Consider the following 461,373-nt stretch of genomic DNA (forward strand, 5'->3'; position numbering starts at 1 on the left):
ACAAGTCTACCGATAGGCTACCCTTATAAGGCCTCTATTTCTTTAAGCCATATGGCTGAACTGGCATCGCTCGGCATTCTCCAATCTCCTCTCGGGCTGATAGAAATGCTTCCTACTTTAGGTCCGTCCGGTAAGCAAGAACGCTTGAACTGTTGATTAAAGAAACGACGGAAGAAAGTGGAAAGCCATTTTTTGATAGTTTCTTCATCATATGTATCCTTGAATGCAATATTGGCCAGATAGAATATCTTGGAAGGTCGGAAGCCGAAGCGTAAGAAATAATAAAGAAAAAAGTCATGTAGTTCATAAGGACCTACCAAGTCTTCTGTTTTCTGTTTAATTTCTCCGTTCTCATCTGCCGGAATCAATTCCGGGCTAATAGGAGTGTCTACAATATCAAGTAAAGTAGCTTTCGAGTTTTCGTCCATACCGTTTTCTGCCACCCATTGCACCAAATATTTCACAAGTGTTTTGGGAACACTCGCATTTACCCCGTACATGGACATGTGATCACCGTTGTAAGTAGCCCATCCCAATGCAAGTTCCGATAAGTCCCCTGTGCCGATAACCATTCCCCAAGTCTGATTGGCCACATCCATCAGTATTTGTGTACGTTCGCGCGCTTGCGAATTTTCGTATGTAACGTCATGCACATTCACGTCATGGTCGATGTCCTTAAAATGTTGGATGCAGGCATCTTTAATACTAATCTCACGAATTGATATACCTAATGATTTCATTAGGTCGATTGCATTATGGTAGGTACGGTCGGTTGTACCAAAACCAGGCATTGTGATTCCGAGAATACCTTTCCGAGACAATCCCAGTTTATCAAAGGTCTTCACGCAAACAAGTAATGCCAGTGTTGAGTCTAACCCACCGGAGATACCTATTACGGCAGTTTTAGCTCCTGTATGAACAAATCTTTGTGCCAGTCCCGCTACCTGAATGGAGAACACTTCTTCGCAATGTTCATTTAGTTCCATTCCCTGCGGTACAAAAGGATGAGAATTAAACTTCCGGGTTAAGGTTAGTTCTTTGCTGTTGACAAATTCAGTCACAATAGAAACCGCCTTTTTATCCTCTAAGTTTGCTTGATTAGCTGCAAAGGTTGTATTTATCCTGCGTTCTGCCCGGATACGTTCGACATCAATTTCACTGATAATAAGCTGTTCTTCCATACTGAAACGTTCACTGCGCGCTAGAAGGCTTCCATTTTCGTAAATCAATCCGTTTCCGGCAAAGACTACGTCAGTAGTAGACTCTCCGAAGCCGCACGAAGAGAATACATATCCGGCAATACAGCGTGCAGATTGTTGGCTGATAAGCGAACAAAGATAATTATTTTTGCCAATACCTTCATTGTCTGCGGACATGTTGAAAATAATTTCTGCACCTTGTAGTGCCAACGAAGAACTAGGAGGTATAGTAGACCAAAGGTCCTCGCATATTTCAATACCAAAGGTGGTATCTGAAGTTTCAAAAAGTAGATTGGCACCTATGGGAACGATCTGTCCGCATAGCCGCACATTATTGGTTGTTAACTGGAGGGCCGAGGTAAACCAGCGTTGTTCATAGAACTCCTTATAATTCGGGAGATATGTTTTGGCTGCAACGCCTAGCACTTTTCCCTTCTGAATCACTACGGCTGCATTGATAACTGTTGAGTTGACTACTACAGGCATACCGACAATGGAAATAATATCTAATTGGCGGGTGTTGTTCAGAATCTGCATCAGGGCCATTTCTGCTTCTTCCAGCAAAAGTTGTTGTCCGAATAGATCACCACAGGTATATCCGGTAATACTCATTTCCGGGAATATAATGATCTGCACTCCTTTTCCTTCGGCTACTGCAATCAAACTTTCTATCTTCTCTACATTGAATTTACAGTCTGCCACTTTTACGTGTGGCACAGCTGCGGCTACTTTAACAAATCCGTAGTTCATCTTATACCTTATTTATATATAATGGATGCAAAAATAGAAAATAGTTTTGAATAATTATCTTTTCTGTATTGAATCCTCTCAATAAGCTATTTTGTATGAGTTACGATATTGTTGTTTAAACAATTAAAGTAATTGTCAAAATGAACGTTTATATTCAACTATCCTTGAAATCTGTTGTGGATTTATTTCATTTAGGGGTTTTGTATACTTAAATATGTATCAAAAAGATATAAGTGGAAATTTGGTATAAAATATGCGACATATTGTTTCTTTTATTTAAATATAATATATATATTTGTAGCCAAAATATAACAATATTAGAAGTGTATAACACCTAAACGGAACAAGCGATATTAGTGTTTAATTTATAACTTAAGAGAGCAGATGGTCATACATTTAGTTTACACAGCAGCGGTAACACGAAAAATCTATTTGGATATTTGGCGCAATATTAAGAATTTGCCAAGTTAGTCTATTCCTATTTCTATATTTATAGATAATAATAGCCTATCCCCAGTCGGTGCAGAATATGCATAAACCGATTTTGGGAAAGGAGTGTATTATTCTATGCGAAGATCGCGTATTCCTTATTGTAGATAAATCTATAAAAATAAATCAATTTCATTAATTTAAACTCAAAGTATCAAAGATGAGAAAATCAATTCTCTTGTTTGTACTCTTTACTCTGACAAGTATCCCCCTGTTGCTTTTTGCACAGGGTGGATATCAGGTAACAGGACATATTATTTCGTTGGAAGACAATCAGCCGATGATTGGTGTGTCTGTTTTGGAGAAAGGTACGACGAATGGGGTAATTACCGACATGAATGGTAATTACAGTATCACAGTGACGAAATCCCCCGCCATTTTGCAGTTTTCTTATATCGGAATGAAAACGGTGGAAAAGCAGGTTACAGCATCTGTTCGTATTGATTTGACGATGGAAAGTAGCGCACAATTAGTGGATGAAGTGGTGGTGGTAGCGTATGGTGTACGTAAAAAAGGAACCATTGCAGGTTCTGTTTCTACGGTAAAAGCTGAAAAAATGGAAAATGTACCAGCGCCGAGTTTTGATCAGGCTCTTCAAGGACAGACACCGGGGTTGATGGTATTGTCTAATTCAGGTGAGCCAAGTAAAGCTGCTACCTTTCAGATCCGTGGTACTAATTCTATTAACTCAGGTACTGCACCTTTGTTTATACTAGATGGAGTTCCTATCTCAAATTCGGATTTTAATACGATTAGTCCGAGTGATATTGAACATATATCTGTATTGAAGGATGCTTCTTCCACTTCTATTTATGGTGCTCGTGCTGCAAATGGTGTGGTTGTAATAACAACGAAACGTGGACGTATGTCAGAAGCTGCCAAGATTACATTCCGTACACAACTTGGTTTTTCACAGCTCGCTAATGAAAATTGGGACCTGATGAATACGGCTGAGCGAATCCAATATGAAAAAGAAGTAGGGTTGGATGCTGGGAAGAATTATGATAAGCTGGGCCAGACGAATATTAACTGGCTTGATAAAGTTTATAATAGTAGTGCACCTTTGCAGAATTATGAGTTATCAGTAAGTGGAGCGACAGAGAAAGTAAACTATTTTGTTTCCGGTGGATATTACAATCAGGATGGTATTGCAGTTGGTTCCACTTTTGAACGTTTTAATTTCCGTGCTAATGTCGAGGCAAAAGCAAATGAATGGCTGAAAATAGGAACGAACTCTATGTTAGCTTATGAAGAAGTGGAACAGAGTGATGATGGAGAATATGCATTGTGGGCTCCTATCTCGGCAGCACATTTCATGATGCCATATTGGGATCCTTATCAAAAAGATGGGAGTTTAGCTTTGCAGGATGACGGAAGTTGGACGGGTACAGGTGAGAATCCTTTGGGTTGGATGACAAACAATCCGTTAGGCAATAAAAAATATAAAGCAATATCTACTTTTTACGCGGAAATTAATCCGATAGAGGGATTGACGGTTCGTACGCAATTAGGCGCTGATTATTCACATTCTACTTCCTTTCTTCAATCTTTTCCTAGCTATAAACCTAATAATAATTATGGTGCGGCAAGACGGACTTCAACAGATATGCTGAATCTTACTATTACGAATATCGCAAACTATCGTTTTATGTTGAAAGATTTACATTCGTTCAACTTTATGATTGGGCAAGAAGGAGTAGATTATCGTTATGAAGCTTTCCATGTGACATCACGGGGACAAACAAATGATTTTTTAACAAATATCAGTTCTGGAACCACTGCTTCTTCTTGGAGTGATACTAGTACTGCATATTCTTATCTGTCTTTTTTTACTCGTGGTGAATATAATTATGATGATCGTTATTATGCAGACTTTTCAGTTCGTGCAGATGGTTCTTCCCGTTTTGGTAGTAATGAGCGTTGGGGAACTTTTTGGTCGATAGGTTTAATGTGGAATCTGCGTAAAGAGAAGTTTATGGAAAAATATTCCTGGTTAACAAATGCGCAGATTACATTAAGTACAGGTACTTCCGGTAACTCATCTATTAAAGATTATGAACATTTGGCTCTTGTGTCTAGCGGATTGAACTACGGAGGAGATGCAGGTATTGCGCCTGCCCAAATTGGTAATGAGAAACTTGGTTGGGAGAAATTATGGACAACAAATGTCGGTTTACACTTAGGCTTCATTAATCGTTTTAATGTAGATCTTGAATTCTATAATAAGAAGACAACCGATATGTTGATGAGTGTGCCGTGTTCTTATTCGGATACAGGTTTTGGTTATCGTTGGGATAATGTCGGCGCAATGGTGAATCGTGGTGTCGAATTGGCTGTAAATGCAGATATACTCCAGATTAAAGATTTTATATGGAATATAAGTGCTAATATTTCTTATAATAAGAATAAGATAACAGAACTTTATAATGGGGTAACTGAATATGAAGATGGTATTACTGCACGCAAAATGGTTGTTGGACATCCTGTAGGAGAATTCTATATGAATCGCTATGCCGGAGTAAATCCTGCCAATGGCGATGCTTTATGGTATACTAAAGACGGAGAGATTACTACAGAATATAATGAAAATGATAAAGTGATGATGGGTAAAACCTATTTCGCTCCATGGCAAGGTGGTTTTGGTACAACCCTTTCATGGAGAGGCTTTTCATTGAATGCACAGTTTAGTTGGGTTGCTGATCGCTGGATGGTTAATAATGACCGTTATTTTGAAGAAGGAAACGGACTTTTTAATGGCTACAATCAGTCAAAACGTTTACTTTATGATCGTTGGAAGAAGCCGGGAGATTTAACAGATATTCCACGTCATGGTGTGTCTCCGCAGATGGACTCACGCTTTCTGGAGGATGCATCTTTCCTGCGTTTAAAGAATGTAATGATAAGCTATACCTTTCCACAAAAATGGTTGCATAGAACAAACTTCTTGAATAATGCCCGCATTTATGCTCAAGGGCAGAACCTATTGACATTTACGAAGTTTACAGGTATGGACCCTGAGTCTAGTAACAATATCTATAAGGCGCAATATCCTATGTCGCGCCAATTCTCATTTGGCTTAGAGATATCATTTTAAAAGATACAACAATGATAAGAAAAATAAAATTATACATAAGCTTGGCTGCCGTAGTACTTTCGTCGACGGCTTGCCTTGATAAGTATCCGGAAAATGCTATTTTGCAAGGGGATGCCATTAAAACAGTAGAGGATGTGGATCAAGCTGTGATTGGTATTTATGCCGGATTTAAAACGACTGCGCTATATAGCGGATATCTAACTTTGCTTCCGGATATTCAGACGGACTTAGTATATGCTGTTCAAGGATATACAAATGTATATGGCAATATATGGCGTAATGAAATATTGGCGACAAACCCAGAGATTGAAGATGTCTATGGTACTTTGTATACCATCATTGGTCGCTGTAATTTCATACTTGATAATGTTGATCAAGTGGAGGCGGGAACTACTGATGACACGAAGTTGGAAAGGTTGGAAAACTACAAGGGAGAAGTTTATTTTGCTCGTGCTTTGGCTTATTCTGAATTACTGAAGTGTTTTTGCAAAGCGTATGAGAGTGATGAACAAGCTGCCAATGAATTGGGATTGGTTTTGAAGTCCAGCTATGTTAATCCGCAACCATTAAAACGTGCGTCTCTGAAAGATTCCTATCAGTTTGTGATGAATGACTTGGAAAAGGCTACCGAATATTTGGCATTGGATGAAGATGATAATACTACACTTTATAATGCTGGATATTTTTCTATCGGTACTGTTAACTCTCTTTATGCTCGTTTGTATTTGTATATGCGGAAATGGGATAAAGCTGTTGAATACTCTAGTAAAGTGATTGATAGTAAGAAGTATTATCTGGCAGATGCGACAAAAAAGAACTATTCAACTACTTATAATGATTTCCAATATATGTGGCAATATGATGATGCAACAGAAATTATCTGGAAAGTCAAATTTGAAGTAACTTCTTATGGTGGTGCATTGGGTTCTATATTCCTTAATTATGACTATACCTCTTATAGACCGGATTATGTACCTGCTCAATGGGTGCTTAATGCCTATGCATCAGCAGATTTGCGTTATAATGCTTATTTTGCTAATGCTACTACTGGTTATAGTCATGGACTGACTTGCCCGCTTCTGATAAAATATGCAGGAAATCAGAATTTTATAGCAAAACAGATTCTGTTTGTTAATATGCCGAAACCTTTCCGTTTGGCTGAGCAATATTTAATCCGTGCTGAGGCTTATTGTCAGATGGGAGCTGCTTATTATGGAAAAGCCGGGAAAGATATTTCTACTTTGAGGATATCTCGTTATTCTTCTTATGGCGGTGCTACAAATATCACTAAAGATAATTGGTTGAAAACAATCAGTGAAGAACGTGTGAAAGAACTTTATATGGAAGGATTCAGGCTTAACGACTTGAAACGTTGGCATGAAGGATTTGAGCGTAAGGAGCAGAAACTCACCGTATCACCGGGTAATAAATTGAAAGTCGACAAGGATGCCCCATATTTTGTATGGCCTATCCCACAGCATGAATTAGAAGCTCCGGGAGCTGATATCGAACCAAATGATAGCAATAAATAATGTATAAAGAAAAAAATACGATAATGAAACGATTATTTATAGGAATGGGTGTAGTGATGGCGCTCACAGTTGGTTTATCCGGTTGTGGTGATGCTGCTAAAACTACGTATAATGGTCCCGACTATGTAATGTTCGCCGATACGATGTCGCTTTTTCCGGTACAGAATAGTCAAGACTATTTTACAGTACCTGTGGCATCTACTGTAGCTTGCGATTATGACCGTACGTTTGCTGTTGAAGTAGACGAAAAAGCAAGTAATGCAATTGAAAAGAAGCATTATGTCATTGAATCAAATACAGTGACTATTAAGGCTGGTGAACGTGCGGCAGATTTGAAGATCCGGGGTATTTATGAGAATATTGGAAAAACAGATTCACTTTCGATTACATTACGTCTTGTTTCTAATGATGAAACACGGTGGGATTTGTATGGAACGAAGACACGTATAGAAATGATGAAATCTTGTCCGTTCGATTTGAATGTCTTTACTGGATGGTGTAAAGTGACTTCATCTTTTTATCAGGATTATATGAATAATATCGACTTTCGTCTTATACAGACTGAAATAGATAAGAAAGAAGAAAATACGATTATCATGCATGACTTCTTTTATAAAGGGTATGATTTAAAATTAAAATTTGATCCGTCTGATCCAATGGAACCTTTTGTAGAAATGGATGAACAAGTATTGGGTAGTACTTCTGAGGCTTTTGGCACTATTTACGGGAATGGGAAGTTAATGGTAAAACAACCATCGATTTATACTTCCTATTACAATGTTTGTCAGACTTTTGTTTTGCAGTATATCACTGTTTATGTGAAGGATGTAGATACTGTTGGTACCTATATTAATATTCTTGAGTGGATTAGTGATGAAGAAGCAGAACGTTTGCTAGCGGGTCAGAACTGATATCTTTTGAGAATTTAAAATGTTGATTATATGAAAGATAAAATATATTATTTAAAATTTTTGGTGTTGGTATTCTGTCTTGCCTTTGCATCATGTTCGGATGACGATGACAAGGGACAAGGTAATCCTGTATTTCCTGAAGTGCAAAAAATATCTTGTGCGGTTGGAGAAACAGCGACGCTTACCTTCAATGCAAATATGAATTGGAAATTGAGTTCGTCCGCTCTTTGGTGTAAGTTTGTCGTTGATGGCGGACAAGGTAATTCTTGTTCCGGTGAGGCCGGTGAACAGACAATAACGGTCAGCATAGGAGATGATGCTACTGCTTTGAATAAATCTTATAAAGCGGAAATCTATTTATGGATGGGCGGGGATAAAAAGGTTGTTTATGAGATTACTCGTCCATCTACCGGATATGAAGTTTCTTTATTAGATGAAAATGGTAATCCTTATACCGAAAATAATCCGGCAACTATTGCTTATAAATCTTCTTCTTTTTATATACGTGCTAATTTTGACTGGCAATTAACTGAGTGGCCTGATTGGATTGATGCTGATAAAACTTCCGGTGAAGCAGGTGAGCAAAGCACTAATAAACTTTATATAAACATACAGTCTGGACATACGAAGAATGCTAATGACGGTTTTCTTACTTTTATGAATCAGGCTGGTGATAAGGTGGCTACGGTTCCGGTGAAGTATGAAGGAATACCAAGTAATGCGATTGAGATTATAATTTCATCTCAATGGAATTGGACTTTTTCATCAGATGGATCAACTTATTCGTCATCTTCGGGAGAAGAGCAAGAGGCGCCATTTACATTTAATGTAATAGCTAAAGATGATCAATATAAAGTAGTTTGTCTCATTAATGAAACAGAATATACTTATTCTCGTGTAGAGGATGAAAATATTGAATCAAATTGGTTTCATGTGAAAAAAGAAAATGAAACAATAGAATTATTAGTCGATAATAATGATGGTATAGAAAGAGGGGGAGCTGTGATCGTATTTCCAATGGATGTTTGGAATGAAGTGAAAAATAACTTTGATGACTTGGTACTTCCTGGTGGAGAGGTTGCTTCTAAATATGATGATTATATCATAACGTTTAAGCAGAGTGGAATTGGAGGTGCTGAAGATGGATTTACGGCTAGTAGCGAATATGGCGGAAAACTAGAAATAATAGATATGAAAACGGTTGTGGAGGATCCTGATATTTTGTGGGGAGAATACAATACGGATCAGGTTTATCAAATTAGTCTGGAAGGTATGCATCTGTATGGTACTGTAACCGTAAACATGAATGGTAAATTTGCGAATGCTATTGTTGTTCCCCAAAATCCATATGAAGGTGAAGGAGAAAGTGTAGTCGTTGAGACAGAAGGAAGTACGATTATGATATACCAAGCGTATTTGATGGAACCAGGTGGTGATGCAATAACAATTTATTTATATTCTCGTTCAGGAGAGACAATAGGTGTACTTTTGGTAGAACGGCCATTGGAATAAGAATAGATCAATATAATCAGGAAGATAAAAATATTTTCAACTTATGAAATATACAATATTATTCACAAAGATGCTTTTCATTTCATGCCTGCTTATGGCTATGGGAATATCTGTAACCGGATGTTCTGATGATGACGATGAATTGCAATCTGGCTACGGTTACGCTCAATTCAGACTATATAAGAGCGCATCGTACGGAAACGGTGAGTCAGGAAAAACTCGTGCTGGAACCAATGAATTGGAATATTTGCGTGAGGCGCAAAAAATGAAAATTGTTCTTATAAACAATGAAGATGGAACGGAGATTTCACAAACTGTAGGTTTGGATGCCATTAATGATCAAGACGCAGAATTTGGTATGCGTAGTGAGAAAATGCAAATGTTGGCAGGAGAATATACAGTTGTAGGTTTTTATCTTTATAAAATAGAAGGACAAGAATTAGTACCTGTTATTTCTGGCGAACCAGAAAAAGAAACAGTTATTCGGGTAGTTGATGGTGGATTGTCTTTACAGGATATCACAGTGAATGCAGTAGAACGCGGTAGTGTGAAATTTACTTTAGTGAAGGATATTGCTAATGCGACTCGTGCTGCTGGTGATGCTGCTTATTTGTTGGAGAATGTCAAATATGTGACGATAGAGGTCAAAGATCTGTATCTGACAGGGAAAATTATTCCTCCTTTAAAAGAGATTCCCGTTACTTATCAAGAGAAAGGGAAGGAGATTACCACGGCAGATGGTGAGAAAAAAACATATATTTACTCGGTTTCTGTAAGTGATTCTTTGCTTTATTTGAAGGCCGGGACCTACAAGATTTCAAAATACACCTTACTGGATAGAAATAAAAAAACGATAGAAGTGAATGTGACTAATATCAAGGAAAATCAGTTTGTTGTGAAAGATAATCAAACAACAGAAGTTGAAGTTCCTGTCTATATGCGGACTAATTCACCAAAGTTGAAGGATTATAAAGCTTTGAAAGCTATCTGGGATGCCTTGGATGGAGAGCACTGGAGCTATACCGGTATTTCTCACACTGTTGGGTGCAATTGGAATTTTGATAAGGATATGGATCTGTGGGGTGATCAACCGGGTGTGGAATTAGATACGGAAGGTCGTGTTGTATCTTTGAATTTAGGTTCATTCGGTCCTGAAGGAGATATCCCTGATGAAATCGGTGACTTGGAAAAATTACAGGTTCTGACATTTGGTACTCATTCGGATCAAGTAGGTGGGTATTTGGAAAAGAGTCTGAAGGCATATATGAGTGTTGAAGAGAAAAAGGCGGTTCGTGCTGATTATTATGAAACATTCTTAAGAAAGGACTTGAAGAGAGATTGGAAAAAAATGGGCTTCTCGGAACCTTTGTTACAGGTTATCGATAAAGTGAATACAGAGCAGAAACCCAACCTTAGATATCCGGTCCAGGTAACTAACAGTCAGATTCTGAATCGTTCCGGTATTTCTTTAAAAGATGTTTCTCCGGGAAGACTAACGAATGGTATTCGCAAAATATCGGCAGCAATTGGGAAATTAACTAATTTACGTCAGTTCTTTATTGCTAATGGTAAATTTGAAGGTTTTGAGGAAGGAACAGATTTATCTAAACTCGAATCTTTGACAGATGTTGAGATCTATAACTGTCCTTCAATGAAGGAGTTTCCGAAAGAGATCTGTCGATTACCGAATTTGGAACTTTTAAATCTGGCTAATAATCCTCAACTCGAATCAGATGTATTATTGAATGGATTGAAAGGATTGGCTGATGAAAAGTCTGCTACTGCAAAGACTGTTCAGATGCTCTATTTGGGTAATAACAATTTAACTGAAATTCCGAAAGAGTTTAAAAACCTGAAGAAACTCGGTAAATTGGATTGCAATAACAATAAAATTGCCAAGGTGCATCCATTGGGTAAGGATGTGAATCTGGTTCAGTTAACAATGGACTATAACCAGATAACGGAGGTTCCGAATGATTTTTGTGGATATGAGGATGTCGAATCTTTCTCGTTTGCTCACAATAAGATAACGAAATTCCCGAATATTTTCAATGCAAAATCTGTATATGTTATGTCTTCAGTAGACTTCTCATACAACGAAATTACAGAATTTGCAGGAGAAAATGAGACTGGGGATAATGCCTTTAAGGGAATCAATGCATCGACTTTATCTTTAGCTTATAATAAACTAAAGACTTTCCCCGGCATTCTATTCAAGACAAATTCGCAGATATCTACATTGGCCTTAGCAGGTAATGGTATTACAGATTTTCCCAAGGGAGCTTTAGATGGAAAGTATACTAATTATTTACAAAGTTTGGATTTAAGCTATAATAAATTAAAAAAGTTACCCGAAGATTTTGATGCGACAAAGATGCCTTATCTCTATGGTATTGATTTGAGTAATAATCATTTTGAGAAAGTTGCTACAGGTCCGTTGAATATCGATCATTTGAATGTATATGCATTTAGGAATCAACGTGATGAACAAGGTAATCGTACTGTCTCTGATTGGCCGTCAGGTATATCTCAATGCCCGAGTTTGCTTGCGGTGTATTTAGGTGGTAATGATTTCCGGAAGGTGGAAGAAAGCCTGACTGGGTTTAGAATCGTTGAAATCAAAGATAACCCGAACATAATGATCGACGTATCAGCTGCTTGTAATTATATCAAAGCTGGTTATTTATTATTGATCTATGATCGTACACAGGCTATTCGTGGTTGCGATGCTTTGGATTTAGAATGATACATTTATGATAATAAAAAGAAATTTGAATATGAAATCGTTATTAAAGATAGCTTTCAGCATTTTTGCCGGTATGTGTATATTTGCTGCTTGCGATGACTCTGATGATAATACTGTTTCCGGTTTATCAATTGACACCGAAGAAATAACTTTGGGTGCTGAAGGAGGAACTGAAAAAGTAAATGTCGCTGCAGGGACAAAATGGGTTGCTAAGGTAGATCAGCCTTGGGTACAAGTTATGCCGGCAAACGGAGTGGGGTCTGCTGAATGTACAATTGTGGTAGACACAACACTAAGCAACAAAGTGCGGCATGCTGCAATAACATTTATGCCGGAAGGTGCTGCTGCTCAGAAATTAGAGGTACACCAGACTGGTTACGGAAAAATGATTGGTGTTAGTAAAGAGGAAGTCGAAATTCCGAATATGGCGGCATTAGACAAACGTGTTTTCTATGTATCTGTTACAGCAAATGTTCCTTTCAAGATTGAGTATGAAGAAGATATAGAAGGAGGAGTGAATACATTTGCATTGAATGCTACCGCTAAGACATGGGTTCAGAATGATAACTATGAGCAAAATTTGACTGCTGGTGCCCGTCCTCGTACCACTAAGGTTCGTTTTACCTGGAATATGAATACGGATCCTCAAAAAAGAAATATGAAGGTTAAATTCCTACCATTGAACGAGGAGGACAAGGAGAAAACACAAACAGCAGAATTGTTGGTTAGACAGGAAGCTTCTCCTGAAATTAAGGATACTCGCGAGGGAGATTCAATAGCATTGATCATTATTCGTGAAAAGGTACGCAGTATGACAACTTGGGATACAAGTGAAAAGCTGGATTATTGGACAGGTGTCAAATTATGGGAGAAGAAAGATCCGGAAGTGAAAGCGAAACCGGAATTGCTTGGTCGTGTACGTTCTGCAGAATTCCGAATGCTGGCAACTAAAGAAAGTCTTCCGGCGGAAGTTGCCAAATTGACTTATGTAGAGTCATTGACTTTCTATGGCAATGAGAACACAATGTTATTATATGATTTGGAGTTAGGTTCTTCGGTATGTGGTCTGAAGTATCTGAAGAATTTGGCAATAAATGCTTACGGTATATCTAAACTGCCGGATGAATTTAAAAATCTGAGTTCGTTAGAGAAACTGGATTTGAGTAGTAATAATTTTGAGGAGATACCAACAATGTTGGATCCTGAAAATTTCCCGAACTTAAAATCATTAAGCTTTACTAATATGCAACGTTATTCTGTTGTTACCAATTTGCAAACAGATACGAGGGAGCATTTAGGATTAGTGATTAATCTAAATAGCAGCTATGATAAGAATACTATTGCATTTAAAAAATTATTAAAATGGGATAAGTTGGAGAGACTCAGTTTGACGGGTAACTTGATTTACGGACAATTGCCTGATATGAAAGATGTTCCTTGTTATACTTTGAGTGATGTTACAACATCTGCTTTGGGCGATACGTTGAAAGTTGCTTGGGGAGGAGAACTGGGCTTTGAGGACACAACAGGTGAGGAGGGTATTTTGGCAAAGACTCCAAGAGTGTTGCCTAATACTAAAGTATTTGCAATTAACCTGAATTTCTTGAGTGGAACTGTGCCTGATTGGATTAAAAACCATCCTTATTATTCAAAATGGGATCCTTTTACTTTCATTTATACTCAAGAAGATGGAAAAATAGATAAGACAGGAAAGGTTGTCGGATTTGATTCGGATGCTATTCCTGCGAATCTGGATAAATATTATGAGTGGTATCCTATGCGTAGACCGGAAAAAGTAGAATAAGTATGAAGAAGATATATTTGATTTTAATGGCTGCATTTGCAGTAACATTTGGTGCATGTACGGACAACGGTCTTGTAGGAGATGCTACTCTCGAAGGACCGGAGGCTCCGGTTATCAATTCTCCTGATGGTGCCAATGTAGGCGAGATTATGGTGAAATTTAAACAGGAAGTAACTACTACGTTAGATCAATCTGCTACGCGGGCTATGGCTGGGGTAGTAACTCGCTCCGGTATTTCCTCAATAGACAATGTACTTGATAATATCGGTACTTATAAATTTGAAAGAATCTTTCCGGTGGATAACCGGAAAGAGGATCTTACTCGTGAATCCGGCTTACATCTTTGGTATGTGATTCATTTTGACAAAGCTGTTGACATAGAAAAGGTCGCTCAGAGTCTGTCAAAGTTGAATGAAGTGTCAAAAATAGAATATAGCCATTGCATTAAGAGAGCTTATGATCCTGCGGATAAACCTACGTTTTTGACAGCTGATGTACTTAGAAAGAGAGCAATGACACGCGCTGTTGCTTCAAATGGAACTTTTTCTGATACTTATCTGGATTTACAATGGGGCTACATTAATGATGGAAAGATTCTTGAAGGAGTGGAAGCTGATAATGGTGATCTTGTAGCTCAAGCTAAACAGGGGGTAGACGTCGGTTGCAAAGATGCATGGGCAAAATGTACTGGTGATCCATCAATTATTGTTGCTGTATTGGATGAAGGTGTAATGTGGGATCATGCTGACTTACATGCTAATATGTGGGAGAATCCGAGAGAAACATTTGGGGCACGGACTGATGCTGATAATAATGGTTATAATGGTGATAAATATGGTTATAACTTTGTGAACGATATGGGATTCATTTCCTATGATGATGTAAATGATACCGGACATGGAACACATGTAGCTGGAACAATTGCCGCAGTGAATAATAACGGTATAGGTGTTTGTGGTATCGCAGGTGGTGACGGGACTCCTGATAGCGGGGTGAAAATCATGTCATGCCAAGTGTTTGCCGGAGACGCAGGTTCTACCTTGTATCAGGAAGCGAAAGCCATTAAATATGCTGCTGATAATGGTGCGGTAGTGTTGCAGTGTAGCTGGGGATATAATTCAGGATTGTCCAATCCGTTGAATTATTCTCCCGGATATACAACTGATAAACAATGGCTAACTGCTTGTCCGCTTGAAAAGGAAGCATTGGATTATTTTATTCACAATGCAGGTTCTCCCAATGGAGTAATTGATGGTGGTATTGCTGTTTTTGCCGGTGGTAATGAGTATGCTGCGATGCCGGGATATCCGGGGGCTTATTCTGATTATGTTTCTGTAGCTGCTATAGCCGCTGATGGTACCCCTTCTGCATATACAAACTATGGAGATGCAATTAACATTTCAGCTCCTGGTGGAGATAGTGAATATCATAGAAGTGATTTTGGTAAGATCTATTCGACTTTACCTCCATTAGCAGCTGACAGAGATAAGCATGATTCGGATGGAGAAAAAGAAGGATACGGATATATGGAAGGTACTTCTATGGCCTGTCCTCATGTTTCTGGTGTTATTGCATTAGGGCTTTCGTATGCTGCTCAACAACATCGTCATTTCCGTGCAGAGGATTTTCGTGACTTAGTGTATAAATCTGTAAGTGCAAAAATAGAGGACTATTTTACTGAAGAAACAAAAACATTCTGGATGAATTACTCTGCAGCTGGTTCTATGTCGCAGATGCAGATGGAACGGGGTGCATATATTGGTAAAATGGGCTCCGGGTTAATTAGTGCTGCCAAGTTGCTGAATGCCATTGCTGGTGGTGCCGGAATTGATATGAATCAGAAAGTTCCTAATACTTTTGTCCTGATAAATAGTACAGCTACAGTAAATTATATCCGTTTCTTTGAAAATGGGGAGAGTCTTTCATTTACTAGTGATGTGGCCGATAAAACAGTAGCAACTATGGAGAGTACGGATGGTAAAACATTCGTTATAACAGGTTTGAAAGCTGGTTCAACGAAGGCAACTGTAACAGGAGGAGGAAAAACAAAGGAATTCTATATCACGGTACGCAAAAATAGTAGTTGGATGTAGAATATAGTAAATGGATATTATGGAAGCAGTAATGTGGATATATAGCTTGATGCTACTAACAATCCCTGTGTCAGTGACGGCACAGGGGAGGTTAGCATCCCGTGCAGAAATAGATTCGATAATGAACCCGCCTTTATTAGATGGGAAAGGCGCTTTATGCTTTGAGACGACAACAATTAATATTGGACGTTTGTCTGAAGATGATAAGCCTGTCAGTTACCGTTTTTATTTCCGTAATACAAGTAAAGAAACGATTGTATTGACAAGAGTTTCCACTTCATGTGGATGCACAACGGCTTCATTTACTAAAAAGCCTGTAAAACCGGGAGAAAAAGGAATAATAGAATTGACCTTTAATCCGTTCGAACAGGTTGGAAAATTGAATAAAAGAGCATTTCTTTACACCAATCTTTCAGAAAGATATCCTACAGAGAAAATCACATTGTCTGGGGAGGTAACTCCTACCTCTAATGAGTGGAGGGAATATCCTTATTTAATGGGAAATGTATTGAGATTGAGGCAATCGACTGTTGCTTTTAATGAACTACCACGCAACGCTACCCGTGTTGAGCGTTTAGTTTGTGTTAATAGTAGTCGGACTTCTTTGCACCTTTCAGCTATGATTATTCCTCGATATGCAATGTTTCGTACGGAACCAGAAATAATTGAACCGGGTAAAGAGGCTGATATTGTCATTACAATAGATAGCAGGCTACTACCTCCTGTGGTGAAAAATGAATTTACATTTCCTGTTATTATAAAAGGTATTGATTCTAAACCTTCGGAACGTACTATTTATGTGAAGGTCTCCTTACAAAATGAATGATATAATGAACTAATAAAAAAGAAGAATATGAAAACTCTTTTCAGAATGATGGCGCTTTTTACACTTCTATTTTGCATGTCCTCTTGTGGGGATGATGATGAAATAACTATTGAATCAATGGAAGTGAATTATGCTAATATAGCAGGAACATGGCGTCTTACCGAATGGAATGGTGAGAAAATAGATGAACCACGTTATTCGTATATTACGTTTAGTCGTAAAGCGGAAGATGGAAAACGTGCGTTCATGATGTATACCAATTTAAACAGTGCTGTGTCAGAACGCGTCAGTGGTGCTTTCGATTTAGCTATTAATGATGATTCAAAAGATATTATCAGTGGAACATACGATTATACCTTGAGCACGGATGATGAGTGGGAACATGTATATGTGATTACTGGATTGGATGATAAATCGATGACTTGGATTGCTGAAGATGATGTTGAAGAAGTACGTATCTACACTCGTTGTAGTGAGGTGCCGGCTGATATTGTAGCTGGAACTCGGGCTTTATTTCAATAAGCATCGGATTGTATTATAGAAACTCGGGTGATAAGCTGAATAGAGTTTGTCATCCGATTTTTTTTATGTATATCATTCTAACGATGATTACTTATTTAGATAATTTTTTCTCATAATTTGTTTGTTTATTCTAAAGAACTTCTTATCTTTGCATTGGATTTATAATTGTAATGAATACAACTTTGAAAAAGGAAAGATGATGAAACCATACGATCGATTATTAGAGCATAATATCAAGCCTTCCATGCAACGTATCGCTATCATGGAATATTTGATGGGGCATCCGATTCATCCATCGGCTGATGATATTTACACAGCATTGTCTCCTTCAATGCCGACACTTTCAAAGACAACGGTTTATAATACTTTGAAATTGTTTTCGGAACAGGGAGCAGCGCAAATGCTTACGATTGATGAAAAGAATACAAACTTTGATGCGGATACTTCTGTACATTCCCATTTCCTTTGCAAACGTTGCGGACATATTTATGACTTAAAATGTCCGGAAGCGATTAAACAAGTGGAAAATCTGGAAATGGATGGTCATCAGGTATCGGAAGTTCATTATTATTATAAAGGTATTTGCAAGAATTGCTTAAGTAAAGATAAAGAGACACGTATTGACTAATTAATTTAAAATTGAGAAGAAAATGAAGAAATTTAGATGTACTGTATGCGGTTACGTCCATGAAGGTGACGCAGCTCCTGAGAAATGTCCATTGTGTAAAGCTCCTGCCAGCAAATTCGTAGAAGTTGTTGAAGTAGAAGGTGGCGCATTGTCTTTTGCTGACGAACACGTTATCGGTGTTGCAAAAGGTTGTGACGAAGAAATGATTAAGGACCTGAACAATCACTTCATGGGAGAATGTACTGAAGTTGGTATGTATTTGGCCATGAGCCGTCAGGCAGACCGCGAAGGTTATCCTGAAGTAGCTGAAGCGTTCAAACGTTACGCTTGGGAAGAAGCTGAACATGCAGCTAAGTTTGCAGAACTGTTGGGTGACTGCGTATGGGATACTAAAACTAACCTGCAGAAACGTAAAGACGCTGAACAAGGTGCATGCGAAGACAAAAAACGTATCGCAACCCGTGCTAAAGCTTTGAACTTGGATGCTATCCATGACACTGTACACGAAATGTGCAAAGACGAAGCTCGTCACGGTAAAGGTTTTGAAGGATTATACAACCGTTATTTCGGTGATAAGAAATAATTAAGCCTAATAAACTCTTAAAAGGTCTGTATTCCGCAACGAGTACAGACCTTTTTTATTTATATTTGTCTACCAATTTTTAAATACCACAGTTATGAGAAAAGTACAACTATTGTTAGTTTGTTTAATGCTTTCAGCGGCTGCCTTTGCTGCTGATAAGGTGATTAAATTGCCGAAGCCTAATTTAAACCGCACTGGTGCGGTGATGAAGGCGTTGTCTGAACGACATTCAACTCGTGAATATGCTTCGAAAGCATTGAGCCTGGCTGATCTGTCTGATTTGTTGTGGGCAGCTAATGGAATAAACCGTAAGGAATCCGGAATGAGAACCGCTCCGTCAGCGTTGAATAAACAGGATGTGGATGTATATGTGGTAATGCCTGAAGGTAGTTATCTGTATGATGCGAAAAATCATCAGTTGACACTGATAGCTGTGGGAGATCATCGTGGTGCAGTGGCTGGTGGTCAGGCATTTGTGAAAACAGCTCCGGTATCATTGGTTTTAATTAGTGATCTTTCACGGTTTGGCGATGCCAAAAGTGTACGCAGTCAGTTGATGGGGGCTATGGATGCCGGTATTGTTTCCCAAAATATTTCAATCTTTTGTTCTGCTGCTAACTTGGCAACAGTACCACGTGCTTCGATGGACAGTGAGCTGCTAAAGAAAGTTTTGAAATTAAAAGATAGTCAGATGCTAATGATGAATCATCCTGTAGGACACTTCAAATAAGGATTCGCAGGAAGACTTATAGCCTATAAAAAAGAGTGACGCTATCTCTATCGGATACCGTCACTCTTTGCTTGTTATAGTGTCACTATCCTGAGTGGATACCGTCACTATATTTTCTTCATTATTTCAAGAGAAATTCATCAATCGCTTTCTTGTAAGTTGCTTTATCAGCAGCTCCACGGAAAAGCTGTGGATCCCCTTTCATCGGAATGAACACAAACAATGGAATACTTGTAGCATTAAACAAAGCGGCCAGTTCTTTTTGTTTATCCACGTTAACTTTGTAGATGACAATTTTCCCTGCATATTCCTTTGCCAGTTCTTTCATGATAGGAGCTGTTTGGCGACAAGGTCCGCACCAATCTGCATATAAGTCGATGATGGCGGGCTTGTCGCCTTTGTATTTCCACTCCTTTGATTTCTCATAATCGAAGACGTCTTTCAGAAACATATCTTTATCCATTACGACGACTTCACCGTTACCTGTTACCTCTTTTTTACCTTGATTGGATTCCCCGCTGTCATTGAAAGCGTATATAATCACGCTTACCATGACAAGGGCTACCATTACTAATACTTTCTTCATTCGTTATCTTTTTAACTATAATGCTTTTCAATAACCCCTTGCAGTTCGCTGCTATGGATTACGCCGGAATGTCTCCAGACGGCTTCTCCGTTTTTAAATAATATAAAGGTCGGCACAGCCTGTATGCGATATTTAGTAGCCAGGTCTTCATGCTGGTCAACATCTATCTTTGCAATACGTGCTTTATCACCTACAATTAATTTTAGTTCTTCTAAAACCGGTTTCATTGCTTTACATGGTCCGCACCATTCTGCAAAGAAATCAACCAAAACTGGTACCGGTGACTGTATTAAATCTTCAAACTTTTCCATAATCTTTCCTTTCTTAGAGTTAAATGGCAGTCATTGGAGACTGCAAATATAAATCCTATTTTATTATAATAACGAAAAAAAGTCGTTTTTGTTCATAGAATAGTCATTGTAGAGTCATCATCTTGTAATGTAAAAGAGGGAACTTTGCGTATCGAAAAATAATAGAACTATGAAATTCTTATTTATTGTTCAAGGTGAGGGGAGAGGGCACTTTACACAGGCGATCACCCTCGAAGAAGCTGGCTTTGTCTTTCCGGGAGATGGAGCAGGATGACAGCAATCAGATAGTAACTGTCCCTCCTTTGATTCGTCAGGAAGTGACAGCTATCCGGCCGGAAGAGGGGAATTATATTCACGGATATATGGTCAATTCTGGGTTTGCTGATAGTGTGGAGCACTTTCATGAAATGCATCCAGAAGTCCCTCTAACGTTTTTCTGGGATAAATCGGATACCGAGGAGGTGATACGGGTGGACGAAACATTGAGTTTCCATCAAATAGATGATGTGAAGTTCCTTAATGCTATGGCAGGTTGCAGAGCTTATGCCAGTACGGCTGGTTTCGAGTCCATTTGTGAAGCAATGTATCTTGGAAAACCAGTGTTGATGGTCCCGGCACATATTGAACGAATCTCCGGAAGAAGCAATTCAGAATTTACAGAATATAATGAATGAAATGATTGATGAGATGTATATGGTGGAAGAATTTATATAAAGGAAAATTTTTTCTGAATTCATTTACAATGAGACGATTTACAATGTATAATTGGATTCAAACGTACATTGTAAATCGTCTAATCGTAAATCAAAAAAGGTTCTTTATTCAACGATGCTAAGTTCATCAATAATATGAGATGCTCCCGCATATTTGTCGATAATAAATAAAGTATAGCGGATGTCGACGCAGGCAGCTCGTTGTGAGGAAGGACGGAAAGCGATGTCTCCTGTCAAACCTTCAAAATTGCGGTCGAAAGCAGTTCCTACCAGCTGGCCTTTACCATTAAATACCGGGCTACCGGAGTTTCCTCCTGTATTGTCGGTGTTTACAATAAAGCAGACGGGCATTTCACCGTTTTTGCCATAACGACCATAATCTTGGGATTTATACAGTTCTTTCAATTTTTGAGGTACTACAAACTCCCAATTACCCTGATCTTCTTTTTCCATTACACCTTTGAGGGTGGTATGAGCATCATACACAACACCGTCAGCCGGTTCATAAGAAAGTACCTGACCGTAGGTCAACCGTAAAGTTGAATTGGCATCCGGGTAAATAGGTGTACCTTTTTCCTGTCTCATATCCATCATGCCTTTCACCCATACTTTATGAGCAGCGTCATAATTCTGATTGGCTTCTTTCATGGCAATGGCTGTTTTCAGGATCCCGTCGGTAATAGAATATTTGAATAATACCATCCAGTCATATCCTATTTTATACAAACTTGGTTTCTTGATAAACTTCTCAAAGTTTTTAGGATTGCCAAAAATAGAATGTTCGAAGCAAGCATCGACGAAGGCATCGATACTTCCCTTGAAACGGGAATTGATGATTTCGAAGATATTGATTCGTTGTTCCTCCGGAATATAGTTGGCATAAGTTTTCAGCATCTCTTTGGCAACCATCCGTTCTACTTCGGGGAAGGGGACAGAAGCAAAATACTTATCAGCTTCTTGCTTCAATTTTAGCTTCGCCTCTTTTATTTGCTCTTTATCTTTTGATTTCAGAGCGGCAACCAATTCCATCGTGGAAGGGATGCGCATAAAATCAAGGGCAGTGACCAATGCTTCATTGATAGCCTGCTGATGATAGATCGCGTCACGACGATGAGCCACAATAGAACGAATCTCATCAAAAGCTTTCTGATATGAATCATCTCCTTTTTCACGACCGCGGGCTAATAATTCCTCTTGTTGCGCACGTTTGGTATCCAGTACGTTGAGACGCACCAGTCCTTCATTCATACCGATGGCATTCTTCCAGTAGTTGGCTGATGAAGCATATTTGCTTGCATAATGAATGCGTACGGCAGGATCTTTTAGCATTTGCTCCATGAGCACTTTCTGACGGGCTCCACGTACATGCTGGCGCATAAAGTTGGTCGTTTGCATCCGCTCTTCCACTTCGTCGGAAATCATATATCGCCAGTTACGTCCCGGAAATCCCATGACAAAGGTAAAATCTCCTTCCTGAACTCCGGCAAGGCTGATTTTCAGATGTTTCTTTACCTGCAAAGGAACGTTGTCTTTTGAATATTCTGCTGGTTTTCCGTTTTTGTCCGCATAAATACGGAAAAGGGAAAAGTCACCTGTATGACGAGGCCACATCCAGTTGTCGGTATCTGCGCCGAACTTACCGATGGAAGAAGGAGGAGCACCCACCATACGAATATCACTGTACACCGTTTTGATGAACATATAATATTTGTTCCCTCCATAAAAAGCCTTGAGTTCCAGTTTTGTTGCAGGAGTTATTTCTATGTTCTCTGCTTTGGCGAAACGTTCTGCCACGGTGCTCAGATAACTTGGTGACAGGTAATTGACACCTTCCGGGTCCGGATCTTTTTTCAGTTGCTCGTTGACGTAATCGGTCACATCCAGAATCCGGTCGATAAATGTGACGGTCAATCCCGGAGTAGGAAGTTCCGCGTCACGGTTCATAGCCCAGAAACCATCTGTCAGGTAGTCATGTTCTACATTACTGTGTTGCTGGATAGCTCCATAACCACAGTGGTGATTCGTCAGTACCAGTCCTTCGGAAGAGATAATTTCTCCCGTACATCCTCCTCCAAAGTGTACCACAGCATCTTTCAAAGAAAGACCGTTCGCGTCATATACTTCTTCGATTGGAATTTCAAGACCGAGTTCGCGCATGGCAACTGCATTCTGTGTTTTCAGATCGGTTAGCATCCACATGCCTTCATCGGCGTGGATGCTAAAAGTTGCCAGTGAAAATAGGACAAATAGGATTTGTTTTCTCATTTATTCTACGATTGTCATTTCATTAATCAGGTGTCCGCAGTTTCCTAACTTCTCCAGAATGAACAGGACATAACGGATATCCAGGTTGATGCAGCGTTGCAGGTTGTTGTCGAAGTTGATGTCACCGCTCAATGATTCCCAGTTGCCATCAAAAGCACAGCCGATCAGTTCTCCGTTTTCATTCAGTACCGGGCTGCCGGAGTTACCACCGGTGATGTCGTTGGTAGACAGGAAGCAGACAGGCATATCACCATTCGGTAAAGCATAACGGCCATAATCTTTCTTCTCAATCAGTTCTTTCAGTTTGGCAGGAACAACGAATTCGCGATCTTCCGGATTTTCTTTTTCAAGAATTCCTTTAGTGGTGGTATAATAGTTGTAGTGTACGCCGTCTTTTGGATCATAAGGTTTCACGTTACCATAAGTCAGACGAATGGTAAAGTTTGCGTCCGGGTAAGAAGGTACAGGCAATTTCATTTCGCCCAGACCACGGATATAAGTTTTGTGCAGTAAAGCCAGTTCCTGATCCATCTCCTTGAGCTGGGAAGTCAGTTTATCCATCAAGTCATATTTAGACTGGCAGTATTGTAATGCAAGATCGTTGTCGATTGCTTTCACTGACGGTTTCTTCGTAAACTTCTCGAAGTTTGCGCGGTTGGCAAAAATAGAGTTGTCGTACATATCATCAATAAACTTGTTGTAGTCGCCCTTATACTTCTGCTCAATCACCTTGTAGATAGACGGACGCTGGTTAGCCGGAATCATTTCCGCATATAACGGGAACAATGCTTTAGCAACCTTTCGGTCTACTTCATGGTCATAATCTTTGTTGTGGATACTTTCGTAAGTACTTTCCAGTGCTTTCATACGTGCTTCGATCACAGAGTCGTTCTTTTCGAGCAATGCTTCACGTGTTTTAGATAACATGACATTACCAAATTCGATAGCTCCGAAGAAAGTCTCTCTCAAACAAGTATATTGATAATTGAGAGGAGTAGTTTTAGCTACCAGGTCATCGATGTTTTTCACAACTGCCCCATATTCGGCATTGTTTTGTGCCTTTGCAAATTCTGCGAATTTAGCTTCCTGCGCAGCTTTCGTTCCCAACACATCATTATCGATGATGGCTTTATTCATACCGATGGAGTTCTTCCAATAATTGCTGGAACCCGCATACTTGTTAGCATACTGAATACGGATTTTGTCACTGGCATTCATCACTTCCTTCAGGACAGCCAAACGTGCGCCACGAATACGGATACGCGGGTCGTTTTCCGATTCCATACGTTCTTTCACCTCTGATACAGTCAGGTAACGGCTCGTGCTTCCGGGGAATCCCATAATCATTGCGTAATCTCCTTCTTTCAACCCTTTGATAGAGATAGACAAATGTTTCTTTGTTTTCAAGGGAACATTGTTTTCACTGTATTCTGCCGGTTCACCGTTCGCGTCAGCATAGATACGGAACATGGAGAAGTCGCCGGTATGACGCGGCCACATCCAGTTGTCTGTCTCGCCGCCAAACTTACCGATAGAAGAGGGGGGAGCAGCTACCATACGTACATCCGGATATATTTTCTTATAGAAAAGATAGAATTTATTTCCGGCATAGAACGGAAGAGCCTGCGGAACAATTCCTTTTTTGTCTGCCAGGTCACTTTTAAAATAAAGATCATGAGCCAGTTTTTGAAGGAATATATTGCTGAATGATTCAGATTCAGTGATTTCCTTTGCCGCAATCTTGGCATTAACAATATCCGTAATATCCTCGATACGTTCGATAAATGTAAATTTCAGTCCCGGAGTAGGGAGCTCTTTATCTCTGGAAGTAGCCCAGAAACCATCTGTCAAATAGTCGTGCTCAACACTACTATGTTGCTGGATGGAAGCGTAGCCACAGTGGTGATTGGTCAGAATCAAACCTTCGGGCGAGATAATTTCTCCGGTACATCCACCTCCGAATATACCTACGGCATCTTTGAGAGAAACGCCGTTTGGATTATATAAGTCCTGTGCTTCCAGTTTTAATCCCTGTTTTTTCATCATGTCTATGGAGTGTTGCTGTTGCATCAGTTGCAATAGCCACATACCCTCATCCGCTCTAACGGAAAATACAAAAAGCGCAGCCAGCGCTAATAGATAAAATCTTAGTTTGTTCATTATTTAATGATAAAATTTAGAATGTATGATTTGTTAGTATTCAATTTTTAAATCTCCGTTTCTCAGTGCTTCCATGATATTAGCAGGCGGACGTTGATTCATTAGTTCGTTTTTCATAAAGTCCATGTAAGGAGCTACGTGTTTAAAGAACTGATAATAACCTTTGCATAAGTAGTTCAATCCCGGTTCACCTTCTGCCGTTTGGCTGAAACGATTTTTCGGGCATTCCCCGTTGCAGGCAAACAGGAACTCACACTCCTTACATTGAGTAGGGAGAGACTGGTATTTCATGTTCCCGAAGTTGTGCTGACGCTCGCTATGCATCATTTCCACCAGTGTCTTACTGTAAATGTTACCTAACTTATATTCGGGAAATACAAAGTGGTCGCAAGAATAAACGTCTCCGTTGAATTCCATTACACCGGCATGTCCGCAAGTCTTTGCCATCGTGCATATACCGGGTTGTTCACCCATCCAGTTGGCTAGGGTAGAATCGAATATCTGCACATAGTACTTGCCTACATCTTCTTTCACCCATTCATCGAAAAGAGTACAGAGGAAGTTCCCCCATTGTTCCGGAGTGATTGAAAAGTCAGCCAGTGTTCCGGCTTTATTTTCGGCAAGAGAAGCGAGATGACGTCCGTCTTCATGCGAAAGAATACGTTCAACGATGGGAGCGAACTGGATATACTGGCAACCGATTTCTTTGAAGAAACGATAAAATTCCAACGGATATTCTGCATTAAAGTCATTAATAACTGCCATTGCATTCCATTCCACTCCGTGTTTTTTCAGAAGGTTGATGCCTTGCATTACTTTCACAAAAGAAGGTTTTCCCAATTTGTTTTTGCGATACTCGTCATGAAACTCCTGGGGGCCATCGATAGAGACACCTACCAGCCAATTGTTTTCACGGAAGAACTCGCACCATTCGTCAGTGAGCATGGTTCCGTTGGTCTGGATGCAATTGTCAATCGTGCGTCCGCGGGCGTATTTCTTTTGTAGTTCCATTGCCTTTTTATAGAAGGAGAGCGGTCGCATCAGCGTTTCTCCTCCGTGCCAGGTGAAAAGTACCTGTGGCATGGTTTGTGAGTTAATGTACTCGTCGATAAACTTTTCCAGAAGTTCATCGCTCATTACGTGTTTCGGATTGTCTTTGTATAGGTTGGCCTTTTCCAAATAATAGCAATAATCGCATGCTAGATTACATACGGCACCTACAGGCTTTACCATTACATAAAGCGGTTTTGCAAAAGGGGCAAATGTTGATGTTTTCATGGCTGCAAAATTAGATAAACTAAATGAAAAAAATAGCCTTACACCTATGTTTATAAGGATTATTAAAGAAAAGAGTCTTACAAGATTTAAATATTGATAAAATGTTTCTTTGAATTCTGAATCAGTTGTACCTTTGTGCACAGAATTTAATGAATAAATGAACGTGAATAAAATTTTGCCTTTTTTGCTTTTGCTTCCGTTTCTGGCTTCCTGTACTAGTAAGTACAAGATTGAAGGAACATCTTCAGTGAATAGCCTGGATGGAAAGATGTTGTATCTTAAATCCCTGCGTGACGGTGAGTGGGTGAAGCTGGATTCTGCTGAAGTAGTGCATGGTCTGTTTTCAATGAAAGGAAAAATAGATTCCGTACAGATGGTGACACTTTATATGGATGAAGAAAGCATTATGCCGATTGTCCTGGAAAGTGGAAAAATAACAGTTACTATCAGCAATACGGACCTGAAGGCAGTGGGAACCTCTTTAAATAATGCGTTGTACGAGTTTATCAGCAAAAGAAACCAATTGGAGGAAAGTATAGGCGAACTGGAGCAGAAAGAAACCCGTATGGTACTGGATGGAGGGGATCTGGATGAGATTCACAGTCAGCTGGTGGTAGAAGGAGATTCACTGATGAAAGCGATGAATCAGTATGTGAAAACGTTCATTTCCGACAATTACGAAAATGTGTTGGGGCCCAGTGTATTTATGATGCTTTGCAGCTCTTTGCCCTATCCCATTATGACTCCGCAGATTGATGATATTATGAAGGATGCTCCTTACTCTTTCAAAGATAATAAGCTGGTCAGAGAGTTTCTGTCTAAGGCAAAAGAAAACATGAAGTTGATAGAAGAACATCAACGATTGGAACAAAATGCTTCAACAAATAAGTAATACTTGAGTTTTTTGTGTATTTTTGCATAAAACTCAAGTAAAATGAAAACGACTACTGTTTCGGTATACGCCGCTTTCTTTTTTATTTTAGTCTTATCGGTTTCTTGTCATAGAGATTCGGAGGCCTCCGATGCGGCATTCCAGAAGATCGAGATGTGCATGGAATCTCTTCCGGATACGGCTCTGTATCTGTTAAAGTCAATCCCTCATCCTGAAAAACTACGTGGAAAGTCGCAGGCAGATTACGCGCTTTTATTGACGCAGGCGATGGATCAGAACTATGTGAAGTTCACTTCTGATTCGTTGATTGCACTGTCACTGAATTATTACACTGTAAAGCGTGGTGACTCCGCCATGCGTGCTAAAGCGCAGTATTATTATGGAAGAGTGATGCGTGAACTGGGCAAAGATGAAGAGGCTTTGTCATTCCTGTATTCGGCAAAGGAAATGTTCGAGAAGATTCAATGTTGCAAGATGTTCGCCATGGCTACTGATGAGATAGGGATGGTGAATCGGAAAAAGAAATTATATCAGGAGTCGTTGAAGAATTTTCAGGAGTCATACGCTATCTATAAAGAGTTGAAAGATTCTTCAGGTATTGTTAGAGCCGGGCAAAATATAGGCCGGGCTTATTTGTTTCAGAATAACTGGGATAGTTGCTATTTTTATTATAATTATGCTTTAGACTTGGCCCGGAAAAAACAGTATCTGTCTGAAGTTTCCATTTTACATGAGTTGGGTATACTGTATCGTTCTATGGGCGAGCTGAAGAAGTCAGAGTGCTATTTTCTTGCTGCTTATGAAAAAGAAACGGATGAAGAAAGGAAATATGTAGAGTGTATGTCTCTGGGATATTTGTATATACAAATGGGGGATGTGGAGAATGCCAGGAAATACTTTAAGATGAGTATAAATTCCTCTAAAGAGTATACCCGTATTGACGCATACAACAATTTATACTTTCTGGAAAAAGATATTGATAATTTTGAAGAAGCAATTACCTATCATGAAAAAGCAGATTCTATTGTCAGCGTATTGGATGAAGTTGATTCTCTAGAGTTGATAACAGAACTGCAAAAACAGTATGAGAACGAGAAACTCCGGAGTGATAATTTGCAAATGAAAATGCACCGTACGGTTTTTCTGTTTTGCGGTACGATTGTTTTCCTGATTGTAGCTTTCTATATGTGTTATTACTACTACAAAAATAAAAATCATAGAAAGAAGATTGCAGAGATCGAATCCCAAATTAGAGATAACGAAGAGGAGATAAAGCGATACCAGCAGGAGATGGAAGAAATCCAGGAGTTAAAAGACCAAGTGCTGGAAGAGAACCGCATACTCGAAGAAAATCGAATGAAGGTAGGCGAATTGAATGGAAAGATTGTGCTTTTGAGTATGCAGAACAAAACCTTGTCGGGATTGTTGAAAGAATTAGGAGGAGAGTTAACAGTCGGACCGTCTTCCGAACAGTACATATCTGCTTTTCGATTACTGCTTGCTATCAAAGAGGGAACATTGAGAGGCAAATTGTCTAATGGAGAGCGCTATAAATTGTTTAGCCTGTTTGATTTACTCTATGCTAATTATGTTACCCGATTGCTTGACAAAGCTCCTTTATTGACTAAACATGACCTTGAAATCTGTTGTTTCCTTAAATTCGGACTGACCAATGAAGAGTTGGCTCGTATTTTCCAGACCTCTTCCGACTCGGTAACTAAGGCAAAAGGAAGGCTGAAAGGCCGGTTAGGCATTTCTTCACAAGAAGATTTAAATGCGTTTTTAAGGGATTTTTGATAAATAAAAAATGAATTGTCCGGGTCAGTACTAGAATTTAAATTTGTATTTTATTGATTTTTAAAGTCTTATGGGAAATCCGACGCGCTGATTTTGTCCGGGTGACTTTTTTTGTGTTTTCAGATTCATGCCGTACTTTTGACCTAACAAAAACCAAGTAGCTATATGAAAAATCCTAATGAATTATCTACTACCTCTTCATGGAGAGGTAACGAATTGCAGTTGATAGAACAAAAAGCCAATATTGTTGTCGGAATAGCAAATTCTAATACAAGGTTAAGAATAGGAGTTCTATTAAGTAAATTTTCAGAGTATCAGGTGGATTATCTATCCTCCGAGAGTGAAACAGGTAAACTGATTGAAGAAGCCGATTTAATTATTGGCGCGGGAATTACCGCCTATGAAGGGGTATTACGCCGAAAACCGGTGATTGTAGTGGGTGATTATGGCCTTGGAGGCTTGGTCACTCCGGATACATTCCGCAAACATTATAATAATCGGTTTAGGGGAAAGATTAATGGTATAAAAAATGAATCTTTCTCATTAGAGAATTTAGAAAAAGAAATTCATAAAGGTTTTAATTTGACTTTTCAAGAATTGCAAATGATGTCAAACCAAACCATCACCTTACAAAACATATAAATATCTGAATTTCTTAATTTAATAGTTTGATACATAAAACTGGTTAGGAATGTGGGGGTGCGTGAGTATCCCCACATTCATATTAGATATTATGTACTGACTATCGGTCCTGATCTTCGTTTCTCACCATCCCTTTATGTTGCTCCGGGAGGGCACTTTCAACAGCAGCGTATGCCTCTGCCATGGTTGCCTTGATATTTTCCATGCCTTTTCCTTTGGGAGGAATAGGGTCGTGAATAGTCAGAATCATGCGATGACGATGTATCCATTTGCCTGTACGTGGAAGGATTTCAAATGACCCGTCGATAGTGACAGGTACCACTGCCAACTGTAAATCATCCGCCAATTGAAAAGCTCCTTTTTTAAAATATCCCATATGTCCGGTAAAAGTGCGTGCGCCTTCGGGAAATACCACAAGAGAAACTCCGTCTTTCAACGAGTCTTTTGCCTGCCGGATGGTTTCCAAAACCTTTTTCGGGCCGGACCGGTCTACAAAGATATGTCCTGCGCTTTCACAGGCTTTTCCGACGAATGGCAGTTTACGCAGGCTTTTTTTCATCATCCACTTAAAATTTCTTCCAATGAAGCCGTAGATAAGGAAAATATCGAATGAACCCTGATGATTAGGTACGAAAATATAGGAAGTTTTGTCATGCAGCTTTTCACGTCCTTCAATCTTCACGGGAATCAACAGAAACAAACAAATTAATTGTGACCATATTTTCCCCGGATAATATCCCCAGAAGTGGGCTCCTCCCAAGAGAGAACCTACAATAGTGACGATTGCCGTGAGGATGGTCAGCACTAATAAAATAGGTAAAGCGATGCAAATCTGATAAATATAATACAGTATCTTCATAGGGTTGGATTTTTATCCTGCAAATATACATGATTATTGGTAAAAAAGAGAGGTAGATGTGAGATAATCTTTCTGATTGTGTTATTTTTGCCTCTTGTTAGTAGAGATAGTTATAAAATTATGATACGTATATTACATACTGCCGACTGGCATTTGGGACAAACCTTTTTTGGATATGATCGTACGGGAGAACATGAGGTATTCCTGAATTGGCTGGCAGAAGAAATTCGTCAGAAAGAGATTGATGCATTGATTATAGCCGGAGATGTTTTTGATGTTTCCAACCCTTCCGCTGCATCCCAAAGCATGTATTATCAGTTTATTTATCGGGTGACTGTGGAGAATCCGAATCTGCAAATTGTCATTGTAGCCGGCAATCATGATTCGGCTGCACGTCTGGAAGCTCCTTTGCCTCTGTTGCAGGCTATGCGAACGGAAGTCAGAGGGGTAGTGCGCAAGCTTGAAGGTGGAGAAATTGATTATGACCATTTGATGGTAGAATTGAAGAACCGGAAAGGGGAAGTGGAACTGCTTTGCATGGCTGTCCCTTTTTTGCGCCAGGGGGATTATCCGGTTGTGCAGACGGAAGGTAACCCGTACGCGGAGGGAGTTCGCGAACTCTATACGCAACTTTTGCAAAGGCTATGGAAGCAAAGAACGGTGAATCAGGCGATTCTTGCCATTGGTCATTTGCAGGCTACAGGATCGGAGATTGCAGAAAAAGATTATAGTGAACGTACAGTGATTGGTGGTCTGGAATGTGTATCGCCGGAAGTTTTTTCCGAACAGATAGCATATACGGCATTGGGACATATACATAAAGCGCAGCGAGTGTCGGGAAGGGAGAATGTGAGATATGCAGGAAGTCCCATTCCGATGTCTTTTGCAGAGAAACATTATCATCATGGAGTCGTGATGGTGACCTTTGACGGAGGTTGTGCAGTGGACATTGAACGGTTGGAATGCCCGAAATTAATTCCTTTGGTGAGTGTGCCGAATGGAGAGCCCGCCTTGCCGGAAGTGGTGTTGGGAGCCTTGAGAGAATTGCCGGACACGGAAGAAATAGCTCCTTATTTAGAAGTGAAGGTATTGCTGGAGGAACCGGAACCCATGCTTCGGCAGGAGATTGAGGAGGCATTGGCAGATAAAAATTATCGATTGGCACGCATTGTGTCTACCTATCGCACCGATGTAGAAAATACGGAGAAAGAAAATGAGAGCTGGAAGAGAGGATTGCAGGAGATGTCTCCCTTGCAGATTGCGCAGTCTGCCTTTGAAAAGATTTATCAGGTAGAAATGCCTGCCGAGCTGACAGGTTTGTTTCAGGAAGCCTATTGGGCTGCTACTCATAAAGAAGAGGAGGAAGAAAAATGAAAATACTGGCTATACGATTGAAGAATCTGACTTCGATAGAAGGGACGGTAGAAGTGGATTTTACGGCAGAACCATTACATTCTGCAGGTATATTTGCCATTGCAGGACCTACGGGTGCCGGTAAGTCTACTTTACTAGACGCTTTATGTCTGGCACTGTATGATAAAGCTCCCCGTTTCGCAACTTCGGTAGAAAGTGTGAACCTGGCAGATGTAGGAGACAATCAGATTAATCAGTCCGATGTAAGAAATCTATTGCGTCGGGGGACAAGCGACGGCTATGCAGAAGTCGATTTCTTAGGCATTGACGGACGGCGTTACCGTTCTCGCTGGTCGGTAAGGCGGACAAGAAATAAGATAAGCGGTTCTTTGCAGCCACAAACGCTGGAGGTGAAAGAACTAGATACGGAGAAAGAATTCCAGGGTACCAAAAAAGAGTTGTTGATTCAGTTGGTGGAGCTGGTGGGGTTGACGTATGAGCAGTTTACCCGTACCGTATTATTGGCGCAGAATGATTTTGCGACATTCCTGAAATCGAAAGGAGCGGCTAAAGCGGAGTTGCTTGAGAAGTTGACGGGGACCGGTGTTTATTCCCGGATTTCTCAAGAAGTCTATGCTCGGAATAAGGTGGCACAGGAAGAGGTCACTTTGATTCAGAATCGAATGAATGTGATCGAATTGATGCCGGAAGAAGAATTGCTTGCTTTACAAAAAGAGAAAGAACAGTTGGCTGAAAAACGTGTGACAGGAATCAAACTGTTGGCAGAGCAGAATGAACAACTGAATGTGGTTCGTTCATTAAAAATGCAGGAAGAACTCTGGAAGAAGAAGCAACAGGAAGAACAGGCGGAGCAGGCAAGATTGAAAGTGTTGCAGGGCGCATTGGCTTCACAAGAAGAAGGCTTGGTGCATTTTAAGGCACAATGGGAGGCCATACAGCCGGACTTGAAGAAAGCCCGTCAGCTGGATGTGCAGATACAGTCACAGCAGGACAGTTACACACAATCGAAACAAATGTTACAGACCGCTAATAAACAGGTGTCGGAGCAAGAGCAAAAAATGCGGATGGCTACGGAGCAGTTACAGGTTTCTCATTCTTCTCTGAACCGTTTGCTGAATCATGTAGGAATAGAAGCAGCGTTGCAGCTTGAACAGGTGGAAGAAATTCTACGGCAGGAAGAAAACAAACTGACAGCCGGGATAAACACGAATGAAGAACGGTTGTTGCGATTAAACTCTTTCGGATATCCGTTATTGGCCGAAGAACAGATGAAACTGCAAAAAGAGCTGACGCGCCAACAGAATATCCGGCAATTGACGGAAACGCAGACGAAAACAAAGGCAGAAGTAGAACGGTTGGAGAAAGAAACAACTGATTGCCTGAAACAATTGAGAGAGCAAGAAGCCGCATTGAAAGTAACTCAACGCCTTTACGAAAATGCACGTATGGCAGTAGGAAAAGACGTGAAAGCATTGCGTCAGCACTTACAGGAAGGGGAGGCCTGTCCGGTTTGCGGTAGCACAGCGCATCCTTATCATCAGGAACAGGAGGTGGTAGATACTCTTTTCCGGAGTATAGAACAGGAGTATAATGCAGCAGTAGCAAACTGCCAACAGATAAATAACCGGAGCATTGTTTTGCAACGTGATTGGACGCATCAGAAGACGGTGGACGGACAGATCGGAGAACAGTTGGCGGCATTGTATAAGGCTGGGATTGATGCTGGTAACGAAGAGCAGATACAACATCGTTTGGCAGAACTGGCTGAACGTATTTTAGAATATCGTAATCTATATACAGAATGGCAGTGCAGCGATGAAAAAATTAAAAAGATGCGTGCGCATTGTGAAGCTCTTCGTGAGAATGTATCTCTCTGTCGCCTGGCGATGCAGAAAGTATCGTCTGCTAAAGAACAGTTGTTATTATTGCAGAATGCTGCTTCTGCCGAACAAAAGAGATTTGCAGTTATAGAGAAAGCGTTGGATGTGCTCCGTCAGGAACGTTCGCAACTGTTGAAAGGAAAAAGTGCGGATGAAGCGGAAGCTGCCGTAGCAAAAAGAGAAAAAGAGTTGAATCTGGCTTTGGAGAAAGCACGCAAAGAAGTAGAGGCTGTGCACAACCGGCTTTCCGGTCTGCAAGGAGAGATGAAGCAAATTACGCTGGCTATCGGAGAGTTGCAGGAACAGTATAAAAAGATTGATTCTCCCGAACAACTTCCCGAAATAATAAAGAAACAACAGGAGGAAAACCTGAATACCGAACGTGCCCTTTCTACTATGGAAGCCTGTCTTTTACAACAGGCAAAGAATAAGCTAACCGTGGAACAGATAGCGAAGGAACTGGTAGAGAAACAGACGATTGCCGAACGTTGGGCGAAACTTAATAAACTGATAGGCAGTGCGGATGGAGCGAAATTTAAAGTGATAGCTCAAAGTTACACCTTAAATTTGTTGTTGCTTCATGCCAATAAGCATTTATCCTACCTTTCTAAACGCTATAAGCTACAACAGGTTCCCGACACGTTGGCGCTTCAAGTAATAGATTGTGATATGTGTGATGAAATACGGACTGTGTACTCTCTTTCCGGTGGTGAATCATTCCTGATATCTTTGGCGTTGGCTTTGGGCTTGTCTTCCTTATCAAGCAATAATCTGAAAGTAGAATCTCTTTTTATTGATGAAGGATTCGGTTCTTTGGATGCGGAAAGCCTACGTACGGCCATGGAAGCACTGGAACAATTACAGATGCAGGGACGGAAAATCGGAGTTATTTCTCACGTACAGGAGATGAGTGAACGAATTTCCGTTCAGGTGCAAGTGCATAAGAAAGTGAATGGAAAGAGTGTGCTTACCGTTATAGGGTAAGCACATCCATTATCTCCTTTTACATTAATTCGTTCAATTCGCTTAAATTCTTTTTTATTTCGTGGATGCGATTTAAGAACTTCTTGCGATAAATCCATAAAATCAATCCTAGTCCTCCGCCCCATAACAGGATAAAGAAGACTATCATGCCTATTCCATATTGCCACACTTGCCAGTAGATAAATGAGAGTACAGCCAGTATCAGAAGGAAAGCAATAGCAATCAGCCGTTCTCTGATGGTCCACCGGTGGATACGGTTCACGCGACCGATTACCTCAACCAGAGGCATCTCGTCTATTTGGGTCCGTTGGAGGAAGCGGGTGGTGACGATGTCCCAGCAAAGTGCGGGAATCCATGCGAAAATGATAATGATATAGATCGGGTTCAATCTGTTGTGTAATAACACCTCCGCTAAAAATAAGATCAATATCGGCAAAGAAATCAAAATAAGCTTGATGTTCAGGCTGGCAATGGCATGGATACTTTTGTCTGCATGCCTTATCAGCTTTTCAAGCTCTTCTTCTTTGATGAACTCTTTATCTTTCAAGTGTTCATCCAGGGCATTCCAAGATTTTTTCAGTTCTTCCAGTTCCATATATCTTATTCCTCCTTTTTCATTCTTTTAAGTTTGTCTTTGATGCGACTTAGTTTGGTCGCTACATTGGTAACCGTCAGTCCGGTAATCTCTGCTATTTCTTCATAACTTTTGTCTTCGAGATAGAGCAGGATAATTGATTTGTCGAGTTGTCCCAGCTGGTTAATCATCTGATAAAGCTGTTTCAGCATTTCGTTGATCGGGTCGTGTGCTTCTATGGTCCAGTCAGTATCTTTGGTGAGACTGACTATTTCCGGCACATTCTTTTCTTTACGATAAAAACTGATACAAGTGTTGAGGGCAATACGATAAATCCATGTAGATACTTTACATTCTTTTCTGAATTTGGGATAAGCTTTCCAAAGATTCAGTACCACATCCTGATAAAGGTCATTGAGCGGAGCATTGGGGTTGGCGTACAGATAGCACACTTTGTAGATCACCCGTTCATATTCGCGGATTACCGACAAGAACTCTTGCTCAATAGGAGGATTAGCTTCTGCTGTTTGTTCTCTCATGGAATCTATGCTTGCTTTTCTGGTTAGTTAGTCGTGAGAAAAGGAGAAAAATCACAGGAGAATAATGATTATTGAAGATTCGCTGCCAGAAATTTGCGCATTTCTTCGATGCTTTTTCCCCGGCGGCGGGTATAATCTTCGAGTTGGTCCTCTCCAATCTTTCCGACAGAGAAGTATTCGGAAGCCGGATGCGAAAACATAAGTCCGCAAACAGAAGCGTGCGGATACATGGCTCCGTTTTCAGTCAATGAAATACCTATTTGTTTCATGTCCAGCAGTTCATCCAACAGGAAGTTGACAGACTGATCCGGTAAAGACGGGTAGCCGACGGCAGGGCGAATACCTTGATACTTCTCGACCAGTAAATCCGCTATGCCCAGATTTTCTTCTTTGGCATATCCCCATGCTTCTTTTCGTACATACTCATGCATCTTTTCTGTCGCAGCTTCTGCCAGTCGGTCGGAAAGGGTTTGTACAAGCAAGTGTTTATATGGGTCCTGTTCGTACAGTCCTTCCATGTCCGCGTCAATAGAAGAAGCAAAAGCACCGATGGTGTCCGGGATGCCGGAAGAAAGCGGGCGGATAAAGTCGCTTAGACAAAGGAAAGGACTTCCATCTCTTTTGGGCGTCTGCTGACGCAGCAAAGGAAAGGTGATGAACTGGTCTTCTTCTTTCTCAATAACCAGATTATCTCCGTCAGCGTTCGCCTTGCAGAGCTTAAATATAGTCTTTACCTCATAATCCCGATCGAGCAGATCAAGCATCCGGTTGGCTTCTTTAAATAGCTGCATCGCTTCGGAAGCCTTGTTACGTTCTTCTTCCGGAAAAGTTGTCAGCCACGAAGCACGGCAGACGTCACATCCGTGAATGTTGGCAATGGCTGCGAAACGCGGTTGGAAACCCCATGCATGGAAAAAGTAAATCCAGTTGATATATGGGGTAACTGTATGTATTTTATAAGATAGAATCATAAATTATCATTTATCGTTCGAAGAACAATTCTTGTCCGCGATAAGTCTCGTCTATTTCTCCGTTGTTATATAACAGATGTCCGTTTGCAAATGTTTTCTCTACCTTCCAGTTGAATGTATGACCTTCCAGCGGGCTCCATTTGCATTTGCTTAAGATGCAGTCTGTGGTAACGGTCCATTCGGAGTCGGGACGTACCAATACAAGGTCAGCTTGATAGCCCTTGCGGATGAATCCTCTGTTTGGTATCTCATACATCTGCGCGGGAGCATGAGCCATTTTTTCTACCACTTTCTCGATGGTAAACGCTCCTTTGTCTGCCAACTCCAACATACTGACCAGCGAGAACTGAATCATCGGCATTCCGGACATCGCCTTTAATGCACCTCCTTCTTTCTCACTAAGTAAGTGTGGGGCATGATCGGTTGCGATGGCATCAATCAGACCGCTGTTGACAGCCTCTTGCAAGGCTTTCCGGTCTTGTGCAGTTTTAATGGCAGGGTTACATTTAATGCGGGCACCCAATGTCTGATAATATTCTTCCGTAAAGAGTAGATGAGAAACGCAGGCTTCTGCTGTAATTCTTTTTTGTGCCAAAGGAGCATTGGAAAACAGACTCAACTCTTTAGCGGTGGAAATATGCATGATGTGCAGACGGGCATTTGCTTCACGTGCCAGTTGCACTGCCAGTTCGGATGAACGATAGCAAGCTTCTTCCGAACGGAGGAGCGGATGAAGAGCCAAAGGTACATCGTCTCCGTATTCTTTCTTATATTTGTCCGTATTTTCTTTGATAATTCCCTGGTCTTCGCAATGGGCGGCGATGAGCAGATCAGTTCCACCGAATATATTACGTAAGCTGGCCATCCGGTCTACCAGCATATTGCCGGTGCTTGACCCCATAAATAACTTTACGCCACAAACCCGATGTTTATCCAGTTGTGCAAATTGGGTATAGTTATTATTCGTTGCTCCGAAATAGCAGGAATAATTGACAGCTGATTTCTCCTCTAATAGAGCGAATTTCTCTTCCAAAGCCTCCAGTGTCGTAGTCTGCGGGTTTGTATTGGGCATATCCATGATGGAAGTGACCCCCCCTGCTGCTGCGGCATGGCTTTCTGTGGTAATATCAGCTTTATGAGTCAGTCCGGGATCGCGGAAATGAACATGTTCGTCAATGGCACCCGGCAGGAGATAACACCCGCTCGCGTCAATAACTTCGTTACAAGGGGCAGCTGCTTTTTCTTCACCCACCAGTATTTCGGCTATCTTTTCATTTTCAATGACTACTGAACCCAGTACTTTTCTTCCTTCGTTAACAATAACGGCATTTTGAATTAGTGTACGTTTCATGACTTTTGCGGGAATTTATGGAACCAACTATTTATTTTTAATTTAATCACACCAAATATGGCCTCTCCAAAGATGCTGCTATTCATCTTGGAAGTCCCTAGCTCACGATTAATGAAGATTACGGGAACCTCGATGATTTTAAAACCACATTTGTAAGCGGTGAATTTCATTTCAATCTGAAAAGCATAACCCTTAAAACGGATATGATCCAAATCAATCATTTCCAGCACCTGACGACGGTAGCAGACAAATCCGGCAGTCGTGTCGTGTACGGGTATTCCTGTGATGAACCGCACATATTTGGAAGCGAAGTACGACATCAATACCCTTCCCATCGGCCAGTTCACTACATTTACTCCGCTGATGTAGCGGGAGCCGATAGATACATCTCCACCCTGTTCCGAACAAGCTTGATACAAACGGGGTAAATCGTTCGGATTATGACTGAAGTCGGCGTCCATTTCAAAGATATACTCGTATGCGTGTTCCAGTGCCCATTTAAATCCGGTAATATAGGCAGTGCCCAATCCCAGTTTCCCTTTACGTTCAATCATAAAAAGCCGTTCGGGAAATTCTTGTTGCAAGGTTTTTACGATGGTTGCCGTTCCATCCGGAGAGCCGTCTTCTATTACCAGAATATGGAATACTTTGGGAAGGCCGAAAACGGCACGGATGATATTTTCTATGTTTTCCCGTTCATTATAGGTAGGGATAATTACAATGCTATCCGATGTCTGCATATAAATACTATAAAATTTAAAACAAAAGTAGTTCTTTTCCTTTAGTTATAGCTGAACTAAGGAAAATTTAACGTGAAGAGCCGAATGTAATCTTTTGTTTCCCGGTGTGAAATGGTTTGTTCCTCGGTGTGAAACAAGTTGTTTCTCGGTGTGGAACACATTGTTTCTCGGTGAGAAACTTTTGGGGGATGAAAACTTTCCCACACTTGTGTCTGTCCTGCGATTCTTTTTTGTAATTTTGCGGGGAAATTTTATAAGTATGACAATAACTGAATTGCAACAACAATATGCTGCCCACCCCAATATGGCAGTAATAAAGCGTTTGTTGAAGGACACTTCTGTTCAGACTGTTTTTTGTGGAGGACTGTGCGCATCCGCCGCTTCTCTTTTTTCTTCTGTATTGGTACAAGAGGGTGGTTGTCCGTTTGTCTTTATTTTAGGTGATCTTGAAGAAGCCGGATATTTTTATCATGACTTGACGCAGATATTGGGTACGGAAAAGGTGTTATTCTTTCCATCTTCATTCCGTCGCTCTATTAAATATGGACAAAAAGACGCGGCCAATGAGATTCTGCGCACCGAAGTACTTAGCCGCTTGCAAAAAGGGGAGGAGGGACTATGTATCGTTACGTACCCGGATGCATTGGCAGAGAAAGTGGTGTCCCGAAAGGAATTGAGCGATAAAACCCTGAAACTGAATGTAGGGGAGAAAGTGGATACCACTTTTATCACTGATGTGTTGCATAGTTATGGCTTCGAATACGTAGATTATGTATATGAACCGGGGCAATACGCTGTTCGCGGTAGCATTATCGACGTTTTTTCTTTTGCTTCGGAATATCCTTATCGTATTGATTTCTTTGGTGATGAAGTAGAAAGTATCCGTACCTTTGAAGTAGAGTCCCAATTATCCCGCGAGAAGAAAAGTGGAGTGTCTATTGTTCCTGATTTAGCAGTGACGGGAGACGTGACAACTTCCTTTCTGGATTTTATCCCGAAAGATACTACTCTGGCAATGCGCGATTTTCTTTGGTTGCGTGAACGAATTCAGGTGGTGCATGATGAGGCGTTGACTCCTCAGGCAATAGCTGTCCAGGAAGCCGCAGAAAATGGAGGCATTACATTAGAAGGAAAACTGATAGACGGCAGTGAATTCACTGTACGGGCACTCGATTTCCGCCGATTGGAATTTGGTAACAAACCGACCGGAACACCGAATGCCAGTGTTACTTTCAATACATCTGCCCAACCCATCTTTCATAAGAATTTCGATTTGGTAGCTTCTTCTTTCAAAGATTATTTGGAAAAGGGTTATTCGCTATATATCTGTAGTGACAGTATGAAGCAGACGGATCGTATCAAGGCTATTTTTGAAGATCGGGGCGATCAAATTAATTTTACTCCCGTAGAGCGTACCATACATGACGGATTTGTAGATAACACACTACGGCTCTGTATTTTCACAGATCATCAGTTGTTTGACCGTTTTCATAAATATAATCTGAAAAGTGATAAAGCCCGTTCGGGAAAAGTAGCACTGTCTTTAAAAGAATTGAACCAGTTTACTCCGGGGGATTATGTGGTACATACCGATCATGGTATCGGGCGTTTTTCCGGTTTGGTGCGTATACCGAATGGCGATACTACGCAGGAGGTTTTGAAACTGGTGTTTCAGAATGAAGATGTAGTGTTCGTCTCCATTCATTCCCTGCATAAAGTTTCTAAATATAAAGGTAAGGAGGGAGAGGCTCCCCGGCTTAATAAATTAGGTACAGGGGCATGGGAGAAACTGAAAGAACGTACGAAGAGCAAAATCAAGGATATTGCCCGCGATTTGATTAAATTGTATTCGCAGCGTCGTCAGGAAAAAGGCTTCTCTTATAGTCCCGATAGTTTCTTGCAGCGTGAGTTGGAAGCATCTTTTATTTATGAAGATACACCGGATCAGAGTAAGGCGACGATCGATGTCAAAGCAGATATGGAAAGTGACCGCCCGATGGACCGTCTGGTCTGTGGAGATGTAGGATTTGGAAAAACAGAGGTTGCGGTCCGTGCCGCTTTCAAGGCTGTTACTGATAATAAACAAGTAGCTGTTCTGGTTCCGACAACGGTGCTTGCTTACCAGCATTTCCAAACATTCCGCGAACGACTGAAAGGACTGCCATGCCGGGTGGAATATTTAAGTCGCGCACGTACTGCCGCACAAACCAAAGCTGTATTGAAAGGACTGAAGGATGGAGATGTCGGTATTCTGATAGGTACCCACCGTATCTTAGGCAAGGATGTTCAGTTTAAAGACTTGGGACTGCTGATTGTTGACGAAGAGCAGAAATTCGGAGTTTCCGTAAAAGAAAAGCTGCGTCAATTGAAAGTGAATGTAGATACACTCACAATGACAGCTACTCCGATTCCCCGTACCCTTCAATTCTCGTTGATGGGCGCGCGTGACTTGAGCGTGATTTCCACTCCGCCGCCTAACCGCTATCCGATTCAGACCGAAGTGCATACTTTTAATGAAGAAGTGATAACGGATGCTATCAATTTTGAGATGAGCCGCAACGGGCAGGTCTTTTTTGTTAATAACCGGATTGCGAACTTGCCAGAACTGAAAGCAATGATCGAACGCCATATTCCGGATTGCCGTGTAGCGATCGGACACGGGCAGATGGAGCCGACAGAGCTGGAGAAAATTATTCTGGATTTTGTCAACTATGACTATGATGTGCTCTTGGCAACCACAATCATCGAAAGTGGTATCGATATTCCGAATGCAAATACCATCATTATCAATCAGGCGCAAAACTTTGGTTTGAGTGATCTCCATCAGATGCGTGGACGAGTAGGGCGGAGTAACAAGAAAGCATTCTGTTATCTGCTGGCTCCTCCGTTGAGTAGTCTGACAGCCGAAGGAAGACGACGTCTTCAAGCGATTGAGAACTTTAGTGATTTGGGAAGTGGTATTCATATTGCCATGCAAGATTTGGACATTCGTGGAGCTGGAAATTTGCTCGGAGCCGAGCAAAGTGGCTTTGTTGCTGATTTGGGGTATGAGACTTACCAGAAGATTCTGACTGAAGCTGTCCATGAGTTGAAAACAGATGAATTTGCGGAACTGTATGCCGATGAGATAAAGGGTGAAGGACAAATTAGTGGAGAAGAATTTGTAGACGAGTGCCAGGTAGAAAGTGATCTCGAACTTTTATTGCCGGCCAACTACGTAACCGGCAGTAGTGAGCGTATGTTGCTCTATCGTGAACTGGATGGACTGACATTGGATAAGGATGTGGAGGCTTTCCGCTCTCGCTTGGAAGACCGTTTCGGTCCGGTTCCCCGGGAAACGGAAGAACTACTCCGCATTGTTCCTCTACGTCGTTTGTCAGCTCGTTTGGGGGCAGAGAAGATTTTCCTGAAAGGCGGGCGAATGACCTTGTTCTTTGTTTCCAATCCGGATAGTCCGTTCTATCAAAGCAAGGCTTTTGGTAAAGTGATAGACTATATGATGAAGTATACCCGGCGCTGTGATCTGCGTGAGCAGAATGGTAGACGAAGTATGTTGATTAAAGATGTTACTAATGTGGAGACGGCAGTCAGTGTGTTGCAGGAGATTGTGGCGTTGCCGGTGAAAGATTGACACAGAACGAATTAGAAGAAATAATTGGCTTTACAACTTCTTTGTTCCTGTTTTATATAAACTAATAGATAAGCCAGGAATGAGAACAAGAGATGAATAATGTTATGGGAGTGCATGATATAATAGCTCATCATTATTTTAATATAGATGCAGAGGACATTTTTTGAGATAATACGCGATGAACTATCCCCTCTTTTAGTTACAATTCGTTACTTCATTCAAGAGTTGAGAGGATAGTTCTTTATAAGTGTAGTATATTTGCTTTCAAAGTAGAGTTAGCGTTTTCCGTATAATTTGTCTATCAAATCAGAACGTCCGATACGTCTCAATTCATTGATGATATTTCTCCTTTCATCCGGTTTATACCAGAAGAAGAACTGCCGCTGGGCGAGTTTCTCCCGTTGAGTTTTAGCACTGAATATCGGTTCTAACGTGTATGGGTGAAATCCGGTATACCAGGCTTCGGTAGCCACTGTCATCGGAGTAGGAGTGAAGTCCTGCACCTGTTCCAGATGGAAATCCAGACGTTTAGTGATAACGGCAAGTTCCGCCATATCTTCTTCTTTACATCCGGGATGCGAGGAGATGAAATACGGAATCAGTTGTTGACGTAGATTCTCTTCCCGGTTGATACGGTCGAATATCCTCTTGAATGTTTCAAATTGTTCAAAAGAAGGTTTGCGCATCACAGCTAATACCCGGTCACTGGTATGCTCCGGAGCTACTTTCAGCCGACCGCTCACATGATTGACAATCAATTCACGGGTATACTCGGCAGTGCTTCGGTTGATTGCTTCATCTTTACTTCGATGAAGTAACAGGTCATAGCGTACTCCGCTACCGATAAACGATTTTTTTATTCCGGGCAAGGCATCTACTGCACGGTAAATATCCAGTAGGGGGCGATGGTCGGTATTTAGATTCGGGCAAACTTTCGGATGGATACATGACGGTCGTTTGCACTTCTTGCAAATAGCTTCATCTTTCCCTTTCATCTGATACATATTAGCGGAAGGGCCACCTAAATCACTTAAATATCCTTTGAAATCGGGTAACTGGATGACCTCTTTTACCTCTTTCAGTATTGACTCTTTGCTACGGCTGACAATAAACTTTCCCTGGTGAGCGGAAATGGTGCAGAAGGCACAACCGCCGAAACATCCCCGGTGAATATTGATGGAAAACTTAATCATGTCATAAGCCGGAATCCGTTTCCCTTTATATTTAGGATGAGGCAACCGGGTATATGGCAAATCAAACGAATGATCAAGATCTTCCTGGCTCATCGGAGGATATGGAGGATTGACTACTACTATCTTGTTTCCGACAGCTTGCGTGATTCGGGAAGCCGAATATTTGTTGGATTCTTCTTCGATATGTCGGAAATTGCTTGCCTGTTTCTTTTTATCTGCCAGACATTCTTCGTGCGAATAAAGTTGAAGGTCATCTTCGGCAGAGGTCCATTCTGTTGCACGACAAAGATAGGCTGTTTGAGGAACTGATCCGATGATTGTTCTGAATTTGCTGCTTGTCAGTACTGGCTCTTCAGCAGTAAGCAGACTTTTCATGTTTTTTACCAGGTCTGGAAGTGGCTTTTCTCCCATTCCGTAAATGAGCAAGTCGGCACCGCTGTCGCACAAAATGCTCTTTTGCACTTTGTCCTGCCAATAATCGTAATGACTTAATCGTCTTAAACTAGCTTCGATCCCTCCGATGACTACGGGAACATCCGGGTAAAGTTTCTTTAATATCTGGCTATAAACCGTAGAAGGATATTCCGGACGCATATCCGGACGACCGTCTGGGGTGTATGCATCTTCGCTGCGCAATCGTTTGTTGGCAGTGTATTTATTTACCATCGAATCCATACATCCGCCGGAGATACCGAAGAATAGCCGTGGACGTCCCAACTTTTTGAAGTCACGCAGGTCATCGCGCCAGTTAGGTTGGGGCACGATGGCTATTTTCAAACCTTCCGCTTCAAGAATGCGTCCGATAACGGCAGCACCAAAAGAAGGATGATCCACATAGGCATCAGCACTGAATAGAATGACATCCAATTCATTCCATCCGCGAAGTTCTACTTCTTTCTTGGTAGTGGGTAACCAGTCGGTCAATCGATATTCTTTCATGCTGCAAAGATACGGATAATAAAAAACATCCCAATGATTTTTTTATTCATTGAGATGTTTAACTTCAATCATTAGGATGTTTTACTTCAATCATTGGGGTGTTTTTTAAACTTCCCATTGATTGTGAACTGTAATGTCATTTGTTCTCCGTCATAGATTTCACGAAAGCCGATACCTTGCTCGGACAGATATTCCTTTAAGTCCTGAAACGCGTCAGCGTGGTTCATGATAATCTCTATCGTTTCACCCGGAGAAGCACTGCACATTGCTTTTATTGCAGGAATCAGCGGACTGTATGCTGTTATTCCGCAGGTATCTACCGTAATCATTATTCTTCCTCTTCCACTTCCGTGTTGGAAAGCCAGGTAAGATAGAGTTTGATGAGCTGTTGCAGACCGAATGCCTTCATATTATTGTGATAAATCACGTCGATACAAAGGTCCAGCAAGTCTTTACTGTCTTCTTCCTGACTGGCGATGAGGGAGCGGATATTAAGTTTCAACTTATCCAGAACTGCTTCATCTACAATACCGGTACTGTCGATAAGGTGGCGGAACAGAGCATATTTTTCAATCGTTCTCAAGTTTTCATTAGATACTTCTATGCTGCGTGTACCGCTGGGATTTGCTTGTATAGTATACATCGTTTTTTAGTTTTAAAGGTTATTATAGTAGCAAAGATAGAATTTAAAATGAGAAACGGATTAAAAAAAAGGATATTTTTTATTTTTGAGTAAAGAATCCCAAAATGCCTGCCATAATGGTTGCCCGATCCGCTTCCGACTGGATGCTTTCGAAAGGAAAGCCCAATACGAAAGTACGGTAGTTCCCTTTGTAAGCGATGCCTGCGCTCTGATTGCCGGGTGCATATGTAAATACAGGGAAAGCAGTATCTACGGGAACGATGCAATCTGCAGTAGGAACCGCATAAGTATTTTCATTGGGCAGACGTGGAATTGTGATTGTGCGCCCCAATCCCTTAATCTGATTTGCACTTTTATCCGTCAGGCTACTTTGATAGCCATATTTCAGTATCTTCTCTGTAAACTCCCTGTTTCCTTGTGTGCCGCTCATATCGCTTCCTACATAAGCACCGCTGACAAACAGATTACCTCCCGACTGACAATAACTGGTCATAATTCGTTGCATAGCCGAGGAGAATGTCTTGTAGTACGCTTTATTCGCGGGGTCTTCTTTTTCCAGTCCCAGGATATAATCTACCACCGGATAATCTTCTAACGTGACCAATCCGTTTTCTACCGCTTCGTCACTACATGACACAAAACTATATTTGCCGGCGGCCTGAATAGCTTTTCCATGAATAAAAGGATAATCGAACGTGTTTCCTGCTATTTTCATTCCTTCTAATTCGTTTCCGCTATGTCCCAAGCTGCCTTTTCCTTCTTTTCCGGCTTGTGTACGGTCGAAGCCTGTTTGTGCTCCGCAAAACGAAATGTTTGATATATACGGAACTCCGGGATCTTGTGTTAAATCGAAACCAGCTCTATCAGAAGTGTTGACGACTGCCGGACCGCTGATTCTGTCAAAGCCATTGATGATGATTACTTTTTCCCGTTCACGTTTGGCTTTATACGCCGAAAGGATTTCGGAAGGAAAACTTTCCCCTCCCCGGTTTACGGCGGTCACTTTGAATGAATAAACGAGTCCCGGTTCTATTTTAACGGTGTGAGACGTTTTGCTGACTAAGGTTCCATTGTCAAAGCCTCCATAACCAATGCGTGTGTATACAATATATTCTCGTGGACGTGCAGTTGGTTCTTGCGGATCATCTTCGCCTTTCCAGGAAAGTTCCAGCGTATTCTTTTTCTTTCCGAATTGAATGGCGAAATTGCTGACTGGTAGAGGTTGAACTATATATTCTTTATTGTGTTGGCTGGTAATGAACTGCAAAATGCCTTTATAAATGGCACGTCCCACTGTAAACTTGAAGTTCGGATCATGTCCTAACTGCATATCTGCGAAGTTCTGATGGGAAAGCAGTTCAATAATTGTAGAAGGTGTAGCCGGGAGACGCGTTTCGCTGTAATTCCGGTTCCACATGCTGCGGCGTGTCCAAGGGATGCTGTAACTTGAGTAAATATCTTTCTGAATCTGTGTAAGCAGAATATCGGTTAAATCACGTGATGCATACCGGTCTGTTCCTGCATTCAGTTTTCCATTATTGAAATCGGTGGTATAGATACCGAGCGATCCGATAAGCTCATCAGTTTTGCTGCATCCGGCATCACTGTGCAATGCCATTGTCATTTCCAAAGGTACGCCTAAACCCGATTGTTGCGGGTTGTAGACAGAACTGCCCGACAAATAGTTGATAGCGTTGGAGCGTGTGTTGATGTCGTCTGTATAGTCGTTTTCACCTTTACGTCCTGCATATACTTCGTATGGCATTCCCGCCCATTGCGCAGAGTAGCGTGCTCCTTCCAGGTAACGGGGCAGCCCGCTGATTCTTCCTCCACGGGCAATGTTCCCCATTCCACCTCCAAAACGTACTGCATCGGCGCATACAACTCCATGTTCGCTACTCTCGTTGCTAAGTACCACCATGCCGTAGTCGTTGTTCCCTTTATCGAATTCAAACGTTCCGAGGTAAACCCAGGTGCCTCCACCTATTTTCTGATTAACTTTAAATTCGGTTACTCCTCCGTTATGGAATACCAGATATTTGGCATCGCTTACACTGTTGGGAAGTGTCTGATAGGAAACATAAACAGCATACTTGCCTGTTGCCGGTAGAGTAGGTACCCATTCGGCAAATACCTGGTCTTTATTCTTCTTTTTCTTTCTTTCGGTTGGAATGAAACGACAGGTTCCGTCAGTGAAAGGATTTTCTCCTTCTTTATAGATCGTTTTCTTTTGAGCAAATCCTCTTACCGGGGCATTTGTCCAATTAGTTTTTTTGCTACCCACTTCCAGATAAAGGGAAGCGTTGGGAGTGTCATTATCTACAATGATCTCATTCTTTTGCGTATCCCGTTCACGGGGAGTATAGACAATCGCTCCTGCATTTTCCAACATGGGAATCACATAAGGAAGGACGAAAGATTGAGTGAACATATCTTCCGTGGTGCAGAATAGTCGAGGGCGTTGCCATCCCCATTCGTTTTTATCATTTTTGAAATAGTTGCCGTGGCTTTGCCAGATTGCGATGTGACGGTCTTGCAGTCCGCGTGAAATTTCATTGGGGCGTGAAATGTTTTTCACCCAGGGAGCCCCTTTATAGTCTATATTCAAAGATAACCGCTCCTTATCCTTTTTCTTATTCCGGTAGAAATTAGGTACCAAATCTTCAATAGGTTTCCCATCCGCATAAATGGTGAGCTGGTAATAATGAACAGGGCCCGGAAGCAGTTCTTTAACTTGATTATAAATGTTTTCTACATTTTCCGGACGGAAAGGCTGATAGGCGAAACTCTCCGATACATAGATTGTAATCGTCTTGCGATCATAATTTATATCGAAACTGTTCAGTTTAGGAGTGCTGATTTGGGCTGTTGAGGTATATTTGTTAAAGTAATCCGTCAGCCGTTCTTTTACATTTCTTTCAATATCTTGAGCGAAAAGAAAATTAGCACTTACAGTAAGGCATAGAAGAAACACTATTATCTTTTTCATTATTCAATGCTTTTGTTTTCATTTTCACCACAGAGGAAAGGAGGACACAGAGGCTAAATCCATGAAGCGATATGAAAATGGTTGTTCATAATAACTCTGTATCCTCCTTTCCTCTGTGGTGAATTCTCCCGCAAAAATAATGAAAAAAGAGCGAGAAGTATCGAAACTTCCCACTCTTCTTTCATTGTTTTATATTCTCTTAATTAAGAATATTATTCTTATAAAGGAACGTATTCTACAAATGCTTCCATTGCTTCGTAAGAAGCCAGTCCTAACTTATCATACAAAGTAGCTGTACCACGGTTACGGTCTTCGCTACGTTGCCAGAACAAACGTTCGTCATTACCCAGGAACGGAGCGCTTTCCATCTGCGACTGATGTTTCAGGATAGAGTTACGTTTTGCACGAAGTTCTTCCGGACTAATAGGCACTGCCATTTCAATATTTTCGATTTCCCATTCAGCCCACGCACCACGATACATCCAGATACGACAGTCTTTCAGCCATTTGGCACCTTCTTCTTTTTCAAGATCGACAGCTGCGAATACGGCGTCTGTACATACACGATGTGTTCCGTGCGGGTCGGCCAAGTCACCTGCAACGAAAATTTGATGAGGTTTCACTTCACGAAGCAAGTTACGTACGATTTCCACGTCTGCTTCACTGATCGGGTTTTTCTGAATCTTACCTGTTTCATAGAACGGCAAGTCTAGGAAGTGGCATCGTTCCAATGGTATATTGTTATAAGTGCAGGCCGTACGGGCTTCACCACGACGAATCAGCCCTTTGATAGTCAGAATGTCACGACTGTCCATATCACCATCTTTCTTCTCTTTCAAGAAATTACGTATTTCTGCATATTTCTCATTGATAACCTGGTCTGCACTGTTATTGAAGAGCTGGTTGAATCCGTTGATGAAATGCATGAAGCGAACTACTTCTTCGTCGCCAACGGCGATATTGCCGGAAGTTTCGTAAGCTACGTGTACTTCATGTTTCTGTTCCACCAAACGACGAAGCGTACCACCCATAGAAATAACATCGTCATCCGGATGCGGAGAGAAGATGATTACACGTTTCGGATACGGTTTTGCACGTTCCGGACGGTAAGTGTCATCTGCATTAGGTTTGCCACCCGGCCATCCGGTAATGGTGTGCTGTAAATCATTGAAGATTTTGATGTTTACATTGTATGCAGAGCCGTAAAGTGCCAGAAGTTCACTCAACCCATTTTCGTTATAATCTTTATTTGTCAACTTCAGAATCGGTTTGCCGGTCAACTGACACAGCCAAACAATGGCGCTACGAATTAATTTATCATTCCATTCGCAAGAAGTTACCAGCCACGGACGTTGGATACGTGTTAAGTTCATAGCTGCTGAAAGATCAAGAGCTACATGCGCGTTGTTGTGAGTTTGCAGATAAGAAGCCGGAATAGTGTCAGTGATCGCACCTTCCACACATTCTTTAATCATAGCTGCTTTGTTTTCTCCCCATGCAAGCAGATAAACCTTCTTTGCACCAAGGATAGTGGATACACCCATTGTAATAGAACTGATCGGTGTATTATCCAGCGTTCCGAAAATCTTGGATGCTTCGTTGCGTGAGGCATTATCCAACAAAATCAGGCGAGTGGTAGAATTCAGTCGGGAACCCGGTTCGTTGAACGCGATGTTACCTACACGGCCAATACCCAACAAGGCAATATCAATACCTCCGAAGCTTTCGATGCGTTGTTCGTACAGACGACAATATTCGAAGATGGTATCTTTGGCAATGCTTCCGTCGGGAGTGAATATATTCTGTTTGTCAATATCGATATGGTCCAACAACATACTCTTCAAAGCGTTGAAGTTACTGTTGATTGCATCGGGAGCCAACGGATAATATTCATACATGTTAAATACGATCACATTGCGGAAGCTAAGCCCTTCTTCCTTATGCATGCGGATGAGTTCGGTATATACGTGGCTGGGCGAATCACCTCCGGGGAGTGCCAATACGCAGAAGCGTCCTGCTTTTTGTTTTTCGCGGATGGTTTGTGCTATTTCGCGAGCAATATAGTTAGCACCTTCTTCTACGGATTCGTAGATGTCCGTAGGGATTTTTTCGAGTCTTGTCAAGACTGATTTTTCAAATGCATTCTCCGGTCTGTAGTATCTGGGGGAGACCCGGTGGAGACTGATTTGAGAACTAAGATTTGTTTTCATAAAGTTGTTAATTAAGTTATGTAAGATTAGCGTCCTTACGACTGTATTTTCACGACAAAGATACAAAAGAAGTCTATATAATTAACTACCGAGTTCTAGGTATTGTTGCTACATGAATCTGTTTTTAACATTTGTTATTTGGCAAATGTTATAGATGGAATTCGTCTGCATCTTTCCATACCGGGAACTTCTCTCTGAATTGGGTGAGAGCTGTCAGATTTAGACTGACTGTCGTTATTCCTTCCTTTTCATCTGGGAATGAGCCGATTTCTTCTCCGAAGGCGGAATAGACTTTACTTCCTCCATTATATGCAAGCTGGTATCCGTCTATACCTACTCTGTTGACACCGCATACATAGCATTGATTTTCTAAAGCGCGTGCCCGGAGTAGAGTATCCCAAGCCAGCCGGCGAGGGATAGGCCAGTTGGCTACATATATTAAAAGGTCGTACTCGTTGTCTATGTTTCGGCTCCATACAGGGAAACGAAGGTCATAGCAAACCAACAGGCAGATATTCCATCCATGATAGGGAATGATGACTCGTTTATCACCGGCCGAAAAATGTTCGGTTTCCCGTCCCATACGAAACAGATGTCGTTTGTCATAATAGAACTCTTCTCCTTCCGGCGTCAGGAAGAACGCACGGTTATAAAACTGCTCGTTTTCTGTTGCTATATAGCTTCCGCAAATGGCTAGCTGGAATTTGGCAGCCCATTGTTTGAGCGTTGTAATTGTTTCTCCGGAATTTGGCTCTGCCAGTATTTTACTCTGCATACTGAATCCGGTAGAAAACATCTCCGGTAAAACAACAATCTCCGTTATTCCACGAAGACTTTGCAGCTTTTCGTGGAGCAAACGGAGATTTGCTTGTTTATTTTCCCAAACAATATCGGTTTGTATGATAGAAATACGGATAGACTCCATAATAATTAAGTATTAGGTTTTAAGTATTAAGTATTATACCATGCGGTCAAAATATGTTGGAAGCAACGATTAATACTTAATACTTGATACTTAATAATTGAACTTAAAGTTCTCCAAGAGCAAAATTCTCCGGATGTTTTCCTTTGAAATCCTTGAAATAAAGTTTGATTTCTCTCATGTCCTTATTAATATCTCCTGACGGCATGATAGCTTTCGTTGCCGAAATCGTTTTCTTGCTGTAATCAATACCAATCAAAACGATCGGAACCTGGGCCTTCAAGGCTATAAAATAAAAGCCTTTTTTCCAGTTTGGATTCGCTTTACGGGTTCCTTCGGGAGTGATAGCCAAATTAAACTTTTTATATTCGGCAAATTTATGAACCATCTGATCTACTAGCGAAGTTTTTCGACTGCGGTCAACGGGAATTCCGCCAACTGCTTTGAAAAAAACTCCAAGTGGAAAGAAAAACCATTCTTTTTTCATCATGAAACTTGTCTTACGGCCTATAGCGCCATAAAATAGTTTTCCAATAAATAAATCAAGGTTTGTTGTGTGTGGAGCGGCACATATCACGCATTTATCATAATTAGGCACCGTAACGTTTGTCTTCCACCCTAACAGGCGGTAATAGATAAAGCTATAAATTGCTTTTTTCATTCTGTTGTTAGTTCAATTTCCCTATAGCTTCAATAATCTCGTTAACCTTTGCATTAAAATCAGCACGGAATTTCTTATAAAAACCTTTCACGTTGCCCGGTTCTGTGTGGCTGATGCGAGTAACAAATTCATCCTGCATCTTCAGTACCTCTGCCATCAGTTCATCTGCTTTCACCTTGTCTGTGCCAGGGATGAACATACTGTTGATTAAACACTCGGTGAATAATTCTCCTGCGATATAGTTTACATTCTTTTTGAGTTCTCTTCTACTTGCCATAATCTTTACATTTAATGGTGAATAATAAAAAATACTTGCGGTAAAGATAGGTACTTTCTTTGATTCTAGCGAATAATACAGGGAAAAACATTATTCAGGCCTTCATCTTCTTAACTCTATTCCTTCATTTAAATAATTTTGCAGGCTATTATTGATGGAATAACAGGTTCGATTGTCATCATCCTGAATACTATTTATGTGATTTACTTGTTACATCTGATATTTTAAAATATATAGAATAATGTGGTGAAATAGTTCATTTCTGCACCGTTTTGAATAAATATTAGATGCATCGGAATTTTATTTACTCTAGTAACAAAGAAAAAACGCTTAGTAATAGAGTTCTATCTGACACCCGGGTCTCAATGGTACTGACACCCGGGTGTTGGCATACCTGAGACCCGGGTGTCATAGATGCTGAGACCCGGGTCTCAGATAGATTGTTTATACAGTGGAGAAAAATCTAAACTATATTATTTAATTTCTTTCCGTGCGGATCAGTTTATTTCGCACCGATTTGACTAGAAATAATAACCTAAATTCACAAAGCAACTTCCTTTGTCCGTCTGATTGGAATACCCCAACGATATTTCCAATGGTCCGAAGATACTGTCCATTCCATAGCCTGCACTGATACCGAATAATTGTTTGCCTTTCAATATATCGAAGAAATTACTATCCGTCAGCCCGTAATTACCCGTCAGCGTGAGATAATGAATGGCTCCCATGCGTTGTCTGAACTTAATAGACGCAATCATAATGGTGTTATCCATCAGTTCCAGATTGGTAACCCCGGCAAACGGTAATTGCTGTGGAATATAGAAACCGGGTACGTCACCGCCAATGGCATTTTGCAGCGGATAAGGAAAATCTCTTCCGATCAGGATACGTCCATAAATGGAAGGAATGACGGAGAAACGGCGGGTCACAGGGATGACACTTGCCCATGAAGCATTCAATGCTGAAAATGGAGCATGGTCATTGTATTGTGCCATGTTATCCGTATAGAGCGAATAGGTGGCTCTGAAGTCACTTCCTTTAGAAGGGAAGCGTCCTTTATCATAGGTATTATATTGCACTTGGGCAAAATAACTTAGAAAATGTTCCGATTCCACTTTCAGGTCGGAGATTTCAGGTTTCTTGAACAGGAAATCCTTGTACTTGTAATATTCGAAACGCAGACCGAGTCCGAAGCGGAAATTCTTGTACCATACATCGGAAAAACCGAATTCTGCCAGATGATATTTATACGTTGTATTATAAGCACGGTCACCTTCCTCGTAAATGTTGATATCGTTGTATTGGAACATATACGAAAAGTTGAAATTACGTTGCTGCATGGGTTCCAGCGTATAATCTATGCGGGCAGCATATCGTTTACCCAATCGACCGGTAAGAGCCAGGCGGGAAGGAATATGAGTTTTGAGATCCGCCGTTGCATTCACTAGCAAAGACGCGATTTCTTCCGAATCGAAACGGATGCCCAGATTGATTCTTCTTTCATATTTTTCCTGCAACAGGAAGTTGAGGTGATAACCTTCAGGAGTCTCTTTCAACGTATAGCTGGCACTGGAATAAGATTGGCTGCCGCGTAATTGATACAAGGCCTGTTCTATTTGTTGAGTGGTAATATCGCTGTTTTCTTGCAGATTACATTTCTTCATCAGCCATTTTTTATCATCCACCTCTACACCGGAAAATGAGATGTCCGTCACATAAACCGTACGTGCATTGGAAAGAGAAGAATAAGGGCCATGTTGCTTCGGCGTATAATCTTCGGCTATTCCTATCTTCTTTTTCAAGGCAAGCAACGAATTCCATTGTTCTTTAGCCGCTTCTTCGCCTCTTCGCATCAGAGTGTCGATGGCAGCCGGGGTAAAACTGGCGGATGAATATCCCTCCACATTGACGCGGATATAAGTGTCTGTGAGGTCTACATTTTTTTCATGGTTAGACTGACAGGTGATGTCTACAATCTGTCCCAGAATATCGGGGACGCTGTTGAGCTTGTCAGCCTTCTTCAGAGCATTCTGCACGTCTACTCCGATAATAATATCGGCTCCCATGGCTTTCACGACATCTGCCGGATAGTTGTTAACAATGCCACCGTCCACTAATACCATGCTGTCTTGCCGTACCGGAGTAAATACACCCGGAATAGCCATACTGGCACGCATAGCGGTAGAGAGTATTCCGTCATGGAATACAATTTGCTCTCCATTGACAATATTGGCCGCTACACAGGCAAAAGGAATGGGAAGTTTATTGAAATTGATAGAGTCATGATACCCTACAGTGAGGTCTGAAAATAGGTTAGCCAGATTTTGCCCTTTCATGAGTCCTCCGGTAGCAGCATCTTTGGGAGTTTTGGTGAAAGGGATAGAGACTGTGTATTTTTCAGACCGCTCACGATCAGTCAATGACATGGCACTTCGTTTGATACGGTCGCTCAACAGGAATGTCCAATCTTGTTTCCGTACCATGCTGTCCAATTGTTCCGTAGTATACCCGATGGCATAAAGACCACCTACGATAGCTCCCATACTGGTGCCGGCTATATAGTCGATAGGAATACCGGCTTCCTCAATTACTTTCAGTGCTTTGATGTGTGCCATTCCTTTGGCACCGCCGCCGCTTAGAACGATACCCACCTTTTTCCTTTGCTCTTGAGAATGCAGGGAAAAAGGCAATAATAAGCCAATTGATAAAACTAATGTTGAAAAGATTTGTTTTTTCATTAGGATATGGTCTAGTGTTGATGTTTAATATAATACAAATGTAGAGCATAATTTGTTTAGTTGTTGAAATGGAAACTAAAAAAAATGTTCCAAAAGTCGGAAATGTGGATAATTTCTACACAATACAGTGGATTTCCACACTTTCCACAAAAAGAGGAAAAATGTAATGCTTTGATTGTAAGAGAATAATGTGTGTGGCGCATTTTTGGTATATGAGTTGCATAATAGAGTATAGAACAAACATAAGTTAAATTAAATAATTAAGATTCGATATGAGATTATTCTTTTCGAAACATGAGTTGAGACTGAGGAGAAAGAGAAACATTGCTGCTATTATATGTGTGGTAGTTGTATTGGGTGCGTATTGGATGTTGACCCGCCCTCAGAAGGCTGCGCCGGAAATGCCGACAGTTATTGTTGAACCGGTAGTGAAAGACGACGTAGAGATATACGGGGAATATGTGGGACGTATTCGTGCTCAACAGTTTGTCGAAGTACGTGCCCGTGTGGAAGGCTATCTGGAAAATATGCTTTTTGCCGAAGGTACATATGTCAATAAGAATCAGGTTTTGTTTGTAATCAATCAGGATCAGTATCGTGCCAAAGCAGATAAAGCCAGAGCGCAATTGAAAAAAGACCAAGCGCAGGCTTTGAAAGCAGAACGTGATTTAAAGCGTATCCGTCCGTTGTTTGAGCAGAACGCTGCTAGCCAGTTGGACTTGGATAATGCGGAAGCAGCTTATGAAAGTGCCGAGGCAACAGTAGCCATGAGTGAGGCGGACTTGGCACAGGCTGAACTGGAATTGGGGTATACCATTGTCCGGTCGCCCTTATCGGGACACATTAGTGAAAGAAATGTGGACTTGGGTACGTTAGTAGGACCCGGAGGAAAATCATTGCTTGCTACTATTGTGAAGAGTGATACAGTGTTGGTGGATTTCAGTATGACAGCACTCGATTATCTGAAGAGTAAAGAAAGAAACATTAATTTGGGACAGCAGGATTCCACCCGTTCCTGGCAGCCGAATATTACCATTACATTGGCAGATAATACCGTCTATCCATTCAAAGGATATGTGGATTTTGCCGAACCGCAGGTTGATCCTCAAACCGGAACTTTCTCTGTACGTGCAGAAATGCCGAATCCGAAACAAGTATTGTTGCCGGGACAATTTACAAAGGTAAAATTATTACTGGATGTTCGTGAAGGTGCACTTGTTGTTCCGATGAAAGCCGTAACCATCGAAAAGGGGGGAGCTTATATTTATACCATGCGCAAAGATAATACGGTAGAGAAACGTTTTATCGAGTTAGGACCGGAAGTCGGGAATAATGTGGTGGTAGAAAGAGGACTGGCAGAAGGAGAAATGGTGGTTGTAGAAGGGTTCCATAAGTTGACTCCGGGCATGAAAGTACGTTTTGGTGATAACGCAAAAGGAGAATAAACAATGAAAGTTACTTTTTTTATAGATAGGCCGGTCTTTTCGGCTGTAATCTCCATCGTAATTGTGATTGTCGGCATTATTGGCTTGACAATGCTTCCGGTGGATCAATATCCGCAGATTACCCCTCCGGTAGTGAAGATCAGCGCATCCTACCCGGGTGCGAGCGCACTTACCGTGTCACAGGCGGTAGCCACTCCGATTGAACAGGAAATCAATGGTACGCCGGGTATGCTTTATATGGAATCAAACAGTTCTAACTCCGGAGGCTTTTCGGCAACGGTCACTTTTGACGTATCTGCCGATCCGGATTTGGCAGCCGTTGAGATTCAGAACCGTGTGAAACTGGCGGAATCCCGTCTGCCGGCGGAAGTCATTCAGAATGGTATTTCAGTAGAAAAACAGGCCCCCAGTCAGTTGATGACGCTTTGTTTGACTTCTACTGATCCGAAGTTCGACGAAATTTACTTGAGTAACTTTGCTACTATCAATGTACTTGATGTGATTCGCCGTATTCCTGGAGTTGGACGTGTATCTAATATCGGTAGCCGCTATTATGCGATGCAGATATGGGCGCAACCCGATAAGTTGGCAAACTTTGGACTGACCGTACAGGATTTACAGAATGCGTTGAAGGATCAGAACCGTGAATCGGCAGCCGGTGTATTGGGGCAACAACCGGTGCAGGGACTGGATATTACCATTCCTATTACGACTCAAGGACGTTTGTCTACCGTAGGGCAGTTTGAAGATATTGTGGTACGTGCCAATGCCAACGGGTCTATTATCCGGTTGAAAGACGTGGCACGTGTATCGTTGGAGGCCTCTTCCTATAATACGGAAAGTGGTATCAACGGTGAGAATGCCGCTGTTCTTGGCATTTATATGTTGCCGGGAGCAAATGCGATGGAAGTAGCCGAGAGGGTAAAAGAGGCTATGGATGAGATTAGCAAAAATTTTCCGGAAGGATTGAGCTATGAGATTCCATTCGATATGACGACCTATATTTCCGAATCTATTCATGAAGTATATAAGACGTTGTTTGAAGCGTTGGTATTGGTTGTATTGGTGGTTTATCTATCCTTGCAAAGCTGGCGCGCAACGTTGATACCAGTAGTAGCGGTGCCTATTTCATTGATCGGTACTTTCGGATTCATGTTGATTTTCGGTTTCTCGCTCAATATACTGACATTACTAGGATTGATTCTTGCCATCGGTATCGTTGTGGATGATGCGATTGTGGTAGTGGAAGGCGTAGAGCATATCATGGAAACGGAGCATCTAAGCCCATACGAAGCAACGAAGAAAGCGATGAACGGACTTGCTAGTGCTTTGATTGCCACATCATTGGTATTGGCGGCGGTGTTCGTTCCGGTTAGTTTTTTAAGTGGTATTACGGGGCAATTGTATCGCCAGTTTACGGTGACGATTGTGGTGTCCGTACTTATTTCTACGGTAGTGGCTCTGACATTGAGCCCGGTGATGTGTTCATTGATTCTGAAGCCGGATAACGGAAAGAAAAAGAATATTGTTTTCCGAAAGATTAATGAATGGCTGGGCATCGGTAGCAATAAATATGTAGCTGCCGTGACTCGCACGATTAAACATCCTCGCCGGGTTATGAGTGCTTTTGGTATGGTATTGATTGCTATTATGCTGATTCATCGTATTATTCCGACCAGTTTCTTGCCTGTGGAAGACCAGGGATATTTCAAGATTGAATTGGAACTGCCGGAAGGAGCTACTTTGGAACGTACCCGTATCGTAACAGAACGTGCCATTGCTTATTTGGAAAAGAATCCATATATTGAATATATACAGAACGTAACGGGAAGTAGTCCGCGTGTCGGAAGTAATCAGGGACGTGCTGAACTGACGGTGATCCTGAAACCTTGGGAAGAGCGGAAGAACACCACTATTGAGAAGATTATGGATACGGTGGAAAAACATTTGAGGGAATATCCCGAATGTAAAGTCTATCTGTCCACTCCTCCGGTTATTCCGGGACTGGGTAGCTCGGGAGGTTTTGAAATGCAATTGGAAGCTCGTGGAGAAGCCACTTTCGATAATTTGGTAGACGCGGCAGATACATTAATGTACTACGCATCCAAACGCAAAGAGTTGGCTGGACTGTCATCTTCCTTGCAGTCGGAAATACCGCAACTCTATTTCGATGTAGACCGTGACAAAGTAAAGATGCTGGGTGTACCACTGGCTGATGTGTTCTCTACCATGAAGGCTTATACCGGTTCGGTATATGTGAACGACTTTAATATGTTCAACCGTATATATAAGGTTTACATTCAGGCAGAAGCTCCTTACCGGGAACACAAAGACAATATCAATCTGTTTTTCGTGAAAGCCTCCAATGGAGCGATGGTACCGTTGACTTCTTTAGGAAATGCTTCATATACCACAGGACCGGGAAGTATTAAACGTTTCAATATGTTTACTACGGCCGTTATTCGTGGAGCAGCTGCACAGGGATATAGTTCCGGGCAGGCGATGGAAATCATGGAACAGATAGCCCGTGACCATCTTCCCGATAATATCGGTCTTGAATGGAGTGGTCTTTCTTATCAGGAGAAACAGGCGGGAGGTCAGACAGGTATGGTGATGGCATTGGTATTTCTGTTCGTTTTCCTTTTCCTTGCTGCGCAATACGAAAGTTGGACAGTACCTATTGCCGTGTTGCTCTCTTTACCTGTTGCCGCTTTGGGAGCCTATTTAGGAGTCTGGGTTTGCGGATTGGAGAACGACGTCTATTTCCAGATTGGTCTGGTAATGCTGGTGGGACTTGCCGCCAAGAACGCGATTTTGATTGTAGAGTTCGCAAAAGTACAGGTAGATAAAGGTGAAGACCTGGTGCAGTCGGCTATCTACGCAGCCAAATTGCGTTTCCGTCCGATTCTGATGACCTCTCTCGCATTCGTACTCGGTATGCTTCCGATGGTATTGGCAAGCGGTCCGGGGTCGGCAAGCCGGCAGGCAATCGGTACAGGTGTATTTTTCGGAATGATATTTGCCATTGTATTCGGTATCATTCTTGTGCCGTTCTTCTTTGTGATGGTGTATAAAACAAAGTCGAAAATTTTAAAACATAAGAAATAATGAAACGAAAGAAACTATATATTGCTATCCTGTTACTTGCCGGAATCTTAACTTCCTGCAAAGTAGGGAAAAGCTATGTCCGTCCTGATCTTCATTTGCCCGACAGCTTGGAAAGAGCGCAGGACTCGATCAGCTTCGGCGACCAGGACTGGAGGGATATTTATACGGATGCCACATTGAGAAGCTTGATAGAACGTGCACTGGATCACAACAAGGATATGCTGATTGCTGCTGCCCGTGTGAAAGAAATGGCTGCACAGAAACGTATTTCCACAGCTGCGTTACTTCCGGATATCAAAGGAAAAGTAACAGCAGAACGTGAACTCGAGAATCATGGAGGCGACGCTTTCAAGAGATCAGACACTTTTGAAGCACAATTCCTTGTTTCATGGGAACTCGATCTTTGGGGAAATCTGCGTTGGGCACGTTCGGCCAGTATTGCCGAATATCTGCAATCTATCGAGGCGCAACGTGCATTGCGGATGACGATTATTGCTGAAGTAGCACAGGCTTACTATGAACTGGTAGCTTTAGATACAGAACTGGACATTGTAAAGCAAACATTGAAAGCCCGTGAAGAAGGAGTACGTTTGGCACGTATCCGGTTTGCCGGCGGATTGACTTCCGAGACTTCTTATCGACAGGCGCAGGTGGAGTTGGCACGTACGGCAACTCTGGTTCCTGACCTGGAGCGTAAAATTTCCCTGAAAGAAAACGATATTGCCTATCTTGCCGGTGAATATCCTAATAAGATAGCCCGTTCCCGTTTGCTTCAGGAATTCAACTCTCCGGAAACGCTTCCTGTTGGATTGCCGTCTACATTGTTGGAACGCCGTCCCGACATCCGTCAGGCAGAGCAGAAATTGATTGCTGCCAATGCAAAAGTGGGAGTGGCTTATACAAATATGTTCCCGCGTCTTGCCCTGACAGGTGGTTTCGGTAGTGAAAGCACCTCTTTGTCGGAACTCCTGAAATCTCCTTATGCAGTGATGGAAGGAGCTTTGCTGACTCCGATCTTTGGCTGGGGAAAGAACCGTGCGGCATTGAAAGCAAAAAAGGCAGCTTATGAGGCTGAAGTACATAGTTATGAAAAAGCCGTACTGGAAGCTTTCAAGGAAACACGTAATGCGATTGTCAATTTCAACAAGATCAAGGAAGTGTATGAACTTCGTGCCAATCTGGAACGTTCGGCCAAGAGCTACATGGACCTGGCACAACTGCAATACATCAATGGAGTTATTAATTATCTGGACGTATTGGATGCCCAACGTGGATATTTTGATGCACAGATTGGGTTGAGTAATGCTATCCGTGACGAGTTGATTGCGGTAGTTCAACTCTATAAGGCTCTTGGTGGAGGCTGGGAACAAAATCCCTAGAATTATCATATCGATTCACTCATTGAAGAAAACGTAAAGGCTATCTCCCACACCGGGAGGTAGCCTTAATTTTTCTTTCTTCTTCCTTTTGTCTTAAAAACAACAACAGAAGAATTTTCATAATTCGGAAAAAAGTGCGAAATTTGCAACGCTTTTCAAGTTTGACAAGAAACTTACTAACACCTTTAAATAAAAAATTAAAGAAAATGACTAAAAGTGCATTGCAAATCGCAAGGGCTGCTTACCAGCCCAAACTTCCGAAAGCATTGGCATCAGGAGCTGTTAAGGCTGTAGCAGGTGCTGCTACTCAATCTGTTGCCGATCAGGAAGCTATCAAAGCATTATTCCCGAACACGTATGGAATGCCGTTGATTACATTCGAAGCTGGTGAAGCTGTTGCTCTTCCCGCTATGAACGTAGGTGTAATTCTTTCCGGTGGTCAGGCTCCGGGCGGACACAATGTAATCTCCGGTTTGTTCGACGGTATCAAGAAATTGAACCCGGAAAACAAATTATATGGTTTTATCCTGGGTCCTGGTGGTCTGGTAGATCACAACTATATGGAACTGACTGCTGATATTATCGACGAATACCGCAACACGGGTGGTTTCGATATCATCGGTTCCGGACGTACAAAGCTGGAAGCAGAAAGCCAGTTCGAAAAGGGATATGAAATCATCAAAGAACTTGGTATCAAAGCATTGGTTATCATTGGTGGTGACGACTCTAACACAAACGCTTGTGTATTGGCTGAATACTATGCTGCTAAGAAGTATGGTGTACAGGTGATCGGTTGCCCGAAAACAATCGACGGTGACTTGAAGAATGATATGATTGAAACTTCTTTCGGTTTCGATACAGCATGTAAGACTTATGCGGAAGTAATCGGTAACATCCAACGTGACTGTAATTCTGCACGTAAATACTGGCACTTCATCAAGTTGATGGGACGTTCGGCTTCTCACATCGCACTGGAATGTGCTTTGCAGGTACAGCCTAACGTATGTATCGTTTCTGAAGAAGTAGAAGCTAAAGATATGTCTTTGGACGATGTAGTAACATCGATTGCTAAAGTGGTAGCTGACCGTGCCGCACAGGGAAACAACTTCGGTACTGTATTGATTCCGGAAGGATTGGTAGAATTTATTCCTGCCATGAAACGTCTGATTGCAGAATTGAACGACTTCCTGGCAGCTAATGCTGAAGAATTCGGTCAGATTAAGAAATCTCACCAACGTGATTATATCATCCGCAAACTTTCTCCGGAAAACTCAGCTATTTACGCAAGTCTGCCGGAAGGTGTTGCCCGTCAGTTGACTTTGGATCGTGACCCGCACGGAAACGTTCAGGTATCATTGATCGAAACTGAAAAACTGTTGTCTGAAATGGTAGCTACTAAGTTGGCTGCATGGAAAGAAGCAGGCAAATACGTTGGCAAGTTTGCTGCTCAACACCACTTCTTCGGTTACGAAGGACGTTGTGCTGCTCCGTCAAATTTTGACGCTGACTATTGCTACTCTCTGGGTTACACAGCTTCTATGTTGATTGCTAACGGCAAGACTGGTTATATGTCTTCTGTACGCAACACAACTGCTCCTGCCGCCGAATGGATCGCAGGTGGTGTGCCTATCACTATGATGATGAACATGGAACGTCGTCACGGTGAAATGAAACCGGTTATCCAGAAAGCATTGGTGAAACTGGATGGGGCTCCTTTCAAGGCATTTGCTGCGCAACGTGATCGTTGGGCTATCGAAACGGATTATGTATATCCGGGTCCGATCCAGTACTTCGGTCCTACAGAAGTTTGCGACCAGGCAACTAAGACTTTGCAGCTGGAACAAGCTAAATAAATACACTTCAGAGCAGTTGTTGATGCAACAGTTGCCATGAAGCGTTCTTTCAGGCACGGATTATGCGGATGAACACGGTTTTTAGTATTCTATTTCTTTTAACCATGTATTCCGTGTAATTCGTGCCTATCTCTAAAACATTGATCGTTTGAAGTAAATGCCGCCACGCAATAACAACCCGATGTCTGCCGTACAGAAGAAAAGAATAGTTTCCACTACAAAGAAAAAGGGAACGACTTCTTCTTCCAAAACTTCCCGTACCTCAAAAAAGGATCAGATGAAGCATCGAACTGTGATGCCTGTCTGGATTCGTAACATTTTGGCAGTGGTGATTATCGGTTGTTTTTCCGTTGTATTCTACTATTTCTTTATCCGTCCTTATGCTTATCGATGGAAACCTTGTCATGGTTTAAAGGAATACGGAGTTTGTATCCCTGACGGATATGATATTCATGGTATTGATATTTCTCACTACCAGGGAAAGATTGATTGGAAAAGACTGTTGCAGAATAAAGAGACGGCTACTCCTTTGCATTTTGTCTTTATGAAGGCAACAGAAGGAGGAGACCATAACGATACTACCTTTGAGGCGAATTTCGCCAATGCCCGTAACCATGGATTTATCCGTGGCGCTTATCATTTTTATATCCCTGGTACGGATGCTTTGAAACAGGCGGATTTCTTTATTCGTACGGTGAAACTGGCTTCCGGTGATTTACCTCCCGTACTTGATGTGGAAGTGACCGGACGAAAGGAAAAAAAAGAATTGCAGCAAGGCATTAAACGCTGGCTGGACCGGGTGGAATCTCATTATGGAGTGAAACCTATTCTTTATACTTCTTATAAATTTAAAACCCGTTATCTGGACGATTCCATCTTCAATGCATATCCTTACTGGATTGCCCATTATTATGTTGACTCTGTAAGGTATCAGGGGAAATGGGACTTTTGGCAACACACTGATGTTGGGAGTGTTCCCGGCATTAAAGAAGACGTTGACCTGAACGTGTTCAATGGCTCGTTAGAGGAACTTAAAAAGCTGACAATTAAGTAGCAGGTATTTCTTTTCCCAACAACTTATCTCTTCTCTCATTTGTTATAATCGTATTATTACTAAAAAAGATACGATTATGAACTTTGATATAGCTATTATTGGTGGTGGTCCTGCTGGGTACACAGCTGCCGAAAGGGCAGGGGCCAACGGATTAAAAGCCGTTCTTTTTGAGAAAAAGGCAATGGGTGGAGTGTGTCTCAATGAGGGGTGTATTCCTACTAAAACTTTGTTATATTCTGCTAAAATACTGGATAGCATCAAAAGTGCTTCCAAATATGGCGTTTCTGCCGAATCTCCTTCGTTCGATTTATCCAAAATCATGAGCCGTAAAGACAAAACAGTGAAAATGTTGACGGGTGGCGTGAAGATGACTGTGAATTCTTACGGAGTGACGATCGTGGAGAAAGAAGCTTTTATAGAGGGAGAGAAAGAGGGGATGATCCGCATCACTTGTGACGGAGAAACCTATTCCGTAAAATATTTGTTGGTATGTACCGGTTCTGATACAGTGATTCCTCCCATACCGGGGTTGTCTGGAGTCAGTTATTGGACTTCCAAGGAGGCGTTGGAGATAAAGGAACTTCCCAAGACGCTGGTCATTATTGGCGGTGGAGTGATCGGGATGGAATTTGCTTCTTTCTTCAACAGCATGGGAGTAAAGGTGCATGTGGTAGAAATGATGCCGGAAATTTTGGGAGCGATGGATAAGGAAACGAGCGGTATGCTTCGTGCCGAATATGCCAAACGGGGAGTCATTTTCTATTTGAATACGAAAGTAGTGGAAGTGAACGCTTATGGAGTCGTGATAGAAAAAGAAGGCAAGACTTCCACTATTGAAGCGGAAAAGATCTTGCTTAGTGTGGGGCGTAAGGCAAATCTATCCAAAGTGGGGCTGGACAAGCTGAATATAGAATTGCATCGGAATGGGGTCAAAGTAGACGAACACTTGTTGACTTCGCACCCCCGCGTATATGCTTGTGGGGATATTACAGGTTATTCTTTATTGGCACATACCGCTATTCGTGAAGCGGAAGTCGCTGTCAATCATATCTTGGGACTGGAAGACCGGATGAATTATGATTGTGTTCCGGGAGTTGTTTATACCAATCCCGAGGTGGCAGGAGTGGGAAAGACAGAAGAAGAACTGATAAAATCAGGACTTTCTTACCGTGTATCCAAATTACCGATGGCTTATTCCGGTCGGTTCGTAGCCGAGAATGAGCAGGGAAACGGACTTTGTAAGCTGATTCAGGATGAAGAAGGGAAGATTATTGGTTGCCACATATTGGGAAATCCGGCGTCGGAACTTATAGTGATCGCAGGTATTGCTATTCAGAGAGGCTACACAGTGGAAGAATTCCAAAAGACTGTATTTCCGCATCCTACGGTTGGAGAGATTTATCATGAGATAATGTTTTAACTCTTATTCTGCCTGACCTATGATTCGATGCATCTATAGTCCGTTTACTGATATTTACTTTCACTTGGCTGCGGAAGAATATCTGTTGAAGCAGGGAAATGAAGATATTTTCATGCTTTGGCAGGACACTCCTTGTGTGGTAATAGGGAAGCATCAGCGGTTACAGTCGGAAGTCGATCAGGAATGGGCGGAACGGGAGCGGGTATATATTGCCCGTCGTTTTTCCGGCGGGGGAGCAGTGTACCATGATTTGGGCAATGTCAATCTGACTTTTATAGAAACGGCTCCCCGCTTGCCGGAGTTCGTCACGTATTTGCAGCGGACGTTGGGTTTCTTGAATTCTATGGGGCTGATGGCAAAAGAAGGCGAACGATTGGGGATTTATCTGAATGGATTGAAAATATCGGGAAGCGCGCAATGCGTACATAAAGACCGAGTATTGTATCATTGTACGTTATTGTACGATACGGACCTTACAGCGTTGCGTCAAGCATTGAATCCGGAACCGATGGTTGATGATGAAATGTTGTCGTCTGTATACGCTGTCCCTTCCGTTCGGAGTGAGGTAACTAATATCCGCAGGCATTTGTTGGCGGGGACTGTCACTGATTTCAAAGAAAAGGCTTTTCAGTATTTCAGTAAGTTGCAATCCGTCAGTGCTTTCACCAGGGAAGAGATAGAAGCCGTCAATCAGCTCCGGGAAGAGAAATATATTCAGAAAGAGTGGATATATAGTCGTTGATGCTTGGACTGTACCGATTGCCATCCGGTTAAAATTTACTTAACTTAAAACTTTCTATTTCAGCCCATTGTTGTTATATATCTAAGGTTGAATAATAAATTTACTGTCTATGTCAAAATTCGAAATAAAAATGCCCAAGTTGGGCGAGAGTATAACCGAAGGGACTATTGTCTCTTGGTCTGTAAAGGTGGGTGACATGATTCAGGAAGACGATGTGCTTTTTGAAGTGAATACTGCTAAAGTAAGTGCGGAAATCCCTTCTCCCGTAGCAGGAAAGGTGGTGGAGATTTTATATAAGGAAGGTGACACGGTAGCTGTAGGAACAGTAGTCGCCATTATTGATTTGGATGGCGAAGAAGCATCCGGTACAGAGCCGGCAAGTGGAGGTGTTGCAAGCGAAGGAGCCGATGCCGGTCAGGTTGCTGCTAAGAATCAATCAGTGAATACTGCATCAACCCCTGTTGATACATCGAACCCCGTTGCTGTTGAGGAAGAACGTTGGTATTCTCCTGTTGTGATTCAGTTGGCGCGGGAAGCTAAGATTCCGAAAGAAGAGTTGGATGCTATACAAGGTACGGGCTATGAAGGGCGATTGAGTAAGAAAGATATAAAAGACTATATTGAAAAGAAGAAAAGAGGTGATATTGCTGAACCGAAGCCGGTCTCTGCCATTGCTGCTCCGGCTGCAAGCAAACCATCGGTTGCTGTTGCTCCCGAACCGGTAACTCCGAAAACGTCTCCGGCTACCTCTGCCCCTGCTGCACAGTCGGCTGTCACTTCATCCAAACCATCTGCTCCTGTTGCCATGCCTGGAGTTGAAGTGAAAGAGATGGATCGTGTCCGCCGGATTATTGCCGATCACATGGTTATGTCTAAGAAGGTATCTCCTCATGTAACCAATGTGGTAGAAGTGGACGTCACCAAACTGGTGCGTTGGCGCGAAAAGAACAAAGACGCTTTCTTCCGTCGCGAAGGAGTGAAGTTGACTTATATGCCTGTGATAACCGAGGCCGTAGCGAAAGCATTGGCAGCTTATCCTCAAGTGAATGTGTCAGTAGATGGATATAATATCCTCTTTAAGAAACATATCAATGTCGGTATTGCTGTCTCTCTGAATGATGGAAATCTGATTGTGCCTGTGGTGCATGACGCCGACCATTTGAATCTGAATGGTCTGGCAGTTGCCATTGACTCTTTAGCCCTGAAAGCGAGGGATAATAAATTAATGCCGGAAGATATTGACGGCGGTACATTTACCATTACCAATTTCGGAACGTTCAAGAGCCTGTTTGGTACACCGATAATTAATCAGCCGCAGGTTGCTATTTTGGGAGTAGGGTATATCGAGAAGAAACCTGCTGTGATAGAAACACCGGAAGGCGATACGATTGCCATCCGCCATAAGATGTATCTGTCTTTGTCTTACGACCATCGGGTAGTAGACGGAATGTTAGGAGGTAACTTCCTCCACTTTATAGCCGATTACCTCGAAAACTGGCAAGGCTGATAACTGATTGTTTCACTCATTAAGAACTTCATTCATTATGAAAAAGAAATATGATATAAAAACGACGGATGTAGAAACCCTGAAAAAGTGGTATCATCTGATGACATTGGGGCGTGCTTTGGATGAAAAAGCACCGTCTTACCTGCTGCAATCCTTGGGTTGGTCTTATCATGCTCCTTACGCGGGGCATGATGGTATTCAGCTGGCCATCGGTCAGGTGTTCACTTTGGGCGAAGACTTCCTGTTCCCTTACTACCGCGATATGCTGACTGTACTTTCTGCCGGAATGACCCCGGAAGAAATCATCTTGAATGGTATCTCGAAAGCGACAGATCCGGGCAGCGGCGGACGTCACATGTCAAACCATTTCGCCAAACCTGAATGGCATATCGAGAACATTTCTTCTGCTACGGGAACGCATGACCTTCATGCGGCCGGTGTAGCCAGAGCGATGGTATATTATGGACACAAAGGAGTCGCCATCACTTCTCACGGAGAATCTGCCACTTCCGAAGGATTTGTATATGAAGCTATCAATGGCGCCAGCCTTGAACGTCTTCCTGTCATTTTTGTGATACAGGATAATGGATATGGTATCTCTGTTCCTAAATCGGAACAGACAGCCAACCGCAAAGTTGCTGAGAACTTCTCTGGTTTCAAGAACCTGAAGATCATTTATTGTAATGGAAAAGATGTATTCGATTCGATGAATGCCATGACTGAAGCTCACGAATATGCAAGGGAAACCCGTAATCCGGTGATTGTGCAGGCCAACTGTGTTCGTATCGGTTCTCATTCCAACTCGGATAAACATACCTTGTATCGGGATGAGAACGAACTGGAATACGTAAAAGATGCCGATCCGCTGATGAAATTCCGCCGGATGTTGTTGCGCTACAAACGCCTGACGGAAGAGGAATTGCAACAGATCGAAGCTGACGCAAAGAAAGAACTGTCGGCCGCCAACCGAAAAGCGTTGGCTGCTCCCGATCCTGATCCTAAGAGCATCTACGATTTTGTGATGCCCGAACCTTATCAACCACAGAAATACAAAGAAGGTACTCATGAAGCAGAGGGCGAAAAGACTTTCCTGGTAAATGCCATTAACGAGACATTGAAAGCCGAATTCCGCTACAATCCCGATACGTTCATCTGGGGACAGGACGTAGCAAATAGAGAGAAAGGCGGTGTGTTTAATGTCACCAAAGGGATGCAGCAGGAATTCGGAGAAGCCCGTGTGTTCAGTGCGCCGATTGCCGAAGATTATATTGTAGGCACTGCCAATGGAATGAGCCGCTTTGATCCTAAAATCCATGTCGTGATAGAGGGAGCGGAGTTTGCCGATTATTTCTGGCCTGCCGTAGAACAATATGTAGAATGTACGCATGAGTATTGGCGCAGCAATGGTAAGTTTGCCCCGAATATAACGCTGCGGTTGGCTTCCGGAGGTTATATCGGTGGAGGGTTGTATCACTCTCAAAATATAGAAGGAGCTTTGACCACATTGCCGGGAGCACGAATTGTCTGCCCTTCTTTTGCAGATGATGCAGCCGGATTGTTACGTACCAGTATGCGCTCTAAGGGATTTACTTTGTTTCTTGAACCGAAAGCATTGTATAATTCGGTAGAAGCCGCCACTGTGGTGCCGGAAGACTTTGAAGTACCTTTCGGAAAAGCACGTATCCGTCGTGAGGGTACGGATTTGAGTATTATCACCTATGGAAATACGACCCATTTCTGTCTGCATGCTGCCGAACGATTGGAGAAAGAGGGTGGTTGGAAAGTAGAAGTGATCGATATTCGTTCTCTGATTCCGCTGGATAAAGAGGCAATCTTTGAATCGGTCAAGAAGACTAGCAAAGCATTGGTTGTACATGAAGATAAAGTATTCTCCGGTTTCGGTGCGGAGCTTGCAGCAATGATTGGTGAGGAAATGTTCCGTTATCTCGACGGACCGGTACAGCGTGTCGGTTCTACGTTTACTCCCGTGGGTTTCAATCCGATACTGGAAAAAGAAATTTTGCCGGACGAAGCTAAGATATACGAAGCTGCACGGAAATTATTGGAATATTAAAAGAGAAGAATTATGAAAAAGATAGGTTTGTTTTATGCTACCAAAGCCGAAAGAACGAGTTGGGTGGCAGAGAAAATACAGAAAGAGTTTGGTGAAGACAAGATAGAAGTAGTGCCTATCGAGCAGGCTTGGCAAAATGATTTTGCAGCTTATGACTGCTTCATTGTGGGTGCTTCCACTTGGTTTGACGGAGAACTTCCTACTTATTGGGACGAACTGTTGCCGGAGCTCCGGACAATGAAATTGAAAGGTAAGAAGGTTGCTATCTTTGGTTTGGGAGATCAGATACGCTATCCGGAAAATTTTGCAGATGGAATCGGTTTGCTGGCAGAAGTCTTTGAAGGGGATGAGGCTACCTTGGTCGGTTTTACTTCTTCCGAGGGTTACACTTTCGAACGTTCCAAGGCTTTACGTGGCGAGCAGTGGTGCGGGTTGGTTGTCGATTTGGATAATCAGTCCGAACAGGCGGAAAAGAAAATCAAAGCATGGTGCCAACAGGTCAAAAAAGAGTTTGCGTAACAGCTTTGTTTCTCTTTATAAGATAGTGACGCTATCCGATACAAATAGTGACGGTATATGCTATGGATAGCGTCACTATCCCACGCGTATACCGTCACTATTTTCCGCATCAATCAGAAGGCTTCTGCCGACTCTTATCCTTTATAAATAAACTTCACCTCTGCCCAGCGATTCTTCTCTTTATAATGAACGAAAGTCAGTCCGTTCTTCTCCGCTTCTTCGCGGATGGCAGCAATATCGTCTACATAAAATCCACTCATATAGAGTTCGGAATCTGTATGCATGCAGGCAACATATTGCTTCATGTCATTTAGTAATATATTCCGGTTGATATTGGCAATAATAACGTCGAACGGTCCTTTCCCAATAAGGGACGAAGCATCTCCTTCTGAAACGGTAATATCGTCTACGTGGTTCAATTCGATGTTTTCGATGGAGTTTCGTACGCACCATTCATCAATGTCGATGGCTGTACAGGGACGTGCGCCCCGCATACGTGCGAGGATGGCAAGAATCGAAGTTCCGCAGCCCATATCGAGCAGGGATTTATCTTTCAGTTCGCTGTCTAACAATTCTTCAATGATGAGGCTGGTAGTCTCGTGGTGTCCTGTTCCGAAGGCCATTTGAGGATTGATGACGATATCATATTCCGCTTTGGGGACATCTTGGTGGAAAGTGCTGTGGATCACACATCGGTTTCCGATAATGATGGGTTGGAAGAAATTCTTTTCCCATTCTTCATTCCAGTCCTTATCTTCCGCTTCGGTGTATGTATAAGTAATATCCGTATCGGGTAGGGGGAACTCGGCGATGGCAATCTTGATGGCGTTTTCATCACACAATGTCTGTTGGATATATGCGGCCAGTCCGCCTTCACATTCAACAAAACTTTCAAATCCGACTTCACCCAGTATGGCAGCCAGTACATCATTGACGGTTTCGGTACAAGGCTGGGTGCGGAATGTGAACTCAAAATACTTCATAGTTGTTTTTAATTCTGGTGAATAATGTGCAAAGATAGTTAGAAATAGGGATTTCCCTATTATCCTTTGGGGAAAATCTCCCCCGGACGAAAAATCTCTTCCTTATCTTTGTAACGTGAATAAGTTTAAGTAATTACATAAACCGAGATGATATGAAAAAGATTGTTTATTTCTTGCTATTTGCCTTGTGCCTTCCGATAGGTATCTTTGCGCAAAGCGTTGATGACGACCTTTACTTCGTGCCTTCCAAAGACAAACAGGAGAAGAAAGAAACTCCGGTTAAGAAGGAAACGAAGAAACAGGTGACGACTAACATCTATACTTCACCGGGTACTACAGTAGTGGTTCAGGACCGTAAGGGAAGAACACGGGATGTGGATGAATATAACCGCCGTTACGATGCACGTGAAAATGAATTCGTAATGGATAATGATACCTTATATATAAAAGAAAAATCTAATCCGGATCTGGACGGAGAATGGGTGACGGGCGAATTCAATGGTACGGAAGACGACTATGAATACGCTGAACGTATCATCCGTTTCCGTAATCCGCGTTTTGCTATCAGTATCAGCAGTCCGTTGTATTGGGATGTAGTTTACGGTCCGAATTCATGGGATTGGAACGTATATACCGATGGTATGTATGCTTACGCATTCCCGACGTTCAGTAATCCACTCTGGTGGGATTGGCGTTATGGCTCTTACGGCTGGGGATGGAACTATGGCTGGGGATGGAATCGTCCTTACTATGCTTGGGGATATTCTCCGGGTTATTGGGGCGGCTGGTATGGTGGCTACTGGGGTGGCTGGTATGGCGGCGGATATTGGGGACATCACCACCACTGGCACGGTGGTCCTAGCTGGGGCTGGGGCGGAGGTGGAAGCGGTCGTTGGACAGGTCCTACCTATACAAACCGTCGTTCTTCCGGACAAAGCAGTTACAGAAATCCTTCCACTATTCGTCGTTATGGTTCGAGTGCTGTTCGTTCCAGTGGTTCTTCTGTTCGGGGAGGCTCTGCTGTTCGTTCAGAAGGTAGTTCTGTTCGTTCTTCTGGTTCTACTTATAGTAGGGGAACTACTTCTAGGCGTGTAGTGGGTACACGGACTTCAAGTGAACGCAGTAGCTCAAGTAGTCGTAGCAGTGCTACTTATTCTCGTCCAAGCAGTACTAGAAGTAGTGGAAGTTCTTCATCTTCCCGTTCGACTGGTTCTTCGCGTTCATCTGGAACCACCACTAGGAGCAGTAGTGCAAGATCAACTTATAGTCGTGGTAGTTCAGAAGCACCGCGTAGTTATTCTCCAGCAAGTAATAGTAATACCCGTTCTTCTTCCTATGATACTTCTCGTTCTTCTTCACGTAGTTATTCTCCAGCTTCGTCAGGTAGTAGTTCTCGGGGCAGTTATTCGAGCGGTGGTTCTTCTAGGTCATCATCAGGTGGGGGCTCCTCTCGTAGCGGCAGTGCCAGAAGATAAGTATTAATTAAACGGTTTTACAAGAATGAAAAAGATAAGTGTTTTAATTGCTCTAGGGATGCTGACGATAGCGCCTTGGGGAATGGCACAAACGATATATGACGGTGCCAAACTAACAGGAAAAGATTTAAATGGAACTGCTCGATTTGTGGGTATGGGTGGAGCTATGGGAGCTCTTGGAGGAGACATATCTACGATGGGGACTAATCCGGCAGGTATTGGCCTTTATCGCAGTAATGATGTAATGACTTCATTTGGGTTTTCTCTTTATGGGAATGAAAGCCTGTATTTGGGGAAAAAGTTTAATTCCGATTTAACTAAAGGAGATTTTAATAACATCGGGTTTGTATTTTCTTCGAAGATTGGTAATGAAACTCCGCTGCGTTTTGTGAATTTCGGTTTTAACTATCATAAAGCGAAATCATTTAATAACAACATGCGCATGGAAGGTAATTTGGGACTTTACTCCCAAACCTATCTAATGGCATCTCAAGCAGCTGGCATTGAAAAATGGGGAGATTCGCCTTATACGGATAATGGTATTGGTTGGCTATCTATTTTAGGAGCTGATGCTGGATTGATTAGGGATATAACAATACATGACAAAACAGGAGGGGTAAACAATATTCCTTATACCTATAAGGATGAAGAGGGGAAGGAGGTACAGTATAAGGATATAAATGGTAATCCTCTTTATATCTCTCCTGGACATTTTGAAGGAATGTTGGATAATGGATATGCAAATTTTCGTTCGGAAGAACGCGGTGGAATTGATCAATATGATTTTAATGTATCATTTAATTTTAATGATCGGGTATATTTAGGGTTGACGCTGGGTGCTTATTCTGTAGATTATAACAAGTATACTTTTTATGATGAGGATTATGGAAACGATGAAGGATATAGTTTGCAGAGTTGGAATAGAATAAAGGGGTCTGGCTTTGACGTGAAGTTGGGGGCTATTATTCGTCCTTTTGAATATTCGCCTTTTCGAGTTGGATTAGCTATACATACGCCAATATTCTATAGTTTGGATTATAAAACGAGTGCACAAGTTATATCGGATGTGATGGATGTTGTAACTGGAGAAATAAAGGGATATGACGTGAGATCATGGGATAATCTTCCAGGAAAAGGGGATATGATTCTTCCTTTCGATTTTCAAACTCCTTGGACTTATAATGTAAGTTTAGGATATACGGTGGGCAAAAGCTTGGCTTTGGGAGCAGAGTATGAGTATCAAGATTATTCTTCCATGAAATTTAAAGATACCGAAGGTAATTCTTCGGCTTATGAATTTGAGAATAGTACGACATCTATGTTGAAAGGGGTTAGTACGGTTCGTCTTGGTTTAGAGTATAAAGTGATTCCACAATTTGCTTTTAGGGCAGGTTATAATTATACTACGGCTGCTTTCCATAAGGATGCTTTCAAGGATTTGCCAATTAATTCTATCCAGACAGATACGGACTTTGCCAATTCTAAATCAATGAGTAATTATACATTGGGTATTGGTTATCGCGGATCAATGTTTTATGCTGATTTGGCTTATAAGTTCTCTACGTATAAAGAAAACTTCTATCCGTTTGTGAATGGATTTATAGATGAAGATGGTAGTACAGTCATTGGTTCACCGGAAGCAACGAAAGTTACGAATACACGCAGTCAAGTGTTGTTTACCGTAGGTATGCGCTTCTAATCTAATAAAGAGACAGTTTTCAATTTCAATAATAACTTTTGTGTGTAAAAAATCCCTGGAATGCTGAGTGTCTACAGCGGTTCCGGGGATTTTTATTAGTATCACTTTTTATTCTTTAGTCTTATCTGAATAGTGGAGTTCGTTCGTCAATGATTCCGCGTCTTGCGTACATTTTTACTGCTACAGGAGTTCCGGCTTCTATGGTAATGTCCTCCTCTGCAATGATAGGTTCTTCTTTACCGTCTTCAAGGATAACCGTTCCTATTTTCTCGCCGGCTTTGATGATCTGCGGAATCAAGTTAGTCAAGATACCTTCAGATACTTTCCGGATATCAATGTATTCCGGTTTTGCATTGGGGTCAGCTTCGATTTTGCCGCTGAACAGGTCTTGCACACCTTTGTTCTTCAAGAAAAGTTTAACGATTGCTTTACCTTCGTACGGCTGGTTGTTCTCGTCAAGCAGAACGACGGGCGTTGTCATTCTCTTAAATGCAAGAGCAACGTTCTTAGAACCTTTGTTGGCTTGGGCTGTACCGAACAAATATTCTAAGCCACCCTTGATTTCACGATAGCGGCTGCCCAATGATCTGGTAGTAGCAGCTTCGCCGGTCAATTCAGGGTAATGAGCATAGAAAGTAACCGTTTCCGAATCGGTGCCTGCTTCGTTCCAGGTCTGGCTATCCATGCCTATGGCAAACGGATGATAATCCTGCTCGGCAACGGACATGGAGATGACATCTCCGGCAGCGAAATTGCTCTTTAACGGAAGTGTCAGACTGCTGCTGTTACGAGTAAGAGCATTGTTGATACTTTGGTCAATAGAAGTGGAAAAGTCGATCACTCCTTTACTGGGATCTTGCAGTTCTTCTTGCTGTTGACAACTGAACAGGCATACTGATGCCATAACAAATAAAAGGCTTTTTCTTTTCATTTGAGAGTAATTAATAGGTTAATAATAGTGAGAGGTTTTCTAATATTCTACTCTGTCTTCTTTGGCCACCCAGGCTTTGAAGGCAGTAAGGGCTTCATTATGTAGTAGGATTTCGGAAGGCAGCTTTCTGTCTTCAGGCTTCAGTTCCAGTTCGTCATAGATAAAAGAGTCGTCGAAGCCGATGTTCTTGGCATCGGTCTTGTTGTTTCCATAGTACATCTTATCCAGGCGTGCCCAGTAAATAGCACCCAAGCACATGGGGCAAGGTTCGCAGGAAGTATAGATTTCGTATCCGCTAAGATCAAACGTTCCGAGTTTGGCAGCTGCGGCACGTATGGCGCTTACTTCGGCGTGAGCCGTAGGATCACAAGATGCAGTGACACGGTTAACTCCTGTTGCAACTATTTCTCCATCTTTCGTGGCAATCACAGCACCGAAAGGACCTCCACCATTTTCAACATTCTCTTTAGAAAGCTCAATCGCTTTTCTCATTAAAGCTTCTTTAGTCATGGCACAAAAAATATATTGTTAGTTTCATTTTCTCTTTGCTTCTTTCTACAAAGATAGAAAAAACTAACAATATACAATGGAATGTCCCTATTAATTTTTTAACAATACCGGTAGAATCCGGAAAAAGGAGGAACTTATTTTTGCTTTATTTAGGGTTATAGCTTACCCAAGATCTTGTCCATTACCCAGTTAGTCAACGTTGCGCTTTCACCGTCGCAAGAGCAAACCGATTTACCCAATAAGTGATCTACTACTGCTTGGATAAGAGGCTGTTGTACGTGTTCCGGGTTACCGATGCAGATTTCTTCCCGTCCTTTTTCGGTATGCAGTCCGATAGGTTCGTAAGTAAAGACAGAGAAGCAAATCATTCCTTTGTCACCGATAATCTCTATGCGGTCTTCGCGGGCAGAATCGTGGGCTACGAAGCACCAGGAACCACTACCCACCAATCCGTTGTCAAATTGGAAACAGGCGCTTAATGTATCTTCGGCAGGATAAAGCCCGCCGCGATTACTCTTGTAACCGCTTGCTTCGAGGATGCAACCGAACATATCCTGCAACAAATCAATCTGATGCGGAGCAAGGTCGTAGAAGTAGCCGCCTCCGGCAATGTCAGCCTGCACACGCCAGGGAAGATTATCGCGATTGTAATCCAGATCGCGTGGTGGCTGGGCAAAACGAATCTGTACATTGATAACGTTGCCGATCGTCCCGTTCTCTACTAATTCTTTTACTTTCTGGAAATAGGGAAGATAACGGCGATAGTATGCTACGAAACAGGGAACTCCCGTTTCATTGGATATGCGGTTGATTCGGGTACATTCTTCATACGTCACCGCCATTGGCTTCTCAATATAGGCCGGTTTGCCCGCTTTCATGGACATAATGGCATACGTAGCGTGTGAAGAAGGAGGAGTGGCGATATAGACAGCGTTTACTTCCGGATCATCTATCAACTCCTGTGCATCGTCATACCATTTTTTGATTCCTCTCTCTTTGGCATACGCTTTCGCTTTCGCGCCGTCACGACTCATCACGGCTACGACTTCCGAATGTTCTACTTTCTGGAAAGCGGGACCGCTTTTCGTTTTAGTTACTTCTCCGCAGCCAATGAAACCCCATTTGATAATCTTTTCATTCATAATATAATATACCTATTGTGTCTGTTCTAACAACCCCCAAAGATAAAGCTATTTTTTGTCAAGAGCAACTTTATTGATTATTAACTTAGCAGGGACAGTGGGAAAACAGACATTATGCTTTGTTTCAATAGAAGCTCCGTTTTACCGGAACAGAGGCTCTGTTTCAGGCAAACATAACGTCTGTTTGAGGCGGATATATGCTTCATTTCGGTAAGAAGCAAGGTGAACACTGCTGATCCTCCGGCTGAAGAGCCGTAACCACCAGGCAAAGCGAAAAGAAAGCCGGGGCGGGGAGAGGTTTTCTCCGGATGGATAAAAAGAAAGGAGGGAATTGCGACTCCCTCCTTTGTGTGCAGTTTAATTGAAACTACTTTATCATTAACTCTGTAAAGATACGACATTCGAAAGCGAAAGTCAAGTCTTTGGGAGTTTATTTCTCGTAATACACATCCATTGTGATAGTATTGAGCTCCTTCTTTTCTCCAAGAGTAATACTCTTTATCCTTATAATACCCATTTTATTTTTGTTCGTGTTTTTAAAGACAAGAACATCATTTTCGGTTACAGTAGGAGTGCTCGTTGAAGGATTGAGGCTGCCAATATCTTTCTTTATATCTGTAATTTCGCCATTCAATACTTTCTGAATCAACGTGTTTTCAGTTTCCTTTTTTGAATCCAGTAACTTGAATTGAGTTTTCAGCGAAGTGCGTACAGTGGAATAATCCTTGCCATCACTGGATAGGGGTGAATCACCACATATTTGTGCCTTCATGAAATTATCGTTGATGTTGGCCGGATTGAGCAGGCGTGCTGCTGCGCTGCTAGTAGCATCCATGGCAAAGTCTACATTTGCTTGATTATCAAACAAGTCGCAAGGTGTGATTGTGCGTCCTGCAGAAGCGTCGAAAAGAGCACATTCAGTGGCCGGAGCTCCTAATGTTATATTCTCCCAATAAAGATAAGTAAGTACTACCGTGGCTTTCTTCACTTTCACCGTACCAATAGAGGCTGTCTCCTTATCGCTTTTACCATAAATCAGAGTCACTGTAAATTCGGTGTCGGCATCCACTTCCGGTGCTTTGAAGGTAAAACCTGTCGCTCCGGGATTGGTTATGACTATGTCGGACGAGACACCTCCTGCTTTTGTCAGGCGAACCGTGCTGACTACATTCAGGTTAGTCCCTTCAATCGTGACATCTTTTCCCGTTTCCACTTCCCGGCTGTCACTTGCCACACTACCACCGGGAACAACTTCTTTCACCGTAAATTTGCCCGGCACTATCAATGTCTGATCGTTTCCAAGCGAATTATCATACACAAGCGTGATCGTAAATTCGGTATCGGCATCTACTTCCGGTGCTTTGAAAGTGATTTCGGTAGCCTTCTTATTGTCAATCGTAACAGACTCTCCATTGGCTTGAATAGCCTTGATGATATTCAGGTTCGTTCCTGTGATAGTGATTACATCTCCTGGTTTTACCTCACCTGATAAGGTCGTGGAAGTGGTAGGGATGACAGGAGCAATATAAACAGTCAGTTCCTCACATACAACGAGACGATGAACGGAGTTGTAAAGCACAGCGAGAGAAATAACATTTGTCTCTTCGAACACTTCCGTAGGTACGTAAACCGTGAGCGATTGATGGTCACGATCTGCCTGCGGCGTTTTGATATCTAACGTAGTAACATCACCAAAGTAAACTTTAGATATGAGATGCATATTGTCACCCGTCAGAGTGATGGTTTCTCCCGGTTGTACGGTTGTTGCCCCCATGGTGTTGACAGACGTTTGCGGAATATCAATATCATTATCGCGGGTGCATCCGTTCAGCAGGCATATCAGGCAGCACAAGGCTGCCGTCAATGCGGTGGTTAATGTATAATTTCTTTTTTTCATGTTCTTTCTTTTTTAGCGTTGATAGTAAACATCGAATGTAATGTAGGCGATACCTTGATTATTCTTGTCGCCGTTATTGATGTTGTTGGTCTGACTGTAATCTACGAATACATCCAGAATATCAAGAATACCATATTTATCCTTGTGGTTATTGTAGAATACGACTACACTGCCTTTATCAAATACCTGTTCGCTTACGAAACCTTCCGGTTCTTTGGGCATACCCGACGAGTCTTTGTCATTCGGCTTGCGCGTACGTGCAGAACTCTTGGTTATATTCAGACTGGTAAAGAGTGACGGAGTGATTTCCAGTTGATCTCTGCCTGCTCTGATTTGTTCGATAAGCGCGGCATGAGTGGTAGGATTCAGAACATAGAACCTTGTTTGCACTGCCGTGAAAGGAGCAAATATCGTGAAGTTCTCCGCATTAGGCACAGCCGCTGTTCCGCACCAGTAATTCTTCAAGTTGTTTTTGGTGTTGGCCGGATCAGGATTAAGTATCGCATCCGGTGAATTGAGTGCAAAGTCGAGTCCGCTGTTCACATATCCGGCGAAGTCTATCTTATCAAAATTCTCTTCCTCTTTCAGTACACAAGGAGTGCATATCGGATTGCCGTCCGCAGAATTACCGTTGAGCATACTGCCATAACCATACTTGCTGTTACGCGTTCCTATTGCCTGATTGGCACTGAACAAGTTCTTCATGCGAATCACCTCGCAAGCGTCGGATAAGATAATTTCCTTCGTTTCTCTATAATAGGTCACTTTAATCTTCACGGTGCGTGTCTCCGGCAAAGTGGGTACTCTGAAAACAATGGTACTTCCATCCTGGCTGACCGGTGCATACTTTTCTTCTCCGAAATAGATATACTCAATCAGGTTGAGGTTTTTGCCGCCCAATGTGAGCAGGCTTCTTTCCATTAGACTTTCCTGATCTATCTTCTCTATTTCCGGTTCATCCTTTTCTACAATAAAGTCACCGGACTCTCCTTTAATTTCAGATTCGCCTCCTGTCTGGTTGGTATACTTTAATGATACAGTTGCCTCGTCATCAATAATAAACGGCACTTTTACCGCGATCTCTTTTTCACTTTGATAAATGATCTCTCCCTCTTCGTCGCCCATAAAGACCTTTGAGATAATGTCAAGGTCAGCTCCCAAAATCTCGACGTTGTTTCCTACTCTTCCACCTTTCGGGAAGTCAGTCACATGTGGAGTAGGATAGGTGACGGAGAATGATTGCGCACTTTCTGTGCGGGTGCTTTCGCCGGCATCGTCCTTGCGGGAAGTGGCAAGCACGATTTTTCCGCTTTTTGTTCCTTCACGTGGCACAACAATCACGATTTCCTGTTGTGACAGTTTATAAAGTATCTGGCTTTCTACACCACCGATGGTTGCAGAAACGATATCGCGCAGATTACTACCTTTCACCGTAATCTCCGTACCGGCTTTTCCGCTGGTTGGGGTAAACTCACTGATTTCCGGTGCACCTTGTATTTCAGTTTCAATACTCAACTTTTCGTTGCAGCCCGTCAGTGCCGCAAGTACGAAAAGGAGGATGAAGTAATGAAGTTTATTTTTCATGCTGTTTTCGTTTTAAAGATTAGTAATTGGGATTCTGGGTAACTACGCTCGGATTATTGTCTATCACGCTTTGCGGGATAGGAAGCAGTAGTTGCCAGTCGGCAATCTTATTCACAGTGAAAGCATATTTGTCATAGAAACCTTCCGTTTCGGTGATTTGCTTGTTGACTACTTCCACTGCTTTGCCCCAACGCAGGAGGTCGAACCAACGTTGGTTCTCGAATGCCAGTTCCAGACGGCGTTCTTTTTCCAGTTTTTCGCGGAAAGCATATCTCACAGGCACTTCAGAAGCAGCTATGGCAGCCAGTCCGGCACGGCGGCGCACTTCGTTGAGATAAGGAAGTCCGGTGGCGGGGCCATCTGTTTCGTTCAACACTTCGGCATACATAAGCAGCACATCGGCATGACGAATGACAGGCCAGTCGTTTTCTCCATCATAACGTACGCTCACGGGAGAAACGAACTTCTTGATATAAGCCGATTGATCTGAAATGACCACCGGGTCTTTCTTGCTCGGATCGATATAATGGTCGGTCACGCTGGCCTCCTTACGCAAATCACCTTCCGGATAAATTCCGAGAACTTCTGTTGTCGGATAGTTACGTCCGTCACCGTCACCCGTCACTACATTGGCGCCGCTCTTGGTAGGAGCAAAAGTATTGGCAAAAGGCGAGCCGATACCCAGACTACCGGATTTATAGCGGATGGCAAAGATAATCTCATCGTTCATTTCTTTGGAAATATCGAATACATCGGAATAACTAACCGTCAACTGATCTCCTTTTACATCCACCACAGCTTTGAGCAAGCTCTTGGCTTCCGTATATTTCCCAAGAGTCAGGTAAACTTTGGCCAGCAGGGATTGAGCCGCTGCCTGCGTCACCCGTCCCAAGTCTGCTATGTTGTATGTAATTCCTTCCAAGTTGTCAACGGATCTTTGAAGGTCGTCGATAATCTGCTTGTAAGTCGCTTCCACGCTGCTACGATCTTTTTTCATGGCTTCGGCCACACTCAATTCCTCCGTAACAATGAAGGTAGGGCCGAAAAGACGTACGAGGTTGAAGTAATGGTATGCACGGATGAAACGTACTTCTCCTTCAAATTGTGCCCGTTTCTTCTCGTTGGTTACGACAGCCAGATTCTCGGGAGCCAATACGTTATTGCAACTGTTGATATTGCTGTAAGTGGCTTCCCAGTAAGTACGTATGTTGGCATTGCTGGCATCCATGGTACCGAGGTCCAGCGCCTGTTGTTGCAGGAACGCATCGTTGGTCGAACTGTTGCTGTTCATACGCGTATTGTCGGCACGCAGTTCGGTCAGTGTCCATTCGATATTCAATGGAGCCTGCATTCCTCCGTAGCAACCGATGACGGCAGTATTCATTTCGGCTTCATTCTTGTAGAATGAACCGTCGGGGATATAGGAGTCCGGTGTAATGTTGAGGTCGCAGGAAGAAAGACCCAATACACAAGCGGACAGACTGGCGGTAAATATATGTTTTAGTTTCATTACTGTACGTTTTAAGGTGATTAGAAGTTAAGTTCGAATCCGATATTGACGGTAGACTGTATCGGGAATCCTCCACGCTGGTATCCGTTGACCAATGGGGAAGAGTAGGAGCCTGTAGTTACACGGGCTTCGGGATTGATTCCCCGGTAGCTTTTTCCCCAGAAGTAGAGCAGGTTCTGACCGGAAGCATAAAGGCGGAGTGAATTGAGTCCTGCCTTTTTCAACTTCTTCTTGTCGAAGGTATAACCGAGAACTACATCACGCAGGGCCACGAATGAACCGTCTTCAATCATATAGTCGGTGAACTCCCATGAAATACCTGCCGAACCGACAGTAGGAGTACGTCCGTCACCCGGATATTCGGCGCTGATCCAACGGTCTTTCACATAATTGCGGTTGAACTTCTTGGATTCGGTGTAGTAGCCGTCACCATTGAATACATCCAGTCCGCTTACCCCTTGAATGAGGAAGTAAAGATCGAATCCTTTCCATCTGAAAGTATTTGAAATACCCCAGGTTGCTTTCGGGAACGGATTACCGATGACGGTACGGTCTTTGTCGTTGATAACGCCGTCATCATTGATGTCTACAATCTTGAGACTGCCCGGTGTGGCACTTGCCAAGTGTGGGGAAGCGTCGAGATCCGCCTGGTTGAGATAAACACCGTCGGTTTTGTAACCGAAGAATGAGATGGCGCGGTGTCCTACTTGTGCCAAGTATGTTTCATTACGTTCGCCGGTAGAGATCAGTCTCTCTTCGCCGGACAGTTCGAGCAGCTTGTTGAAGTTGGACGAGAGATTGAACGAAGTAGTCCATTCGAAGTTCTTGGTGCGAATGTTGTGCGTGTTCAACTCGATTTCAATACCACTGTTGCGGATACGTCCGATATTGTTCCAGTAATCACTGTAACCCATGAAAGAAACGACCGGTTGTTTGAACAGCAATTGTTTGGTGATGGAATAGTAACCTTCCAGAGTCAGGCTGATACGGTTGTCCAGTGCGCTGAAGTCGATACCGGCGTTGTATTCGTACGTCTGTTCCCAAGTGATGTCATGGTTACCTTTGGTAGAGGTAGTCTTACCCAGTCCGGGGATCAGTGCGCCTGTTCCGCTACCCAACGCATAGTTGCTGGCGTAAAGCAGATTGTAATAAGAGTTGGCAGGAATATTATTGTTACCCGTCACACCAAAGCTGGCACGCAGCTTCAGCATATTCAGCCAGCTTACGCCTTTCAGGAAGGCTTCTTCCGAAGCACGCCATCCGAGTGATACGGAAGGGAACCAACCCCACTGTTTACCGTCGGCAAAAAGAGAACTACCGTCCGTACGCAGACTGGCGGAAACAAGATATTTGTCAGCATAGCTGTAATTGACACGTGCAAGGGCAGACATCATAGCGGTACGGAACTTAATGGTGTTCGTTTGGCTGACGTCGAAAGAAGTGGCCGCATTGAGCGTATGCACATAATCGGTAGGGAAGCCCAGACCTACGATGCTGGCTGTCGTTTCCGAGGTAGTCTGTGCGGTGTAACCCAATAAGGCTGCATAATCATGCTTACCTTTCTTGCCGATGTAGTTCAGTGTGTTTTCACTCAACAAGTCGACATAGAGACGGTTTTTGTAAGTACCCATAGCCGACTCTTCGTCTTTGCGGGATTCGTAGTTACGGTATTCGTTGTTCTGACGATATTTAATGTAGAAACCGTTGGAAGTGGTGAAAGTCAACCCTTTCATGATTTGTACATTGATAGAGGAATTGGCTTGCAGGTTATAGTCTTCCTTGAAGCGTTCTTCGGTATCCATCAATGACTTCGGATTGTTGTTGCTGGTATTGAACGGACTGGCTTTCACTTGCGTACCGTCTTCACGTGTGTACATGATGTTACTGAAGTCGCTACCGCGTGCCCACGAACCGATGGCTTTTCCTGTGAGGGCTGCCGTTTCTTCCGTATGACGTACCGGCATGAAAGACGGTGTACGGTAGAAATCGATGAAGTTGGTTGACGGTGTTTCCGTTTTGGTGTAGGACGGAGCTATGTTCAGGCTAAGATCTACCCGTTTGGACAACTTCGCATTGATGCGCGAACGAAGGTTCAAACGTTTGTAGTTGCTGTTAATCATAATACCGTCTTCCTGTGCATAGTTGCCGGAGATGTAATACGTAATGTCTTTTTTGCCGCCCGATACGGAGAGTTGTACCTGATGAATCTGCGGAGTGTCCTGCAATCCTTCCCGTTGCCAGTCGGTATAATTATTGATAAGTCCGAAGGCTTCGTCGTTGGCTGCTATGGATTTGTTTTGCAAGGCGGCTTCATAGCCCATCATGTTATAATAGTCTTTCGAACTCATGATCGGATGCAGTTTATACGCCCACTTTAATCCGGTAGAGGCTTTCACACTGTATTTCGCTTTGCTGGCGTTTCCTTCTTTGGTCGTTACCAAAATGACGCCATTCGCTGCACGTGAACCGTAGATAGCGGCGGAAGCGGCATCTTTCAATACTTCGATAGAAGCAATATCCGCCATATCGAGTGTAGAGAGTCCTTCGGGAACAGGGTAACCGTCGATGACAATCAGAGGAGAACTGTCGGCACTGATAGAACCCATACCACGTACACGGATTTGCGGAGCAGCTCCGGCCTCGGAAGTGGAGTTCTGAATATTAACACCGGCAATCTTTCCTTGCAGCAGTTGGTCTACTTGTGTCACGGGAATATCTGTCAGGTTGTTGACGTCCATCTTGGATACAGACCCGGTCAGGTGGGATTTCTTCTGCACGCCATAACCTACCACCACTACTTCATCCAACACTTTCGTATCTTCTTTTAAGTTGATATTCAGCATCTTCTGATTATTGACGGGTATTTCCTGCGTCGTATATCCGATGTAGGAGATGACAAGGACAGATTTGGAAGAGGGGACATTCAATGTAAATTTGCCGTCCATATCGGTGATAGTACCGGTGGTACTTCCTTTCACCTTCACATTTACTCCGGGAACACCGCCTTGACTATCGGCGACTGTACCGGTGACAGTAAATGATTGCGCGTAGACAACCGTTACGAACGGGGTACATAACAATAACAACATTGCTATCATTAAAGGGTAATAAAACGATTTGTTCCTCATGATATTAGGATTTAAATAAAGGATTATTCTAAACTATACATTAAATTCAGACGGCTGGAAGCAGAAGTGGTGCGATATTTGGCACCGATCGCTTCATATCCAGCTTTCGGGTCGAAGAAAGAGGCTTTGCGGAGCACCCAGCAGGCTTCATCCTGTTTCTTGTCCCATTCTTTGATTTGCTGGTAAGGCCATTCGCTCTGCGGCTTGCCGATATAGGGAATGGTAAATTTCAGTGCGGCAGTGATGGAACGTCCGTCTTCGCTGGCGGCGTTATAGATATCTATACCTTCCGTTGCGCCAATGAAAGACATATCCAGCATGTGCGTCAGGTTGAAGAGGGTATAACCGAAAGCAGTTGTGCGTTCCAATTCCAGCGGTTGTTTGCCGTCCGGTTCAATTTGAGAAAACAGACGCTTTGCCGGGAATTCTTTTAGAATCTGGATTGCCAATTCTTTGTTGCCGATATACAGGGCGTACGCTGTCAGTTGCACGTCATAAGCCAGGCCATGATTGTTCTTGGCGGCATTTTCTTCGGCGGCGACAGGGCTTGTCTGTATCCACTCTACAAACTGCGTGAACCATTCTTTCATTCCTTTTTTGATGGCGGGTGTCATGGCTTTCGAGCTATCCAGCAGGGTAAGCGCATCCAGCATTTCTACGAAGCAGTAAGTATCAATCATACCTGTTCCGCGTCCCAGGCCATCTCTGCGGCCGGGAATGGTCTGACCGTAATTCAGGTTCGGATTCATTTTTGTTTTGGCGTCCAGGAACCATACTTTCAGAAAGTCGGTTGCTTTCTTCGCATATTGCTCGTTGCCCGAGAAATAGTAAGCAATCCCCAGTGTGGTAACGGCTTTTGCCATGTTTCCCAACCGGTCACGGTCTAACTTGGACAGTTCGGGATTGCGTTGCCCGTCTTTGCGGATATAAGGCAAGCCGTCCGGTTTGGAAGGATCGGGCCACCAGTAAGGTCCCATACTCATGTAATCGTGTTTGTCTCCGCTGGAGGCTGTCATACTTTTATCCATCACCGAAGGAGGAGTCAGGTTCATAGCTTTGTCGGCCTCTTTCATTAACGTTTTGATAGCCGGGGCGTATGTAGGAGTATCGGCTTTAGCCTTCACTTTAGCCAGCTTTTCAGCAGGATAGATGCGGGTGTTGACGGTTTGTGCGTTCATTGGAAGCAGGCAAACCAGTGCAAAAGCACTCAATAACAGGTTTCTCATAATGATTCTATTTTTAGCAAATTAGTTTAACCATAATAAAGGATGACGGATGGGAAGGTTGCGTATCACTTCCTCGTTGGTGGGGAAATGTTCCAACTGTTTCCATGTCTGAAAATACTCTTTCCGGTAATGATGAAGACTACCGAATAGTAAGAACGGGTGTGCCACCGGCCATTCTTCCCAAAACATAATGTCCGGTTGACGTTTCCATGAACCTTTGTCTTTGACGAAGGGAAATAGCCAGGAGATTCCTCTTTCAATGTTCCGTCCGTCTGTGGTGGTATAGTCCCATAAATTCTCTTCGGGAGTTGTCAGCAAATGGCAGAGGGTAGTCATTGCGTCGAGGTTGAAAAGAGAATAACCATACGGTTTGGTGCGTTCCAACTCCAAAGGGAAACTGCCGTCGGCAGCCATTTGGTTGGGTAGTAACACGCTCCGGTAACGTTCGCGGCAGAAACGGAGCATTTCTTCATTTTGCGTGAACAAGGCAAATGCTGCCACTTGCATAGTCCAGCAAGTGCCGTGGTTGTTCTTGGCTTCCATCTCGTTGATACCGTAACGATGCGTAGATAACCAGGTCAGGTAATCGGAGAACCACAAGCGGATGGTTTGCAGTTCTTTGTCTTCGATGATTCCCTGCGCTTCCATCAGGCGGAGTGACTGTGCCACTTCAATCAGATGGATGGTATCGATAATGCCTATCCCACGTCCGGTTGCAATGCCTTTGATGGCTTGTGCATACAGCAAGTTCGGATTCATCATCGTTTTCTGATCGATAAACCAGGCACGGATATGGCGCATGGCAGCATCGGTGTATTTCTTGTCTCCTGTCAGTATCCAGGCGGAAGTCAGATCTCCGACTAACTGGCTGAAGCGTATCATGGCATGCCGGTGGGCGGTGAAATTATCCGGATTGGTTTCTCCGTCACGGCGGATAAACGGACCGGTCGGGTTTTGCGGATTCTCCCACCAGTAGTCACCTTCGGAATAGAAGTCGTGAATACCTCCTGCGCTTCTTTCGGCGCGGGTGGCTGTGACGGTCACCGGTACGGACTCCAGTGCAGCGTCCGCCCGTTTCAGGGTTTCAGTCTGCAGGAGTTGGCGTACTTGACCTTTCACATTTTCCCCGGCCATCACTGTGGTGAAGCTGAAGAGCAGTATAAATAATCCTATTGAAACGTTCTGTTTTCTCATTGTGCTTTCAATTGAGTATAAGCGGTCTTGATTCCATCCGATTGAACGGATAGGTAACAGGTATCAGTCACTTTGACCCGTATCATGGCTTTTCCATTGTAAGCCTGTACCTTGCGTGAGCCGGTTGAAGTTCCCAGGTTTTGGATAAGTTCTCCGTCTCCGGCAGCTTCAAACGAAATCAGGTTGGCTGCATCCAGGCAGGAAATTCCTTTGTCGTCTGTCAGCTGGGCTTCTACGCAGATGATATTTTCTCCTTCAGGATAACTTGTCAATTTCAGTTGTTTCGGTTCTCCCCATTGGGCGGTTTGGTAGGCAACTGTGATTTCGTCGGAAATCGCTTCTTTGCTTTTTACCGCAACAGCTTTCAGTTGGTTCTCTCCTTCGCGCAACACACATTTCCAATGCAGTCCGGCTGCGGGAAAGTCTTGACTGTTGCGTTGCTTAATACCTTGACTGACTCCGTTCACAAACAGTTCTACTGCCGGACAGTTGGAGTAAACCAATATTTCTTTCGGTTCGTTTGCTGCTCCCCAACGTGTCGGCCAGGTATGACCGTAAATGTGTATCATTGGCTTCTGCGTCCAATAAGACTGGAACACATAGAACACTTCTTTCTTGGCAAAATCCCGTTCGATAACTCCTTTTTGATTGACGTAGGGAACAGGATTCTCCGGTCGTAGGGGAGTGGAGAAATCTTTGAAAGGCCAGTAGGCAGTTCCCGTAAGCCAAGTCATGGTTTCTTGTTCTTTCAAATGCCAGTCCACCAGTTTCACGATGTATGATTCCGACCAGTCTCCGTCTCTGGAAGCACGGGCATCTCCTCCCACGAGAGAGAAATCTCCCGCCCGTTCGTCGGCACCAACTCCGGCAGGGATTCCACCTAATGATTTGAAAGGATCTTCTGCGTGGCGTCTGGCGTGAGAGTCACCTCCCCATTCTACATGTAGGAAGTGTTTCACTTGTTTCATCTCTTTTTCCGATACGCTTTTGTAGTCGGTAAACTTGCCACGATACCAGCCTGCCCAGATGGAAGGAGAGTATACATCGACAATATCTTTGCAGAAGTCACAGCGACGGATGGAAGTGACGCGTGACGGGTCCAGGCGGTGTGCCAGGTCGTTCAGCTCTTTCATAAAGGCACGTATCTGCGATTGTTCGAAAGTAGGGAAATCATTCGGCCAGTCGTTTTCATTACCCAATCCCCACAGAATAACGGAAGGGTGGTTGTGATGTTGGGTAATCATGTTGGTTAGCATCCGGCGGGCTTGTATTTTATAAGTTTCTCCACCCAATCCGCCACGGCACCAGGGGATTTCTTCCCACACGAGGATACCTAATTCGTCACACAGGCGAAGGATGATGTTTGATTGCTGGTAATGTCCCAGGCGGATGAAGTTGACCCCCATTTCTTTCATGAGTTTCATTTCCGTCACCATTTGCTCTTCTGTCATGGCGGCTCCTACACCTGCATGGTCTTCGTGGCGGTGAGTACCTTTTAATAACAGGCGTTTTCCGTTTAGCTTGAAAGGACCGTAGTCTACAAATTCGAAGTGGCGGAAACCGATGGGTTCTGTTACTGTTTGTTCGCCTTCGGCTGTTTGGAGGGTAAACTCACAAGTATATAGCTGTGGCTGGTCAGGGCTCCAAAGCATCGGATTCTTGATAGCGATGTCAAACAGATGTACTTCTCCCAATGGTAGAATGTCCGTGGCGGTTTGTTCGGCCACTTTCTTTCCGTTCGGGTCTTTCAGAGTGAAGCGAACCGTAGCTTGGCGGGTGTCATTCGGATTGTAGAAGTTGGCTTGCACTTTCAGTGTTGCGCTCTTCAAGTCCTTCTGCACTGGGGTTTCCAGTTTAAAACCTACAAAAGAAAGGGCGGGCTGATAAATTAGGTTTACGTAGCGGTAAAGTCCTCCGTATACGTTGAAGTCTGATAAATCCGAAGGAATCATTTCTGTATCTCTTGAATTGTCGCAACGGATGGACAAAGGTACTTTGCCGTTGAACCGCTTGCGGCAATCGGGATTGGCTAATGCTTCACGGATTGCTTCTGTGATGTCTACGCTCCATTCATCGTAACCTCCTACGTGGCTGCCGACTTTGCGGGTGTAGATATATACTTCTGTTTTCTGTCCGGCTCCTTCAAATTCGAGGATCGTGCGGCCGTTGGTTGCCGGGTTCTGAATATCGAGCAGGGTGCGATACCATCCGGGACCCTGGTAATAGTTTACGTCCGGGTCTACGGCATCTTCCGCGTTGAAACAGTGGGGCAGGGTAACTGGCTGCCAAATGGGTACAGCTTCCGAAGAACCGGGGGCGGCTGCACGTACGGCTTCCCAAATGCTTCCGAGGTCACCTTTTAGATATTCCCATTGGCCGGTCAGCCGGATTCGTTGGCTGGCGGGAATCTTGGCACTTGCCGGAAGGGCTAGTACGGTAAAGGCTGTCAGTATATAGATAAGTAGCTTTTTCATGGTTCTTATAGATGATGATCGTTATAGTTTCTGTTCTTTTTCCAGTTTGTTTTTCCGTATCAATGCTTCGAGGAAATAATAGTCGGCATATACGATGGGCACATCAATTTCGCTGTTATGAGGTTTGGAGCCGGTGCTGTGGAGAAGTAGAAAACCGTTGTCGCCGTTTGGTTTCGCACGGTAGTGGGCAGTGAGGTTCTCTAAAATCCGGTCGGCTTCTTCTTTGTAAAGGTCTTTATGTTCCGGTACGTAGGTACTTAGTTCATAGAGTGCGGAAGCGATGCAGGTGGCTGCGGACGCATCCCGCGGTTCATTCGGAATTTCCGGAGCGTTGAAATCCCAGTAAGGTATCAGGTCTTCCGGCAGATTGGGGTGGGTGAAGATATATCTTTCGATATGCTTCGCTTGTTCCAGGAATTCAGGGAGTCCGGTTTCGCGGTAACACATCGTGTAGCCATACAGCGCCCATGCCTGTCCGCGTGCCCATGCCGATGAGTCGGCGTATCCCTGGTGGGTCACCTTGCAGATGGGGTTGCCGGTGATTGTATCATAGTTTACGACGTGGTACGTACTGTAATCGTCACGGAAGTGATTTTTCATGGTTGTACGTGCGTGGTTGACTGCTATATTATAAAAGGTGGAGTCATTCGTTTCGCGGGAAGCCCAGAATAGTAATTCCAAATTCAGCATGTTGTCGATGATAACGGGACATTCCCATTGGTCGGCATGGTGATCCCAGGAACGGATGCAACCTACGTTCGGCTTGTAGCGGGTAATGAGCGTACGTGCTGATTCGATCAGTATATCTTTATAGGTGGGATTACCGGTCAGACGATAGCCATTGCCGTAGCTACAATACATCTTGAATCCCATGTCGTGGGTAGTGCCGTTCTTCTTTTCTCGTTCCAGCATTTCTGTATGTTTCTCTGCTTTCTCTTTCCAGAAAGGATCGTGCGTATATTCATATACATACCAGAGTTCACCGGGAAAGAATCCGCTGGTCCAGTCTTTGGAAGGGACGAGACGCAGAGAACCGTCCGGTTCTGTATTACGGGGATTAGTCAGTTCACCCCATTGTTTGGCGATTCTTTTTTCTTTGCTTTCCTGTGATTCGTTGGCGCGTGCTTCATCTATTTTAGGAAAAGCATATTTGAGTTGTTGCTCGGCAAATGCAAAATTAGAATCAATCAGGTTTTGCTTTTGGGGAGACTGACAGCCAACTAAAAATGCTGTCCCGATGCTAAGTGCTAAAAGATAATGTTTCATATTTGTTTCCATATTATTATTTCTAAGTCGATGTTGCAAATGTATGGAAACGGAATAAAAAGGGCTTGTCCAGCTGTGCCGTAAATTTGCAAAATCATCCCAATTTCATTGGAACAATCGCTTCTATATCGCTCTTGGGACGTTTTTTATAATCTGGGATGATTTTGCAAACTATGTGATAAGTACTGCATCATAATTAAAAGGATCATTTTAATTTAGGCACGGATTACACGGATTACGCTGTTGCTTTGTGCAATCATATTTCAGAAAACCGTGTAATCCGTACCTGAAAATTTTCATTTATAAAACCAATTTAGAACTATTCTTCCGGTTGTCCTTTTACGTATTCGGTAGGCGAAACTCCATAGGCTGATTTGAAACATTTGGTAAAATAAGCAAGGGTACTGAAACCGGTAGCGATTGAAACTTCCGTCACATTCATGTCCGCCTTTTTAAGTAGTTGCGCAGCTACCTCCAGACGTTTATGGCGAATCAGGTCGTTCAGGGATAAATCTGTTACCGCCTTGAGCTTGCGGTAGAAATTACTCCGGCTGAATCCCATTTCATCACATATCATATCCACTTTTAAGTCCGGGTTATCCAAATGATCTTGGATGATCTCGAATAACTTCTGCATGAATTTATCATCGGCAGAGGTCGTTTCGATGCCCATTGATTGCAGTGAGAAGTTTTTCCCGTACATGGATTTTAATTTTTCCCGCTGTAACAACAGATTATAGATTCGTACCAGCAACACATCTATATTGAAAGGTTTCACTACATAATCGTCTGCTCCTGAAAGGAACCCTTCTTTGACGTGCATCACCATCGTGCGGGCTGTGAGCAGGATGACCGGAATATGGCCTGTCTGCAAATCATTTTTAATCATTGCGCAGAGTTCCAGTCCGTCTACTCCCGGCATCATTATATCCGTAACCACTAAATCGGGAAATTCTTTCAATATAATCTGGAAGGCTTCTTCGCCGTTTCCGGCCTCGAGTACCCGATAATGACGCTGCAGATGTTCTTTCACATAACTGCGTATATCCTCATTGTCTTCTACAAGCAGGATTGTTTTGCCTGCCAGGTAAGGAAGTTCTTCGGCAGATTCCTCTGACTGGCTGACAACCTCTTGCTCTTCCCGTTCGTTTTCGGATAGATTGTTTATCACGTTTTCTTCCATTGATTCTGGTTGCTCGTTATTTGGAAGTATAATGGTGAATATACTTCCTTTCGGCTGGTTGGAATCGACGCTGATTGCACCTTGATGCAAATGTACGACGGATTGGGTCAGACTTAGCCCGATACCTGTTCCGTTTACATTATCATTGGCTGTTTGAGGAGCGCTGACTTGATAGAACGGATCGAAAATATGTGTACGGGCAGTTTCCGGAATTCCTTTTCCCGTGTCGGCTACCTGAATAACGAAGTAGTTATTGCTATCGTCGGAGAGGACGAAAGTCGGATCGGTGGATATATTTTTCCCGAACCGTTGTTGAAGGCTCTCTTTATTGAGTGCTGCAATGAATCGCAGGGTAACTGTTTCTCCCGGAGGCGTGAATTTAAACGCATTCGAAAGTAGGTTGAATACTGCTTTTTCCAATAAACTCTGGTCAAAACATGCCGGGATTTCTCCTTCCGGAGCTTCATACAAGAACGTGATTTGCTTGCTTTCCGCTATTTGCTTGAAAGTATAATAGATTTCAAGCAGGAATGCATTCAAATCCGTATGGGTTAAACTTAGTGTGAGGCTGCCGCTTTGGTTCTTTTGTAAATCCATCAATTGATTGACCAGTAAGAGCAAACGACGGGCATTCTTCAAAACTAAGTCTAGTTTAGTTTTGATAAAATGCGGGACTTCTGCCTGGCGCACCAGTTCGTCAATAGGACTGATGATTAGAGTCAACGGAGTACGCAATTCATGTGAGAAGTTGGTAAAAAGCCGGATTTTGGTTTGGTGAAACTCTTCCATCCGTTGCTTTTCCATTTGGCGCATCCGCAGGTTGAGTTCCAGCTTATGTTTGCTGTACATGTAATAACCGATGGTGTAGGTGATTCCTATAAATAATAATGCATAGATCATATAAGCCCATGAGGTTTTCCACCAGGGAGAAAGAATGATGATTTCCAGCGTTTTTCCTTGGGTGTTCCATACATCGTCGTTGTTGGAGGCAATGACATGAAAGATGTATTTGCCGGGAGCGATATTGGTATAATAGGCTTCTTTACGGGTTCCCACATGATTCCAGTCTTCATCGTGTCCCACTAATTTATAAGCATACTGATTTTGTTCATGCAGAATGTAATTGAGCGCACAGTATGCAATGGAGAAATTATTTTGATTGTATGCCAGAGTGATGGTTTCTGTGTCGTCGGGATTGGCATCCAGCAAATGACTCTGATCGCCCGGTTGGATCACTTTGTTGTTAACGGTCAACTGGGTGAGTACTACCGGCGGCATCATATTGTTTTTTATCAGCGAGCGGGGAGCAAAAGACAGGAATCCATTACTTCCACTGAAATAAACTTCTCCATTAGGGAGGCAAATGCCTCCTTGCGGAGTAAATTCTAACGTTTCAAGGCCGGCGAAGCAGTCATAAACGTGCACTTGTCCCGTTTTAGTGTTGATTTCGGCAATGCCATTATCAATGCTAGCCCATATATTCTGGTTGTATTCTATTAAAGTATAGACTTCTTCGTTAGTCAGTCCTTCCTCCGTACCGATATGACGCACGATCCCTTTACCTTCCTGATATTGGTACATACCTGCTCCAAAAGTGCCGATCCATATTTCTCCGTTCTTCTTTCTTAGAATACTGGTTACGTAGTTATTTTCCAGTTGACGGGATGGATCTTTCTCCTCTGTCGAATATTGTATGAGAGTCTTTTTTTCTACGTCGTACTCATAGAGCCCGAATGAACGTGTTCCGATCAGATATACATTCTTGCGCAGAGGCAAAAATGCCCGGATGCTGGAGAAACTGATTGTTTCCCCTTTCTCTCCGATGGGGAACTTGCGCGTTATTTTTTTATCTTTGGTAATTCTGACTAGTCCCTGACGGGAAGTACTCCCTAGCCAAATGTCTTCATTCGAGTCTCGATAGATGGTATAAATACCCAGATTCTTTTCATTAAACTGATGAATAAGCGAGAAGCGTTTAGTCGGAATATGGAAACGGTATAACCCTCCATTGTTCGTGCCGCACCAGATGGATTCTCCTTCTATCATCAATGACTTGATGATATTCTTGTTGTGCATACCAACAGGACGTTCTTCCAGTAGGTAATTGGTGTATTCTTTGGTAGCCGGGTTGAATTGTAGCAATCCTCCTCCTTCTGTTGCGATCCAAAGAGAGCCTGTACTATATACCATCGGTCCGAAAATGTTATATAGCTTCTGTTCGCTGTTCCCCAGAGGGTGATAGAATACGAAACGGTTGTTGAGCGGATTGTAGTAATTGACTCCACCGGAGTAGGTGCCTACCCATAATGTTCCGGCACGGTCTACGCATAAACTGCGGACCGAGAAATGGCTTAAATTATTCCGGTTTGCTTCGAACTTGTTGTATTTGGTAATAGAGTCATCCGTCAGATTGAGAATACTCAAACCGTCGAATGTTCCGATAATCAGTTGTTGGTTTTGTTCCTGAAGACAACGGATATAATTATCTGTCAATCCGCTGTTGTGTTCGAAGAAGGTAGAGACTGTCTGTTTATCCGGGTTCCATTTATTCAGCCCCTTCATATCCGTGCCTATCCATATTTGCTGATGAGAGTCTTCGAATATGCAACTGATGGCGTTATCGGAAAGAGCCGGAGTGCTTTCTTTAGTTAGCTTTTGGGTGACATTCAGGTTCTTGTCACAAATCAATAGACCTTTATCGTGTGTACCTATATAGATTCGTTCCTGTTTATCAATATATAAAGAAGTAATAGATTCTTTGTCCAGTTGACCGTCCAATGTTACCGGCTTGAATGTCTTGCTTTCCGGTTGCCAAAAGCAGAGTCCGAGGCGTGTTCCTACCCACAGCTTACCGGATTTGTCCAGACAGAGAGAAAGTATGCTATTGCTGGGAAGCTCCGGATAATCTGCCAGTTGGTAGTTGGTGATGAGGTTTGTTTTCGGATCAAGATAGTTCAGTCCGTTATTGGTACCCACCCAAAGCCCTCCGCGTACGTTGTCCGGAAGTAATTTGGTGATATGATTGTCTGACAAGGAATTGTTATCCCGGTTGCTGTGTTTGTAGATGGTGAAATGTGCACCGTCATATTTGTTGAGGCCGTTACGGGTGGCAAACCATATATATCCTTTGTCATCCTGGCAAATGTCGAGCACGGACAACTGGGATAATCCGTTGTTCAGATTAAGAGTTGAAAAGTTGAATGCCCGGTTTTCTTCTGCATATAAACGGGAGTTACCGGAAGACAATAGAAAGATGAAAAAAAATAGGTAAAAAATAGGTAGTTGTTTTCTTTTAATGTGTAAAGTAATAAGGTTATTCTTTATCATAGTATTTTTTATAAATCTTTTGGTATCTCTCTTCCTTTTGAAATTTATTCAGCCATGTATTCAAACTATCGAGTAAAGCGGGTGATTGTTTGCTGACTGCCCATGAGTAGAATTGTGTAAAGCTGATCGCTGTATTTATATCTATTTGCGGGATGGAATCGGCAGCCGCGCGTGCGATGCTTTCGTCACAAACGGCATAGTCGATGTCTCCATGAGCTACCATTGAAATTAATTGTTCGGAACCGTATTTATCTATTTCTTTGATATAAATGGTATCTCCGATTTCATTTCCCAGGTTTTGGATGCGTAGGATGGAGGGAGAGCCTTTTACTACGTGAAGCGTCCGTCCGGCTAAGTCCAGTTGGTTACGGACGTAGAGGGAGTCGTTTTCTCCGTTTTCTTTCCGTTGCACGAGCACTTGTTTGTTGAGCGTGATGGGAGAGGTGAGGAGCAGAGAGTCTTTCAGCTCGCTGGTAGCTAATATGCCGCAGGCAATTACATCGTAACGTCCTTCACTTAATCCTTCCAGCCGTTTTTCGAAACTCATCAGGGGTGTTATTTCGGTTTTCAATCCCTTGTCGCGGGCAAAAGCCTGTATCAGTTCGTAGTGGAAACCGGAAACGGTATCACCGTCTACGTAGAAACTGATCGAGTTATATTCAGTCGCTACACGCAATATGCCTTCTTTGGCAATAGCTGTATAATCACGCGGGTGTCCTGACGGCTTTTTCTGATTACCGCATTGGCGGATAGAAAAGATGATTGCCAATACTATGATTACGGGCACTAAATATCGGGACAATCTCAATTTGGGGCGTGTTACCATAAGCCGTATAGATTTTGTTAATCATAGAAATTCCATGAAAGACCGAATTTCAGTACACGCGGATTGATGGGATAGTGAGGAGCCAGGAAGTAATTCGGGCTGCTCATACCTTGATTCACGTGATACATCATTACATAGAAACGTGTACGCTTTAGATGTAAGTTTGCGTATACATTCACTATCGGATAACCTCCTATCTCTACCTGGTCATTTTCCGGTTGCAAATAGAAGTTTTGGATAGCCGGCATATAAGCGGGTGCATTGTATTTACTGAAATAACGCACGTCGGCACCCAATTGTACACTAAGCACTTTCTTTGCCAGTTTGAACTGCATGTAGAAATTGTGATACAGCGAGAGATCAGGCAAAGGCAATACGGTCTGGTCGCTGGACTTTTGCCAGGTTACTTCATTATCTAAATGGAAGATTCCCAGCTTGAAGTCCTGATTAAGACTTGCTGATAAAACCTGTATGCTTCCACTTTTCTGTTCCGGCACTGCTTGTTGATTGAAATAAGTGTAATTCTTTATGTTTTCAACTCCTGCTTTCAAACGTGTTCTCCAGCGTGCAATGCTTAACTCTCCTTCAATGCGGGTACGGAATTCCTTGTCCATATCATCGTCCCACATGAAATGTTTGGAGTGATAATGACGCATATAGAAAGGCGCAAGTGTATTGCTGACTTCACCGCGAGCTATAAGGCTGACAGTATCTTTCCATAACGGGAAGTTCAGGTCAATGTCTCCTTTCACATTGAATTGTCCGATTGCTTTTCCGGCAAGTCCCACTTCACCAATGGCATGGTAATGAAGTACATTTCCTTCACGTTTGGATAATTCGCCTCCAACAAATATTTCATTTTCATTGTATTTGTCGGGCAGCGGATTTCCTAGCATATTCATTAGTGTATATTTGCTGATTTTATAGGAAGCGAATGCTGTCAGTCCGGCTTTGGCATATTTATTGAATCCTTCGAGTAACGCAATACCTATGGTATTCTTGATGCCGACGTAGGTAGTACTGTCTCTGACATTGGGATTATCCGTATCAAAATAAGTATTCTGATAATAATTCTTCTCACGCATGTCGTCATTAGAATTGAAGCTGTGACGCGCGCGCTCTACCTGAATGGTATGTATGAAACTAGTGACCGGCACAAATTCCTGCTTGCTAGGAGTCGTGTCATTTTCGGCTTGCGGTATGTCGCGACTGAATCCCAAATTATAACGTTGGGTCAGGAATACATAAAAGTCATGATTACGGTTGGTTGTGGCACTTAGTATGGTCGGGATATTGGTTGATTCATATTCCCTTTGGCCTTGTGCCATCTCTTCAGGCGCAGTGATGTACCGGTCGTCCTCAATACCTCCGTTTTCATTTGTCTTGAGGTAATTATTGCTGTATATGGCCTGCATCTGATAGCGGTCACCGATATAGCTGGCAAAAGCTGCTGCGTTGAAATAAGCCGTATTTTGGTTGTTATAATATCCTCGTCCGTACAAGTAATCTATGTTAAAACCGAAAGCCAATTTCTTGTTTACATTGACAGAGAAATAAGACTTAAAGCGTTCTTCTCCGTTTACTTTATTACCAGCTTTATGATACGTCAGATTGGTATAAGGTACGTTACTATTGGTGAAATTGAACTCCGTGGGACGAATAAAGAAACTGGAGAAAGGCTCCATAAAGATAGTAGGTTCCGGATCACGACGTTCAAAGAAGATGCGTGACATACGGGGAGAACCCATATTGGCCAGATAATTATAATGTCCGGTAAGTCCTTCGGTAAGATTGGTGTTTTGGAAGTGGTGATAAGCAGTATCCGCCGGGATGATAGTCCGGTCGCCCAACTGATTTTTAATACGCCACATATATAACTTCGGAGGTAATCCCTGTACTTCGACATTTGTACTATCCAGTCTGTCCGGAATCATGGCAGGGTCTACCTGGTTACCATATTGGTCGTATCCGTTTTCGTCCACTCTCTGGCGACCATTATCGAACTGTGCATGAACAGTTGTCAAACCTATAACGGAAAGTAATATATATAATAGTAAGATTCGTCTCATAATTGGAGGCAAAGATACTTACTTTAATTGATTTAATGATAATGGATAATTGAAAATTATGTTGCATACGTATTATACGTAGCTAATAATTATCAATTATCCATTGTCCATTATCTGTTAATTAAACCTCACGGATTAACTCCATACCTTTCTTGATAGCTTCCTCGTTCATAGGAATCAAGTGATGATGGCGTTCCGGTAGGGTTTTCTTAAGTCCTTTGATAACATTCTCCAACGTTACGATGGAACGAAGCTTCAATAATCCGCCAAGTACGATCATGTTGAATGCTTTGGCATTGTTCATCTCGTTGGCTGCATCCATTGCGTCAATACGATACACTTTGATATCCTTGCGGGTAGGAGGATTGATAATTCCATAACCGTCATAAATCAGGATACCGCCGGGTTTCACTTTGCTTTCAAACTTTTCGAGTGAAGGCTGATTCAGAATGATGGCAGCGTCGTATTTACTAAGAATCGGTGAGGATATTTTCTCATCGCTTACAATAACTGTAACGTTGGCTGTTCCACCTCGTTGTTCGGGACCATAAGCGGGCATCCAGGTCACTTCTTTGCCTTCCATCAAACCGGAATATGCCAGAATCTTACCCATAGACAATACGCCTTGTCCACCGAATCCTGCTATAATTATTTCTTCTTTCATTGTTCTGTTGACTTTTAGCGTTATTCTTTATCTTTTAAATCACCCAGCGGATAGAATGGGAACATGTGTTCTTCCATCCATTTGTTAGCCTTCTCCGGAGTCATCTTCCAGCCTGAACTACAAGTGGAAACGATTTCTACCAGGTTGGAACCTTTACCGTTCATGGAGTTCTCAAAAGCTTTGCGGATTGCCTTCTTAGCCTTACGGATAGCCGGTACGGATTGTACGGACTGACGGGTTACGTAAGCTGTCCCTTCCAGTTGAGCTGCGATTTCAGTAATCTTCAATGGATAGCCGTGAAGTTCAACATCACGTCCGTAAGGACAAGTCGAGCTCTTCATGCCTACCAGTGTAGTCGGAGCCATCTGGCCACCTGTCATACCGTAGATCGCATTATTGATAAAGATAATCGTGATATTCTCACCACGGTTCAAAGCGTGGATTGTTTCGGCTGTACCGATACAAGCCAAGTCACCGTCGCCCTGATAAGTGAAAACAAGACGGTCCGGCCACAGGCGTTTTACAGCAGTTGCCACAGCAGGCGCACGTCCGTGTGCTGCTTCCTGCCAGTCAATATCGAGATAGTTGTAGGCAAACACTGCACATCCCACCGGAGAGATTCCTACAGTTTTATCTTCCATACCCATTTCCTCAATGACTTCGGCAATGAGTTTGTGTACCACACCGTGACTGCAACCCGGGCAGTAGTGCATGGCGTTATCGTTCATCAGAGTCGGTTTTTTGTAAACCAGATTCTCGGGTTTGATTATTTCTTCTTTAGTCATAACTTCATCTCCTTATCTGTTGGTGAACCGTATAAAAAACTCCATCAGCTTGACAAAGATTGCCGCGCCGCATACGTAGATAAATACTTTGAAATCTTCTTTTGCCACAAAATAGGTGATGATGGCTGCAACAGCCAGAATCATAAAGAGGATATTCAGTATGTTTCTTATTTTATCGGGATTCATCGTTCTATTTACTATTATTAAAATTTACGATTTGTGATTGAGATTGCTTTGCGACTTACCATCGTTACTTGAATCGTAAATCGTAAATTGTCTAATTACATTATTTTTTCTTCCAGAGCAGTTACAATCTCATCCGGATCGGGAACAATGCCACCGAGACGTCCGAAATGTTCTACCTTTATTTTACCGTTCACAGCCAGGCGCACATCTTCAATCATCTGTCCGGCATTCAGTTCGGTAACAAGCATACCCTTTACTTTATCGGCATAAGCAGCAATCGCTTTTGTCGGGAACGGCCATAATGTAATCGGGCGAAGGATTCCTACCTTGATACCTTTTTCACGAGCCAGCTCCATTGCTTTCTGACCGATACGTGCCATTGAGCCGAATGCGATAATCAGATATTCTGCATCTTCGCAATTGATCTCCTCAAAACGTACTTCGTTTTCTTCAATTTCACGGTATTTCTTCTGGAAGCGGAGGTTGTTTATTTCCATTGCTTCCGGTTTCAATTCGAGAGAAGTGATAATATTCGGTTTACGGTCTTTTGCCTTTCCGGTAGCAGCCCATGGGCATTGTTCGATCACTTCTGCTTCCGTGCGGCGTGGCTTCTGTGCAGGAAGAACAACCTTTTCCATCATCTGTCCAATCACACCATCGGCAAGGATAATAGCCGGATTACGGTATTTGAAAGCCAGTTCGAATCCTAACGCTACGAAATCTGCCATTTCCTGTACGGATGCCGGAGCAAGGGCAATCAGTTTGTAGTCGCCATGACCGCCGCCTTTTACCGTCTGGAAGTAGTCGGCCTGGCTAGGTTGGATAGTTCCCAGTCCGGGACCTCCACGCATTACATTCACAATCAGACAAGGAAGTTCGGCACCGGCGATGTATGAGATACCTTCCTGTTTCAAGCTCACACCAGGACTTGAAGATGAGGTCATTACCTTCTTTCCGCTACCTGCACCTCCGTATACCATATTGATAGCTGCCACTTCACTTTCCGCCTGGAGTACTACCATGCCGGTTGTTTCCCACGGTTTCAGTTCAGCAAGCGTTTCCAACACTTCCGATTGGGGAGTAATAGGATAACCGAAGTATCCGTCGGCACCGCAACGGATAGCTGCGTGGGCGATGGCTTCGTTTCCTTTCATTAATACAACTTCTTCTGCCATATTCTTTTCTTTTATTCTACTTTTACTTTATACACTGAAATACATCCGTCCGGACAAACCGTTGCACACGAGCTACATCCGTTACAGGTATCTTCCTTCACTTGCCAGGCATAGTTATAGCCTTTCATGTTTACCTCTTTATTGAGGGCGATTACATCGAGCGGACACGCCACTACACACAGGTTGCATCCTTTGCAACGCTCCGTGTCGACTACGATTGCTCCTTTGATTTTTGCCATAATCTTTATTTTATTACGTTATCTTTGAGTACGGTTATTGATTATACATCTCTTTTATTGATTGAACATATCCTTGTGGTAGAAGTTGAGGATATCTATTGCCATCTTCCTGGCCTGAACGGCAGGGCTGTCCGGATTGAGCTCGATGGCATACTGGTAGTTGTCCAGTGCCCGCTTCCAATCTCCTTTTTTTCGGTAGGCATTTCCCCGTAAATAGTAAAGAGTATCTTTCTCTTTTTCGACAGAACTGTCCTGGAGAAGCTGGTCCAATTGCTTAATCGCTGTGTCCACATCCCCCTGATTGATAAGCTCTTTTAGGTTGTCTATTTGCTCCATTTCTTTCGTCTTTCGGGATTCTGAAACGCAAAGATAGTTTTTATTTATGTAAACAGGGCAAATGAAGACGGAAATTTACATCGTTTTGAGTTTATTGCATATTCTATGAATATATAGTCAGGGTGGAGGAAAAACGATTCCCATCTTTTTGTTTATAACGAGAATATATCTATTTTTGTCGCCAACAATAAGATGAATTCTGTTTTCTCTGATAATGGATTATTAATAGACTTTGGCCTTGTAGGATACTAAAATGAAAGATGAACATGTGAATGATATAAGCAATTATCAGAAACTATATATGCAATATGCACCTATGTTGTTGCGTTTTGCCGGGAAGTTTATTTCTCCTTTCTTTGCGGAAGATATTGTCCATGATGTATTTCTTAGAATATGGGATAAACAAGTATTCCTGTTATCAGATTCAGAGGTTAAAAATATATTGTTTGTTGCCGTTCGAAATGCTTGTATAGATCATTTGCGTCGTATTAGTTTGGAACAGGAGTTTGCCGACAAACGTGCTATCCAGCTCAAATTAGATGAGTTGAGTTTTTATGACGGTGCTGATGAATTGTTTATGAGGAAAGACTTAATGGCACATGTGATGGCAAAAATAAATGAACTGTCCGAAAAGAGACGTGAAATTTTCCTGTTATCTTATATGGAAGGACTTAAAGCAGCGGAAATTGCCGAGAGATTAAACTTATCCACCCGGACAGTGGAAAACCAATTATACAGAACATTACTTTTCTTACGGAAAGAGCTTCAGACTGCTTTCGTCTATTTATTCATGTTCGTTTAGTGCTGATTTATTTCTACTCTTCGCAGTCTCGGAAAATAAAATAAAAAAAATAAAGAAGCCGGTGAGTAATTCCAGCTGATTGCTCGTTACATATATAAAAACAGGAAAATAGTATCTATTTATATATGGAAAGCATGACTTCAGATTTAATAATAGGATTTTTGAAAGGCTCATTGAATGAGAAAGAAATCAATCAGTTTTATGATTGGGTGAATGAAACGCCTGAAAATAAAAATATCTTTTTTGAGGCAAAGATGGTCTATGACGCTTGCTTGTCTAAAGGAAGTGATATCGATATGGATAAGAGTTGGCAGCGTTTACTGGAAAAGAAACAGGCTTCCAGGAAAATATACACGCTCTTTCGGAAGGTTCAGGCCTATGCAGCGGTGGCGGTGATAGCTGTCGCTTTTACTTCCGTCCTCTTTTGGTTGTTGGGTGATACTTCTTCCGCATCTGTTGCCCGATATGTTGGTGGCGATGGAATTGTAGCCGATAAAGTAGTTTTGCCCGATGGCACCGAAATCAGTATGGGAAGTCAGACTAATTTCCGCTATGATCCGCAATATGGAAAGGAAAAGCGTGTTGTTTATCTGGAAGGAGAAGCCTTCTTTAATGTAGCTAAGCAGAAAGACAAGCCTTTTATCGTGGTTGTGAACGGGCAGGAAATAGAAGCTTTAGGGACGAAATTTAATGTCGATGCTTATCCGTCTGATTCCGTGGTAACTACCACATTATTGGAGGGCTCCATTCGCTTGGTTAGTGAGAAGGCAAACACTTCGACCGTTTTAACTCCGAATCAACAATATATATATCACAAAAACAAAGGTACTTATAAAGTGGCTCAGGTAGATGCTGCTCTTTACACCTCATGGATTTCTGGTTATTACTATTTCCATGAAGAGAATTTGGAAGGTATATTAGCCCGATTGGGAAATATTTACGGTGTCAGTTTCCGGATACAGTCTGATAAGTTGAAAGAACGCCGGTTTACCGGAACTTTCTATCGGGGGCAAAGCATCAAAGACATTTTGGACATAATTAATATTTCAATCCCTATTCGATACAGTATTAATAATCGGCAAGTGACAATTAATTGAGCCGTATAATCTAATAAAACATTATTATGAACAGTAGTTAGCCTTAAAAAAAGAGAAGAAGATTTTGGCGAATCCTCTTCTCTCCGAGAGATGCACACATCTCCTAAATTAAACTTCCTTCGAACGGAATAGTATTTAATCTTAAAACTTACAAATGTATGAATAAACAGCCTATTGTCTATGGGTTTGCCCTAAAAAGAAGCATAAAAAATACAAAAATAACCTTTGCTGTTTTGTTGTTATTTATTCTGCAGGGCATAGTTGGTAACGTGTATGCGCAGGAAAAGAAAATATCGATATCAGTAAAAAATGAAAAACTCGAGACTGTGTTACGAATGGTAGAAAAGCAGACCAACTATTTGTTTTTCTATGATTCGGACGAAATCAACAAGCAACAACGAATCACAATTAATCAAACTAACAGTTCCTTGAAAGATGTTCTGGATGCGGTTGCAAGTAAAACCAACTTGTCATATACCATTAAAGGACGTCATATTATTCTAGCTAAAAAGCCCAACGTCTCTTCTACAAACAAAGACGGACGCGCAAGCGGTTCGGAAAAGAAGATAACAGGTATCGTAAAAGATGAAGCAGACCTTCCTGTGGTGGGGGCTAATGTGATCGTTCCCCGAACAAAAAAGGGAGTGATAACGGACATGAACGGTAATTTCTCATTGGAAGTAGTAGCTGGGGATGAGGTTGAAATCTCATATCTTGGTTATACGACACAAAAAATAAAAATATCTGCTCAAAACTTTCTGAATGTTGTATTGCGTGAAGATGCGAAATCATTGAACGAAGTAGTGGTAGTCGGTTACGGCTCTGTGAAGAAGTCCGACCTGACTGGTTCTGTCGCTTCTGTCTCCAATACAACTCTGCTTAGAGGTGGAAAAACGAATTCCGCAGGTGCGTTACAAGGAGAGTTGTCCGGTGTGACTATCACACGTTCGAATAACAAACCGGGTGGAGGGTATGATATAAAGATTCGTGGTATCAACTCTATCACTGCCTCTTCGTCTCCTTTGATTGTCATTGACGGAGTTCCCGGCGGTAATCTGGATTTCGTCAATCCGGACGATATTGAAAAGATTGATGTTCTGAAGGATGCTTCGGCAACAGCTATCTATGGTTCCAGTGGTGCAAACGGTGTAATCATCGTAACAACCAAAAGAGGACAGACTGGTAAGCCGAAAATTTCCTATAACGGTTATGTTGGTGTGAGATCTTATACAAACTTGCCCGACATGATGTCCGGTGACGAATATGTGCAGTTGGCGAGAGAGGCTACCCGTGGCGGAGCTCCCAATTATATTTATAAGAGAGACGAACAAATTTTTACCGACCCGTCCGAATTGCAGGCGGTGAAAGAAGGTAAATATTTCGATTGGTTGGATGCTGTGTCCAGTCCCGCTTTTATGACAAACCATAGCTTATCGGCAATTGGTGGTACGGAAGCTGTGAAATACGGTTTCTCTGGCGGCTATTATTTCGAAGATGGTATGATTCAGCCGCAAGAATATACACGCTACAACTTGCGTTCGGTAATAGATATCACTATTAATAAGCATGTTTCTTTTGGAGGAAGTATGTATGCGGTTCACAGTATTCGTGAAAAAGGTAACTGGGACTTGTTGCGTGATGTGTTCCGTATGCGTCCTACTCAACATCCGAATAGCTTGGTGACAGGTGAAGAAATATGGAAATATTCCGGCAATAATCTTTTCAATCCGTTGGTTACTTCTCAAAATCAGCGTTCTCAAGTGAAGAGCCTCAATCTGCAAAGTAATATTTATCTTAAAATAACACCTATTGAAAATTTAGAGCTTACTTCTTCATTTTCTCCCTATTTTACACAGACTTCCATGGGGGATTATATAGGAGTGTGGACAAAGGCACAGCAGGGAACTGCCAAAGGTGCTAAGGCGAATGCGACGAAAGATAATTCATTGAGTTGGATTTGGGATAACATTGTGAACTATACTTGGAAGAAGTCCGTTCATTCTATTACTGCGACCGGAGTGTTCTCCGCTCAGAAGTATCAGTACGACAGATTGTATGGTGCAAGCAAGGACTTGTCTTTCAATTCACTTTGGTATAACCTGAATGGAGGGGCTATCGAGAGCTTGACCTCCAATTTCAGCCAGTGGACGATGATGTCTTATGTAGGTAGAATTAACTATGGGCTGATGGATAGATACTTGCTTACAGCCAGCTTGCGTTACGATGGTTCTTCACGTTTGTCCGAAGGAAATAAATGGGCGCTTTTCCCTTCCGCGGCTATTGCGTGGAGAATCACTGAAGAAGACTTTGCCAAGAATCTGGATTGGTTGTCCAACCTGAAACTGCGTTTCAGTTATGGTCAGGCGGGCAATACCAACTCCGTGTCTCCTTATGCATCCGAAGGTAACATTTCGGGGTCTGTATATTATCCGTTCGGAACATCTACTTCCGTAGGAAATCTTCCTGCCAACATTGCCAATCCGATGCTGACTTGGGAGCGTACCTCGGAATATAACGTAGGTCTTGATTTCGGTTTCTTAGACCAACGAATTTCGGGTAACATTGAGTACTACAATCGTACTACCAATGACCTGTTGATGAAACGCAATATTCCTGTTCATTTGGGTTATTCATCGGTTACTTCGAATGTAGGTTCCGTAAGAAACAGTGGATTTGAGTTGCAATTGAATACCGCGAATATCGTAACCAAGAACTTTGCCTGGAATACGACCATCAACCTGGCTTATAACAAAAATGAAATCGTAAGTCTGGCTGACGAAGAAGATCTTAGCAATTATTCCATTCATCTGAAAGGCATGAGAGGACGCTATTCTGACAAGCGTTTCATAGGTAAGCCAGTAGATACGAACTGGACTCAGAATACAATTGGCGTATGGCAGTTGGGAGAAGAAGAAGAGGCTGCAAAATACGGTTGTGTACCAGGTAACTTCAAGATTAAAGACTATAACAATGACGGCAAGCTGACGGACGATGACTATATCATCGACGGTAAGAGAACACCGGACTGGACAGGAGGTATGACAAATATGTTCAAAATCTATGATTTCGACTTTTCATTCCACATGTATTTCCAAGCGGGAGCTACACAGTACGACCGATTCTTTGAGAACTTCGCATTAGAATGGAACAGCCAGAACTTCAACAATCTGCGAACTAATTACTGGACGCCGGAGAATCCTTCGAATACTATGGGACGCCCCTCACAGATGGGGTCCAGAGGTAATATCGCTTATGAAAGAACAGACTTTCTGAAAGTTTCCTATATCACGCTGGGATATACTTTGAACAAGAGACTGATGTCAAAATGGGGATTGGATAACGCCCGCATTTATGTGACTGTACAGAATCCTTTCATTCTTACGAAGTTCAGAGGGCTCGACCCCGAACAGCCCGATCTTACCAACATCGGAGATACGGACGGTATGACTATGAATGCTTTACTTGGTGTTAATATTTCATTTTAAAAAAACAGATCTATGATAAACAAAAGATATTTGAAGTATACGCTTCTGTTATTCACTTTTGGAATGACTGCTTGTTCTGATTTTCTGGACGAAGTGAACCATTCCAGTCAGTCAGCGGACAAATACTATCAGACAAAGGGTGGATATGAGAGTCTGATTGTAGGTTGCTATTCAAACTTGAAAAATATCTATAATACTACTAATTATCAGATATTTACACAACAAGGTACGGATATCTTCACACAGAATTATCCGACGGAAGTAGCGGCAATGAATCAGTATACCACTACTTATCAGTCAAATAACGGTACGATTTATGCGATGTGGAGTTCTTATTTCAATGCGTTGAATAATGTAAATGCTGCTATCGATCGTTCGAAAAGTGTCATTTTGAAGACAGACGACCCTGATGGAATAGAACCCAGTGCTTTGGCGCAGCTTGTGGCTGAAGCCAAAGCGTTGAGAGCCTGGTATTTGTTTGAGATTGTGAGGAACTGGGGACAGGGACCGTTGAAAATTAACGAGTCTAAAGAGCCGAGCTATACTGTCGAGTATTCGAATGGCTCCGCTTTCTACCAGCAGATTTTTACAGATTTGGAAGAAGCTATTAGTGTTCTTCCTTGGCGTCAAATGGGTTCCAATTACGGACGCATGTCCAAAGCCGCTGCGAAGCATATCCGTGCGTTGGCTTATCTGACACGTGGTTATGAAGAGTATGCCGATCCGAAAGATTTTGAAAACGCATTCAAGGATGCTGAAGATGTGTATCTTAATTCCGGACATAAGTTGCTGGACGACTATGCGATGGTACATCGTCAGTCGAATGAGATAAACGATGAAATTATTTTCCCTATTGGTTTTGCTGACGGAGCTAACTACAACACCAATATCTGGAATCAATGGTATATGATGCCTTATGCTATTGGCGGATGGCTGGGATTGGGCAAAGACAGTTATTATGGTAATGCGAGTATGCACGTGGAGGCGATTCCTACTAAATTTGCTTATATGATGTATGACTGGCAGAAAGACAGACGTCCTTCTGTGACCTTTATGAGTCCTTTGAATGGTAATGCGAGCAGTTCCACAGATGGAAAGGATGCAGGCAAGAACTGGTTTCAGTGTACTACTCCTGTAGATGGAGTGTTCGCCAAAGGCGATAAGATTATCTATTTCCCCGTACCTACCGATCCTGAATATAAGTATTGGGCTGAAACGGACAAGAATGCAGTGAGATACAAAGTATTCAACTACCCGATGGGGGATGATACAAATTGGGCGAATGATGATTACTACAAACACGCTTATCAGACAACGAACGCAACTTCTCGTACCTGTCTTCCTATCTGGAAGTTCAAAGATGGAAATGCGGAGTATAGAGAAGACGAATTCGGTTCGGGAACGCGTGATATCTATCTCTTCCGTTTGGCGGAAACTTGTCTGATTGCGGCGGAAGCGGCAGTGATGAATAACGACCAGCCCAACGCCGAAAAATATATTAACTACGTTGTTTCCCGTGCTGAAAAACATTCTCCGCAGAGTGGGCTTTCTCGTTATTCCAATGTCACGATAGATAATATTTTGGATGAAAGGGCCAAAGAACTCCTTGGTGAAGGATCACGTTGGAATGACTTGCAACGCACCGGCAAATTGGCTGAACGTGTATTGAAGTATAACTGGGATGTATCCAATATTTATGGTGGGACAATTAAGACTACTTTGACACAAGAGTCATTTGAGAGTAAGTTTAAATTGCGTCCGATTCCTTTGCAGTGGCTGAACTCTTTGTCCAATGGTCACGAATTGGGTAACAATCCGGGTTGGTAATCGAATGTTGAACCTTTAAAATGATATTCATATGAAAATGAAATATATACTACCGATATTATGCTTGTTGTTTACGTTTGTTTCGTGTCAGGAAGATAATACGCCTCCGCCGCCCAATCCGAATCCCAACTATACGGAAGTGGGGCCTTCTATGGAGTTCGTTCATCCCGGTATTCTACACACGACAGCTTCCATTACCCGAATGCAGAACTTTGTGAATGGTAATGTTTCTCCTGCTATAGATTGTTACAGACTGTTGCAGCAGAGTCCTTTGTCTTTATCTTCTTATAAGATTCAAGGTCCTTTTACGGTTATTTCACGTTTCGGACAGAACACTTCGTCGACCAAGACTCCGAGCGAAGAAGATCACGAAGCTGCTTATCTGAACGCTATCATGTGGTGTATTACCCAGAATCCGGCGCACGCCCAAAAGTCGATTGAGATATTGAACGCTTATGCCGGCACATTGCGTGAGATAGATATGAGTGATAATGACGCTCCCCTGTGTGCTGCTTTGCAGGGATTTCTTCTTGCTAATGCCGCTGAACTGATGAGACATACTTATCCTTCGGTATCGGATACGGATGTCAAATCTTGGGAGAATATGTTCCGCAACGTATTTATTCCGGTATTGAGAAACTTCTTTGCCAAATCTCCTTATGCGAACGGCAACTGGGGAACCGCTGCTATCAAGGCTTTTATAGCGTTCGGTATCTTTTTGGATGACGAAAGTTTCTATAACGAAGCGGTGACGTTTTTCTATGAGGGGCACGACAACGGAAGTTTGACGAACTATATTATGGAGAGTGGACAGTGTCAGGAAAGCGGACGTGATCAGAACCACACGATGCTGGGGATAGGACATCTGGCAGAAGCCTGCGAAATCGCTTATAATCAGGGCAACGAGACGCTTTGGAGCGCATCGGAAAACAGACTTATGAAAGGGTATGAGTATACAGCTAAGTATAATCTCGGACATGATGTGCCTTTTGAACCTTTCACGGATGTGACGGGAGTGAGATGGAATAATATCTCTGATGACGATAGAGGAAAATTCCGACCGGTATTTGAGATTGCTTACAATCATTACGTAACTCGCAAAGGGCTGGAAATGCCATATACGCAGCAGGTTATCTCGAGAATCTCTCCGGAAGGGGATGCTATGTGGTGTGACCATCCGGGATATGGCACACTACTATTCCGTACGGAATCGGGTATGCCACCGAGCGAAGGAGCTATTGATGCGAAAGGAAACGAATGGAAGATCGCTACGGCTAACGCAACAACTGCAGTAGACGGAGATAATTTGGTTGTGACGCCTTCTTTACAAGGTAATGGGAAATACCGAGGTGATATAGAGAGAAAGTCAACCTTCCACGTAGGTAATTACCCTATTGTAGCGGTAGTTATAGAAGGTCTTCCGGCGAAGAAAGCGATAACGTTTGACTCTCCCGAATATGGATCTTTAATAAATGATAAAGGTAACCAGCACGGACATGGCACTTATTCTACCGTTGAGAAGGAGTATGGTACCGTTTATTACTGGGATTTGGTGACGGGAGCAAGTTACACGTTAGGTAAGCCGATACCTACGGATCAATCATTCAATATGTCTCTCAAGTTGAAGATTGCTGATCTAGAATATCCGGACGGCGTATCGCCTTATACCGTTAAATGGATGAAATCCTTTAGGAACGAAGCGGAACTGATTAAATATCTGGAAGAAAACTAATCACCTTCCAATTATAAGGTAAAAAGAGGATAAAGGGAGGGTGTGTCTTGAGTTACTGTAGGCTTTCGATACACCCTCTTGTTATATACACACCATTAAAATATAGGTAAATGATAAAGAAAAGAATACTCTCTTTATGGATAAGTTTATGCGTTATCTGTATAGCCGGTGCTCAAGAAAAAGAACTGGCTTATTGTAATCGGCAGATATATAAAACATTGAAAGCGGTAGGAACTTCTTCGAAACTTCCGAGAGCCATTGAAGCCGGTAAGTCATCGTGGGATATGGTGACTCCCCACGACTGGACAAGCGGATTCTTTCCGGGAGTTCTGTGGTATGATTACGAATACAGCCATGAGCCGGAAATAAAGGAAAAAGCTGTTCATTTTACGAAATTGCTGGAGTCTCTGTCGAGCAAAGTTACCAGTCACGATATGGGATTTCAAATGTTTTGTAGCTACGGTCATGCTTATCGTCTTACGAAAGATAACTACTACAAAGATATCCTGCTGAAAAGTGCGGACGAACTGGCGAAACTTTACAATCCCCGTGTAGGTACCCTCTTATCGTGGCCTTGGAAAGTGAAAGAAAGCAATTGGCCTCATAACACGATTATCGACAACATGATGAATCTGGAACTTCTTTTCTGGGCTGCCAAGAATGGAGGAGGGAAGAGACTCTATGATATCGCTTTGTCTCATGCTCGTGTGACGAAAGCTAACCATTTCCGTGCAGACGGTTCTTGTTACCATGTAGCTATCTATGATACCATTTCCGGAAAACTCATCAAAAGAATCACTCATCAAGGATATAGTGATGCTTCGATGTGGGCGCGCGGACAGGCATGGGCTGTCTACGGATATACGATGGTCTATCGTGAAACACGTGACAAAGAATATCTTCGCTTTGCCGAAAAAGTGGTAGACCTTTACATCCGTCGCCTGCCTGCCGACTTGATTCCTTATTGGGACTTCGATGCTCCCGATATCCCAGCTGCTCCCAGAGATGCTTCGGCAGCGGCTGTTGTCGCTTCAGCTTTGTTGGAACTGTCGACGTTGGAAGACGATAAGGAGCGGGCAGACAAGTATTATAAATTGGCGGAGAAGATACTCCGCAACCTTTCTACGAAGAAGTATCAGAGCCGTGATAAGAATCCTGCTCTCTTGCTGCACTCTACCGGACACTATCCAGCCGACGATGAGATAAATGCCTCTATTATCTATGCTGATTATTATTACATTGAAGCGCTCATGAGATGGAAGAAGATACGTGTCGGGCAATCTTTGTCCGAAGCGAACAAGTTCATGCATCCGGGTATTCTCCATACGAAAGAGAGTCTGGAGAGGATGAAATATTACGTAGATCATCGGATAGAGCCGGCTTACAGTTCTTACCGATTGCTCGAAGCTGATTCTTGTGCTTCGTCCACTTATCAGATGCAAGGCCCTTTTGAAGTAATAGCTCGCTTGGGAGTGAACAAACATACCAAACGCCCTAGCGAAGACGATCATAAGGCAGCTTATCTCAATGCCTTGATGTGGACTCTCACCGGAGATGAAGCCCACGCCCGCAAGTCGATAGAGATATTGAATGCTTATAGCGCCATGCTGAAACTGATAGGTCCGAATGACAATGACGACCCACTATGCGCTTCTCTACAAGGCAGTATGTTGGCGAACGCGGCAGAACTAATTAAACATACTTATTCCAAAGTCACTCCGGCGGAGATTGCCGGTTGGGAGAAGATGTTGCGAACGGTATTCATTCCTGTATTGGACACTTTCTTCAAGGCAAAACCATATACAAACGGCAACTGGGGGGCTGCTGCTACCAAAGCATACATGGCCTTCGGCATTTTTCTCGAAGATGAAGCTCTCTACAATCAGGCTGTTCACTTCTATTACAATGGGCACGACAACGGAACGATTAAGAATTATATTGGCGAGAACGGACAGTGTCAGGAGAGCGGTCGCGACCAAGACCACGTGATGTTCGGCTTGGGTAATTTGGCGGAAGTCTGCGAAACCGCTTATAACCAGGGGAATGAGAAGATGTACGCCGCTCTTGACAACCGTCTGTTAATCGGTTACGAATATACAGCGAAATATAACTTGGGAGAATCGGTTCCCTTTACTACGTGGACTGATATTTCGGGCCGATATTGTAACTGGCAAACTATCTCGGACAAATTACGGGGAGTGTTTCGGCCTATCTATGAGATCGTATATAATCATTACGTCACTCGCAAGGGATTGGATATGCCGTATACTCGCCGGGTTCTCTCCAAGATGTCAGTAGAGGGAGCTTCCAAATGGTGTGATGGTCCCGGCTATGGAACATTGTTCTTCCGGACGGACATGGATGATGATTATATTCGATATGCTGATCCATTCGTTGGTACCTCCGACAACGGACATACCTTTCCCGGAGCTTGCATACCTTTCGGTTTCATTCAAGTAAGCCCTGAAACGGGCAATGACGAATGGAAGTATTGTAGCGGATATAATTTTGCGGATGATTCACTTATCGGTTTCGCCCAGACGCATTTGAGTGGGACGGGGTGTCCCGATCTAGGAGACGTTCTTCTATTGCCTTTCAGTGGAGAAGTGAAGGACGGAGTCTATAGAAGCAAGTTTGATAAAAAATCTGAAAAGGCGTCTCCCGGATACTATGCCGTCCGATTGACGGATTCTTCTGTGGATGTGGAATTGACCTCCACACAGCGTACCTCTTTTCATCGTTACGTTTATCATTCCGCTGCTCCTGCCCGCTTACTGGTAGATCTCCAAAGCGGGATCGTTTGGGATAAAGAACGGCTGAAGACGCATGTCTTGTCCGCTGAAATGGATATGCCCGACAATCATACCATCACAGGTCATCAAGTGGTAGAAAATTGGGTAAAGCGACAATACTATTATGTGATCTCTTTTGACAAGCCGTATGTTGTACGTGAAGTGCTTTCATCGGCAGTAGAGGAGAAGGCGAAACGGCTTATTCTTGATTTCGACCTTGCTGAAGGTGATACGCTGCAAGTGAAAATAGCGCTCTCTTCCGTTTGCCCGGAAGGCGCAAAAGCGGCATTAGCGAAAGAGAATCCGGGATGGGACTTCGACAAGATTCGTATGGAGGCCCGTCAACAATGGAACAACTTGTTTGATCGGGTAAAGGTGACAGGTGGCGACGAACAGAAAAAGAATTTCTATACTTCGCTCTATCACCTGTTTATCCAGCCCAACGACATGGCGGACACAGACGGACGTTATCGGGGTGCTGACGGTAAAGTGTATACCTCGAAGACGGGCTCTTATTATTCCACGCTTTCCCTTTGGGACACCTATCGTGCAGCTCATCCCTTGTACACCATTCTCTCCCCGGAGCGGGTGGACGGAATGATACAGAGTATGCTCGAACACTATCGCATGATGGGCTATCTTCCTATCTGGGTATTGTGGGGAAAAGAGGCACATTGCATGATAGGCAATCATGCTATCCCTGTCATCGTGGACGCCTATCTGAAAGGCTTCCGGGGATTTGATGTGGAAGAGGCGTATGCCGCTATCCGTGGAAGTTCTACGGTCAGCCATCAACATTCGGACTGGGAGGTTTATGATCGTTATGGATATTATCCTTTCGACATCATCCCCAAAGAGTCGGTTTCTCGTACATTAGAGTCCGCCTATGATGATTATTGTGTAGCCCGCATGGCGAAATCTTTAGGAAAAGAGAAAGATTATGCTTATTTCTCCCGCCGAGCTTCCTACTACAAGAATCTGCTGGATCCCTCTACGACTATGATGCGGGGAAAGGATTCGAAAGGAAAGTGGCGTACACCTTTTAATACATTTCTATTATCTCATGCGGCGACCTCTGGCGGTGACTATACTGAAGGCAACGCCTGGCAATATACTTGGCACGTGCAACATGACGTGGAAGGATTGATCGATTTACTCGGAGGCAAAGAGAAGTTCGTTAACAAACTGGATTCTTTATTCTTTTTAGAATCATCCGCAGAAAATACAGGGTTCACACAAGACGTGACCGGACTTATCGGACAATATGCACATGGCAATGAACCCAGTCATCATGTAGCTTATTTGTATAACTATGCCGGACAACCTTATAAAACCCAGCAACTCATTCGTGAAATCTTTGACCGTTTTTACCTCCCCAAACCGGATGGATTGTGCGGAAATGATGATTGCGGACAAATGTCAGCATGGTATATCTTCTCTGCAATGGGGTTCTATCCGGTGAATCCGATTGGGGGAGAATATATATTGGGAGCACCACAGGTGGAAGAAGTTACTATTTCATTACCGAATGATAAAACGTTCACGATGCAAGCAAAAGGATTGTCGAATGAGAATAAGTATGTGAAGTCGGTAACGTGGAATGGCAAACCCGTTGAGAATTTCAGGATACATCATTCGGAAATCATAAAGGGAGGGGAGTTGGTTTTTGTGATGACCGATAAATATTGAGTGTTTTTGATTAACTCTCATGCACATATATCGGTCGGATGTATGATGGGGAGTATATGATATTCATGTGTACAATAGAACATACTCATCGTTTTACAAATATAGTTTATTTATTGAAATTAGCAGCTAAATATCTTTATGAGACATATCCTTCACCTCTTTAACATCTTCTGCATCGCTTTGTTCATCGGTGATAGCGGGTGAAGGCCTAAGCTTCACCTGCCTTTTCATCAGGGCTTCTTTTGTTTTCAACTAGTTCCATTTTTTGTTTCATACCTTGAAACGAATAGTTTCCCGTAGTGAAACTGTTTGTTTCAAGGCATGAAACGAATCGTTTCACCGTATGAAACTTTTAGTTTCTAGCGCTTGAAACAAAAAGTTTCAGTAGGCTGGAAACTAGTTAGAACGTAGCTTTACCAATTATACTCATCCGTGTAACTGTCAAAGACCGGTTCTTCGGTGATACCTTTCCGGCGAAAAAGTTGGCGGATATAGTTTTGATCTGCGGGGCTTAGGAAGCGTTCTTCGCGATAAAAGCGATAGTAAAGCGTTTTTCCGAAATGTCCGATCAGTTGTTGCTTGATGTTTGTTCCGTCCTTATAAGGTACGTTGTCCAGCAGGTGGCTGATACCCCATGCCACATGTATCTTTTCTGCGTTTTGGAAGTGGGGACAGTCAATGCCGGTGGCCGGAATACACATTGGGTTTACGATACTGATGTAGGACGTGTCAGTGGTAGTGAGAAGCGCAGCCACCCGACGCAGGCAATTGCTATTTTTCGGACATTGCTCGTTGTAGCAGCGGGCGTAGTTGAAAGGGACTGTTTTGTTTTTTAATTTATTGTCGTTCATTTTATATTGTATATTACATACATGATTGACAAAGGTAGTGCTTTTATTGTGGAAAGGTACAATTTGAAAAAGAAAAAACGTGAAAGGATGGGTGAAGGGAACCCCCTTCACCTATAAACTGCTTATAGATAGGATAATATAAGGAAAGTGAAGGGTGAAGAGAATGTCCATTATAACTCTTCGCATACCCGCATTTCCATACCTTTATATACCACTACAATCTTGTGTAGTTGCGTGGAGCCAATAGCTTGTTTCACTGTGTCCGTATCGGCATAGCGGTTGGCTTGGGCGATGGCTTCCTGACGCAATTCCTCCACACGGTTTTCAGAATCGCGATATTTGGCGTATTTCAACTCAACGATGTAGCTGTGCTTCATGTCAGAATATATGTCCAACATGGGACAAAGGAAAATATCGACGTAACCCGCTTGTGTATCTTGCTCGGAGATAGGACGGTAGAAGCGGTTTTGCGCGGTCATGGCCAAGGTGAAGCCGTGAACGAAGAATTCGCCCTTTTGCTTGTCACGCTGGGATGCATAACGTTTCAGGCAGTCGGCAATGTAGCCGAAATAGGCTTGCCAATTGCCATCATAGGCAAGCTGACTTGAAAGTTCGCTCTTTTCGTAGCTGCTGAAATTCAAGTCTGCGTCGTTGTAGGTATTCAGCAAATAAGTGTAGAGCTGCTCTTGAACCACCAGGTTCGGAATGGTCAGTTTGGTCTTTCCTTTATATATTCCGCTAATGGTCAACATTCCGAAATAGTAGAGCAGGCTTATAAAATTGTCCGGATTGGTGATGTTGACGGCAGGGAAACCTTTCTTCAGTTCACCGGTGATATAGCCTTGACTCACTAAAGTCTGAATGACGGAAGCATCGTGTGCAAACTCCTTATCCTTTCGAATGAGCATACGCAGCTTTTCATAGTCGATACGTATATTATCTTCTATCATTTCTTGTGGTGCTTTGCCGTTATCTATGTAATTCTTCACGAAGTAGAGCACCATGTTGGAGTTGTATATGGTAGTTTCACCGTAACAATCCTGCGCGAAGCAATAATTGTCGTACCACGGTTTCATTATTTCCATCAGTTCGTCAACAGTATGGCGGAAAGGGCTGTTTGTTGAATAATAAGTCAGCATTTCGCGCACTTCTTCTTCGGTGAACCCCATCATTTGGTTAAATTGGGGGGTAAGTGAGTAGTTCGTGCCGATGTTGAAGCCACTCGTCAGGTCATCCATCGTTACGGGGCTTACGCCGGTGATGAAACAACGCTCTATGCTGGAATAAGTTCCTGCCTTCACCTTATTGAAGAAAGCACGCAGATAACCTTCGCCATGCGTTTCATCAGTGTAGCGGTGCAAGCTTTCCGCATCGGAAAGGATGGCGTTGGTGAAGTGGTCGTATTCGTCGATGAAGAGATACATTTTCTGTCCGGCACGTTCGCACTCCGAAACCAAATAGTCCAGTTGGTTGACAGCCCCGTCCTTTTCGTCCAATCGTTCTCTGATACCTTGTGGCAGGAGGTCGGAATAGACTTCACAGAAGAAGTCGAAGCGGATTTGGCAATGTGCATCCAGTCCTTTTCGATAATCGTTCAGTTCGCTGGTGATGCCTGAAAAGTTGAGGTAAAGCACCAGGTAGCTGTTGCGGTTTGCTGTGGGATGCTTCCCGATGTAGAGGTCGCCGAATAAGTCGTCGAACTTATCGCGGGTACGCACATCGTAGTAGTGTTGCAGTACGTTCAGCGTGAGGCTTTTGCCGAAGCGGCGGGGACGGATGAAGAAGAAGAACCGGTCTGCCTGCTCTATCATAGGAATGAAGCGGGTTTTGTCTACATAATAATAATCTTCGCGGCGGATGACTGCGAAGTTCATCATACCGTAAGGCAAACGCTTTCTGTTGGGTACTATATATTCCATTGGATCCATTTCATGTCCTCCTGCTGATTTCTTATTTAACAACTTGCTTCTTTAGCGTTAACGACACAAAGATAGTAAAAGTTCTTTTGGGTACGAGGCATCCTCAAAAAAGTATTGGAAAAACTCATTCACACAAAGAACTGCAGCCCTGACAAAGCTATTCTGAAACAGCAGTGAAGGGGCGGAAATAATTCTCGGGGTTAGCTTGTATTTACTGGAAGATACTGTATTTTTGTGCAGAACTAAAAAAACAGATTATGTTGGACATTATTTTGATCGTAATTAGTGCCCTTTGTATGATAGCCGGGTTAGCAGGTTGTATTCTGCCGTTTCTTCCCGGTCCGCCTATTGCTTATGTGGGGTTGGTCATTCTGCACTTCACGGATAAGGTACAATATTCTACGACACAATTAATCGTATGGCTATTGATTGTTGCTGTTTTGCAGGTATTGGATTATTTCACTCCGATGCTGGGAAGTAAATATAGTGGCGGTAGTAAATGGGGGAATTGGGGATGTATTGTAGGAACTCTTGTCGGTCTTCTTTTCTTGCCTTGGGGTATTATTCTTGGTCCGTTTCTAGGGGCGGTGATTGGTGAACTATTAGGAAATAAAGAGTTCTCGCAGGCACTCAAATCAGGTGTGGGCTCTTTACTCGGATTTATATTCGGAACTTTACTGAAGTTCGTTGTCTGCGGTTATTTTTGCTATCAATTTATCATAGGTCTTATTCGGTAACCTATTTGATGTTGTAAAACATTCGTAAGAATAACCTATCTATTGCCTTTACATAGAGTACTAAATCGATGTGTGTTCGTCTTTATTAAAGTAGCACATTGAGGTAGTACCATGAAAAAGACTTTTACTTATCTTTCTTTTATCATCTTCTTGGGGTGGTTTCCCTTGCTTTTTGCGGGAGAAATTTATGTATCCCTGCAGGGGAATGATAAGAATCCCGGGACAAAGGAAGCCCCGTTTAATACATTAAACCGGGCAATCAAACAGGCTCGTGAATGGCGTAGACTGAATCGGCCGGAAGTAGCCGGAGGAATTTATATTCGTTTGGAAGAGGGTGTTTATGCCCAGCGTAATTCTCTGTTTCTTCGTCCGGAAGATAGTGGAACGCCCGATTCTCCAACGGTGATTTGTGCAGTAGATGGTGCTCATCCTGTGATTAGTGGTGGAGTTGCTGTTACGGGATGGAAGCGTGGATGTAATCATCCGGCAATTCCTGAAAAGCTAAGGCAGAAGATATGGTCGGCAGAGGCTCCCCTAATAGGAAATAGAAGAGTCGAAACCCGACAAATGTGGGTGAATGGTCATAAAGTTCAAAGAGCTGCTCAATTTCCTGACGGAGGATGGGAACGAATGATTGACTTCAATCCGGAAGAGCAAACAATTACAATTCCCGTTTCTCAAAGTGTAAATCCGAAAAGACTTCAAAGTGCCGGTCAACTAGAAATGATTGTTCATCAACGTTGGGCGATTGCTATTTTGCGTGTGAAAAGTATAGACGCGAAAGATGGACAAGCTGTAGTTCGCTTCCATGAACCCGAAAGTCACCTGGAGTTTGCGCATCCCTGGCCGCAACCCGTCATCGGAGGAGAGAAAGGCAATTCTTCCTTCTGCCTGACCAATGCACTGGAATTGCTGGACCAACCCGGTGAATGGTTTCAGGAATATCCTTCCGGCACGATTTACTACTATCCGCAGGCAGACGAAAATATGGAAACAGCTGAAGTGATTATCCCTGCCTTGGAAACTTTAGTGACCATAGACGGTACATTGTCCCGTCCGGTAGAGCATATACAATTTGACGGAATTACTTTTGAGCATACCTCCTGGATGCGTCCTTCTTATCAGGGACACGTCACCTTGCAAGGGGGATTTCCTTTATTGGATGCCTATAAACTACAAGAACCGGGGCTTCCGGAAAAAGCGGAACTGGAGAATCAAGCCTGGATCACCCGTCCCGAAACGGCGATACGTGTAAGAGGTGCCGAACATATTGATTTCAAACATTGCACGTTCCGTCATTTATCGTCCACCGGACTGGATTATGAATGGGCCGTTACTGCATCGAGCGTCGAAGATTGTCAATTTACGGATATTGGAGGAACGGCTTTACTGGTCGGCGCATTTCCGGACGGAGGATTTGAGACGCATATTCCTTTTATTCCTGCTGACGTACGGGAATTATGTTCTCATATTACTATCAGAAACAATTTCATAAGTAATGTGACTAACGAAGACTGGGGATGTGTAGGTATCGGCGCCGGATATGTCAGAAACATGGATATTTCTTATAATGAAGTTTGCCATCTGAACTATTCAGGGATTTGTGTAGGCTGGGGATGGACATCGCTGGAGAGCGGAATGTGCAACAACCGGATAGAAGCAAACTATGTACATCACTTTGCCCGTCGGCTATACGATGCAGGCGGTCTGTATACTCTTTCCAACCAACCGGGTTCCGTCATGCGAAATAACCGGATCGAACATTTAATCGAAGCCCCCTACGCTACGAATGACCGGGCTTTTTATATCTATCTGGATGAAGCTACGGACGGATATACAATGGAGAACAACTGGTGTCCCTCTGAACGTTTTGATTCGAACCGCCCCGGGAAAAAGAACGTGTGGAAGAATAACGGGCCTCAAGTGGCGGACAGTATTAAGTACAAAGCCGGAAGAATAAAGCAAGATTGAAACAAAACACAGTGAACTGGCATAGCAGTCAATAAACTAGTGTAATAATCATTAGAGCTAAACTAGTATGGTAATCATTCCGACTAATATGATAATTATAGTAATCAATAAACGATATTTAATCAATAAAATAGATGAAACCAACGAACTACCACTTATTTGATTTCCTTGATTTCGATACCGAGTTATCAAGGAATGAGTCGCTTTGGAAAGCATACAAGCCAACGGCTGTTTATGAAAAGGAAGGAGATATTTACGTAGCAGTTCCCTTTCAGAAGCAAAAGCTGGCTAACGATATGATGGCGGATACCGATGTTCCCCAGGAGGAATATACGTTAATCATCCGTCAGTATAACATCGGAATCACCCGCTTGTTTCTTGGCTTCGGCAATTATGTACTGACAGATGAGTCGGAAATGCTGCAATTCAGTGACCGGATTCAGAAAGTGCCCCTGTTTATAAAAGAACAAAAAGGGAAATGGATTCTTTCGACAGAAGACGGAACGAAGCGTGCCGTTATCAATGTGGAAGAGCCTCTATTAGACCGATGGAGCGAATTGCTTCCCGACCCTCAAGAAACGCTTGACATCACTTTATACCCTGACGGAAAACGTGAAATCCGCTTGTCAGCCTACGACCATTTTTCGCCTCCCCGTTACGATGCGCTACCTGTTGCCTTTTGCAAACGCGACGGTCGGAAAGAACGTGCAACACTTTCTTTTGAATGTAAGCCCGATGAATGTTTTGCCGGAACCGGAGAGCGTTTCTTTAAAATGGACTTAAGCGGACAGACTTTCTTCCTGAAAAACCAGGACGGACAAGGAGTCAATAACCGGCGTACCTACAAAAATATCCCCTTCTATCTATCCAGCCGAATGTATGGAACATTCTACCATACATGTGCTCATAGCAAGCTCTCGCTGGCCGGACATTCCACCCGTTCCGTCCAGTTTCTAAGCGACCAGGCATTGTTGGATGTATTTGTGATAGGCGGTGATACGATGGAAGATATTCTTCGCGGTTATCGTGACCTGACCGGCTATCCGTCTATGCCGCCTCTTTGGAGTTTTGGCGTTTGGATGAGCCGTATGACTTATTTCAGTGCCGATGAAGTAGACGAAATATGCGACCGCATGCGTGCCGAACATTATCCCTGTGATGTAATTCATCTGGATACGGGCTGGTTCCGTACCGATTGGCTCTGCGAATGGAAATTCAATGAAGAGCGGTTCCCCGATCCGAAAGGATTCATCGGGCGGTTGAAAAAGAACGGCTATCGTGTTTCTTTATGGCAACTTCCATACGTTGCAGAAAATGCAGAGCAGATTAATGAAGCCAGAGCCAATGATTATATAGCCCCATTGACCAAACAACAAGCGACCGATGGTTCCAACTTCTCCGCCCTGGATTATGCCGGAACAATCGACTTTACTTATCCGAAAGCAACCGAATGGTACAAAGGACTATTGAAACAACTCCTGGATATGGGAGTAACCTGTATCAAAACCGATTTCGGTGAAAACATCCACATGGATGCCCTCTATAAAGGCATGAAACCGGAATTGTTGAATAACCTGTATGCCTTGCTTTATCAAAAGGCCGCTTACGAAATTACGAAAGAAGTGACAGGTGACGGCATTGTCTGGGCACGTTCCGCATGGGCGGGATGCCAGCGTTATCCTTTGCATTGGGGAGGCGATTCATGCAGTTCCTGGGATGGAATGGCAGGTTCTCTGAAAGGCGGTCTGCATTTCGGCCTGTCGGGATTTGCTTTTTGGAGCCATGATGTTCCCGGCTTCCATACATTGCCCAATTTTATGAACTCGGTAGTAGCAGATGATGTGTACATGCGCTGGACCCAATTCGGCGTATTCACATCGCATATCCGTTATCATGGAACCAACAAGCGTGAACCCTGGCACTATCCGGCCATAGCTCCGTTGGTGAAAAAGTGGTGGAAATTGCGTTATTCGCTCATTCCATACATCATAGAACAAAGTAAACTAGCTATAGAAAGCGGCTATCCGCTCTTGCAGGCACTCATTCTGCATCATCCGGAAGATAAACTTTGTTGGCATGTGGATGATGAATACTATTTCGGCAATGATTTCCTGGTAGCTCCGGTGATGAACAGCGAGAACCGTCGAGATATCTATCTTCCCGAAGGAAAATGGGTGAACTTCTTTACGGGAGAACATCTGGAAGGAGCACGCTGGTTGAAAGACGTATATGTTCCATTGGAAGAAATGCCCGTATATGTGCGTGAAAATGCCGTGATACCCATCTATCCGGAAGACGTGGACTGTACGGATGAAATGGATTTAAGCAAGAGCATAGCTCTACGCATAGATAATGATTATAAAGGATTTTGGAATAGATAAATAGAAATAACTCAAGTTTTGTAAGTAGCCTGAAAGGCTTACATAATATAGCGTAGGGTAATACCTTACGCTATATACCAAGAGGCTTTCAACCTAATAAATTACTTCCGAAACTTGAGTAGAATAAATAAAAAATGGCAGAGTATGAAAACATGGAAGAGTAATTTAGAAGAAACAAAACAACGTTATATAAATTGGTGGAACCATAAAGGAATCATTCTCAATATGTGGGAACACTTCCAGGAAGGAGTGCAACCACATGCAGAGATAGTACCTCCCGCGCCGGCAAAAGATTTGTCGCAAAAATGGTTCGACCCTCAATGGAGAGCTGAATATCTGGACTGGTACGTAGCGCACAGCAGTCTGAAAGCGGATATTCTTCCGGTTGCGAATACCCAACTGGGTCCCGGTTCTCTAGCCGCCATCTTAGGCGGAGTGTTTGAAGGCGGGGAAGATACCATCTGGATTCATCCCAACCCGGATTTCACCGATGAAATAGTCTTTAACCCCGAACACCCGAACTGGATTCTTCATAAAGAACTCCTGAAAGCCTGTAAAGCGAAAGCCAACGGACACTACTTTGTCGGTATGCCCGACCTGATGGAAGGACTGGATGTTCTGGCCGCACTGAAAGGAACGGATAGGGTATTACTGGACACAGTGATGCAGCCCGAAATCCTGGAACAACAGATGCAGCAAATCAATGACATCTACTTCAAAGTATTTGATGAACTATACGACATCATCCGTGAAGGCGACGAGATGGCTTTCTGTTATTTCTCGTCCTGGGCTCCCGGAAAGATGAGTAAACTGCAAAGTGATATTTCGACTATGATTAGCCAGGATGATTATCGTCGGTTTGTGCAACCTTTTATTCGTGAACAATGTCAGAAGATTGATTATACCCTTTATCATCTGGATGGAGTGGGAGCCATGCATCACCTGCCTGCCTTGCTTGAAATTGAAGAATTGAATGCGATTCAATGGACTCCCGGAGTGGGTGAACCACAGGGTGGTTCTCCCAAATGGTACGATTTGTATAAGAAGATTCTTGCAGGCGGAAAGAGCGTGATGGCTTGCTGGGTGACATTAGACGAACTAAAACCTCTATTGGATCATATCGGCGCGGACGGTGTACATTTGGAAATGGATTTCCATAACGAAAAGGAAGTGGAACAGGCTATGCGGATTGTCGAAGAATATACCGGCTCTTCTACCTCTGTAAATACCAATGAACATCAACAGGATGCAGACTTGGCAGCTACCGGACAGGAACGTATTTGTATACGGGAAGAACAACACGAGGAAGAGGATAAACTGCAACCTCTGTATGAAGCCATTGTTGCCGGGAAACTGGAACCTGCGGTTGAAATCACCCGGCAAGCCATTGCAGAAGGAGTAGCTCCCCAAATGATTATCAATAATTATATGATTAAAGCAATGGGTGAAGTGGGACAACGTTTCCAGGATGGAAAAGCTTTTGTTCCTCAACTGTTGATGGCAGGACGTGCCATGAAAGGGGCTTTGGAACTACTGAAACCTTTATTGGCAGGAAGTGCTTCCACTACAATCGGTAAGATTGTCATCGGTACAGTGAAAGGAGATCTCCATGATATTGGTAAAAACCTGGTGGCTTCCATGCTGGAGGGTTGCGGCTTTGAAGTCATTAATATTGGTATTGATGTGACTTGTGACAAGTTTGTGGAAGCTGTGAAGGAAAATCATGCTGACATCTTGTGCATGAGCGCATTGCTGACTACTACCATGATGTATATGAAAGAGGTTATCCAGGCATTGGAAGAGGCCGGTATTCGTAATCAGGTGAAAGTGATGATTGGCGGAGCACCCGTCAGTCAGGGTTTTGCTGACGAAATCGGCGCGGACGGATATAGTGACAATGCGAATACAGCCGTGGCAGTTGCCAAAGAACTGATCCGTGTAATCCGTGCCTAAAAGAAAATTAGATTTAAACTTACGTTACTTATTTAATACTTGAATTATGCATGTGAAATTCTTAGAGACATTAGATTGGAGTATTCTGATTGCCTACTTCCTGATTTTGATAGCTATTGGTATATGGGCAAGTTCAAAACGAAAAAAGGGGAGTAGTCTTTTCCTTGCGGAGAATTCGTTGAGATGGTATCATATCGGCTTTTCCATGTGGGGGACGAATGTCGGACCTTCCATGTTGATTGCTTCCGCAAGTGCCGGATTTACTACCGGTATTGTTTCGGGGAATTATGCTTGGTATGCATTTGTCTTTATATGTCTGCTTGCTTTTGTCTTTGCTCCCCGATATTTGGGTAGTCGCATCACGACATTGCCCGAATTTATGGGAAAACGTTTCGGGCAATCTACCCGTAACATCCTTGCCTGGTATACCATTATTACCATTCTTATTTCATGGCTTGCATTGACCTTATTTGCCGGTGGAGTCCTGATCCGTCAGGTCTTCGATATTCCTATGTGGCAATCGGCATTGCTGTTACTTGTCATCTCCGCTTTCTTCACGATGCTCGGCGGACTGAAAGCTGTGGCCTACACGAATGTATATCAAATGATACTGTTGATTGTAGTATCAGCCACACTGGCTATCATGGGAATCTATCAAGTGGGTGGTGTAGGAGCACTGGTGGACGCCGTTCCGGCGGATTACTGGAATCTTTTCCATCCAAATGATGACCCGGCTTTTCCTTGGCTACCTATTATCCTGGGTTATCCTATTATGGGAGTTTGGTTTTGGTGTACGGATCAGTCGATGGTGCAACCGGTTCTTGCTGCCAGGAATCTGAAAGAAGGACAGATGGGAACTAACTTTACCGGATGGCTGAAAATCTTGGATGTACCTCTTTACATTCTTCCCGGCATTATCTGCCTCGCTTTATTCCCACAATTGGAGAATCCCGATGAGGCTTACATGACAATGGTGACTCATCTGTTCCCGACAGGAATGGTCGGCTTGGTATTGGCTGTATTGACAGCAGCATTGGTAAGTACTGTCGGCTCTGCATTGAATGCATTAAGTACGGTATTCACGATGGATATCTATGTGAAGAAAATCCGACCGCAGGCAAAACAAAGAGAGATTATCAGAGTGGGACAAGTGGTTACGGTAGTCGGTGCACTGATTTCTGTGATAATAACCATAGCGATCGACAGTATCAAGGGACTGAATCTATTTAATGTTTTCCAGTCTGTACTGGGATTTATAGCTCCTCCGATGGCAGCCGTATTCCTCTTTGGCGTGTTCTGGAAACGCACCACTACTCTGGCAGCTAATATGGCTCTGACATTGGGAACAGTGTTCAGTATCGGAGTAGGAATCTTGTATTTATGGGTGTTTCCGGCAGAACAATATGATGCCTGGCCTCATTTTATGCTGCTTTCCTTCTACTTATTCGTTATCATCGGAATAGGTATGATAGTAGTTAGCCTGTGGGATAAGTCTCCGCAATTGGGAACCTTGAATATGGAAAAGATAGAGGACAAACCTGCACGAATTGTTCTTATCCTATGGGGATTACTTATTGTGACCATGATCGGGCTTTACATCTTCTTCAATGGCCACTAGTTTTTTATTCACTACAGAGGATGCAGAGGACACAGAGATTATTATCTAATAATAAAAGACTCTGTGTCCTCTGTGGTGAAACTATTTTCTACGAAAACAATTTTCATACGTACACAGCCCGCAAGTATATTCCAACTTACGGACATGTGAACCCACTCCAATAATACCACTTACAGATTTGATGGGAATCATCAGGCTGGAATCTGTCAACTGAATACCACAGGGTGAAGCGACCGGAAATAAGGAGAATAGTTTTTGTTGTTCCGATACGTGCCATCCGCAATAACCAGGGCTGTATCTGTTAGTGTGCTTCCAACCTCTCTTTTCGATAAATGCAGCCAACTCCTCTTCCATGCAATCAGCAGCCTTCTCTGCAATGATGCTCCCCAATGAGTCTGCTATATATACTTTCACCATGTCGTTCTCTTGCTGAAGCAGATGTTGAAACTCCTCAAATTCGACTCCGGCAGTTGCGGTAAAAAAGGCAAAGGTTTCCGAACCCCGTAGTTGGCGGGCAATAGTTTTACCGATTGAGAGAATCGTATCTTTTACAGCCAGTGTTGCTTTTTCAGTGTCAAGCAGTCCGTCAGTGATGAAAAAGAAAAAACGGGGACGAAGAAGGGGAGTGATACGGTCAAGTAACATATTTATTTCTTCTATGACCATTCCATCCGGCATAGAATCTTTATATCCCATCGTCTCGTAAATTTCAGACGATGGGATTTGCAGTTTCTGATAAGTAAGTTCCTGTTCAACCATTATTGAACTCTTCCAATGCGGTATAAAATGCGTCTATATTAATAGAAGGTGTATGTGGCGGAATATCACAACCACTTGACAATACGAAATTCGGGTATGCACGGGTAGCTTCCAATAGTTGCAAAGCCGCTTCCTTCATAGTCTCCGGACCTGCCATCTTGAAAAGGTTCACCGGGTCCAGATTTCCCATTGCCAGTGCATCGGCCGGAACCTCTTTCAACGCTTCCTCCATCTTAATTTTATTCCCGAAATGATAAGCGGCTGCACCGGTATAAACCATCGCTTGTGTGCAATTCCCTGTGTTTCCGCAATTATGAAGCACTACGGCAAAGTGATCATCCTGTACCTTCTCTATTATTTCTTTCACAAATAAAGAAGAATATTGCAGGCAATCTTCGTTGGATAACAATCCCGCAGCAGGTTCAGCCATGATTACACCGTTCACACCGGTTGCTTTCAATGCCATGCAATAGCGGGTGATGAAGTCGCTGCATTTTCTTAATAACGTATTGGCTGCATCGGGATTAATATAAATCAGCATCATGATTTCCGACATATCATACAAACGTCCGGCCAGCGAGTAAGGACCGATGCAACCGGCAAAAACCGGACAGTCTGTTATATTTCTGGCTGTCAGCATATTCGCTTTAAGATATTCTGGGATTCTTCCTTTATTCAATGCCGGAACTTCCAGCTTTTCAATAGCAGCTTCATCCGTCAGCAAACGGCCGGAAACACTGGGCACCTCATTTTCCGGAAAGATAATCTCTGCCCCGAAAGCTTCCGCTTCTACCGTCAGATCCATGATAACGGTTGCTGCCGCAGCCGGATACTTGTCACAAAGAGCTTTGATAGCCTCATAATGAACCTGTCCGTTTGTTACCGCATCATGCACCGTTTTCCCGATAATTTCGATACCCGGATGTGTCATGATCGGAATTGCAATCGTTTCCTTACGTTGGATCGTTTGGCTGATCCATTCTTTCATATTCAGTTTACCCATAATTTCAGTTTTTAATATCGTCTTGTAATAAAGACGAAGTTGCCCTTCTTTTGTAATCTCGTATATGATAAAATCTTATACTAATATAAAAATAAAGCTGCCCTTCAAAAAGAAGAACAGCTTTACACCTATTTGATTTATCTTCAAGCTTTATTTTACCGGAATCTTATCAATACGGTTCTGATGGCGTCCGCCGTCAAATTTGGTAGAGAAAAACTCTGTCAAAATCATATCCGCTTCTTCAGTGCTGATGAAGCGTCCCGGCATAACCAGTACATTAGCGTCGTTGTGCTGACGAGCCAGATGCGCGATTTCTGCATTCCAGCAGAGAGCAGCACGTACCCCTTGGTGCTTGTTCAGCGTCATATTGATTCCGTTTCCACTGCCGCAGATAGCGATACCGGGATAACATTCTCCCGATTCCACTGCAAGAGCCAGCGGATGAGCATAATCCGGATAGTCTACGCTTGCGGTAGAGTTCGTTCCGAAATCCTTGTAAGCCCAGCCTTTTGCTTCCAGCCAGCCGCGAACATATTCTTTCAGTTCAAAACCGGCATGGTCGCATGCTAATCCGATTGTTTTCATTAGAGCATTGCTTTTACTTGGTTATATACGTTCTCGGCAGTAAATCCGAGTTTCTCGTCCAATACTTTATAAGGAGCGGAGAAACCGAAAGATTCCAATCCCCAAACTTTACCGTGGCAACCTACCAGACCTTGAAGAGTGACAGGCAGACCGGCAGTCATACCGAAAATCTTTGCATCTGCCGGAAGAATAGCTTCCTGATATTCTTTCGGTTGGTTGCGGAACAGACCTTCAGACGGAGCAGATACAATGCGTACCTTCACGCCATCTTTGCGAAGTAACTCTGTGCCGGCTACCAATGTAGCCACCTCAGAACCTGAAGCCACCAGGATAACATCCGGATTTTCGTCGGAACCTGCTACGATATAAGCACCCTTGGCTGCCTGTTCATAGTCTGTTCCTGCCGGTAAATTGGCAATATTCTGACGGGAGAAGATCAATCCTGTCGGAGTAGACATATTTTCCATAGCAAGTCTCCAAGCGATGGTTGTCTCTTCTGCATCAGCCGGACGAAGTACCAGCATAGAGTTATGTCCCTTGTGGTTTTTCAGTTTTTCCATCAGGCGGATTTGAGCTTCCTGTTCTACCGGTTCGTGAGTAGGACCGTCTTCACCTACGCGGAATGCGTCGTGTGTCCAGATGAATTTCACCGGTTGTTCCATCAAAGCAGCCATACGTACGGCAGGTTTCATGTAGTCGGAGAATACGAAGAATGTACCGCAAGCTGCGATCACACCACCGTGTAAAGACATACCGATACAGATACAAGCCATTGACAATTCAGATACACCTGCCTGGAAGAATGCTCCGCTGAAATCACCTTTCTTGAAAGAATGAGTCTTTTTCAGGAAACCGTCAGTCTTGTCAGAATTAGAAAGGTCGGCCGAAGCAACGATCATATTTTCTACCTGTGTAGCAAGTGCGCCCAATACGGTTGCAGATGCAGCACGAGTAGCGCTACCTGCTTTCTGTTCGATAGCAGCCCAGTCCACTTTCGGAGCTTTGCCCGAGAAGAAGAGTTCCAGTTTTGCAGCCAGTTCCGGGTTTGCTTTCGCCCATGCAGCTTTCTTTGCATACTTTTCAGCAACGATCTTTTTCAGTTCTTCTGCTCTTTTTGCATACAGTTCGGCTACTTCCGGGAATATAACGAACGGGTCAGTAGGGTCACCACCCAGATTCTTGATTGTATTTACATAAGCGTCGCCACCGAGAGGAGCACCGTGTGTAGCGCAGTTAGCTTCATAGCTGCTGCCGTCTGCCTTGCGTGCACCTTTACCCATTACGGTTTTACCGATAATCAGTGTCGGACGTTCTTTTTCAGCTTGTGCTTCTTTGATTGCCGTACGGATTTCGTCAGGATCATTACCGTTGATACTAAGTACGTTCCATCCCCATGCTTCATATTTCATGGCAGTATCTTCGACGGTTACATCTTTCGTTTCTGTAGAAAGCTGAATATCGTTAGAGTCATAGAACATAATCAGGTTGTCCAATCCCAGTGCACCGGCAATACGTCCGGAACCTTGAGAGATTTCTTCCTGAATACCACCGTCAGAGATGTATGCGTAAATGGTCTGGTTCATCACCTCGTCGAAACGGGCTTTCAAGAATTTGGCAGCGATAGCAGCACCTACTGCAAAAGTGTGTCCTTGTCCCAGCGGACCGGAAGTATTTTCGATGCTACGCATGATGTCCACTTCAGGATGTCCCGGAGTAGGGCTTCCCCATTGACGGAATTCTTTCAGTTCGTCCAAAGTGAATTTTCCTGTCAATGCCAGCGTAGAATAAAGCATCGGAGACATGTGGCCCGGGTCGAGGAAAAAGCGGTCACGTCCTTCCCAACGGGGATTTTCAGGATCGTATACTAGAAACTCAGAGAAGAGTACATTTACAAAATCAGCACCACCCATGGCGCCACCCGGGTGACCGGAATTGGCTTTCTCAACCATTGAAGCAGCAAGAATACGGATGTTATCCGCTGCACGATTCATAAGTTTGTTATCGTTCATATCATTAAAATTTAATTGATTTCTGTCAGATTGTTCGCAAAGATAACTCTTTATGTGGATTTAACAATCCAAAAGAGCTATCTTTTTTATCGACAATTTTACGGCCTTCTTGTTTGTGATACAATAAGTAATTGTCCTAAAACTACTGTAACTCTAAAGTAACAATGGATTTAGCAGGAAGTTTTACCTTCATTGTACCTTTATTGATTTTTACCTCTTTGAAAGGCGCCGGTTTTACAATATCAGGTTTTTCAAAAGAATTGTAATCGGTCAGTTTGGCAGAGGTCAGAATCTCTCCGACAGCTTTCTTAGCTTTCGTATCACCCAGATTGATGGTGATTTCCTGTGCTTCGTCAGTATCTACATTAGAAAGAGAAAGGTGAATCACTCCATCTTTGTTTTTGGAAGCTGTGGCGCTCACCATTGGTACCGTGCGGTTATCACGTACACTTATCTTTTCGCAGGTCAGGTCGATAGGAAGATACGTGGCATCCTGGTGTACTTTATACATTTTGAAGACATAATAAGTAGGAGTCAACACCATTTCTTTGTCTTTTGTCAGGATCATCGATTGAAGTACATTGACAATCTGTGCGATATTTGCCATCTTCAGACGGTCGGTATATTTGTGGAATACATCAAGACTTAAAGAAGCCACGAAAGCATCACGCAATGTGTTCTGCTGATACAGATGTCCTTTGATGGTTCCCGGTTCCTCATCCCACCAGGTTCCCCATTCGTCCAGTAAGAGAGCGATTTTCTTGTCCTTGTCATATTTGTCCATGATGGCACAATGTTTTTTTAGTACATCTTCCACTTCCAGACATTTGCCCATCGTCCAGTAATAATCATCCTTGTTGAATTGAGTGGCTGATCCTTTGCTGCCACTCCATCCGGTTACGGTATAATAGTGCAGAGAAAGACCGTCCATCCGATGTCCTACACGATTCATCAATACATCTGTCCATTTGTAATCATAGTCGCTTGCGCCACTGGCAATCTTGAACAAACGGTTGCCGTCATAATTACGGCAATAAGTAGAATAACGGCGATATAAGTCTGCGTAATATTCCGGACGCATGCTGCCGCCGCATCCCCAGCTTTCATTTCCTACACCGAGATATTTCAGTTTCCATGCTTTGTCTCGACCATTCTTACGGCGAAGGTTGGCCATAGGGGAGTCTCCGTCAGAAGTTATATATTCTACCCATTTGGCAAGCTCTTCCACTGTGCCGCTACCTACATTTCCGCTCACGTATGGTTCGCAACCCAGCATCTCGCAAAGATTCAAAAACTCGTGTGTTCCGAAACTGTTATCTTCAATGGTTCCGCCCCAGTTGTTATTCACCATCTTCGGACGGTTCTCTTTCGGACCAATGCCGTCCATCCAGTGGTATTCATCGGCAAAGCATCCGCCCGGCCAGCGAAGAACGGGAACGGACAAGTCTTTTAGTGCATTGAATACATCTGTGCGATATCCCTTGATGTTGGGAATATCCGAGTTTTCGCCTACCCAAAGACCACCGTAGATACATGAACCCAGATGTTCGGCAAACTGGCCGTAAATTTCCTTCGGTATGATTTCTTTGCCTTGATCGGCATGTACGGTTATGGTAGCACTCTTTTGTGCAGAAAGAGATACGGATGCTGCCAGAAAAGCCGTGCTGACTAATAGTTTTGCTTTCATAAATGGTATTTGTTTAATGATTATATAGATGTTTGATTTTGATGATGATTACTTTGAGGGGCATTTATTTTAGCAAACGCACTTCATAAATGGCAGAGGTCCATTCCGTCCCGTCAGGGATAAAACGTATCGGACAACTACCTGTATTCAGTTTTTGAGGCAGAACATAAGAAAGGGTTATGAAATCGTCTTTATCCGCTTCACTGATAGTAGGATGAACAGCCAACTTTTCGTCATTCAGAAGAATAGCCACTTTGTTACGGTCATCTTTCCGTACTGTAATCTGGAGGCGGCTTGCTTCCTCTTTCACTTTCAGCTGATAGCCGAACCAACCTTTGGCACGTCGGAAATGCCGGTCTTTATTCGTTCCTGTTTCTGCCCGCTCATACTGGATGTCATGGTCAGACTCCGGCTGCTGTTCGCCGGGGAAGATAAGGTCAATGGTTTGATTAGCCAATTCTGTTGCTTTTCGTTCAGCCGTTGCCATCTCTTCCTGAATCGCTTTAAATTGCTCTTCACTTGCCTGTCGGAAATAAACGGCATAACGGGAATTATGCAGGCGGAAGAACGGAACGAGTTCCAATGCTTTGCCTTGTGCAGGATAAACCTCTCCGTTATAGCTGAAAGTAATCCGGCTATTCTGTTCTTTCTGAAGAGACTTGCAGATTGAATCTGGATTTCCTATCAGCATCGGAACTTCTTGCAAAGGAATTTGTTTGCCATGAGCGATATGTCCGCCACGGCTGTCGTCGGCATATAGACCGTCAAGATGTTCTGTGCTCGTGGAAGCTGCAAGAACGATCGGGCCATATAAGAAAGCATAATAATCTTTCTTGTCGGGAATTTGTTCCACGCTGACTTTCATCGGCAAGTTGAAAGTAATGACATCTCCTTTTCTCCATTTGCGGGAGAGAGGAAGATACTGGTTACCTTTTGCCATAACGAATATTTTTCTTTTTCCATTGATGCTGACGCTATATCCTTTGGATTGGTTCGCCCATTCCGGAATACGTATCATTAAAGTACGTTTTTTCTTAGGCGCTTCATCTATTCGTAAAGTTACCTTGCCGTCATCGGGGAAACGGGTTTCCTGTGTCAAAGTAATGCCTTGCTCTTTCCAGGTCAGTTGTGAAGGGATGAAGAGATTGACATAAAGTGTGTCTTTCTGATACGCATAGATAAATTCACCGTATTTGGTATGATTCTCCAGGCCTGAACCTACACAGCACCACATTGATGTTTCCGGTTGTGAGTACACACGATAGTGTCCCGGACGCATAGGAGTGAAGTAGACAAATCCACCTTTATCCGGCTCTTGTGACGCTAGGATATGATTGTAAAGCGCACGTTCGTAATAGTTTACGTAGTTGGGGTCAGGTTCGTTCGTATGATGGGGATTGTGAGAATTCTGATAAAGCATTTTAGTAAGACGGAGCATGTTGTAAGTATTACAGGTCTCCGGTCCTTGAACGTCGTTTAGCATGGACGTGAAGTTATCCGACGGATGAAAATGTTCGCGGACGCTATTTCCTCCGATGCAGACAGAACGGTGATTGACTACCGTGTTCCAGAAAAAACGGGCGGCATGATCCCATTCTGCAGCATGATTCCAATTCTTGTCATCTTGTGAGAGTTCGGCAATTCGCTTGTAGCCGATCACTTTCGGAATCTGTGTGTTGGCGTGCATCCCCGTCAACTTATCTTCCTCTTTGATAAGCGGGTCTAAGATAAGCTTGTGAGAGAAACGGCGTGCCAGTTCCAGATATTTTTTGTTGCCTGTGATTTCGGCCACATCAGCGAAAGTCTCGTTTAATCCGCCATGTTCGCTGCGAAGCATATCCTGCATTTGTCCGTCGCTCAAACCGGAAGTGATGTCAATCATCCAGTCTGTAAAAGCAATAAGCATTTGGCGTGCAAGGTCGCTTCCTGCATAGAGATATGCATCCCGCAATCCGGCGTAAGTCTTATGTATATTGTATAGAGGCACCCATTTGCCGTTAAGGTCGAAACCTCCGGCACGGATCTTTCCTACTTTTATATCTTTCCAAAGTTGGAGGCTTCCCGGAGTTCCACCGATGAATCCTGTGCCGACAGTTTGTTGTGCCCGTTTCAACTCATTCAGCATGTAGTGGAGGCGATTATAGACTGCGGTATCTCCGGTGGCGGCATACATCATGGAAAGCGCGGATAAATAATGTCCGCCGATATGTCCGTCCAATCCGGTATTTTCCCAATTGGTGTAGCTGGGGGCTTTAGGCTGTAACCCGGCTTCGCGGAGAAAAGGAGCGAGCAGACGGTCGGGGTCTAATGCAAGTATGTAATGTAAATCAGTCTGTTGGGCTTGCAGAAACGGACTATCCAATAGTTTCACATTCTGTAAGGGGAAGTAAGATACCTGTGGAGTGTTTTGAGCTTTGACCAGTGAGCTGGACAGGACAAGTGCAAGTATGAACGAGGTGGTTTTCATAATAATAGTCTCCCCATCTCCCTCTCCAAAAGAGGAGAGGGGTGGAGATCATTAATGTTAATACTTAGTTAGGATTGATTATTGATAAACAGCGATTTATCGGCAATTTTTGATGAACAACAATGGATTGCCGATTGTCAATTATTTAAATTTGACTGCTGCTTCTTCGATAGGTAATCCTGCCTTATAGTTTTCGATGTATGTATTGAAACCGGCTACATCCTCGGGTGTAGGTGATACCTCGATACCCGCGTCACCGACAAATACGCTTTCATCCAGAAAATCGGCAAGAGATTGTTTCTTTTCATTGTTCACGAGGTAAGAACCTAACAGGGCAATACCCCAGGCACCACCTTCACCGGCTGTTTCCATCACAGAAATAGGTGAGTTGATAGCTGCAGCAAGTATTCTTTGACCTACTCCTTTTGTTCTGAATAATCCTCCATGACCTGTGATTCTGTCCACTTTGATTTTTTCTTCGTTGAACAGGATGTCATTGCCAATCTTGAGCACTCCTACTGAAGCATACAAGTGAGACCTCATAAAGTTTGCCAGGTTGAACTTGTCATTTGCCGAACGTACAAACAACGGTCTTCCGTCAGCAAATCCTGTTACAGGCTCGCCTGAAATATAATTGTATGAAAGCAAACCTCCGCAGTCGGTATCACCGGTGAGCGCAATATTGTAGAGTTTGCTATAGATTTCATCCATATCTACAGGTATGCCCAGAAGTTCCTGATATTCTTTGAACAGGTTAACCCATGCGTTGAGATCAGAAGTACAGTTGTTGCAATGCACCATCGCTACCAAACTTCCGTCAGGAGTGGTCACCATGTCAATCATTTCGTATGGCTTCGACAAATCTTTCTCCAATACAATCATAGAGAATGAAGAAGTACCTGCCGATACATTTCCGGTGCGTTGTTTGACTGCATTGGTTGCAACCATTCCGGTACCTGCGTCTCCTTCCGGTGGACAAACCGGTATTCCTGCCTTCAAATGACCCGATGCGTCGAGCTTTTTACTTCCTTCCGGAGTGAGGACACCGGCATTTTCACCTGCCGACAATACTTTAGGCAGAATATCCTCCAGTTTCCAGCTGTATTCTTTCGGAGCAATCAGTTTATCGAATTTAGCCACCATTTCAGCCGAGTAGTTGTTGGTTGTCGGATCGATAGGGAGCATACCCGATGCGTCGCCGATACCCAATACCTTTTTGCCGGTTATCTGCCAATGTACATAACCTGCCAGAGTAGTCAGGAAATCAATGTCATTCACATGCGCTTCATTGTCCAGGATAGCCTGGTACAAATGGGAAATGCTCCATCGCAGAGGAATGTTGTAGACAAACAGTTCTGATAAAGCAGCAGCTGCCCGACCTGTATTCGTATTTCTCCAAGTGCGGAAAGGCACGAGGATTTCTTCTTTTTTGTTGAACGGCATATAACCATGCATCATGGCGCTGACACCGATAGCGGCCAGCGTTTCAATCTCTATGCCGTATAAGTTCTTTACGTTCGTGCGAAGGTCAGCGTAGCAGTCTTGCAGTCCCGACCAGATAGCTTCAATGCTATAAGTCCAGAGTCCGTCAACTAACTGGTTTTCCCAAGTGTGGCTGCCTTGAGCAATGGGCTTGTTTTCCTGGTCAATCAACACAGCTTTTATCCGTGTTGACCCCAGTTCTATACCAAGAATGGCTTTGCCAGCTTCGATGGTTGATTTTGCGTCTAATTTCATGTTGAAATCAATCTTTAAGGTTTAGCAAAGCGCTTTATTCAACATGTAATAAACTTCGTTCATACGCAGTTCTTTCTTGAAGCAGCTGATCGTAGTATCCTTGTTGATATGTACCATTTCGATACCTGCGATTTCAGCATAATCTTCCCAATATTCTGCTGTCAGGTCGTAAGAGAAGCAAGAGTGGTGAGTTCCACCAGCCAGAATCCATGCACCTGCACCCACTTCGAGGTTAGGCATCGGAATCCAGAGAGCAGAGGCAACCGGCAACTTGGGCAGCGGTTTCGGTTCGATGCATTCCACATCGTTCACAATCAGACGGAAGCGGTTACCCATATCTACTATTGTAGCAGTGCATCCTGCGCCTGTTTTTGAAGTAAATACCAATCTTGCTGTTTGGCTCTTGCGGATCCCTATACCAAGGAAGTGTACTTCCAGGCGAGGTTTGTTGGCAGCGATAAGCGGACAGATTTCCAACATGTGTGATTGCAGGATAGAGCTGTTGGCGCCGTCGAAGTTCAGTGTATAGTCTTCCAGGAATGAACAACCTTTGGGGAGTCCCTGATTCATTACCCATACCGTACGGTAAAGAGCAGCCGATTTCCAGTCACCTTCAGCGCCGAATCCATAACCTTCTGCCATCAGACGTTGTGAAGCAAGCCCCGGGATCTGATCGAAACCATTGTATTCGATGTCGCCCAAATCGTCGAAGTTGGTCGTAAATCCTTTAGCGCCTTTAGCTTTCAGGATAGCACGCATGGCAAGTTCAGCTTTAGCGGCATTCCATACTTTTTGATAAGCTTCGGTCGATTTGTCTTCCAAAGAAGCATCGTGGTCGTATTCTTTGAAGTAAGTAGCTACCAGTGCATCTACATCTTCATTCTTGATTTCTTTGTGGTATTCCATCAATTCGCTTACCGGGCAATAATCTACGTGGTAGCCCATACGTTGTTCAGCTTCTACCTTATCACCGTCGGTTACAGCTACGTTGTTCATCTGGTCACCGAAACGGATAATCAGCATATCCTGTGAATCTGCCCAACCGGCACAAACACGCATCCAGACAGCGATCTTGTGCAAAGTGTCTTCCTCTTTCCAGTAACCTACCACTACTTTACGACGGATACGCATACGAGTACAGATGTGTCCGAATTCGCGGTCACCGTGAGCTGACTGGTTCAGGTTCATGAAGTCCATGTCCATTGTATCCCAAGGAATTTCCTTGTTGAACTGTGTGTGCAGGTGCAACAACGGCTTCTTCAACTGTTGCAGGCCATGAATCCACATCTTAGCAGGAGAGAAAGTATGCATCCAAGTGATTACGCCGACACATTTTTCATCGTTATTGGCTGCTTTGAAAACAGTTTCCACTTCTTTAGAAGAGTTGGCAGTACCCTTATATACCACCTTAACAGGGAGTTTACCGGATTCATTCAGTCCGTTTACCATTTCATTAGAGTGTGCGTCTACTGCGATTACTGCGTCACCTCCGTACAGAAGCTGAGCTCCTGTTACGAACCATACTTCATATTGATCAAATACGTTATTCATAATGTTATTGCTTTAATTTTTAATATCTATTTTTTAGTTGTTACTGTCCATAATAAGCATTCGGACCATGCTTGCGACTGAAATGTTTTTCTACCAGCAATGGGTTCATTGTTAAATTCGGGTTTACCGCATAAGCGATACTTGCCATTTTGGCTACCTGTTCCATTACCACAGCGTTGTGTACAGCATCGTGCGCGTCTTTCCCCCAAGAAAAAGGACCGTGATTCTTCACCAACACTCCCGGTGTGTGTACAGGATTCAATCCTTCAAAACGTTTTACTATCACATTACCGGTTTCCAGTTCGTAAGCGCCTTTCACTTCGGCTTCCGTCATATCTGCTGTGCAGGGAATGGCATCATGGAAATAATCCGCGTGAGTCGTTCCGATGTTCGGAATGTCGCATCCCGCCTGTGCCCAGGCAGTCGCATAAGTAGAGTGAGTGTGTACCACTCCGCCAATCTCCGGAAATGCTTTGTAAAGCACTACGTGAGTAGGAGTATCCGAGGATGGCTTCAGCCGTCCTTCAACGACCTTGCCATCCAGATCCACTACTACCATATCTTCTGCTTTCATGTCATCATAACTTACGCCACTGGGTTTGATTACTACCAGTCCGCTTTCACGGTCGATAGCAGAAACATTACCCCAGGTAAAGATGACTAATCCATGCTTTACCAATTCGAGATTGGCATGAAATACTTTTTCTTTTAGTTCTTCCAGCATAATGATTAGATTTTAAATTTCGGGTCTTTGCGGTAAGCCTTGCCGTTGAACTTATACAAGGCAGCCCCCCGTTTGGAACCCAGTTTATCAATTTTATCAGTCTTTTCTATATAATCCATTTCAGCCACTCTTTTACGGAAATTCCGTTTATCCATCGGTTCGTCGTAAATCGCTTCATATAGACTTTGCAGTTGAGACAACGTAAAGAGTTTCGGAAGCAGATTGAATCCGATAGGTTCTACGGATGCTTTCTGTTTCATCAGTTCCCGTGCTTTTTCTACCATTTCAGGATGGTCGAAGATAAGCGGGGGAAGTTCGTTCATATTCACCCAGTAAGCATTGTGCTTCTGAACCAGTTTCCGGTCATACTCATTGATGTTAATCAATGCATAGTAAGCCACAGAGATAACCCGTTCGCCCGGATCGCGGTCGATAGCTCCAAAAGCTCCTACCTGTTCCATATAAACGTTTTCCAGTCCGGTAAGCTCATGCAATACACGTTTGGCGGCATCATCCACACTTTCATTGTTTTGCACAAATCCTCCCATCAGTGACCATTCACCCATTGCCGGCTCGAAGTTTCTCTTCAACAATAATAGGCTGATTTCCCCTTCGTAGAAACCAAAGATGATGCAGTCGATACCGACATAGAAGGTGGGATTCGAGCTGTAATAAGCCTCTCCCCGGTCCTTTCCAGAGGAGAGGGAGTTCGAGCTTATCATTGACTCTTGTGAATTATCTTTATCCATTAGATTGTATTTTTTTGTAATAAACAGCCTTCGTAAGCAAGCCTTCAGGCTCCCTCTCCTTGGGAGAGAGGGCGAAGGTCCTTTTTACCAGAAATACCAGTAGAAAGCAGCTGTAATAGCCAGGATAATTACAGTATGAATAATATCCCAGTGATTCCAGCTTGTACGTGTAGCAGCTTTTTGCTCTTTGGTAGCTGTTCCGAATACTAGTCCCTGAATCTTTTCTGCAGTAGGTGCTTTTGTTGCCAGACTGACTACAATTACTACAATAATACAGAACAGGAACATCCATCCGCAGAAGAACAACCAGTTCATGTCATAGAACAGATATTTAAAGGTAGAATCCGCTACTTCACCTGCATTGCTATAATACACCTTAGCCCCCAGACGAGTTAAACCAATGACCATACCGGAGATTAATCCCCACATACCACCTTGTGCGGAAGTACGTTTCCAACAAATACCCAGTAAAAAGGCTGCCGCGATACCAGGCGCCAATACAGACTGAACATCCTGCAAGTAAGTGTAAAGTACATCACCTACACTTCGCATGATAGGAATCCATAGAATACCTAAAATAACGATTACAACTGTGGCAACCTGACCGATCCCCACCAGTTTCTTCTCCGGAGTTTCCGGTCTGAAACGTTTGTAAAAGTCAATAGTAAACAACATCGCTGACGAGTTAAACAGGGATGCGAGAGAACTCATTAAAGCAGCAAGAATGCCACATACTACCAGACCTTTCACACCGGCAGGAAGTAATTTGGCTACTAATGTCGGGAAAGCGGCATCGGCATTTGCTGTTCCGTTAGCCAGCAACGGCAAGAAACCTTCACCACCAGTACCGATATATTTCTGGTGTAATGCAAATGCGATCATACCAGGAATCAAGAAAAGGAATACGGGTAACAGTTTTAGATAAGCACCGAAAATAGTACCACGACGAGCTTCCATTTCATTTTTACCTGAAAGTACACGTTGAACGATGAATTGGTCGGTACACCAGTACCAGAAACCGATAATAGCCGAACCGATCAAAGCACCCAGCCAAGGGAAGTTTGCGTCATCATTGCTACGGATCAGGTTAGTCATTGTATCGCCGTAATCATTTACGGTAACAGCCCCACAGACTCTCATCATTTCGTCCCATCCGCCTAATTCTTTGAAGCCGAGTACCAGAATTATTAATGATCCTAGCAGTAGGATAGGGGTTTGAAGAACAGAAGTGTAAAGAACTGATTTCATACCACCGAAGATAGTATAAAGTGCCGTTAATACTACCAGACCGATGGCTGCAATCCAGAAGAAATCAATACCCCAAAGTTCTTTGATACCGAATACCTGTTGGAATACGAGGCCACCGGCATATACGGTTACGGCTACTTTGGTTAAGACATAACTAACCAAAGAGATGACCGACAGGATTGTACGTGATTGAGGATTATAGCGGCGTTCCAGAAATTCCGGCATTGTATATACCATGCTTCGTGTGTAGAAGGGTACAAATACCCATCCCAGAATCAAGATCATCCATCCCTGAATTTCCCAGTGTGCCATAGCCATACCACTGGATGCGCCGGCTCCTGCCAGTCCGATCAAGTGTTCCGAACCGATGTTTGATGCAAAAATAGAGGCACCGATCGCGAGCCATGTTGCGTCGCGTCCGCCTAAGAAATAGTCTGCCGAGTCATTTTGTTTTTGTCTGACTACCCAAACAATAATACCGATCAGAGCCAGGAAAAAGACTCCGATTACCAGCCAATCTAATGTTTCCACAATAAAAATGATTTATAAGTTAATATTATTTCTCTACAGAGAATTTGAAAATACATTCGCTATTATAAGTTTGTCCCGGTTCCAGTACAACAGAAGGCCAGTCTGCCTTGTTAGGGCTGTCAGGATAGTGTTGTGTTTCCAGGCAGACAGAAGCACGTTGGTTGTAAACGATGCCTTTCTTTCCGGTTACGGTTCCATCGAGGAAGTTTCCTGTGTAAACCTGTACCCCCGGTTCATTGGTATATACTTCCAGAGTGATACCACTTTCAGGTGAGGTAAGTTTTGCGGCAACTTGAGAAAGATCTCCCTTTGTGTTGAGTACCCAGTTGTGGTCATATCCTTTTCCGTTCTTCAGCTGAACGAAATCGTAGTTGTCGATCTCTTTGCCTACAGCTTTTGGAGTCGTAAAGTCCATCGGAGTGTCTTTTACCGGAGCGATTTCGCCTGTCGTCATAAAGGTACTGTCTACCGGAGTATAATAGTCTGCGTTCACATACAATATATTGTCGGTTGAAGCTTTTGACGGATCACCAGCCAGGTTGAAGTAAGAGTGGTTGGTCATATTGATGATCGTCTTTTTATCGGTAGTTGCGCTATATTTGATATCGATAGCGTTGTCTTCAGTCAGTTTGTAAGTCACTTTAGCTGTTACATTACCGGGGAAATTTTCGTCTCCGTCCGGTGAGACAAGTGTCAGTTCCAGCGTTGTCGGATCAATCAGATTAGCTTCATAAACTTTGTATTGCCAACCTTTCGGACCTCCGTGCAGGCAGTGGCCGAAATTGTTTTGCGGCAGTTGGATCGTGTCACCGTCCAATGCGAAACGTCCCTGGTTGATACGGTTCGCATAGCGTCCGATAGAAGCACCAAAGTCGCTGGGTACATTAATATAGTCAGCAATGCTGTCAAAACCTAAAACTACATCCTGCATCTTACCGTTCTTGTCGGGTACCATGACAGACACGATACGTCCTCCGAAGTTAGTGACGCATACTTCCATGCCTGCCTTGTTCTTTAAGGTGTAAAGAGCAGTTTTGGCATTGTTCACTTCTGTTTGAAATTTTACCGGATCAAGACCGGACAAAGTCAGCTCGGAAACCGGCTTGTTATTGCATGCAACCAGCATCAGCGCGGCAAATCCTGCAAGTAGAAAATGTTTTTTCATGGTTTTATTTTTAATGAAAATGAGATATTTATCTTATTTTGGGTGTAAAAGTAACACTTTTGTTTGGTGTATCAAATACACTCTTATATGTTGTGCAGCATAAATGGTGTGTTTTATTATTTTCCATATAATAGAGTGGGTTAATAAGTGCTTTTTGATCTGGTTTCGTATTCTAAATATCAGATGCGGATGGAAAATTGTGCAAATGAATTCGGGTACGGGGAAATAAGTAGAATTAATTAGATATTATCAGATCAATAGATTTTAGATTTTTGTTAATTGTAAAAAGTAAAGGCGGCTCCCATCACGGAAGCCGCCCTTCTTACTTATTTAATAACGAATAAATTCTTATTCCAGTCTACGAGAACCGTCACCGATTACTACGTCATACACTTTCGGGCTTCTGCCGAATTTAGCTTTGAAAGCAGCTTTTGTTTTTTCAACGAAGTTATCATACAGCTCATCCTTAACAAGGTTGATAGTACAACCACCGAAGCCACCACCCATTACGCGTGAACCGGTTACACCGTATTCCTTAGCGCAGTCATTCAGGAAGTCGAGTTCTTCGCAGCTTACTTCGTACAGCTTGCTCATGCCATGGTGAGTTTCGTACATCTTCTGGCCAACAGTTTCGTAATCATCCTTTTCCAATGCCTCGCAAACATCGAGTACACGCTGGATTTCTTCGATTACATATTCTGCACGCATATAGTCTTCAGCGCTGATATCAGCTTTCGCTTCTTCCAGCATAGCCATTGTACAGTCACGCAGGAATTCTACGTGCGGATGTTTTTTCTGGATAGCGGCAACAGCAGCTTCACAGCTTTGGCGACGCTTGTTGTAAGCCGAAGAAGCCAATTCATGTTTAACCACTGAATCCATCAGAACCAGACGATAGCCTTCCGGATGGAATGGGAAATACTGATATTCCAGTGAACGGCAATCCAAACGGATCAAGCTGCCGGCTTTACCGAATACGGAAGCAAACTGGTCCATGATGCCACAGTTAACACCGCAGTAGTTATGTTCTGTTGCCTGGCCCACTTTAGCCAATTCGAATTTATCTATTTTGTTTTCACCGAACAGTTCATTCAATGCGAAAGCATAAGTACTTTCCAAAGCTGCAGAAGAAGACATACCTGCACCCAGAGGCACATCACCTGCAAAAGCAGTATTGAATCCCTTCACGTTAACACCGCGTTTAATCATTTCACGGCATACACCGAAAATATATCTTGCCCAGCTGGCACGTGGAGCGTCCTCTTCGTTCAGACCAAATTCTACATAGTCTTTCAAGTCGATAGAGTAAGCTCTCACCTTGTCAGTACCGTTCGGTTTGATTTCAGCAATCATGCCTTTGTCTACGGCTCCCGGAAATACGAATCCACCATTGTAGTCAGTGTGTTCACCGATCAGATTGATACGGCCCGGAGAAGCATATAAAAATCCAGTAGTTCCGTCAAAGTGTTTAATGAAGCGACTTCTTACGTATTCTGTATCCATGATATTTATATTTTAAAGGTGAATAAATTGAATTCTATTCTATTAAATTATTCCACAGGAATATCCTTGTTCACATTTTTGCAACCTACCAGGCCGTAGAACAGCAGGTAAGCAAGTGCGGCAATGATAACCCAGTAGCTAGGCATGAAACCAGCGATGTCAGCCACCCAACCTTGAATAACAGGCAGGATACCTCCACCACAAACCAATACCATAAACAGACCGGAAGCAGCAGCCAAATATTTTCCTAATCCCTCTACTGCAAGGTTGAAGATACCACCCCACATGATAGAAGTACAAAGACCTACTAATACCAAATACATAGCGTTGATAGGTACTTCTGCAAAACCGAATGATAAACCTCCGGTAGCACTCTGTTGAAGTACAGGCAGGTTAACCAATGTTCCTGTAGAAGAGAAGATAGCGAGGAATACTAAAATCAAACCCAGCGCAGATGTAAACGTAAGCATCGCTTTACTGGAGATTTTAGCACCGAGTGATGCGCCGGCCAGACGACCGATCAACATTAAGAACCAATAAGTTCCTGCCACGAAACCTGAAATCGTAGAAGCGATACCTGCTCCTCCTTTTTCTATTGGGTCTGTCAGGAATAGATTCAACGTACCCGGTACACCTACTTCAATACCTACATATACAAAGATTGCAATAGCTCCCAAGATGAAATGACGGAACTTTAAAGCACCCTTCATCAATTTACCGATAGGTTCTGTTGCAGCATTGGCATTGGGTTCGGGGATTTGTACAAACAAAAGAACGAAGAATGCGAAAGCGAACACAGCCATAGCAGTGTACATCACAGGGAATATTTGAGAAATAGTCGCTTTTTCGATAGATCCGGCGATCAGGATACCTACAAACATCGGAGTAATGGTAGCCATTACAGAGTTGAAAGATCCACCTACCTGGATAAGCTGGTTACCTTTGTTACCTTCGCCACCCAGTTTGTTCAACATCGGGTTTACAACAGTGTTAAGCAAACACATAGAGAAACCAGCTACGAACGCACCAATCAAATAAACGGCAAATGCCATTTCCGGGCTTGAATGACCGGATAAGAATTGGATACCTACGCCAATGAAACCGATAGCTACTGCGATAAGTGCTGTTTTCTTATAGCCTACGCGTTGTAACAGGATACCGCTCGGAATACCCATTACTGCATAAGCAATAAAGTTTCCGAAGTTTCCCAGCATACCTAATGCGTTTGATACGTCGAACTGGTTTTTCAACACGATACCCATAGGAGCAGCGAGGTTGGTAACAAATGAAATCATACCGAAAAGGAAAATCATCGTAATGATTGCAATGATTTTACCGTTCTTTTTTTCTTGTGTCATGGTTCAAAAAAAATGTTAGTTTATAAAATTAGGTTAGTTATTTTTGAGATTATTATTCTTCCACAGTAAACTTGTAGACAGTGATCTGTTGGTATTCATCACCCGGCAGCAAAGTAGCCGATGGGAAATGCGGTTTGTTCGGAGTATCCGGGAAACACTGCGCTTCAAAGCAGATAGCGCTTCTTGCTGGGAATGTAGCTCCGTGTGCGCCTTCAAATCCGTTCAGCCAGTTGCCCGTATAGAGTTGCACGCCGGCTTCGGTAGTATACACTTCCATGATACGACCGCTTTTCGGGTCTTTGCAAGTAGCAGCCAGGTCGAGTGAGCCGTTTTCTATCTTGTTCAGTACATAGCAATGGTCGTAGCCGGCACCGAAAATCAGTTGTTGGAATTTGTCATTGATACGTTCGCCTACGGTATGCGGAGTGCGGAAATCCATCGGAGTCCCCTCTACTTTGGCAATTTCGCCCGTTGGGATAGAAACTTCATCGATAGGCGTATAGAAATCAGCGTTGATAGTAACGATGTGGTCGTTGACGGTAGGAGTAGGAGTGGAGATACCGGCGAGATTGAAGAAACCGTGGTTAGTCAGATTAACGACTGTGGCTTTGTCGGTTGTTGCGCGGTATTCGATAGTCAGTGCATTTACTTCGTTTTCCAGGCGGTAGGTCATTTCTACTTCCAGGTTGCCGGGGAATCCTTCTTCTCCATCAGCAGAAATATAGTTGAATTGCACTGTGCTCTCGTCAAGTTGTATAGCGTCCCATACACGAGCGTGGAAACCGGTAGGTCCTCCATGCAGGGAGTTAGGTCCGTTGTTGATTGTGAGTTCATGTTCTTCGCCGAACAGAGTGAATTTTCCTTTGGCGATGCGGTTGCCGTAGCGTCCGATAGTAGTGCTTAGGAAAGGTTCCGGGCTGTTGATGACGTGGTCGATGCTGTCGTGTCCGAGGATTACATTGGCATACTTACCGTTTTTGTCCGGTACCATAATAGAAAGAATGGCGCATCCGTAATTTGTTACAGCTACTTCCATTCCCTTTGCGTTTTTGAGGATAAATAAATCGGTTTTCTTATCATTTATATCCTTTTGGAAATCTTTCCGGCTGAGCCCTGATAGATTCCCTTCTGTTGGGAATGTGTTATTCATGTCTGGTATTATTAAAATTTCCTGCAAATAAAGGGAAATTCTTTCTTTCTCACAAATTATTCCGACTAAATATAGTAGATGCTTTAGGAAAGTTTAGCTTTATTACTTCATCTTCTTCGGATATAAAAGCAAAAGATTATTTCTTAAATGAATTTTCATCCTCCTTTTCTTAAAAACTGAACTATTTTTTGTATGTTTGTTCCCGGATTGTAACAATCCGAGCGAATTTAATCTAAGTTTATAACAAGAAAAACAAAAATGTATCCATTAAAATTCGAACCTATTCTGAAGCAGACGCTTTGGGGGGGCGACAAAATTATTCCGTTCAAGCATTTGAACTCAGACTTGAAAGGAGTAGGAGAAAGCTGGGAGATTTCCGGCGTTGAGGACAATGAATCCGTAGTGGCTAATGGTCCGGATAAAGGTTTAACTTTGGCCGATATGGTAAGAAAGTATCGTGAGGAACTGGTTGGTGAAGCGAATTATGCCCGTTTCGGCAACAAATTTCCGCTGCTCATTAAGTTCATCGACGCCAAACAGGATTTGTCAATCCAGGTACACCCAACAGATGAATTGGCGAAGAAACGCCATAATTCGATGGGAAAAACCGAGATGTGGTATGTGGTAGATGCCGACAAAGGAGCTAAGTTGCGTTCAGGATTCTCTGAACAGATTACCCCGAAAGAATATAAAGAACGCGTGTTGAACAATACGATTACCGACGTATTGCAGGAATATGAGATCCATCCGGGTGATGTGTTCTTCCTTCCTGCCGGACGTGTACACAGCATCGGGGCAGGCTCTTTCATCGCCGAGATTCAGCAAACCTCTGATATAACTTATCGTATCTACGATTTCAACCGTAAAGATGCGAATGGTAAAACCCGCGAACTTCACACCGATTTAGCCCGTGAAGCCATCAACTACGAAGTGTTGGATGACTATCGCACTAAATACGAACCGCTGAAGGACGAACCGGTAGAACTGGTTGCCTGCACCTACTTCACGACTTCTCTGTATGACATGACTGAAGAAATCAGTTGCGACTATTCAGAACTCGATTCATTCGTGATCTTTATCTGTATGGAAGGATCCTGCAAGATGAGAGACAATGAAGGTAATGAACTGACTGTTAGTGCAGGAGAATCTATCTTGTTGCCTGCTACCACGCAAGATGTCACTATCACTCCCGAAGGAGGAAATGTGAAATTGCTGGAAACATACGTATAGTGGTATCCCGCATATCGTTTAAGTCATCCGGCTTTGATCCATTGTAAGGATGGGCAAAGCCGGATGTTTTTTATAGAATGATTCGTTCTTTTGCCGTTTGCCAAATGGCATAATATATAAAATAACTAATGATGTAATGAGAAACAAAAAAGGATTTAGCCGGTGTGCGGAATTCTACATCGGCCGTTTACGAAAGGAGGGACGCCATTCTACGGCGCATGTCTACAAGAATGCTCTCTTTTCTTTCGGTAAGTTTTGTGGCACGTTCAATGTGTCGTTCAGACAAATCACCCGTGAGAGTTTACGGCGTTATAGTCAGTATCTTTACGAGTGTGGCTTGAAGCCCAACACGATTTCTACGTATATGCGTATGCTTCGTAGTATCTACAATCGGGGAGTGGAGGCGGGTGGCGCGCCTTATGTGCCACGATTATTTCATGATGTTTATACCGGGGTGGATGTTCGTCAGAAAAAGGCTTTGCCTGCTGTCGAATTGCATAAGCTTTTGTATGAAGATCCCAAGTCGGAGCGTTTACGCCGTACGCAGGCTATTGCTGCCCTGATGTTCCAGTTTTGTGGAATGTCATTTGCCGATTTAGCCCATCTGGAGAAGTCGGCCTTGAATCAGAATGTGTTGCGATACAATCGTATTAAAACCAAAACTCCGATGAGCGTGGAAGTACTTGATACTGCAAAGGAAATGATTAATCAGCTCCGTAACAGGGGAGATTCTCATCCCGATTGTCCGGATTATCTGTTTGACATTCTTAGCGGCGATCGGAAACGTCAGGATGAAAGAGGTTACCGGGAGTATCAGTCAGCTCTCCGCCGATTCAACAATCGTTTGAAAGATTTGGCAAGAGCCTTACGTCTGCAATCTCCTGTCACTTCCTACACGCTTCGCCATTCCTGGGCAACGACAGCGAAGTATCGGGGAGTACCAATTGAAATGATTAGTGAATCATTGGGCCATAAATCTATTAAAACCACACAAATCTATTTAAAAGGCTTTGGGCTTAAAGAACGTACGGAGGTAAATAAAGGGAATTTATCTTACGTTAGAAACTGCTGTGTAGGCAGGGATAAGAGTGTAAAGTTCTGATAATCAGAACTGGTGTATGTGTGTTACTTCTTAGGTAACGGAACTTAAATTTGACGCAAAGATAGACAAAAACATAGATAGTAAGCAAATATTCTTCCATTTTTTTTCATTTTATCTAAAATATAGGGAAAAAACTATCTGAACATGAAATAACTTTATTTTCATGCTCTATACTTTTTATTGCCTAATCTCCGGATTTTTCCTGTTGAGTATTAGGCAGTTTCCTTCTTACGCCCTATTTCTATATGTGATTTCCATTTTTTATTGAGATGTGTGCCTTGTGTATGTATTGTCCGTTACCTAAGAAGTAACGGAATAACATGGGGTAAAAAAAACATGATTTTAACAAAACCAAAATCACTTAGTGCTGGGCCTAGCGATGGGACAGGGGAAGGCGTAGCACACTCTAAACGCTGGTATGTTGCTCTGGTTCGAATGCACCACGAGAAGAAGGTAGCCGAACGTTTAGACAAAATGGGGATCGAGAATTTCGTTCCTGTCCAACAAGAAATTCATCAGTGGAGTGACCGTCGTAAGATGGTGGAGTCTGTCCTTCTTCCAATGATGGTGTTTGTTCACGTTAATCCGAAAGAACGCAAAGAAGTTCTGGGTTTTTCTACAGTCAGCCGTTATATGGTGATGCGAGGTGAGAGTTCTCCAGCGGTAATTCCAGATGAGCAGATGGCTCGTTTTCGTTTCATGCTCGACTATTCAGAGGAAGCTATTTGTATGAACAGCTCCCCTTTGGCACGTGGTGAGAAGGTTCGTGTTGTGAAAGGACCTCTGACCGGGCTGGTTGGTGAACTGGTCAATGTAGATGGTAAAAGCAAGATTGCCGTCCGGTTGAATATGCTGGGATGCGCTTGCGTTAATATGCCTATTGGTTATGTCGAGGCTATCTGCGAGAAAAACTAGTACTCGTTCATCATTTATCCACAATTTACATGAATATGAAGTTTTCTTGTGCTTTTGCACTGATATTCTCTTTCTTCTTCTTTTCGGCTTGTCAATCCTATAAGAAAGTACCTTATTTGCAGGATGCGGAGATTTTGAAACAGGCGAATACGCAAGTAGCCCCTGTTCAGGACGCCAGGTTGATACCGGGAGATGAGGTTTCCATTCTTGTTTCTACTTCCGATCCGGTTGTTTCGCAGCCATTCAATGCGCAAGGCAGTACCTTTCTGTTGGATGACCAGGGAAATATCAATTATCCGGTTTTGGGTAAACTTCCTTTAAACGGATTAACGAGCCGCGAAGCTGAAAACCTGATAACGGAGAGACTGAAATCTTACGTGAAAGAAAGACCTACGGTAGTAGTCCGTATGTCTGGCTTTAAAGTTTCGGTTTTGGGAGAAGTGGCGTCTCCGGGTGTTTATCCGGTGGTGAATGAGCAGATCAATGTACTCGAAGCCCTTGCCATGGCAGGAGATCTGACCATTTATGGTGTTCGTGATAATGTGAAACTAATCCGCGAAGACAAGAACGGGCATAAACAGTTTGTTACACTCAATCTGAACGACGCGGATTTGTTATTATCTCCTTACTATCAGTTGCAACAGAATGACATCCTGTATGTCACTCCCAATAAAACCAAAGCACAGAGCGCGGACATCGGCACAAGTACTACGATGTGGGTTTCGGGATTTTCTATCTTAGTGTCTATTGCCAGTCTGCTGGTCAATATACTTAGATGATCCTTACAACTCTCCATATTCTTTGATACAGTTAAAACACGGACATTCCTTCATCGGATTTAAATCATGATGGCCTACAATCAATGCTTTGGGGAATCTTTTTCTCAATTCGCGGAGCAAAGCGAGCAAAGAACCTCGTTGCGCCAATGTACGTGTGTCTTGGGGACGTCCGGCAATATCCAGCCCTCCTTCGTAACAAATACCTATCGAATGGGTGTTATGGTTACGGCAGTGTGCCCCGACCTTTTCCAGAGGACGGCCTTGGCAAATTTCTCCATTGCGGGTGATGTAGAAATGGTAACCGATGTCACGGAATCCACGGTGTTGGATATGATCTTGTCGGCAAGCCTCTGCCGAAAGGAATTTTCCTTCCGGCGTGGCACTGCAATGAATGATAATCAGCGTGATGGTGCGCATGGAGCTACATACAACTTTGTACTCCGATCAAGCCTCCGATAGCGGTGGCAACGGTGATAATCACTTTGATAATGAAGCTCCATACGGAGCGGGGAGAAGATGAATTACTCATGACATTGTTTTTTTAAAGATTAAAAATTGGATTTAGATAAGATAAGTCCTTCACTAAATGAAGGACTTACAGAAGATAAGAAACTAGGATTAGGCAGCCGGGTCAGGTGCTTCACCGCTTCCGCCTGGATTCGGATCAGGAGTATTGCCTGAATCGGAATCTCCACCAGGGGTAGTTGGTTTCTGATACTCCGCTTGCTGCTTCAGTTGACTGTCGAGTTTCAGGTTGGTAGTCGACAAATTACCGGTGGCACGAGCTTTCAGGCGCATACCTGTGATGTTTTTCTCTAACGAAAAATCTTCCAGTGTTTCAGCCGCCTTACTTCGGATGCCTACCCCAAAGATGGCAAGGTCGTCGATTTTCACGCATTTGCCGTCGAGCAGCAATTCTTTGATGCAGTCTACCATGTCAGAAAGTACACCTTTGATGACACCACCGGAATACGGTGAATTGTGTTTCGACATGTGTTCGGCAAGCTTGGCCAAATCAAACGTCTCGTCGCTTACCGCACGGGCGAACCACTTGCCTGCATTCAGGCCTTTCTGCTGTTGGTTTTGATAAATTTTGTAACGAATCATAAAATAATAAATTAAAGGGTTAAACATATTGTCCGGGGATTCTTTTCCCTTCCGACAATACAAAGATACTACCCTGAAACATCGATAAATCAATTGTTTGCGATTGCGCACGATTGTTGTCAATTATATGTCGTAATGGTCGTTTATTCAATGGAAAAGCGTTGGTTATGTGGTACTATTTTGTTATTTTTGTAACTGTAAATCAAAATTTTATCCATTATGACCGAATTCAAAATACGTGCCTATGGGCGCATGGAACTGGCGCAACTTTATTCTCCGACACTTACCGACATTGCTGCTTATCGAAAAATGAAGAAATGGATCTCTTTATGTCCCGGACTTCTGCAACGTCTGTACGACTTAGGGTACGAATCAAAGCGTCGCTCATTCACACCGTTGGAGGTGAGAGTGATTGTGGACGCCTTGGGAGAACCTTGAAGAAGTTGAGAGTTGAGAATTGAGAGTTGAAAAATGAAAGTGGGAAATGGCGAGAGGAATAGAAGCGTTTTGTGTGGGATAAAGCGGTGCTTTATGGTTGCTAAACCTATGCTTTACGAACGCTAAAGCGATGCTTTATTAAAATACAAGAAATACACTTTTACTCCCGTTTCCCTAACACACGCACACATGCGTGCGCGTATAAATGCCTTTATCGTCTGCGTTGGTAAACAACCCTTTCTTTATCAGACGGTTCAACCAGCCGAAAGCAGTGTTAGGTTTGATTTTCATGACTGTAGCCTGCTCCGACAACTGTGCACGGGTGAATTGGTTGCCCATCGCTTCGAAAAGTGCATCCCGGTCGGCATTGGCTCTATGTTTGACTTCTGTGGAAGGAAGAAAAGACAAGATATGCGTGGCATGACGATAAAGCGGAGTTACAAGCTCCAGGACCGCTTTAAAATCTTCAGTGGTGATCGTTACATCCCAACGGGTGATAATGCCGTCTTTGATATTATCAGTGGTAATCTCCTTATCAGGAGTAAGCAGATGGATAGAAGAATTCTTGAATTGGTAAGGTTGATCACATTCCAGTGCACGTATCATAGCTACTTCCGCCATGATGCGGCACGTGTTGACAGCCAGTCGGGCGATGGAACTGCTCATTTCGTTGTCGTTGGCAAGCCCCGAACGGAAGAACAAATCGGAAAAGAGAGTGTTGAACTCTTGCTTTTGCTCATCGGTGAGCCGGAGCGTATGGACTCCATGGGTTTTCATCAGGTCGAGTTGCTTTTTCCATTCCAGGCCTATGTCTGTGAAGATAGCTTCCAGATCGGCTTCGCCACTTTCAAACTGATTGATCCATGCCCATATACCATGCATGTAATAAAACAGTTGGCGCGAGAACAAGCCGTTCTCTGTCGAGGGAATAAGTGGTTTCACTTGTGCGGGCGTACCGGAAAGCAGGACGGACAGATAGCTTTTCTTTACTTCCCGGTATTCCTGGTCGGTACGCCGGTTGTACGACAAACGGTCATGGTCGAACGCTTTGCGGAGCGTGTCGCTCCAGTGTCCGTATTCCGAGCCGATGGCAGCAGAAATAGTATCTGCTTCCGTTTCGCAGATAAGTCCCGTGCCGTTGGCATCCATGATATTTTGCAAAATACCTGTTCCGGTGTTATTGCCCGAGATGAGAAACATTCTGTTTTTGGGCATTTGGGGAGCTTCCACTTTGCTACGCTCTTTTCCCATGACGTCGTAGGCGGCTTTCTCTTTTTTGTAAGCCTTGACCTCTTCCGCTACTTGCTGGCGGATCTCGTCATGGATAGGTTCGACGAGCAGACGGATAAGCGAAAGAATTCCCTTGCCCGAGGCAGAAGGAGCCACGATGAAACTTTGCAGGCAAGGAGACTGGAGTTTGCCGGCGTATGGACATCTTACATATCGTTCCATGCTGGCACCTATGGCAGTCAATGCTCCGAGCAGCATGACATCACGCTGGGTAGGGCTGGTGGCATAGCTCATGATGAGCAAGAGGATTTTCGGCCAGTCCGCTTCGGGGAAAGTGGGCAATGGCTGGTTCGGGTCACTGCCGTTCAGCAGTTCTTCGGATTCGTCCGGTTCGTCATTCTCCACCTTATTATATACGTGTGCGTGTGTGAGAACTTTGGACGGTGTATTTTCCGTATTTTTTGTATTTTTACGGTTGTTCATAACTTCTTCTTTGCAGAGGATTACACCTGCCATCTCAGCAAGATGGAAAGCCGTGCCCAGGTGCACTTCTCCATGTTGGGTAGTGAGAGTATTGGAGAATATCCGTTCGGCATGTTCACGTTGATACTTGGCGGACACCCGGCACAAACGATGAAAAAACTCACGTCCCGCTTCGCCGCAATCTGTTGCGATGGCGAATGCCAGTTGTACATATTCAGCATAGGTAGGAGCAATATCCGCTCCTGCAGTTTCAACCGCTTCAGTGAGGCGGCGTAAAGATTCAATATCAGTCATTATTTTGATTTATGATTTATAATTATGTTTTATGGTTATTCGTTGGTGGTTCTAAATAATGCACCCGGATCATGGCAAAGGAAACAGGATCTCACAATGTCTTTACCGGAAAAGTCCACGCCTTTTTTCTTTTCTCCGAAAGGAGGAGGTGTTCCTGTACCATAGATCATTACAGTGTATAGCATTGCTAACTTCATTTTTTCCGTGATACAGTTTGCGTTATCGGCCATGGGTAAATGATTGTAGGGTATAAAGGCTTTTACGCCCCGTCCGCTAGGACTGATAAACGTGAGCACAGGGTGGAGAAGAGGGTCATTGAACAACGTTTTACGCATCTCCACTGCTTCCTGATAGGAGGTGAGATAGTCTATATCTACTACTGTTAGGAGGGAAGGATCTATGAGGCATTTGCTGCTGCGACGCGAGAACGTACCACAGGGAGTCACGTATGGTAATAGTGATGCTTTTGCCGTCCGTATATCTGCGGAGTTGCGTACTTGTTCGGTCAGAACTTTGAGATTCTCGTTGCAGGTAATCATTTGAAAGACTTGCTCTACGGAGACTTCGCAGCTGGGAATAAGCGTAGGAGGAGTAACTAATTGTCCGTGTTCGTCTTTAATGGGCGCAATGGGAGGCATGAAATAAGACATTCTAAAATCGTTTGTCATAACGTATCTAATTATTGATTATCGCCTTGAATTTTCAAAACGCGGGGCGAAGGTAGGAATAGCTTTTAAATCAACTGTTCTGACATATCAGAACAGTTATAGATAGAATCATGTATTATTTAATAACTTTAACAATTAACAGAATTACAAAAATGAAAAAGTACTCTCATGTAGCACTCGGCCTTTTCATCGCCGAGCAGTTTAAGAAAGCAGGTGTGAAGATAGCTCCCATGTGCGCTGAAATAGGTTTGGGCAAAGCTGTCTACTATGCAAAGGTTATAAAAGGAGAGACGTTCGTTTAAGTCATTTCACCCGTCTTTTGGCTTACTTCTATGACTGTCATACCAAAGAGGAATTTCGAGCCAAAGTAATTGAATGGATCGACCGTTATATCGATTATCGTGAGAAACACGGGTGATGGGAAAGAATTTTAATCAGTTGATAATAAAATAATGCAGGAAGTCCAACGTTTCAATAAAGTCCTAAAATCTTTTGTCCTTCTAGGGGACATCATCTTATTGAACTTGCTGTTATGGATGTTTACTTCGATTTGGGAAAACCGGTCTCCATTTGAGTATTCAATGCCTCTTCTCCAGAACATGGCTCTGATGACTTTATGTTATCTGGTTTGCAACATCCGTTCGGGAGTGATCCTTCATCGTCCGGTGGTTCGCCCGGAACAAATAATGCTTCGGGTGGCCCGGAATATGATTCCTTTTGTATTGATAGTCTTTGGGCTTTCATACATATTCCATTTTGAATGTGTCAATCTGCGTCAGTTGGGGATATTTTATGTAGTTCTCATTATCGTGATCATTTCCTATCGTCTGACGTTCCGATCTATTCTGGAGCTTTATCGTAAAAGTGGGAAAAATGTTCGAAAGGTAGTGTTGGTGGGTAGCCATGAAAATATGCAGGAACTTTACCATTCCATGACGGATGATCCGACATCCGGGTATCGTGTATTGGGATATTTTGAAGATTTTCCGTCAGACCGCTATCCTATGAATATAGCTTATTTGGGGCAGCCGTGTGAAGCTGTTGATTATTTGGCTCGTAATGCGGGAAAGGTGGACCAGCTTTATTGCAGCCTTCCTTCCGCCCGTAGTGCTGAAATAGTGCCGATTATCAACTATTGTGAGAATCATCTGATTCGTTTTTTCAGCGTTCCCAATGTCCGGAACTATCTGAAACGGAGAATGTATTTTGAAATGTTAGGTAATGTTCCGGTACTTTCTATCCGTCGTGAGCCACTTGAGTTATTGGAAAATCGTATGATGAAACGTGGTTTTGATATTATTTGCTCGCTACTGTTCCTTTGTACTTTTTTCCCGATTATATACATCATTGTGGGACTGGCTATAAAGATAAGTTCGCCTGGACCTGTCTTTTTCAAACAGAAACGAAGCGGGGAGGATGGTCGTGAATTCTGGTGCTATAAGTTTCGTTCGATGCGGGTGAATGCTCAATGTGATACATTACAGGCTACAGAACATGATCCTCGTAAAACCCGAATTGGTGATCTGATTCGTAAGACGAATGTGGATGAACTTCCTCAATTTATTAATGTCCTGAAAGGGGATATGTCTTTAGTGGGTCCCCGTCCGCACATGTTGAAGCACACAGAAGAATATTCTCATTTAATAAATAAATATATGGTCCGTCATTTTGTAAAGCCTGGCATTACAGGTTGGGCACAAGTGACAGGTTTCCGTGGAGAAACGAAGGAGCTTTGGCAGATGGAAGGACGTGTGCAACGTGACATCTGGTATATCGAGCATTGGACGTTTCTTTTGGATTTATATATCATGTATAAAACTGTGTATAACGTAATCCGCGGGGATAAAGAGGCTTATTAGGTGAGGAATTGGAAATTGAATAAAGATTAAATCAATAGTTGTAATTTACATGAGTAGGTGGTTATGAGAAAATTGAAACGATTGACTTTGGGTGCGTTACTCGCTTTTTTGCTGGTATCCTGCCAGTCATATAAGAAAGTGCCTTATTTGCAGGATACGGCTTTTGTGAATGATACAGAACAGACTGTTCGTCAGACAGGTGTGGAGGTTATGCCCAAGGATTTGTTGACGATTGCCGTATCTTGTTCTACTCCGGAACTGGCTGCACCTTTCAATCTGGTAAATTCGGGTACTGCTAGTGGAACGGAGGGAAAGACGATAGGACAAGGAGCTGCATCATCTGCTCTACAGCAATATTTGGTAGATAATCAGGGGAATATCAACTTTCCGGTGTTGGGCGAGATTCATGTAGGTGGATTGACTAAACTGGAAATAGAAAACCTGATTATAGATAAGTTGAAGGTTTATTTGAAAGAAGCGCCGCTTGTAACTGTACGTATTGTTAATTATCGGATTTCGGTATTGGGGGAAGTCACTAAGCCAGGCAGCTTTGTAGTCTCTAACGAGAAGATTAATTTGCTGGAAGCGCTCGCTATGGCAGGTGATTTGACTATTTATGGTATGCGCGATAATGTGAAATTAATCCGAACCGGACAGGATAATAAGCAGGAAATTATTACTATGGACTTGAATAAGGCTGAAACGGTATTGTCTCCTTATTATCAGTTGCAGCAGAATGATATTATTTATGTGACACCTAATAAGACGAAGGCTAAGAATTCGGATATTGGGGCCAGTACCAGCCTGTGGTTCTCCGGCATTTCAATTTTGATGTCAATAGCCAATTTATTAATAACTATATTACGATAAAATTAATAAAATAATTGATCAACAATGAAAGAAAACCCGTACGAAAATAATATGAATGAACAGGATGAGGAGAAAATCAATTATCAGGAACTTCTTTTCAGATATATAATCCATTGGCCTTGGTTTGTCGCTTCTGTTCTGGTCTGTCTGATAGGTGCCTGGGTGTATTTGCATTTTCAGACTCCCGTGTATCAGGTTTCCGCTTCCATCATGATTAAGGATGATAAGAAGGGCGGTGGTTCTACAGATTTGGAGAACTTGGGAATAGGTGGAGTAATTACTTCCACGCAAAGTATTGATAATGAAATAGAAGTCTTACGTTCAAAAACGATATTGAAAGAAGTGGTCAATAATCTGGAACTTTATATCACTTATTATGATGAGGATGAATTTCCGGAAAAAGAGTTATATCAGACTTCTCCAGTCATAGTAAACCTGACTGCCCAAGAAGCGGATAAATTGCCGGGTTCTGCTTTGCTTGCCATGAAATTGTCTCCTGAAGGCGTTCTGGATGTAAACCTGAAAGTCGGTTTGAATGAATATAATCAGCGTTTTGAAAAACTGCCTGCCGTCTTACCTACTGACGCGGGTACGTTTGGATTTGCGTTGAAAGATTCATTGTCAGGTGGTCAGATGGAGGGGTATAAGGGTGAACGGCATATCCGCGCAGTGGTCAGCCGGCCATTTGGAGTGGCAAAGGGATATCAGGGCGCGTTAAGTATAGCCCCGACTTCTAGGACTACTTCTGTTGCCGTGGTCTCATTGATGAATACGAATATACAACGTGCCCGTGACTTTATCAATAAGTTGATGGAGATGTATAACCAGAATACGAATAATGACAAGAATGAGGTGGCTGAAAAGACGAGGGAATTTATCAATGAGCGTATTAAAATTATAGACGAGGAACTGGGTAGTACGGAGGATAAGCTGGAAGCTTTTAAAAGAAACGCAGGCTTGACGGACATTAGCAGTGACGCTCAACTGGCCGTATCCGGAAATGCGGAATATGAGAAGAGGCGTGTGGATAACGGAACACAGATAAATTTAGTTCGTGATCTCATTAAATACATCAATAATCCGTTGAATGAGTATGAGTTGTTGCCTGGTAATATTGGTTTGTCTGACGCTGGACTGACCACCCAGATAGGACGTTATAATGAATTGATAATCGAACGTAAGCGTTTGCTTCGTACTTCTACGGAGAGTAATCCGATGATTGTGAATCTGGATACAAGTATTCGTGCAATGAAGTCAAACGTGCAGGCTGCAATTAATGGAACTTTGCAGGGCTTACTGATTGTCAAGGCTGATTTGGAGCGTGAGGCGGGCCGCTTCTCCCGTCGTATCAGTGACGCTCCGGGACAGGAACGGCAATATGTGAGTATTGCACGTCAGCAGGAAATCAAGGCAGGGCTTTATTTGATGCTTTTGCAGAAACGTGAAGAGAATGCTATTACGTTAGCTGCTACTGCGAATAATGCCAAGATTATTGACGAACCAGTGGCGACAGGAGGACCGCTTTCTCCAAAACCTAACATGGTTTATATGATTGCTCTGGTACTAGGAGTGGGTATGCCTGTTGGCGTCATTTTTCTGATAGGTCTAACGAAATTTAAGATTGAAGGTCGTGGTGATGTGGAGAAATTAACAAGGTTACCTATTGTCGGTGATGTACCGTTAACCAACGAGAAAGCAGGTTCTATTGCTGTGTTTGAGAATCAAAATACTTTAATGAGTGAGACTTTCCGTCATATCCGTACTAACCTTCAGTTTATGCTTGAGAATGATCAGAAAGTAATTTTAGTGACTTCGACAGTTAGTGGTGAGGGCAAGTCTTTTATTTCTTCAAATCTTGCGATTAGTCTGTCTTTGTTAGGAAAGAGGGTAGTAATTGTAGGGCTTGATATTCGTAAACCCGGTTTGAATAAAATTTTTAATATCCCTCGAAAGGAGCAAGGAATTACTCAATACCTGTCAAATCCGGAGAAGAATCTAATGGATTTCGTTCAGCCTTCGGATGTTAGTAAGAATTTATATATTCTTCCTGGTGGAATAGTACCACCTAATCCTACGGAATTACTGGCTCGTGATGGTTTAGATAAAGCGATTGAAACATTGAAAAAGAACTTTGACTATGTAATTTTGGATACTGCCCCTGCTGGTATGGTTACTGATACTTTGCTTGTAGGTCGTGTTGCTGACTTGTCTGTTTATGTATGTCGTGCTGATTATAGCCGAAAAGCAGAGTTTACCTTGATTAATGAGTTGGCTGCTGATAATAAACTTCCCAATATCTGTACCATTATTAATGGTCTTGATCTCAAAAAGAAGAAATATGGTTATTATTATGGTTACGGTAAATATGGTAAATACTATGGTTATGGTAAACGTTATGGCTATGGATACGGCTATGGAGATACGGTAAAGGAAGAATAAATACCTAAAATAGTAAGTACTCAACAATAATAATATATGAATATAGCAATTGTAGGCACAGGCTATGTTGGCTTGGTGTCCGGTACTTGTTTTGCAGAAATGGGTGCCACTGTGACTTGTGTTGACGTAGATACCAATAAGATCAGCAAGTTGAAAGCAGGTGAAATGCCTATTTATGAACCGGGGTTGGAAGAATTGGTAAAACGCAACGTTGGCTATGGGCGTCTTCACTTCACAACGGATTTGATCGAAGTTTTGGATGATGTGGAAGTCGTCTTTTCCGCAGTAGGAACTCCTCCTGACGAAGATGGTAGCGCCGATCTGAAGTATGTGCTTGCCGTAGCCCGCCAGTTTGGACAAAACATCAATAAATATACCATTCTGGTCACTAAATCTACTGTACCTGTAGGTACTGCTCAAAAGGTGAAGGCTGTCATTCAAGAGGAGTTGAACAAGCGTGGGGCAGATATTCCCTTCGATGTAGCTAGTAACCCCGAATTCTTGAAAGAGGGTGCCGCTATCAAAGACTTTATGAGTCCTGATCGGGTGGTGGTTGGCGTTGAGAGCAAGAAAGCCGAAGAGGTGATGACCAAGCTTTACCAACCTTTCTTGCTCCAGAATTTCCGTGTAATCTTTATGGATATTCCTTCCGCTGAAATGACTAAGTATGCTGCCAATGCTATGCTGGCTACCCGTATCAGCTTTATGAACGATATTGCTAATTTGTGCGAGCGGGTAGGGGCTAACGTAGACCATGTACGCAAAGGCATTGGGGCTGATGTACGTATCGGGCAAAAATTCCTTTATGCCGGTTGCGGATATGGCGGTAGCTGTTTCCCAAAAGATGTGAAAGCTTTGCTGCATACAGGTATTGACAACGGTTATCACATGGAGGTGATTGAAGCTGTGGAGCGTGTTAACGATCGTCAGAAGAATATTGTTTATGATAAACTTATTCGTTTGATGGGTGATGTAAAAGGAAAGACCATTGCTATGTTAGGTTTAGCTTTTAAACCTGATACTGATGATATGCGTGAAGCTCCAGCTCTAGTAGTCATTGATAAGTTGCTGAAGGATGGTGCTACCGTGAAAGTGTTTGATCCCATCGCTATGCCTGAATGTAAACGTCGTATCGGCAATGTTGTGACTTATACTGAAAATCTCTATGACTGTGCCGATGGTGCTGATGCATTGCTATTAATGACTGAATGGAGACAATTCCGCTTACCTACTTGGAACGTAATTCAGAAAGTGATGACTGATAAGTATATTGTAGATGGACGTAATATCTGGAATCGTGTGGAGCTGGAAGAAATGGGATTTAGTTATACACGGATTGGCGAGAAATAAAATAGAATGGAAAATAAATTAATTACAGTAACTTCTCCTCTTCTACCTCCTTTGGGAGAGTTTCAGAAGATGATTGCTGACATATATGCCAGCAAATGGATTACAAACAATGGAACCTTTCATAGACAGCTAGAAAAAGAGTTGGCGGCTTATTTGAAAGTCCCTTATCTTAGTTTGTTTACCAATGGTACTCTCCCCCTTATCACTGCTTTGCAGGCATTGCGTATTAAGGGTGAAGTAATTACTACTCCTTATAGTTTTGTTGCTACTACCCATAGTTTGTGGTGGAATGGCATTAAGCCTGTATTTGTTGATATAGATCCTGCTACGGGCAATATTGACCCGAATAAGATTGAAGCAGCTATCACTCCCAACACTACCGCTATTATGCCGGTGCATGTATACGGAAAGCCATGTGATACTGAAGCGATTCAAGAAATTGCAGATAAATATGGATTGAAAATAATTTATGACGCTGCTCATGCTTTTGGTGTTGAGGTGAATGGAGAAAGCATCCTGAATGCGGGTGACTTGTCTACATTGAGTTTTCATGCTACCAAGGTATACAATACCATTGAGGGTGGGGCATTGGTGATGCACGATGAGAAGATGAAGAAACGTATTGATTATCTCAAAAACTTTGGTTTTGCGGATGAGGTTACTGTAGTAGCTCCGGGCATTAATAGTAAGATGGACGAAATGCGTGCTGCTTACGGCTTACTCAATTTGAAGCAAGTGGATGCTGCCATTGAAGCACGTCATCAAGTAGCGGTCAAGTATCGTGAGGTGCTGCGTAATGTAGAAGGCATTTCTTTTTTTGATGATATGCCAGGGGTTCGTCACAACTACAGTTACTTCCCGATTTTTATTGACGAGAGTGAATATGGTATGACGCGTGATGAACTCTATTTTAAGATGAAAGAACAGGGGGTATTGGGGCGTAGATATTTCTATCCACTGATAAGTACTTTTTCTACTTATAAAGGATTAGAGAGTGCAGCTTCTTCTAATTTACCAAATGCGCATAAAATGGCTGATAGTGTTATTTGTTTGCCAATGCATCATGCTTTGAGTGATGGAGATATTAAGAGAATCCTAGATACTGTAATAAGATGAAGAATCTGTTGATTGTTGGAGCGAGAGGTTGGGGGCGAGAAGTGTATGCTTCTATATCCAAGTCTAAGGAAATTATTGATGGAGAAATGGTTATCAAAGGATTTCTAGATAGTAAGTCTGATGCATTTGAAGGATTGAGAGGAACTTTTCCTCCAATAATATCTTCTCCTGAGAATTATGAATTAAAGGAAGACGACATATTTTTTGTAGCCTTAGGTGATTCGAAATGGAGAAAGCATTATGCCGAGTTGCTAAAAAATAAGGGAGCGAAATTTTACACATATATTGCTGACGAATCATTTATTAATGAAACCTCAATGATAGGAGAAGGATCTTATGTAGCAAGATGGTGTGCAATTTCTGATAATGTAACAATTGGAGAACATGTAATTGTTCACCCATATACAAATATTGGGCATGATGCTGTCGTAAAAGATTATGCATCTCTCTTAACAAATGTTTTTATTGGTGGAGCGGCTGAAGTTGGCGAAAGTGCGCAAATGAGCCCTAAGTCCATGATAATACCACATAAGAAGATAGGAAATAATGTCATGGTAGGTGCAGGAAGCGTGGTAATTCGCAATATTAAAGATGGGCTAAGTGTCCACGGAAATCCCGCAGTAAAACTAAAATTTTAATTTATTATTCGCATAAATAATCGATATGAAATCATTAGAAGAATTTGTAGAGCTCTTTGCAGAGCAGTTTGATGAGACAGGTGCTGCAGAATTTTCAGCAGATAAGAATTTCCGTGAATTAGATGAGTGGTCATCTCTCATCGCATTATCAATCATAGCTATGGTTGATGATGAGTTTGATATAACTTTGGTAGGAGACGATATCAAGAACTCTAATACAATTCGTGACATTTATGATATTGTTGCAAGTAAAGCTTAATATATGCAGAATCCTTTTTCTTTAGAAGGCAAAACTATTTTGGTGACCGGTGCTTCAAGCGGTATCGGTCGCCAAACTTGTATTGAATGTTCTCGAATGGGTGCAGCCGTGATATTAACAGCACGCAGCGAGGAGCGTCTTAATGAAACTCTGTCATTGATGGATGGTGAAGGGCACTGCGTGATAACAGCTGATTTGCTTGATGATACTCAATTAGAGCAATTGATAAAAAAGGTACCAGATATTGACGGAGTGGTTCTTTGTAGTGGTAAGGGATTGACTCTTCCTATGCAGTTTGCTAGTCGTTGTAAGATGGACGATATTTTTAATACGAATTTTTTTGCTCCTTTTGAATTACTCCGTTCGCTATATAAGAAGAAAAGGATCCGTAAACAGGGAAGTGTCGTGGCACTAGCATCGCTTGGAGGCACTCAGGTTTTCAGTGGCTCGAATGGCGTGTATGGCGCCTCAAAGGCTGCTTTAAACTCTGCCATGATGTTTTGTGCCAAGGAATTTTCACCTCGAAATATTCGAGTAAACTGTATTTGTCCGGGTATGGTTGATACTCCTCTTATTCATCGAGGTACAGTTACAGAAGAGCAACTTAAAGAGAATGAAAAACTCTATCCCCTAGGACGCTATGGAAAACCAGAAGACATTGCTTATGCTGCAGTGTATCTGTTGAGTGATGCGTCTTCATGGGTAACGGGTCAGCAAATGGTATTGGATGGAGGAATTTCTATTAAATAATATATAAGAAATATGAATCTACAAGAAGAAGTAAAGCAGATTGTAGCAGATAGCTTGGAACTCGATTCTAGTACATTGGATTGTGATATGGAAATCTTTGATATGGAAGGATATGATTCTATGCGAAGCGTGATGATATTATCTAAGATTGAGGAAACTTTTGATATAATGATACCCGAGGATGATATTTTTGATATCACAACGATAAATGAATGGGTGTCAGAAATTGAAAAGATACAGAAATAAAGAAATTGTAATGTACAAGCATAGCCCTTTGTTAAATGTCGTAATTGCTAATGCGCAAAAGCATCCGACCAAGACTGCAATCATAATGAATGACACTGAGGTTACTTATAGAGAACTAAATAAAAATGTCCGTAAGGCTGCAGCTGTTCTTAATGGTATGGGGATACAAAAAGGAGACAGAATAATCCTTTCTGCTCACAAAGATATAGAGTATATATATTTATATTTGGGAGCACATATCTTAGGTTTGACCAATGTTATAGTAGATGCAGAATCGAATGAAGATCGTTTGAGTTATATCGAAAAAAAGGTGAATCCAATCTGCTGTTTTGGATATAAAAGTAATTCATTTCCTTCAAAAGGTTTCGAAGAATTAAATTTTGATATTGCTGATGAATATGTAGGAGAAAGCTTGGATATTAATGAGAATGATATTGCCGAGATTCTCTTCACTACAGGAACCACAAGTGCACCCAAGGGAGTATGTCTTTCTTATTACAACATCTATTCTTCGGCAACAAACATCAACGAGTATATAGACAATAGTCAAGAAGATATTGAACTTTTAGCACTACCAATATGCCATTCGTTTGGAATGGGTAGAATCCGCTGTAATCTCATTAAGGGTGCAACTATTGTCATTCTGAGTAATTTTGCGAATGTAAGGGCTTTTTTGAAAGCTTTTGAAAAGTATCATATAACGGGTTTTGGAGTAGTTCCAGCAGCATGGGCCTATATTCGTAAGATGAGCGGAACTCGTATTGCAAAGTATGCAGAACAGGTACACTACATTGAAATCGGAAGTGCTGCAATGTCGGTAGATAGTAAAAAAGAAATGCTGCAGATGTTCCCTAATACTCGTATTTGCATGCACTATGGACTGACCGAAGCTTCGAGAAGCTGTTTCCAGGAGTTTCATGATATCCAGCATCTTGATAGTATAGGAAAGGCTGTATGCGACAAGGTAGAAGTAATCGTATGCGACAGTATTGGTAATGAGGCTGCTGTTGGAGAAAAAGGTGAAATCTGCGTAAAGGGAAATATGGTCATGGAGCATTATTTGGAGGACTCTGACAACTGCAATGCGTTCTATGGTGATTATTTTCGAACAGGCGACTGTGGATACAAAAATGAAGAAGGATATATTTATCTTCTTGGGCGGGAAAAGGAACTTATCAATGTAGGTGGTAAAAAAGTATCGCCGATGGAAGTAGAAGATGCAATCATATCATTAGGTGTAGGCGATTGTGTTTGCGTACCAAAGAAAGATGAGGAAGGAATAATGGGAGAACTAGTTTTCTGCTATATTCTTAAAGATTCCACTACAATGACATTCCAAGAGATATCAGAAAAATTGGAAGATAAGTTGGAAATCTACAAACGCCCAGTGGCTTATGAATGGATTGAACAGATACCAATGACTTCCTCTGGTAAGAAACAACGAATTCAAATCAAGAAATAAACTATATAGACATGGCATATTTAACAATCAATAAAGTAAAGATGGTTGGTTTGGCAGCATGTGTACCACCAACTATTGAAGAAAATCTATCTTTGCCCATTTTTGCCGATAAGTCGGAAGCCGAAAAAGTAATTGCTTCTACGGGCATAGAAAGAAAGCGAGTTGTAAAACCGGGCACCACTGCAAGCGATTTGTCTTTTCAGGCAATACAATCATTGCTTGATAAAATGGAATGGGAGGCAAATAGTATTGATGCACTTATCTACGTTTGTACGTCACGCGACTATATAGCACCAATTACATCTGCAATTCTGCAAGATAGACTTGGTTTCAGAAATGACTGTTATTGCCTTGATCTACCATTGGGATGTTCCGGATGGGTTTATGGTATGAGTAATCTTTCTTCGATTCTTTCTCATGGACAACTTAAAAGAGGATTGTTAGTTTGTGCAGAGACAAATTCATTAAATCGTTCTCCTAAAGATAAGACGGTAAAACCACTATTTGGCGATGCTGCCACCGTTACTGCTCTAGAATATGATGAATCATTTGAGAAACCAATACAGTTCAATTTTGGAGTTGATGGCAGTGGATACAAGGCTGTATGGACAGAATTTGGCGGTACACGAAATCCAATTACTCTTGAATCAATAGAAGAGAAAGAGGTCGAACCAGGCATTATTCGTAAAGGTACTGATATGGTTGTGAACGGAATGGATGTATTTTCATTTGCCATAAAGGTTCCACCACGCTCTCTTTTGGAGTTTGTTGAGCACTTTGAAATAGACACAGATAAGGTTGATTATTTGTTCCTTCATCAGGCCAACAAGTTTATCGATGACAGGATCCGCAAAAAGTTGAAAATGCCTGAGGAAAAGGTTCCTTTCTGTCTTCAGGACTATGGCAATACAAATAGTGCATCAATTCCATTAGCAATGGTTGTATGTAAGGCTAAAGAACTTCAAAATGGTTCTTTTGATTGTTTGGGCTGCGGTTTTGGTGTTGGACTGGCATGGGGAAATATCCACTATACAGTAGATAAACTGAAGGCAGTCATTATGACAGAATATAAATATTAGTAATATACCGAAATGAAACAAATTGAAGTTACATCAGATAAAGTAAAGATGACAGAAATAGGTCGTCAACTTTATAAAAGAAGAAGGCTCTTTACAAAAGTTCAGGCCGAATCAATAAGAAAAACGATTCTCAAATGATTATTCTGATAAGAAGCAGTTGTATATGGAACTTTTTGGATCCGGAAAAGTATTTGAAGAAGCCCAGGATTATAAATGGTTATCAAATTATAGTGTTGCTGTTCTTGAAGAAGTAATTGAGCAAGATGAAGTTCTAAATAAATTGAACCCTAGTTTAGTAAATAGTGTCATTCAGACACCAATGTTAAAATAAAGGGACCTGTTATTCCAAAGTGGGATTTTCTGATTAGCATGGCTAAAGAAGTGGCTTCCAAAATGGGTCCATCAATTAATTATGTCGGATAGGACTTCGTCCTTACTCCTACTGGCTGGGTGATTATGGAAGGAAACTTTTATGGTGAAACAATGTGGCAAATATGCTATGAAAGGGTATGAAAGAGGATTTCGAGAATCTTATCGGCTGGAAGCAGATATTGGTGGCAATATAATATGGCGGATCTAGAACAATAGTGCGTATGACAGACAATACGAATAATGATTTCAATCGCATCCTGAATACATGGGACGTGATCATGGTCACTTTTGGAGCGATGATTGGGTGGGGATGGGTAGTCGCGAAGTGCTGGATTTGCAGCAGTATAGTGATAAAGTGGTCCGAAATGCGTTTTTTTAAATTTGTAGAAATGGAAATATTATAATAGGGTTATTGACCTATTATAAGAATTAAAGATAATGCGCAATTATATGTTACGACGTTTTGTGTTGACAATTCTTATCATAAATGTGGCATTGGATAAAAGATGTTAGCATTTTTGAAGACAAAATTCGGAAATATTTATCCATCAATTGCATTGGAAGTAGATGTGGCTAACTTGAAAGGATATAATTTCTATATTAAACAAGGATTAAAAAACAAGAAGATAGAGGAAATAAATACCTAATGTTAATATGCAAGTGATTTTTGTCATATTCTCGTATGTACAAGCATACCGAGAATTTCAAATAACTAACGCATAATCTAGAATATAGATATGTATAAAAAATTATCTCCCCCCTATAAGTCTGATATAAAGTTCAAAGAACGAAATTCTAATTTGGAACTATATCGAATTATCGTAATGTTACTCATTGTGGCACATCACTATGTTGTGAATAGTGGATTAATACAAGTGATGGAAAGCGAACCTTTATCTTTGAAGAATTCTTTTTTTTATCTTTATGGGATGTGGGGGAAAACCGGGATAAATTGTTTTGTTCTTATCACGGGGTATTTTATGTGTAAGTCTCATATTACTGTTTATAAATTTTTGAAACTTCTTTTACAAGTAATATTTTATGATGTGGTAATTAATCTATTATTCATAATTGCAGGGTATCAAGAAATGTCATTTTATTCACTTTATCAGATGCTATGGCCGGTGAAGAGTGTAGCAGATGGATTTGTATCATGCTTTTTACTCTTTTATCTTTTCATTCCCTTCCTCAATGTGTTGATTATGAACTTAGATAAACGTATGCATTTATCGCTCATAGCTTTATTATTGTTTATCTATACTTTTCTGGGTACTACAGATTTACGTGTTGACATGAACTATCTTACATGGTTTGTTGTGCTCTATTTCATATCGTCGTATATTCGTCTTTATGGAATAGATATTAGTCGTTTTAAGATAGGTTGGGGCATAATGTCTATATTGTCGATAGTAGTGTCTGCAGGTAGCGTGTTAGTTATTTCTTATATCGGTCATAATACACCTTTACGTGAGTTTGTACTTGTTTCTGATTCCAATCACATATTGGCAGTCGCTACTAGTATTTGTCTTTTTATGTACTTTAAAGATTGGAAACTTAAACATAGCCATTTTATAAATGTGATTGCTACTACTACGTTCGGTGTACTACTAATACATGCCAATAGTGATATTATGCGACAATGGTTGTGGCGTGACACTCTTGACAATGTGGGAGCATACCATACACCTTATGCTATTTTACATGCTCTGGTGAGTGTGGCTGCAATTTTTATTCTGTGTGTTTTCATTGATTATATCCGTATCAAATGGATAGAAAAGCCACTATTTTATTGGATAAATAATAGATTTAAGGTTAAAACATGAAAAAGTTAATAAATGTAAACGGGGGATGCCACCTCCGATATAATCTCCGGTTTTTGTATTCTTTATATGATATATGGGCATATCAGTTTTATGACTGATCTTTTGGGCAATTTTCTATTAGAATGGCCAGGATATATTCTATTTTGTTATATGCCTTGGTTTTTCTTCAAATCAGGTATGTATTATAAGGGAGCTGTTCCGATTCAGACCATAAGAAAAGGCGTCAGACGATTATTGATACCTTATTTGGTTTTTACTTTGCTGGGCTGTGGAGTGATTGCTTTATTCTCTCTGCTAAAAGGAGACTTTAATTTTACCATAATGATAAAGAATGCTATACTTCATATTTTGCAACAGGAATCTGCTGATGGAAACAATGCTCTATGGTTCTTGATGGTTTTGTTTATAGTGAATGTGGTATTGTCTCTAAGTAATGCTCGAAAGATAAATTATGTGATATGGCTGTCGAGCATTGTTATGGCGTCGCTTACGCCTCTTTTTGATTGTAATCCTTGGCGGTGGATGAATGTGTTGCCTGCTATGGTATTTGTGTTTTCGGGCTTTATATTGAATAAGAATCATTGGATGCAATATCGGGTTACATTTTGGTTGGCTATCGTATGCTTTCTGATAATCATAATTTTTTCCCCTTCATACGTGGAGTTTTACCCCAATGTCCTTTATCGGGGAAATTATACACTATGGATTCTCTCTGCCCTCTCTATGATTGTAATACTTTATCGAGGTGTGGAATATTTTAAAGATAGTATCTGTTTGAAGCCGTTTGCAATCATTGGTCGAAATACGATGACGTTATATGTATGTCATTGGTCATTACTGCTGGTGGTAAAAATGGTTGCCGATACTTTTCATTTGACACCGATACATACGCTTATCCTTATGTCACTTACTTGCGTGGTGTTTTTGCCTTTTTGTCAATATTGCATAAAACGGTTCCATTGGGAGATAATTATCGGAGAAACTAAAAACAACTAATTAATTTATGCCGGAATCATTGAAACAAAAAACAATAAAGGGGCTGACTTGGAATGCGGTTAATAATTTTATTACTCGTGGGATAAGTTTTCTATTGGGTATTCTATTAGCTCGATTGCTCTCTCCAGGCGATTATGGCTTAATTGCCATGATTAGCGTATTTATCGCTATCCTGTCTGTTTTTATTGACAGTGGTATGACAAACGCACTTATCCGTAAGCAAGATCGTTCGGAAGCGGATCTCGCTACTGTTTTTTATTTTAATTTGGCTGTCAGTTGTCTCATCTATGTTGTGATGTTTGTCTCTGCCCCTTTCATTGCCGATTTCTACCGGATGCCGCAACTTGTACTGCTTACCCGTATACTTACTATTGGCATTGTGATTGGTGCATTTGGAGGCATTCAAGGGGCGGTGATGAGTATCAATCTAGACTTTAAGACACCTGCCAAGATTTCCATTGTAAGCACACTGCTGTCCGGAATTATTGGTATATTGTTTGCTTTTATGGGATATGGCGTTTGGGCTTTGGTCATACAGAGCCTTGTAGCTACAACTATTGGCACATTAGGGAAAATTTATTTTGTCCGTTGGAGGCCATCTGAACCGTTTTCCAAACAATCGTTTAAAGAATTGTTCGGATTCAGTTCTAAATTATTGGCCTCTTGGCTCATTGGAAGCATCTATGAAAATATGTATACAATGGTGATCGGAAAGTTTTTTTCAGCTGTTCAGCTTGGACTCTATGCTCGTGCGCAGAGTATGGCACAGTTCCCTTCAAGCAATGCTACAGGTGTATTGCAGAGTGTCACTTATCCGGTATTGGCTAAAATGCAGGATGATAATGATCGGCTTGCCCATAATTATCGTCGTATGCTTCGCCTTTCCGCTTATATTATTTTTCCTATGATGATCGGTCTTTCGTCGGTATCCGCATCTTTTATACATTTTGTGTTGACAGACAAATGGGTGGAGGCTGTTCCTTATCTGCAAATTATCTGTTTTGCTTTTATGTGGTATCCCATCCATGCCATCAATCTCAATCTGCTTCAAGTAAAGGGAAGGAGTGACCTTTTCCTGCGTTTGGAAATTATTAAGCGTATCATGGGTGTGATTATGTTGTGTGTCACTATCCCTTTAGGTTTGATGGCCATGTGTTATGGATGTGTGCTGATGTCTGTCATATCGCTTGTAATCAATACTTATTATACAGGAAAACTTATTCATGTGGGTTTCATCAAGCAGATGGGCGATTTAATGCCTGTTTTTATCGACTGCATATTGATGGGGGGAGTTTGTTATTTAGTCCAACTGCCTTTTATAAATAGTGGGATTCGGCTTTTCATCGCTGTAGTGACAGGTGTAGTTTACTACATAGGAAGCAGCTATGTACGCCATTCATCCGAAATGCAGGAGGTGTTGTCTTTAATAAAAAGGAAATAATAGATTTATGAATAAAACACATTTCAATTACATTATTGCAGCCCCTTCTTATGACCCCAATAGTGGAGGTAGCATTGTGCTGCACAAACTTTGCGACCTGCTTAATGCGCAAGGGGAAAAAGCGATGCTTTGTCCTATGGATTTTTGTGACTATTTCTTGAATGGCGCTACAAAATGGCAAACTTTCATGCATCGTGTTTGTCATCCTGTTTACACACGTCGTTATTATAAATTGCTTACATACAATTGCAGGAAATTTGAGACAAACCCGCTTTGGAATACCCCGATAGTAGAACCTGTGAAACTTTTTTTTAGTTTTGGTTTGCCTCGAACCATTGTAGTCTATCCCGAAATGTTGAGTGGAAATATGCTGGGTGCAAAGAATGTGGTACGCTACTTTATGCACAATCCCGGCCATTTTACAGGGAAAGCGGAATATGGGCAAGGTGAGTTATATATTCGTTATTCCAATAGTTTTGCCCGGAATTATGTGCCGCAAGCCGGATCGAAAGTATCCTCGCTTCTGATGACTATCTCTGTCACTCCTTCCTGTTATAATCGTGAAGGTGTAGCCCGAAAGCGTGAAGGAACCGCTTATATTGTCCGTAAGGGAAAGGGTAAGAAAATGGTGCACGATATGGAACATTCTATTTTGCTTGATGGCAAATCACACGAAGAAGTGGCCTCTATATTAAAGCGGGTAGAACGACTGGTCTCCTATGATCCTGTAACTGCTTATAGTTCATTTGCACTACTTTGCGGTTGTCCTAGTGTTATTGTATTAGGTGATAATGAAACTCCGAGTACTTATCATCCTGATACTGTGATGCAACGTATGTTTGCTTATGCTATGGATGACCATCATGTGGATATGGACGAGGCTGTAGCATGGGCTGAAAAACGAGTAGCTGTGCAAAACGAGAAAAATGAACAACTTGTCAAGACTTTCATCATTGAAAGTCAAGCTTTCTTTCAAAATGAACGATGAAAAGATAATGAAGAATCCTTTAGTCTCTGTTTTAATACCCAATTATTGTCATGCCTCCTATCTAAATGAACGTATTGATAGTGTATTGGCGCAAACTTATCAGAACTTTGAGGTGATAATCATGGATGATTGTTCTACTGATAATAGTCGTGAAGTTATAGAACAGTATCGCAATCATCCTCGTGTCAGAGAGATAGTATATAATGAAATTAATAGTGGGTCCACTTTCAATCAGTGGGACAAAGGTATCACTATGGCGGGTGGTGAACTGATATGGATCGCTGAAAGTGATGACTCATGTCGTCCAGAGTTACTCGAACGTCTGGTAGAACAGTTTGAACAGACGGAAGATTTAGCGGTGGCCTATGTTCAATCGGTATTAATTAATACTTATGGAGAAGTGATAAAAATGCCGGTTGAGAAAGGAAATCCTATTATATATGATGGACGATATTTTATACGTACTCACCTGCTGTATGGAACTTGCATTATTAATGCTAGTATGGCGATATTCAGTCGTGAAAAATCTTTGGGCATTGATCGTTGTTTTAAACAATTTAAAAGTGTGGGAGATTGGATGTTTTGGGTCTTGATGGCTGAAACGGGCAAAGTGGCTGAAGTACGTGAACCACTCAACTATTTTAGACGACATGAGGGAACGGTGACAAGTAAATGCTACCTTGATGGTACGAGTATGATTAACACTAAGAATATTGTTGATTATATTTTAGATAGGAGGATTATATCAAAATATCGTCATCGAATGGTATATGTTTATTTTATCAGATATATTAAATCTTTTCAATTTGAAAATGATGATGTTTATAATAAAGTGTTGACAGTTTGGACTTTATTACCTATTAACTCAATATATTATAAATGGTACCCTATAGAATGTTTTTATTCAAGACAAAAAGAAAAAATTTATCGATTCCTTAGAAAAACAGGTTTAATTTTCTAAATATTTATATTATGAAAGTCACTGTATTAATGCCCATATACAATGCTGAAAAGTATGTGTGTAATGCAATAGATTCTTTATTGTGCCAGACTTCTAAAAACTGGAAGCTGATATGTGTTGATGATGGTTCTAGTGACTCTTCGGCTCAAATTGTTGAGGAATATTGTCAAAAGGATAGTCGTATATTTTTGTTAAAGCAAACGAATGCAGGCCCAGCAGTAGCCCGTGCCCGTGCGATTGAGAAAGTAGATACAGAATATGTATCTATATTAGATTCAGATGATGCATATGCTCCCGATTATGTGGAGCTGATGTTAAAGAGAGCAGCGGAGACAAATGCAGATTCTATAGTACCGAATGTGGAATTTTATTGTGCTAATATGGTTAATCTTCCTCGTTTGTTTGAAAAGAGAAATCTTACAGAAATGATGGAAATAGAAGATGGTAGAACAGCTTTTTCAATGACTATCCCTTGGAGATTACATGGATGGCAAATGATTCGTACCTCGCTGGTGAAGCAATATTATACTGTTGAAACAGCTTCATATAGTAAGTTTAATTCCGATGAATATATTACTCGTCTTCTTTATTTGAAGAGTAATAAGACAGTTATGTGTGCAGCTATTTACAAATACAGAATAACACCAGATTCTATTACTCGTAAGCCATCTATTAAGAAATTCGATTATTTGCTAACCTTGGATAAAGTATTGACTTTGTGCATTGCAGAACATATTGATGATTGTGTGATTTTAAATGTATATAATGACTATTATTTAACTCTCATTAAGATGTGGAAATTGGCAAATGAACTTGGTGTAGAAGAGAAAAAAAAAGGTCGTGAAATGGTACAATATGCCTACAGTATGTCATATAAACAAAAGTTAAAGAATAAGATTCTTAGGAATGCTTCTCTAAAAACATGGCTAAAACTGAAATTCTCTTTATTACATTTTGGGATTATAAGGTTTCTCTCTATGTATTATTAATAGAAAATTATGTCTCCAATGATTAAGGTTGTGAAAAATGGAAAAGGGCGTAATAGCAGTGTTGAGTTATTGAGAGTAGTTTCAATGATATTTATCATTATTCATCATTTTCTTTCTAGAAATTATGGATTGTATGTGATTAGTAATGAGTTAGCAGAACAAGATGATGTGCTTCTAAAACTTTTAGTTCAACAGGTTGGTGGTTTAGGGGTACCTTGTTTTATGTTTATATCAGGCTATTATAGTATGACATTTCGGAAGGAGAGATTTGTAGATATGATAATTCAATGTTTTATGTATGCTCTAATAGGAGCCATAGGTCTCTATATATTTTATTCAATTATAGCATGGCAAACGGTTCTATTTCCAATAAATTGTTGGTGGTTTATAGCTGCTTATCTTGTTGTTTATATGTTATCTCCTGGATTAAACTATATGTTTGAAAATTTGTCGGGAAAAAGTAATGGATTAATAATTGTTTTTTTGTATTTTTTACTTATTGGTGATTTCTTTGAACATAGCGCCCGTATTGGAGGATTTATGGTCCTTGTTACTATCTATCTTAGTGCAAAATTTATAAAAAAAATATATTGTGACACGCTATAGTAGTATAGGAAAATTTACAGGTTGGATTTTTATCGTTGGTATGTTAATAAAATTTTTTTTAGTATGGGGCTCTGTGGAAACGTTGCATATGGGAGCTATTACTATAGTTCGTTCTATAAATAATCCCTTTAATATACTATTAGTGGGAACTTTGGTCATTGCGGTTGATAAGGTATATTTTAAGTCGAGAATTGTAAATCTATTTGCTGCTAGTTCTCTTGCTGTCTATCTATTACACGAAGGAGGGTTTGGACAGCGATTGTTTAGCTCTATGTTTAAATGTGAAGAATTTAGTTTGTTGCAGTATGTGATTTCGGCTGTACTTATCTATATTTTTATTGCCATTTGTGATTTTGTAATTTATAAATATGTGAGAAAACCTTTGGTTGATAAATTAATGTGAGTAACTTTTTTTATTGAAAGTGAAGTTAAATTGTAATTTGGATAATGTGTCAGATGAAAAAATTTACTATAATAATACCTCACCATAATATACCTAATCTATTAGAACGATGTTTGCGGTCTATTCCTAAAAGAGATGATCTTCAAGTAATAATTATAGATGATAATAGTGATCCGGAGAAAGTGGATTTTGAGAATTTTCCAGGTCTACATGAAGAACATGTAGAGGTGATATTTACTAAAGAGGGTAAAGGAGCTGGCTACGCTCGGAATGTGGGTATTGCTCAAGCTAATAGTAAATGGTTACTATTTGCAGACGCAGATGATTTGTATTCAGAAGGTTTTAATGAATTTCTAGACAAGTATGGAGATACTGATGCTGATGTGGTTTATTTCGCAAATATAAATGTTGATACTAAAACAATGAAACCTGTTGAAGGAGGCATTCAAATATCAGAGATGATACAAATATGTATGGAGACAGGAAACTTTGATTTACTTCGCTATAAGTCAGATACTCCTTGGTCGAAAATGGTGAGAATGAGTGTGATTAAGAAATATTCAATTTGTTATCATGAAATACCAGCAGGGAATGATGTTTGGTTTAGTTCGAATATAGGCTATTATGCACAGCATATAAAACTCTGTGATAAACCTATATATATATATACTATGCGTAATGGATCTATACAACATACGCCAAATAAGGAAAATCTTTTAGCTAGAATTCATGAAGCATATGTGATGAATAATTTTTTGAGAAACATTGATAAGTTGGAGTTTTATGCAGAGTCGTGGCCAGCATTCCTGAATTTGAGAAAGGTTAGTGTATGGTTATTTGCTAAAGAGATAATACCGTATTTTATTAAGACACCCAAATTTGTCTTGTGGAAACATATTAAGTATAGTTTTAAGAAGTATTTTAAGATGTAATTTCAATAAATAACCTACTGTTTATTATGGGATACTAATGAATTTTATTAATTTATGCTGTAAGTTAGAATGCTGTTTTTAAGAGAATATTAATAATAATTGATGCAACGTATTGAATATATCGACTTCATGAAAGGCATAGCAATCTTTTTGGTTGTATTGGGGCACGTTTATCAGTTCTGTTTTAAAGATACCGGACAGGTATTTCAGTTTATTTATATCTTTCATATGCCTTTCTTCTTTCTTTTGTCCGGTTATTTTGCCCAACGTACAAGAGTAAATGTGGATTTCTTTAAAAAGAAAACGATTAGTTTGCTTTTCCCTTTTGTTTTTGGAGGTTCTCTTTTTGCTTTGCTTAATGGGCAGATGCAAGCCTACATATATAATGATTTTCATGCGGGTTATTGGTTTCTTTGGAGTTTGTGGCACTGCTGGTTGCTGTTTGCTCTTATGCTGAAGATTATTGAATGGCTGAAGATAAAGTATGGGGTTCTACAGATTGGGGTGTTGCTACTTCCTTTTTTGATTTCAAAATTGTTCAATGATTCCACTCCTTACGGACTTTCATTTTCTTTTACTTTTGCTTTTTATCGTTTCTTTATCCTGGGATACATGATAGGCAAATATAAATGGATGGAAAGTTGGTTGTCTAAAGAGTTTGTACAAGCTATATGTTTGATTCTGTTTGTGCTTTTCTACTGTATGGCTGATAGTGCTTTTGTAAAAGCTTTGCCCATGACGGTAGTGCAAGTGTTGTTATGTCTCGCATTCTTTTCTCTATTGAAGTACATTTACCTGGTTTGTAACCATAAAGTAGGTAGATATGTTATAGGGGGGGGTAAAAAGTCGTTGCATTTGTATGTTTTTCACTACTATATTATCTACTCGTTTACTTGTGAAGCTTTTAATAATCTGTCTATTGGATGGCAAATGCTTGCTGCATGCTGTGTCTCTTTTCTGATCATACTTCTGACATTGTCGTTTGCTTGTTTATTTGAAAAAAACAGATTTCTATCGTACTTATTTTTAGGAAAAATAAAACAATGAAAATAGCATTTTATCTACCCAATAAGAACTTGAAGGAGGTGGATTGTCATAATCTTGAAGAGGGTAATCCGGGTATTGGAGGTACAGAGTATATTATTCAATCCACAGTACACTATATACGTAAATTGAGACCTGTGGGGATTGATATTGTTGTGGGCGTGGAGGATGATACAAATATATCTGTTTCAATACATCCCATCGTTAAAGTTTGTTCTATCACGGATTTAATAGAACAAACAAATCCGGATTATGTGATATTCAAGTATGTAAATGAAATATATCAAGAAGCTCATAAGGCTGTTGCGACTCGTAAAACTTATTTGTTGCCCTGGGCTCATAACTTTATTAGTCGCAGAAATCTTACTGTTTTGGCGAATGATGATAAAGTGGCACGCATCATCTGTGTGAGCCGTGAACAACTCAATATGTATCGCGATCATAAGGCTTTCTTGAAGTCGGTTTATATTAACAACGGTATGCCCGTTACTTTTTTGGAGAGTGAGAAAGTTACGATACCACCACTAAGTGAACGTCCTCATGAAGTCACTTATATCGGTAGCATAGTTGATTATAAAGGATTCCATCTGTTAGCACAGGCATGGCCGGAGGTTTTAAAGCAAATACCGGATGCGCGGCTGAATGTAATAGGAAGTGGAAAGCTCTATGATCGTACAGCTCAATTGGGAGACTATGGCATTGCCGAAAAGGATTATGAAAAGCAATTTATGTCTTATCTGACGGATGATGGAGGAAAGATTATCCCTTCAGTGAAATTTTGGGGTGTACTTGGCGTAGAAAAGAATGATGTGTTGAAACGGACAAGGGTAGGAGTCCCCAACCCTTCTGGAATTAGTGAAACATTCTGTATTACTGCTTTGGAGATGCAGGCAATGGGTGCATTGGTGGCAACTATAGATTTCGGAGGATTTATTAATACAGTATATCGTACAGGAATATTGTACAAACATACTGATGAGTTAGCTGCTAGCATAGTGACTCAAATGAAAAAGAACGAGAATGATTTGGAGGGATTTTTTCATTTTATGAAGGAGAATTTTGCTTTTGAAAAAGTTGCAGAAGATTGGGTTAATTTCTTTGATGACTTAGAGAATAATAAATTTGAGCCTCTTTCTTATATAGATCGTAATGACAATCTAGCGCGTTTGCGTGAAAAAAATCGTAGTGTTAAAGCTGCACTTCCTTGTGGTTATTTGCTTCCTACGATTGATTTATACCGCAGCATTTTAAGAAGGTTGAAACTGTGTTGATATGGATACTCCATTAGTAACGATAATTATTCCTGTATATAATGCGGAACGCTTTTTACGCCCATGTTTAGAGAGTATCTTGGCACAACAATATAACCATTGGGAATTGATAGTGATAAATGATGGAAGTCAAGACCATAGTGTTTCTATATTGGAAGAATATGCCTATCGTGATGATCGAATAAAGGTGATAAGTAAAATGAATGAGGGGGTTTCTATCGCACGGAACATGGCATTGAAGCAAGCTAAAGGTGAATGGGTGTATTTTGCAGATGCGGATGATATAGTATATCCTGAAGCTTTGAAAATGTTAGTTGCAAAAATCTTAGAAGAAGATGTCTCTTTGGTAAAGGCTGATTATAAAGCTATCGGTGAAATGGATGAAGAGTTGTTTGTGAACAAAAAGTACGTGATTCGTGGAAAGCAGGATATTCAAATCTGGGACAAGGAAGACTTTGTGGATAAAATCATAATGGGAGAATATTTCCTGTGGACCTGTCTTTTCAAAATGGATATTATCCGTAATCGAGAAATAGAATTCCTCCCTCATTGTAGATTGATGGAAGATGCAGACTTTTTGATAAGTTATATACTACATAGCAATCGAAATGTATATTTGAACTATCCGATTTATGGTTATCGAAAACATTGCGATGCAGCAACAGTAGGGACTAAAGATTATTCAGAGGATTTATTGATGATTAAAGAACATCTTAGCCCAAATACAGAAAATGCTTTTATAAAAAAGATGATTTCAGAGATTGACGATAACTTACAGTTGATAAAAAAGAAAAATTTTGTCATTGTACAATTTATCAAAATAAAGCGATTGATGAGACGAATAGGAATTTATCTCTCCTATAAACTTTGATTAGAATGAGAAAAGAAACTTTATCTTATGGAATTGAACAACGGAGGTCTTTGGTGAAATGGGGAGAAGTGACCGGCATACTTTCTATTTTCTTACTTCTTCCTCCCTTTATCAGTATTCCTATAATTATTTCATTTTTGGTTACAAAAACTAATACTACGAGAACGCAATATTATACGTATTTCGCTTGTATAGCAGTTTACTTTGCAGCCATTAATGCAACTAAATTACCCAATGGGGATCAGGTGCAATATTATGTAGCTTATATGAATGTGCCTAAAGCTGGTTTCTTGAAATCTTTAGTCTATATTTATGGGGTAGACTTTTACAATAATCCTGAAAGAACTCAAATATCCGGTGAGTTTTTGAATGGCATATATAATTATTTAGGTTATTATCTAACTTTTGGTTATTATCCTTTATTTGCAGCTTTGCTCACTTTCGCAGAGTATTTTCTTATTTTCTTAGGGTTGTATAAGTTCTGTTTAACAATGAAGAAACCACATATACCGATAGTGTGTGGTGTGATTACTTTATCATTCTTCTATCTTTTTTTTAATTATACTCTGCATATTCAAAAGCAGTTTCTGGCACAAAGCATTATGATATACGTTTTAGGAAATTATGCCTATTACGGTAAAATGCGAAAGAAGGATTGGATTATGGCTATTTGTGCTGTGTTTACTCATGCTGCAACGTTGCTCTTTGTTCCTTTCTTAGTTTTCAAACCTTTGCATAGTAGGTTAACGAGAAAAGGATTGCTCTTTATTGGATCAGCTTTCGTTATATTAATTATTATGGGACCTAGTTTAGCATCAGGTATAGCAACAGATAGTAATTCTGCTTTAACGTATGGTGTATCTCGCCTTGCGGCTAGTGAAATTCGTAATGATACTGAATCAGGCCTTGTCTGGTCTCAAATCTTTGTAATAGCTTTTCCCATGGCATTGATTGCTTTTCGAAAATTATGGTTGGAACGTAAAACACTTTCTGATAGTAATGCTTTTATTCTGAATATTATTCTTTTATTGTTACTTACTATAATAGCAATGTTCAGACAACCATTAGCACAGTATCGCTATTTTATGATGTTGTTTGCTTTTATGCCTTTTACTTATCCTTTTGCTCTTAATAATATTAGAAATAGGGATATGCTACTTAAAATGATTGCAGTAGTGATGGTTGTGTGGTTCTACTATCAGTTTGAACTAATTATATGGGATTATGCACCCTTAGTGGATATTATTGTTAAGAGTCCAATATTGCTGTTATTTGATAATTATTATACGGTATAGTAAATATGCATATTTGTTTTGTCTGTCGTGAATATCCACCTTCACTACGAGGTGGGGGGATAGCTTCGTATATTAAAGAAGTAGCACATGGTCTATATGCATTTGGGCATCAAATTACAGTGATTTGTGCATCTGATGATACTCGCCAAGAATCAACGTATGATGAAGGTGTATACGTAATACGTCTTAGGGGGGGGGATTTTCTCATTCCTGAAGTTGAGAAGCCTTCTTTATGGAAGAAGTTTCGTCCTTTCTATCGCTTTTCCAGTTACCGTAAGCACATTGTGATGGCTATAAGGCAGTTAGGTGATGTGGATATAATAGAAGTGCCTGAATATGGAGCAGAGGGGTATTTCTTAGATCAACTGAATATTCCAGTGGTGGTACGATTGCATACACCGATGCTACTCGATCATTATAAATTTTCTCTTCAGCCTTTCTCGAAGGACAATTGGCATTACTATTGGCAAGGAAAAAAGGAGCTCCAAGAGATGGTAAAGGCTGCCTATTTGTCATCATGCAGTACTTCGCTCAAAATATGGGCAGAGCAGTATGTAGGAGTAATGAAAGACAGAACGCAGGTCATTTATAATCCTATCGACGTGAATGCGTGGAGGAATTTTCAGTGGAAAGAAGAACAGCATGAGGTGAAAGAGATTCTTTTTGCTGGTACTATTTGTGATTGGAAAGGGTGTGGCGATTTAGTGGAAGCTTGCCGAATACTTCATCAAGAGGAGGCTTCTTGCCTGTTTCGTTTAAGTCTGGTGGGAAAAACTGGAATTTTTGCGGAACAATTACAAGCTAAGTATGGACATGAACCTTGGTTTAATTTAGTAGGTAAGGTACAACGTGAGGAGTTGATGGAAAGATATACTGCCGCTGATGTAATTTGTTTTCCTTCGTGGTGGGAGAATATGCCTATGGTTTGTATTGAAGCAATGCTTTGCGGAGGAATTGTATTGGGTAGTAGTTCGGGGGGGATGAATGAGATTATTGAGGATGGTAAAAATGGATTTCTGATAGAACCTCGTGATCCTCGACGTTTAGCTGATAAAATAAAGCAGATATTTACTTTATCGGAAGAAGAAAAGACTAATATTTCATTAAGTGCCCAACAGCGTATCAAAGATGTTTTCAGCCTGGATGCGATTATGAAGCAGCAGATAGCTTATTATAAAGAAGTGATAGAAGATTATAAGAAAAAGCAATGAAGATACTTTGGATTTCACCGTGGTTCGGTAATTACCGAATACCGGTATATGAAAATTTGAATAAACTTAGTGGTGGTAATTTCTACTTGATTTGTTCAGAAGAGAATACTTCAGCACTGGTAAGAGGGAAGTTGAAAGCGGTGTTGGGTAATCATGCTATTGTGATGAGTGGTGAACAACGCATGACAATGGGTAGTGATGAATCGGATTTTGCCAATAGTGCATTGGTGATAAAGAAGCAACCGGGGTTGTACAAGGCTATAAAGTCTGTGAAAGCAGATGTGGTTATTACCGAAGGTTTTGGTGGTTGGGCTCCCGCTGGTATTCGCTATGCGGTGACACATCGAAAAAAACTTTGTATGTTCTATGAACGTACAGCATACGTGGAACGTAACTCTCCTACATGGCGGTCGATGTATCGCCGATTGGTAGGTATACCTGTGGATTATTTTCTAATTAATGGTACGCTTACAGAGGAATATTTGAATGAGGTTTTGCACTTCAAGAAAACTCCGAAAGTAAAAGGTTGTATGTGTGCGGATAGTTTTGGCTTATCACAGGCAGTGGAAAAAGTAACTAGTGCAGACAAAGACGCTTTACGTAAAGAGTTAAACTTAAAGAATGGGTTAACTTTTCTTTTCGTTGGTCAGATGGTGGAACGCAAAGGCATAAAAGAATTGCTTGTGGTATGGGGGCAGCATATTACTGAATATCCAAACGATAACTTATTGGTAATAGGTAAGGGGGTTCTGGAAAAGCCACTGAAGGAGTTATATGCGGAGGATGATTCGGTTCACATTATGGGCGGCATCAATTACGATGAACTCTATAAATATTATGCACTTTGTGATGTTTTTATCATGCCTACGCTTGAAGATAACTGGTGTTTGGTGATACCGGAGGCAATGGCATGTGGCAAACCTGTGGCTTGCTCTATTTATAATGGTGGTCATTATGAACTGGTGCAAGATGGGGTGAATGGATATAAGTTCGATCCTTTGAAGCCTGAATTCATAATAGATATATTAGCGAAGTTTCATCAAGCCGATTTGTCGGCTATGGGACAAAAGGCGATTGAAATAGAAAGTAATTATACGCCTGACAAGGCGGCAGCCCGCATCTTTGAGGCTTGTGAAAAAGTATATAAACGATGAAGATTGATTATAGTAATATGCCTAATGAAGCAAGCAAGCTAAACTTTATATTGCGTTATATTTTCAATCAGTTACGTACATGGTATATGTTTCATATACGTTATCCATGGGTGAAATATGAGGGCTTTGTACGAGTAATGAAAGGCACGGGCTTTGCACAGAATATGGATGTACGGATAGGACATAATGTGCAGTTCGGTGATTACTGCAATGTAGCTTCCAATGTGTATTTTGGGAATAATATTCTGATGGCAGGGCGTGTGTGTTTTGTGGGGCGTCAAGACCATACATTTTCTATTCCGGGCAAAACAATCTGGAGTGGTGAGCGTGGAGATAATGGCATTACTATTATAGAGGATGATGTGTGGATTGGTACTGCCGCTATCATCATGAGTGGAGTTACGATAGGGAAGGGGAGCATTGTGGCTGCTGGATCGGTGGTAACGAAGGATATACCGCCTTGTGAGATATGGGGTGGAGTACCAGCGAAGAGGATTCGTGATCGATTTGAAAAGGAAGAAGAGAGAGAATATCATTTAAAACTCCTATGAAGCAACGAAATATAAGTATTGATATTTTGAAATGTTTTGCTGCAATCGTTATCACCAATTCGCATATGGACATACTTTATCCAAAGTTTGGTGCATTGGCTACCGGTGGTGCAATTGGTGATGCTCTTTTTTTCTTCTGTTCCGGGTTTACTTTATTCTTGGGCAGAATGGGACGGTTTGATAATTGGTATAAACGACGTATTAACCGTATTTATCCTACTGTCTTTGCATGGGCTATATTGGGTTCTTTATTATTTGGCTATCATAATGATATAAATAGAGTCCTTTTATCAGGGGGGGGCTGGTTTATTAGTTGCATAATGATATATTATATAGTGCTGTACTTCATACAGCGTTATTTGCTAGGACATTTGAAGTTGGTATTTATGCCGATAGGGGTAGCATGTGCTAGCTATTTTATATTAATTGACACTCCGATGGATTTTAATATGTATGGAGAGGGGTATTTTAAGTGGTTTCATTTTTTTATGTTTATGCTGATGGGAGCGATGATGGGTATTTCACAGCGGAAGCACAAATATCATTTTGTATGGGATGGATTGAAACTAATAGGATGCATTGTAGTATTTTATGCGCTGTATGCTTTTAAAGATATTGCGGTATATAATAAATTTCAGATGTTGACTTGGATTCCATTGTTGGGTACAGTATTCTATTTTTTCAAGTTATGTAACTCTGATTTTATGAAAAAGGCCTATCATCATTGTATAGTAGGCTGGATTATCAAACTGGTTGGTGGCTTGTGCTTAGAGATATATTTGGTGCAAACTTCTTTGTTTACAGATAAGATGAATGCAGTCTTTCCGCTTAACTTAATCGTAATGTTTGCAATTATAGTATTTGCAGCGTATATCTTACGTTGCAGTGCAAGGCTATTTGCACAGACATTCAAGGATATGGATTATGATTGGAGGGCAGTGTTTAAAGCCGTATAAGTATTAAGATGAATCTAACTAAGGAACATTCTATACAAATTAAAGGAGTAGCCATTCTTTGTATGGTATTATTTCATTTATTTGGTTTTCCTGAACGTATTCCAACTAGTGTGCAGTGGATGGGAATGCCTATTATCAAGGCACTTCAGATATGCGTACCTATATATCTTTTTATGGCAGGGTATGGTTTGCAATGTATAGTAGCAAAGGGAACAGTAACATGGATGAGCATTGGAAAACGGTTGAAGAAATTATACCTGTCTTTTTGGTGGGTAGCGATACCATTTATTTCTGTCGGTTGTATTGTAGGATATTATGCCCCTGATGTAAAAAATATCTTTTATAATTTATCGGGGCTTACAACTTCATGCAATGGGGAATGGTGGTTTTTTTCGCTCTATGCGGAGTTACTCGTTTTATTTTACTTTGTCAGTAAGATCAAATTAGGATGGAAAGGTTATCTGCTATTGATGTTGGGTTTATTGATTCTTACAAGGGGTTTAAACTGCGCATTACATCTAGATGAGGAGGTGATTGTGGAGAGGCATCTGAAAATGATATTAATAGATTTGAATATCTTTATGCTGGGCTGTTTCTTTGCTAAATTTAATATTTTCGGATGGCTGCATGAACGATGTTATTGGCTCTATGAAAAAATATACTTGGCTCCGTTACTTCTTGTGATACCGATTTTAGTGAGAGCTTATTTGCCTCTTATTGGTATTACAGAGTTGCTGATAGTTCCTATGTTTTGCATAGGAATTGTTAATGTATGTAAAACGGGGGGGGGTAAAATCTTACTTTTCTTTGGAAAACATTCAATGAATCTTTGGCTTGTTCATTCATTTTTCATTTTCTATTTTTTGAATGGCATTTCTTTTATTACAAATAATCCTCTTGTGATGTTTATTACTGTATTAGGATGTTCTTTGCTATGTTCTATAATCATAGAGTTCATAAAATCTAAGATTCATATTTAATTTTATATGCTTTCTATTTTAATAAACGCCTACGCATGTTCACCGAATATGGGTAGCGAACCGGGCATGGCTTGGAATTGGTGTGTAAACTTGGCTAAGTATTGCGAACTACACATCATTACTGAAGGTGAATTCTGTGACAAAATAGAGGCGGTAATACCTACATTGCCGCAAGGTGGTAATATGCACTTCTATTATAATCCGGTATCGGAAGAGGTGAGAAGGATGTGTTGGAATCAAGGCGACTGGCGTTTTTATAAACACTATCGTACTTGGCAATATCGCACGTATGAGATGACTCTTGATATTATGAAGATGCATCATATTGATATAGTGCATCAACTCAATATGATTGGTTTTCGTGAACCGGGATATCTTTGGAAGATAGAGGAAGTTCCGTTTGTGTGGGGACCTATCGGAGGATTGAAACAATTCCCATTGGCATACCTTGAAGGGGCTGGATTAAAAATGAAACTATTTAATAGATTGAAGAATATTATTAATGTGCTTCAGCTGAAATACGATAAACGAGTAAATGCTGCTTTTAAAAAAGCTGATGTTTTAGTCAGTTCTATACCTGATTCTTATCGAGCCATTAAGAGATATAAAAGATTGGAATCAGTGGTAATACCAGAAACGGGATGTTTCCCTTTGGCATGTGTTTCTACAGAACGATTTGATAATGCCATTTTCCATGTTTTGTGGGTAGGGAAATTTGATTTTCGGAAACTGTTGCCTTTGGCTTTGAAAGCGATTGCTGCAACGAAGAATGAACGAATCTTATTGGATGTTTATGGTACAGGTACAGATGACCAAGTTTCTACAGCAAAGGCTTTATCAGTGTCGTTGGGTATTGCTGATCGAGTGATATGGCATGGGAATAGACCAAATCATGAAGTGCATAAGAATATGCGTTCTTCCCAGATATTTTTATTTACTAGTGTGAGTGAAGATACTTCCACTGTAGTGTTAGAAGCTGTAAGTAATCAGTTGCCAGTAGTGTGTTTTGATGTTTGTGGTATGGCTACAGTCATAGATGAAACAGTTGGTCGTAAGATAACGTTGTCATCTCCAACACAATCTGTCAAGGATTTTGCTAAAGTATTGAATGAATTAGAAGCAGATAGAAGTTTGTTAAAACAACTGTCATTAAATTGTCGTCAACGACAAGAAGAATTGTCTTGGAATAATAAGGTAAAACAGATGCTGGAACTGTATAAATCATGCTTTTTCACCGTATAGTGATACGTTTTGATGAGAGCTAAGAAATAATTTCCGCAAAATAAATGAATGAAATTAATCCTCTAATTTTTTAATTTCATATGATTAAGTTAAAAGAACTCTCTATCATGGAGAGTATAAATCAACTAAAAGCATTACCGCAAGGTAAGTTGCTAATAAACACAATTAATGCACATTCTTACAATACTGCTCTAAAGGATCCACTTTTTGCCAATGCACTGATGAAGGGAGATGCACTTATCCCTGACGGAGCAAGTATTGTAAAAGTTTGTAAATGGTTAAAGATGCAAAGCCAACCGCGGGAACGAATAGCAGGTTGGGATCTTTTTGTTCTTGAGATGAATCGCCTTAATGAGAAAGGAGGGCGATGTATGTTTATGGGTAGCTCGGAGAATGTTTTGGCATTGATTAAACAACGGGCAGCAGTGGATTATCCGAACTTGGAAGTGGTGACTTATTCACCTCCTTATAAACCGGAATTTTCACAGGAAGATAATGCGGCTATTGTGGCGGCTATTAATGAGGCAAATCCAGATCTGTTGTGGATTGGTATGACGGCTCCCAAGCAGGAGAAATGGATTTACAGTAATTGGCAAAAATTGAATATTCATTGTCATGTGGGTACCGTAGGGGCGGTGTTTGACTTTTACGCTGGTACTACTGAACGGGCTCCATTATGGTGGCAACAACATTCGTTGGAATGGCTCTACCGATTGATAAAAGAACCTAAGCGAATGTGGCGTAGGTACTTGATTGGTAATGTGTTGTTCTTATGGAATATTTGTAAAGAGATATAGATTATACAATGATATGAAAGGTATTGTTTTAGCTGGTGGTAGCGGTACGCGTTTGTATCCTATTACCAAAGGCATTAGCAAACAGCTGATTCCTATTTTTGATAAACCGATGATTTATTATCCAATTTCGGTTTTGATGTTGGCGGGTATTCGTGAGATATTGATTATCTCTACTCCACATGACTTGCCGGGATTTAAGCGCTTGCTGGGTGATGGTAGTGACTATGGCGTGAGGTTTGAATATGCAGAACAACCGTCACCTGATGGATTGGCGCAAGCTTTTATTATTGGTGAGGATTTTATTGGCAGTGATTCGGTCTGTTTGGTATTAGGTGATAATATCTTTCATGGGAATGGCTTCAGTACCATGTTGAAAGAGGCGGTGTACATGGCAGAAAAGGAGCAAAAAGCTACTGTGTTTGGCTATTGGGTAAGTGATCCGGAACGCTATGGTGTGGCGGAGTTTGATGATGAGGGTAATTGCCTAAGCATTGAGGAAAAACCTGTACTGCCAAAATCGAACTATGCGGTAGTGGGGCTTTATTTCTATCCTAATAGGGTGGTAGATGTAGCGAAGCACATCAAACCGTCAGCTCGTGGGGAATTGGAGATTACCACTGTGAACCAGCGATTTCTGGAGGATAGTGAGTTGAAAGTACAGACACTGGGACGTGGCTTTGCTTGGTTGGATACGGGTACACACGACTCGTTGAGTGAAGCATCGACCTTTATTGAGGTGATTGAAAAACGACAAGGACTGAAAGTTGCTTGTCTGGAAGGTATAGCGTTTAGACAAGGTTGGATTGATGCCGACAAGATGTGTGAGTTGGCCCAACCGATGCTGAAGAATCAATATGGGCAGTATTTGTTGCAGGTGGTAGAGGAAGTGGAACGCACAGGAAAGAGTAATTTATGAATAAAAGAAATATTATCATTACCGGTGGAGCCGGATTTATAGGCAGCCATGTGGTACGTTTGTTTGTGAACAAGTATCCCGATTACCATATTATCAATCTGGACAAGTTGACTTATGCGGGAAATCTGGCTAACTTAAAAGATGTAGAGAATAAACCAAACTACACTTTTGTAAAAGCGGATATTTGTGACTTTGAGATGATGCTGAAGATTTTTAAACAGTATCATATAGATGGGGTTATTCATTTAGCTGCCGAAAGTCACGTGGATCGTAGTATCAGAGATCCGTTTACTTTTGCTCGTACTAATGTTCTTGGAACTCTCTCTTTATTACAAGCTGCCAGGTTAACTTGGGAGTATCTTCCGGAAGGCTATGAGGGTAAGCGTTTCTATCATATTTCAACTGATGAGGTGTATGGAGCATTGGAATTGACGCACCCGGAAGGCAAGTCTTCGGATATATCTGCACACGAAGTATATGGCGATGAGTTCTTCAAAGAGACAACAAAGTATAATCCACACTCACCCTATTCGGCTTCGAAAGCGGGTAGTGATCACTTTGTACGCGCTTTTCATGATACTTATGGTATGCCGACTATTGTGACAAACTGTTCGAACAACTATGGACCTTATCAGTTTCCCGAAAAGTTGATTCCGCTGTTTATTAACAACATTCGCCACCGCAAACCGTTACCTGTATATGGTAAGGGAGAGAATGTGCGCGACTGGCTCTATGTGGTAGATCATGCAAGGGCCATAGACGTGATTTTCCATAAAGGTAAGGTAGCGGATACGTATAACATCGGTGGCTTTAACGAGTGGAAGAACATAGACATTATCCATGTGATTATTAAGACTGTGGACCGATTACTGGGTAATCCGGAAGGACACAGCGAGGAACTGATTACTTATGTAATGGACCGCATGGGACATGACTTACGCTATGCTATTGACTCTACGAAACTGAAGAATGAATTGGGGTGGGAGCCTAGTCTACAGTTTGAAGAGGGTATTGAGAAGACGGTGCAGTGGTATCTGGATAATCAAGAGTGGATGGATAATATCACCAGTGGTGCTTACGAGAGCTATTACGAGGATATGTATAAGAATAGATAATCTGTATGGAAGTTGTTAAGACAAATATTGAAGGGGTGGTAATCATTGAACCGCGTCTTTTTAAGGATGACAGGGGATATTTCTTCGAATCGTTCTCGCAAAGGGAGTTTGACGAAAAGGTACGTCCCATTAAGTTTGTACAAGATAATGAAAGTATGTCCTCGTATGGAGTGATGAGGGGACTACATTTTCAAACTATGCCTTACAGCCAAAGTAAGTTAGTACGTTGCGTAAAGGGTGCAGTGCTGGATGTGGCTGTTGATATCCGCAAAGGTTCGCCTACCTATGGTCAGCATGTAGCGGTAGAATTGACGGAGGAGAATCATCGTCAATTCTTTATTCCTCGTGGTTTTGCTCATGGTTTTGCTGTATTGAGTGAAACGGCAGTGTTTCAATATAAATGTGATAACTTTTATGCTCCACAACATGATGGAGGTATCAGTATATTAGATGAATCACTTGGCATTTGTTGGAGAATTCCTACAGGTAAGGCTATCTTAAGCGAGAAAGATACTAAGCATCCACTATTGAAAGATTTTGAATCTCCATTTCTGTATGGAGAGGATTTATATAAATAGCATATAATAATAACGATATATGTAGGTCCCTAACTTCATGCTACACACATGAATCCCCTACATTTTGCAGGTTGGGAAAAATACAGCGGTATATTCCTGATCTGTCCCCTCATATTAGCAAAATGCTGATATGTATTCTAAATATATCAACTGTCTGTGAAGATCGTTGATATATTGTTTTTTAATAGTATGCTTATTGATTAAAAATAATTGTAGTTAGACTATATAGTCTCAGATTTACTTACTATTTTTGTAGTATCAAAAACTTATAAAATGAAAAAGAAAGAATCTAATGATATAGAGAAAGGACAATGTCCTACTCATGTCTCTGAGCCCGTATCTGAATATGGAGTTTCTGCACATCGTAGAGACACAGAAAAAGTATCGCAAATGATGACTCAGAAAATGTTAGATGAAGAATGTATTACTTTGTCGGAATCAAGGAGTCGAATTTTAAAAAAAGTTCATAATTATTTCCGCAAGCAATGAAAGTGTTTATAGATAAAAGTGTACATGCATCTATAGAAGAATTTTATGATATCGCTCTTTGGGGGTATCTTGCTTTGGATGAGCAGACTGTAATTAATAAAATGAATCGATTGTATGATGCCATGGAAGCTTTAGGTGATTATGCTAGGATATATTCTAAAGCACGTTTAAAGAAAGAATGGATTGAAAAAGAATACAGAGAATTTATTTGTGAGGATTTCCATTTTGCATACCAAATTTATACTCTACCTGATGGCGAAGAAATTGTGAGAATACACGATGCATGTCATAGCTTAATATATCACGAATAATGAACAGGGAATATTTACTCTGTTCTGTAATTATCTCAAATTCCTAAAATACGCCCGCACCTTCCGCATAATCTTGATTCCCATCACTACGCCATCAAATATGGCCATACCGGTATTGAACGAACGCATGATTGCATCCGCCTTGTTGGTTGCCGGAGCAAGTGGAGCAAATATTTCGCGTGTAGTAGCTGTCATGGCCTTTTTTTGAGCATGGATCTCATTTAAAAGCTTCTTTTTACGTTCGGCAATCTCTTCTAATGTAAATTTCTGCGGGGTCTGCGCATTCATAATTTATTTATTTGAATCAGTTAAAAATAAATTAGCGAGGAAGTTCACCATTGGAGAAATGATGAGCTGCTTGCGGAAAATAATAACCAAGGCGATGAGAACAACATTGATGCCTGCTATGATGGCGAAACTCGACATCAGACCGCCCACTAAAGGCTCCAATATATAAGCAAGAGCAAAAAGCAGATAAAACAGGGCAACCATGCCAAGGATAATAAGTACTAATATCATAATTAACGTGGAAAAAAGTATGGTTAACTTTTCCGTCAATTCTAATTTGGTATATTCTTTTTGAAGCTCCAGATATTTCTTAAACTCAAAAAATAACTGCTGAAAATTCTCAATACTTTTATCGTCTGCAAACATAGTCGCTCTGTTTTTAGTCTTTGGTTACTTACTTATTCTGCTATTTCTCCTTTCATCTCCGCAGCAATCTCATCAACGAGAGTTTCCATTTCGCTACGGTTTAGTTTGATTCCTTTTTTACGAAGAATTTCTGCGATTTTGTGACGGGTATCTTCGCCTTTTTCAGGAGCAAATAAAATACCAAGGGCTGCGCCTACGGCTGCACCACCCAGAAAAGCTGCTAAAACATTCAATCCTTTCATAATGTATAATGTTTAAAATGATTATGATACAACAAATATAACATTTTTATGGAAAGGTTGTTCATGAAAATAGAAAAAAAGTGCTTTGTTTTATAATTCTTTTTTCTTTAGTGGTTTAATCTTATTTAACTGACTTTCGTAGCTAACCTTTGAAGGTTAAGGCGTACTTTTGTTTTCGAATATTGTAAATCAAAACATAATGGAAGCTAAGATTGTTTTTATAACCGGTGCCAGTAGCGGAATTGGAGAAGGTTGTGCCCGTAAATTTGCGAAGGAGGGATGGAATCTGATTCTGAATGCCCGTACCGTTTCGAAACTGGAAGAACTGAAAGCCGAACTGGAAGCGACGCATGGTGTACGGGTTTATGTATTGCCCTTTGATGTACGTGATCGGAAGCTGGCTACCGCCTCTTTGGAATCATTGCCCGAAGAATGGAAGGCGATTGATGTGTTGGTGAACAACGCCGGACTGGTGATCGGCGTGGATAAAGAATTCGAGGGTAACCTGGATGAATGGGATGTCATGATCGATACGAATATAAGAGGACTGCTGGCAATGACGCGTTTGGTGGTGCCCGGTATGGTAGAACGCGGGCGCGGACATATTATTAATATCGGCTCTATTGCCGGTGATGCCGCTTATCCGGGAGGTAGTGTGTATTGCGCAACGAAAGCTGCCGTGAAAGCTCTTTCAGATGGACTCCGGATCGATTTGGTGGATACTCCGTTGAGAGTGACGAACATCAAACCGGGAATGGTGGAGACGAACTTTACAGTGGTGCGTTACCGGGGAGATAAGGAAGCGGCTGATAATTTTTATAAAGGGATTCGTCCGTTGACAGGAGATGATATTGCGGAAACGGTTTATTTTGCCGCGTCGGCTCCTGCGCATATTCAGATTGCGGAGGTGCTTTTGATGCCTACTTATCAGGCAACGGGTACTATTTCGTATAAGAAAAAGCCGGAATAGACGTTTTTTTGACGGATTTCTTTGCCGGATGATAAAATTTCTATTATTTTGTTGCCCGAAACTAAATGTAATAGACGAGAATATTGAATTATTAATTAAAACAGAGTATAGGAATATGAAAAAATTAGTCGTATTAGGAATGGGAGTATGCTTGGTGCTAGCATTTGCATCTTGTAAATCCAGCGAAAGTGCCTATAAGAAAGCTTACGAAAAAGCGAAACAACAAGAATTGGCAGAACCGCAGGTGGAAGCTCCGGTAGAAGTAACTCCGGTGGTTGCAGCTCCTGTGACAACTACTAAAGTGGCAGATACATCCGGCGTTCGTCAGGAAAAGGTTACAGTGGTCTCCGGCAACGAAGGGTTGAAAGATTATAGCGTCGTAGCAGGTAGCTTTGGTGTGAAAGCAAATGCAGAAGGCCTGAAAGATTGGTTGGATGGACAGGGATATCACTCTACGATTGCATTTAATGCTGACAAGGCAATGTATCGTGTTATCGTAAACTCATTTGCTGATAAGGCTGCTGCAGCTGAAGCTCGCGACGCATTCAAGGCTAAATATCCGAACCGTTCGGATTTCCAGGGTGCTTGGTTGCTGTATCGCGTATATTGATTTCTTTTTGGTAATATATATTGGAAAGAACGAACGTTTTTTCCGAATAAGAAGGCGGTAACTGGGAAGTTACTGCTTTTTTATTGAAAATGAGTGACTTTTTTCGTTTAGATATTTTTATCTTTCTACTAAAAGAAGTTATAAATGATAGGAGGGAAACTTTTATAGCAAAGAAAGTTTTTACTTTTGTCAACTCTTAATTTGGAGAATGTATTGCCTGAATGTGAATAAGGCATTAATTATAGAGATTGAATGGAACAAAAATATGTAATGGCTGCTATCGACGCGGCTTTAAAAGCAGGTGAAAAGATTCTTTCTATTTATAATGATCCGGCATCGGACTTTGAAATAGAGAGGAAGGCTGATAACTCTCCGCTAACTATAGCAGACAGAAAAGCGCATGAAGCGATTGCGGCTATTCTGAATGATACTCCTTTTCCTGTTCTTAGTGAAGAAGGGAAGCATCTAGGGTATGAGACTCGGCGTGAGTGGGATTCTTTATGGATTGTAGATCCTCTGGATGGAACGAAGGAGTTTATCAAACGTAATGGAGAATTTACGGTAAATATCGCTTTGGTGCAGAATTCTGTACCTGTGTTCGGTGTTATTTATGTACCTGTGAAAAAAGAACTTTATTTCGGGATTGAAGGTGCAGGGGCGTATAAATGTTCCGGTATTGTCAGTTTGGAAGGTGACGGCGCGGCATTGGAAGAACTGATCGGGAAATCGGAACGGATACCTTTGAAGGAAGTGCGCGATCACCTGATTGTGGTTGCTTCACGTTCGCACCTGTCGCCTGAAACAGAATCATATATTGCAGATTTAAAGAAGAAACACGGCAGTGTGGAGTTGATTTCGAGTGGAAGTTCTATTAAAATCTGTCTGGTTGCTGAAGGAAAGGCTGATGTATATCCGCGTTTCGCTCCGACAATGGAGTGGGATACGGCCGCAGGGCATGCGATAGCCCGTGCCGCAGGGATGGAAGTATATCAGGCTGGAAAGGAAGAGCCTTTACGATATAATAAGGAGGATTTATTGAATCCGTGGTTTGTCGTTGAATCAAAAAGAGAACACCAAATAATGTTTATATGACATTTGAAATTGTATTTGTACTATTATCCCTATTAGGAATGGTAGCGGCTTTGGTAGCGGATAAGATGCGTCCGGGCATGATACTTTTTTCGGTAGTGGTTTTGTTTCTGTGTGCCGGTATCCTGACTCCTAAGGAGATGCTGGAAGGGTTTAGTAATAAAGGGATGATTACCGTTGCTCTGCTGTTTTTAGTGAGTGAAGGTATCCGTCAGTCGGGTACACTGGGGCAAGTGATAAAGAAGTTGCTTCCGCAGGGAAAGACGACGGTGTTTAAAGCACAGTTACGTATCTTACCTTCGGTGGCATTTATTTCTGCTTTTCTGAACAATACGCCTGTCGTGGTTATTTTTGCCCCGATTATCAAGCATTGGGCTAAATCGGTGAATCTCCCGGCTACGAAGTTCTTGATTCCTCTTTCTTATGTGACTATTTTGGGAGGTATCTGTACGTTGATCGGTACTTCTACCAACCTGGTGGTGCATGGAATGATATTGGAAGCCGGATTTGAAGGCTTCTCCATGTTCGAACTTGGAAAGGTGGGAATATTTATTGCTATTACCGGGATTATTTATATATTTCTTTTTTCCAAGCGTCTTTTGCCGGATGCACGTCCGGACACGGCTGTGCCGGATGAGGAGGTAGAGGAAGGAGAAAAGTTGCATCGGGTAGAGGCTGTTTTGGGTGCTCGTTTTCCTGGTATCAATAAAAAACTGAAGGATTTTAATTTCCAACGTCATTACGGTGCGGAGGTAAAAGAGATTAAAACACGTAACGGACAACGTTTTGTGTCGAATCTGGAGGATGTGGTACTTCACGAAGGAGATACGCTGGTAGTGATGGCTGATGATACATTTATCCCGACATGGGGTGAATCTTCTGTATTCGTTTTGTTGACGAACGGAAATGAACCGGATACTACCGGAAAGAAAAAACGGTGGTTTGCTTTGTTATTGTTGGTTCTGATGATTGTCGGCGCAACGGTGGGTGAACTTCCGGTAACAAAGGAGATGTTTCCGGATATCAAGTTGGATATGTTTTTCTTTGTGTCTATCACTACTATTATTATGGCATGGACAAATCTGTTCCCAGCCCGTAAATATACTAAATATATTTCGTGGGATATATTGATTACGATTGCTTGTGCTTTTGCTATCAGCAAAGCAATGGTGAACTCCGGTGTGGCGGATAGCGTTGCGAAGTTTATTATCGGATTGAGTGATGATTATGGTCCGTACGTATTGCTCGCGATGTTGTTTATCATTACGAATTTGTTTACGGAACTGATAACGAATAATGCTGCGGCTGCCTTGGCTTTCCCGCTGGCATTGTCGATTGCTTCGCAATTGGGAGTAAGCCCGACACCATTCTTTGTGGTGATTTGTATGGCTGCGTCTGCAAGTTTCTCAACGCCTATCGGTTATCAGACGAATCTGATTGTGCAAGGTATCGGCAACTATAAGTTTACGGATTTTGTACGTATCGGACTGCCACTTAATATTATAACTTTCTTAATATCTATTATCCTGATCCCGTTGATCTGGAACTTTTAATAAATAAATTTGTAAATGGAAGAAAAGAACCATATATATCCGATATTTGACCGCATGATGACGCGGCAGGACAAGGAAGAGCTTTTGGGACAGCACAGTGTGATGATCTGGTTTACCGGATTGAGCGGTTCCGGAAAGAGCACGATTGCTATTGCATTGGAACGCGAACTCCACAAGCGCGGATTGCTTTGCCGTATCTTGGATGGGGATAATATCCGTAGTGGAATTAATAATAACCTGGGATTCTCCGAAACGGACCGGGTGGAAAATATTCGTCGTATAGCTGAAGTGTCTAAACTGTTTCTGGATAGTGGCATCATTACGATTGCTGCATTTATCAGCCCTAATAATGATATTCGCGAAATGGCTGCAAATATTATCGGTAAGGATGATTTTCTGGAAGTTTTCGTTAGCACTCCGCTGGAGGAATGTGAGAAACGTGATGTGAAAGGCTTATATGCGAAGGCGCGGAAAGGGGAGATTCAGAATTTTACAGGAATTTCCGCGCCATTCGAGGTTCCGGAACATCCGGCTTTGTCACTGGATACTTCCAAATTGACTTTGGAGGAATCGGTGAACCGTTTGTTGGAGCTTGTTTTGCCAAAAGTGAAGAGTATAAAATGAAGAATGACGAATGAGGAATGAAGAATTAGTGTGCGGTTATCTGCAAATTCATGATTCGTAATTCATAATTTTTAAAATAATGGAAGAATATAAATTAAGCCACTTGAAGGAACTCGAAGCCGAGTCTATTCATATCATCCGCGAGGTGGCGGCGGAATTTGAGAATCCGGTGATGCTTTACAGTATCGGAAAGGATTCTTCGGTGATGGTACGCTTGGCTGAAAAAGCGTTTTATCCGGGTAAAGTGCCATTCCCATTGATGCACATCGACTCGAAATGGAAATTTAAGGAGATGATTCAGTTCCGTGATGAATATGCGAAGAAGTACGGATGGAATCTGATCGTGGAAAGTAATATGGAGGCTTTTCATGCAGGGGTAGGACCTTTTACGCATGGAAGCAAAGTGCATACAGACTTGATGAAGACGCAGGCATTGCTTCATGCGCTGGATAAATATAAGTTTGATGCAGCATTTGGTGGTGCCCGCCGTGATGAGGAAAAGTCACGCGCGAAGGAACGTATTTTCTCTTTCCGGGATAAATTTCATCAATGGGACCCGAAAAATCAGCGTCCTGAATTGTGGGATATTTATAATGCCCGTGTGCACAAGGGAGAAAGTATCCGTGTATTTCCGATTAGCAACTGGACAGAGCTGGACATCTGGCAGTATATTCGTCTGGAGAATATTCCGATTGTTCCGCTTTATTATGCTAAAGAACGTCCGGTGATTAATTTGGATGGTAATATTATTATGGCAGATGATGAGCGTTTGCCTGAAAAGTACCGGGATCAGATTGAAATGAAGATGGTGCGTTTCCGTACGTTGGGCTGCTGGCCTCTGACTGGGGCGGTGGAAAGTGGAGCTGCTACAATCGAAGAGATTGTGGAAGAAATGATGACTACCACCAAGAGTGAGCGTACTACTCGCGTGATTGATTTTGATCAGGAGGGTAGTATGGAACAAAAGAAACGTGAAGGATACTTTTAATTGTAACTAGTAATGGCAGATAATAAATTAGATATAAAAGCTTTTCTGGACAAGGATGAACAGAAAGACTTATTGAGACTGTTGACTGCGGGTTCGGTGGATGACGGAAAATCAACATTGATCGGACGCTTGTTATTTGACAGTAAGAAATTGTATGAAGATCAACTGGATGCACTGGAACGTGATAGTAAGCGTGTAGGAAATGCAGGTGAGCATATCGACTATGCGTTATTGCTGGATGGTTTGAAGGCTGAACGTGAACAGGGAATTACTATTGATGTGGCTTATCGCTATTTTTCTACTAATGGCCGAAAATTTATCATCGCAGATACTCCGGGGCACGAACAGTACACCCGTAACATGATTACCGGCGGATCTACGGCGAACTTGGCTATCATTTTGGTGGATGCCCGTACGGGGGTGATTACCCAGACTCGTCGTCACACTTTCTTGGTGTCTTTGCTGGGTATCAAACATGTGGTGTTGGCTGTCAATAAGATGGACTTGGTGGATTTCTCGGAAGAGCGTTTTAATGAGATCGTGGCTGACTATAAGACGTTTGTTGCTCCGTTGGGTATTCCAGATGTAAACTGTATTCCGCTCTCTGCATTGGATGGGGATAATGTGGTGGATAAGTCTGAACGTACTCCGTGGTACAAGGGGATTTCTTTGCTTGATTTCCTTGAAACGGTTCATATTGACAATGACCACAACTTTACGGATTTCCGTTTCCCGGTTCAGTATGTGCTTCGTCCGAATTTGGATTTCAGAGGATTCTGCGGTAAAGTTGCGTCAGGGATTGTTCGCAAAGGCGATACAGTGATGGCACTTCCTTCCGGAAAAACATCTAAGGTGAAGAGCATCGTGACTTATGACGGAGAGTTGGATTATGCTTTCCCACCGCAGTCTGTGACATTGACATTGGAGGATGAAATTGACGTGTCGCGTGGTGAGATGTTGGTGCATCCTGACAATTTGCCGACTGTGGATCGTAACTTCGAAGCTATGATGGTTTGGATGGATGAAGAGCCGATGGATATTAATAAATCGTTCTTTATTAAGCAGACTACCAATTTGAGCCGTACGCGCATCGATACAATAAAGTATAAGGTGGATGTGAATACAATGGAACATCTGTCTCTGGAGAATGGTCAGTTGACCAAAGAAACTTTGCCTTTGCAATTGAATCAGATTGCCCGCGTGGTGTTGACTACGGCTAAAGAGCTGTTCTTTGATCCTTATAAGAAAAATAAATCGTGCGGTTCCTTTATCTTGATTGATCCGATCACCAATAATACTTCTGCGGTAGGTATGATTATCGACCGGGTGGAAATGAAAGATATGAGTGACACGGAAGATATTCCGGTATTGGATATGACGAAGCTGGAAATTGCTCCGGAACATTATGAAGCGGTAGAAAAAGCTGTGAAGGAGTTGGAACGCCAAGGCTTGGCCGTACGACTAATAAAATAGATTGTTAAACAATAAATTGAAAACAGAAAATGACAGCATCCTGTCATTTTTAATTTTTAATCTTTAATTTTAAATTAACAAAGTGGGATTACTCGAATTTAATAAACTTCCGATTAATACATTGGTAGGTGCCGACTGGAAGACATTCAAGGCTATCACTGCCGGTCGTGAAATTGATGCAGCCTACAAGGGGAAATATCGATTGACCAAGGCTGTGTGTCGCTTGCTTTCTCCATTGGCGGCATTACAAGACAAGCGTTACGAGAAACTGCTCGCTAATCAGTCGTTAGAGCATGATCCGGTATTCATTCTGGGACACTGGCGAAGCGGAACTACGTTTGTGCATAATGTGTTCTCTTGTGACAAGCATTTTGGGTATAACACTACTTATCAGACTGTATTTCCTCATCTGATGATGTGGGGACAACCTTTCTTCAAAAAGAATATGAGTTGGCTGATGCCGGATAAGCGTCCGACGGATAATATGGAACTGGCAGTGGATCTTCCTCAGGAAGAGGAGTTTGCTTTGTCGAACATGATGCCTTATACCTATTATAATTTCTGGTTTCTGCCGAAATATCAGCAGGAGTATGCCGATAAATATCTTTTGTTTGATGACATTACGGATGCCGAATTGAAGGTGTTTGAAGAGGTATTCACTAAATTGATTAAGATTTCTTTGTGGAATACTCACGGAACTCAATTCCTTAGTAAGAATCCTCCGCATACCGGAAGGGTGAAGGAATTGGTGAAAATGTTCCCGAATGCTAAGTTTATCTACCTGATGCGTAACCCGTATACCGTATTCGAATCTACACGCAGTTTCTTTACAAATACGATTCAACCGTTGAAGTTGCAGGATGTCAGCAATGAACAATTGGAGGAAAATATCCTTTCTATCTATGCAAAGCTTTATCATAAGTATGAATCGGATAAGAAATTTATTCCGGAAGGTAACCTGATAGAAGTGAAATTTGAAGATTTCGAAGCGGATGCGATGGGAATGACGGAAAATATTTATAAGTCTCTTTCTATCCCGGGATTTGCCGAAGCGCGTAATGATATAGAAAAATACGTGGGCGGAAAGAAGGGATATAAGAAGAATAAATATAAATATGACGACCGTACGATTCAATTGGTAGAAAAGAACTGGGATTTTGCTTTGAAACAATGGGATTATAATTTATAAGAAGAAAAAGAAAGGAAAAGTATTGATGATTCAGAAAAGCATTCATCGCCTGTTGATGACAGGTTTCGTTGCATTTATTTCTTCCTTGTCTTTGATGGCGCAACATAAAGTCGAAATGCTTCCTTTCGGGAACATGGATCAATGGGTGGACCGTCAGATAAAGGAGTCGAGCATTATTGGCGGAAATACTAAGAATGTATATGCGATAGGGCCGACGTCGGTGATTAAGGGGGATCAGGTTTATAAGAATATGGGCGGATCGCCTTGGGCTACTTCGAATGTGATGGCGAAAGTGGCCGGTATTACGAAAACCAATACTTCGGTTTTCCCGGAGAAGCGGGGAGATGGATACTGTGCACGTTTGGATACGCGCATGGAAAGTGTGAAAGTGCTGGGATTGGTTAATATTACGGTGCTGGCGGCAGGTTCTGTCTTTACCGGTTCGGTGCATGAACCCATTAAGGGTACTAAAAATCCGCAGAAAATGTTGCAGACGGGTATTCCGTTTACAAAAAAACCGGTTGCTCTTCAGTTTGATTACAAGGTGAAGATGTCTGACCGGGAGAATCGTATTCGTGCTACTGGTTTCAGTAAGATTACGGATGTGCCCGGAAAAGATTATCCGGCAGCTATCCTGTTTCTGCAAAAACGTTGGGAAGACGCTAATGGAAATGTGTACGCGAAACGGATAGGGACAATGGTGACTTATTATTATCACTCCACGGACTGGAAAAATAATGCGACCTATGAGATTATGTATGGCGACATAACGAATCGTCCGGAATATAAGTCGCACATGATGCGCCTGCAAGTGACAGAAAGTTATACGGTGAACAGCAAAGGTGAAAGTGTACCTATTCATGAAGTGGCTTGGGGAGATGAAAATGACGTTCCTACTCATATGTGTCTTCAGTTCACATCCAGTCATGGGGGAGCTTATATCGGTTCTCCGGGAAATACATTATGGATTGACAATGTAAAACTGGTATATTAAAAGTATATAGACCAAAAAGAGAAATAGTCAGTGATAGCATTTATCATTGACTATTTTTTTTGTTTTAATTCTTTTGTCACAAACCCTTTCAGATGCCTTCTGGAGTTATCTAAGACTTTTATCGCTCTATAAAAATCTATGAATGAATGAAAATTTACGTGTTTTTTTGTTTGTGTTATATTAAATATCTATATTTGCACCAAATTTAGAAAGAAGGATGACGTTTATTGTCTCTTAGTCAGGTGTAGAACATTTGGGTTGTGTATCTATCCTGTAAGACAATTGAAATATATTATTTACTAAAATAAATTGAGATGAAAAAGGGTTTATTGTTTATTTTATTGGCAGCAGCATCTGTATGTTTGCCTGCACAAGAAAAAGAAAATGCAGCAAAGAGTTATAGAGTGGAAACTAACCGCTTTGGTGCTAACTGGTTTATTAGTGGTGGCGTTGGCGCACAAATGTATTTTGGCGACAATGATGGTAAAGCCGATTTCGGAAAACGTCTTGCTCCGGCACTTGACATTGCTGTAGGTAAGTGGTTTACTCCAGGTATCGGATTGCGTGTAGCTTACAATGGTCTTCAGGCTAAAGGTGCTACTCCTTATGCTAACGGTCCGCTTGTAGACGGAGGACAGTACTCTAATGGTTACTACAAAGAAAAATGGAATGTTGTTAACCTTCACGGAGACGTATTGTTGAACCTTACCAATATGTTCTGTGGTTATAAAGAAGATCGTCTGTACTCATTCATTCCTTATGTAGGTGCTGGATTTGTACACACAGGTAAAGGTCCGGGTTATGATGAACTGGGTATCAATGCCGGTTTGATCAACCGTTTCCGTCTGTCTTCAGCTTTGGATCTTAACGTTGAATTGCGCGGACTTTTGATGAAAGGCGCATTTGGTAACTCAGGTCCTGAAGGATTGGCTGGTCTGACTGTAGGTGTTACTTACAAGTTCAAGAAACGTGGTTGGGATGCTGTTCCTACTGTACCTATGGTTCCGGAAAGCCAGTTGAACGACATGAGAGATAGAGTAAACGCTCTGAAGGGTGAAAACGAATCTTTGAAACGTGACTTGGTTGAAGCACGTAACAAAAAACCGGAAGTGATCGTTAAGAAAGAAGCTGGTTTCATTCCACGTTTCGTTGTTGTATTCAATATCGGAAAGAGCAACATCAGCAAGAGAGAGTACATGAATATCGAAGCTATGGCTAAGGGTATCAAAGCAACTGATAAAGTATTTACTGTAACAGGTTATGCTGATAAAGGTACTGGATCTGCTGAATATAACATGAAATTGAGTAAGAAGAGAGCTGAAGCTGTTCGTGACCTGATGGTTAATGAATTTGGTGTTCCTGCTTCTCAGTTGAAGGTTGATTACAAGGGTGGCGTAAGCAACATGTTCTATGATGATGCTAAGTTGAGCCGTGTAGCTATTGTTGAAGAATAATATACATTTGAAATAATAGAATAAAAGAGACGTTTCCTTTCACGGGAAGCGTCTTTTTTTGTATTTTTGTACCCCATGAGCAGAATAGTAGCAATAGATTATGGAAGAAAGCGTACTGGGATAGCTGTGAGCGATACAATGCAGTTGATCGCGAACGGATTGACAACGGTGCCTACGCATGAACTTCTGAACTTTATCGGTGAATATATGGCTAAAGAACCGGTGGAGCGGATTATTATTGGATTGCCAAAGCAAATGAATAATGAGGTTTCGGAGAATATGAAGAATATAGAACCTTTTGTTCGTTCGCTTAAGAAACGCTATCCGGACCTTCCGGTCGAATATGTGGACGAACGGTTTACTTCTGTTCTTGCGCACCGTACCATGCTGGAGGCCGGTCTGAAGAAAAAGGACCGCCAAAACAAAGCATTGGTGGATGAGATAAGTGCTACTATTATTTTGCAAACATATTTGGAGAGTAAACGTTTTTAATAGAAGATATTGAATAACTTAATTTTTAGTAGAGTATAAAAATATGATTTTACCTATTTATGTATATGGTCAGCCTGTATTGAGAAAGGTTGCAGAGGACATAACACCGGATTATCCGAACCTGAAAGAGTTGATTGAGAATATGTTTGAAACAATGGTACACGCCGATGGCGTAGGACTGGCTGCTCCGCAGATTGGTTTGCCTATTCGCGTGGTTACTATTACGCTGGATCCGCTTTCGGAAGAATATCCTGAATTCAAAGACTTCAATAAGGCTTATATCAATCCTCACATTTTGGAAGTCGGGGGCGAAGAAGTGAGTATGGAAGAGGGATGTCTCAGTCTTCCCGGTATTCATGAAACAGTGAAAAGAGGTGATAAAATTCGTGTGAAATATATGGACGAAAACTTCGTGGAGCATGAAGAGGAGGTAGAAGGTTATCTGGCTCGGGTGATGCAGCATGAATTCGATCATTTGGATGGTAAGATGTTTATCGATCATATCTCACCACTTCGTAAGCAGATGATTAAAGGAAAGCTGAATACGATGTTGAAGGGAAAAGCACGCAGTTCTTATAAGATGAAACAGGTGAAATAAAGATAAAAAACGTTTATATCCCTGTTAAGTAAGCGAAAAGCATTATTTTTGCTTCGTTTACAAGCATAAAATATCAATGGTAAAAAGAATCTTAACAGTTTTATTACTGTTCCCAACGCTGGTGTGTGCTCAGATAAATACGGATCGGGTGATGACTATTGCCCGAAACGCTCTTTATTTTGAGGATTATGTACTTTCTATTCAGTACTTTAACCAGGTTATTAACGCTAAACCTTATCTGTATGAGCCCTATTTCTTCAGAGCATTGGCAAAACTAAATCTGGAGGATTTCCAGGGTGCTGAAACTGACTGTGATGCGGCTATCCAACGCAATCCGTTTGTGGTGGGGGCTTATCAGATTCGTGGTTTGGCTAGGATTCGTCAGAGTAAATTTGATGGAGCGATTGAGGATTACAAGAAGGCATTGCATTATGATCCGGAGAATATTACCTTATGGCATAACTTGACATTATCCCATATCCAGAAGAAAGATTATGATGCTGCGAAAGAGGATTTGGAAAGTTTGCTGAAAGTGTCTCCGCGTTATACCCGCGCATATTTGATGAGGGGGGAAGTATCTTTGCAACAGAAGGATACGATTGCTGCCTTGAATGACTTCAATAAGGCTCTTGAATTGGATAAATATGATCCGGACGCATGGTCTGCAAGAGCGATCGTTAAATTACAGCAGGCTAAGTATGCGGAAGCTGAAGCGGATTTCAACCGCGCTATTCCTTTGAGTGCTAAGAATGCGGGAAATTATATAAACCGTGCGTTGGCACGTTTTCATCAGAATAATTTGAGAGGCGCTATGAGCGATTATGATCTGGCGTTGGATATTGATCCGAATAACTTTATCGGCCATTATAACCGTGGTTTGTTGCGTGCTCAGGTAGGAGATGACAACCGGGCTATTGAAGATTTTGACTTTGTCATCAAAATGGAGCCGGATAATATGATGGCTGTCTTTAACCGTGGATTGCTACGTGCGCAAACGGGTGATTATCGTGGGGCTATACAAGATTACACAACCGTTATCAACCAGTATCCGAACTTCCTTGCCGGATATTACCAGCGTTCGGAAGCTCGCAGAAAAATTGGCGACAAGAAAGGAGCGGAGCAGGACGAATTTAAAGTCATGAAAGCTCAGATAGATAAGCAGAACGGTGTGACGAATAAAGATGTAGCACAGAATAAGGATAAGGAAGACGAAGATGAAGGCGGAGAGAAGACCCGTAAGAAATCGGATAAGAATATGAATAATTATCGTAAGATAGTGATTGCCGATGATTCTGAAGCTGAACAACGCTATACAAGTGATTATCGTGGACGTGTGCAGGATAAGAACGTAAATATAACGATGGAGCCGATGTTTGCTTTGACTTATTATGAGAAGATGAGTGACGTGAAGCGTTCGGTGAACTTCCACAAATATATTGAGGATTTAAACCGTGCGGGTGTACTTCCGAAACGTCTTCGCATCACGAATATGGAAGCTCCGTTGACGGAAGAACAGGTGAAAGTGCATTTTGCCTTGATCGATACACATACATCGGCTATTGTGGAAGATGAAAAGAATGCTTCGAAACGTTTTGCCCGTGCTATTGATTTTTATCTGGTGCAGGATTTCTCGAGCGCGGTTTCTGATTTGACTCAGACAATCTTGCTGGATGGTGATTTCTTCCCGGCATATTTTATGCGTGCATTGATTCGTTGTAAACAGTTGGAATATCAAAAGGCTGAACAAGCTGTTGAAACAGATGTTGTTCCTGGTGATAATAAGCGTAAAGAGATTACTGCGGTAGATTATGAAGTAGTGAGAAAAGATTTGGATAAGGTGATTAATCTGGCTCCGGACTTTGTATATGCATATTATAATCGTGCCAATGTTTCTGCCATGCTGAAAGATTACCGGGCTGCAATTGCCGACTATGATAAGGCGATTGAGTTGAATCCTGATTTTGCGGACGCATATTTCAACCGTGGACTGACTCATATTTTCTTAGGAAATAATAAGCTGGGTATTTCTGATTTGAGTAAAGCCGGTGAGTTGGGGATTGTTTCTGCTTATAATGTCATCAAACGTTTTACAGATCAAACGGAATAACATTTTTTTGATAAAAAATAGAAAACTCAAAAGATTTAGTTACTTTTGCGTTCAAATTATGAAAATATAACATCATCATATTATGATAAAGATAACATTTCCCGATGGCTCCGTTCGTGAGTATAACGAAGGAGTGAACGGTTTACAGATTGCTGAAAGTATCAGCTCACGTCTGGCACAGGAAGTGCTGGCGTGTGGCGTGAACGGCGAGACTTATGATTTAGGACGTCCTATTAATGAAGATGCTAATTTTGTTCTTTATAAATGGGATGATGAAGAAGGTAAACATGCGTTTTGGCATACAAGTGCACACTTGCTGGCGGAAGCTTTGCAGGAACTTTATCCGGGTATCCAGTTTGGTATCGGGCCGGCTATCGAGAACGGATTCTACTATGATGTGGATCCGGGTGAAGCTGTGATTAAAGAAAGTGACCTTCCTGCCATTGAAGCTAAAATGTTGGAACTGGCTGCAAAGAAAGAAGATGTAGTCAGAAAAAGCATCGCAAAGACAGATGCTCTGAAAATGTTTGGCGATCGTGGCGAAACATACAAATGTGAATTGATCTCCGAACTGGAAGACGGACACATTACAACTTATACCCAGGGTGCATTTACTGACCTTTGTCGTGGTCCTCACTTGATGACGACTGCTCCGATCAAGGCTATCAAACTGACTGCTGTGGCTGGTGCTTACTGGCGTGGTCATGAAGATCGTAAGATGCTGACTCGTATTTATGGTATCACGTTCCCGAAAAAGAAAATGCTGGATGAATATCTGGTATTGCTGGAGGAAGCGAAGAAGCGTGACCACCGTAAGATCGGTAAAGAGATGCAGTTGTTTATGTTCTCTGAAACTGTTGGTAAGGGATTGCCTATGTGGTTGCCGAAAGGTACTGCATTGCGTCTGCGTCTGCAAGAGTTCTTGCGTCGTATCCAGACACGTTACGATTATCAGGAAGTAATCACTCCGCCAATCGGTAATAAATTGCTGTATGTGACTTCAGGGCACTATGCAAAATATGGTAAGGATGCATTCCAGCCTATTCATACTCCGGAAGAGGGTGAAGAGTATTTCTTGAAACCAATGAACTGTCCTCACCACTGTGAGATTTACAAGAACTTCCCACGTTCATATAAGGACCTTCCACTGCGTATTGCAGAATTTGGTACGGTTTGTCGTTATGAACAAAGTGGTGAGTTACACGGTTTAACTCGTGTTCGTAGCTTTACACAGGATGATGCGCATATCTTCTGCCGTCCGGAACAAGTGAAAGATGAATTCCTTCGTGTGATGGATATCATATCTATTGTGTTCCGTTCTATGGATTTCCAGAATTTTGAAGCACAGATATCTTTGCGTGATAAAGTGAACCGTGAAAAGTATATCGGTAGTGATGATAACTGGGAAAAGGCTGAACAGGCTATTATCGAGGCTTGTGCGGAAAAAGGCTTGCCTGCTAAGATTGAGTATGGAGAGGCAGCTTTCTATGGTCCTAAACTTGACTTTATGGTGAAAGACGCTATCGGTCGTCGTTGGCAGCTGGGTACGATCCAGGTTGACTACAACTTACCGGAACGTTTTGAACTTGAATATATGGGCTCTGACAATCAGAAGCATCGTCCGGTAATGATTCATCGTGCTCCGTTCGGATCAATGGAACGTTTTGTTGCCGTACTGATTGAACACACTGCCGGTAAGTTCCCATTGTGGCTGACACCGGAACAGGTAGTTATTCTGCCAATCAGTGAGAAGTTCAATGAATATGCAGAGCAGGTGAAGATGTATCTGAAGATGCACGAAATCCGTGCGATTGTGGATGACCGCAACGAGAAGATCGGCCGTAAGATCCGTGATAATGAAATGAAACGTATTCCTTATATGCTGATTGTCGGCGAAAAAGAAGCTGAAAATGGTGAAGTTTCTGTTCGTAGACAAGGCGAAGGGGACAAAGGAACCATGAAATTTGAAGAATTTGCTAAAATTTTGAACGAAGAAGTTCAGAATATGATAAATAAATGGTAACTTTGCAGCCGTTTCAGAATAAAATATTTAGTATAACAATAAAAAGATCAAACTAGGAAGTAAACGTTTTTAATGAAGAATGACACTCTAAAAGGGCAATACAGAATCAATGAACAGATTCGTGCCAAGGAAGTTCGCATAGTAAGCGATGATATTGAACCGAAAGTATATCCAATCTTTCAGGCTCTGAAAATGGCTGAAGAGAAAGAATTGGATTTAGTGGAAATTTCTCCTAATGCTCAACCCCCTGTTTGTCGTATTATTGATTATTCTAAATTTCTTTATCAATTAAAGAAACGCCAGAAGGAACAGAAAGCGAAGCAGGTTAAGGTTAATGTGAAGGAAATCCGTTTCGGACCCCAGACAGACGACCATGATTACAACTTTAAGTTGAAGCATGCTAAGGGATTTTTGGAAGATGGCGATAAAGTGAAGGCTTATGTATTCTTTAAAGGTCGTTCCATCCTTTTCAAGGAACAAGGTGAAGTGCTTTTGCTTCGTTTTGCAAATGACCTGGAAGACTACGCTAAAGTGGATCAAATGCCGATACTGGAAGGTAAGCGCATGACTATTCAGCTTTCTCCGAAAAAGAAAGAAGCTTCTAAAAAGCCGGCAACAGCTGGTGCGCCGAAACCTGCTCCTGTACAAAAAGCAGAGAAGCCGGAAACGGGCGAAGAATAAGAAAAGATGCGTAACGCGCAGGTATAGTGCGTTGCCATTATATATTTAATAATTTAAAAACAAGTAAGATGCCAAAGATGAAGACTAACTCCGGTTCTAAAAAAAGGTTTACCCTTACCGGAACAGGTAAAATCAAAAGAAAGCACGCTTTTCACAGTCACATTTTGACTAAGAAAACTAAGAAGAGAAAAAGAAATCTGTGCTACTCTACAACTGTTGATACAACAAATGTAAGCCAGGTTAAGGAACTCTTAGCAATGAAGTAATCAAAAGCGTAAAAGTATTATTAAAGTATTAACCGAATGCATTAGCCTGAAGTTCGCTGCGTGAAGTAGCGGCGCTAACATTCAAAAAAAGTAAAACTATGCCAAGATCAGTAAATCATGTTGCTTCAAAAGCAAGAAGAAAGAAAATTTTGAAATTAACCAGAGGTTACTTTGGTGCAAGAAAGAATGTATGGACCGTAGCTAAAAACACTTGGGAAAAGGGTTTGACTTACGCGTTCCGTGACCGTAGAAATAAGAAAAGAAACTTCCGCGCTCTTTGGATACAACGTATCAACGCTGCTGCACGTCTTGAAGGAATGTCTTATTCTAAATTGATGGGCGGTCTGCATAAAGCCGGTATTGAAATAAACCGTAAGGTTTTGGCTGATTTAGCTATGAATCACCCGGAAGCTTTCAAAGCTGTAGTTGCAAAAGCAAAAGCTGCTTAAGCATCAATAGTTTACGAGTTACAAAGTGTCAGTTACTAAGCTAGTAACTGACACTTTTCTTTTGTTAGGCAGATGAAAGGGAATAAAAAAAATGTTAGTTGGTAAACAAATTCCTTTTTTTTCTTGTTAGTTTCATGTATTCTTATTACATTTGTGATACAAAAATATTAGCCGTATCGACTGGATCGGGAAACTCTTCAAATTAATCTGATGCACCGAGAAAGCTTCGTTCTTCAATGGCGGGCCACATCCTTCGGGACAGCTTTAAGCCGGTGGATTACAAAGAGGGCGAGCGCTCAAATCTTGTTCTATCAGAGTTTCATCACATCGTCGATGCGGCTTTTTTATATACTTTTCTATGATATTCTATTTCTCCGGTACTGGTAATTCTAAATGGATTGCGAATCAGCTTTCCAAAGAGCAAAAAGAAGAATTGGTTTTTATTCCCGATGCGTTAAAGAACAGAACGCTGGAGTTTTGTTTGCGGGAAGATGAGAAGATCGGTTTTGTATTTCCTATCTATTCGTGGGCACCTCCTGAAATTGTACTTAATTTTATTCGACAACTCTCTTTAAAGGGGTATAAAGGACAATATTTGTTTTTTGTTTGTTCTTGTGGGGATGATACCGGGCTTACACAGCAAGTGCTGGAGAAGGCTTTGAGTAATAAAGGCTGGAAGTGTCATGCCGGCTTTTCTGTAACTATGCCCAATAATTATGTGCTACTTCCCGGTTTTGACGTAGATAAGAAAGAGCTGGAGGAGAAAAAACTGGCAGATGCTATTCCGGCTGTCAATCAGATTAATGCTTCAATAAGTAGGAGAGAAGAGTTGTTTCTTTGTCATGAAGGGAGTATTCCTTTTATTAAGACGAGGATTATCAATCCTTTATTTAATCGCTTTCAGATGTCCCCGAAGAATTTTTATACTACGGATGCTTGTATTGGATGTAAGCGTTGTGAGAAGAGCTGTCCGGTAGGGAATATCATGATGATGGATGGGAAGCCTCTTTGGGGAATGGATTGCACCTCATGCCTGGCATGTTATCATGTTTGTCCGCAGCATGCGGTGCAATATGGAAAAAGAACGAAAGATAAAGGGCAGTATTTCAACCCTAATTAATCTATTCGTCTTTGATTTTAATGCAGCAATTGGATAAGTCTTCAATGATAGCCAGGCTTTCTACTCTGACGCCTTGTTCCTCGAGTTTTTTACGCCCATTTTGGAAGGCTTTTTCAATAATGAATCCCATTCCTACCAAATTTGCTCCGGATTGCTTGATGAGGTCGATAATGCCTAATGCGGCATTGCCATACGCGAGGAAGTCATCCACGAAAAGGACATTGTCGTTTGGAGTGAGGAAATCGGCACTGATAACGACTTCATAATCACGATCTTTGGTGAATGAGTGCACAGTGGTGCTTAGTGCATTCTGGATGGTTTTAGGAGACTTTTTCTTTGCAAATACAACTGGTAAATCCATTAGGTAGCCTGTCATGATAGCCGGGGCGATGCCGCTGGCTTCGATTGTCATAATCTTATTTACGTTTGTGGCTGCAAAACGACGGACAAACTCAACTCCGATTGATTTCATCAGGACAGGGTCCATTTGATGATTAATAAAACCGTCTACTTTCAGGATACCTCCTTCGTAGCATTTTCCGTCTTGCAAAATTCTCTTTTTAAGTAATTGCATGCTGTATGATATTAATTAATAATGTGCTAATATTCCATCCCGCATGGTGAAAACGGCGGTTGGTATATTAGCACATGGATATTTAAATCGTTACTTGTTGTCTCTTAAGTCTTTCACCCGGACGGCTTTTCCTTCGCTTTGCGGGAGAGAGCCTTTCTTTACCAGTTTAACTTTAGGAGTCACCAATATTTCATCCTTCAATTGGCGGGTTATATCCTTGCGGATCTTTTCCAGCTCAATATAATTGTCAGTAGAAAGGTCGCTTAATTCTACTTCGACGATCATTTCGTCTTGGTTGTTGACAGTTTCCAGCGTAATCAGGTAGTTGCTGCCTAACTCGGGGAATTGTACGAGAATCTTTTCTACCTGCATCGGGAAGATGTTTACTCCCTTGATAATGAACATATCATCACTGCGTCCCTTGATGCGGTCGATACGGATATGGGTGCGGCCACATGGGCATTTTCCGGGAAGGATATGGGTTAAATCGCGGGTACGATAGCGAATTAACGGCATCATTTCACGATCAAGAGTCGTAAGTACTAATTCTCCGATTTCGCCTTCCGGAACAGGTTCGCCTGTTTCCGGGTCGATAATTTCTACCAGGTAACAGTCTTCCCAGAAGTGCATTCCATTCTGTTCCTGACATTCGAAAGCAACACCGGGACCGTTCATTTCTGTCATACCGAAGCTGTTGTATGCTTTTACGCCCAGCATCTTTTCTATTTTCCGGCGTTGTTCGTCGGTATGAGGTTCGGCACCGATAACCAGGGTTTTCAGTGTGGTTTCTTTAGGGTCGAGTCCTTCTTCCTGAAAGACTTCTGCAAGGCGGATGGCATAGCTGGGGATAGCATGTAAAGCGGTGGTCTTAAAGTCGTTGATGAATTTAATCTGTCGTTTACTGTTTCCTGCAGCGGCAGGGACCGTCAGGCAGCCCAAGCGTTCTGCACCGTATTGGAAGCCTAAACCTCCTGTAAACATACCATATCCGGAGCTGTTTTGGAAAACGTCAGTCTTGCGTATTCCTACTGCGTACAGACAGCGGGCTACCAGGTTGGCCCAGGAATCGAGGTCGTGTTGTGAGTGAACAATAACAGTAGGGTTTCCGGTGGTACCACTGGAAGAGTGAATACGTACGCCATCATTGCTCATATCACCTGCCACCAGTCCGAACGGGTAGTGGGCGCGCATGTCAGATTTGGTAGTGAAAGGTATTTTGCGGATATCATCCAATGACTGTATGCTATCTGCTGTGATGCCATGTTTGCTGAAAACTTCTTTGTAATATGGAGCGTTCGCAGCTATATTAATTGTTTTTTTAAGCCGTTGAAGCTGCAATTCCTGCAACTTCTCCCGGCTCATGGTCTCTAGTTCTTCTTCCCAGTATTGTGTACTCATGGTAATGCCTTTTATTGCATTAGCTTTTCCGCAATTTCTTTGCCGGCTGCCAATGCTTTAAGATTCATTTCTACAATTGCTTCTCCCTTACGCAGGAAGATTTCACGGATGCTGTCTTGCACTTTTTCGTAATCAATGCCCAGGAATGGGATTGTCGCTCCCAGTAAGACAATGTTGGCAACGCGGGCGGAGCCTACTTCTTTTGCCACTTTGTCTACGTTCAATACTATCTTATGAGGCAGTTTGTCGATTTCTGCCATTACTTTGTCTGTTTCCGGATAATTGGGGATGTTGACAAATGGAGTTTCATTAGTCACCAACCAGCCGGTAGGGCTAAGGTAGGGGAGGTAACGCAATCCTTCCATCGGTTCCAATGAGATGATGAGATCGCATTTTCCTGATGGGATCAGGTCTGAAGCAATCGGCTGGTCGCTGATACGGAGATTAGATTGAACATCTCCTCCGCGTTGGCTCATTCCGTGTACTTCCGCTTGTTTCATGTATAATCCTTCTTTCAAGGCAGCTTTGCCGATTACTGTGGCAATGGACAGAATTCCCTGTCCGCCGACTCCTGATAATATAATGTCTTTTTTCATGGCTTACTTACTTCTTTTTTTGCGTGCTAATGTCTGGATACACTCTCTGCGTGGGATAATGACAGATACACCACGATATTCGATTTCTTCGCGAATGATTTGCTTCATCTCTTCATAGTTCTTCTTCAATGGAGTAACTACACGGATATGAGCCGGATCTACTCCGATACCTGCACAGATCGCTTCAATACGTCCGGTTCCGGCAGAATCCTGTCCACCTGTCATGGCGGTAGTTTCATTGTCGGAGATGACGATGGTTACACTGGCATTCTCGTTCACGCAATCTAATAGTCCGGTCATTCCGGAATGGGTGAATGTTGAGTCACCGATGACAGCTACGGCCGGGAAAAGACCTCCGTCAGCGGCACCTTTTGCCATCGTGATGGAAGCACCCATGTCCACACATGAGTTGATTGCATTGAAAGGAGCATTTGCGCCTAATGTGTAACAGCCGATGTCGCTGAATACTTTATGGGATGGATATTCTTCTTTTAGAACTTCGGTCAGCGTGATATACATATCGCGGTGTCCGCAGCCTTCGCAAAGTGCGGGCGGGCGCATTTCTACAACAGAAGGAATACCGAATTCCGATTTATTCTCTTTGCCTACGGCACGGGCTACAGAGTCCGGATTTAATTCTCCGTCCTGTGACAGAGTACCGTCGAGGCGTCCTTTTACTTTAACGCCGATACCCAGATAACCTTTCAATTGTTTTTCAACAAAGGGTTGTCCGTCTTCCAGAACGAGGATTTCGTCACAAGACTCGATCAATTGATGCAATTGTTTTTTAGGCAATGGATATTGGCCGATTTTGAGTACCGGATATTCGCAACCTTCCGGATAGTTTTCCATCAGATAATTGTAACCGATGCCACAAGCTACGATTCCCAGCTTTTTGTTAGGACCGTCTGTGTATTTGTTATAAGGTGATTCTTCTGAGGCTTTGATAAATTCGTCTTGACGGGCAAGCAATACTTTGTAGCGTTTGCGGGCGTTTCCCGGCAACAAGATGAACTGACGCGGATCTTCGCTGAAAGAGATGCTGTTCTGTGGCTTTTGTTTTTTGCGTTCTACTCCTGAACGGGAGTGTGCCAGACGGGTTACCATACGCATCAGGATCGGTTCGCCTAGTTTTTCTGAGAATTCGAAGCCGCTGTATACCATATCATACGCTTCCTGCTGATTGCTGGGTTCGTACATCGGTATCAGTGAGAAATCTCCGTAGAAACGGCTGTCCTGTTCGTTCTGCGAGGAGTGCATACTGGGGTCGTCTGCGGCTATCACAATCAATCCGCCTTTCACGCCTGTGATGGCAGAGTTGACGAAACAGTCGGCAGCTACATTCATACCTACGTGTTTCATGCAAACTAATGCCCGTTTACCTACGAAAGACATACCCAAGGCAGCTTCCATCGCTGTTTTTTCATTGGCACACCAACGGTTGTGTATATTCTGTTCGGTCGTTATAGGGGCCATTTGAATATATTCCGTAATTTCAGTTGAAGGAGTACCCGGATAGGCATAAACGCCTGAAAGTCCGGCATCCAGTGCAGCTTGTGCAATGGCTTCATCGCCAAGTAAGAGTTGCTTGCTCATATCTATTTCTTTTATTTAGTGTTGATCACAGTTTGTTAATCTATCGGGCAAAGATAGGCTTTTCCGTTCGTTTTATCACAAATTTACTTGAAAATCTTTCTTTCATTCAGGGCTTTCCAGTATTTTCTTGCATTTGCCATGTGGTCGGCGTAATTGGAGGCAAAGTTGTGAGTTCCGGAAAAATCTTCTTTGGCACACATATAGATATAGTTATGTTTGGTATAGTTCAACACGCTGTCTATTCCCTTTTTAGAGGGGATACGGATGGGTCCCGGCGGTAGTCCGGTATTGATATAGGTGTTGTAGGGAGAATTGACTTTTAAATGCTCGTTGGTGATTCGGCGCAGACTGAAGTCCTGCAAGGCAAATTTGATGGTGGGATCTGCCTGTAAGGGCATATCTTGGTGTAATCGGTTGATATACAATCCGGCTACCATTGGTTTTTCTTCGTTGTTGTTGGTTTCTTCTTCAACGATGGAAGCAAGAGTGCTGACTTCTTCCGGTGTCATGCCGATGGCAGTAGCTTGCGCCAGGCGATCTTTATTCCAGAAACGTTTGTGTTCGCTCTTTATTCGTTTGAAGAATTCGTCTACGCTCATGTCCCAATATACCTGATAGGTTTCCGGTATGAAAAGGCTGGGGAGTGTTGTGCTGGTATATCCCATTTGAGCTTGGAAAGTAGAGTCGAACAGTTGGCTGGCGATTTCGGCAGAGTCTATCATGAGCTGCTTGCCGATGCTTCGTGCTAATCGGTCTAATGTCCGGACACTTCCGATAGTAAGGTTCATAGGTTCCTGATAACCTCTGGAAAAACGGCTATATACATGATAGACATTGTCATTAGGACGAATGGCATAACGACCGGTATGTATGTTCTGATTGAAATCCTTGTATTTTGCCATCCACTGGAATCCGGTGAACTTATTGACATGCCCGAATTCTTTTATTTTATGGTAGATAGAATCAGCCGTATCATCCCGGTCTATATAGATATATACGGTTTTAGATGGATGAAATTGGGGAGCAAACAGATAATAATAGAGAGTTCCTCCTGCAACTGCGCAAAGGAAAAATGCTCCGATTAGAATTGACAATAGAATGTTTCTCTTTTTTCTCTTCATCTTTTGAGGTCTATTTAAAAAGTTCGCCAAAGATAAAAAGAATTTGGATAGGAGTGCTCTCTTTTTAAGATGAATCCATTCTTTCATGTTGCATTTGCCTTACTTGATTAACTCTGTTGCTTATTGTGTCTCTTGGCGTTTATTGTAATTGTCTTCTTGCTTCCGGAGTAGTTTCACTATTCCCATATATTGTGGGACTATTTTCCCGCAATATGAGAGAATACTTTCCCACAAAATAAGAGAATATTTTCCCACAATATGTGGGACTAAGACAATCTCTTGACGTTACAATGTGAAACCATTGAGAGTAATACAACAACTCCCTTTTATTGAAGTGAGAGTCTGTTTGTAACTAGAATGCCATTGGCACAGGAAAATGAATTCATTTCAGCGAAACGAGTTTTGCAAGTTAGTTCGGCCACAGAGAATAATTAATGTCTGCTTCTATTTTGTTTTCTATCTCATCGGGCAGAGGCGCAAAGAAATCCATGTTAGTCAGACTCTCAATGCTATCTATTGTTACTGCATAGGATGATAGAGGTTCTACCGCCTGCTCATTGTTGAATAAGAAACCGATAGCCCGCATCGGCTTGACAAAAGGAGAAAGGACTACTTTAAAAAACTTTTGAGGTACTACGACTTTATTCTTTCCGATTGTTTTGGGATGTTTTTCTATGATAGGTCCACATATAATAATAATGGCGCTGTCCGCTATGGCCCAATTCCGGATCTTTTCTTCCAGGTTTTTCCATCCTCTTCTATTTAGTTGTGGGTGTTGTGGACACATATTGCTGAAATAGAATGATTCTTTCATGGCTTCAGGGCTCCATTTCATATCTGCGGCGGGAGCCATATGACCTTTGTCATATCCTGAACGGGTGTAATCGGCATTCGTCGCAATCGGACCTGTCACTAATGGGTCGGCAATAAAACGATTACCTCTTTTTTCTTTTCCTTTGGTTTCTTTCCTGGTTAATTCGTAAGAAACCCAGTTGGGGATTTTTAAATCTTTGTTGTATGATACCGTATATCCGCTATGCCGGATGATTTGTTCTTGCCGGGGAATTAGTGATATGGGTGTCTCCAGATCCTTACCGGGCGGAATTTGAAAGGAAGCGTCAGTTAGCGGTTCGTTATTTTTTTGGATATTAATCTGCTGGCAATACAAATAAACACCCAAAAGAATAGGAATGAGCACAATAATGGCAATGATACATCCTAATCTATTATTAGAGCGTGATTTCTTTTTGAATAGTTTTCTGTTTTTACCTTTTTTATTTCGATTCATTGATTGGCTGGTGATGACAGGTTTGTTTTATTCTTCTTTTCTCATGCTGAATTCACAACCGCAGTATTGTTGGTTGTAAAAGTTGTATTCTTTAATGATGGCAATGCGTCGTTCGCTAAGTCCCCCTTTCCGCCAATTCTGTTCCCAGTATGTGACATCCGGGTAAGAAGCGGTAGCATATTGTCCGGCTTCATTGATCTGCTCCAGGCTTTTCCAACGGCTGGAGGCAAGTGTTGTGGTAATTACAGAGAAACCATGTTCATGTGCGTAACGGGCTGTCTCCAATAAACGCAGTTTAAAACAACGCAGGCAACGTCCTCCTCTTTCGGGTTCCTGCTCCATTCCTGCTATGTGGCATCGCCAGGTTTCATGATCGTAATCAGCATCTATGATCTCCAATCCCAATGATTGGGCATAGCGCGTGCATTCTTCTTTTCTTATAATATACTCTTCCTGCGGATAAATATTAGGATTGCAATAATAAATAACGGGGGTGATATGATGTTGCATCATACATTCAATAATGGCTGATGAACAAGGAGCACAACAAGTATGAAGTAAGACTTTATCGGCTCCTCCCGGAACTTCAAGTTGGAATTTCTTTTTCATGCTGTAAAGTTAGTACATATTTATGATACGAGTCAATGGTTTATGCTTTATTCAGAATAGTTTTTTTAGTATCTTTGTCCACTCAAGTTTATAACAGATCAATAATGGATGAATTAAATTGCGGGCAAGAAGAGCAATATGCAGGCCCGGAGAAGAAAAAAAGTACTTCGAAAATTGTAAAGAGAACTTTAGTGGTGGCTGCATTAGCTTTGGCGGTATATGTTGTATATTCCGTCGTTTATTTATTTGTTTCGCCTGATCGTAATATTCAGCAAATTTATCTCGTTCCTGAAGATGCTGCGTTTATCATTCAATCATCAGCTCCGATTGAAGATTGGGAAAAGTTTAGTGGAAGTGAAACATGGCAATGTTTGAAGAAAGCGAAATCTTTTGAGGAAGTAACGAAGAGTGTAGAGAAACTCGATTCGGTTGTCAAAAGCAATAAAGTGTTGTTGTCACTTGTTGGTGAACGGGATATGCTTATTTCGCTTCACAAGACCCGTGCCACAGCGTGGGATTTTCTGCTTATCCTGGATATGCAGAAAACATCGAAGATGGATTTATTGAAAGACCAGGTGGAAACCGTATTGGTTATGAGTGGTTTCACTGTCACTAACCGGATGCATAACGGTATTAATATCCTTGAAATGCGTGATCCTGAAACAAGGGACATTTTCTATATTGCATTTGTAGATAATCATTTGGTGGGTTCTTATACATCCGGGCTTGTCGAGTCGGCTATTGATTCGCGTAATAAACCTAAAATCGGACTTGACCAGTCTTTTATTGAAACAGAGAAGCTGGTTTCCGGTAAGGGGCTTGTCAGAGTCTTTATTAATTATGCGCGCGTACCTCAATTTATGTCTATTTATCTAGGCGCAAGAAACGAATACATTGATCTGTTTAGCAATTCGATGAATTTTGCCGGACTCTATTTAAATACGAATAAGGAGAGGATGGAAGTGAAAGGGTATACGTTGAGAAAAGATTCTGCCGATCCTTATGTCACTGCTTTATTGAATTCGGGAAAGCATAAAATGAAAGCGCATGAGATTCTGTCCGGGCGTACGGCTCTTTATACGAATATAGGTTTCAATAATCCGGTAACTTTTGTGAAAGAGTTGGAGAATGCGTTGCTGGTTCATGATAAACAATTGTATGATTCTTTTCAAAGTTCCCGGAAAAAGATAGAAGGGTTATTCGGGATATCATTGGAAGAAAACTTCTTGAGTTGGATGTCGGGAGAGTTTGCTATTACGCAATCCGAACCAGGCTTGTTAGGACATGATCCCGAACTAATTCTGGCTATCAGGGCTAAAAGTATAAAAGATGCCCGTAAGAACATGGAATTTATTGAAAAGAAGATTAAGCGGCGCAGTCCGGTTAAGATTAAGACAGTCAATTATAAAGATTTCGAGATTAACTATGTTGAAATGAAAGGCTTTTTCCGCCTGTTCTTTGGAAAACTATTTGATAAATTTGAAAAGCCATATTATACTTATGTCGATGATTATGTAGTTTTTAGTAATAAGGCTGCGTCTTTACTTTCTTTTGTGGAAGATTACGAGCAGAAGAATTTATTGAAAAATAATCCGGGATTTGAAAATGCGCTTTCATATTTGAAGTCAAGTTCTACCATATTCTTATATACGGATGTGCACAAGTTTTATTCCCAGCTGAAGCCTATGATGAATCCTGCCACATGGAATGAGATACAATCCAATAAAGATGTTCTGTATTCGTTTCCTTACTGGACTATGCAGGTTATAGGAGATGGACAGTCGGCTTCTTTGCAATATGTGATGGATTACAGTCCATATCAGCCGGAGGAGGTCGTTGCCATTGCTACCGATGAAGACGACAAGGAAATGAGTGAAGATGCTGAAACTGAAAAAGAACAGATGAGCGAATTGAAGCGTTTCTATGTCGAAAAGTTTGAAGGAAACGTTTTGAGGGAGTTTTATCCGGAGGGAGCGTTGAAGAGTGAAGCGGAAGTAAAAGAAGGGAAACGCCATGGTCGTTACCGTGAATATTATGAAGATGGAACATTGAAACTTCGTGGAAAGTATGCAAATAATAAACCGAAGGGTACATGGAAGTACTATACTGAAGACGGAAAATTTGAGCGCAAAGAAAAGTTCTAGATTGCGTCAACAAAAGTTGATTTAAAAATTAAGCTCAAAAAAATAATCGGATTCTTTTTGTTTTCTCAAATAAAGCTGTAATTTTGCACGCCGTAAACGAGAGACAAACGCCGCTATAGCTCAGTTGGTAGAGCAACGCATTCGTAACGCGTAGGTCGCCAGTTCAAGTCTGGCTAGCGGCTCTCAAATTAGAACGCTGATTATTAATTAATAATCAGCGTTCTAATTTTTACAGGATTCCCTATTCTTATTTCAAAAGGGAAATCCTGCGTATGTAATAGATGTGAAATATAAAAATGTAATCTATGTTGAGTCGTATTATTGTTTTGGTCATCGCCGGAGTAGCCGTAGTCTATATCGTTCGCTTTATAGATAACTTTTTCTCTCGGCATAGAAGATAAAACTAGCTTTCAAACATTCTGCTGCGTGCCAGCATACAAGCGCCAACGATACCGGCTTTATCTTTCAACTTAGACGTGATGATGGCTGAATCTTTATTGACCAGATTTAGGGAGTACTTGCGTACGGCTGTTTTTATGGGTTGGGTGATATAATCACCGGTTAAAGATAAAGTTCCACCTATAATGACCAGTTCCGGGTTGAAAATATTGATTAGTCCGGCAATCTGTTTACCCAGTTTCTGCCCGATTTCTTCTACGATTTCAATACAAAGCAGGTCTTCTTTATTCACAGCGGCAATTATCTCATCAAGAGTGATCGGGTTTTCCTCTGTAGCGATTCGTGTAGATAAAATGGAACTTTCCCCACTTTGAATACGCTCCAATAAAATACGATGAAGTGCCGAGCCGGAAGCTTCTGTTTCCAGGCAACCTTTTTTTCCGCAATGGCAGATTATTTCATTATCATAAGCACTCATGTGTCCAAATTCACCGGAGAATCCGGATTTTCCGGTATAAATCTTACCATCAATGATAATTCCGATACCTACTCCCCAGCTTACATTCACGAAAATGATATCTTTTTCTCCTTTCACGCAGCCTTGCATGTATTCACCATAAGTCATGGCACGCGTGTCATTGTCGACAGTTACTTTATATCCCAATTTCTCGGATAATACATCTGCCAACGGCCTTTCTTCGAAATTGAACTGGCTGAAGCTATATCCTGATTCAGGATTTACACGCCCCGACACATTTACATTAATATTTAAGATCTTCTCTTTATTAATAGTGAGCTTCTTTATAAAATTGAGAATATGTTTGCATAACTCATTCATCCCTTCGATTGAATTCTCAAACTTATAAGGTATATTCATTTTTAATTCTACCATATCGCCTTTGAAATTTATCAGTCCGATATTGACGGCGAATCTTTTGATGTCTACACCCAAAAAGTAACCGGATTCCGGATTAAGCCCATAGAGGTTGGGATGGCGTCCGCCACTAGTCTCCAATTTGCCATAATCATTAATATATCCGTCATCACACATTTCACCGATAAATTTGGTGACGGTTGGTACACTTAAATCCAGTTCTTTTGAAAGATCGGGAATTGTAGAACTTCCATTATATATATAATGTGTAATAATCCTCTTTTTGACGAGAGCGCTTTTAGAGCCCTTTTCTATTTCTTTCAAGAATTGTTGGTTCATAACTATGCATATTTGGTAAATCACACAAAGATAATTAATTTTTTTATTAATGCGTGGTTTTGAGGCCTTGAAAATTAGAATGTCTTGAATGTTATATTCCCTATATACTATGTAATGGATTTATATATAGGATAATATAGCTATGGACAATCGTGGATATAATAAATGAGATAAGATGATTTGTGAGGTAATTCCCCCTTCTATTAATTAACAATGTGAGAAATAATGATTTTATTAATAAAATATTTTATTATCTATTGTTTATTTAATAAATATAGCTATATTTGTGCCGTGATATTATTAATAAAAGTCTATATCCTTAAATGAATTTAATATGAGAAACTATTTTTTAGGCCTGTGTTTATTTTTTGCATTGTGTTTCACGGCATGCTCTCATTCAGATGATTCTGTTGATGTGCTAATTATTGGTGGAGGTGCTAGTGGGGTAACTGCTGGTATTCAGTCTGCTCGAATGGGGGCTGCGACATTGATAGTAGAAGAAACAGAATGGCTGGGTGGGATGCTCACTTCTGCAGGTGTAAGTGCTGTTGACGGAAACTATGATTTACCGGCAGGCTTGTTTGGTGAGTTTCGCGGACGTTTGGCAGATTATTATGGAGGGCTTGATTCTCTAAAAACCGGTTGGGTGAGTGCAGTGTTGTTTGAACCTTCAGTCGGAAATAAAATTTTCCATGAAATGGTTGACGCGGAGAAAAATCTAAAAGTATGGCATAATGCTACTTTGGTAAAGTTGGAAAGAGAGAATGATGCTTGGATTGCTCAAATTCAGATGAATGATAATACAATCAAAAAAATACATGCTAAAATATTGATTGATGGTACTGAATTGGGGGATATAGCAAAAATGTGCGGGGTGAAATATGATATCGGTATGGAAAGCCGTCATGATACAAAAGAAGATATTGCTCCGGAAGAAAAAAATAATATAGTTCAGGATATTACATACGTAGCAATCTTGAAAGATTATGGTAAAGATGTGACTATTCCTTGTCCTGAAGGATATAATAAGGATGAATTTGCTTGTGCTTGTGCCAGTCACGTTTGTATCACGCCTAAAGAACCGGATCGTGTATGGTCTAAAGACATGATGATAACTTATGGAAAACTTCCTAACAATAAATACATGATTAATTGGCCGATAGAAGGCAATGATTATTATGTAAACTTGATTGAAATGACCCGTGAGGAACGTGAAGAAGCCCTGAAATATGCAAAACATTATACGATGTGTTTCGTTTATTTTCTGCAACATGAATTAGGTTTTAATACATTGGGTTTAGCTGACGATGAATATCCTACAGCCGACAAATTACCATTTATTCCTTATCATAGAGAGTCTAGGAGAATACATGGATTAGTGCGCTTTAATCTAAATCATGTTTGTGAACCGTTCAAACAGTCCCAACCTCTTTATCGCACTTGTATTGCCGTAGGAAATTATCCTGTGGATCATCATCATACCCGTTATCATGGATATGAAGAATTACCTAATCTTTATTTTCATCTGGTCCCTTCATACGGTTTGCCTTTAGGAACTTTGATTCCTAAAGATATTGAAGGGTTGATCGTTGCTGAAAAATCAATATCCGTTTCTAATATAATTAATGGTACTACTCGCTTACAGCCTATGGTAATGCAGATTGGACAAGCAGCGGGAGCATTGGCAGCTCTTGCAGTGAAAGATAATAAAAGTATTAGCGAGGTATCTGTTCGTGAAGTGCAAAATGCAATATTGGATGCGAAAGGATATTTATTGCCTTATTTAGATGTTGCAATAGATCATCCGATGTTTAAATCGTTGCAACGTGTAGGTTCTACAGGAATTTTGAAAGGTATAGGTGAAAGTGTTGATTGGGCTAATCAAATGTGGTTCAGAGCAGATACATTGTTATTGGCGAATGAACTGGAAGGGTTAGGTGATGTTTATCCCTATGTCAATAAGCAGGTTATTGAAGGTAATAATACTATATCAATTCAGAAAGCTACAGAGATGATAGGAGAGATTGCCGAAAAAGAAGGTATTGAATTGAAAGAAGGTAGAGTAGAAGAGATATGGAATGAATTTGATTTGAAGAATTTTGATATGAATCGAGATATTCTACGAAGTGAAATGGCGATTTTGATTGATCAGATATTAGATCCTTTCAATAATAAAAAAGTAGATATTACAGGACAGTATATTCAATAGGTAATAATATAAATGTTAACTGCTGTTTTAATTAAACTAATATGAAAACATTAGATCGAAGAGATTTTCTGAAAAAAGCTACATTGGCTGGTGCATCAGCTTTGGCGGCACCAACTTTGTTGGAATCTTGTACTTCAAAAGCTAGTGCCAGTACAGTAGTGGCAACTGATGGTTTGGAAAGTAAACTCATTGTTCCTAAAAACAATGGATTAAAAATCACCGGAACTTTTTTGGATGAGATTTCACATGATATTCCACACCAAAACTGGGGTGAGAAAGAATGGGACATGGATTTTCAGCATATGAAGAATATAGGAATTGATACGGTAATAATGATCCGTTCGGGTTATCGTAAATTTGTCACTTTTCCTTCTCCCTATCTGCTGAAGAAGGGATGTTATATGCCTTCTGTTGATTTGGTAGATATGTTTTTGCGTTTGGCTGAAAAGTATGAAATGAAATTCTATTTTGGACTATACGATTCGGGTAAATATTGGGACACAGGGGATATGACCTGGGAAGTGGAAGATAACAAATATGTAATTGATGAAGTTTGGGAAAATTATGGTTCCAAGTATAAAAGTTTTGGAGGATGGTATATCAGTGGTGAAATAAGCCGGGCAACGAAAGGTGCGATTGGCGCTTTCCATGCATTAGGAAAACAATGTAAGGATATATCTAATGGATTGCCGACTTTTATATCGCCTTGGATTGATGGAAAAAAAGCAATCATGGGAACGACAAAAATGACTAAAGAAGATGCCGTTTCTGTACAACAACACGAAAAAGAATGGGATGAAATTTTTGATGGAATTCATGATGTGGTAGATGCATGTGCATTTCAAGATGGTCATATTGATTATGACGAATTGGATGCGTTCTTTTCTGTCAATAAAAAATTAGCAGATAAGTATGGCATGCAATGCTGGACAAATGCCGAATCTTTTGACCGTGATATGCCTATTCGTTTTCTACCCATTAAGTTTGATAAACTTCGGATGAAGTTGGAAGCAGCCAAACGTGCCGGATATGATAAGGCTATTACTTTTGAATTTTCTCATTTTATGAGTCCGCAATCAGCCTACCTGCAAGCTGGTCATTTATATGACAGATATAAAGAATATTTTGAAATAAAATAAATGTTATGAAGTCTACAATCAATTTTGGTTATCTTATATTCCTTTCTGTTGTGGCAGCATTGGGAGGATTCTTGTTCGGATATGATACTGCAGTTATATCGGGAACAATTGCCCAAGTGACTCAACTTTTTCAATTAGATACGCTACAACAGGGATGGTATGTAGGATGTGCTTTAGTAGGCTCTATCGTAGGTGTCCTTTTTGCAGGAATCTTAAGCGATAAGTTAGGAAGAAAACTTACGATGGTTATTTCAGCTGTATTGTTTTCCACATCAGCCTTAGGATGTGCTCTATCAGCCGATTTTACCCAATTGGTGGTTTATCGGATTATAGGTGGAGTAGGAATAGGGGTTGTGTCCATTGTTTCTCCTCTTTATATATCAGAACTAGCTGTAGCGCAGTATAGAGGACGCTTGGTGTCATTGTATCAGTTGGCTGTAACAGTTGGCTTTTTGGGAGCTTATTTAGTTAACTATCAATTATTGGCATGGGCGGAGAGTGGTACTCAATTAAGTGTGGACTGGTTGAATAAAGTATTTATTACTGAAGTATGGAGAGGTATGTTGGGTATGGAAACATTGCCGGCAATCTTATTCTTCATTATTATATTCTTTATTCCGGAAAGTCCTCGTTGGCTAATTGTAAGAGGTAAGGAATTGAAGGCTGTAAATATACTAGAGAAGATATACAATTCAATGACAGAAGCAAAAAGTCAATTAAAAGAAACGAAATCTGTACTTATCTCTGAAACGAAATCAGAATGGTCGTTATTGATGAAGCCTGGAATTTTCAAAGCTGTCATTATTGGTGTATGTATTGCTATTTTAGGACAGTTTATGGGTGTGAATGCAGTGCTTTATTATGGCCCTTCTATCTTTGAAAACGCAGGACTTTCAGGAGGAGATTCTCTTTTTTACCAAGTTCTGGTAGGACTAGTCAATACATTGACCACTGTTCTGGCTCTTGTCATCATCGATAAGGTGGGCCGCAAGAAGCTGGTTTATTACGGAGTTTCGGGCATGGTGCTCTCTCTGGTCCTTATCGGTCTTTATTTTCTCTTCGGAGATTCCCTGGGAGTATCCAGCTTCTTCCTTCTCGTTTTCTTCCTGTTCTATGTATTCTGCTGTGCCGTATCCATCTGTGCCGTGGTTTTCGTACTCCTCTCGGAGATGTATCCCACCAAGGTTCGCGGACTGGCCATGTCGATAGCAGGATTTGCTCTGTGGATCGGAACGTACCTGATCGGACAGTTAACCCCCTGGATGCTCCAAAACCTTACCCCCGCCGGAACATTCTTCCTGTTCGCCCTCATGTGCGTGCCGTATATGATGATTGTCTGGAAACTCGTGCCCGAGACCACCGGGAAGTCGCTGGAGGAGATTGAAAGATACTGGACCCGTTCGGAATAAATATAAAACAGACCTTATAATTAATCAATTAACAACTGGACAGTAGAAATAGCTAGAGATGTTTTTTTGTATGGCCATTCAATAAACGTTATCATCGATATATCTATCCATACTGTCTTATAATAGATAATATTATGGATTTAAAAAAATTAGCAAATCAATACAAGGATGAACTTTTGGACAATGTCCTTCCCTTTTGGCTCAAAAACTCGCAGGATCATGAATATGGTGGTTATTTCACTTGCCTTGATCGTGAAGGAAAAGTTTTCGATACGGATAAATTCATTTGGTTGCAAGGTAGAGAAGTATGGATGTTCTCTATGCTCTACAATAAAGTAGAAAAACGTCAGGAATGGTTGGATTGTGCTATTCAGGGTGGCGAATTTCTAAAAAAATATGGACATGACGGCAATTATAACTGGTATTTTTCTCTTGACCGTTCGGGTAGACCATTGGTAGAACCATACAATATATTTTCGTATACATTCGCCACCATGGCTTTCGGTCAGTTAAGCTTGGCTACAGGTAGTCAGGAATATGCAGATATTGCCAAGAAAACCTTCGATATTATCTTGTCTAAAGTGGATAATCCGAAAGGAAAGTGGAATAAGCTTCATCCAGGTACTCGCAATTTGAAGAACTTTGCCCTGCCGATGATCCTCTGTAATCTTGCTATGGAAATAGAACATCTTTTGGATAAAAGTTATCTAAAAGAAACAATGGAAACTTGCATCCATGAAGTTATGGAGGTTTTTTATCGTCCTGAACTTGGTAATATCATTATTGAAAACGTAGATATAGATGGAAACTTGGTAGACTGTTTTGAAGGCCGTCAGGTGACCCCAGGTCATGCCATTGAAGCGATGTGGTTTATCATGGATCTGGGTAAACGCCTGAATCGTCCTGATTTGATAGAGAAAGCCAAAGAGACCACTCTTACAATGCTCGATTATGGATGGGATAAAGAGTGTGGCGGCATTTATTACTTTATGGATCGTAATGGTTGCCCACCTCAACAATTGGAGTGGGATCAGAAACTTTGGTGGGTGCATATTGAAACGCTTATTTCTCTACTGAAAGGCTATCAACTAACGGGAGATCAAAAATGTCTGGAATGGTTTGAAAAAGTACATGACTATACATGGACACATTTCAAGGATAAAGAATATCCCGAATGGTACGGGTATCTGAACCGAAGAGGAGAAGTGTTGCTTCCACTCAAAGGAGGAAAATGGAAAGGATGCTTTCATGTGCCAAGAGGATTATTTCAATGCTGGAAGGTATTACAAAATTTGAGTGAAATAAAATAATTAATGAAAAATGTTACATATGAAAAGGATATTTATAATAGCATGTATTATTTTGACCATTGCTTCTACAGCTTTTGCTGAAGAATGCAGAGTTGGGCTAACCTTGATTCCTCCAGGCACAATTACGAATAAAGTAGATTTGGACATACGTGCAGGTATTGTCAATAAAGGGAATACTCAACAGGACTTTTATGTCTCTATTTATTTGAATGACGTAAATCAAGATTCATTAATTCATTTTTCTCGTATAACATTGGCACCGGGGAGTTCTCGGGAAATAAAGTTCTCTTTAAAAACAACTAACAAGATTGGTAGGAATCGCATCATCCTTAAAGTCAAAGAGAAAAATGAAGAATTTACAATTTCTAAAGACTTTGAAGTAATTAATTCAGAAATTCGATCTACGCGTCTGATAGACGGAGCATGGGCAGGCCTTTATCATTGGAGCGAGATAGAAGGAAAGCATTGGAATCCTGATATAAAAAAGATGACTGATGATCAATGGCGTGAGTTGGTGCGTTCTATGCATAGTATAGGGATGGATGTTATAGTTCTTCAAGAAGTTTTTCGCAATCAGGACTATGTAGGAAAACATGATTTGAATATAAACAACTACCAAGGAAAAGCATTTTATCCTTCCACTCTTTATCCAGGAAGGATGCCTATTTCTGCGAAAGACCCAATAGGAGCTATTCTTTCTGAAGCGGACAAACTAGGAATGTCAGTTATGATGGGAGTAGGAATGTTCGCTTGGTTTGATTTTACTGTAGAGTCTCTTGAATGGCATAAGCAAGTAGCCAAAGAATTATGGGATATGTATGGAGATCATCCTTCTTTCTATGGCTTTTACGTATCCGAAGAATGTGCCGGTAATCTGTATAATTCAGAATCGACCAATGAGGGACAGATGATGCGTAAGAAAGAGATTGTGGATTTCTTTCGTGAGTTTAAGAAATACACCTCCCAATTTGCTCCGGAAAAGCCCGTAATGCTTGCTACCAATAGTATGGAAGTACTAAAAGGTGCAGACACTTATCCCACTTTATTACAAAATCTCGATATATTATGTCCATTTGGTTTTGCACGTATGCCAGAAGGAGACCTTACAGGAAAAGAAGCGGCCGATATTTTGCAAAAATTCTGTGATGATGCCGGTGCGCACTTATGGTTTGATCTTGAAGCTTTCTTATTCAATCCGGATAATTCTCTTTATCCTCGTCCGATAGATGAGATCATCCGTGATTTGAACTTGCTTGACAATTTTGAGAAAGTACTATGCTATCAATATCCAGGAGTCTTTAATAATCCAAAGATGTCGATACGTATAGGAGAAGAACGTACAATTGATCTGTATAATGCCTATAAGACTTACATGAAGAAAATAAAAGCAGATCGTTACAACAAAATCAAATAACCTTTTCACTTAATAAATTAAATTCATTATTATGAAAACTATCACACAATTTATTTTTATTATTTTGTGTTTATCAGATATGATATTCACTTCATGTGCTGATGGTGATTTCGGAGCCAATCCGTATGATCCGAATACCCCAATTACGGTATCACAGCTACCTAAAGTACTTTCTTTCACTCCTACAGAGGGAAAGGAGGGTGATGTAATTACTATTACAGGAGTAAATTTTACAACTGCCACTAATGTCGCTTTCGGTGGGAAAGGTGCGTCTAGTTTTGAAATTATTGATGATGCTACTATTGAGGCCGTTGTTAGTTCGTATGGAGGTACAGGTGCGGTAGCAGTTACAAATCATAAAGGTACACGTTCATTGGAAGGTTTTCTATTTATCAAAGAAATTGACCCGACAGAGAATCCGAATCTGGCATTGAATGGCTATGCAACAGGTTCGGCTGCTATTAGCGGAAGTATCTCGAACATCAATGACGATAATGATAAATCCTGGTGGCAAGCTGCAGGTAACGACAATGAATGGGTGAAAATAGACCTCGGGAAAATATATAGCATTAATACTGTAGTGATGACATGGGATATGAACGCAGCAGGTACTGATTGTGACCTTATGATTTCGGAAGACGATGTTAATTACACAACTATCTATTCTATCAAAAATTGGGATGCAGTCTCTAATGATGGAATTAACAAAGTCAGCTTTGACAATGCCAATGCCCGTTATGTCAAATTAGCAAATATGAAGAACTCTGCTACTCCATATAATATGACATTGTTTGAGGTTGAAATATATAATACTCCACCGGCAGAGAATTTGGCATTGCAGAAGATTGCATCCGCTTCTTCTAATAATGCGGCGGCTTTCAATGCAGTCTATGGAAATACTTCATTTATGTGGCAAGCAGAAGGCAATGATGACGAGTGGTTCAAGGTAGATCTTGGAAAGATTTATACTATTAATAATGTTGTCATACAATGGGATGCGGGCGCTTATGCTGCTGATTGTGAAATCCTCATTTCGCAGGACGATGTAGAATATACTTCGGTTTATTCTATCACGGGATGGGATTCTGCCGCTACAGAAGGTGCTCAGGATATGAATTTCGACAATGTGGATGCTCGTTATGTCAAGGCTTTACTCAAGAATGGAGCTACACCTTGGCGAATGACAATCAAGGAATTTGAGGTATACAAACAGTGGTAATATTTATAATTTAATAATATGAAAAAAATAATATCAATTCTGTCAATATTAATAGTGCTTCCTATACTTACACTTTCATCCTGTGATACAAGCACTGCTCCGCCTCCTACCAATGAGGAGAATTTGACAGAACAGACTATGGATGTAGTATATGATAATGTGATGACTTATCAGCTCTCTTATATCCGTTCTTTGCAGCTTTCCAGTGGAGCTATAAAGGATAAAGATACTTCGAACAGTAAAATTACTCCTTATTTTGCCCATTTTGCAGTTTTGGCTTTACTGAAAGATCCTACAAATCAGAATATAGAGGCAGTGAAGAAATATATTAAATGGTATCTTGGCAAACTGAATGGCATTACGAATCCTTATAAAGGAGGCGCAGAAATAGAAGGTTCTGTCTATGACTATTTTGGTGATTCGGAAACTACTCAAGGAACGTATGACTCTGTGGATTCTTATGCGGCTACTTTTTTGGAAATCATCATGGAATTTGCTCAAACATCCGGAGAAAATAAAAGCTGGCTTGAACAGTATAAGAGCAAAATCTCTTTGGTAGCAAGCGCAATGGTGAAAACGATCGATACCGACTTTAACCAGTTGCCAGGCACTATCACAGAAGATGAAAATGACGGTCTTAGCGTTGCTTCGTATGTTTACGACGTAAAATACCTGATGGATAATTGCGAAGTAAACATAGGACTTAAAGCTGCCAAATGGCTTAAAGATAACAACCTGATCGATAATGATTATGATTTTGCGGGCCTATTGGCAAAAAATACGGAAGGTATAGGTACATTATGGAATGGAACTACTTATGATTGGTGGAAAAGTAACTCTGTAACCACCGACTGGAAACAATTCTATCCTGACGCAACAGCTCAACTTTATCCGGGCATGTTTAATGTGATTGAACCGAATAGTCAAACTGCTAATAAATTGTATACTCAATTTAATAAAACATATACTAGTTGGGCCAACGGGGTAACTTACTCATCTTTCCCTTGGACAATTATTGCATATGCGGCAGCCACTATTAATGATACAGTACGAGTGAATACCTACTTGAAGCATATTAATTCTTTAAATATTAAAGGACAGCAAAAAACGAATTGGTATAGTATGGAAGCAGGCTGTATTGTTCTAGCTATCGATAGGATAAAGAATCCGGTTATTGACAGTGAGTATACGCCTATAAATTAATACTATAAAATAGATTACATATGAAAAACTATAATAATGAAAATAAGAGCCAGAGCTTGATATTAACATTATGCATGATAATATTTCTGCTTTCACCATCTGTCTTATTCGCACAGAAACAGAATATAACGGGTAAGGTGATTGATGTTCAGGGACAGCCGGTTATAGGTGCTACTGTTTTATTGCAAAACACTACTACAGGTGTGATAACAAATATGGACGGAGAGTTTGTACTAGTCAGTCCCGCTAAAGAAAACACGATCACTGTTAGCATGATAGGATATAATTCTGTCACTGTCAAAGCGGTAGCCGGTCAACGGGTTTCTATTACTCTGATAGAGAAAACGTATGAGCTGGATGGTTTAGTCGTGATTGGATATGGTTCTATTGCTAAGAAAGATATTACGGGAGCTGTCGGAGTTGTCAGTGGAAAAGAGCTAAAAGATATGCCTGTAAGTAGCATTAATAATGTCCTTCAGGGTAAAGTTCCCGGTCTGACTGTTACTTCCAGCAGTGGTACTCCGGGTGCGGGAAGTGTTACCCATATCCGTGGTATTGGTTCTATTACAGGTTCTACAACCCCTCTGTATGTAGTAGATGGTCTTCCGCAAACCGGTATTGATTATCTGAATCCGAATGATATTGAGTCAATAGCCGTTCATAAGGATGCTTCGGTAGCTGCTATTTATGGTTCTCGTGGAGCAAACGGAATTATTATCATTACGACTAAATCAGGTAGCCTTGAAAACAAAGCGCAAGTTAGTTATGATGGATATATCGGTTGGCAAACACCTTGGAAACGTCCGCATATGCTTAATGCCGCAGATTACATCACTTATAAAAATCTGGCAGCTGACAATGCCGGTCAGGAGCGTGTTGCCGCTTTTGCTACCCAAGAAAATATTGACGCAGTTCTCAACTTCGTTAATAAAAATTCAGGCCCCAATGGAACTGACTGGTGGAAAGAGATTATCAATGATGGGGCATTTATGCATAACCACAATATTAGCGTCAATGGCGGAACTAAAAATATAGGAATACTTTCCAGCCTAGCTTACACAGACCAAGATGGTATAGTTAAAGGTTCGAACTATAAACGTATTTCTTGGAGAAATAACTTCAATATGAAGATTTCAAAACGCGTCTCTTTAACTGCTAATGTCGGTATCATCGATGAAAAACGTCAATTGATTGACGAGAACAACCCTGCTACCGGTACTGTATTCAGTGCAATGGGAGCAGATCCTATCACACCTGTATTCCGTAATAATTTGGTTGACGTACCTATTTTTCTAAGTCAGATTTACAATGGGTATGAACCGAATAATCTCTATTCGCAGTATTCCGGGATCTTATTCTCCAATAAACGCAATCCGGTGGGACAGATTCAAAGAATGAGACAGAGTACTTATGAATATCTTTATGTAAAAGCAGGAGCAAATCTGGAGATTAAGTTATTTGATTTTCTGAAGTTCAATTCGCGCTTCGGCATGGATATTAGTAGAAGCCTAACTGATGGATTTCAACCTAAATACACCCTCAATGCCAATGATTACGCCAATGAGAATACAGTGATACAGGATAATTCCAGAAGCAACTATTTTGTATGGGAACAGACTCTTTCTTACGATCAAACCTTCGGGAAGTTTAAGATAGGAGCATTACTCGGTACTTCAGCTGAAGAAACAAGCGTTTCGAGTGTCAATGCTTCTATACAAGGGGTGATAAATAATGATAAGGATATGGCTATTCTTAATGCAGGCACAACAAACCCGGCAGTATCCGGCTATCCTTATGACAACTCGATGTTATCATTCTTCGGACGTGTCAGTCTGGATTATGACAGCAAATATCTTATTGCTGCCAACCTACGTCGTGATGGTTCCTCTAAATTTGCCGACGGACACAAATGGGGAACATTCCCATCCGTATCGGCTGCATGGCGCTTCTCCAGCGAATCGTTCATGGAATCTACTCACAATTGGTTGAGTGACGCAAAGCTGCGTATCAGCTATGGTTTGATTGGTAATCAAAATATTAGCGGGGGCGGATATGCTTCTACGTATGGAAGTACAATCTATGATCGTTACTCTTTCGGCTCCCCAAATACGGCGTCCATTGGTGCTGGCATTATTACCGTTGGAAATCCTGTTCTGAAATGGGAAACCTCTAAACAATTTGACATAGGTCTTGATTTAAGTCTCTTCAATAATAGTATTGAGATTGTAGCGGACTATTTCCGCAAGAATATAGACGATATGTTGATGCAAGAGCCTCAACCTACTACATTAGGGTTCCCGAACTTTCCATATGCAAATGTAGGATCTATGCGCAATGTAGGATGGGAATTAGGAGTTACTTATCGCAAAACATGGGGAGATCTCAACTTTACAGCTTCCGCCAATATTTCTACTTATAAAAATGAAGTGATCTCTTTGGGTAATGGCGATGCAATTTATGGTTCAGCATACAATAATAATACCATTACTAAGACAGAAGTGGGGCAACCGGTAGGATATTTCTATGGATATGTGACCAATGGTATTTTCCAGAACGCAGAGCAAGTAGAGGGTAGTGCGCAAAGAGAAACGGCAAAGCCTGGTGATATTCGTTATAAAGATTTGAATAATGACGATGTACTCGATGATAACGACCGTGCCAAGATTGGAGATCCCTGGCCTGACTTTGTTTACGGTCTGTCACTTGGAGCATCATGGAAAGGTTTTGATTTCAATATGTTTCTTCAGGGATCACAAGGAAATGATGTGATGAATATGACTCTTTACGATTTTGAATCAGGAACGGGTTACATGAATGCTCATTCAGATTTCCTCAAACGTGCTTGGAATGGTGAAGGTTCAACAGACAAGTATCATAGAATATCTGCCGATCAAGGTCAGAATCAGCTTATTTCCGATTATTTTATCGAAGACGGTTCATACTTTAGAATCAAGAATTTGCAGATCGGTTATAATTTCTGTGATCGTTTATTGAAGTTCAAGGGAATCAGTTACCTGCGCTTATATGTTAGTGTGCAAAATCTGCTGACTCTCACGAAATATTCAGGACTTGATCCGGAGATAGGTTCCTCCAACGCTACTCTCAATGGTATAGATCAGGGCTTTTATCCTCAAGCGAGAACTTGGACGATTGGTTTAAACGTTAAATTTTAAAGTAACATGAAAAATATAAAATACTTATTCGTGTCTCTATCATTAATATCACTCTTTTCGTGTTCTGATTTTTTAGACAGAGACCCTAAAGGCGTGATGGATCAAGACAGATTTTTTCTTTCGCCTGATGCTGGTTATAGTGCCGTCGTTAAGTGCTATAAAACTCTTAATGATGTAGCTGGATATGAAGCACCACGTATGGATTTATATAATATATCCACTGATGATTCGGAGAAAGGAGGGTCTGATGCAGGTGATCGCACTTTTGCGGGAGACCTTAGTTTTGGTCGAGCTTTGGCTTCCAATACTGATTTAGTTAACCTTTGGTCGAATATGTACAATGGGATAGCACGATGTAATATTTGCCTGGAGAATATTCCCAACAAGCCTTTGGTGGATGCGGATGGCTATCCTCTGTCGAATGACGTAAAAGCCAGATATATAGGGGAAGTGAAGTTTCTCCGTGCTTTCTTTTACTTTGAACTTTGCAAGATCTTCGGCGGAGTACCTTTAGTTGATCGTACGCTGACAGTTGATGATAGTAAGAAGTTAGTCAGAGCTACAGAAGCAGAGACGGCTGATTTTATAATAAAAGATCTGTCAGAGGCTGCTTTAGAAAGTAATATACCTGACAAGGCTTCTTTGCCGACTACAGAATTGGGACGTGTCACCAAAGAGGCTGTATGGGCCATGCAGGCACGTGTATATATGTATTTTGCAAAAGATAATCCATCTTATTATGCAGATGCACGTGATGCAGCAAAGAAAGTTATTGATTCGAAGAGCTGCGAATTAGCTCCCAATTTCCAATCACTTTACTTGAGTGACAACTACATGTTAAGTGAATCTATCTTCCCCAATATACGTGGTGATGTTCCAAACGATCACATTTATGGTTCTTTTATCCCCGTATATTCTAATCCAAGGTCTTGTGGAGCATATGGTTTTGACCAACCGACACAGAATCTTGTCGACGAATTTGAAGAAGGAGATCCTCGTTTATTGTACACGATTATAGAACCAGGTGATAAATTTCCTAAAGAGAAAGGGTCGGAAACACTGGATTTTTCAACATATCCTAATACAGGATACCACAGTCGTAAAGCTTTTCTTGTTGTTTCAAGAAGAGGTAATGGTTGGGGAGATGATGCTTGGACATTCCATATCATACGTTATGCAGATGTATTATTGCTATATGCTGAAGCTTTAATACAGACTAATGGAGATAAGGATGAAATTGTGAAATACATAAATATGGTCCGAGACCGTGCTAATGATTCCCGTTCGGGAGATATCGAAGCCACTTCACGTGTATTGATAATTCCAAATATTAAGCTGAAACCTGTGACTGTCAATGATGATCTGTTGGCAGCAGTCAAGCATGAACGCCGTATTGAATTAGCAATGGAATACAATCGTTTGTATGATCTTAAACGTTGGAATTGTTATGTAGAAACAATGAATACTTTTTCCACCTATCCTTATGCCAAAGGACGTGGAGCTGCCTTTAAAAAAGGGATAAATGAATTATTCCCTATTCCGCAGATTGAGATAGACCGCTCTGGAGGTTCAATTAAACAAAATCCCGGATATAATTAAATTTTTAGTAAATGCTGACGTTGTTTTGGGACAGTTGAATCTGTCCCAAATGACGAAGGCAAAGGAGAGAGAAAAGAATGAACAAATGAATAAACAAAATAAATATATAAATATTTATCAATAAATAATTTGCTTCTTCTTGTAATGTATCAACTTGGGATTTAGCGGAAACGCACTTTTAGATTTAGAAGTGGCCAAAGTGATAGCCGAAGTGGATGCCAGTGTTTTTGTTTTAGACTTTGTGCCTAATGCTTCTGTAGAACAGATGAAAGAACGAATGGAAACTTTCTATCGTATTATTCGTAGTAAACATCCGGATACGCCAGTCATTTTTATAGAAGATCCTATTTTCACTCATACGCTTTATGATGAAAGAATAGCTAAAGAAGTACAAAGAAAGAATGGCACATTAAAGGAAATATTCAACCAGTTAAAGAAGGAAAATGAAAAGAATATCATTTTTATCTCTTCCAAGAATATGCTGGGAGAAGATGGAGAAGCTACTATAGACGGTATTCATTTCACAGATTTAGGTATGATGAGATATGCAGATTTAGTTTGTTCAATCATTAAGAAAGCAATAAAATAAAATAGTGACGCTATCGGCTCGGTATAGCGTCACTATTTTAAATGCTTTGATAGGTGACTTTTTGTACGTTATATCAATAGAAACAAATCTTCAAATCTTCAAATATTAAAATGGTAAAATATCATTTTTGATATTTGAATGATGCTATAATTGAATTTATTCAGGCGGACGCCAGATATGAATAAGAATTGCAAAGATTAGCCATTAGTATTATTCAGGAATTAAAGAAATCCCTCCTTTATGGAGCATAATCATTATTATTTGATATTATACATTGCATAGTGAATGTGTTTTTCAATTTATTTATGCTTTTTGTTCAATAAAGTAAGTTCATAAAAGTGCTTCTAATAAGTAAGCATCCGAGAGTCTGTGCAAAAACTACTTTTGGAAGACTAGTGCTCCTCTTAAACTCACACTTTTCCTTTATATTAATTCAAGAGTTGTGTATTTGGATTACATATTTAAATTGCAAGATAAAATTCTTTTTTCTGCATTTCATATTTTATCAACAATAAGGACATATATAATGATACTAATGGCAAGAAAGCCCTTAGTCTTCTTTTGAGTTCATCCATCCCCATTATGTTGATACAGCGTGTCAGGTTATATATGGTCATAAAGATGTTAACCTCACTCAACACATTGGCTTTGCCTTTCATTAGGGTATATGTAAATCCCCATTGGCGTTTTAAAATCCCAAATTGATGTTCTATAATTTGTTGCCTCAATTTGTAGTAATTCCTATTTCCTATAACTCTGGCGTTATTTTCATCTATTACATCTTGATATTCACTTCTTTCTATTACTCTACCATTTTGATTTTGAGTACATTTTTCTCTTATTGAGCAATTTACACAAGCTGATGTTTTATATACTTTTGATCTATAATTGGGGCGGATTCTCCATTTCCCTGTTGTTGTCATTTGTTCTCCACAAGGGCAGATATAATAATCTCCGTCATTTATATAATGAAATTCAGCCAGTGGTATGGAATTCGAATTAGGTGATGTTGATGGCATAGGCGATGAATAAGTACATATTCCTGAATATTTACAGGCTTGTAGTTGGTCGCCGCTAGTATAACCGGCATCGCTAAGTGTGTTGAACGAATCTAATTGTAGTAGTTCCTGGACGGTCAATGCCGCTGTTGATAGTTCTCTTTTATCAGTTGATGCTCCAATATGAGAGTGAACCAATAATTTGTGTTTACTATCAGAGGCTGCTTGAAGCGCATATCCAACTCCTGATACATTATTGGTTAACATTAATGCTCTTGAATCTTTGTCTGTTAGACTTATTTGAGTATCATTACTATTCTTCAATTCCGTATCAAGAGTTTCGTATTTCTTACGCCTGTCTTGTTGTAATTTAATCTTAGATTTAAGAAGTTCTTTTTCTTCTTTATCAGTCTTATCTAAAGCTGCTTCAAATTCTTCAATACGGTTATCTATATATTCAAGATGTCTGTCTATCTTCTTTTGTGTATAAATGTTGCAGGATTATACGGTGGTCTCCCTTCTGATTGAAGTTTGACATGTTTAAACCCAAGCTCATCTATAGGCAAGATATCCACAAATAAATCGATAACCCTTGCCCAAGAATCTGGAGCAACCAATTGTTCAAGAGCTATCATTTGAATTTGATTTCTGTTTTCTCCTACTATGTAGTTCATAGACATATTGTTTAGTTTCTTTCCATAAATATACGAAAAATAAATGATAATTCAATATAGCGTCTAAGGTTTTTGCACAGACTCTCGGATGCTTACGGTTCTAATGAAACGTACAGTTGGTTTTAAAGAAACGCTACGTACCTTTAAAAGGAAGCGAATTTTGCTTGTAGAAATGGAATTACTTGATTTATTAGAAGCGCTTTTATGAACTTACTTTATTGAACAAAAAGCATAAATAGATTAAAAAAGACATTCACCATGCAATGCATAATATCAAATAATAATGATTATGCTCCATAAGGGACGGATTTCTTTAATTTCTGAATAATACTAATGGCTAATCTATGCGATTCTTTTCTATATCCGGCTGTTCGCCTGAATAAATTCAATTATAGCATCATTCAAATACCAAAATGATATTTTACTATTTTGGTATTTGAAGATTTGTTCCTATTGATATAATGTACAAAAAGCGATCTATCCAGAGTATTGGAAATAGTGACGCTATGTCAACAGGATAGCGTCACTATTTTATTTGATTGCTTTCTTAATGATTGGACAAACTAAATCAGCATATCTCATCATACCTAAATCTGTGAAATGAATACCGTCTATAGTAGCTTCTCCATCTTCTCCCAGCATATTCTTGGAAGAGATAAAAATGATATTCTTTTCATTTTCCTTCTTTAACTGGTTGAATATTTCCTTTAATGTGCCATTCTTTCTTTGTACTTCTTTAGCTATTCTTTCATCATAAAGCGTATGAGTGAAAATAGGATCTTCTATAAAAATGACTGGCGTATCCGGATGTTTACTACGAATAATACGATAGAAAGTTTCCATTCGTTCTTTCATCTGTTCTACAGAAGCATTAGGCACAAAGTCTAAAACAAAAACACTGGCATCCACTTCGGCTATCACTTTGGCCACTTCTAAATCTAAAAGTGCATTTCCACTAAATCCCAAGTTGATACATTCACGGTTCAATCTTCTCGATATGATATTGGTATGTGCCATTCCGGGACGTGAAGCACAACCTCCTTGAAGAATACTAGTGCCGTAAAATACAACCGGCTTTTTACGGATCGGATAATCAATTAAAGGCTGATCGATGGTGGCTAACGAATCCACTCCTATGGACAAGGAAACAAGACCGTCGTAAAGAGGAAGATAAAGCATATACTCTCTCTCTTCCGGTTGCATATTGGCAATGATCGTTGCTTGATTTATCTTTCCTGTTGGTCGGGCACTGTTCACAAATCTCCATAGCCCATTTCCCTCCAAACAATATAAATCTAGACCTTTTACTCCTGTATCAGTCATATGATTCATATGATTATTAAAAGGATTTTCCCCTTTCACCGCTATTTGAGTAGAGTTACTACGAAACCGTATAGCCATTCCTGCCGAATTACGACTCAAATTCCAAAGAGGAGAACGAGATATATTCTTTAGTGAATCTGGAAACCTTTCGTATCGTGCATTATTAGCTTCTGTAGCTTTTCCCAATAAGGGGAAGTTTGATGCATCGTGATATATAATTTGGGCAAAACTTATAGCTTGTCCACAAAGTAAAAGTCCAATCAAAATATATCTTATCATAGTATTTAATTTTCTGGGAATTTAATCTTCTGAGAATATGTCTGTTTCAAGACCTCTCTAACAGAAGGATTATCAATCCCCTTATTATAAAAATAAATCTCGCTATTAATCCCCAACTCTCGGTTAACACGAAGTTGTTCCCGTAACAGTTCTGGTGACATTTTGGAACTACTCCCTTCCATCAGAATCATACCAGGTGCAAATAATTGGTTTGGATTATTCTGATGTATATATTTCAATACTTCTGAAACCGTAGCACGATACGCTTCAATATTATAACGATAACACTGAACAGCCAACAAATCACAAACTTTCTCTTTACACCAACGAGGCCATTCCTGCATCAGATTTTCTTCACACCAGGGATAAGGATTGGGAGCGAAACTAATCATTACATTCGGGCTCTTTGCTTTAATCCTTTTATATAATCGTTTTGCAAAGGTATTTAAAATATTCAAACGCCAACGTACCCATTCCGAATTATTATAATCTGTAGGAGGATTTTTCCCTTGATGTTGTGATTGATAGAGGGAGACTGTATAAGTATCATATCCAGAATTTCGAGGCATAGCAGGTAAGCGGTCATCACCTTGAATACCATCTAAATCAGGATAAAGCGTCAATGCCTCTTCTATTAGTTCTATTAAGAAGTTCTGTACAGCAGGATTATAGGCATTGAAGTAATAATCGTGGTGATTGTAATTGGCGGGGTGTTGTTGATTGTCTATTCCTAACCAGTGAGGATTCTTTGCTAATAAAGGATTATCGAGTGATATCGGATGTCCCTCTCCCATAAAACCATATTCGAACCAGAAAAATACTTTTATATCGTGTTTATGAGCCTCATCAATCAAATCACGTACCGGATCATTGGTTGGACTTTGATATTGTTTAGAATATCCGCTTAGCAGATAGCCTTCTTCTGGTGTCTTATAAGTAGAATAATGCATCAATACATCACTCTTATATATTGTTTTAGTTTCCGCATAAGATACAAGGAATATGGAGTTCATATTCAACTCATCCAATGTCTTTACAAAATCTTTCATTCCCTGGTAGGTATGTAATACAGGGGTAAAACGGGGAGCAGGCACCCAGACTCCCCGGATTCCTTCAGTCGTATCTTGACAAAAAACTTGTATACTAACAAATAGTAATAAAATAAACAAATATAAATCCTTTTTCATTATGTCTATATATAATTAGTTAAAACCTAGTTTATATGTTTCCTCATCAACTTGTATTACATACATCAATCCAAGTTTTCTATTTAAGGCTGAAAGACAGTCTATTAATCTTTGTTGATGGCTTTCTATTTTGCTACCATCATATGCATTCCATAACTCAAGAGCTGATAAGCATCCTAAAGAGGGGGTCAAAGGAAAAAATGAAAAATTTTCAAAGAATAGAGGAGATATGGTTGATCCATGAACAATTATATCTTTACGGCCTACTTGACCAGCACTATATGTTTGCCATAATAAAGGGATATCTCTCCATCTTTCTGGTAAAAAAAAACTGTATATATTTTTATCCCAAGATTGATTATTTGCCTCCCATTCCAATGGTGAGCTTTCAAAGGGTAATACTGTTACTAAAATTGGCGTGGGGCCTATAAACTCATTCTTACTTTCAGCTCTCTCTTTTATTTTGAATACTCCACAGGGAGTATTCCCATTGCTAAAATATGGCAATATATCAGATGCTGCACGGGCTAAATAGACAAAAAACTCTTGATTCCATCCTTCTTCATTTCTCCAGACATAAACTTTAGCTGGTATATTTCTATCTTGTCTCAACAAAACAATTAAGTGGATTTGTTCCGGGAATTGTGCTTTAAGGAAAGATGGCAGATCGTTTAATAGTTCCTTATGTAATTCAAATTTATAGTCTGCAACATGAATATCCCCAAGAATAGAATTCCAAGATTCATCATTTAAGTTTAAACAATCCACCTCTAAATTCTCTTTTCGCAACAGACTATAAGCTAAACATTTTTGCTTGCTGTTTCCGATATTCATGACTTCCCTTAACCATTTATTTTTACCAGGTATAGTTGTACATGCAACAGCAGTCAATAGCTGATATTGAAGTTCTGGAGAAAAAGTGTGGTACATAGACATAAGTTTCCGCAAATATTTTTTTTCTCTTTTTCCATAACAATTGAAAGCTGAAATCTGCCATAGATTTTTCTGAATTGAAGATTCATCTTGTAATAATTGCAAATTCATGTTCTGCAACTGCTCAATAAAAGCTTGTCTTTGTTGCTTTTGTGTCCGAACAGAAATGGGTTGAGAGTATCCTAATTGTTCTCCTGTTAAGACAAAAAAAATAATAATTAAAAAGTAGATTTTCATCTATTATGTCCTCCAAAAATATTTTTTATAAGTAAAGAATGACGCTATACCTATTGACAATGCAGTAATCATTAATCCTTTAATAAAACCAAGATAAGCATTTTGATTGAATATATTCAAAAAGACATTTAATCCTAGCAAACCAATAATTGGTGTTATAACTAATTGGGGAGCAACATAAGCAATCATGGGGTTTTGTCCCACCATTTCAAATGGTCTGGTTATTATTTTATAACGATAAATATCGCAGATTATAGAAAGTGCGATCATTGCCATAAACGCAAGTCCAGATGTCAGAAAATAATAACTAAATGTTGAATGATCTTTACGGATTCCACCTTCAAAAGCTTCAAAACATAATCCTAGCATTATTAGATAAGCCCCTATAACAAATAGTTTTCTCCAATAAATAAAATTATGATCAGCTTTTTTTCTTAAAAGAATATATAATGTAAAAAGCAGAATGATAGAGATTATTAAATTCAATAACAATTGTCTTGTATATAAACAATATACATTAATTATAATAACAGAAATAGATATCAGAAGAATTAATGGTAATCGCTTGGATATAATAGAAGGAGTCTGAGGATGTATAGAAAGCCATTCTTTTAGATATTCACCAGCAATACTACCCGGAATAACAATAAACAAATATTTTAAGTAATAAAAATTATACATCCAAGGAATTGGTGAATATTGCATAATATCTTGAGCCCACGAACCTTCCGTATTACTACTTAATAAAATTCCCATAATAAAAGGAAGTATTGCTATTCGATAACATTTTTTACGCCAAGTGAAAATATATATAATTGATCCAAAAATGGCCATGTTGGCTAATACTAATATGATAATATTACTAAAATATAAAGAAAAAGAACGTTCATTGGCGTAAGGAACCAGAAGCAACATTAAAATGCCTATTCCATAAGATACGTATTCTATTGTTATTCGTAGCCATTGTGGATATTTTCCAGAGAATCTCATATATATAGGAAACATCAATATAAAAGAAAATAAACTAATTCCCCATGACTTCATATCTTCCGGATCGTTAATTATCCATGGATACATATGTTGAATAAAAATAGCAAAAAAGGTTAATCTTATTCCTCTCAATAAAGCCTTAAGTGATAAATGCATACATGATACTCCTTTTTCTAGTTTCCGTCCAATAGAGAATGGAAAAGCTGCTCCCATAGCAAATAAAAAAAAAGGAAAAACTAAATCTACCCATGTAATACCATAAATGGATGGATCAAAGGTAAATTGAGATCTAGGACCTACTTGGGCATGATACATCCATGCAGGAAGCATACCTGAAGCTATAGTTCCAGATAAAATCATTCCGAAAATGGCAATGCCACGTAAGGCATCTAATGAAGATGCCCTACGTATAGTTAAAGAATCAGTCATGACTAATTATTATAATGGAAAAATAGCTTTTCCTGTATAAAAAGATTTTATAACTCGTTTGTTTACATCTCGTTTCAGCCCTTCATTGAAGAAAAATGTTTCTCCATTTGTTTGACAGGCACGGTTATATTGCATTTGTTCTACAAATATGCTTTCCCATTCAGAAGTATTGCGTAAATAAATCCCTGGATTGAGTATATTACCTTGGGTATTTTGACGCACATGTTCAAGTGTTTCATCTAGTGTTGAACGATATGCAGCAGAGGTTTCTCTATAGCATTGTACTGATAATAAATCAATATCATTATTCTTTATCCACGAAGGCCAATCTTGCATTAAATTATTCTCACACCATGGATATGGGTTTGGAGAAGAGGCTATTACAATATTCTCTTTTTTATTTCTAAGTCTTTGAGACCATGTGTGACAAAAATCATTCAACTTTTTCAGACGCCATTTTACCCAGTCATTATTGGAATAATCATTTGGAACATCTTTTCCTGTATCTAGCTTATATGCTTGTTTGGTTTTATCATTATATCCAGAATTTCGGGGGGAAGCAGGTAATCGGTCATCTCCCTGTATTCCATCTACTTCTGGATATTTTTCAATAGCTTCTTCCATCAGTTGGATTAGGAACTCCTGAACATTAATATCATAAGAATTCAGATAATAGTCTGTTCCATTATAATTTGCTGCAAGATTTTGATTGTTACGTCCGTCCCAATCAGGATGAACAGATAATATTGGATGATTGGCAGAAGGGTTTGCTCCTCCCGAACGCATAAAACCATATTCAAACCAGAAGAAAACCTTTATATTTTTGTTATGTGCCTGAGTAATTAGATCTTTTATTACATCTCCTGAGGGACCATTATAGTTACTTCCATTTAATAACCATCCTTCTTCAATAGTACTATAATTGCTATTTTCTTTTAAGACCTGACTTTTAAATAAGGTTTGCTCACGTACCCATGTTGCTACAAATATTGTATTTATATTAAGCTCATCCAAAAGATTAATAAATTCCTGCAATTTTTCGAAGCTACTCAAAACATCTGTATGTGTTGGATCTGGAACCCACACTCCTCGAACCACTTTTTCTTGTGGTAACAGAGAAGCTTTTACTGTAAATGATTTACTTTGTCCATTGGCATTTGTTACAATATAGGTGAAATCAGAAGATAAATTGACCTCTTTTCCAGAAACAGGGGATACAGTACAACCATCGGCTATTTTAATTTGTGGAGTAATTTTAGTCAAGTCTGTACCATAGTTAAATGCTATATTTATTTTATCTCCCTCTATTTCCCCTTTTATATGATAATCGGGAATATCAAATGAAAGCATCTCCGGTTGAGTTGTAACAGTCGCTTCATATGAAATAGTTTGATCACCTTTTGTTAATTTGAATATTATAGGTTGTGTAAAGTTATAAGAATAGCCACTTTCTGGTTGCAATGTGGCTCCCTCAGTATATGATACTTCAACCTGTATGGCTTTGAGATTAGTTCCCACAGGAACTATTGCATTTATTTTTCTCGTACTTTGCTCAATATGAGCTTCTATACTCGTTTCTCCAGTTTTTACAATGAATTTTGAAATTAACAAATTCTCAGTTTCCGTTTTTTCTTCTTTTCCTGTATCATCTCCACTACATGAATAACTTATACAACAGGTGAAAAGTAATAAAATAAATAGTAATTTCTTCATAATATTAATGAATTAAAACCGGACCTGAACTTATTCTACATTCAGGTCCGGTATTATGTGTGACACGATTATTTTCCTATTTCAAAAACTAATGCACCATATTCACATACATATCCAAAAACGTAAACTTTATCATTTACGACTTTAACACTATTACATGCAGACACCCATGCGGCACCACTTGTTGCATTGGAAGTTATCGGTTTCTTAAATACGCTTACTTGATCAATACTCTTGTCAGCAAGCGCTTTCATCCCCTCAACATAATTTGTCCCATCAGTCAAAGCTACAATTTCAAGGAATGCTTCATTAGGAGCCCACTCACGATTGATTGTATATGTCAAATAGCGTATTCCATTATATTCAAAGAAGTGTGGATCCATAGCACGTCCTTGAATTGGCATGTCTCTTTCTATCTCAAATTCAACATTAAAGTTCTTATTTAACAATAATGTTCCAGCTGCAGAACCTGTCGCAATAAAATGTTCATTATCATCAGGTATTCCATTAATTCGGGCATATTGACCTAAGCTTAAATCAGAAGAACTTGGAGCTTTATATTGCCCAACCAAATCAATGACTTGAGGTTGTGTCTCCAAATTACTATTTTCTCCTTTCCATACATAGAATTGTCCTTGTTGCGCATTTTGGAATGGAAAGTTTGAAGATATAATATAACCATTAGTTTTAGGATCACCGATAATTGATAAAGCATCCCCTAAGCGTACTCCAGTTGAATTTCCGACAGGGTCTGATATTGTATATTCTAGAACTTTTTCAGGCAATGCATCTACATTTTCCCAACGATAAACAACAAAGCTTTGTGCTTTACTACTTGCCATACTACAAGCATATATATTACCATTGTCTGCCACTCTCACGTCGCTGATAGGCCATGTTACATTCGTTGTTTGAATGACTCCTGTTCCCATATTGAGAGTCTTTAACTCCTTAGTCGCATCTTTGATGTCATAATAATATATGTTATTACCTCCCTCTCTGGAAGCAAAGAATGCATAACGTCCATCAAAATAAGCACCTCTTGTTGTGTTTTTTCCTAACATTGTATTGAGTCCTGAACCTAAGGATTGATCTAAAACAACTTTTGCTGTACTAATCTTCATACCAGCTTCAGAAATCTGTGCTTCAATAGTATATTTTCTTTCTTGATTTCCATTTGCTATTATGATATATTTTTCACCCTCTAATGCAAAATCAATAGTCATTTTGTCATCTGACATTGCTGGAATAGATTCCTTGATAATTGCAGTTGAAGGAGAAATTTCAAAGTCTGACAATACTGCTTTGGTTCCTATAACATTGGAGAATGACAATTTGATTTTTTTCTCAACGTGAGAAATGTTTATTGCCGGATTGTATACTCCTGATACTTTTAAGTTTAACAACGCTAGTCCATCAGTATTTGCAGATGTGGTGACCCGAATACCGTATTTCATGAATTCGGTGTCTTTTATTGCGACTAATGCCTGTTTGCCATCATTTGCTTCAAAATCGACTACTGTACCTGATACTGGAGTAACAGTAGTTCCATTATTAGGGATAATTTCCAATTTCATGTTTTTTAAATCGCTTAAAGGAGAGACTACAATCCTAAACGTATCATTGTCTAATACTCCTTCGGCACGAACATTACCATTCTCGCCTGCATTAATTATAGCAACACTTTTAACACCAATAGGTTCGGTTGATTGTTCATCATCGTTAGAACATGAAGTAAAAATTACAGTACATAGGCTCAATGCACATAATATGTGCGTAAAATAATGTTTCATGGTTTTTGTTTTTTATTTGTTAAAAAATTAGTTTTTATCCCACCAAATACGTGTATACTGACTATCACCTCCCATTCGTTCAATAGCTTCTTGAACATTTATCGGGTTATATCTTATCTCATCTGTAGAATATGAATAGCGGCGAGGCATATCAGAATTACCTGGCCAGTGATATATAAGTGGAGCAATAGACGGTTTACCTGTACGTCTTACTAGATTCCATCCTTGAGGGCCGTTAGGAAATAATGCTAACCAAAACTGTGTATACAAATTTTCTTCCGAATAAGGTACCTTAGTCATAAAAGATTGAATTTGTTCATCCGGAATGTTATATGATTCTAAAGATAATCTTACTGCTTTATTATAAAAAGTAGTAGCATCGCCCTGAATGAATCCTTTTTGAATAGCCTCTGCTAGCAAGAAATGTACTTCAGAAGCTGTAAATAGAACAAACGGAGTTTCTCCCTGAATAAAATAATCACCTATATCACAATAATTGGGAATATAGTCATCTTTATAATGGGCATTCAAATCTTCGATTCTTTGTCCCGAGGGTAATCCAATATATTCTCCATTAATATTTTTAGCCATATATATGTGCATACGTGGATCTTGATTAACTGCTAGCCTGTCATACATCGTTTTAGAAATCCTCATTTCATCCCATCCAGCAACAAACGCATATGGATTCTTTACATGGTAAGTTGCACCTCCTTCATCAGGAATCAATCTGACATTATCCTCATTTGCTGATATATAAAGAGATTGATTTTGCCAGTCAATGGATGCCAAAGTTGTTTTAGTGATCTCATCTGCAGCAACATTTGAACATTGCATAGCAAGTCTCAGAATCATTGAATTTCCAAACTTAATCCATTTATCCAAATCTCCATTAAAAAAGACATCTGCTGTTCCTAATGATGTATATCCACTATTTTTATTTGCACTTAATGTGGAGACAGCAGTCTGTAGCTGGCTAATTAAATCTTTATATATAAACTCTTGACTATCATATTTGGGAGCTACAGATTTAAACGCTTCAGAATAAGGAATGTCACCATAGCAGTCTGTCATATATTGAAACATATAGGCACGCCAAATTCTCGCTATTGCTTCATGATTAACATTTTTAATCTTTTGAGACAGTTCAATGGCATGCTCGCATAAATGGAGACCTGCAAAGGCTTCATCTGAATACCACCATGACCATACCGAATTTGCAGGTGAGGGTTCATAATGTGCAGAAGTAAAATTTGCTTTTATTGTAGCGACATATTGCACCCAATCTAAAGTCGTTAATTGATTTGTATTTTGCCAAATACCAACTGAAAGCCCTGATCCGGTGACAAAAGAGCGAGTTAATATAGGAGCCGGGTCAATGATAACCGCGGTGGTTTTTGGAAAGTCTAATTCCTCAAAATCTGAAGTACATGAGAATAATCCTAAACTACAGGCTAATGTACTTATTAATATATATTTCTTCATAATTCTTTTTTTATAATTTTAGAAAGTAACATTCACTCCAAAAGTAAACTGCATAGTTTCAGGCATACCAAATATTTCTATACCCGACGCATTTCCTGTTGTTATATAAGTTTCAGGAGATACATTAGGAACATGTTTCATTAGATAACAAAGATTATTTGCGTTTACATTAAAATTTATATTATCAATAAATTTTATTTTGTGCACATCTCGACGTAGGTTATATCCTAAACTAATTTGTCGTAAGCGAATATAGGATGCATCGTAAATCCACATTTCAGACACTCCGCTTACACGTTGCCAATACAATTGAGGATCTACAGCATATGACCCATATACTCCATTTTTTACACCTTCCACCATATAACCGATATTAGGAAGTACTCCTGTTTCTTGATTTAAAAATTTGGCTAATGCCCATTCATCACGTCCTTCGATTGTTGAGCTAAGTACTCCAAGTTCTGATCCTTTCATATTCGAATAGGAAAACATATCATGGCCTAGTTTTCCATCGATCAACAGGCTGAAAGAGAAATCTTTATATGTAAATCCTGTACTAAAACCTAACAGCCAATCAGGGTATATTTTCCCTAATTTCTGCATAGTGTCATTGGAGCCATTTTCATTTTGTTTTATAGTGGGGAGATTGCTATCATCTAGAATTAAGTATCCATTTTCGTCTCTATTAAATGCGGTTCCCTGCATTGTACCAACAGCTTCTCCATTCATGGCATTTATTGTCATTCCTGAGGCTCCACCTAGTGTTAATACTGGTACATCATCCGGCAATTCTTTTACTTTATTCCATTGGTAACTAATATTGGCTCCTGCCCACCATTCCATTTGTTTATTTTTAAATAAACTACCTTTTATCTGTGCTTCTATACCCGAGTTCTTGATGTATCCTGCATTAATGATGCCACTTGAATAACCAGAAGAAGGAGCCAATGGAGCAGTAAATATCTGATTTTCAGTCCCTGTTGTGTAATACGATAAATCAATATTAAATCTATTTTGCCACATGATCAAATTAAGTCCAACTTCTGTAGATTTTGTCAATTCACTTTTTAAGTCTGGGTTTACCCGTTTAGAAGGAATAAATCCATAGGGTAGTCCGTGAAATTGATTTGGAGAAGTTCCATATACATTATACCTTTGTGAGCTGTAGTTTCCTCCACTACCAACCGCGGCCCATGATGCACGTAATTTTAACAGATCTACGCTTTTGCCAAGATCAAATGTTTCAGAAACAATCCAACTGCCACTTACGGAAGGATAAAAGATAGACCAATTTTCAGGAGATAGAACCGATGTCCAATCATTACGGGCTGTAATATCTAAAAAGAATTGACTATCCCAATCCATAGACAAAAAGCCGTATATAGATTGTACTTCACTCTCTGCTATTCCCTGATTACTAACTAAATTATTGAAATTCTGAATAACATAATTCCCTTCTAAATTTATTAATCCAGATTCAGACTGACTGGTCATACTATATACATTACGCTTCATCAAATTTCCTCCAACTGATGCATTTAGACCAAACTTTCCAAATTTATGGCTTCCATTCAATAGGAAATCATAATTTTCTTCGCTAAAATCATTGTCACTAAAAGTAATAGTAGCTAATCCTTGATTCTTAAAGTAAGTATTAGTAGCTGTTTGACGTTGTCTTTCATCAGTGTAATAATCTAAACCTCCCCTTGCCTTTAAATTCAAGGCAAATGGTAATTTCAACAAGTTTTTCAAATCTATATTAAACTCTACAAAACCAAGAATCCTCTTACGTTTATCATAATTGGTATTTAAGTTTTCAGTCCAATATGGATTATTAAGTAATGGTGATTTAGCAAAAGACAAATCAGTTGGAGGCAAAATACTACCATTTTCGCTTTGGGTATATTGTTCTGTCCAAATTATAGGCATTCCGTTGTTTGTTTGATAATTGCGTAGCATATCCATCCCTAAAGAGCGTGGTAAATACCACATTGCATAAATAGGATTATCTGGAGACCCTCCTAAATTGGGGCGATTTTCAGCTTTTTGATCTATATAATTCGCTTTAGCATCAATGGATAGAAAATTACCCAGTTTAGTGTCAAAACGAAGAGTAATAGAATTTTTCTTTATTTCGTTACCTGGTACTATACCCCTTTCATTTGTATTAGTATAGGAGAAATAAACTCCCATTTTTTCATTCTTGTTTGCAATTGATAAATTGTGATTGTGAGAAAGCCCTGTTTGTAAATAGTCATCATAGGGGTGAGAGGTACTTGATAATGTTTGTTTTTGTCCTAAGAAATTGGTAACTTCCTGACCTTCAAGTTTAGCTCCCCAACTTTGATAATCTGTTGATATGTATTTTCCTGCAGAACCTTGGGAATATTCGTTCTGAAAATCGGGCTTTATTGAAGGAGTGCTGACCTGCAACTGATAATTGTATTTGATACCTAATGATTCTTCTTTCTTACTCCCCTTTTTGGTTGTAATCATGATAACGCCATTTTGTCCTCTTGAACCATAAAGGGCTGCTGCAGCTCCTCCTTTCAGTACAGAAATTGATTCAATATCATCTGCATTAATGTTGTTGGCTGCATTTCCATAATCTGTACCACCCCATTGTCCTGTGCCATCAGCGCCTCCGTCTACTCCTCCTGTATTATCCATTGGAACACCATCCACCACATATAAGGGTTCATTTGATCCGGTTAAAGAGCTTACTCCACGGATCGTAACTTTTGATGAGCCGCCGGCTCCACTACCACTAGATGATATATTTAATCCTGAAACCTGGCCACTTAACGCCTCTAATGGGTTCACTTTGGAAAAAGCTGAAAGGTTATTTCCTTCAACGTTACTAACAGCATATCCTAATGCTTTTTTATCTCTTTTTATTCCCAATGCAGTTACTACCACTTCCTCTAATTGCTGAGTATCTTCTTTTAAAATAACTTTTATAAAGTTTTGGTTTCCAGCTTTCAGTTCTTGTGTTATATATCCAATAAACGACACAATAATAGTTCCGTCAGTAGAAGAAAGTTTAAGTTCAAATTTACCTTCCATATCCGTTATAGTTCCATTCCCAGAACCTTTTTCTTGAACAGAAGCTCCAATAACTTCCATTCCTGAAGAATCTATAACTTGCCCTTTTATATTCTTTTGAGCATACAATGTAGTTGTCGATAATAAACAGACAACAAATAGCATCATTAAAAATTGCATTCTTTTTTTCATATTCTATTATTAAATTTATGAGTTAATAAATTTGTTTATAAAGGTTTGTTGCACATTTGATATTCTAATACTCCTCCTTTCATTATTTCGTCATAACTGATATAATGTTTATCCAGCAATTTCCCATTCAACTTTATTGATTGAATATATTTGTTCTCTTCGGAATTGTCATGAGCGACAATTTGCATTTTCTTCCCATTATTTAATATAATTGTCGCTTTACTCATAAGTGGCGAACCAAATACAAATGTCCCAGAAACAGGATTAACAGGATAGAATCCTAAAGTTGAGAATATATACCAAGCTGACATTTGTCCGCAATCTTCATTTCCTATTAGACCATCATGTTGCGTAGTGTAAAATTGCTTACAAACTTGTCTGACATATTCCGCAGTCTTATATGGCTGTCCCATGCATGTATACAAATATAATACGTGATGACTAGGTTCATTACCATGTGCGTATTGCCCTATCATTCCTGATATATCAATAGATGCTCCTTCATTCAAATCTGAACTAACTATAAATAAACTATCTAATTTTTGTAGGAATGTTTTTTTATCACCGAAAAGTTTTGTTAATCCTTCTATATCATGGGGAACTAACCAAGTGTATTGCCAAGCATTCCCTTCAACATAGTCGTCCTCCATATGCATACTGTAAAATGGGTCAAATTCTTTTCGCCAATTTCCATTTGATAATTTTCCGCGCATAAAATTAGTTTGAGAATCGAAATAGTATTGATAATTTTTCGATCGTTTAAGAAACTTCTGATATTCCTGTTGTTTCCCCATCTTCATTGCAAGCATAGCAACTGAATAATCATCTATTGCATATTCTAATCCTTTTGCTACAGACCAAGGTGTTTTATCTGCTGATATATATCCATTAAGTCTTACATCTTCTAAACCATTGATATCCATTTCTGCAATACTGGCCACTGCATTGTAGGCCTGTTCTTTATCTATGTTTTGAAAGTTTTTCAGACAAGCGTCAACCACAACCGGAATGGAGTGAATACCGACCATACAATCTGTTTCGTTACCTGCTAAATGCCAAACTGGCATTCTGCCTTGTTGTTTATAAATAGTTAACAAAGTGTTAATATAATCTGGAACTCGATTGTCTATTAAAGTATAAAGAGGGTGAACGGCACGATATGTATCCCATAACGAAAAAGTTGTATAAGGGATGAATCCTTCTGCCATATATATTTTCCCATCAGCTCCTCTATATTTACCGTCAACATCTGCGAAAATGGAAGGTGCAATTAGGGTGTGATATAAAGCTGAATAGAATATTTTCATAACATCCGGTTCTGCTTCAAAATCTACCTTTGCTAATTCTTGATTCCATTGCTTCTTAGCTACAGCTTTCACTTGATCAAAATTCCAATCAGGAAGTTCACTAATGAGGTTCATACTTGCTCCTTCTTCGGAAACATATGAAACACCTGTTTTTACTAATAGTGGTTCAGAAATATATCCAAAATTAAGTAGCACTTTTACACTGTTATTGTGCTTAAATATCTTATATTTTTTTATGGGTTTAGAAAAAACACTACTAAAATGTATTTTGTGGTCAATGGCCCATTCATCAGAATAACGATATCCAACAATACTCGTATCATTTAACAAATGACAAAAAGAATCCAAAGTTCCTTTACGAGAAGATAAGGATTTTGCACTTCCCTCTAAATCAATGATTACAAAAGCTTCTGTATTATGAGGATATGAATAACGATGAAGACCAACTCTAGCAGTTGAAGTTAATTCCACCTTTATATTATATTTTTCTAACCATACAGAATAATATCCTGGAACAACAGATTCTTTATTCTTAGAAAATGTAGAAACATACATAGATGCAGGTAAAACATTTAATGTTGTATCTGGTAAACTATTGATTGGCATAAAAAGAATATCAGCTAAATCTGCAATTCCTGTTCCACTCAAATGAGTATGAGAAAATCCGATAATTGTTGAATCAGAAGCATGGTATGCGGAACACCAGTCCCATCCTGTGGATAAATTATTAGGCCCAAGCTGCACCATACCATGAGGAACTGAAGCTCCTACAAATACATGACCGTGTCCTCCGCTTCCAATTAAAGGATCTACATAAGTTGTGTAATCTTTTATTATCTCTTTTTTGGTTTTTGGGGAACAAGACATAATAAGCGGAAAAGAGCAACATATCCCTATAATATATATTCGAAATCGAAACATAAAGACAATTTTATTTATTTATTTCTTCTAATGTTTTCCAGCACTGGTACAGGCCTCTTGGTACATGGAAACATCCTTTCCATTTTCCTCCTTTGAGTGGGAGTAACACTTCTGCTCTGCGGTTCAGGTATCCATACCATTCGGGATGTTCTTTATCCTTGAAATGTGTCCATGTATAGTCATGTACTTTTTCAAACCATTCCAGGCATTGTTTGTCTCCCGTCAACTGATAGCCTTTCAACAAAGAAATAAGCGTCTCGATATGCACCCACCAGAGTTTCTGATCCCATTCCAGTTGTTGAGGTGGACAGCCGTTACGGTCCATGAAATAGTAGATACCTCCATACTCCTTATCCCAGCCATAATTAAGCATTGTAAGGGTGGTCTCTTTGGCTTTCTCTATCAATTCAGGACGGTTCAGGCGTTTGCCTAGATCCATGATAAACCACATCGCTTCAATGGCATGTCCCGGAGTTACCTGACGACCCTCAAAGCAGTCGACCAGACTGCCGTCTACATCTACATTTTCAACAATGATACCTCCAAGTTCGGGACGATAGAAAACCTCCATTACTTCATGGATACAAGTTTCCATTGTTTCTTTTAGATAACTTTCATCTAAAAGGTGCTCTATCTCCAGAGCCAGGTTGCAGAGGATCATCGGCAGGGCAAAGTTTTTCAGATTACGGGTCCCCGGGTGAAGTTTGTTCCATTTGCCTTTCGGATTATCCACTTTAGACAGGATGATATCGAAGGTTTTCCTGGCAATGTCTGCATATTCCTGATTGCCGGTGGCAAGACTCAGCTGGCCGAAAGCCATGGTGGCAAATGTATATGAAAAGATATTGTACGGTTCTACCAGTGGTCTACCCGAACGGTCAAGGGAAAAATACCAGTTATAATCCCCGTCATGTCCATATTTTTTTAGAAATTCGCCACCTTGAATGGCGCAGTCCAACCATTCCTGACGTTTCTCCACTTTGTTGTAAAGCATGGAGAACATCCACACTTCACGACTTTGGAGCCAGATGAACTTATCCGTATCGAACACTTTTCCTGCACGGTCCAGACAGGTGAAGTAACCACCATACTCATGGTCTTGCGAATGTTCAAGCCAGAAAGGAAGGACGTTGTCCAGAAGCTCATCTTTGTACAGACTTGCCAGTTTCTTGAAATCCATACTATTATTTCCATTATAGATTGGTATGGGTAATTCAGCGGTGAAAGAGGTGCCGGCTGAATGACCAAGGTTATTTTTACTATCCATATTTATAAAATGTTAGTTTATTGTTATTAAGGTCTGTTTTATATTTATTCCGAACGGGTCCAGTATCTTTCAATCTCCTCCAGCGACTTCCCGGTGGTCTCGGGCACGAGTTTCCAGACAATCATCATATACGGCACGCACATGAGGGCGAACAGGAAGAATGTTCCGGCGGGGGTAAGGTTTTGGAGCATCCAGGGGGTTAACTGTCCGATCAGGTACGTTCCGATCCACAGAGCAAATCCTGCTATCGACATGGCCAGTCCGCGAACCTTGGTGGGATACATCTCTGAGAGGAGTACGAAAACCACGGCACAGATGGATACGGCACAGCAGAATACATAGAACAGGAAGAAAACGAGAAGGAAGAGGCTGGATACTCCCAGGGAATCTCCGAAGAGGAAGTAAAGACCGATAAGGACCAGAGAGAGCACCATGCCCGAAACTCCGTAATAAACCAGCTTCTTGCGGCCCACCTTATCGATGATGACAAGAGCCAGAACGGTGGTCAATGTATTGACTAGTCCTACCAGAACTTGGTAAAATGAAAGTTTACTGTTTGCATAGTAATATTACGGTAGAAAAGTTTTATCTTTATCGCGTTAAACTAACTAATACCCCCATTATGAGAAGAATCTATTATTTACTTTTCCTTATCTTCTTAGGATATTTTTTTGACGTAAAAGCTTCAGACACAGTATTTATCCATGAAACACAAATTCCGGTTTTAATAGAGCGGCAAGACAATGTTCTGTTCTATCTTCGTTTGGATGCAAAAGAAAGCAAAAAGCTCGATGAAATCATTTTAGATTTTAGTAAAAGTACGAATCTGACTGATGTTCAGGCAATCAAACTCTATTATGGAGGAACAGAGGCGTTGCAGGACAAAGACAAAAGTCGCTTTGCTCCAGTAGAGTACATATCCAGCCATCGTCCGGGTGGGACATTGGCGGCTAATCCTTCCTATTCGGTAAAATGTGCAGAGGGGAAACCATCGGAAATAGTAGTATTAAAAGGTAATTACAATTTATTTCCGGGTGTAAACTATTTTTGGATCAGTTTGCAGATGAAAAAGAATGCCTCTTTGTACACTAAGATACTCTCTGATTTGCGTGCTGTTAAAGTAGATGGGAAAGAACTATGTTGTAAATCTATTTCTCCAAAGAATATAATTCATCGGATGGCAGTTGGTGTTCGTCATGCCGGTAATGACGGTTCTGCCTCCTTCCGTATTCCCGGGTTGGTGACTACCAATAAAGGAACCTTGTTGGGCGTGTATGACGTTCGATACAACAGCAGTGTCGATTTACAGGAATATGTAGACGTGGGTTTGAGCCGTAGCACCGATGGAGGAAAGAGTTGGGAGAAGATGCGTCTTCCGCTTTCATTTGGCGAGTATGGTGGTCTGCCTAAAGCACAGAATGGGGTAGGGGACCCCTCTATTTTAGTAGATACTAAGACGAATACCGTCTGGGTGGTTGCCGCATGGACACATGGCATGGGTAATCAACGCGCCTGGTGGAGTTCCCATCCGGGAATGGATCTGAATCATACGGCACAGCTGGTATTGGCAAAAAGCACGGACGATGGTAAAAACTGGTCGAAACCTATCAATATAACAGATCAGGTGAAAGATCCATCCTGGTATTTCCTCCTTCAAGGTCCCGGACGTGGAATAACGATGAGCGATGGCACATTGGTGTTTCCAACGCAATTTATAGACTCTACTCGTGTTCCGAATGCAGGAATCATGTATAGTAAAGACCGGGGAAAAACATGGAAAATGCACAATATGGCACGAACCAATACAACGGAAGCACAAGTTGCGGAAATAGAACCGGGAGTATTGATGCTGAATATGCGTGACAATAGAGGAGGGAGCCGGGCTATTGCCATAACGAAAGATTTGGGGAAAACATGGACAGAACATCCTTCTTCACGCAAAGCACTTCAAGAGCCGGTATGTATGGCTAGTCTGATTCATGTAGATGCCAAAGACAACATCTTAAATAAAGATATCTTGCTGTTTTCAAATCCGAATACGACCAAAGGACGTAATCATATAACGATAAAAGCAAGTCTGGACAAAGGACTTACCTGGTTGCCGGAACATCAATTAATGCTCGACGAGGCAGAAGGATGGGGATATAGTTGTCTGACAATGATTGATAAAGAGACAATTGGTATACTATATGAGAGTAGTGTCGCACATATAACCTTTCAAGCGATGAAATTGACAGATATAATAAAGGAATAAAGAGTCTGTCCCGAAAGTCCGAAGGTTTAAATCTATGCTTACGATTTATAGGTAGCAAGATTTAGTTATAATGAAAAAGAATATCATTATAATGAAAAGCGTCATTTTAGCTTACATTTAAGAGGCCGAATACTACTTTATTTAATTAATTATAAACCGAAACTTTAGCCGATTTTATGGGGGCTTTCTGGACAACTCATGCTAAAACAACATATTTTGTTAAATTATCAGTGAAAATTGCTGAAAAAGTAATATCTTTGAAACCGTTAATATCTAATGCCCCCACTATGATGATTAATTTAATCGGAAAAAAGACTCAAATAGCATGTGGACTACTATGCTGTTGTAGTATGGCATATGCGCAGAGCAATGACAATTCCGAAGTTGTGGTTTTAAATGCAGGTTGGGAATTTTCCCAGGCAGGCACGGAGCTATGGCGACCGGCACAGGTTCCCGGCACTGTTCATCAGGATCTTATCTATCATAAACAAATTCCCGATCCTTTTTATGGCATCAATGAACAAAAGATTCAGTGGGTGGAAAATGAAGACTGGGAGTACCGGACAGCTTTTACAGTTACCTCCGAGCAACTGAAACGGGACGATGCCCAATTAATCTTTGAAGGTCTTGACACATACGCCGATGTATACCTCAACGGAGCATTATTGCTTAAAGCTGATAATATGTTCGTCGGCTATACGATACCTGTCAAGTCGCAACTCCGTCTCGGAGAAAACCTTCTTCATATCTATTTTCATTCACCCATCCGGCAGACAATGCCTCAATATAACTCTAACGGATTCAACTATCCGGCAGACAACGACCATCACGAAAAACATGTAAGCGTATTCTCCCGTAAAGCCCCTTACAGTTATGGTTGGGACTGGGGAATCCGCATGGTGACCAGTGGTATCTGGCGTCCGGTGACCATCCGTTTTTATGACGCAGCCTCTATCAGCGATTACCACGTAAAGCAACTCTCGCTGACCGACCAGCAGGCAAAACTATCCAATGAATTAGAAATAAATAATATACTTCCTCGAGCACTTCAAGCAGAGGTGAGAATCAATATCTCTTTTGAAGGAAACACAGAAAAAGGCATTAGCCAGGCAATCACCTTACAGCCCGGAATCAATCGTATATCTATTCCTTCTGAAGTGCTGTCGCCGGTACGTTGGATGCCGAATGGCTGGGGAAAGCCCGCCCTGTATGATTTCTCCGCTCAGATAATCGTAGAAGATAAAGTCGTAGCCCAACAATCCCACCGGATAGGACTGCGCACCGTTCGCCTCGTCAATGAAAAAGATCAGGACGGAGAATCCTTCTATTTTGAAGTAAACGGCGTTCCGATGTTTGCCAAAGGAGCCAACTACATTCCCCAGGACGCCCTGTTGACCAACGTCACTACCGAACGCTACCAAACCTTATTCCGGGATATCAAAGAAGCCAACATGAATGTCATTCGTGTGTGGGGAGGCGGAACCTACGAAGACGACCGTTTCTATGACCTGGCAGATGAAAACGGAATACTGATATGGCAGGACTTTATGTTTGCCTGCACTCCCTATCCGTCTGATCCCACCTTTCTGAAAAGAGTAGAAGCGGAAGCCGTCTACAACATCCGCCGCCTTCGCAATCATGCTTCCCTGGCGATGTGGTGTGGCAATAATGAAATACTGGAAGCCTTGAAATATTGGGGATTCGACAAGAAATTCACGCCGGAAATCTATCAGGAAATGTTCCAGGGCTATGACAAACTGTTCCGCCAACTCCTTCCTACCAAGGTAAAAGAGTTGGATGCCGACCGTTTTTATATACACAGCTCCCCATATTTAGCCAATTGGGGACGCCCCGAATCATGGGGGATAGGAGACAGCCACAATTGGGGAGTCTGGTATGGGCAGAAAACTTTCGAATCACTGGATACAGACCTCCCTCGTTTCATGAGCGAATTCGGTTTTCAGTCCTTCCCGGAGATGAAGACTATTGCCACCTTTGCCGCTCCGGAAGATTATCAGATCGAATCGGAGGTGATGAATGCCCATCAGAAAAGCAGCATCGGCAATGCCCTGATTCGCACCTATATGGAACGTGACTATATCATTCCCGAAAAATTCGAAGACTTTGTCTATGTCGGACTAGTATTGCAGGGACATGGCATACGTCACGGTCTGGAAGCGCACCGCCGCAACCGTCCCTATTGTATGGGTACATTATATTGGCAATTGAATGACAGTTGGCCGGTAGTGTCATGGTCGGGTATTGATTACTACGGTAACTGGAAAGCCTTGCATTATCAGGCAAAGCGTGCATTTGCCCCCGTTCATATCAACCCTTTGCTGGAAGGTGACAACCTGTGTGTTTACTTGCTTTCCGATCATCTTGACACCCGGGAGAAACTGACGCTGGAAATGAGACTGACGAATTTTGCAGGAAAGAAAGCCGGAAGAACGGTTGTCCTTCCTTCTTTGACTCTTCCGGCCAACACTTCCCAATGTGTATATCGCACTTCGCTCACCACTTTGTTTTTTCCTGCAAAGCGCCCGCTTGCGGATGACCTGCGCCATTGCTTCATGCAACTGACATTGAAAGACAAATCCGGAAATATCGTTGCCGAAACAGTCCATTTCTTTAGAAAGACGAAAGACTTGCTTCTGCCCGAAACAACCGTTTCCTGCAAGATAAAACAGAAAGAGGGCGTGTGTGAACTGACCCTGTTTTCTCCCGTTCTTGCAAAAGACGTCTTTATTGAAGTCCCTTTGCAGGGAGCCCGTTTCAGTGACAACTTTTTCGACCTCCTTCCCGGCGAGCGTAAGACGGTTGTCATCACTTCTCCCCAAATAAAGAAAGGAGAGGAGCTGCCTTTGACAATCAAACATATTCGTGATACCTATAATTAATTTATTAATAACTTAACACTTAATTTTTTAGTTTATGAAACAACTTTTAAAGTTAACCGGATGTCTGACACTAGCAGGACTTTTTGCCTCTTGCCAATCGGCACAACAGGAAGCCAACTACCAGATCATCCCCATGCCACAAGAAATTGTAACAGCTCAAGGAAATCCCTTCATCCTGAAGAGCGGTGTGAAAATCCTCTATCCGGAAGGAAACGAGAAGATGCAACGCAACGCGCAATTCCTGGCTGACTATCTGAAAACCGCTACCGGAAAAGATTTCGCTATCGAAGCCGGAACAGAAGGTAAGAATGCAATCGTACTGACATTGGGCACGGCAAACGAAAATCCGGAATCCTATCAGTTGAAAGTTGCCGGTGACGGAATCACGATTACCGGTCCTACCGAGGCCGGCGTATTCTATGGCATCCAGTCCTTGCGCAAATCATTGCCTGTGGCTGTCGGCGCAGACATTTCCATGCCTGCCGTAGAAATCAATGACGCTCCCCGCTTTGGCTATCGTGGCGCACACTTCGATACCAGCCGTCATTTCTTCACAGTAGACGAAATAAAGACCTACATCGACATGCAGGCTTTACACAACATGAACCGTATGCATTGGCATATCACTGACGACCAAGGCTGGCGTCTGGAAATCAAGAAATATCCGAAACTGACGGAAGTCGGTGCTAACAGAACGGAAACAGTGATCGGACGTAACTCCGGCGAATACGACGGCAAACCTTACGGCGGTTTCTACACCCAGGAACAAGCCAAAGAAATCGTAGATTACGCAGCCGAACGTTACATCACCGTTGTTCCCGAAATCGACCTTCCGGGACATATGCAAGCTGCCCTTGCCGCTTATCCTGAATTGGGATGTACCGGTGGTCCGTACGAAGTATGGAGACAATGGGGGGTATCAGAAGATGTACTTTGTGCCGGAAACGATCAAGTTTTGAAATTCCTCGAAGATGTATATGGCGAACTGATTGAAATCTTCCCGTCGCAATATATTCATGTCGGTGGTGACGAATGTCCGAAAGTAAGATGGGAGAAATGCCCGAAATGCCAGGCACGTATCAAGGCGCTGGGATTGAAATCGGATGATGTGCATAGCAAAGAAGAACGTTTGCAGAGCTTCGTTATCAACCAGCTCGAAAAATTCCTCAACGACCATGGACGTCGGATCATCGGTTGGGATGAAATCCTCGAAGGCGGACTTGCTCCAAACGCTACTGTTATGTCATGGCGTGGTGAAAAGGGCGGTATCGAAGCAGCGAAACAGAAACACGATGTCATCATGACACCGAACACATACCTGTATTTCGACTATTACCAAGCTAAAGACGTAGATAACGAACCGTTTGGTATCGGTGGTTATCTGCCGTTGGAAAGAGTGTACAGCTACGAACCGATGCCGGCTTCTCTGACTCCGGAAGAACAGAAATATATCAAGGGCGTGCAAGCCAACCTCTGGACAGAATACATCGCTACCTTCCCTCACGCGCAGTACATGGTATTGCCTCGTTGGGCTGCATTGTGTGAAATTCAGTGGTCCAGCCCTGAAAAGAAAAACTATGCCAACTTCCTGTCCCGTCTTCCTCAACTGATTAAGTGGTATGATGCCGAAGGATACAACTACGCAAAACACGTATTCGACGTACAAGCCGAGTTTGACCCGAATACGGCAGAAGGAACGATGGACGTAACCTTGTCTACTATTGACAATGCCCCTGTCCACTACACTTTGGACGGTACAGAACCCACTACTGCTTCTCCCGTTTACGAAGGAGTGTTGAAGATTAAAGAAAATGTCACTCTGTCCGCCAAAGCCATTCGTCCTACCGGTGAGAGCAAGACACTGACAGAGAAGATCGATTTCAGCAAATCCAGCATGAAGCCGATTGTAGCCAATCAACCTATCAATGAACAATACCTCTTCAAGGGAGCTTCCACGTTAAACGATGGTTTGAAAGGAAATAGCAGCTACCGGTCAGGTCGTTGGATCGCTTTCAACGGAAACGACATGGACATGACGATCGACCTTCAGCAACCCACAGAAATTTCAAGTGTGGCCATCTCTACCAATGTAGCGAAGGGCGACTGGGTGTTTGATGCCAGAAGCCTCTCCGTAGAAATTTCAGACGATGGAAAGACTTTCAAAAAGATTGCTTCCGGAGAATATCCGGCAATGAAAGAGACGGACAAAGACGGGGTCGTTGACCATCAACTAATGTTTACCCCTGTGACTACCCAATACGTGAGAGTTATTGCTTCACCGGAGAAATCACTTCCGGCATGGCATGCAGGAAAAGATAAAAACGCATTTTTATTTGTAGACGAAATCAAAATTGATTAATGAATATAAGAAAAGAATACACTAAAGTTTGTCTTTTCTTATGGATATTGGGGATGTGCCTGAAAGCACATCCCATTCTGGCACAGTCCGTCATACCTGTCCCATTAAAAATGGAGCGGGGGACGGGCTTTTTTTTACTGTCAGAAAAGACAAGACTTTATACAAATCTACAAGATGGAGAAGCGAAGCTCTGGGAGAATTACCTGAAGGCATTACCCGTTCAATTAAAGAAAGCGGGCATGAAAGACAGGAAACAGATGCTTCTCTTATTGATAACCCCCAAGAACCCCCAGTTGCCATCGCCGGAAAGCTATACTCTTTCCGTCACTCCGCAACAAATCCTGATACGCGCCACTTCGGGAGCCGGATTATTCTATGGTATGCAAACCCTGTTGCAGTTGGCACAACCTTCGGGGGCAGGCAGCTATTCCATAGCCTCTGTCGAGATAGAAGACACTCCCCGTTTTGCTTATCGTGGACTGATGCTGGACGTGTCCCGCCATTTTTCTACCAAAGAGTTTATAAAGAAACAGATAGACGCACTGGCGTATTACAAAATCAACCGTCTGCACCTGCATCTGACCGATGCGGCAGGCTGGCGGCTTGAAATCAAGAAATACCCTTTGCTGACCGAATTTGCGGCCTGGCGTACAGATCCCACCTGGAAGCAATGGTGGAACGGCGGACGCAAATACCTCCGTTTTGATGCTCCCGGAGCTTCCGGCGGTTATTACACCCAGGACGATATCCGTGAAATATTGGAATATGCCCGTCAGCATTATATCACGGTGATTCCCGAGATAGAGATGCCCTCCCATTCGGAAGAAGTGCTGGCAGCCTATCCGCAGTTATCCTGTTCGGGCGAGCCTTACAAGAACTCCGATTTCTGTGTCGGCAATGAAGAAACCTTCACGTTTCTGGAGAATGTGCTGACCGAAGTCATGGATCTTTTCCCTTCCGAATACATTCATATCGGTGGCGATGAGGCCGGTAAGTCGGCTTGGAAGACCTGTCCGAAATGTCAGAAGAGAATGAAAGACGAGCATCTAGCCAATGTAGACGAGCTGCAAAGCTACCTGATACACCGCATTGAGAAGTTCCTGAACGATCATGGACGTCATCTGTTGGGATGGGACGAGATTCTGCAAGGAGGCATTGCGCCCAACGCAACCGTCATGTCATGGCGTGGAGAAGAGGGGGGCATCGCTGCCGTAACCTCCGGGCATCATGCCATCATGACGCCGGGTGCCTATTGCTATCTGGACAGTTATCAGGATGCTCCATACTCGCAGCCGGAAGCCATCGGTGGATACCTGCCGTTGAAAAAGGTCTATTCCTACAATCCCGTTCCCGCTTCCTTAACCCCGGAACAGGCAAAACTGGTCTACGGTGTGCAGGGCAACTTATGGGTGGAATATATTTCCACTCCCGAACACGTGGAGTATATGATTTACCCTCGAATCCTGGCATTGGCGGAAACAGCTTGGTCGGCTCCGGAACGTAAATCATGGCCGGATTTCCATACCCGCGCATTGTCGGCAGTGGCCGATTTGCAGGAGAAAGGATACCATCCTTTCGATTTGAAAAAAGAAATCGGCAGCCGTCCCGAGTCGCTTCAACCGGTCAGCCATTTGGCATGGGGCAAAAAGGTGATTTATAATTCACCCTACAGCCCCCATTATCCGGCACAGGGAAACACAGCTCTGACGGACGGCATACGTGGTGATTGGACGTATGGTGACGGTTCGTGGCAAGGATTCATCTCGGACAACCGCCTCGATGTGACGATTGATATGGAAAAAGAAACTTCCATCCATTCTGTCACTGCCGCCTTTATGCAGGTGATAGGAGCGGAAGTATTCCTGCCGGAGACTGTGGTGATTTCCATTTCCGATGACGGAACCCATTTCACGGAGTTGCGAAAACAACACTTTGAAGTGAGCAAAGAAACGCCCATCCGGTTTACGGATATTTCATGGCAGGGCGAAGCCAAAGGAAGATACGTACGCTATCAGGCACAAGCCGGAAGTGAATTCGGAGGCTGGATATTTACGGATGAAATTATTGTGAATTAAAAACGGATGAGATTATTGGAAATTAAAGAAGGAATCTACTCAACCAGATTCCTTCTTTTTTTGTTATATTTGTATTATTACCTTAAAAACTAAGAATATGGTACAACACGCTAGACTCATTTTCTACAGCCTTCTTCTTCTGGTAATCCCGTGCGAGGGCACGTTGGCACAGAAGATTCCCGTCGCGCCCATAGACTCATTGATTACCGTAGGATATGCCACCGGAAGTTTGAAAACCCTGTCCGGTTCCGTCGAGAAAATCACGGAGACACAGATGAACAAGGACCAGATAACGAACCCTTTGGAAGCAATCCGTGGACGTGTGCCGGGATTGACCATCCAGCGGGGCTCAAACGGACCGGCGGCTCTGGATGCGGTACGCCTGCGGGGAACTACCTCACTGACCAGCGGCAACGACCCTTTGATTATCGTCGACGGAGTATTTGGCGACTTGAGCATGCTTGCCTCCATTTACCCTACGGATATTGAGAGCTTTACCATCCTGAAAGACGCTTCCGAAACCGCGCAATACGGTTCGCGAGGTGCATCCGGTGTGATAGAAGTCACCACCAAAAAAGGGATGAGCGGCAGGACACAGGTAGCTTACAATGGTAGTTTCGGAATTTCCACCGTCTACAAGAATCTGAAAATGCTGTCCGGTGATGAGTTCCGTCGTGTAGCATCGGAACGCGGCATTTCCATTTTGGACAAAGGGAACAATACCGATTTCCAGAAAGAGATTGAACAGACAGGACTGCAACAGAATCATCACATCGCCTTTTATGGCGGTTCCAGTGAGTCCAGTTATCGTGTTTCTCTCGGTTTCATGGATCGTCAGGGAGTGATTCTGAATGAAGACATGAAGAATTTCACTTCAAATATGAACATGAATCAGAAAATGTTCGACGGCTTCCTGAACTGCGAACTGGGAATGTTCGGTTCCATTCAAAAGAATCACAACCTGGTTGATTATCAGAAAACGTTCTATTCGGCAGCTACGTTCAATCCTACCTATCCCAATCATAAAGACCCTGTCACCAATTCTTGGGACGGCATAACGACCGCCAGTCAAATCACCAATCCATTGGCATGGATGGAAGTGCAGGACGATGATGCCACTTCGCACATCAGCACGCACGCCCGTCTCACCTTCAATCTGATGGAAGGACTGAAGCTAAGCCTGTTCGGTGCCTACACATACAATATCGTAGAAAATTCGCAGTACCTCCCCACTTCCGTCTGGGCGAACGGTCAGGCATACAAAGGAACCAAAAAGCGCGAATCCTTATTGGGAAACATGATGCTGACCTATAAGAAAAACTGGAAAAAGCATTTCTTTGACGCACTGGCACTTGCCGAACTTCAGAAAGAGACCTACACAGGCTATTATACCACAGTCAGCAATTTCAGCACCGATAAGTTCGGGTATAATAATCTTCAGGCAGGAGCACTCCGTTTGTGGGAAGGCACCAATTCGTACTATGAACAACCGCGCCTGGCATCTTTCATGGGACGCTTCAATTATACATACGCCGACCGCTACGTACTGACGTTGAACGCCCGTACGGATGCTTCCTCCAAATTCGGAGCCAACCATAAATGGGGCTTTTTCCCCTCTGCGTCCGCGGCATGGGTGATTAGTGAAGAAGAATTTATGAAGCAATTCCCCGTGATAGACAATCTGAAATTCCGTATCGGTTACGGTCTGGCAGGTAATCAGAGCGGGATTGACTCATACACAACGCTGAGTCTCGTCAAGCCGAACGGTGTCGTCCCCGTCGGAAACTCCGCCATCGTATCTTTGGGAGATCTCCGGAATACGAATCCCGACCTGAAATGGGAAGTGAAACATACCTTTAATACCGGTTTCGACATCGCTTTATTCGGCAACCGCCTGTTGCTTTCCGCCAACTATTACAACTCCCGCACCACGGATATGCTCTACCTTTACAACGTAAGCGTGCCCCCTTTCACCTATAACACCTTGCTTGCCAATATCGGCTCCATGCGCAACTGGGGTACGGAAATTGCCATCGGTATCACCCCTTTGAAAACGAAGGACATGGAGCTGAATATCAATGCCAACATCACCTTCCAGCGCAACAAATTGCTTTCATTGAGTGGTATGTATAACGGCGAAATGCTTTCCGCTCCCGAATATAAAAGTCTTGCCAGCCTCGACGGAGCCGGCTTCCACGGCGGCTACAACCACATCGTTTATCAGATGGTGGGGCAACCGTTGGGCGTGTTCTATCTTCCTCACAGCACCGGACTGGAGTCCGACGGAAACGGTGGATATACCTATGGCATCGCCGACCTGAATGGCGGAGGCGTCAGTCTTGAAGATGGAGAAGACCGCTACGTGGCAGGACAAGCCGTACCCAAAACGATTCTGGGATCTAACATCAGTTTCCGTTACAAACGTTTCGACCTGTCTTTGCAGATCAACGGAGCCTTCGGACATAAAATCTACAACGGAACTTCCCTGACCTATATGAACATGAATATATTCCCCGACTACAACGTAATGAAAAAAGCTCCGCAACAGAACATCAAGGATCAGACCGCCACCGACTATTGGCTGGAAAAGGGAGATTACGTCAATTTCGACTATGTGACACTGGGCTGGAACGTGCCGATTGAAAAGGTGCAGAAACTAAAGAAATATGTCCGTTCCCTGCGCTTGGCATTTACAATCAACAACCTGGCAACCATTTCCGGCTATTCGGGACTTTCGCCCATGATAAACAGTTCCACAGTGAACTCTACGTTGGGCGTGGACGATAAACGGGGATATCCGTTGGCACGGACGTACACCTTAGGATTGAGTATTAACTTTTAATGGAGGAGGAGAGTATGAAACAATATGTGAAAAATAGAAGTTGGTTAGGATTCTTTCTGGCAATGTGTTTGGGCTTATTTTCCTGTGATAAGTTCTTACAGGAAAATCCGAAGGACAAACTACCGGAAGATGATGTCTACAATACGATCTCGGAAGTATATCTCAATGCAGTAGCTTCGCTTTATACCTACGTAGGCGGTTATAGCGACAGTCAGGGATTGCAGGGAACGGGTAGGGGAGTCTACGACCTGAACACTTTCACTTCCGACGAGGCCATTATCCCCACCCGTGGAGGTGACTGGTACGATGGCGGCTTCTGGCAAGGACTTTACCTGCACGATTGGGGAGTGGAGAATGACGCTATCCAAGCGACATGGGAATATCTTTATAAAGTCGTCATGCTAAGTAACAAATCGCTCGAGCGGATAGACAAATTCGCCGAAACCCATTCCGATGCGGAACTTCCGGCATACCGTGCGGAAGTGCAGGCAATGCGGGCCATGTATTATTATTATCTGATGGATTTGTTCGGGCGCATCCCGTTGGTTCAATCCTCTTCAGTGGCGATGAAAGATGTTGTCCAGAGTGAACGGAAAACAGTTTTCGACTTTGTATTCAAAGAATTGCAGGAAGCGGCTCCGCTGTTGAGCGATGCGCACAGCAACCAGTCCGGTCCTTATTATGGCCGTATCACCCGTCCGGTGGTAACTTTCCTATTGGCCAAACTGGCTCTGAATTCCGAAGTCTATACGGACAATGATTGGACAGACGGACAACGTCCGGACGGGAAAAACATAAAGTTTACAGTGAACGGCAACGAACTCAATGCCTGGGAAACAGTCATCTACTACTGTGACCAGTTAAAGACGCTGGGCTACAACGAACTGGAACCGGAATACGAAACCAATTTCTCCATTTTCAATGAATCATCGATAGAGAATATCTTTACCATCCCGATGAATAAAACCTTGTACACCAATCAAATGCAATATCTGTTCCGCTCCCGCCACTACAATCATGCCAAGGCGTACGGCCTAAGCGGTGAGAACGGTCCCAGCGCAACCATTGAAGCCCTCGAAACCTTCGGTTATGAAACAGCCGAACAAGATCCCCGCTTTGATATTTGCTATTTTGTGGGCGTGGTGCACGACCTGAAAGGAAACATCATCAAGCTGGATGATGGCACTGTATTGGAATATCTGCCCTGGAAAATAGCTTTGGATATCACAGATACCCCGTACGAACAAACAGCGGGAGCCCGTATGAAAAAGTATGAAGTCGATCCCACCGCCACGAAAGACGGTAAATTGATGGAGAATGACATTGTACTGTTCCGCTACGCGGATGCTCTGTTGATGAAGAGTGAAGCCAAAGTACGCAACGGAGCCGGTGGAGATGAAGAACTGAATGAAGTCCGTAGCCGCGTCAATGCCTCCTCCCGTCCTGCCACTTTAGAGAATATCCTTGCCGAACGTCAGCTGGAACTGGCTTGGGAAGGTTGGAGACGTCAAGACTTGGTTCGCTTCGGGAAGTTTACAAGAGCTTACAGTAGCCGTCCGCAATTGCCGGATGAGGAAAACGGATATACTACCGTGTTCCCTATACCGGAGAAAATACGGGTGATGAATACGAAGTTGAAACAGAATCCGGGGTACTGACAGGAGTTATCATTCAATCAACTCAAAATCATATTTTTCAAGTTCGTTCCCGTTGATAATCATAGCAATCTGATGAAGTCCGAGATGGAGCTTCCTCGTTGTAACCACCCGGAAAGAATGTTTTCGGGTGATTCGCGTCGTTGAATTTCCCGCATATTCTTTCTCGCTGATTTTATGCACTTTTTTCGTCAACGTTCCATTCGCTTTTTGGTAATAGATTCCATATTCGAGTCGTATCTTGGTCGTTTGATCGTTCTTGTTCAACAGTTTGAAACTAAACTCCAACGAATCCCCGACTTTCACTTCAGGGCTTGAAATTTGGAAATCTTCCACATAGATATTGCTGATAGTAGAGTTGAAGCCAAACAACTCCATCACCTCCGGATTGCCTTGTTTTAAGAGTGTCCGGCAACCGTGTTTTATAATCCAATCCACCTCTTTCGATTCTCCCTTCCATTTCTTTGCTAAATCAATGACGATTTCGGGATTATCTTTCGCGATATCATTTAAATTATTGGCAACGCTCAATCGCACAAATCTTGCCGGATCATTTTTAAGATTCTCCAAAATAGGAATGATAGGCGCAGGATTTTCTTTCAGGTTCGGCAATGCCATCGCCCAAGGAAGGCGCGGACGACAGCCTTCTGACGCAAGCCGCCTGACTCCCCAATGTTCGTGTTTCGACCAAACCAACATCTGTTTCATCATTCGATCCGGATATTTGATAATAAAAGGATGGGCCACAAACTCGCAACTTGTGAACTGCGTGATTTTCTCTATCGCCCTGACAGAAGTTTCGTAATCGTCCAGTCCATATTGTTCGACATAATTATCCAGAATTCCCCCATACTCCAAAGTCAGGCCAAACTTCGTGTCGTCTATCACCGAGGAATCAGGCCGTGTCTTTTTTATATGATCCAACAATTCAAGTATCTTAGCGATCGCCTCTTTGTAATCTGCCGGTAAAAACTTTCTTAGAACCGTTGTAATGTGCATGCAGCGTTGTTTAAGTTCCCTGCCTTCCCATTCATCGTCCATCACTTGAGATACAAACTCGCGGGCATCAAAATTGTCGATAACAAGTTTCAGATCTTTCGTAAACAGATCGAAAAATTGCTCGTTAAACATGTTTTTAAACGGTTCTGTCATTCTTTTAATATATAGTTTAGTTAAAAATCAACCTAATTTACGCGCTGAAACCTTTATCTCTCATTTATAAAAAAGAAGTGAGCCGTAAAAAAGATTGCAGCCCACTTATACCTTATATATGATAGCAAAAGACTAATCGAAGAAACTCTTGAATTTCTTGAAAATCTTCTCTTTTACCGACGTGTTAGGTTTGAAATTGTCCGAAGCTTCCATTTTCTCGAGCGTGCTCTTTTCCTCCTTGTTGAGAGCTTCCGGCACATAAATACTGATATTGACCAGCAAATCTCCCGTACCGTACCCGTTTACATTCGGCAACCCCTTGCCACGCAAACGAAGCACTTTACCCGGTTGGGTACCCGAATCAATCTTCACTTTCACTTTGCCGTCAATCGTCGGAATTTCCACAGCACCGCCCAGCGCAGCCGTCGGGAAACTAAGCAACAGATTATAAATCAAATCATTTTCGTCGCGAATCAAGTCCTGATGCGGTTCTTCCTCCACGAGGATCAATAAGTCGCCTGCCACACCGTTGTGTTTGCCGGCATTACCTTTGCCGCCCATAGAGAGCTGCATACCCTCTGCCACTCCGGCAGGGATATTCACCGATACCACTTCCTCGCCGTAAATGATTCCGTCGCCACCACACTTCTTACATTTATTCTTGATAATCTTTCCCTCACCGCCACACGTAGAACAAGTGACGCGAGTCTGCATCGTGCCCAGAATGGTCTGTTGGTTACGAATCACCGAGCCGCTACCTTTACAAGTAGGGCAAGTCTCCGATCCGCCGTCACCCTCGGCACCCGTGCCATGACACTGGTCACACGGCACATATTTTTTGAGTTTAAATTTCTTTTCTACTCCGGTAGAGATTTCTTTCAACGTCAGCTTCACTTTCACACGGAGGTCACTGCCGCGATACCGGCGTTGCTGTGAACCGCCGCCACCGCCAAATCCGCTGAATCCTCCGAAGCCTCCCCCGAAACCGCTGCCGCGGCCACCGAAGATGTCGCCAAACATAGAGAAGATGTCATCCATCGACATTCCCTCGCCACCGAAACCACCGAACGGACCGCCATTGCCTGCCGCACCGCTCACTCCCGCATGACCGAACTGATCGTAACGCGAACGCTTCTCCGGATTGCTCAACACGTCGTATGCCTCGGCCGCCTCCTTAAATTTCTCTTCAGCCTCCTTGTCGCCCGGATTCTTGTCGGGGTGATACTGAATTGCTTTCTTGCGGTATGCTTTCTTTATTTCTTCTACTGTGGCTGTCTTCGTCACCTCCAATATTTCGTAATAGTCTCTTTTTTCTGCCATGCCCATTTATTGATTTATGATTGAAAAGATTTATGATTTATGAATTCTGATTTATGATTTACTCTGCAGACCAATAGCGCAGCCATAAATCATAAATCATAATTCATAAATCTCCTCATTCTCCTACTACCACTTTAGCGTGGCGGAGCACTTTGTCGTTCAGTGTATATCCCGTTTGCACACAGTCCAGAATCTTGCCTTTCTGTGCTTCCTCCGGTGCGGGGATTACCGCGATGGCTTCATGATAATCAGTATCCAGCGGTTGGTCTTTTGTTTCGATAACTTTCACGCCGTTTTGTGCCAGAACAGCCATAAATTTATTATAAATCAGTTCTACTCCTTCTTTTACGGCATTGACATCCGTTGCCGTTTCCATCGTTTTGATGGCACGTTCGAAGTCGTCCACCACCGGAAGAATACTGCTAAGGCTCTTTTCGCCACCGTTCAGAATCAGTTCAGCCTTCTCCTTTATGGTGCGTTTCCGATAGTTGTCAAACTCGGCAGACAAGCGCAGGTATTTATCCTTTTGCTCTTCAATCGCCTCTTGAGCCTTTTCCAGTTCTTTTTCCAGCTCTTCTTCGTGAGTCAGGGGAGTGGCGTCCTCCGCTTGTTCGTTTTGCGGTTGTTCTTCCGCATGGTTTTGAGTTTCCTCAACGTTCAGTTCTTCTTCCTTCACTTTTTTTTCTTTCGGATCCATCTTGGTATTTACTATTTTATTATTTACTATTATAAAAACACACGTTATCTTAATTGGTAAGATACCGCCAATAAAACATACCGGGCTGACCGGATGTCATTGATTTTGTCTGCAAAAACTTTGCCAAGTTGGCTGTTTTGCCAAAAAACGCAGCAAAGGTAACACTTTTATGTCAGATTGGCACATATCAGATAGTTCATAATTCATTTTAAATGTCTAACTTTGCAGCCCCTATGGGCTAATAGTGATTTTAATCGTAAATCGTAAATAATAAAATCGTAAATAAAGAAGATGATTACAGTTTCGAACGTTTCGGTACAGTTTGGTAAAAGAGTGTTATTTAATGACGTAAACCTGAAGTTTACGAGTGGTAATTGTTATGGTATTATTGGTGCTAACGGTGCGGGAAAATCTACCTTCCTTCGTACGATTTACGGAGATCTGGACCCGACAACGGGTACCATTGCGCTCGGACCGGGCGAACGCCTCTCGGTGTTGAGCCAGGACCACTTTAAGTGGGACTCTTATACCGTCATGGATACCGTAATGATGGGGCATACCGTGTTGTGGGACATCATGAAGCAACGCGAGGTGTTGTATGCGAAAGAAGATTTCACAGACGAAGACGGGCTGAAAGTATCCGAACTGGAAGAGAAATTTGCCGAGCTGGACGGATGGAATGCGGAAAGCGACGCAGCCATGCTGTTGAGCGGATTGGGCGTGAAAGAAGATAAGCATTATGTATTGATGGGTGAGCTGAGCGGTAAGGAAAAAGTGCGTGTCATGCTGGCGCAGGCATTGTACGGAAATCCGGACAACCTCTTGCTCGATGAGCCTACCAATGACTTGGATATGGAGACAGTGACCTGGTTGGAAGAGTACCTTTCCAACTTCGAGCATACCGTATTGGTAGTGAGCCACGACCGTCACTTCCTCGACTCTGTATGTACGCACACCGTGGACATCGACTACGGAAAAATCAATATGTTTGCCGGTAACTATAGTTTCTGGTACGAATCCAGCCAGTTGGCCCTCCGTCAGCAGCAGAACCAGAAGGCGAAGGCTGAAGAGAAGAAGAAAGAGTTGGAAGAATTTATCCGCCGTTTCAGCGCCAACGTAGCGAAGAGCAAGCAGACAACGAGCCGTAAGAAGATGTTGGAGAAACTGAACGTAGAAGAGATCAAACCTTCTTCACGTAAGTATCCGGGCATCATCTTCACTCCCGAACGCGAGCCGGGCAACCAGATTCTGGAAGTTTCCGGATTGAGCAAGAAGACGGAAGAAGGCGTAGTGCTTTTCAACGATGTCAACTTCAACGTAGAGAAAGGTGACAAAGTGGTATTCCTGTCGCGCAACCCGCGTGCGATGACTGCGTTCTTCGAAATCATCAACGGAAACATGAAGCCGGATGCCGGTACCTTCAACTGGGGGGTAACCATCACCACTGCTTACCTGCCGCTGGATAATACCGATTTCTTCAATACCGACCTCAACCTGGTGGACTGGTTGAGCCAGTTTGGCGAAGGAAACGAAGTATATATGAAAGGCTTCCTCGGCCGTATGCTTTTCTCCGGCGAAGAGGTGTTGAAGAAAGTAAGCGTACTCTCCGGAGGTGAGAAGATGCGTTGTATGATTGCCCGTATGCAGCTCCGCAACGCGAACTGTCTGATTCTGGACACTCCGACCAACCACTTGGACTTGGAATCTATCCAGGCATTCAACAACAACCTGAAGACGTACAAGGGAAACATCCTTTTCTCTTCTCATGACCACGAGTTTATCCAGACGGTTGCCAACCGCATCATCGAACTGACACCGAACGGTATCATCGACAAGATGATGGAGTATGACGAATATATCACGTCCGATCACATCAAGGAATTGAGAGCGAAGATGTACGGGGACAAATTGTAAATAAACTATTTCACCACAGAGGACACGGAGGACGCAGAGGTTGTTATTCAGAGATAATTAGAGTCTCTGCGTCCTCTGTGTCCTCTGTGTCCTCTGTGGTTGTTCTATTATTATACCTCTTCCATCAGCGCCAATTCCCAACTGCGCCATACGATTGTTGCCAGTTTCAATCCCCCTTTCTCACGAGCTTCTGCCACACATTCATCCTTGCTATAGCGAATCAACTTTCCAGTGCGGAGAAATGGGTGACTATCTCAGTCACTATCTCGCCTTGCTCCGCAATCTCCTTGATGACGGAGAAATTTTCGCCCAGTCCATGGTCGAGACGGACAAGGTAGGTAAGCTTGTTAAAGTCCGTACGGATATTGGGATCTACAATCTGCTAATTTATTTTTACTGAAGCAATAATTGTCATAGTTAGGCTTCATCATTGTCACCGCATCGTCTACCGACATAGGAAGAGCGCCTTGTTCCTTATAATACGTCAGCATCTCGCGCAATTCCTTCTCGCTGAAACCTACAAGGTCGTTAAACCACGGGTCGGTGGTGATATTCGTTCCGATGTTGAATCCGCTTGTCACGTCGTCCATCGTCACCGGGCTTACCCTTACGGGTGGCATAGGTATTCTTTCTTTATTCATCATTCATATCGAGTAAATATACGGAAAACGGATGAATGTGACACGTTTAATGCCACTAATTTATCCGTTTATCTGCTATTTCGCGGAAAAACTACAACTCCAACCCCGTCTGCACCGGAAGCTGCGGGCGTATTGAATTTTCTTTGCGCTCTTCGGCCGAATACTCCACCACCCAATATTCCGTGATATTGTTGGAGGTCTTCCGTGAGTGGAAATGGTTGTTTTCCAATACCGTGACCAGCATTTGTTTCATCTGTGCGTTGGCCTGTGTGCGCCCGTTCATGCTCAATACCGACAGCAGGTAGGAGGCAGGATACCATTGCGCCTGAATATCGTTCGTGCTGGCTGCCCGGAAATAGAAGAAAAGATTCTCCTCTACCGGATCTTTTTGGCGGAACGCCTCATTGCGGTTGTTGAGAAACGTAATCTCCTGGTTCTCATACCAATATTGAAACCCCTGCCGGTAGAGTGCGTATGCTTGTGCATATATCCCCTGATGGTTGACAGGCGTGTGATAATCTATTTCCAGCAACGTATTGAACAGGATGCGCCTGTTCTCGCCGATGTCCGGCAGACAGTGCGGGTTGTTCGTGCTGGCGATGAATGATGCGCGGCGGATGAACGTATAATTCTGGATATCGTAAACCTTCCGTTCGTTCATCACATCTTGCGTGATGAGACTTTTCAACTCCTGCATGCGTGCGGGAGAGAGCGTATCAAACTCATCCAGATTGATGAGTAGGCAGGACGACATTTGCAGGAGATGGTCTTTGTTGTCGGGACTAATCATGCCGTTGCGATAATAATCCTTCAGCTCCGGTGGGAGGAGATGGCGGACAAAAGTACTCTTGCCTTTTCCCTGTGCGCCGTGGAGCAGCATCAACTGGTGGTTTTGCGCTTCGTCGTCGATGGCACATGCCACCATTCCCACCAGCCAGCGGCGGAAGCTGTCTTCAAAAAAAGCCTGGTCTGCCGCTTTCACTGTTTTTGTCAGTTGGCCGATGTGGTCTGTTTTCCCGTCCCATGTCTGGAGTGAGGTGAAATAATGGATAAACGGGTTGAACGGCTTTGCATAGTCCGAGTCCACCAGTGCTTTCAAATTAGCTTGCGAACTGTATATCTTCTTCATCTGTGCGTTGATATAGAATGTGTTGATATCCTTTGTGCGCAGTGTACTGAAAGGCGGCTGCTCTGTTTTAGGGAGACCAGGTATTATTTTCCGGAACTCGATCTGCTCTTTCACCACGTTTCTTCTGATTTCGTAGTGTTCGTCCATAAATTTGATGACCTGGCATATTCTCGGTTGTTGGCTTTCTTCTTCCGCCTGATCGGTCTTTGAGGTGTATTGGTAAGCATTGTGCAAGGGCAGTTCGAGGTCGAAGTCGGGTAGGTCTCCGAAATGACTGTGTGCCAGACTGACGGATTCCTCTTCCGTGATATGGCGGTGGTAACACTGATTGCCGAGACAATAGAAGAAATTGTCCCGGTTGCCTATCTCGAGACGTTCTTTGCGTTTGGTGTACTCCAGCGCCTTGCGGAAGTCGAGTTGCACTTGCAGGTCGATGGGCGACGCATTCTCCTGCACGGGGAGGAGCGGGGATCGTTTTCCCGGATTTTTGCGCTTCTTGTTTTTACATTCTTCTTCAGTGGGCAGTGTCACTTTTACGGTCAGCGGCTTCACGTTTTCCAGTCGTTCGGTAGAGAGGAAAGCGTCCGGATCGTGCGACACGAAGAATCCGCGTCCCGGGTCGCTCCCGCTGGTGTCTACTTTGGTATTGAGCAGCTTTTCATATTGGCTGCTTGCCAGGGCGTACATGCGGTGGTGGTAGCGTTCGAGGGTGAGGAAGTCTACGGTTCCCAATGCGTTCAGTTCGGTGCGTAAGGCTTCCGCCTCATTGCCGGTAAGATAGACGAAGATCTTCAGCCCGTGCATCCGGGGGCTGACGAAGCTGCCTAGCGTGTCGGGGCAATCGTTCACCAGTTGGCGGAAGTCCGGGATCTTTTCTGCCGGCATATCGTCACAGTCGAGCGTGATGATGTCCTGATACTTGTCCAGACTGTAAGCCAGCCTTTCCTTGGCGTAAGTAGCCGTGATGGTGCAGTAGGGCAGTTGCTTCTTCATGTGGTCTGCTTTCACCGTTTCTCCTGCATCCATTGCTTCCCGAAGTCTCCGGATTCTGTCGCGATAGACATCTCCCCGGATAAATTCGAACATTTGCCGGATACTGATACTTCCTGATACGAGTGATAATCCCCTGTATGTCGTTATTGAGATATTTTCCATTTTAATTATTGATATGAATGTAAGTCGTGTCAATATTAACACACTGCAAAGGACGGCTTTTTATGTAGAATAAAAAAACTGCTTTTGGTACTCAAAAAGCAGTTTTTTAACAGTCGGTTCTTTCGTGTTAATCCTCAAGAAGCGTTCTTTTTAGTCTTTGTATCTCGCAATCAATCTCTTCCACGCTTAATGATTCGTCCGAATCATCCGATTTCTTGAAATCAACAGTCATAAACAACAACTCTGCAAAGTATTTGGGGCTTTTAATGTTAAAAACAGAGTCATGGTCATAACAGAGATGGACAAAGGGAAGGAGATACTTCTTGCGGTCGCCTGGACTTACCTCTATTCTGTTGGTATACAAATTGTTGACAGTGCCAAGCATTTGCGTGATAAACTGGGATACTTGGGGAAATTCTCCCTTTTCGAGTGTTACAGCCTGTTTGTTCTGGTAAACGAAGCCTTCGGAAAAAATGTCTTTTTTCTCATGATTTTAAGTGTTATTTGATTAGTGTTAAAAAATGTTGGTTTAAAAAGACGCAAAGGTACGTTTTATTTTGTTCCTATCGTTTACTTATACTGTTTATTCTCTTTATATATTTTATTTGATGGAAAAAGCGTGTAATTGAGGTGGAACCCCTCCACCTCAATTACACGCTTTTTCTATATAAAAAGAATATTCTCTCGCGCCTGCGCACGTGTACATTATTAAATAAGAAAACTAACAGCATTCAATAAGAAAACACACAGCCTGTTTGTCCTCAAGATACCATGTATTACACCGCGTCCCATCATAATATCGACAGGGCACAGTTGCAGGGCTGGCATTATAAAACAGATATTGGACAGAATACCCCCATAACCGCTTTTGTTTTCATTATAGCTAATTCTGATTTCATTATAGCTAATCTCGATTTCATTATAGCTAATTCTGTTTTCATTATAGCTAATCTCGATTTCATTATAGCTAATTTTATTTTCGTTATAGCTAATCAGTACTTGCCTTAAAGAGATTCATGGCTCATCGAGATACCTCACGATGAGCCGCACCTGCCTTGCGCTGTAAGCGTGGTCGTTTTTTCCTTCGCCTCCGCTATACATTGCGTCATATAATTCTTTGTTATTTCTGATCCACTCCCTCATTTTCCGCATGGCATACGCCAACGGTACATAAGGATTGTATAAATGTGCCAGCTCCGATTTCAAATACGGACGTATGACAAACGGCTCCTCCTCCGTCTCTTCTTTTTCTGCTTTCATATCTTCGGGAAATTAATTTTATCGTATTCCAAATATACGGAAAATCTCCCGGTCCTCCAAGTGTATAAGTAAAATAAAATCATTCTGAATAAAAGTAAATACATTCTGGATGAAAGTAAGACAAAGTACGTCAGACTAAGACAAAGTACGTCATTTCATTCCCCTGTAATACACTATCTTTGAGGTATCGAAAGAAAAAGAAACAGAGCTCGTTCATTTCTTTCGATATCGATTGCGGTAACCGCAATTTGTAATATTTATTTTTCAATTATTAATTCTCAATTTTTAATTTATCATGGCAATACCATTTAAAAGAATGGGTCGTAAAGACCCGAGAAAGGTTGATGGGGTGGTGAAGTATCATCCGCAACTTGTGACGCAGGGACAGAGTGTAGACCTGGATAAACTTGCTTACACGATGAAAGAGAAAAGTTCCCTGTCGCTGGGTGACATTCAGAGTGTGCTGACTAATCTCGTAGAAGCGATGCGTACGGCGCTGTTCGACGGTAAATCCGTCAATATCCATGATTTTGGTGTATTCAGCCTTTCCGCTACCACGCGGGGCGTGGACACGAAAGATGAGTGTACGATGAAGAACATCAAAACGGTCAATATCAACTTCCGTCCTTCGAGCAGTGTCCGTCCCAATCTGACATCTACCCGTGCCGGTGAGAAAATCGAGTTTCTGGATCTCGACGCGCCCAAGAAAAAGAAAACCGATGGCGAAGATCCCGGTGATGAAGGTGGCGGAGACTCCGGTGGAGGTAGTGGAGGCGGTAGCGGTGAAGCTCCGGATCCGGCAGCTTGATTCATAGAGTGCAGATAATGTTTACAACTGATAAGAAAAATAGTGGCACTATGATGAGAAAGATTGATTTGATCGTGATTCACTGTTCCGCCACCCGTGCCGACCGTTCTCTCACCCCGGATGACTTGGAGATGCAACACCGTCGGCGTGGATTTAACGGAACAGGTTATCACTACTACATCCGCAAGGATGGAACAGTGCACCTCACCCGACCGATTGAACGTATCGGTGCGCACGTGAAAGGATTCAACTCGAACAGTGTCGGTATCTGCTACGAAGGCGGTTTGGATGCCCACGGTTGTCCGGCAGACACGCGGACACCGGAACAACGGGCGGTGCTCAAGCTGCTGGTTCATCAATTACTTGAGACTTTCCCCGGTAGCCGGGTGTGTGGTCACCGGGATTTAAGTCCCGACCGCAACGGAAACGGGGAGATTGAACCGGAAGAATGGATTAAGGCGTGTCCGTGTTTTGAAGTGAAAGCGGAGTTTAGAGTTTCCACTACGTAGAGTTTTAGTTCTCAATAGGATAACGAGAAAATGAGGTAGGAAGGTTTTCAGGAAGTAACAGGGTATTGAAAGTAACTAATTATTGAACGTGATTGATTATTGAAGTCAGTCCATTATTAAAAGAGTGTGGAAAGGAGGTGTGTAAGGTTATGGCAGTCAAGAAATCCCTTTGGGATGTGATTCTGAAAGTAGTCATCGCAGTGGCGTCGGCGGTAGCGGGCGTATTGGGCGGTAATGCGATGAATCTGTAAAGATACAGAGGGTTAGTTCATTTGAGAGAGGGTGTATAAGTTTTCTATTTCACCCTCTCTATTTTTTATCCTCTGATATGAATAATCAGGCGGTTTAATTCATATCAGGGGATCTTTTTTATTTCTTATAAACCAACTTACTCGGAACTCCTTCTCCGAACAAGTTATCACCCAGCGTCGTAATCTTATTTCCGGTAGCCAACACATAGCGAAGATTATCGCATCCCATAAAAGCACCGAACTCGATAGCCGTCACACTGGCCGGCAGCTCTAGCGTACCGCAGAGACGACCGCAGTTACTAAACACACGCTGTCCGATAGATTTCAGATTATGAGGCAATTTCATATTCAACAGATACTTCTTCTGCGCGAAAGTGAAGTCGGGGATAGCCGTTGCGTTCGTTCTGGAAATATCGACAGAAACGAGATTCGGCATATAATCACGGATCAGTTTGAAGTCGGCGTTATCCAGTTTACCTTCAACGGTCAGGAAGTTGATGTCTCTGGGTTGCAGTCCCGCTTTCAGAATTTCTTCTTCCAGTTTGCCCATGGCACCCACTTGCAGGGTAGTCTCTACCGGTTCCCCCTCGATAAACGCAAAGTTCTGCCATCTGTCCTTGTAGCGGTAAGAGTCGCTGCTGCCCAGGGGGACGAAGATAGCGGTAACGCTGTCTGCCAACGCTTCCGGCAACAGGTTGGGAGCTGTCTTCTTCCGGATCTGGCAGATTTTCAGGTTCTCGCAACCTTTGAAGGCAGCATCTTCGATATTCTTCGTCTTCTCCGAAAGAATCACTTTCTCCAGAGTGGTTTTGCCTTTGGTCACTCCGTCTACCACATTCGAAAAAGCGTATGCAGGAATGAAGTTCGGCATATAAATATAGAATTTCCCGTTGGGATAAGTGCCCGCTTTTCCGCTGTACATCTTGATTTCAGCGTTCGAAATGTCCAATACTTTCAGATTATCAAATTCGTCACGGAGATGGCGGAAGTCCTCCGCGTTCAGTTTTCCGGTCAGTGTGAGATGGGTGACACTGTTGGCCTCCTCTTCAGTCATCATGGAAATCAGCGTGCCGGGCTTACTCACATAATACGTTTTACTCACTTGGGCGGCTGCTCCTAACGCATTAGCGGCCAATAAGAAACTTATCAATAGTAGTTTAATTTTCATAATTTTGTAGATTTGTTCTGACAAATATAGGAAAAATAGAGAATACATGATGTTTTTTTATGTTTTATATCTAATTTTGTAGCCGGATTAACAAATTGTAAAAATGGAGGCAGACAACATTGCTGGGGGCAAAGAACCCAAAAGACTTCCTGTGTGGGCTTGTATCCCGCTGTTTATTGTGATACTTTTCATTCTTCTTGGATTGTATGGTACGCTGGCCCGCGGATGTTTGTCGTTGGTGTTGGGTGTGGAAGCCCGCCATCCGGGAGTGACGGGATACATTGTTCTCGAAGCCAGTATGCTGCTCGCCGTTCTGACCGCTGCCATTCCTATGCTCCGCTTCGAACGCCGTCCGTTTTCTGATTTGGGGCTCTCCTTAAAAGGACACGTCAAGGGACTGTGGTATGGCTTCCTGATCGCAATCCTGCTCTATCTGTTCGGTTTCGGAATCTCTTTCGTTTTGGGAGAAATAGAAGTCATCGGTTTCCAGTTCAAGCCGTTGGACCTGTTGGGTTCGTGGGTGTTTTACCTGCTGGTCGCCTTGTTCGAAGAAATACTGATGCGCGGCTATATTCTCGGACGATTGCTGCACACCACCATGAATAAATTCCTGGCACTTTTCATCTCGGCAGCGTTATTCGCCTTTATGCACATCTTCAATCCCGAAATCGCTTTCCTGCCTATGCTCAACCTGTTGCTGGCAGGTATGCTGTTGGGAGCTTCCTATCTATATACACGGAACCTGTGTTTCCCTATCTCGCTTCATCTTTTCTGGAATTGGATTCAAGGCCCCATCCTTGGCTATCAGGTAAGCGGAAACAACTTCACCACCAGTATGCTGACTTTGCGTATGCCCGAAGAAAACGTACTGAATGGCGGAGCCTTCGGTTTTGAAGGCTCGCTCATTTGTACAGTACTGATGATTGTATTTACGATTCTGATCGTGTGGTGGGGAGAGAAAAGAGAAGCAATCAGTCTTGCGGTACCCCGATCATGCTAAGTTGAACCCGTTTCCGGTCATAATCTACACTCATCACTCTCACCATGACGTGCTGATGAATGGACACCACTTCTGTCGGATCGGAAATGAACCGTTCCGCTAATTGAGAAAGGTGTACAAGACCGTTTTCCTTAATTCCTATATCGACAAACGCCCCGAAATTGGTGATGTTGCCTACAATGCCCGGAAGAATCATCCCTTCGCGCAAATCGGCTATGGTGCGTACATTCTTGTCGAATTCGAAGACCTTGATAGCTTTGCGCGGGTCACGTCCCGGCTTGTCGAGCTCTTGTAGGATATCCTGTAAGGTAGGCAGGCCGACGGTAGGAGTGATGTAGTCGGAGATGTTGATCTTCCGGCGGAGTTCCTTGTCGGCTATCAACTCGTCGATGGTGCATTTCAGGTCTTTGGCCATCTGCTCTACGATGTGGTAACTTTCCGGATGCACGGCGGTATGATCCAACGGGTTTTTAGCTCCGGGGATGCGGAGAAATCCTGCGCATTGCTCGAAAGCTTTGGCACCCATGCGCGGCACTTTCATCAGTTCTTTCCGTGAACCGAAAGCTCCGTTCTCTGCCCGGTAATTGACAATGTTCTGTGCCAGTTGAGGACCCAGACCGGATATATAAGTGAGCAAATGACTGCTTGCCGTATTGAGATTTACCCCGACCAGGTTCACGCAATTCTCTACCGTCTGATCGAGTGCTTTCTTCAGCTTCGTCTGGTCTACATCGTGCTGGTATTGACCTACGCCGATGGACTTGGGATCTATCTTCACCAACTCTGCCAACGGGTCCATCAGGCGACGACCGATGGAGACTGCTCCACGCACCGTTACGTCGTAATCCGGAAACTCGTCACGAGCAATTTTGGAAGCGGAATAAATGGAAGCCCCCTGTTCGCTGACTACAAACACGGGTATCTGACGGTCGAAACTCTGGCTGTTGATGAAATCTTCCGTCTCCCGGCTTGCCGTTCCGTTGCCAATGGAGATGGCTTCTATCTGGTAGGCCTCGATCATCTTGCGAAGTTTCGAGGCAGCTTCTCCGGTCTTGTTGACCGGAGGGTGCGGATAGATATTCTCATTATGCAACAAATTGCCTTGCGCGTCAAGACAAACAACCTTACATCCGGTACGGAATCCGGGGTCGATGGCGAGTACCCGTTTTTGTCCCAACGGCGGAGCGAGAAGAAGTTGGCGGAGGTTCTCGGCGAATACGCGAATCGCTTCATCGTCGGCTTTCTCTTTGGATTGGGCGGCAAATTCTGTCTCGATAGAAGGCTTTAGCAAACGTTTGTAAGCATCCGTCGTGGCTTCGCCCACTTGCTGGCTACATTCGTTGTTGCCACGTACGAATTGGCGTTCCAAACGTTCGATGCATGCTTCGTCGTCAGGATTGATAGACACTTTCAGCAACCCTTCCGACTCTGCCCGGCGGATGGCCAGTAGACGGTGGGACGTGCAACGTTTCAGTGACTCGGAGAAATCAAAATAATCCCGGTATTTCGCTGCTTCTTCCTCTTTTCCTTTGACTAATTTTGCAGTAATCTCTGCCTGGCGTCCGAACTGATTACGTACCGCGTTGCGGGCACGTTCGTCTTCGTTCACCTGCTCTGCGATAATGTCACGCGCACCTTTCAGCGCATCTTCCACATCTTTCACTTCACCTTTCACAAAGGAAGCGGCTTTGGCGCTAAGGTTGTTTTCCCTTTGCAACAACAGGATGGTGGCAAGCGGCTCCAGGCCTTTCTGGCGGGCCACTTCGGCACGTGTCTTCCGCTTGGGTTTGTAAGGGAGGTATATATCTTCCAGTTCCGTCGGATTCCAGGTGTCGTTGATGCGTTTCTCCAGTTCGGCAGTCAGTTTGCCCTGTTCGGTGATGGTGCCGAGAATCGTTTCTTTTCGTTTGGCTATGTCGCACAACTTATCGTGTTGCTCTTTTATCTGCTCTATTTGCACCTCATCCAGCCCTCCGGTAGCTTCTTTGCGGTATCGGCTGATGAAAGGAATCGTAGCACCTTCGCCCAAAAGATGAAGCGTACTGCTTATTTGTCTTTCCGGTATGCCTAAAAAACCGGAAATCATCTTGTGAAATAATTCCATAAATTGTATTTTTTGACAGTAAATGAGCGACAAAAATACATATAAATCTGTTAAACCCGACAAGTTTTACTATATTTGCAACTCAATTAATGAATTAACACATCAAAACTGCATTATTATGCTGGGACGTCTTGGATATCTTTTTATCTGTTTTCTTTGGCTCTTCCAGTCAACGAAGGTCTTGGCTGTCTCTAACGATAAGAAACCTATTCTGATTATCTGTTCTTATAATCCGGCAGCGCACCAAACATCAGTCACTATTTCCGATTATATGGATGAATATAGCAAGTTGGGAGGACAGCGCGACATCATCATCGAAAACATGAACTGTAAAAGCTTCTCGGAAGCTCCGCTATGGAGCAAAATGATGACGCAGATTCTTGCTAAATATCAGGGGGAAAAGCACCCGGCGCAGATTATCTTGTTAGGACAGGAAGCATGGGCAGCTTATTTGTCGCAGAGGGATGAAATGCAGGTGAAGGTGCCCGTGATGTGCAGTCTGGCCAGTAGCAATGTGGTGATATTGCCGGAGGACACGGTGGAAAACCTGGATAGCTGGATGCCCGAATCTGTCGATATCTTCGACGACCATGTGGATATCCCCGAATTGGAATCGGGATTTATCAATCAATATAATATAGAAGGTAATATTCAGATGATTCAAGCCTTCTATCCGAAAACGAAACACATTGCCTTTATCTCGGACAATACGTATGGCGGAGTGACCATGCAAGCATTGGTGCGAAAAGAAATGAAGAAATTCCCTGATCTGGATTTGATTCTGATGGATGGACGGAAACATTCTATTTATACCATCGTTGAGGAATTGAGACAACTGCCCGAGAACACGGTGATCCTGGTGGGAACATGGCGGGTGGATATGAACGAGGGCTATTTCATGAGAAATGCTACGTATGCCATGATGGAAGCTGCTCCTAACATCCCGGCTTTTACTCCTTCGTCGGTCAGTCTCGGCTATTGGGCGATAGGAGGGGTGTTGCCCGATTACCGGAAAGTAGGCGGAGAAATGGCTTCGGAGTCTGTGCGGATGGATAGGCATCCGCAGGATACGATGAAACATCTTTCGATCATCGGCTACAAGGCGGTGTTGGATAGCCGGAAGGTGAAGGAGTGGGGACTGGACCCGGCGGTGTTGCCTTTTAAAGTGCAGCTTGTCAACCAGCCGGTTTCGTTCTATCAGCAATATACTTATCAGATATGGTCTGCCTGTGCTTTGTTTGTGGTCCTGGTCCTCGGCTTGTGCATCTCTCTCTTCTATTATTTCCGTACGAAACGTTTGAAAGATGAGTTGCTGAAATCGGAGAAGGACTTGCGCGTAGCGAAAGACAGGGCGGAAGAGTCCAACCGTCTGAAGAGTGCTTTCCTTGCCAATATGAGTCATGAGATACGGACGCCGTTGAACTCGATTGTAGGCTTCTCGGATGTACTGGCCGTTGGCGGTAGCACGGAGGAGGAACAACAGTCTTATTATCAGATTATCAAAACCAATTCGGATTTGTTGCTTCGGTTGATTAACGATATTCTCGACCTTTCACGTCTGGAGGCCAACCGGGTGACGTTGACTTGGGAGGAATGTGACGTGGTGCAATTGTGCAGCCAGGTGGTGGCGTCTGTTGGTTTTTCGCGGCAGTCGTCGGACAACCAGTTCTTGTTTACCACTTCTTTTGAATCTTTCCGGATGGTGACGGATGTGCAGCGTATGCAGCAAGTGATGATTAACCTGCTGTCCAACGCCAACAAGTTTACGAAACAGGGTAAGATTACATTGAACTTATCTGTGAACGAGGAAACGCAAATGGCTGTTTTCTCGGTGACGGACACCGGATGCGGTATCCCGAAAGAAAAACAGGGACTTGTGTTCGAGCGTTTTGAAAAACTGAATGAATATGCCCAGGGTACCGGACTGGGATTGTCTATCTGTAAATTGATTGTACACAAATGGAAAGGAAGTATATGGATCGATCCTGGCTATACCGGTGGAGCACGGTTTGTATTCTCTCATCCGTTAAATCTAAATATAGAAAAAGAATGAAACGAATCGTATTAATTTATGGCTTGCTTCTCTGCCTCGTACTGTCTGTTGCGGCGCAGGAGAAGGTAGTAAAACTAAAGATTGTAGAAACAAGTGACGTACATGGCAATTATTATCCTTACAATTTTATAACCCGCCATGAGTGGAAGGGGAGTCTGGCACGGATTTATTCTTTCGTGCAGAAAGAACGCGAACAATATAAAGAGAATCTGATATTGCTGGATAACGGTGATATCTTGCAGGGACAGCCCACTGCCTATTACTATAATTATATAGATACGGTATCTCCCCATCTTTGCTCGGAAATGATGAACTATATGAAGTATGATGCCGGCAACATGGGTAACCATGATGTGGAAACGGGGCGTGCCGTTTTCGACCGTTGGATCTCTACTTGTGACTTCCCTGTATTGGGGGCCAACATCATAGATACGTCTACGGGAAAGCCCCATCTGGCTCCATATAAAGTGTTGGAGCGTGATGGCGTGAAGATCGTAGTATTGGGAATGATTACCCCTGCCATCCCTGCATGGCTCTCCGAAAATCTGTGGAAAGGATTGCGTTTCGACGATATGGAGGAGACGGCGCGCAAATGGATGAAGGTTATCCGTGAAAAAGAGAACCCGGATTTGGTGATCGGCTTGTTTCATGCCGGACAGGAGGCTTTCAAAATGTCGGGCAAATACAACGAGAATGCTTCTCTCAACGTAGCGAAGAATGTGCCGGGATTTGATATTGTATTGATGGGGCACGATCATGCCCGCGAATGTAAGAAGGTGATGAATGTTGCCGGAGACTCGGTGTTGATTATCGATCCGGCCAGCAATGGGATTGTGTTGTCCAATGTCGATGTAACCCTGAAACTGAAAGATGGAAAGGTGCAGAGCAAGGACATCAAGGGTGCCTTGACGGAAACGGAGGCTTACGGAATCAGCGAGGATTTTATGAAGCGTTTTGCTCCGCAATATGAAACGGTGCAGAAGTTCGTATCGAAGAAGATCGGCACTTTTACCGAAAGCATCTCTACTCATCCTGCTTTCTTCGGCCCTTCTGCCTTTATCGACCTGATACATACCTTGCAGCTCGACATCACCGGTGCTGACATCTCTTTTGCCGCTCCGCTTTCGTTTGACTCGGAAATAAAGAAGGGGGATGTGTTTGTGAGTGATATGTTCAATTTATATAAGTATGAGAACATGCTGTATGTGATGACTCTGTCCGGAAAGGAGATTAAGGATTTTCTGGAGATGTCTTATTATATGTGGACGAACCGGATGAAATCGCCGGAAGATCATCTGCTTTGGTTCAAGGAGAAACGTCGTGAAGGTGCGGAGGATAGAGCGTCTTTCCAGAATTACAGCTTTAATTTCGACTCGGCTTCGGGCATTATTTATACGGTGGATGTCACTAAACCGCAGGGCGAGAAAATAACGATTACAAGCATGGCGGACGGCTCTCCTTTCCGCATGGATAAGATATATAAGGTGGCCTTGAATTCTTATCGTGGCAATGGCGGCGGAGAATTGCTGACGAAAGGGTCGGGTATCCCGCAGGAGAAGTTGAAAGACCGCATTATCTTCTCTACGGATAAGGACCTCCGTTTCTACCTGATGAATTACATTGAAAAGAAAGGAACGATGGACCCGAAAGCGCTTAATCAGTGGAAGTTTGTTCCGGAGAAGTGGACGGTGCCGGCTGCCAAACGTGATTATGAATATCTGTTCCGGTCTGTTCGATAAGTATCTAAAAGTGTTCATTATGTCCGATAATACTCCCGATCGACTTGTATATCTGATTAAATGCTGGTATATTTGTCGCCAAAAAGAGAGAGTATGGATATTCAAAGTGTTCCGAAAGTAGGTATTTCTTCGGTAGTTCATTCTAAACATATAGATGCTGACAACATTGATGTTGTTGATAATGATATAGCGCTTTTCGATACGGAGAGTGTTATATCGTTGTATAATGGGCCTACCAAACTGGAGGTGTTGACGGTAGGGCTTTGCCTGGAGGGTACTGGTACCTTTAATATTAGTTTGCGTGAATTTCAATTGTGTCCCGGACTGATGGTGGTAGGACTACCTAATCAGATTATCGAGCAGCGGTATTTCAGTCACGATTTTAAAGGTATTTTCTTTGCTATGTCGAAGAACTTGCTGGAGACGTTGCCCAAGATCGGAAATGTGCTTTCTTTGTTTTTCTATCTGAAAGATTATCCGTGTTTCAATCTCACCCCGCATGAGCAGGAGATTGTGAAGGAGTATCATGCGTTTATCAGGAAACAGATGAGAAATAAGGAGGCTTTATACCGTAAGGAAGTGGTAATGGGACTGATGCAGGGGTTCTTCTTCGAGCTTTGTACTATTTTCACTAATCATGCGCCCGCAAATGCTACTACTATAAAGAATAAAAGCCGGAAAGAGCATATCTTCGAACGCTTTTATGAGTCTTTGGTGGAGTCTTACCAGTCTGAACGCAGTGTAAAATACTATGCCGACCAACTATGTCTGACACCGAAGCATCTTTCGGGAGTAGTGAAAGAAGTCAGCGGAAAAACGGTGGGAGAGTGGATTGATGAGTTGGTGATTCTGGAAGCGAAAGCCCTCCTGAATTCTTCAAGTATGAATATACAGGAGATTGCCGACCGGCTGAATTTTGCAAACCAGTCTTTCTTCGGGAAATATTTCAAGCATTACACCGGTATGTCTCCTAAAGAATACCGGAAAAGCCGCTAAAATCATAGAACACCGGAGCGTACACGGCTTAGTGTCTCCGGTGTCATCAAAAGATAGGAAGCGATGTGTGCCAGAGGCGCGCGTTTGATGATTTCCGGATGTGTTTCGAGCAGGAGGTTATAGCGTTCGCGAGCGGACTCAAAACGCCATGAATCGGCTTTAACCTGTGATACGATTAAAGAGTATTCCAATATCTTTTGATAGAACATGTTGATTTCCCAATTCTCCCTAGCTAATTTTTGTATCATGTCGCGGGGGAATAAGTAAATAATGGAAGGTTCAAGAGTTTCCACGATTAGCCGGGTGGGTACTTGTCTCAGAAAACTTTCAATGCACATCACGATACATCCTTCGTATGAGAAATGTTCGGTCACGTCTTTCCCGTTTTTGTAATAGTACTGCCTAAGCATACCTTTTCCTACAAAAACAAGTTCGTGGGCTACTTCTCCCTCGTTGAGCGCTATGGCTCCTTTGGGAAATTCTTCACGAATCAGTATGCTTTCTATCTGCCGTCTTCCTTCTATACTCATCTCCGGAAAGCGGGAATTGACAACAGCGTTTACAGTCTCTCTTAATAATGTATCCATGTCTTTTCTGTCTTGATGTGTGCAAAAATACTAAAAACGGTTGACATAAATCAAGGGTGGTATAAAAAAGATGTATCTTTGTCCGCAAAATCAAGAGGTAAGATAATCATGAATAAGATAATAGGCTTGGCAGTGTTGCTGTTTTGTTTGAGTAGTTGCGTAAGGGATAATGATGCTATTTATTATCCGGTTGGCAATGTGGATGTGGAAAGAGGTGGTCCGGCTTTGGAGGCAGGAAAGGGAGATTTGGTAGCTCGAAGTTATAATACCGAAGATTATGTGTTAGACACGCTTGCGCAATATCCGGGTGACCCGACTCTCGGTAAACTGACGTTTATGATTAACCTGAAAAATCAGTCGGCGGATCAGGAAGTGGATGGGTTTAATGGCATCGGCCGGTCCGGACTAACGATGAGTCTTGGATATAAAGACGGTAACTATCCGGCAGAAAGCCAAGTCCCTGTTTATACCTCGTCTGACGTGACTGCCAGCTATGCGATTAAACTTCGCTTGAAAGGGGAATTGGCTTTAACGGGAGACGAATGGATGATCGACTATGTGTATGCCCAGCTAGCAGGCTTATTCCAGCCTTATCCGCCTACGTCTTTCCCGGAAGTGTTTATGTGTAAAGGAGGCGAGCAGCCATTCGCTACTTTCGATTCTTTCCGTAGAACTTGGACGTTTGATATAACCTATGATCGTTCCAACCTTTCTTTCAGCCAACTGTATTTCAACTTGTTCTTAAACCTGGCCGGGCAGAAGAGGGAAGAAAGAGTCCGGTTGAGAATTGATAAAGAATCTTATTTCGAGATCTACAAAGAAAAAGAGGAAATGTAGTTTAACTGCATTTCCTCTTTTTCTTTGTAGTGGGTACGGGAATCGAACCCGTATTGCATGCGTGAGAGGCGTTTTTGCACACCATCTAAAGCGCTTATAACTAATATCTTATAATATTTATAAAATCTATTTGCACCGAATTTGCATTAAAAAACGGCACTCATGTCCTTCCTTATAAATATCACCTCTTATATTTCATCTTTATCAAAGAACGTTTTCAATACAAAGTTAATCAATCAATCAGAAATAGCAAATATTATTTGTTTGAATTTAAGCTATCTGTTTCTAGTTTATCCGGCTAATAGTAAACATACTATTATGGTAGATGAAGAACTAAGAAAATTTTGCGTTGAGCAAGCTGTATTAATCTCAATCAACAAACAACCGCCGAAAGGCATTGGCTTCAATATGCCCGAATCAGTTTCATTATTTGATTTGTCGAATATGATTTTCGAGTACGTTAAATCGGGCGCAAAACCACCGATTAAGATAAATTTTCCTATCGGAGATACTGACTAGATTCCTATTTCGGTTCAGTCGAATAAACAACGGGAATAGAAAACTTAACTGTATTTTGGCTTTCCGTTCCTGTTTTGTTTGATATTCCTGCGTCGATAACTTTTATTGCTACGCCCGCTTTTCCATCTGTTCTATTCATTTCTGAAACAGTTAGATTAAATTCTATTTCATGAATAAGGCTTTCTTGTTTTGATTTATTCGGATTAGAATAAACCATTTTACTTATTTCATTTCCTGTAAATCTACCGTAATGCGGATCTACTACCGCCCCAGTTTCTTTTAGCTCTTCGTTTAGTTCGTTAACGGCTGAAACAATTCCGGTTATTGTTGCTTTTATAAAATCTTTTAGCTCCATATTTCAATTTTATTCACTATACTATTATGTTATAATCCACGAAGAAATATTATTATATCTATTGCTTTATGACCTTCTATTTTTAGTAATGCTTTCAAATAAGAGTCCCTTTTTTCTACCTTTAATATTCTTTTTAACTCATTATGATTGACCAACTTCTTGGCTTCTCTAGCTTTTGATATACATGCATCTATTGCATCTGAATAATTTTCAATATAAGGTTTTTCTATTATGTCGGATATTATATCTAAATAGCGAAGTAAAGCGCTTTCATATTGACTCTTTAAAAGAAGAGTATCTCCCTGTAAAAATAATAATGATGCCATTATTTCCGCTTGACTCTTTTCATTCGCTTTTTGAATGTAGTCTATCATTTCTTTTTTGGTAGCATCAATACTTTTTGTTAAAGAATCACTAGTTTGCTCCACTTTACCATCTATCTTCTTATCTATTGCAATCACATTCCAAATCTGCCATCCAATTAACATCGTCACTAAAAGCGATAAAATCCCTACTATCACCCCGATATAGTCTATACCTAACTCCGGCGCGGATGGTAACGAAACGCAAATAGCGACAACACTGCATATAATCGCAGCGATCGACAAACAGTTGCTCCAATATGATTTAATCCAGTTTTTCATGTTGTTCGGGTTTATTCATTCAGGCGTAGGGTATTTTCAATTGATACTATTAGCTTCATTAATAAGCTCTCCCGTCAATTTGTTTAGTTTAAAAGATTCTCTTTCTTTATCTCCATTTCTGTATACGATATCGAAAGTAAAGTCTATAAAATTGTCACTAATATTTATTAACTTGTTCTTTATTATATATTCTTCGGAGTATCCTTTGTGTTTGTACTGCCAGATATAATCGGCATTAGTGATATTGACTAAAGACACAGAAGGGTATGATACCTCTAGACCATTAATATTATCAATTGGAATTAATTTATTGATGGTTCTATTTCCTAATGGTATCTTTTCTATCTCATTACAATTATTATCAAGCAAAAGGTTATTATTATTGTATCCTAATGTGATAAAATAATCACCATACCAATCTTTAATATCGAATACTGAATTGTCATATCTATTGTAATAAACCCTTTTCTCTTTTCCACCAAGAGTGGAAATAATTTCATTAGGACCACCATAATTCACTAACAAAATAATTCCATCATCTTTGATGATAAAGTTAAATAAGGAAATATGGTCAATATTATGCTCTTCAACCTTACCGAACTCTAAATAAAATTTTTGATTGAATCCTCGGATCATTGGTGCCGTATATTCGAATATCTGCTCTTTCTTCTCATTGTATGCCGCAAACCACATATCACCATTAAGAAATCCTGCTATTAATGCATTTTTAGCAACTTCTTCTTCGTACTGCCATCCTATAGTTGGCTTAGTTATTCCTTTGGGTAAATTATATTCTTTTAAAAACTCGTCTTGGTTCTCATCATCCTTACTGCATGATTGTAGGCATAGTAGGACGAAAATCGCTGTGATTGATAGTACTAATAGTTTATTCATAATATTTTGTTTTTAGTGGTTGATAATATTGTTTATTGGGCGGGAATTATTAGCTATTTTTTATATAAACCGTTCCGTAGCACTTCTTTTCGCTTCCGCTTATTTTAAATACCACTTCCCGACTACCGCCGCTTTCTGTAATTTCCTTATGAATCTTTTCGTTACTGACTCCTCTAAAATCTTTGGGGATATACCCAACTAACTTATTATCACCGTTTCTGTATATACCGACTGCAAATTTATCTTTAGGGTTGTTTGTTTCGGCTGTTGCTTTGCCTTTGAATATACCGAAATCTTTAGGTGTAACTCCATGATAGTACATTCCTACCATTTCATAGTAAAAGTATCCGGATGGCGGGAATTCTATTTCTTCCGACGGTGTTTCGGTCTTAGGTTGACTCTGGTTGTTAGATGATTCTTTGGGATTTGTCATAGCAATTTTTATCGCTAAAATTATGACGCCTGTAACTACTAAGATTAATACTACTTCCATGATGTTTTGTTTTAGTGGTTGATAATATGTTTGATTTGGTGGTTATTTCATTTTTATAGTGCCAGCTAATTTACTTTTTTCTACTTTCCCATTATTGGTGTATTTATTTAAGAGAGTTTCAATAATTATATAATCAGCTTCTGTGCAAGAACATCCTAGTCTTACTATAATATTATCGAGAACTTTTTGTTTCAGTTTCAAATAGTATTCTTTAAAAGGTAACTCGATGTTATTTTCTATATTATAAATAATTTTAGAAGAAATGTCTGCGCTTTTACATTTATTGCATGGAATAGCAACGAGGGAGAATCTAGTTTCTTCTTGGAATTTCCAATGTGTTCGTTTATATTTTCCTACAAGAGAGAAATCTATATTGCATCCGTCATTATGCCAAATTAATGCATCCTTTACTTTTTCATTAGGATAATCAACATAAACAACATCTCTTTGAAAAAAATTATAGCTACTTTTTAAAGGAGTGAAAAAGATGTAATCGTCACGAATAATTTCACTTAGCGGCATTAATGGATTCTCCATTTGTTTTACAACCTTAACATATTGGGTGTCTTCGGCTTTATACTCATAAAACATATCTTCGTCAAGCTCTATTCGTATTCCTTTACCTTTCTCCGCATACATACTCCATAATGCTATATTCTCTTCTGTTGACTTTGTCCAGCATGAAACAAACATATATTTTCCAAGCTGTGCACCATTCGATGTATATCCAGCTTCTTCCAGGTCATCAACAGCATCTAGTCTATTAAACTTGATTGTTTTATTTTTTAGAATTAGAGCTAATGTTTCTATTGAAGTATAATGGTATAGTTTCATCAGTATTTATAAGTAAAATGATTTTAAGAAATTTACTCGTTGAGTTTATTTTAGTGGCTAATTTTCTTTGGATATAATGAATATGTCAGCGTAATTTTCAGATCGGTTTATAATAAGCAATCCCCCATCTAGTTGTGGGTATTCGTCAACCCTACGGAATAACAAGTTTGCATCCGAATTTGATTGAATCTCTTTTGCTGTATATAAATAATTCCCTTCCAATAGTTGTGGTTTTTCAATTGCGTATGTATTTGCAGAATATCCAGAGATTACTATGTTAACTAATTGGGGAGTAACTCTTACAATTGCCGTACTGTCTGCAAAGGTGTTTTCATAAACGTTTTTTTCGTTCATAAACCCCTTTACAGAAAGAATTTTATACTTTCCCTCTGTTAATTGAGCAAAGGAATACATAGAACACATCGCTAGAAATGCGATAAGTAGTAGCTTCTTCATGTTGTTTTGTTTTTAGTGATTTATAATATGTTTTTGATTGATAAAATGTTCTCCACGATAAAGAGATGAATAATTTCCCGCTTCGGCAAGTCTATATCGTCATAATCTGGATTCTCACTACGAAGCAGGATTAAATTATCTGAATCTTTAGGATGTCTACGAACTCTTTTTATAAGCCTGTATTCGTTCGTTATGATTAAATATACCTGTCCGTAGTTGAAATAATCCCAACTCTCAATCTTTCTAATTACTACCCTGTCGCCCGAAGCGATTAGTGGTAACATACTATCACCCGTGGCGAATATTATCTTTGAATCCGGGTTGATTTCCGGTGCGTCTATACTTCCTATCACTTTTTCGTCTGTAAATTCTATGTCTCTACCACTTAGCCCGCATGTTGCGTCTATATCGTAGATTAGTGCTCCTTTTCGTTTTGTTTCGCTTATTGCAGATTCGGAAATCTCGATTGTTTTTTGTTCTCGCTCTGCATTTTTAATCATTTCGCCTTTTCCAGTGAGCAGCCAATTAGATGATATGTTTTCGCATTTTGCGAAAATTAAATCGTAGTCAAGTGTATCTCTTGATAGCCATGAACTAATAGTTGATGGAGCTACGCCTATATACTTCGCAAATACTGATGGCTTTCCATCGCTATAATAGTCGATTATTGCCTCTAATCTTTCTTTTTTAGTCATAATTTTGCGTATTGCGAAATTATTTCGTCGAATATTTTGCAATTTGCGAAATAACTTCTATCTTTGTCGCATCAAAGTTAATCAATCAATCAAGAACTAACAAATAAAAGTATAGAATTATGAAAGCAACAATAGCAATGACAAAAGACGCACAGCCAAGAGGCGAGTATAAAGAAACATCTTTGGACGCTCAAAAAAAGCAAGCTGACATCTTGATACAAGCGATTGACGATAAATACTCAATCCGTTGCCAAAACAAAAACATCGCTCTTTCTGGACGCGGCGTTACAAGTTACGGAAATGGAAATTATGCAGTAACCGAAACGGTGCTGAATAAGCTGAAAAAGCAATATAGAGTTGAATGTGATTTTTAATATTAATCCGTAGCCCTTCGGGGCTATTAAAACCACTCTGGGAGATTTTTCGCTATAACATATACTATTAAAGAAATGAATGATAATGAGAAGAATACATAAGTCAATATGTCAAAAAATAAAAAGGTTTTTGACTTGCCTTTTAAAGAAGTGGGATCGGTATTGGCACCGGAGACTATATTTTGTAACCGTTTATAATCTTCCAATTGGCGGCGTTTTGACCGGAAAATATCATAGTATAGCGCGATTGCTACGCTTAGAATGCCCAGTGTTAGCAATATTACGGTCAAAACAAAAAGGACGCGTACCGGGTAAAATTCGCGGCTATTATTGGATAATGCTACTAAAGCCCCCAGAAGACCAGCCCCCGCAATTAATATATTATAAAACCACGTTGAGCGAGTTTTTAAATATTGCTCCTTGGACTGAATGTACTTTTTAGCGGCGTTAATCGCTTTTGGATTCTTTGTATTATTCATTTCTTTTTTTATGCAAAGCTAATAAAATAAATATTACGACAATGAACACAACACCAATTAAACCGACACTGCAAGCGATGGAAGTAGGGCGACAAACCTACTTCCCCCGCAACCGCAGAAAATCAGTGAGAACGACCGCATCCGATTTAAAAACCGATGAAGGAAAGGTTTTTAAAACTTGGATCGACGGAGATAACATTTATGTTGAACGTAAAGAATAGTACGACAATGGGACGAACTAGAGTAACCGGAAAAGTTGAGCCAATAGTAAAGAAGTGGCTTAGTAAAGATGAAGCAAAATCCTATATAGGATGCTCGGATGATTTTTTGAGAACGTTACGGGAAAAAGCTCTCATTTCTTTTTCTCAATTTGGAAAAATGATCTGGTACGATTTATCGAGTATAGATAGATTCATACAGAGTAATAAGGTAGTATAAAACAAACGCCATGCTAACACTAAAACAAAGTCCCTCCGCTATTATCTTAATGCTTTTAGCGTGCAGCCTCGCAGAAGGCGAGCCGGAGCCGGGCAAATTAATTATCGCACTACTGATCGTATTTATCACGGTTATCTATGTGCTAGTCTGTAACTATCTAAACACGAAACGACATGGCGGCGAATCCTCAATGTATCGGTAATTGCCGAATTTGTACGGTTCTTGGCGCGTGTCCTACTGATACTCTAGTTTGCGAAGATTGCGGCGAAGAGATCGAACCGGGCGAAGAGATAGAATTAGAGGTCGAAACGTACGAACGCGGCAGACATGGCACAAAGATAATCACTGTTTGCGCTCACTGTTATGAGTCGCTTTATCAGGGTGGAAACGATAACTTTTAAACAACACGATAATGACACATTGGAAAACTCAATTCAATTATGACTATCTAGGCGCTTACAGCCTACCGGATGGAAAAGATATAATTCTCACCATCCGCGAAACGAAAAAAGAACAAGTGGTCGGCGCGTCTGGAAAGAAAGAAGAATGTTTCGTCGCTTATTTCTTCGAAAATGTGAAACCGATGATCCTCAACCGGACGAACTGCAAAACATTGACGAAAATTTTCAAGAATCCGAATTTTGAGTCATGGATAAACAAGCAAATCCAAATCGGAGCGGTATTAGTTGACGCTTTCGGCGAAAAGGTTGATTCGCTTCGTATTCGTCCTTTTCTTCCGAAAGTAGAAAACTCATTGCCTACTGTTGAGACAGGATCGGCAATCTGGAAAAATATCCTCGACGGTCTGGCAGGTGGTTTTACGGTCGCACAGGTACAGACGAAATATAAACTAACTAAAGAACAAATCAAAGAATTAGTAGCACATGAAATCAAGTGAACAAAAAGAAATCGAATGGAAGGAAAAGAGACGGGGCAAAATAACCGCCTCTACGCTTCCCGATCTGATGAAAGCGGGCAAAGGTTGTCCCTTTGGCAAAGCCGCGTTAGATGCGATGTATTTAGTACGATACGAGCGGAGAACCGGGACGATGCGAGAAAATGGAAGTAACAAGGCGTTTGATTGGGGACATGAAAACGAACCGCTAGCGGTCGAATGGGTACGGAGCCAGTTAATGAACGAAATCAAGTCGTGTACAACCGATTTTAAGGACATTGTTTTCAATGAACCGTTTGAAGGATTCGGAGATTCACCGGATTTCTATGTGTACGGATTTGACGGGAAAGTTATCGCTCTGGGTGAGATCAAGTGCCCGATGTCGCAAGGAAAGATCGAATCGCTGCAGTTCGGAAATACCATCGACGAAAAAGACGAATATTATTGGCAATTCCTCGGACATTTTCTAGGGCGTCCGGACGTAGACAAGTTGTATTATGTCATTTATGACGGCTATGTAAACGACGGTCGAATACTCGAAATGAATCGAGCCGATCACGTGGAGAATATAAAGAAACTCTATGATCGAATCCGGTTGGCTAGCGAGATGATAGACGAATCTATCCGTTCCGGTCTGGACTTGCTTGATTGTGTCGATAAGGCAAAAGAGGTTTTAAAATTAAAGATGCAGATCGAGGCATTAAAGCCGGAAGCGAAAAACAGTGTTCCGGTTAAAAATCAGATTTATAAGATACGGAAGGAGTTAAAGAAACTGATGAAGAAAGTACCGTCACAACACTAACACAACATGATTAATTACATTTTTATAAGCACTTTAATAAACACGAAATTATGAGTAGTAAGAACAAAGAAGAAATTTTAGATTGCATTCCTCTTTTGCATCCTTATTCTATGGATGAAATTTATACTATGCTAAAAAGACATGGGTGTAAAATTTCACATGAAGAAACTTATAATCTTGTTGAAAAAAATCTATATAAAATCAGAGATAAATATGTTAGAATGACAGAATATCGCTCATTTGGTAATTCTACATCTATAGAAAATATTAAAATGTCCAATGGATGCCTAACGTGTACGCTGACAGAGGTTAGCACATTAGAACAAAAGATTGTAGACAAAATAAAATTCGCAGAGAAATATAATATTCCTTATGAGGGTTTGATCGAATTAATTAAAGAAATGAATTTATTATGAACACTTGGTTTTTATGTAAAATCCGTTACGAGAAGGTAATGGAGAACGGGATGCAAAAGAAAGTCACTGAACCGTATTTAGTCGATGCACTAAGTTTTACCGAAGCAGAAGCGCGAATAATCGAAGAGGTAACGCCGTTTATCTCCGGTGAGTTCACAGTGTCCGACATTTCCCGCGCACATTATAGCGAGATATTTACGAGCGAAGAGGATTCCGCCGATAAATGGTTTGCTGGGCGACTCGCTTTTACTACACTTGACGAGAAAAGCGGCAAGGAGAAGCGAACGTATACGAATGTACTTATACAAGCCGCAGACATTCACGACGCAATGAAGAAACTCGACGAAGGTATGAAAGGAACGATGGCGGATTATTCTTCGATTCTTCTCAAAGAAACGGCGATTGTAGATGTTTATCCGTATGAAGCGAAAAAATAAATACTTTACCAAACAATATTATTAACCAATAATGCCGCCGAAAAGGACGGCGTGAGGTGAAAGCCCTCGTATTTAAGTTTAATGTTCTACGTCTAATCAGCGTAGTGAATATCTGGTTAGACGACAAATAATTTTAAATATATGGCAAAGTATAACAATGTAAAAATAGACGGATACGACTCTAAAAAGGAATATCGACGCGCTAAGGAGTTGAAACTACTCGAAAAGAAGGGGATTATAACCGGATTACAAGAGCAAGTAAAATACGAGCTTATTTCGCCTCAATATCATTTCTACGAAGTGCAAGGAGTACGGAAGATGCTACACAAAAAGAAACTGATCGAACGAGGCGTTTACTACATCGCGGATTTCGTTTATTATCGGGATGGTGAATATATCGTCGAAGATACTAAAGGAGTTCGGACAAAGGAGTATATAATCAAACGTAAGCTCATGCTTTACGTTCATGGAATTAAAATAAAGGAGGTATAAGAATGGTGAAGAAAACAGCACAGAAGCCAGTAAAACACGATTGTCGAACGTGTCGCAATGGAGGAAGAGAGAATAATTTTATTTGCTATTGTTCCGTCCTGAAAGTAGGACGGGCGATCGGGATAAGGATTTGTAGTTATTATGTCGCTCGATAGACTTTATAAGTGTGATGAATATAGACGGATATACGCTAACCGAAAAGATGCGAAAAGCGCGACGACGTTTCAGATTTACCGCCACCGAACAAGCCCTTTTTTACGAATTAGTGGCTATTTGTAACGGCGAAGATTGGAGGGACGTTTTCGATTGCTCGAACATTGAACTTTGTTTTGCGCTTAACGTGAATGAGAAAACACTAATAAAAGCCCGTGAGTCTTTAATAAATGCAGGATTGATTTATTATAAATCTGGTAAGAACAAACGTATTATAAGCTCTTATTCTTTCGTGAAGGAATTTAAAACCACTGTAACTACTACTGTAAATTTTACAGTCAATCAAACAGCCAATAAGGGAGCCAATCAGACAGCCAATGATACAGTAGATAAGGGAGTCAATGATACAGGGGATAGTACAGACTATAATAAACTAAAACAGAAACCAAACAGAAATATACTCTCTAAAGTCTCTCATGGAGATTTTGATTTTATATCTGACGAGTTTTTAGAAGCGTTTTCGCTCTGGCTTGAATACAAGAAAGACAGGCGGCAAAATTACAAATCGGAAAAGTCACTAAAAGCGTGTTATAACAAACTGGTAAAATTAAGCAAGAATGATCCGGTGATTGCGGAGCAAATCGTAAATGAATCGATTGCTAATAATTGGTCGGGGTTATTCGAGCTAAAAAACGATAAATGCGAATATGGAAACAAGAAGCAAACAGACTCTACCGATAGCGGCAATACTATCATACGGACTACCGTACTATGACGAGCCGATAGGAGTAGAGAAGCGTCCGGAATGGTTTAAAGCGTGCTGCAAATACGTTTGCCCCGGTTTTAAGATTGACGATTCGAATAGAAACATAATGAACCAACTGTTTTTGTATACTGAAGGACGATCCGAGAAGCTAGATTCAAATAAAGGGTTATTGTTACGAGGTGACATCGGTACAGGAAAAAGTACTATCATGCAGATTCTAAACCGATATAGTTATTTCACACGCGGCAAAGCAAAGGGCGGCTATCCGATCGGTGGTTTTAGGATTGATTCGGCTTCCTGTATTGCAAACGGCTTTTCGATGCGCGGAAAGGATGCACTAGAATTGTATACTTACAACAATGGTACTCCGCGAATGATCTGTTTTGATGAACTAGGACGCGAGCCAATCCCGGCAAAGTATTTCGGTACTGAACTAAACGTGATGCAGTATATTTTCCAATGTCGGTACGAGTTGAGATATGAGGCAATAACTCATGTTACAACGAACTTAACGATTAAGGAAATACAGCGTATTTACGGCGCGTATATCGCGGATCGAATAAATGAAATGTTTAACGTCTTGGACTTGAACGGAGCTAGTAGAAGATAATTAATACAACGAAACCATGCGAAGCAGAAAAAAGAAACTTGTGTATTTTAAAAAGATTCCGGTTCGCGTCGATCTGGAACAATGGCAAAGGCTCGATAAGATTCGCGCTGACTATCATTTCAAAAGCACATACGAGATTATGCAGTACATTTTAGGCTGTTTTCTCCGGGTTGCTGATCCGATGCCCGGCGATGATGATGAAGAAGTACTACCGGACGAAATCAAAGAAATGTTCTACGATCTATCACAGGCGGAACGACATTTCGAGTATGTAAAACCAAAACGAAAACTACCACAACACAAGGTAGACGAGATGAACGGACAAAAACGATTAGAAGGATTTTAATATGGTTAAAAAACTATCAAACACAAATTATTTGCACGACATATCAGCAGACCCCGTCGTGACAAATGAACGGAATCGGAAGTATATAGACCGATTTGTATCAGAGAATTATAACGGTTTAGTTGCCAAGTTTTCACCCTTAGACGGTACGATAAATTCAAGTGCTTTCGGAGCACTCGATAAATTAAACTCTACGATTATCTCGCTCTATATTGATCCGAATTTACACTTTACGGATTGGGAGCAGGCGAAACAATATCTATCGAACAAGTTTACAGAAAAGGCGATTCGCGTTCCGGTGAAGAAACCTGTAAAAAGCGAAGTAGTAGAGAATGAGGACGAGATTATTAACGATTAATATTATTGTTTCGATGAAAGACGTAGAACTATTTAACGACCATTTCCAGAACTATAAAACATACGGTATTCCGAAAGCACAACTAATCATTGCGGATATTCCCTACAACATCGGGAAGAACGCATACGGTTCTAATCCATCTTGGTATATCGACGGAGACAATTCTAATGGAGAAAGCGAATTAGCCGGAAAAGAGTTTTTCGATACCGATAAGGATTTTCGAATTACTGAATTTCTTCACTTTTGTAGTAAGATGCTCGTTAAGGAGCCGAAAGAAAAAGGGAAATCGCCCTGTATGATTGTCTTTTGTGAATTTCAGCAACAATTCGAACTTATACAGAAAGCGAAGGAATATGGACTTAACAATTATATCAATCTGGTATTTAGAAAGAACTTTTCGGCACAAGTTTTAAAGGCTAATATGAAGGTCGTTGGTAATTGTGAATATGGCGTGCTTTTGTATCGGGACAAACTGCCAAAGTTCAACAATGGCGGTCGTATGGTATTTAATTGTTTCGATTATCCTAGAGACGCAGATACACCGCGGATTCATCCGACACAAAAATCAGTTCCGTTGCTTGAACGGTTGATCGAACTTTTCACCGATGCGGGTGATGTTGTGATAGACCCATGCGCCGGAAGTGGTACGACATTACTTGCAGCCGCTCAATGCGGGCGAAAGGCATACGGATTTGAGATAAAGAAGAAGTTCTATGCAGATGCGAATAAAATCATTTTGTCGCGGATGCAGCCTAGAATGTTTGTGTAATCAATTAGCGTAAAACAAGATAGAAAGGAAGACTATGAATACGAAAGTAAAAACAAAAGAATTTGAGACCAGCGTCCGAAAATGGGCGTGGGAGCAAGCAATAATAATTAAAGAGAGAGAACTAAATCTGTCTCCTACTTTTTGCGAAATATTGAGTGTTGCAAATGAATTGGCAAACTTTGTTCTTGGGAATTCTCCGAAATCAAATCATTTATAGAACGAACGGATTCTAATACATGAAATGGCTTTTCTAGACCTTCTAAATAGACAAAAGAACCAATATTAGAATTTTCATCTTCTATAACATAGTCGATCTTATTTATATCAATAAGGTATTTTTTGAAAGACTTCTCACGAAATGATAGTTGAATAAATTTTTTCATAAATATAAATTTTAAATGTGACATAACAAAATTAATAATAATCTGGGTACGTTCTCCATTTTTGACGGTAAAGTTTTAAATGTGACAATTTATACTTCTTTTCGGAGGCGTGCCCTTTTATCAAATCCAAGAAAGATATGAATACATATAGATACGAAAACAGACCTTATGATATTCCCTATAGGGAACTGAAAATGGTAGATGAAGAAAAGTCTACTCCTTGGAAAACCGTCCCACCTTCTTGGAAAAATTCCTCTTCGAAAGGTGGACGTACTGCGAATCAAATCAAAAAGGACCGGAAGCGGAAGAAAATGAATAAAAGGAAATAATCATAACACAAAAAGAAATGAGCCAAACACAAAATCAATCAAAGTATTATTATTCCCCTCGTTTTCGTCACTTCAATATCTATCGTCGCGATCCAGACGGAGACACAAAGATAGATGATGCGATAACGCAAGAAGAGGCGAAACGGAAAGTTTATAAATTAAATGGTTGGAATTATCAGCCTAAAAATAACACGGTAAAATGAGTAAAGCAAAACAGTACATCGAACAAGCCACAAACGAGCGCATCCGCTCGCGTGGCTTAATCCGAAAAGTCGCTATCGAAGCGGCTCGGATACAGAGAGACGAAACGAGGCGGCAAGCTATCGAAGTGTATAAACAAATGTGTCCATCTAAGAACTGCAAAGGTTGTGCAAGCCGGATACATAAACAGGAAACACAATCGACTCGATGCGATGGTAATTGTGCCCGGATTAGGTTACTTATTAACGGATTAGACCGGATCGAAACGTTATGTATATAATTAGGCGTATTCAATGCAAATCGGGCGATGTGTCCGAGACGCATTTAGTTGAGATAGAAACGGACGACATCGAGGCGACACGAAAGGAGTTGCACGATTGTTATCAATGTGATAAGATTCTTTTTAATTATGACGAACAATGAGTAGAAACCCGCATTACATTAAGATGATTAACTCCAACAAATGGAAATTACTCCGCGCTAAGAAGCTACAAAGCAATCCGGTTTGTGAAGTGTGCGAAGCGAACAATCGCAGTACACTTGCAACCGAAGTACATCACACCGTCCCGGTTGAGTCCGTGTCGCATGAACTCGGAATGAGACAACTAATGTTTGATTATAACAATCTGCAAAGCCTCTGCCATTCGTGCCACTCTGATACGCATCGACGTGCTTTTAGTCATTCGAAAGAGGCGGTACAGGCGAATAATAAGCGAGCTACGGAACGGTTTGCGGATCGGTTCTTAAAAGATAATAACGATTAAATAGACGAATAATGAATGAAGAAGAAATAAACTTGGTAAATAAAACCGTTGAGCTATGGAACGATTTTATTAAACTCCCTGAACTGTACAAGAACGATAGACAATATGTACAATATCATATTGATGCGATACAAGCAATAATAATGCAAAGACAGACGGCAAGAAATATGCCGATTCTATTTAAAATGCCCGATTCGGTAAGTGTTGCCGAAAACGAAGAATAATACTCTTTTTCGATTTCTTTACAACCGCTCAACCTCGACGAAGGGGGGGCGGTTTTTTTATTTTTTAACGCGATACGCTAAACCCACCTCACCTCATATTTACACGCGCGAGCAATTTTCGAAACGAGGGGGTGCGCGTTGGGGGTGTACTTTTTTTATCCATCTTCCGAGCTACCAAATACTTGCGAACTTTTCATATATGCAAAAACGCATATAAAAATGAGTGATTTAGACGATATAAAAGAAAAGATTCGCGCCGCGATGAACTCGCAAGGAACATATACATCTGATTTGGATTTGTGTATAACTCTTTGTGCGGGCTCTTACATTGCGTTTAAAATCGCTCTCAATGACATAGCTAAGAAGAAACGTTCGTTTGTTACGGAAGTTTCTCGCGAAGGAAATAAGAAGCTCGTAGCGCATCCGGCTTTCAAAGTTTTATTTGATGCGCTCGAAGTTACTCGTAAGCAGTTGCGGGAACTTGGTTTGACACTACAAACTTTGTCCGCGTCTGACGATGACGAGGTAAACGACTTAATAAACGAGGTAGACAAGATAGATCGCGATGGAGAAGGAGACTAGAGATAAACTGATAGCATTAAAGCAGTCGGTTATCTCCGACTTGCATAACATCGACGTTGATTCGTATAAGCTAGGTAAGGCGGACGAAAGATTAAACGTGTATATAAAGGGTTGCATTAATGCCCCGGACGCGCACAACCTTTACGAGTTACTAGCCGTTCGCCGCTTCTTTGTTTTCCTCGATAAATACGAGTTTCGGATCAAGGAAGTAAAGAAGTTCGTCACGTTCTATGAGCGTTTGAAGTTTTCCGGCACAAAGGGAAAAACTAGATACAAGCTGACTCCGATACAAGTGTTTCAGTTCTCTAACATTCTCGCGTTTTACAAGCCCGGAACAAACAAACGTTTGATTCGCGAAGCTCTTTTATTCGTTCCGCGTAAATTCAGTAAGACAACAAGCGTAGCGAGTCTTTCAATTAACGATTTATTGTTCGGTGATGCGAACGCTCAAACATACGTAGCCGCAAACTCATACAATCAGGCGAAAGTCTGTTTTGATGAAATACGTAATATTTTAAAGTCTCTTGATCCGAAGTTTAGACACTTCAAAATCAACCGAGAAATCATATATAATCGCATAAAGGGAAAAACCTCTTTTGCCCGTTGCTTGGCTTCCAATCCCGACAAACTTGACGGATTAAATGCAAGCATGGTAATAGTAGACGAGTATTCGCAAGCCGATAGCGCCGCGTTGAAGAATGTATTAACTTCCTCAATGGGCGCACGGCTCAACCCTTTGACCGTAGTAATTACGACCGCATCCGATAAAGAGACGGCTCCATTCGTCGAAATGCTCAAAATGTATAAATCGATCCTACGAGGTGAGATTGAAAATGATTCCATATTTGCGCACATCTTTGAGCCGGACGTAGACGATGAGGAAGGCGATCCGGCAACGTGGCGCAAAGTGCAACCACACATGGGTATAACTGTCTATGAAGATTTCTATATCGACGCGTATCAAAAAGCACTATATAGCGCACCGGATGCACTGGAATTTCGAACAAAGTTACTAAACGTATTTACTACCGACCAAACAACAAAATGGATTGAGGCGAAGCAGATCGAAGAACGATTCAAAGATATTAGAATAGAGAATATCGGTACTTATCCGTTAACAATGGCGGCGGTCGATTTATCCGTTCGAGACGACTTTTCTACGGTTACTTATAATATCTATTCGAAAGAAAGCGGTTCTTTTCATTCACATACGGATTACTATTTTCCGGAAGGAGCTTTGAAAGATCATCCGAATCGGGAACTTTACGAAGGTTGGGCGAAAGCTGGCTATTTAATTCTTTGCGATGGTGATATAATCGACTATCAGCAAATAGTAAACGATATACTTGTGCGTGCAAAGTATTTACAAATCATGGGAGTTGGCTATGATCCTTATAAATCGGCTGAATTTGTGAATCTTCTTACTTATTCCGTAGGCGGTGCGAGTGAATATATTAAGCCTGTTAAACAGACATACGGAACGTTTACAAGCCCTATCGAATCCTTTGAACTTGCTTTGTATCGGAGTAAGCTCACCTTTAGCCCTAATCCGATTACGCCGTACTGTTTTAGTAATGCGGTATTAGACGAAGATCGGAACATGAATAAGAAGCCAGTCAAGAAAACGCATAATGCTAAGATTGATTCGACGATAACAAACCTAATGACATTCTACTTATTTAATAATTATACACAATAGCACGATGAAACTACGTTATAAACTAAGAAACGCGATTATCCGCTCTTTAGGATTGGACGATTATATTAATACTAATATGTCGTCTCTTCCATCACAGCCCATAAATGTATATAGTACTGATGCGGCGATGAAGCTATCCGCCGCGTATCGTTGTACGGCAATTCTATCCGGTACGATTGCTTCTTTGCCACTTCAATACAAACGAAAAAAAAACGCTGTTTTTGTCCCGGATGAAAAGGAGATTTTATATAGACTCCTTACGCGTAGACCAAATAGAAGAATGAGCAGTTTCGAATTTATTCGGAATATGGTTATATTGATGGTGAACCGGGGAAATGCGTACATCTTCATTCGTAGAACATTTGGAGAACCAACCGCTTTAGTATTACTTTCTCCCGGCTCTACCACTTACGACAAATATACTGATACATATACTGTTTGTGATATTATCAATCACATAAACGGCGTGTTTGGATCGAACGATATTATTCATTTAAGACATAATAGTCAAGACGGGGGATATACAGGTGTCAGCGTCATAGAATCCGCTTCGCGTGTCATGAGTGTAGCCGCTAGCGCAGATAATCAGACGTTAAAAACGTTTCAGAATGGCGGAAAGATCAAAGGGATTATATCCGGCATGAAGGGAGAAGCTAAAGGGCTTAACGCGCTAACTGATATTCAGACCTCCGATGTTGCTGAACGTGTTGAAAGTGAATTGAATTCCGGTCGCGATATTGTTTCGGTCAATGGTGATATGTCGTTTGCTCAATTATCATTCACTCCGGCAGATACTCAATTAATAGAAAATAAGAAGCTGACGGTATTAGACATTTGTCGCTTTTATGGTGTTCATCCCGATAAGGTATTTGCAGGGCAACCCACCAATTATAAAGCTTCTGAAATGGGGCAAGTTTCTTATTTGACAGATACCTTACAGCCTTATTTGAGACAGATCGAATCGGAATTTGAGTTGAAGTTAATTCCTGATTCTGTCTCGATGGATTATAAGATTAATTTCGATTTGTCAGTTCTGTATCAAACCGATTTAATGACACAGGTAACATATTGGAAAACTCTCCTTGAAATAGGTGGCATTACATCGAATGAAATCCGTTCCCATTTAGGAAAAGCGCCTATTCCGGGCGGTGATACTGTATTTATAACTTGTAATGTTGCTCCGGCTGATTCTCCTAAAATACGGGGAGAATCGGAAACGAACAAAGAAAACGAGCTACCAAAAGAAGAAGAAACGCAGATAGAGTAAAACAATAAATGAAACACGATGGAAATTAGAAGTTTTGGAGAAAATGCAGCCCCGAAATTATTAGACGAAAGAAATATAGAAGGGTATGCGATTGTATTTGAACGTGAAAGCCGTGTTATGTACGACTTAGAAAAGAAACGTTTCTTTATTGAAATCATTAAGTCGGGCGCTGTTTCCGAAGAATTACTCCGTAGTTGTGATGTTAAGGCACTACTAGAACATAATAAACAAAGGCTTTTAGCGAGGTCTAACAATGGGACGGGGTCTTTATCCTTATGTCTTGATGATTACGGGTGTATGTACCGTTTTGCTTCGCCTAATACGCAGGATGGAAACTACGCGATAGAAATGATTCAAAGAGGAGATTTATTCGGTTCTTCTTTTGCTTATATCACAGATGAAAAAAGAAATGTTGAGTACTCGCAAAGAGATGGACTGTTGATACGTACGGTTACTAAGATTGATAAAATCTTTGATGTCTCTATTGTTAGCGATCCGGCTTATTTTGGGACAGATGTTACATTGCGCAGTTTAGAGATACATCTACAACCTGCAAAGAGCGATAATTATCAAATAGAAATAGAAAAATTAAGAACACAAATTTAAAAGATTACGATTATGAACTACGTAGAAAGACTAGCAGTTATTAAAAGAGACATGAACGCAATTTTAGATGTTGCGGAAACAGAAAAACGCGGCTTAACGCCGGAAGAGCAAGAACAATTCGACGCGCTGAAAAACGAGCGGGACGTTATCAAAGTACGCATGGAAAAACGCGCTCTTGGTACTGTTGTTCCTCAAAATGTAATTGAACGTGAAAGAGCTTTCGCAGAAGCGGTTTGTTTGTTGCGCAATAATGGAGCATCGGACAAGTATCAAGGTATTATTGTAAATAAAGGGTTGGTTATTCCTCACGAACGAGCCGTTGGAAATATCATGGATACCGCCGCATCTGATCCGTTGATCCCCGTAACAGTCGGAGACGTTATTTTGCCACTTGAAAAAGGATTGATTCTTGACAAAGTAGGGTGCAAGATGCAGAGCGGAATGTATGGCAAATGGATTCTTCCAGTTGTGTCGGGTGTTGAAGCTACAATTGAGGACGAGAACGCCGAAGTAAACGATTCAAAGATCGACATTTCTAAGTTGACTCCGACTCCGAAACGTTGCTCTTTGTCCGTTCCTGTTTCGAATGATGCTATCGACGAAACGAATTTTGCTTTGCGTGACATTGTTTTAGTACAAATTACAATGGCTTTGCAACGCTTGTTAAACAAATGGATGTTTTCACCTACTAAGATCACATCAAAGGCGAGTGAGGGCGTATTTGTGAAAGCAACTCCGAATATCGAATATACTTCCGCTTTGAGTTGGAAGAATGTTTGCCAGTTGAAAGCATCTGTTTTGAAAGCGGGTGTTCCTGCTGATGCTACCGCCTGTTATGTTTGTTCGGCTTCCACTTATGCCGATCTTGAATCTACTCCACGCGAAGCGGGAAGTTCTCGAATGATTCTTGAAGATGGAAAGATTAACGGTTATCCGGTATTTTCAACGGAATACATCGGCGATGACATTCTTGGGTTCGGAATTTTCTCTTATGCGTTGGTAGGTCAATTTGGAGAAATGCGCTTGACTGTTGATCCATACACAGGAGCGAAAAAGAATCTCACCTACTTTGTATTAAATACAAAGTTTGACGAGTTGGCAGTACGCCCGGAAGCCTTTGCCATCGCAAAGAAAAAAGCTTCTGCCTAATCCTATAACCTATCATTCACTAAAGGGCTGGGGCTTCGGCTCTAGCCCTTTCTAATTTATACAATATGGCACAATACGTAACACTCGAAGAACTCAAACAGCATTTAAACGTTGACTTCGACACGGACGACGCGTATATAACCGGGCTTATCGAACCCGTTCAACTTCTTATCGAATCGTATCTAAATAATCCGCTAGATACCTACGTTAAGGACGCAAAAATAGATCGGCGTATCTGGCACGCGATCCGCATCCTCATAGCGAATTACTACGCAAACCGTGAATCGGTAACATTTGCCACTCCGCAAGTTATTCCGGGGCACATAGAACTATTACTGCAACCTTTAAAACGATATACGTAATGCAAGCAGGATTATTAAACGAAATGATCGCTTTTTACCGTAGCGAGTCAAAGCGCGATAATCTGGGCGGCACGTCTGAAAGTTGGGTGAAAGTATTCGATAAACGCGCATACATTCGCTTTAAGTCGGGTGCACGTAAAGAAGCGAACGGCGAGATATATAATACGACCGTTAATACAATAATGATTCGCATCTGCAAAGAGATTAACGCTAAAATGCGAATCGAGTACGACGGGCAGAAATACAAGATTTTATCTATTAACCACGACCGGAAGCAGCAAGCGACGGTTATAGAAGCAGAAGTAATCAATGAGTAACGACAATTACACCGGGCGCAACTTGTATCGCGTCGAAGTGGATGCAACGCGAGTAAACGAGCTACTTAAGCGGTTGAACGATAAAGAAGCAAAGAAGGCTATTTCCTCCGCTCTTAGAAAATCGATTCTTATCATTCGTAAACAGGCGCAGGAAAATTTAATTTCCGCTGTTACTGATGCAGAATTTAGCAGTTCTAAGAATGGCGTATCGTTCAAACCGTTAAAGAACGAAATAAACGTTGCAGTTTATCGCAATGCTTCCGGTGCACGGGTTGACTTGATCGACCGCCGCAAAAAGGGATCACGCGCCTATATGCTGAAATGGTTCGAATCAGGAACAAAAGAACGAGCTACCAAAAAAGGAGCGAATAGGGGTATTATAAATGCTTCCCACTTCTTTTCTAATGCGGTCAAATCGAAGCAGAAAGAAGCAGAGAACTCACTAGAGAAAAATATAATTGATTCTATAATGAAAGTAGCAAATAAAAAAAAATGAGTTTATCAATAGGTGCACACGTATATAAGAGATTAAGCGACTCTACAGAATTAGCAAAATTGGTTTCTGATAAAATATATGCTATCTCGACCAAAACGGAAACATCTTTTCCGTTCGTTATCTACAAGCGTAGTTCTCTGGTTCCAGAATATACGAAAGATAGATATGGTACGGGCGATACTGTTTCGGTTGAGGTTGCCGTAGCTAGTGATAACTATTTGAACTCTGTTACCATCGCCGAAGAAGTACGTAAGGCGCTCGAAAACAAGCGCGGGCAATATGATAACTTCAATGTAATAGACGCTAAACTAATGAGTGCAGACGAGGATTTTATCGAAGATACTTTCATTCAACGCCTTGTATTTTCTTTTAAAACAGAATAATAACTAAAACACGATAAAATTATGAGTAAAGCAAAATCAGTGTTAGGAAAAGACCTAATGTTATTCATCGACGGTAAAGCCATCGCACTTGCCACATCTTGCAAATTGGGGCTTTCGGCTGAAACAATCGACACACAAAGTAAAGATTCGGGTATCTGGACGGAAAAGGACATTAAAAAACTTTCTTGGAACGCTTCCAGTGAAAACGTATTTAGCGCGGATGCAGATGCGAATAGCTACGATAAACTATTCGCTTTGTTCTTGGCGCATAAACCTGTTGTTCTGAAATTTGGCGTTGTTGGCAATCCTGACGTAAACGAAATGCCCGCCGCCGGATGGACGCTAGCGGAAGGTGCATATACAGGTAGTGCGGTTATCACTTCGCTAGAAGCAAATGCGCCGGATGGAGACAAAGCAACACTATCAATCAGTTTCGAAGGAACCGGACCGCTTGCAAAGGAAGCAGCTAGTAAATAACTTACGGGCGGTGTTTTGCCGCCCTCTAAACGACTTATTCAATGAAAACAATATCACTTAACGGAAAAGATTTTTCTTTGAAATATACGCTCCGTGCGTTCTTTGTATTCGAAACTATATCCGGCTATCCGTTCCAGTTTGGAAAGATGTTAGACGAGTTTCTTTTGTTTTATTCGTTCCTGCTTGCCTCTAATCAGGAATTGTTCAAAATGGAATTTGAGGAATTTATCGAATTATGCGAAAATGACTTGACGCTATTCGAACAATTCAAAGAATTTATTTTGGATGAAATCAAACTACGTTCGCAATCGGCAGGAAATGACGTAAAAAAAAAGAAGGTGACGACGCGGAAACGAAAGCCGTAAGTATACGCGAACTTTATTCGCGCGTTGTCGGTGAGGGCGGGATCGCTCCCGATTACTTCCTCGATAAAATGGACTTTATCGAGGTTGAATCGTTTATAGACGGATTTAATCGACGCAATCGGGAAGCGTGGGAACAAACTAGATTGTTAGGTTTCATTATAGCGCAATCTAATAGCACAAAGACGCTAAAGCAAACCGATATACTCCGGTTCCCGTGGGATGAAGAAGAAAAGAAAGATACGAGCGTAACGGACGAAGAGATGCAACGATTACGAGCTAAAGCAAAAGAAGTAGAATCACAATTAAACACGCATAAAGATGTCTGATATAGTAACAAGATTATTGCTTAAAACGAATGACTTTGACGCAAATCTAAATAAGTCGAAGAAGAATGTAAACGGGTTTCAAAGCGACATTTCTAAGATGTCCGGCGTTGCAGTATCGGGAGTTATGAAGTTCGCCGGGGTTCTTGGTATTGCCGTAACTGCCTCGGAGGGTTTCAATAAAGTAATGAATAGCAGTCAGACGCTAGGAGATGAATATGCCCGTACTATGGACGGCTTAAAAGGTGGCGTAGACCAATTTTTCTACTCTATCGGTAGTGGAGACTGGACGCCGTTCATGAACGGGTTAACCGAAACTATACGTCTAGCACGCGAAGCATACAACGCGATGGATCAATTAGGAAATACAAAGATGTCATTCTCTTATTTTGATGCAAAGAATCAAGCAACCATACAAGAACAAATAACTATCTTAAAAGATAAGGATTCAACGGAAGAGCAAAAGAAAGCAGCTAGGGAACTATTAGACAAGACGCTGAAAGACCAAGAGGAAATCGTAGGACAATATAAACAAAGAAGTCAAAACGCATTACAAGCAATGGTAAAGGCGGCAATAGGACTTGACGGCGTAGATGTTTCGGCAATAGATATAGATAAAGTATTGAGATTAGATGTATCTTCGGCAGGCGATGAACAAAAGGCACAATTAGCGAAACAGTATAAAGACTTCGTAGATGAATACGATCGTTTGAAAGCCAAATTCACAACTTACGAAACGGTGGGTTCTGGAATGAATGTGCACACGGTTACAATAACAGATACAAATGCATTGAGTAAGGCAATAAGCCCGATGTTATCGAAGTATCAGGATGCAATACAATATAACGCGATTTTAGTAAAGAAGAGTGATGAATGGTTGCAGAATTTAATAAACGTTGCAACGGCGGCAGAGGCGGCGGGACGGAATTTATCTAGTATGACGAAAGCGGCGAACCGTGCTTCACAGTCAGGGATAGGCGGGAAAACGCCAAAGGAAGAACCGAAAGAGGGCTCTATCGCTTGGTATGACACGCAAATCGCAGAGCAAAATAAAAAACTTATTTCCGCAACCGACATGCAAGCACGCGCCACAATCCAAGCGACGATTAACGAATTACAGCAAAAGAAGATCAATCTAAAGTTTGTAGTCGACCAAGAAGCGTTTAAAATCGCTCACGGCGGGATGAAAGACGGCGCTTTGTCCGTACCTGTTGCACCGACTTACGATAAGGTTCCGACGCATGGGAAGGGAGGTGAAAATTTTAAGTTGCCGAAATATGATCCGCTATTTAAAAAAGAAGATGTAGACTTGAACGAAGATTATGCCGATTCGCTTTCGGCTATTAGTAGTGTAATGAGTGCCTTAAATGGTGTAACAAATGAAAGTGCCGCCTCATATTTGCAATGGGGTGCAAATGTTATATCAAGTATCGCACAGGCTATTCCGGCTATTTTGAGTTTAACAACCGCCAAAACAGCGGAAGCCGCGGCTAACTCTGCAAATTCGGCGGCTCAAATACCTTTCGTTGGTTGGCTTGCAGCGGCGGGGGCGGCTTTGTCTGTAGTTGCTGCAATGGCTAGTATCCCTAAATTCGCGACGGGTGGTATCGTTCCGGGTGCGTCATTTACGGGTGATAAGGTTCCGGCTTTACTTAATTCGGGCGAGATGATCCTAAACGGATCACAACAAAGCAACTTATTTAAAATGCTAAATTCGGGCTTATATGGTTCTTTATCGCAAAAGATTGCGCCATCAATAGAAGATCAAAGCCTCCGCTTATATAGTGATGTTGAAATAAGAGGGGATCGCATATTTTTAGCATTACAAAACCACATTAAAAAAACAGGTAAAAAACTATGGTAAATTACGGCACTATCTATACGCTTCCTTTCAAATCCAGAAAGGAAGTATCTTATTTGATTGAGATACAAAAAGAGAATTATGAAGGAAAAAGTACTGAATTGGTCGGCAGTGGCAATTCTCCTTTTTCCGTGATAATTGAGGACGAGGATTTTTTATATACACCGACTCGCTTTTCTTCTGCTTCAATCCGTATTGTTGGAGGTGACTATTTGCAAAATTTGTATTCGACCGGATATCAACAATACAGAGTATTATGCAAGCGAGGAAATGATATTATTTGGACGGGCTTTATAAATCCAGAACTATATACGCAGGATTACACATCTACAAAATTCGAACTAGAAATAGAATGTAGCTCCGCCATGAGCACGCTCGAATATGTTAACTACAAACAAAAGAACGCCGAACAACGAGCTTTTATTAGTTTTTGGGAACTGTTTAGAATGTTCATCGAGCAGTCTCGCGGGTGTTATTCGTCTATATTTATTCCTCATGTGTATGCTAAAAACGAAGATGATTATAATAACGATCTGAACGTATTTGAAGATATGACGATAAGTGAACAAAACTTCTTCGATGAGGATAACAAGGCTATGACTCTAAAAGAAATCTTAGAAGAGGTTTGTAAGTTCTTAAATTGGACGTGTGTAGATTGGCAGGGAGATTTATATTTTGTTGACATAGATCACAAAAGTACTTATTATAAATATGATTGCGACCTGAACACGTATTCTAAAACTACGCCTATTGCATTGAATGTTTCGGATATTGGTTTTGCAGGATCAGAACACTTTTTAGATATTTTGCCGGGATATAATAAAGCGACTGTAAAATGTAGTAATTATCCTATTGAGGAAATCAAGATAACCGAAGATTTTGATAAGCTAAAATTATTATCAAATATCGGAGAAGTATCTACTAATCTGGGTAACGGCAATACAAGACATACACAGAGGGAGGTTTTATATCCTAATATTTTAACGATGCACCAATTCACTTATAAAAATGGTGTTTTGTCTCCTGTTACAGACTTGTCTATTTATAAAAACAAGAGCAATGCCGACGAATTACTAGGGGCTATCCCATTAAGATACGCCTCTTATGAGTCCGGGCTAAAGACACCGACTACGCAATCGTACAATTATGAGTGTGCAATACAAGTCCGACAACGTTGTGGAACAAAATACGATCCTATTAACGACGTAACCCCCAATTCGGTATTTAATGACTCGATTGTAGTTATCGGCGCAAAGAAAGACGCTTTATTTTTAGGGAAGGGAGGAGCTCTTTCTCTCAATATGAGTATTAAGGTTTTGCAAAAGGATAAATATGATTCTCCCTTTGGTGGCGGTTTGGTTCCTTCCGAGGATGGTATTACATATTTAAAAGATATAATTAAAGTAGGAATAAGAATTGGCGATAAATATGTTTCTAAAGATAATTACGGGCGGTTTACGTGGAGTGATACCCCGTCTACTATGTCTATAAATTTAGATCAATCTAGTGTAGAAAATGCTGATGGAAAAATGGGAACGGGGTTTGTCTCATTGTATAAAACATACGGAGTACTTGGTAAGTATTCTGATGCAGACGGTGTTGTAATGGATATTCCGACTAATTTATTTGGCACGCTTGAAATGTCTATATATGCTCCAATATTGACGGAAAGAGAGGGGCAAGTTCCGTACGGATATTTGATAAAAGACCTTAAATTAAGATATTGCCAGCCGTTAGATATGGACGACGATAAAGACTCCGACCGGATTTACGAGAATGTTGTTAATGAAAACTTTATTAATGAATTAGACGAAATAGAGTTTAAGATTTCGAGTTATAACAACGATGGAGCGTGCTACAGTAAAGTTTTGTTATTAGATGAATATTTGAAAGATAACCTTTATTCATCTATTGAAAAGACTTTGATTCGCCCGGAAGAGCTTTTAATAAGAAGAATTATTAATCAATACGGAGCTACCAAAATAAAACTAACACAGGTATTATTAAATAGTGACTCTATAACTCCTATATCCGTTCTTTCGGATAACTACATGAAAGGAAAACGTTTCATGATAGCAGGCGGAGAAATAGATTTCGCCAATGAACAATTTACCTGTAAAATGATAGAAGCATAATGACGATTCAAATAAAAAATAAAGCTATTCCATCATCGCCTCGGTCGAAAAACTATCCGTCCGGGGCGATTGTAAACGTGTCGTCTGGCGGTGGTACTGGAATGACTACCAACGGCGGCGGATCAAACGTCACTATTCTAGGAAAAGACGATTTGAGATCGGCGACAGATTTAAATGTTTTCTCATCTCTTCGCACGCTTGCGGAGATATTATCTATAATTGTAACGAAAGACGACACCGAAACGAAGCTAACAGATAGTAATGTTTTATCGTCACTCCGAGTAAACAAAGAACTTGATACAATCAACGAAAAGTTTAAGGAGGCTATCGACGCTTTAAAAGACTTATATCTATCCAAAATAGCGCCAGACGAAACGCAATTTCTTATCAAGTTGTTAGGCGGTTTAATCGTTGATAACGGGCTAGATGTAACGAAGGGTATTTCTACGGATACATTAACCGCAACGACGATAGATGCCGATACAACAAAAACGGCAATACTAACCGCAACGGAGGTAACGACGCAAATACTCAACATTCTTGATAAACTGATTGCCAAATCAGCTACTTTTTCCGGTGATATATCCTCAAATGATTACGCAGAAGGCTTAATCGGTTGGCTAATCGGCAAAGACGGTCATATAGATGCAAAATCTCTTCGTCTACGTGATTTCCTTGAAGTTCCTGAATTACGCTACAACCGCGTATCAATCGTTTCGGGTGAAGAGTGGAACGCTCCGGGCGGTGGGATTATCGAATCAGTAGACACAGAGAACGGAATTATCTATCTAAAGCTAGAACCGGGCGAAATAGCAGAAATAGAGGTAGACGATATTTGCAAAGGTATATTCAACAACTCAACCGGATTTCAAACCACTTATTTTCGTATTACTGAAAAGATCGGTGATTCTACGTTTAAATATGCGCTTCGTTCTGGTACAACCGCACACCCTTGCAAGGCTATGCACTTCGTTTCGTATGGTAACTTCACAAACAAAGAGCGGCAAAAATCGAGCTACTCGACACAAAGCTATGCTCGTTATCTGATGGGTGTTAACAGTTGGGAGATTACAAAGGAAATGATTGCTATGCAGTTGGGAGACTTGTCTAACTTAAAGTTGTTTGGTATCGAAATGACCGGACATAGTGCGTATCTCCGCAATGTGTATATGACAGGGACTATCAAGCAATTATCTAACGATGGTATAACAGAAGTTCCCGTACCCGCTTTCAAAGGAGTATGGACGCCGGGCACATATTGGTACTATGATGAAGTTGTATGCAATGGCAGTACATGGATATGTATTGCAGACAAAACAATCCAAGAACCAACAGACAATTCTACTGATTGGCTTAAATATGTCTCTAAGGGAGAAACGGGTGTCAAGGGCGACAAAGGCGATAAGGGTGATAAGGGTGATACAGGTGCAACCGGGGCAAAAGGCGACAAAGGTGATACAGGACCGACCGGATCGCAAGGTATTCCCGGCACATCACAGTATTTTCACGTAAAGTACTCCGCTAATGCGAACGGTAATCCGATGTCTGACACTCCGAATACTTATATCGGTACAGCGGTAACAACTAGTGCGACCGCTCCAACCGGATACGCTTCTTATAAGTGGGTACAGTTGAAAGGCTCGCAAGGTCCTAAAGGGGAACAAGGTATTGCCGGACCAACCGGAGCCAACGGACAAACTTCCTACTTACACATCAAGTACTCGGACAACGGTACGACGTTTACCGCTAACAACGGTGAAACACCGGGCGCGTACATCGGACAATATACCGACTTCACGGCGGCAGACAGCAATACGTTTTCCGCTTATACATGGACGAAGGTCAAGGGCGACAAAGGCGATAAGGGTGATAAGGGTGATACAGGTGCAACCGGGGCAAAAGGCGACAAAGGTGATACAGGACCGACCGGATCGCAAGGTATTCCCGGCACATCACAGTATTTTCACGTAAAGTACTCCGCTAATGCGAACGGTAATCCGATGTCTGACACTCCGAATACTTATATCGGTACAGCGGTAACAACTAGTGCGACCGCTCCAACCGGATACGCTTCTTATAAGTGGGTACAGTTGAAAGGCTCGCAAGGTCCTAAAGGGGAACAAGGTATTGCCGGACCAACCGGAGCCAACGGACAAACTTCCTACTTACACATCAAGTACTCGGACAACGGTACGACGTTTACCGCTAACAACGGTGAAACACCGGGCGCGTACATCGGACAATATACCGACTTCACGGCGGCAGACAGCAATACGTTTTCCGCTTATACATGGACGAAGGTCAAGGGCGACAAAGGCGATAAGGGTGATAAGGGTGATACAGGTGCAACCGGGGCAAAAGGCGACAAAGGTGATACAGGACCGACCGGATCGCAAGGTATTCCCGGCACATCACAGTATTTTCACGTAAAGTACTCCGCTAATGCGAACGGTAATCCGATGTCTGACACTCCGAATACTTATATCGGTACAGCGGTAACAACTAGTGCGACCGCTCCAACCGGATACGCTTCTTATAAGTGGGTACAGTTGAAAGGCTCGCAAGGTCCTAAAGGGGAACAAGGTATTGCCGGACCAACCGGAGCCAACGGACAAACTTCCTACTTACACATCAAGTACTCGGACAACGGTACGACGTTTACCGCTAACAACGGTGAAACACCGGGCGCGTACATCGGACAATATACCGACTTCACGGCGGCAGACAGCAATACGTTTTCCGCTTATACATGGACGAAGGTCAAAGGCGACAAAGGCGATAAGGGTGATAAGGGTGATACAGGTGCAACCGGGGCTACTGGGCTTCCCGGTGCCCTTATCCGTCCGCGCGGTGAGTGGAAAGCAAACACCAACTATGTTAACAACACGCAGTATCGAGATACTATCATCTACAACGGTAATACTTATTCGTGTCGTGCGGATCATAATTCCGGTTCTTCTTTCGATGTAACGAAATGGACTTTGTTTAACGAATTTATAAATGTCGCTACGCAGTTGTTAGTAGCTCAAAATGCGACGATCGACATATTAGGAACATCGGGTTTATTTGTCGGTAATCTATCAAAAACGCAGGGTTGGTTAATAAAAGGCGGCTCAATTAAGCATAATGTAACCGGGCTTGAATTAACAGCGGACGGAAAATTGTCACTTCCTGCAACGGGTGCGATGTTGGTTGGGAATAAGACGTTTATCAGTAACGGAAAGATTGTAACGGATTTTATCGATGTTGATAAATTAGCAGTTACTAACTTAGCAGCAATAAAAGGCACGATTGCAGGTTTTGAGATTGCGAATAATCGTATCGGAGTTGCAGATAGCGACAAAGGAGGTGTGTATTCTGGGTTATCTCTTAACAGAGATTTTATTAAGTTTTCCGAGTCGGATACATGGGTAGGCATAGGCACTAATGTGTTTCCATCGTCAACCGGAATGAAGTGTCTGGCACGATGCGAATATACAGGGAATGTAAATTCGGGTGTAGCTTTATACGCAAAATTTAGACCTAAAGAAGCTTCTAGCTGGTATGCACAACGTGCTATTCAATATGACGGGAATGTTTTTGGAATAGGTCGGCGCGCTATTTTTGAAGATGGTTATGTTGGAGCAGCCTACACGGATATAATAACAAGTAATATAGCGAATACTCATACTTATGTATTTACCTCGATCTCGTCCACATTAGTAGCGATTAATCTTCCGGGACGTGCTCAACTAGAGAAGCTCGGAATTTCTAATAACACTTTCTTCGAGTTGCGGATAATGGTTACCTGGGAACCCGGTTCTAATAAATGGCTAAGAATTAAAGGCTGCACAGATGGTCGCCTGTTGATGGGCGTCAATGTTGCAAATGCGAATCTATGGGGAGATGGTTGTGCTGATATTTCAGGTGGGAATATGTTTAGAATAAGATATATGAATAGTCACTATTACCTATAATTACAATAATGAAAATAGACTTTAGAAATATTCAAGTAAAAGACATCGAAGGGAATAATAGTACCGTCGATATTGCAAAAATGTTAGGCAATGCGATCTATCAGAAAACCGCCGATTTGGGCGAGTTGGAATTAGCTCAACAAATCTACAAAAACGGTGAAGTGGAATTGTCTACGAATCAGGCGGAACGCATCAAAGAATACGTAAGAACTAACTTTGTCGCAGTTGTGCAGATTGCAGTGAATGAGGCTTTATCGGTAGAATAAGAGCTACCCAAAGCGATATGAAATACATAAAATAAAAATATGGACGAATGGTTAAAAATCATAGGAGCGTTAGGAGGATTAGAGGCGATCCGATTTACTGTTACTTTTCTAGCGAATCGAAAAACGAACGCTAGAAAAGAAAAGGCTACGGCGGATTCTATGGAACTTCAAAATTTACTTTCTATCATTGACAATCTAAACAAGCAGATCGAGCGGTACGACGAACGATTAAAACAACGTGATGAGAAAGTAGATACGATTTACCGGGAATGGAGAACCGCACAAGCAGAGGCACAAAATTGGATGCGTAAATACTACGAGCTTGAATTAGCTTTGAAGGATGCGGAACACAACCGATGTGATAGACCCGACAGCGAGTGCAGCCGGAGAACTCCGCCGCGTAGACCAATAACTATTAATCAAAACAATAAGGAGACAGCAGAATGAAACACTTCACTATTAAAGAGCTTGCGCACTCCGATACGGCGTTAGCGAAAGGAATTGATAATTTCCCAACAGCAGAAGCTATCAACAATTTAACAAAGCTAGTAGATAATGTACTCGATCCGTTACGCGAGAAATACGGTAAACCGATCCGCGTTAGCTCTGGGTATCGCAGTGCAATTCTTAATCGTAGCGTTAATGGTGCGACATCTAGCCAACATCGACTAGGGGAAGCCGCCGATATTACGGTAGGAAGCAAAGAAGGGAACCGGAAGCTATTCGAAATAATCAAAAGCGAATTACCTTTCGACCAGTTAATCGACGAAAAGGATTTTTCTTGGGTACACGTGTCATTCAGAGAAGGACGTAATCGGAAACAAATACTAAAGCTATGAAACGACTAGTTTACATTATCATACTGTTAATATTAGCGGTGTGTTTCACGTCCTGCCGAACTCAATATATCCCGGTTGAATCCGTTCGCACTGAATACAAGACACGTGATAGTATCCGATTTGATAGTATCTATCAACACGACAGCATTTATGCGCTCGTAAAGGGCGATACAGTCTATCAGTATAGATATAAATATCTGTATCGCTATCTAACAACGAATCGCACCGATACGATTCTTAAAAACGATTCTATTCGTGTGCCTTATCCGGTTGAAAAGAAGTTAAACCGATGGCAATCTATTAAAATGGAGTTGGGCGGGTGGGCGTTTGGAATTATAATTTTGTTTATTCTGATAATAATTGGTCGAATAATATTCAAATCAAGAAATAATTAGTATATTTGTGTACGGGTGGGGGTGTCTGTTGTATCATCTCTCTGTGGAAAATTGCTATTTTTCGAGGACGGGAGATAATGCGTTATTTATTCCATTAAGAATGAGAGGTTGTGCCGTTGAACGACACAACCTCTTTTTATTTATATGCAATAAGAAAACCCCGCAACGGCTCAAATTGCGGGGCTGGTGTCAAATAAGAATCTTAACCGAGTTTAAGCGATGTTTGATGAATCATTTCGCTTACGTCCTTCAAGGCATTTAAAAATGTTTGAAGTTCATTATCAGTAAAGCGAGCCTTTTTCCCGTTTACGATGTTACCGTTAATTCTTTGATATAGCCAATTTCTTGACTTACCGAAATACTTCTTTGCGATATAGCTAAACGAAATAGCCTCCGGCAGTTCTCCGAGCTTATCTCGCAATATAGCTTCTTCCGCTCTTTCTATGAAATCATTGCAAGCGTCTACGGTTGCTTTTAGTCCGGATTCAGACGCTTTTTTATAGGCTTCTCGCTGATCTTCTGGCAGTGCGTTATATTTGGCTTGCATTTCTTTTTTGAAAGCGTCCCTTTCTTCTTGTGTAGATAAGGTTTTAAATCTTTCAAAATCCGCTTTCATTTCGGGCGTTGGCAAACAAGCGTTTATATCTATCATATTTTAAAGTTTTAATCCCTCCCCGAAGGGAGGGAGGTTAATTACTCTTTTAATTTTTCCCGAATCTCATTCATCCGGTCGAGTATGTCATTTATTAATGCTTCTCTTTCTTTTTCATTTTCGGGAACCCCGTAGGCTTCGTGGAATGAAGCGAGAAGTTTTAAATTCTCATACTCTTGTTCTAATTCCTTTCTTTCTTCATCTTTCATTGGTTAAACATTAAAATTAAGAACTCTTATTTGACTCTACAAAGATAATAAGCATTTGCTTATTGTGCAAGTTTTTGGCGAATTATTTTAGTGAATTAATATAATCTATTACTTTTCTATTCGCTTTATCTATTTGCTCTAAATCGTAATCTATATAAATTCCGGTTGTTTTGCATCCGAACTCGTGCCCCAAAGCTAAAGATATTACATCTTTCGATATTCCTATTTTATGCGCTATTGTAGCCCATGTATGGCGCGCCCAATACGAGGTGATGTCGGGAAATAAAATATCTCTAATCTTTTTCCCGCCTAATCCTTTTCGTTCGAAATTTCCCAGTTTTTGCAAACCTCTATTCATTGCTGCCATATACTTTCTATAATTGTAATCGTTGGTTTCGAGCGTGTTTAGTAGAAATTTATTTCCTTTATACCTGTTTATTATCTCCATTGCTTCCGGTTCTACTTTGATAGAGTATAGCTTTCCGGTTTTTTCTCGTTTATATTCTATGCGTCCGTCAACTATTTGCTTGAGGTTAAATAAGTCTATTGCGTTTATTCCGATTAGATAAAACATAAGCATGAATATGTCTTGATACTCCTTTTGATATTCTTCTCCGTTGAAATCTCTTAGGGTAATAAGTTGATCCGGCTTTAACGATCGTTTTCTAGTTTCCTCCCTTTCTATTGTGAACTTTCTAAATGGATATAGTTCCGTTTCCTCATTATCTATCGCGTGATTGAAAACCGCCCTAATATTCCTTAAATGGATTGAAATCGAGTTTGTTTTTATTCCGGTATCTTTTAGCCATTTATTGAACGATTCTAGCCATTTCCTTGTCATCGTTTCAAATGTACAGGTCGGATCATAGGCAAGAATCTTATTTTTTGTAGCTTTATATAGAACGATTGTATTTTCTTTTGTTTTTGTAGCTACAAACTCATCTATATAGCTTACGAAAGTTTTACAGGTAGATTCATTTTTGATAGATTTTAGAATGTAGTCTTTTAACGCTTTGTCGCTCATTCCTTTTAACTTCTGATTATCGTCAAGTATAACAAGTAACATTTCAACACGATTAATAAGATTCCGAATCGCTACGTTCTTAGCTTTATGATTCTTTGCGTTCTTATTATACTCTGTGCCCGTCCATGTTTCCGGTGTAGCGCAAAAATCAGTACATAACATTATTTGCCCTTTGTGTCTGACTTGTAGTTTAACCGGAAATGTCCCATCTTTCTTTTCTCTGCGAGTGTCTAAGTAAAAACCAACTGTTGCCATATTATTATCATTTTTAGTATATATACGCAAACAACGTATTAACGGGATAGCGCGATAATAATGCAAGATGAAAATTTGCATTAAATTTGCATTTTTTCTTTTGAAAATACCCGTTTATAACGCCTAAAAACGATACTTTGATATAGATATAGGGTAATAAAAAAGCCCCTTACTTGTTTGTAAGAGGCTGATAATCAGATAGTAGTGGGTACGGGAATCGAACCCGTATTGCATGCGTGAGAGGCATGTGTCCTAACCGTTAGACGAACCCACCGGAGTTTGATAGATTAAAAAGAGCCAAGTCTTTAAAACTTAGCTCTTTTTTATTTTGAGATTTTTTGCGGAAGCTGGGGGATTCGAACCCCCGGTACCCTTACGAGTACGTCAGTTTAGCAAACTGGTGGTTTCAGCCACTCACCCAAACTTCCTTGAACCCGCATTCTCTCTCAAATGCGGTGCAAATATAGGGGGAACTTTTGGACTACGCAAATCTTTTAGCAAGATTTTTTTTACCTGTTTTTTGTAAAATGAGATAACCTGCTATGTTTCAAATGTTAAACGGAAGAAATTTTTTTTCGAAAGCTTTTAATTTTTATCGATGGAATGGGAACTTGAAACATATTGACGCTATCCGTTTATTATAGTGACGGTATCTTCATGGGATAGGGTAAACATCCGGATGGGATAGTGACGGTATATTTGACGTGAGAAAAGGACATAAAAAAAGGCTATCTATCCCAGACAGCCAATCTTTTTGTTAACCTTAAATCTAATACTATGAAAAACACAGTACAAATATACGGACTTCTGTCAACTTTGCAAATAAAACAAGAAAAAAGAGATGTTTTATAACATTGATTAAATATTTGATTCTTCAATTCTATTTTTATTAAGACTTTCAGCGTTTTGAATGCTATATTCCCAATATTTATCACATAATTTCAGATAGCTGGTTTCGGCACTCTTGCCGCCTAAAGAAATAGCGTACATTTTAGTCTGTTTCGCTTTTGCGTGTTCGATGGTTCGGGATAGCGGTTGATCGACAGGACGCATCTCAAAGTCCGATACGGTGATAATGTCTGCTTCCATATATCCTTCTTCGCTGATCTTCCGCAAAGCATGCGTGATGACAGGTTCCATATCAGTTCCGCCATGAAAGGATTGGCATAAGAAATCGACAAGGCGATCGAAACTGCTTCCTAAATCTGTGATTTCGATGCACTCGATATCATCGGAAAACAGGATGACGTAACATTTCCGATGTTGCACTTCCGTCAGTTCGGCAATGGCAAGCAGAGTGGATTTCGCGATTCTTTCCCGTTCGCCTGCCATGGAACCGGAAGTGTCCAGGCAAACAATGAAAGGGCCTTCGGCTTCTTCGGAAACTTCATTTCCTATTGTTTTCTTGTCGTTGATGGTTTGCTTTTCATGTGATTGATAGTCGATGACTTGCAATCTCTTCTCAATGAAACGCTCAAAGAAAATGGGTTGCAGGCTTTTTTCGGCCAGATAGCAATACTCTAAGGGAAGAAGGCTGTTTAAGTCGTTTCCTTCGCAAATACCTGCAATATCGCTTCGGGTGGCATGAGATATAATTTGTTCCCGATGAATACCGGCAGTCATTTTGAAACGTTTCCGGCTGCTTTGGTGCTTCTTGCCCAAGATTTCTACCAGTTCACGGATAACGGGATTTCGTTTGATCGTTTCTTCGTATTCTAAAATATGTTCCGCTATCTGTTTATGGTTGCGGAGTAACCAGACGAGGCGTGAGCCGCCACGTACCGGAAGATTTTTGGCAAGTGATAGCTGAAGACGGTAGAAATCATCACAGAGCCGCTCGATATGTTCCATCTGATAGTTGAACTCGTTGTTCGAGAGCAACGTGTGCCATTTGTCGAAGAAGAGAGTTCGCAACGCTTTCCATTCTTTAGAGCGCGGGCTGATTTTGTCAAAACGCTGGAGGTAGTATTTTACGTTGAGGTCTACCAGATGATATTTCATAGAGAACGGGTAGGCGCTGTTTTTCAGGAATTGGAGAAACTTGGCGTCTGATGCTTCATCCATTTCATGAAAGTATTCCCATTGCGACGCGTAGTGGGAGTAGAAATCTTGCAGGGAGGGTTGCGTGTGACGAAAATACCGGTGAATGTCCGCATCCAGTTCTTCGGGACGGATAATCAGGTTGTGCAGTTGTTCGTCGTACACATCGTAGGCTATTCTCTGCAATTTCTCATAATAAATGTCTTGCAGGTGTTTGAGCCTAATACTCTCTGTTCTCTTGTTCATGGGCATGAGCGATGATGCGGAGTTCGTTCCGGTAATTCTCTATGATATGTGCAGTCTCTCCTAAAATTCGCTTGATCTTGCTTTTTTGTGATGAACTTAAGAAGAGATGCTCTTTTGTATATGTTGTTTCCCGTTCGGAGATTGTTTTATATTCCACTTCCATTTGATGGAGCAAGTCGATCACTTCCTGCAATGTAAATTCGAACGGAGTGCTGCCATCCTGTTGTACGGGCAAAGGGTCGCAATTGTCATAACACAGTAACGGATATTCCTGATTGTTGACGAAAACAGACCGTCTTCCTTTTCGGAGGGAATAGATATTCTTTTGCGCGATATTTCTGTTTTTTACAAAATCGTAGGCTTTCAGGATCTTGTTGACCGGACGGAATTTATCCTGCTGGATATAAAACAAGCGGTTGCTGTCTTTCTTCAAAGACTGGTAATCGGAAGCAAATATGAGTAGATTTCCGGCAATGTGATAACCTTCTATGCGATGATAGAAGGTGTCTACTACCTGGATTCCCGGATCGCTAAGTTCACGCAGGCTGTGTTCGGACTTCATGTTTTCTTTCAGTGTGTCCAATTTTTGTTCCAGCCGTTTCTCTCCTAACAGATAGGTGTTGATGCCTCGTGCTATCGACTGTTCTACAATTTCTTCGATAATGGGGAGCTGCGAAATTTCATCCCACAGGCAGGCGCTCATCAACAGGCAGTCGGAGAAATGAATTCCCGGAGATTCATTCAGATAGGCTGATGTGCGGAGCAGACCTACTATTTTCTTCCAGCGGCGGTCGGATACATAGATGGGAGGGGTGTTCTCATCCCGTCCTGTGTTGTATTGTTCAATTTCTCGTTTGATATTGTGAATCAGCTCGAAGATAGTATAGTGGATGCCTACTTTTTCGCTTTCAGTTTGTATCTGATTGTATAATTCATCGTTCACCTGGAGTTTTTCCGGGATTTCAGGCTCTATTTCCCGCGTAGAAGAAATCATCTGATCGAACGCATATTCCTGTTCGATACATCCGACAAACTGGCGGATCAGGAAACGGTCGTATAAGGCTTCCAGCCCTTCACCTTTTGCCGGCAGTTCATTGGAAGCGGCAATCAACGCTTTCAGGGGGACACGCACCGTAAATTGTCCGTTGCGGTATATCTTTTCATTGATTACCGTTAAAAGGGAATTTTGGATAGCAGGACCGGCCTTCCATATTTCATCCAGAAAGACGATCGATGCTGTCGGCAGGTATCCTTTTGTAATGCGTTCGTACGTATCTTCATCTTTCAGCTTTGAGATGGAGACGGGACCGAATATTTCATCCGGTGTACTGAAGCGGGACATCAGATACTCAAAAGCATTTGCGTCCTTAAATGCCAGTTTGAGCCTGCGTGCTACCAAACTCTTGGCTACTCCCGGAGGGCCCAGCAGAAAGATACTTTCCCCTGCCATGGCAGACAGTAGAGACAGTGCGATGGTATGCTCTTTTTCGAATACTCCCTCGTTGAGGGACTTCAACAATTGGGTGATATGTGACTTGATAGACTTCATGCGACGGATAATTTCATGTGTTGTTAGTGGGAGGCAAAGATACAAGAATTCTTTGAAATAGACCTCACCGGAGGGATTTACCCATAGATTTAGGCAATTTCCTCCCGACAAGTAGGAGTTTTCAGTTTCATGAGGAAAATTCATTCTCTACTTTTGTCCTATCGAAAGATAAATGATATATAATAGTTTAGTGAACCATTAAAAATAAAGGAATATGAAAACGAACACATTTAGATACTTCGGTTTGGCATTGATGGCTATATTGATGGTAAGTTTTACCTCTTGCGAAGTGGAAATAGACAGTTTCTATGATGATGATAATAATGGTGCAGGATACTATAACCGTTCGGCTGATTTATGTAGCCGTACTTGGGTTAGTTTCTACCGGGACATGGACGGTAACTATTGCCGCCAGGAACTGGACTTCTTTTTAGACCGTACCGGAATTGACTATATACGGGTGGAATATCCTAATGGAGCAGTCGATCAATATGAATATAATTTCCGTTGGAGTTGGGAAAATTATGCGCAGACTTCCATTCGTATGTCATACGGACCGAATGATGTTTCATACCTGGATGATGTATATATCGGTGGAAACAGATTGAGTGGTTATCTGGATGGACGAAATAACTTTGTAGAGTTTCAAGGGAAATAATGAAAGGTGAAACTGAAAGAAATAGGTAAAAAGCATCGTTGGAAGGATAACAAGATGCGGGTAAAAAGAGAAAGGATAAGATTGTTAGGATAGAAATATAGCAGGTATTAGGAACAAAATAACAGGTAACAGTGTAAAAGGGTAATCAATAAGATTTCAGGATATATGAATCAGGGTATAATTAGGGCGCGAAATGAAAGCTTAAAAGTTTTGAACCGGACTAAATAGTTTTTATCTTTGCGCCCTATTAGTTTTTATATACATGGAGTGGTTATATAGTCTATTTATCGAACATTCTGCCTTACAGGCTGTTGTGGTACTTTCACTGATTTCTGCCATCGGTTTGGGCTTGGGAAGAGTGCATTTCTGGGGAGTTTCCCTGGGAGTCACTTTTGTTTTTTTTGCGGGTATCCTGGCCGGCCATCTCGGGCTTTCGGTCGATCCGCAGATGTTAAACTACGCAGAAAGTTTCGGACTGGTCATTTTCGTTTATTCTCTCGGGCTACAAGTCGGCCCCGGTTTTTTTAGTTCTTTCCGTAAAGGAGGGGTAACGCTGAATATGTTGGCGCTGGGAGTGGTTCTGTTGGGAACATTGTTGACGGTGGTGGCTAGTTATGCAACGGGTATCTCTCTTCCTGATATGGTCGGCATCCTTTGTGGGGCAACGACGAACACTCCGGCGTTGGGAGCTGCGCAACAGACTCTGAAACAGATGGGAATGGACAGTAGTACGCCTGCCTTAGGATGTGCGGTAGCCTATCCGATGGGAGTAGTCGGCGTAATCCTTGCCATTTTATTAATCCGTAAAGTATTGGTTCGCAAAGAAGACTTGGAGATAAAAGAGAAAGACGATGCGAACAAAACTTATATTGCAGCGTTTCAAGTACATAATCCTGCTATTTTCAATAAAAGCATCAAGGATATAGCTCGCATGAGTTACCCGAAGTTTGTCATATCCCGTTTATGGCGTGACGGACATGTCAGTATTCCGACTTCGGACAAGATTCTGAAAGAAGGCGACCGTTTGCTGGTGATAACTGCGGAAAAAGACGCTTTGGCCTTGACAGTACTTTTTGGTGAACAGGAGAATACGGATTGGAATAAAGAGGACATTGACTGGAATGCGATTGACAGCGAATTGATCTCGCAGCGTATCGTTGTCACCCGTCCCGAACTGAATGGTAAGAAACTCGGTGCACTCCGGTTGAGAAACCATTATGGTATTAACATCAGCCGTGTTTACCGGTCGGGGGTGCAACTGCTTGCTACTCCGGGGTTGATACTTCAGTTGGGTGACCGGCTGACAGTGGTGGGAGAGGCTGCGGCTATCCAGAATGTGGAGAAAGTATTGGGAAATGCCGTGAAAAGCCTGAAAGAACCCAATTTGGTTGTTGTGTTTATCGGTATCGTGCTTGGTTTGGCACTGGGGGCTATTCCTTTCTCTTTTCCGGGTGTCAGTACCCCTGTGAAGTTGGGATTAGCGGGCGGACCGATCATTGTCGGTATCCTTTTGGGGACTTTTGGACCACGGATACACATGATTACCTATACCACCCGCAGCGCGAACCTGATGTTGCGTGCTTTGGGACTTTCCATGTACCTTGCTTGTCTGGGACTGGATGCCGGAGCTCACTTTTTCGACACCGTATTCCGTCCGGAAGGCTTATTATGGATTGGTTTGGGAGCCGGATTGACTATCATTCCAACAGTGTTGGTCGGATTCGTGGCCTTCAAGATGATGAAGATTGATTTCGGTTCTGTATCTGGTATGTTGTGCGGAAGTATGGCAAATCCGATGGCATTGAATTATGTAAACGATACAATCCCCGGTGACAATCCTTCCGTAGCTTATGCGACTGTTTATCCGCTGTGTATGTTCATACGGGTAATTATCGCTCAGGTATTGTTGATGTTCTTGTTGAATTGAGAATAGTATATTGCTGAATCGTAATTAGTAATTTGTAAAATAGTAAATAAAATGACTGCTCAAAGTAACATAACTCCTGAAAGCATTGTGGGTGATCTTCGTTATCTGCAACTGCTTTCCCGAAGTTTTCCTACGATTGCCGATGCTAGTACGGAAATAATCAATCTGGAGGCTATCTTAAATCTACCTAAAGGGACAGAGCATTTCCTGACTGACATTCATGGAGAATACGAAGCTTTTCAGCACGTACTGAAAAACGCTTCAGGTGCGGTAAAACGTAAAGTAAATGAAATATTCGGCAACACTCTCCGCGAGGCTGAAAAGAAAGAAATCTGCACGTTGATTTACTATCCCGAAGAAAAACTTCAATTAGTGAAAGCCCGTGAAAAGGATCTGGATGATTGGTATCTGATTACTCTGAACCAACTGGTGAAGGTCTGTCAGAATGTATCTTCCAAATATACCCGTTCGAAAGTTCGTAAATCGCTGCCTGCCGAGTTCTCTTATATTATTCAGGAATTATTGCACGAATCGTCTATCGAGCCGAACAAGCATGCTTATATCAATGTGATTGTCAGCACGATTATCACTACAAAGCGTGCCGATGATTTCATTATCGCTATGTGCAATCTGATTCAGCGTCTGACTATTGATTCTCTTCATATCGTAGGCGATATTTACGACCGTGGTCCTGGCGCGCACATCATCATGGATACGTTATGCAATTACCATAACTTCGATATCCAATGGGGAAATCATGATATTCTCTGGATGGGTGCAGCTTCCGGTAACGATAGTTGCATTGCCAACGTGATACGTATGTCCATGCGCTACGGCAACCTGGGCACGCTTGAAGACGGATATGGAATCAATCTGCTTCCATTGGCTACTTTTGCAATGGATACGTATGCCGATGATCCTTGCACCATCTTCATGCCGAAGATGAACTTTGCCGACGCTCATTATAATGAGAAGACTTTGCGCTTGATAACTCAAATGCATAAAGCTATTACCATTATCCAGTTTAAGCTGGAAGCCGAAATCATCGACCGCCGTCCGGAGTTTGGGATGACCAACCGCAAATTGCTGGAGAAGATTGATTTTGAACGTGGCGTCTTTGTATACGAAGGAAAAGAATATGCTTTGCGTGATACCAACTTCCCGACCGTAGATCCTGCCGATCCTTACCGGTTGACGGAAGAAGAACGCGAATTGGTAGAAAAGATTCATTATTCATTCATGAATAGTGAAAAGCTGAAGAAACACATGCGTTGCCTGTTTACCTATGGCGGAATGTATCTGGTTGCAAATTCTAATCTTCTTTATCATGCTTCTGTCCCTCTGAATGAGGATGGCAGCTTTAAGCATGTCAAAATACGTGGTAAGGAATATTGGGGGCGTAAATTGCTGGATAAAGCCGATCAACTGATTCGTACTGCGTATTTCGATGAAGAAGGGGAGGAGGATAAGGAATTTGCTATGGATTACATTTGGTATATGTGGTGTGGTCCGGAAGCTCCTCTGTTTGATAAGGATAAGATGGCGACTTTTGAGCGTTACTTTGTAGAAGATAAAGAATTGCATAAAGAGAAGAAAGGTTATTATTATACGTTGCGCAACCGGGAAGATGTCTGCGATCAGATTTTGGCGGAGTTTGGAGCTTCCGGTCCTCACTCGCATATTATCAACGGTCATGTGCCTGTGAAAACGATTCAGGGAGAACAGCCTATGAAAGCCAATGGCAAGCTTTTCGTTATTGATGGCGGATTCTCAAAAGCTTATCAGCCGGAAACGGGAATTGCGGGATATACGCTTGTTTATCACTCTCACGGTATGCAGCTTGTACAGCACGAACCTTTCCAGTCTCGCCAGAAAGCCATCGAAGAGGGACTTGATATCAAATCTACTAACTTTGTCCTGGAATTCAATTCGCAACGGATGATGGTGAAAGATACCGATAAAGGAAAAGAATTGGTAACTCAAATACAGGATTTGAAGAAATTGCTCGTTGCTTATCGTACCGGTCTGATTAAAGAAAAGGTATAATAGATAAAAGTGAACTGCCCCCCAAAAGTTAGATACAAAACTTTAGGGGTGCAGTTCAACTATAGTAAGGGGGGATTTTCTTTTTGGGGACCATTCGGGTGGTTAATTGCAAGTTTAGAAAAGAACAATACCGGCTTCGATAATAGCCCCCTTATCATAATTGCTCGATTTATTATAGAATCTGGTTAACCCATATCCACCTGTTGCAAAGATGCCGAACTTCTTGGTAAATTGATATTCCAGATTGGCACGTGCCTGCAATGCGTACAAGCGTTTCGGGATGACCTCATCTTTGTTATCAAAAGCCTCGATGTGCTGGAATCCGAGATCCCCGCTGATGGATAAACCCTTGTAAAGAGGGAAAGACAGACCGGCACGATAGGATGCGCTGGCCGAAAACTTATCATTCAACCCCTGATATATGGAACCCACTCCCAATATTGTATAAAACAACTGGTTCTTGAAACGTACCCCGATATTGGCAGGCGTTGTGTTTCCACCGTATACCATCATTTGCACTTTTGTGTCAGGATTTGCATTCACCAGACCAAGTTGGAAACCTTTCATATCTTCTTTGTAGTAATTGACAAGACCAATTTGAAGTCCTCGCGCTTTCGTTGCGTAGTTGCATAATGCTACTTGTATTCCATTCAGCTTTGATGCGGTTATATTGGCAATTCCTGCCATCTGCAGGCCGTTCATGTGTTCGCCTACTACATTTAAAAGTCCCGAAGCCATCAGACCACTAAAGCTCTGTCCGGTGATATTGGCGGCTCCGGAAAAGTGTAAGCCCGAAGCCATGTTGCCTGTCACATTCATGAAACCACTGATCATTAACCCCGAGTTGTTGTCTCCTCCGATGCTCGTTAGTCCGGATATGACTACTCCCTGTGCTCTGTCGCCGGTGATATTTACCAATCCGGCAGCAGAAAGCCCTACGGTGTTATCGCCGCTGATATTACTGATACCGGCCAGCTGAACGCCCCGCATAGTACCCCCTGCCAAGTTGGCTAATCCGGTGATTTGTACTCCGTTCATGTCGCCATGAACCACGCTTCCTAATGCATTGATACCCACACCGTTTAGGCGGTTCATGGTAGACAGGAGACCAATGTTTACATAGGTCGTCTGTGTACTGTCATGCGGTTGCGTACATATATCTTTCCAGATGGATATATTGATACCTGCACTCTTGTTTTGTGCCGGTAAAGAAACGGCAGCCATTAGTATAGCTGCCGTAAGTATTGTTTTCTTTATCTTCATTCCTTTCTCTTTTTCGGTTTAAGTTATCTCTCTCTATGTAGCTAACCATCTATCAGCCTTTTGCTTCCTGATACAAGTAACGTTTGATGCTCTTCTTCGGTGTCTTTTCAAATTCTTCCGGATAGATTTTCATCTTGGATATCTGGCTGTATGCCGGTAGCATAGCATTCAGTGCCACGCGGTTTTCTTCCATTACTTGTTCGATGTCTTCGGTCTTCAGGCCGTGAGCGAACGCATCGTCAAAGTCGGGATAAACAAGTCCGACAAGTTTCTCGTTTTGCTGAACGATAATGCTTTCAGCCACATATGGCAGGTTGTTCAACTTATCTTCAATTTCTTCCGGATAAATATTCTGTCCGCTGGAGCTTAATAACAGGTTCTTGCTGCGTCCTTTGATTGTAACATTCCCTTCTTCATCCATCAAAGCCAAGTCGCCGGTATGCAACCATCCATCCTTGTCGATGACTTCTTGAGTGGCTTCTTCGTTTTTGTAATAGCCCAACATCACATTCGGACCCTTACATACGATTTCGCCAACGATATTTTCGGGATCAGATGACAATACTCGTACATCCATGCGTGGTACAGCCTTTCCGCAAGAACCCGGTTTGAATTTTCTCCAATCTTCGTAACAGATAATCGGACCACATTCCGTCATTCCATATCCGACCGTATAAGGGAAATCAATCATTTTCAAGAACTGTTCCACTTCCTGATTGAACGCTGCACCTCCTACGATGACTGCCTTGAAGTTTCCGCCGAATGCCTTAATCATCTCTTCGCGCACTGTTGCCTTTATCTTATCATTGATAATAGGCACTTTCAGCAATATCTTCATCGCTGGAGTTTCCAACTTCGGAAGTACGCTTTTCTTGATAATTTTTTCGATGATAAGTGGTACGGCAACGATTAGACTGGGTTTCACTTCTTCAAAAGCCTGGAAGATAATCTTAGGGCTTGGCATACGGGTGAGGAAGTAGATGTGACAACCTACGGAGAACTCATAAAGGAATTCAAAAGCCAATCCGTACATGTGTGCCATAGGAAGCATGGAAACGATTTTATCTCCGGCTTCCAGTTCCAATACTTCAAAAGCAAATTTGGTATTCGACCACAGACTGCGGTAGGGGAGCATTACTCCTTTGGAATAACTCGTTGTTCCTGAGGTATAATTGATAACTGCCAGTTCTTCCGGTTCGTCTTTATGATAAGCGACATGCTCTTTACGGAAATTCTTCGGATATTTTTTGCCGAACATTTCGTTCAGATGTTCGCGTGCATACGTGAGTCGTTCGCTGCGTGACACTAGCAGGGTGAAGTCGTTCATCATCAGGATACCTTCCAGTAGCGGCATTGCCGCTTCGTTCAGGTTTTCCCATACCATATCTCCAACAAGCAGTAACTTGGCTTCGGAGTGGTTGACGATATTATGCACATTATCTGCTTTAAATTCATGAAGAATAGGTACAATAACGGCTCCATACGTCAGTGTGGCAAGGAAAGTAACTCCCCAGTGAGAGCTGTTTCTTCCACAAACGGCAATCTTGTCTCCTTTGCGGATTCCGCTTTCTTCAAAGATGATATGGAGTTTTTCGATTTTGCGAGCTACGTCTTTATACTGTAAAGTTGCACCTTTATAATCGGTCAGGGCATCCAGGTCCCAATTATTCTTGATACTATTCTCAATATAGGCTATAAAACTTTGTTCCATTGTTTTTGCACATTTGGTATTAAATTGTGCAAATATAGCAATTATATTAAGAATGAAGAATTAAGAGTGAAGATTTTTTGGAAATGGAGGGAGAGTAGTGGGAGAGAATCTGTGGACGATACGTTATTAGTACGATGGATGATGCTTATAATTGAATGGATGATGCTTATGGTTGAATAAATGATGCTTGATAGCTGAACAAATTATCATTATAGCAAAACAAATTATCATTATAGCTAATTTAATTATCATTATAGCTAAAAAAAATATGCTATTAGCAAAAATAATTCAGCTAATAGCATATTTACAGTAACTTCATTTCTTATTTCAAGTACCATTCGTACATTCTCTGTACGCCTTCCTCGATTTCAATTTTGTGGTGCCAGCCCAGTGCATGCAGTTTTGAAGGATCGGTTAGCTTGCGCATTGTGCCGTCCGGTTTGCTGCTGTCGAAGGTCAGTTTACCTTGATAACCTACTGTTTCAACGATCCGTTCAGCCAGTTGACGGATGGTGATTTCCTTGCCGGTTCCGATGTTGATGTGGCAGTTGCGGATATCCTTGCTACCTTCTTTATAGGTATCTTTGAAGTCCACATGCTCCATAACGAAGACACTGGCATCCGCCATTTCTTCGCTCCAGAGGAATTCGCGGAGAGGAGTCCCCGTACCCCAAAGAGTGACTTCTGTTTCGCTGATTCCGTATTTTTTCAGAATAGCCAGAATGTCCTCTTTCGAGCTGTCGCCGTTGACGCCTTCCACCGGACGCAGGTTCATATCCTTGCGTACAGCTTCCCAGTTTCCTTCTTTCAGACAGTGTGCCAAATGAATCTTGCGAATCATGGCAGGCAATACATGGCTGCGTTCCAAATCGAAATTATCATTCGGTCCGTAAAGGTTTGTCGGCATCACGGCGATGTAGTTCGTTCCATATTGCAGGTTGAAGCTCTCGCACATTTTCAGTCCGGCAATTTTAGCGATCGCATACGGCTCGTTGGTATATTCCAACGGTGAAGTCAGCAATACATCCTCCTTCATCGGCTGTTCGGCATCGCGTGGATAAATACACGTACTACCGAGGAAGAGCAACTTTTTCACGTTGTGACGGAAACTCTCTCCGATGATATTCTGTTGAATTTGCAGATTCTTATATATAAAGTCGGCACGGTAGATGCTGTTCGCCATGATACCACCTACAAAGGCAGCGGCAAGGAATACATATTCCGGTTGTTCTTCATCGAAGAATTTACGGACCGCCATGCCATCCAGCAGGTCAAGTTCTTTGTGTGTGCGGCCTATCAGATTTGTATATCCTTTATCCTGCAAATTCTTCCAGATAGCAGATCCCACAAGTCCGCGGTGTCCTGCTACATATATCTTTGCATTCTTTTCCATTCTATCTTTTATTAGTTCACCACAGAAGAAACGGAGGGCACAGAGGAAAAAATAAAAACCTCCGTGTCCTCTGCGTCCTTTGTGGTGAAATGAAATTCATTTAATGTTTGGTAGCAATCATTCGCTTCACTTTTTCCATATCGTGGCGAACCATGATACTTACCAGTTCTTCGAATGATGTTTTGCATGGATTCCATCCCAACAATGTTTTTGCTTTAGTCGGATCACCCAGCAGTTGTTCCACCTCTGACGGACGGAAATATTTAGGATCAACCTCTACCAAAGACTTTCCGGTAGCTACGTCGATACCTTTTTCATTCACGCCTTCGCCTTCCCAACGAAGTTCGATGCCTGCTTCCTTGAATGCCAGCGTTGCGAATTCGCGCACTGTGTGCATTTCTCCAGTGGCAATTACGAAATCTTCGGGAACGTCATGTTGCAGGATCAGCCACATACATTCGATGTAATCCTTGGCATATCCCCAGTCGCGACGTGCATCCAGATTACCCAGATACAGTTTGTCCTGTTCGCCCTGTGCGATACGTGCGGCAGCAAGCGAAATTTTACGGGTAACGAATGTCTCGCCACGGCGTTCACTCTCGTGATTGAACAAGATTCCGTTTACGGCAAACATACCATAGCTTTCGCGGTAGTTTTTAGTAATCCAGAAACCATATTGTTTGGCTACCCCATACGGAGAACGGGGATAGAATGGAGTTGTCTCTTTTTGTGGAACTTCCTGCACCTTACCGAACAATTCGGAAGTAGAAGCCTGATAGATGCGGGTTTTCTTTTCCAGTCCCAGGATGCGTACAGCTTCGAGCATACGCAACGTACCGATAGCATCCGCTTCGGCCGTGTATTCCGGAACGTCGAATGAAACTTTCACGTGGCTTTGAGCTGCGAGGTTGTAGATTTCATCCGGTTGCACCTGTTGAATAATACGAATTAACGAACTAGAATCTGTCATATCCCCATAATGCAGATTGATCGTACGTTTCTGTTTCATGTCGCGCACCCACTCGTCAAAATACAAATGTTCAATACGTCCTGTATTGAACGAAGAAGAACGACGGAGTATACCGTGTACTTCGTAACCTTTTTGCAATAGAAATTCGGCAAGATAAGAACCATCCTGCCCGGTGATGCCTGAAATTAGGGCTTTTTTCATACGCTATTATTTAATATAATTGAAAATGTGGGTGCAAATGTCGGCATTTTTTGTGAGCCAGCCAAGCTACTACTCAATTATTTTTCAGCACAGTCATTCAGCATGGTTTTTTCTCATTATTTTGTCGATAATCAAAGCGATAGCTCCGTCTCCTGTCACGTTGCAAGCTGTGCCGAAACTGTCCATTGCGATGTAAAGCGCAATCATCAAAGCCTGTGCCGATTCGTCGAAGCCGAGCATGGATTGAAGAATTCCCAGAGAGGCCATGATAGCTCCGCCCGGAACTCCCGGAGCGGCTACCATTGTGATGCCCAGCATAAAGATAAATCCGGCAAACAATGGGAAGTCGAACGGCATTCCCTGCATCATCATCAATGCCAGTGCGCAGGCTACGATTTTCAGTGTGCTGCCCGACAGATGAATGGTGGCGCAGAGCGGAATCACGAAACCGGCCACTTCGGCAGATACCCCGTTCTTTTTGCTCTGTTCCAGCGTTACGGGAATGGTGGCTGCCGAAGATTGTGTGCCCAATGCCGTGAAGTAAGCCGGCAGCATTTTGCTAAGTAATTTAAACGGGTTTTTATGTACAAACAGTGCCGCGATGGAATACTGAAAAACCAACAGGAAGATATGAAGAACAAAGATGACTCCGATAATTTTAATAAACACCATCAGGATGGAATATACTTGTCCCGAATGTGTCATGTTGAGGAATATGCCAAAGATATATAGCGGCAGCAAAGGCAGAATGACTGCGCTAATCATTCGTACGATAATTTCCTGAAAATCCCGTGCCACGTTTTTCAATGCGTTGCTGTTCAGTGACGCCAGTCCCAAGCCCAAGGTGAAAGCCAGTACCAAGGCCGTCATTACGTTCATCAGCGGTGGGATGGAGACGGAGAAGTAGGGGAGGATGCCTTGTGCTTCGCTCACTTCTTCAAGCGGTGCTCCCGGTTCGATGAGTGACGGAAACACGGTGATTCCTGTGAAGTAGGAGAGGAATCCCGAAAACAGGGTGGCGAAATAAGCAATCAGAGCCGTCACGAGCAACATTTTTCCTGCACCTTTTCCGATGTCGGCAATAGCCACCGTCACCAGTCCGACGATAATCAGTGGGATAGAGAAATTGAGAAACTCACTGAAAATGCCATTGAAAGTAACGAATATTCGTACTAGCGGAGCCGGGAAAAAAGTACCGATGGCAATGCCCAAAATGATGGCAATAACGATGCGTGCCAACAAACCGATTTTGATCTTCTTCATCCTTGATTTTATTTGTAGACCACAAAAATAATATTTTAATCTAAAATATTGCGAACAAATGTCCTTTTCAACTGTTACTAAGATAACGAATATTCAAAATATACAAGTTATGGCAAATCAGAATAAAACAGATATCGGACTTATCGGCTTGGCTGTGATGGGCGAGAATCTTGCTTTAAACATGGAGAGTAAGGGGTGGCACGTATCGGTTTATAACCGTACAGTTCCCGGAGTAGAGGAAGGAGTGGTAGAGCGCTTCATGAATGGCCGCGCAAAAGGTAAAAACGTCGAAGGATTCACAGATATAAAAGCATTTGTAGATTCGATAGCTATTCCCCGTAAGATAATGATGATGGTTCGTGCCGGAAGTCCGGTTGACGAACTGATGGATCAGCTTTTCCCGTTGCTTTCACCGGGAGACATTCTTATTGATGGTGGTAACTCCAATTACGAAGATACCAACCGCCGCGTCAAACTGGCGGAGTCGAAAGGATTTCTTTTCGTTGGTAGCGGAGTGTCCGGCGGTGAGGAAGGAGCCTTGAATGGAGCTTCTATCATGCCCGGCGGTTCGGAGAAAGCATGGCCGGAAGTGAAACCGATCCTTCAAAGCATTGCGGCAAAAGCACCGGACGGCACTCCCTGTTGTCAATGGGTGGGGCCTGCCGGATCGGGTCATTTTGTGAAGATGATCCACAACGGTATCGAATATGGTGATATGCAATTGATTGCCGAAGCCTATTGGGTGATGAAAAAGTTGTTGGATCTGACCAATGAGGAAATGGCTGATGTCTTTGCCCGTTGGAACGAAGGTAAACTGCGCAGCTATCTGATCGAAATCACCGCCAACATTCTGCGGCATAAAGACAAATCCGGAGGTTATCTTATTGATAAAATCCTGGATGCGGCCGGACAGAAAGGAACCGGCAAATGGTCGGTCATCAACGCTATGGAGCTCGGTATGCCGTTAGGACTGATTGCCACAGCGGTATTCGAACGAAGTCTTTCTGCGCAGAAAGACTTGCGTCATCTGGCTTCCAGACAATATCAGTGTCAACATACACAACCTATATATAATAAGGTGGAACTCGTAAAGAATATATTTTCTGCTCTTTATGCTTCCAAACTCGTCTCTTATGCCCAAGGATTCGCCGTGTTGCAACGTGCTTCCGACGCTTTCGACTGGCATCTCGACCTGGCTTCCATTGCCCGTATGTGGCGTGGGGGATGCATCATCCGCAGTATATTCCTGAACGATATTGCTGCCGCCTTCGAAGCCACCGACAAGCCTAAACACTTGTTGTTGGCTCCTTATTTTAAAGAAGAAATGAAAACGTTGCTTCCCGGATGGAAAAGTCTGGTAGCGGAAGCCATGAAAGAAGAACTTCCTGTTCCTGCTTTCTCTTCTGCCCTGAACTACTTCTATTCGCTCACGTCTGCCGATCTGCCCGCCAACCTTGTGCAGGCACAACGCGATTATTTCGGCGCGCACACTTTCGAGCGCAAAGACGAGTTGCGTGGACAGTTCTTCCACGAGAACTGGACAGGTCACGGAGGAGATACGAAATCGGGTACATATAATGTTTAAATAGAAAACAGCTTTGAAATGATAAATGGGAATTTTTTAGGCACGTGCCTAAAATGAGAACATCCCGCAGGGAAACCTTGCTCCAGCGCTACGCTGGTAAATTTATCATTTACCATCTCAAAACAGAAATTAAAACAACTCTTGAAAAATGGATAACTTTGCAATGATAATCTTCGGTGCGTCGGGTGATCTGACCAAGCGTAAGCTGATGCCCGCTCTTTACTCCCTCTACCGTGAAAAGCGGTTGACCGGAGAGTACTCTATATTGGGTATCGGGCGTACGGTCTACTCTGACGATAACTACCGTTCCTATATATTAGAAGAACTGCAACAGTTCGTAAAGTCCGAAGAACAGGACACAGCTTTGATGGCTTCGTTTGTCTCCCATCTCTACTATTTACCGATGGATCCGGCAAAAGAAGAAGGTTACCCGCAACTCCGCCAACGTCTGGTCGACTTGACCGGCGAGGTAGACCCGGACAATCTGTTGTTTTACCTGGCCACTCCGCCGTCGCTGTACGGAGTAGTGCCCTTGTACCTGAAAGCTGCCGGACTCAACACCCCTCATTCACGTATCATCGTCGAGAAACCTTTCGGTTATGATCTTGAATCGGCACGTGAACTGAATAAAACGTATGCCTCTGTTTTCAATGAGCATCAAATTTACCGTATCGACCATTTTCTCGGTAAGGAAACGGCCCAGAATGTACTGGCTTTCCGTTTTGCCAACGGTATCTTCGAACCTCTCTGGAACCGTAACTATATCGACTACGTAGAAATCACAGCCGTAGAAAATCTGGGCATCGAGCAACGTGGAGGATTCTATGAAACGGCAGGTGCGCTGCGGGACATGGTGCAGAATCACCTGATACAGCTCGTAGCCCTTACGGCTATGGAACCGCCCGCTGTTTTCAATGCCGACAATTTCCGTAACGAAGTGGTGAAAGTCTACGAATCTCTCACCCCGTTGAATGAAGTGGATTTGAATGAACATATCGTTCGTGGACAATATACAGCCTCCGGCAATAAAAAAGGATACCGTGAAGAAAAAGGAGTAGCTCCCGATTCGCGCACGGATACTTATATTGCCATGAAACTGGGCATTAGCAACTGGCGCTGGAGTGGCGTTCCGTTCTACATTCGTACAGGTAAACAAATGCCGACGAAAGTAACGGAAATCGTCGTTCATTTCCGTGAGACACCTCATCAGATGTTTCATTGTGCCGGTGGCAACTGTCCGCGGGCTAATAAATTGATTCTTCGTTTGCAACCGAATGAAGGAATAGTGCTCAAAATCGGAATGAAAGTCCCCGGTGCAGGTTTTGAAGTGCGCCAGGTGACGATGGATTTCAGTTACGCGCAGTTGGGCGGCGTACCCAGTGGAGACGCTTATGCCCGTCTGATAGACGACTGCATCCAGGGCGATCCGACTTTATTTACTCGAAGTGACGCAGTAGAAGCCTCATGGAAGTTTTTCGATCCGGTACTCCGCTATTGGAAAGACAACCCCGACGCACCTCTCTACGGTTATCCCGCAGGTACGTGGGGACCTCTGGAAAGCGAAGCAATGATGCACGAACACGGGGCCGACTGGACGAATCCTTGTAAGAATTTGACGAATACAGATCAATATTGTGAATTATGAAACTATCAGTTTTTCCCTCATCTATTGAAACTTCACGAACATTGATACTCCGCTTGGTGGAAATCATGAATGAAGAGCCGGACAGAGTGTTCAATATCGCAGTCAGCGGTGGTAACACACCTGCTCTGATGTTCGATTTATGGGCGAATGAATATATGGAAATTACCCCGTGGGACCGTATGCGGATTTACTGGGTAGATGAACGCTGTGTGCCTCCCGATAATTCGGACAGTAATTACGGAATGATGCGCAACCTCCTTTTGGGGTTGACTCCCATTCTGTATGAAAATGTATTCCGTATTCGTGGAGAGGCGAAGCCTGCGAAAGAAGCGGTTCGCTATTCAGAGTTAGTCCGGCAGCAAGTGCCGCTGAAGCGTGGCTGGCCCGAATTCGATATTGTACTGCTGGGAGCCGGAGACGACGGACACACGTCTTCCATCTTTCCCGGACAAGAAGATTTGCTGACTTCAAACTCTATTTATGTAGTCAGTGCGCATCCTCGTAACGGGCAGAAGCGTATTGCAATGACGGGATACCCCATTCTGAATGCCCGCTATGTCATTTTCCTGATTATCGGAAAAAATAAAGCCGATGTAGTAGAAGAAATCTACCATTCGGGAGACACTGGGCCCGCAGCCTATATAGCTCATCATGCGCAGAATGTAGAGCTGTTTGTGGATAAAGCGGCTGCCACATACATTGACGATAGTAATAAAAAGATGAACTAAAACGGTTTCGTTGACGAAACTAACAGAAAAAAAGAAAAATATGAATCCTTATCAAAATTCATTTGGAGGTAATATCCCGCAGGACGTAGCCGGGAAACAAGGTGAAAATGTCATTTTTATTGTTTATACTCTAAAAGATACTCCCGAAACTCTTGATAAAGTGAAAGATGTATGTGCTAATTTCTCGGCCATGATTCGCAGTATGCGCAATCGTTTCCCCGAACTGATGTTCAGTTGCACGATGGGCTTTGGCGCCGATGCCTGGAGCCGTCTTTTCCCGGAAAAGGGGAAGCCTAAAGAACTGAACACTTTCGAAGAGATAAAAGGCGGAAAGCACACGGCAGTCTCTACTCCGGGCGACATCTTGTTTCATATCCGTGCAAAACAGATGGGATTGTGTTTTGAGTTTGCTTCCATCATTGACGAGAAGCTCCAAGGCGTAGTTGAACCTGTCGATGAAACTCACGGTTTCAGGTATATGGACGGCAAGGCCATTATCGGCTTTGTAGACGGAACAGAGAATCCGGCAGTTGATGAGAATCCTTATCATTTTGCGGTGGTAGGAGAGGAGGATGCTGATTTTGCAGGAGGAAGTTATGTTTTTGTCCAGAAGTACATTCACGATATGGTTGCGTGGAACGCTCTGCCTGTGGAAGAACAGGAGAAAGTGATCGGGCGTCGTAAGTTTAACGATGTCGAACTGTCTGATGAGGAGAAACCTCAAAATGCGCATAATGCCGTCACCAATATTGGTGATGACCTGAAAATTGTGCGTGCCAACATGCCGTTTGCCAATACATCTAAGGGAGAATATGGCACATACTTCATCGGTTATGCAAGTACGTTCAGTACGACCCGGCAGATGTTGGAAAGTATGTTCATCGGCAATCCGGTAGGAAATACCGACCGTTTGCTTGACTTCAGCACAGCCGTAACAGGAACGCTTTTCTTTGCTCCTTCCTACGATTTGCTGGGAGAATTGGGCGAATAAAAAAAGAAAAATAAGAATAAAAGATTGGAGGAGGATTACACTTTGGTAATCTCCTCCACTATATATTGATCTTTCACTCTCTTACAAGTACATACAAAGTATTCCGGATGTTTCAGGGCTCCTTCTAAAGTATCAGGAAGAATCATCTCTTTGGTACGTCTATCCATTGCCACTGTTGCATATAGAATACCCTCTTTTTCGCATCTCTCAATTAATGCATTTTTTAGTTCTTCTACGCTATATTCCATTTGTGTGAGACTTTATCGCTGCAAAGTTATGGAAAATATGTATATTTTGTGCAATAATATTCTTGTAATATATAAAAATAGCTCCCTAGTTCGTCCGCCGACGAGGGAGCTATCAACACAAAAACTAAACTAGACTTAACTAAACTATTCTATTCTTGGAATTTCACAATCCCTTTCTGTTCTTTGCAAAGGTAGCTATAAAACGGATTTTGGCAAACTATAATCGACAAAAATCACTTTTTTACCGATAAAATAAAGAATAATCAGCTCCTTTCGTCAAGAAAAGTCTGAAAAACTTGCTTATAACTATCGCTGATAGGAATGTATGTCTTGTCAAACACGATACGTCCGCGGTCAATCACACGTATTTTATCTTTTTGTACGATGAATGAGCGGTGCACACGTATGAAACGACTGGATGGCAAGAGCTCTTCCATGGCTTTCATACTCATCAGTGACAGGATAGGCTTGGGAGCGTCTTCCGTATATATTTTAATGTAATCTTTCAGTCCTTCGATATACATGATTTTCTTCAAGTCCACTTGTACCAGTTTGTAGTCACTTTTCACAAAGATACTGTCTATCTCTTCCGGTTTCTGCACGAGTTCGAACCATTGGAGAGCTTTGTTGGCAGCTTGCAGGAAATCAACGTATGAGATCGGTTTCAGCAGGTAATCAAGTGCATTGACACGATAACCGTCGATGGCATACTGTCCGAAAGCGGTAGTAAACACAATACGGGTATGCGGATCTACCATCTTCGAGAACTCCAGACCGTTAAGCTCCGGCATCTGAATGTCCAGAAACAGGAGGTCGACCTCTTCGCCCGGCAATTCTTTCATCGCCTGAACCGCGCTGGAATACTTTCCTGCAAGTTGCAGGAACGGAGTCTTATTCACATAACTCTCTAACAAGCTAAGAGCTAAAGGCTCATCGTCAACGATTGCGCAACGTAACATCATACTATTTTATATCTAAAGTTTTATATCCCAAATATTGTACTTGACGCTTTATACTAAACATTTGTATTTAACGTTTTATACTGAACGTTTTTCTTTCTACTCTCTAATCTTGATACTCAATCTCGATTCGTATACCTTTTCATCTTTTGAGACACCTTTCGACCACGTATAAGCTCCGGGATAAAGAATCTCCAACCGGCGGCTGACCTGTTCCAGTCCCACGCCCGAACCACTCTTATCCTCCACTGTCTTAGGATGATTGCTATTGCGGATTTCACACATCACTTCGTTGGCATTCTCCGAAAGATGAATACTGATGAAACTCGATTCAGTAGGAGAGATTCCATGCTTGAAAGCGTTCTCTATCAAAGAGATAAAGATAAGCGGGGCGATAAGCGTCTGACTGTCGGGCTGAATATCGAATTTAGTAATCATCTGCACGTTGGCGGACAGACGGATGCGCATCAGTTCGATGTAATTGCGGATAAAATCGACCTCCTTACAGAGAGGAACGTATGTCTGCTGGTTATCATATAACACATAACGAAGCAGTTTGCTCAACTCCTGAACGGCTTGTTGCGCTTTGTCCGAATCAAATGCAATCAGTGCATAGATATTATTCAGCGTATTCAGTAGAAAGTGAGGATTCAGTTGGTTCCGCAGGTGCTTCAGTTCCGCTTCCGCACGGTTCCGTTCCGCCTCTTTGCGGGCAGCTTCATTCTGTGTCCATCGGGCACTCATACGGATAGCGGCACTTAGTCCGATAGTGAATACGAGGCTCAACATATCCCTAAGGAAAAACAACCATCCCGGAGGCATCCCCGGCCTTTTGCGTTTGGGGACGAATGACGGATCGAACGTCAGGCTTTGCCAAAGATGAAGCAACACGCCGATGGCGCATAAAAAGATAATGTTGTAGACCACATATCTTTTGGCCTGACCCTGGAAAAGATAACGGGGCACGAGAATGAAATAATTCACGTAGAACACAATCATGAAAGAGAGTGGTACGGCAAGATGGCGCATATAAGCCATCCAGTTAATGTTCCCGTTCCCACGTTCGACGAAGAAGAACGGGAAACCGAACATAATCCCCCAGCTGATAATGTGTATCAGTACTTCCAGGGGACGACGTGCGGATGTAAAGGTTTGTTTCATAAAGACAAAGATAATTCTTTTATTGGTAATTATCCATATTATTCGTATCTGATGGCTTCTATCGGATCTAAATCTGCTGCTTTCTTAGCCGGATACCATCCGAAGAAGACTCCTGTAACGGTACATACTGCGAAGGAGAGGAATACACTCCACGGCTGGATATAGATAGGCCAATGCGCTACGCTTTTGACAATCCAGCTGGCTCCGCAGCCGATAAGCACTCCGATGATACCTCCCGTGATGCTAATCATGATGGCTTCGATGAGGAATTGACTTAGAATGTCGACCCCGCGTGCACCGACAGACATACGCAGACCGATTTCACGGGTGCGCTCCGTAACGGATACATACATGATGTTCATAATTCCGATGCCACCTACTACCAGCGAAATACCTGCGATGCAAGCAAGCAGCGTGGTCATCAAATCGGTGGTTGAGTTGAGCATCGTACTCAATTCCTGTTGGGTACGGATGGTGAAGTCATCGTTATCCGAAGCCTTCAGTTTATGGTTGCGGCGGAGGATTGTACTGATTTCGTCAGTTGCATAGTCCGTCATATCCTCGGTGAGGGCAGAGGCAAACACTCCTTGTAAATACGTAACGGCAAGCAGACGTTTCATCACGGTGGTGTATGGCGCAAGCACTACGGCATCCTGGTCTTGTCCCATGGAGTTGTACCCTTTTGCTTTGAGCACTCCTACCACACGGAAGGGTATCTTGCTGAAACGGATAATCTTACCAACCGGATCACTTCCGTCCGGAAAAAGATTGTCTACTATGGTCTTTCCAATCACGCACACTTTGGCCGAACTCTGTATGTCGGCTTCTGTAAACATCTCTCCGTTCTCAACAGTCAGCTGGCGAATATCGAGATATTCTGTTCCGACACCGTTCACCGAAGCCGGATAGTTGTTGTTACCGGCAATGAGCTGTCCCGATGACGAAACATTGGGACTGATGGCAGACAGAAAACTTGTCTCGTCGCGTAAGGCCTCGTAGTCGGCCAGCTTCAAGGTCTGCATCGCAGACGGGTCCTGCCGGACACCTCCACGCATATCGGCTCCCGGATGAATCATAATCATGTTCGATCCCATCTCGGAAATCTGCTGCTGGATGCTTTTCTTCGAACCTTGTCCGATAGCCAGCATCGTGATGACGGAAGCAACACCGATAATGATACCGAGCATGGTTAGAAAAGCACGCAACTTATTGTTCGCCAATGCCCGGAGAGCTATCTTAAATAAATTAGTTCCATTCATGTTTATAAAGTTATGGAGTTATTAATAGGGTTCTGAAGGTATAAGGCTATTATAAGGTTATAAAGTTATGAGACTGTAAAATGTTGGCGTGATGCTCTAAGCATATCATCTTATAACTTCATTGTTTCTTATCACATGAATTGCTTCTTATAACTTCATTACTCCTTATCACATTAATTAATCCTCGTTGTTTTTCGGCAATGCAGCGAGCGCTTCGGCGGCAGACAGAATTTTCGGATTGGCAGTATCCTCGATAACCTGGCCGTCACGCAGACGGATATTCCGGCTGCTATATTGCGAAAGTTCGGGATTATGTGTCACAAAGATAATCGTACGTCCCTCTGCATGAAGTTTCTGAAACAGTACGAGTATCTCAAAAGAGGTACGGCTATCGAGGTTTCCGGTCGCTTCGTCGGCAAGAATCACTGCGGGGTTGTTGACCAATGCACGTGCAATAGCCACCCGTTGCATCTGTCCGCCGGACATCTGGTTGGATTTGTGTTCCAAACGATCCCCCAATCCTACGGCCTGTAAAGATTCGATAGCGCGACGACGACGTTCGGAAGCACTGACGGCAGAGTTATACATCAGCGGTAGTTCTACATTTTCAACAGCCGTTGTTTTAGGCAACAGGTTGTAACTTTGGAACACGAACCCAATCTTCCGGTTTCTTAGTACCGCACGTTGAGGCTTGCTCATCGTACGTACAGGGATATCGTCGAGCAGATACTCTCCGCTGGTCGGGGTGTCCAGACAGCCTAATATATTAAGCAGCGTGGATTTTCCCGAACCGGAAGTCCCCATGATGGTGACAAACTCCCCTTCATTGATGTTGAACGAAACGCCCCGCAATGCGTGAACGGTCTCGTCGCCTACCTGAAAGTTACGTTTGATATTCTGTATTTCAATTACTTTTTTCATCATCAATAATGTGCTAATATGCCAATAACGGATTGGCACATTGAATAATTATTTTTTCTTCTTTTCACCCGGACGGCTGGGCATAAACGGACTTCTTTCTCCGCCACCTTCCTGATTTCCTTCAGCCGCTACGTTTTCGCCGGGCATTGCGCCTATAGTAGCTTCGGTCACTACCTTTGTCCCTTCGGGAATACCGCTGACAATCTCTGTGGATATACCGTTGCTGATTCCGATTTTTACCGGATGAGCCGTGAATGTGGTTCCTTCACGTGTCCATACTTTATGTTCGCCTTCGCAGTCTTTCACGATGTCATTCTTGCCGATTAACGGTTCTTCCGGATTGAAACGCAGGGCTTTGTTTGGAACGGATAGTACACCTTTTTTATCAAGAATATAAATGGTTATGTTGGCGGTCAGACGTGGTTTTAGTTTCAAGTCCGGATTGTGTGCAGAGATTACTACTTCGTATGTGACTACCGTGCTGGTGCTGGAACTCGTACTGCTGGTGCTACTTGCATCTCCCAGACGAATCTGTGTAACCACTCCTTCAAATATGTCATTCGGATAAGCATCTACCGTAAAACTGGCACGCTGTCCTTCTTCAATACCACCTATATCAGCTTCGTCTACATCAGCTATCACTTGCATCTTTGTCAAGTCGGCAGCGATGGTGAAAAGAGTTGGGGTTTCGAATCCGGAAGCGACGGTCTGACCTTCTTCCACGTCACGGCTGATTACTACACCATCGATGGGTGAAGTTATTGTTGCATAGGACAGGTTGCGTTCTGCTTTCGCTAAAGAAGCTTTGCTGCTGTCATAGTTGCTTTTTGCTTTCTGATAGTTATAGAGGGCCTGTTCGTAATCCGTATCGCTGATGAGCGATTTCTCGTGTAGTCCTTTGCTGCGTTGGTAGTTCTTCTCTTGATATTCGTATTCGGCTTTTGCACCGTCATAAGTAGCTTGCTGTAATGCCAATTCGCTTTGCAGCGTGATGCGGTCCATTTCAGCAATAAGTTGCCCTTTGGTTACTACCGAATTGTAATCTACGTGAATCTTGTCGATGATACCGGAAACCTGCGTACCGACTTCTACTTCCGTCACCGGTTCGATCGTTCCGGTAGCAGTCACCGAATTTGAAATATCACCTTTACTGACAGTAGCGGTGACATACGTCACCTTATGTTTGGCGGGTGAACCGGTAAAGAGCCATATTCCTGCTCCTACAGCCACAACGACTGCTACGGCGATTAGAATAATCTTTTTCGTTTTCATTCGTTTATTATGCTTTTACTAAATTTATAATGCTGTTTTTATATTCTTTATAGAACTAATTGATCTCCCTGATAGAATTTCAGCAACTGTGTATTCAGTATGGCCATATATTTAGCCTGAAGCTGTTCCTGCTGTGCTTGCAGCAAGTTGTTCTTTTCAGTAAGGAGTTCTACGGTATTCTTCATTCCCAGATTAAACTGTTCGCTAATCAATTCATAGCTGATTTGTGTACTTTTCAGCTTTTCGTTTGCGGCTGCATAACGCTGTTGTGCGCTGTTGGCATCCAGCCAAAGGCTTTCAATGGTTTTGTACAGTGCCTTTTGTTCGTCCAGCAAGGAAAGCATACTTGTTTCGTACTGCAATTTAGCTTTTTGTACGGCACTTTTCGTTTGACGGTTATTGAAGATAGGCACACTGACAGACAGTCCGATAGAGTTGTTCCATCCGTTCTTCACTTGTTCTCCGAAGGTGAAGTCGCTACCGCTGGTATGGTTAGTCCCGATTCCTGCGCTAAGACTGATGGTAGGGAAATAGCTCGATTTGGCAATATCAATACCCAGTTCGGAAGCCTCTACATTCAGTTTGCTCGCTTCAATCTCCGGACGAAGGCTTAATGCGCTGATGTACACATCTCTTTTAGTAGGCAGCGGAGCCAGCACATTTTCGTCGGACAGGGCAGGGAGGTAGATGTTCATTTCATTCTCCCCATCCAGTTCGAGCAGTTGTTTCAGTTGCAATTTGTAATCTTCAAGAGTGGCTTGCGCGGTGACAAGTTGGTATCGGTCCGTACTCACCTGTGCTTCCAGTTGTGCGAGGTCACTTTTGGCAATACTTCCGGCATTCAGAAGTTCCTGTCCGCGGTCGCGCTGCGCAATGGAAACTTGCAGGGTGTTTTCGTTTACTCTGACAGATTCGGCTGCATAAAGAATCTGGATATACACTTGGGCGATGGATTCCTGAATATTATTTTCGGAAGTCGCCACATCCAGCTCGGCCATCTGATTGTTCAACTTTTCCTGTTGGATGGTCTTCAGCCGTTTATTACCATTATATAGAGTCCATGAAGCATTCAATCCATAATTACCGTTGTAGCTCGTTTTGCTGTTGCTACTGATAATTTCGCTACCGCTCACCCGGCTACTCGTCTCTTGGTACGGACGATTCACCACCTGTTGGCTGCTAGAAAACGAAAGACTGGGGAACAAGGCAGCTTTAGCTGTCTTCACATCAATCTGCGTGCTGGCCGCAGTTATCCGGTTTTTCCGAATCGTGATGTTCTGCTCCTTTGCGTAGTCGATGCATGACTGCAAATCCCATTGAGCCGGAATCTTCGTTTCTTTCAGCGTATCGACTTGCAGCGGAGAAACCTGGGCAGATATGCCGGATAGCATACCTGCTCCAAGAAATGTCATCACTGTCAATCTTCTTACATTTATCATATTCATACTTCTATTGATTTACTGTTAGCGAAGGTACGTACATATTATATATGCCGCAAAAACGATAGACGGATGACGTTATTTCGCCGTTAAATGATTTTTTTCTGTCGATAGGTAGTTTTTTGAAGAAAAACACGACAAATCTTGCAACTTTTTTGACTACTTGTTTGTTTTAATTATAAAAAATGTATATTTGTACTCATTACAAATTATAACGTAAACATATGAAGAATACACTGCTTACGATCTGGAACTTCTATTTGGAGGGCTTCCGTAGTATGACCTTAGGGCGCACCCTATGGGTTATTATATTGCTGAAATTGTTCGTCATGTTCTTCATCCTCAAAATGTTCTTTTTCCCTAATTTCCTCGGTGATCACCCCACCGATGCCGATAAAGGTACATACGTGGGAAATGAACTGATAGAACGTGCCATCCCTGATAAATCTACTGATTTTTAACTCTTAAACTACATAGGATTATGATTGAAAGTATTGACACCTCGCTGATCGATTGGTCGAGAGCCCAATTTGCGATGACAGCCATGTACCACTGGATTTTTGTTCCCCTCACACTCGGACTGGCAGTGGTGATGGGAATCATGGAGACGTTGTATTATAAAACAGGCAATGAATTTTGGAAAAAGACTGCCCAGTTTTGGATGAAACTTTTCGGTATAAACTTTGCCATCGGTGTGGCAACGGGGTTGATTCTGGAGTTTGAGTTCGGTACGAACTGGAGCAATTATTCGTGGTTTGTAGGCGATATCTTCGGTGCTCCGTTGGCTATTGAAGGTATTTTGGCATTCTTCATGGAAGCTACGTTTATCGCGGTCATGTTCTTCGGATGGGAGAAGGTAAGTAAACGTTTCCACTTGGCTTCCACCTGGCTGACAGGATTGGGAGCTACGATTTCCGCCTGGTGGATTCTCGTTGCCAACGCATGGATGCAGCATCCGGTAGGCATGGAATTCAATCCTGACACTGTCCGTAATGAGATGGTCGATTTTTGGGCGGTGGCTACTTCACCTGTAGCAGTCAATAAGTTCTTCCATACGGTATTGTCCGGCTGGGTGTTGGGTGCTATTTTTGTAGTCGGTATCAGTTGTTGGTACTTGCTGAAGAAACGCAATCGTGAGTTTGCGCTGGCCAGCATTAAGATTGGTGCGATCTTCGGATTGGTGGCATCCTTGCTTTCTGTTTGGACGGGTGATGGTTCCGGTTATCAGATTGCCCAGACACAACCGATGAAACTGGCTGCTGTGGAAGGTCTGTATGAAGGTGGCACCAATGTCGGTTTGGTCGGAATAGGGGTATTGAACCCTGAAAAGAAGACTTACAACGATGGGAAAGATCCTTTCCTCTTCCGTTTTGAAATCCCGAGTATGCTTTCTTTCCTTGCCGAGCGTAATGTGGACGGCTACGTTCCGGGCATTACGAATATCATCGAAGGCGGTTATCAGTTGAAAGACGGTTCGAAGGCTCTCTCTGCTGCAGAGAAGATAGAACGTGGTAAAACGGCTATCGGCGCGTTGGCTGCCTATCGTGCTGCAAAAAGTGCAGGACACGAGGAGGATGCGAAGATTGCATATAATGTATTGCAGGAAAATATTCCCTATTTCGGCTACGGATATATCAAAGATGTGAACCAACTGGTTCCGAATGTTCCTCTCAACTTCTATGCATTCCGTATAATGGTAATCTTGGGTGGATATTTCATCCTGTTCTTTATGGTCGTTCTTTTCTTTATCTATAAAAGGGATTTGAGTAAGATGCGCTGGATGCACTGGATTGCTCTACTGACAATTCCTTTGGGTTATATCGCCGGTCAAGCCGGATGGGTGGTGGCCGAATGTGGTCGTCAGCCGTGGGCTATCCGCGATATGTTGCCTACGATGGCTGCTATCTCCAAACTGGATGTAAGCTCCGTGCAAACCACGTTCTTTATCTTCCTGTTCCTGTTTACAGTGATGCTGATTGCAGGTGTCGGAATTATGGTGAAAGCTATCAAGAAAGGACCGGACGCATAATACTTAATACTTATTACTTAATACTTGAAACTTATGTATATATTTTTGCAACAATATTGGTGGCTTGTCGTTTCCTTGCTGGGAGCCATACTCGTGTTCTTATTGTTTGTGCAGGGAGGTAATTCATTATTGTTCTGTCTGGGTAAAACCGAAGAGCATCGTAAGATGATGGTGAATTCTACCGGGCGTAAGTGGGAGTTTACGTTTACTACATTGGTGACGTTTGGAGGGGCTTTCTTTGCTTCTTTCCCGTTGTTTTACAGTACCAGTTTCGGTGGTGCTTATTGGCTTTGGATGATTATACTTTTCAGTTTTGTATTGCAGGCTGTCAGTTATGAGTTTCAGAGTAAGGCAGGAAATCTGTTAGGCAGAAAGACATATCAGACTTTCTTGGTGATTAATGGGGTAGTAGGTCCTGTGTTACTTGGCGGGGCGGTGGCTACTTTCTTCACCGGTTCTGATTTTTATATTAATAAGGCTAACATGACAGATACCATTATGCCGGTAATCAGTCATTGGGGAAATGGCTGGCACGGATTGGATGCGTTGACGAATATCTGGAATGTAATTCTCGGATTGGCTGTTTTCTTCCTTGCACGTGTATTGGGATCACTCTATTTCATTAATAATATTGATGATAAAGAGCTGAACGATAAATGTCGTCGTGCAGTACGCAATAACACAGTCTTGTTCCTTGTATTCTTTTTGTCATTTGTCATTCGTACATTGGTGTCCGAAGGCTTTGCCGTTAATCCGGAAACACAGGAGATTTACATGCAGCCATACAAGTATCTCACTAACTTTATCGAAATGCCGATAGTGCTGGCTTTATTCCTGATTGGGGTGGTACTGGTTCTTTTCGGTATCGGAAAGACATTGCTTAAAAAGACCTTTGATAAAGGTATCTGGTTTACAGGAATCGGTACAGTACTGACTGTTTTGTCTTTGCTATTGGTAGCAGGATATAACAATACTGCCTATTATCCGTCATACACTGACCTGCAAAGCTCATTGACATTAGCCAATAGCTGCTCCAGTGAATTTACACTGAAGACAATGGCTTATGTTTCCATTCTTGTTCCGTTCGTGATTGCTTATATTTTCTACGCTTGGCGTAGTATCGACCGGCATAAGATTACCGAGAAAGAGATGGATGAAGGAGGACACTCATACTAATAACTTTGTCCATACACTACTATACACTCATACTTTGTCCATATAGAATTTTGAAATAGAGATTCTTGTCGGAACAAATAAACTCCCCTTGTTTAACATCACTCTAAGTCATGGTAGAGAGATGAAATAAGGGGAGTTTTTTATATATTATACTCAGCAGTGTGTCAAAACACTTTTCTTTAGAAAAATACCTCTGCCACACATTGAACTGTGACAGAGGTAAATCTTTCAATTTGGGCATTATGACACCCTCATTATGAATAACACTAATGCTAATTATTTATTGACTACATTTTCCGGTTTGCCAGAAATGTAAGCCTGAAGGTTACTGATTGCAATATTCATCAGACGTTCGCGAGCCTCTATGGTTGCCCAGGCAATGTGCGGAGTGATGTAGCAGTTCTTCGCTGTCAGCAATGGATTGTCGGCACAAGGCGGTTCGGTAGAAAGCACGTCTACGCCGGCTGCATAAATCTTACCGCTATTCAAAGCATCTGCAAGATCTTGTTCGTTGATAAGCGGTCCGCGACCGGTATTGATTAAGATGGCTGTCGGCTTCATCATAGCAAGACGGCGTGCATTAACCATTTCGCGTGTCTCCGGGGTAAGCGGGCAGTGCAAACTGATAATATCGCATTCTTTGAACAATTGATCCAAATCCATCTTCTTGATTTCCGGTGGCAACTGGAAGTGAGATTTAGAAGTCAATGCGTACACTTGCATACCGAAACCGATAGCAACACGTGCTGTGGTATATCCGGTGTTTCCCAGTCCTACCAGACCGATTTTCTTTTCCCGAAGTTCCATCAACGGAGTATCCCAAAAACAGAAATCCTTGTTGTTTGTCCAACGACCTTTGTGCACTTCTTCAGAGTGGTGTTGCACTTGTTGAGTGATGTTCAGGATATGTGCAAATACCATTTGAGCAACGGAAGCGGTGCTGTATGAAGGGATATTAGTAACGACGATTCCCCGTTCTTTGGCAGCAGCTGTGTCTACCACGTTGTATCCGGTAGCCAATACACCGATATATTTCAGTTCGGGCAGTGCAGCCATGTGGTCTGCATTGATGATTACCTTGTTAGTCAGAATTGCTTCTGCACCGGCTGCACGTTCTAATACCTCTTCCGGAGCTGTACGATCATAAATTGTACATTCTCCAAGAACTTTCATACCTTCCCAGGATAAATCTCCGGGATTGGCGGCATAGCCGTCTAAAACTACAATCTTCATTTCAATTTCAATATTAATAATAAGTTATACGTGTTTCCCTAACAATATATTGATATTTTAGGCATGGATTACACGGATTTCACGTTTTCTTTAGATATGCTTTGCATAAAGCATCAGTGTAACCCGTGCCTAAAATATCTCATTTTTTAAATTTGTCTCCCCACAACTGTATCATCCGTTCGGTATGCTTCTGCTCTGCCGGATTGTTTTGCGGTTGCCATATCCGTTTGTCTTTCAGTTCGTCCGGAAGGAATTGTTGTTTGACAAAGTTACCTTCATAGCTGTGTGCATATTTATATTCCTGTCCGTAGCCCAATTGCTTCATCAGTTTAGTCGGAGCATTGCGCAGATGTAAGGGGACAGGCAGATTGCCGGTTGAACGGACTAACTCCAGTGCGTCATTGATCGCACTGTATGCCGAATTACTCTTCGGACTGGTAGCCAGGTAAATCGTTGTTTCAGCTAAAGGGATCCGTCCTTCGGGCCAGCCGATTTTCATCAATGTATCAAAGCAGGCGTTAGCGAGAAGCAGTGCGTTCGGGTTTGCCAAACCAATGTCCTCGGCAGCCGAAATCACCAGTCGGCGGGCAATGAAAGCAGGATCTTCGCCTCCTTCCACCATACGGGCAAGCCAGTAGATCGCTCCATCGGGATCGCTGCCACGAATAGATTTGATGAAAGCGGAGATAATGTCATAATGCATTTCCCCATCCTTGTCGTATGCCAGCGGATTCTGTTGCAACCGTTCGGTCACCATTTCATCGGTGATGACGACAGTCTCTTCCGTTTCCGATTGAACAACGAGTTCCAATATATTAAGCAGCTTGCGGGCGTCTCCACCGGAGAAGCGCAGCATAGCCGTTGTTTCTTTCAATTCAATTTTGCGCTCCTTCAATACGGAATCCGTAGTGATGGCACGTTGCAGAAGTTCCAATAAGTCTTCCTTCTCCAAAGATTTGAGCACATAAAGCTGGCAACGGGACAGGAGAGGGCGGATGACCTCAAACGACGGATTCTCCGTTGTTGCGCCAATCAGCGTGACTGTTCCGTTCTCTACCGCTCCCAACAGAGAATCCTGTTGCGACTTGCTGAACCGATGGATTTCATCGATAAACAGAATCGGGCTGGACTGTGAAAAGAAACGGTTGCTTTTGGCACGTTCTATTACTTCGCGCACATCCTTCACACCGGAAGTTACGGCACTTAACGTATAGAAAGGAGTTTCCAGTTTGTTGGCAATGATTTGCGCAAGGGTTGTTTTACCCACTCCGGGAGGTCCCCAGAGAATAAACGAAGAGATGCGTCCTGCGTCAATCATCTTCCGCAAGATAGCCCCCGGTCCAACTAAATGTTTCTGACCGATATAATCATCCAAAGTTTTTGGCCGTAACCGTTCTGCTAGTGGTTGCATAATTTTTTAGAATACCATTAATACCATGAAGCGGATACCGTTTTTGTTGATACCCGGATTATCACGATAAGTGAAACGATGTACATATTCGACGTGCAGCAACTTGAAAATGTTGTAGATACCTACACTTGCTTCGACATACGGCACTTTCGGGTCCATCACGAAACTGGTGAACTTACCGTCGCGTGTCGGGAAACGGAACAAATCGGGATTGTTGCTCTTGAACGGATTATTCTTGTCCGTCAATGTCCCCCACAAAGCACGTACACGGAACATTTCCCTCCATTTCAGGTTCTTGATGAGAGGAATACGGTTGAAGAGTTTTCCATTCATGTCGTATGATAATGACATGGAAGCATAACGGTCGTTCAGGAATTCCATGTTATTGATCAAGTTGAATGTTTCGCGCTGGGTGATGTAGGACAAGTTGGCCTCCGGCAGGATTAACAACGGGAAAGGAACCGTGTTCCATTCTGCGCCTGCTTTCACGCTGCAATCAATCTTTCCCCAAGAAGCCGGGAGCCAGAAACGTTTCCACACACTTGCTTCCGTACGGTTAAAGTTGTAATCCCCACCCAATACGCCTTTGAAACCCATAGCATGAGTGAGCGTAAAGATAGGAGCGTCCAGCGACACAGGCACGCGGCGTTGCTTGGAATTGACAAATGATTCGCCCGGTGCGTAACGTAGTGTCAGACTTGCTTCGGAAGTTGTGACATCGTGCACACGGGTTTGTGCGGCATCATTGCGCAGGTATTCCAGTTTGCCGGTAGGCTCGTCGTTACGGTGGCGCAACATGGCTTTCACTCCGAATCCGGTCAGCGTTTCGAGTTCATAATTGATGGTGGCGTCGCGCATATACGACATTTGGTCTACTGTCGTTGTCTTGACCGACAGGAAGATATTATCTTTATCCGTAAACAGGAATTTGTCCATCGGAGACATTACGTCATAACTGTACGTTGCCGAAAGATAATGTTTCGGGAACTCCCAAACCACATAATCGCGTTTGTTGAACGAATAGGTCACCGTTCCGCTATATTTCCAGCGTTCGTCTTTCAGACCGTACGCTCCGTATCCGCTCAAGAACCAGTGCTTGTCGAAATGAGCCGTAGTCATACCGCTCAACCGGAAACGGGTACCGTCAATGTAATTGCTCGAAATCATGGTGTTGATAGGACCGATGTCCACTTTGCTCGGATGTCCTTTGCTTCCTGTCTCCACAAAATTTTCAATCAGCGCTTTCGCTCCGAAGATGATGTATTTGAATCCCGGAATCTGTTCGAGACGGTTGACGAATATGTCCATCGAACTTTCTTTCTTTGTCAATGGTACTTGACGGACACTCGCCCAATACTCATCGCTTTTCGAGAGCATATCCGCTTCTTTTATCACGCTGCCTTTCAACCGGAACAGTCGTTGTTCGATAGGATCAAATTTATAATTACTATATTTCGTGGTTCGTTCCACCTGCAATCCACCCGCTGTTTTGTTGGAATTCCAGGAAAGGTCTACGGTCATGTCATCATCCGCCAATACCCAGTTGCCGTTGGGCAGTTGCTCATACTGTTGCGTGATGTCCATGCGGTTGACAAAGTTGACTCCGGTCTTTTTAGGCAGGTTCATCGTACATTTCTGAACGGCATAAGTAGAATCGTTCAATACATACAGATGTCCGGTGAATCCGAAGTCCTGCGAGTTTTGCGGAACAAAAGTAAGGTGGACACATTCGCGTTTGTTTACCATCAATGTATCCATCAGATAATATTTATAAAATGAGATGGCATTGTTACCGATCGGACTAACGAAACGCTGTTGGAGCAACCGGATATCATCATCGTAGATATTGATGTCGGCAAATACGTCTTTCAGTACGGTGCCGAGCATATCTCCTGTAGAGAAGAATTCTTCTATACCATTTGAGTTCTTGCCTTTGATAATCGTTTTCTTGTTTTCGGGATTTTTGCGGTAGATGGTTTGCGACGACGTTTCCTGTACGGAAATAGGGAGAATCAACTTATTGGTTGTTTCCGACACTTCCACCTGATCTCTTAAAAATGAATATTTCTTGTAGATACCTTTTTCGAGCTTTTCCGGTGTGAGGTCGTTGATAGACATTTTCATCTTCTCGTACTTGTCGTACTGATAGTACTCGTTCACTTCGAGGACTTGTGCCTTTTTGTGTTCGATTACCTTCTTCATGAATTCCACTGCCGGATTGTTTTTGCGGGAATATTTCTCCTTTTGAGGTTTCACGACAACCTCGTTCAGAAGCACATTGTCCGGAGCTAACTTAACGTTCACTGTCTGATTGTTGGAACCAACCCGAACCGTTTTACTGATATAACCTACAGCGGAGAACACCAGTGTTCCTCCGTTTCTGCGGGCTTCAAGACTGTATTCTCCGTCAATATTGGTGATGGTACCCATATCTCTCTTTTCCTGGTAGTAAACAGAAATATACATCAATGGCTCGTGGGTAACCGAATCAGTGACTACCCCTTTAATTTGCTGCGCAAAAGCATTGGAAGCTACCAATACGAGTAAGAACAGTATAAGTATTTTGTTATATCGTTGTATCATAACGTTCGTAGTAGGGCTGCAAAGTTAACAAATAACTCTAAGGATAACAGAATATATAACTTTTTTTACCCATCGTTTTTGGTTATTTACAAGCATATATCGTCCGATAATCCAAGGAACATCCCTCTGTTAATCCTTTTGATAAGGCAGTTTCGGCACTTCGTTCTCCCGGTTCCGACATTTGAAACCTTTGATCCCGTTGTAGGACACTTTTTGTTTCGACCCTTGAAACTTTTTGTTTCCCGGCATGAAACTGTTGGTTTCTCGGTGTGAAACACTTTGTTTCCCGGTGTGAAACTATTAGTTTCCCGGCGTGAAACTAACAGTTCCATGCCGGGAAACGGAATGGAACATGCCGGGTAAATGTTATTTGCTCGTAAGTATCTGTACAATACGCTCTGCGGTACGTCCGTCCCAACGTTCGGGAAGTTCGCCGCGTTTCCACTCACCGTGCATCAACGTATCCATTGTTTTGGCAAGTAGGGCAGGATCTTCTCCGACAAGTTCGTTGGTTCCCGTGCGCCACGTTTCCGGATGTTCGGCATACGTGTTGAGCGTGATACAAGGAATACCCAGGAATGTCGCTTCTTCGGCTACGTTTCCCGAATCTGTTATGATTCCTTTCGCCTTGTTTATCAGATAACCGAAGAACAGGTAGTTCTGTGGCGGCATAATATGGAGATTCGGGGCTTCGATGTCCAAGTCTTTGATGGCGTTGCGCACGTAGGTGTGCAGCGGTGCGACGATAGGCATACCGGCAGACTTGTCGATGATTGTTTTCATCAGCTGACGTAGATTCTCCTTATTGCCAAGTAATACACGGCGGTTGAGAGTAAATAGGAGATAATTTCCTTCTTGCAGTCCCAGGACGGAGAACCATATCGGTTTGAGCAAGCGGTTCCGGTTGTAGCGGATGGCATCAATCAGAATGTTGCCTACATAATATACGTTTTCGCTTTCCGTTCCCGTTTGGTTCAGGTTGCGGTTGGCAACCATGCCGGCTGTGAACAGATAGTCGGATAGTCCGTCTGTAATCATACGGTTGACTTCTTTCGGCATTTTCATATCGAAAGAGCGGGTTCCGGCTACGAGATGCGCTACCTTGATACCTTGTTTCTTGGCAACGATGGCACAACTCATGGTTGCGGTCAGGTCGTCTACCACAAGGACTACGTGTGCCGGATTCTCCGTCAGTTCCTGTTCGAAGGCTACCATGATTCCGGCTGTCAAAGTCGTTGGATTACTGCTTTCCACTCCCAGATAAACATCGGGAGCTTTCATGTCGAGATCCGAAAAGAGAGAAGCGTCCAGACTTGTATCGTCTTTCCTTCCTGTATAAACCAGTCGGTAAGAGATACTTTTACCCAGCGCCCGTGCGGCTTCAATAGCGCGTGTAATGGGAGCTATCTTCATAAAATTGGGGCGTGCCCCCGCAACAATTGTTATTTTCATATTGTTTCTATCTTATTCGGTTTAATTCGTGAAGCAAAAGTACATTTTCTTACGGAATTTATTCGTTACTTTGCATACAAAATAACAAATATATGCCCACATTCGTTCAAATTCTTGATTTTATAGGCACATTTGCCTTTGCTATTAGTGGTATCCGGCTAGCTTCGGCGAAACGTTTCGACTGGTTCGGCGCTTATGTGGTAGGACTTGCTACGGCTATCGGCGGTGGTACTATCCGTGATGTACTGCTCGACGTGACACCGGGATGGATGACTGACCCTATCTATCTGATTTGTACAGGACTGGCTTTGTTATGGGTCATCTGTTTCGGACGCTGGCTCATCCGGCTCAATAATACTTTCTTCATTTTCGATACCATCGGTCTGGCACTGTTTACCGTGGTAGGTGTAGGCAAGAGTATTGCTTTGGGTTATCCTTTTTGGGTGGCGATTATCATGGGTAGCATTACGGGAGCGGCCGGTGGAGTGATTCGTGACGTATTTATCAATGAAATACCTCTCATCTTCCGAAAAGAGATTTACGCAATGGCTTGCGTCGTAGGCGGTATTGCATATTGGATTTGCGATCTCGCAGGTATGGAGTCCTACGTCTGCCAGTTGGTTGGCGGATCAGCCGTGTTTCTGACTCGCATCTTAGCTGTAAAATATCACATCTGCCTGCCTATATTAAAAGGTGGTGAAGAGCCGGAAGAATAAAAAAACGATACTGCCCGAGTGAATGTGTTCATCTTGTTTCTATCGGATAGCTAATAAGTATATTATCTTAATAGTTTATATTATAAAATTAGGCACGGATAACACGGTTGCTGTATGGTAATCATCATTCTAGCAACCGTGAAATCCGTGCAATCCACGCCTAATAATATAAAATTATTTAGCCCGTTCTTCTTACTTGTTTTTTGTTTCTTACTTCTCTTCCTTTATATACAGTTCCCCCTGAAAACTAATGGACTGACGGTTTTGCATATTGACATCGATGCTTGCCGAACCATTGGGGAAGACTTTGACTCTGTATTCATACCTGTCTTCGGGATTGCGTGCGATAAACTTGATGACCGCATTTCCTTTCTTATCCATTTCCATACTGTATTCTTTGAGCACAGCTTTAAAATTAAGCCCGTCGCCTCCGCCATAGGGGATGCTGTAAGCCCGTCCATAATAAGGCAGATAAGAAATGACCGAATCGTTTCTGATTTCCAGTGAGTAGGAAGATGTCAAAGGGACGGAGCGTCCGCGCATCGGCATGGCGGTGTTGACATCTATCTTGTAGTTTTCAGATTCAATCAGCTTCTTTACGGCTTCTTTCTTCTGTTCTTTCTTTTCTTTTTTACTTTGAGCCGAAAGGGTAGGGATGCCCACTAGCAAGGCTAGTAACAGCATAAAGATTTGTTTCTTCGTTCTCATATCAGTTGTATTTAGGTTGATGTATATATGTATAACAACCAAATATAAGAAAAAGACAGGGATAGTTCTGTTTCCTTTAATGAAAATTAAACAGAAATCCCTGTTATTTATAAGTTTAGACCAATTAAGGGCATAATCAACTTTTGAATAGAAACTCTTAGGAAGAAAGTTAGAACAGGCTTTTAGAACTGTTCCAGTATTTCAATTCGTTTTTCAATGGGAGGATGAGTGGCAAACAATCCGTTGATTCCGCTGAATATACTTTTCGATTTCTTTTTAGGATTCTGTATAAATAATTGCGCCACGTCTTTCCTCTCTACTGCCTCGATGGCAGGATCTGCCGATATTTTGCGGAGAGCGCTGGCCAGTGCCAACGGATTCTTCGTCATTTCTGCCGACCCTGCGTCTGCCATATATTCGCGTTTGCGTGAAATGGCAAAACGCATCAGGCTTGAGAAAAGATAACCGATGGCAGCTATCACTAAAGCGACTAGAATGAAAAGAAAAATGCCGCCACTACCTTTGCTGTTGCTGCGTACACGTATGTGAGTAATGGTATACAAGGTGATTTCTGTCAGCATGGAGAAGATACCGACAAAGACGATGGATATAATCAGCAAACGCACGTCACGGTTGCGGATATGGCTTAGCTCATGCGCAATCACTGCTTCCAGTTCTTCATCATTCAGTTTTTTGATGATACCTTCCGAGAGGGTAACAGTGTATGTGCGCTCGTTGATGCCGCTTGCAAATGCATTCAGAGAACTGTCATAGATGATATTGATTTTCGGCATCTTCATGCCTTGAGACATACATAGGTTTTCCACCAGGTTGTAAACGCGCTTATTCTTTATACGATCCAGCGGCTTGGAGCCGGTGGCAGAATTGATAATGTTTGTGTTGGCCCAGTAGGCAATCAGAAACCAGATGATTACGATCCCCATGGTGTATGGCAATGAAGAGAGGAAGAAATGATTGACCATTGGCATTATTTCTATTTCCATACTCTTTCCGTATCCAAAAAGAACCAACAGGTAGCAGGATAGATAGAGGAGTGCTGCCACAAGACAAGGAAACAGGAATAATAGAAATGCAGAGCGCAGATTATTCCGGCTCTGCTGTGTTTGGATTCCGACGTATTGCATGCGTGTTCAACTTTTGTAATTGAGTGGACGGTGTGAATAAAGAGTTTAGAAACTAATTTTAGGTGCCTGATCCAGATTCGCACGTTCGTTCTTCCCCAGGTCGAACATGATTTCTCTTTGGAATCCGGTCATTCCTGCTACTATATTCGACGGGAATGTCTGCACAGCGTTATTATATTCTTTGGTTGCCGAGTTGAAGTAGCGGCGCACAGCAGCCAGTTTATTCTCTACGTCGGCAATTTCTTCCTGTAATTGCAAGAAATTCTGATTAGCCTTCAAATCGGGATAAGCCTCGAGAGTGATTTTCAATCCTGCAAGAGCAGAGCTTAACTGGTTTTCGGCAGCTATCTTATCATCGATTGTTTTTGCGCTGACTGCACCGTTACGTGCCTGAATCACTCGGTCGAGCGTTTCCTTTTCGTGTGCGGCATATCCTTTCACGGTGTCTACCAGTTGGGGAATGAGATCATGACGTTGCTTTAACTGAACATCGATGTCGGCGAACGCGTTTTCACGATTGTTTCTCAATTTCACTAATGAGTTGTACATGGAAGCAAAGATGATTCCTAGCAATACAATAATCCCTACAATAATAAGTATGGTCATAGTTTTTTGTTTTATTTAATAATATAAAATCAAAAGTAATCTATTTGGTTCTTTTAACCAAGCAGTAGGGGATAAATTTTGCTAATACCACCTAAAAACTATCAGAAAGCACCTGAATACTGTCATTTGATAGAATTGACCCCCAAGAAATGACGAATTTTCCCCTACTGGATACACAAAATACCTTTAAACTTGCAAATGACGAGAAAAAACGAATATTAACCATAAAACCATTAAAGTATGAAAAGTTTAAGTTTCAGAAAAGATTTAATTGGAGTACAGGAAGAGTTGCTTCGTTTTGCTTATAAATTAACGGCCAACCGTGAAGAAGCAAATGATTTATTGCAGGAAACATCTTTAAAAGCATTAGATAATGAGGAAAAATATGTACCGGACACAAATTTCAAAGGATGGATGTACACTATCATGCGTAACATCTTTATTAATAACTACCGCAAAGTAGTACGCGATCAAACTTTTGTTGATCAAACCGATAATTATTATCACTTAAATCTGCCACAAGATTCAGGATTTGAAAGTACGGAAGGTGCTTACGACCTGAAAGAAATGCACCGCATCGTCAACGCACTCCCCCGGGAGTATAAGATTCCTTTCTCTATGCACGTATCAGGTTTTAAATACCGAGAAATCGCAGAGAAATTAGGATTACCATTAGGCACCGTGAAGAGCCGCATATTCTTCACACGCCAACGTTTACAACAGGAATTGAAAGATTTTGTATAAATGAGGATAACGCATACAAACAAGCTTATTAGCAGAAGGAGCAATGAGAATCTATCTCATTGCTCCTTTCTTTTTTATGGCTGGCTTTATTTACGATCGTAAATTCCTCCTTGTTATTTGCTTTTCTTCTTTTTGCTTTTTTTCTTTTCAACGGCCTTCTTTTCCGGTGGAAATTTAGGAACCAGATTCATCAGCCGTAATATCTGACTTTGTCGTTTTAGTATGTATGACGAAGGTTTTGCCGAGTTAAATCGTATCGGGTTGGGTAGGGTGGCAGCGATGAGCGCGCATTGTCCCCGGGTCAGCTTGGCGGCTGTTGTTCCGAATTTGTTTTTTGCGGTTGCTTGTGCGCCGTAGATGCCATTTCCCATTTCTATAGAGTTGAGATAGACTTCCATGATTCGCTCTTTCGACCAGAATAGTTCGATGAGAAACGTAAAGTAGACTTCGAGTCCTTTGCGTATCCACGAAGATTGCGGCCATAAGAACACATTCTTGGCTGTCTGCTGACTGATGGTGCTTGCTCCCCGTTTCCGTTTGCGTGTTTCGTTCTCTTTCATCGCTTTCTTGATTTCTACGAGGTCGAATCCGTTGTGTTCGGCAAAACGGTTGTCTTCGGAGGCTATGACCGCCATCGGCAGGTTGGGAGATATCTTATCAAAAGAAACCCACGTGTGCTTCCACGTGGGTTTATCTCCTGAAAAAACTTGCTGAACGCTTCGGATAACCATCAACGGAGTTACATAAACCGGCATGAAACGATAAATAATCACTGCCAGTAGCGTTGATGCAAAGAAGAAAATCAGCAGGTTGCGCGTATAGCGCAGTAATTTTTTAATGAGTGGCTGCTTGTGCATCTCTAATCATTTGCTCACTTGCGTACATGTATACTTCTACACGACGGTTTTGTTCGCGACCGGCAGCAGTGTCATTGCTTGCAACGGGATCGCTTTCACCCATTCCCTGTACACCCTTGATCTGATTGGTGGAAACACCGCAACTCAACAAGTAACTGGACACACTCTGTGCACGTTCTTGTGATAAGTTCAGATTCTTTTGCTGGCTTTGTGCAGCAGTACTGTTCTTCCAGCCCTGGTTGTCGGTATATCCGTAGATAGACACGTCCATATCCCGGTTCTGGTTGAGCACATTGTTGGCAAACTTGCTTAAAGCAGATTTAGCAGCAGCACTTAGATTTGCGTTGCCGGTAGTGAAAAGAATACCCGAGTCGAATGTTACTTTCACGGCTTGCAATCCGTTGTTGTCTGTTATCTGTTCTACTTGTGCGCCTTCAATTTGTTTTGCTTCTGCTGCTGCTTTGTCCATCTTCTTACCGATAAGAGCACCTGTGCCTGCACCTACTGCCGTACCAATAGCAGCACCGATAGCAGCGCCTTTACCTTTACCGATAACACCTCCCAGGATTGCACCTAGTGCAGCGCCCGAACCACCACCGATAGCAGCACCTTTACCAGTGTTGTTCATACTTCCACAGCTACCAAATATCATGGCAATACTCATGAAGAGAACCATAAATTTCATCTTGTTCATAATGTTGATGTTTTTTAATTGGTTTATAAAAAATGTTTTGTATACGAATTGCTTCGCATTATAAATAACAATGCAAAGATACATATTATTTGGCAAGCGTGTACATTTTAAGTTAAAATAACTCGGACGAACCCCTTTGTTTGTTAATAAAGGGAAATGATAACTATCCTTTTGTCGTTGAAGGGATACTTAAGCGCTTCTTTTTGATAATAATGAACCAACTCAAAAGAATTAACCCTTTGGCAACCGTGGTGACGCAGACTGCCCACCAGATTCCTTCCACTCCCATGCCCATCCGTACAAACAGGATGGCAAGCGGAATACGCATATAGTTGCAACTGATGCTGATGATGGCAGGAGGGATGGTGCGCCCGATGCCGTAGAATACTCCCTGCATGGTGATTTCGAGCATCATGAAGAGCTGGGAATATCCGTCGATACGGAGGAACACACCTCCGGCTTCGTAGGCCGCCTGTTCGGGGACGAATATGGCAAAAACTTCATTCCCGAAGAACACGAATAGCAATGTACAGAATGTTCCGAAGATTCCCGTCATCCATAGAGTCGTATACCAAGCTTTAAGTACCCGTTCAATTCGTCCGGCGGCGTAGTTTTGGGCGATGAAGGCACTTAGTGCGGTGGAGAATCCCTGCGAAGTGTTCCAGGTGATTGCTTCGATTTGTCCTCCGGTGGTGAAAGTCATAAGACCGATGTGCCCGCCCTGTTCCGAGGCAGTGCGGCAAAGGAACATATTGACGAAAGCAAACAGTGTATTCAAAGTAGCCACGGGTAATCCCAGTTTAAAGATTCTCCGCGTATATTTTTTCTTTAGCCGCGTGAAGAAAGGGAAACCGCCAAGCAGAGCATCCCGGCAACGCAACTGATAGACGAAAATCAGGAAAACACTTGCTTCCGCAATCCAGGTAGCGTATGCCGCACCGTTGGTTCCCAGTCCGAAACCGAAAATGAAGAGTGGGTCCAGAATGATATTCAGTATCAATCCTGTGCCACTGATAAAGAACGGGACTTTGCTGCGTCCTGCCGCATTATAAATTCCGGTGAAGGCGGCGGAAAGGAAAACGAAAGGTAATCCGGTCGATACAATCCGCAGATATTGGATGGCACTGGCCGTAATATGTTCTTCAAGTTCGTAGATCCGTATGATGGGTTCTGCAAATATAAAAAGGAGTGTGCCCCAACAGATGGAAATAATCAAAGCAATCGTGATGTTATGGGACGCGAAACTGCGGGCATCTTCCTGGCTTTGTGCACCGATGGATTGTCCGACGCTCACTTCAGATCCCACCTTATTTAATAAGGAGATAGAACCGGACATCCAGGTCAGGATTCCGACAGAACCGATGGCAGCTACGGCTTCACTTCCCAGTCGTCCTACCCACGCCATATCTGTGAGACTATATGCCATTTGAATAAACGACGTTGCCATGATCGGCATTGCCAGATTAAACAGTTGACGGTTGATAGGGCCTTGTGTCAGATTCTTTATTCCTTGCATATAATTTTTCTAATCAAAATGGGGTGCAAAGATACGCAAAATTACTATCTTCGCACATCTAATTATTCATTAATCAAAGTATATAGATACTATGAAACAGAAATTTTCTACTATTTTTCTCCTGTTACTTCTCTTTTTAGCAGGTTCACGAGTGGTAGCGCAAAATGCTCCGAAACCTTTTGATATTGAACAACCTTCACTTCGCGTATTCCTTCCTGCGCCGGAACTGGCAACGGGGCGTGCTGTGGTCGCATGTCCGGGAGGTGGATATTCACATTTGGCCTTCGAACACGAAGGCTGTGATTGGGCACCCTACTTTAATAAGCAAGGTATTGCATTGATTGTGCTAAAATACCGGATGCCGAATGGTGATCGTACATTACCCATTTCGGATGCTGAAGCAGCAATGAAAGTTGTGCGTGACAGTGCCGATGTCTGGAATTTGAACCCGAATGACATTGGTATCATGGGCTCTTCTGCCGGTGGACATCTGGCTTCTACCATTGCCACTCATGCCAAGCCCGAACTTCGTCCGAACTTTCAGATTCTTTTCTATCCTGTGATTACGATGGATAAATCATATACCCATAGGGGCTCTCACGACAACCTTTTGGGAAAAGATGCTTCTGCCGATTTGGAACTTGAATATTCAAATGAAAAGCAAGTGACGAAAGATACACCACGTGCTTTTATCGTATATAGTGATGATGATAAAGTTGTTCCACCTGCTAATGGAGTTAATTATTATTTGGCGCTGAACAAGAACAATGTTCCTTCAGTACTTCATATTTACCCTTCCGGCGGACATGGATGGGGAATTCGCGAGGGTTTCCTCTATAAGAATGAAATGTTGGACGAACTGACGTCTTGGCTCCGTAGTTTCAAAGTGCCTCATAAAGATGCTATCCGTGTGGCTTGCATTGGAAATAGTATTACGTATGGAGCACGCATCAAGAATCGTGATCGTGACAGTTATCCGGCTGTGTTGAGCCGTATGCTGGGAGAGGCTTATTGGGTAAAGAATTTCGGAGTCAGTGCCCGTACTCTGCTGAACAAGGGCGATCATCCTTATATGAATGAAAAGGCATATCAGGATGCGTTGGCTTTCAATCCCAATATCGTTGTTATTAAATTGGGTACGAATGACAGTAAATCATTCAATTGGAAGTATAAGTCAGACTTCACGAAAGATCTGCAAACGATGGTAGATGCTTTCAAAGCGTTGCCTGCCCAACCAAAGATTTATCTCTGCTATCCTTCTAAAGCTTATCAGACCGGAGATAATATCAATGACGACATTATTTCTAAAGAAATCATTCCGATGATAAAGAAGGTTGCCAAGAAAAATAACTTGTCTGTCATCGATCTTCATACGGCAATGGACGGAAAGTCCGAACTGTTTCCGGATAAGATTCACCCGAATGAAGAAGGCGCCAAAGTGATGGCGAAAGCTGTTTATCAGTCTTTGAAAAAGTAAAACAGAAACGCGATAACCACAGAATTTCCGGTTGAAACTTTCTCAAAAAGAGATTGTTTCAACCGGATTTTTTTTAGTTTAATGACGAATAATCTTCTTATAATATGCTAAAAAGTATCTTTCTGTAAATGCAGTTTGTGGGTAATCTGTATTTTTGCGCCCGAAAAAATAATAAAATGATAAATAGCGTTATGAATAGACTACAAGATTTTACCTTTTTCTCGCAGTTGATGGCTAACGCTAACATGGGATGGTGGAAAGCCAATTTATCAACTGCAAGTTATGAATGTTCTGACTTTATAATTGAGTTATTAGGTCTGGATCAGACCGGAGTTATCAGTTTTGAAGACTTCAATAAACGTATTCTGAAAGAGGAGCAGCATCCTACGACTGTTCATTCTTTCAGTGTGCATCAAAGACCGGAAGTGGTATATTTGCTGGATACGGTGAAAGGAGCTGTCTGGATACGCAGTAAGATTTGCTCTCAAGAAACGGACGAAGACGGAAATGAAATTGTTTATGGTATAGCCGAAGTACAGGATGCTCCCAATATGGCATCTGCTTATCAGGCCTTGCGGCATAGTGAACGTCTCTTATATAACATTTTCAAGCATTTGCCTATTGGTATCGAACTATATAATATGGATGGGGCATTGGTGGATTTGAACGATAAAGAATTGGAGATGTTTCATGTAGAGAAGAAAGAAGACATCTTGGGTATCAATATTTTCGAGAATCCCATTTTTCCGAAAGAGATGAAAGAGTGGCTGAAGAAGAATGAAGATGCCGACTTTACTTTCCGTTATGATTTTTCGAAAGTCGGATCGTATTATCGGAATAAGAAAAAAGGAGGTACGATTGATTTGGTGACTAAAGTGACTACATTATATGATAGCGAACACCAGCCGATAAACTATCTGTTGATTAATATGGATAAGACAGAGACAGCTGTAGCCTATAATAAAATTCAGGAGTTTGAGGAGTTCTTTGAACTGGTCGGCGATTATGCCAAGGTCGGTTATGCTCACTTCAATGTTTTGAGTGGACACGGCTATGCTCAAAAAAGCTGGTACAGCAATGTGGGTGAAGCGGATGAAACTCCATTGTGCGACATCTTTGGTACATACCGGCATTTCCATCCCGATGACCGTGCCTTATTGATTCGTTTTTTGGATGACGCACGAAAGGGACTTACTACCAAACTTGGCAAAGAGATGCGTATCCTTAGAGAGGATGGCACATGCACATGGACGTATGTCAATCTGTTAGTAAAGAAATATGCCCCGCAAGACCAGATTATCGAAATAATCAGCATCAATTATGATATCACAGAACTGAAAAGGACAGAAGAAATGCTTGTCAAGGCACGTGATAAAGCTGAAGCGTCCGATCGGTTAAAGTCTGCATTCCTGGCTAATATGAGTCACGAAATCCGTACCCCTTTAAATGCCATTATCGGTTTTTCAAGTCTGTTGGCTACTACGGAAAGTGCGGCGGAAAAGGAACTTTATAATTCCCTGATCGGTCATAACAACAAACTGTTATTGAATCTGATAAATAATGTGATTGATCTTTCTAAGATAGAATCCGGTTATTTGGAATTACATCCGGATTGGGTCAATCTTACCGAGCTTCTTGACGAGAGTGTAGCGGAGTATGTTCATCAAGTACCGTCCGGCGTTGAGCTTTTGACCCACTATCCGTCACATGATTCTCTGGCAGAATTGGATAGATTGCGTACCAAACAAATATTGAGTAATTTCCTTTCGAATGCCTTAAAGAACACTACCACCGGACACGTGGAAGTCTTCTATGAGGTAGACCATCAGTTTGTCAGAATCGGAGTTAAAGATACCGGTCGGGGCATCCCGCAGAATATGCTTAAAAAGATATTCGAAAGGTTTGAGAAGTTGGACTCCTTTGCTCAAGGGGCCGGTTTGGGCTTATCTATCTGCAAACTGATTGTTGAGAAGATGAACGGGCGGATATTAGTCGATTCCCAACTGGGGATAGGTACCACTTTTATAATCGAACTGCCGTGTCGCTCTATGTTTGTTGAATAAGTATATGTGAAGAAAATTAAAAGAAAAATCCCTTGATAACGATTGATTATCAAGGGATTAATTTTGTTTTTTGTGATCCGCCTGGGGCTCGAACCCAGGACCCCAACATTAAAAGTGTTGTGCTCTACCTGCTGAGCTAGCGAATCAATCCTTCAGTGCTTTCTTTCGAATGCGGGTGCAAAGGTAGAACATTTTTTTATAACTCCAAAAGAATTCAAACATTTTTCTTATCTTTGTGCCATTATCAACAATATATAATCATACATATGGCTGCTGACGATAAAAAAATTATCTTCTCGATGGTGGGAGTAAGCAAAGCTTTCACTCCTAATAAGAATGTGCTGAAAGACATTTACCTGTCGTTTTTCTATGGAGCGAAAATCGGTATTATCGGTTTGAACGGTTCCGGTAAATCAACGTTGCTGAAGATCATCGCCGGTTTGGAGAAATCCTTTCAGGGAGAAGTCGTGTTTTCTCCGGGATATTCCGTGGGGTATTTGGCACAGGAACCTTATTTAGACAACACAAAGACAGTAAAAGAAGTAGTGATGGAAGGTGTGCAACCCATTGTTGACGCACTGACAGAATACGAAGAAATCAATCAAAAATTCGGTTTGCCGGAGTATTATGAGGATCAGGATAAGATGGATGCTCTCTTTGCCCGCCAAGGTGAATTGCAAGATATCATTGATGCAACTGATGCATGGAATCTGGATAGCAAGTTGGAGCGTGCGATGGATGCTCTCCGTTGTCCGCCTGAAGATCAGCCGGTAGAAAATCTCTCCGGAGGTGAACGACGCCGGGTAGCTCTTTGCCGTTTGCTGTTACAGAAACCGGATGTACTTTTGCTGGACGAACCTACCAACCACTTGGATGCAGAGTCTATCGATTGGTTGGAACAACATTTACAACAATATGAAGGTACGGTTATTGCTGTGACGCACGACCGTTACTTCCTCGATCATGTTGCCGGATGGATTCTTGAACTGGATCGTGGTGAAGGTATTCCTTGGAAAGGTAACTACTCTTCTTGGCTGGAACAGAAGACCAAACGTATGGAAATGGAAGAAAAGACCGCCAGCAAGCGTCGTAAAACACTGGAACGTGAGTTGGAATGGGTACGCATGGCCCCGAAAGCCCGTCAGGCGAAAGGTAAGGCACGTCTTAACTCTTATGACAAATTGCTGAATGAGGACGTGAAGGAGAAAGAAGAGAAACTTGAAATCTTTATTCCGAATGGTCCCCGTCTGGGTAATAAGGTCATTGAAGCCAAACATGTGGCTAAAGCATACGGTGATAAATTGTTGTTTGATGATTTGAACTTTATGCTTCCTCCTAATGGTATTGTCGGTGTGATTGGTCCTAATGGTGCGGGAAAGACAACATTGTTCCGCCTGATTATGGGATTGGAAACAGTGGATAAAGGAGAATTTGAAGTAGGAGAGACTGTAAAGGTGGCATATGTAGACCAGCAGCACAGGGATATTGATCCGAATAAGAGCGTATATCAGGTAATTTCCGGTGGTAATGAGTTGATCCGTATGGGTGGACGTGATGTGAATGCGCGTGCATACCTTTCCCGTTTCAATTTCTCCGGAGGCGATCAGGAAAAGCTCTGCGGCGTATTGTCCGGTGGTGAAAGAAACCGCTTACACTTGGCGATGGCTTTGAAAGAAGAAGGTAATGTGCTGTTGCTCGATGAGCCTACCAATGATATCGACGTAAACACACTGCGTGCTTTGGAAGAAGGTCTGGAAGATTTCGCCGGCTGTGCAGTAGTTATCTCGCACGACCGTTGGTTCCTCGACCGTATCTGTACACACATCCTTGCTTTTGAAGGAGACTCCAATGTATTCTACTTCGAAGGTTCTTATTCAGAATACGAAGAAAACAAGATGAAACGTTTGGGAAATGAAGAACCAAAACGAGTTCGTTATAGAAAGTTAATGACTGACTAGCGTAAAGTAATAGATCGAAGCATTTCTAATGCTTTCTGTTTCAAAATAAAAGGCTCCGCAAATATTGTGGAGCCTTTATCATTTTATAACAGGACGAAACGTTTATCTCTCTTAAAAAATTGTAGTATAATCGTAATGTAGTTCTAAATATTATTAATTATATTTGTGCACAGTTTTTAAAAGCAAACAATTTATATTAACTAATCAACTACATTTATGTTAAAGAGAATGCGATCTTTTTTAGTGCTAGTAATGTTGTTTATTACCGTCACGATGAGCGCGCAGGTTACTACAGCCACTATGAGTGGTAAAGTGACCGCACAAGATGAACCAATCATTGGAGCAACAATCGTTGCGGTTCACGAACCATCAGGTACTCGTTATGGTACAGTGACTAACGTTAGCGGTCAATTTAATCTGCAAGGTATGCGTACCGGTGGTCCTTACAAAGTAGAAATTTCTTATGTTGGTTATCAGACAGCAATTTACAAGGGAATTAATCTTTTACTGGGAGAGAATTATGTTTTAAATGTTTCTTTGAAAGAGAGTTCTGAACTATTGGACGAAGTAGTGGTGACTGCTTCTAAAGAGAGTAATATGAAGTCTGACAGAGCTGGTGCTGTAACTAACCTTACCAGTGCAAAAATCGCTTCTATTCCTACAGTGAGCCGCAGCATGAATGATATCATGCGTTTGTCTCCACAATCCAACACAACATCTAATGGTTTTGCAGCTGGTGGTGGTAACTATCGTCAGTCATTTGTGACAGTGGATGGTGCTTCGTTTAACAATGCTTTCGGTATTGGTTCTAACTTGCCGGCAGGTGGTGCTCCTATTTCTTTGGATGCATTGGAACAGCTTTCTGTTTCAATTACTCCATATGATGTTCGTCAGAGCGGTTTTACTGGTGCAGCGATCAATGCTGTAACTAAATCCGGTACTAACGAATTGACTGGTTCTGCTTATACATTCCTCACAAACAACAATTTGATTGGTGATAGAGTGGGTGATGGTTCTATTGAACTTGAAAAATCTCATCAATATACTTATGGTGCAACTTTAGGTGGTGCTATCATTAAGAATAAGCTGTTCTTTTTCGTGAATGGAGAATATGAAGACGATCTGACAGCAGGTCCTGTTGCACGTGCACGTAATAATGATGGTGAGAAATATGGGGAGAACGGTATACATCGTCCTGTTGCTTCCAAGATGGATGAAATTCGTGATTATCTGATTAATACCTATGATTATGATCCGGGATCATATCAAGGATATAATGTAAAGGTTCCATCATATAAGTTTCTGGCACGTGTGGATTGGAATATTAATGAGAACAATAAAGTGAACGTTCGTTTCTCTAAAACTAATAATAGATATGACGCTTCTCCGTCTTCTTCTGTCAATCCGATGACAGCGGCTACAATCTTTCCTGGTAATAAAGACAAAGGTATATCATCCGGGCAAGGAGCTAGTTCTGATGAGGGGTTGTATTTTAGGAATACACGTTATCGCCAGGAGCAAAGATTTACATCTATTGCAGCTGAATGGAATTCAAAATGGGGAGTGTTGAATAACACCCTGCGTGGAACCTATTCATATCAGGATGAACCTCGTTCTTATGATGGTGGTATATTTCCAACTACTTATATATTGGAGAATGGTGCAGTATATGCAATGTTTGGTACCGAATTATTTACCGAGGGAAATATTCGTCAAGTGAAGTCATTTACTATTACTGATGAAGCTACTTGGACATGGGGTAAGCATAATTTTATGGCTGGTTTACAGTTTGAGTCCAACAAAGCTTTAAATGGATATATGCAAGGTGCAAATGGTGCTTATGTTTTTAGTTCATGGAATGATTTTGTAACAGGAGGGAAGCCTTCTTCCTTCTTGATTACTCACTCTAATTCTGCTGACTTGTCACAGTTTACCTCTAAGATGAGACAAACACAATATTCTGCATATATTCAAGATCAATGGAATATCAGTGAGAATTTTAAGTTGACAGCAGGTCTGCGTTTTGAGTTGCCAGTGTATCCATCTTTAAAAGATAACTATAATGCTGAATATGCCAAATTGGATTTCGGTGGTCGTAAATTCACTACGGATCAGGTACCGGGCAATTCTTTGTCTGTTTCTCCCCGTATTGGTTTCAATTGGGATATTACAGGGGAGCGTAAGTATGTGTTGCGTGGAGGTACAGGATACTTTGTAGGGCGTATGCCATTTGTATGGTTAGTTTCGGCTGTAGGAAATTCAGGTGTAGGGCAGACACAATATGGCTATAATATTAGTGAGAAAGGTTCTACTCCAGGTGCAGTTGCTCCTAATTTCCATACAGATGCGAAAGATATTTTGGAGGATATTTATCAAGGCAACTTTACTCCACAAGTTAGTATTCCTGGCAATCCTACGATTATTGATAAGGATTTGAAGATGCCTGCTACTTGGAAAACTTCATTAGCTTTTGATACTAAGTTACCAGGTGATATTGATTTTACCTTAGAGGGTATTTACAATCGCGACTTTAATCCGGCTGTTATTTCTAATGCTAATATTTATGCTGATGGAACAAAAACAATTAGCAAAAATGACATACGTACTGCTTATAAGAGCTATAATGCTGGTACAGGTGCTTATTTGATTGAAAATGGTGGTTCAAAAGCATACTATCTGTCGTTGACTGCTCAATTGCATAAGAATTTCGATTTTGGTTTGGATGCTTCATTCGCTTATACTTATTCTCGCGCACGTTCTTATGGTGACGGCATTGGTGACCAAGTAACTTCTGCATATAGAACCAATACTTATGCTGTCAATGGTATTAATGACCATGAATTGGGCTATGGTACTTATGTGGCACCTCACCGTATAATTGCATCATTAGGTTATTCAAAAGCTTATGCTAAACACTTTAGATCAAGCGTTTCATTTATTTATGAGGGTGCTCCATTAGGATATGCAGGTGGAAGCTATTCTTATTCCCGCTATTCATATACTTACACTAAAAATATTGTAGGTGATGGGGGTGCTAATAATTTGCTATATGTTCCTGCTACTAAAGATGAATTGACATTTAAAGATGTAACCTCAAAGACTGGTGAAGTGACTTATTCGGCTGAACAGCAGAAAGAAGATTTCTGGAATTTTGTTCAGCAAGATAAATATTTGAAAAAACGTTTGGGCAAATACGCAGAGCGTGGTGGTGCAGTGATGCCTTGGCATCATCAGTTGGATTTCAAATTTAATCAGGATTTCTATATGATGATAGGTGGTAAGAAGAATCTATTGCAGTTTGGTGTAGATATTCAGAATCTGGCTAACCTATTAAATAAGGACTGGGGATTGTACAAGACTGTTAATTCTATTACTCCGTTAGCGGATAATGGTGATGGAACATTTACCATGCAAAAAGCTAGTGGTCAAGTATTAAATTCTACATATAAGAATTATGCAAGTACAGCTTCTACTTATCGTGTGATGTTTAGTTTGCGTTATATCTTCAATTAATATACTATTATTGAAGTTCTTAATAGATAAAAGCTGTCTCGTGAAAACGAGGCAGCTTTTTTATTATCAGTAATTGATTATATACTTAGGGACATATTACAGAATATTCAAATTATATAGTAATCTCTTAGCAACTTAGTTTTTAATATAAGAGGTTAAAGTAGGAAGATAGATTACAACTTCACCCTCATCACCACCGGATTATGATCGCTATAATTAAGATCCGGCGAGAAGTAATCCGTACTATTCAGCTCCGGTGAATGGAGGATATAGTCGATTCTCAACAGATGCTTGAAGTACTTGAAAGTATACATATACCCATGTCCACTCGTCTGAAAGCCATCCTGCAACTTATCACCTTTTACAGTGTGATAAACATACGAAGACGGCAGAGAGTTAAAGTCACCGCAGACCAGGGTAGGATAGGGAGAGGCAGCTATCAGTTGCTTGAGAAGATCAGCTTGTACGGCACGTTTCCGGAAATTCTCATGTAAGCCGTCGATAAGTCCTAGAGCGGCACGTTCCACCCTTTGAGAATCATCCGTACGAAGTCCCTTTTCCAGTTTGCGCTTGTTCTGACTTACCTCCGTTGTTTGGAGATGATTATTGAACAGGCGGATGGTGTGACCATTGATTTCAATATCACATGCAAGACTGCAATTTTTCGAATCAGGATAGATGATAAAATGCTCCTCCTTGACAGGATATCGGCTGAAAACAGCCAGTTGCAACAGATTCTCCCCTTCGGGCGAAGAAGGAATATAATGATACGGCCAATCAGAGAGAGCTGCACATACGCTGTCTACTCCAAACTCATCGTTAATGCCAAATTCCTGAAAACAGAGAATGTCCGCTTGCTGACTTCTCATGTAAGAAGCAATTTCCTTGCATGAGTAGCCGGTATGCTCGTGGTTGAAGGCATTGACGTTGTAAGTAACAACCGTCAACACTCCCGGAGTATATGCATTCATTTTAATCATCGGTGCCGAAGCCGGACTGAAAAAAGGTGATTGTAATACACAACTCATATACCCCCAATTGCTGAATATAGCAATCAGAGGGATGAAAGCCCAGCACCGCCAACGAATCGTCCAGTAGATGGCAGAAGCAAGATTAGCCAATAAAAGTATCGGCAGTATCAAACCGATGAAAGGCATAAATTTGAAACTATCCGGTGCGGCATTACCTACGAAGGCACCCGCAATGGTAACTCCTGCCAAAATACTGGTCAGCACGATGGATATGTAATAAAACAGTCTGTAAAAGGCTTTCATCTAATCTAAATTATTTGCTGATTATATCACTATAATATACGTTTGCTATCCTTCTTCGAAGGACTAAGCTTTCTGCGAAGAAGAAGACAACCATTTGCGAATCATTACCTTTAGTTTATCATCCGCTATCGGTTTAGCTATAAAATCATTGCATCCCGCTTCCTCAGCCGCTTTCCGGTCCTGTTCGTATGCAAAGGCACTTTGAGCAATAATAGGAACAGTGGCAGACAGTTCACGGATGATTTTTGTAGCTTCCAGTCCGTCCAGATTCGGCATCTTGATATCCATCAAGATAAGATCCGGTTTCACTTCATCGAACATCGTGACAGCTTCCATTCCGTCATGCGCACGTATAAGCTGATGGTCTTTACCTAGAATAGCCTCCAATAAGTCGAAGTTACTGTCCGTATCTTCGGCAACCAAAATACAGGCGTGCCGTGTATTTGCAGAACTGTCAACATTCGAATCAGCAGTTTTTCCGGCAGATGCTATTCCAGCAATGTTCCCTTCACCATTTTCTTTCTTTGAAGAATCTGCATTTGCCGGATTTGCGATCGTATACGGTAAAGTAAATGTAAACGTCGTCCCCTTGCCAAATTCGGAGTTGACAGAAATCTTTCCACCGAGCCGTTCGATAATAGACTTACAGATAGATAATCCCAACCCTGTGCCCTGCGCATGATTATTCAGCTTTGCAAAACGCTCGAACACACGTCCCACTTTCTCCGGTTCAATCCCTGTTCCGGTATCCGTTACGTGGAATACAATCTGATTGTCCGCCAGTTTGTAACCATAACTGATGCTTCCTTCCTTCGTAAACTTGACAGCATTCCCAATCAGATTTGAAATCACCTGGAACACCCGGTTCTTGTCCGTTTCAATCACCAGACTCTCGTCCGAAGATTCATAGACAAGACTTACTCCCTGCGGAGTACGGAATATATGAGCATCGTTCACTTCTCGGCAGAGATTATGGAGACTGGTTGGTCCGAAGGAAAATTCGATGGTTCCCGATTCAATCTTTGAGAGGTCGAGAATCTCGTTGATAAGTTGCAAGAGACGTTCGTTGTTCGCGTTTACGATGTTATAGTATGTCTTCCGTTCCTCCGCATCGTCACTTTCGGCAATGAGATGCGAGAAACCTACAATAGCATTCAGCGGCGTACGTATTTCATGACTCATATTTGCGAGGAAGGCCGATTTCAGACTATCAGACATTTCCGCTTTCTCTTTCGACGACTGAAGTTCCCGTTTTATTATTTCCAGTTCCGTGATGTCCCATTCGATGCTGACGATGATAGGCGAAGACAATTCGTCGCCGTCCACCCGGATTTTCCGTTTGTCGAGGATAATCATGTTTCCGTTTCTGTCCTTTCCTTCAGCAGTCCAGTGCAGACCTTTTCCGGTGGTAGCCACCTGAATATCCTCTTGTCTCTTCTTTTCGGCTACGATAGGCGGGTAGAAATCGAAGTCGTTTTTGCCGACAGGGTCGTTCTTGTAAAGATCGCGGTTGTAGGCCTCCCGATTCCGGTAAATGTATCGGAAGTCGTTGTTGATTTCCTTCACTACAATCCCGGCAGGGAGATTATTGATGGTCGTATCCATGATTTGGTTGAGCCGTTTGATTTGGGCTTCGTATCGAATCCTCTCGGAAATATCATGGGCAAACGACCAGTAACTTTCTTCTCCGGAATCATTGGTCACGTTGTACATCGTACCTTCATAAGCCAATATACCTTTATTGATTTTCGATGGATGATGAGCCACAAAGTTGCTGCTGCCACCGTGTATGACATCTTTACAACGTTCGTTCCAAGCCTCTTGCGTAGGCATATCTGCAGCGACATTGTAAATCTTTAATTGACTGATGTCTTCGTTTTCTGAAATACCATGATTGTGCAGGAAACGACGGTTGGCGAAGATGATCGTACCATCGGGTCTGGCGGCAAAGATACTCTCTTTCGCGTTGTTGATGGCATGAGTCAGTGTGTTGATGTCATTTCTGCGATGCTGTATGTCCGTGATGTTCTGGATATAGCCTTCGATGTTGAAACTACCATCGGAGCACTGTTCACGCAGATACGTCTGGATACGCATATAGAAAATTTCTCCGTTCAGGCGGACACGGTAGCTGATGCTCTTCATGTTGAGTTCTTTCTCGTTTATTTGACACCATTCCATAAAACTCTGACGGTCTTCCTCTACAATCAGTTCCACATATTTCTCAATGGCAAGGTTCTGCACACTTTCTTCGCACAAGACACCTGTATATCCAAGATACTGAAAAACATTTTGGTTCGTATTGTACGTCCATTGTCCTATCTGGGCTACCTTCTGGATGGCCCGTAGGGTGAGATTCGCCTGTTCTAACTGTCTTTTTACGTTGCTTCTTTGCGTGATGTCGCGATATTGGCAAAGCACCATACCGTCATAAGGGAACATGAGGCATTTGAAGTAAAAAGTTTCGTCTTTCAGCACCAATTTGAAGTTCTTGCTGATATTTCGCTGTTCTTCAAGTACAATCTGAAAGATGGGCATCACTCTCTCCCTCGTATATTCTGGTAAAAGCTCAAATATATTTTTTCCTAAAAGTATATCCTCTTGAAGAAACCATAGATCACAATGTGGCTCAATGTCTACGCAGACGCCGTGCCGGTCAACCAATAGCATCGTGTCTGCTGTCATTTTCAATATTCTTTGTGCGTTATTCGCATCATGCAATATCCTGTCCATGTCTGTTTTTTTATTAGATAATAGAGACTTATATCTTATATAAGGATAACAAAAGATTTTGGCATTTGTTCTTACTTTTCAGCGCGCTTCGCCTTTTCCCAGGCTCCGCTTCCTTTTTTCTTTTTCAGATAACGGATGCCTTTCAGCACATTAATATTCATAAATAGGAAATAGTAGGGGATAAAAAGCAATTTGTTCTTTATCTGTTTGGTGGATAGATAATATCCCCAATATCCCAATCCGTAAAAAAGAACCTGCATGGCAAGCAGCGCTCCGTAGAATATCGTGGAACCGCCTAATAGCAGAATCGCAATATTCAGCGGGAAGAGGGCAAACAACAGGAACGGAGTAATAGACCACCGCAATACCCGGTGAGACGTATATTGAAAGCTAAGTATCCCGTAGCGGAAAGGATTCAGCAACGGACGAAGTCGCCAGATAGACTGCAATCCTCCGGCAGCGATGCGCACTTTCCGCTTTTCTTCTTCGCGCATATCTGCCGAACCGCTTTCGATGGCGTAAGCATTGGTGCAATAAGCAATGGTGTAACCTTTCATGGTGATCCGGAGCGAAAGAATAAAATCATCGAGTAACGTGTCGGGTTCCATTGCTTCGAATAGTTCATGACGCACAGCAAACAGTTCGCCTGCTGCTCCTACGGCAGAGTAGAGGCGGGCGTCAAGTGCTTTCAGGGTTGATTCGTATTTCCAGTAAATACCTTCACCACCGGCAGCCGCCCCGTCTTTGGTCTGCACGGCGATCCGTTTTTCACCAGCCACGCAGCCCACTTTCGGATCCTGGAAAGCAAGTACGATTTCCCGTATGGCCTCCCGGTTCACCATCGTGTTGGCATCCGTAAAAACAACGAGCGGAGTGTCCACCAACGTCATTCCACGTGTCATTGCAGCTGTCTTACCTTGCCGGAGCGGTTGGAAATATACGGTCGCTTTCCCCTGCCAACGGGTTTGCAGTTGTTCGTTCGTACCGTCGTCGCTTCCGTCTGTCACCCATACGATATGCAGTTTGTCCGTAGGGTAGTCCAGTTCAAGACTGTTTTTCATCTTCTCGTCTACAACATCTTCTTCATTGAATGCCGTAATGAAGAGGGTAACTTCCGGCAAACTCGCGTCCGATGCCGGCAACGAACGCTTTACAGGTTTCACGAAAAGTTCTTTCAACTTGACGAGAACGTAGAGCACAATTCCGTAGCCCAGATAGGTGTAGAACACAATGAACAGGGCAAGCCAGAAAATAATTTCAAGGCAGAGGGCAATGGTTTCGTTCATAGTTGTATATTCTTTATTAGATTTATAAAATTAATTCTTTAGTTGCTGTTCAATCCATTCCAATCTTTTTAGATAAATACTTCTCATTCGACTGACTGCTTCGTTAAACGTTAATTTTTCATCGTTGTTTGGTATGATGGTACTATCAAGATTTGATAGTGGCCATAATTTTGAATTTTCCTTTTCAGACAGGGAAAGTGCAGTTGCTTTTTCGGAGATATAATCAGCAATCCCTATTAACTGTGGTTTAAGTTGGCAGAAACGTTCTACAACCTTTCTTTTGAAATTAGGATCTTTGAATAAATATTTGTACCAGACAGCACTTTTATTATTGTTCTCGGCTTCTGTCGTAAAAGTAGTATAGTCAAAATCCCATAATGGGCCGGCATACAATTTCTTATTGCGGTCTTTATAGCAGTATACACTATATATGTATCCCATTTCTTTATTTCCAACTATTGCTTGTACCATCCAATAGTCGATAAAGGACTTAACATTGATATATTCGTTGTATACTTGTTCATATTCTCCAGCCTGAAGAAGTGCTTCAAATGTGTTTGTATAGTTTTCTATGTATTCAAGTTGCGCTTTGTTGAGTACTTTTTCATCTGGCTCTTTTATGTTGACCGGCCAATTGTTGATGGGAGTCCTGAATTTGTTAGGTTCATCATAATATGAGTCATATTCTAATAGATATCCACCAGTAATTTGTGGCTCATCCACATCTTCTGCTGTTAATTCTTTAACATTAACTCTGTTTTTGTCAACTCTGATTTGTTCGCAAACTTGGAAGTTCCCTTGATACTCACCATTAAAGATTACTTCAGCAAATTGGCTTTTGGGGGTCCATTGTAGGTTGTCAGCTATGTAGCCGATATGAAATGTGACATCATTTCGAAGTAAGGTTCTATCTCTATAATTAGCGAGGAAGCTCCATCTTTTGTGTTTAGGCATTCCAAGTATGCTTGATTTATTGTTTAGTTTCACATTGAATGGTTTTTTAGGAAATCTCCATGTGCCATTTCCTCTTCCTTTTACTTCAATAGAATCTTTGAAATCTTCAAAATGATTCATTCCTTTAATTTCGAATGATGCAGTGAGCCAATTCTCCCGATCCAGTAGTGGGTGTTCTCCATTAGTTTTGATTATGACAACTGGCAGTCCTGTATATGGTAACAATCGGACTTGATAATCTTTTGTTTCTCCATTATCTCCTTTAAAGGTATATGTGATGATTTCACTGAAATCGTTAGCGGTTACTCCGTCTTTTTGTTCTTTATTGTTGATGTATAATTTACCTCTTTCTGTACTGAATGAGGCTATTAGGTTGCTTGCATCAATGGGTTTGTCCAAATACCAAGTTAATTTATTATGACTAGTATATATAGGTAGTTCTATATCTTCTGCTAATTGAGGATTTAATTTTTTTTCAAATTTGAACGAAAGTAAATTCCCCTTGTCAATAAACAAATTGTTTTTTGTATCAATGCAAGAGCTAGACAATAGTACAATCGATAGAGTACATGCCAATCTTATAAACATTTTAGATAAGACAAAATTGAATATCATATTATTTTTTCTTTTCATTTTTCATATATTCTTCCAAAGTTATCGGAACATGTCTATGAGTCTTATTTTTTACTTTATTTTTTATCATATAATAGAGAGCGCTACCCACTTTCTTTAATTCTTTTACTGCATTTCTGCGTGGATATAGCTGTTCCACCATCTGCCGGCTCCACGGTTTGGTAAAGAAATCTGTATATTTTTCATCAATCGGGTTAACGATGAATTCTATATTATCTTTCCATTCACATCGGTTTAGCATCAAGTCTCCTTCGGTGAGCCATAGCAGTTTGTAGGTCAGCGACTGATAAGGCAGATAATTCAGAAACAGTTCACCATAATTATTTTCATAATTTCCCGGCATCCTCGATTTCTCAAAAAGAATTAGTTTTTTATCCAGATAGAGGATAATCCATTTATGAGATTTTTTAGGAAAAAGAAACTCGCCCAACAGACTAGGAGTTTCCATATATCCTCTCTTAGATACTCTGCATTGTTCACGAATAAAATCTGCCGGATTTTCAACGTGTTCAAGTACTTGGTTACAAATCACATAATCAAACTCCTTATCCTTAAACGGCAATACTTCTCCGTTTGCATTGATAAAATCCTGGTGTGGATAAATCTTAAGATTCCCGCATCGGTGGTAGTTCGTTTCCATATACTGCTCTACAATAACATCAGCCCGGTAAGTCGGATTATGTCCCGACCCTACTTCTAGTACCCTGTCTTTCTTACCGATATTCAGGTCATCTCTGTCATACGGATTACGGATAATCATAGTATTCTTTTTTTAGAGTGTGTGAAAGTTATTTGTTTTTAATCAGATTGCTATCTTCATCTTTATATTCTTTTTTCTTTGTGAATATACCTCCCATACCTTTCAACCCTTTTACAACGCGCACTTTGAAACTGTTGAATAAACTTCCGTCTACCCCCACCGTTCCATATCCTGTTACTGCACGTGCTTTACGATTACGTATAAATGCTATTTTACCAAATTGTTTAAGTTGTAAAGCCAGATATCCATCTTCGCCGCGAATAATATCGGTGCGGATGCCTGTTTGCTTAGCATACTCTGTGCGATAGGCAAATACAAGACCGCGTACACTAAGTTCGGGACGTTTAAAAGATTGCATCCACAGATGCAAATCACGGGCAGCTTCATATATTTTCAATCCGATCGGTGAGTGATTTTCGTCAGGAATATAACTCCATAAGGAGCTGACTCCCACCACTCCCGGACGCTCTAAAGCATCCACCATCATTTCTACATACTTGGGTGGATACATTGTGTCGGAATCAATATTGATGTGATATTTTCCCCGTGCGTTGTTCAAACCACAAAGTCGGGCAAAACCACAGCTATGCTGGGTTTCCGTATGATAAGGCACTCCGCATGCTTGAAAAATCTCAGCTGTCCGATCTTTCGATTCGTTGTCTACACCGATAATCTCAACAGGATATTTACATTGCATTTCGCTCAAAGACCATAGACAGGCAAGTAAATGCTTTTCCTCATTATACCCGATCAGTGACACTGTGACAATTGGGTTATTGCTTTGTAACTTTGCAATATTCTGGCGCACTTCTTCAACTATGGACGGAGAAGCTTCAGAGAACGGTTTTTCGTATACTTGCAGATATTTACTGTACCATTTGTTCATAGTTGTATCTAATTTATATTATTTTTTTCGTAAGAATCTCTCTATATTTCTGACGCACCGATACCCGAATATTCTGATAAGGAGCGTTCTTGTACGGTAATAAAAAAATGCTTTGTGTGAGAACCATGAGTTTTGATAATGATGGATCGTATACGTATATGGGGTCAAAATCACTTGTCGCGAATCGAAGACTTTTGGAGAAAAGTATTCACACGGAAGCACACATACCTTCGTCTGCATATCTATCTTTTCCAATTCATTAATCCTGCTTCCGGATGGTAGATTATATACAGGTTTCAGTTTCTGTATCGTCTCATTCATTATTTCCGGTAGCATACGGATATCCATTTGTCCGTCTTCTTTTACAAACTTCCTGTTTTGATAATAATCCAAGCAAGCTTTTACCCAGTCGCATCCTTTTTCCGCGCCTATGATAGCTGCTTCGATAGTGCCTGCATTTTCAGCTCCTACAAAATAGGGAAGTTTCAGAAACTCGTCAAAGCTTTTTAGCACTTCTACGTCGGAGTCGAGATAGATACCTCCGTAGTGATAGAGAGCATACATACGGATGTAATCTGCCGCAAAAGCATATTTTTTGGTTGCAAAAGCCTGTTCTACCCACAGACTGCTTTTCAGATCAAATTGGTTACAGTCCCACAACATAACTTCATAGTCGGGGAGGTGCTTCTTCCAACTGTCCAGGCATTTCTGTATCTTATGCGGATAAGGATCTCCGCTTAGCCAGCATAAGTGTATTAGTTTGGGTATCATGATAATTGATCGCTATAAGGTTGTTTTGTTAATGTTTCGAATAACTCTCTCCATTCTTGTGCCACGTGTTCAATCTTGAAACGTTCCACATTGATGCGTGCTTGTTTGCCCATCTCTTTCCGTACTTTTTCATTTTCAATGAGATAACATATTTTCCCGGCCAAGCCTTCGATATCTCCATTCTCTACCAATAGACCATCTTTGCTGTCAGTAATGATGTCGCGCGGACCGCAGGGACAGGTGAATGACACCGGAGGGACGCCACAGGCCATTGCTTCAATGATAACCATTCCAAACCCTTCGAACCGTGACGATAGGACAAATATGGAACTTTCGCAATATTTGTCTACAATATTCGGTACGCTATGCTCCAGAACACAATTGGATGAAATGCCAAGCGAGTCAATCTGTTGTTGTAGTTTTTCGCGCATGCCATCTCCGTAAATGCGCAGCGTCCAATCTGGATGTTGTTCACTGACAATCTTCCAGGCAGGAATCAGGCGGTCGAATCCTTTTTGCGGTACATATCGTCCGACAGCTATTACCTGTTTTTGTGAATTGTTGGAAGATCCTCTCTGGTAAAAAGGAAGCGGATTGTATATCACGCTTACATTGTTTAACTCTGTCCATTGAGCGGCATCTTCATGGCTAAGAACGATGAAGCGTTTCAGTTGGCGCAACTGACGTATGAGTTGTCGTCTCCAGTGTTCCTTCACGATCCGTTGCAAGAACATGGGAAGGTGATTGTCATTGAATGCACGGTAGTCGGATTTATTGAAATGGATTTCTCCGATTTTTATGCTCCCGTCTTTCACTTTATTGATGAAATTAATATCACGGCGGAGGAGGGAGATTGTAATATCCGGACGGATGTTGCAGAGGCATTCATTAAGTCTCTTTTTGAACAATCGTTGTTTTTTCCAATATCCGAGAATCCTTTTTGGCAAAGTGCGCCCGTACATTTCATCGTAGTTAATATCCAGTTGGTGGAGGGTGATAGACGGGTGAAGTTCATAATAAGGCTTCTTGTTTTTGCCGTCTGTCAGAATGATATGTATTTCATAGCCGAAATGTTTAGCAAAATAATTTGCTTTTAGCGTTAACACCCGCTCCATACCGCTGGGGTAATAGAGAGAGGGAATGCAGTAGGCTATTTTAATCTGTTTGCTCATCAACTATTGTTTGTAACTTTGGTTATATTTACTGTGTCTTAAATCTTATCTTCTCAATTACTTTTTGCATTTGGGCTTTCCATGATAATGGACGGACCGATTCGCGAATCTCAAGTGGCGTGGTTTTCAATGACTTCTGAAATTCAACCAACGCCGGGATGTCTACTGGCGATTCGTCAGCAGGAACCTTCCATACATAAGGCATGGAATCGAAATCCTCGTCCGTTTCCGAATATGTGAAAGCAAATCCCCGTGCGGCATATTCACGGTTTTTCAGTGTCTTGATATAAGTGATACCGCTTCGATGGCGTCCGAGGCTACCAATAGCGAAATCTGCTCTTTCAAATTGGATATCCAGTTCCTCACCATGTAATGGTCCGTGCATGATGACATACGGTTCCAAATGATTGTTGCGGACGACAGGCAGAATTTTTTCCCGTTCCCGTTCGCCGGATAGTGGACCGATGATGTGGAAATATACTTTATAATCGGGGTTAGTCCGGTAGTACTCTGCCATTCCGTTCACCATGCGGTCAAATCCATGCCAATAGTGTACTTCGGCTACACCGATAAGATGCAGTTCATGTGAAGTGTCATTTTGGCTTTGCTTCATGGGAATGGCATCAAAGTCTATTCCGTTGGAGATACGTATGGTTTTTCCTCCAAAGATCGTTTCCGCGTTGGAGAAAGTGACAATGCCGTCCAGATGTTTAGCTAGTTGGTGTCGGAAGCAACGGTCGATGAGCAAATAAAATTTCATAGACCGGGAAGTGTATTCCTGATCGTATGGATAAGTTGGAATTTCCATTACCACTTTGGCACCTGTCTGTTTTAACAGTTTCACCAGTCGTAAGGTAAACGGATTGGCGTTGTGATGGGAACGGATATATACCAGTTCGATTTTTTCGCGGCGGGCATATTCTATAATAGGAGAATAATAGACACGTTTCCAAACTTTGGCGGCAACTCCTGTGCCAAAGTCGGCAATGACTTCGTTATCTACCTTCCAGCGGCGTTCACCATAAGCGGTGATATCGTAATGACACAGGCGAACATCCACTCCACATTCTTTGAGGGCTTTCACTTGATAATGTATTTTCTTACTAATTCCATTGGCTTTGTCAAAGCCATGGAATATAAGGAACAAGGCTTTCATTCGTTATATATAAATCTCTGTATATTGTTTATTTTGTCTATTTACTTTCTCTTACACATGATACTCCGCACTTTCCCTATAATGTCATACTCATGCGTAGCCTGTATATATCCTCCAAAGATAATAAAACTAATTATACCTTTAGCAATAATTGTCACAAAAATATTCATTCCTTCCAGTACATATTGCATCGGAATAAGGGCTAGCACTATCAAAGTGCTAATTATCAATGGAGAAATAAGCTGACGCATGAATGGCCAGGCACTTCTTCGGAAAGTTACCCGGTACATTTGCCAATAACATTGTATAAAGTTGATGGTGAACGTTATCACGATGCAACTTGCCACTGCTGTCAGCGTTTCGAAGTAGAAGATTCCGAGCAATATACCTGCCACGTTGAGTACAGATGAAAATACTCCGCACACAAACAAGCTCCGTGTATCGCCTGCCGCTTGAAAGATGGAACCGGACGAAGAAAGTATAATCTGAATCCCTACGGAGAGTGACAGAATCCGGAATACAGGTACAGATGGCATCCATTGATTACCGAAAATAATAATTGTCACTTCTTCTGCTGTGAAGAAAAGCAGTACACTAAGTGGAAGACCAATAAAGGCAAGAAAACGGACAATGCGTTCGTAAGAACTTAACAGTTTTCCTTTGTCATTCTGAAAATCACTGAAAATAGGGTGCATCACCGGAGTGATGACTTGTGTGATATTCTGCAAAGGCAGCATCATCAAGCGGTAAGATTTCTCATAATATCCTAAGTCGGACATGCCCATGTATTTGCCAATCAGTAGTTTATCCAGATTTCGACTGAAATAGTTGATGACGTTGAACAGGAATTGGTAGGCAGAATAGGAAAATATCTTCCGGAGTACCGTCAACCCCAATGTGAAGCGCAGCCGTTGCGGATAACGCTGAAAGGAGATAACGAATATCAGTATGCTGGATACAATCGGGTTGATAATTAATGCATATAGTCCTGCTCCGCAAAGGGCAGCGGTCACGGCGGCTGCACCTGCGGAGATTTGAATAACGAAGCTACGGATAGCTATGAATTTAAATTCTCTGTTCCGGTAGAACAATGCTCCCGGCACGATGGTGGCAGAGGCAAAAAAGAGGTTGACAGACAGCAGTTGACACAAAGTCCGTAGAGTATTGCTCTGGTAATAATCGGCAATAATCCACGAAGAAGCGAAGAATAAGACACTGATTCCGATACCTGTCCATACGGTGAATGAAAAAATATCCGACAAATCATCTTTAGTCAACGATTTGTGTTGGATGATGGCGGGAGATACTCCCATGTCGGTGAGAAGATTGAAGAACGCGATGATTACGGTAGCGACAGCTACGATTCCGAAGTCATCCGGTGATAATAGGCGGGCCAGTATTCCTGCTACGACAAGGGATATGAAGACGCCGCTGTATTTAGCCAATGCAGTGTAAAATACCCCTGAAAATAATTGACTCTTAGTGTTATTAGCCATTGATTGCTTGTTTATATGTTTGTGCGTATGCTTGTCCCACTTTGTGGATGCTCATATTTTCCATGCCGTACGTGTAATTCACTTCCCCTTGTCCCCATGCGGCAAGCCGGCGGGCTTCTTCGAGTGCTCGCAGGATGTCTTTTTTGTTGTCGGGATTGAATGTCGGGTTACCGGTTTCGGAAAGCAGTTCGCCGATGTTTCCCACTTTGGGACCTACCACCACTTTGTGATAGAGGAAAGCAAGGGGTACGTTACCCGAATTTAATATGTCTTTCCGTTGGATGAATATCACGTCTGAAGCAGCCATATAGTAGGGCAGGTCACAGTTGTCTATCAGCTCGTCGTTGGCTCCTGCCTGTAGTTTATATATGCGGTTAAACAGTGGCATGAATAGATAATATCCAGCCCTTGAAATCCATCGTTTGAGGAAATTCCTGCCATAGTTGTTGTGTCTTGAAAAAGGATAGAGGCGTGGAGCTAACAGCATCTTGCGTTCCTCATTCCAGCTGCGGAACGCTCCGAGCACCATGCGTATTTCTTCACGATTGCGAAATTTTCCAAAGGCAGTGACAATGAATGCATCTTGCGACAGATTGAGATATTGGCGTGCGCGTTCTACGCTGATATCTTCTTTGTAAGTGTATTGGTAGATGTGGTGAGGGATCACTGTATTCTGGCTGTCAGGATATCTTGTGAGAAATTCGCCACGACTGAAACGCCCCATGTGTACGACGATGTCACTCTGCGATTCGATAATATCATAGGCCCGGCTTATGATTTCATTAGCATAATGTGGACGGACATTGTGTCGTGTGTAGATAAACCGTGTTCCTCGTGAACGAAAAAAACGGATACGTTCTTCCAGTCGGCGAATAGTGTCGGGGTTGCTACATGTCCACCCTATAACTTCTTCCGGCCATTGGAAATGTATGATATCATAATCCGTATCCGACTCCCAAAACTCTTTTGTGGAACATCGCACGTCAATGCCAGCCATCCTGATCGCATCGCACAAAACTGGTACGAACAAATTGTCCGTATCTCCGTTTTCTCTAAAGACAATGAGTGCTTTTACCGATGGATTGCTTGTGTCTTCACTCTCATTCATGTTTTTTCCTTTGATTTTGAACAGCTAAGCTGTGCTACAAAGGTAATAAAAGATATGAAAATAACTATCTTTTTTTGATCTTCTTTTCATTGCTCGGCTCCTTGAACGAACCATTCTTCTTGTTCGCACCAAGCTTCCTGTATTTTAAGAGTATAGCCTCTTCTTTATTAGCATTTCTCGTTTAACAGAGCTTTTCCTAATCTGGTAACAAATGTTGTGAATGTTGATGACACAGAAAAACGTTCAGCTAAATACTACATAGTGAAAAAACATCTATCATACTTTTACCAGCAAAAACAGGTTATCTGTCATCTACAAAATAGCCGAATAAAGGTCTTATATGCATGAGATAGCTTGCTTTTATTGTAATTAATCCGTATAAATACGATTATCATGGCTTAATAATCCAACTTTAACAGCGATAAGTTTATAGCCCACATGTGTGTGATGCACAGCCCATATGTGCAGGCTGTACGGTTTACATGCGTGGGCTATACAGCCTGCATGTGTGAGCTATAGAAAGACCACCGCTCCCAATAGATTATTAAGCTGTCAGATACAGGTTATTTCCTATATAGTGTGCATCCTCATGCCTTTTAAAGGCTAATTTCATCTAATACTATACTAAAATAGACATAGTATAGACATGATAGATACCTGTTTTTTGCAATAAAAATATGATAGATACATTTTTTGAAAGTCATCTTTCATGTTTATTCTTTTGATAATTAGATGATTATTGAAATGTATGATAGTATGATAGATGTTTTTTACTATGTGGTATGTAGTTCGAAAGTTTGATAAAAAAATAGTGGGATGCCTGGAGACCAAATGAGAATTCATGAGGCGAACAAAAAGAGCGGGGCACTGTTATAGGAGCCCCGCTCTTTTTGTTATTTCTAATTATTATTTTTTTATTAAGCAAACTCTTTGTATATATTTAGCAGTGACTCTGCTGCGTTCCGCCAAGAGAACTGTTGGCTGCGTTTTAATCCATATTCTACTTGTTTCTGATAGAATGTTTCATCACTTTCCAGTTGCAGTATTTTTTCTGTAATGTCTTTAGAATTAAACGGGTCGGCTAGTAAAGCACCTTCTCCGGCTATTTCAGGCATAGCCGATGTATTACCTGCTATAATAGGTGTTCCACAGGCCATTGCTTCCAACATTGGGATACCGAAGCTTTCCCGAAGAGAAGGATAAAGAAATGCGAATGCTCCAGCATAAAGTGCTGGAAGGTCGGTATTCGCAATGTATCCGGGGAAGCGAAGATAACTTTTGATTTTAGTTATCTTTTCTTCTTCCAAGATCCGGTCGATAGCGTCTTCTTTGAGGTCGGCAATAAGTAATGGGAGTTTTTGTACCGACTGTTTCAGGTAGTCGCTGTATGCTTTTAATACTCTTGGGGTATTCTTTTTAGGATCAGTATTTCCCAAAAAGAACAGGTAGTTTTCTGCATCGATATACTTCCGGGTTATCTCAGGCGCTTTCGGTTGTAGATGAAAGTGACTGTTGAAGCCATTGTACACAGCTACTAGTTGTTCTTCTGGTAAGTGTAACGCTTCGAGAATCCGCTTTCGTTCGAATTGTGAGACAGTGATAATCTTTTTGCATTTGGGAAGTATACGGGGGACGACGAGCCGACGATAATGCCACCCCATTTCCTGATACCATGACAGGCTGGACGACTGTCGTTTTTCTAGGTAAATAATGTCATGTAGTGTCAGTACCAATGGTACAGAACAATGGAGAGGAGCCGTGTTGCTGGTGCAATGTAACAGATCAGGCTTAATGCTTTTCACTGCTCGAGGAAGAGCCACCTGTTCCCAAAGCGGATATGTGGGGCACTTTAATTCGATGATATGCACGTTGTCCGAACTCTCGAGGCATCTGTCTTCGCCCGGACTGATAAAGATAAAGTATTCATTCTCATGATCCATTTTCTGTAACTCTCGAATTGTTTCGAGAGCGACGAAATCCATTCCATGTTTATTAGGACGGAAGATACGTTGGGCTTCAATGGCTATTTTCATAATCTTTTCTTTTTAGTGGGGTGATGATGTTTTTCTTTCTTATTATAATAAGGCTTTTTCTTAAGTTGCTGCGTTAAGTAAATTCTGGTTATGAATGTTCTTCTCCATGCTCTGTATGGATGAACTTCTTGTAGGCTCCTTTCAACTTAAATAGATTGCCGATAGTGTTAAGTGCCAGTATGGGTATCTTGATGATAGCTTTTCCTAATTGCTTGTTGAGCAGGTTGTTCGGTATGGGGAGTATCATTGCTGCTATCTGGGCTGCAGATAATATCCACCATTTAATGGCTATTGTCCATTCGTGTCCGGAGGAATTGTCTTGAAGGCTTAACCAGATGCCGATAGCAGTGAAAATAAGCGTCAGTCCGAAAACAGCTGCCAGTTGTATCAATCGTGGCGGAAGCATCCATTGTATTATTTTGTCACAGTAGTCGATATTGCCTTGACAGATTGCTTTCCATAGTCCGGACAGTGAACTGCGGAGAATGCCGAATTGTGCAGCTATCCAACGTTTACGTTGATTGCTGATGGCTTCTTCTTTCTGTGTCTTTTCGTCATAGATTGGTATCTGTGGCAGGTAAGTGGTGTGAATTCGTTGCTGTAAAAGCAATACTTCCAACTCTTTGTCTTCACCTGCCGTTTCGAGGTGTTTTACATTTTGCCTGAACCACTCTGCTTCAAAGGCCATTCCTGAACCGGAAAGAGCAGCTGAAAGTCCAAGGGTGTTGTGCCCACTGCGGAAAATGCCGTTATTGATTTCTTCGCTAATACCGTCGAGAACAGAAATATCTGTGTTCAGGTTCTTGCCTGTTCGGTGAGCTTGTAAAGATTTTACACCGTTATCAAATGCACGGTTTACTTCTGCCAGAAAATCCGGGGAAGTCAGGTTGTCGGCATCCATGATGACTACAATGTCGTAAGGTTCGCCTTCGATAGAATCTATTGCCATTGTCAGGGCTTTAGCTTTGGAGCTTTCTTTGTAATCCGCTATTAGTAGGCGAATAGGCAGAGAACGCAGTGTGTCATTGGTTGTAGATTGCATTTGGTCGGAAATAACGATAACGTCGAATAATTCCTGTGGATAATCCTGCTCTAGGAAACTGCGCGCGGAGGAGACAATAACACGGTCTTCCTTGTAGGCTGGGAAGAATACGACAAAACGCCGGAATGTACGGGTTTCCGGAAAATGGGGTGCCCGGTAGAATTTGGAGGCAATCGCGTATAGCAATAAGTAGCATACGCAAAGTCCAAGGAGGGTGAAGAGAATCCAATCGACGATATTCATAGTATTTAGAGTTTATACAGTGGTAGTTTGCTTTTCGGATAATTCGGATAGGGGAGTACCTCCCTTTTTCGGTAGAATAGTGCTCTTCTTTTCAGATGAAGAGCGAAAAAGCCCGGAATTTACTCCATAGAATACTGCAGCGCTTAAGTCTAAACGTCTTTTAAGTACATAGACCAGGCTGTTTTTTGCGGCAGCGATGGTGCTTTGATAGAGGACGGAGGCGATACGGTTCCATCCTTTCAGATTGCGTCGTGCATAAAACAGACGGTTGCGTGTCAGGAAATAAGTACGCAGTTTGCTTAGCTGTCCTGTACTTTGGCTTTCTTTATGAAAAACGGTACAGCGAGGATCATACCACAGTTCATATCCGGCACGGGTCATACTCGTACTCCAGTCTAATTCTTCGTAATAGAGAAAAAATATCTCTGGCATCATTCCTACTTTTTCAATGACTTCCCGCTTTATCATCATGGCGGCACCATGCAGGTAAGGAGTGGGGTGGGGAGTGTCGAATGTACCATCATCCGGACAGTCGAATCCCAGCATATTGTTACGTAGTGTGATTTGTGATAAAGGGGTGAAGCCGGCAAACTGTATGTGTTGCGGTGGAAATGCGAAACGTATCTTAGGTGATACTCCTCCTATTTCCGGACGACTTTCCAGTCGTTCTATTAAATATGCGATATTGTCTGACTCAATGTAGGTGTCATTATTAATAAGGAATATATATTTGCCTTTTGCTGCCCGGATGCCTATGTTATTACCACCAGAAAAACCACTATTTTCATTGCTGCGGATAGCAATGACGGAGGGATACAGGTTGTGTATTTGGGTTGCTTCGTCTTCGCGTGAGGCATTGTCAACAACAATGATTTCGTAGCTCACAGAGTGTATCTTGCTTTGCAAGGACTCTATCAACTCACAGGTGTCTTTGAATCCGTTATAGCAGATTGTTATAAATGATATGTCCGGAGTATTGTTTGTCATTTTTGTTCGTTGAATTCTTGGGTGGATATTAAATCTTCTTCTGTTACTGTTTCTTCTTCCGCTTTCTTTTCGCTGATACGTTTGTCAATATGTGGAGCAGCAAAACAGAGTGCGAATCCTATATATACAGTCAATTGATTAGGGTATTGCATTACGTCGTTGACATAAGCGGCTATGAAAAAACCTGCGTCCATGCATATCCATGCTGCTATTAATCCGCGTAAACTTTTATTGCGTACTTTAAACATTAATATCCATGAACACCACGCAAAGAGGACACCATGAATGGCAAGATAGAGAATCAGACCAACGATTCCTGTCTCTACCCAAACGGCTACCAACCATGAGTCGGGAGGATAGGGCATTTGTTCTTTTGATTCAAAATTTCCAGCTTTAGAGAGTCCAATGCCGTATCCGATAGGTTTTCTTGCCATCAATTCTTTCATTCTTTGCCGGTTTTCAACACGTACGAGGTATGAAGCGTCCTCCGTAGGATGGAAAGAGGAACGCATTTTGTGGATATATTGATTTCCACTTCCAATATTGGTATAATAGAAAAACACAAATACACTAATGGATATGAATATGCCGCCTAATAGTGCTTTCCAGTTTTTAGCTATGATGGTTATCATTAGCATACCACCCATAAGAACACCCATGGCAGAACGGGTTCCGGAAATCCCCATTCCGTAAATACCGCAAAAAGCGATAAAAAGGAAGTAGATACGCTTCCATCTCGAATCAACAAAAAATGCAGCAATGGCGAAGGTGACTGCCGACATGGCAGCGTGTACACCATAGTTTGCGGCATCTGAGAAGCAGGAGAAGTAACGGATTCCCGACCAGATAATGTGAGTGCGTGCGCCTCCTAGTACATGCAAGAAATAAAGGTCTTTGGAGCTGAAACCATGATTTTTTTGCCAATAACCTTTTAGGGTGAATATTATGACGAATATCGACCATATTATTAGCAGTAGTTCAACGTCCTTTTTGGTACGTATGACAACCGGAACGACGAATGCACATATTAACGGAATGAGGGCGTATGGAGTGAGATTGATGTTCCATGCTGCCATCACATTGTTGGGATTCAATATTTCTGCTACGTAAAACAGTAGCCAGACAATAAAGAGGTAGGTCATTATATTTTGACCGGGTTTCCAATTTGTACGCTCGTCATTGCTAAGTTGTATTAGACAGATGGCGGTAAACAGTAAGATAAGTACCATTGAGAATAGTCCTGTCTTAACGTTTACAAGCATACTTACCGCAATCAGTGCAAACTGTGCAGCAAGCAGGATATGGAATGTAATTACCCTATTCGTCATCGTCCTCGTCTTCTGCTTCTTTTGCTTTTCTCTTGAGGTTGAATATCATTTTTTCTGTTAATGACAATTGACTGAAACGGTAACCGATTCTACGTAATAATGTATAGGGAGGAAGTTGTCCTGTAAAGTCCTCTGTTGCTTCGCGACAAGCATTGGTGAGGCAGAGACGGAATGGAACATCTGTTTTACCCAGTTGTTGCATAAGTTGTTCGCAAAGTTGCTTGTCGATAGTTTTCCAACCACGGTCTGCTGGAGCTACTAAAATGTTGGCGTTAGCGTCATGTAGTAGCGCACTCGGGATATTACTCTTAGACAATGGTGGATAGGCAACTATCAATATATCTTCTCCTTGTAAAGTATAAAAGTCTGTGATATTTTTTGCAAGCAGGTATTGTGTGGAGTCTGTGTTGAAATCTACTCCGTAGGTAATGAATCTTGTATTTAGCATACGGCTTTGCATATATCCACAGATCAAATTTCCTAGTTCTTCTTCCCCGGAATGGTCGCTGGTACTGAAGAGGTTGATGATGAATACACCTGGAGACTTGCGCTTGGTTAAGAAACGAAGTAACGCATTACTCAACTCTTTTATGGAAATTTGGACATAAGTTTTGGCTAATCCGCCATAACGGGAGGATTTTGTACTGGGAACAGCGCCTATAACTTTGAAACCGGTTACTCGTTTGCTACGACTGGCATCTCGTAAAGTTCTGTCAAGCATTTCAATCAACAGTAATAAAGCTACTATAATAATAAAGCTTCCTATACAAGCGGCAATAACAATTTGCTTCCGGTTAGTTGAGTTGGACGCAATCGGATAGGTCGGCTCATTCAATACCTTTAAGGTCGCAGAAGTCATTTCCAAATTCTTCTTTCTTAATAAGGCTTCATTGTAGCTTTGCAATACAGTCAGATAATTACGTTCGGTAAAGTTGATAGAACGCTCTTTTTGCTTGATAGTTGTACCTACCGGTGCGAAAAATACATATCGCTCGTTCAATTCCTGACGAGCATTTTGCACGATAAGGAGTTCTGCTTTAGCTTTTTCATAGAGTAAGGTTTGTTCTAGCCACTGATCGATGATATTGGTTCGTGAAGCACCTTCTTTGGTGTATTTATGACCAACGTAAGAAGTTGTCAGATCATTCAGTTCTTGCTTGATTTTAGCTAACTGCTTTTTATCACTTTCTACTGACTGAGAATCCTCTTTCTTGGAATCAGTCATTGCTTCAGCTTCTGAAATTCTGCTGGTAATGTTGGATGCTTCTCGCAGTTTATCTACAAACTCCATGTTTTTGAGCACCTGTTTGGCATTACTGTCCATGTGTTTCTCTAATTCTTCAAGCATGGATTTAGTGCTATTGAATGCAAACTGTGCATCTTGTTCTCTTAGTTCAAACTCTTTACTGATAGCAGCTATTTCTTTTGTTTCATCCAGATAATTGATGATACGTTTTTGTACGTTATATTTGGTCAAATCCTCTTCTTCCAGTCGAAGCTGTTTGCCAATCCGTGCCAACTCTTCTTCGAAATATTTGATTACTTTATCTGTTTCCCCGTAACGTATACGGCGGTATTCTTCTACAAATTCATCCATCAGGATACTGACAGTATTATAGACAATACCGGGATCACCAGATGAGTAACTGATGTCTAACAAATCACTGGTCAAACGGCGTTGCACTTTTATATTTTTCAGTGCATTATAGCTGTAAAATGGGTGATTATAATAAAATAATCCATATATGTAGTTGTCTCTGTGGGGGCGCATATATGCTTCCAGATTGGCTACTGTTTTGTCTTCACTTGATTTATCGATTAGTTTCAGTATCTCATTACCATTTGGACTGTTTTTTAAATGATTGTAGGTGTAGTTGTAGCTGGAAGCTGTAATACCGTTATTTTCTTTATCTGGACTTCCTTGGATGAGGATACGGGCAAATAGCCGCAAGCATACTCTTTTGAGTGTACTTTCAGCTTGCATGATACTGATTAGATTATCCATCGAATTTTGTACTGTTGCCCAGTCGGTACGCTTATCACTCTCCAGGTTATATCCTGATGCTACACCTGTGTAGAGTGTAGCCTTTACATCATATCCTCCCCGCATGTGGCGTGTATAATATATGACCATCAATGTGAAGAGAGCGGTTCCTATCAATATCAGCCAACGATGGCGAAAAAGGGTCCGTATAATAGAAATGATAAAGTTCATATCTTAGTTTTTTATTTTCGTATGATGGGGGTGCGTGAAATAACTTCAAGTATCATTAAACTCTTTGTTAGTTCAAACTTACTTTTCTCATATGCTTCACGGGCTTGAGACTGACGCTCTTTATCTGTCGATAAATCCGTAGACTCTATCGTTCCGTTAGCAAAATTCTTTTCAGATATTTCATATTGCACATTGGCAAGCACAAGACTCTCGCTTCTCATCTGAAGAACTCTCATCTGTGAGGTAGCCATTGCGTACATCTCAATAATATTCTTTTTGATTTCGTCATACTTCACTTCCCGCTCCAACTCTGCACTTTTTAGTGTGAGTCTTTGCCGACTGACACGTCCTTTGAGGTCGAATAAATCGTTCAATGGAATGCTCAAACCTGCGCCTACTGTGTAACCGTTTTGTGCCTGGGTGGAGTAGGTAAGATATGGGGCGACTGCCACGTCTGTATAGGTAGACTCATTACCGAACATTCCGTATTGATAGCTCCCCCGCAAACTGAAGAAACCTAGAAATGACCATTTCTCTTTTTGGAGTAATTTGCGCTCAATTCTCGCCTTTACGTCCGCCATCTCATAAACGGGACTGTTCTTGGCGTTTTCGAATAAAACGGATAGTGGGGGAAGAACTATTTTAGTATAATCATCTTCATTTAGTTGAGAATAGTCAGACACTTCTTGTGCAACTACACGGGTTGTAGAGACGAATAGAAGTAATAGCCCCGAAAAAAAGTATATAAATTGCTTCATAAAAAAATCCTATTATTTGCTCTTGCTGTGTTATAGCTTGCGCAAATATAAGGATTAATTTCATTTATGTGCAGTCTTTTATTATCTATTTTACAATCTTTCTTGTAAATTGTGCACAATTTGTCGCTTAAATAGTGTCAGAAAGCCTCTGTCATGTTGAAATAGAACAAATTCTGCTTGTTCACTATGTCTCTGCCGAAATCAAGGCGTACATTCATACGGGGTTGGACTTCAATGCGTAACCCTAATCCGAGATTCGGAAGTACGCCTTCTATCTTGCCCGGAGTAGGACCCATAAATCCGCATCCTCCCCATGCCACATATCCCACATGACTCAACATCTTCTTCACCCAGGTGCTTTTGTCTGTATTTATCATCTGACGGTATTCGGCCATCATTACATGTGAGGACTTGTCGCGAAACTGTCCCATGTAGTAACCGCGAAGATCGAAAGGGGTTCCGCTAAGTACATATTTCGTTAGTGGAACGTTCCCAAATGCGTTTTTACTCTGCACTGTCCAGGCTATGACTTTACGACGACCTACTGTTTTGTATTGGCGATAATCTATTTCCAAACGGTAGAAATTATTGTCACTTCCGAACGTTTTATTATACATCATTCCCCGGAAGTCAAGGTAAGTTCCGCTATAAGCATTGGCGGGAATATCACGTGTGTCATACGTCAGTAGGAAACCGAGTCCCGAACTGAAATTTTTGTATCCGTGTTCCGTACCTCCTGCTGCTATGTATGAGGGCTCATTGACCATCCCGGCAGCTGGTTTAGTAATCTTGTCATAGTTCAAATCGACTTGGGGACCAGCAAAGACATTACTTTCACCCAAACGGAACAAGAACCATGGATTGACTTGAATACCGCTATAACGGTACTCGCTGGTGTCTTCTCCACGTTCATAATCTTTATTGGTGGAATACCCGATGCCATAAAAATTCTCGATTGTATTTTTATAAGAGAAGGTTCCGAAGATACGGAAACGGTCGCCTTTAAAGAAGAGTTGTGGCTTCGTCATCAGGTTCAGGCCGCCCTTAAAAATCAATGCAATGGACATTGGCACTACTGAACGCCGTTGAGTGGTATCACTCGGATTCATCCGAAACGTCATCAGTGCGCTACCGCCCACCAGCAAACCAAAATCCGGCGTATAGCTGGGACCACCCAATATGTTATAGTGTAAATTACGCTTTGCTACACGCTGACGACGCAACTCACGTTTTGAAAGGGCAGGAATGGTGTCTGACGGGATGCCTTCCATATCTGTAGGAGTAGTATCACTGATAGAAGTTGTAGACATTTGCAGTTCATCGCTTTTTACTGCCGTATTATCAGTCGCAGCTGACATCATATTGATGGATGGAAGCATCATCAATATTCCTATTATATATTTCTTCATAATTTCTCTCTGAGGAATTTGACTGCAAAGAAAACTATTTTATTCCGATTAGTTTTGATGTTCTTAGATAATAAATCTAAAAAAGAATCGTATTTTTGCAGAATAAGATGTTTTTCGATATGCTGATAAATAAAACTGCATGATTTAACCCCATACACCAAACAATATTTATTAGTATATCATCATGGGTTATTAATTAATTATTTATATCTAATGAATAAACAGATTTTATCATTTTTTGTTTTCTGTGCTTTTTCTTATTCTACACAAGCACAAGGACTAAAAGGCGGCATCAGCGACTCCATGATGCAACAAATCAAACAGAGTTATACAAACACTCCCGCTGACAAGGCTATCCGAAACGCTATCGGAAGCAATGACATCCGTAAACTGGCTCTCAACCAGGACAACCTGAAAGGCATGGATACGCATTTCTCCATCAAAGTGTCTTCTAAAGGTATCACCGACCAGAAATCTTCCGGTCGATGCTGGCTTTTCACAGGTCTGAACGTGATGCGTGCCAAAGCGATCTCCAAGCATAACCTCGGCTCCTTTGAATTTTCACAGACTTATCCTTTCTTCTTCGACCAACTGGAGAAAGCCAACCTCTTTCTACAAGGCATCATCGACACCAGCAGCAAACCAATGGATGATAAAATGGTGGAGTGGCTCTTCCGTAACCCCTTGAGTGACGGTGGCACATTCACTGGCGTAGCTGACATCGTAAGTAAATACGGACTTGTTCCCAAAGATATTATGCCCGAAACCAACAGCAGCGAAAATACTTCCCGCATGGCAGGTCTGATTGCCTTGAAACTCCGTGAACAGGGTCTCCAACTCCGTGATCTCGCTGCTAAAGGCGCTAAGCCCGTCGCTCTTGAGAAAACGAAGACTGAAATGTTGAGTACCATCTACCGTATGTTGGTTCTGAATCTTGGTGTACCTCCCACAGAATTCACCTGGACCGAATACAATGCCCAGGGGAAACCTGTATCTACTGAGACTTATACTCCACTTTCTTTCCTGAAGAAGTATGGCGACGAAAAACTAATTGACAGCTACGTCATGTTAATGAACGACCCCAGCCGTGAATATTACAAATGTTATGAAATAGACTATGAACGCCATCGCTATGACGGTAAAAACTGGACGTATGTCAATCTCCCCATCGAAGATATCAAGGAAATGGCTATCGCCTCTCTCAAAGACAGCACCATGATGTATTTCTCCTGTGATGTAGGCAAATTCTTAAACTCTGACCGTGGTCTGCTGGATGTCAAAAACTACGACTATGAATCTCTCATGGGTACTTCTTTTAATATGGATAAGAAACAACGTATCCAAACCTTTGCCAGTGGCTCCAGCCACGCCATGACACTTATGGCCGTTGATCTTGATAAAAATGGAAAACCGACGAAATGGATGGTTGAAAATAGCTGGGGACCGGCTGCCGGTTATCAGGGGTATCTCATCATGACGGACGACTGGTTTAACGAATATATGTTTCGATTAGTGGTAGAAACAAAATACACATCGAAAAAAGTTTTAGATGTATTGAAGCAGAAACCAATCCGTCTTCCAGCCTGGGATCCTATGTTTGCTGAATAGTTCTTTTTCTTTTGTCTTGAAACAAAAGAAAGACGATTACGGGATAAAAGAAAGAAGATGTGTGTGCGAACACGAAAGGAATTACGGAAATATATCCGTAATTCCTTTCTTTTTTCCTCCCGAATCCCAATCTTATTTATTACTTTTGCGGCAAATTTATGAAACCATTATTTTATCTAGCATGGCAAATGTAATAAAGTTACGTAAAGGCCTTGACATAAACCTGAAAGGTAAAGCTGCTGAGACGTACGCAACAGTAAAAGAACCGGGGTTCTACGCACTCGTACCCGATGACTTTCCTGGAGTGACGCCAAAGGTAGTCGTGAAAGAACAGGAATATGTAATGGCTGGTGGACCCTTGTTTATCGACAAGTATCATCCTGAAGTGAAATTTGTTTCGCCGGTGAGCGGCGTGGTGACGAGTGTAGAACGTGGTGCTCGTCGTAAGGTATTGAACATCGTAGTGGAAGCTGCCGCAGAGCAGGACTATGAGGATTTTGGGAAAAAGAATGTTGCTTCGATGGATGCTGAAGCTGTGAAATCCGCTTTGTTGGAAGCCGGACTTTTCGCGTTTATCAAACAGCGTCCCTATGACATCATTGCAGACCCGACGGTAACTCCGAAAGGAATCTTCGTTTCCGCATTCGATACCAATCCGTTGGCTCCGGATTTTGAGTTCGCCCTCAAAGGCGAGGAAGTAAACTTCCAGACAGGACTTGATGCTCTTGCCAAACTGGCAAAAACTTACCTGAATATCAGTGTGAAACAGAACGCTGCCGCACTGACACAAGCTAAAAACGTTACAATCACCGCATTCGACGGGCCGAACCCTGCCGGTAATGTAGGCGTTCAGATCAACCACCTCGATCCCGTATCCAAGGGCGAAACGGTATGGACTATTGATCCGCAAGCCGTAATCTTCATCGGTCGCCTCTTCAATACAGGCCATGTAGATTTCACCCGTACAGTAGCTGTGACAGGTTCCGAAGTGTTGAAACCTGCATACTGCAAACTACAGGTAGGCGCATTGCTCACTAACGTGTTTGCCGGCAATGTAACAAAAGACAAAGACTTACGCTACATCAGCGGTAACGTGCTGACAGGAAAGCAAGTATCCCCGAACGGATTCTTGGGCGCATTCCATAGCCAACTGACTGTTATCCCCGAAGGTGACGACATTCACGAAATGCTTGGATGGATCATGCCACGCTTCAACCAGTTCAGTGCCAACCATTCTTATTTCAGCTGGTTGATGGGTAAGAAGGAATATACGTTGGATGCCCGTATCAAAGGTGGCGAACGTCACATGATTATGTCGGGTGAATACGATAGAGTATTCCCAATGGACATTCTACCCGAATATCTGATTAAAGCAATTATCGCCGGTGATATCGACCGTATGGAAGCACTCGGCATCTATGAAGTTGCTCCCGAAGATTTCGCCCTTTGCGAATTCGTCTGCTCTTCAAAGATGGAACTGCAACGCATCGTTCGTGCCGGACTCGATATGCTTCGTTCAGAAATGGCGTAATCGAATAAGAGATTAAATAATAAAAATTAAAATAAGCGATAGTTGAAATCTTGCGAAACGGCTCTCTGTGAATACAGCATAAATCCAGCACAGCCAATTTTCAACTCTCAACTTTCAATTTTCAATTAAATAAATGAAAGCGTTAAGAAATTATCTCGATAAGATAAAGCCGAACTTTGAGGAGGGCGGCAAATTCCACGCATTCCAGTCGGTGTTTGACGGCTTCGAAACATTCCTGTTCGTGCCCAGCAAGACTGCGAAAACGGGAACGCACATACATGACGCAATCGATAGCAAGCGCATCATGTCGATTGTGGTTATTTCGTTAGTACCGGCTTTGCTGTTCGGTATGTACAACGTAGGTTACCAGCATTTCACTCACACAGGCGCTACTGGCAGCTTCATCGAAATGTTTATCTACGGATTCCTGGCAGTATTGCCTAAAATAATCGTATCTTATGTAGTAGGTCTTGGCATTGAGTTCGTCGTAGCTCAATGGAAGAAAGAAGAAATCCAGGAAGGATTCCTCGTTTCCGGTATCCTGATCCCGATGATCGTTCCGGTAGACTGTCCGTTGTGGATTCTTGCCGTAGCTACTGCATTCTCTGTAATCTTTGCAAAAGAAGTATTCGGTGGTACAGGTATGAACGTATTCAACGTTGCGTTGATTACTCGTGCATTCCTGTTCTTCGCATACCCGACCAAGATGTCCGGTGATGTCGTTTGGGTGTCTGGCGACAGCATCTTCGGTTTGGGACAAAGTGTAGACGGACTCACCGTTGCCACTCCGCTGGGACAAGCTGCTACATCAGGCAGTGTGCCTGCATTCAACATGGATATGATTACAGGTTTGATTCCGGGTTCTATCGGTGAAACCAGCGTAATCGCCATCCTGATTGGTGCCGTTATCCTGCTTTGGACAGGTGTTGCGAGCTGGAAGACAATGATTTCCGTATTCGTCGGTGGTGCATTCATGGCATGGGTATTCAACTCAATCGGCATGGAAAACAACACAATGGCTCAAATGCCTTGGTATGAACACCTCGTTCTTGGTGGTTTCTGCTTTGGTGCCGTATTTATGGCTACTGACCCTGTGACTTCCGCACGTACAGAAAGAGGTAAATATATCTTCGGATTCCTGATCGGTGTGATGGCTATCGTTATCCGCGTACTGAATCCGGGTTATCCGGAAGGTATGATGCTTGCCATCCTGCTGATGAATATCTTCGCTCCGCTGATCGATTACTGTGTAGTACAGAGCAATATCAGCCGTCGCGAGAAACGCACTATCAAGTCTAACCAATAAATACCGAAAGAAAATGAATACGAATAGTAATAGTTATACTATCATTTATGCTTCGGTAATGGTTATTATCGTTGCATTCCTGCTGGCATTCGTTAGTTCTTCATTGAAATCTACACAAGACAAGAATGTGCAGTTGGACACTAAGAAACAAATCCTCGCTGCATTGAATATTAAGAATGTGAAAGATGCGGATGCTGAATATCAGAAATATGTGAAAGGGGATATGCTGATGAACGTAGACGGTACGCTGACCGAAAACACGGGCGAATTTGCTACCAACTACGAAAAAGAAGCAAAAGAACAACAACGTCTGCATGTGTTTGTATGTGAAGTGGACGGTCAGACTAAATATGTAGTCCCTGTTTACGGTGCCGGTCTTTGGGGCGCTATCTGGGGATATGTTGCGCTGAACGAAGATAAAGATACCGTTTACGGTACTTATTTCTCACACGCCAGTGAAACTCCGGGTCTGGGTGCTGAAATTGCAACTGATCATTTTCAGAATGAGTTTGTAGGTAAGAAGACTTTGGAAAATGGTTCTATCGCTTTGGGAGTTGTGAAGAACGGCAAGGTAGAGAAACCTGAATATCAGGTGGACGGTATTTCGGGCGGTACAATCACTTCTGTTGGTGTAGACGCTATGCTAAAAGCTTGTCTGGGTAGTTACATGAGTTTTTTAACTAAATAATAAGGAGAAGAAAAGAATATGGGACAACTGTTTTCAAAGAGAAATAAAGAAGTATTCTCTGCTCCGTTAGGAATAGACAATCCGGTAACCGTACAGGTGCTCGGTATCTGTTCTGCACTTGCTGTTACTGCAAAGCTGGAGCCGGCTATTGTAATGGGACTTTCAGTAACGGTAATTACTGCATTTGCTAATGTAGTTATTTCAATGTTGCGCAAAACCATTCCTAACCGCATCCGTATCATCGTTCAGCTGGTAGTGGTAGCTGCTTTGGTAACTATTGTAAGTGAAGTTTTGAAAGCGTATGCTTATGATGTAAGTGTTCAGCTATCTGTATATGTAGGTTTGATTATCACCAACTGTATCCTGATGGGACGTCTGGAAGCATTTGCCATGCAGAACGGTCCTTGGGAGTCTTTCCTTGATGGTCTGGGCAATGGTTTGGGATATGCCAAGATTTTGATTATCGTTGCTTTCTTCCGTGAACTGTTTGGTTCGGGAACATTGCTGGGTTTCAATATTCTGAATTACGAACCTATCCAGAATATCGGATACGTAAACAACGGTTTGATGTTAATGCCACCGATGGCATTGATTATCGTAGCTTGCATCATCTGGTATCAACGTGCACGTCACAAAGAATTGCAAGAAGAAAGTAATTAATTATTTCTGATTTCTGAATTATGGAACATTTATTAAGTTTATTCGTCCGCTCTATCTTTGTGGACAACATGATATTCGCATTCTTCCTGGGTATGTGTTCATACCTGGCTGTTTCGAAGAATGTGAAGACCGCTGTAGGGCTGGGTATCGCGGTAACTTTTGTGTTACTGGTGACACTTCCGGTCAACTATCTGTTGCAAACCAAGGTGCTGGCTGCCAATGCTATCATTGAAGGTGTTGACCTTAGCTTCTTGAGTTTTATTCTTTTCATAGCCGTTATTGCCGGTATTGTGCAGTTGGTGGAAATGGTAGTAGAACGTTTCAGCCCCTCATTGTACGCTTCGTTGGGTATCTTCCTGCCGTTGATTGCTGTTAACTGTGCTATCATGGGTGCTTCTCTGTTTATGCAACAACGTATCAACCTTGGTCCGAGCGACCCGAAATACATCGGTGATGTATGGGATGCTCTTTCTTATGCGTTGGGTTCCGGTATCGGTTGGTTGCTGGCTATCGTAGGTCTGGCTGCTATCCGCGAGAAAATGGCTTACTCTGATGTACCTGCTCCGTTGAAGGGCTTAGGTATCACATTTATCACAGTAGGTCTGATGGCAATCGCATTTATGTGTTTCTCTGGTTTGAACATCTAAAAGAAAGGAATAAGACAATGGATATGAATTTAATATTAGCGAGCATTGGGGTATTCCTTGTGGTTATTCTGTTGCTTGTTGTAATCTTGTTGGTTGCCAAGAATTTCTTGGTACCATCAGGAGACGTAAAACTGACAATCAACGGCGAAAAGGAATTGGAAGTGGCTTCCGGTTCTACTTTGCTTAATACGCTGTCTGTAAACGGAGTATTCCTGTCATCAGCTTGTGGTGGTAAAGGTTCTTGCGGACAGTGCAAATGCCAGGTACTCGAAGGTGGTGGAGAAATCCTGCCTTCTGAAGTTCCTCACTTCAGCCGTAAACAGCAACAAGACCACTGGCGTCTGGGCTGTCAGGTGAAAGTGAAAAATGATATGGCTATCAAGATCGACGAATCTATCTTGGGCGTGAAAGAGTGGGAGTGCGAAGTAATCTCCAACAAGAACGTGGCTACATTTATTAAAGAGTTCATCGTTGCTCTGCCTAAAGGCGAACACATGGACTTCATCCCGGGTTCTTACGCACAGATTAAGATTCCTAAATTCTCAATGGATTATGATAAGGACATTGATAAGAGTCTGATTGGTGATGAATATCTTCCTGCATGGGAGAAATTCGGTTTGCTGGGTCTGAAATGTAAGAACGACGAGGAAACAATCCGTGCTTACTCTATGGCCAACTATCCTGCCGAAGGTGACCGTATCATGTTGACAGTACGTATCGCTACTCCGCCATTCAAACCGAAAGAGCAAGGTCCTGGATTTATGGATGTAATGCCGGGTATCGCTTCTTCTTATATCTTTACCCTGAAACCGGGTGACAAAGTAATAATGAGTGGCCCTTACGGAGACTTCCACCCAATCTTCGATTCTAAGAAGGAAATGATGTGGATTGGTGGTGGTGCCGGTATGGCTCCATTGCGTGCGCAAATCATGCACTTGACCAAGACATTGCATACTACTGACCGTAAGATGTCTTACTTCTATGGTGCCCGTGCGCTGAACGAAGTGTTCTATCTGGAAGATTTCCTACAAATTGAAAGGGACTTCCCGAACTTCACCTTCCATTTGGCTCTCGACCGTCCGGACCCTGCTGCTGATGCCGCAGGCGTGAAGTACACTCCGGGATTCGTTCACAACGTAATTTACGAAACTTACCTGAAGAATCACGAAGCTCCTGAAGATATTGAATACTACATGTGTGGTCCTGGCCCGATGTCGAAGGCCGTTGAGAAGATGCTCGACGATCTTGGTGTTCCGGCACAGAATCTGATGTTCGACAACTTCGGAGGATAATTTGCAGAAGAGAACAAACCGGTTGGGAAAATGACCGGAAAGGTTACATAAAGACAGAGCGGGAAATCTGAAAAGCAGCAATGCTTCTTCGATTTCCCGCTTCTTTTTGGTGTGATCTCATAATGTCTTTCCGCTATGTCTTGTATCTATTTTATGCCTGTTTGAAAGATAGTGCTCCTTTTTTATCCATACTTATCTATTATATTCGTATATTTGGCTACACAATAGAATTATTAAACCACAATAGGTTATGGAATATCATCGTATATCTTTCATCCACAATGATACAGAGTATTCATTTGTCAAAGCTATGAGTTCAAATTTAACGGGATATGCCTTAGTGACAGCTTGTAGGGCAGAAGTAACTATTTACATGAAAGAGAATAACCTGAAAGGTTATTATATATTGACCGGCATGGCTAAAGTTTGATTGTATTTTTATCTTCGTACTCTTTCCTTTTTGTATCTTTGCCCCCATGTTAGAGAAAAATGAAATTATACAGTCGGCTCTCCGCAATTTGAAGATTGAAGAGCTGAATCCGATGCAGGAAGCATCACTTGAACAAGCTACCGGCAGAAAAGACGTTATACTGTTGTCACCGACAGGATCGGGCAAGACATTGGCCTATTTGTTACCTTTACTCCTTACCCTAAAACCGAACGATGACAGCGTACAGGTCTTGATTCTTGTTCCTTCGCGTGAGCTTGCCTTACAGATAGACTCTGTATTCAAAGCAATGGGGACTTCCTGGAAAACCTGCTGTTGTTACGGCGGGCATCCCATCGCCGAAGAAAAGAAAAGTATATTAGGCAATCATCCTGCTATCATCATCGGTACCCCGGGACGTATTACCGACCATTTGTCGAAAGGAAATTTCAATCCTGAAACCATTGAAACTTTAATTATCGACGAGTTCGACAAGTCGTTGGAGTTTGGTTTCCACGATGAAATGGCAGAGATTATCACCCAGCTTCCGGGATTAAAAAAACGTATGTTGCTTTCAGCTACCGATGCAGAAGAGATTCCCGAATTTACGGGACTGAACCGCACGGTTAAGTTGGACTTCCTTTCGGACGCTTCTGAAGAACAAGAGTCGCGCTTGAAATTGATGAAGGTGCTTTCGCCCTCCAAAGATAAGATTGATACTTTATATAACCTGCTTTGTACATTGGGGAGTAGTTCGAGCATTGTGTTTTGTAATCATCGGGATGCGGTGGACCGTGTGCATCAGTTATTGGCAGATAAAAAACTACTCGCAGAACGTTTTCATGGCGGCATGGAACAGCCGGACCGAGAACGTGCGCTCTACAAATTCCGTAATGGGAGTTGTCATGTATTGATTTCTACCGATCTGGCTGCCCGTGGACTGGATATTCCGGAAGTTGGACATATCATCCATTATCATTTGCCGGTCAATGAAGAAGCCTTTACACACCGCAACGGACGAACAGCACGTTGGGACGCTACCGGAACGTCTTATCTGATTCTTCATGCCGAAGAGAAACTTCCTCCTTATATCCCGGAAGAAATGGAAGCAGTGGTGTTGCCTGAAAACCCTCCCCGTCCTCCGAAATCGGTCTGGACTACTATATATATAGGTAAAGGAAAGAAGGAAAAACTTAGCCGGATTGATATTGCTGGATTCTTATATAAAAAAGGAAATCTGGCTCGTGAAGATGTCGGAGCGATTGATGTCAAAGAGCATTATGCTTTTGTTGCCGTTCGTCGGGCTAAGGTGAAGCAACTCCTGAATCTGATTCAGGGAGAGAAAATAAAAGGAATGAAGACTATTATTGAAGAAGCGAAGTAAAAATCTTTGCTGTAAGATACCTTACTTGACATCTATAGATAACAATATGGTGTATATATCCTGTATAAACCAATAAAAAGAAAGGAAAATCTGCTTTAGAACAGTATTTTTATAAGGAAAGATTTGTGCGGTGGGAATAAATTCGTAAATTCGCAAGGTCAAAAGACAAAAGTAACGAAATTGTTAAACCAAAAACAAACTTCAAATGAAAAAGCATAATTTCAATGCAGGACCTTCCATTCTTCCGCGTGAGGTGATAGAGGATACAGCGAAGGCTATTTTAGATTTCAACGGCTCTGGTCTCTCTTTGATGGAAATCAGCCACCGCGCCAAAGACTTCCAACCTGTGGTTGACGAAGCAGTGGCATTATTCAAGGAATTACTCAATATCCCCGAAGGTTATTCGGTACTGTTCCTTGGTGGAGGTGCTAGTCTGGAGTTCTGCATGGTTCCTTTTAACTTCTTGGAGAAAAAGGCTGCTTACTTGAACACAGGTGTGTGGGCTAAGAAAGCAATGAAAGAGGCTAAAGGGTTTGGCGAAGTTGTAGAAGTTGCTTCCTCTGCCGAAGCTACATATACTTATATCCCAAAAGATTACACAATCCCGACAGATGCAGATTATTTCCACATCACTACTAACAACACAATTTACGGTACAGAATTGAAGAAAGACCTCGATTCTCCGGTTCCGATGGTTGCCGATATGTCTTCTGATATTTTCTCACGTCCGGTTGACGTTTCTAAATATATCTGTATTTATGGTGGTGCGCAAAAGAATCTGGCTCCTGCAGGTGTTACATTCGTTATCGTTAAGAATGACGCTGTAGGTAAGGTTTCTCGTTACATTCCGTCAATGCTGAACTATCAGACGCACATTGATAACGGTTCTATGTTCAATACTCCTCCGGTAGTGCCTATCTATGCTGCATTGTTGAACCTTCGCTGGATCAAAGCACAAGGTGGTGTGAAAGAAATGGAACGTCGTGCCATTGAAAAAGCGGATATGTTGTATGCTGAAATCGACCGTAACAAGATGTTCGTGGGTACTGCTGCCGAAGAAGATCGTTCACGCATGAACATCTGTTTCGTGATGGCTCCCGAATACAAAGACCTTGAAGCTGACTTCATGAAGTTTGCTACTGAAAGAGGTATGGTAGGTATCAAGGGACACCGTTCTGTAGGTGGTTTCCGTGCATCTTGCTACAATGCTTTGCCGAAAGAAAGCGTACAAGCTTTGATCGACTGCATGCAGGAATTTGAAAAACTTCATTAATAATATTTTCACCACAGATTACACAGACGAACGCAGACTTTTTAAATTCTGTGAGGCTCTGGGTAATCTGTGGTGAGTCTTTATAAACAGAATTAGATTATGAAAGTACTTATAGCTACTGACAAACCGTTTGCAAAAGTTGCAGTAGACGGTATCCGTAAAGAAATAGAAGCGGCCGGATTTGAGCTTGCTTTACTTGAGAAATATACAGAAAAGGCTCAATTGCTGGATGCAGTGAAAGATGCTAATGCTATTATTATCCGTAGCGATATTATTGATGCAGAGGTGCTTGATGCTGCCAAAGAATTGAAAATCGTAGTACGTGCCGGTGCAGGATATGACAACGTTGACCTGGCTGCTGCCACTGCTCACAACGTATGTGTCATGAACACTCCGGGACAGAACTCTAATGCTGTTGCCGAACTTGCTTTGGGTATGATGGTATATGCTGTTCGTAATTTCTATAACGGAACTTCCGGTACAGAACTGAAGGGCAAGAAACTGGGTATTCATGCTTATGGAAACGTAGGTCGTAATGTAGCCCGTGTTGCCAAAGGTTTCGGAATGGAAGTGTATGCTTACGACGCATTCTGCCCGAAAGAAGCAATCGAAAAAGATGGTGTGAAAGCACTTGATTCGGCAGAAGAACTGTATAAGACTTGTCAGGTGGTATCTCTTCATATTCCGGCAACTGCTGAGACAAAGAACTCTATCAATTATGCTCTGTTGAAAGATATGCCGAAAGGTGCTATGTTGGTAAACACTGCCCGTAAGGAAGTTATCAATGAAGCGGAACTGATTAAATTGATGGAAGAGCGTGCAGACTTCAAATATATCACAGATATTATGCCTGTTGCTAATGCAGAATTTGCAGAGAAGTTTGCCGGACGTTATTTCTCAACTCCAAAGAAGATGGGGGCTCAAACTGCTGAAGCAAATATCAATGCCGGTATTGCTGCCGCTCAACAAATTGTAGGCTTCCTGAAAGATGGTTGCGAGAAATTCAGAGTAAACAAATAAAATTCTGAAGAAGCCAGTCGGACCTTTCAGAATAACAATAACCGTTCCTCCGGAACAACTATGATTGTATCTGAATAAAAACAGTCCGTCACAGAATGTCTTTTTTAGAAATAAGTAGTATATTTGAGCCACAGATTTTCAATAAGTCTGTGGCTTTAATTTTTTACGTATTAAATACTAATATCATGGCAATAATTAAACCTTTCAAGGGCATTCGTCCTCCACAAGACCTAGTAGAACAGGTCGCTTCACGTCCTTATGATGTATTGAATTCAGAAGAAGCCCGCACAGAAGCGGAAGGTAACGAAAAGTCCCTTTATCATATTATTAAACCGGAAATAGATTTCCCTGTCGGTACGGATGAACACGACGAACAGGTGTATGCTAAAGCTGCCGAGAATTTCCAACTGTTCCAGGACAAAGGTTGGTTGGTGCAGGATAATAAGGAAAATTATTATATCTATGCCCAAACGATGAATGGGAAAACACAATACGGATTGGTAGTTGGCGCATACGTTCCCGATTATATGAATGGGATTATCAAAAAACATGAGCTTACCCGTCGTGACAAGGAAGAAGACCGTATGAAGCATGTCCGTGTGAACAACGCTAACATCGAACCTGTTTTCTTTGCTTATCCGGATAATGAGAAACTGGATGTTATTATCAAGAAGTATACGACAAGCAAGCCTGTTTATGACTTCATCGCTCCGGGTGATGGCTTTGGACATACTTTCTGGGTTGTCGATCAAGATGAGGATATTGCTACCATTACTGCCGAATTTGCTAAAATGCCGGCTCTTTATATTGCCGACGGACATCACCGTTCTGCCGCTGCTGCACTGGTGGGAGCAGAGAAAGCAAAGCAAAATCCGAATCATCGTGGTGATGAAGAATATAATTACTTCATGGCTGTTTGTTTCCCAGCTAACCAGTTAACCATCATCGATTATAACCGTGTAGTGAAAGATCTCAATGGTTTGACTCCCGAACAATTCCTGGCTGCACTTGATAAAAACTTTATAGTGGAAGAGAAAGGTGCGGATATCTATAAACCATCCGGATTACATAACTTCTCACTCTATTTGGGGGGCAAATGGTACAGTCTGACAGCCAAAACAGGTACATACAATGACAATGATCCTATTGGTGTGCTTGATGTTACCATCTCATCCAACCTGATTCTGGATGAAGTTTTGGGCATAAAGGATTTACGTTCGGACAAACGAATTGATTTTGTTGGTGGTATCCGTGGATTGGGAGAGCTCAAGAAGCGTGTGGATAGCGGTGAAATGAAAGTGGCTCTGGCTCTTTATCCCGTATCTATGAAACAATTGATGGATATTGCAGATACAGGTAATATTATGCCACCGAAGACTACTTGGTTTGAACCGAAACTTCGTTCGGGCTTGGTAATTCATAAATTGGATTAGGAAACATCTATCGGATGATGCAAAAAAGACGTTGTTGATGTGAGCTATATCAATCAATGTAACGCCCGATTAAGATAAAAAAATAGTGACGGTATATGCCCGGGATAGTGACGGTATCTTTGTGGTATACCGTCACTATTTTTATAGGATAGCGTCACTATCTTGTAGATGAAAATCTATCAACAAAGATTTTATATTCCCAACTACATCTCATCGGTAAATGGAACATTAATATTTCCAAACGATAGATTGACTTTTCTTATTAAAGCCGTATCTTTGCAGTATGACTGCTGAAGATACTTATAAAACCATCATTGAACCTTCCGAAGGTATTTATACGGAAAAACGAAGCAAGTTTATTGCTATCGCCCTTCCTGTGCGTACTCTCGATGAAATAAAAATACATCTTGAAACGTATCAGAAGAAGTATTATGACGCACGGCACGTATGTTATGCCTATATGTTGGGAGCTGCACGAAAGGATTTCCGTGCCAATGACAATGGAGAACCTTCCGGAACAGCGGGAAAACCCATTCTCGGACAGATAAACTCAAATGAACTGACGAATATCCTGATTATAGTAGTCCGTTATTTTGGAGGAATCAAGTTAGGGACAAGCGGATTGATCGTGGCTTATAAGGCTGCCGCTGCTGAAGCTATTGCTGCTGCTACAATTATAGAAAAAACGGTAGATGAAGACGTGACGGTAATGTTTGAATATCCCTTCATGAATGACGTAATGCGCATTGTGAAAGAAGAAGAACCTGAAATTCTCAATCAGTCGTATGAGATGGATTGTAGTATGACGTTACGTATTCGTCGTTCGATGATGCCTAAGTTGCGTGCCCGTTTGGAAAAGGTGGAGACAGCGCGGATTCTTGATGATGAGAATGTATTGTAAGTAAGATATTTAAATATTGCATGAGAAATAAATATCATATAATTTTCAATCTGTTTTTAAGCTTCTTTGCTTTGATAAGCGTTCAGACGCAAGTACAAGCACAGGAGACTCAAAAGCTCGCTCCTAATAATATTCCTGTTCCGTGGTATTCGCAGAAAATCACGGGATGTCCTTATTCGCATTGCTCTCTGGCTTCTTCGCTAATGGTATTTGATTACTTCAAGGGTATGACGACCGATACACAACGTACAGCTCAGGATGCAGAAAAGAAATTGATTGAATATCAACGCAACTACTTTCTGAAAAAACGTGCTCCCTTCCGTCGTCGTACATCGATAGGGCAGGGAGGATACTATTCTTTTGAAATTGATTCTTTGACACGTTATTATGAAAACATGATAAGTGCCGAACATTTTCAGCAGAAAGATTACCGGGTATTAAAAGATTATATTGATCGTGGTATACCTGTGCTTGTCAATGTGAGATATACAGGAGCTGTTCGTGGTTTGCGTCCCGGTCCGAGAGGGCACTGGATGGTGCTTCGTGGTATTGATGATAAACATGTGTGGGTAAATGATCCCGGGCGTTCGCCGGAGATGCGGAGTAAAGGAGAAAATATCTGTTATCCTATAAAGAAACAGCCGGGCAATCCTTCCTATTTTGATGGTTGTTGGACAGGACGATTTATCATAGTTACTCCCAGAGAATGGATTCGAAACTCTCTGTTTGCACAAATAGGCAAGCTTCCTCCATTGGAAGAGGTGACTCATATAGTTCCTCCTATTGTGTCGTCTGCAACCTTACCGCAGGTTATCAATCAGTAAGCAACTCATGGTGAAGATAGAAATTTCTTAGTAAAATTAGGATAAAAAGAACCATTAGTAAAATAAAGACATATGGCATTTGAAGCAACCAAAAAAGAATGGTGCGAACTCTATTCTTTCTTTCGTCTCCTGGCAGACGGGAAAGTAGTGTTAGGCACAGCAGAAGCAAAGGCGGGAGAAAGATTCTGGCCTGTTGCAATGATTCAACGCGAAGAACATGACGGGACACGTCAATATTATATTGAAGAAGATACGATCCGTATAGTGGGAGAGAGCGGGGTAAAATCGATGCCTCGTGAGGATTTTGGTATTGTAGCAGATCTGATATTGCAGGCTGTGAAAACTTCTTCGGAAAATGATGTAACCTCTCCGGAAGGAGTAGAAGCGTTTTTAGACGAAGCTGCCATTTTCGATTTGGAAGCAAAAACAGAAGATCGTACCGATTTCTCTATTGCATTTTGGCATCCGGAAGCCCCGTTGAGAGGTTTTAATGTCCGTTCACGGTTGGGTGTAATGAATCCGTTATTGGACGGAGGACGTGCTGCAAATCTAAAACTGGAACAGAGTGGAGTCAAATTTGCCACTCCCACAGTGAATAAAATCAATGCTTTGCCTGAATCTCCGAATGAAGTTGCTGAGCGAATGATGATGATCGAGCGTTTGGGTGGTGTACTCAAATATTCTGATGTAGCCGACCGGGTATTCCGTAGCAATCTTCTGATGATTGATTTGCATTTTCCACGTGTATTGACAGAAATGGTCCGTATTATGCATTTGGATGGTATCTCCCGCATTAGCGATCTGACGGAAATAGTCAAACAAATGAATCCATTGAAAATAAAAGACGAACTGATAAACAAGCACAAGTTTTATGAGTTCAAGATGAAGCAATTCTTGATGGCGTTAGCTTTAGGAATGCGTCCGGCAAAGATCTATAATGGATTGGATTCGGCTGTGGAAGGGATTCTGTTGGTGGGCGGAAGTGGAGAGGTACTCTGTTATCATAAATCAGAAAAACAAGTGATGGAGGATTTTTTGTTTCAAAATACTCGTTTGGAAAAAGGGGCTTTGGAGAAAGATAAGTACGGATTTTTGGAGAGAGAAAATGGAATCTATTATTTTAAACTGAACGCAAAGATTGGATTAGTTAAAAGATAGAGAACTACAAGGTACTGATGCAGCAATCTTTGACATACTTATATAAAAACTTGTTATCCATGAAAACGAATGAAGTTTTAGAGAACATTAAAGCACGGCGTAGTGTACGGGCCTATACTAGTCAGCAAGTTTCAGAAGAAGATTTGCAGACTATTCTGGAAGCTGCAACTTATGCACCAAGTGGAATGCATTTGGAAACATGGCATTTTACAGCTATTCAGAATGTTGATAAATTGACAGAACTGAATGAGCGCATTAAAGGGGCTTTTGCAAAAAGCGATGATTCCCGTTTACAAGAGCGTGGACATAGCAAGACTTATTGTTGTTATTATCATGCTCCGACTTTGGTGATTGTATCTAATGAACCTACTCAATGGTGGGCTGGGATGGATTGTGCTTGTGCAATAGAAAATATGTTTCTGGCTGCTCATTCTTTAGGAATCGGCTCTTGCTGGATCAACCAGTTGGGTACAACATGTGATGATCCTGAAGTTCGTGAGTATATTACCTCTTTAGGTGTTCCTGCCAATCATAAAGTCTATGGTTGCGTAGCTTTGGGATATGCTGATTCGAAGATTTCAATGAAAGAGAAAAAGGTGAAAGCTGATACAGTAACCATTGTCAAGTAGAAATAAAATTCAGATATATATATTTATTGGGATTTACATTCCATATCACGAAAATTGAGCCTTGGAGATAGTTGATGTATCTCCAGGGCTTCTGTTTATTCAGCCCTTGGCTGATAAAAATGATCCCGGGGCTCAATGAGTGTGAGTCCCGGGATTATTTCTTATAGAGATGCTTCTTTATCCTTTCTAATGAATTGATTTCTCCAATAAATCACTTTTATTCAAACGTACCATAACGAGTTGGTAGTAACTTACGGTCTCCCAGCGTGTTGTCTACACGAGCTACATTGATCCAGAATTTGTTATCACGTACACTTTCTATCGGATAAGCCGCTTTCTCACGTGTGTACGAATGTTCCCAACGATCACTAACAATCTCGTATTCCGGATGCGGAGCATTAATCAATACATTATCATCCTTATCTGCTTCGCCATTTTTCACTTCCTGAATCTCCTTCCAGATATTCAGCATGACATCTACAAAATTGTCCAGTTCTGCCAAACTCTCGCTTTCTGTCGGTTCAATCATCAACGTACCGTGAACAGGGAAAGAGAGGGTAGGAGCATGATAACCATAATCCATCAAACGTTTGGCAATATCATTTTCCGAGATACTTGTTTCTTCATGTATTTTCCGACACTCCAGAATCATCTCGTGTCCTACGAAACCATTGGCTCCCCGATAAACAACTCCATACGTATCTTTCAGACAAATAGCCAGATAATTAGCATTTAAGATTGCAATCTTAGTTGCCTGCGTTAATCCTTCTGCACCCATCATACGGATATATCCGTACGTGATAGGCAAAATACCTGCACTACCAAATGGGGCAGCTGATACTTGATTCTGTGAATTACCGAAGATTCCATGTCCGGGAAGGAAAGGAACCAGATGTTCGGCCACACAGATAGGACCGACTCCCGGACCTCCGCCACCATGAGGGGAGGCGAATGTTTTATGAAGATTCAAGTGGCAGACATCCGCACCGATGAATCCCGGATTGGTCAATCCCACTTGGGCATTCATATTGGCTCCATCCATATATACTTGTGCGCCACAGGCATGAATGATGTCGCAAATTTCCTTTATTTCTGTTTCGAAGATACCATGTGTAGAAGGGTAAGTGATCATCAGTGCTGCCAATTCATCCTTATTTTCTTCAGCCTTAGCACGCAGGTCATCCATTTCTACGTTTCCTTGTTTGTCGCATGCACAGGTGACAGTCACAAATCCTGCCTGTATAGCTGACGCAGGATTTGTTCCGTGGGCTGAAGCTGGAATCAGGACTTTGTTCCGATGTCCCTGACCGATACTTTCGAGATAAGCACGAATCACACGAAGTCCTGCATATTCCCCCGCAGCCCCCGAATTTGGTTGCAGGCTGACTCCTGCAAATCCGGTGATAACTTTCAGATCTTCACTTAAATTCTTGATTAATTCCCGATATCCTTCTGCCTGATCTTCCGGAACCAGTGGGTGCATACTCATAAATTCAGGACGACTTAAAGGCAACATTTCCGCAGCTGCATTCAGCTTCATGGTACATGAACCGAGAGAAATCATCGATTGTGCAAGAGAAATATCTTTGCGATCCAAACGTTTGATATAACGCATCATCTCTGTTTCCGTGTGGTACTTGCTGAATACTTCGTGCGTCAGGAAAGGAGTTGTACGTTTCAAAGCCTTGTCGATATTGTTTTTTTCCGGAATATCGTCTACTTTCTGATAATCTTTTCCGGCAGCGATGGCAAAGATAGATAGCAATACATTGGCGGCTGCCACATCTGTTGTTTCATCAATGCTGAAACCTACATTGCCATTCTCATAATAACGCAGATTTACTTCTTTACTAAGCGCTATTGTACGGATTTGTTGTGCCGAAACGTGTTCGGGCAACTCAAAACGTAAAGTGTCAAAATATTGAGCGTTGACTTGTGTATATCCACATTTCTTCAGCTGCTTTTCAAGAAATACAGTAATACTGTGGATGCGCGACGCAATTGTTGTGATACCCTCCTGACCGTGATAAACAGCGTAAAAGCCTGCCATAGTAGCTAATAATGCCTGCGCGGTACAAATGTTTGAAGTTGCTTTTTCCCGCTTGATATGCTGTTCACGTGTCTGCAAAGCCATCCGATAGCAGAGTTTGCCATATTTATCTTTAGACCATCCGATGATTCGTCCCGGCATATTCCGTTTGTATTCGTCTCTGGTAGCAAAGAAAGCAGCCGACGGACCACCATAGAACATTGGAGTACCCAAACGTTGTGTGGTTCCGAATACAATATCTGCTCCCCATTCTCCCGGAGGAGTCAGTAAGGCAAGACTTAAAATATCTGCGGCGACAGCTACTTTGCAATCTGCGGCATGAGCTTTTTCTGTAAATTCGGAATAGTCCTCAGCGTTTCCATTCGAGTTCGGGTATTGCAGAATGCAGGCAAATACTTCCGATGAAGGTTCAAAATCTTTATATTTACCAACACGCAGTTCGATGCCTTGCGGCACGGCGCGTGTAGTCATAACAGTTAATGTCTGTGGGAAGATATTTTCGTCTACAAAAACTACGTTTGCATTGGCTTTCTGTTGCGCACGGGAACGTAAGGCATACATCATGCTTACAGCTTCGGCAGCGGCAGTTGCTTCGTCCAAAAGTGAACAGTTGGCGAGCGGCATAGCAGTAAGGTCACACACGGCTGTCTGGAAATTCATCAAAGCCTCTAGGCGTCCTTGCGACACTTCTGTCTGATAAGGAGTGTAAGAAGTGTACCATACCGGGTTTTCGAATACATTCCGTTGGATAACAGCCGGGGTAATCGTGTTGTACCATCCCAAACCGATATACGTAGTATATAGTTTATTTTTATTTGCCAGTTCGGCGATGTGTTTTCCAAATTCGTATTCCGTCAGCGGACTAGGCAATGACAGTGGCTCTTTCAGTCGTATATTGGTGGGAATTGTTTTATCAATCAGTTCGTCCAGTGAGTTCACGCCAATTTTGCGGAGCATGATGGCTGTGTCTTGTTCATTGATGCCGATGTGACGGCTAGCTAACAAATCGGTTTTCATAATAATTTCAAGTATTAAGTATCAAGTATTAAGTATCAGGAATTAAGTATCGTAGGGGGAATTGCCCGTTAGCTTCGGTAATAATTAATACTTGATACCTAATACTTATTTTTTATTATCTAAAAAATGGGTTTTCAGCTTTCTCCATTCCGATCGTCGTAGGAGCACCGTGTCCGGGGTAAACGACAGTTTCGTTGGGGAGAACAAACAGACGGCTGCAAATGTGCTCTATCAGTTCATCAAAGTTGCCTCCTGTGAGATCGGCACGGCCAATGCTGCCCTGAAACAGGACGTCGCCGGAGAACATGCAATTGTCTTCCTTGCAATAGTATACCAAGCTACCGGGTGAATGTCCGGGCACGTGTATCGCTTCCAGTTTGGTATGTCCGAAAGTGATAATATCTCCGTCGTGCAGGTATTTGCCCAGTGGCACAGGTTCTTCCTGCAACTGAAAACCAAACATTCTGCTTTGTTTCGGAGCTTCGTCAATCCAGTACTCATCCGCTTTATTTGCTTCTGCCGATAATCCGAATTCTTTCAGCATGAACGGATTTCCGAAAATATGATCCAAGTGCAAGTGAGTATTCAGCAGATGCTTCACATTCAGTTCATTGGTAAGAATGAACTTTTTTAGAGCCTGCTTTTCCTCTTCATAAAAACAGCCGGGATCAATTACGACTGCTTCTTTAGTATCATCCCATAATACGTAGCAGTTTACGGGAAACATATTAAATTCAAATCTCTTTATTTTCATGGTTTCTTTATGATTTATCATCTATCAGAACATATAGTCTTGTTTAAATCGGAACATATACCACTTTCTTAGTTTGAAAGAACTCTTCTTCGAAATTATCGCTCAAGTTATGAATGACCGTTTTATGCTTGAACGGCATCGTTTCATGCTCCAATTCGCCACCTTTGAGACAAATCAGTCCGTTGGGTAATGCATTCTGTTGTTTCGAAGAGATATTCTTTTTGATAATCTTAATCAAATCCGCCAAAGGCATTACAGCACGGCTGACAACAAAGTCGAACGTTCTTTTTTCCTCTTCTGCGCGGGCATGGCGGAATGTTACATTTTTCAGTCCGATAGCGTTTGCCACTTCGGTTGCTACACGTACTTTTTTGCCGATACTGTCCACGAGGTGAAATGTTACTTCGGGAAATAAGATGGCTAAAGGAATGCCGGGGAAACCTCCTCCTGTACCCAGGTCCATAATGCTGGTTCCGGGACGGAATTGGATTACTTTGGCAATGCCTAACGAATGGAGCACGTGGTGCTCATATAAATTCTCGATGTCCTTGCGGGAGATTACGTTGATTTTTGAATTCCAGTCAGTGTAGAGGTCGTATAGAGCAGCAAACTGTTTGCGCTGTTCTTCCGTCAGATCAGGAAAATATTTCAGTATGATTTCCACTGTTTGAGTTTTGAGTTATAAGTTTTGAATGATATAAGTGGATGAATATCCTAATTCTGTCACACGGGAGTGATAACAATAGGATATTCATTGGTGTTCAGTTTTTTATGAAATTTAATTTTTCAGTTCTCCCAGAATCGGGTTACTGCCTAGTAAATGCTCCATCATAGAAAATGGGATTGTTACCTTTACAGGGCCCATAGAATAAGGAGTGATATCGTATACATTATAATAAAAGGTGACTCCTTCTTTGCTTAGATAGAAATTTTCTGTCGGAGCGATGTCCCCGGTGGAAGCATATCCCATATCTTCCAATGCTTCGTGAGTCGTCACTTTGTTGTCCGCCATGAGCTGGTTCCAGATCAGGTCGGTCAATGCGTCTTTGTAGTCTCCGACAAAAATATCATCGAGACGGAGCGGACGCATCAAGGTGAGATCTATGTTCAGGAAAGTTGCCATGTAAATGCCATGCGCGCCTCCGGTATATTCGTTATAGTCGATACGATATACAAGCAGGTCTTTATCATACAGTTGCACGTGGCTTTCTATACCTTTATAATAAGAATACCAAGCACCGATGGAAGATTCGTCTTCCTTGTCTTTCTCATCCTCGGTATACATCGGCTCAAGGTCGCGGCGGTATTCGCTGATATAATTCTCAGTGTATTGCTTTACAACTTCTTCCGGCTTTTCGCCGATGTATTTATCACCGAAGCAGGCCGAAATGAAATAAGCATTCAAACTGTCTTTCAGCATATCATCTGATGACTTGACCGGATAAGCAAAATTAATAATAATATTGCAAGCCGGTTTGGCTGTATCGCTGAAGAGGTGTGCTGTCTCATTCACTTGAATGCTGTCAAACTGTAACGCACCTGTGTTTTTGTTCATCTTGTCATGACAAGAAAACAAAAAGCCGCTTACCGAAAGTATAATTGCAAGCAGACTGACATATTGTTTTTTCATACCCGTTTTTTCTGTAAATTCAACATTTGTTTTATCATTCACTATTGACAAATATAGATGAAATTCGTGAATCGGGCTAATAAAAACAGAAAAATTTGCAGCTATTTATCCTCTAAAACAGGATTGCCGGATAGCATCCGCTCATCAATGCTTGCATACTTTAGTGATATCTACGGTGAATCCATCTTCAGCAGGCATAAATTTCCCTTTCATTTTCAGAAATTCGATGAGGGTATCTACGTCCATGTCTTCTGCCGAGCAGGCATAAAAGCGTTGCTGTGAACCAAACTTTTTAATGATTGCTTCCCGCAATGATGATTCCGAATAGCTGTTTCCTTCCATCATGTGGAGGACTTCATGAGCATGTAATTGTTCCATAATCTTTTTTTCTGCAAAGATAGGGCAGAGATTTCTTAGAAACTGTAACATATGTGACAAAACTGCATAATATTCATTGGAAGTTGAAAACAACCATTTCACTATGTGTTCCTATTCTGAAAGGCGGTCCCCAAAGAGACAATCCGGAGGAAACGTACACATGGCTGTTTCCCCATTGGCGGTAACCGTGACTTTGCTCGAATATATAATCGGTCATCCAGTTGATAGGCCATATCTGTCCGTGATGTGTGTGTCCGCTGAATTGCAGGTCGATGCCGGCCGCTTCTGTTTCTTTCAGGTTAAAGGGCTGATGATCCAGCAAGATGATAGGTTTGATTTTATCGACGTTCGCCATCAATTCTTGCAGGGAACTGCGCTTACGGTTGTGGCGGTCATCGCGTCCTACCAGTTGTATGCCGTTGGGGAGTGTCACTACTGAATCGCGCAAAAGTTGTATTGGAGTATTCTTTATATATCGGATACTTTCATCGATTCCGCTAATATATTCGTGATTACCAAGAACCATATAGATCCCCATAGGAGCTTTCAACTCGGCCAGTTCTTCTGCCATATTCTCTGTATAAAGAGGTACAACACTGTTATCAATCAAATCGCCACTAATCAGTATCAAGTCGGGATGCTGTGCATTTATCATTTCCACATACTTCTTCAGTGAAGCTTTCCCTGTACCGTTTCCCAAATGAACATCGCTTATGGCAACGATTTTAACTGCGTGGGAAGTATCTCCGTTCTGTTTATTAGTTAAAATACTGACAACATTGATTTCCGGATGATAATAGTTGTACATCCCATATCCCAGTAATCCCAACGTGAACACTAAAGATAGATAGAACCGATACTTGCAGACAACTTTGAATAATTTCAAGATATCAAACAACAGCAGGAACAATGCCATATATAGGGTAAATATCAGCCAACTTGTTCCAATGATGTACATTGAATGGGAGATAAAGACAGGCATCTCCAGATTGCGGGCCAACATCGTGCCGAATAAAGATAAGGCACAGATCCAGAATAAAACGGTTAAGAGTATTTTTACTCCAAGCGGTTTTACTTTCAGAGTCTGCGCCGCTCTGATAAATATGTAGACATTTCCTGCCAGATAAAGAGTGATAATGAGGAGTAGATATGTAAGCATAGCGTTTACTTAAAAAAAAACAGTAAATTTATTCGGGGCAAAGATAGGTTTTATTGTTGAGTAAAAAGAGTTAATAGTGCTGATATGACTCTAAAATAGCCAAATAATGGACCGGAAATATGCCTGCAATAAATTGGTATTCAATCTACTGTTGATGAATATGAGGTTACCGGGAAAATAACCGGTAAGAAATGCATGTAAATCTATAGTTTTGAATGATGATTGAATCTTAATTACGAAAATAGATAGGAAAATCTGTTTTTATTCTTATCTTTGTCCTCTGAAATGAAAAGACTAGCCTACATAACAGCACTAATCCTTTCTCTCCTGATTATCTATTCAGGAGGCGGGGTTTCTATTGTACGTTATTGCTGTGCCCATTGTGAGATAGTGCAGAGCTGCTGTGATACAGGCTGTCCGAAGTGTAAAAAGTCTCATACTTGCGATTCAAAGAAAAACTGCAAAGAAAAAGGTTGTACGGCTACTATTTATAAGCTCGACCTGATGAAACATACTACCGAATTGACCGTATCAGTTTTGGCAGTCGATCTTTTATGTGAGCATTTCTGCTATCTGTTGACTCCGACCTATGCGGATAAACCAGTAGAATATGATAGTCTGACCTCTCCGCCACCTCTCTGCTCAAGGCAGATGCTGGCGTTATATTCCACTTACATTATTTAGCCATTATTTCTTTCTTATTTAATCCTTTGCTTTCTATAGAACATGAAAGTAAAGCAACACTGAATGCAACTAAGTTGCATGAGAAATGAATTAATTTTGTATCTCGAAAGTAACTTTAGAAAGAATGAAATATATGATAATAGGCCTGTTCCTGTTATTTGCCGGCAATACATATGCGCAAGTACGGGGAACAGTGAAAGATAGTACCGGGGAGGCTATTCCGGGTGCCAATGTGTTCTGGATGAATACAGGACAAGGAGTGACAACCAAGGAAGATGGTAGTTTTTCTATCACTAAACCTTCCAAAAGCCATATGCTGATTGTCAGTTTTATTGGTTTTCAGAACGACACGATTCATGTGAGCAGTAAAAATCAGCAATTGGATATTGTGCTTCGTGATGGAGTGGAGCTGAATGAGGTGAATATTGTCACTCGGAAACTGGGAACGATGAAATTGCGTAGCAGCGTGATGAATGAAGACATGATAAGTAGTGCCGAATTGAGTAGAGCTGCTTGTTGTAATCTAGGTGAAAGTTTTGTGACGAACCCTTCAGTAGATGTGAGTTATTCCGATGCGGCAACAGGAGCCAAACAAATTAAATTGTTGGGGCTGTCCGGCACCTATGTGCAAATGTTGACGGAAAACATTCCGAATTATAGGGGAGCCGCCGCTCCTTATGGATTGGGATATGTTCCCGGCCCATGGATGCAGAGTATACAGGTCTCCAAAGGAACATCTTCGGTGAAGAATGGTTATGAAGCCATTACAGGACAGATAAACGTAGAATTTAAGAAACCGCAGTTGCCGGAAGCTGATTGGGTGTCTGCCAATCTTTTTGCAAGCACTACCAACCGGTATGAAGCCAATGCGGACGCTACATTGAAACTTTCCAAACGATGGAGTACTTCTCTGCTAGCGCATTACGAAAATGAGACCAAGGCGCATGATGGTAACGATGACGGATTTGTGGATATTCCACAGGTGGAACAGTATAATGTGTGGAACCGATGGGCATATATGGGCGACCATTATGTTTTCCAGGCAGGTATTAAAGCTCTTTCTGAAACACGTACCAGCGGGCAGGTTAATCACGGAGGGGCAATGCACTCCGGTGATCTGTATAAAGTAGGGATCGATACAGAACGCTATGAATTCTTCACCAAGAACGCCTATATCTTTAATAAGGAGAAGAATACAAACCTGGCTTTGATTCTTTCCACCACTTTACACAATCAGGATGCTACGTATGGGTGCAAACTGTATAATGTGGATCAAACCAACGTCTATGCTTCGCTGATGTTTGAAACAGAATTTAATTCGCAAAATAGTTTCTCCGCAGGATTGAGCTTTAATTATGACGCTTATGACCAACATTATCGTTTGGAAAATACTACGGACAATCCTCTCAAAGCCTTTGAAAAGGAAGCTGTTCCCGGTGCTTACGTGCAATATACGTTGAACTTGAATGATAAATGGATGATAATGGCCGGTCTGCGTGGCGATTACAGTAATGAACATGGTTTCTTCGTGACTCCGCGTGCACATCTTAAATACAATCCGAATGATTATGTGAATTTCCGTCTTTCTGCCGGAAAAGGATATCGTACCAATCATGTGTTGGCGGAAAATAACTACTTGCTTTCCAGTAGCCGTAAGGTGGAAATTGCAAAGAACCTGGATATGGAAGAAGCATGGAATTATGGTGCCAGCGTCTCTACTTATATCCCTATATTCGGCAAAACGCTGAATGTGAATGCGGAATACTATTATACGGATTTCTTGAAACAAGTGATAGTGGATATGGATAGCAACCCTCACGAAGTAGCTTTCTACAATTTGGATGGACGTTCTTATTCGCATGTGTTCCAGGTGGAAGCAAGTTATCCTTTCTTCAAAGGGTTCACTCTGACAGGTGCTTACCGGCTCACGGATGCAAAAACGACCTACAAAGGTGAACGAATGGAGAAACCGCTGACGAGCAAATACAAAGGATTACTTACGGCTTCTTACCAGACTCCGCTAGGAATTTGGCAGTTCGACGCTACGCTACAACTGAATGGTGGCGGTAGGATGCCTACTCCTTATGACTTGGGAGACGGACAGTTGTCTTGGGAACGTCGTTATGGTAGTTTTGAGCAGTTGAGCTTGCAGGTGACCCGTTACTTCCGTCGTTGGTCTATCTACGTAGGAGGCGAGAACCTGACAAATTTCAAACAAAAGAATCCGATTATCGATGCAGCAAATCCCTGGGGGAACAATTTTGATTCTACCATGATTTGGGGACCGGTGCACGGAGCAAAAGGATATATCGGAATACGTTTTAACTTAGCTAGAAATAGTGAGTAAAAACAGGAAATAGCGGGCGAAGAAACGATCGCATAATAAAGAAAGAACATTAATTTTAAACTGATAAGAAAAATGAGAACAAAAAGATGGATAGTCACTTGCGTGGTGGCTCTTTTGAGTGTAACAGCTGTATTGGCAAAAGATATTCGTGTCGTTGTATTTAAAGTGCCGCAGATGCACTGTGAGAAATGCGAAAAGAAAGTAAAGGACAATATGCGTTTTGAGAAAGGGTTGAAGGATATCTCGACCGAAGTAAAAACGAAAATGGTAACCATTACGTATGATGCTGAAAAAACAAATGTAAAGAAGTTGCAGGCAGGATTTAATAAGTTCAGTTATGAAGCCGAATTTGTAAAAGAAACAAAGAAAGACGATCAGAAGACTGATAAGAAGTAATTGAACAAATACCTGTATTAGCTTGTTTCTATAAACAAACAATGGTTCTTCCCCAACTTCTTTTTCGAGAGGAGGGGAGGGCCGTAAACAATAATTATATGGGTAACACAACAAAAAAGGTATTTCCTGTGCTTAATATGCATTGTGCAGGATGTGCCAATAATGTAGAAAAAACAGTAAAAAAATTGCCGGGAGTCATTGAGGCTTCCGTTAATTTTGCTACCAATACATTGACCGTTTCTTATGAGAAAGATCAGCTGACCCCCGGAGAAATTCGTGCGGCTGTGCTTGCAGCAGGTTATGATCTGATTGTGGAAGAAGCCCACAAAGAAGAGCGCCGGGAAGAGGAACAGCATAAGCGTTACATTCGTTTGAAGTGGAAGGTGATTGGTGCGTGGATTTTGGTTGTACCGTTATTGGTATATTCCATGATACTGATGCATGTACCATACTCTAATGAGATTCAAATGGTATTTGCTATCCCTGTCATGGTCTTTTTCGGAGGTGGTTTCTTCACCGGAGCCTGGAAACAGGCTAAATTGGGACGGAGCAATATGGATACTTTGGTTGCACTTAGTACTTCTATTGCTTTTCTGTTCAGTCTGTTCAACACTTTCTTCCCCGAATTCTGGTATGACCGCGGATTGGAACCGCATGTCTATTATGAGGCTTCTGCGGTGATTATCGCTTTCGTTCTCACCGGAAAGTTGATGGAGGAACGTGCCAAAGGAAATACCTCGACAGCCATTCGTAAGTTGATGGGAATGCAGCCAAAAGTGGCTCGCGTTCTGCGCAATGGAGTGGAGGAGGAGATTTTGATTGAGAAACTTCAGGTAGGTGATTTGGTGGTTGTACGTCCGGGAGAGCAAATTCCTGTGGACGGTCAGCTTTCCGAAGGCGACTCGTATGTCGATGAGAGTATGATTAGCGGTGAACCGGTTCCGGTAGAAAAGAAGAAAGGTGATAAAGTATTGGCAGGAACGATCAACCAGCGTGGCTCATTTATCATTCGTGCCGCACAGGTAGGCAGTGAAACAGTGCTTGCCCGTATCATCTCTATGGTGCAGGAAGCACAGGGCAGCAAAGCTCCCGTGCAACGCATTGTTGATCGTATTACGGGAATTTTTGTACCTGTAGTGTTAGGCATTGCCATTCTGACATTTGTATTGTGGGTTACTATCGGTGGTAGTGAATATATCTCTTATGGTATTTTGTCAGCTGTATCTGTTCTTGTCATTGCTTGTCCATGTGCTTTGGGGCTTGCTACACCTACTGCGTTGATGGTGGGTATAGGTAAAGCTGCCAGCCAGCATATTTTGATTAAAGATGCAGTGGCTTTGGAACAAATGCGCAAAGTGGATGTCGTTGTACTAGATAAAACGGGAACACTGACCGAAGGCCATCCTACGGCTACCGGATGGTTATGGGCGCAGTCGCAGGAGTCACATTTCAAAGATGTACTTTTAGCTGCGGAAATGAAATCAGAGCATCCGCTTGCCGGTGCTATTGTCTCTGCGCTTCAGGACGAGGAAAAAATAAAACCTGCCGTATTGGATAGCTTTGAAAGCATTACGGGAAAAGGAATCAAAGTCTCTTATGAGGGACATACTTATTGGGTAGGCAGTCATAAACTCCTGAAAGATTTCAGTGCGACAGTAAGCGATGTGATGGCTGAAATGCTGGTTCACTATGAATCGGACGGTAACGGCATCATTTACTTTGGACGTGAAAACGAGTTGTTGGCTATCATTGCTGTTTCCGATCCGATAAAGGCTACTTCTGCCGAAGCGGTGAAGGAACTGAAACGTCAAGGGATTGACATCTGTATGCTGACGGGTGACGGGCAACGGACTGCATTAGCCGTTTCTTCCCGTTTAGGAATAGAGCGTTTTGTTGCCGACGCTCTACCGGACGACAAGGCCGAATTTGTACGTGAGCTTCAAATGCAGGGAAAGAAGGTTGCTATGGTGGGCGATGGTATCAATGATTCGCAGGCGTTGGCGTTGGCTGATGTCAGCATTGCCATGGGAAAAGGAACTGATATTGCTATGGACGTGGCTATGGTGACTTTGATGACATCGGACTTATTACTGCTTCCTAAAGCCTTCCAACTGTCAAAGCAGACGGTCAAACTGATTCATCAGAATCTTTTTTGGGCGTTTATTTATAACCTGATTGGTATTCCTATTGCTGCTGGTATCTTGTTCCCGTTGAATGGCTTGTTATTGAATCCGATGCTGGCAAGTGCTGCAATGGCGTTCTCCAGTGTGAGTGTAGTACTCAATTCCTTGAGCTTGGGACGAAAATGAGTAAGCAACAGTAAAAAGATAGCGAACTGTAAATAATAGACGGTGAATACTTTGCGGATAATACGCAATTTATTCACCGTTCATTGTTTTGCAACTCACCATTTATGTTTTCTATCGCTCTTCGTAAAAATTATCTATTTCTAAATTCCAATGGCGTCATTCCTACATATCGTCTGAAATACTTGCCAAAGAAAGAGGCGCTGGGGAAGTTTAGAGAATATGCTATCTCTTGGATAGTCATATTGGTACCTTTTAGTTTGGCTTTAGCATCCATGATTACAATATAAGCAATGGTATCCAATACACTTTTACCTGTCACTTGTCTCACAGTCGTGCTTAGATGTTGAAGAGATATACCTAATTTATCTGCGTAGAACTGTGCACGACGCTCATTTTTATAATTTTCGGTGATGGCCTGAATCAGTTCCCGGCAGATTTCCTTTTTGCGGTTCGAACTACTGTTTTCGCCCGGAAATTTATGATATATCAGTCGTATGCTTGTCAGGATGGTCTGAAGAGACAATTCAACCAATTCAGAATCCATTTCGAAGTTCTCATTGCAACTGGCCCGTGATAATAGAGCAAAATAATCTTTCAGATAACTGGCTACTTCTTCATTAAGAGGAACCACCGGCTGTTCTATCAGTTTGGGATATGCGTTACCAATATTCTTCATCAGATTGATTCGTCCGGCACAATGGGCAGAGAAACCGGCAAAACAAAGACATACCTTTTCTGTTCTCTCCCGAAACTGAATGATTGTTCCCGGTAACAATGTAATCAGGTCATTGGGGCGAATTTCATAATCAAGCAGATTGATGGAGGCTTTCATCGAACCTTCGGTACAGATGGCAACAATACATGCCTGCAACCTGCAAGATTGCTTGTAAATATTGAGAATGTCTTCCGTTACATTCGTCCATGCTAATACTTCGGTAGGCAAGTCTACCTGTGGAAAGTCCATTTTCATAGTTGTGTTTGTTATATTGGGCCAACAAATGTACACATTTTCTTTTTATTTCTTACCTTTGTTTTCATGAAAACTGTTTTTATTGATTGGAGTTTAATACCATATGCCGAAGCATGGCAACGGCAGACGGAATGGTTTGATAACATTGTCCAGGCAAAAGTTCAGGGCGAGAGTTATGAAAACCGTATTGTGATGTGTGAACATCCCCACGTTTATACTTTAGGACGTAGCGGGAAAGAAAATAATATGTTGTTGAGTGATGAACAACTGAAAGCAATTGATGCTACTCTTTATCATATTGATCGGGGAGGGGATATTACTTATCATGGTCCCGGGCAACTGGTATGCTATCCAATATTGAACCTTGAAGAGTTTCAGTTAGGATTGAAAGAGTACGTTCATTTGCTGGAAGAAGCGGTGATTCGGGTATGTGCTTCTTATGGTATTGAAGCTGGTCGTTTGGAGAAAGCGACAGGTGTCTGGTTGGAAGGTGATACGCCTCGTGCGCGTAAGATTTGTGCTATCGGAGTGAGAAGCAGTCATTATGTCACGATGCATGGACTGGCTTTGAATGTGAATACCGATTTACGTTATTTCAGTTATATCCACCCCTGCGGATTTATAGATAAAGGCGTTACTTCTCTTCGTCAGGAATTAAAGCATGATGTGTCTATGAACGAAGTGAAGCAACGCCTCGAAGAGGAGCTTAGAAAACTATTCCAACTCCCAGTTGCCAGGTGCGGTGCATAAAGCAATCCTTATCAGCCAAGGCATAAGAGAAGTCTGCACGTATTGGCCAGAAGTTTATTCCGCAACCTAGAGTGCCATAGTTGCCTACCCCTTTGTCTTTGTCTCCAAAATGGTATCCTGCACGGACAACACCATATTTCAGGAAATTATATTCGGCTCCTACGCCAGCCTGGAGATGACGGATTTCAGAGGGGAGCAGATAGTTGAAGTCGAGCGCAACCTGCAAACGATTTTCTATGCTGAATGGCAGGTCGATTGTACCTCCCAATCCTAATCTGGCGGGCAACTTTTGTCCGTCCAGCTTCTTGCCTAAGTTGGCAGCTTGGAAACCAATGCTCCAGGAAGCCATTTCGTTCAATATAGCCATATTGCGATAGTAGGTCGCGCCGAAGTCCAGACAAACGCTATTCTTGCTGTCTGCACCTTCTGCGGCTTTGGCTTGCAGGTATCTGAAGGTTAATGAAAGAGACAGATTTTTGGCTATATTTCTGAAATAAGCAGCTTCTAAGTCCCATGCATGAGGACGGTAATCGAACACTTTGGGATCTTTGAAATGCCGGAAACCTACAGCAAATCCATGTATGCCTTCCCTTCCGATCCGGTAGAAAAGGGAGGCGCTATGTAACGCATAATCTTTGTTGATTTTAGCAAATGAATAACTTGCACCCATCACTTCTTGTGAGAAAGCGATGGTAGAAGCATTATGAAAAATAGCTGTACTACCGTTATCGGTGGTAGCTAATCCTGTACCTGCCATACCTGCCGATTGGGCGTCCGGAGTAAGTTCCAGAAAGTAGGCGCTTGCCATTTCTTGTGCTCCCAGCAAAGTGGGGAATAAGCACGAGGCGAGAAGGAAATGTTTTACTCGTTTCATAATCAGTTATTTTTAGAGTGAGACATCCGGACAACACGTATGCCTGTCCACGATTTATTGTTGTTTAGCATGTGATTGAGAGGTTCGTGGCTGACAACTACTTTCCCCAATGTAGAAGAAGCGTGCAGCAGGTGCAGTTTCCCATTTTTATATTCTGCTATTCCCACATGAGAGATGTCCAGTCCAGGCATCTTCGTTGTGATAGCAATGATATCTCCATTCATGATCCAGGGCAATCCCGTTTCCGGCAGTTCGCTTTTCGGTAACCAATGTACGACTTTTCCGGAGATTGCTTTTTCATATTCGGCCATTTGTCGTACATTTTCTGGCGAATCAGCCAATTTTTTATATTGCTTGGGATGGGTAGACATATACGAAAGAGATAATTTTTGAGTATGTGCACTGTTTTGGGCAGTAATATCGGTGAGGAATCCATGGCGGATCCCGTTCTCAATCCATTCGGAAGTATAATGCAACCGGGAAGGATATCCGTTGATGATGCCGTCTCGATAACGTATTTTTTGCAGATTGTCAGCAAAGGAAGAGCCCAATGCTTGTGCTAGCGTATATTCTACGAAAGTGAGGCAATCTACGGCATTAGTCTGGATTATTAATGATTCTTCTCCGTCTTGGTCTAATGTGTTAGCCACGTATTTAGTTCCCAGGTATGATTTCCCGATTCGTAACATGGGCTCGGGATTTTCCGGGAATACAACACCGTCGCGCAACCATTTTTCCAATTCTTGTGTCCATTGTTGCTTATATTTAAAATGGTCCTGAAATCCCCAGCCATGTCCTCCGGTAGGATAAACATGGAGAGTTGCCGGAACCTTGTTTTTTTGTAAAGCGAGGTAATAGTTCACTCCGTGATAAGGTGCTACGGAAGGGTCGTCGGAGGTAAGAGCGATAAATGCTTGTGGAGTATCGGGAGTTACTTGCAATTCGGCAGAAAACTTCTGTATTTGTTCCATTGTGGGATTTTTGCCAAGCAATGCAGTTCTTGTATTTCCACGGGTAATTTGCATCATCGTAACCACTGGATAAAGTAATATCTGAAAGTCCGGACGTGTTTCCGAATTATAGTGAGTGGCGAGTGTAGCAGTTAAATGTCCTCCCGCAGAGGCTCCCATTAATCCTACCTTATAAGGATTGACATTCCATTCTTTGGCATGTTGACGTACCATGCGAATGGCTTGTTCGGCGTCTGATACGGGGACTTCCCAATGTCCGTTCGGCATCCGGTATTTTAATACAATATAGGTAATACCTTGTCCGCAGAACCAGGGAGCCATATCATACCCCTCTCCATCCATACCTAGACCACGATAACCGCCTCCGGGGCACATGATAATAGCCATTCCATTCGGCTTTTCCGGGTGGTAGACCGTCATGGTGGGATGCGTGACATTAGTGACAAAATGAGGACGCGTTTCCTGCTCTTCTCCGGTTAGTCCACTGGAGTTGGGAGCGCCGTCGGGCCACAAGGGTAGCTCGACGGGTTGCTGCGCAAATGATATGGCAGTTACAAGCGATACTATAATGGATAATAGTCTCCTCATAATTATTTATTTAATTTTCATTGAAGCCTTTATAAAGTAAAGAATCAATAATGCATATGCTCCTAATGCCAACACTTCTGACCAAGTATTGTTCAACCATGTCTCATTAACCAGATTGATTCCACCAAAGCGCATCGCGGCACTGATTACTCCCATCAATGCACCTCCGGCAATGAAACCGGATGCCAGTAAGGTTCCTTTTTCACCTCTTTCCGTATTCAGAGTTGCATCTTTGCTGCGCGTTGTAACAAACCAATTCACTGCTCCACCCACTACCAGCGGCACATTCAGTTCTAATGGAATAAACATACCCAATGCAAAAGCTAATGCAGGAATTTTACAAAGAGTCAGAATAATTGCTAAGACAGCACCAATGCCATATAACAACCAGGGTGCACCTACACCACTCATTAGCGGTTCGATAACGGCCGCCATCGCATTTGCTTGCGGAGCAGCCAGTGCGCCACTTGTAAATCCGTATGTTTTATTCAGGATAATCATTACACCGCCTACTGTTGCAGCTGATACGATCGTTCCCAAGAACTTCCATGTTTCCTGTTTGGCAGGCGTACTTCCGAGCCAGTAACCAATCTTCAAGTCGGTGATAAAACCTCCTGCCATCGACAGTGCGGTACATACTACGCCACCCATTACCAATGCGGCAACCATGCCTGAAGGACCTTTCAGTCCGACGGCTACCATCACTACGGAAGCCAAAATCAGCGTCATCAATGTCATTCCCGAAACAGGATTAGTACCAACAATCGCAATGGCATTAGCTGCTACTGTGGTGAACAGGAAAGAGATGCCGGCAACCAGAACAATGGCTACCAATGTATGCAACAAATTTCCTTGCATGACATCAAGGTAGAAGAATAATACAATTAATATCAGTGTGATGATGGAACCGATGGCAATAATCTTCATTGAAAGATCCCGTTGGGTACGGATAATGCTTTTCTCTACATTCCCTTTACCACCCATCTCTTTTGCTGCCAGTCCGACAGCACTTTTAATGATGCTCCAGGAACGCATAATACCGATCACACCTGCCATAGCGATACCACCAATACCGATACTCTTAGCATAATATTTGAATATTTCTTCCGGACTCATCATTCCTACGGTAGAGGTAATTTCCGGATTCCAAGCATTCAGTACACTGTCTCCCCAGATAGCAGACATTCCCGGAATGATAATCCACCACACAGCCAGTGAACCGGCACAAATGATGGAAGCATATTTCAGTCCGACGATATATCCCAAACCAAGCACAGCAGCACCGGTGTTTACCTTGAATACCAACTTCGCCTTTTCTGCCAGCATTTCTCCGGCACTGCAAACACGGGTAGTAAAGTTCTCGTTCCACCATCCGAATGTTGCTACGATGAAGTCATATAATCCGCCGATCATACCTGCCATCAATAACGGTTTAGCCTGGCTGCCGCCTTTTTCTCCGGAGATCAACACTTGTGTCGTGGCTGTTGCTTCAGGGAAAGGATATTTTCCATGCATGTCGCTGACGAAGTATTTACGGAAAGGAATAAGGAATAGAATACCCAATACGCCACCCAATAAAGAGCTGATGAATACCTGCATGAAAGTAACTGTCATCTCGGGATATTTAGCTTGGAGAATATAAAGAGCGGGGAGGGTGAAGATAGCTCCGGCAACGATTACTCCGGAACAAGCTCCGATAGACTGGATAATCACATTTTCTCCCAACGCATTTTTTCTTTTGGCAGCTCCGGAAACTCCTACGGCAATGATCGCAATTGGAATAGCTGCTTCAAATACCTGTCCGACCTTCAATCCTAGATAGGCAGCGGCGGCTGAGAAAAGGATTGCCATGGCAATACCCCATGTTACTGACCAGATATTAACTTCCGGATAATTTTTTGAGGGACCCATCAACGGGTTGTACACTTCTCCGGGTTTCAACTCTCTGAACGCATTCTCGGGTAATCCGGTGAATTTGTCTTCTTCTTGTTTCATAGTTTTTATAATTTGCTAATGTGTCAATTTACATTTCCGTCCTCAAAGTAAACAAAAAAAAAGGAGAACCGAAAGATTCTCCTTTATGTAATAGTCTATTTTCTCCTACTTTGCATCTTTTGCTGTCATATCGCCCTCAATATACAATCTTACCATCTCTGTTTTGGCGTTGGTACGCAAGGTGATTGATTTCTTGAAATGTCCCGGATATTTGCCTGTTCCGTTATAAGTCACCTTGATTGTTCCTTTTTTACCCGGCATGATGGGCTCCTTTGTATATTCGGGTACTGTACATCCGCAAGAGGCTACAGCCTGATGGATCACCAGAGGGGCATCACCTATATTAGTAAAGGTAAATGTGCAACTGACAACCGGGCTGTTTTCAGAAAACTTACCGAAATCGTGAGTCGTTTTGTCAAACTTGATATCTGCATTTGTTTGCGCAAATGTAAAGCTTACGCCCATTACTAACAGGGTCATTAAAAAAAGTATCTTTTTCATTTTTCCTTCTCTTTTTGATTACAAATGCCAAAGATAATGCTTTTTCCCCTAAAATATACTTTATGGAGTGCGAAATAGTATTAAACGATTCTCTTTTGCTATTTTGAGAGTTGGAATCCCAGCATCATTCCATCGTAATTTTCGGCCAGTGAACTGACTGTTTTCAGTGCGGTACTACTGCTTTTGCTGCCGATGAAAGCCATTAGTTTCAACAGTTTGTCCGAGTTGAACAACAACTCCAGTGAGCTGGAACTGCAATTTACTTTAGCGTGCAGATTCAGAAGTTTCAAATACTTCAAATCAACTTGTTTGGTTGAAGCATTGTAGGAATAAGTGCCTTTCAGTGTTTTCTTGCCCACTGTGCTGGTGAAAGTACTGTCGGCATTGAAAGTGAAGCTCATTTGGCCATCTTTAATACCAATTTTGCTTAATTGTTCGTTCAGTTTGCTTTCAGCCATAGTAGCTGCGGCAGCTCCGCCTGCTTTCATTAGTAAGTTATCCGATTCGAACTCTACCGCCGAACCTTTGTAGTTCCATGTTCCGGTCATGTCGATTGATTCGGTGGCTCCAGTGATGGCATTTACTACTTTTGAAATGTTGTCCTTATTAAGTAAGTCGGACCACGATTGCGCCTGGCTGTTAGTCGCCGTTAGCATAAATACTGCCATAAAGGCAATAGATAAAAAACTCTTTTTCATTTTCATTCTTCTTTCATTTAATATTGAGATCCTTGTTTATATTTTCTATGTAGTTGAGTATGTCAATACGTCCTGTGCGGTCTTCCGAGGAAGAAATGAAGTGAGGAGGGAGCTCTTCCCATTGTTTGCTCAACTCACGTAAATAGGCATTGATATTCATTTTTAAACGTCCACCTTTGAGTTTATCGGCTTTGGTAAAGATGATAGAGAAGGGGATACCGTTCTCGCCCAGCCATTCCATAAACTCGAGGTCTATTTTTTGGGGTTCCAGCCGGCTGTCTATCAGGACAAAGAGGTTGGTCATTTGCTCTCGTTCCAGAATGTAGTCTTCAATTATGGTACGTATCTGGTCTTTTCCTTTTTGTCCGCGTCGGGCGTAGCCATATCCCGGAAGGTCGACGAGGTACCAATTCTTATTGATAAGGAAGTGGTTGATTAACATCGTTTTTCCCGGAGTGGAGGAGGTCATGGCCAGACCTTTACGACCAGTCAACATATTGATAAGACTTGATTTTCCCACGTTCGAACGTCCTATAAAGGCATATTCAGGAAAAATACCGGACGGGCATTTCTTCACGTCCGTATTGCTAATCACAAATTCAGCACTTGTTATTTCCATTTTCTTGTCATTTATTTCTTTGTAAAATTGTTTATAATAAACTTGCTCATTGTTTATAATAAACTATTGCGCAGTTTATAATAAACTCTGCCATTATTTATTATAAACTTCGGAGTACTTGTTTCTATGGTACTTTCAGCGTTTTCCCTTTTTTAGACATACAGATTAACCCCGCAAAGGTAAGCGTTCCATTTAACATTAGCAATTCATAACCGAATTTATATCCGGTTTCTTTTCCAATCCACCAGTCGGCAAGATAGCAGAGCAGTGGTGAAAGGATGGCTATGAGAGGAACCCATCGGTCGGTCGTTTGCCTACGTGTAAAAAGCCCGAAAGCAAACATTCCGAGCAGGGGGCCGTATGTGTAGGAGGCGATGATATATATGGCATCAATAACGCTCTTATTATTAAGTATCTCTACCAGACAGATGAAGAATGCCAATAAGACTGATAACGATAAATGTACTTTGTCTCTTTTGCGACGTGCCACTTCTTCTGTATCTTTTTCCGTATTCAGCAGATCTACGCATACACTGGTTGTCATGGCTGTCAGGGAGGAATCCGAGTTGCTGAAAGCTGCTGCGATAATGCCGATTGTAAAAAGTATCAATACGGATTGTCCCAGATAACCTTGGGTTGCAAACATGGGCAGTATATCATCATTCATAGCTGGCAGTTCGAGTTGCATTTGTCCTGCTAGTGCTATCAATAGAATACCCAAACATAGAAAAAGGAAATTTAGTGGAATGAATGAGAAACCATAGCAGTACATGTTTTTTTGTGCTTCCCGGAGGTTACGGCAAGAAAGATTCTTTTGCATCATATCCTGATCCAGGCCGGTCATTACGATTACGATGAAGATACCACTGAAGAATTGTTTGAAGAAGTTCTGCCGGGATACCCAGTCGTCAAATACAAAAATACGGCTGTGTTCACTGTTTTGGATTGTTTGGACAATGCCACTGAAGTTAAGGTCTAATCTTTGGATCGTAAAATAGATGATAAAAATCAGGGCGGCAATTAGGCAAAATGTTTGTAAGGTATCTGTCCATACGATGGTCTTTATTCCGCTTTTATGAGTATATATCCATACCAATGCAACCGAACCGACAGCAATCAGCCAAAAGGGAACGTGCATTTCCTGAAATACATAAGTATGGAGAATAAGGCATACCAGATAAAGTTTGGCTGCGGTTCCCAACATACGTGACAGCAGAAAGAAAAAGGAACCAGTTTGATAGGCACGCACTCCGACACGGGTGCCGAGATAACCGTAGATACTTGTCAGATTCAACTTATAATATAAAGGAAGTAAAATGTGGGCTACGACCATGTATCCGAAGAAAAATCCGAGTACTGTTTGCATATAGGTCATATCCATTCCGCGCACCATTCCCGGTACAGAGACGAAAGTGACTCCGGAAATAGAGGCGCCAATCATTCCAAAAGAGACTATATACCAAGGTGATTGATTTTCTCCCTTGAAGAACGCTGCATTCGATCCGCCCTTACGTCCGGTGATACGGGCTATTAGTAATAATACTGCGAAGTAGCAAAGAATAGTGACTAGTATCATCATAACAGATGCAAAGGTAGCAATTTTTGTAGGTATTAAAAACAATAATCTGTATCTTTGCAAGGTTTTATCGATAGAACAGCAATTATTATCTATGAATCAACAATATCCTTCTATACTGCTTGAAAAAGCAGTCGGCGAATTTTCCAAACTTCCGGGTATCGGGCGTAAGACGGCTATGAGGCTTGTTCTGCATCTGCTTCGTCAGGATACGGCTACTGTGGAAGCTTTCGGAAATTCTATCATAACGTTGAAGCGTGAAGTGAAATACTGCAAAGTGTGTCATAATATATCCGATACTGAAACTTGCCAGATTTGTGCTAATCCGCAACGGGATGCTTCCACTGTCTGTGTGGTGGAAAATATTCGTGATGTAATGGCGGTAGAGGCAACCCAGCAGTATCGCGGGCTTTATCATGTTTTGGGCGGAGTTATTTCTCCAATGGATGGAGTCGGACCGAGTGACCTTCAAATTGAAAGTTTGGTACAGCGGGTGGCTGAAGGTGGAATCAAAGAAGTTATTTTGGCATTGAGTACCACGATGGAGGGTGATACTACCAACTTCTATATCTATCGCAAGTTAGATAAACTAGGGGTTAAACTAAGTGTGATAGCCCGTGGTATATCGGTTGGTGATGAACTTGAATATGCTGATGAAGTGACTTTAGGACGCAGTATTGTGAACCGGACGCTTTTTACCGGAATTGTATAATCATTATTAATCATTTAAGAACGAACATGGAAGAACAGATAAAACGAGCTGTTAGAAATTTGAATATCAGTTATGTTTTCTTTTGGGTACTCCCGGCATTTTTGCTTGGGGCAGGAGAGTTTGAACTCTTTCCTGTAGGAGGTTGGGTAGATAACGCGCCGGCTATCTACTATTTTGAGACAGTCGGCATTTTGCTCACTGCTTTGTGTGTGCCTCTTTCTCTCAAATTATTTAGCTTGGTGCTTAAGAAAAAGATAGATCACATGACTATTACGCTTGCCTTGAAGCGATATGTGCAATGGAATATTGTACGCTTGGGAATGCTTGAAGTAGCTATTGTGGTGAACCTTTTGTGTTACTATCTGACGTTGAGTAGTACGGGTAATCTCTGTATGCTAATTGGCCTGACAGCGTCGCTTTTCTGCCTACCTAGCGAGAAGAGATTGCGTAATGAGCTTCACATTGCAAAAGATGAAAAGCTATGAGACAGTCTTTCTTGATGAACGAGCGTATCTATCTTCGTGCGGTCGAGCCGGAAGATATGGATATAATGTATGAGATGGAAAATGACCCTTCCATGTGGGACATCAGTAACTTTACGGTTCCTTACTCCCGTTATGTGTTGCGCCAATATATTGAAGGTTCACAGTGTGATGTGTTTGCGGATAAGCAATTACGTCTGATGATTGTACGTAAATCTGACCAGTGTATACTTGGTACGATTGATATTACGGATTTTGTTCCCCTTCATTCGCGGGGAGAAGTAGGAATTGCTATCCATAAGGATTATCGGCAACAAGGTTGTGCTACCGACGCATTGAAACTTCTTTGTGAATACGCTTTTGATTTTCTGTCTTTAAGTCAGCTTTATGCGCATGTCACGACAGATAATGAAGTTTGTGTAAAACTGTTCACATCTTGTGGCTTCGTTCAATGCGGATTATTAAAAAATTGGCTGCAAGTGGAGGGGGGCTACAAAGATGCATTGCTCCTCCAATGTTTGAATCCTAAGAAATAAAATATTAGTTGAGAGTAGGCACTTGTGGGAAGCGTGACCACGTTTCGTACTTGCTGCCTAGCTTCTCTAAAGCAGTCCGCCACATATCCTTGATATTGTTTTTCATCAGATATGATTTCTCTTCTTCAGACACCAACCATGTGTTTTCTCTGATTTCATTGCTCAACTGTTCGCTGTCCCATCCGGAATATCCCAAGAAGAAACGGATACATTCGCTGATTTTATTCCCTTGTAATATATATTTTTTTATTTCATCAAAATCTCCATTCAGATAAAGTCCTTTGCTGATAGAGATAGAGCCGGGGATGTCTGATAGTGTATGGAGATAAAATAAAGTATCAGTGGCAATAGGTCCACCTTTGTATAGAGGAATCTCGTCCAGATATTTAAATTCCATAATGATATCATTCAGAAATAATGGCAGTTGTTTGTTGATAACCAATCCCATACTTCCTTCGTCCGTATGATCGACCAGTAAAATTACGGATCTGCCAAACGTTGCGTCACGCAGAAAAGGTTCAGATATTAAAATCCTTCCTCTTGATGGTAACACATTATTCGATTGAATCTTAAATATGTCAGAGTCGATATTCATGCCACTAAAGTAAGAAAAAAAACGGAATAACAATCGTTCTTTCCGTTTTTTTTCATTTTAAGAATGGCTTTTATGAATATCTTATGTCAAATAATCAGGTTATCGGATGATTTTCAGCAAATAGTTTCATTCTTTCATCCAATTGCGCATATTGATGATCTTTAATAAAAGAGGTACACGCGCGCAACCCTTCTTGATGGCTGCCTGTTGTAACCAATGAAATCGCGCTCACTCCGTAGTACATCAGTTCTTTGGCCAGTTCGCCGCTGGTCATTCCAGGATATCCGATGGTAAAATAGAATCCGTCCGCAATCGGGTCTCCCAAGTCGTTGTCATATACTAGGTGGAAACCGTGACGGAGGAAGATTTCTTTCAATTTTTGCGCTCTTTCACCATAGATCTTCACCTCGTTGAGGAAGTTATATTGTCCTTTGTTGGCAGCTTTCAGCATGGCAGCCATGGCGAATTGTGCGGAATGACTGGTTCCCGATGAAAGTGCATAAAGTACGCGATGAATGAAAACTGTTCCAAAAGTACCGCCGCCATATCGTTTGGTCAGTCCCGGATAGCTTCGGTGGTATAATTTATCAGAGATACAGCTCACGCCAATACGCTGTCCGGCATAACTGAATGCTTTCGATCCGGAAATCAGTAATACATAATTATCTGTATAATGGGCTACTGATGGCTGGAAGGGGGGGTGGTATGGTTTACTCAAATCTTGGCGGAAGTCCATCGCGAAATAAGCCAAGTCTTCCAAAACAATTACATCATACTGCGTTGCTAATTCACCGATAATCTGCAATTCCTCCTCTTTCAGGCAAATCCAGCTGGGGTTATTTGGATTCGAATAAATGATAGCTGATATATTTCCTTTTTTCAGATAGCTTTCCAGTTTTTCTTTCAGTTTGTCTCCGCGGTAGTCATATACATCAAACGTTTCGAACTTTTGTCCCATTACTACCAACTGTTGTTTCTGTACCGGGAATCCGGGATCGATGAATAAAATCGTATCTTTCTTTTCGTCACATTGACTGCAAGTAAGGAATGAAGCGAATGTTCCCTGCATGGAGCCGGTGACAGGTACACAACCTTCCGGGCCTAAATCTACATTGATAAATGCTTTGATAAAGTTGGAAGCCTCTTTTTTCAATTCCGGCAATCCGTTGATATCGGGGTATAGGCTGGCAATGCCATTTTGTAGTGCTTCAATCTCTGCTTTCACACCTACTGCGGAAGGAGGAAGCCCCGGAACGCCCATTTCCATTTTAATAAATTCAACTCCCGATGTAGCTTCTGCTTTCGAAGCAATAGCTTTCACTTCTCGAATGGTAGCTTTTGAAAAATCGACAATTTGAAACTCATTTATAGTTTCATCAATCAGATGTCGTTCAATTGGTGTATTTTTCATTCTATTTTCTATTTTATTAGTATCTGCAAATGTACACGATAATTCTTAATAAACCCACTTTTTCAGAAAAAAGATACTGAAGCTATTGCAGATCTCAAAAAAAATATCTACCTTTGCATCCGCAATCGAGAGAGATGCAGATTAATAAATTGAAGTTCTGGTGCGTTAGTTCAGTTGGTTAGAATACATGCCTGTCACGCATGGGGTCACGGGTTCGAGTCCCGTACGCACCGCGAAAGCAAATAGTAAATTAAAGCAAAGCTCTGAAATTCTTGAATTTCAGAGCTTTTTCTTTTTCCTCGCTTAGGCAAAAAACAGCGGTTTCAGGCAGTTCTCACGTGGCTTATCCGTGGGACTTTTTGAAAGCCGTTTTTGCTCCCACGAATTGACGCTTTTGTCTTTGATTGTCAGCTTTTTGCGTAGCTGGTTTTTGAGTGTAGCAAACTAATTTTGTACCACTTAAAAATCAAAGAATTATGGGAGCAGTGAAAAGAAACACACTAAGCGTATTGTTCATCATTAAGAAATCAAAACTTCTGAAAAACGGTGAAGCTCCTGTTTGTATGCGCATCACCGTAAACAAGCGAGTAGCCGAAGTTATGATTAAACGGAGTATTCCCATAGACTTATGGAATCAGAAAAAGGAATGTTCCAAAGGAAAAGACCGTGTAGCCACCGAACTAAACCACTATATCAATACGGTTCGTGCTAAAGTATTGCAGATACACCGTGAATTGGAGATAGACAACAAACCGATAACAGCCGATATTATAAAGGATTGTTTCTACGGGCGGGACAAGGTACAGCGCACCTTGCTGGAAGTGTATGCAGAGCATAACGAAAAATGTCGTGCCCTGATTGGCAAAGAATATACGGAAAGCACAGTTACCAAGTTTGATACTTCAATAAACCGCTTGAAAGAATATATCCGTAGTTGCTACCACCGTGATGATATAATGCTGGCAGAACTGGATGGGCAATTTATTCGTGATTTTGATTTTTGGCTGAAAACGGATAAGCATTGCCAAAATAATTCCGCATTGAAGCATTTGAAGAACTTGAAAAAAGTTGTTCGTATTGCTTTGGCTAACGACTGGATAAAGAAAGACCCGTTTTACGGCATCCACTTCAAGCAGGAAGAAGTTAATGTAGAGTTCCTTTCACGTGAAGAATTGGATGTTTTGATGAACAAAGAATTTACTATCAAACGTTTGGAGCAGGTAAGGGATATTTTTGTCTTTTGCTGTTTTACCGCACTTGCTTTCGTTGATGTGCAGCAGTTAAGCCGTGAGCACCTGATAAAAGACAATAACGGTGCTTTGTGGATACGCAAGGCACGGCAGAAAACCAATCAGATGTGCAACATTCCCGTTTTATCCATTCCCCAAAGGATATTGGGGAAATATGAAGATAATGCAGAGTGTATAAAGAAAGGTGTGCTTTTACCCGTAATCAGTAATCAGCGCATGAATGCCTACTTAAAAGAAATCGCTGATTTATGCGGCATTACCAAACGCTTAACTACACATGTTGCCCGGCATACTGCGGCTACCGTTGTTTTTCTCGCCAATGATGTGTCAATGGAAAATGTCTCTAAGATTTTGGGACATTCCAATATCAGAATGACACAGCATTATGCAAAAGTTTTAGATAGCTCTATTATGCGTGATATGGTGAATGTGGAGAAGAATTTTAAATAGAAAAAGAATTATGCTTGCTTTATTCTTTGACGATACATAGTTAGTCCTTTTATCTTTAAGAATGCTTGTTCATTGTTTTGAACGTCCGCCTTGATTCGCTTTATTCTTTTATTATATGATTGTGGTATTTTAAGTTTATTGTTTTGACATATTACACCAGTAACTATTGGATTTTTTGTTTTATAAAAAGTTTTAGAATGACTAATTTTATATCCTGAAGTAGTTATAATAGATAATATTTCAGGGATTTTTTTATGGAAATCTATAGAAGAAGACATTGTTATATCATCAACAAATATTGAAAATTTAATATTATTCTCTTTTGCTAATGCCTGTATTCTATCGCCAACAGACTTGAATACCAAATTAGCTATTAATGTTGATGTTGGAACACCTTGTGGAACTTGATAATTATGTGTAGTAAGTTTAGTTAAAGTTCTTGCAATTTCAGGGGTGCATCCTAATTTTAAAAACATATAAAACACCATTTTATGATTAATGGAAGGAAAAAAGGATTTCAAGTCTGTAGTAAATACATATTTATTACCTTGATGATATTTAGCGTTAAGAATATTATCCTTCTTAGGAATACCTCCAAAAAAATAATTAGGAAGAGTTGTTTTTGAAAGTAAATAGTTATACAATCTTTTTTGTATAACTTTCAAATCTTTATTAGTGGAGTTAATTGTGCGTTTTTTTATTGTTCCATCAGAATTATATAAAGGTTCATTGGTGTCTTTATTTAATTTAGGCTTTTCCCATGTAGAGTAATATTTATCTATATTCTCTATAATGGAATCCAATTGTTGACGAGAAACTTTTAGTATATATAGCAAATGCTTTTCGGTTGTAATCATCCTACTAAAATGTATAAAAGAAATTAGAGAGCCGATAGAATATCAAAAACGGTTTTCAAAAAACTGTATATTTTTGAAATAACTGGAATTACCTTAAACAAACTTTTAAAAAGTAGATATAAGGTGCTTCCACATTTTTGAATAGACTTTAATAGTTGAGAAAACTCATCTATTTTTTTTGTCATTCTTCCTATCTTCGAAGAGCAATGGGAGGTTTTTATTTTTCCTCCTTTTGAAGGTATAACCTTTTTCATGATATATAATATTAAATGATTATATGGCAATATCGCCATGTCCTCAATCAATATTACTAATAACCAATAATACTATATACATTACCTTCTTTTGCTCTCTATTTTCATGTCCTAACAGACGTAGAGACGATTTACAAGTGAGGAATCCCTATATAGAATGCCAACAAACTATAAATGGATAGACCGCTATCTCTGATGTTTATCATTAATATAGATGAACACAGATGCTCGTCCCATAAAACCATATTGGTGTGATAAATCACTTTAATTTTGTAGTACTATTGGTTCAATTGTACCTTCTTCCACATTCTTTCAAAGAACGAATACTTTGCAAAAGTATAGAATAAAATAGTATTACCAAAGAAAAATGCTATGTAATTTTCCCAAGCTGAATAAAACATTAACAAAGGTAAGCTCCGTATTCCGTCCGTTCAAGCCCAAGCCCTACGGGTTTGAAAGAAAATCTCCACACCTGCGCTCCGCTCCGGGTAGTATTTTCTTCCAAAGGCTTGCACAGACGGACTACTACACTGATAGAGTTAATGTTCTTAGTCAGTTTCGGAAAAAATGTGTTTTAGGGTAATAAGCTATTCCTGCCGTTCCTTGTTTAGTAGGTCTGCAAAAGCCGTTCTATATCGCTTTGGCGATAGATTATTTTGCCTTTTATCTGAATGTAAGGGATAACGCCCGTATCTCTCCATTCTTGCAGGATACGGATGCTTACTTTCAGATATTTGGACGCTTCTTGGTTGCTTAGAAACTTATCACCGTTCAAATGCGGTCTGCTTTCCTTTGCCAGTCGGCTGATGCCGTCTAACATTCTATCCATAGATTGAAAGAACTCGTTTATTAGTTCACTATTGCTGTTTATCAGTTCCATATTGACATATTCATTTATAGTTAGCTTGAATGATTGGTATATACGCAGGTAATCGCCATAGTAAGAAATGAAAAGGCTGTCTTTTGCCTTGTCATAATCGATATAAAGCCGCTTAAAGGCTGAAACAATAAAGTAACGGCTATCTTCTTTCTGTATCTCGTAAGTAGCGGGTTGCGCCTGTCCGTTATCCGATACATGAAGCATCGAAAGGAGATACTTTTTCCCACTTTGGTATATCATTACCGTAGGATGAAGATTTAGACTTTCCCATGTGCCGACAATAGCCGGTAGGGTGAAAGATTGATTTGCTTCTGAATTGACATCTTGTTTTCTTTTCATAAGGCGATACTTATTTGTTGGTTGATATATAGCTGTTTTTCCTTCCTAAAACATCGTTTATCGTACATTCTGCAATCAGTCTTTCAATATCGGCAGATTTATAGTACAGTTTATTACCGATTTGGGAGTAACCCAATTTGCCACTGTCCCGGTAGTTCTGCAAACTTCGGATGCTGATACCGAGCAAGGCGCACACTTCACGACCTGACAACCATTTCTCCGGCTGGTGGGTATTCTCTTTACAAATCCGTTCCACCTGACTGACGAAACCGGAGAACCTCCCACATACTTGTTTAAAAGTCTGTTCCTCAATAGTTACAATATTCATACGTCTTTCTCTTTTGGCTGGTTGAATATTCCTTTTTGTATTTCTTCCCGGTAGAGAGCCGAAAGGACATCATTATGCGCACCTAAATGTTCTTCCAGTACGTTATCAATGAAATTTCCGATGCTTACTTGTTTGTTTGTAATCACGCCTACAATCTGAACGATACGTTTTTGTATCTCTCCGCTTATGTACACGCTTTGACGGTTGCAAACCGACCGTTTTTTAAGGAACACCGATTTATAACTTTCCCGTTCCTTACTTGCTGTTTCCTGTAATGATTGTTTTACTTCTTCCATACATTTAATTTTTAATGATTTATAAATAAGATGATTGATTCCCGATACTGATTGAAAAAATGCAAGCCAGTTTTATAACTATGTCCCTTTATCTTTAAATAGCTTTCAAACATGGTTTAAAACTATATTCAGACCTTGTTTTACTGTCTTATATATTGCCACCACTCAATCATTTTTCAGCAAAGAAAGAGGTAAAAACAAACGCTTTTAAAAATGGGGTTACTTTGTCTGTTTATGTTACAATTTGGCGCAACCGCCTATATTTCGGGAGGGAATTACTGTCTGTAATTTTGCAACTGATAAACAGACAGAGGATAAAGCCAAACCGCTTGCTTTTGCAATCTGACTATAGGGAAGATTTTTGTTATCACATGAGAACAGCAAGTTGTGTTTTGAGGCCCGCGCTTCGCTTTTTGTGCCTCAAAACCTTGCCACCTTTTAAGGTGGTTGGTTTTACTCCAAAGTCGTAAAACCAGTAAATAATTATCATTATGGAACAGAAAAAGAAGCCATTTAACAAAGGTGGGCGCAAGCCTAAGCTTGACCCACGAACACACCGCTATTCTCTTAATTTAGACGATGTGGAGAACGCTAAGTTCTTAGCCTTTTACGACCAATCAGGCTACAAGGTAAAGGCGCATTTCATTAAGAACTGTATTTTCGGGAAATCGTTTAAGGTGCTTAGAATTGATAAAAGCAAGGTAGATTATTACATCCAACTCTCCCAATTGTTTTCACAATTCAGGAGCATAGGCATACTGTATAACCAAACGGTGAAAGAACTCCATTCCAATTTTGCGGAAAAGAAAGCACTTGCCTTGCTTTACAAACTGGAACGATACACTGTTGAACTGGTAAAGACGAACCAGCAGATTATTGCGCTTACCAAACAGTTTGAAGCATCTTATAGGGAAGAGGGAACAATATCATCAGGGAAGTAAATACAGACTTGCCAAAAGAAAAACATCCCGAAACTGCCACGTGTACAGCTCCGGGATGAATTTCACTCTTACTTATTCGTTCTGTGTTCTTTCTCGAACTTTCGGAGCGTGCCCACATCGAACCGTTCCTTTATGAACTCACGCACATCGGAAGCCCGGTAGTAGGCTTTTCCGCTAATCATCATAAAGGGCAGCAGTTTTTTGCTTCTTAATCTCTGTAATGTCCGGGTACTGACTTTGAACAGCAGGCATAAATCCTGATTATCCAAAAGTTTGTCATTCGGCATTACTTTTGGGTTGGTTTGCAAACTCTTTACATCTTTGCCGACTTCTTCCAGTTTATCAAGTAGCTTTTGCATCCAGTCTTTGAACTCGTAACTATCTACATACATATTGCTTCATTTTTCAGGTTATACACTAATGCTTACCAATCGATTGATGAAGCAAAGTTCGGAAAAGGGAAGCAAAGAAAATGGGGGAATGGTACACCTAATCCCCCATAAATCATTCGTAGCATGTTGATTATCAATATAACAGAAAATTCATTTTTATAAATGGTTATAACCACTATCTCTGCTCTTTTTTAGAATAGCAACTTTTAAGCTATCTAAAAATTCTGTTATTTTAGTAGGTTTCCTTTTGATAACCGCAATTTCTTTTTTGTATATATCTCCAAAATTAATGTTGAACATCTTTTCAAAAATCCGGGCAATATCGCTTAAAAAGATGTCTTTGTTATCAATCCGAACTATTCCATCTCTGATATAAAAAATACCACAAACCAATTCCATTATATCTACGATTTTAATAACCTCATTGTTTAAGTAGAATGGAGATTTCCAATCAGATTCTATATTGATGAAAAATTTTGGATATTCCATTTGGCGATAGATTAGTTCTTGTTCCATATTTATTAAAGACAAGAGTTTATCAAGATATATAATTTTCAGTTTACTATTTTCAGTAGGAGAAGTTTCATCTAATGCTTTTATTGTTCCGAAATCTATATAACTCATATTTAATTGCCTGATACGTATTTTATTATCATGCTCTTTATTGAGATAATCGAATAAATCTTCAACAAATTCAAGATATGCAGAAGTTATTTCTTCTATCACAGATTTTTCCTTTTGGCAAGGATGCTTTAGCAATTTATATATTTGCTTTTCTGTTAAATCCCATTTTGGCATAATCTTTCTTAGAAGACAAATTGTAATTGTTTTATAAGTTTCTTGCTATCTTCTGCCATTTTCTCTGCCTATGTTTATAAAATTTAAGCGTCCACCAAGCGGCAAGAGCAGTTAAACCTCCTGCATATAAATCGACCATATCTGTATATCTTGTTACATTAGGAGAAATTTCTTCCATGTTGATATAATGATTCCATATAGTTACTTTTTTATTATACTCATTTGTTACTATCTCTCCTGTGCTTTTATCCATTTTGATTACGTTTATTGTATGTTTTCCTACTGGAATAAATCCATGTAGGAACATTTTAAAGCAAAAGGATTTTCCTTCTTTCCAAGTAGGAGAAGTATTATCATAAGATACAAAACTGGCTTTTGGCTTGCAAATTTCTCTTAAGGTATCAATATCCTGAATTTTACACCAAATATTTTCCCTGTTAGCTTCAAACTCAGAAGTAACAACTACTCTACGTCCTACAACCTCTTTTCCGTTACGTGTCATTAAACAAATTTTCTTTATCATACTACATAAATTAAAATATTAAATATCTATTTATCTTATACTGATTTCATTATCTTTGTGCAAAGATAGAAGCAATAGACTCTAAAGGCAATAGTTATTTATAATGAGATAACGTGCAAATATCTAATAATCAGATGTTTTAAAATATGAAAATTGAGGAAATTGAGAAGCAAATAATAAACTTACTTCCAACATCAAACATACTACTTGATGAGGTAGATTATTCCATTCTCGAAGAAAGGAAAAAAGACTGGAAAAAACTCTCGTAAGTTACGCATAGTATAGTGTTGGCGTTTGATTGCTACACAAAAAAATTCGTATTTGTTTCTGATAATATTCCTGAATTATATGGGCTTGATTCCCATAGATTGTTTATAGACGGGCATCAGCCAGTAGTAGAGGTTATACATCCGGATGATATATACTACGGATTACTTGTAAGAAAGAAAATCTATTCGATATTGAGTTCGTTCTCCAATGAAGAAAAAATGAACTATAAAGCCATTCATGAAATGCGGGTGAGGAATCTACGAGGTGAGTATATCCGTATAATAGAGCAGGAACAGATTGTTGAGTTAGATAAATCAGGCAATATTTGGCTTATGTTGTCAGTTATTGATGTTGACGCAAGCCATGAATCAGAAATTATTAAAAGCCACCTATATAACTTTAAAACTGGAGAACAGATTTTTATAGATTTATCTGATACATTGGATGAACCTTTAACAAATAGAGAGTTGGAGGTTTTGCGTTTGATGAAGCAAGGCTTGTTAAGTAAAGAGATAGCAAATACTTTGAAAGTTAGTATAAATACCATAAATAGCCATAGACAGAATATATTGCAAAAGCTAAAAGCTAATAATTCGATTGAGGCTGTAAATTTTGCTCAAAGATTAGGTTTGTTTAATAAATAAGAGTATTTATGAAATGAAAAGACAAGTTTTGTCATAATCTGATTATTTATAAATAATCAGATGGAAAGCTTCTTAAGTTGTTTACACCAATCTTGAAAATATAAAATTAATCGATTTATATCATTTTTATCAGGTATAATGCCATTATGCGCAATAATATTTCTAACTCTTTCAAGCTCTTCAAATCGTAGTTCTATGAATTTTAAATCAGCAATAAAGGGCGTGAATAAATTTTCGTATTTTCGTATAATTTTTAATAAATCGCTCCAATCCAAATAAAATAGAGGGGATGTCCCTCGTTGGCAAATCCATTTCAGTTTTTGCTCACGCGACATGCGTTCTTCTACTTTCTTTTTAAAATCTGTATTTTTTATAATATTCCACCAGTCCTCACCAAAATTTGATGAAAATATTTTTAATATAAAATGCCTTGCAGAATTTTCAAAACAAAAAATAATTAGATACAATTCTGCCATTTTATGAGCATTTTCAATATCTGTATTTTCTAAAAAAGGAGTATTTTCTAAAGATATTTGGAGTTGAATTTTCGTTTCATCTTCAAATAAATGGTTGAATTTCTGGTCTAATACCTCAAGAATAGCTCTATTGAGTTTATAATTACCATTTTCACCCTTTGTTATTCTTTTATCTAATCTTAAATGTTCCGATAATCGAAATTTATTATATTCTGGCAAGTGAGCCTGTTTAAAATAATTATTTATTTCATTTATAGATATTGAATTTCTATTTGATACCTTTTGGTGATACCAAATTATTAAAACAGCAGCATCTATTTTTTTCTTTTGAAATGCAATTTCAGAAGCTTTGCAAAAGTCATCAAATTTCAGTTTCATCATTACTTTCTTTCTTTTTTCCTCTCTTGCTTGTACGTGAAGTACCTAATTTCCATTTATCTTCTATTTCAGGATTTAGAACTTCTAATAAAAATTCTTTAGCCGCATCTCTTCCCGGAGCCTTTAGTTCAACTTTATCTTCCTTTACACCTACTAAATTATTATTAATTAACCAAGTACGCCAATTGGAATCTTCTAAGCTCGCATCTCTTAAAATTTTAGTTAAATCTATTCTTTGAACTTCTTCAATACCTAATTTATATTGATAATACATAAATAGCAATGTTAATCTTATACCCGCATCTCTTTTAGATTTGGCTTTCAATCTTGTTTCTTGTAAGGATGTTTTTCCATTGCTATTTTTGAATACTTGATTAAGTTGTTCCAATTCATCGTCTACGACTTCTACCGTATCTATATTCTCTCCTTCACTACTATTATGAGGAAGTAAGCTTGCAGAGATTTGTGTCTTTGATTTAAATGTATTTTTAACAGGTAATTTGTCGTTTATAATCAATCCAATAGCTTCACCTATACTACCACCAACTGTATCAGTAAAGCATGCTTTAAAAGAACGTGAATTTTTAGTCTCTGAAAATTCAATAGTATTCATATTTGCATTAACTTCTATATTCAATGCTTTTCCACAATTAATACATACCTTTGCATTGGGAAAGAGAGGTTCATTACATTCTATACACCTAATTTGTTGGGTACAAAATGGGCAAAATTTAGCGTTATCTGGTATATTCTGTTTGCAATAAATACATTCCATAACAATCTGAGTGTTTAATTAATAGCACAAAGATATATAATTTTTAGATATGTTAAAGTCTTTATTATGCAATATTTCATTAAATGCCTTGTTTTCGCAGAAAATTATTATCTTTGCAACAACTCAAACAACCACCGCAACACCAAGCAATCTAAAGAATTGCACACGTGGGGTTATTAGTGGGAGAAAGAATTAAGAGCTTGCTAAGATATTGAATATGTGAGGAATAAATCTAAGGTTCATCTTCCGTACGCACCGCATCTAGAAAATAATTGCTATCTCTTTTTTCCATCATATCCCCATTTTATATAAATGGCTCCCCAGGCAAATCCAGCTCCGAATGCGGTGAGAATCAGACTATCTCCTTTTTTGAGTTTATCTTCAAAATCCCAAAGGCAGAGTGGAAGAGTGCCTGCACTGGTATTGCCGTATCGTTCGATGTTAACCATGACCTTTTCGACAGGAACTTCCAAACGTTGTGTTACGGCAGTAATAATACGTTGATTAGCCTGATGGGGAATCATCCAGTCGATATTGTCTTTGCTTAGATGGTTTCTTGCAATAATAGATTCACAAGCATCTGCCATGTTAGATACTGCATATTTGAATACGGTGCGTCCTTCTTGGTAGATGTAGTGCATTTTATTATCCAATGAATAATAAGAAGGGGTGCATACGGAACCACCGGCTTTAATATGTAAAAAAGGTAATCCTTTACCATCTGTTCTTAACACAGCATCCATAATACCTAAATCTTCAGTAGTAGGTTCAAGCATGACGGCTGCTCCGCCATCGCCAAAAATCGGACAAGTTGCCCGGTCAGTATAGTTTATTATTGACGACATCTTTTCAGCACCTACAACTACCACTTTCTTGTAATTTCCGGAACGGATAAAATTGGCTCCTGTCTCCAATGCATATAAAAAACCACTGCAAACGGCCTGTATGTCGAAAGCAAAAGCTCTTTTTAGTTCCAGTCTCTCACATAAAATAGAAGCAGTGGAAGGAAGGCGGTAATCAGGAGTTGTTGTAGCTACAATTACCAGATCAATATCATCTGGACTTGTGTGGGTACGTTTTATCAATTGTTTGACAGCTTTACGAGCTATGTAAGAAGTTCCCAGTCCTTCATCTTTCAGAATACGCCTTTCCTTAATGCCAATACGCCCCATAATCCATTCATCGGTGGTATCTACCATTTTGGATATCTCATCATTGGTTAAGATATAATCGGGTACATATCCTCCGACTCCTGTAATTACTGCGTTTATATTTCCCATTTGTTTTATCTAGTTTGGTAAATTGAATAAGGAGGTTGATTCAAAAATAAGAATGCGGGCGCAAATATATGGAAAAGAGACTGAAATCCAATACTAGTTTGTAATACTGTAGCCTTTTTAATTAATAAAAAAGAATATTTGACCAAAATCTGTCTAAAATTTTAATTGACTACCTTTGTATAAGGTAATTGACTATCGTAAACGCTTGATTAATAGAGAATCGTGAGTGTTGTATGGATTAGATAATCTTTCGATAATACTTTCATCGTACATCTTATTGAAGAAATACCGCGTGCGACTGCGTTTCCAACCCCATAATTTTACCCAATGAGCGATGGACATTACAGACTCACCCTTCCGACATTGAAATGTGTACTGGTGATGTGATATTCCACAGTACTATAATTGACATGGTTAATACCAAAATAAACGCGTCAAAGTATCCTGTTGCATTTTTAGTTACTTTTATTTGCTCTTCGAATAAGACTTTAGGGAGGAGAAGGTATCTCTTAAGTATTTCTGCTAGTAGATTTAATTATGTTTTGGCGGAATGCTTTCACTGCTGAACAATTATGCTGATAGCTGGGAAAATAAGCTACTGTCACTTCAGACAGTACATGGCAGCCATGAAGCAGTCAGTCAAAAGATGGATTATCCATTGTTTAAAATATTTAAATATTATGCAAAAATATAATTCGTTTCACCGGAAGGAAAAAACGATCTTATAATGCTGGTAATTTAAATGTGTTATAAGTATGAATATTTTTTAAATAAAAATCTAATTATTTAAACAATCTTCTCTATATTTGCAGGTGAAATTAAATTTTATATGGCGTTTTGCCATTTTAATAATCAGTAATGTCAAGCCGTTTATATATAACTAAATTTTATAATATTGAAAGAAATAGAGACCATAAAAGATCGTTTACAACGAAAGCGAGAACACTACATCCATCAGGAAGAGAAAATGGAACAAATGAAATGTACAATGCAAAATACTGGTGAGGAAATAGAGCAACTGGAATATGTTCTTAGTGAAATGGAACATATATCGGATATGCATCGTGAACCACGACTAATTCTCAAAGCCAAAGTGGGAGATGTGTTTGCATATCTCTGCCGGGTGTTTGAGTTTTTGCAGCATCGTTTAAAGCTGCATTTCAAATATAAACTGGCATGTGAAGTCATCTTTGCCCGTTATCAATATCAAAGTCGGTCGCATACTCCCAGGCGGGAATATCAAAGTTTTGCTACCATATTGACTTATTTTATACGTGAAAGAGGAATGACGGACGAGTGATTTCAAAAATATCGAAATATAGAGATAATAACATGAAAAACAAATGTTTTAGGAACAGAAATGACGAATTTGATATTTTTTCCTTATTTTTGTGTGTCCATTTTTGAATGATATGATACAGATAATACGATTAAAAGGAAAAGATAAACACTTATATCGGCTTCTGGCGCCGATGGTGATGGATCCCGAAGTGATACGCGCAAACAATAATTACCCTTTTAAGACGGGCGAAGAGTATGTGTGGTTTATTGCTATTGAAGATAAAGAAGTGGTGGGCTTCCTACCGGTGGAACAGAAAAATCGGAAGAAAGCTGTAATCAATAATTATTATGTGAAGGCAGAAGACACCGAACGGGAGGAAATCCTGTCGCATTTGTTGCCTGCCGCCATTGCGGAATTCGGGCCTGAGAGCTGGTTGCTCAATTCGGTCACACTGGTACAAGATAAAGAAACATTTGAAAAGTTTGAATTTGTATCCATGGACAAGAAATGGACACGGTATGTAAAAATGTATAGATAACTTATGACGAAAAAGAAAATAGCAGGCACAAAGAATGTATATGAATTAGCACAAGAACGACTGAAAGTTATATTTAATGAATTTGATAATATATATGTGTCATTCTCTGGAGGTAAAGACAGTGGGGTACTGCTGAATATGTGTATTGACTATATTCGGAAGAATAAGCTGAATATACGTCTGGGAGTTTTTCACATGGATTATGAAATCCAGTATAAAATGACCATCGACTATGTAGACCGGATACTGGAGGCTAACAAGGATATTTTGGATGTGTACAGGGTGTGTATTCCTTTCCGTGTGGCTACCTGCACTTCGATGTATCAATCCTTTTGGCGTCCCTGGGAAGATAATAAAAAGAATATATGGGTTCGTTCCATGCCTAAAAAGGCAATGACCAAAGATGATTTTCCTTTTTATAATACAACCATGTGGGATTATGAGTTTCAGATGCGTTTTGCGCAATGGATACATAACAAAAATGACGCAGTACGCACTTGTTGTCTGATCGGAATCCGTACACAGGAAAGTTTCAACCGGTGGAGATGTATCTATATGAGCCGCAAATTCCAGATGTATCATAAATACAAATGGACTTCAAAAGTCGGGAATGATATTTATAATGCCTATCCTATATTCGACTGGAAGACGACGGATGTATGGACGGCCAATGGAAAATTCCAGTGGGATTATAATACTTTATATGACCTTTACTATCGTGCTGGAGTCAATCTGGAGCGTCAGCGTGTAGCGAGTCCTTTTATTAATGAAGCGCAGGAGAGCCTACAACTTTACCGGGTGCTTGATCCTAATACTTGGGGCAAAATGGTCGGAAGGGTGAACGGCGTGAACTTTACCGGTATGTATGGCGGTACTCATGCGATGGGATGGCAGTCGGTGAAACTTCCCGAAGGATATACATGGCGCGAGTTTATGTATTTCTTGTTGTCCACTTTGCCGGAACGGGCGAGGAAAAACTATCTCCGTAAACTTTCAGTAAGCGTGAATTTCTGGCGGACAAAAGGCGGATGCCTGAGTGATGCCACCATTCAAAAGCTGATTGATGCGAAAGTACCGATTATCGTTATGGACAACAGTAATTACAAAACGTTGAAAAAACCGGTACGTATGGAGTATCAGGATGATATTGACATTCCGGAATTCAAAGAAATACCTACGTATAAGCGAATGTGTGTTTGTATTCTCAAGAATGATCATGCCTGCAAATATATGGGATTCTCACCTACAAAGGAGGAGATGAGTAAGAGAAGCCAAATTATGGAACAATATAGAATCATAGTATCATGAGTGTAGATAAAAGCCCTGTTTACGAGGTAAAAGCGGTACCCGTAGAAAAAGTATATGCGAACGATTATAATCCGAATGTCGTTGCACCGCCTGAAATGAAGTTGCTGGAACTCTCTATTTGGGAAGATGGCTTTACGATGCCATGTGTATGTTACTACAATAAAGATGAAGACCGTTATATCTTGGTGGATGGTTACCATCGCTATACGGTATTGAAAACTTCCCAACGAATCTATAAGCGTGAAAACGGTTTGTTGCCGATTGTGGTGATAGACAAAGACTTGTCTAACCGTATGAGTTCGACCATCCGGCACAACCGTGCGCGTGGAATGCATAACATTGAACTGATGTGCAACATTGTTGCAGAGCTTGACAAAGCAGGTATGTCCGATCAATGGATAATGAAAAATATTGGTATGGATCGTGATGAATTGTTGCGCCTGAAACAAATTTCAGGACTTGCAGATCTGTTTGCTAATCGCGAATTCAGTATTCCTGATGAGGTAGCACCTACGGAAACTGAGCGTAAAACCTTATAATCTGATAGTTATATATATACAGAAATTGAACATTCTGTCATTTAGGCGCAAATTATGCAAGTTATTAGCCTATTTTGTTGTATAAAATAGCTATGCCTTTTGTCTAATTTGTGCCTGAGTTGTGTCTAAATGACACGGAAAACTATAACTTCCCTCCATTGTCCAAGTTTTTATGAAAGAAACTTGTGAATTTTAAAATGTTCGCATATCGAAAGAAATGAGAATATTGAATATTTTTGTTGTGAATTTCGTAACCTCGTTATTCGCTACCTGCATAATTAGCCCCTTTATTCTGAGTTGATTCTCTGTAACAGAAATGAATACAATTTTGTATCTCCTTTAATATTCCGAAATTTGC

General features: G+C 41.7%; 383 protein-coding genes, 5 tRNA genes and 8 pseudogenes. 214 read left to right on the plus strand and 182 right to left on the minus strand.

Annotated features, from left to right (window positions below; all coding sequences use genetic code 11):
- Positions 1–23 precede the first annotated feature (23 nt).
- Positions 24–1,949 (minus strand): NAD(+) synthase, encoded by a 1,926-nt coding sequence (locus GD631_RS12620; protein ID WP_143257316.1) that lies wholly within the window; start codon positions 1,947–1,949, stop codon positions 24–26.
- Between the two features lie 649 nt (positions 1,950–2,598).
- Here GD631_RS12620 and GD631_RS12625 point away from each other — a divergent pair.
- The 12 genes from GD631_RS12625 (at position 2,599) to GD631_RS12680 (ending at position 19,419) form a co-directional block, all read left to right on the plus strand.
- Positions 2,599–5,532 (plus strand): SusC/RagA family TonB-linked outer membrane protein, encoded by a 2,934-nt coding sequence (locus GD631_RS12625; protein WP_143257317.1) that lies wholly within the window; start codon positions 2,599–2,601, stop codon positions 5,530–5,532.
- An 11-nt stretch (positions 5,533–5,543) separates the two neighbouring features.
- The gene (locus GD631_RS12630) at positions 5,544–7,064 is read left to right on the plus strand and encodes a RagB/SusD family nutrient uptake outer membrane protein (RefSeq protein WP_143257318.1); all 1,521 of its coding nucleotides are present in this window, start codon (positions 5,544–5,546) and stop codon (positions 7,062–7,064) included.
- A gap of 23 nt (positions 7,065–7,087) precedes the next feature.
- The gene (locus GD631_RS12635) at positions 7,088–7,975 is read left to right on the plus strand and encodes a DUF4984 domain-containing protein (protein ID WP_143257319.1); all 888 of its coding nucleotides are present in this window, start codon (positions 7,088–7,090) and stop codon (positions 7,973–7,975) included.
- 30 nt (positions 7,976–8,005) lie between these two features.
- On the plus strand, positions 8,006–9,487 hold the full coding sequence (locus tag GD631_RS12640; protein WP_143257320.1) for a DUF8477 domain-containing protein: 1,482 nt from the start codon (positions 8,006–8,008) through the stop codon (positions 9,485–9,487).
- A 43-nt stretch (positions 9,488–9,530) separates the two neighbouring features.
- Positions 9,531–12,233, plus strand: a complete 2,703-nt coding sequence (locus GD631_RS12645; protein ID WP_143257321.1) for a leucine-rich repeat domain-containing protein — start codon at positions 9,531–9,533, stop codon at positions 12,231–12,233.
- A 31-nt stretch (positions 12,234–12,264) separates the two neighbouring features.
- Entirely contained in the window at positions 12,265–14,037 is a 1,773-nt protein-coding gene (locus GD631_RS12650; protein WP_143257322.1) for a BACON domain-containing protein, read from the plus strand.
- A gap of 2 nt (positions 14,038–14,039) precedes the next feature.
- Positions 14,040–16,130 carry a S8 family peptidase gene (locus tag GD631_RS12655; RefSeq protein ID WP_143257323.1) on the plus strand — a complete coding sequence of 697 codons (2,091 nt, stop codon included), beginning with the start codon at positions 14,040–14,042 and terminating at the stop codon, positions 16,128–16,130.
- A 19-nt stretch (positions 16,131–16,149) separates the two neighbouring features.
- Positions 16,150–16,956, plus strand: a complete 807-nt coding sequence (locus GD631_RS12660) for a DUF1573 domain-containing protein (RefSeq protein ID WP_185911459.1) — start codon at positions 16,150–16,152, stop codon at positions 16,954–16,956.
- Between the two features lie 27 nt (positions 16,957–16,983).
- Entirely contained in the window at positions 16,984–17,478 is a 495-nt protein-coding gene (locus GD631_RS12665; RefSeq protein WP_143257325.1) for a lipocalin-like domain-containing protein, read from the plus strand.
- A 199-nt stretch (positions 17,479–17,677) separates the two neighbouring features.
- Complete coding sequence (locus tag GD631_RS12670; protein ID WP_143257622.1) at positions 17,678–18,106, plus strand: Fur family transcriptional regulator; 429 nt, start codon at positions 17,678–17,680, stop codon at positions 18,104–18,106.
- 22 nt (positions 18,107–18,128) lie between these two features.
- Complete coding sequence (locus GD631_RS12675) at positions 18,129–18,689, plus strand: NADH peroxidase (RefSeq protein WP_004297333.1); 561 nt, start codon at positions 18,129–18,131, stop codon at positions 18,687–18,689.
- 94 nt (positions 18,690–18,783) lie between these two features.
- Positions 18,784–19,419 (plus strand): SagB/ThcOx family dehydrogenase, encoded by a 636-nt coding sequence (locus tag GD631_RS12680; RefSeq protein ID WP_185911460.1) that lies wholly within the window; start codon positions 18,784–18,786, stop codon positions 19,417–19,419.
- Positions 19,420–19,540: 121 nt separating this feature from the next.
- On the opposite strand, the gene GD631_RS12685 is transcribed toward GD631_RS12680, so the two are convergent.
- The gene (locus tag GD631_RS12685; RefSeq protein ID WP_143257326.1) at positions 19,541–20,005 is read right to left on the minus strand and encodes a thioredoxin family protein; all 465 of its coding nucleotides are present in this window, start codon (positions 20,003–20,005) and stop codon (positions 19,541–19,543) included.
- Between the two features lie 11 nt (positions 20,006–20,016).
- A complete protein-coding gene (gene trxA, locus GD631_RS12690; protein ID WP_004315954.1) occupies positions 20,017–20,316 on the minus strand; it encodes a thioredoxin in 300 nt (99 codons plus the stop codon).
- Positions 20,317–20,546: 230 nt separating this feature from the next.
- Here trxA and GD631_RS12695 point away from each other — a divergent pair.
- A pseudogene (locus GD631_RS12695) lies at positions 20,547–20,945 on the plus strand (glycosyltransferase family protein); the annotation flags it as partial.
- Positions 20,946–21,134: 189 nt separating this feature from the next.
- On the opposite strand, the gene GD631_RS12700 reads toward GD631_RS12695, so the two are convergent.
- The 3 genes from GD631_RS12700 to GD631_RS12710 are packed head-to-tail and all read right to left on the minus strand — an operon-like array spanning position 21,135 to position 26,732.
- The gene (locus tag GD631_RS12700; RefSeq protein ID WP_143257327.1) at positions 21,135–23,294 is read right to left on the minus strand and encodes a S46 family peptidase; all 2,160 of its coding nucleotides are present in this window, start codon (positions 23,292–23,294) and stop codon (positions 21,135–21,137) included.
- On the minus strand, positions 23,295–25,454 hold the full coding sequence (locus GD631_RS12705; RefSeq protein WP_185911461.1) for a S46 family peptidase: 2,160 nt from the start codon (positions 25,452–25,454) through the stop codon (positions 23,295–23,297).
- Between the two features lie 33 nt (positions 25,455–25,487).
- The gene (locus GD631_RS12710; protein ID WP_143257328.1) at positions 25,488–26,732 is read right to left on the minus strand and encodes an anaerobic sulfatase-maturation protein; all 1,245 of its coding nucleotides are present in this window, start codon (positions 26,730–26,732) and stop codon (positions 25,488–25,490) included.
- A gap of 157 nt (positions 26,733–26,889) precedes the next feature.
- On the opposite strand from GD631_RS12710, the gene GD631_RS12715 reads away from it, so the two are divergent.
- The 3 genes from GD631_RS12715 to GD631_RS12725 all read left to right on the plus strand — a co-directional run bounded on the left by GD631_RS12715 (position 26,890) and on the right by GD631_RS12725 (position 30,063).
- Complete coding sequence (locus tag GD631_RS12715) at positions 26,890–27,624, plus strand: DUF4369 domain-containing protein (protein ID WP_143257329.1); 735 nt, start codon at positions 26,890–26,892, stop codon at positions 27,622–27,624.
- A 42-nt stretch (positions 27,625–27,666) separates the two neighbouring features.
- Positions 27,667–29,421: a hypothetical protein gene (locus tag GD631_RS12720; RefSeq protein WP_143257330.1), complete on the plus strand. Its 1,755-nt coding sequence runs from the start codon at positions 27,667–27,669 to the stop codon at positions 29,419–29,421.
- A 165-nt stretch (positions 29,422–29,586) separates the two neighbouring features.
- On the plus strand, positions 29,587–30,063 hold the full coding sequence (locus GD631_RS12725) for a polysaccharide deacetylase (protein WP_143257331.1): 477 nt from the start codon (positions 29,587–29,589) through the stop codon (positions 30,061–30,063).
- 100 nt (positions 30,064–30,163) lie between these two features.
- On the opposite strand, the gene GD631_RS12730 is transcribed toward GD631_RS12725, so the two are convergent.
- On the minus strand, positions 30,164–30,922 hold the full coding sequence (locus tag GD631_RS12730; protein ID WP_143257332.1) for a lysophospholipid acyltransferase family protein: 759 nt from the start codon (positions 30,920–30,922) through the stop codon (positions 30,164–30,166).
- A 120-nt stretch (positions 30,923–31,042) separates the two neighbouring features.
- Between GD631_RS12730 and GD631_RS12735 the strand changes: the two genes are divergently transcribed.
- Both GD631_RS12735 and GD631_RS12740 read left to right on the plus strand, forming a co-directional pair.
- On the plus strand, positions 31,043–32,296 hold the full coding sequence (locus GD631_RS12735; RefSeq protein ID WP_143257333.1) for an exonuclease SbcCD subunit D: 1,254 nt from the start codon (positions 31,043–31,045) through the stop codon (positions 32,294–32,296).
- Positions 32,293–35,160, plus strand: coding sequence for an SbcC/MukB-like Walker B domain-containing protein (locus GD631_RS12740; RefSeq protein ID WP_143257334.1), 2,868 nt, complete (start codon positions 32,293–32,295; stop codon positions 35,158–35,160). Before GD631_RS12735 ends, GD631_RS12740 begins: the two co-directional genes overlap by 4 nt.
- Positions 35,161–35,179: 19 nt before the next feature.
- On the opposite strand, the gene GD631_RS22180 is transcribed toward GD631_RS12740, so the two are convergent.
- The 5 genes from GD631_RS22180 to GD631_RS12765 all read right to left on the minus strand — a co-directional run bounded on the left by GD631_RS22180 (position 35,180) and on the right by GD631_RS12765 (position 39,335).
- Entirely contained in the window at positions 35,180–35,755 is a 576-nt protein-coding gene (locus GD631_RS22180) for a hypothetical protein (protein WP_229067545.1), read from the minus strand.
- Between the two features lie 5 nt (positions 35,756–35,760).
- A complete protein-coding gene (locus GD631_RS12750) occupies positions 35,761–36,273 on the minus strand; it encodes an RNA polymerase sigma factor (protein WP_143257335.1) in 513 nt (170 codons plus the stop codon).
- A gap of 68 nt (positions 36,274–36,341) precedes the next feature.
- Positions 36,342–37,244 carry a vitamin B12 dependent-methionine synthase activation domain-containing protein gene (locus GD631_RS12755; protein WP_143257336.1) on the minus strand — a complete coding sequence of 301 codons (903 nt, stop codon included), beginning with the start codon at positions 37,242–37,244 and terminating at the stop codon, positions 36,342–36,344.
- Between the two features lie 10 nt (positions 37,245–37,254).
- Positions 37,255–38,595 carry a dihydroorotase gene (locus tag GD631_RS12760; RefSeq protein WP_143257337.1) on the minus strand — a complete coding sequence of 447 codons (1,341 nt, stop codon included), beginning with the start codon at positions 38,593–38,595 and terminating at the stop codon, positions 37,255–37,257.
- Entirely contained in the window at positions 38,592–39,335 is a 744-nt protein-coding gene (locus GD631_RS12765) for a polyprenol monophosphomannose synthase (RefSeq protein ID WP_143257338.1), read from the minus strand. Before GD631_RS12765 ends, GD631_RS12760 begins: the two co-directional genes overlap by 4 nt.
- Before the next feature lie 259 nt (positions 39,336–39,594).
- On the opposite strand from GD631_RS12765, the gene mfd reads away from it, so the two are divergent.
- A complete protein-coding gene (mfd, locus tag GD631_RS12770; protein WP_143257339.1) occupies positions 39,595–42,966 on the plus strand; it encodes a transcription-repair coupling factor in 3,372 nt (1,123 codons plus the stop codon).
- A 275-nt stretch (positions 42,967–43,241) separates the two neighbouring features.
- Here the strand turns inward: mfd and GD631_RS12775 are convergent, their stop codons facing one another.
- The 9 genes from GD631_RS12775 to GD631_RS12815 all read right to left on the minus strand — a co-directional run bounded on the left by GD631_RS12775 (position 43,242) and on the right by GD631_RS12815 (position 55,538).
- Positions 43,242–45,098 carry a YgiQ family radical SAM protein gene (locus tag GD631_RS12775; RefSeq protein ID WP_143257340.1) on the minus strand — a complete coding sequence of 619 codons (1,857 nt, stop codon included), beginning with the start codon at positions 45,096–45,098 and terminating at the stop codon, positions 43,242–43,244.
- 86 nt (positions 45,099–45,184) lie between these two features.
- Positions 45,185–45,427 (minus strand): sulfurtransferase TusA family protein, encoded by a 243-nt coding sequence (locus GD631_RS12780; RefSeq protein WP_143257341.1) that lies wholly within the window; start codon positions 45,425–45,427, stop codon positions 45,185–45,187.
- Positions 45,427–45,741: a DUF8442 family protein gene (locus GD631_RS12785; protein WP_143257342.1), complete on the minus strand. Its 315-nt coding sequence runs from the start codon at positions 45,739–45,741 to the stop codon at positions 45,427–45,429. Before GD631_RS12785 ends, GD631_RS12780 begins: the two co-directional genes overlap by 1 nt.
- Before the next feature lie 79 nt (positions 45,742–45,820).
- Positions 45,821–48,730: a golvesin C-terminal-like domain-containing protein gene (locus GD631_RS12790; RefSeq protein WP_143257343.1), complete on the minus strand. Its 2,910-nt coding sequence runs from the start codon at positions 48,728–48,730 to the stop codon at positions 45,821–45,823.
- Between the two features lie 218 nt (positions 48,731–48,948).
- On the minus strand, positions 48,949–50,940 hold the full coding sequence (locus GD631_RS12795; protein WP_004312593.1) for a glucosamine-6-phosphate deaminase: 1,992 nt from the start codon (positions 50,938–50,940) through the stop codon (positions 48,949–48,951).
- Between the two features lie 148 nt (positions 50,941–51,088).
- A complete protein-coding gene (locus GD631_RS12800; protein ID WP_143257344.1) occupies positions 51,089–51,865 on the minus strand; it encodes an amidohydrolase in 777 nt (258 codons plus the stop codon).
- A gap of 103 nt (positions 51,866–51,968) precedes the next feature.
- Entirely contained in the window at positions 51,969–52,523 is a 555-nt protein-coding gene (locus GD631_RS12805; RefSeq protein ID WP_143257345.1) for a 1-acyl-sn-glycerol-3-phosphate acyltransferase, read from the minus strand.
- Positions 52,524–52,530: 7 nt separating this feature from the next.
- Positions 52,531–52,800: a hypothetical protein gene (locus GD631_RS12810; protein WP_004306027.1), complete on the minus strand. Its 270-nt coding sequence runs from the start codon at positions 52,798–52,800 to the stop codon at positions 52,531–52,533.
- Between the two features lie 521 nt (positions 52,801–53,321).
- Positions 53,322–55,538 (minus strand): patatin-like phospholipase family protein, encoded by a 2,217-nt coding sequence (locus GD631_RS12815; RefSeq protein WP_143257346.1) that lies wholly within the window; start codon positions 55,536–55,538, stop codon positions 53,322–53,324.
- Between the two features lie 272 nt (positions 55,539–55,810).
- Here GD631_RS12815 and GD631_RS12820 point away from each other — a divergent pair, with 272 nt between their 5' ends.
- The 10 genes from GD631_RS12820 to GD631_RS12865 all read left to right on the plus strand — a co-directional run bounded on the left by GD631_RS12820 (position 55,811) and on the right by GD631_RS12865 (position 70,639).
- Positions 55,811–56,983, plus strand: a complete 1,173-nt coding sequence (locus GD631_RS12820; RefSeq protein ID WP_143257347.1) for an efflux RND transporter periplasmic adaptor subunit — start codon at positions 55,811–55,813, stop codon at positions 56,981–56,983.
- Positions 56,984–56,986: 3 nt separating this feature from the next.
- Positions 56,987–60,091, plus strand: coding sequence for an efflux RND transporter permease subunit (locus tag GD631_RS12825; protein WP_143257348.1), 3,105 nt, complete (start codon positions 56,987–56,989; stop codon positions 60,089–60,091).
- On the plus strand, positions 60,091–61,470 hold the full coding sequence (locus tag GD631_RS12830; RefSeq protein ID WP_143257349.1) for an efflux transporter outer membrane subunit: 1,380 nt from the start codon (positions 60,091–60,093) through the stop codon (positions 61,468–61,470). The genes GD631_RS12825 and GD631_RS12830 overlap by 1 nt, the downstream gene beginning before the upstream one ends.
- Before the next feature lie 206 nt (positions 61,471–61,676).
- Entirely contained in the window at positions 61,677–63,323 is a 1,647-nt protein-coding gene (locus GD631_RS12835) for a diphosphate--fructose-6-phosphate 1-phosphotransferase (protein WP_143257350.1), read from the plus strand.
- Between the two features lie 157 nt (positions 63,324–63,480).
- Positions 63,481–64,377 carry a glycoside hydrolase family 25 protein gene (locus tag GD631_RS12840; protein WP_143257351.1) on the plus strand — a complete coding sequence of 299 codons (897 nt, stop codon included), beginning with the start codon at positions 63,481–63,483 and terminating at the stop codon, positions 64,375–64,377.
- Positions 64,378–64,453: 76 nt separating this feature from the next.
- Positions 64,454–65,797 (plus strand): dihydrolipoyl dehydrogenase, encoded by a 1,344-nt coding sequence (gene lpdA / locus GD631_RS12845; RefSeq protein WP_143257352.1) that lies wholly within the window; start codon positions 64,454–64,456, stop codon positions 65,795–65,797.
- A gap of 19 nt (positions 65,798–65,816) precedes the next feature.
- A complete protein-coding gene (locus GD631_RS12850; protein ID WP_143257353.1) occupies positions 65,817–66,539 on the plus strand; it encodes a lipoate--protein ligase family protein in 723 nt (240 codons plus the stop codon).
- Positions 66,540–66,648: 109 nt separating this feature from the next.
- Positions 66,649–68,046: a 2-oxo acid dehydrogenase subunit E2 gene (locus GD631_RS12855; RefSeq protein WP_143257354.1), complete on the plus strand. Its 1,398-nt coding sequence runs from the start codon at positions 66,649–66,651 to the stop codon at positions 68,044–68,046.
- Positions 68,047–68,083: 37 nt separating this feature from the next.
- Positions 68,084–70,120 (plus strand): alpha-ketoacid dehydrogenase subunit alpha/beta, encoded by a 2,037-nt coding sequence (locus GD631_RS12860; RefSeq protein WP_008774897.1) that lies wholly within the window; start codon positions 68,084–68,086, stop codon positions 70,118–70,120.
- Positions 70,121–70,132: 12 nt separating this feature from the next.
- Positions 70,133–70,639: a flavodoxin gene (locus tag GD631_RS12865; protein ID WP_004314967.1), complete on the plus strand. Its 507-nt coding sequence runs from the start codon at positions 70,133–70,135 to the stop codon at positions 70,637–70,639.
- A 134-nt stretch (positions 70,640–70,773) separates the two neighbouring features.
- Here the strand turns inward: GD631_RS12865 and prmA are convergent, their stop codons facing one another.
- Positions 70,774–71,622: a 50S ribosomal protein L11 methyltransferase gene (gene prmA / locus GD631_RS12870; protein ID WP_143257355.1), complete on the minus strand. Its 849-nt coding sequence runs from the start codon at positions 71,620–71,622 to the stop codon at positions 70,774–70,776.
- Positions 71,623–71,774: 152 nt separating this feature from the next.
- Between prmA and GD631_RS12875 the strand changes: the two genes are divergently transcribed.
- Positions 71,775–73,097, plus strand: a complete 1,323-nt coding sequence (locus GD631_RS12875) for a hypothetical protein (protein WP_143257356.1) — start codon at positions 71,775–71,777, stop codon at positions 73,095–73,097.
- 25 nt (positions 73,098–73,122) lie between these two features.
- Positions 73,123–74,796 carry an OmpP1/FadL family transporter gene (locus GD631_RS12880; RefSeq protein ID WP_143257357.1) on the plus strand — a complete coding sequence of 558 codons (1,674 nt, stop codon included), beginning with the start codon at positions 73,123–73,125 and terminating at the stop codon, positions 74,794–74,796.
- 121 nt (positions 74,797–74,917) lie between these two features.
- Here GD631_RS12880 and GD631_RS12885 read toward each other — a convergent pair whose 3' ends face one another.
- The 20 genes from GD631_RS12885 to GD631_RS12980 all read right to left on the minus strand — a co-directional run bounded on the left by GD631_RS12885 (position 74,918) and on the right by GD631_RS12980 (position 102,448).
- Positions 74,918–75,727 carry a fimbrillin family protein gene (locus GD631_RS12885; RefSeq protein WP_143257358.1) on the minus strand — a complete coding sequence of 270 codons (810 nt, stop codon included), beginning with the start codon at positions 75,725–75,727 and terminating at the stop codon, positions 74,918–74,920.
- Between the two features lie 39 nt (positions 75,728–75,766).
- Complete coding sequence (locus GD631_RS12890; RefSeq protein ID WP_055235476.1) at positions 75,767–76,237, minus strand: nucleoside deaminase; 471 nt, start codon at positions 76,235–76,237, stop codon at positions 75,767–75,769.
- A 155-nt stretch (positions 76,238–76,392) separates the two neighbouring features.
- Positions 76,393–77,379, minus strand: coding sequence for a Gfo/Idh/MocA family protein (locus tag GD631_RS12895; RefSeq protein ID WP_143257359.1), 987 nt, complete (start codon positions 77,377–77,379; stop codon positions 76,393–76,395).
- A gap of 430 nt (positions 77,380–77,809) precedes the next feature.
- Positions 77,810–79,276: an IPT/TIG domain-containing protein gene (locus GD631_RS12900; protein WP_143257360.1), complete on the minus strand. Its 1,467-nt coding sequence runs from the start codon at positions 79,274–79,276 to the stop codon at positions 77,810–77,812.
- A gap of 12 nt (positions 79,277–79,288) precedes the next feature.
- Positions 79,289–80,860 carry an IPT/TIG domain-containing protein gene (locus tag GD631_RS12905; RefSeq protein WP_143257361.1) on the minus strand — a complete coding sequence of 524 codons (1,572 nt, stop codon included), beginning with the start codon at positions 80,858–80,860 and terminating at the stop codon, positions 79,289–79,291.
- A 19-nt stretch (positions 80,861–80,879) separates the two neighbouring features.
- A complete protein-coding gene (locus GD631_RS12910; RefSeq protein ID WP_143257362.1) occupies positions 80,880–82,370 on the minus strand; it encodes a RagB/SusD family nutrient uptake outer membrane protein in 1,491 nt (496 codons plus the stop codon).
- Between the two features lie 20 nt (positions 82,371–82,390).
- A complete protein-coding gene (locus GD631_RS12915) occupies positions 82,391–85,498 on the minus strand; it encodes a SusC/RagA family TonB-linked outer membrane protein (RefSeq protein WP_143257363.1) in 3,108 nt (1,035 codons plus the stop codon).
- A 23-nt stretch (positions 85,499–85,521) separates the two neighbouring features.
- Positions 85,522–86,724, minus strand: coding sequence for an alginate lyase family protein (locus GD631_RS12920; protein WP_143257364.1), 1,203 nt, complete (start codon positions 86,722–86,724; stop codon positions 85,522–85,524).
- A gap of 21 nt (positions 86,725–86,745) precedes the next feature.
- Entirely contained in the window at positions 86,746–87,918 is a 1,173-nt protein-coding gene (locus GD631_RS12925; protein ID WP_143257365.1) for an alginate lyase family protein, read from the minus strand.
- Positions 87,915–90,392 (minus strand): glycoside hydrolase family 2 TIM barrel-domain containing protein, encoded by a 2,478-nt coding sequence (locus GD631_RS12930; RefSeq protein WP_143257366.1) that lies wholly within the window; start codon positions 90,390–90,392, stop codon positions 87,915–87,917. Before GD631_RS12930 ends, GD631_RS12925 begins: the two co-directional genes overlap by 4 nt.
- Positions 90,393–90,413: 21 nt before the next feature.
- Positions 90,414–91,670, minus strand: coding sequence for a glycoside hydrolase family 88 protein (locus tag GD631_RS12935; protein WP_143257367.1), 1,257 nt, complete (start codon positions 91,668–91,670; stop codon positions 90,414–90,416).
- Between the two features lie 307 nt (positions 91,671–91,977).
- Positions 91,978–96,168, minus strand: a complete 4,191-nt coding sequence (locus tag GD631_RS12940; RefSeq protein WP_143257368.1) for a hybrid sensor histidine kinase/response regulator transcription factor — start codon at positions 96,166–96,168, stop codon at positions 91,978–91,980.
- Entirely contained in the window at positions 96,155–96,994 is an 840-nt protein-coding gene (locus GD631_RS12945; RefSeq protein WP_143257369.1) for a transporter substrate-binding domain-containing protein, read from the minus strand. The genes GD631_RS12940 and GD631_RS12945 overlap by 14 nt, the downstream gene beginning before the upstream one ends.
- A gap of 17 nt (positions 96,995–97,011) precedes the next feature.
- Positions 97,012–99,063 carry a putative porin gene (locus GD631_RS12950; protein WP_143257370.1) on the minus strand — a complete coding sequence of 684 codons (2,052 nt, stop codon included), beginning with the start codon at positions 99,061–99,063 and terminating at the stop codon, positions 97,012–97,014.
- A gap of 121 nt (positions 99,064–99,184) precedes the next feature.
- Entirely contained in the window at positions 99,185–99,727 is a 543-nt protein-coding gene (locus tag GD631_RS12955; RefSeq protein ID WP_143257371.1) for a 2-oxoacid:ferredoxin oxidoreductase subunit gamma family protein, read from the minus strand.
- Between the two features lie 20 nt (positions 99,728–99,747).
- The gene (locus tag GD631_RS12960; RefSeq protein WP_004297416.1) at positions 99,748–100,512 is read right to left on the minus strand and encodes a thiamine pyrophosphate-dependent enzyme; all 765 of its coding nucleotides are present in this window, start codon (positions 100,510–100,512) and stop codon (positions 99,748–99,750) included.
- A 12-nt stretch (positions 100,513–100,524) separates the two neighbouring features.
- Complete coding sequence (locus GD631_RS12965; RefSeq protein WP_143257372.1) at positions 100,525–100,698, minus strand: hypothetical protein; 174 nt, start codon at positions 100,696–100,698, stop codon at positions 100,525–100,527.
- 95 nt (positions 100,699–100,793) lie between these two features.
- A complete protein-coding gene (locus tag GD631_RS12970) occupies positions 100,794–101,873 on the minus strand; it encodes a 3-methyl-2-oxobutanoate dehydrogenase subunit VorB (protein ID WP_143257373.1) in 1,080 nt (359 codons plus the stop codon).
- A gap of 11 nt (positions 101,874–101,884) precedes the next feature.
- Positions 101,885–102,112 (minus strand): 4Fe-4S dicluster domain-containing protein, encoded by a 228-nt coding sequence (locus tag GD631_RS12975; RefSeq protein ID WP_004297419.1) that lies wholly within the window; start codon positions 102,110–102,112, stop codon positions 101,885–101,887.
- A gap of 54 nt (positions 102,113–102,166) precedes the next feature.
- On the minus strand, positions 102,167–102,448 hold the full coding sequence (locus GD631_RS12980) for a tetratricopeptide repeat protein (protein WP_008021855.1): 282 nt from the start codon (positions 102,446–102,448) through the stop codon (positions 102,167–102,169).
- A 253-nt stretch (positions 102,449–102,701) separates the two neighbouring features.
- Between GD631_RS12980 and GD631_RS12985 the strand changes: the two genes are divergently transcribed.
- The 6 genes from GD631_RS12985 (at position 102,702) to GD631_RS22350 (ending at position 115,872) form a co-directional block, all read left to right on the plus strand.
- Complete coding sequence (locus GD631_RS12985; protein WP_143257374.1) at positions 102,702–103,250, plus strand: RNA polymerase sigma-70 factor; 549 nt, start codon at positions 102,702–102,704, stop codon at positions 103,248–103,250.
- A 125-nt stretch (positions 103,251–103,375) separates the two neighbouring features.
- Positions 103,376–104,347, plus strand: coding sequence for a FecR family protein (locus GD631_RS12990; RefSeq protein ID WP_143257375.1), 972 nt, complete (start codon positions 103,376–103,378; stop codon positions 104,345–104,347).
- A gap of 158 nt (positions 104,348–104,505) precedes the next feature.
- Complete coding sequence (locus tag GD631_RS12995; RefSeq protein ID WP_143257376.1) at positions 104,506–107,832, plus strand: TonB-dependent receptor; 3,327 nt, start codon at positions 104,506–104,508, stop codon at positions 107,830–107,832.
- A 12-nt stretch (positions 107,833–107,844) separates the two neighbouring features.
- Positions 107,845–109,659, plus strand: coding sequence for a RagB/SusD family nutrient uptake outer membrane protein (locus GD631_RS13000; RefSeq protein ID WP_143257377.1), 1,815 nt, complete (start codon positions 107,845–107,847; stop codon positions 109,657–109,659).
- Positions 109,660–109,690: 31 nt separating this feature from the next.
- Positions 109,691–111,391, plus strand: a complete 1,701-nt coding sequence (locus tag GD631_RS13005) for a DUF4979 domain-containing protein (RefSeq protein WP_143257378.1) — start codon at positions 109,691–109,693, stop codon at positions 111,389–111,391.
- Between the two features lie 110 nt (positions 111,392–111,501).
- Positions 111,502–115,872 (plus strand): GH92 family glycosyl hydrolase, encoded by a 4,371-nt coding sequence (locus GD631_RS22350; protein ID WP_143257379.1) that lies wholly within the window; start codon positions 111,502–111,504, stop codon positions 115,870–115,872.
- 126 nt (positions 115,873–115,998) lie between these two features.
- Here GD631_RS22350 and GD631_RS22285 read toward each other — a convergent pair whose 3' ends face one another.
- The 3 genes from GD631_RS22285 to GD631_RS13020 all read right to left on the minus strand — a co-directional run bounded on the left by GD631_RS22285 (position 115,999) and on the right by GD631_RS13020 (position 118,651).
- Complete coding sequence (locus tag GD631_RS22285; protein ID WP_255435829.1) at positions 115,999–116,124, minus strand: hypothetical protein; 126 nt, start codon at positions 116,122–116,124, stop codon at positions 115,999–116,001.
- A gap of 161 nt (positions 116,125–116,285) precedes the next feature.
- A complete protein-coding gene (locus GD631_RS13015; RefSeq protein WP_143257380.1) occupies positions 116,286–116,723 on the minus strand; it encodes a DUF6078 family protein in 438 nt (145 codons plus the stop codon).
- Positions 116,724–116,893: 170 nt separating this feature from the next.
- The gene (locus GD631_RS13020) at positions 116,894–118,651 is read right to left on the minus strand and encodes an AAA family ATPase (protein ID WP_143257625.1); all 1,758 of its coding nucleotides are present in this window, start codon (positions 118,649–118,651) and stop codon (positions 116,894–116,896) included.
- A 248-nt stretch (positions 118,652–118,899) separates the two neighbouring features.
- Here GD631_RS13020 and GD631_RS13025 point away from each other — a divergent pair, with 248 nt between their 5' ends.
- The 5 genes from GD631_RS13025 to GD631_RS13045 all read left to right on the plus strand — a co-directional run bounded on the left by GD631_RS13025 (position 118,900) and on the right by GD631_RS13045 (position 127,302).
- On the plus strand, positions 118,900–119,379 hold the full coding sequence (locus tag GD631_RS13025) for a DUF456 domain-containing protein (RefSeq protein WP_009041096.1): 480 nt from the start codon (positions 118,900–118,902) through the stop codon (positions 119,377–119,379).
- Positions 119,380–119,490: 111 nt separating this feature from the next.
- A complete protein-coding gene (locus GD631_RS13030; RefSeq protein ID WP_143257381.1) occupies positions 119,491–121,350 on the plus strand; it encodes a right-handed parallel beta-helix repeat-containing protein in 1,860 nt (619 codons plus the stop codon).
- 134 nt (positions 121,351–121,484) lie between these two features.
- Complete coding sequence (locus GD631_RS13035) at positions 121,485–123,731, plus strand: glycoside hydrolase family 31 protein (protein ID WP_143257382.1); 2,247 nt, start codon at positions 121,485–121,487, stop codon at positions 123,729–123,731.
- 144 nt (positions 123,732–123,875) lie between these two features.
- Positions 123,876–125,684, plus strand: a complete 1,809-nt coding sequence (locus GD631_RS13040) for a corrinoid protein (RefSeq protein WP_143257383.1) — start codon at positions 123,876–123,878, stop codon at positions 125,682–125,684.
- 46 nt (positions 125,685–125,730) lie between these two features.
- The gene (locus tag GD631_RS13045; RefSeq protein WP_143257384.1) at positions 125,731–127,302 is read left to right on the plus strand and encodes a sodium:solute symporter; all 1,572 of its coding nucleotides are present in this window, start codon (positions 125,731–125,733) and stop codon (positions 127,300–127,302) included.
- Between the two features lie 81 nt (positions 127,303–127,383).
- On the opposite strand, the gene GD631_RS13050 is transcribed toward GD631_RS13045, so the two are convergent.
- The 15 genes from GD631_RS13050 to GD631_RS13120 all read right to left on the minus strand — a co-directional run bounded on the left by GD631_RS13050 (position 127,384) and on the right by GD631_RS13120 (position 147,528).
- Positions 127,384–128,061 carry a vitamin B12 dependent-methionine synthase activation domain-containing protein gene (locus GD631_RS13050; protein WP_143257385.1) on the minus strand — a complete coding sequence of 226 codons (678 nt, stop codon included), beginning with the start codon at positions 128,059–128,061 and terminating at the stop codon, positions 127,384–127,386.
- On the minus strand, positions 128,054–129,064 hold the full coding sequence (locus GD631_RS13055; protein ID WP_143257386.1) for a uroporphyrinogen decarboxylase family protein: 1,011 nt from the start codon (positions 129,062–129,064) through the stop codon (positions 128,054–128,056). The genes GD631_RS13050 and GD631_RS13055 overlap by 8 nt, the downstream gene beginning before the upstream one ends.
- Positions 129,065–129,214: 150 nt before the next feature.
- Positions 129,215–129,649, minus strand: a complete 435-nt coding sequence (gene rpiB / locus GD631_RS13060; RefSeq protein ID WP_004297448.1) for a ribose 5-phosphate isomerase B — start codon at positions 129,647–129,649, stop codon at positions 129,215–129,217.
- Positions 129,649–131,658, minus strand: a complete 2,010-nt coding sequence (locus GD631_RS13065) for a transketolase family protein (protein ID WP_143257387.1) — start codon at positions 131,656–131,658, stop codon at positions 129,649–129,651. The genes rpiB and GD631_RS13065 overlap by 1 nt, the downstream gene beginning before the upstream one ends.
- 142 nt (positions 131,659–131,800) lie before the next feature.
- Positions 131,801–133,345, minus strand: a complete 1,545-nt coding sequence (locus GD631_RS13070) for an alpha-N-arabinofuranosidase (RefSeq protein WP_143257388.1) — start codon at positions 133,343–133,345, stop codon at positions 131,801–131,803.
- Positions 133,346–133,409: 64 nt separating this feature from the next.
- Positions 133,410–135,812, minus strand: coding sequence for a beta-L-arabinofuranosidase (locus GD631_RS13075; RefSeq protein WP_143257389.1), 2,403 nt, complete (start codon positions 135,810–135,812; stop codon positions 133,410–133,412).
- Positions 135,813–135,953: 141 nt separating this feature from the next.
- Positions 135,954–137,549, minus strand: a complete 1,596-nt coding sequence (locus tag GD631_RS13080) for a xylulokinase (RefSeq protein ID WP_143257390.1) — start codon at positions 137,547–137,549, stop codon at positions 135,954–135,956.
- 21 nt (positions 137,550–137,570) lie between these two features.
- Positions 137,571–139,100 carry an L-arabinose isomerase gene (gene araA, locus GD631_RS13085; RefSeq protein ID WP_143257391.1) on the minus strand — a complete coding sequence of 510 codons (1,530 nt, stop codon included), beginning with the start codon at positions 139,098–139,100 and terminating at the stop codon, positions 137,571–137,573.
- A 40-nt stretch (positions 139,101–139,140) separates the two neighbouring features.
- A complete protein-coding gene (locus GD631_RS13090; protein WP_004309172.1) occupies positions 139,141–139,824 on the minus strand; it encodes an L-ribulose-5-phosphate 4-epimerase in 684 nt (227 codons plus the stop codon).
- A gap of 5 nt (positions 139,825–139,829) precedes the next feature.
- Positions 139,830–140,546, minus strand: a complete 717-nt coding sequence (locus GD631_RS13095; RefSeq protein ID WP_143257626.1) for an NUDIX hydrolase — start codon at positions 140,544–140,546, stop codon at positions 139,830–139,832.
- Positions 140,547–140,657: 111 nt separating this feature from the next.
- Positions 140,658–142,352 carry a sodium:solute symporter gene (locus tag GD631_RS13100; RefSeq protein WP_143257392.1) on the minus strand — a complete coding sequence of 565 codons (1,695 nt, stop codon included), beginning with the start codon at positions 142,350–142,352 and terminating at the stop codon, positions 140,658–140,660.
- A gap of 25 nt (positions 142,353–142,377) precedes the next feature.
- Positions 142,378–143,517: an aldose epimerase family protein gene (locus GD631_RS13105; RefSeq protein WP_143257393.1), complete on the minus strand. Its 1,140-nt coding sequence runs from the start codon at positions 143,515–143,517 to the stop codon at positions 142,378–142,380.
- Between the two features lie 348 nt (positions 143,518–143,865).
- Entirely contained in the window at positions 143,866–145,020 is a 1,155-nt protein-coding gene (gene galK, locus GD631_RS13110; protein WP_143257394.1) for a galactokinase, read from the minus strand.
- Between the two features lie 47 nt (positions 145,021–145,067).
- The gene (locus GD631_RS13115) at positions 145,068–146,378 is read right to left on the minus strand and encodes an MFS transporter (RefSeq protein WP_143257395.1); all 1,311 of its coding nucleotides are present in this window, start codon (positions 146,376–146,378) and stop codon (positions 145,068–145,070) included.
- A gap of 52 nt (positions 146,379–146,430) precedes the next feature.
- A complete protein-coding gene (locus GD631_RS13120; protein WP_143257396.1) occupies positions 146,431–147,528 on the minus strand; it encodes an aldose epimerase family protein in 1,098 nt (365 codons plus the stop codon).
- A gap of 258 nt (positions 147,529–147,786) precedes the next feature.
- Here GD631_RS13120 and GD631_RS13125 point away from each other — a divergent pair, with 258 nt between their 5' ends.
- The 4 genes from GD631_RS13125 (at position 147,787) to GD631_RS13140 (ending at position 151,554) form a co-directional block, all read left to right on the plus strand.
- Positions 147,787–148,758 (plus strand): type I phosphomannose isomerase catalytic subunit, encoded by a 972-nt coding sequence (locus GD631_RS13125; RefSeq protein ID WP_143257397.1) that lies wholly within the window; start codon positions 147,787–147,789, stop codon positions 148,756–148,758.
- Positions 148,759–148,894: 136 nt separating this feature from the next.
- Complete coding sequence (locus GD631_RS13130; RefSeq protein ID WP_143257398.1) at positions 148,895–149,860, plus strand: tyrosine-type DNA invertase cluster 3b; 966 nt, start codon at positions 148,895–148,897, stop codon at positions 149,858–149,860.
- A gap of 336 nt (positions 149,861–150,196) precedes the next feature.
- Positions 150,197–150,775 carry a UpxY family transcription antiterminator gene (locus GD631_RS13135; RefSeq protein WP_143257627.1) on the plus strand — a complete coding sequence of 193 codons (579 nt, stop codon included), beginning with the start codon at positions 150,197–150,199 and terminating at the stop codon, positions 150,773–150,775.
- A 29-nt stretch (positions 150,776–150,804) separates the two neighbouring features.
- Positions 150,805–151,554 carry a polysaccharide biosynthesis/export family protein gene (locus GD631_RS13140; protein ID WP_143257399.1) on the plus strand — a complete coding sequence of 250 codons (750 nt, stop codon included), beginning with the start codon at positions 150,805–150,807 and terminating at the stop codon, positions 151,552–151,554.
- 3 nt (positions 151,555–151,557) lie between these two features.
- Here the strand turns inward: GD631_RS13140 and GD631_RS13145 are convergent, their stop codons facing one another.
- The 3 genes from GD631_RS13145 to GD631_RS13155 all read right to left on the minus strand — a co-directional run bounded on the left by GD631_RS13145 (position 151,558) and on the right by GD631_RS13155 (position 152,661).
- Entirely contained in the window at positions 151,558–151,971 is a 414-nt protein-coding gene (locus GD631_RS13145) for an N-acetylmuramoyl-L-alanine amidase (RefSeq protein ID WP_143257400.1), read from the minus strand.
- A 4-nt stretch (positions 151,972–151,975) separates the two neighbouring features.
- Positions 151,976–152,083, minus strand: a complete 108-nt coding sequence (locus GD631_RS13150) for a smalltalk protein (RefSeq protein ID WP_004297473.1) — start codon at positions 152,081–152,083, stop codon at positions 151,976–151,978.
- Positions 152,084–152,172: 89 nt separating this feature from the next.
- Positions 152,173–152,661, minus strand: a complete 489-nt coding sequence (locus GD631_RS13155) for an HU family DNA-binding protein (RefSeq protein ID WP_074637223.1) — start codon at positions 152,659–152,661, stop codon at positions 152,173–152,175.
- Positions 152,662–152,880: 219 nt separating this feature from the next.
- On the opposite strand from GD631_RS13155, the gene GD631_RS13160 reads away from it, so the two are divergent.
- Entirely contained in the window at positions 152,881–153,099 is a 219-nt protein-coding gene (locus tag GD631_RS13160; RefSeq protein ID WP_004313208.1) for a DUF4248 domain-containing protein, read from the plus strand.
- Between the two features lie 174 nt (positions 153,100–153,273).
- Here the strand turns inward: GD631_RS13160 and GD631_RS13165 are convergent, their stop codons facing one another.
- On the minus strand, positions 153,274–155,106 hold the full coding sequence (locus GD631_RS13165; RefSeq protein WP_143257401.1) for a DUF3987 domain-containing protein: 1,833 nt from the start codon (positions 155,104–155,106) through the stop codon (positions 153,274–153,276).
- Positions 155,107–155,141: 35 nt separating this feature from the next.
- A complete protein-coding gene (locus tag GD631_RS13170; RefSeq protein ID WP_143257402.1) occupies positions 155,142–155,774 on the minus strand; it encodes a BT4734/BF3469 family protein in 633 nt (210 codons plus the stop codon).
- A gap of 152 nt (positions 155,775–155,926) precedes the next feature.
- On the opposite strand from GD631_RS13170, the gene GD631_RS13175 reads away from it, so the two are divergent.
- From GD631_RS13175 to GD631_RS13365, 39 genes are all read left to right on the plus strand, one after another.
- Positions 155,927–156,076: a hypothetical protein gene (locus tag GD631_RS13175; RefSeq protein ID WP_008021935.1), complete on the plus strand. Its 150-nt coding sequence runs from the start codon at positions 155,927–155,929 to the stop codon at positions 156,074–156,076.
- Positions 156,077–156,226: 150 nt separating this feature from the next.
- Positions 156,227–157,633 (plus strand): undecaprenyl-phosphate glucose phosphotransferase, encoded by a 1,407-nt coding sequence (locus GD631_RS13180; RefSeq protein WP_143257403.1) that lies wholly within the window; start codon positions 156,227–156,229, stop codon positions 157,631–157,633.
- 57 nt (positions 157,634–157,690) lie between these two features.
- The gene (locus GD631_RS13185; protein WP_143257404.1) at positions 157,691–158,503 is read left to right on the plus strand and encodes a polysaccharide biosynthesis/export family protein; all 813 of its coding nucleotides are present in this window, start codon (positions 157,691–157,693) and stop codon (positions 158,501–158,503) included.
- A 24-nt stretch (positions 158,504–158,527) separates the two neighbouring features.
- Positions 158,528–160,942 (plus strand): GumC family protein, encoded by a 2,415-nt coding sequence (locus GD631_RS13190; RefSeq protein ID WP_143257405.1) that lies wholly within the window; start codon positions 158,528–158,530, stop codon positions 160,940–160,942.
- A gap of 36 nt (positions 160,943–160,978) precedes the next feature.
- Positions 160,979–162,292: a UDP-glucose dehydrogenase family protein gene (locus tag GD631_RS13195; RefSeq protein ID WP_143257406.1), complete on the plus strand. Its 1,314-nt coding sequence runs from the start codon at positions 160,979–160,981 to the stop codon at positions 162,290–162,292.
- A gap of 6 nt (positions 162,293–162,298) precedes the next feature.
- Positions 162,299–163,408: a DegT/DnrJ/EryC1/StrS family aminotransferase gene (locus GD631_RS13200; protein WP_143257407.1), complete on the plus strand. Its 1,110-nt coding sequence runs from the start codon at positions 162,299–162,301 to the stop codon at positions 163,406–163,408.
- Positions 163,405–164,046 carry a PglD-related sugar-binding protein gene (locus GD631_RS13205; RefSeq protein ID WP_143257408.1) on the plus strand — a complete coding sequence of 214 codons (642 nt, stop codon included), beginning with the start codon at positions 163,405–163,407 and terminating at the stop codon, positions 164,044–164,046. The genes GD631_RS13200 and GD631_RS13205 overlap by 4 nt, the downstream gene beginning before the upstream one ends.
- A gap of 25 nt (positions 164,047–164,071) precedes the next feature.
- Positions 164,072–164,305 carry an acyl carrier protein gene (locus GD631_RS13210; RefSeq protein ID WP_143257409.1) on the plus strand — a complete coding sequence of 78 codons (234 nt, stop codon included), beginning with the start codon at positions 164,072–164,074 and terminating at the stop codon, positions 164,303–164,305.
- Positions 164,306–164,308: 3 nt separating this feature from the next.
- The gene (locus GD631_RS13215; RefSeq protein ID WP_143257410.1) at positions 164,309–165,055 is read left to right on the plus strand and encodes an SDR family NAD(P)-dependent oxidoreductase; all 747 of its coding nucleotides are present in this window, start codon (positions 164,309–164,311) and stop codon (positions 165,053–165,055) included.
- A gap of 12 nt (positions 165,056–165,067) precedes the next feature.
- Entirely contained in the window at positions 165,068–165,301 is a 234-nt protein-coding gene (locus GD631_RS13220; RefSeq protein ID WP_143257411.1) for an acyl carrier protein, read from the plus strand.
- 10 nt (positions 165,302–165,311) lie between these two features.
- Complete coding sequence (locus GD631_RS13225) at positions 165,312–166,763, plus strand: class I adenylate-forming enzyme family protein (protein ID WP_143257412.1); 1,452 nt, start codon at positions 165,312–165,314, stop codon at positions 166,761–166,763.
- Positions 166,764–166,774: 11 nt separating this feature from the next.
- Positions 166,775–167,842: a 3-oxoacyl-ACP synthase III family protein gene (locus GD631_RS13230; protein ID WP_143257413.1), complete on the plus strand. Its 1,068-nt coding sequence runs from the start codon at positions 166,775–166,777 to the stop codon at positions 167,840–167,842.
- Positions 167,843–168,005: 163 nt separating this feature from the next.
- Positions 168,006–168,173 carry a hypothetical protein gene (locus GD631_RS13235; protein WP_153260287.1) on the plus strand — a complete coding sequence of 56 codons (168 nt, stop codon included), beginning with the start codon at positions 168,006–168,008 and terminating at the stop codon, positions 168,171–168,173.
- A gap of 262 nt (positions 168,174–168,435) precedes the next feature.
- Complete coding sequence (locus GD631_RS13240) at positions 168,436–168,618, plus strand: hypothetical protein (RefSeq protein ID WP_143257414.1); 183 nt, start codon at positions 168,436–168,438, stop codon at positions 168,616–168,618.
- 333 nt (positions 168,619–168,951) lie between these two features.
- Entirely contained in the window at positions 168,952–170,037 is a 1,086-nt protein-coding gene (locus GD631_RS13245; RefSeq protein ID WP_143257415.1) for an acyltransferase family protein, read from the plus strand.
- Positions 170,038–170,127: 90 nt separating this feature from the next.
- Positions 170,128–171,033: an acyltransferase family protein gene (locus tag GD631_RS13250; RefSeq protein ID WP_244983333.1), complete on the plus strand. Its 906-nt coding sequence runs from the start codon at positions 170,128–170,130 to the stop codon at positions 171,031–171,033.
- A 7-nt stretch (positions 171,034–171,040) separates the two neighbouring features.
- Positions 171,041–172,474, plus strand: coding sequence for a lipopolysaccharide biosynthesis protein (locus GD631_RS13255; protein WP_143257417.1), 1,434 nt, complete (start codon positions 171,041–171,043; stop codon positions 172,472–172,474).
- A 7-nt stretch (positions 172,475–172,481) separates the two neighbouring features.
- Positions 172,482–173,462 (plus strand): hypothetical protein, encoded by a 981-nt coding sequence (locus tag GD631_RS13260; protein ID WP_143257418.1) that lies wholly within the window; start codon positions 172,482–172,484, stop codon positions 173,460–173,462.
- Positions 173,463–173,469: 7 nt separating this feature from the next.
- Positions 173,470–174,423 carry a glycosyltransferase family 2 protein gene (locus GD631_RS13265; protein ID WP_185911464.1) on the plus strand — a complete coding sequence of 318 codons (954 nt, stop codon included), beginning with the start codon at positions 173,470–173,472 and terminating at the stop codon, positions 174,421–174,423.
- A gap of 11 nt (positions 174,424–174,434) precedes the next feature.
- On the plus strand, positions 174,435–175,412 hold the full coding sequence (locus tag GD631_RS13270) for a glycosyltransferase family 2 protein (RefSeq protein WP_143257420.1): 978 nt from the start codon (positions 174,435–174,437) through the stop codon (positions 175,410–175,412).
- A gap of 9 nt (positions 175,413–175,421) precedes the next feature.
- Positions 175,422–176,018, plus strand: coding sequence for an acyltransferase family protein (locus GD631_RS13275; protein ID WP_143257421.1), 597 nt, complete (start codon positions 175,422–175,424; stop codon positions 176,016–176,018).
- A complete protein-coding gene (locus tag GD631_RS13280; protein ID WP_143257422.1) occupies positions 176,005–176,421 on the plus strand; it encodes a hypothetical protein in 417 nt (138 codons plus the stop codon). The genes GD631_RS13275 and GD631_RS13280 overlap by 14 nt, the downstream gene beginning before the upstream one ends.
- A 53-nt stretch (positions 176,422–176,474) precedes the next feature.
- The gene (locus GD631_RS13285; RefSeq protein ID WP_143257423.1) at positions 176,475–177,353 is read left to right on the plus strand and encodes a glycosyltransferase family 2 protein; all 879 of its coding nucleotides are present in this window, start codon (positions 176,475–176,477) and stop codon (positions 177,351–177,353) included.
- 102 nt (positions 177,354–177,455) lie between these two features.
- Positions 177,456–178,400 (plus strand): acyltransferase family protein, encoded by a 945-nt coding sequence (locus GD631_RS13290; RefSeq protein ID WP_143257424.1) that lies wholly within the window; start codon positions 177,456–177,458, stop codon positions 178,398–178,400.
- On the plus strand, positions 178,397–179,668 hold the full coding sequence (locus GD631_RS13295; protein ID WP_143257425.1) for a glycosyltransferase family 4 protein: 1,272 nt from the start codon (positions 178,397–178,399) through the stop codon (positions 179,666–179,668). Before GD631_RS13290 ends, GD631_RS13295 begins: the two co-directional genes overlap by 4 nt.
- 1 nt (position 179,669) lies before the next feature.
- On the plus strand, positions 179,670–180,539 hold the full coding sequence (locus GD631_RS13300) for a glycosyltransferase family 2 protein (protein WP_143257426.1): 870 nt from the start codon (positions 179,670–179,672) through the stop codon (positions 180,537–180,539).
- Positions 180,540–180,544: 5 nt separating this feature from the next.
- Positions 180,545–181,834 (plus strand): EpsG family protein, encoded by a 1,290-nt coding sequence (locus tag GD631_RS13305; RefSeq protein ID WP_143257427.1) that lies wholly within the window; start codon positions 180,545–180,547, stop codon positions 181,832–181,834.
- A 5-nt stretch (positions 181,835–181,839) separates the two neighbouring features.
- On the plus strand, positions 181,840–183,045 hold the full coding sequence (locus tag GD631_RS13310; protein WP_143257428.1) for a glycosyltransferase family 4 protein: 1,206 nt from the start codon (positions 181,840–181,842) through the stop codon (positions 183,043–183,045).
- Complete coding sequence (locus tag GD631_RS13315; protein ID WP_143257429.1) at positions 183,042–184,199, plus strand: glycosyltransferase family 4 protein; 1,158 nt, start codon at positions 183,042–183,044, stop codon at positions 184,197–184,199. Before GD631_RS13310 ends, GD631_RS13315 begins: the two co-directional genes overlap by 4 nt.
- Positions 184,196–184,750 carry a DapH/DapD/GlmU-related protein gene (locus GD631_RS13320; RefSeq protein ID WP_143257430.1) on the plus strand — a complete coding sequence of 185 codons (555 nt, stop codon included), beginning with the start codon at positions 184,196–184,198 and terminating at the stop codon, positions 184,748–184,750. Before GD631_RS13315 ends, GD631_RS13320 begins: the two co-directional genes overlap by 4 nt.
- On the plus strand, positions 184,747–185,706 hold the full coding sequence (locus GD631_RS13325; protein WP_185911465.1) for an acyltransferase family protein: 960 nt from the start codon (positions 184,747–184,749) through the stop codon (positions 185,704–185,706). The genes GD631_RS13320 and GD631_RS13325 overlap by 4 nt, the downstream gene beginning before the upstream one ends.
- Positions 185,707–185,714: 8 nt before the next feature.
- Positions 185,715–186,686: an acyltransferase family protein gene (locus tag GD631_RS13330; RefSeq protein ID WP_143257432.1), complete on the plus strand. Its 972-nt coding sequence runs from the start codon at positions 185,715–185,717 to the stop codon at positions 186,684–186,686.
- Positions 186,687–186,692: 6 nt separating this feature from the next.
- A complete protein-coding gene (locus tag GD631_RS13335) occupies positions 186,693–187,928 on the plus strand; it encodes a glycosyltransferase family 4 protein (RefSeq protein ID WP_143257433.1) in 1,236 nt (411 codons plus the stop codon).
- Positions 187,929–188,008: 80 nt separating this feature from the next.
- Complete coding sequence (locus tag GD631_RS13340; protein WP_143257434.1) at positions 188,009–188,725, plus strand: WecB/TagA/CpsF family glycosyltransferase; 717 nt, start codon at positions 188,009–188,011, stop codon at positions 188,723–188,725.
- 13 nt (positions 188,726–188,738) lie between these two features.
- Positions 188,739–189,641: a glucose-1-phosphate thymidylyltransferase RfbA gene (gene rfbA, locus GD631_RS13345; RefSeq protein ID WP_143257435.1), complete on the plus strand. Its 903-nt coding sequence runs from the start codon at positions 188,739–188,741 to the stop codon at positions 189,639–189,641.
- A complete protein-coding gene (locus tag GD631_RS13350; protein WP_074637047.1) occupies positions 189,638–190,756 on the plus strand; it encodes a dTDP-glucose 4,6-dehydratase in 1,119 nt (372 codons plus the stop codon). The genes rfbA and GD631_RS13350 overlap by 4 nt, the downstream gene beginning before the upstream one ends.
- Before the next feature lie 5 nt (positions 190,757–190,761).
- Positions 190,762–191,334, plus strand: a complete 573-nt coding sequence (gene rfbC / locus GD631_RS13355; RefSeq protein WP_143257436.1) for a dTDP-4-dehydrorhamnose 3,5-epimerase — start codon at positions 190,762–190,764, stop codon at positions 191,332–191,334.
- 273 nt (positions 191,335–191,607) lie between these two features.
- Positions 191,608–191,823: a hypothetical protein gene (locus tag GD631_RS13360; protein WP_143257437.1), complete on the plus strand. Its 216-nt coding sequence runs from the start codon at positions 191,608–191,610 to the stop codon at positions 191,821–191,823.
- Positions 191,820–192,134 (plus strand): hypothetical protein, encoded by a 315-nt coding sequence (locus GD631_RS13365; RefSeq protein WP_143257438.1) that lies wholly within the window; start codon positions 191,820–191,822, stop codon positions 192,132–192,134. Before GD631_RS13360 ends, GD631_RS13365 begins: the two co-directional genes overlap by 4 nt.
- A gap of 30 nt (positions 192,135–192,164) precedes the next feature.
- Here the strand turns inward: GD631_RS13365 and GD631_RS13370 are convergent, their stop codons facing one another.
- Genes GD631_RS13370 through GD631_RS13380 form a run of 3 tightly spaced genes read right to left on the minus strand, consistent with a single transcriptional unit; the run spans position 192,165 to position 193,030 of the window.
- Positions 192,165–192,422 carry a hypothetical protein gene (locus tag GD631_RS13370; RefSeq protein WP_143257439.1) on the minus strand — a complete coding sequence of 86 codons (258 nt, stop codon included), beginning with the start codon at positions 192,420–192,422 and terminating at the stop codon, positions 192,165–192,167.
- 3 nt (positions 192,423–192,425) lie between these two features.
- The gene (locus GD631_RS13375) at positions 192,426–192,788 is read right to left on the minus strand and encodes a phage holin family protein (RefSeq protein WP_004297511.1); all 363 of its coding nucleotides are present in this window, start codon (positions 192,786–192,788) and stop codon (positions 192,426–192,428) included.
- Positions 192,789–192,820: 32 nt separating this feature from the next.
- Entirely contained in the window at positions 192,821–193,030 is a 210-nt protein-coding gene (locus GD631_RS13380; protein ID WP_004297513.1) for a YtxH domain-containing protein, read from the minus strand.
- Positions 193,031–193,229: 199 nt separating this feature from the next.
- Between GD631_RS13380 and GD631_RS13385 the strand changes: the two genes are divergently transcribed.
- From GD631_RS13385 to GD631_RS13470, 18 genes are all read left to right on the plus strand, one after another.
- Positions 193,230–194,000, plus strand: a complete 771-nt coding sequence (locus GD631_RS13385; protein ID WP_143257440.1) for an SDR family oxidoreductase — start codon at positions 193,230–193,232, stop codon at positions 193,998–194,000.
- A gap of 115 nt (positions 194,001–194,115) precedes the next feature.
- On the plus strand, positions 194,116–194,610 hold the full coding sequence (locus GD631_RS13390; RefSeq protein WP_004307254.1) for an SPOR domain-containing protein: 495 nt from the start codon (positions 194,116–194,118) through the stop codon (positions 194,608–194,610).
- 252 nt (positions 194,611–194,862) lie between these two features.
- Positions 194,863–195,702 (plus strand): 3'(2'),5'-bisphosphate nucleotidase CysQ, encoded by an 840-nt coding sequence (gene cysQ, locus GD631_RS13395; protein ID WP_185911466.1) that lies wholly within the window; start codon positions 194,863–194,865, stop codon positions 195,700–195,702.
- Positions 195,699–197,252 carry an SLC13 family permease gene (locus GD631_RS13400; RefSeq protein ID WP_143257441.1) on the plus strand — a complete coding sequence of 518 codons (1,554 nt, stop codon included), beginning with the start codon at positions 195,699–195,701 and terminating at the stop codon, positions 197,250–197,252. The genes cysQ and GD631_RS13400 overlap by 4 nt, the downstream gene beginning before the upstream one ends.
- A gap of 15 nt (positions 197,253–197,267) precedes the next feature.
- Positions 197,268–197,876, plus strand: coding sequence for an adenylyl-sulfate kinase (gene cysC / locus GD631_RS13405; RefSeq protein ID WP_015531641.1), 609 nt, complete (start codon positions 197,268–197,270; stop codon positions 197,874–197,876).
- Between the two features lie 76 nt (positions 197,877–197,952).
- Positions 197,953–198,864, plus strand: coding sequence for a sulfate adenylyltransferase subunit CysD (cysD, locus tag GD631_RS13410; protein WP_181981116.1), 912 nt, complete (start codon positions 197,953–197,955; stop codon positions 198,862–198,864).
- A 12-nt stretch (positions 198,865–198,876) separates the two neighbouring features.
- Positions 198,877–200,337, plus strand: a complete 1,461-nt coding sequence (gene cysN, locus GD631_RS13415) for a sulfate adenylyltransferase subunit CysN (protein ID WP_143257442.1) — start codon at positions 198,877–198,879, stop codon at positions 200,335–200,337.
- 82 nt (positions 200,338–200,419) lie between these two features.
- A complete protein-coding gene (locus GD631_RS13420; RefSeq protein ID WP_143257443.1) occupies positions 200,420–201,526 on the plus strand; it encodes a cholesterol-responsive sulfotransferase in 1,107 nt (368 codons plus the stop codon).
- 25 nt (positions 201,527–201,551) lie between these two features.
- Positions 201,552–202,520, plus strand: a complete 969-nt coding sequence (locus GD631_RS13425) for a PCMD domain-containing protein (RefSeq protein WP_143257444.1) — start codon at positions 201,552–201,554, stop codon at positions 202,518–202,520.
- A 314-nt stretch (positions 202,521–202,834) separates the two neighbouring features.
- The gene (locus GD631_RS13430; protein ID WP_185911467.1) at positions 202,835–203,974 is read left to right on the plus strand and encodes an OmpA family protein; all 1,140 of its coding nucleotides are present in this window, start codon (positions 202,835–202,837) and stop codon (positions 203,972–203,974) included.
- Between the two features lie 75 nt (positions 203,975–204,049).
- The gene (ruvX, locus tag GD631_RS13435) at positions 204,050–204,466 is read left to right on the plus strand and encodes a Holliday junction resolvase RuvX (protein WP_008021987.1); all 417 of its coding nucleotides are present in this window, start codon (positions 204,050–204,052) and stop codon (positions 204,464–204,466) included.
- A 43-nt stretch (positions 204,467–204,509) separates the two neighbouring features.
- Positions 204,510–205,064 (plus strand): peptide deformylase, encoded by a 555-nt coding sequence (def, locus tag GD631_RS13440; RefSeq protein WP_004297529.1) that lies wholly within the window; start codon positions 204,510–204,512, stop codon positions 205,062–205,064.
- 76 nt (positions 205,065–205,140) lie between these two features.
- On the plus strand, positions 205,141–207,171 hold the full coding sequence (locus tag GD631_RS13445) for a tetratricopeptide repeat protein (RefSeq protein WP_143257445.1): 2,031 nt from the start codon (positions 205,141–205,143) through the stop codon (positions 207,169–207,171).
- Positions 207,172–207,253: 82 nt separating this feature from the next.
- Positions 207,254–209,194, plus strand: coding sequence for a threonine--tRNA ligase (thrS, locus tag GD631_RS13450; protein ID WP_143257446.1), 1,941 nt, complete (start codon positions 207,254–207,256; stop codon positions 209,192–209,194).
- Between the two features lie 72 nt (positions 209,195–209,266).
- On the plus strand, positions 209,267–209,875 hold the full coding sequence (gene infC, locus GD631_RS13455) for a translation initiation factor IF-3 (protein WP_143257447.1): 609 nt from the start codon (positions 209,267–209,269) through the stop codon (positions 209,873–209,875).
- A 68-nt stretch (positions 209,876–209,943) separates the two neighbouring features.
- On the plus strand, positions 209,944–210,141 hold the full coding sequence (gene rpmI, locus GD631_RS13460) for a 50S ribosomal protein L35 (RefSeq protein WP_004326827.1): 198 nt from the start codon (positions 209,944–209,946) through the stop codon (positions 210,139–210,141).
- 98 nt (positions 210,142–210,239) lie between these two features.
- Positions 210,240–210,590: a 50S ribosomal protein L20 gene (gene rplT, locus GD631_RS13465; RefSeq protein WP_004297540.1), complete on the plus strand. Its 351-nt coding sequence runs from the start codon at positions 210,240–210,242 to the stop codon at positions 210,588–210,590.
- A gap of 358 nt (positions 210,591–210,948) precedes the next feature.
- Positions 210,949–211,710: an EFR1 family ferrodoxin gene (locus tag GD631_RS13470; protein WP_143257448.1), complete on the plus strand. Its 762-nt coding sequence runs from the start codon at positions 210,949–210,951 to the stop codon at positions 211,708–211,710.
- Position 211,711: 1 nt separating this feature from the next.
- Here the strand turns inward: GD631_RS13470 and xpt are convergent, their stop codons facing one another.
- From xpt to GD631_RS13505, 7 genes are all read right to left on the minus strand, one after another.
- Positions 211,712–212,284, minus strand: a complete 573-nt coding sequence (xpt, locus tag GD631_RS13475; RefSeq protein ID WP_004311456.1) for a xanthine phosphoribosyltransferase — start codon at positions 212,282–212,284, stop codon at positions 211,712–211,714.
- 90 nt (positions 212,285–212,374) lie between these two features.
- Positions 212,375–213,682, minus strand: coding sequence for a phenylacetate--CoA ligase (locus GD631_RS13480; RefSeq protein ID WP_143257449.1), 1,308 nt, complete (start codon positions 213,680–213,682; stop codon positions 212,375–212,377).
- Positions 213,683–213,693: 11 nt separating this feature from the next.
- The gene (locus GD631_RS13485) at positions 213,694–214,278 is read right to left on the minus strand and encodes an indolepyruvate oxidoreductase subunit beta (RefSeq protein WP_143257450.1); all 585 of its coding nucleotides are present in this window, start codon (positions 214,276–214,278) and stop codon (positions 213,694–213,696) included.
- 3 nt (positions 214,279–214,281) lie between these two features.
- Positions 214,282–215,874, minus strand: coding sequence for a thiamine pyrophosphate-dependent enzyme (locus GD631_RS13490; protein WP_143257451.1), 1,593 nt, complete (start codon positions 215,872–215,874; stop codon positions 214,282–214,284).
- Between the two features lie 83 nt (positions 215,875–215,957).
- A complete protein-coding gene (gene mltG, locus GD631_RS13495) occupies positions 215,958–216,995 on the minus strand; it encodes an endolytic transglycosylase MltG (protein WP_143257452.1) in 1,038 nt (345 codons plus the stop codon).
- Positions 216,996–217,404: 409 nt separating this feature from the next.
- A complete protein-coding gene (locus GD631_RS13500; RefSeq protein ID WP_143257453.1) occupies positions 217,405–218,283 on the minus strand; it encodes a DNA/RNA non-specific endonuclease in 879 nt (292 codons plus the stop codon).
- 27 nt (positions 218,284–218,310) lie between these two features.
- The gene (locus GD631_RS13505; protein ID WP_143257454.1) at positions 218,311–218,892 is read right to left on the minus strand and encodes an epoxyqueuosine reductase QueH; all 582 of its coding nucleotides are present in this window, start codon (positions 218,890–218,892) and stop codon (positions 218,311–218,313) included.
- Positions 218,893–218,996: 104 nt separating this feature from the next.
- On the opposite strand from GD631_RS13505, the gene GD631_RS13510 reads away from it, so the two are divergent.
- Positions 218,997–221,036 (plus strand): toxin-antitoxin system YwqK family antitoxin, encoded by a 2,040-nt coding sequence (locus GD631_RS13510; protein ID WP_143257455.1) that lies wholly within the window; start codon positions 218,997–218,999, stop codon positions 221,034–221,036.
- Between the two features lie 109 nt (positions 221,037–221,145).
- Positions 221,146–221,218: transfer RNA gene (locus GD631_RS13515), tRNA-Thr, on the plus strand.
- Between the two features lie 221 nt (positions 221,219–221,439).
- Here GD631_RS13515 and GD631_RS13520 read toward each other — a convergent pair.
- Positions 221,440–222,648: an ROK family transcriptional regulator gene (locus tag GD631_RS13520; protein ID WP_143257456.1), complete on the minus strand. Its 1,209-nt coding sequence runs from the start codon at positions 222,646–222,648 to the stop codon at positions 221,440–221,442.
- A gap of 334 nt (positions 222,649–222,982) precedes the next feature.
- On the opposite strand from GD631_RS13520, the gene GD631_RS13525 reads away from it, so the two are divergent.
- The 10 genes and pseudogenes from GD631_RS13525 to GD631_RS13570 all read left to right on the plus strand — a co-directional run.
- Positions 222,983–224,857: an FAD-dependent oxidoreductase gene (locus tag GD631_RS13525; protein WP_143257457.1), complete on the plus strand. Its 1,875-nt coding sequence runs from the start codon at positions 222,983–222,985 to the stop codon at positions 224,855–224,857.
- Between the two features lie 41 nt (positions 224,858–224,898).
- On the plus strand, positions 224,899–225,996 hold the full coding sequence (locus GD631_RS13530; RefSeq protein WP_143257458.1) for a DUF4434 domain-containing protein: 1,098 nt from the start codon (positions 224,899–224,901) through the stop codon (positions 225,994–225,996).
- A gap of 5 nt (positions 225,997–226,001) precedes the next feature.
- Entirely contained in the window at positions 226,002–227,405 is a 1,404-nt protein-coding gene (locus tag GD631_RS13535; RefSeq protein ID WP_185911468.1) for a sugar porter family MFS transporter, read from the plus strand.
- A gap of 134 nt (positions 227,406–227,539) precedes the next feature.
- Positions 227,540–228,715: a n-acyl-d-glucosamine 2-epimerase gene (locus GD631_RS13540; protein ID WP_143257473.1), complete on the plus strand. Its 1,176-nt coding sequence runs from the start codon at positions 227,540–227,542 to the stop codon at positions 228,713–228,715.
- A 19-nt stretch (positions 228,716–228,734) separates the two neighbouring features.
- A complete protein-coding gene (locus GD631_RS13545; RefSeq protein WP_143257472.1) occupies positions 228,735–230,129 on the plus strand; it encodes a DUF4434 domain-containing protein in 1,395 nt (464 codons plus the stop codon).
- 31 nt (positions 230,130–230,160) lie between these two features.
- Complete coding sequence (locus GD631_RS13550; protein ID WP_143257471.1) at positions 230,161–231,348, plus strand: discoidin domain-containing protein; 1,188 nt, start codon at positions 230,161–230,163, stop codon at positions 231,346–231,348.
- A gap of 18 nt (positions 231,349–231,366) precedes the next feature.
- Entirely contained in the window at positions 231,367–232,551 is a 1,185-nt protein-coding gene (locus GD631_RS13555) for a hypothetical protein (RefSeq protein WP_223225963.1), read from the plus strand.
- Between the two features lie 20 nt (positions 232,552–232,571).
- On the plus strand, positions 232,572–235,724 hold the full coding sequence (locus tag GD631_RS13560; protein WP_143257470.1) for a SusC/RagA family TonB-linked outer membrane protein: 3,153 nt from the start codon (positions 232,572–232,574) through the stop codon (positions 235,722–235,724).
- 96 nt (positions 235,725–235,820) lie between these two features.
- Positions 235,821–237,323, plus strand: a complete 1,503-nt coding sequence (locus tag GD631_RS13565; protein WP_244983334.1) for a RagB/SusD family nutrient uptake outer membrane protein — start codon at positions 235,821–235,823, stop codon at positions 237,321–237,323.
- A gap of 145 nt (positions 237,324–237,468) precedes the next feature.
- Positions 237,469–237,912 (plus strand): annotated as a pseudogene (locus GD631_RS13570) (SGNH/GDSL hydrolase family protein); the annotation flags it as partial.
- Positions 237,913–238,373: 461 nt separating this feature from the next.
- Here GD631_RS13570 and GD631_RS13575 read toward each other — a convergent pair.
- From GD631_RS13575 to GD631_RS13630, 12 genes and pseudogenes are all read right to left on the minus strand, one after another.
- Positions 238,374–239,584: pseudogene (locus GD631_RS13575) on the minus strand (transposase).
- Positions 239,585–240,115: 531 nt separating this feature from the next.
- Positions 240,116–241,186: an SGNH/GDSL hydrolase family protein gene (locus GD631_RS13580; RefSeq protein WP_143257468.1), complete on the minus strand. Its 1,071-nt coding sequence runs from the start codon at positions 241,184–241,186 to the stop codon at positions 240,116–240,118.
- A gap of 5 nt (positions 241,187–241,191) precedes the next feature.
- Complete coding sequence (locus GD631_RS13585) at positions 241,192–242,373, minus strand: glycoside hydrolase family 10-like protein (protein ID WP_143257467.1); 1,182 nt, start codon at positions 242,371–242,373, stop codon at positions 241,192–241,194.
- Positions 242,374–242,388: 15 nt separating this feature from the next.
- Complete coding sequence (locus tag GD631_RS13590; RefSeq protein ID WP_143257466.1) at positions 242,389–243,543, minus strand: hypothetical protein; 1,155 nt, start codon at positions 243,541–243,543, stop codon at positions 242,389–242,391.
- Between the two features lie 3 nt (positions 243,544–243,546).
- On the minus strand, positions 243,547–244,962 hold the full coding sequence (locus tag GD631_RS13595; protein WP_143257465.1) for a DUF5009 domain-containing protein: 1,416 nt from the start codon (positions 244,960–244,962) through the stop codon (positions 243,547–243,549).
- Positions 244,963–244,971: 9 nt separating this feature from the next.
- A complete protein-coding gene (locus GD631_RS13600) occupies positions 244,972–246,675 on the minus strand; it encodes a family 10 glycosylhydrolase (protein WP_143257464.1) in 1,704 nt (567 codons plus the stop codon).
- A 68-nt stretch (positions 246,676–246,743) separates the two neighbouring features.
- Positions 246,744–248,468, minus strand: coding sequence for a DUF4623 domain-containing protein (locus GD631_RS13605; protein ID WP_143257463.1), 1,725 nt, complete (start codon positions 248,466–248,468; stop codon positions 246,744–246,746).
- A gap of 27 nt (positions 248,469–248,495) precedes the next feature.
- Complete coding sequence (locus tag GD631_RS13610; protein ID WP_143257462.1) at positions 248,496–249,953, minus strand: SusD/RagB family nutrient-binding outer membrane lipoprotein; 1,458 nt, start codon at positions 249,951–249,953, stop codon at positions 248,496–248,498.
- An 18-nt stretch (positions 249,954–249,971) separates the two neighbouring features.
- Complete coding sequence (locus GD631_RS13615; protein WP_143257461.1) at positions 249,972–253,190, minus strand: SusC/RagA family TonB-linked outer membrane protein; 3,219 nt, start codon at positions 253,188–253,190, stop codon at positions 249,972–249,974.
- Positions 253,191–253,225: 35 nt separating this feature from the next.
- Complete coding sequence (locus GD631_RS13620; RefSeq protein ID WP_143257460.1) at positions 253,226–255,418, minus strand: GH92 family glycosyl hydrolase; 2,193 nt, start codon at positions 255,416–255,418, stop codon at positions 253,226–253,228.
- Positions 255,419–255,428: 10 nt separating this feature from the next.
- A complete protein-coding gene (locus GD631_RS13625) occupies positions 255,429–256,598 on the minus strand; it encodes a n-acyl-d-glucosamine 2-epimerase (RefSeq protein ID WP_143257630.1) in 1,170 nt (389 codons plus the stop codon).
- A gap of 131 nt (positions 256,599–256,729) precedes the next feature.
- Positions 256,730–257,227: pseudogene (locus tag GD631_RS13630) on the minus strand (MFS transporter); the annotation flags it as partial.
- Positions 257,228–257,307: 80 nt separating this feature from the next.
- Here GD631_RS13630 and GD631_RS13635 point away from each other — a divergent pair.
- The 6 genes from GD631_RS13635 to GD631_RS13660 all read left to right on the plus strand — a co-directional run bounded on the left by GD631_RS13635 (position 257,308) and on the right by GD631_RS13660 (position 270,773).
- A complete protein-coding gene (locus tag GD631_RS13635) occupies positions 257,308–258,939 on the plus strand; it encodes a sialidase family protein (RefSeq protein ID WP_143257474.1) in 1,632 nt (543 codons plus the stop codon).
- 287 nt (positions 258,940–259,226) lie between these two features.
- The gene (locus tag GD631_RS13640; RefSeq protein WP_143257475.1) at positions 259,227–261,839 is read left to right on the plus strand and encodes a beta-mannosidase; all 2,613 of its coding nucleotides are present in this window, start codon (positions 259,227–259,229) and stop codon (positions 261,837–261,839) included.
- Between the two features lie 34 nt (positions 261,840–261,873).
- A complete protein-coding gene (locus GD631_RS13645; RefSeq protein ID WP_143257476.1) occupies positions 261,874–264,198 on the plus strand; it encodes a glycoside hydrolase family 20 protein in 2,325 nt (774 codons plus the stop codon).
- Complete coding sequence (locus GD631_RS13650; protein WP_143257477.1) at positions 264,198–266,273, plus strand: glycoside hydrolase family 20 protein; 2,076 nt, start codon at positions 264,198–264,200, stop codon at positions 266,271–266,273. Before GD631_RS13645 ends, GD631_RS13650 begins: the two co-directional genes overlap by 1 nt.
- A 97-nt stretch (positions 266,274–266,370) precedes the next feature.
- Positions 266,371–269,115, plus strand: coding sequence for a SusC/RagA family TonB-linked outer membrane protein (locus GD631_RS13655; RefSeq protein WP_143257478.1), 2,745 nt, complete (start codon positions 266,371–266,373; stop codon positions 269,113–269,115).
- Positions 269,115–270,773, plus strand: a complete 1,659-nt coding sequence (locus tag GD631_RS13660) for a RagB/SusD family nutrient uptake outer membrane protein (protein WP_143257479.1) — start codon at positions 269,115–269,117, stop codon at positions 270,771–270,773. Before GD631_RS13655 ends, GD631_RS13660 begins: the two co-directional genes overlap by 1 nt.
- A 9-nt stretch (positions 270,774–270,782) precedes the next feature.
- Here the strand turns inward: GD631_RS13660 and GD631_RS13665 are convergent, their stop codons facing one another.
- From GD631_RS13665 to GD631_RS13675, 3 genes are all read right to left on the minus strand, one after another.
- Entirely contained in the window at positions 270,783–271,922 is a 1,140-nt protein-coding gene (locus tag GD631_RS13665) for a DNA alkylation repair protein (protein ID WP_143257480.1), read from the minus strand.
- Positions 271,923–272,054: 132 nt separating this feature from the next.
- On the minus strand, positions 272,055–273,242 hold the full coding sequence (gene dnaJ / locus GD631_RS13670; protein ID WP_143257481.1) for a molecular chaperone DnaJ: 1,188 nt from the start codon (positions 273,240–273,242) through the stop codon (positions 272,055–272,057).
- Between the two features lie 115 nt (positions 273,243–273,357).
- Positions 273,358–273,939 carry a nucleotide exchange factor GrpE gene (locus GD631_RS13675; protein WP_143257482.1) on the minus strand — a complete coding sequence of 194 codons (582 nt, stop codon included), beginning with the start codon at positions 273,937–273,939 and terminating at the stop codon, positions 273,358–273,360.
- Positions 273,940–274,230: 291 nt separating this feature from the next.
- Here GD631_RS13675 and GD631_RS13680 point away from each other — a divergent pair, with 291 nt between their 5' ends.
- Positions 274,231–275,853 carry an ABC-F family ATP-binding cassette domain-containing protein gene (locus GD631_RS13680; RefSeq protein WP_143257483.1) on the plus strand — a complete coding sequence of 541 codons (1,623 nt, stop codon included), beginning with the start codon at positions 274,231–274,233 and terminating at the stop codon, positions 275,851–275,853.
- Positions 275,854–276,079: 226 nt separating this feature from the next.
- Here GD631_RS13680 and GD631_RS13685 read toward each other — a convergent pair.
- From GD631_RS13685 to GD631_RS13695, 4 genes and pseudogenes are all read right to left on the minus strand, one after another.
- Positions 276,080–276,458, minus strand: a pseudogene (locus GD631_RS13685) (hypothetical protein); the annotation flags it as partial.
- A 127-nt stretch (positions 276,459–276,585) separates the two neighbouring features.
- Entirely contained in the window at positions 276,586–278,778 is a 2,193-nt protein-coding gene (locus GD631_RS13690) for a VapE domain-containing protein (protein ID WP_143257484.1), read from the minus strand.
- 127 nt (positions 278,779–278,905) lie between these two features.
- Positions 278,906–279,163 (minus strand): hypothetical protein, encoded by a 258-nt coding sequence (locus GD631_RS22040; RefSeq protein WP_211200530.1) that lies wholly within the window; start codon positions 279,161–279,163, stop codon positions 278,906–278,908.
- 629 nt (positions 279,164–279,792) lie between these two features.
- Positions 279,793–280,038, minus strand: a complete 246-nt coding sequence (locus GD631_RS13695) for a DUF4248 domain-containing protein (protein WP_143257486.1) — start codon at positions 280,036–280,038, stop codon at positions 279,793–279,795.
- Between the two features lie 295 nt (positions 280,039–280,333).
- On the opposite strand from GD631_RS13695, the gene GD631_RS13700 reads away from it, so the two are divergent.
- The 3 genes from GD631_RS13700 (at position 280,334) to GD631_RS13710 (ending at position 281,606) form a co-directional block, all read left to right on the plus strand.
- On the plus strand, positions 280,334–280,846 hold the full coding sequence (locus GD631_RS13700; RefSeq protein ID WP_008022053.1) for an HU family DNA-binding protein: 513 nt from the start codon (positions 280,334–280,336) through the stop codon (positions 280,844–280,846).
- Positions 280,847–280,896: 50 nt separating this feature from the next.
- Positions 280,897–281,355 (plus strand): N-acetylmuramoyl-L-alanine amidase, encoded by a 459-nt coding sequence (locus tag GD631_RS13705; protein WP_143257487.1) that lies wholly within the window; start codon positions 280,897–280,899, stop codon positions 281,353–281,355.
- Between the two features lie 149 nt (positions 281,356–281,504).
- A complete protein-coding gene (locus GD631_RS13710) occupies positions 281,505–281,606 on the plus strand; it encodes a smalltalk protein (protein WP_151874894.1) in 102 nt (33 codons plus the stop codon).
- Between the two features lie 118 nt (positions 281,607–281,724).
- Here the strand turns inward: GD631_RS13710 and GD631_RS13715 are convergent, their stop codons facing one another.
- Positions 281,725–282,774, minus strand: a complete 1,050-nt coding sequence (locus tag GD631_RS13715; protein ID WP_143257488.1) for a leucine-rich repeat protein — start codon at positions 282,772–282,774, stop codon at positions 281,725–281,727.
- 103 nt (positions 282,775–282,877) lie between these two features.
- Here GD631_RS13715 and GD631_RS13720 point away from each other — a divergent pair, with 103 nt between their 5' ends.
- Positions 282,878–283,774 carry a CPBP family intramembrane glutamic endopeptidase gene (locus GD631_RS13720; RefSeq protein ID WP_143257489.1) on the plus strand — a complete coding sequence of 299 codons (897 nt, stop codon included), beginning with the start codon at positions 282,878–282,880 and terminating at the stop codon, positions 283,772–283,774.
- Here GD631_RS13720 and GD631_RS13725 read toward each other — a convergent pair.
- Positions 283,746–285,878, minus strand: a complete 2,133-nt coding sequence (locus tag GD631_RS13725; protein WP_143257490.1) for a Tex family protein — start codon at positions 285,876–285,878, stop codon at positions 283,746–283,748. The genes GD631_RS13720 and GD631_RS13725 overlap by 29 nt on opposite strands.
- 118 nt (positions 285,879–285,996) lie before the next feature.
- Here GD631_RS13725 and GD631_RS13730 point away from each other — a divergent pair, with 118 nt between their 5' ends.
- The 3 genes from GD631_RS13730 to GD631_RS13740 all read left to right on the plus strand — a co-directional run bounded on the left by GD631_RS13730 (position 285,997) and on the right by GD631_RS13740 (position 290,666).
- A complete protein-coding gene (locus GD631_RS13730; protein WP_143257491.1) occupies positions 285,997–287,931 on the plus strand; it encodes a sensor histidine kinase in 1,935 nt (644 codons plus the stop codon).
- Positions 287,928–289,670: a bifunctional metallophosphatase/5'-nucleotidase gene (locus GD631_RS13735; RefSeq protein ID WP_143257492.1), complete on the plus strand. Its 1,743-nt coding sequence runs from the start codon at positions 287,928–287,930 to the stop codon at positions 289,668–289,670. The genes GD631_RS13730 and GD631_RS13735 overlap by 4 nt, the downstream gene beginning before the upstream one ends.
- A gap of 93 nt (positions 289,671–289,763) precedes the next feature.
- Positions 289,764–290,666, plus strand: a complete 903-nt coding sequence (locus GD631_RS13740; RefSeq protein WP_143257493.1) for a helix-turn-helix domain-containing protein — start codon at positions 289,764–289,766, stop codon at positions 290,664–290,666.
- 2 nt (positions 290,667–290,668) lie between these two features.
- Here the strand turns inward: GD631_RS13740 and GD631_RS13745 are convergent, their stop codons facing one another.
- Positions 290,669–291,253: a Crp/Fnr family transcriptional regulator gene (locus GD631_RS13745; RefSeq protein ID WP_143257494.1), complete on the minus strand. Its 585-nt coding sequence runs from the start codon at positions 291,251–291,253 to the stop codon at positions 290,669–290,671.
- 15 nt (positions 291,254–291,268) lie between these two features.
- Here GD631_RS13745 and GD631_RS13750 point away from each other — a divergent pair, with 15 nt between their 5' ends.
- A complete protein-coding gene (locus GD631_RS13750) occupies positions 291,269–292,090 on the plus strand; it encodes a DUF3845 domain-containing protein (protein WP_143257495.1) in 822 nt (273 codons plus the stop codon).
- Positions 292,091–292,613: 523 nt separating this feature from the next.
- Here the strand turns inward: GD631_RS13750 and GD631_RS13755 are convergent.
- From GD631_RS13755 to GD631_RS13785, 7 genes are read right to left on the minus strand one after another with little or no spacing between them, the layout of a single operon-like run.
- Positions 292,614–292,964, minus strand: coding sequence for a trypco2 family protein (locus GD631_RS13755; RefSeq protein WP_143257496.1), 351 nt, complete (start codon positions 292,962–292,964; stop codon positions 292,614–292,616).
- A gap of 29 nt (positions 292,965–292,993) precedes the next feature.
- Positions 292,994–293,608, minus strand: coding sequence for a hypothetical protein (locus GD631_RS13760; protein ID WP_143257497.1), 615 nt, complete (start codon positions 293,606–293,608; stop codon positions 292,994–292,996).
- A gap of 36 nt (positions 293,609–293,644) precedes the next feature.
- Positions 293,645–294,502, minus strand: a complete 858-nt coding sequence (locus GD631_RS13765) for a hypothetical protein (protein ID WP_143257498.1) — start codon at positions 294,500–294,502, stop codon at positions 293,645–293,647.
- A 49-nt stretch (positions 294,503–294,551) separates the two neighbouring features.
- Positions 294,552–294,995, minus strand: a complete 444-nt coding sequence (locus GD631_RS13770; protein WP_143257499.1) for an HIRAN domain-containing protein — start codon at positions 294,993–294,995, stop codon at positions 294,552–294,554.
- 42 nt (positions 294,996–295,037) lie between these two features.
- Positions 295,038–295,829 (minus strand): DUF2971 domain-containing protein, encoded by a 792-nt coding sequence (locus tag GD631_RS13775; protein ID WP_143257500.1) that lies wholly within the window; start codon positions 295,827–295,829, stop codon positions 295,038–295,040.
- A gap of 57 nt (positions 295,830–295,886) precedes the next feature.
- Entirely contained in the window at positions 295,887–296,285 is a 399-nt protein-coding gene (locus GD631_RS13780) for a hypothetical protein (RefSeq protein ID WP_143257501.1), read from the minus strand.
- 20 nt (positions 296,286–296,305) lie between these two features.
- A complete protein-coding gene (locus tag GD631_RS13785) occupies positions 296,306–296,980 on the minus strand; it encodes a LexA family transcriptional regulator (protein WP_143257502.1) in 675 nt (224 codons plus the stop codon).
- Positions 296,981–297,099: 119 nt separating this feature from the next.
- Here GD631_RS13785 and GD631_RS13790 point away from each other — a divergent pair, with 119 nt between their 5' ends.
- Entirely contained in the window at positions 297,100–297,354 is a 255-nt protein-coding gene (locus GD631_RS13790; protein ID WP_143257503.1) for a hypothetical protein, read from the plus strand.
- Between the two features lie 26 nt (positions 297,355–297,380).
- On the opposite strand, the gene GD631_RS13795 is transcribed toward GD631_RS13790, so the two are convergent.
- On the minus strand, positions 297,381–297,833 hold the full coding sequence (locus tag GD631_RS13795; RefSeq protein ID WP_143257504.1) for a hypothetical protein: 453 nt from the start codon (positions 297,831–297,833) through the stop codon (positions 297,381–297,383).
- 41 nt (positions 297,834–297,874) lie between these two features.
- On the opposite strand from GD631_RS13795, the gene GD631_RS13800 reads away from it, so the two are divergent.
- From GD631_RS13800 to GD631_RS13855, 12 genes are all read left to right on the plus strand, one after another.
- Complete coding sequence (locus GD631_RS13800) at positions 297,875–298,054, plus strand: hypothetical protein (RefSeq protein ID WP_004326865.1); 180 nt, start codon at positions 297,875–297,877, stop codon at positions 298,052–298,054.
- Positions 298,055–298,444: 390 nt separating this feature from the next.
- Positions 298,445–298,672, plus strand: coding sequence for a hypothetical protein (locus GD631_RS13805; RefSeq protein ID WP_118407277.1), 228 nt, complete (start codon positions 298,445–298,447; stop codon positions 298,670–298,672).
- Positions 298,673–298,683: 11 nt separating this feature from the next.
- On the plus strand, positions 298,684–299,169 hold the full coding sequence (locus tag GD631_RS13810) for a hypothetical protein (protein WP_004310954.1): 486 nt from the start codon (positions 298,684–298,686) through the stop codon (positions 299,167–299,169).
- The gene (locus GD631_RS13815; protein ID WP_143257506.1) at positions 299,156–299,968 is read left to right on the plus strand and encodes a YqaJ viral recombinase family protein; all 813 of its coding nucleotides are present in this window, start codon (positions 299,156–299,158) and stop codon (positions 299,966–299,968) included. The genes GD631_RS13810 and GD631_RS13815 overlap by 14 nt, the downstream gene beginning before the upstream one ends.
- A 50-nt stretch (positions 299,969–300,018) precedes the next feature.
- Positions 300,019–300,384, plus strand: coding sequence for a hypothetical protein (locus tag GD631_RS13820; RefSeq protein WP_008999285.1), 366 nt, complete (start codon positions 300,019–300,021; stop codon positions 300,382–300,384).
- Entirely contained in the window at positions 300,381–300,821 is a 441-nt protein-coding gene (locus tag GD631_RS13825; RefSeq protein WP_143257507.1) for a DUF4494 domain-containing protein, read from the plus strand. Before GD631_RS13820 ends, GD631_RS13825 begins: the two co-directional genes overlap by 4 nt.
- A gap of 141 nt (positions 300,822–300,962) precedes the next feature.
- On the plus strand, positions 300,963–301,313 hold the full coding sequence (locus GD631_RS13830; RefSeq protein WP_143257508.1) for a DUF1064 domain-containing protein: 351 nt from the start codon (positions 300,963–300,965) through the stop codon (positions 301,311–301,313).
- 169 nt (positions 301,314–301,482) lie between these two features.
- Entirely contained in the window at positions 301,483–302,241 is a 759-nt protein-coding gene (locus tag GD631_RS13835; RefSeq protein ID WP_143257632.1) for a phage replication initiator YdaU family protein, read from the plus strand.
- Positions 302,174–302,842, plus strand: coding sequence for a P-loop NTPase family protein (locus tag GD631_RS13840; protein WP_223225945.1), 669 nt, complete (start codon positions 302,174–302,176; stop codon positions 302,840–302,842). The genes GD631_RS13835 and GD631_RS13840 overlap by 68 nt, the downstream gene beginning before the upstream one ends.
- A gap of 16 nt (positions 302,843–302,858) precedes the next feature.
- Positions 302,859–303,188, plus strand: a complete 330-nt coding sequence (locus GD631_RS13845) for a hypothetical protein (protein ID WP_004310948.1) — start codon at positions 302,859–302,861, stop codon at positions 303,186–303,188.
- A gap of 1 nt (position 303,189) precedes the next feature.
- The gene (locus tag GD631_RS13850) at positions 303,190–303,546 is read left to right on the plus strand and encodes a hypothetical protein (protein ID WP_143257509.1); all 357 of its coding nucleotides are present in this window, start codon (positions 303,190–303,192) and stop codon (positions 303,544–303,546) included.
- Positions 303,547–303,559: 13 nt separating this feature from the next.
- Positions 303,560–304,315 carry a DNA-methyltransferase gene (locus tag GD631_RS13855; RefSeq protein WP_143257510.1) on the plus strand — a complete coding sequence of 252 codons (756 nt, stop codon included), beginning with the start codon at positions 303,560–303,562 and terminating at the stop codon, positions 304,313–304,315.
- Between the two features lie 134 nt (positions 304,316–304,449).
- Here GD631_RS13855 and GD631_RS13860 read toward each other — a convergent pair whose 3' ends face one another.
- Positions 304,450–304,698 (minus strand): hypothetical protein, encoded by a 249-nt coding sequence (locus GD631_RS13860; RefSeq protein ID WP_122133977.1) that lies wholly within the window; start codon positions 304,696–304,698, stop codon positions 304,450–304,452.
- A gap of 137 nt (positions 304,699–304,835) precedes the next feature.
- Here GD631_RS13860 and GD631_RS13865 point away from each other — a divergent pair, with 137 nt between their 5' ends.
- The 22 genes from GD631_RS13865 (at position 304,836) to GD631_RS13970 (ending at position 323,299) form a co-directional block, all read left to right on the plus strand.
- A complete protein-coding gene (locus GD631_RS13865) occupies positions 304,836–305,027 on the plus strand; it encodes a hypothetical protein (RefSeq protein ID WP_122133978.1) in 192 nt (63 codons plus the stop codon).
- Positions 305,028–305,044: 17 nt separating this feature from the next.
- Complete coding sequence (locus GD631_RS13870) at positions 305,045–305,230, plus strand: hypothetical protein (RefSeq protein ID WP_143257511.1); 186 nt, start codon at positions 305,045–305,047, stop codon at positions 305,228–305,230.
- A 268-nt stretch (positions 305,231–305,498) separates the two neighbouring features.
- Entirely contained in the window at positions 305,499–305,651 is a 153-nt protein-coding gene (locus GD631_RS13875; protein WP_153260288.1) for a hypothetical protein, read from the plus strand.
- Positions 305,648–305,992: an HNH endonuclease gene (locus tag GD631_RS13880; protein ID WP_143257513.1), complete on the plus strand. Its 345-nt coding sequence runs from the start codon at positions 305,648–305,650 to the stop codon at positions 305,990–305,992. The genes GD631_RS13875 and GD631_RS13880 overlap by 4 nt, the downstream gene beginning before the upstream one ends.
- Before the next feature lie 11 nt (positions 305,993–306,003).
- The gene (locus GD631_RS13885; protein ID WP_118407292.1) at positions 306,004–306,216 is read left to right on the plus strand and encodes a hypothetical protein; all 213 of its coding nucleotides are present in this window, start codon (positions 306,004–306,006) and stop codon (positions 306,214–306,216) included.
- A 219-nt stretch (positions 306,217–306,435) separates the two neighbouring features.
- Positions 306,436–306,798, plus strand: a complete 363-nt coding sequence (locus tag GD631_RS13890) for a hypothetical protein (protein WP_070750452.1) — start codon at positions 306,436–306,438, stop codon at positions 306,796–306,798.
- The gene (locus GD631_RS13895) at positions 306,782–308,497 is read left to right on the plus strand and encodes a terminase TerL endonuclease subunit (RefSeq protein ID WP_143257514.1); all 1,716 of its coding nucleotides are present in this window, start codon (positions 306,782–306,784) and stop codon (positions 308,495–308,497) included. Before GD631_RS13890 ends, GD631_RS13895 begins: the two co-directional genes overlap by 17 nt.
- Positions 308,498–308,501: 4 nt before the next feature.
- A complete protein-coding gene (locus GD631_RS13900) occupies positions 308,502–309,764 on the plus strand; it encodes a phage portal protein (RefSeq protein ID WP_143257515.1) in 1,263 nt (420 codons plus the stop codon).
- An 18-nt stretch (positions 309,765–309,782) separates the two neighbouring features.
- Positions 309,783–310,370 carry an HK97 family phage prohead protease gene (locus tag GD631_RS13905; RefSeq protein WP_004310940.1) on the plus strand — a complete coding sequence of 196 codons (588 nt, stop codon included), beginning with the start codon at positions 309,783–309,785 and terminating at the stop codon, positions 310,368–310,370.
- A 12-nt stretch (positions 310,371–310,382) separates the two neighbouring features.
- Positions 310,383–311,519 carry a phage major capsid protein gene (locus tag GD631_RS13910; RefSeq protein WP_118407294.1) on the plus strand — a complete coding sequence of 379 codons (1,137 nt, stop codon included), beginning with the start codon at positions 310,383–310,385 and terminating at the stop codon, positions 311,517–311,519.
- Between the two features lie 65 nt (positions 311,520–311,584).
- Positions 311,585–311,881 (plus strand): head-tail connector protein, encoded by a 297-nt coding sequence (locus tag GD631_RS13915; protein WP_061448130.1) that lies wholly within the window; start codon positions 311,585–311,587, stop codon positions 311,879–311,881.
- The gene (locus GD631_RS13920; protein ID WP_004310938.1) at positions 311,881–312,198 is read left to right on the plus strand and encodes a phage head closure protein; all 318 of its coding nucleotides are present in this window, start codon (positions 311,881–311,883) and stop codon (positions 312,196–312,198) included. The genes GD631_RS13915 and GD631_RS13920 overlap by 1 nt, the downstream gene beginning before the upstream one ends.
- Positions 312,191–312,694, plus strand: a complete 504-nt coding sequence (locus GD631_RS13925) for a hypothetical protein (protein ID WP_143257516.1) — start codon at positions 312,191–312,193, stop codon at positions 312,692–312,694. The genes GD631_RS13920 and GD631_RS13925 overlap by 8 nt, the downstream gene beginning before the upstream one ends.
- Positions 312,691–313,077, plus strand: a complete 387-nt coding sequence (gene gp17 / locus GD631_RS13930) for a tail completion protein gp17 (RefSeq protein WP_143257517.1) — start codon at positions 312,691–312,693, stop codon at positions 313,075–313,077. The genes GD631_RS13925 and gp17 overlap by 4 nt, the downstream gene beginning before the upstream one ends.
- 21 nt (positions 313,078–313,098) lie before the next feature.
- Entirely contained in the window at positions 313,099–313,554 is a 456-nt protein-coding gene (locus GD631_RS13935; protein WP_004326899.1) for a phage tail tube protein, read from the plus strand.
- 41 nt (positions 313,555–313,595) lie between these two features.
- The gene (locus GD631_RS13940; protein WP_122133989.1) at positions 313,596–313,919 is read left to right on the plus strand and encodes a hypothetical protein; all 324 of its coding nucleotides are present in this window, start codon (positions 313,596–313,598) and stop codon (positions 313,917–313,919) included.
- A 318-nt stretch (positions 313,920–314,237) separates the two neighbouring features.
- On the plus strand, positions 314,238–316,106 hold the full coding sequence (locus tag GD631_RS13945) for a hypothetical protein (RefSeq protein ID WP_143257519.1): 1,869 nt from the start codon (positions 314,238–314,240) through the stop codon (positions 316,104–316,106).
- 53 nt (positions 316,107–316,159) lie between these two features.
- Positions 316,160–318,238 carry a hypothetical protein gene (locus tag GD631_RS13950; RefSeq protein WP_244983335.1) on the plus strand — a complete coding sequence of 693 codons (2,079 nt, stop codon included), beginning with the start codon at positions 316,160–316,162 and terminating at the stop codon, positions 318,236–318,238.
- Positions 318,238–322,194 carry a collagen-like domain-containing protein gene (locus tag GD631_RS13955; protein ID WP_185911469.1) on the plus strand — a complete coding sequence of 1,319 codons (3,957 nt, stop codon included), beginning with the start codon at positions 318,238–318,240 and terminating at the stop codon, positions 322,192–322,194. Before GD631_RS13950 ends, GD631_RS13955 begins: the two co-directional genes overlap by 1 nt.
- An 8-nt stretch (positions 322,195–322,202) precedes the next feature.
- Positions 322,203–322,460, plus strand: coding sequence for a hypothetical protein (locus tag GD631_RS13960; protein WP_143257522.1), 258 nt, complete (start codon positions 322,203–322,205; stop codon positions 322,458–322,460).
- A 39-nt stretch (positions 322,461–322,499) separates the two neighbouring features.
- The gene (locus tag GD631_RS13965; RefSeq protein ID WP_087323918.1) at positions 322,500–322,907 is read left to right on the plus strand and encodes a hypothetical protein; all 408 of its coding nucleotides are present in this window, start codon (positions 322,500–322,502) and stop codon (positions 322,905–322,907) included.
- Entirely contained in the window at positions 322,904–323,299 is a 396-nt protein-coding gene (locus GD631_RS13970; protein WP_143257523.1) for a D-Ala-D-Ala carboxypeptidase family metallohydrolase, read from the plus strand. The genes GD631_RS13965 and GD631_RS13970 overlap by 4 nt, the downstream gene beginning before the upstream one ends.
- A 597-nt stretch (positions 323,300–323,896) precedes the next feature.
- Here GD631_RS13970 and GD631_RS13975 read toward each other — a convergent pair.
- The 7 genes from GD631_RS13975 to GD631_RS14005 all read right to left on the minus strand — a co-directional run bounded on the left by GD631_RS13975 (position 323,897) and on the right by GD631_RS14005 (position 329,669).
- On the minus strand, positions 323,897–324,346 hold the full coding sequence (locus GD631_RS13975; protein WP_004326910.1) for a DUF5053 domain-containing protein: 450 nt from the start codon (positions 324,344–324,346) through the stop codon (positions 323,897–323,899).
- A 41-nt stretch (positions 324,347–324,387) separates the two neighbouring features.
- Positions 324,388–324,555 carry a hypothetical protein gene (locus tag GD631_RS13980; RefSeq protein WP_004326911.1) on the minus strand — a complete coding sequence of 56 codons (168 nt, stop codon included), beginning with the start codon at positions 324,553–324,555 and terminating at the stop codon, positions 324,388–324,390.
- An 82-nt stretch (positions 324,556–324,637) separates the two neighbouring features.
- Positions 324,638–325,834, minus strand: a complete 1,197-nt coding sequence (locus GD631_RS13985; protein ID WP_185911470.1) for a tyrosine-type recombinase/integrase — start codon at positions 325,832–325,834, stop codon at positions 324,638–324,640.
- 202 nt (positions 325,835–326,036) lie between these two features.
- Positions 326,037–326,108, minus strand: a tRNA-Glu gene (locus GD631_RS13990).
- Between the two features lie 67 nt (positions 326,109–326,175).
- Positions 326,176–326,262, minus strand: a tRNA-Ser gene (locus GD631_RS13995).
- Positions 326,263–326,692: 430 nt separating this feature from the next.
- On the minus strand, positions 326,693–328,120 hold the full coding sequence (locus GD631_RS14000) for a vWA domain-containing protein (RefSeq protein ID WP_185911471.1): 1,428 nt from the start codon (positions 328,118–328,120) through the stop codon (positions 326,693–326,695).
- Positions 328,095–329,669, minus strand: coding sequence for an AAA family ATPase (locus GD631_RS14005; protein WP_143257634.1), 1,575 nt, complete (start codon positions 329,667–329,669; stop codon positions 328,095–328,097). Before GD631_RS14005 ends, GD631_RS14000 begins: the two co-directional genes overlap by 26 nt.
- Before the next feature lie 214 nt (positions 329,670–329,883).
- Here GD631_RS14005 and GD631_RS14010 point away from each other — a divergent pair, with 214 nt between their 5' ends.
- The 3 genes from GD631_RS14010 to GD631_RS14020 all read left to right on the plus strand — a co-directional run bounded on the left by GD631_RS14010 (position 329,884) and on the right by GD631_RS14020 (position 334,300).
- Positions 329,884–330,327, plus strand: a complete 444-nt coding sequence (locus GD631_RS14010; RefSeq protein ID WP_143257527.1) for a hypothetical protein — start codon at positions 329,884–329,886, stop codon at positions 330,325–330,327.
- 262 nt (positions 330,328–330,589) lie between these two features.
- Positions 330,590–332,254, plus strand: a complete 1,665-nt coding sequence (locus GD631_RS14015; RefSeq protein WP_143257528.1) for a putative transporter — start codon at positions 330,590–330,592, stop codon at positions 332,252–332,254.
- Between the two features lie 51 nt (positions 332,255–332,305).
- A complete protein-coding gene (locus GD631_RS14020; RefSeq protein WP_143257529.1) occupies positions 332,306–334,300 on the plus strand; it encodes a fructose-1,6-bisphosphatase in 1,995 nt (664 codons plus the stop codon).
- Between the two features lie 114 nt (positions 334,301–334,414).
- On the opposite strand, the gene GD631_RS14025 is transcribed toward GD631_RS14020, so the two are convergent.
- From GD631_RS14025 to GD631_RS14045, 5 genes are all read right to left on the minus strand, one after another.
- Positions 334,415–335,563, minus strand: coding sequence for an LA_2272 family surface repeat-containing protein (locus GD631_RS14025; RefSeq protein ID WP_143257530.1), 1,149 nt, complete (start codon positions 335,561–335,563; stop codon positions 334,415–334,417).
- Positions 335,564–335,615: 52 nt separating this feature from the next.
- Positions 335,616–337,274 carry an AMP-binding protein gene (locus tag GD631_RS14030; RefSeq protein WP_143257531.1) on the minus strand — a complete coding sequence of 553 codons (1,659 nt, stop codon included), beginning with the start codon at positions 337,272–337,274 and terminating at the stop codon, positions 335,616–335,618.
- Positions 337,275–337,596: 322 nt separating this feature from the next.
- On the minus strand, positions 337,597–338,667 hold the full coding sequence (locus GD631_RS14035) for a GDP-L-fucose synthase family protein (protein ID WP_143257533.1): 1,071 nt from the start codon (positions 338,665–338,667) through the stop codon (positions 337,597–337,599).
- Between the two features lie 100 nt (positions 338,668–338,767).
- Positions 338,768–339,838, minus strand: a complete 1,071-nt coding sequence (gene gmd, locus GD631_RS14040) for a GDP-mannose 4,6-dehydratase (protein ID WP_143257534.1) — start codon at positions 339,836–339,838, stop codon at positions 338,768–338,770.
- A 93-nt stretch (positions 339,839–339,931) separates the two neighbouring features.
- Positions 339,932–341,101: a dicarboxylate/amino acid:cation symporter gene (locus GD631_RS14045; protein WP_143257535.1), complete on the minus strand. Its 1,170-nt coding sequence runs from the start codon at positions 341,099–341,101 to the stop codon at positions 339,932–339,934.
- Positions 341,102–341,210: 109 nt separating this feature from the next.
- Between GD631_RS14045 and gnd the strand changes: the two genes are divergently transcribed.
- The 4 genes from gnd (at position 341,211) to GD631_RS14065 (ending at position 346,050) form a co-directional block, all read left to right on the plus strand.
- On the plus strand, positions 341,211–342,686 hold the full coding sequence (gnd, locus tag GD631_RS14050) for a decarboxylating NADP(+)-dependent phosphogluconate dehydrogenase (protein WP_143257536.1): 1,476 nt from the start codon (positions 341,211–341,213) through the stop codon (positions 342,684–342,686).
- Between the two features lie 148 nt (positions 342,687–342,834).
- On the plus strand, positions 342,835–344,331 hold the full coding sequence (gene zwf / locus GD631_RS14055) for a glucose-6-phosphate dehydrogenase (protein ID WP_143257537.1): 1,497 nt from the start codon (positions 342,835–342,837) through the stop codon (positions 344,329–344,331).
- Positions 344,328–345,059, plus strand: coding sequence for a 6-phosphogluconolactonase (gene pgl, locus GD631_RS14060; protein WP_185911472.1), 732 nt, complete (start codon positions 344,328–344,330; stop codon positions 345,057–345,059). Before zwf ends, pgl begins: the two co-directional genes overlap by 4 nt.
- A gap of 40 nt (positions 345,060–345,099) precedes the next feature.
- Positions 345,100–346,050: a Dyp-type peroxidase gene (locus tag GD631_RS14065; RefSeq protein WP_087318372.1), complete on the plus strand. Its 951-nt coding sequence runs from the start codon at positions 345,100–345,102 to the stop codon at positions 346,048–346,050.
- Positions 346,051–346,085: 35 nt separating this feature from the next.
- On the opposite strand, the gene GD631_RS14070 is transcribed toward GD631_RS14065, so the two are convergent.
- The 7 genes from GD631_RS14070 to GD631_RS14100 form a co-directional block, all read right to left on the minus strand.
- A complete protein-coding gene (locus GD631_RS14070; protein WP_087323879.1) occupies positions 346,086–346,298 on the minus strand; it encodes a hypothetical protein in 213 nt (70 codons plus the stop codon).
- Positions 346,299–346,561: 263 nt separating this feature from the next.
- Positions 346,562–347,260, minus strand: coding sequence for a LytR/AlgR family response regulator transcription factor (locus tag GD631_RS14075; RefSeq protein ID WP_004313366.1), 699 nt, complete (start codon positions 347,258–347,260; stop codon positions 346,562–346,564).
- 96 nt (positions 347,261–347,356) lie between these two features.
- Positions 347,357–348,418: a sensor histidine kinase gene (locus tag GD631_RS14080; protein WP_143257538.1), complete on the minus strand. Its 1,062-nt coding sequence runs from the start codon at positions 348,416–348,418 to the stop codon at positions 347,357–347,359.
- Between the two features lie 38 nt (positions 348,419–348,456).
- Complete coding sequence (locus GD631_RS14085) at positions 348,457–349,677, minus strand: ABC transporter permease (RefSeq protein WP_143257539.1); 1,221 nt, start codon at positions 349,675–349,677, stop codon at positions 348,457–348,459.
- Between the two features lie 177 nt (positions 349,678–349,854).
- Positions 349,855–350,598, minus strand: coding sequence for an ABC transporter ATP-binding protein (locus GD631_RS14090; RefSeq protein WP_143257636.1), 744 nt, complete (start codon positions 350,596–350,598; stop codon positions 349,855–349,857).
- A gap of 48 nt (positions 350,599–350,646) precedes the next feature.
- Positions 350,647–351,870 (minus strand): efflux RND transporter periplasmic adaptor subunit, encoded by a 1,224-nt coding sequence (locus GD631_RS14095; protein WP_143257540.1) that lies wholly within the window; start codon positions 351,868–351,870, stop codon positions 350,647–350,649.
- Between the two features lie 47 nt (positions 351,871–351,917).
- Positions 351,918–353,315 carry a TolC family protein gene (locus GD631_RS14100; RefSeq protein WP_185911473.1) on the minus strand — a complete coding sequence of 466 codons (1,398 nt, stop codon included), beginning with the start codon at positions 353,313–353,315 and terminating at the stop codon, positions 351,918–351,920.
- Positions 353,316–353,533: 218 nt separating this feature from the next.
- Here GD631_RS14100 and GD631_RS14105 point away from each other — a divergent pair, with 218 nt between their 5' ends.
- From GD631_RS14105 to cydB, 3 genes are read left to right on the plus strand one after another with little or no spacing between them, the layout of a single operon-like run.
- A complete protein-coding gene (locus tag GD631_RS14105) occupies positions 353,534–353,770 on the plus strand; it encodes a DUF4492 domain-containing protein (protein ID WP_143257541.1) in 237 nt (78 codons plus the stop codon).
- 20 nt (positions 353,771–353,790) lie between these two features.
- Positions 353,791–355,338 (plus strand): cytochrome ubiquinol oxidase subunit I, encoded by a 1,548-nt coding sequence (locus GD631_RS14110; RefSeq protein WP_143257542.1) that lies wholly within the window; start codon positions 353,791–353,793, stop codon positions 355,336–355,338.
- Between the two features lie 33 nt (positions 355,339–355,371).
- Positions 355,372–356,514, plus strand: coding sequence for a cytochrome d ubiquinol oxidase subunit II (gene cydB / locus GD631_RS14115; protein ID WP_143257543.1), 1,143 nt, complete (start codon positions 355,372–355,374; stop codon positions 356,512–356,514).
- A gap of 276 nt (positions 356,515–356,790) precedes the next feature.
- Here cydB and GD631_RS14120 read toward each other — a convergent pair whose 3' ends face one another.
- The 4 genes from GD631_RS14120 to wecB form a co-directional block, all read right to left on the minus strand.
- Positions 356,791–357,747, minus strand: a complete 957-nt coding sequence (locus GD631_RS14120) for a D-2-hydroxyacid dehydrogenase (protein ID WP_143257544.1) — start codon at positions 357,745–357,747, stop codon at positions 356,791–356,793.
- Between the two features lie 139 nt (positions 357,748–357,886).
- Entirely contained in the window at positions 357,887–359,158 is a 1,272-nt protein-coding gene (locus tag GD631_RS14125; RefSeq protein ID WP_143257545.1) for a replication-associated recombination protein A, read from the minus strand.
- A 6-nt stretch (positions 359,159–359,164) separates the two neighbouring features.
- Entirely contained in the window at positions 359,165–361,741 is a 2,577-nt protein-coding gene (locus GD631_RS14130; RefSeq protein ID WP_143257546.1) for a DUF5686 and carboxypeptidase-like regulatory domain-containing protein, read from the minus strand.
- 366 nt (positions 361,742–362,107) lie between these two features.
- Positions 362,108–363,193 carry a non-hydrolyzing UDP-N-acetylglucosamine 2-epimerase gene (gene wecB, locus GD631_RS14135; RefSeq protein WP_143257547.1) on the minus strand — a complete coding sequence of 362 codons (1,086 nt, stop codon included), beginning with the start codon at positions 363,191–363,193 and terminating at the stop codon, positions 362,108–362,110.
- 92 nt (positions 363,194–363,285) lie between these two features.
- Between wecB and GD631_RS14140 the strand changes: the two genes are divergently transcribed.
- On the plus strand, positions 363,286–363,909 hold the full coding sequence (locus GD631_RS14140) for a trimeric intracellular cation channel family protein (protein WP_128858696.1): 624 nt from the start codon (positions 363,286–363,288) through the stop codon (positions 363,907–363,909).
- Between the two features lie 210 nt (positions 363,910–364,119).
- Here the strand turns inward: GD631_RS14140 and GD631_RS14145 are convergent, their stop codons facing one another.
- From GD631_RS14145 to GD631_RS14155, 3 genes are all read right to left on the minus strand, one after another.
- Complete coding sequence (locus GD631_RS14145; protein ID WP_143257548.1) at positions 364,120–364,617, minus strand: DUF4251 domain-containing protein; 498 nt, start codon at positions 364,615–364,617, stop codon at positions 364,120–364,122.
- 182 nt (positions 364,618–364,799) lie between these two features.
- Entirely contained in the window at positions 364,800–365,762 is a 963-nt protein-coding gene (locus GD631_RS14150; protein ID WP_143257549.1) for a M48 family metallopeptidase, read from the minus strand.
- 45 nt (positions 365,763–365,807) lie between these two features.
- Positions 365,808–366,368, minus strand: coding sequence for a LemA family protein (locus tag GD631_RS14155; RefSeq protein ID WP_143257550.1), 561 nt, complete (start codon positions 366,366–366,368; stop codon positions 365,808–365,810).
- Between the two features lie 240 nt (positions 366,369–366,608).
- On the opposite strand from GD631_RS14155, the gene GD631_RS14160 reads away from it, so the two are divergent.
- The gene (locus GD631_RS14160; RefSeq protein ID WP_143257551.1) at positions 366,609–367,112 is read left to right on the plus strand and encodes an RNA polymerase sigma factor; all 504 of its coding nucleotides are present in this window, start codon (positions 366,609–366,611) and stop codon (positions 367,110–367,112) included.
- 113 nt (positions 367,113–367,225) lie between these two features.
- Here the strand turns inward: GD631_RS14160 and mtgA are convergent, their stop codons facing one another.
- The 3 genes from mtgA to GD631_RS14175 form a co-directional block, all read right to left on the minus strand.
- Positions 367,226–367,969, minus strand: a complete 744-nt coding sequence (gene mtgA / locus GD631_RS14165) for a monofunctional biosynthetic peptidoglycan transglycosylase (RefSeq protein WP_143257552.1) — start codon at positions 367,967–367,969, stop codon at positions 367,226–367,228.
- Positions 367,947–368,663 (minus strand): YiaD family glycine zipper/OmpA-like lipoprotein, encoded by a 717-nt coding sequence (locus GD631_RS14170; RefSeq protein WP_185911474.1) that lies wholly within the window; start codon positions 368,661–368,663, stop codon positions 367,947–367,949. The genes mtgA and GD631_RS14170 overlap by 23 nt, the downstream gene beginning before the upstream one ends.
- Before the next feature lie 163 nt (positions 368,664–368,826).
- The gene (locus tag GD631_RS14175) at positions 368,827–370,179 is read right to left on the minus strand and encodes an MATE family efflux transporter (RefSeq protein WP_143257553.1); all 1,353 of its coding nucleotides are present in this window, start codon (positions 370,177–370,179) and stop codon (positions 368,827–368,829) included.
- Positions 370,180–370,270: 91 nt separating this feature from the next.
- On the opposite strand from GD631_RS14175, the gene GD631_RS14180 reads away from it, so the two are divergent.
- On the plus strand, positions 370,271–371,656 hold the full coding sequence (locus GD631_RS14180) for a GDSL-type esterase/lipase family protein (RefSeq protein ID WP_143257554.1): 1,386 nt from the start codon (positions 370,271–370,273) through the stop codon (positions 371,654–371,656).
- 191 nt (positions 371,657–371,847) lie between these two features.
- Positions 371,848–373,719 carry a sensor histidine kinase gene (locus GD631_RS14185; RefSeq protein WP_143257555.1) on the plus strand — a complete coding sequence of 624 codons (1,872 nt, stop codon included), beginning with the start codon at positions 371,848–371,850 and terminating at the stop codon, positions 373,717–373,719.
- A gap of 73 nt (positions 373,720–373,792) precedes the next feature.
- On the opposite strand, the gene GD631_RS14190 is transcribed toward GD631_RS14185, so the two are convergent.
- Positions 373,793–373,865: transfer RNA gene (locus GD631_RS14190), tRNA-Lys, on the minus strand.
- A gap of 120 nt (positions 373,866–373,985) precedes the next feature.
- Here GD631_RS14190 and ettA point away from each other — a divergent pair.
- Positions 373,986–375,677 (plus strand): energy-dependent translational throttle protein EttA, encoded by a 1,692-nt coding sequence (gene ettA, locus GD631_RS14195; protein WP_004311592.1) that lies wholly within the window; start codon positions 373,986–373,988, stop codon positions 375,675–375,677.
- 216 nt (positions 375,678–375,893) lie between these two features.
- The gene (locus GD631_RS14200; protein ID WP_143257556.1) at positions 375,894–379,190 is read left to right on the plus strand and encodes a TonB-dependent receptor; all 3,297 of its coding nucleotides are present in this window, start codon (positions 375,894–375,896) and stop codon (positions 379,188–379,190) included.
- A 173-nt stretch (positions 379,191–379,363) separates the two neighbouring features.
- Here the strand turns inward: GD631_RS14200 and GD631_RS14205 are convergent, their stop codons facing one another.
- From GD631_RS14205 to GD631_RS14290, 18 genes are all read right to left on the minus strand, one after another.
- Positions 379,364–380,464, minus strand: coding sequence for an endonuclease/exonuclease/phosphatase family protein (locus GD631_RS14205; RefSeq protein ID WP_143257557.1), 1,101 nt, complete (start codon positions 380,462–380,464; stop codon positions 379,364–379,366).
- A 63-nt stretch (positions 380,465–380,527) separates the two neighbouring features.
- Positions 380,528–383,197: a hybrid sensor histidine kinase/response regulator gene (locus tag GD631_RS14210; RefSeq protein WP_143257558.1), complete on the minus strand. Its 2,670-nt coding sequence runs from the start codon at positions 383,195–383,197 to the stop codon at positions 380,528–380,530.
- 71 nt (positions 383,198–383,268) lie between these two features.
- Entirely contained in the window at positions 383,269–384,483 is a 1,215-nt protein-coding gene (locus tag GD631_RS14215) for a glycosyltransferase family 2 protein (protein WP_143257559.1), read from the minus strand.
- A 30-nt stretch (positions 384,484–384,513) separates the two neighbouring features.
- Positions 384,514–386,070, minus strand: a complete 1,557-nt coding sequence (locus GD631_RS14220) for a CotH kinase family protein (RefSeq protein WP_143257560.1) — start codon at positions 386,068–386,070, stop codon at positions 384,514–384,516.
- The gene (locus GD631_RS14225; protein WP_143257561.1) at positions 386,054–386,830 is read right to left on the minus strand and encodes a class I SAM-dependent methyltransferase; all 777 of its coding nucleotides are present in this window, start codon (positions 386,828–386,830) and stop codon (positions 386,054–386,056) included. The genes GD631_RS14220 and GD631_RS14225 overlap by 17 nt, the downstream gene beginning before the upstream one ends.
- Positions 386,831–386,858: 28 nt before the next feature.
- Complete coding sequence (locus GD631_RS14230; RefSeq protein ID WP_008775884.1) at positions 386,859–387,716, minus strand: glycosyltransferase family 2 protein; 858 nt, start codon at positions 387,714–387,716, stop codon at positions 386,859–386,861.
- Between the two features lie 18 nt (positions 387,717–387,734).
- Positions 387,735–388,487 carry a glycosyltransferase family 32 protein gene (locus GD631_RS14235; RefSeq protein ID WP_143257562.1) on the minus strand — a complete coding sequence of 251 codons (753 nt, stop codon included), beginning with the start codon at positions 388,485–388,487 and terminating at the stop codon, positions 387,735–387,737.
- Positions 388,484–389,659: a glycosyltransferase family 4 protein gene (locus GD631_RS14240; protein ID WP_223225932.1), complete on the minus strand. Its 1,176-nt coding sequence runs from the start codon at positions 389,657–389,659 to the stop codon at positions 388,484–388,486. The genes GD631_RS14235 and GD631_RS14240 overlap by 4 nt, the downstream gene beginning before the upstream one ends.
- Positions 389,660–389,687: 28 nt before the next feature.
- On the minus strand, positions 389,688–390,815 hold the full coding sequence (locus GD631_RS14245) for a glycosyltransferase family protein (RefSeq protein WP_143257563.1): 1,128 nt from the start codon (positions 390,813–390,815) through the stop codon (positions 389,688–389,690).
- 41 nt (positions 390,816–390,856) lie between these two features.
- Positions 390,857–392,311, minus strand: a complete 1,455-nt coding sequence (locus GD631_RS14250; protein ID WP_143257564.1) for a lipopolysaccharide biosynthesis protein — start codon at positions 392,309–392,311, stop codon at positions 390,857–390,859.
- A complete protein-coding gene (locus tag GD631_RS14255) occupies positions 392,304–393,419 on the minus strand; it encodes a glycosyltransferase family protein (RefSeq protein ID WP_143257565.1) in 1,116 nt (371 codons plus the stop codon). Before GD631_RS14255 ends, GD631_RS14250 begins: the two co-directional genes overlap by 8 nt.
- A 917-nt stretch (positions 393,420–394,336) precedes the next feature.
- Positions 394,337–395,452, minus strand: coding sequence for a glycosyltransferase family 4 protein (locus GD631_RS14260; protein WP_143257566.1), 1,116 nt, complete (start codon positions 395,450–395,452; stop codon positions 394,337–394,339).
- Between the two features lie 88 nt (positions 395,453–395,540).
- The gene (locus GD631_RS14265) at positions 395,541–396,737 is read right to left on the minus strand and encodes a glycosyltransferase family 2 protein (RefSeq protein WP_143257567.1); all 1,197 of its coding nucleotides are present in this window, start codon (positions 396,735–396,737) and stop codon (positions 395,541–395,543) included.
- 12 nt (positions 396,738–396,749) lie between these two features.
- Entirely contained in the window at positions 396,750–397,724 is a 975-nt protein-coding gene (locus GD631_RS14270) for a glycosyltransferase family 2 protein (protein ID WP_143257568.1), read from the minus strand.
- Positions 397,721–399,052, minus strand: a complete 1,332-nt coding sequence (locus GD631_RS14275) for an O-antigen ligase family protein (RefSeq protein WP_008775875.1) — start codon at positions 399,050–399,052, stop codon at positions 397,721–397,723. The genes GD631_RS14270 and GD631_RS14275 overlap by 4 nt, the downstream gene beginning before the upstream one ends.
- Entirely contained in the window at positions 399,042–401,267 is a 2,226-nt protein-coding gene (locus GD631_RS14280; protein ID WP_143257569.1) for a GumC family protein, read from the minus strand. Before GD631_RS14280 ends, GD631_RS14275 begins: the two co-directional genes overlap by 11 nt.
- 11 nt (positions 401,268–401,278) lie before the next feature.
- A complete protein-coding gene (locus GD631_RS14285) occupies positions 401,279–402,025 on the minus strand; it encodes a TolC family protein (protein WP_143257570.1) in 747 nt (248 codons plus the stop codon).
- 137 nt (positions 402,026–402,162) lie between these two features.
- The gene (locus GD631_RS14290; RefSeq protein WP_185911475.1) at positions 402,163–403,434 is read right to left on the minus strand and encodes a BamA/TamA family outer membrane protein; all 1,272 of its coding nucleotides are present in this window, start codon (positions 403,432–403,434) and stop codon (positions 402,163–402,165) included.
- Between the two features lie 213 nt (positions 403,435–403,647).
- On the opposite strand from GD631_RS14290, the gene GD631_RS14295 reads away from it, so the two are divergent.
- From GD631_RS14295 to GD631_RS14370, 16 genes are all read left to right on the plus strand, one after another.
- Complete coding sequence (locus GD631_RS14295; RefSeq protein WP_143257572.1) at positions 403,648–405,042, plus strand: C1 family peptidase; 1,395 nt, start codon at positions 403,648–403,650, stop codon at positions 405,040–405,042.
- 181 nt (positions 405,043–405,223) lie between these two features.
- The gene (locus GD631_RS14300; RefSeq protein WP_143257573.1) at positions 405,224–406,573 is read left to right on the plus strand and encodes a Na(+)-translocating NADH-quinone reductase subunit A; all 1,350 of its coding nucleotides are present in this window, start codon (positions 405,224–405,226) and stop codon (positions 406,571–406,573) included.
- Positions 406,574–406,706: 133 nt separating this feature from the next.
- On the plus strand, positions 406,707–407,879 hold the full coding sequence (locus GD631_RS14305; protein WP_143257574.1) for an NADH:ubiquinone reductase (Na(+)-transporting) subunit B: 1,173 nt from the start codon (positions 406,707–406,709) through the stop codon (positions 407,877–407,879).
- A gap of 13 nt (positions 407,880–407,892) precedes the next feature.
- Positions 407,893–408,567, plus strand: coding sequence for a Na(+)-translocating NADH-quinone reductase subunit C (locus GD631_RS14310; RefSeq protein ID WP_143257575.1), 675 nt, complete (start codon positions 407,893–407,895; stop codon positions 408,565–408,567).
- An 18-nt stretch (positions 408,568–408,585) separates the two neighbouring features.
- Positions 408,586–409,227: an NADH:ubiquinone reductase (Na(+)-transporting) subunit D gene (locus GD631_RS14315; protein ID WP_143257576.1), complete on the plus strand. Its 642-nt coding sequence runs from the start codon at positions 408,586–408,588 to the stop codon at positions 409,225–409,227.
- 20 nt (positions 409,228–409,247) lie between these two features.
- On the plus strand, positions 409,248–409,874 hold the full coding sequence (nqrE, locus tag GD631_RS14320) for an NADH:ubiquinone reductase (Na(+)-transporting) subunit E (protein ID WP_143257577.1): 627 nt from the start codon (positions 409,248–409,250) through the stop codon (positions 409,872–409,874).
- A 17-nt stretch (positions 409,875–409,891) separates the two neighbouring features.
- Positions 409,892–411,166 carry an NADH:ubiquinone reductase (Na(+)-transporting) subunit F gene (gene nqrF, locus GD631_RS14325; protein WP_143257578.1) on the plus strand — a complete coding sequence of 425 codons (1,275 nt, stop codon included), beginning with the start codon at positions 409,892–409,894 and terminating at the stop codon, positions 411,164–411,166.
- A 250-nt stretch (positions 411,167–411,416) separates the two neighbouring features.
- Complete coding sequence (locus tag GD631_RS14330; RefSeq protein WP_074557187.1) at positions 411,417–411,596, plus strand: hypothetical protein; 180 nt, start codon at positions 411,417–411,419, stop codon at positions 411,594–411,596.
- A gap of 46 nt (positions 411,597–411,642) precedes the next feature.
- Positions 411,643–412,977, plus strand: a complete 1,335-nt coding sequence (locus GD631_RS14335) for a DEAD/DEAH box helicase (RefSeq protein ID WP_143257580.1) — start codon at positions 411,643–411,645, stop codon at positions 412,975–412,977.
- Positions 412,978–413,182: 205 nt separating this feature from the next.
- Positions 413,183–414,250 (plus strand): 3-phosphoserine/phosphohydroxythreonine transaminase, encoded by a 1,068-nt coding sequence (gene serC, locus GD631_RS14340; RefSeq protein WP_143257581.1) that lies wholly within the window; start codon positions 413,183–413,185, stop codon positions 414,248–414,250.
- Positions 414,251–414,349: 99 nt separating this feature from the next.
- Complete coding sequence (locus GD631_RS14345) at positions 414,350–415,270, plus strand: NAD(P)-dependent oxidoreductase (protein ID WP_143257582.1); 921 nt, start codon at positions 414,350–414,352, stop codon at positions 415,268–415,270.
- Between the two features lie 185 nt (positions 415,271–415,455).
- The gene (locus GD631_RS14350) at positions 415,456–416,703 is read left to right on the plus strand and encodes a DUF1015 domain-containing protein (RefSeq protein WP_143257583.1); all 1,248 of its coding nucleotides are present in this window, start codon (positions 415,456–415,458) and stop codon (positions 416,701–416,703) included.
- 283 nt (positions 416,704–416,986) lie between these two features.
- On the plus strand, positions 416,987–417,604 hold the full coding sequence (locus GD631_RS14355) for an IMPACT family protein (RefSeq protein WP_143257584.1): 618 nt from the start codon (positions 416,987–416,989) through the stop codon (positions 417,602–417,604).
- A gap of 20 nt (positions 417,605–417,624) precedes the next feature.
- Positions 417,625–418,428: a C39 family peptidase gene (locus GD631_RS14360; protein ID WP_185911476.1), complete on the plus strand. Its 804-nt coding sequence runs from the start codon at positions 417,625–417,627 to the stop codon at positions 418,426–418,428.
- Positions 418,429–418,500: 72 nt separating this feature from the next.
- Positions 418,501–419,586, plus strand: coding sequence for an HpaII family restriction endonuclease (locus GD631_RS14365; RefSeq protein ID WP_143257585.1), 1,086 nt, complete (start codon positions 418,501–418,503; stop codon positions 419,584–419,586).
- 59 nt (positions 419,587–419,645) lie between these two features.
- Positions 419,646–420,215: a nitroreductase family protein gene (locus GD631_RS14370; protein ID WP_143257586.1), complete on the plus strand. Its 570-nt coding sequence runs from the start codon at positions 419,646–419,648 to the stop codon at positions 420,213–420,215.
- A gap of 217 nt (positions 420,216–420,432) precedes the next feature.
- Here the strand turns inward: GD631_RS14370 and gcvP are convergent, their stop codons facing one another.
- From gcvP to GD631_RS14400, 6 genes are all read right to left on the minus strand, one after another.
- Positions 420,433–423,282 (minus strand): aminomethyl-transferring glycine dehydrogenase, encoded by a 2,850-nt coding sequence (gcvP, locus tag GD631_RS14375; RefSeq protein ID WP_143257587.1) that lies wholly within the window; start codon positions 423,280–423,282, stop codon positions 420,433–420,435.
- A gap of 115 nt (positions 423,283–423,397) precedes the next feature.
- On the minus strand, positions 423,398–424,036 hold the full coding sequence (locus GD631_RS14380; protein ID WP_004311627.1) for an MBL fold metallo-hydrolase: 639 nt from the start codon (positions 424,034–424,036) through the stop codon (positions 423,398–423,400).
- 43 nt (positions 424,037–424,079) lie between these two features.
- Positions 424,080–424,700, minus strand: coding sequence for a 16S rRNA (guanine(527)-N(7))-methyltransferase RsmG (gene rsmG / locus GD631_RS14385; RefSeq protein WP_143257588.1), 621 nt, complete (start codon positions 424,698–424,700; stop codon positions 424,080–424,082).
- A gap of 114 nt (positions 424,701–424,814) precedes the next feature.
- Positions 424,815–425,666: an RsiV family protein gene (locus GD631_RS14390; protein ID WP_143257589.1), complete on the minus strand. Its 852-nt coding sequence runs from the start codon at positions 425,664–425,666 to the stop codon at positions 424,815–424,817.
- 144 nt (positions 425,667–425,810) lie between these two features.
- Positions 425,811–426,044 carry a YecH family metal-binding protein gene (locus GD631_RS14395; RefSeq protein WP_143257590.1) on the minus strand — a complete coding sequence of 78 codons (234 nt, stop codon included), beginning with the start codon at positions 426,042–426,044 and terminating at the stop codon, positions 425,811–425,813.
- Between the two features lie 73 nt (positions 426,045–426,117).
- On the minus strand, positions 426,118–427,203 hold the full coding sequence (locus GD631_RS14400) for a metallophosphoesterase (protein WP_143257591.1): 1,086 nt from the start codon (positions 427,201–427,203) through the stop codon (positions 426,118–426,120).
- A 285-nt stretch (positions 427,204–427,488) separates the two neighbouring features.
- On the opposite strand from GD631_RS14400, the gene GD631_RS14405 reads away from it, so the two are divergent.
- The 4 genes from GD631_RS14405 (at position 427,489) to GD631_RS14420 (ending at position 432,939) form a co-directional block, all read left to right on the plus strand.
- A complete protein-coding gene (locus GD631_RS14405) occupies positions 427,489–427,887 on the plus strand; it encodes a hypothetical protein (RefSeq protein ID WP_143257592.1) in 399 nt (132 codons plus the stop codon).
- 124 nt (positions 427,888–428,011) lie between these two features.
- The gene (locus GD631_RS14410; RefSeq protein WP_143257593.1) at positions 428,012–430,234 is read left to right on the plus strand and encodes a TonB-dependent receptor; all 2,223 of its coding nucleotides are present in this window, start codon (positions 428,012–428,014) and stop codon (positions 430,232–430,234) included.
- Between the two features lie 72 nt (positions 430,235–430,306).
- Positions 430,307–430,630: a heavy-metal-associated domain-containing protein gene (locus GD631_RS14415; protein WP_143257594.1), complete on the plus strand. Its 324-nt coding sequence runs from the start codon at positions 430,307–430,309 to the stop codon at positions 430,628–430,630.
- Positions 430,631–430,728: 98 nt separating this feature from the next.
- Positions 430,729–432,939, plus strand: a complete 2,211-nt coding sequence (locus tag GD631_RS14420; RefSeq protein ID WP_143257595.1) for a heavy metal translocating P-type ATPase — start codon at positions 430,729–430,731, stop codon at positions 432,937–432,939.
- Between the two features lie 130 nt (positions 432,940–433,069).
- Here GD631_RS14420 and GD631_RS14425 read toward each other — a convergent pair whose 3' ends face one another.
- Positions 433,070–433,909, minus strand: a complete 840-nt coding sequence (locus tag GD631_RS14425; RefSeq protein ID WP_074636520.1) for a helix-turn-helix domain-containing protein — start codon at positions 433,907–433,909, stop codon at positions 433,070–433,072.
- Positions 433,910–433,975: 66 nt separating this feature from the next.
- On the opposite strand from GD631_RS14425, the gene lipB reads away from it, so the two are divergent.
- The gene (gene lipB, locus GD631_RS14430) at positions 433,976–434,659 is read left to right on the plus strand and encodes a lipoyl(octanoyl) transferase LipB (RefSeq protein ID WP_143257596.1); all 684 of its coding nucleotides are present in this window, start codon (positions 433,976–433,978) and stop codon (positions 434,657–434,659) included.
- Here lipB and GD631_RS14435 read toward each other — a convergent pair.
- The 7 genes from GD631_RS14435 to GD631_RS14465 all read right to left on the minus strand — a co-directional run bounded on the left by GD631_RS14435 (position 434,616) and on the right by GD631_RS14465 (position 442,484).
- Positions 434,616–435,533: a PorV/PorQ family protein gene (locus GD631_RS14435; protein ID WP_143257597.1), complete on the minus strand. Its 918-nt coding sequence runs from the start codon at positions 435,531–435,533 to the stop codon at positions 434,616–434,618. The genes lipB and GD631_RS14435 overlap by 44 nt on opposite strands.
- Positions 435,534–435,535: 2 nt before the next feature.
- Complete coding sequence (locus GD631_RS14440) at positions 435,536–437,092, minus strand: N-acetylmuramoyl-L-alanine amidase-like domain-containing protein (protein ID WP_143257598.1); 1,557 nt, start codon at positions 437,090–437,092, stop codon at positions 435,536–435,538.
- A 6-nt stretch (positions 437,093–437,098) separates the two neighbouring features.
- Positions 437,099–439,087: an OPT family oligopeptide transporter gene (locus tag GD631_RS14445; protein ID WP_143257599.1), complete on the minus strand. Its 1,989-nt coding sequence runs from the start codon at positions 439,085–439,087 to the stop codon at positions 437,099–437,101.
- 105 nt (positions 439,088–439,192) lie between these two features.
- The gene (locus tag GD631_RS14450; protein WP_143257600.1) at positions 439,193–439,588 is read right to left on the minus strand and encodes a DUF1573 domain-containing protein; all 396 of its coding nucleotides are present in this window, start codon (positions 439,586–439,588) and stop codon (positions 439,193–439,195) included.
- Positions 439,589–439,686: 98 nt separating this feature from the next.
- Positions 439,687–440,286 carry a DUF4923 family protein gene (locus GD631_RS14455; RefSeq protein ID WP_143257601.1) on the minus strand — a complete coding sequence of 200 codons (600 nt, stop codon included), beginning with the start codon at positions 440,284–440,286 and terminating at the stop codon, positions 439,687–439,689.
- Positions 440,287–440,299: 13 nt separating this feature from the next.
- Positions 440,300–440,905, minus strand: coding sequence for a ribosome biogenesis GTP-binding protein YihA/YsxC (gene yihA / locus GD631_RS14460; RefSeq protein WP_143257602.1), 606 nt, complete (start codon positions 440,903–440,905; stop codon positions 440,300–440,302).
- Positions 440,906–441,029: 124 nt separating this feature from the next.
- Positions 441,030–442,484 carry a sodium:solute symporter gene (locus GD631_RS14465; RefSeq protein ID WP_143257603.1) on the minus strand — a complete coding sequence of 485 codons (1,455 nt, stop codon included), beginning with the start codon at positions 442,482–442,484 and terminating at the stop codon, positions 441,030–441,032.
- Between the two features lie 91 nt (positions 442,485–442,575).
- On the opposite strand from GD631_RS14465, the gene recR reads away from it, so the two are divergent.
- The 3 genes from recR to GD631_RS14480 are packed head-to-tail and all read left to right on the plus strand — an operon-like array spanning position 442,576 to position 444,211.
- Complete coding sequence (gene recR / locus GD631_RS14470) at positions 442,576–443,193, plus strand: recombination mediator RecR (protein ID WP_143257604.1); 618 nt, start codon at positions 442,576–442,578, stop codon at positions 443,191–443,193.
- 26 nt (positions 443,194–443,219) lie between these two features.
- On the plus strand, positions 443,220–443,678 hold the full coding sequence (locus GD631_RS14475) for a hypothetical protein (RefSeq protein ID WP_143257605.1): 459 nt from the start codon (positions 443,220–443,222) through the stop codon (positions 443,676–443,678).
- Positions 443,675–444,211: a GNAT family N-acetyltransferase gene (locus tag GD631_RS14480; RefSeq protein WP_143257606.1), complete on the plus strand. Its 537-nt coding sequence runs from the start codon at positions 443,675–443,677 to the stop codon at positions 444,209–444,211. The genes GD631_RS14475 and GD631_RS14480 overlap by 4 nt, the downstream gene beginning before the upstream one ends.
- Before the next feature lie 4 nt (positions 444,212–444,215).
- Here GD631_RS14480 and GD631_RS14485 read toward each other — a convergent pair whose 3' ends face one another.
- Positions 444,216–444,806, minus strand: a complete 591-nt coding sequence (locus tag GD631_RS14485) for a YqgE/AlgH family protein (protein WP_143257607.1) — start codon at positions 444,804–444,806, stop codon at positions 444,216–444,218.
- A gap of 94 nt (positions 444,807–444,900) precedes the next feature.
- Positions 444,901–446,217: a pyridoxal phosphate-dependent aminotransferase gene (locus GD631_RS14490; protein WP_143257608.1), complete on the minus strand. Its 1,317-nt coding sequence runs from the start codon at positions 446,215–446,217 to the stop codon at positions 444,901–444,903.
- A gap of 159 nt (positions 446,218–446,376) precedes the next feature.
- Between GD631_RS14490 and GD631_RS14495 the strand changes: the two genes are divergently transcribed.
- Positions 446,377–446,450, plus strand: a tRNA-Asp gene (locus tag GD631_RS14495).
- 243 nt (positions 446,451–446,693) lie between these two features.
- Positions 446,694–447,917 (plus strand): site-specific integrase, encoded by a 1,224-nt coding sequence (locus GD631_RS14500; protein ID WP_185911477.1) that lies wholly within the window; start codon positions 446,694–446,696, stop codon positions 447,915–447,917.
- 8 nt (positions 447,918–447,925) lie between these two features.
- Here the strand turns inward: GD631_RS14500 and GD631_RS14505 are convergent, their stop codons facing one another.
- The 5 genes and pseudogenes from GD631_RS14505 to GD631_RS14525 form a co-directional block, all read right to left on the minus strand.
- Positions 447,926–448,774 (minus strand): reverse transcriptase family protein, encoded by an 849-nt coding sequence (locus tag GD631_RS14505; protein ID WP_185911478.1) that lies wholly within the window; start codon positions 448,772–448,774, stop codon positions 447,926–447,928.
- An 841-nt stretch (positions 448,775–449,615) separates the two neighbouring features.
- A pseudogene (locus GD631_RS14510) lies at positions 449,616–449,908 on the minus strand (helix-turn-helix domain-containing protein).
- Between the two features lie 42 nt (positions 449,909–449,950).
- Positions 449,951–450,247: pseudogene (locus GD631_RS14515) on the minus strand (DUF3876 domain-containing protein); the annotation flags it as partial.
- A 10-nt stretch (positions 450,248–450,257) separates the two neighbouring features.
- Positions 450,258–450,575: a helix-turn-helix domain-containing protein gene (locus GD631_RS14520; RefSeq protein WP_143260061.1), complete on the minus strand. Its 318-nt coding sequence runs from the start codon at positions 450,573–450,575 to the stop codon at positions 450,258–450,260.
- Positions 450,572–450,871 (minus strand): DUF3408 domain-containing protein, encoded by a 300-nt coding sequence (locus GD631_RS14525; RefSeq protein ID WP_008777164.1) that lies wholly within the window; start codon positions 450,869–450,871, stop codon positions 450,572–450,574. The genes GD631_RS14520 and GD631_RS14525 overlap by 4 nt, the downstream gene beginning before the upstream one ends.
- Positions 450,872–451,362: 491 nt before the next feature.
- Here GD631_RS14525 and mobA point away from each other — a divergent pair, with 491 nt between their 5' ends.
- A complete protein-coding gene (mobA, locus tag GD631_RS14530) occupies positions 451,363–451,812 on the plus strand; it encodes a conjugal transfer protein MobA (protein WP_143260062.1) in 450 nt (149 codons plus the stop codon).
- Positions 451,813–451,880: 68 nt separating this feature from the next.
- On the opposite strand, the gene GD631_RS14535 is transcribed toward mobA, so the two are convergent.
- The 3 genes from GD631_RS14535 to GD631_RS14545 all read right to left on the minus strand — a co-directional run bounded on the left by GD631_RS14535 (position 451,881) and on the right by GD631_RS14545 (position 453,525).
- A complete protein-coding gene (locus GD631_RS14535) occupies positions 451,881–452,204 on the minus strand; it encodes a helix-turn-helix domain-containing protein (protein ID WP_143260063.1) in 324 nt (107 codons plus the stop codon).
- A 156-nt stretch (positions 452,205–452,360) separates the two neighbouring features.
- A complete protein-coding gene (locus GD631_RS14540) occupies positions 452,361–453,002 on the minus strand; it encodes an RteC domain-containing protein (RefSeq protein ID WP_143260064.1) in 642 nt (213 codons plus the stop codon).
- Positions 453,003–453,033: 31 nt separating this feature from the next.
- Positions 453,034–453,525 (minus strand): hypothetical protein, encoded by a 492-nt coding sequence (locus tag GD631_RS14545; protein WP_143260065.1) that lies wholly within the window; start codon positions 453,523–453,525, stop codon positions 453,034–453,036.
- A 146-nt stretch (positions 453,526–453,671) separates the two neighbouring features.
- On the opposite strand from GD631_RS14545, the pseudogene GD631_RS14550 reads away from it, so the two are divergent.
- Positions 453,672–454,439: pseudogene (locus tag GD631_RS14550) on the plus strand (LuxR C-terminal-related transcriptional regulator).
- Between the two features lie 56 nt (positions 454,440–454,495).
- On the opposite strand, the gene GD631_RS14555 reads toward GD631_RS14550, so the two are convergent.
- From GD631_RS14555 to GD631_RS14565, 3 genes are all read right to left on the minus strand, one after another.
- Complete coding sequence (locus GD631_RS14555) at positions 454,496–455,296, minus strand: Swt1 family HEPN domain-containing protein (RefSeq protein WP_143260066.1); 801 nt, start codon at positions 455,294–455,296, stop codon at positions 454,496–454,498.
- The gene (locus tag GD631_RS14560) at positions 455,277–456,068 is read right to left on the minus strand and encodes a zinc ribbon domain-containing protein (protein ID WP_118465591.1); all 792 of its coding nucleotides are present in this window, start codon (positions 456,066–456,068) and stop codon (positions 455,277–455,279) included. Before GD631_RS14560 ends, GD631_RS14555 begins: the two co-directional genes overlap by 20 nt.
- A 275-nt stretch (positions 456,069–456,343) precedes the next feature.
- A complete protein-coding gene (locus tag GD631_RS14565) occupies positions 456,344–457,348 on the minus strand; it encodes a beta-ketoacyl-ACP synthase III (RefSeq protein WP_143260067.1) in 1,005 nt (334 codons plus the stop codon).
- Positions 457,349–458,240: 892 nt separating this feature from the next.
- Between GD631_RS14565 and GD631_RS14570 the strand changes: the two genes are divergently transcribed.
- The 4 genes from GD631_RS14570 to GD631_RS14585 all read left to right on the plus strand — a co-directional run bounded on the left by GD631_RS14570 (position 458,241) and on the right by GD631_RS14585 (position 461,015).
- Positions 458,241–458,648 (plus strand): hypothetical protein, encoded by a 408-nt coding sequence (locus GD631_RS14570; protein WP_143260068.1) that lies wholly within the window; start codon positions 458,241–458,243, stop codon positions 458,646–458,648.
- Positions 458,649–458,760: 112 nt separating this feature from the next.
- Positions 458,761–459,168, plus strand: coding sequence for a hypothetical protein (locus tag GD631_RS14575; RefSeq protein ID WP_143260069.1), 408 nt, complete (start codon positions 458,761–458,763; stop codon positions 459,166–459,168).
- Between the two features lie 3 nt (positions 459,169–459,171).
- Entirely contained in the window at positions 459,172–460,476 is a 1,305-nt protein-coding gene (locus tag GD631_RS14580) for a DUF3440 domain-containing protein (protein WP_143260070.1), read from the plus strand.
- Positions 460,473–461,015: an IbrB-like domain-containing protein gene (locus tag GD631_RS14585; protein ID WP_004300435.1), complete on the plus strand. Its 543-nt coding sequence runs from the start codon at positions 460,473–460,475 to the stop codon at positions 461,013–461,015. Before GD631_RS14580 ends, GD631_RS14585 begins: the two co-directional genes overlap by 4 nt.
- Positions 461,016–461,373: the final 358 nt, after the last annotated feature.

The sequence above is a fragment of the Bacteroides luhongzhouii genome, from assembly GCF_009193295.2.
Classification (GTDB): domain Bacteria; phylum Bacteroidota; class Bacteroidia; order Bacteroidales; family Bacteroidaceae; genus Bacteroides; species Bacteroides luhongzhouii.

Bases quoted from the DNA above. Each gene is read 5' to 3' on its own strand.
- rpmI (WP_004326827.1), top strand. From the start codon at position 209,944: ATGCCAAAGATGAAGACTAACTCCGGTTCTAAAAAAAGGTTTACCCTT.
- GD631_RS12820 (WP_143257347.1), top strand. From the start codon at position 55,811: ATGAGATTATTCTTTTCGAAACATGAGTTGAGACTGAGGAGAAAGAGA.
- GD631_RS13625 (WP_143257630.1), bottom strand. From the start codon at position 256,598: ATGGATTTCAAGAAACTGGCAAGTCTGTACAAAGATGAGCTTCTGGAC.
- GD631_RS13080 (WP_143257390.1), bottom strand. From the start codon at position 137,549: ATGAAATTAGACGCAAAATCAACCATCGAAGCTGGCAAAGCCATTCTT.
- GD631_RS14390 (WP_143257589.1), bottom strand. From the start codon at position 425,666: ATGAAAAAACAATATGTCAGTCTGCTTGCAATTATACTTTCGGTAAGC.
- GD631_RS13945 (WP_143257519.1), top strand. From the start codon at position 314,238: ATGTCTGATATAGTAACAAGATTATTGCTTAAAACGAATGACTTTGAC.
- GD631_RS12915 (WP_143257363.1), bottom strand. From the start codon at position 85,498: ATGAGGAACAAATCGTTTTATTACCCTTTAATGATAGCAATGTTGTTA.
- GD631_RS13005 (WP_143257378.1), top strand. From the start codon at position 109,691: ATGAAAATGAAATATATACTACCGATATTATGCTTGTTGTTTACGTTT.
- GD631_RS12950 (WP_143257370.1), bottom strand. From the start codon at position 99,063: ATGAGACGAATCTTACTATTATATATATTACTTTCCGTTATAGGTTTG.
- GD631_RS13725 (WP_143257490.1), bottom strand. From the start codon at position 285,878: ATGGAATTATTTCACAAGATGATTTCCGGTTTTTTAGGCATACCGGAA.
- GD631_RS12700 (WP_143257327.1), bottom strand. From the start codon at position 23,294: ATGAGAAAACAAATCCTATTTGTCCTATTTTCACTGGCAACTTTTAGC.
- GD631_RS14405 (WP_143257592.1), top strand. From the start codon at position 427,489: ATGAAAAGACTAGCCTACATAACAGCACTAATCCTTTCTCTCCTGATT.
- GD631_RS13865 (WP_122133978.1), top strand. From the start codon at position 304,836: ATGAATACATATAGATACGAAAACAGACCTTATGATATTCCCTATAGG.
- GD631_RS13935 (WP_004326899.1), top strand. From the start codon at position 313,099: ATGAGTAAAGCAAAATCAGTGTTAGGAAAAGACCTAATGTTATTCATC.
- GD631_RS14315 (WP_143257576.1), top strand. From the start codon at position 408,586: ATGGGACAACTGTTTTCAAAGAGAAATAAAGAAGTATTCTCTGCTCCG.
- GD631_RS13820 (WP_008999285.1), top strand. From the start codon at position 300,019: ATGAGTAGTAAGAACAAAGAAGAAATTTTAGATTGCATTCCTCTTTTG.
- GD631_RS13095 (WP_143257626.1), bottom strand. From the start codon at position 140,546: ATGATAAGCTCGAACTCCCTCTCCTCTGGAAAGGACCGGGGAGAGGCT.
- GD631_RS14485 (WP_143257607.1), bottom strand. From the start codon at position 444,806: ATGAATATCGACTCTGACATATTTAAGATTCAATCGAATAATGTGTTA.
- GD631_RS12840 (WP_143257351.1), top strand. From the start codon at position 63,481: ATGCCGCCACGCAATAACAACCCGATGTCTGCCGTACAGAAGAAAAGA.
- GD631_RS13220 (WP_143257411.1), top strand. From the start codon at position 165,068: ATGAATCTACAAGAAGAAGTAAAGCAGATTGTAGCAGATAGCTTGGAA.
- GD631_RS13635 (WP_143257474.1), top strand. From the start codon at position 257,308: ATGAGAAGAATCTATTATTTACTTTTCCTTATCTTCTTAGGATATTTT.
- GD631_RS12655 (WP_143257323.1), top strand. From the start codon at position 14,040: ATGAAGAAGATATATTTGATTTTAATGGCTGCATTTGCAGTAACATTT.
- GD631_RS14120 (WP_143257544.1), bottom strand. From the start codon at position 357,747: ATGAAGATTGTAGTTTTAGACGGCTATGCCGCCAATCCCGGAGATTTA.
- GD631_RS12830 (WP_143257349.1), top strand. From the start codon at position 60,091: ATGAAACGAAAGAAACTATATATTGCTATCCTGTTACTTGCCGGAATC.
- GD631_RS13840 (WP_223225945.1), top strand. From the start codon at position 302,174: ATGGAAACAAGAAGCAAACAGACTCTACCGATAGCGGCAATACTATCA.
- GD631_RS13940 (WP_122133989.1), top strand. From the start codon at position 313,596: ATGAAAACAATATCACTTAACGGAAAAGATTTTTCTTTGAAATATACG.
- GD631_RS13870 (WP_143257511.1), top strand. From the start codon at position 305,045: ATGAGCCAAACACAAAATCAATCAAAGTATTATTATTCCCCTCGTTTT.
- GD631_RS12720 (WP_143257330.1), top strand. From the start codon at position 27,667: ATGAAAACGACTACTGTTTCGGTATACGCCGCTTTCTTTTTTATTTTA.
- GD631_RS13980 (WP_004326911.1), bottom strand. From the start codon at position 324,555: ATGAAAGATGAAGAAAGAAAGGAATTAGAACAAGAGTATGAGAATTTA.
- gcvP (WP_143257587.1), bottom strand. From the start codon at position 423,282: ATGAAAACCGATTTGTTAGCTAGCCGTCACATCGGCATCAATGAACAA.
- GD631_RS14150 (WP_143257549.1), bottom strand. From the start codon at position 365,762: ATGCAATACGTCGGAATCCAAACACAGCAGAGCCGGAATAATCTGCGC.
- GD631_RS13505 (WP_143257454.1), bottom strand. From the start codon at position 218,892: ATGAAAAAGAAATTCCAACTTGAAGTTCCGGGAGGAGCCGATAAAGTC.
- GD631_RS13540 (WP_143257473.1), top strand. From the start codon at position 227,540: ATGGATTTAAAAAAATTAGCAAATCAATACAAGGATGAACTTTTGGAC.
- GD631_RS13745 (WP_143257494.1), bottom strand. From the start codon at position 291,253: ATGGATACATTATTAAGAGAGACTGTAAACGCTGTTGTCAATTCCCGC.
- GD631_RS14080 (WP_143257538.1), bottom strand. From the start codon at position 348,418: ATGAAACAAACCTTTACATCCGCACGTCGTCCCCTGGAAGTACTGATA.
- GD631_RS12905 (WP_143257361.1), bottom strand. From the start codon at position 80,860: ATGAAAAATAAACTTCATTACTTCATCCTCCTTTTCGTACTTGCGGCA.
- dnaJ (WP_143257481.1), bottom strand. From the start codon at position 273,242: ATGGCAGAAAAAAGAGACTATTACGAAATATTGGAGGTGACGAAGACA.
- GD631_RS13800 (WP_004326865.1), top strand. From the start codon at position 297,875: ATGAACACAACACCAATTAAACCGACACTGCAAGCGATGGAAGTAGGG.
- GD631_RS14290 (WP_185911475.1), bottom strand. From the start codon at position 403,434: ATGAAGAAATATATAATAGGAATATTGATGATGCTTCCATCCATCAAT.
- GD631_RS13205 (WP_143257408.1), top strand. From the start codon at position 163,405: ATGAAGAATCTGTTGATTGTTGGAGCGAGAGGTTGGGGGCGAGAAGTG.
- trxA (WP_004315954.1), bottom strand. From the start codon at position 20,316: ATGGAAAAGTTTGAAGATTTAATACAGTCACCGGTACCAGTTTTGGTT.
- GD631_RS14355 (WP_143257584.1), top strand. From the start codon at position 416,987: ATGACTGCTGAAGATACTTATAAAACCATCATTGAACCTTCCGAAGGT.
- GD631_RS13805 (WP_118407277.1), top strand. From the start codon at position 298,445: ATGGCGGCGAATCCTCAATGTATCGGTAATTGCCGAATTTGTACGGTT.
- rfbA (WP_143257435.1), top strand. From the start codon at position 188,739: ATGAAAGGTATTGTTTTAGCTGGTGGTAGCGGTACGCGTTTGTATCCT.
- GD631_RS14300 (WP_143257573.1), top strand. From the start codon at position 405,224: ATGGCAAATGTAATAAAGTTACGTAAAGGCCTTGACATAAACCTGAAA.
- GD631_RS13175 (WP_008021935.1), top strand. From the start codon at position 155,927: ATGAAAAAGTACTCTCATGTAGCACTCGGCCTTTTCATCGCCGAGCAG.
- nqrF (WP_143257578.1), top strand. From the start codon at position 409,892: ATGGATATGAATTTAATATTAGCGAGCATTGGGGTATTCCTTGTGGTT.
- GD631_RS12865 (WP_004314967.1), top strand. From the start codon at position 70,133: ATGAAAAAGATAGGTTTGTTTTATGCTACCAAAGCCGAAAGAACGAGT.
- GD631_RS13965 (WP_087323918.1), top strand. From the start codon at position 322,500: ATGGACGAATGGTTAAAAATCATAGGAGCGTTAGGAGGATTAGAGGCG.
- ruvX (WP_008021987.1), top strand. From the start codon at position 204,050: ATGAGCAGAATAGTAGCAATAGATTATGGAAGAAAGCGTACTGGGATA.
- GD631_RS14295 (WP_143257572.1), top strand. From the start codon at position 403,648: ATGAATAAACAGATTTTATCATTTTTTGTTTTCTGTGCTTTTTCTTAT.
- GD631_RS14200 (WP_143257556.1), top strand. From the start codon at position 375,894: ATGTTAAAGAGAATGCGATCTTTTTTAGTGCTAGTAATGTTGTTTATT.
- GD631_RS12810 (WP_004306027.1), bottom strand. From the start codon at position 52,800: ATGGCAAGTAGAAGAGAACTCAAAAAGAATGTAAACTATATCGCAGGA.
- GD631_RS13655 (WP_143257478.1), top strand. From the start codon at position 266,371: ATGGTACAACACGCTAGACTCATTTTCTACAGCCTTCTTCTTCTGGTA.
- thrS (WP_143257446.1), top strand. From the start codon at position 207,254: ATGATAAAGATAACATTTCCCGATGGCTCCGTTCGTGAGTATAACGAA.
- GD631_RS12755 (WP_143257336.1), bottom strand. From the start codon at position 37,244: ATGATTCTATCTTATAAAATACATACAGTTACCCCATATATCAACTGG.
- GD631_RS12920 (WP_143257364.1), bottom strand. From the start codon at position 86,724: ATGAGAAACCTGTTATTGAGTGCTTTTGCACTGGTTTGCCTGCTTCCA.
- GD631_RS14480 (WP_143257606.1), top strand. From the start codon at position 443,675: ATGAGACAGTCTTTCTTGATGAACGAGCGTATCTATCTTCGTGCGGTC.
- GD631_RS14225 (WP_143257561.1), bottom strand. From the start codon at position 386,830: ATGATTATCCGTAATCCGTATGACAGAGATGACCTGAATATCGGTAAG.
- GD631_RS12725 (WP_143257331.1), top strand. From the start codon at position 29,587: ATGAAAAATCCTAATGAATTATCTACTACCTCTTCATGGAGAGGTAAC.
- GD631_RS13300 (WP_143257426.1), top strand. From the start codon at position 179,670: ATGGATACTCCATTAGTAACGATAATTATTCCTGTATATAATGCGGAA.
- GD631_RS13680 (WP_143257483.1), top strand. From the start codon at position 274,231: ATGATTACAGTTTCGAACGTTTCGGTACAGTTTGGTAAAAGAGTGTTA.
- GD631_RS12795 (WP_004312593.1), bottom strand. From the start codon at position 50,940: ATGAAAACAAATCTTAGTTCTCAAATCAGTCTCCACCGGGTCTCCCCC.
- rplT (WP_004297540.1), top strand. From the start codon at position 210,240: ATGCCAAGATCAGTAAATCATGTTGCTTCAAAAGCAAGAAGAAAGAAA.
- GD631_RS13520 (WP_143257456.1), bottom strand. From the start codon at position 222,648: ATGAACCAACAATTCTTGAAAGAAATAGAAAAGGGCTCTAAAAGCGCT.
- mltG (WP_143257452.1), bottom strand. From the start codon at position 216,995: ATGAAGAGAAAAAAGAGAAACATTCTATTGTCAATTCTAATCGGAGCA.
- GD631_RS13045 (WP_143257384.1), top strand. From the start codon at position 125,731: ATGCATGTGAAATTCTTAGAGACATTAGATTGGAGTATTCTGATTGCC.
- GD631_RS13920 (WP_004310938.1), top strand. From the start codon at position 311,881: ATGCAAGCAGGATTATTAAACGAAATGATCGCTTTTTACCGTAGCGAG.
- GD631_RS12965 (WP_143257372.1), bottom strand. From the start codon at position 100,698: ATGAATCCCGATAAAATAAGAAACATACTGAATATCCTCTTTATGATT.
- GD631_RS13275 (WP_143257421.1), top strand. From the start codon at position 175,422: ATGTCTCCAATGATTAAGGTTGTGAAAAATGGAAAAGGGCGTAATAGC.
- GD631_RS12815 (WP_143257346.1), bottom strand. From the start codon at position 55,538: ATGAAAAAACAAATCTTTTCAACATTAGTTTTATCAATTGGCTTATTA.
- GD631_RS13985 (WP_185911470.1), bottom strand. From the start codon at position 325,834: ATGGCAACAGTTGGTTTTTACTTAGACACTCGCAGAGAAAAGAAAGAT.
- GD631_RS14000 (WP_185911471.1), bottom strand. From the start codon at position 328,120: ATGAACAAGAGAACAGAGAGTATTAGGCTCAAACACCTGCAAGACATT.
- GD631_RS13555 (WP_223225963.1), top strand. From the start codon at position 231,367: ATGAAAAAAATAATATCAATTCTGTCAATATTAATAGTGCTTCCTATA.
- GD631_RS14275 (WP_008775875.1), bottom strand. From the start codon at position 399,052: ATGACGAATAGGGTAATTACATTCCATATCCTGCTTGCTGCACAGTTT.
- GD631_RS13695 (WP_143257486.1), bottom strand. From the start codon at position 280,038: ATGAAAGCAGAAAAAGAAGAGACGGAGGAGGAGCCGTTTGTCATACGT.
- GD631_RS13885 (WP_118407292.1), top strand. From the start codon at position 306,004: ATGAATGAAGAAGAAATAAACTTGGTAAATAAAACCGTTGAGCTATGG.
- GD631_RS13245 (WP_143257415.1), top strand. From the start codon at position 168,952: ATGTATAAAAAATTATCTCCCCCCTATAAGTCTGATATAAAGTTCAAA.
- prmA (WP_143257355.1), bottom strand. From the start codon at position 71,622: ATGAAGTATTTTGAGTTCACATTCCGCACCCAGCCTTGTACCGAAACC.
- GD631_RS12775 (WP_143257340.1), bottom strand. From the start codon at position 45,098: ATGAAAGAATATCGATTGACCGACTGGTTACCCACTACCAAGAAAGAA.
- GD631_RS14170 (WP_185911474.1), bottom strand. From the start codon at position 368,663: ATGAACAAGATGAAATTTATGGTTCTCTTCATGAGTATTGCCATGATA.
- GD631_RS13330 (WP_143257432.1), top strand. From the start codon at position 185,715: ATGAATCTAACTAAGGAACATTCTATACAAATTAAAGGAGTAGCCATT.
- GD631_RS14140 (WP_128858696.1), top strand. From the start codon at position 363,286: ATGCCCACATTCGTTCAAATTCTTGATTTTATAGGCACATTTGCCTTT.
- GD631_RS12760 (WP_143257337.1), bottom strand. From the start codon at position 38,595: ATGAAACGTACACTAATTCAAAATGCCGTTATTGTTAACGAAGGAAGA.
- GD631_RS14005 (WP_143257634.1), bottom strand. From the start codon at position 329,669: ATGAAGTCTATCAAGTCACATATCACCCAATTGTTGAAGTCCCTCAAC.
- GD631_RS14270 (WP_143257568.1), bottom strand. From the start codon at position 397,724: ATGACAAACAATACTCCGGACATATCATTTATAACAATCTGCTATAAC.
- GD631_RS14450 (WP_143257600.1), bottom strand. From the start codon at position 439,588: ATGAAAAAGATACTTTTTTTAATGACCCTGTTAGTAATGGGCGTAAGC.
- GD631_RS13595 (WP_143257465.1), bottom strand. From the start codon at position 244,962: ATGACTGATTCTTTAACTATACGTAGGGCATCTTCATTAGATGCCTTA.
- GD631_RS13190 (WP_143257405.1), top strand. From the start codon at position 158,528: ATGAAAGAAAACCCGTACGAAAATAATATGAATGAACAGGATGAGGAG.
- wecB (WP_143257547.1), bottom strand. From the start codon at position 363,193: ATGAAAATAACAATTGTTGCGGGGGCACGCCCCAATTTTATGAAGATA.
- GD631_RS13835 (WP_143257632.1), top strand. From the start codon at position 301,483: ATGAATATAGACGGATATACGCTAACCGAAAAGATGCGAAAAGCGCGA.
- GD631_RS13130 (WP_143257398.1), top strand. From the start codon at position 148,895: ATGAGAAACAAAAAAGGATTTAGCCGGTGTGCGGAATTCTACATCGGC.
- GD631_RS14400 (WP_143257591.1), bottom strand. From the start codon at position 427,203: ATGCTTACATATCTACTCCTCATTATCACTCTTTATCTGGCAGGAAAT.
- nqrE (WP_143257577.1), top strand. From the start codon at position 409,248: ATGGAACATTTATTAAGTTTATTCGTCCGCTCTATCTTTGTGGACAAC.
- GD631_RS13075 (WP_143257389.1), bottom strand. From the start codon at position 135,812: ATGAAAACCACCTCGTTCATACTTGCACTTGTCCTGTCCAGCTCACTG.
- GD631_RS13445 (WP_143257445.1), top strand. From the start codon at position 205,141: ATGGTAAAAAGAATCTTAACAGTTTTATTACTGTTCCCAACGCTGGTG.
- galK (WP_143257394.1), bottom strand. From the start codon at position 145,020: ATGGATACAGAATACGTAAGAAGTCGCTTCATTAAACACTTTGACGGA.
- GD631_RS13285 (WP_143257423.1), top strand. From the start codon at position 176,475: ATGAAAAAATTTACTATAATAATACCTCACCATAATATACCTAATCTA.
- GD631_RS12735 (WP_143257333.1), top strand. From the start codon at position 31,043: ATGATACGTATATTACATACTGCCGACTGGCATTTGGGACAAACCTTT.
- GD631_RS13325 (WP_185911465.1), top strand. From the start codon at position 184,747: ATGAAGCAACGAAATATAAGTATTGATATTTTGAAATGTTTTGCTGCA.
- GD631_RS14245 (WP_143257563.1), bottom strand. From the start codon at position 390,815: ATGAAAGCCTTGTTCCTTATATTCCATGGCTTTGACAAAGCCAATGGA.
- GD631_RS13315 (WP_143257429.1), top strand. From the start codon at position 183,042: ATGAAGATACTTTGGATTTCACCGTGGTTCGGTAATTACCGAATACCG.
- GD631_RS13255 (WP_143257417.1), top strand. From the start codon at position 171,041: ATGCCGGAATCATTGAAACAAAAAACAATAAAGGGGCTGACTTGGAAT.
- GD631_RS14260 (WP_143257566.1), bottom strand. From the start codon at position 395,452: ATGAAAATAGCCATTGAAGCCCAACGTATCTTCCGTCCTAATAAACAT.
- GD631_RS13735 (WP_143257492.1), top strand. From the start codon at position 287,928: ATGAAACGAATCGTATTAATTTATGGCTTGCTTCTCTGCCTCGTACTG.
- GD631_RS13430 (WP_185911467.1), top strand. From the start codon at position 202,835: ATGAAAAAGGGTTTATTGTTTATTTTATTGGCAGCAGCATCTGTATGT.
- GD631_RS13200 (WP_143257407.1), top strand. From the start codon at position 162,299: ATGGAAAATAAATTAATTACAGTAACTTCTCCTCTTCTACCTCCTTTG.
- GD631_RS13270 (WP_143257420.1), top strand. From the start codon at position 174,435: ATGAAAGTCACTGTATTAATGCCCATATACAATGCTGAAAAGTATGTG.
- GD631_RS13225 (WP_143257412.1), top strand. From the start codon at position 165,312: ATGTACAAGCATAGCCCTTTGTTAAATGTCGTAATTGCTAATGCGCAA.
- GD631_RS14045 (WP_143257535.1), bottom strand. From the start codon at position 341,101: ATGAAGAAGATCAAAATCGGTTTGTTGGCACGCATCGTTATTGCCATC.
- GD631_RS13905 (WP_004310940.1), top strand. From the start codon at position 309,783: ATGGAAATTAGAAGTTTTGGAGAAAATGCAGCCCCGAAATTATTAGAC.
- GD631_RS14360 (WP_185911476.1), top strand. From the start codon at position 417,625: ATGAGAAATAAATATCATATAATTTTCAATCTGTTTTTAAGCTTCTTT.
- GD631_RS14255 (WP_143257565.1), bottom strand. From the start codon at position 393,419: ATGAATGAGAGTGAAGACACAAGCAATCCATCGGTAAAAGCACTCATT.
- GD631_RS12705 (WP_185911461.1), bottom strand. From the start codon at position 25,454: ATGAACAAACTAAGATTTTATCTATTAGCGCTGGCTGCGCTTTTTGTA.
- gp17 (WP_143257517.1), top strand. From the start codon at position 312,691: ATGAGTTTATCAATAGGTGCACACGTATATAAGAGATTAAGCGACTCT.
- GD631_RS14090 (WP_143257636.1), bottom strand. From the start codon at position 350,598: ATGAAAAAAGTAATTGAAATACAGAATATCAAACGTAACTTTCAGGTA.
- GD631_RS13360 (WP_143257437.1), top strand. From the start codon at position 191,608: ATGAAAAAGAAAGAATCTAATGATATAGAGAAAGGACAATGTCCTACT.
- GD631_RS12985 (WP_143257374.1), top strand. From the start codon at position 102,702: ATGAAAGATGAACATGTGAATGATATAAGCAATTATCAGAAACTATAT.
- GD631_RS12940 (WP_143257368.1), bottom strand. From the start codon at position 96,168: ATGATAAAGAATAACCTTATTACTTTACACATTAAAAGAAAACAACTA.
- GD631_RS13090 (WP_004309172.1), bottom strand. From the start codon at position 139,824: ATGCTGGAAGAACTAAAAGAAAAAGTATTTCATGCCAATCTCGAATTG.
- GD631_RS12635 (WP_143257319.1), top strand. From the start codon at position 7,088: ATGAAACGATTATTTATAGGAATGGGTGTAGTGATGGCGCTCACAGTT.
- GD631_RS14205 (WP_143257557.1), bottom strand. From the start codon at position 380,464: ATGAAAGCCTTTTACAGACTGTTTTATTACATATCCATCGTGCTGACC.
- GD631_RS13365 (WP_143257438.1), top strand. From the start codon at position 191,820: ATGAAAGTGTTTATAGATAAAAGTGTACATGCATCTATAGAAGAATTT.
- def (WP_004297529.1), top strand. From the start codon at position 204,510: ATGATTTTACCTATTTATGTATATGGTCAGCCTGTATTGAGAAAGGTT.
- GD631_RS13705 (WP_143257487.1), top strand. From the start codon at position 280,897: ATGATGAGAAAGATTGATTTGATCGTGATTCACTGTTCCGCCACCCGT.
- GD631_RS13235 (WP_153260287.1), top strand. From the start codon at position 168,006: ATGGAACTTTTTGGATCCGGAAAAGTATTTGAAGAAGCCCAGGATTAT.
- GD631_RS12835 (WP_143257350.1), top strand. From the start codon at position 61,677: ATGACTAAAAGTGCATTGCAAATCGCAAGGGCTGCTTACCAGCCCAAA.
- GD631_RS13740 (WP_143257493.1), top strand. From the start codon at position 289,764: ATGGATATTCAAAGTGTTCCGAAAGTAGGTATTTCTTCGGTAGTTCAT.
- GD631_RS13535 (WP_185911468.1), top strand. From the start codon at position 226,002: ATGAAGTCTACAATCAATTTTGGTTATCTTATATTCCTTTCTGTTGTG.
- GD631_RS13215 (WP_143257410.1), top strand. From the start codon at position 164,309: ATGCAGAATCCTTTTTCTTTAGAAGGCAAAACTATTTTGGTGACCGGT.
- GD631_RS12970 (WP_143257373.1), bottom strand. From the start codon at position 101,873: ATGGCAGAAGAAGTTGTATTAATGAAAGGAAACGAAGCCATCGCCCAC.
- GD631_RS12885 (WP_143257358.1), bottom strand. From the start codon at position 75,727: ATGAAAAGAAAAAGCCTTTTATTTGTTATGGCATCAGTATGCCTGTTC.
- GD631_RS13480 (WP_143257449.1), bottom strand. From the start codon at position 213,682: ATGAGTACACAATACTGGGAAGAAGAACTAGAGACCATGAGCCGGGAG.
- GD631_RS12805 (WP_143257345.1), bottom strand. From the start codon at position 52,523: ATGAAAAAAGCAATTTATAGCTTTATCTATTACCGCCTGTTAGGGTGG.
- GD631_RS13525 (WP_143257457.1), top strand. From the start codon at position 222,983: ATGAGAAACTATTTTTTAGGCCTGTGTTTATTTTTTGCATTGTGTTTC.
- GD631_RS12670 (WP_143257622.1), top strand. From the start codon at position 17,678: ATGAAACCATACGATCGATTATTAGAGCATAATATCAAGCCTTCCATG.
- GD631_RS14585 (WP_004300435.1), top strand. From the start codon at position 460,473: ATGAGTGTAGATAAAAGCCCTGTTTACGAGGTAAAAGCGGTACCCGTA.
- GD631_RS14130 (WP_143257546.1), bottom strand. From the start codon at position 361,741: ATGATACAACGATATAACAAAATACTTATACTGTTCTTACTCGTATTG.
- GD631_RS13660 (WP_143257479.1), top strand. From the start codon at position 269,115: ATGGAGGAGGAGAGTATGAAACAATATGTGAAAAATAGAAGTTGGTTA.
- GD631_RS14085 (WP_143257539.1), bottom strand. From the start codon at position 349,677: ATGAATGGAACTAATTTATTTAAGATAGCTCTCCGGGCATTGGCGAAC.
- GD631_RS14110 (WP_143257542.1), top strand. From the start codon at position 353,791: ATGATTGAAAGTATTGACACCTCGCTGATCGATTGGTCGAGAGCCCAA.
- GD631_RS13565 (WP_244983334.1), top strand. From the start codon at position 235,821: ATGGATCAAGACAGATTTTTTCTTTCGCCTGATGCTGGTTATAGTGCC.
- GD631_RS13610 (WP_143257462.1), bottom strand. From the start codon at position 249,953: ATGAAGAAATATATATTAATAAGTACATTAGCCTGTAGTTTAGGATTA.
- pgl (WP_185911472.1), top strand. From the start codon at position 344,328: ATGAAACTATCAGTTTTTCCCTCATCTATTGAAACTTCACGAACATTG.
- GD631_RS13715 (WP_143257488.1), bottom strand. From the start codon at position 282,774: ATGAAAATTAAACTACTATTGATAAGTTTCTTATTGGCCGCTAATGCG.
- GD631_RS13265 (WP_185911464.1), top strand. From the start codon at position 173,470: ATGAAGAATCCTTTAGTCTCTGTTTTAATACCCAATTATTGTCATGCC.
- GD631_RS14220 (WP_143257560.1), bottom strand. From the start codon at position 386,070: ATGAAAAGAAAAAATAATATGATATTCAATTTTGTCTTATCTAAAATG.
- GD631_RS13895 (WP_143257514.1), top strand. From the start codon at position 306,782: ATGGAGAAGGAGACTAGAGATAAACTGATAGCATTAAAGCAGTCGGTT.
- GD631_RS14210 (WP_143257558.1), bottom strand. From the start codon at position 383,197: ATGGACAGGATATTGCATGATGCGAATAACGCACAAAGAATATTGAAA.
- GD631_RS14525 (WP_008777164.1), bottom strand. From the start codon at position 450,871: ATGGAAGAAGTAAAACAATCATTACAGGAAACAGCAAGTAAGGAACGG.
- GD631_RS12710 (WP_143257328.1), bottom strand. From the start codon at position 26,732: ATGAAAACATCAACATTTGCCCCTTTTGCAAAACCGCTTTATGTAATG.
- GD631_RS14440 (WP_143257598.1), bottom strand. From the start codon at position 437,092: ATGAGGAGACTATTATCCATTATAGTATCGCTTGTAACTGCCATATCA.
- GD631_RS12800 (WP_143257344.1), bottom strand. From the start codon at position 51,865: ATGGAGTCTATCCGTATTTCTATCATACAAACCGATATTGTTTGGGAA.
- GD631_RS13650 (WP_143257477.1), top strand. From the start codon at position 264,198: ATGAATATAAGAAAAGAATACACTAAAGTTTGTCTTTTCTTATGGATA.
- GD631_RS14285 (WP_143257570.1), bottom strand. From the start codon at position 402,025: ATGAAGCAATTTATATACTTTTTTTCGGGGCTATTACTTCTATTCGTC.
- GD631_RS13370 (WP_143257439.1), bottom strand. From the start codon at position 192,422: ATGAATGCGCAGACCCCGCAGAAATTTACATTAGAAGAGATTGCCGAA.
- GD631_RS13955 (WP_185911469.1), top strand. From the start codon at position 318,238: ATGACGATTCAAATAAAAAATAAAGCTATTCCATCATCGCCTCGGTCG.
- GD631_RS14180 (WP_143257554.1), top strand. From the start codon at position 370,271: ATGAAACAGAAATTTTCTACTATTTTTCTCCTGTTACTTCTCTTTTTA.
- GD631_RS13295 (WP_143257425.1), top strand. From the start codon at position 178,397: ATGAAAATAGCATTTTATCTACCCAATAAGAACTTGAAGGAGGTGGAT.
- GD631_RS14535 (WP_143260063.1), bottom strand. From the start codon at position 452,204: ATGTATGTAGATAGTTACGAGTTCAAAGACTGGATGCAAAAGCTACTT.
- mobA (WP_143260062.1), top strand. From the start codon at position 451,363: ATGGAACAGAAAAAGAAGCCATTTAACAAAGGTGGGCGCAAGCCTAAG.
- GD631_RS13490 (WP_143257451.1), bottom strand. From the start codon at position 215,874: ATGAGCAAGCAACTCTTACTTGGCGATGAAGCCATTGCACAAGCTGCA.
- gnd (WP_143257536.1), top strand. From the start codon at position 341,211: ATGGCAAATCAGAATAAAACAGATATCGGACTTATCGGCTTGGCTGTG.
- GD631_RS12645 (WP_143257321.1), top strand. From the start codon at position 9,531: ATGAAATATACAATATTATTCACAAAGATGCTTTTCATTTCATGCCTG.
- GD631_RS13825 (WP_143257507.1), top strand. From the start codon at position 300,381: ATGAACACTTGGTTTTTATGTAAAATCCGTTACGAGAAGGTAATGGAG.
- GD631_RS12625 (WP_143257317.1), top strand. From the start codon at position 2,599: ATGAGAAAATCAATTCTCTTGTTTGTACTCTTTACTCTGACAAGTATC.
- GD631_RS14065 (WP_087318372.1), top strand. From the start codon at position 345,100: ATGAATCCTTATCAAAATTCATTTGGAGGTAATATCCCGCAGGACGTA.
- GD631_RS13065 (WP_143257387.1), bottom strand. From the start codon at position 131,658: ATGAACGATAACAAACTTATGAATCGTGCAGCGGATAACATCCGTATT.
- GD631_RS13105 (WP_143257393.1), bottom strand. From the start codon at position 143,517: ATGAAAAAACATTTTCTACTTGCAGGATTTGCCGCGCTGATGCTGGTT.
- GD631_RS13960 (WP_143257522.1), top strand. From the start codon at position 322,203: ATGAAAATAGACTTTAGAAATATTCAAGTAAAAGACATCGAAGGGAAT.
- GD631_RS14035 (WP_143257533.1), bottom strand. From the start codon at position 338,667: ATGGAAAAGAATGCAAAGATATATGTAGCAGGACACCGCGGACTTGTG.
- GD631_RS14500 (WP_185911477.1), top strand. From the start codon at position 446,694: ATGGGAGCAGTGAAAAGAAACACACTAAGCGTATTGTTCATCATTAAG.
- GD631_RS13035 (WP_143257382.1), top strand. From the start codon at position 121,485: ATGAAACCAACGAACTACCACTTATTTGATTTCCTTGATTTCGATACC.
- GD631_RS14575 (WP_143260069.1), top strand. From the start codon at position 458,761: ATGATACAGATAATACGATTAAAAGGAAAAGATAAACACTTATATCGG.
- GD631_RS14465 (WP_143257603.1), bottom strand. From the start codon at position 442,484: ATGATGATACTAGTCACTATTCTTTGCTACTTCGCAGTATTATTACTA.
- GD631_RS13970 (WP_143257523.1), top strand. From the start codon at position 322,904: ATGAAACACTTCACTATTAAAGAGCTTGCGCACTCCGATACGGCGTTA.
- GD631_RS12955 (WP_143257371.1), bottom strand. From the start codon at position 99,727: ATGAAAGAAGAAATAATTATAGCAGGATTCGGTGGACAAGGCGTATTG.
- GD631_RS12960 (WP_004297416.1), bottom strand. From the start codon at position 100,512: ATGACTAAAGAAGAAATAATCAAACCCGAGAATCTGGTTTACAAAAAA.
- GD631_RS13665 (WP_143257480.1), bottom strand. From the start codon at position 271,922: ATGACAGAACCGTTTAAAAACATGTTTAACGAGCAATTTTTCGATCTG.
- yihA (WP_143257602.1), bottom strand. From the start codon at position 440,905: ATGGAAATAACAAGTGCTGAATTTGTGATTAGCAATACGGACGTGAAG.
- GD631_RS14330 (WP_074557187.1), top strand. From the start codon at position 411,417: ATGGAATATCATCGTATATCTTTCATCCACAATGATACAGAGTATTCA.
- GD631_RS14545 (WP_143260065.1), bottom strand. From the start codon at position 453,525: ATGATAAAGAAAATTTGTTTAATGACACGTAACGGAAAAGAGGTTGTA.
- GD631_RS12925 (WP_143257365.1), bottom strand. From the start codon at position 87,918: ATGAGAAAACAGAACGTTTCAATAGGATTATTTATACTGCTCTTCAGC.
- GD631_RS14490 (WP_143257608.1), bottom strand. From the start codon at position 446,217: ATGAAAAATACACCAATTGAACGACATCTGATTGATGAAACTATAAAT.
- GD631_RS13070 (WP_143257388.1), bottom strand. From the start codon at position 133,345: ATGAAAGCAAAACTATTAGTCAGCACGGCTTTTCTGGCAGCATCCGTA.
- GD631_RS12685 (WP_143257326.1), bottom strand. From the start codon at position 20,005: ATGAAGAAAGTATTAGTAATGGTAGCCCTTGTCATGGTAAGCGTGATT.
- GD631_RS13860 (WP_122133977.1), bottom strand. From the start codon at position 304,698: ATGAAAAAATTTATTCAACTATCATTTCGTGAGAAGTCTTTCAAAAAA.
- GD631_RS13605 (WP_143257463.1), bottom strand. From the start codon at position 248,468: ATGAAACATTATTTTACGCACATATTATGTGCATTGAGCCTATGTACT.
- GD631_RS14155 (WP_143257550.1), bottom strand. From the start codon at position 366,368: ATGACCATACTTATTATTGTAGGGATTATTGTATTGCTAGGAATCATC.
- GD631_RS13290 (WP_143257424.1), top strand. From the start codon at position 177,456: ATGCAACGTATTGAATATATCGACTTCATGAAAGGCATAGCAATCTTT.
- GD631_RS12680 (WP_185911460.1), top strand. From the start codon at position 18,784: ATGAGAAAAGTACAACTATTGTTAGTTTGTTTAATGCTTTCAGCGGCT.
- GD631_RS13210 (WP_143257409.1), top strand. From the start codon at position 164,072: ATGAAATCATTAGAAGAATTTGTAGAGCTCTTTGCAGAGCAGTTTGAT.
- GD631_RS14395 (WP_143257590.1), bottom strand. From the start codon at position 426,044: ATGGAACAATTACATGCTCATGAAGTCCTCCACATGATGGAAGGAAAC.
- GD631_RS13810 (WP_004310954.1), top strand. From the start codon at position 298,684: ATGACACATTGGAAAACTCAATTCAATTATGACTATCTAGGCGCTTAC.
- GD631_RS13755 (WP_143257496.1), bottom strand. From the start codon at position 292,964: ATGGAGCTAAAAGATTTTATAAAAGCAACAATAACCGGAATTGTTTCA.
- GD631_RS13150 (WP_004297473.1), bottom strand. From the start codon at position 152,083: ATGAGTAATTCATCTTCTCCCCGCTCCGTATGGAGCTTCATTATCAAA.
- GD631_RS12730 (WP_143257332.1), bottom strand. From the start codon at position 30,922: ATGAAGATACTGTATTATATTTATCAGATTTGCATCGCTTTACCTATT.
- GD631_RS13025 (WP_009041096.1), top strand. From the start codon at position 118,900: ATGTTGGACATTATTTTGATCGTAATTAGTGCCCTTTGTATGATAGCC.
- GD631_RS14250 (WP_143257564.1), bottom strand. From the start codon at position 392,311: ATGGCTAATAACACTAAGAGTCAATTATTTTCAGGGGTATTTTACACT.
- GD631_RS13645 (WP_143257476.1), top strand. From the start codon at position 261,874: ATGAAACAACTTTTAAAGTTAACCGGATGTCTGACACTAGCAGGACTT.
- cydB (WP_143257543.1), top strand. From the start codon at position 355,372: ATGTATATATTTTTGCAACAATATTGGTGGCTTGTCGTTTCCTTGCTG.
- GD631_RS14560 (WP_118465591.1), bottom strand. From the start codon at position 456,068: ATGGAATGTATTTATTGCAAACAGAATATACCAGATAACGCTAAATTT.
- GD631_RS12975 (WP_004297419.1), bottom strand. From the start codon at position 102,112: ATGGCAAAAATCAAAGGAGCAATCGTAGTCGACACGGAGCGTTGCAAA.
- GD631_RS14455 (WP_143257601.1), bottom strand. From the start codon at position 440,286: ATGAAAAAGAGTTTTTTATCTATTGCCTTTATGGCAGTATTTATGCTA.
- GD631_RS13910 (WP_118407294.1), top strand. From the start codon at position 310,383: ATGAACTACGTAGAAAGACTAGCAGTTATTAAAAGAGACATGAACGCA.
- araA (WP_143257391.1), bottom strand. From the start codon at position 139,100: ATGAATAACGTATTTGATCAATATGAAGTATGGTTCGTAACAGGAGCT.
- GD631_RS13845 (WP_004310948.1), top strand. From the start codon at position 302,859: ATGCGAAGCAGAAAAAAGAAACTTGTGTATTTTAAAAAGATTCCGGTT.
- GD631_RS13040 (WP_143257383.1), top strand. From the start codon at position 123,876: ATGAAAACATGGAAGAGTAATTTAGAAGAAACAAAACAACGTTATATA.
- GD631_RS12765 (WP_143257338.1), bottom strand. From the start codon at position 39,335: ATGCAGACATCGGATAGCATTGTAATTATCCCTACCTATAATGAACGG.
- GD631_RS14370 (WP_143257586.1), top strand. From the start codon at position 419,646: ATGAAAACGAATGAAGTTTTAGAGAACATTAAAGCACGGCGTAGTGTA.
- GD631_RS12855 (WP_143257354.1), top strand. From the start codon at position 66,649: ATGTCAAAATTCGAAATAAAAATGCCCAAGTTGGGCGAGAGTATAACC.
- GD631_RS13250 (WP_244983333.1), top strand. From the start codon at position 170,128: ATGACTGATCTTTTGGGCAATTTTCTATTAGAATGGCCAGGATATATT.
- GD631_RS13600 (WP_143257464.1), bottom strand. From the start codon at position 246,675: ATGAAGAAATTACTATTTATTTTATTACTTTTCACCTGTTGTATAAGT.
- GD631_RS14185 (WP_143257555.1), top strand. From the start codon at position 371,848: ATGAATAGACTACAAGATTTTACCTTTTTCTCGCAGTTGATGGCTAAC.
- GD631_RS13390 (WP_004307254.1), top strand. From the start codon at position 194,116: ATGAAAAAATTAGTCGTATTAGGAATGGGAGTATGCTTGGTGCTAGCA.
- rfbC (WP_143257436.1), top strand. From the start codon at position 190,762: ATGGAAGTTGTTAAGACAAATATTGAAGGGGTGGTAATCATTGAACCG.
- GD631_RS14095 (WP_143257540.1), bottom strand. From the start codon at position 351,870: ATGAAAACGAAAAAGATTATTCTAATCGCCGTAGCAGTCGTTGTGGCT.
- GD631_RS13975 (WP_004326910.1), bottom strand. From the start codon at position 324,346: ATGATAGATATAAACGCTTGTTTGCCAACGCCCGAAATGAAAGCGGAT.
- GD631_RS13120 (WP_143257396.1), bottom strand. From the start codon at position 147,528: ATGAATAACACATTCCCAACAGAAGGGAATCTATCAGGGCTCAGCCGG.
- GD631_RS14145 (WP_143257548.1), bottom strand. From the start codon at position 364,617: ATGAGAACGAAGAAACAAATCTTTATGCTGTTACTAGCCTTGCTAGTG.
- GD631_RS13335 (WP_143257433.1), top strand. From the start codon at position 186,693: ATGCTTTCTATTTTAATAAACGCCTACGCATGTTCACCGAATATGGGT.
- GD631_RS13170 (WP_143257402.1), bottom strand. From the start codon at position 155,774: ATGACAAACGATTTTAGAATGTCTTATTTCATGCCTCCCATTGCGCCC.
- GD631_RS13710 (WP_151874894.1), top strand. From the start codon at position 281,505: ATGGCAGTCAAGAAATCCCTTTGGGATGTGATTCTGAAAGTAGTCATC.
- GD631_RS14240 (WP_223225932.1), bottom strand. From the start codon at position 389,659: ATGAGCAAACAGATTAAAATAGCCTACTGCATTCCCTCTCTCTATTAC.
- GD631_RS13125 (WP_143257397.1), top strand. From the start codon at position 147,787: ATGTATCCATTAAAATTCGAACCTATTCTGAAGCAGACGCTTTGGGGG.
- GD631_RS14025 (WP_143257530.1), bottom strand. From the start codon at position 335,563: ATGAAGATAAAGAAAACAATACTTACGGCAGCTATACTAATGGCTGCC.
- GD631_RS13260 (WP_143257418.1), top strand. From the start codon at position 172,482: ATGAATAAAACACATTTCAATTACATTATTGCAGCCCCTTCTTATGAC.
- GD631_RS14420 (WP_143257595.1), top strand. From the start codon at position 430,729: ATGGGTAACACAACAAAAAAGGTATTTCCTGTGCTTAATATGCATTGT.
- GD631_RS13350 (WP_074637047.1), top strand. From the start codon at position 189,638: ATGAATAAAAGAAATATTATCATTACCGGTGGAGCCGGATTTATAGGC.
- GD631_RS14030 (WP_143257531.1), bottom strand. From the start codon at position 337,274: ATGGAACAAAGTTTTATAGCCTATATTGAGAATAGTATCAAGAATAAT.
- GD631_RS13550 (WP_143257471.1), top strand. From the start codon at position 230,161: ATGAAAACTATCACACAATTTATTTTTATTATTTTGTGTTTATCAGAT.
- GD631_RS14235 (WP_143257562.1), bottom strand. From the start codon at position 388,487: ATGATACCCAAACTAATACACTTATGCTGGCTAAGCGGAGATCCTTAT.
- GD631_RS14425 (WP_074636520.1), bottom strand. From the start codon at position 433,909: ATGAAAATGGACTTTCCACAGGTAGACTTGCCTACCGAAGTATTAGCA.
- GD631_RS13640 (WP_143257475.1), top strand. From the start codon at position 259,227: ATGATGATTAATTTAATCGGAAAAAAGACTCAAATAGCATGTGGACTA.
- GD631_RS13030 (WP_143257381.1), top strand. From the start codon at position 119,491: ATGAAAAAGACTTTTACTTATCTTTCTTTTATCATCTTCTTGGGGTGG.
- GD631_RS12945 (WP_143257369.1), bottom strand. From the start codon at position 96,994: ATGGTAACACGCCCCAAATTGAGATTGTCCCGATATTTAGTGCCCGTA.
- GD631_RS14565 (WP_143260067.1), bottom strand. From the start codon at position 457,348: ATGGGAAATATAAACGCAGTAATTACAGGAGTCGGAGGATATGTACCC.
- GD631_RS13485 (WP_143257450.1), bottom strand. From the start codon at position 214,278: ATGAAAAAAGACATTATATTATCAGGAGTCGGCGGACAGGGAATTCTG.
- GD631_RS13015 (WP_143257380.1), bottom strand. From the start codon at position 116,723: ATGAACGACAATAAATTAAAAAACAAAACAGTCCCTTTCAACTACGCC.
- GD631_RS13585 (WP_143257467.1), bottom strand. From the start codon at position 242,373: ATGAAAAAGGATTTATATTTGTTTATTTTATTACTATTTGTTAGTATA.
- GD631_RS12665 (WP_143257325.1), top strand. From the start codon at position 16,984: ATGAAAACTCTTTTCAGAATGATGGCGCTTTTTACACTTCTATTTTGC.
- xpt (WP_004311456.1), bottom strand. From the start codon at position 212,284: ATGCAATTACTTAAAAAGAGAATTTTGCAAGACGGAAAATGCTACGAA.
- GD631_RS13400 (WP_143257441.1), top strand. From the start codon at position 195,699: ATGACATTTGAAATTGTATTTGTACTATTATCCCTATTAGGAATGGTA.
- GD631_RS13675 (WP_143257482.1), bottom strand. From the start codon at position 273,939: ATGGATCCGAAAGAAAAAAAAGTGAAGGAAGAAGAACTGAACGTTGAG.
- GD631_RS13615 (WP_143257461.1), bottom strand. From the start codon at position 253,190: ATGAAAAAAAGAATGCAATTTTTAATGATGCTATTTGTTGTCTGTTTA.
- GD631_RS13875 (WP_153260288.1), top strand. From the start codon at position 305,499: ATGTATATAATTAGGCGTATTCAATGCAAATCGGGCGATGTGTCCGAG.
- GD631_RS13340 (WP_143257434.1), top strand. From the start codon at position 188,009: ATGATTAAGTTAAAAGAACTCTCTATCATGGAGAGTATAAATCAACTA.
- cysQ (WP_185911466.1), top strand. From the start codon at position 194,863: ATGGAACAAAAATATGTAATGGCTGCTATCGACGCGGCTTTAAAAGCA.
- GD631_RS13720 (WP_143257489.1), top strand. From the start codon at position 282,878: ATGGAGGCAGACAACATTGCTGGGGGCAAAGAACCCAAAAGACTTCCT.
- GD631_RS13785 (WP_143257502.1), bottom strand. From the start codon at position 296,980: ATGACTAAAAAAGAAAGATTAGAGGCAATAATCGACTATTATAGCGAT.
- GD631_RS14015 (WP_143257528.1), top strand. From the start codon at position 330,590: ATGGAGTGGTTATATAGTCTATTTATCGAACATTCTGCCTTACAGGCT.
- GD631_RS13055 (WP_143257386.1), bottom strand. From the start codon at position 129,064: ATGGGTAAACTGAATATGAAAGAATGGATCAGCCAAACGATCCAACGT.
- GD631_RS14335 (WP_143257580.1), top strand. From the start codon at position 411,643: ATGTTAGAGAAAAATGAAATTATACAGTCGGCTCTCCGCAATTTGAAG.
- GD631_RS13770 (WP_143257499.1), bottom strand. From the start codon at position 294,995: ATGGAAGTAGTATTAATCTTAGTAGTTACAGGCGTCATAATTTTAGCG.
- mtgA (WP_143257552.1), bottom strand. From the start codon at position 367,969: ATGCACAAGCAGCCACTCATTAAAAAATTACTGCGCTATACGCGCAAC.
- GD631_RS13890 (WP_070750452.1), top strand. From the start codon at position 306,436: ATGAGTGATTTAGACGATATAAAAGAAAAGATTCGCGCCGCGATGAAC.
- GD631_RS12715 (WP_143257329.1), top strand. From the start codon at position 26,890: ATGAACGTGAATAAAATTTTGCCTTTTTTGCTTTTGCTTCCGTTTCTG.
- GD631_RS13790 (WP_143257503.1), top strand. From the start codon at position 297,100: ATGAAAGCAACAATAGCAATGACAAAAGACGCACAGCCAAGAGGCGAG.
- GD631_RS12750 (WP_143257335.1), bottom strand. From the start codon at position 36,273: ATGAGAGAACAAACAGCAGAAGCTAATCCTCCTATTGAGCAAGAGTTC.
- GD631_RS13915 (WP_061448130.1), top strand. From the start codon at position 311,585: ATGGCACAATACGTAACACTCGAAGAACTCAAACAGCATTTAAACGTT.
- GD631_RS13900 (WP_143257515.1), top strand. From the start codon at position 308,502: ATGAAACTACGTTATAAACTAAGAAACGCGATTATCCGCTCTTTAGGA.
- GD631_RS13775 (WP_143257500.1), bottom strand. From the start codon at position 295,829: ATGAAACTATACCATTATACTTCAATAGAAACATTAGCTCTAATTCTA.
- lipB (WP_143257596.1), top strand. From the start codon at position 433,976: ATGAAAACTGTTTTTATTGATTGGAGTTTAATACCATATGCCGAAGCA.
- GD631_RS13310 (WP_143257428.1), top strand. From the start codon at position 181,840: ATGCATATTTGTTTTGTCTGTCGTGAATATCCACCTTCACTACGAGGT.
- GD631_RS12910 (WP_143257362.1), bottom strand. From the start codon at position 82,370: ATGAAACTAAAACATATATTTACCGCCAGTCTGTCCGCTTGTGTATTG.
- GD631_RS13545 (WP_143257472.1), top strand. From the start codon at position 228,735: ATGAAAAGGATATTTATAATAGCATGTATTATTTTGACCATTGCTTCT.
- GD631_RS12785 (WP_143257342.1), bottom strand. From the start codon at position 45,741: ATGTATACTATACAAGCAAATCCCAGCGGTACACGCAGCATAGAAGTA.
- GD631_RS14175 (WP_143257553.1), bottom strand. From the start codon at position 370,179: ATGCAAGGAATAAAGAATCTGACACAAGGCCCTATCAACCGTCAACTG.
- GD631_RS14520 (WP_143260061.1), bottom strand. From the start codon at position 450,575: ATGAATATTGTAACTATTGAGGAACAGACTTTTAAACAAGTATGTGGG.
- GD631_RS12740 (WP_143257334.1), top strand. From the start codon at position 32,293: ATGAAAATACTGGCTATACGATTGAAGAATCTGACTTCGATAGAAGGG.
- cysC (WP_015531641.1), top strand. From the start codon at position 197,268: ATGGAAGAAAAGAACCATATATATCCGATATTTGACCGCATGATGACG.
- GD631_RS13155 (WP_074637223.1), bottom strand. From the start codon at position 152,661: ATGATTCGTTACAAAATTTATCAAAACCAACAGCAGAAAGGCCTGAAT.
- GD631_RS14280 (WP_143257569.1), bottom strand. From the start codon at position 401,267: ATGAACTTTATCATTTCTATTATACGGACCCTTTTTCGCCATCGTTGG.
- GD631_RS12895 (WP_143257359.1), bottom strand. From the start codon at position 77,379: ATGAATGAAAAGATTATCAAATGGGGTTTCATTGGCTGCGGAGAAGTA.
- GD631_RS14020 (WP_143257529.1), top strand. From the start codon at position 332,306: ATGACTGCTCAAAGTAACATAACTCCTGAAAGCATTGTGGGTGATCTT.
- recR (WP_143257604.1), top strand. From the start codon at position 442,576: ATGAATCAACAATATCCTTCTATACTGCTTGAAAAAGCAGTCGGCGAA.
- GD631_RS12935 (WP_143257367.1), bottom strand. From the start codon at position 91,670: ATGGAAACAAATATGAAACATTATCTTTTAGCACTTAGCATCGGGACA.
- GD631_RS14555 (WP_143260066.1), bottom strand. From the start codon at position 455,296: ATGATGAAACTGAAATTTGATGACTTTTGCAAAGCTTCTGAAATTGCA.
- GD631_RS14580 (WP_143260070.1), top strand. From the start codon at position 459,172: ATGACGAAAAAGAAAATAGCAGGCACAAAGAATGTATATGAATTAGCA.
- GD631_RS12900 (WP_143257360.1), bottom strand. From the start codon at position 79,276: ATGAAAAAAAGAAATTATACATTAACCACCGCATTGACGGCAGCCTTG.
- GD631_RS13765 (WP_143257498.1), bottom strand. From the start codon at position 294,502: ATGAATAAACTATTAGTACTATCAATCACAGCGATTTTCGTCCTACTA.
- GD631_RS13880 (WP_143257513.1), top strand. From the start codon at position 305,648: ATGAGTAGAAACCCGCATTACATTAAGATGATTAACTCCAACAAATGG.
- GD631_RS12650 (WP_143257322.1), top strand. From the start codon at position 12,265: ATGAAATCGTTATTAAAGATAGCTTTCAGCATTTTTGCCGGTATGTGT.
- GD631_RS12620 (WP_143257316.1), bottom strand. From the start codon at position 1,949: ATGAACTACGGATTTGTTAAAGTAGCCGCAGCTGTGCCACACGTAAAA.
- GD631_RS13760 (WP_143257497.1), bottom strand. From the start codon at position 293,608: ATGAAAAACTGGATTAAATCATATTGGAGCAACTGTTTGTCGATCGCT.
- GD631_RS12980 (WP_008021855.1), bottom strand. From the start codon at position 102,448: ATGGAGCAAATAGACAACCTAAAAGAGCTTATCAATCAGGGGGATGTG.
- GD631_RS13050 (WP_143257385.1), bottom strand. From the start codon at position 128,061: ATGGTTGAACAGGAACTTACTTATCAGAAACTGCAAATCCCATCGTCT.
- GD631_RS14125 (WP_143257545.1), bottom strand. From the start codon at position 359,158: ATGCAACCACTAGCAGAACGGTTACGGCCAAAAACTTTGGATGATTAT.
- GD631_RS12630 (WP_143257318.1), top strand. From the start codon at position 5,544: ATGATAAGAAAAATAAAATTATACATAAGCTTGGCTGCCGTAGTACTT.
- GD631_RS13115 (WP_143257395.1), bottom strand. From the start codon at position 146,378: ATGACACAAGAAAAAAAGAACGGTAAAATCATTGCAATCATTACGATG.
- GD631_RS13385 (WP_143257440.1), top strand. From the start codon at position 193,230: ATGGAAGCTAAGATTGTTTTTATAACCGGTGCCAGTAGCGGAATTGGA.
- GD631_RS13160 (WP_004313208.1), top strand. From the start codon at position 152,881: ATGACCGAATTCAAAATACGTGCCTATGGGCGCATGGAACTGGCGCAA.
- GD631_RS14415 (WP_143257594.1), top strand. From the start codon at position 430,307: ATGAGAACAAAAAGATGGATAGTCACTTGCGTGGTGGCTCTTTTGAGT.
- GD631_RS12995 (WP_143257376.1), top strand. From the start codon at position 104,506: ATGAATAAACAGCCTATTGTCTATGGGTTTGCCCTAAAAAGAAGCATA.
- GD631_RS14070 (WP_087323879.1), bottom strand. From the start codon at position 346,298: ATGGAATATAGCGTAGAAGAACTAAAAAATGCATTAATTGAGAGATGC.
- GD631_RS12780 (WP_143257341.1), bottom strand. From the start codon at position 45,427: ATGATTACGGTAGATACCTGCGGAATAACAGCATACAGTCCGCTGATT.
- GD631_RS14445 (WP_143257599.1), bottom strand. From the start codon at position 439,087: ATGAAACAAGAAGAAGACAAATTCACCGGATTACCCGAGAATGCGTTC.
- GD631_RS14350 (WP_143257583.1), top strand. From the start codon at position 415,456: ATGGCAATAATTAAACCTTTCAAGGGCATTCGTCCTCCACAAGACCTA.
- GD631_RS13470 (WP_143257448.1), top strand. From the start codon at position 210,949: ATGATATTCTATTTCTCCGGTACTGGTAATTCTAAATGGATTGCGAAT.
- GD631_RS12850 (WP_143257353.1), top strand. From the start codon at position 65,817: ATGATTCGATGCATCTATAGTCCGTTTACTGATATTTACTTTCACTTG.
- GD631_RS14365 (WP_143257585.1), top strand. From the start codon at position 418,501: ATGGCATTTGAAGCAACCAAAAAAGAATGGTGCGAACTCTATTCTTTC.
- GD631_RS13795 (WP_143257504.1), bottom strand. From the start codon at position 297,833: ATGAATAATACAAAGAATCCAAAAGCGATTAACGCCGCTAAAAAGTAC.
- GD631_RS12875 (WP_143257356.1), top strand. From the start codon at position 71,775: ATGAAAAAGATTGTTTATTTCTTGCTATTTGCCTTGTGCCTTCCGATA.
- zwf (WP_143257537.1), top strand. From the start codon at position 342,835: ATGGATAACTTTGCAATGATAATCTTCGGTGCGTCGGGTGATCTGACC.
- GD631_RS12660 (WP_185911459.1), top strand. From the start codon at position 16,150: ATGGAAGCAGTAATGTGGATATATAGCTTGATGCTACTAACAATCCCT.
- GD631_RS13830 (WP_143257508.1), top strand. From the start codon at position 300,963: ATGGCAAAGTATAACAATGTAAAAATAGACGGATACGACTCTAAAAAG.
- GD631_RS14505 (WP_185911478.1), bottom strand. From the start codon at position 448,774: ATGATTACAACCGAAAAGCATTTGCTATATATACTAAAAGTTTCTCGT.
- GD631_RS12675 (WP_004297333.1), top strand. From the start codon at position 18,129: ATGAAGAAATTTAGATGTACTGTATGCGGTTACGTCCATGAAGGTGAC.
- GD631_RS13560 (WP_143257470.1), top strand. From the start codon at position 232,572: ATGAAAAACTATAATAATGAAAATAAGAGCCAGAGCTTGATATTAACA.
- GD631_RS22350 (WP_143257379.1), top strand. From the start codon at position 111,502: ATGATAAAGAAAAGAATACTCTCTTTATGGATAAGTTTATGCGTTATC.
- GD631_RS13000 (WP_143257377.1), top strand. From the start codon at position 107,845: ATGATAAACAAAAGATATTTGAAGTATACGCTTCTGTTATTCACTTTT.
- GD631_RS14540 (WP_143260064.1), bottom strand. From the start codon at position 453,002: ATGCCAAAATGGGATTTAACAGAAAAGCAAATATATAAATTGCTAAAG.
- serC (WP_143257581.1), top strand. From the start codon at position 413,183: ATGAAAAAGCATAATTTCAATGCAGGACCTTCCATTCTTCCGCGTGAG.
- GD631_RS13165 (WP_143257401.1), bottom strand. From the start codon at position 155,106: ATGACTGATATTGAATCTTTACGCCGCCTCACTGAAGCGGTTGAAACT.
- GD631_RS22040 (WP_211200530.1), bottom strand. From the start codon at position 279,163: ATGCTTGGCACTGTCAACAATTTGTATACCAACAGAATAGAGGTAAGT.
- GD631_RS12990 (WP_143257375.1), top strand. From the start codon at position 103,376: ATGGAAAGCATGACTTCAGATTTAATAATAGGATTTTTGAAAGGCTCA.
- GD631_RS13320 (WP_143257430.1), top strand. From the start codon at position 184,196: ATGAAGATTGATTATAGTAATATGCCTAATGAAGCAAGCAAGCTAAAC.
- GD631_RS13140 (WP_143257399.1), top strand. From the start codon at position 150,805: ATGAATATGAAGTTTTCTTGTGCTTTTGCACTGATATTCTCTTTCTTC.
- ettA (WP_004311592.1), top strand. From the start codon at position 373,986: ATGGCTGCTGACGATAAAAAAATTATCTTCTCGATGGTGGGAGTAAGC.
- infC (WP_143257447.1), top strand. From the start codon at position 209,267: ATGAAGAATGACACTCTAAAAGGGCAATACAGAATCAATGAACAGATT.
- GD631_RS14310 (WP_143257575.1), top strand. From the start codon at position 407,893: ATGAATACGAATAGTAATAGTTATACTATCATTTATGCTTCGGTAATG.
- GD631_RS22180 (WP_229067545.1), bottom strand. From the start codon at position 35,755: ATGGAACTGGAAGAACTGAAAAAATCTTGGAATGCCCTGGATGAACAC.
- GD631_RS13240 (WP_143257414.1), top strand. From the start codon at position 168,436: ATGACAGACAATACGAATAATGATTTCAATCGCATCCTGAATACATGG.
- GD631_RS13380 (WP_004297513.1), bottom strand. From the start codon at position 193,030: ATGAAAGGATTGAATGTTTTAGCAGCTTTTCTGGGTGGTGCAGCCGTA.
- rpiB (WP_004297448.1), bottom strand. From the start codon at position 129,649: ATGAAAACAATCGGATTAGCATGCGACCATGCCGGTTTTGAACTGAAA.
- GD631_RS14215 (WP_143257559.1), bottom strand. From the start codon at position 384,483: ATGAACGAAACCATTGCCCTCTGCCTTGAAATTATTTTCTGGCTTGCC.
- GD631_RS14230 (WP_008775884.1), bottom strand. From the start codon at position 387,716: ATGAACAAATGGTACAGTAAATATCTGCAAGTATACGAAAAACCGTTC.
- GD631_RS13855 (WP_143257510.1), top strand. From the start codon at position 303,560: ATGAAAGACGTAGAACTATTTAACGACCATTTCCAGAACTATAAAACA.
- GD631_RS13850 (WP_143257509.1), top strand. From the start codon at position 303,190: ATGGTTAAAAAACTATCAAACACAAATTATTTGCACGACATATCAGCA.
- GD631_RS13700 (WP_008022053.1), top strand. From the start codon at position 280,334: ATGGCAATACCATTTAAAAGAATGGGTCGTAAAGACCCGAGAAAGGTT.
- GD631_RS12640 (WP_143257320.1), top strand. From the start codon at position 8,006: ATGAAAGATAAAATATATTATTTAAAATTTTTGGTGTTGGTATTCTGT.
- gmd (WP_143257534.1), bottom strand. From the start codon at position 339,838: ATGAAAAAAGCCCTAATTTCAGGCATCACCGGGCAGGATGGTTCTTAT.
- GD631_RS14010 (WP_143257527.1), top strand. From the start codon at position 329,884: ATGAAAACGAACACATTTAGATACTTCGGTTTGGCATTGATGGCTATA.
- GD631_RS12860 (WP_008774897.1), top strand. From the start codon at position 68,084: ATGAAAAAGAAATATGATATAAAAACGACGGATGTAGAAACCCTGAAA.
- GD631_RS13815 (WP_143257506.1), top strand. From the start codon at position 299,156: ATGAAATCAAGTGAACAAAAAGAAATCGAATGGAAGGAAAAGAGACGG.
- lpdA (WP_143257352.1), top strand. From the start codon at position 64,454: ATGAACTTTGATATAGCTATTATTGGTGGTGGTCCTGCTGGGTACACA.
- mfd (WP_143257339.1), top strand. From the start codon at position 39,595: ATGACAATAACTGAATTGCAACAACAATATGCTGCCCACCCCAATATG.
- GD631_RS12825 (WP_143257348.1), top strand. From the start codon at position 56,987: ATGAAAGTTACTTTTTTTATAGATAGGCCGGTCTTTTCGGCTGTAATC.
- GD631_RS12890 (WP_055235476.1), bottom strand. From the start codon at position 76,237: ATGACTAAAGAAGCTTTAATGAGAAAAGCGATTGAGCTTTCTAAAGAG.
- GD631_RS13510 (WP_143257455.1), top strand. From the start codon at position 218,997: ATGGATGAATTAAATTGCGGGCAAGAAGAGCAATATGCAGGCCCGGAG.
- GD631_RS14410 (WP_143257593.1), top strand. From the start codon at position 428,012: ATGAAATATATGATAATAGGCCTGTTCCTGTTATTTGCCGGCAATACA.
- GD631_RS13500 (WP_143257453.1), bottom strand. From the start codon at position 218,283: ATGAATCGAAATAAAAAAGGTAAAAACAGAAAACTATTCAAAAAGAAA.
- GD631_RS13230 (WP_143257413.1), top strand. From the start codon at position 166,775: ATGGCATATTTAACAATCAATAAAGTAAAGATGGTTGGTTTGGCAGCA.
- GD631_RS13180 (WP_143257403.1), top strand. From the start codon at position 156,227: ATGCAGGAAGTCCAACGTTTCAATAAAGTCCTAAAATCTTTTGTCCTT.
- GD631_RS13690 (WP_143257484.1), bottom strand. From the start codon at position 278,778: ATGGAAAATATCTCAATAACGACATACAGGGGATTATCACTCGTATCA.
- GD631_RS13145 (WP_143257400.1), bottom strand. From the start codon at position 151,971: ATGCGCACCATCACGCTGATTATCATTCATTGCAGTGCCACGCCGGAA.
- GD631_RS13750 (WP_143257495.1), top strand. From the start codon at position 291,269: ATGTGTGCAAAAATACTAAAAACGGTTGACATAAATCAAGGGTGGTAT.
- GD631_RS13925 (WP_143257516.1), top strand. From the start codon at position 312,191: ATGAGTAACGACAATTACACCGGGCGCAACTTGTATCGCGTCGAAGTG.
- GD631_RS13530 (WP_143257458.1), top strand. From the start codon at position 224,899: ATGAAAACATTAGATCGAAGAGATTTTCTGAAAAAAGCTACATTGGCT.
- GD631_RS14475 (WP_143257605.1), top strand. From the start codon at position 443,220: ATGGAAGAACAGATAAAACGAGCTGTTAGAAATTTGAATATCAGTTAT.
- GD631_RS13590 (WP_143257466.1), bottom strand. From the start codon at position 243,543: ATGAAAATCTACTTTTTAATTATTATTTTTTTTGTCTTAACAGGAGAA.
- GD631_RS13780 (WP_143257501.1), bottom strand. From the start codon at position 296,285: ATGAAGAAGCTACTACTTATCGCATTTCTAGCGATGTGTTCTATGTAT.
- GD631_RS13305 (WP_143257427.1), top strand. From the start codon at position 180,545: ATGAGAAAAGAAACTTTATCTTATGGAATTGAACAACGGAGGTCTTTG.
- GD631_RS14075 (WP_004313366.1), bottom strand. From the start codon at position 347,260: ATGATGTTACGTTGCGCAATCGTTGACGATGAGCCTTTAGCTCTTAGC.
- GD631_RS14380 (WP_004311627.1), bottom strand. From the start codon at position 424,036: ATGAAAATAAAGAGATTTGAATTTAATATGTTTCCCGTAAACTGCTAC.
- GD631_RS14435 (WP_143257597.1), bottom strand. From the start codon at position 435,533: ATGAAACGAGTAAAACATTTCCTTCTCGCCTCGTGCTTATTCCCCACT.
- GD631_RS12930 (WP_143257366.1), bottom strand. From the start codon at position 90,392: ATGAAAAAGCTACTTATCTATATACTGACAGCCTTTACCGTACTAGCC.
- GD631_RS13620 (WP_143257460.1), bottom strand. From the start codon at position 255,418: ATGTTTCGATTTCGAATATATATTATAGGGATATGTTGCTCTTTTCCG.
- GD631_RS13580 (WP_143257468.1), bottom strand. From the start codon at position 241,186: ATGATAAGATATATTTTGATTGGACTTTTACTTTGTGGACAAGCTATA.
- GD631_RS14160 (WP_143257551.1), top strand. From the start codon at position 366,609: ATGAAAAGTTTAAGTTTCAGAAAAGATTTAATTGGAGTACAGGAAGAG.
- cysN (WP_143257442.1), top strand. From the start codon at position 198,877: ATGGCAGATAATAAATTAGATATAAAAGCTTTTCTGGACAAGGATGAA.
- GD631_RS13730 (WP_143257491.1), top strand. From the start codon at position 285,997: ATGCTGGGACGTCTTGGATATCTTTTTATCTGTTTTCTTTGGCTCTTC.
- GD631_RS13195 (WP_143257406.1), top strand. From the start codon at position 160,979: ATGAATATAGCAATTGTAGGCACAGGCTATGTTGGCTTGGTGTCCGGT.
- GD631_RS14105 (WP_143257541.1), top strand. From the start codon at position 353,534: ATGAAGAATACACTGCTTACGATCTGGAACTTCTATTTGGAGGGCTTC.
- GD631_RS13020 (WP_143257625.1), bottom strand. From the start codon at position 118,651: ATGGATCCAATGGAATATATAGTACCCAACAGAAAGCGTTTGCCTTAC.
- GD631_RS13425 (WP_143257444.1), top strand. From the start codon at position 201,552: ATGATTCAGAAAAGCATTCATCGCCTGTTGATGACAGGTTTCGTTGCA.
- GD631_RS12880 (WP_143257357.1), top strand. From the start codon at position 73,123: ATGAAAAAGATAAGTGTTTTAATTGCTCTAGGGATGCTGACGATAGCG.
- GD631_RS14265 (WP_143257567.1), bottom strand. From the start codon at position 396,737: ATGAATATCGTCGATTGGATTCTCTTCACCCTCCTTGGACTTTGCGTA.
- GD631_RS13135 (WP_143257627.1), top strand. From the start codon at position 150,197: ATGATTTTAACAAAACCAAAATCACTTAGTGCTGGGCCTAGCGATGGG.
- GD631_RS14100 (WP_185911473.1), bottom strand. From the start codon at position 353,315: ATGAATATGATAAATGTAAGAAGATTGACAGTGATGACATTTCTTGGA.
- GD631_RS13375 (WP_004297511.1), bottom strand. From the start codon at position 192,788: ATGTTTGCAGACGATAAAAGTATTGAGAATTTTCAGCAGTTATTTTTT.
- GD631_RS14345 (WP_143257582.1), top strand. From the start codon at position 414,350: ATGAAAGTACTTATAGCTACTGACAAACCGTTTGCAAAAGTTGCAGTA.
- GD631_RS12790 (WP_143257343.1), bottom strand. From the start codon at position 48,730: ATGAAAAAGATAATAGTGTTTCTTCTATGCCTTACTGTAAGTGCTAAT.
- GD631_RS14305 (WP_143257574.1), top strand. From the start codon at position 406,707: ATGAAAGCGTTAAGAAATTATCTCGATAAGATAAAGCCGAACTTTGAG.